The organism is Clostridium autoethanogenum DSM 10061 (genome assembly GCF_001484725.1).
Lineage (GTDB): Bacteria > Bacillota > Clostridia > Clostridiales > Clostridiaceae > Clostridium_B > Clostridium_B ljungdahlii.
In genome coordinates, this window is sequence record NZ_CP012395.1 from 2,133,842 (window position 1) to 2,595,214 (window position 461,373).

General features: G+C 31.3%; 415 protein-coding genes, 27 tRNA genes, 12 rRNA genes, 1 other RNA gene, 2 pseudogenes, 3 riboswitches and 6 other annotated features (2 of these 466 only partly in view). Of the genes and pseudogenes, 286 read left to right on the forward strand and 171 right to left on the reverse strand.

Features of this window, described 5'->3' with window-relative positions:
* From spoIIE to purR, 25 genes are all read right to left on the reverse strand, one after another.
* Positions 1 to 1,084: the beginning of a stage II sporulation protein E gene (spoIIE, locus tag CLAU_RS09650; protein ID WP_013240733.1), read on the reverse strand. 1,304 nt of this gene lie to the left of the window's left edge; 1,084 of the gene's 2,388 nt are visible here — the first part of the coding sequence; its start codon is at positions 1,082 to 1,084; its stop codon lies beyond the left edge, outside the window.
* 306 nt (positions 1,085 to 1,390) lie between these two features.
* Positions 1,391 to 1,466, reverse strand: a tRNA-Met gene (locus CLAU_RS09655).
* Between the two features lie 8 nt (positions 1,467 to 1,474).
* Positions 1,475 to 1,563, reverse strand: a tRNA-Leu gene (locus CLAU_RS09660).
* Positions 1,564 to 1,574: 11 nt separating this feature from the next.
* Positions 1,575 to 1,651, reverse strand: a tRNA-Met gene (locus CLAU_RS09665).
* A 16-nt stretch (positions 1,652 to 1,667) separates the two neighbouring features.
* A tRNA-Met gene (locus tag CLAU_RS09670) sits at positions 1,668 to 1,743 on the reverse strand.
* A gap of 8 nt (positions 1,744 to 1,751) precedes the next feature.
* A tRNA-Leu gene (locus CLAU_RS09675) sits at positions 1,752 to 1,840 on the reverse strand.
* Positions 1,841 to 1,970: 130 nt separating this feature from the next.
* Positions 1,971 to 2,381, reverse strand: coding sequence for a S1 domain-containing RNA-binding protein (locus CLAU_RS09680; RefSeq protein WP_013240734.1), 411 nt, complete (start codon positions 2,379 to 2,381; stop codon positions 1,971 to 1,973).
* A 186-nt stretch (positions 2,382 to 2,567) separates the two neighbouring features.
* Complete coding sequence (locus tag CLAU_RS09685) at positions 2,568 to 2,840, reverse strand: FtsB family cell division protein (protein WP_013240735.1); 273 nt, start codon at positions 2,838 to 2,840, stop codon at positions 2,568 to 2,570.
* Between the two features lie 127 nt (positions 2,841 to 2,967).
* Positions 2,968 to 3,378 (reverse strand): spore cortex biosynthesis protein YabQ, encoded by a 411-nt coding sequence (gene yabQ, locus CLAU_RS09690; protein WP_013240736.1) that lies wholly within the window; start codon positions 3,376 to 3,378, stop codon positions 2,968 to 2,970.
* A 26-nt stretch (positions 3,379 to 3,404) separates the two neighbouring features.
* Positions 3,405 to 3,695, reverse strand: coding sequence for a sporulation protein YabP (gene yabP, locus CLAU_RS09695; RefSeq protein WP_013240737.1), 291 nt, complete (start codon positions 3,693 to 3,695; stop codon positions 3,405 to 3,407).
* 69 nt (positions 3,696 to 3,764) lie between these two features.
* Positions 3,765 to 4,013: an RNA-binding S4 domain-containing protein gene (locus CLAU_RS09700; protein ID WP_013240738.1), complete on the reverse strand. Its 249-nt coding sequence runs from the start codon at positions 4,011 to 4,013 to the stop codon at positions 3,765 to 3,767.
* Positions 4,014 to 4,072: 59 nt separating this feature from the next.
* Positions 4,073 to 4,348 carry an HU family DNA-binding protein gene (locus tag CLAU_RS09705; protein WP_013240739.1) on the reverse strand — a complete coding sequence of 92 codons (276 nt, stop codon included), beginning with the start codon at positions 4,346 to 4,348 and terminating at the stop codon, positions 4,073 to 4,075.
* Between the two features lie 280 nt (positions 4,349 to 4,628).
* On the reverse strand, positions 4,629 to 6,074 hold the full coding sequence (gene yabN / locus CLAU_RS09710; RefSeq protein WP_013240740.1) for a bifunctional methyltransferase/pyrophosphohydrolase YabN: 1,446 nt from the start codon (positions 6,072 to 6,074) through the stop codon (positions 4,629 to 4,631).
* A 14-nt stretch (positions 6,075 to 6,088) separates the two neighbouring features.
* Positions 6,089 to 7,624 (reverse strand): putative polysaccharide biosynthesis protein, encoded by a 1,536-nt coding sequence (locus tag CLAU_RS09715; RefSeq protein WP_013240741.1) that lies wholly within the window; start codon positions 7,622 to 7,624, stop codon positions 6,089 to 6,091.
* A 151-nt stretch (positions 7,625 to 7,775) separates the two neighbouring features.
* Entirely contained in the window at positions 7,776 to 8,333 is a 558-nt protein-coding gene (spoVT, locus tag CLAU_RS09720) for a stage V sporulation protein T (protein WP_013240742.1), read from the reverse strand.
* A 158-nt stretch (positions 8,334 to 8,491) separates the two neighbouring features.
* Positions 8,492 to 9,517 (reverse strand): peptidylprolyl isomerase, encoded by a 1,026-nt coding sequence (locus tag CLAU_RS09725; RefSeq protein WP_013240743.1) that lies wholly within the window; start codon positions 9,515 to 9,517, stop codon positions 8,492 to 8,494.
* Between the two features lie 75 nt (positions 9,518 to 9,592).
* Positions 9,593 to 13,114 (reverse strand): transcription-repair coupling factor, encoded by a 3,522-nt coding sequence (gene mfd, locus CLAU_RS09730; RefSeq protein ID WP_013240744.1) that lies wholly within the window; start codon positions 13,112 to 13,114, stop codon positions 9,593 to 9,595.
* A gap of 275 nt (positions 13,115 to 13,389) precedes the next feature.
* The gene (pth, locus tag CLAU_RS09735) at positions 13,390 to 13,965 is read right to left on the reverse strand and encodes an aminoacyl-tRNA hydrolase (protein WP_013240745.1); all 576 of its coding nucleotides are present in this window, start codon (positions 13,963 to 13,965) and stop codon (positions 13,390 to 13,392) included.
* Positions 13,966 to 14,056: 91 nt separating this feature from the next.
* Positions 14,057 to 15,235: a S1C family serine protease gene (locus tag CLAU_RS09740; protein ID WP_013240746.1), complete on the reverse strand. Its 1,179-nt coding sequence runs from the start codon at positions 15,233 to 15,235 to the stop codon at positions 14,057 to 14,059.
* An 82-nt stretch (positions 15,236 to 15,317) separates the two neighbouring features.
* Positions 15,318 to 16,733 carry a sensor histidine kinase gene (locus CLAU_RS09745; RefSeq protein ID WP_013240747.1) on the reverse strand — a complete coding sequence of 472 codons (1,416 nt, stop codon included), beginning with the start codon at positions 16,731 to 16,733 and terminating at the stop codon, positions 15,318 to 15,320.
* Positions 16,734 to 17,420, reverse strand: a complete 687-nt coding sequence (locus CLAU_RS09750; RefSeq protein WP_013240748.1) for a response regulator transcription factor — start codon at positions 17,418 to 17,420, stop codon at positions 16,734 to 16,736.
* A 214-nt stretch (positions 17,421 to 17,634) separates the two neighbouring features.
* Entirely contained in the window at positions 17,635 to 18,594 is a 960-nt protein-coding gene (locus CLAU_RS09755; protein ID WP_013240749.1) for a ribose-phosphate diphosphokinase, read from the reverse strand.
* Positions 18,595 to 18,616: 22 nt separating this feature from the next.
* Positions 18,617 to 19,987, reverse strand: coding sequence for a bifunctional UDP-N-acetylglucosamine diphosphorylase/glucosamine-1-phosphate N-acetyltransferase GlmU (gene glmU, locus CLAU_RS09760; RefSeq protein WP_023162489.1), 1,371 nt, complete (start codon positions 19,985 to 19,987; stop codon positions 18,617 to 18,619).
* Positions 19,988 to 20,170: 183 nt separating this feature from the next.
* On the reverse strand, positions 20,171 to 20,461 hold the full coding sequence (spoVG, locus tag CLAU_RS09765) for a septation regulator SpoVG (protein ID WP_013240751.1): 291 nt from the start codon (positions 20,459 to 20,461) through the stop codon (positions 20,171 to 20,173).
* 101 nt (positions 20,462 to 20,562) lie between these two features.
* Entirely contained in the window at positions 20,563 to 21,378 is an 816-nt protein-coding gene (purR, locus tag CLAU_RS09770; RefSeq protein WP_013240752.1) for a pur operon repressor, read from the reverse strand.
* 263 nt (positions 21,379 to 21,641) lie between these two features.
* Between purR and murC the strand changes: the two genes are divergently transcribed.
* From murC to CLAU_RS09785, 3 genes are all read left to right on the forward strand, one after another.
* Positions 21,642 to 23,015 (forward strand): UDP-N-acetylmuramate--L-alanine ligase, encoded by a 1,374-nt coding sequence (gene murC, locus CLAU_RS09775; RefSeq protein ID WP_013240753.1) that lies wholly within the window; start codon positions 21,642 to 21,644, stop codon positions 23,013 to 23,015.
* 66 nt (positions 23,016 to 23,081) lie between these two features.
* Complete coding sequence (locus CLAU_RS09780; RefSeq protein ID WP_023162491.1) at positions 23,082 to 23,405, forward strand: hypothetical protein; 324 nt, start codon at positions 23,082 to 23,084, stop codon at positions 23,403 to 23,405.
* A 328-nt stretch (positions 23,406 to 23,733) separates the two neighbouring features.
* Positions 23,734 to 23,809, forward strand: a tRNA-Pro gene (locus CLAU_RS09785).
* 316 nt (positions 23,810 to 24,125) lie between these two features.
* On the opposite strand, the gene CLAU_RS09790 is transcribed toward CLAU_RS09785, so the two are convergent.
* Together CLAU_RS09790 and CLAU_RS09795 are read right to left on the reverse strand one after the other, a co-directional pair.
* Positions 24,126 to 24,833: a CPBP family intramembrane glutamic endopeptidase gene (locus CLAU_RS09790; RefSeq protein WP_013240755.1), complete on the reverse strand. Its 708-nt coding sequence runs from the start codon at positions 24,831 to 24,833 to the stop codon at positions 24,126 to 24,128.
* Positions 24,830 to 25,864: a helix-turn-helix domain-containing protein gene (locus CLAU_RS09795; protein WP_013240756.1), complete on the reverse strand. Its 1,035-nt coding sequence runs from the start codon at positions 25,862 to 25,864 to the stop codon at positions 24,830 to 24,832. Before CLAU_RS09795 ends, CLAU_RS09790 begins: the two co-directional genes overlap by 4 nt.
* Before the next feature lie 196 nt (positions 25,865 to 26,060).
* On the opposite strand from CLAU_RS09795, the gene CLAU_RS09800 reads away from it, so the two are divergent.
* Together CLAU_RS09800 and CLAU_RS09805 are read left to right on the forward strand one after the other, a co-directional pair.
* Complete coding sequence (locus CLAU_RS09800; RefSeq protein WP_013240757.1) at positions 26,061 to 26,714, forward strand: HAD family hydrolase; 654 nt, start codon at positions 26,061 to 26,063, stop codon at positions 26,712 to 26,714.
* Positions 26,715 to 26,778: 64 nt separating this feature from the next.
* Positions 26,779 to 27,177, forward strand: coding sequence for a hypothetical protein (locus tag CLAU_RS09805; protein ID WP_013240758.1), 399 nt, complete (start codon positions 26,779 to 26,781; stop codon positions 27,175 to 27,177).
* Between the two features lie 38 nt (positions 27,178 to 27,215).
* Here the strand turns inward: CLAU_RS09805 and CLAU_RS09810 are convergent, their stop codons facing one another.
* The 3 genes from CLAU_RS09810 to CLAU_RS09820 all read right to left on the reverse strand — a co-directional run bounded on the left by CLAU_RS09810 (position 27,216) and on the right by CLAU_RS09820 (position 30,314).
* Positions 27,216 to 27,926 carry a 2-phosphosulfolactate phosphatase family protein gene (locus CLAU_RS09810; RefSeq protein WP_013240759.1) on the reverse strand — a complete coding sequence of 237 codons (711 nt, stop codon included), beginning with the start codon at positions 27,924 to 27,926 and terminating at the stop codon, positions 27,216 to 27,218.
* Positions 27,927 to 28,218: 292 nt separating this feature from the next.
* The gene (gene mnmL / locus CLAU_RS09815) at positions 28,219 to 29,151 is read right to left on the reverse strand and encodes a tRNA modification radical SAM protein MnmL/YtqA (protein ID WP_013240760.1); all 933 of its coding nucleotides are present in this window, start codon (positions 29,149 to 29,151) and stop codon (positions 28,219 to 28,221) included.
* 59 nt (positions 29,152 to 29,210) lie between these two features.
* The gene (locus tag CLAU_RS09820) at positions 29,211 to 30,314 is read right to left on the reverse strand and encodes a hypothetical protein (protein WP_013240761.1); all 1,104 of its coding nucleotides are present in this window, start codon (positions 30,312 to 30,314) and stop codon (positions 29,211 to 29,213) included.
* Between the two features lie 415 nt (positions 30,315 to 30,729).
* Between CLAU_RS09820 and CLAU_RS09825 the strand changes: the two genes are divergently transcribed.
* Positions 30,730 to 31,779 carry a YkvI family membrane protein gene (locus CLAU_RS09825; RefSeq protein WP_013240762.1) on the forward strand — a complete coding sequence of 350 codons (1,050 nt, stop codon included), beginning with the start codon at positions 30,730 to 30,732 and terminating at the stop codon, positions 31,777 to 31,779.
* A gap of 78 nt (positions 31,780 to 31,857) precedes the next feature.
* Complete coding sequence (locus CLAU_RS09830) at positions 31,858 to 32,757, forward strand: radical SAM protein (protein ID WP_013240763.1); 900 nt, start codon at positions 31,858 to 31,860, stop codon at positions 32,755 to 32,757.
* Between the two features lie 103 nt (positions 32,758 to 32,860).
* On the opposite strand, the gene CLAU_RS09835 is transcribed toward CLAU_RS09830, so the two are convergent.
* Positions 32,861 to 33,529 (reverse strand): helix-turn-helix domain-containing protein, encoded by a 669-nt coding sequence (locus tag CLAU_RS09835; RefSeq protein WP_013240764.1) that lies wholly within the window; start codon positions 33,527 to 33,529, stop codon positions 32,861 to 32,863.
* An 87-nt stretch (positions 33,530 to 33,616) separates the two neighbouring features.
* The gene (murI, locus tag CLAU_RS09840; RefSeq protein ID WP_013240765.1) at positions 33,617 to 34,402 is read right to left on the reverse strand and encodes a glutamate racemase; all 786 of its coding nucleotides are present in this window, start codon (positions 34,400 to 34,402) and stop codon (positions 33,617 to 33,619) included.
* Between the two features lie 341 nt (positions 34,403 to 34,743).
* Here murI and CLAU_RS09845 point away from each other — a divergent pair, with 341 nt between their 5' ends.
* Entirely contained in the window at positions 34,744 to 36,642 is a 1,899-nt protein-coding gene (locus CLAU_RS09845; RefSeq protein WP_013240766.1) for a type I glutamate--ammonia ligase, read from the forward strand.
* A gap of 230 nt (positions 36,643 to 36,872) precedes the next feature.
* On the opposite strand, the gene CLAU_RS09850 is transcribed toward CLAU_RS09845, so the two are convergent.
* On the reverse strand, positions 36,873 to 37,421 hold the full coding sequence (locus tag CLAU_RS09850; protein ID WP_013240767.1) for a 2'-5' RNA ligase family protein: 549 nt from the start codon (positions 37,419 to 37,421) through the stop codon (positions 36,873 to 36,875).
* A gap of 217 nt (positions 37,422 to 37,638) precedes the next feature.
* Here CLAU_RS09850 and CLAU_RS20055 point away from each other — a divergent pair, with 217 nt between their 5' ends.
* The 12 genes from CLAU_RS20055 to CLAU_RS09900 all read left to right on the forward strand — a co-directional run bounded on the left by CLAU_RS20055 (position 37,639) and on the right by CLAU_RS09900 (position 48,842).
* The gene (locus CLAU_RS20055; protein WP_013240768.1) at positions 37,639 to 37,806 is read left to right on the forward strand and encodes a DUF1540 domain-containing protein; all 168 of its coding nucleotides are present in this window, start codon (positions 37,639 to 37,641) and stop codon (positions 37,804 to 37,806) included.
* A 254-nt stretch (positions 37,807 to 38,060) separates the two neighbouring features.
* Positions 38,061 to 39,323: a UDP-N-acetylglucosamine 1-carboxyvinyltransferase gene (locus CLAU_RS09855; protein WP_013240769.1), complete on the forward strand. Its 1,263-nt coding sequence runs from the start codon at positions 38,061 to 38,063 to the stop codon at positions 39,321 to 39,323.
* A gap of 29 nt (positions 39,324 to 39,352) precedes the next feature.
* The gene (locus CLAU_RS09860; RefSeq protein ID WP_013240770.1) at positions 39,353 to 40,138 is read left to right on the forward strand and encodes an MBL fold metallo-hydrolase; all 786 of its coding nucleotides are present in this window, start codon (positions 39,353 to 39,355) and stop codon (positions 40,136 to 40,138) included.
* Between the two features lie 63 nt (positions 40,139 to 40,201).
* A complete protein-coding gene (locus CLAU_RS20060; RefSeq protein WP_013240771.1) occupies positions 40,202 to 40,363 on the forward strand; it encodes a CxxH/CxxC protein in 162 nt (53 codons plus the stop codon).
* Positions 40,364 to 40,594: 231 nt separating this feature from the next.
* A complete protein-coding gene (locus CLAU_RS09865; protein WP_013240772.1) occupies positions 40,595 to 41,095 on the forward strand; it encodes an SEC-C metal-binding domain-containing protein in 501 nt (166 codons plus the stop codon).
* Positions 41,096 to 41,218: 123 nt separating this feature from the next.
* Complete coding sequence (locus CLAU_RS09870) at positions 41,219 to 43,036, forward strand: DUF4434 domain-containing protein (protein ID WP_013240773.1); 1,818 nt, start codon at positions 41,219 to 41,221, stop codon at positions 43,034 to 43,036.
* Between the two features lie 244 nt (positions 43,037 to 43,280).
* Positions 43,281 to 44,672, forward strand: a complete 1,392-nt coding sequence (gene asnS / locus CLAU_RS09875) for an asparagine--tRNA ligase (protein ID WP_013240774.1) — start codon at positions 43,281 to 43,283, stop codon at positions 44,670 to 44,672.
* Between the two features lie 102 nt (positions 44,673 to 44,774).
* The gene (locus CLAU_RS09880) at positions 44,775 to 45,020 is read left to right on the forward strand and encodes a TM1266 family iron-only hydrogenase system putative regulator (RefSeq protein ID WP_013240775.1); all 246 of its coding nucleotides are present in this window, start codon (positions 44,775 to 44,777) and stop codon (positions 45,018 to 45,020) included.
* A 298-nt stretch (positions 45,021 to 45,318) separates the two neighbouring features.
* Positions 45,319 to 45,783: a dUTP diphosphatase gene (locus tag CLAU_RS09885; RefSeq protein ID WP_013240776.1), complete on the forward strand. Its 465-nt coding sequence runs from the start codon at positions 45,319 to 45,321 to the stop codon at positions 45,781 to 45,783.
* A gap of 114 nt (positions 45,784 to 45,897) precedes the next feature.
* Positions 45,898 to 46,329: a DMT family transporter gene (locus CLAU_RS09890; protein ID WP_013240777.1), complete on the forward strand. Its 432-nt coding sequence runs from the start codon at positions 45,898 to 45,900 to the stop codon at positions 46,327 to 46,329.
* Between the two features lie 97 nt (positions 46,330 to 46,426).
* Positions 46,427 to 47,320, forward strand: a complete 894-nt coding sequence (locus CLAU_RS09895; protein ID WP_013240778.1) for a selenium metabolism-associated LysR family transcriptional regulator — start codon at positions 46,427 to 46,429, stop codon at positions 47,318 to 47,320.
* A gap of 322 nt (positions 47,321 to 47,642) precedes the next feature.
* Positions 47,643 to 48,842, forward strand: a complete 1,200-nt coding sequence (locus CLAU_RS09900) for a S8 family serine peptidase (RefSeq protein ID WP_013240779.1) — start codon at positions 47,643 to 47,645, stop codon at positions 48,840 to 48,842.
* A 73-nt stretch (positions 48,843 to 48,915) separates the two neighbouring features.
* On the opposite strand, the gene CLAU_RS09905 is transcribed toward CLAU_RS09900, so the two are convergent.
* The 13 genes from CLAU_RS09905 to CLAU_RS09965 form a co-directional block, all read right to left on the reverse strand.
* Entirely contained in the window at positions 48,916 to 49,863 is a 948-nt protein-coding gene (locus CLAU_RS09905; RefSeq protein WP_013240780.1) for a phosphoglycerate dehydrogenase, read from the reverse strand.
* A gap of 38 nt (positions 49,864 to 49,901) precedes the next feature.
* Positions 49,902 to 50,747, reverse strand: coding sequence for an acetyl-CoA carboxylase carboxyltransferase subunit alpha (locus CLAU_RS20980; protein ID WP_013240781.1), 846 nt, complete (start codon positions 50,745 to 50,747; stop codon positions 49,902 to 49,904).
* 27 nt (positions 50,748 to 50,774) lie between these two features.
* Positions 50,775 to 51,650: an acetyl-CoA carboxylase, carboxyltransferase subunit beta gene (gene accD, locus CLAU_RS20985; RefSeq protein WP_013240782.1), complete on the reverse strand. Its 876-nt coding sequence runs from the start codon at positions 51,648 to 51,650 to the stop codon at positions 50,775 to 50,777.
* 101 nt (positions 51,651 to 51,751) lie between these two features.
* Positions 51,752 to 53,095: an acetyl-CoA carboxylase biotin carboxylase subunit gene (locus CLAU_RS09920; RefSeq protein WP_013240783.1), complete on the reverse strand. Its 1,344-nt coding sequence runs from the start codon at positions 53,093 to 53,095 to the stop codon at positions 51,752 to 51,754.
* A 24-nt stretch (positions 53,096 to 53,119) separates the two neighbouring features.
* Positions 53,120 to 53,575, reverse strand: a complete 456-nt coding sequence (gene fabZ, locus CLAU_RS09925; protein WP_013240784.1) for a 3-hydroxyacyl-ACP dehydratase FabZ — start codon at positions 53,573 to 53,575, stop codon at positions 53,120 to 53,122.
* 22 nt (positions 53,576 to 53,597) lie between these two features.
* Positions 53,598 to 54,110: an acetyl-CoA carboxylase biotin carboxyl carrier protein gene (accB, locus tag CLAU_RS09930; RefSeq protein WP_013240785.1), complete on the reverse strand. Its 513-nt coding sequence runs from the start codon at positions 54,108 to 54,110 to the stop codon at positions 53,598 to 53,600.
* A 2-nt stretch (positions 54,111 to 54,112) separates the two neighbouring features.
* Positions 54,113 to 55,351 carry a beta-ketoacyl-ACP synthase II gene (fabF, locus tag CLAU_RS09935; protein WP_013240786.1) on the reverse strand — a complete coding sequence of 413 codons (1,239 nt, stop codon included), beginning with the start codon at positions 55,349 to 55,351 and terminating at the stop codon, positions 54,113 to 54,115.
* Between the two features lie 25 nt (positions 55,352 to 55,376).
* Positions 55,377 to 56,123 (reverse strand): 3-oxoacyl-[acyl-carrier-protein] reductase, encoded by a 747-nt coding sequence (gene fabG / locus CLAU_RS09940; RefSeq protein ID WP_013240787.1) that lies wholly within the window; start codon positions 56,121 to 56,123, stop codon positions 55,377 to 55,379.
* Positions 56,124 to 56,133: 10 nt separating this feature from the next.
* Entirely contained in the window at positions 56,134 to 57,072 is a 939-nt protein-coding gene (gene fabD / locus CLAU_RS09945; RefSeq protein WP_013240788.1) for an ACP S-malonyltransferase, read from the reverse strand.
* A gap of 21 nt (positions 57,073 to 57,093) precedes the next feature.
* Positions 57,094 to 58,032 (reverse strand): enoyl-[acyl-carrier-protein] reductase FabK, encoded by a 939-nt coding sequence (gene fabK, locus CLAU_RS09950; protein ID WP_013240789.1) that lies wholly within the window; start codon positions 58,030 to 58,032, stop codon positions 57,094 to 57,096.
* A gap of 70 nt (positions 58,033 to 58,102) precedes the next feature.
* A complete protein-coding gene (locus CLAU_RS09955; RefSeq protein ID WP_013240790.1) occupies positions 58,103 to 59,083 on the reverse strand; it encodes a beta-ketoacyl-ACP synthase III in 981 nt (326 codons plus the stop codon).
* Positions 59,076 to 59,552: a MarR family winged helix-turn-helix transcriptional regulator gene (locus CLAU_RS09960; protein ID WP_013240791.1), complete on the reverse strand. Its 477-nt coding sequence runs from the start codon at positions 59,550 to 59,552 to the stop codon at positions 59,076 to 59,078. The genes CLAU_RS09955 and CLAU_RS09960 overlap by 8 nt, the downstream gene beginning before the upstream one ends.
* A gap of 38 nt (positions 59,553 to 59,590) precedes the next feature.
* Positions 59,591 to 60,658: an NAD(P)H-dependent flavin oxidoreductase gene (locus CLAU_RS09965; RefSeq protein ID WP_013240792.1), complete on the reverse strand. Its 1,068-nt coding sequence runs from the start codon at positions 60,656 to 60,658 to the stop codon at positions 59,591 to 59,593.
* Between the two features lie 355 nt (positions 60,659 to 61,013).
* Here CLAU_RS09965 and CLAU_RS09970 point away from each other — a divergent pair, with 355 nt between their 5' ends.
* Both CLAU_RS09970 and CLAU_RS09975 read left to right on the forward strand, forming a co-directional pair.
* Positions 61,014 to 62,012, forward strand: coding sequence for a DnaD domain protein (locus CLAU_RS09970; protein WP_013240793.1), 999 nt, complete (start codon positions 61,014 to 61,016; stop codon positions 62,010 to 62,012).
* The gene (locus CLAU_RS09975; protein ID WP_013240794.1) at positions 62,005 to 62,991 is read left to right on the forward strand and encodes an ATP-binding protein; all 987 of its coding nucleotides are present in this window, start codon (positions 62,005 to 62,007) and stop codon (positions 62,989 to 62,991) included. The genes CLAU_RS09970 and CLAU_RS09975 overlap by 8 nt, the downstream gene beginning before the upstream one ends.
* A gap of 51 nt (positions 62,992 to 63,042) precedes the next feature.
* Here the strand turns inward: CLAU_RS09975 and CLAU_RS09980 are convergent.
* The 6 genes from CLAU_RS09980 to CLAU_RS10005 form a co-directional block, all read right to left on the reverse strand.
* A tRNA-Thr gene (locus tag CLAU_RS09980) sits at positions 63,043 to 63,118 on the reverse strand.
* A 5-nt stretch (positions 63,119 to 63,123) separates the two neighbouring features.
* A tRNA-Asp gene (locus tag CLAU_RS09985) sits at positions 63,124 to 63,200 on the reverse strand.
* Between the two features lie 5 nt (positions 63,201 to 63,205).
* A tRNA-Val gene (locus tag CLAU_RS09990) sits at positions 63,206 to 63,281 on the reverse strand.
* Between the two features lie 15 nt (positions 63,282 to 63,296).
* Positions 63,297 to 63,371: transfer RNA gene (locus CLAU_RS09995), tRNA-Glu, on the reverse strand.
* A 225-nt stretch (positions 63,372 to 63,596) separates the two neighbouring features.
* Positions 63,597 to 64,412, reverse strand: coding sequence for a pyruvate, water dikinase regulatory protein (locus tag CLAU_RS10000; RefSeq protein ID WP_013240795.1), 816 nt, complete (start codon positions 64,410 to 64,412; stop codon positions 63,597 to 63,599).
* Between the two features lie 10 nt (positions 64,413 to 64,422).
* Positions 64,423 to 64,803 (reverse strand): CoA-binding protein, encoded by a 381-nt coding sequence (locus tag CLAU_RS10005; RefSeq protein WP_013240796.1) that lies wholly within the window; start codon positions 64,801 to 64,803, stop codon positions 64,423 to 64,425.
* Positions 64,804 to 65,006: 203 nt separating this feature from the next.
* On the opposite strand from CLAU_RS10005, the gene CLAU_RS10010 reads away from it, so the two are divergent.
* Positions 65,007 to 66,236 (forward strand): BaiN/RdsA family NAD(P)/FAD-dependent oxidoreductase, encoded by a 1,230-nt coding sequence (locus CLAU_RS10010; protein WP_013240797.1) that lies wholly within the window; start codon positions 65,007 to 65,009, stop codon positions 66,234 to 66,236.
* Between the two features lie 24 nt (positions 66,237 to 66,260).
* Here the strand turns inward: CLAU_RS10010 and CLAU_RS10015 are convergent, their stop codons facing one another.
* The 3 genes from CLAU_RS10015 to CLAU_RS10025 all read right to left on the reverse strand — a co-directional run bounded on the left by CLAU_RS10015 (position 66,261) and on the right by CLAU_RS10025 (position 70,101).
* Positions 66,261 to 67,016 carry an acyl-[acyl-carrier-protein] thioesterase gene (locus CLAU_RS10015; protein ID WP_013240798.1) on the reverse strand — a complete coding sequence of 252 codons (756 nt, stop codon included), beginning with the start codon at positions 67,014 to 67,016 and terminating at the stop codon, positions 66,261 to 66,263.
* A gap of 330 nt (positions 67,017 to 67,346) precedes the next feature.
* Positions 67,347 to 68,633 carry an adenylosuccinate synthase gene (locus CLAU_RS10020; protein ID WP_013240799.1) on the reverse strand — a complete coding sequence of 429 codons (1,287 nt, stop codon included), beginning with the start codon at positions 68,631 to 68,633 and terminating at the stop codon, positions 67,347 to 67,349.
* Positions 68,634 to 68,697: 64 nt separating this feature from the next.
* A complete protein-coding gene (locus CLAU_RS10025; RefSeq protein ID WP_013240800.1) occupies positions 68,698 to 70,101 on the reverse strand; it encodes an NAD(P)/FAD-dependent oxidoreductase in 1,404 nt (467 codons plus the stop codon).
* 176 nt (positions 70,102 to 70,277) lie between these two features.
* Between CLAU_RS10025 and CLAU_RS10030 the strand changes: the two genes are divergently transcribed.
* The 3 genes from CLAU_RS10030 (at position 70,278) to hydF (ending at position 73,387) form a co-directional block, all read left to right on the forward strand.
* The gene (locus CLAU_RS10030; protein ID WP_023162498.1) at positions 70,278 to 70,574 is read left to right on the forward strand and encodes a hypothetical protein; all 297 of its coding nucleotides are present in this window, start codon (positions 70,278 to 70,280) and stop codon (positions 70,572 to 70,574) included.
* Between the two features lie 160 nt (positions 70,575 to 70,734).
* Complete coding sequence (locus CLAU_RS10035; protein ID WP_013240801.1) at positions 70,735 to 72,132, forward strand: aspartate ammonia-lyase; 1,398 nt, start codon at positions 70,735 to 70,737, stop codon at positions 72,130 to 72,132.
* A gap of 19 nt (positions 72,133 to 72,151) precedes the next feature.
* Positions 72,152 to 73,387, forward strand: a complete 1,236-nt coding sequence (gene hydF, locus CLAU_RS10040) for a [FeFe] hydrogenase H-cluster maturation GTPase HydF (protein ID WP_013240802.1) — start codon at positions 72,152 to 72,154, stop codon at positions 73,385 to 73,387.
* A gap of 63 nt (positions 73,388 to 73,450) precedes the next feature.
* On the opposite strand, the gene CLAU_RS10045 is transcribed toward hydF, so the two are convergent.
* Positions 73,451 to 74,680, reverse strand: coding sequence for an Nramp family divalent metal transporter (locus CLAU_RS10045; RefSeq protein WP_013240803.1), 1,230 nt, complete (start codon positions 74,678 to 74,680; stop codon positions 73,451 to 73,453).
* A 121-nt stretch (positions 74,681 to 74,801) separates the two neighbouring features.
* Here CLAU_RS10045 and CLAU_RS10050 point away from each other — a divergent pair, with 121 nt between their 5' ends.
* Complete coding sequence (locus CLAU_RS10050; RefSeq protein WP_013240804.1) at positions 74,802 to 75,881, forward strand: FAD:protein FMN transferase; 1,080 nt, start codon at positions 74,802 to 74,804, stop codon at positions 75,879 to 75,881.
* 38 nt (positions 75,882 to 75,919) lie between these two features.
* Positions 75,920 to 77,224, forward strand: a complete 1,305-nt coding sequence (locus CLAU_RS10055; protein WP_013240805.1) for a M18 family aminopeptidase — start codon at positions 75,920 to 75,922, stop codon at positions 77,222 to 77,224.
* 88 nt (positions 77,225 to 77,312) lie between these two features.
* Here the strand turns inward: CLAU_RS10055 and CLAU_RS10060 are convergent, their stop codons facing one another.
* Positions 77,313 to 77,699, reverse strand: coding sequence for a GtrA family protein (locus CLAU_RS10060; RefSeq protein WP_013240806.1), 387 nt, complete (start codon positions 77,697 to 77,699; stop codon positions 77,313 to 77,315).
* A 185-nt stretch (positions 77,700 to 77,884) separates the two neighbouring features.
* Here CLAU_RS10060 and CLAU_RS10065 point away from each other — a divergent pair, with 185 nt between their 5' ends.
* On the forward strand, positions 77,885 to 78,220 hold the full coding sequence (locus tag CLAU_RS10065) for a cupin domain-containing protein (RefSeq protein WP_013240807.1): 336 nt from the start codon (positions 77,885 to 77,887) through the stop codon (positions 78,218 to 78,220).
* Between the two features lie 6 nt (positions 78,221 to 78,226).
* Here CLAU_RS10065 and CLAU_RS10070 read toward each other — a convergent pair whose 3' ends face one another.
* Positions 78,227 to 79,090: a LysR family transcriptional regulator gene (locus CLAU_RS10070; RefSeq protein WP_013240808.1), complete on the reverse strand. Its 864-nt coding sequence runs from the start codon at positions 79,088 to 79,090 to the stop codon at positions 78,227 to 78,229.
* A 156-nt stretch (positions 79,091 to 79,246) separates the two neighbouring features.
* Between CLAU_RS10070 and CLAU_RS10075 the strand changes: the two genes are divergently transcribed.
* Complete coding sequence (locus tag CLAU_RS10075) at positions 79,247 to 80,002, forward strand: sulfite exporter TauE/SafE family protein (RefSeq protein ID WP_013240809.1); 756 nt, start codon at positions 79,247 to 79,249, stop codon at positions 80,000 to 80,002.
* An 11-nt stretch (positions 80,003 to 80,013) separates the two neighbouring features.
* The gene (locus CLAU_RS10080; RefSeq protein WP_013240810.1) at positions 80,014 to 80,409 is read left to right on the forward strand and encodes a response regulator; all 396 of its coding nucleotides are present in this window, start codon (positions 80,014 to 80,016) and stop codon (positions 80,407 to 80,409) included.
* Positions 80,410 to 80,478: 69 nt separating this feature from the next.
* Here the strand turns inward: CLAU_RS10080 and CLAU_RS10085 are convergent, their stop codons facing one another.
* From CLAU_RS10085 to CLAU_RS10110, 6 genes are all read right to left on the reverse strand, one after another.
* Positions 80,479 to 80,979 carry a putative ABC transporter permease gene (locus CLAU_RS10085; RefSeq protein WP_013240811.1) on the reverse strand — a complete coding sequence of 167 codons (501 nt, stop codon included), beginning with the start codon at positions 80,977 to 80,979 and terminating at the stop codon, positions 80,479 to 80,481.
* Between the two features lie 216 nt (positions 80,980 to 81,195).
* Entirely contained in the window at positions 81,196 to 83,289 is a 2,094-nt protein-coding gene (locus CLAU_RS10090; RefSeq protein ID WP_013240812.1) for a methyl-accepting chemotaxis protein, read from the reverse strand.
* Between the two features lie 168 nt (positions 83,290 to 83,457).
* Positions 83,458 to 84,555 (reverse strand): agmatine deiminase, encoded by a 1,098-nt coding sequence (gene aguA, locus CLAU_RS10095; RefSeq protein ID WP_013240813.1) that lies wholly within the window; start codon positions 84,553 to 84,555, stop codon positions 83,458 to 83,460.
* A gap of 41 nt (positions 84,556 to 84,596) precedes the next feature.
* Entirely contained in the window at positions 84,597 to 85,976 is a 1,380-nt protein-coding gene (locus tag CLAU_RS10100; RefSeq protein ID WP_013240814.1) for an APC family permease, read from the reverse strand.
* 476 nt (positions 85,977 to 86,452) lie between these two features.
* Positions 86,453 to 87,790, reverse strand: coding sequence for a sigma-54 interaction domain-containing protein (locus CLAU_RS10105; protein ID WP_013240815.1), 1,338 nt, complete (start codon positions 87,788 to 87,790; stop codon positions 86,453 to 86,455).
* Positions 87,791 to 87,941: 151 nt separating this feature from the next.
* Entirely contained in the window at positions 87,942 to 89,279 is a 1,338-nt protein-coding gene (locus tag CLAU_RS10110; RefSeq protein ID WP_058893781.1) for a sigma-54 interaction domain-containing protein, read from the reverse strand.
* Between the two features lie 148 nt (positions 89,280 to 89,427).
* Between CLAU_RS10110 and CLAU_RS10115 the strand changes: the two genes are divergently transcribed.
* Together CLAU_RS10115 and CLAU_RS10120 are read left to right on the forward strand one after the other, a co-directional pair.
* Positions 89,428 to 90,297, forward strand: a complete 870-nt coding sequence (locus tag CLAU_RS10115; RefSeq protein ID WP_013240817.1) for an amidohydrolase family protein — start codon at positions 89,428 to 89,430, stop codon at positions 90,295 to 90,297.
* 137 nt (positions 90,298 to 90,434) lie between these two features.
* Positions 90,435 to 91,877, forward strand: coding sequence for a HAMP domain-containing protein (locus CLAU_RS10120; RefSeq protein WP_013240818.1), 1,443 nt, complete (start codon positions 90,435 to 90,437; stop codon positions 91,875 to 91,877).
* Between the two features lie 97 nt (positions 91,878 to 91,974).
* Here the strand turns inward: CLAU_RS10120 and arcC are convergent, their stop codons facing one another.
* The 7 genes from arcC to rhaB form a co-directional block, all read right to left on the reverse strand.
* Positions 91,975 to 92,913: a carbamate kinase gene (gene arcC / locus CLAU_RS10125; RefSeq protein WP_013240819.1), complete on the reverse strand. Its 939-nt coding sequence runs from the start codon at positions 92,911 to 92,913 to the stop codon at positions 91,975 to 91,977.
* A gap of 47 nt (positions 92,914 to 92,960) precedes the next feature.
* A complete protein-coding gene (gene ptcA, locus CLAU_RS10130; protein WP_013240820.1) occupies positions 92,961 to 93,977 on the reverse strand; it encodes a putrescine carbamoyltransferase in 1,017 nt (338 codons plus the stop codon).
* A 463-nt stretch (positions 93,978 to 94,440) separates the two neighbouring features.
* Positions 94,441 to 94,755, reverse strand: coding sequence for an L-rhamnose mutarotase (gene rhaM / locus CLAU_RS10135; RefSeq protein WP_013240821.1), 315 nt, complete (start codon positions 94,753 to 94,755; stop codon positions 94,441 to 94,443).
* 34 nt (positions 94,756 to 94,789) lie between these two features.
* Positions 94,790 to 96,055: an MFS transporter gene (locus tag CLAU_RS10140; RefSeq protein ID WP_013240822.1), complete on the reverse strand. Its 1,266-nt coding sequence runs from the start codon at positions 96,053 to 96,055 to the stop codon at positions 94,790 to 94,792.
* 108 nt (positions 96,056 to 96,163) lie between these two features.
* Entirely contained in the window at positions 96,164 to 97,006 is an 843-nt protein-coding gene (rhaD, locus tag CLAU_RS10145) for a rhamnulose-1-phosphate aldolase (protein WP_029170184.1), read from the reverse strand.
* Positions 97,007 to 97,015: 9 nt separating this feature from the next.
* The gene (rhaA, locus tag CLAU_RS10150; RefSeq protein ID WP_013240824.1) at positions 97,016 to 98,275 is read right to left on the reverse strand and encodes an L-rhamnose isomerase; all 1,260 of its coding nucleotides are present in this window, start codon (positions 98,273 to 98,275) and stop codon (positions 97,016 to 97,018) included.
* A gap of 17 nt (positions 98,276 to 98,292) precedes the next feature.
* The gene (gene rhaB, locus CLAU_RS10155; RefSeq protein WP_013240825.1) at positions 98,293 to 99,747 is read right to left on the reverse strand and encodes a rhamnulokinase; all 1,455 of its coding nucleotides are present in this window, start codon (positions 99,745 to 99,747) and stop codon (positions 98,293 to 98,295) included.
* 497 nt (positions 99,748 to 100,244) lie between these two features.
* Between rhaB and CLAU_RS10160 the strand changes: the two genes are divergently transcribed.
* Both CLAU_RS10160 and CLAU_RS10165 read left to right on the forward strand, forming a co-directional pair.
* Entirely contained in the window at positions 100,245 to 101,003 is a 759-nt protein-coding gene (locus CLAU_RS10160) for a DeoR/GlpR family DNA-binding transcription regulator (protein ID WP_013240826.1), read from the forward strand.
* Positions 101,004 to 101,367: 364 nt separating this feature from the next.
* Positions 101,368 to 102,210 carry a LysR family transcriptional regulator gene (locus CLAU_RS10165; protein WP_242825739.1) on the forward strand — a complete coding sequence of 281 codons (843 nt, stop codon included), beginning with the start codon at positions 101,368 to 101,370 and terminating at the stop codon, positions 102,208 to 102,210.
* A 197-nt stretch (positions 102,211 to 102,407) separates the two neighbouring features.
* Here the strand turns inward: CLAU_RS10165 and CLAU_RS10170 are convergent, their stop codons facing one another.
* From CLAU_RS10170 to CLAU_RS10190, 4 genes and pseudogenes are all read right to left on the reverse strand, one after another.
* Positions 102,408 to 103,244: a methyl-accepting chemotaxis protein gene (locus CLAU_RS10170; protein ID WP_013240828.1), complete on the reverse strand. Its 837-nt coding sequence runs from the start codon at positions 103,242 to 103,244 to the stop codon at positions 102,408 to 102,410.
* A gap of 215 nt (positions 103,245 to 103,459) precedes the next feature.
* Entirely contained in the window at positions 103,460 to 103,825 is a 366-nt protein-coding gene (locus tag CLAU_RS10175; RefSeq protein ID WP_013240829.1) for a P-II family nitrogen regulator, read from the reverse strand.
* Between the two features lie 252 nt (positions 103,826 to 104,077).
* Positions 104,078 to 104,754 (reverse strand): annotated as a pseudogene (locus CLAU_RS20075) (ammonium transporter); the annotation flags it as partial.
* Between the two features lie 141 nt (positions 104,755 to 104,895).
* A tRNA-Thr gene (locus tag CLAU_RS10190) sits at positions 104,896 to 104,971 on the reverse strand.
* A 302-nt stretch (positions 104,972 to 105,273) separates the two neighbouring features.
* On the opposite strand from CLAU_RS10190, the gene hsp18 (CLAU_RS10195) reads away from it, so the two are divergent.
* On the forward strand, positions 105,274 to 105,720 hold the full coding sequence (hsp18, locus tag CLAU_RS10195; protein WP_013240832.1) for a heat shock protein Hsp18: 447 nt from the start codon (positions 105,274 to 105,276) through the stop codon (positions 105,718 to 105,720).
* A 54-nt stretch (positions 105,721 to 105,774) separates the two neighbouring features.
* Positions 105,775 to 106,221, forward strand: a complete 447-nt coding sequence (hsp18, locus tag CLAU_RS10200; RefSeq protein WP_013240833.1) for a heat shock protein Hsp18 — start codon at positions 105,775 to 105,777, stop codon at positions 106,219 to 106,221.
* 72 nt (positions 106,222 to 106,293) lie between these two features.
* Here the strand turns inward: hsp18 (CLAU_RS10200) and CLAU_RS10205 are convergent, their stop codons facing one another.
* The 12 genes from CLAU_RS10205 to CLAU_RS10260 form a co-directional block, all read right to left on the reverse strand.
* The gene (locus CLAU_RS10205; protein ID WP_013240834.1) at positions 106,294 to 107,628 is read right to left on the reverse strand and encodes a replicative DNA helicase; all 1,335 of its coding nucleotides are present in this window, start codon (positions 107,626 to 107,628) and stop codon (positions 106,294 to 106,296) included.
* A 99-nt stretch (positions 107,629 to 107,727) separates the two neighbouring features.
* Complete coding sequence (gene lonC / locus CLAU_RS10210) at positions 107,728 to 109,623, reverse strand: Lon family ATP-dependent protease (RefSeq protein WP_013240835.1); 1,896 nt, start codon at positions 109,621 to 109,623, stop codon at positions 107,728 to 107,730.
* 12 nt (positions 109,624 to 109,635) lie between these two features.
* Positions 109,636 to 110,079 carry a 50S ribosomal protein L9 gene (gene rplI, locus CLAU_RS10215; RefSeq protein ID WP_013240836.1) on the reverse strand — a complete coding sequence of 148 codons (444 nt, stop codon included), beginning with the start codon at positions 110,077 to 110,079 and terminating at the stop codon, positions 109,636 to 109,638.
* Complete coding sequence (locus tag CLAU_RS10220) at positions 110,080 to 112,065, reverse strand: DHH family phosphoesterase (RefSeq protein WP_013240837.1); 1,986 nt, start codon at positions 112,063 to 112,065, stop codon at positions 110,080 to 110,082. It abuts the gene before it with no gap.
* Between the two features lie 18 nt (positions 112,066 to 112,083).
* Positions 112,084 to 113,070, reverse strand: coding sequence for a YybS family protein (locus tag CLAU_RS10225; RefSeq protein WP_013240838.1), 987 nt, complete (start codon positions 113,068 to 113,070; stop codon positions 112,084 to 112,086).
* 11 nt (positions 113,071 to 113,081) lie between these two features.
* On the reverse strand, positions 113,082 to 113,399 hold the full coding sequence (locus CLAU_RS10230) for a MazG-like family protein (RefSeq protein WP_013240839.1): 318 nt from the start codon (positions 113,397 to 113,399) through the stop codon (positions 113,082 to 113,084).
* A 164-nt stretch (positions 113,400 to 113,563) separates the two neighbouring features.
* Positions 113,564 to 113,821: a 30S ribosomal protein S18 gene (gene rpsR, locus CLAU_RS10235; RefSeq protein ID WP_013240840.1), complete on the reverse strand. Its 258-nt coding sequence runs from the start codon at positions 113,819 to 113,821 to the stop codon at positions 113,564 to 113,566.
* 21 nt (positions 113,822 to 113,842) lie between these two features.
* Positions 113,843 to 114,283 carry a single-stranded DNA-binding protein gene (locus CLAU_RS10240; protein ID WP_013240841.1) on the reverse strand — a complete coding sequence of 147 codons (441 nt, stop codon included), beginning with the start codon at positions 114,281 to 114,283 and terminating at the stop codon, positions 113,843 to 113,845.
* A gap of 12 nt (positions 114,284 to 114,295) precedes the next feature.
* Entirely contained in the window at positions 114,296 to 114,583 is a 288-nt protein-coding gene (rpsF, locus tag CLAU_RS10245) for a 30S ribosomal protein S6 (protein ID WP_013240842.1), read from the reverse strand.
* 104 nt (positions 114,584 to 114,687) lie between these two features.
* Positions 114,688 to 114,900, reverse strand: a complete 213-nt coding sequence (locus CLAU_RS10250; protein WP_013240843.1) for a DUF951 domain-containing protein — start codon at positions 114,898 to 114,900, stop codon at positions 114,688 to 114,690.
* A 3-nt stretch (positions 114,901 to 114,903) separates the two neighbouring features.
* Entirely contained in the window at positions 114,904 to 115,794 is an 891-nt protein-coding gene (locus tag CLAU_RS10255) for a mechanosensitive ion channel family protein (protein ID WP_013240844.1), read from the reverse strand.
* Positions 115,795 to 115,809: 15 nt separating this feature from the next.
* Positions 115,810 to 116,061 (reverse strand): putative Se/S carrier protein, encoded by a 252-nt coding sequence (locus CLAU_RS10260; protein WP_013240845.1) that lies wholly within the window; start codon positions 116,059 to 116,061, stop codon positions 115,810 to 115,812.
* Between the two features lie 456 nt (positions 116,062 to 116,517).
* Between CLAU_RS10260 and ytvI the strand changes: the two genes are divergently transcribed.
* The gene (ytvI, locus tag CLAU_RS10265) at positions 116,518 to 117,573 is read left to right on the forward strand and encodes a sporulation integral membrane protein YtvI (RefSeq protein ID WP_013240846.1); all 1,056 of its coding nucleotides are present in this window, start codon (positions 116,518 to 116,520) and stop codon (positions 117,571 to 117,573) included.
* 78 nt (positions 117,574 to 117,651) lie between these two features.
* Entirely contained in the window at positions 117,652 to 118,239 is a 588-nt protein-coding gene (yyaC, locus tag CLAU_RS10270) for a spore protease YyaC (protein WP_013240847.1), read from the forward strand.
* A 13-nt stretch (positions 118,240 to 118,252) separates the two neighbouring features.
* Here the strand turns inward: yyaC (CLAU_RS10270) and CLAU_RS10275 are convergent, their stop codons facing one another.
* The 13 genes from CLAU_RS10275 to rpmH form a co-directional block, all read right to left on the reverse strand.
* The gene (locus CLAU_RS10275) at positions 118,253 to 118,483 is read right to left on the reverse strand and encodes a YkuS family protein (RefSeq protein ID WP_013240848.1); all 231 of its coding nucleotides are present in this window, start codon (positions 118,481 to 118,483) and stop codon (positions 118,253 to 118,255) included.
* Positions 118,484 to 118,539: 56 nt separating this feature from the next.
* The gene (locus CLAU_RS10280) at positions 118,540 to 119,043 is read right to left on the reverse strand and encodes a DUF4446 family protein (RefSeq protein ID WP_013240849.1); all 504 of its coding nucleotides are present in this window, start codon (positions 119,041 to 119,043) and stop codon (positions 118,540 to 118,542) included.
* A gap of 52 nt (positions 119,044 to 119,095) precedes the next feature.
* Entirely contained in the window at positions 119,096 to 119,956 is an 861-nt protein-coding gene (locus tag CLAU_RS10285) for a ParB/RepB/Spo0J family partition protein (protein ID WP_013240850.1), read from the reverse strand.
* A gap of 7 nt (positions 119,957 to 119,963) precedes the next feature.
* Positions 119,964 to 120,731 (reverse strand): ParA family protein, encoded by a 768-nt coding sequence (locus CLAU_RS10290; RefSeq protein WP_013240851.1) that lies wholly within the window; start codon positions 120,729 to 120,731, stop codon positions 119,964 to 119,966.
* A gap of 135 nt (positions 120,732 to 120,866) precedes the next feature.
* A complete protein-coding gene (gene noc / locus CLAU_RS10295; RefSeq protein ID WP_013240852.1) occupies positions 120,867 to 121,640 on the reverse strand; it encodes a nucleoid occlusion protein in 774 nt (257 codons plus the stop codon).
* Between the two features lie 99 nt (positions 121,641 to 121,739).
* On the reverse strand, positions 121,740 to 122,453 hold the full coding sequence (rsmG, locus tag CLAU_RS10300; protein ID WP_013240853.1) for a 16S rRNA (guanine(527)-N(7))-methyltransferase RsmG: 714 nt from the start codon (positions 122,451 to 122,453) through the stop codon (positions 121,740 to 121,742).
* A gap of 25 nt (positions 122,454 to 122,478) precedes the next feature.
* Positions 122,479 to 124,365 (reverse strand): tRNA uridine-5-carboxymethylaminomethyl(34) synthesis enzyme MnmG, encoded by a 1,887-nt coding sequence (gene mnmG, locus CLAU_RS10305; protein WP_013240854.1) that lies wholly within the window; start codon positions 124,363 to 124,365, stop codon positions 122,479 to 122,481.
* A gap of 11 nt (positions 124,366 to 124,376) precedes the next feature.
* Positions 124,377 to 125,756, reverse strand: coding sequence for a tRNA uridine-5-carboxymethylaminomethyl(34) synthesis GTPase MnmE (gene mnmE, locus CLAU_RS10310; RefSeq protein WP_029170213.1), 1,380 nt, complete (start codon positions 125,754 to 125,756; stop codon positions 124,377 to 124,379).
* 302 nt (positions 125,757 to 126,058) lie between these two features.
* Positions 126,059 to 126,685: an RNA-binding cell elongation regulator Jag/EloR gene (gene jag / locus CLAU_RS10315; RefSeq protein ID WP_013240856.1), complete on the reverse strand. Its 627-nt coding sequence runs from the start codon at positions 126,683 to 126,685 to the stop codon at positions 126,059 to 126,061.
* Between the two features lie 16 nt (positions 126,686 to 126,701).
* Positions 126,702 to 127,358, reverse strand: a complete 657-nt coding sequence (locus tag CLAU_RS10320) for a membrane protein insertase YidC (RefSeq protein ID WP_013240857.1) — start codon at positions 127,356 to 127,358, stop codon at positions 126,702 to 126,704.
* A 20-nt stretch (positions 127,359 to 127,378) separates the two neighbouring features.
* Positions 127,379 to 127,588: a membrane protein insertion efficiency factor YidD gene (gene yidD / locus CLAU_RS10325; protein ID WP_013240858.1), complete on the reverse strand. Its 210-nt coding sequence runs from the start codon at positions 127,586 to 127,588 to the stop codon at positions 127,379 to 127,381.
* Positions 127,585 to 127,920, reverse strand: coding sequence for a ribonuclease P protein component (gene rnpA, locus CLAU_RS10330; protein ID WP_013240859.1), 336 nt, complete (start codon positions 127,918 to 127,920; stop codon positions 127,585 to 127,587). The genes yidD and rnpA overlap by 4 nt, the downstream gene beginning before the upstream one ends.
* A 50-nt stretch (positions 127,921 to 127,970) precedes the next feature.
* Positions 127,971 to 128,105 carry a 50S ribosomal protein L34 gene (rpmH, locus tag CLAU_RS10335; protein ID WP_013240860.1) on the reverse strand — a complete coding sequence of 45 codons (135 nt, stop codon included), beginning with the start codon at positions 128,103 to 128,105 and terminating at the stop codon, positions 127,971 to 127,973.
* A gap of 597 nt (positions 128,106 to 128,702) precedes the next feature.
* On the opposite strand from rpmH, the gene dnaA reads away from it, so the two are divergent.
* From dnaA to CLAU_RS10435, 20 genes are all read left to right on the forward strand, one after another.
* Entirely contained in the window at positions 128,703 to 130,055 is a 1,353-nt protein-coding gene (dnaA, locus tag CLAU_RS10340; protein WP_013236715.1) for a chromosomal replication initiator protein DnaA, read from the forward strand.
* A gap of 256 nt (positions 130,056 to 130,311) precedes the next feature.
* Positions 130,312 to 131,415: a DNA polymerase III subunit beta gene (gene dnaN, locus CLAU_RS10345; RefSeq protein WP_013236716.1), complete on the forward strand. Its 1,104-nt coding sequence runs from the start codon at positions 130,312 to 130,314 to the stop codon at positions 131,413 to 131,415.
* A 27-nt stretch (positions 131,416 to 131,442) separates the two neighbouring features.
* Positions 131,443 to 131,649 (forward strand): S4 domain-containing protein YaaA, encoded by a 207-nt coding sequence (yaaA, locus tag CLAU_RS10350; protein WP_013236717.1) that lies wholly within the window; start codon positions 131,443 to 131,445, stop codon positions 131,647 to 131,649.
* Between the two features lie 69 nt (positions 131,650 to 131,718).
* Positions 131,719 to 132,819, forward strand: a complete 1,101-nt coding sequence (recF, locus tag CLAU_RS10355) for a DNA replication/repair protein RecF (protein WP_013236718.1) — start codon at positions 131,719 to 131,721, stop codon at positions 132,817 to 132,819.
* An 18-nt stretch (positions 132,820 to 132,837) separates the two neighbouring features.
* The gene (remB, locus tag CLAU_RS10360; RefSeq protein WP_013236719.1) at positions 132,838 to 133,101 is read left to right on the forward strand and encodes an extracellular matrix regulator RemB; all 264 of its coding nucleotides are present in this window, start codon (positions 132,838 to 132,840) and stop codon (positions 133,099 to 133,101) included.
* 20 nt (positions 133,102 to 133,121) lie between these two features.
* The gene (gene gyrB / locus CLAU_RS10365; protein WP_174377515.1) at positions 133,122 to 135,032 is read left to right on the forward strand and encodes a DNA topoisomerase (ATP-hydrolyzing) subunit B; all 1,911 of its coding nucleotides are present in this window, start codon (positions 133,122 to 133,124) and stop codon (positions 135,030 to 135,032) included.
* A 17-nt stretch (positions 135,033 to 135,049) separates the two neighbouring features.
* Positions 135,050 to 137,521: a DNA gyrase subunit A gene (gene gyrA, locus CLAU_RS10370; RefSeq protein ID WP_013236721.1), complete on the forward strand. Its 2,472-nt coding sequence runs from the start codon at positions 135,050 to 135,052 to the stop codon at positions 137,519 to 137,521.
* Positions 137,522 to 138,018: 497 nt separating this feature from the next.
* Positions 138,019 to 139,528, forward strand: a 16S ribosomal RNA gene (locus tag CLAU_RS10375).
* 284 nt (positions 139,529 to 139,812) lie between these two features.
* A 23S ribosomal RNA gene (locus CLAU_RS10380) occupies positions 139,813 to 142,702 on the forward strand.
* Between the two features lie 207 nt (positions 142,703 to 142,909).
* Positions 142,910 to 143,026, forward strand: a 5S ribosomal RNA gene (gene rrf, locus CLAU_RS10385).
* The 16S, 23S and 5S rRNA genes sit together here with 1 tRNA gene alongside, the layout of an rRNA operon.
* Before the next feature lie 5 nt (positions 143,027 to 143,031).
* Positions 143,032 to 143,108: transfer RNA gene (locus CLAU_RS10390), tRNA-Ile, on the forward strand.
* A 92-nt stretch (positions 143,109 to 143,200) separates the two neighbouring features.
* Positions 143,201 to 143,704, forward strand: a complete 504-nt coding sequence (locus CLAU_RS10395; protein ID WP_013236722.1) for an HDIG domain-containing metalloprotein — start codon at positions 143,201 to 143,203, stop codon at positions 143,702 to 143,704.
* Positions 143,705 to 143,823: 119 nt separating this feature from the next.
* Complete coding sequence (locus CLAU_RS10400; protein WP_013236723.1) at positions 143,824 to 144,339, forward strand: transcription repressor NadR; 516 nt, start codon at positions 143,824 to 143,826, stop codon at positions 144,337 to 144,339.
* Positions 144,340 to 144,384: 45 nt separating this feature from the next.
* The gene (locus CLAU_RS10405; RefSeq protein WP_023162504.1) at positions 144,385 to 147,102 is read left to right on the forward strand and encodes a UPF0182 family protein; all 2,718 of its coding nucleotides are present in this window, start codon (positions 144,385 to 144,387) and stop codon (positions 147,100 to 147,102) included.
* 75 nt (positions 147,103 to 147,177) lie between these two features.
* Positions 147,178 to 148,569 (forward strand): FAD-dependent oxidoreductase, encoded by a 1,392-nt coding sequence (locus tag CLAU_RS10410; RefSeq protein ID WP_013236725.1) that lies wholly within the window; start codon positions 147,178 to 147,180, stop codon positions 148,567 to 148,569.
* A 15-nt stretch (positions 148,570 to 148,584) separates the two neighbouring features.
* The gene (locus tag CLAU_RS10415; RefSeq protein WP_013236726.1) at positions 148,585 to 148,935 is read left to right on the forward strand and encodes a DUF1667 domain-containing protein; all 351 of its coding nucleotides are present in this window, start codon (positions 148,585 to 148,587) and stop codon (positions 148,933 to 148,935) included.
* Positions 148,936 to 149,044: 109 nt separating this feature from the next.
* Positions 149,045 to 149,242: a binding site (T-box leader), on the forward strand.
* Positions 149,243 to 149,308: 66 nt separating this feature from the next.
* A complete protein-coding gene (gene serS / locus CLAU_RS10420; RefSeq protein WP_013236727.1) occupies positions 149,309 to 150,589 on the forward strand; it encodes a serine--tRNA ligase in 1,281 nt (426 codons plus the stop codon).
* Between the two features lie 257 nt (positions 150,590 to 150,846).
* Positions 150,847 to 150,937, forward strand: a tRNA-Ser gene (locus tag CLAU_RS10425).
* Positions 150,938 to 150,966: 29 nt separating this feature from the next.
* Positions 150,967 to 151,057, forward strand: a tRNA-Ser gene (locus CLAU_RS10430).
* A 163-nt stretch (positions 151,058 to 151,220) separates the two neighbouring features.
* Positions 151,221 to 151,297 (forward strand) — tRNA-Arg (locus tag CLAU_RS10435).
* 95 nt (positions 151,298 to 151,392) lie between these two features.
* On the opposite strand, the gene CLAU_RS10440 is transcribed toward CLAU_RS10435, so the two are convergent.
* Positions 151,393 to 152,568: a tyrosine-type recombinase/integrase gene (locus tag CLAU_RS10440; protein ID WP_013236728.1), complete on the reverse strand. Its 1,176-nt coding sequence runs from the start codon at positions 152,566 to 152,568 to the stop codon at positions 151,393 to 151,395.
* A 729-nt stretch (positions 152,569 to 153,297) separates the two neighbouring features.
* Positions 153,298 to 153,861 carry a helix-turn-helix domain-containing protein gene (locus CLAU_RS10445; protein ID WP_013236729.1) on the reverse strand — a complete coding sequence of 188 codons (564 nt, stop codon included), beginning with the start codon at positions 153,859 to 153,861 and terminating at the stop codon, positions 153,298 to 153,300.
* Between the two features lie 145 nt (positions 153,862 to 154,006).
* Here CLAU_RS10445 and CLAU_RS10450 point away from each other — a divergent pair, with 145 nt between their 5' ends.
* The 13 genes from CLAU_RS10450 (at position 154,007) to CLAU_RS10510 (ending at position 161,937) form a co-directional block, all read left to right on the forward strand.
* Complete coding sequence (locus tag CLAU_RS10450; RefSeq protein WP_013236730.1) at positions 154,007 to 154,210, forward strand: helix-turn-helix transcriptional regulator; 204 nt, start codon at positions 154,007 to 154,009, stop codon at positions 154,208 to 154,210.
* 2 nt (positions 154,211 to 154,212) lie between these two features.
* Entirely contained in the window at positions 154,213 to 155,007 is a 795-nt protein-coding gene (locus tag CLAU_RS10455) for a Rha family transcriptional regulator (RefSeq protein ID WP_013236731.1), read from the forward strand.
* 314 nt (positions 155,008 to 155,321) lie between these two features.
* Positions 155,322 to 155,540, forward strand: a complete 219-nt coding sequence (locus CLAU_RS10460; protein WP_013236732.1) for a helix-turn-helix domain-containing protein — start codon at positions 155,322 to 155,324, stop codon at positions 155,538 to 155,540.
* An 81-nt stretch (positions 155,541 to 155,621) separates the two neighbouring features.
* Complete coding sequence (locus tag CLAU_RS10465; protein WP_158453204.1) at positions 155,622 to 155,996, forward strand: hypothetical protein; 375 nt, start codon at positions 155,622 to 155,624, stop codon at positions 155,994 to 155,996.
* Positions 155,997 to 156,279: 283 nt separating this feature from the next.
* Positions 156,280 to 156,687: a hypothetical protein gene (locus CLAU_RS10470; RefSeq protein WP_013236734.1), complete on the forward strand. Its 408-nt coding sequence runs from the start codon at positions 156,280 to 156,282 to the stop codon at positions 156,685 to 156,687.
* Positions 156,688 to 156,757: 70 nt separating this feature from the next.
* Entirely contained in the window at positions 156,758 to 156,937 is a 180-nt protein-coding gene (locus tag CLAU_RS10475) for a hypothetical protein (RefSeq protein WP_013236735.1), read from the forward strand.
* Positions 156,938 to 157,038: 101 nt separating this feature from the next.
* On the forward strand, positions 157,039 to 157,782 hold the full coding sequence (locus CLAU_RS10480) for a hypothetical protein (protein WP_013236736.1): 744 nt from the start codon (positions 157,039 to 157,041) through the stop codon (positions 157,780 to 157,782).
* A 478-nt stretch (positions 157,783 to 158,260) separates the two neighbouring features.
* Complete coding sequence (locus CLAU_RS20990) at positions 158,261 to 159,028, forward strand: hypothetical protein (protein ID WP_013236737.1); 768 nt, start codon at positions 158,261 to 158,263, stop codon at positions 159,026 to 159,028.
* Positions 159,029 to 159,248: 220 nt separating this feature from the next.
* Positions 159,249 to 159,500 (forward strand): hypothetical protein, encoded by a 252-nt coding sequence (locus tag CLAU_RS10490; RefSeq protein WP_013236738.1) that lies wholly within the window; start codon positions 159,249 to 159,251, stop codon positions 159,498 to 159,500.
* Between the two features lie 22 nt (positions 159,501 to 159,522).
* Positions 159,523 to 159,945: a phBC6A51 family helix-turn-helix protein gene (locus CLAU_RS10495; RefSeq protein ID WP_013236739.1), complete on the forward strand. Its 423-nt coding sequence runs from the start codon at positions 159,523 to 159,525 to the stop codon at positions 159,943 to 159,945.
* Between the two features lie 191 nt (positions 159,946 to 160,136).
* Positions 160,137 to 160,385: a hypothetical protein gene (locus CLAU_RS10500; protein WP_013236740.1), complete on the forward strand. Its 249-nt coding sequence runs from the start codon at positions 160,137 to 160,139 to the stop codon at positions 160,383 to 160,385.
* Between the two features lie 52 nt (positions 160,386 to 160,437).
* Positions 160,438 to 160,800 (forward strand): hypothetical protein, encoded by a 363-nt coding sequence (locus CLAU_RS10505; protein ID WP_013236741.1) that lies wholly within the window; start codon positions 160,438 to 160,440, stop codon positions 160,798 to 160,800.
* 231 nt (positions 160,801 to 161,031) lie between these two features.
* The gene (locus CLAU_RS10510) at positions 161,032 to 161,937 is read left to right on the forward strand and encodes a terminase small subunit (protein ID WP_013236742.1); all 906 of its coding nucleotides are present in this window, start codon (positions 161,032 to 161,034) and stop codon (positions 161,935 to 161,937) included.
* 171 nt (positions 161,938 to 162,108) lie between these two features.
* Here the strand turns inward: CLAU_RS10510 and CLAU_RS10515 are convergent, their stop codons facing one another.
* On the reverse strand, positions 162,109 to 162,633 hold the full coding sequence (locus CLAU_RS10515) for a hypothetical protein (protein WP_013236743.1): 525 nt from the start codon (positions 162,631 to 162,633) through the stop codon (positions 162,109 to 162,111).
* A gap of 232 nt (positions 162,634 to 162,865) precedes the next feature.
* On the opposite strand from CLAU_RS10515, the gene CLAU_RS10520 reads away from it, so the two are divergent.
* Together CLAU_RS10520 and CLAU_RS21370 are read left to right on the forward strand one after the other, a co-directional pair.
* Positions 162,866 to 163,231, forward strand: a complete 366-nt coding sequence (locus CLAU_RS10520; protein WP_013236744.1) for a hypothetical protein — start codon at positions 162,866 to 162,868, stop codon at positions 163,229 to 163,231.
* A gap of 84 nt (positions 163,232 to 163,315) precedes the next feature.
* The gene (locus tag CLAU_RS21370) at positions 163,316 to 163,444 is read left to right on the forward strand and encodes a hypothetical protein (protein WP_023162505.1); all 129 of its coding nucleotides are present in this window, start codon (positions 163,316 to 163,318) and stop codon (positions 163,442 to 163,444) included.
* Between the two features lie 77 nt (positions 163,445 to 163,521).
* On the opposite strand, the gene CLAU_RS10525 is transcribed toward CLAU_RS21370, so the two are convergent.
* Positions 163,522 to 164,067 carry a hypothetical protein gene (locus CLAU_RS10525; protein ID WP_013236745.1) on the reverse strand — a complete coding sequence of 182 codons (546 nt, stop codon included), beginning with the start codon at positions 164,065 to 164,067 and terminating at the stop codon, positions 163,522 to 163,524.
* Between the two features lie 22 nt (positions 164,068 to 164,089).
* Positions 164,090 to 164,953: a hypothetical protein gene (locus tag CLAU_RS10530; protein ID WP_013236746.1), complete on the reverse strand. Its 864-nt coding sequence runs from the start codon at positions 164,951 to 164,953 to the stop codon at positions 164,090 to 164,092.
* Between the two features lie 111 nt (positions 164,954 to 165,064).
* Here CLAU_RS10530 and CLAU_RS10535 point away from each other — a divergent pair, with 111 nt between their 5' ends.
* Positions 165,065 to 168,784: a phage tail tape measure protein gene (locus CLAU_RS10535; RefSeq protein WP_013236747.1), complete on the forward strand. Its 3,720-nt coding sequence runs from the start codon at positions 165,065 to 165,067 to the stop codon at positions 168,782 to 168,784.
* Positions 168,785 to 169,831: 1,047 nt separating this feature from the next.
* Positions 169,832 to 170,668, forward strand: a complete 837-nt coding sequence (locus tag CLAU_RS10540) for a hypothetical protein (RefSeq protein ID WP_013236748.1) — start codon at positions 169,832 to 169,834, stop codon at positions 170,666 to 170,668.
* Positions 170,669 to 171,030: 362 nt separating this feature from the next.
* Here CLAU_RS10540 and CLAU_RS20880 read toward each other — a convergent pair whose 3' ends face one another.
* From CLAU_RS20880 to CLAU_RS10560, 6 genes are all read right to left on the reverse strand, one after another.
* Positions 171,031 to 171,192: a hypothetical protein gene (locus CLAU_RS20880; protein ID WP_013236749.1), complete on the reverse strand. Its 162-nt coding sequence runs from the start codon at positions 171,190 to 171,192 to the stop codon at positions 171,031 to 171,033.
* A gap of 14 nt (positions 171,193 to 171,206) precedes the next feature.
* Positions 171,207 to 173,594, reverse strand: coding sequence for a hypothetical protein (locus CLAU_RS10545; RefSeq protein ID WP_013236750.1), 2,388 nt, complete (start codon positions 173,592 to 173,594; stop codon positions 171,207 to 171,209).
* Between the two features lie 59 nt (positions 173,595 to 173,653).
* The gene (locus tag CLAU_RS10550; protein ID WP_013236751.1) at positions 173,654 to 173,977 is read right to left on the reverse strand and encodes a hypothetical protein; all 324 of its coding nucleotides are present in this window, start codon (positions 173,975 to 173,977) and stop codon (positions 173,654 to 173,656) included.
* A gap of 15 nt (positions 173,978 to 173,992) precedes the next feature.
* Positions 173,993 to 174,364: a hypothetical protein gene (locus CLAU_RS10555; RefSeq protein ID WP_013236752.1), complete on the reverse strand. Its 372-nt coding sequence runs from the start codon at positions 174,362 to 174,364 to the stop codon at positions 173,993 to 173,995.
* A 517-nt stretch (positions 174,365 to 174,881) separates the two neighbouring features.
* Positions 174,882 to 175,055 (reverse strand): hypothetical protein, encoded by a 174-nt coding sequence (locus CLAU_RS20885; RefSeq protein WP_013236753.1) that lies wholly within the window; start codon positions 175,053 to 175,055, stop codon positions 174,882 to 174,884.
* A 119-nt stretch (positions 175,056 to 175,174) separates the two neighbouring features.
* A complete protein-coding gene (locus CLAU_RS10560) occupies positions 175,175 to 175,375 on the reverse strand; it encodes a helix-turn-helix transcriptional regulator (RefSeq protein ID WP_013236754.1) in 201 nt (66 codons plus the stop codon).
* 319 nt (positions 175,376 to 175,694) lie between these two features.
* Here CLAU_RS10560 and CLAU_RS10565 point away from each other — a divergent pair, with 319 nt between their 5' ends.
* From CLAU_RS10565 to CLAU_RS10610, 10 genes are all read left to right on the forward strand, one after another.
* A complete protein-coding gene (locus tag CLAU_RS10565) occupies positions 175,695 to 177,110 on the forward strand; it encodes an RNA-guided endonuclease TnpB family protein (RefSeq protein ID WP_013236755.1) in 1,416 nt (471 codons plus the stop codon).
* Positions 177,111 to 178,381: 1,271 nt separating this feature from the next.
* Entirely contained in the window at positions 178,382 to 178,687 is a 306-nt protein-coding gene (locus tag CLAU_RS10570) for a hypothetical protein (RefSeq protein ID WP_013236757.1), read from the forward strand.
* Positions 178,688 to 179,033: 346 nt separating this feature from the next.
* Positions 179,034 to 179,588 (forward strand): hypothetical protein, encoded by a 555-nt coding sequence (locus CLAU_RS10575; RefSeq protein ID WP_013236758.1) that lies wholly within the window; start codon positions 179,034 to 179,036, stop codon positions 179,586 to 179,588.
* Positions 179,589 to 179,598: 10 nt separating this feature from the next.
* On the forward strand, positions 179,599 to 180,351 hold the full coding sequence (locus tag CLAU_RS10580) for a hypothetical protein (protein ID WP_013236759.1): 753 nt from the start codon (positions 179,599 to 179,601) through the stop codon (positions 180,349 to 180,351).
* Between the two features lie 20 nt (positions 180,352 to 180,371).
* Positions 180,372 to 181,481 (forward strand): hypothetical protein, encoded by a 1,110-nt coding sequence (locus CLAU_RS10585; protein WP_013236760.1) that lies wholly within the window; start codon positions 180,372 to 180,374, stop codon positions 181,479 to 181,481.
* A gap of 525 nt (positions 181,482 to 182,006) precedes the next feature.
* On the forward strand, positions 182,007 to 183,020 hold the full coding sequence (locus tag CLAU_RS10590; protein ID WP_013236761.1) for a virulence RhuM family protein: 1,014 nt from the start codon (positions 182,007 to 182,009) through the stop codon (positions 183,018 to 183,020).
* Between the two features lie 641 nt (positions 183,021 to 183,661).
* The gene (locus tag CLAU_RS10595; protein WP_013236762.1) at positions 183,662 to 183,868 is read left to right on the forward strand and encodes a YvdQ family spore coat protein; all 207 of its coding nucleotides are present in this window, start codon (positions 183,662 to 183,664) and stop codon (positions 183,866 to 183,868) included.
* 15 nt (positions 183,869 to 183,883) lie between these two features.
* Positions 183,884 to 184,177, forward strand: coding sequence for a spore coat protein (locus CLAU_RS10600; RefSeq protein ID WP_013236763.1), 294 nt, complete (start codon positions 183,884 to 183,886; stop codon positions 184,175 to 184,177).
* A 251-nt stretch (positions 184,178 to 184,428) separates the two neighbouring features.
* Positions 184,429 to 185,103: a methyltransferase family protein gene (locus tag CLAU_RS10605; protein ID WP_013236764.1), complete on the forward strand. Its 675-nt coding sequence runs from the start codon at positions 184,429 to 184,431 to the stop codon at positions 185,101 to 185,103.
* Positions 185,104 to 185,252: 149 nt separating this feature from the next.
* Positions 185,253 to 186,179: a bifunctional helix-turn-helix transcriptional regulator/GNAT family N-acetyltransferase gene (locus CLAU_RS10610; RefSeq protein WP_013236765.1), complete on the forward strand. Its 927-nt coding sequence runs from the start codon at positions 185,253 to 185,255 to the stop codon at positions 186,177 to 186,179.
* Between the two features lie 112 nt (positions 186,180 to 186,291).
* Here CLAU_RS10610 and CLAU_RS10615 read toward each other — a convergent pair whose 3' ends face one another.
* Complete coding sequence (locus tag CLAU_RS10615) at positions 186,292 to 187,041, reverse strand: IclR family transcriptional regulator (RefSeq protein WP_013236766.1); 750 nt, start codon at positions 187,039 to 187,041, stop codon at positions 186,292 to 186,294.
* A gap of 456 nt (positions 187,042 to 187,497) precedes the next feature.
* Between CLAU_RS10615 and CLAU_RS10620 the strand changes: the two genes are divergently transcribed.
* The 5 genes from CLAU_RS10620 to CLAU_RS10640 all read left to right on the forward strand — a co-directional run bounded on the left by CLAU_RS10620 (position 187,498) and on the right by CLAU_RS10640 (position 193,744).
* Positions 187,498 to 188,403 carry a dihydrodipicolinate synthase family protein gene (locus CLAU_RS10620; protein ID WP_013236767.1) on the forward strand — a complete coding sequence of 302 codons (906 nt, stop codon included), beginning with the start codon at positions 187,498 to 187,500 and terminating at the stop codon, positions 188,401 to 188,403.
* 65 nt (positions 188,404 to 188,468) lie between these two features.
* The gene (locus CLAU_RS10625; protein ID WP_013236768.1) at positions 188,469 to 190,442 is read left to right on the forward strand and encodes a YjhG/YagF family D-xylonate dehydratase; all 1,974 of its coding nucleotides are present in this window, start codon (positions 188,469 to 188,471) and stop codon (positions 190,440 to 190,442) included.
* A gap of 46 nt (positions 190,443 to 190,488) precedes the next feature.
* Positions 190,489 to 191,838, forward strand: coding sequence for a GntP family permease (locus CLAU_RS10630; RefSeq protein ID WP_013236769.1), 1,350 nt, complete (start codon positions 190,489 to 190,491; stop codon positions 191,836 to 191,838).
* Positions 191,839 to 192,037: 199 nt separating this feature from the next.
* A complete protein-coding gene (locus CLAU_RS10635; protein ID WP_013236770.1) occupies positions 192,038 to 192,640 on the forward strand; it encodes a cupin domain-containing protein in 603 nt (200 codons plus the stop codon).
* Between the two features lie 210 nt (positions 192,641 to 192,850).
* Complete coding sequence (locus tag CLAU_RS10640; RefSeq protein ID WP_406540914.1) at positions 192,851 to 193,744, forward strand: AraC family transcriptional regulator; 894 nt, start codon at positions 192,851 to 192,853, stop codon at positions 193,742 to 193,744.
* Positions 193,745 to 193,816: 72 nt separating this feature from the next.
* Here CLAU_RS10640 and CLAU_RS10645 read toward each other — a convergent pair whose 3' ends face one another.
* The 6 genes from CLAU_RS10645 to CLAU_RS10670 form a co-directional block, all read right to left on the reverse strand.
* Positions 193,817 to 194,641 carry a Cof-type HAD-IIB family hydrolase gene (locus CLAU_RS10645; protein ID WP_013236772.1) on the reverse strand — a complete coding sequence of 275 codons (825 nt, stop codon included), beginning with the start codon at positions 194,639 to 194,641 and terminating at the stop codon, positions 193,817 to 193,819.
* 28 nt (positions 194,642 to 194,669) lie between these two features.
* Positions 194,670 to 195,506, reverse strand: coding sequence for a class II fructose-bisphosphate aldolase (locus CLAU_RS10650; protein WP_023162509.1), 837 nt, complete (start codon positions 195,504 to 195,506; stop codon positions 194,670 to 194,672).
* A gap of 25 nt (positions 195,507 to 195,531) precedes the next feature.
* Positions 195,532 to 196,965 carry a four-carbon acid sugar kinase family protein gene (locus tag CLAU_RS10655; protein ID WP_023162510.1) on the reverse strand — a complete coding sequence of 478 codons (1,434 nt, stop codon included), beginning with the start codon at positions 196,963 to 196,965 and terminating at the stop codon, positions 195,532 to 195,534.
* A gap of 4 nt (positions 196,966 to 196,969) precedes the next feature.
* Positions 196,970 to 197,863, reverse strand: a complete 894-nt coding sequence (garR, locus tag CLAU_RS10660; protein WP_023162511.1) for a 2-hydroxy-3-oxopropionate reductase — start codon at positions 197,861 to 197,863, stop codon at positions 196,970 to 196,972.
* Between the two features lie 311 nt (positions 197,864 to 198,174).
* Positions 198,175 to 199,032: a MurR/RpiR family transcriptional regulator gene (locus tag CLAU_RS10665; RefSeq protein ID WP_023162512.1), complete on the reverse strand. Its 858-nt coding sequence runs from the start codon at positions 199,030 to 199,032 to the stop codon at positions 198,175 to 198,177.
* Positions 199,033 to 199,175: 143 nt separating this feature from the next.
* A complete protein-coding gene (locus tag CLAU_RS10670; RefSeq protein ID WP_013236776.1) occupies positions 199,176 to 200,069 on the reverse strand; it encodes a phosphatidylserine decarboxylase in 894 nt (297 codons plus the stop codon).
* A 187-nt stretch (positions 200,070 to 200,256) separates the two neighbouring features.
* Here CLAU_RS10670 and CLAU_RS10675 point away from each other — a divergent pair, with 187 nt between their 5' ends.
* A complete protein-coding gene (locus CLAU_RS10675) occupies positions 200,257 to 200,835 on the forward strand; it encodes a TetR/AcrR family transcriptional regulator (protein ID WP_013236777.1) in 579 nt (192 codons plus the stop codon).
* 8 nt (positions 200,836 to 200,843) lie between these two features.
* Here CLAU_RS10675 and CLAU_RS10680 read toward each other — a convergent pair whose 3' ends face one another.
* Both CLAU_RS10680 and CLAU_RS10685 read right to left on the reverse strand, forming a co-directional pair.
* On the reverse strand, positions 200,844 to 202,445 hold the full coding sequence (locus tag CLAU_RS10680) for an ABC1 kinase family protein (RefSeq protein WP_023162513.1): 1,602 nt from the start codon (positions 202,443 to 202,445) through the stop codon (positions 200,844 to 200,846).
* A gap of 34 nt (positions 202,446 to 202,479) precedes the next feature.
* Positions 202,480 to 202,782 (reverse strand): phasin family protein, encoded by a 303-nt coding sequence (locus CLAU_RS10685; RefSeq protein WP_013236779.1) that lies wholly within the window; start codon positions 202,780 to 202,782, stop codon positions 202,480 to 202,482.
* A 122-nt stretch (positions 202,783 to 202,904) separates the two neighbouring features.
* Between CLAU_RS10685 and CLAU_RS10690 the strand changes: the two genes are divergently transcribed.
* The 3 genes from CLAU_RS10690 to CLAU_RS10700 all read left to right on the forward strand — a co-directional run bounded on the left by CLAU_RS10690 (position 202,905) and on the right by CLAU_RS10700 (position 203,665).
* Positions 202,905 to 202,981: transfer RNA gene (locus tag CLAU_RS10690), tRNA-Arg, on the forward strand.
* Between the two features lie 150 nt (positions 202,982 to 203,131).
* Positions 203,132 to 203,569, forward strand: a complete 438-nt coding sequence (locus CLAU_RS10695) for a nucleoside deaminase (protein ID WP_013236780.1) — start codon at positions 203,132 to 203,134, stop codon at positions 203,567 to 203,569.
* Between the two features lie 3 nt (positions 203,570 to 203,572).
* A tRNA-Ser gene (locus CLAU_RS10700) sits at positions 203,573 to 203,665 on the forward strand.
* A gap of 102 nt (positions 203,666 to 203,767) precedes the next feature.
* Here the strand turns inward: CLAU_RS10700 and CLAU_RS10705 are convergent.
* The 6 genes from CLAU_RS10705 to CLAU_RS10730 form a co-directional block, all read right to left on the reverse strand.
* The gene (locus tag CLAU_RS10705; protein ID WP_013236781.1) at positions 203,768 to 204,511 is read right to left on the reverse strand and encodes an ABC transporter permease; all 744 of its coding nucleotides are present in this window, start codon (positions 204,509 to 204,511) and stop codon (positions 203,768 to 203,770) included.
* A gap of 10 nt (positions 204,512 to 204,521) precedes the next feature.
* On the reverse strand, positions 204,522 to 205,262 hold the full coding sequence (locus CLAU_RS10710; protein WP_013236782.1) for an ABC transporter permease: 741 nt from the start codon (positions 205,260 to 205,262) through the stop codon (positions 204,522 to 204,524).
* A complete protein-coding gene (locus CLAU_RS10715; protein WP_013236783.1) occupies positions 205,255 to 206,178 on the reverse strand; it encodes an ABC transporter ATP-binding protein in 924 nt (307 codons plus the stop codon). Before CLAU_RS10715 ends, CLAU_RS10710 begins: the two co-directional genes overlap by 8 nt.
* Positions 206,179 to 206,335: 157 nt before the next feature.
* The gene (locus tag CLAU_RS10720) at positions 206,336 to 207,259 is read right to left on the reverse strand and encodes a sensor histidine kinase (RefSeq protein WP_013236784.1); all 924 of its coding nucleotides are present in this window, start codon (positions 207,257 to 207,259) and stop codon (positions 206,336 to 206,338) included.
* Position 207,260: 1 nt separating this feature from the next.
* The gene (locus tag CLAU_RS10725; RefSeq protein ID WP_013236785.1) at positions 207,261 to 207,962 is read right to left on the reverse strand and encodes a response regulator transcription factor; all 702 of its coding nucleotides are present in this window, start codon (positions 207,960 to 207,962) and stop codon (positions 207,261 to 207,263) included.
* Entirely contained in the window at positions 207,955 to 208,143 is a 189-nt protein-coding gene (locus CLAU_RS10730; RefSeq protein ID WP_023162515.1) for a helix-turn-helix domain-containing protein, read from the reverse strand. The genes CLAU_RS10725 and CLAU_RS10730 overlap by 8 nt, the downstream gene beginning before the upstream one ends.
* A 281-nt stretch (positions 208,144 to 208,424) precedes the next feature.
* On the opposite strand from CLAU_RS10730, the gene CLAU_RS10735 reads away from it, so the two are divergent.
* From CLAU_RS10735 to CLAU_RS10830, 21 genes are all read left to right on the forward strand, one after another.
* Positions 208,425 to 208,514 (forward strand) — tRNA-Ser (locus CLAU_RS10735).
* Between the two features lie 11 nt (positions 208,515 to 208,525).
* An RNA gene (gene ffs / locus CLAU_RS20080) (signal recognition particle sRNA large type) lies at positions 208,526 to 208,791 on the forward strand.
* Positions 208,792 to 208,885: 94 nt separating this feature from the next.
* Complete coding sequence (gene dnaX, locus CLAU_RS10740) at positions 208,886 to 210,547, forward strand: DNA polymerase III subunit gamma/tau (protein WP_013236787.1); 1,662 nt, start codon at positions 208,886 to 208,888, stop codon at positions 210,545 to 210,547.
* An 81-nt stretch (positions 210,548 to 210,628) separates the two neighbouring features.
* A complete protein-coding gene (locus tag CLAU_RS10745) occupies positions 210,629 to 210,973 on the forward strand; it encodes a YbaB/EbfC family nucleoid-associated protein (RefSeq protein WP_013236788.1) in 345 nt (114 codons plus the stop codon).
* 48 nt (positions 210,974 to 211,021) lie between these two features.
* Positions 211,022 to 211,618 (forward strand): recombination mediator RecR, encoded by a 597-nt coding sequence (gene recR, locus CLAU_RS10750; protein WP_013236789.1) that lies wholly within the window; start codon positions 211,022 to 211,024, stop codon positions 211,616 to 211,618.
* Between the two features lie 104 nt (positions 211,619 to 211,722).
* Positions 211,723 to 212,010 (forward strand): DUF2508 family protein, encoded by a 288-nt coding sequence (locus tag CLAU_RS10755; protein ID WP_013236790.1) that lies wholly within the window; start codon positions 211,723 to 211,725, stop codon positions 212,008 to 212,010.
* Positions 212,011 to 212,137: 127 nt separating this feature from the next.
* On the forward strand, positions 212,138 to 212,410 hold the full coding sequence (locus CLAU_RS10760) for a pro-sigmaK processing inhibitor BofA family protein (RefSeq protein ID WP_013236791.1): 273 nt from the start codon (positions 212,138 to 212,140) through the stop codon (positions 212,408 to 212,410).
* Between the two features lie 87 nt (positions 212,411 to 212,497).
* Positions 212,498 to 213,190 (forward strand): DNA/RNA nuclease SfsA, encoded by a 693-nt coding sequence (gene sfsA / locus CLAU_RS10765; protein WP_023162517.1) that lies wholly within the window; start codon positions 212,498 to 212,500, stop codon positions 213,188 to 213,190.
* A 133-nt stretch (positions 213,191 to 213,323) separates the two neighbouring features.
* Positions 213,324 to 213,875 (forward strand): NAD(+) diphosphatase, encoded by a 552-nt coding sequence (locus tag CLAU_RS10770; protein WP_013236793.1) that lies wholly within the window; start codon positions 213,324 to 213,326, stop codon positions 213,873 to 213,875.
* Positions 213,876 to 213,893: 18 nt separating this feature from the next.
* Positions 213,894 to 214,577, forward strand: a complete 684-nt coding sequence (locus CLAU_RS10775) for a beta/alpha barrel domain-containing protein (protein WP_013236794.1) — start codon at positions 213,894 to 213,896, stop codon at positions 214,575 to 214,577.
* 75 nt (positions 214,578 to 214,652) lie between these two features.
* Positions 214,653 to 215,435 carry an EFR1 family ferrodoxin gene (locus CLAU_RS10780; RefSeq protein ID WP_023162518.1) on the forward strand — a complete coding sequence of 261 codons (783 nt, stop codon included), beginning with the start codon at positions 214,653 to 214,655 and terminating at the stop codon, positions 215,433 to 215,435.
* Between the two features lie 119 nt (positions 215,436 to 215,554).
* Entirely contained in the window at positions 215,555 to 215,740 is a 186-nt protein-coding gene (locus CLAU_RS10785) for a hypothetical protein (protein WP_013236796.1), read from the forward strand.
* 26 nt (positions 215,741 to 215,766) lie between these two features.
* Positions 215,767 to 215,955, forward strand: a complete 189-nt coding sequence (locus CLAU_RS10790; RefSeq protein WP_013236797.1) for a hypothetical protein — start codon at positions 215,767 to 215,769, stop codon at positions 215,953 to 215,955.
* Positions 215,956 to 216,055: 100 nt separating this feature from the next.
* Positions 216,056 to 216,252: a binding site (T-box leader), on the forward strand.
* Positions 216,253 to 216,330: 78 nt separating this feature from the next.
* Positions 216,331 to 216,526, forward strand: a binding site (T-box leader).
* Between the two features lie 111 nt (positions 216,527 to 216,637).
* Positions 216,638 to 217,708, forward strand: a complete 1,071-nt coding sequence (locus CLAU_RS10795; RefSeq protein ID WP_013236798.1) for a pyridoxal-phosphate-dependent aminotransferase family protein — start codon at positions 216,638 to 216,640, stop codon at positions 217,706 to 217,708.
* A gap of 20 nt (positions 217,709 to 217,728) precedes the next feature.
* Positions 217,729 to 218,655, forward strand: a complete 927-nt coding sequence (locus tag CLAU_RS10800) for a D-2-hydroxyacid dehydrogenase (RefSeq protein ID WP_023162519.1) — start codon at positions 217,729 to 217,731, stop codon at positions 218,653 to 218,655.
* Between the two features lie 11 nt (positions 218,656 to 218,666).
* Positions 218,667 to 219,917: a DUF1015 domain-containing protein gene (locus tag CLAU_RS10805; protein WP_029170131.1), complete on the forward strand. Its 1,251-nt coding sequence runs from the start codon at positions 218,667 to 218,669 to the stop codon at positions 219,915 to 219,917.
* A 318-nt stretch (positions 219,918 to 220,235) separates the two neighbouring features.
* Entirely contained in the window at positions 220,236 to 221,180 is a 945-nt protein-coding gene (locus tag CLAU_RS10810) for a GNAT family N-acetyltransferase (RefSeq protein ID WP_013236801.1), read from the forward strand.
* 439 nt (positions 221,181 to 221,619) lie between these two features.
* A 16S ribosomal RNA gene (locus CLAU_RS10815) occupies positions 221,620 to 223,129 on the forward strand.
* Positions 223,130 to 223,413: 284 nt separating this feature from the next.
* Positions 223,414 to 226,303: ribosomal RNA gene (locus CLAU_RS10820) — 23S ribosomal RNA — on the forward strand.
* A gap of 207 nt (positions 226,304 to 226,510) precedes the next feature.
* Positions 226,511 to 226,627, forward strand: a 5S ribosomal RNA gene (gene rrf / locus CLAU_RS10825).
* 5 nt (positions 226,628 to 226,632) lie between these two features.
* A tRNA-Lys gene (locus tag CLAU_RS10830) sits at positions 226,633 to 226,708 on the forward strand.
* A gap of 62 nt (positions 226,709 to 226,770) precedes the next feature.
* Here CLAU_RS10830 and CLAU_RS10835 read toward each other — a convergent pair.
* Positions 226,771 to 227,265, reverse strand: coding sequence for an HD domain-containing protein (locus CLAU_RS10835; RefSeq protein WP_013236802.1), 495 nt, complete (start codon positions 227,263 to 227,265; stop codon positions 226,771 to 226,773).
* 118 nt (positions 227,266 to 227,383) lie between these two features.
* Here CLAU_RS10835 and CLAU_RS10840 point away from each other — a divergent pair, with 118 nt between their 5' ends.
* The 7 genes from CLAU_RS10840 to CLAU_RS10870 all read left to right on the forward strand — a co-directional run bounded on the left by CLAU_RS10840 (position 227,384) and on the right by CLAU_RS10870 (position 235,777).
* On the forward strand, positions 227,384 to 228,076 hold the full coding sequence (locus CLAU_RS10840) for a response regulator transcription factor (protein WP_013236803.1): 693 nt from the start codon (positions 227,384 to 227,386) through the stop codon (positions 228,074 to 228,076).
* A complete protein-coding gene (locus tag CLAU_RS10845) occupies positions 228,049 to 229,332 on the forward strand; it encodes a sensor histidine kinase (protein WP_013236804.1) in 1,284 nt (427 codons plus the stop codon). Before CLAU_RS10840 ends, CLAU_RS10845 begins: the two co-directional genes overlap by 28 nt.
* A 74-nt stretch (positions 229,333 to 229,406) precedes the next feature.
* Entirely contained in the window at positions 229,407 to 230,081 is a 675-nt protein-coding gene (locus CLAU_RS10850) for an ABC transporter ATP-binding protein (RefSeq protein ID WP_013236805.1), read from the forward strand.
* A 2-nt stretch (positions 230,082 to 230,083) separates the two neighbouring features.
* Positions 230,084 to 232,465 (forward strand): ABC transporter permease, encoded by a 2,382-nt coding sequence (locus CLAU_RS10855; protein ID WP_013236806.1) that lies wholly within the window; start codon positions 230,084 to 230,086, stop codon positions 232,463 to 232,465.
* 288 nt (positions 232,466 to 232,753) lie between these two features.
* Entirely contained in the window at positions 232,754 to 233,785 is a 1,032-nt protein-coding gene (locus tag CLAU_RS10860) for a zinc-binding metallopeptidase family protein (protein WP_013236807.1), read from the forward strand.
* Positions 233,776 to 234,783, forward strand: a complete 1,008-nt coding sequence (locus CLAU_RS10865; protein WP_023162522.1) for a zinc-binding metallopeptidase family protein — start codon at positions 233,776 to 233,778, stop codon at positions 234,781 to 234,783. The genes CLAU_RS10860 and CLAU_RS10865 overlap by 10 nt, the downstream gene beginning before the upstream one ends.
* 34 nt (positions 234,784 to 234,817) lie before the next feature.
* Entirely contained in the window at positions 234,818 to 235,777 is a 960-nt protein-coding gene (locus tag CLAU_RS10870) for a hydrolase (RefSeq protein ID WP_013236809.1), read from the forward strand.
* A gap of 115 nt (positions 235,778 to 235,892) precedes the next feature.
* On the opposite strand, the gene CLAU_RS10875 is transcribed toward CLAU_RS10870, so the two are convergent.
* Positions 235,893 to 236,489, reverse strand: coding sequence for a uracil-DNA glycosylase (locus CLAU_RS10875; protein ID WP_013236810.1), 597 nt, complete (start codon positions 236,487 to 236,489; stop codon positions 235,893 to 235,895).
* Between the two features lie 193 nt (positions 236,490 to 236,682).
* Between CLAU_RS10875 and CLAU_RS10880 the strand changes: the two genes are divergently transcribed.
* From CLAU_RS10880 to CLAU_RS10905, 6 genes are all read left to right on the forward strand, one after another.
* Positions 236,683 to 237,828: a pyridoxal-phosphate-dependent aminotransferase family protein gene (locus CLAU_RS10880; RefSeq protein WP_013236811.1), complete on the forward strand. Its 1,146-nt coding sequence runs from the start codon at positions 236,683 to 236,685 to the stop codon at positions 237,826 to 237,828.
* Positions 237,829 to 238,523: 695 nt separating this feature from the next.
* A 16S ribosomal RNA gene (locus CLAU_RS10885) occupies positions 238,524 to 240,033 on the forward strand.
* Positions 240,034 to 240,317: 284 nt separating this feature from the next.
* Positions 240,318 to 243,207, forward strand: a 23S ribosomal RNA gene (locus CLAU_RS10890).
* A 109-nt stretch (positions 243,208 to 243,316) separates the two neighbouring features.
* Positions 243,317 to 243,433 (forward strand): 5S ribosomal RNA (gene rrf, locus CLAU_RS10895).
* A gap of 9 nt (positions 243,434 to 243,442) precedes the next feature.
* Positions 243,443 to 243,518, forward strand: a tRNA-Phe gene (locus CLAU_RS10900).
* Between the two features lie 105 nt (positions 243,519 to 243,623).
* Positions 243,624 to 244,367 carry a peptidylprolyl isomerase gene (locus CLAU_RS10905; RefSeq protein ID WP_013236812.1) on the forward strand — a complete coding sequence of 248 codons (744 nt, stop codon included), beginning with the start codon at positions 243,624 to 243,626 and terminating at the stop codon, positions 244,365 to 244,367.
* Positions 244,368 to 244,476: 109 nt separating this feature from the next.
* Here the strand turns inward: CLAU_RS10905 and CLAU_RS10910 are convergent, their stop codons facing one another.
* The 4 genes from CLAU_RS10910 to CLAU_RS10925 all read right to left on the reverse strand — a co-directional run bounded on the left by CLAU_RS10910 (position 244,477) and on the right by CLAU_RS10925 (position 249,600).
* Complete coding sequence (locus tag CLAU_RS10910) at positions 244,477 to 245,511, reverse strand: aldose epimerase family protein (protein WP_013236813.1); 1,035 nt, start codon at positions 245,509 to 245,511, stop codon at positions 244,477 to 244,479.
* Positions 245,512 to 245,746: 235 nt separating this feature from the next.
* The gene (gene araA, locus CLAU_RS10915; protein ID WP_013236814.1) at positions 245,747 to 247,213 is read right to left on the reverse strand and encodes an L-arabinose isomerase; all 1,467 of its coding nucleotides are present in this window, start codon (positions 247,211 to 247,213) and stop codon (positions 245,747 to 245,749) included.
* A 22-nt stretch (positions 247,214 to 247,235) separates the two neighbouring features.
* Positions 247,236 to 247,937, reverse strand: a complete 702-nt coding sequence (locus CLAU_RS10920) for an L-ribulose-5-phosphate 4-epimerase (protein ID WP_013236815.1) — start codon at positions 247,935 to 247,937, stop codon at positions 247,236 to 247,238.
* 58 nt (positions 247,938 to 247,995) lie between these two features.
* Entirely contained in the window at positions 247,996 to 249,600 is a 1,605-nt protein-coding gene (locus tag CLAU_RS10925) for a xylulokinase (protein ID WP_013236816.1), read from the reverse strand.
* Positions 249,601 to 249,977: 377 nt separating this feature from the next.
* On the opposite strand from CLAU_RS10925, the gene CLAU_RS10930 reads away from it, so the two are divergent.
* From CLAU_RS10930 to rrf (CLAU_RS10970), 9 genes are all read left to right on the forward strand, one after another.
* On the forward strand, positions 249,978 to 251,063 hold the full coding sequence (locus CLAU_RS10930; RefSeq protein WP_013236817.1) for a GntR family transcriptional regulator: 1,086 nt from the start codon (positions 249,978 to 249,980) through the stop codon (positions 251,061 to 251,063).
* A gap of 381 nt (positions 251,064 to 251,444) precedes the next feature.
* Positions 251,445 to 252,977, forward strand: a complete 1,533-nt coding sequence (gene arfA, locus CLAU_RS10935) for an arabinosylfuranosidase ArfA (RefSeq protein ID WP_013236818.1) — start codon at positions 251,445 to 251,447, stop codon at positions 252,975 to 252,977.
* A gap of 39 nt (positions 252,978 to 253,016) precedes the next feature.
* Positions 253,017 to 254,390, forward strand: coding sequence for an MFS transporter (locus CLAU_RS10940; protein ID WP_023162526.1), 1,374 nt, complete (start codon positions 253,017 to 253,019; stop codon positions 254,388 to 254,390).
* 457 nt (positions 254,391 to 254,847) lie between these two features.
* Positions 254,848 to 255,834 (forward strand): sugar ABC transporter substrate-binding protein, encoded by a 987-nt coding sequence (locus CLAU_RS10945; protein WP_013236820.1) that lies wholly within the window; start codon positions 254,848 to 254,850, stop codon positions 255,832 to 255,834.
* A gap of 91 nt (positions 255,835 to 255,925) precedes the next feature.
* Entirely contained in the window at positions 255,926 to 257,425 is a 1,500-nt protein-coding gene (locus tag CLAU_RS10950) for a sugar ABC transporter ATP-binding protein (protein ID WP_013236821.1), read from the forward strand.
* The gene (locus tag CLAU_RS10955) at positions 257,422 to 258,396 is read left to right on the forward strand and encodes an ABC transporter permease (RefSeq protein WP_013236822.1); all 975 of its coding nucleotides are present in this window, start codon (positions 257,422 to 257,424) and stop codon (positions 258,394 to 258,396) included. Before CLAU_RS10950 ends, CLAU_RS10955 begins: the two co-directional genes overlap by 4 nt.
* 592 nt (positions 258,397 to 258,988) lie before the next feature.
* Positions 258,989 to 260,498 (forward strand): 16S ribosomal RNA (locus tag CLAU_RS10960).
* Between the two features lie 389 nt (positions 260,499 to 260,887).
* Positions 260,888 to 263,777, forward strand: a 23S ribosomal RNA gene (locus tag CLAU_RS10965).
* Between the two features lie 207 nt (positions 263,778 to 263,984).
* Positions 263,985 to 264,101 (forward strand): 5S ribosomal RNA (gene rrf, locus CLAU_RS10970).
* A 266-nt stretch (positions 264,102 to 264,367) separates the two neighbouring features.
* On the opposite strand, the gene CLAU_RS10975 is transcribed toward rrf (CLAU_RS10970), so the two are convergent.
* A complete protein-coding gene (locus tag CLAU_RS10975) occupies positions 264,368 to 265,093 on the reverse strand; it encodes an NAD-dependent protein deacylase (protein ID WP_013236823.1) in 726 nt (241 codons plus the stop codon).
* 176 nt (positions 265,094 to 265,269) lie between these two features.
* On the opposite strand from CLAU_RS10975, the gene CLAU_RS10980 reads away from it, so the two are divergent.
* Together CLAU_RS10980 and CLAU_RS10985 are read left to right on the forward strand one after the other, a co-directional pair.
* Positions 265,270 to 265,343: transfer RNA gene (locus tag CLAU_RS10980), tRNA-Cys, on the forward strand.
* Between the two features lie 503 nt (positions 265,344 to 265,846).
* The gene (locus CLAU_RS10985) at positions 265,847 to 266,284 is read left to right on the forward strand and encodes a DUF6442 family protein (RefSeq protein WP_013236824.1); all 438 of its coding nucleotides are present in this window, start codon (positions 265,847 to 265,849) and stop codon (positions 266,282 to 266,284) included.
* Positions 266,285 to 266,408: 124 nt separating this feature from the next.
* On the opposite strand, the gene CLAU_RS10990 is transcribed toward CLAU_RS10985, so the two are convergent.
* The gene (locus CLAU_RS10990) at positions 266,409 to 267,323 is read right to left on the reverse strand and encodes a S66 peptidase family protein (RefSeq protein WP_029170199.1); all 915 of its coding nucleotides are present in this window, start codon (positions 267,321 to 267,323) and stop codon (positions 266,409 to 266,411) included.
* Positions 267,324 to 267,341: 18 nt separating this feature from the next.
* The gene (locus tag CLAU_RS10995) at positions 267,342 to 268,283 is read right to left on the reverse strand and encodes a magnesium transporter CorA family protein (RefSeq protein WP_013236826.1); all 942 of its coding nucleotides are present in this window, start codon (positions 268,281 to 268,283) and stop codon (positions 267,342 to 267,344) included.
* 304 nt (positions 268,284 to 268,587) lie between these two features.
* Between CLAU_RS10995 and CLAU_RS11000 the strand changes: the two genes are divergently transcribed.
* The 14 genes from CLAU_RS11000 to CLAU_RS11065 all read left to right on the forward strand — a co-directional run bounded on the left by CLAU_RS11000 (position 268,588) and on the right by CLAU_RS11065 (position 280,249).
* A complete protein-coding gene (locus tag CLAU_RS11000; protein WP_013236827.1) occupies positions 268,588 to 268,800 on the forward strand; it encodes a sigma factor G inhibitor Gin in 213 nt (70 codons plus the stop codon).
* Positions 268,779 to 270,227 (forward strand): aminotransferase class I/II-fold pyridoxal phosphate-dependent enzyme, encoded by a 1,449-nt coding sequence (locus tag CLAU_RS11005; protein ID WP_013236828.1) that lies wholly within the window; start codon positions 268,779 to 268,781, stop codon positions 270,225 to 270,227. The genes CLAU_RS11000 and CLAU_RS11005 overlap by 22 nt, the downstream gene beginning before the upstream one ends.
* Positions 270,228 to 270,244: 17 nt before the next feature.
* On the forward strand, positions 270,245 to 270,928 hold the full coding sequence (locus CLAU_RS11010) for a dTMP kinase (RefSeq protein WP_013236829.1): 684 nt from the start codon (positions 270,245 to 270,247) through the stop codon (positions 270,926 to 270,928).
* 130 nt (positions 270,929 to 271,058) lie between these two features.
* A complete protein-coding gene (locus CLAU_RS11015) occupies positions 271,059 to 271,388 on the forward strand; it encodes a cyclic-di-AMP receptor (RefSeq protein WP_013236830.1) in 330 nt (109 codons plus the stop codon).
* Between the two features lie 16 nt (positions 271,389 to 271,404).
* Complete coding sequence (locus tag CLAU_RS11020) at positions 271,405 to 272,349, forward strand: DNA polymerase III subunit delta' (RefSeq protein ID WP_013236831.1); 945 nt, start codon at positions 271,405 to 271,407, stop codon at positions 272,347 to 272,349.
* A 4-nt stretch (positions 272,350 to 272,353) separates the two neighbouring features.
* Positions 272,354 to 273,259: a PSP1 domain-containing protein gene (locus tag CLAU_RS11025; protein ID WP_013236832.1), complete on the forward strand. Its 906-nt coding sequence runs from the start codon at positions 272,354 to 272,356 to the stop codon at positions 273,257 to 273,259.
* Between the two features lie 10 nt (positions 273,260 to 273,269).
* Complete coding sequence (locus CLAU_RS11030; protein WP_013236833.1) at positions 273,270 to 273,473, forward strand: heavy-metal-associated domain-containing protein; 204 nt, start codon at positions 273,270 to 273,272, stop codon at positions 273,471 to 273,473.
* A 245-nt stretch (positions 273,474 to 273,718) separates the two neighbouring features.
* Positions 273,719 to 273,892: a DUF362 domain-containing protein gene (locus CLAU_RS11035; protein WP_013236834.1), complete on the forward strand. Its 174-nt coding sequence runs from the start codon at positions 273,719 to 273,721 to the stop codon at positions 273,890 to 273,892.
* A gap of 146 nt (positions 273,893 to 274,038) precedes the next feature.
* Positions 274,039 to 274,833, forward strand: coding sequence for a flagellar motor protein (locus CLAU_RS11040; RefSeq protein WP_013236835.1), 795 nt, complete (start codon positions 274,039 to 274,041; stop codon positions 274,831 to 274,833).
* Positions 274,830 to 275,681 (forward strand): OmpA/MotB family protein, encoded by an 852-nt coding sequence (locus tag CLAU_RS11045; RefSeq protein ID WP_013236836.1) that lies wholly within the window; start codon positions 274,830 to 274,832, stop codon positions 275,679 to 275,681. The genes CLAU_RS11040 and CLAU_RS11045 overlap by 4 nt, the downstream gene beginning before the upstream one ends.
* A 174-nt stretch (positions 275,682 to 275,855) precedes the next feature.
* The gene (locus tag CLAU_RS11050; protein WP_013236837.1) at positions 275,856 to 276,608 is read left to right on the forward strand and encodes a tRNA1(Val) (adenine(37)-N6)-methyltransferase; all 753 of its coding nucleotides are present in this window, start codon (positions 275,856 to 275,858) and stop codon (positions 276,606 to 276,608) included.
* 6 nt (positions 276,609 to 276,614) lie between these two features.
* On the forward strand, positions 276,615 to 277,454 hold the full coding sequence (gene rsmI, locus CLAU_RS11055; RefSeq protein WP_013236838.1) for a 16S rRNA (cytidine(1402)-2'-O)-methyltransferase: 840 nt from the start codon (positions 276,615 to 276,617) through the stop codon (positions 277,452 to 277,454).
* A gap of 264 nt (positions 277,455 to 277,718) precedes the next feature.
* Positions 277,719 to 278,756, forward strand: a complete 1,038-nt coding sequence (locus tag CLAU_RS11060) for a C40 family peptidase (protein WP_013236839.1) — start codon at positions 277,719 to 277,721, stop codon at positions 278,754 to 278,756.
* Positions 278,757 to 279,202: 446 nt separating this feature from the next.
* Positions 279,203 to 280,249, forward strand: a complete 1,047-nt coding sequence (locus CLAU_RS11065; RefSeq protein WP_013236840.1) for a C40 family peptidase — start codon at positions 279,203 to 279,205, stop codon at positions 280,247 to 280,249.
* A gap of 192 nt (positions 280,250 to 280,441) precedes the next feature.
* Here the strand turns inward: CLAU_RS11065 and CLAU_RS11070 are convergent, their stop codons facing one another.
* Positions 280,442 to 280,687, reverse strand: a complete 246-nt coding sequence (locus CLAU_RS11070) for an AbrB/MazE/SpoVT family DNA-binding domain-containing protein (protein WP_013236841.1) — start codon at positions 280,685 to 280,687, stop codon at positions 280,442 to 280,444.
* A gap of 551 nt (positions 280,688 to 281,238) precedes the next feature.
* Here CLAU_RS11070 and CLAU_RS11075 point away from each other — a divergent pair.
* Entirely contained in the window at positions 281,239 to 282,630 is a 1,392-nt protein-coding gene (locus CLAU_RS11075) for a tRNA nucleotidyltransferase/poly(A) polymerase-related protein (protein WP_035788388.1), read from the forward strand.
* Positions 282,631 to 282,829: 199 nt separating this feature from the next.
* Here CLAU_RS11075 and CLAU_RS11080 read toward each other — a convergent pair whose 3' ends face one another.
* The 3 genes from CLAU_RS11080 to CLAU_RS11090 are packed head-to-tail and all read right to left on the reverse strand — an operon-like array spanning position 282,830 to position 284,748.
* Positions 282,830 to 283,483 carry a hypothetical protein gene (locus CLAU_RS11080; protein WP_013236843.1) on the reverse strand — a complete coding sequence of 218 codons (654 nt, stop codon included), beginning with the start codon at positions 283,481 to 283,483 and terminating at the stop codon, positions 282,830 to 282,832.
* 8 nt (positions 283,484 to 283,491) lie between these two features.
* On the reverse strand, positions 283,492 to 284,142 hold the full coding sequence (locus CLAU_RS11085) for a PspA/IM30 family protein (protein WP_013236844.1): 651 nt from the start codon (positions 284,140 to 284,142) through the stop codon (positions 283,492 to 283,494).
* 15 nt (positions 284,143 to 284,157) lie between these two features.
* Positions 284,158 to 284,748 carry a hypothetical protein gene (locus tag CLAU_RS11090; protein ID WP_023162529.1) on the reverse strand — a complete coding sequence of 197 codons (591 nt, stop codon included), beginning with the start codon at positions 284,746 to 284,748 and terminating at the stop codon, positions 284,158 to 284,160.
* Between the two features lie 324 nt (positions 284,749 to 285,072).
* Between CLAU_RS11090 and CLAU_RS11095 the strand changes: the two genes are divergently transcribed.
* The gene (locus CLAU_RS11095; protein WP_013236846.1) at positions 285,073 to 285,666 is read left to right on the forward strand and encodes a DUF1836 domain-containing protein; all 594 of its coding nucleotides are present in this window, start codon (positions 285,073 to 285,075) and stop codon (positions 285,664 to 285,666) included.
* 132 nt (positions 285,667 to 285,798) lie between these two features.
* Here the strand turns inward: CLAU_RS11095 and ispF are convergent, their stop codons facing one another.
* Together ispF and CLAU_RS20740 are read right to left on the reverse strand one after the other, a co-directional pair.
* A complete protein-coding gene (ispF, locus tag CLAU_RS11100) occupies positions 285,799 to 286,278 on the reverse strand; it encodes a 2-C-methyl-D-erythritol 2,4-cyclodiphosphate synthase (protein WP_013236847.1) in 480 nt (159 codons plus the stop codon).
* Positions 286,279 to 286,347: 69 nt separating this feature from the next.
* The gene (locus CLAU_RS20740) at positions 286,348 to 286,524 is read right to left on the reverse strand and encodes a hypothetical protein (protein ID WP_013236848.1); all 177 of its coding nucleotides are present in this window, start codon (positions 286,522 to 286,524) and stop codon (positions 286,348 to 286,350) included.
* A 782-nt stretch (positions 286,525 to 287,306) separates the two neighbouring features.
* Here CLAU_RS20740 and CLAU_RS11105 point away from each other — a divergent pair.
* The 3 genes from CLAU_RS11105 to CLAU_RS11115 all read left to right on the forward strand — a co-directional run bounded on the left by CLAU_RS11105 (position 287,307) and on the right by CLAU_RS11115 (position 290,903).
* On the forward strand, positions 287,307 to 288,260 hold the full coding sequence (locus CLAU_RS11105; RefSeq protein ID WP_013236850.1) for a polysaccharide deacetylase family protein: 954 nt from the start codon (positions 287,307 to 287,309) through the stop codon (positions 288,258 to 288,260).
* Positions 288,261 to 288,430: 170 nt separating this feature from the next.
* Positions 288,431 to 289,336 carry a polysaccharide deacetylase family protein gene (locus tag CLAU_RS11110; RefSeq protein ID WP_029170201.1) on the forward strand — a complete coding sequence of 302 codons (906 nt, stop codon included), beginning with the start codon at positions 288,431 to 288,433 and terminating at the stop codon, positions 289,334 to 289,336.
* A gap of 70 nt (positions 289,337 to 289,406) precedes the next feature.
* Positions 289,407 to 290,903 carry a glucosaminidase domain-containing protein gene (locus tag CLAU_RS11115; protein WP_013236857.1) on the forward strand — a complete coding sequence of 499 codons (1,497 nt, stop codon included), beginning with the start codon at positions 289,407 to 289,409 and terminating at the stop codon, positions 290,901 to 290,903.
* A gap of 94 nt (positions 290,904 to 290,997) precedes the next feature.
* Here the strand turns inward: CLAU_RS11115 and CLAU_RS20085 are convergent.
* The 3 genes from CLAU_RS20085 to CLAU_RS11135 form a co-directional block, all read right to left on the reverse strand.
* A protein-coding gene (locus tag CLAU_RS20085; protein WP_242832315.1) for an IS3 family transposase occupies positions 290,998 to 292,418 on the reverse strand; the annotation gives its coding sequence in 2 pieces (ribosomal slippage) (positions 290,998 to 291,932 and positions 291,932 to 292,418; 1,422 coding nt in all).
* Positions 292,419 to 292,498: 80 nt separating this feature from the next.
* A complete protein-coding gene (locus CLAU_RS11130; RefSeq protein ID WP_013236858.1) occupies positions 292,499 to 292,684 on the reverse strand; it encodes a hypothetical protein in 186 nt (61 codons plus the stop codon).
* Between the two features lie 12 nt (positions 292,685 to 292,696).
* Complete coding sequence (locus tag CLAU_RS11135; protein ID WP_013236859.1) at positions 292,697 to 292,939, reverse strand: hypothetical protein; 243 nt, start codon at positions 292,937 to 292,939, stop codon at positions 292,697 to 292,699.
* Between the two features lie 180 nt (positions 292,940 to 293,119).
* On the opposite strand from CLAU_RS11135, the gene CLAU_RS11140 reads away from it, so the two are divergent.
* The 13 genes and pseudogenes from CLAU_RS11140 (at position 293,120) to CLAU_RS11200 (ending at position 305,375) form a co-directional block, all read left to right on the forward strand.
* Positions 293,120 to 293,695, forward strand: coding sequence for a nucleoside recognition domain-containing protein (locus tag CLAU_RS11140; RefSeq protein ID WP_013236860.1), 576 nt, complete (start codon positions 293,120 to 293,122; stop codon positions 293,693 to 293,695).
* A 25-nt stretch (positions 293,696 to 293,720) separates the two neighbouring features.
* On the forward strand, positions 293,721 to 294,239 hold the full coding sequence (locus CLAU_RS11145) for a spore maturation protein (RefSeq protein ID WP_013236861.1): 519 nt from the start codon (positions 293,721 to 293,723) through the stop codon (positions 294,237 to 294,239).
* A gap of 93 nt (positions 294,240 to 294,332) precedes the next feature.
* Entirely contained in the window at positions 294,333 to 294,911 is a 579-nt protein-coding gene (locus tag CLAU_RS11150; protein ID WP_013236862.1) for a uracil-DNA glycosylase, read from the forward strand.
* 22 nt (positions 294,912 to 294,933) lie between these two features.
* Positions 294,934 to 295,172, forward strand: a binding site (T-box leader).
* Between the two features lie 85 nt (positions 295,173 to 295,257).
* Positions 295,258 to 297,195: pseudogene (gene metG / locus CLAU_RS11155) on the forward strand (methionine--tRNA ligase); the annotation flags it as partial.
* 282 nt (positions 297,196 to 297,477) lie between these two features.
* Positions 297,478 to 298,254 (forward strand): TatD family hydrolase, encoded by a 777-nt coding sequence (locus CLAU_RS11160; protein WP_013236864.1) that lies wholly within the window; start codon positions 297,478 to 297,480, stop codon positions 298,252 to 298,254.
* Between the two features lie 325 nt (positions 298,255 to 298,579).
* Positions 298,580 to 299,620 (forward strand): 3D domain-containing protein, encoded by a 1,041-nt coding sequence (locus tag CLAU_RS11165; protein ID WP_013236865.1) that lies wholly within the window; start codon positions 298,580 to 298,582, stop codon positions 299,618 to 299,620.
* Positions 299,621 to 299,728: 108 nt separating this feature from the next.
* Positions 299,729 to 300,292 (forward strand): ribonuclease M5, encoded by a 564-nt coding sequence (rnmV, locus tag CLAU_RS11170; protein ID WP_013236866.1) that lies wholly within the window; start codon positions 299,729 to 299,731, stop codon positions 300,290 to 300,292.
* Entirely contained in the window at positions 300,285 to 301,127 is an 843-nt protein-coding gene (rsmA, locus tag CLAU_RS11175; RefSeq protein WP_013236867.1) for a 16S rRNA (adenine(1518)-N(6)/adenine(1519)-N(6))-dimethyltransferase RsmA, read from the forward strand. The genes rnmV and rsmA overlap by 8 nt, the downstream gene beginning before the upstream one ends.
* Positions 301,128 to 301,225: 98 nt before the next feature.
* Entirely contained in the window at positions 301,226 to 302,530 is a 1,305-nt protein-coding gene (locus CLAU_RS11180) for a DUF7922 domain-containing protein (RefSeq protein WP_013236868.1), read from the forward strand.
* A 15-nt stretch (positions 302,531 to 302,545) separates the two neighbouring features.
* Positions 302,546 to 303,130 carry a hypothetical protein gene (locus CLAU_RS11185; RefSeq protein WP_013236869.1) on the forward strand — a complete coding sequence of 195 codons (585 nt, stop codon included), beginning with the start codon at positions 302,546 to 302,548 and terminating at the stop codon, positions 303,128 to 303,130.
* A 180-nt stretch (positions 303,131 to 303,310) separates the two neighbouring features.
* Positions 303,311 to 304,168: a YhfM domain-containing protein gene (locus CLAU_RS11190; protein WP_023162533.1), complete on the forward strand. Its 858-nt coding sequence runs from the start codon at positions 303,311 to 303,313 to the stop codon at positions 304,166 to 304,168.
* A gap of 63 nt (positions 304,169 to 304,231) precedes the next feature.
* Entirely contained in the window at positions 304,232 to 305,080 is an 849-nt protein-coding gene (locus CLAU_RS11195) for an Mrp/NBP35 family ATP-binding protein (RefSeq protein ID WP_013236871.1), read from the forward strand.
* A 106-nt stretch (positions 305,081 to 305,186) separates the two neighbouring features.
* Positions 305,187 to 305,375, forward strand: coding sequence for a ferredoxin (locus tag CLAU_RS11200; protein ID WP_013236872.1), 189 nt, complete (start codon positions 305,187 to 305,189; stop codon positions 305,373 to 305,375).
* Between the two features lie 101 nt (positions 305,376 to 305,476).
* On the opposite strand, the gene CLAU_RS11205 is transcribed toward CLAU_RS11200, so the two are convergent.
* The gene (locus CLAU_RS11205) at positions 305,477 to 305,662 is read right to left on the reverse strand and encodes a hypothetical protein (RefSeq protein WP_013236873.1); all 186 of its coding nucleotides are present in this window, start codon (positions 305,660 to 305,662) and stop codon (positions 305,477 to 305,479) included.
* A 235-nt stretch (positions 305,663 to 305,897) separates the two neighbouring features.
* On the opposite strand from CLAU_RS11205, the gene CLAU_RS11210 reads away from it, so the two are divergent.
* From CLAU_RS11210 to CLAU_RS11220, 3 genes are read left to right on the forward strand one after another with little or no spacing between them, the layout of a single operon-like run.
* Positions 305,898 to 308,003, forward strand: coding sequence for an anaerobic ribonucleoside triphosphate reductase (locus tag CLAU_RS11210; RefSeq protein ID WP_023162534.1), 2,106 nt, complete (start codon positions 305,898 to 305,900; stop codon positions 308,001 to 308,003).
* A 45-nt stretch (positions 308,004 to 308,048) separates the two neighbouring features.
* Positions 308,049 to 308,558 (forward strand): anaerobic ribonucleoside-triphosphate reductase activating protein, encoded by a 510-nt coding sequence (gene nrdG / locus CLAU_RS11215; protein ID WP_023162535.1) that lies wholly within the window; start codon positions 308,049 to 308,051, stop codon positions 308,556 to 308,558.
* Between the two features lie 50 nt (positions 308,559 to 308,608).
* Positions 308,609 to 308,974, forward strand: coding sequence for an ArsR/SmtB family transcription factor (locus tag CLAU_RS11220; RefSeq protein ID WP_013236876.1), 366 nt, complete (start codon positions 308,609 to 308,611; stop codon positions 308,972 to 308,974).
* A gap of 475 nt (positions 308,975 to 309,449) precedes the next feature.
* Here CLAU_RS11220 and CLAU_RS11225 read toward each other — a convergent pair whose 3' ends face one another.
* On the reverse strand, positions 309,450 to 310,082 hold the full coding sequence (locus tag CLAU_RS11225; protein WP_013236877.1) for an MBL fold metallo-hydrolase: 633 nt from the start codon (positions 310,080 to 310,082) through the stop codon (positions 309,450 to 309,452).
* A 153-nt stretch (positions 310,083 to 310,235) separates the two neighbouring features.
* Between CLAU_RS11225 and CLAU_RS11230 the strand changes: the two genes are divergently transcribed.
* The 6 genes from CLAU_RS11230 (at position 310,236) to CLAU_RS11255 (ending at position 322,955) form a co-directional block, all read left to right on the forward strand.
* Positions 310,236 to 312,047, forward strand: coding sequence for an N-acetylmuramoyl-L-alanine amidase (locus CLAU_RS11230; protein WP_023162536.1), 1,812 nt, complete (start codon positions 310,236 to 310,238; stop codon positions 312,045 to 312,047).
* Positions 312,048 to 312,124: 77 nt separating this feature from the next.
* Positions 312,125 to 312,359, forward strand: a binding site (T-box leader).
* Positions 312,360 to 312,465: 106 nt separating this feature from the next.
* Positions 312,466 to 315,573: an isoleucine--tRNA ligase gene (gene ileS / locus CLAU_RS11235; protein WP_023162537.1), complete on the forward strand. Its 3,108-nt coding sequence runs from the start codon at positions 312,466 to 312,468 to the stop codon at positions 315,571 to 315,573.
* Positions 315,574 to 315,729: 156 nt separating this feature from the next.
* Positions 315,730 to 316,728: a LacI family DNA-binding transcriptional regulator gene (locus CLAU_RS11240; protein WP_013236880.1), complete on the forward strand. Its 999-nt coding sequence runs from the start codon at positions 315,730 to 315,732 to the stop codon at positions 316,726 to 316,728.
* A gap of 107 nt (positions 316,729 to 316,835) precedes the next feature.
* Positions 316,836 to 317,444: a DedA family protein gene (locus CLAU_RS11245; RefSeq protein WP_013236881.1), complete on the forward strand. Its 609-nt coding sequence runs from the start codon at positions 316,836 to 316,838 to the stop codon at positions 317,442 to 317,444.
* A 220-nt stretch (positions 317,445 to 317,664) separates the two neighbouring features.
* A complete protein-coding gene (locus CLAU_RS11250; RefSeq protein WP_013236882.1) occupies positions 317,665 to 321,750 on the forward strand; it encodes an AAA domain-containing protein in 4,086 nt (1,361 codons plus the stop codon).
* Between the two features lie 137 nt (positions 321,751 to 321,887).
* A complete protein-coding gene (locus tag CLAU_RS11255; RefSeq protein ID WP_013236883.1) occupies positions 321,888 to 322,955 on the forward strand; it encodes a mannose-1-phosphate guanylyltransferase in 1,068 nt (355 codons plus the stop codon).
* 72 nt (positions 322,956 to 323,027) lie between these two features.
* Here the strand turns inward: CLAU_RS11255 and CLAU_RS11260 are convergent, their stop codons facing one another.
* Positions 323,028 to 323,279 carry a GIY-YIG nuclease family protein gene (locus CLAU_RS11260; protein WP_013236884.1) on the reverse strand — a complete coding sequence of 84 codons (252 nt, stop codon included), beginning with the start codon at positions 323,277 to 323,279 and terminating at the stop codon, positions 323,028 to 323,030.
* Positions 323,280 to 323,300: 21 nt separating this feature from the next.
* The gene (locus tag CLAU_RS11265) at positions 323,301 to 323,915 is read right to left on the reverse strand and encodes a DNA-3-methyladenine glycosylase (protein ID WP_023162538.1); all 615 of its coding nucleotides are present in this window, start codon (positions 323,913 to 323,915) and stop codon (positions 323,301 to 323,303) included.
* 113 nt (positions 323,916 to 324,028) lie between these two features.
* Between CLAU_RS11265 and larC (CLAU_RS11270) the strand changes: the two genes are divergently transcribed.
* From larC (CLAU_RS11270) to CLAU_RS11280, 3 genes are all read left to right on the forward strand, one after another.
* Positions 324,029 to 325,306, forward strand: coding sequence for a nickel pincer cofactor biosynthesis protein LarC (gene larC / locus CLAU_RS11270; protein WP_013236886.1), 1,278 nt, complete (start codon positions 324,029 to 324,031; stop codon positions 325,304 to 325,306).
* A gap of 331 nt (positions 325,307 to 325,637) precedes the next feature.
* Positions 325,638 to 327,020, forward strand: coding sequence for a radical SAM/SPASM domain-containing protein (locus tag CLAU_RS11275; RefSeq protein ID WP_023162539.1), 1,383 nt, complete (start codon positions 325,638 to 325,640; stop codon positions 327,018 to 327,020).
* Positions 327,021 to 327,159: 139 nt separating this feature from the next.
* Positions 327,160 to 328,425 (forward strand): ABC transporter substrate-binding protein, encoded by a 1,266-nt coding sequence (locus tag CLAU_RS11280; protein WP_023162540.1) that lies wholly within the window; start codon positions 327,160 to 327,162, stop codon positions 328,423 to 328,425.
* 148 nt (positions 328,426 to 328,573) lie between these two features.
* On the opposite strand, the gene CLAU_RS11285 is transcribed toward CLAU_RS11280, so the two are convergent.
* On the reverse strand, positions 328,574 to 329,692 hold the full coding sequence (locus tag CLAU_RS11285) for a glycosyltransferase family 4 protein (protein ID WP_023162541.1): 1,119 nt from the start codon (positions 329,690 to 329,692) through the stop codon (positions 328,574 to 328,576).
* A 187-nt stretch (positions 329,693 to 329,879) separates the two neighbouring features.
* Between CLAU_RS11285 and CLAU_RS11290 the strand changes: the two genes are divergently transcribed.
* From CLAU_RS11290 to CLAU_RS11305, 4 genes are read left to right on the forward strand one after another with little or no spacing between them, the layout of a single operon-like run.
* A complete protein-coding gene (locus tag CLAU_RS11290) occupies positions 329,880 to 330,887 on the forward strand; it encodes a CotS family spore coat protein (RefSeq protein ID WP_013236890.1) in 1,008 nt (335 codons plus the stop codon).
* 23 nt (positions 330,888 to 330,910) lie between these two features.
* Entirely contained in the window at positions 330,911 to 331,120 is a 210-nt protein-coding gene (locus CLAU_RS11295; protein ID WP_023162544.1) for a hypothetical protein, read from the forward strand.
* Between the two features lie 37 nt (positions 331,121 to 331,157).
* Positions 331,158 to 331,925, forward strand: coding sequence for a spore coat protein (locus tag CLAU_RS11300; protein WP_013236892.1), 768 nt, complete (start codon positions 331,158 to 331,160; stop codon positions 331,923 to 331,925).
* A 20-nt stretch (positions 331,926 to 331,945) separates the two neighbouring features.
* Positions 331,946 to 332,968, forward strand: coding sequence for a CotS family spore coat protein (locus tag CLAU_RS11305; protein ID WP_013236893.1), 1,023 nt, complete (start codon positions 331,946 to 331,948; stop codon positions 332,966 to 332,968).
* Positions 332,969 to 333,074: 106 nt separating this feature from the next.
* On the opposite strand, the gene CLAU_RS11310 is transcribed toward CLAU_RS11305, so the two are convergent.
* Positions 333,075 to 334,199, reverse strand: a complete 1,125-nt coding sequence (locus CLAU_RS11310; RefSeq protein WP_013236894.1) for a glycosyltransferase family 4 protein — start codon at positions 334,197 to 334,199, stop codon at positions 333,075 to 333,077.
* A 113-nt stretch (positions 334,200 to 334,312) separates the two neighbouring features.
* On the opposite strand from CLAU_RS11310, the gene CLAU_RS11315 reads away from it, so the two are divergent.
* The 11 genes from CLAU_RS11315 to spoIIR all read left to right on the forward strand — a co-directional run bounded on the left by CLAU_RS11315 (position 334,313) and on the right by spoIIR (position 348,914).
* On the forward strand, positions 334,313 to 335,314 hold the full coding sequence (locus CLAU_RS11315; protein ID WP_013236895.1) for a CotS family spore coat protein: 1,002 nt from the start codon (positions 334,313 to 334,315) through the stop codon (positions 335,312 to 335,314).
* A 132-nt stretch (positions 335,315 to 335,446) separates the two neighbouring features.
* Complete coding sequence (gene yabG, locus CLAU_RS11320) at positions 335,447 to 336,316, forward strand: sporulation peptidase YabG (RefSeq protein ID WP_013236896.1); 870 nt, start codon at positions 335,447 to 335,449, stop codon at positions 336,314 to 336,316.
* Between the two features lie 208 nt (positions 336,317 to 336,524).
* Positions 336,525 to 336,761, forward strand: a complete 237-nt coding sequence (locus tag CLAU_RS11325) for a Veg family protein (RefSeq protein WP_029170030.1) — start codon at positions 336,525 to 336,527, stop codon at positions 336,759 to 336,761.
* A gap of 394 nt (positions 336,762 to 337,155) precedes the next feature.
* Positions 337,156 to 338,709 (forward strand): DUF3794 and LysM peptidoglycan-binding domain-containing protein, encoded by a 1,554-nt coding sequence (locus CLAU_RS11330; protein WP_013236898.1) that lies wholly within the window; start codon positions 337,156 to 337,158, stop codon positions 338,707 to 338,709.
* A 398-nt stretch (positions 338,710 to 339,107) separates the two neighbouring features.
* Positions 339,108 to 339,914: a cyanophycinase gene (locus CLAU_RS11335; RefSeq protein WP_013236899.1), complete on the forward strand. Its 807-nt coding sequence runs from the start codon at positions 339,108 to 339,110 to the stop codon at positions 339,912 to 339,914.
* Between the two features lie 309 nt (positions 339,915 to 340,223).
* On the forward strand, positions 340,224 to 342,848 hold the full coding sequence (cphA, locus tag CLAU_RS11340; RefSeq protein ID WP_013236900.1) for a cyanophycin synthetase: 2,625 nt from the start codon (positions 340,224 to 340,226) through the stop codon (positions 342,846 to 342,848).
* Between the two features lie 104 nt (positions 342,849 to 342,952).
* Entirely contained in the window at positions 342,953 to 343,795 is an 843-nt protein-coding gene (gene ispE, locus CLAU_RS11345; RefSeq protein WP_013236901.1) for a 4-(cytidine 5'-diphospho)-2-C-methyl-D-erythritol kinase, read from the forward strand.
* A 391-nt stretch (positions 343,796 to 344,186) separates the two neighbouring features.
* Complete coding sequence (locus tag CLAU_RS21465; protein WP_013236902.1) at positions 344,187 to 344,381, forward strand: CLC_0170 family protein; 195 nt, start codon at positions 344,187 to 344,189, stop codon at positions 344,379 to 344,381.
* A 13-nt stretch (positions 344,382 to 344,394) separates the two neighbouring features.
* Positions 344,395 to 345,852 carry a spore germination protein gene (locus tag CLAU_RS11355; RefSeq protein ID WP_013236903.1) on the forward strand — a complete coding sequence of 486 codons (1,458 nt, stop codon included), beginning with the start codon at positions 344,395 to 344,397 and terminating at the stop codon, positions 345,850 to 345,852.
* A 74-nt stretch (positions 345,853 to 345,926) separates the two neighbouring features.
* Positions 345,927 to 348,185, forward strand: a complete 2,259-nt coding sequence (locus CLAU_RS11360) for a Ger(x)C family spore germination protein (RefSeq protein WP_013236904.1) — start codon at positions 345,927 to 345,929, stop codon at positions 348,183 to 348,185.
* 84 nt (positions 348,186 to 348,269) lie between these two features.
* Positions 348,270 to 348,914, forward strand: a complete 645-nt coding sequence (gene spoIIR / locus CLAU_RS11365) for a stage II sporulation protein R (protein WP_013236905.1) — start codon at positions 348,270 to 348,272, stop codon at positions 348,912 to 348,914.
* A gap of 116 nt (positions 348,915 to 349,030) precedes the next feature.
* Here the strand turns inward: spoIIR and CLAU_RS11370 are convergent, their stop codons facing one another.
* Positions 349,031 to 350,269, reverse strand: a complete 1,239-nt coding sequence (locus tag CLAU_RS11370; protein ID WP_013236906.1) for an MGDG synthase family glycosyltransferase — start codon at positions 350,267 to 350,269, stop codon at positions 349,031 to 349,033.
* A 496-nt stretch (positions 350,270 to 350,765) separates the two neighbouring features.
* Between CLAU_RS11370 and ypeB the strand changes: the two genes are divergently transcribed.
* The 6 genes from ypeB (at position 350,766) to rho (ending at position 357,227) form a co-directional block, all read left to right on the forward strand.
* Positions 350,766 to 352,136 (forward strand): germination protein YpeB, encoded by a 1,371-nt coding sequence (gene ypeB / locus CLAU_RS11375; protein WP_013236907.1) that lies wholly within the window; start codon positions 350,766 to 350,768, stop codon positions 352,134 to 352,136.
* A gap of 226 nt (positions 352,137 to 352,362) precedes the next feature.
* Positions 352,363 to 352,779, forward strand: coding sequence for a YwiB family protein (locus tag CLAU_RS11380; protein WP_013236908.1), 417 nt, complete (start codon positions 352,363 to 352,365; stop codon positions 352,777 to 352,779).
* An 86-nt stretch (positions 352,780 to 352,865) separates the two neighbouring features.
* A complete protein-coding gene (locus tag CLAU_RS11385; protein ID WP_013236909.1) occupies positions 352,866 to 353,171 on the forward strand; it encodes a hypothetical protein in 306 nt (101 codons plus the stop codon).
* A 260-nt stretch (positions 353,172 to 353,431) separates the two neighbouring features.
* The gene (locus CLAU_RS11390) at positions 353,432 to 355,036 is read left to right on the forward strand and encodes a CTP synthase (protein WP_013236910.1); all 1,605 of its coding nucleotides are present in this window, start codon (positions 353,432 to 353,434) and stop codon (positions 355,034 to 355,036) included.
* Between the two features lie 210 nt (positions 355,037 to 355,246).
* A complete protein-coding gene (locus CLAU_RS11395; RefSeq protein WP_013236911.1) occupies positions 355,247 to 355,591 on the forward strand; it encodes a hypothetical protein in 345 nt (114 codons plus the stop codon).
* A gap of 205 nt (positions 355,592 to 355,796) precedes the next feature.
* Positions 355,797 to 357,227 carry a transcription termination factor Rho gene (gene rho, locus CLAU_RS11400; protein WP_406541098.1) on the forward strand — a complete coding sequence of 477 codons (1,431 nt, stop codon included), beginning with the start codon at positions 355,797 to 355,799 and terminating at the stop codon, positions 357,225 to 357,227.
* Between the two features lie 64 nt (positions 357,228 to 357,291).
* On the opposite strand, the gene rpmE is transcribed toward rho, so the two are convergent.
* On the reverse strand, positions 357,292 to 357,504 hold the full coding sequence (gene rpmE, locus CLAU_RS11405; protein WP_013236913.1) for a 50S ribosomal protein L31: 213 nt from the start codon (positions 357,502 to 357,504) through the stop codon (positions 357,292 to 357,294).
* Between the two features lie 172 nt (positions 357,505 to 357,676).
* On the opposite strand from rpmE, the gene CLAU_RS11410 reads away from it, so the two are divergent.
* The 27 genes from CLAU_RS11410 to mreB all read left to right on the forward strand — a co-directional run bounded on the left by CLAU_RS11410 (position 357,677) and on the right by mreB (position 381,229).
* Positions 357,677 to 358,729, forward strand: a complete 1,053-nt coding sequence (locus tag CLAU_RS11410) for a DUF1385 domain-containing protein (RefSeq protein WP_013236914.1) — start codon at positions 357,677 to 357,679, stop codon at positions 358,727 to 358,729.
* Positions 358,719 to 359,582 (forward strand): peptide chain release factor N(5)-glutamine methyltransferase, encoded by an 864-nt coding sequence (gene prmC / locus CLAU_RS11415; RefSeq protein ID WP_013236915.1) that lies wholly within the window; start codon positions 358,719 to 358,721, stop codon positions 359,580 to 359,582. The genes CLAU_RS11410 and prmC overlap by 11 nt, the downstream gene beginning before the upstream one ends.
* A gap of 60 nt (positions 359,583 to 359,642) precedes the next feature.
* A complete protein-coding gene (gene prfA / locus CLAU_RS11420) occupies positions 359,643 to 360,716 on the forward strand; it encodes a peptide chain release factor 1 (RefSeq protein WP_013236916.1) in 1,074 nt (357 codons plus the stop codon).
* Positions 360,717 to 360,780: 64 nt separating this feature from the next.
* The gene (locus CLAU_RS11425) at positions 360,781 to 361,407 is read left to right on the forward strand and encodes a hypothetical protein (RefSeq protein ID WP_013236917.1); all 627 of its coding nucleotides are present in this window, start codon (positions 360,781 to 360,783) and stop codon (positions 361,405 to 361,407) included.
* Between the two features lie 68 nt (positions 361,408 to 361,475).
* Positions 361,476 to 362,198, forward strand: coding sequence for a ZIP family metal transporter (locus CLAU_RS11430; RefSeq protein WP_013236918.1), 723 nt, complete (start codon positions 361,476 to 361,478; stop codon positions 362,196 to 362,198).
* A gap of 112 nt (positions 362,199 to 362,310) precedes the next feature.
* Positions 362,311 to 363,363, forward strand: coding sequence for an L-threonylcarbamoyladenylate synthase (locus tag CLAU_RS11435; RefSeq protein WP_013236919.1), 1,053 nt, complete (start codon positions 362,311 to 362,313; stop codon positions 363,361 to 363,363).
* A gap of 52 nt (positions 363,364 to 363,415) precedes the next feature.
* Entirely contained in the window at positions 363,416 to 363,874 is a 459-nt protein-coding gene (locus tag CLAU_RS11440; RefSeq protein WP_013236920.1) for a low molecular weight protein arginine phosphatase, read from the forward strand.
* Positions 363,875 to 363,975: 101 nt separating this feature from the next.
* The gene (gene rpiB, locus CLAU_RS11445) at positions 363,976 to 364,425 is read left to right on the forward strand and encodes a ribose 5-phosphate isomerase B (RefSeq protein WP_013236921.1); all 450 of its coding nucleotides are present in this window, start codon (positions 363,976 to 363,978) and stop codon (positions 364,423 to 364,425) included.
* A 126-nt stretch (positions 364,426 to 364,551) separates the two neighbouring features.
* Positions 364,552 to 365,181: a uracil phosphoribosyltransferase gene (gene upp, locus CLAU_RS11450; protein ID WP_013236922.1), complete on the forward strand. Its 630-nt coding sequence runs from the start codon at positions 364,552 to 364,554 to the stop codon at positions 365,179 to 365,181.
* A 144-nt stretch (positions 365,182 to 365,325) separates the two neighbouring features.
* The gene (locus tag CLAU_RS11455; protein ID WP_013236923.1) at positions 365,326 to 365,736 is read left to right on the forward strand and encodes a deoxycytidylate deaminase; all 411 of its coding nucleotides are present in this window, start codon (positions 365,326 to 365,328) and stop codon (positions 365,734 to 365,736) included.
* Positions 365,737 to 365,785: 49 nt separating this feature from the next.
* Positions 365,786 to 366,814 (forward strand): MraY family glycosyltransferase, encoded by a 1,029-nt coding sequence (locus CLAU_RS11460; RefSeq protein ID WP_013236924.1) that lies wholly within the window; start codon positions 365,786 to 365,788, stop codon positions 366,812 to 366,814.
* A gap of 17 nt (positions 366,815 to 366,831) precedes the next feature.
* A complete protein-coding gene (gene wecB / locus CLAU_RS11465; protein WP_013236925.1) occupies positions 366,832 to 367,986 on the forward strand; it encodes a non-hydrolyzing UDP-N-acetylglucosamine 2-epimerase in 1,155 nt (384 codons plus the stop codon).
* Between the two features lie 393 nt (positions 367,987 to 368,379).
* Positions 368,380 to 368,742 (forward strand): ATP synthase subunit I, encoded by a 363-nt coding sequence (locus CLAU_RS11470; RefSeq protein WP_023162551.1) that lies wholly within the window; start codon positions 368,380 to 368,382, stop codon positions 368,740 to 368,742.
* A 28-nt stretch (positions 368,743 to 368,770) separates the two neighbouring features.
* The gene (locus tag CLAU_RS11475) at positions 368,771 to 369,454 is read left to right on the forward strand and encodes a F0F1 ATP synthase subunit A (RefSeq protein WP_023162552.1); all 684 of its coding nucleotides are present in this window, start codon (positions 368,771 to 368,773) and stop codon (positions 369,452 to 369,454) included.
* A 42-nt stretch (positions 369,455 to 369,496) separates the two neighbouring features.
* On the forward strand, positions 369,497 to 369,742 hold the full coding sequence (atpE, locus tag CLAU_RS11480) for an ATP synthase F0 subunit C (protein ID WP_013236928.1): 246 nt from the start codon (positions 369,497 to 369,499) through the stop codon (positions 369,740 to 369,742).
* A gap of 58 nt (positions 369,743 to 369,800) precedes the next feature.
* Positions 369,801 to 370,280 carry a F0F1 ATP synthase subunit B gene (locus tag CLAU_RS11485; RefSeq protein WP_013236929.1) on the forward strand — a complete coding sequence of 160 codons (480 nt, stop codon included), beginning with the start codon at positions 369,801 to 369,803 and terminating at the stop codon, positions 370,278 to 370,280.
* A 2-nt stretch (positions 370,281 to 370,282) separates the two neighbouring features.
* Positions 370,283 to 370,828: a F0F1 ATP synthase subunit delta gene (locus tag CLAU_RS11490; protein WP_013236930.1), complete on the forward strand. Its 546-nt coding sequence runs from the start codon at positions 370,283 to 370,285 to the stop codon at positions 370,826 to 370,828.
* 4 nt (positions 370,829 to 370,832) lie between these two features.
* Positions 370,833 to 372,347 (forward strand): F0F1 ATP synthase subunit alpha, encoded by a 1,515-nt coding sequence (atpA, locus tag CLAU_RS11495; RefSeq protein WP_013236931.1) that lies wholly within the window; start codon positions 370,833 to 370,835, stop codon positions 372,345 to 372,347.
* Between the two features lie 22 nt (positions 372,348 to 372,369).
* On the forward strand, positions 372,370 to 373,221 hold the full coding sequence (gene atpG, locus CLAU_RS11500; protein ID WP_013236932.1) for an ATP synthase F1 subunit gamma: 852 nt from the start codon (positions 372,370 to 372,372) through the stop codon (positions 373,219 to 373,221).
* Positions 373,222 to 373,233: 12 nt separating this feature from the next.
* The gene (gene atpD, locus CLAU_RS11505) at positions 373,234 to 374,628 is read left to right on the forward strand and encodes a F0F1 ATP synthase subunit beta (protein WP_013236933.1); all 1,395 of its coding nucleotides are present in this window, start codon (positions 373,234 to 373,236) and stop codon (positions 374,626 to 374,628) included.
* 66 nt (positions 374,629 to 374,694) lie between these two features.
* Positions 374,695 to 375,093, forward strand: coding sequence for a F0F1 ATP synthase subunit epsilon (locus CLAU_RS11510; RefSeq protein ID WP_013236934.1), 399 nt, complete (start codon positions 374,695 to 374,697; stop codon positions 375,091 to 375,093).
* 339 nt (positions 375,094 to 375,432) lie between these two features.
* Entirely contained in the window at positions 375,433 to 376,170 is a 738-nt protein-coding gene (locus CLAU_RS11515) for a YwmB family TATA-box binding protein (RefSeq protein WP_013236935.1), read from the forward strand.
* 94 nt (positions 376,171 to 376,264) lie between these two features.
* On the forward strand, positions 376,265 to 377,524 hold the full coding sequence (murA, locus tag CLAU_RS11520) for a UDP-N-acetylglucosamine 1-carboxyvinyltransferase (protein ID WP_013236936.1): 1,260 nt from the start codon (positions 376,265 to 376,267) through the stop codon (positions 377,522 to 377,524).
* 184 nt (positions 377,525 to 377,708) lie between these two features.
* The gene (gene spoIID / locus CLAU_RS11525; RefSeq protein ID WP_013236937.1) at positions 377,709 to 378,755 is read left to right on the forward strand and encodes a stage II sporulation protein D; all 1,047 of its coding nucleotides are present in this window, start codon (positions 377,709 to 377,711) and stop codon (positions 378,753 to 378,755) included.
* Between the two features lie 151 nt (positions 378,756 to 378,906).
* On the forward strand, positions 378,907 to 379,623 hold the full coding sequence (locus CLAU_RS11530; protein ID WP_013236938.1) for a M23 family metallopeptidase: 717 nt from the start codon (positions 378,907 to 378,909) through the stop codon (positions 379,621 to 379,623).
* Between the two features lie 222 nt (positions 379,624 to 379,845).
* Entirely contained in the window at positions 379,846 to 380,100 is a 255-nt protein-coding gene (gene spoIIID, locus CLAU_RS11535; protein WP_013236939.1) for a sporulation transcriptional regulator SpoIIID, read from the forward strand.
* A 97-nt stretch (positions 380,101 to 380,197) separates the two neighbouring features.
* Positions 380,198 to 381,229, forward strand: coding sequence for a rod shape-determining protein (gene mreB / locus CLAU_RS11540; protein ID WP_013236940.1), 1,032 nt, complete (start codon positions 380,198 to 380,200; stop codon positions 381,227 to 381,229).
* A gap of 91 nt (positions 381,230 to 381,320) precedes the next feature.
* On the opposite strand, the gene yyaC (CLAU_RS11545) is transcribed toward mreB, so the two are convergent.
* Positions 381,321 to 381,869 carry a spore protease YyaC gene (gene yyaC, locus CLAU_RS11545; protein ID WP_013236942.1) on the reverse strand — a complete coding sequence of 183 codons (549 nt, stop codon included), beginning with the start codon at positions 381,867 to 381,869 and terminating at the stop codon, positions 381,321 to 381,323.
* 249 nt (positions 381,870 to 382,118) lie between these two features.
* On the opposite strand from yyaC (CLAU_RS11545), the gene CLAU_RS11550 reads away from it, so the two are divergent.
* The 14 genes from CLAU_RS11550 to gdhA all read left to right on the forward strand — a co-directional run bounded on the left by CLAU_RS11550 (position 382,119) and on the right by gdhA (position 395,714).
* Positions 382,119 to 382,194 (forward strand) — tRNA-Thr (locus tag CLAU_RS11550).
* 5 nt (positions 382,195 to 382,199) lie between these two features.
* Positions 382,200 to 382,284 (forward strand) — tRNA-Tyr (locus CLAU_RS11555).
* Positions 382,285 to 382,293: 9 nt separating this feature from the next.
* Positions 382,294 to 382,369: transfer RNA gene (locus CLAU_RS11560), tRNA-Val, on the forward strand.
* 21 nt (positions 382,370 to 382,390) lie between these two features.
* Positions 382,391 to 382,466: transfer RNA gene (locus tag CLAU_RS11565), tRNA-Thr, on the forward strand.
* A gap of 5 nt (positions 382,467 to 382,471) precedes the next feature.
* Positions 382,472 to 382,556, forward strand: a tRNA-Tyr gene (locus CLAU_RS11570).
* A gap of 79 nt (positions 382,557 to 382,635) precedes the next feature.
* Positions 382,636 to 382,735, forward strand: a riboswitch (SAM riboswitch).
* Between the two features lie 170 nt (positions 382,736 to 382,905).
* On the forward strand, positions 382,906 to 384,081 hold the full coding sequence (gene metK, locus CLAU_RS11575; RefSeq protein WP_013236943.1) for a methionine adenosyltransferase: 1,176 nt from the start codon (positions 382,906 to 382,908) through the stop codon (positions 384,079 to 384,081).
* Positions 384,082 to 384,211: 130 nt separating this feature from the next.
* Positions 384,212 to 386,449, forward strand: a complete 2,238-nt coding sequence (gene recD2 / locus CLAU_RS11580) for an SF1B family DNA helicase RecD2 (RefSeq protein WP_013236944.1) — start codon at positions 384,212 to 384,214, stop codon at positions 386,447 to 386,449.
* Positions 386,433 to 387,455 carry a hypothetical protein gene (locus tag CLAU_RS11585; protein WP_013236945.1) on the forward strand — a complete coding sequence of 341 codons (1,023 nt, stop codon included), beginning with the start codon at positions 386,433 to 386,435 and terminating at the stop codon, positions 387,453 to 387,455. The genes recD2 and CLAU_RS11585 overlap by 17 nt, the downstream gene beginning before the upstream one ends.
* The gene (locus CLAU_RS11590) at positions 387,428 to 388,108 is read left to right on the forward strand and encodes a ComF family protein (protein ID WP_013236946.1); all 681 of its coding nucleotides are present in this window, start codon (positions 387,428 to 387,430) and stop codon (positions 388,106 to 388,108) included. Before CLAU_RS11585 ends, CLAU_RS11590 begins: the two co-directional genes overlap by 28 nt.
* Positions 388,109 to 388,540: 432 nt before the next feature.
* On the forward strand, positions 388,541 to 389,068 hold the full coding sequence (gene hpf / locus CLAU_RS11595; RefSeq protein WP_013236947.1) for a ribosome hibernation-promoting factor, HPF/YfiA family: 528 nt from the start codon (positions 388,541 to 388,543) through the stop codon (positions 389,066 to 389,068).
* Between the two features lie 180 nt (positions 389,069 to 389,248).
* Positions 389,249 to 391,762 (forward strand): preprotein translocase subunit SecA, encoded by a 2,514-nt coding sequence (gene secA, locus CLAU_RS11600; RefSeq protein WP_013236948.1) that lies wholly within the window; start codon positions 389,249 to 389,251, stop codon positions 391,760 to 391,762.
* Positions 391,763 to 391,782: 20 nt separating this feature from the next.
* Positions 391,783 to 392,890, forward strand: a protein-coding gene (prfB, locus tag CLAU_RS11605; RefSeq protein ID WP_099047006.1) for a peptide chain release factor 2 whose coding sequence is annotated in 2 segments (ribosomal slippage) — positions 391,783 to 391,860 and positions 391,862 to 392,890 — 1,107 coding nt in all. Because the reading frame shifts where the segments join, the coding sequence is not laid out codon by codon here.
* 79 nt (positions 392,891 to 392,969) lie between these two features.
* Positions 392,970 to 394,208, forward strand: coding sequence for an MFS transporter (locus CLAU_RS11610; protein ID WP_013236950.1), 1,239 nt, complete (start codon positions 392,970 to 392,972; stop codon positions 394,206 to 394,208).
* A gap of 159 nt (positions 394,209 to 394,367) precedes the next feature.
* Entirely contained in the window at positions 394,368 to 395,714 is a 1,347-nt protein-coding gene (gene gdhA, locus CLAU_RS11615) for an NADP-specific glutamate dehydrogenase (protein WP_013236951.1), read from the forward strand.
* Positions 395,715 to 395,806: 92 nt separating this feature from the next.
* Here gdhA and CLAU_RS11620 read toward each other — a convergent pair whose 3' ends face one another.
* A complete protein-coding gene (locus CLAU_RS11620) occupies positions 395,807 to 397,147 on the reverse strand; it encodes a M28 family metallopeptidase (RefSeq protein ID WP_023162559.1) in 1,341 nt (446 codons plus the stop codon).
* Between the two features lie 161 nt (positions 397,148 to 397,308).
* Between CLAU_RS11620 and CLAU_RS11625 the strand changes: the two genes are divergently transcribed.
* The 5 genes from CLAU_RS11625 (at position 397,309) to CLAU_RS11645 (ending at position 403,633) form a co-directional block, all read left to right on the forward strand.
* Positions 397,309 to 399,474 carry a Tex family protein gene (locus tag CLAU_RS11625; RefSeq protein WP_013236953.1) on the forward strand — a complete coding sequence of 722 codons (2,166 nt, stop codon included), beginning with the start codon at positions 397,309 to 397,311 and terminating at the stop codon, positions 399,472 to 399,474.
* A 343-nt stretch (positions 399,475 to 399,817) separates the two neighbouring features.
* Positions 399,818 to 399,934, forward strand: a riboswitch (FMN riboswitch).
* Between the two features lie 87 nt (positions 399,935 to 400,021).
* The gene (locus tag CLAU_RS11630) at positions 400,022 to 400,648 is read left to right on the forward strand and encodes an ECF transporter S component (RefSeq protein ID WP_023162560.1); all 627 of its coding nucleotides are present in this window, start codon (positions 400,022 to 400,024) and stop codon (positions 400,646 to 400,648) included.
* Positions 400,649 to 400,756: 108 nt separating this feature from the next.
* A complete protein-coding gene (locus CLAU_RS11635; RefSeq protein WP_242832255.1) occupies positions 400,757 to 402,601 on the forward strand; it encodes a hypothetical protein in 1,845 nt (614 codons plus the stop codon).
* A 74-nt stretch (positions 402,602 to 402,675) separates the two neighbouring features.
* A complete protein-coding gene (locus tag CLAU_RS11640; protein ID WP_013236956.1) occupies positions 402,676 to 402,942 on the forward strand; it encodes an EscU/YscU/HrcU family type III secretion system export apparatus switch protein in 267 nt (88 codons plus the stop codon).
* 4 nt (positions 402,943 to 402,946) lie between these two features.
* Positions 402,947 to 403,633, forward strand: coding sequence for a metallophosphoesterase (locus tag CLAU_RS11645; protein WP_023162563.1), 687 nt, complete (start codon positions 402,947 to 402,949; stop codon positions 403,631 to 403,633).
* Positions 403,634 to 403,676: 43 nt separating this feature from the next.
* Here CLAU_RS11645 and CLAU_RS11650 read toward each other — a convergent pair whose 3' ends face one another.
* Entirely contained in the window at positions 403,677 to 404,480 is an 804-nt protein-coding gene (locus CLAU_RS11650) for a DUF2225 domain-containing protein (RefSeq protein ID WP_023162564.1), read from the reverse strand.
* Between the two features lie 187 nt (positions 404,481 to 404,667).
* On the opposite strand from CLAU_RS11650, the gene yjbM reads away from it, so the two are divergent.
* On the forward strand, positions 404,668 to 405,456 hold the full coding sequence (gene yjbM, locus CLAU_RS11655; protein ID WP_023162565.1) for a GTP diphosphokinase: 789 nt from the start codon (positions 404,668 to 404,670) through the stop codon (positions 405,454 to 405,456).
* Positions 405,457 to 405,534: 78 nt separating this feature from the next.
* On the opposite strand, the gene leuS is transcribed toward yjbM, so the two are convergent.
* From leuS to CLAU_RS11700, 9 genes are all read right to left on the reverse strand, one after another.
* Positions 405,535 to 407,967 carry a leucine--tRNA ligase gene (gene leuS, locus CLAU_RS11660; RefSeq protein WP_023162566.1) on the reverse strand — a complete coding sequence of 811 codons (2,433 nt, stop codon included), beginning with the start codon at positions 407,965 to 407,967 and terminating at the stop codon, positions 405,535 to 405,537.
* A 121-nt stretch (positions 407,968 to 408,088) separates the two neighbouring features.
* Positions 408,089 to 408,295 (reverse strand) — a binding site (T-box leader).
* 231 nt (positions 408,296 to 408,526) lie between these two features.
* Positions 408,527 to 408,601 (reverse strand) — tRNA-Gln (locus tag CLAU_RS11665).
* A gap of 76 nt (positions 408,602 to 408,677) precedes the next feature.
* Entirely contained in the window at positions 408,678 to 409,196 is a 519-nt protein-coding gene (locus CLAU_RS11670) for a hypothetical protein (RefSeq protein WP_023162567.1), read from the reverse strand.
* A gap of 31 nt (positions 409,197 to 409,227) precedes the next feature.
* The gene (locus CLAU_RS11675; protein WP_023162568.1) at positions 409,228 to 409,809 is read right to left on the reverse strand and encodes a J domain-containing protein; all 582 of its coding nucleotides are present in this window, start codon (positions 409,807 to 409,809) and stop codon (positions 409,228 to 409,230) included.
* Positions 409,793 to 410,671 carry a DUF5685 family protein gene (locus CLAU_RS11680; RefSeq protein WP_023162569.1) on the reverse strand — a complete coding sequence of 293 codons (879 nt, stop codon included), beginning with the start codon at positions 410,669 to 410,671 and terminating at the stop codon, positions 409,793 to 409,795. The genes CLAU_RS11675 and CLAU_RS11680 overlap by 17 nt, the downstream gene beginning before the upstream one ends.
* 8 nt (positions 410,672 to 410,679) lie before the next feature.
* Positions 410,680 to 411,210, reverse strand: coding sequence for a class IV adenylate cyclase (locus CLAU_RS11685; protein ID WP_023162570.1), 531 nt, complete (start codon positions 411,208 to 411,210; stop codon positions 410,680 to 410,682).
* Positions 411,211 to 411,338: 128 nt separating this feature from the next.
* The gene (gene fba / locus CLAU_RS11690) at positions 411,339 to 412,271 is read right to left on the reverse strand and encodes a class II fructose-1,6-bisphosphate aldolase (protein ID WP_023162571.1); all 933 of its coding nucleotides are present in this window, start codon (positions 412,269 to 412,271) and stop codon (positions 411,339 to 411,341) included.
* A 339-nt stretch (positions 412,272 to 412,610) separates the two neighbouring features.
* Positions 412,611 to 412,991, reverse strand: coding sequence for a DUF4363 family protein (locus CLAU_RS11695; RefSeq protein ID WP_023162572.1), 381 nt, complete (start codon positions 412,989 to 412,991; stop codon positions 412,611 to 412,613).
* The gene (locus CLAU_RS11700; protein WP_023162573.1) at positions 412,988 to 413,683 is read right to left on the reverse strand and encodes a DUF421 domain-containing protein; all 696 of its coding nucleotides are present in this window, start codon (positions 413,681 to 413,683) and stop codon (positions 412,988 to 412,990) included. Before CLAU_RS11700 ends, CLAU_RS11695 begins: the two co-directional genes overlap by 4 nt.
* 173 nt (positions 413,684 to 413,856) lie before the next feature.
* On the opposite strand from CLAU_RS11700, the gene CLAU_RS11705 reads away from it, so the two are divergent.
* Positions 413,857 to 415,572, forward strand: coding sequence for a nucleoside kinase (locus CLAU_RS11705; RefSeq protein ID WP_023162574.1), 1,716 nt, complete (start codon positions 413,857 to 413,859; stop codon positions 415,570 to 415,572).
* 456 nt (positions 415,573 to 416,028) lie between these two features.
* On the opposite strand, the gene CLAU_RS11710 is transcribed toward CLAU_RS11705, so the two are convergent.
* Positions 416,029 to 417,273 carry an IS110 family RNA-guided transposase gene (locus CLAU_RS11710; RefSeq protein ID WP_023162575.1) on the reverse strand — a complete coding sequence of 415 codons (1,245 nt, stop codon included), beginning with the start codon at positions 417,271 to 417,273 and terminating at the stop codon, positions 416,029 to 416,031.
* Between the two features lie 317 nt (positions 417,274 to 417,590).
* Between CLAU_RS11710 and larB the strand changes: the two genes are divergently transcribed.
* From larB to CLAU_RS11770, 12 genes are all read left to right on the forward strand, one after another.
* Positions 417,591 to 418,337, forward strand: a complete 747-nt coding sequence (larB, locus tag CLAU_RS11715; protein ID WP_023162576.1) for a nickel pincer cofactor biosynthesis protein LarB — start codon at positions 417,591 to 417,593, stop codon at positions 418,335 to 418,337.
* 328 nt (positions 418,338 to 418,665) lie between these two features.
* Positions 418,666 to 419,916 carry a benzoate/H(+) symporter BenE family transporter gene (locus CLAU_RS11720; RefSeq protein WP_023162577.1) on the forward strand — a complete coding sequence of 417 codons (1,251 nt, stop codon included), beginning with the start codon at positions 418,666 to 418,668 and terminating at the stop codon, positions 419,914 to 419,916.
* Between the two features lie 69 nt (positions 419,917 to 419,985).
* Entirely contained in the window at positions 419,986 to 420,795 is an 810-nt protein-coding gene (locus CLAU_RS11725) for a beta/alpha barrel domain-containing protein (RefSeq protein WP_023162578.1), read from the forward strand.
* Positions 420,796 to 420,802: 7 nt separating this feature from the next.
* A complete protein-coding gene (locus CLAU_RS11730; protein WP_023162579.1) occupies positions 420,803 to 421,684 on the forward strand; it encodes a molybdopterin-binding protein in 882 nt (293 codons plus the stop codon).
* Positions 421,685 to 421,710: 26 nt separating this feature from the next.
* Complete coding sequence (locus CLAU_RS11735) at positions 421,711 to 422,484, forward strand: 2-keto-4-pentenoate hydratase (RefSeq protein ID WP_023162580.1); 774 nt, start codon at positions 421,711 to 421,713, stop codon at positions 422,482 to 422,484.
* Between the two features lie 136 nt (positions 422,485 to 422,620).
* Positions 422,621 to 423,238: a 4Fe-4S binding protein gene (locus tag CLAU_RS11740; protein ID WP_023162581.1), complete on the forward strand. Its 618-nt coding sequence runs from the start codon at positions 422,621 to 422,623 to the stop codon at positions 423,236 to 423,238.
* Positions 423,238 to 424,674 (forward strand): hypothetical protein, encoded by a 1,437-nt coding sequence (locus CLAU_RS11745; protein ID WP_023162582.1) that lies wholly within the window; start codon positions 423,238 to 423,240, stop codon positions 424,672 to 424,674. Before CLAU_RS11740 ends, CLAU_RS11745 begins: the two co-directional genes overlap by 1 nt.
* Positions 424,675 to 424,762: 88 nt before the next feature.
* Entirely contained in the window at positions 424,763 to 425,962 is a 1,200-nt protein-coding gene (gene larC, locus CLAU_RS11750) for a nickel pincer cofactor biosynthesis protein LarC (RefSeq protein WP_029170026.1), read from the forward strand.
* 86 nt (positions 425,963 to 426,048) lie between these two features.
* Positions 426,049 to 426,828 carry an IclR family transcriptional regulator gene (locus tag CLAU_RS11755; protein ID WP_023162585.1) on the forward strand — a complete coding sequence of 260 codons (780 nt, stop codon included), beginning with the start codon at positions 426,049 to 426,051 and terminating at the stop codon, positions 426,826 to 426,828.
* Between the two features lie 23 nt (positions 426,829 to 426,851).
* Positions 426,852 to 427,649 (forward strand): ATP-dependent sacrificial sulfur transferase LarE, encoded by a 798-nt coding sequence (gene larE, locus CLAU_RS11760; RefSeq protein ID WP_023162586.1) that lies wholly within the window; start codon positions 426,852 to 426,854, stop codon positions 427,647 to 427,649.
* Between the two features lie 253 nt (positions 427,650 to 427,902).
* A complete protein-coding gene (locus CLAU_RS11765; protein ID WP_023162587.1) occupies positions 427,903 to 428,784 on the forward strand; it encodes a dihydrodipicolinate synthase family protein in 882 nt (293 codons plus the stop codon).
* A 181-nt stretch (positions 428,785 to 428,965) separates the two neighbouring features.
* Entirely contained in the window at positions 428,966 to 430,690 is a 1,725-nt protein-coding gene (locus CLAU_RS11770; protein WP_029170025.1) for a methyl-accepting chemotaxis protein, read from the forward strand.
* A gap of 255 nt (positions 430,691 to 430,945) precedes the next feature.
* Here the strand turns inward: CLAU_RS11770 and CLAU_RS11775 are convergent, their stop codons facing one another.
* From CLAU_RS11775 to CLAU_RS11790, 4 genes are all read right to left on the reverse strand, one after another.
* Entirely contained in the window at positions 430,946 to 431,230 is a 285-nt protein-coding gene (locus CLAU_RS11775) for an STAS domain-containing protein (RefSeq protein ID WP_023162590.1), read from the reverse strand.
* Positions 431,231 to 431,241: 11 nt separating this feature from the next.
* Positions 431,242 to 433,230: a methyl-accepting chemotaxis protein gene (locus tag CLAU_RS11780; protein WP_023162591.1), complete on the reverse strand. Its 1,989-nt coding sequence runs from the start codon at positions 433,228 to 433,230 to the stop codon at positions 431,242 to 431,244.
* Positions 433,231 to 433,366: 136 nt separating this feature from the next.
* Positions 433,367 to 433,750: an ATP-binding protein gene (locus CLAU_RS11785; RefSeq protein ID WP_013236972.1), complete on the reverse strand. Its 384-nt coding sequence runs from the start codon at positions 433,748 to 433,750 to the stop codon at positions 433,367 to 433,369.
* Between the two features lie 16 nt (positions 433,751 to 433,766).
* Positions 433,767 to 435,275 (reverse strand): SpoIIE family protein phosphatase, encoded by a 1,509-nt coding sequence (locus CLAU_RS11790; RefSeq protein ID WP_023162592.1) that lies wholly within the window; start codon positions 435,273 to 435,275, stop codon positions 433,767 to 433,769.
* Between the two features lie 422 nt (positions 435,276 to 435,697).
* Between CLAU_RS11790 and CLAU_RS11795 the strand changes: the two genes are divergently transcribed.
* The gene (locus CLAU_RS11795) at positions 435,698 to 436,066 is read left to right on the forward strand and encodes a hypothetical protein (RefSeq protein ID WP_013236974.1); all 369 of its coding nucleotides are present in this window, start codon (positions 435,698 to 435,700) and stop codon (positions 436,064 to 436,066) included.
* 53 nt (positions 436,067 to 436,119) lie between these two features.
* Here CLAU_RS11795 and pssA read toward each other — a convergent pair whose 3' ends face one another.
* Positions 436,120 to 436,641: a CDP-diacylglycerol--serine O-phosphatidyltransferase gene (pssA, locus tag CLAU_RS11800; RefSeq protein ID WP_013236975.1), complete on the reverse strand. Its 522-nt coding sequence runs from the start codon at positions 436,639 to 436,641 to the stop codon at positions 436,120 to 436,122.
* A gap of 487 nt (positions 436,642 to 437,128) precedes the next feature.
* On the opposite strand from pssA, the gene CLAU_RS11805 reads away from it, so the two are divergent.
* The 4 genes from CLAU_RS11805 (at position 437,129) to CLAU_RS11820 (ending at position 440,055) form a co-directional block, all read left to right on the forward strand.
* The gene (locus tag CLAU_RS11805; RefSeq protein ID WP_174377505.1) at positions 437,129 to 437,689 is read left to right on the forward strand and encodes a TVP38/TMEM64 family protein; all 561 of its coding nucleotides are present in this window, start codon (positions 437,129 to 437,131) and stop codon (positions 437,687 to 437,689) included.
* A 123-nt stretch (positions 437,690 to 437,812) separates the two neighbouring features.
* Positions 437,813 to 438,241 carry a CBS domain-containing protein gene (locus CLAU_RS11810; RefSeq protein ID WP_013236977.1) on the forward strand — a complete coding sequence of 143 codons (429 nt, stop codon included), beginning with the start codon at positions 437,813 to 437,815 and terminating at the stop codon, positions 438,239 to 438,241.
* A 137-nt stretch (positions 438,242 to 438,378) separates the two neighbouring features.
* Entirely contained in the window at positions 438,379 to 439,275 is an 897-nt protein-coding gene (locus CLAU_RS11815) for a YegS/Rv2252/BmrU family lipid kinase (RefSeq protein ID WP_013236978.1), read from the forward strand.
* A gap of 78 nt (positions 439,276 to 439,353) precedes the next feature.
* Complete coding sequence (locus CLAU_RS11820; protein WP_023162595.1) at positions 439,354 to 440,055, forward strand: hypothetical protein; 702 nt, start codon at positions 439,354 to 439,356, stop codon at positions 440,053 to 440,055.
* A 384-nt stretch (positions 440,056 to 440,439) separates the two neighbouring features.
* Here the strand turns inward: CLAU_RS11820 and CLAU_RS11825 are convergent, their stop codons facing one another.
* A complete protein-coding gene (locus tag CLAU_RS11825) occupies positions 440,440 to 442,284 on the reverse strand; it encodes a YgiQ family radical SAM protein (protein ID WP_023162596.1) in 1,845 nt (614 codons plus the stop codon).
* Between the two features lie 420 nt (positions 442,285 to 442,704).
* Positions 442,705 to 442,871, forward strand: a riboswitch (M-box (ykoK) riboswitch).
* 238 nt (positions 442,872 to 443,109) lie between these two features.
* Between CLAU_RS11825 and CLAU_RS11830 the strand changes: the two genes are divergently transcribed.
* From CLAU_RS11830 to uvrA, 16 genes are all read left to right on the forward strand, one after another.
* Positions 443,110 to 444,372, forward strand: coding sequence for a magnesium transporter (locus tag CLAU_RS11830; protein ID WP_013236981.1), 1,263 nt, complete (start codon positions 443,110 to 443,112; stop codon positions 444,370 to 444,372).
* A 118-nt stretch (positions 444,373 to 444,490) separates the two neighbouring features.
* Entirely contained in the window at positions 444,491 to 445,180 is a 690-nt protein-coding gene (gene sleB / locus CLAU_RS11835) for a spore cortex-lytic enzyme (protein ID WP_013236982.1), read from the forward strand.
* Between the two features lie 236 nt (positions 445,181 to 445,416).
* Entirely contained in the window at positions 445,417 to 445,767 is a 351-nt protein-coding gene (locus tag CLAU_RS11840; protein ID WP_013236983.1) for a DUF6514 family protein, read from the forward strand.
* Positions 445,768 to 445,893: 126 nt separating this feature from the next.
* Positions 445,894 to 446,298, forward strand: a complete 405-nt coding sequence (acpS, locus tag CLAU_RS11845) for a holo-ACP synthase (RefSeq protein ID WP_013236984.1) — start codon at positions 445,894 to 445,896, stop codon at positions 446,296 to 446,298.
* Entirely contained in the window at positions 446,270 to 447,769 is a 1,500-nt protein-coding gene (locus CLAU_RS11850) for a bifunctional ADP-dependent NAD(P)H-hydrate dehydratase/NAD(P)H-hydrate epimerase (protein ID WP_023162597.1), read from the forward strand. Before acpS ends, CLAU_RS11850 begins: the two co-directional genes overlap by 29 nt.
* 95 nt (positions 447,770 to 447,864) lie before the next feature.
* On the forward strand, positions 447,865 to 448,473 hold the full coding sequence (locus tag CLAU_RS11855; protein ID WP_023162598.1) for a germination lipoprotein GerS-related protein: 609 nt from the start codon (positions 447,865 to 447,867) through the stop codon (positions 448,471 to 448,473).
* 1,008 nt (positions 448,474 to 449,481) lie between these two features.
* A complete protein-coding gene (locus CLAU_RS11860) occupies positions 449,482 to 449,802 on the forward strand; it encodes a CopG family ribbon-helix-helix protein (protein ID WP_029170139.1) in 321 nt (106 codons plus the stop codon).
* A complete protein-coding gene (locus CLAU_RS11865) occupies positions 449,762 to 450,112 on the forward strand; it encodes a type II toxin-antitoxin system PemK/MazF family toxin (RefSeq protein ID WP_013236988.1) in 351 nt (116 codons plus the stop codon). Before CLAU_RS11860 ends, CLAU_RS11865 begins: the two co-directional genes overlap by 41 nt.
* 175 nt (positions 450,113 to 450,287) lie before the next feature.
* A complete protein-coding gene (locus tag CLAU_RS11870; protein ID WP_013236989.1) occupies positions 450,288 to 451,112 on the forward strand; it encodes a transketolase in 825 nt (274 codons plus the stop codon).
* Complete coding sequence (locus tag CLAU_RS11875; protein WP_023162599.1) at positions 451,112 to 452,053, forward strand: transketolase family protein; 942 nt, start codon at positions 451,112 to 451,114, stop codon at positions 452,051 to 452,053. Before CLAU_RS11870 ends, CLAU_RS11875 begins: the two co-directional genes overlap by 1 nt.
* A 233-nt stretch (positions 452,054 to 452,286) precedes the next feature.
* Positions 452,287 to 452,973, forward strand: a complete 687-nt coding sequence (ftsE, locus tag CLAU_RS11880) for a cell division ATP-binding protein FtsE (RefSeq protein WP_013236991.1) — start codon at positions 452,287 to 452,289, stop codon at positions 452,971 to 452,973.
* Positions 452,963 to 453,853, forward strand: a complete 891-nt coding sequence (gene ftsX, locus CLAU_RS11885; RefSeq protein ID WP_013236992.1) for a permease-like cell division protein FtsX — start codon at positions 452,963 to 452,965, stop codon at positions 453,851 to 453,853. The genes ftsE and ftsX overlap by 11 nt, the downstream gene beginning before the upstream one ends.
* Positions 453,854 to 454,026: 173 nt before the next feature.
* Positions 454,027 to 455,202 (forward strand): S41 family peptidase, encoded by a 1,176-nt coding sequence (locus CLAU_RS11890; RefSeq protein ID WP_023162601.1) that lies wholly within the window; start codon positions 454,027 to 454,029, stop codon positions 455,200 to 455,202.
* Positions 455,203 to 455,305: 103 nt separating this feature from the next.
* Positions 455,306 to 456,607: a PDZ domain-containing protein gene (locus tag CLAU_RS11895; RefSeq protein WP_023162602.1), complete on the forward strand. Its 1,302-nt coding sequence runs from the start codon at positions 455,306 to 455,308 to the stop codon at positions 456,605 to 456,607.
* A gap of 3 nt (positions 456,608 to 456,610) precedes the next feature.
* Positions 456,611 to 458,593 carry an excinuclease ABC subunit UvrB gene (uvrB, locus tag CLAU_RS11900; RefSeq protein WP_013236995.1) on the forward strand — a complete coding sequence of 661 codons (1,983 nt, stop codon included), beginning with the start codon at positions 456,611 to 456,613 and terminating at the stop codon, positions 458,591 to 458,593.
* A gap of 37 nt (positions 458,594 to 458,630) precedes the next feature.
* A protein-coding gene (uvrA, locus tag CLAU_RS11905) for an excinuclease ABC subunit UvrA (RefSeq protein ID WP_023162603.1) crosses the window boundary here: on the forward strand, positions 458,631 to 461,373 show its 5' portion. The gene runs 80 nt beyond the window's last position; only the first 2,743 of its 2,823 coding nucleotides appear in the window; it begins with the start codon at positions 458,631 to 458,633; the stop codon falls past the right edge of the window.

The window sequence follows — 461,373 nt, forward strand, 5'->3', positions numbered from 1 at the left end:
TAGCCAAAACAACTGACATGTTATTAAGTACTTTAGAAAAGCTATCAAATTTATGTGAAAAAATAGATTTGATTTTACCTGCATAATTTTCTTTTAAATGCTCCTGCTTCTTTTCCCAGTCTAACTCCATTTCTATTTTTTTGTATATTTTCTGAGGTATTACAAAAAATATACAACAACTTATAATTATTTCTATTATTTTAAATTCTGTTCCTATATTAGAATACATCTTTAGTACCATAAATCCTATAATATAAGCGCTTCCGCTCATCCACTTACCTGTTTCCCTAAACACACCTGATATAAGTCCACATAATCCATAAACTGAAATATATATCATCATATCGCTAGAGGTAACTCCTATTATAGTTCCCATGGCTACACCAGCGGCTGCCCCCGATGGACTTCCCTTTACATAACCTAATATAAGTATAAAACCTAGTGCTATTATATTTCTAAAAGATACTTCATGTATACTCATTCCCCAAGTTCCTGCTATAATCAAAGATGCAGTTATAGACATACTAATTATTTCCTCACTGCTGTATAAATGTCTAGTTTTTAATTTTTTTAAGCATAATATAGAATAATTAATAATAAAATATATTGGAAAGATACACATAACTTCAAAAACAGAATTAAAAGCAGCTACCCCAACAGTTAATTTCAATATTAAAAACTTATAAGCAAAAAACTCTATTAATGCAGCAGAAAATAATAATACTAACTTCTTTTTTGCACTAATGTTATTTAATATATGATTTAAAGTTGCTAATGTTACAATTACTATACAATATACAGGAAGATATTTAATATTTCCATACATTGAAATATACCCTAATAGTGTTCCCAACGCAGCAATCAGGGAAGGTTTTCGTTTTTCACATTCTGCTATTGATATAAAAAAGGCTATTCCAAAGGGTGCCATAAGATTTACCATCATAACCCTTCCAACTAAAAAACCTGCTAGGAAATAAAATATTATTTGAATTGTTTTTGTTATATCCCTGGCTTCATGGTTTTTTTCTTCATTCTTTAGCTTTTCTGTCCTTTGATAAGGAAATACCTCTGCTCCATATTGCATATAATACCACCCACCTTATAAAATTACTGCTTACATTATAGCAGTAATTTCTGGAAATAAATGTCATAACGTGAGATACCCCTATATTTTTTTTAGGACATTAATTTTATTTTTTTTTCATAATTTTTATTTTATACATACACTAAAAACTAGTTATCCTATTTTATCCACAATGTTAATAAGTTTGTGATTTTGATAATTTTAGAAAGGTATACTGTAACCCGATTAGACTTTAGCCATTATTAAGAACTTCAATGGCAAGTAAATTAGAAACTAAAAAAAACTTGCAATATATGCAAGTTTCTGTGGTTGCGGGGGAAGGACTTGAACCTCCGACCTTCGGGTTATGAGCCCGACGAGCTACCAGCTGCTCCACCCCGCGGCATTAATTGGTGCTGAAGACCGGAATCGAACCGGTACGGGTTTTAAAGCCCGCAGGATTTTAAGTCCTGTGCGTCTGCCTGTTCCGCCACTCCAGCACATCATCAATTGGTAGCGGAAATAGGACTTGAACCTACGACACTTCGGGTATGAACCGAATGCTCTAGCCAGCTGAGCTATTCCGCCATGTTATATATTTCTGTGGTTGCGGGGGAAGGACTTGAACCTCCGACCTTCGGGTTATGAGCCCGACGAGCTACCAGCTGCTCCACCCCGCGACATTAATTGGTGCTGAAGACCGGAATCGAACCGGTACGGGTTTTAAAGCCCGCAGGATTTTAAGTCCTGTGCGTCTGCCTGTTCCGCCACTCCAGCAAAATATATACACAACAAATTGACGACATATATTATTATATATGGTACTAACTATATTGTCAACTAATTTTTAAAAATTTCTATAAATAAAATTTAAAAAGAGGCTAAACAGCCTCTTTAGGTAATCCTACTAGTAATTAGAAGATTTTTTGTATCCTTTGCCTTTTGCATCTTGATGTTTCTTTATATCTTGGAATCTTTCTTCACTATCTTTTAAAAACTTAGATAATCTATCTTCAAAATTACCTTGATTTTGCTTAGTTTTTTCTTTTTGCCAATCTATTTCCATAGGTCTAACACTCTTTTTATCAAGTCCAGCCTGTTTTATAGATAAACTAATTTTTCCATTGTCATCAATAGAAATTACCTTAACTTTTACTTTGTCCTTTTCCTTTAAATAATCTCGTATATTCTTAACATAAGTGTCTGACACCTCAGATATATGCACTAACCCAGTTTTACCTTCAACATCTACAAAAGCTCCAAAACTAGTAATGTTAACTACTGTACCCTCTAGTATGCTTCCTGCCTTTAAGGTCATATTAAAAAAACTCCTCCTTAAAAAATAATACTATATAATATAAACTTCTTCTCTTTTAACAGAGTAGGACTTCTTGGATCTTGCCCAAAAATCTTTGCTACATCCACAACCACTTATCCTCCATAATCTCAACAGGCATAATTTCAAAAAACCTGTTATAGTTTTCTATTACAGCATAACTGGTAATTAGTTTTTATTGTCTATTACAGGAGTTTCGCCTTGCTTAATAAGACCTAATTTTTCTCTAGCTAATTTTTCTATATACACATTAGAATTAGACATTTTAACCTCTTCCTGTAATTTTTGATTTTTATATTTACCCCTCTGCTCTTCCATCTTTTTTTCACTTATCTGTTTATTTATGTTTTGCATAGTTAATTGCTGACTTATAAAAATATAGCCTATATATAGAACTATTAATAAAAAGATTATATTTTTCCACTTGATTTTTATTTTCATTAATAATCACCGATTCTCCCACTAACGATTTACGTTTCTATATACTCATTCTATTAACTATTGCCTTCCTCGATTTATCATAGCACATCTCACTTATATTGTAATTTGATTTTTGATTTTCTTCAAGCTAATTTTTATACTTTTTTTTATTTTTTCTTTTAACACTATAAATAAGGTATTGAAAAGGATATATTATTATATATATAAATACCCTAAATAATCTTCCCAATACTTTGAAGAATTTATTATGTAATTCTATAAGAAAATTGCTGAAAAACTTCAAATATAAACATATACCTATACCTAATAAGATATACACATACATTCCCATATAGGCATAGTTTGTATACATTAAAAATATAAATACAATTATGGCTGTAAATACCCAAAATAGAGTATCCTCGATAAACGTTATTATCTTATTTAAATCTTTAAACCCTCTTATTAGTCTGTAAAAATCAAATAATATTCCCGTTATTATTCCTGCTGTAAGGCTAAATATTATAAGTCGAATTTGAGTACTTATTGATATAATCATACTAATCCTTTCATGGTAACGTGATTTTATTTAAACATCTTTGATATTAAACTTTGGTTCCTTTTTTTCGACTTATTATTAGTATATACACAAGAATTTACCATACCAACTATAACTACATCTCCATTTTGTACATCTAACTTATTCATCTTTAAACTTTTGCCTTTAATATTGAGGGTTCCAAGATTAGTATTTAAAACTATTTGATCTTCATTAAAACTTACTACTTCAATAACACCAGTTAACATTAACTTTCTTCTATTTTCAAGACTTAATAAGCTTTTCTTATCTTCTACACTTATTTCTTTTTTCTCCATAAAACATCCCCTCCACCTATAATAAATATATGTAGCCATTGGGGATTATATTACTTTCTATTTTAAATCTTATTCAGTTGAAATTATCCTATACATACTTTGAACGTTTTCTTTTGTAACATGAGCTGCAATATTTAAGATTTCTGCCTTTAAACACTTATTGGCATATTTGATTTCTATTATATCCCCTTCTTTGACTTCAACACTAGGTTTGGCCACTTTTCCATTTATAGCAACCCTTCCACCTTCACATGCTTCTTTTGCTACAGTTCTTCTTTTTATTATTCTAGATACTTTAAGGTATTTATCTAATCTCATACAAACTCCCCTTTAAAACAGAAAACCTAGATTTTCACCCAGGCTTTCTGAAAAATACATTATTTATTTACTCTATCTTTAAACTCTTTACCAGCTTTAAATACAGGAACTGTTGATTCAGGTATTTTTATTTCTTCCTTAGTTCTAGGATTTCTTCCAATTCTTTCAGCTCTTTTTCTTGTTTCAAAGGTTCCAAACCCTACTAATTGAACTTTATCTCCCTTTTCCAATGTTTCTTCTACACTTTCTATAAACCCTTTAAGAGCTGCCTCTACATCTTTTTTTGTTAATTTTGACTTTTCTGCTATACCTGCTATTAATTCTGATTTATTCACTTTTTTTACCTCCTCTAATTTTCATAGATAAATGTGTACAAATATTCACAAATATCTTTACGGCTAATTTTCGGTCATCATTAACCAAGTTTTTCTAATTAAGCTTTTGAAAGCAATAAATATTGTATACTATTCAAAAATTTTTAGCAACTTACTATGTAATTATATATACTTAAAAATATTCATCACTTTCTAATCCATTGAATATACTTATATGGATATAGTAGCATATTCTGCATTAATTAAAAAATTCCTTCTTTTTGCATATAAAAAATTAAATTTATATATTTTTAGCCTTTTCCCAGAGTTCATCCATTTCATTTAATGTCATGTCTTCCATATCCAGTCCTTTCTCTCTGGCACACTTCTCTATATATGCAAAACGATTTATAAATTTCTCTATAGTATAATTTAATGCAAATTCAGGGTCAATGTCAAGGAATCTGGCTACATTTACACAAGCAAATATTAAATCTCCTATTTCTTCTACTATTTTTGCCCTTTCCTTACTTTTATATACATCCTTTACTTCATAATATTCCTCTAATACTTTATCTAATGCACATTCAACTTTGTCCCAGTCAAATCCAACCTTAGCAGCTTTTTTTTGAACTTTAGAAGCTCTCATCAAGGCAGGTAAAGCTTGTGCAACATGTCTAAGTTCATCTGTATGAGTTTTAAGCCCTTGCTCCTTTTTCTTTAAAGCATCCCAGTTTGTTAGCACCTCCTCTGAATTATTTACCTCTATATCTCCAAATACATGTGGATGTCTCTTTATCATTTTATCACATACACCATTGATTACATCATTAATATTAAAAAATCCTTCTTCTTTTCCTATTTGAGAATGGAAAACTATTTGAAATAATACATCTCCTAGTTCCTCCGTCAGTTCCACATCATCCTTTTTATTTATAGCTTCTAGTACCTCATAGCTCTCTTCTATAAGATATTTTTTTAGACTCTCATGGCTTTGTTCTTTATCCCAAGGACAACCTTCTTGACTTCTTAATTTCTCCATTACATCTAATAAATCTTTTAAATCATATTTGCACTCTAAATCTTTAGGTATATAAATTGATGTCAAATAGTCTATATCCTCTTGTCTGTCCAGCTCATACAATTTTATTTTTCTTATACTTTCACTATCCTTAACTCCTGCAGCTCTTATAAAATATATGTCTGCATCGTCTCTATAATAATCCATAAGACTTAATTTCACTTCAGATGCAATTAACCTATCGTATACTTGAGTTATTATAGTACCTACCCTTTTATCTAATGTTTCGTGTTTTATATCAAAAGCATCTATTATTTTTATTCCTTCAATAACATCTATGTTTAACTTCTCTGCAATAACATCTATAAAGCTAACTGATGGTATCATATCCACATCTACGGAATTTTGTTTACACAATTTTAACAATAATTTTACAGATTTTTCTGCTACCAGGGGATGTCCTGGTACTGCATAAATTATTTGATGAAAACTTTTTTCTTTTAATATTAAATCTTCTGCTATGGATCTATATACATCTTCAAATTTTTGTTTTTTTTCATATAGATGATCATACGTTTCAAAATTTATACCCAATTGTCTTAAGTAACCCACAGTAGGATGTTTCTCCGTCCTCAAATATACTTTATTCACATCCTTCAGTGCATTAACAGCACCTATTGTAAGGGATTCTATGGATCCTGGCCCCAGACCTACTACCTTAATCATTTGTAAATCCTCCTTTATTTTTTTAAGAATCTCCTTTTTATATAACTGTATTTGAATATTCCAAATATAACTATGATTGGTACATATATAATCACACCAGCAATTACAGCTAAAAAACAAGCTATTCTACTATTCATGCTATAATTATAGACATACAAATATATAATTACAACAGCTGCCATCATAAAAATGGATGCAAATGCGGGTTTAACCATAGTTTCAAAATAATTTACACGAATTTTTAATTTCCTGCTTAAAAATATTATGTTTAAAATACAGGTCGCAATATATCCTCCTATACTTCCTAAAACTGCCCCATAAATATTTATATGAGGTATTGGCACAAGAAATAGGGTTATAACTACCTTTATAATGCATCCTAACGCCAAATTAGCTACAGGTCTAACATAATGTCCAATGCCCTGAAGCACAGCTGTAGATGTCTGAACAAGTACAATAAAAGGAATAGACAATGCTGAATATTGAAGTATATCAAATCCTGCAGATTGACCTGGGAAAATCAAATCCAGAATAGGGTGTGCTAGGACATATAATCCAATGGTAGATGGAATTGCAATAACCATAGAAATTTTAAAAGATAAATCCACTTTATTTATGACATCAACTTTTCTATTTAATATATACGATTCTGCAATTATTGGCATCAAAGAAGCACATAGCGCTGAAGATATTGTTAGTGGTATATTTATAAGCACAAATGCCTTTCCAGTAAGCTGTCCATATAATATAGCAGCTTCCCTATATGTAAATCCAGCCTCCAATAATTTCTGAGGTACCAAAGCTGAATCTATAAGACTCATTATACTGCTAACTGCTGCTCCTAGAGATACTGGAATAGCTATGTACAGTAATTTACTCAGTACATCCTTATTATCTGCAACTTTAAATACGTTTATTTCTTTTCTTACATAAACATACTTTACTATTAAATATATACCGCCAAATAGTCCTCCTGCTGCTGCCCCCAATGCTGCTCCTCCTGCGGAATACTCTATACCTTTAGGCAATAGCAAATATGCCAATCCCACTCCTACTATTACTCTGCCTATTTGTTCTATAATTTGAGATGCAGCTGTATAATTCATATTTTGAAGTCCTTGGAAAAATCCTCTGAAAGCACTCATTATGGATATAAATATAGGTGCAAATGCAATGGCAATTAAAGAATAGTAAGATTTTCTATCCCACTTCAAAAAATGTATAATTGGATTTGAAAATATAAGTAGTATAGCTGTAAACCCTGTTCCTAAAATAACCATTAAGAGTATAGATTTTCTAAGTACTTGAATTACCCCTTCATGATCTCCAATGGCATTTCTCTCCGATACCATCTTTGACACCGCTACAGGTATACCTGAAGCTGCAGCAATAAAAAACATATAAAGCGGAAATGACATTTGATAGTAACCCACTCCCTCATCTCCAATAAGCATTTGAAGTGGCCATCTAAAAAATAGTCCTAAGAATTTTGACAATATACCCGCTGCCCCTAATACAAAAGTGCCTTTTATAAGGGATTGTTTTTTCATAAAAATACCTCCGAACGCTATAATTGCAAACAATTTGTTCCATGTTTATAATTATTTAAAACTCGAAGGTATTATTACTTTAAATGAATATTTTTTAAATTATAGTCAATAATGTCAACAGAATATAAATGGCAGCTAATGCTGCCATTATCTATTGTTCCATTTGTTTGCCTAAAAAGGATGATGCAGTTTCAGCTAGCTTTATCTCCATATCTCCAAAGTTAGCTTTTTCTTTAGATACTATTATTACAGCTCCAATTGCATCACCTCCTGCTATTATAGGGCATATAATTTGAGCTGAGTACTTACCCTGTACATCCTCATCATCATACAAAGGAATAATTCCATCTTCATCCTTATCCCCAGCTATGGAAACCGTTTTTCTATTATCTATTAACTTTTCTAGTTCATTACTTATCTTTTTTCCCATATATTCTTTTTTAGGTATACCGCTAATTGACACCATGCTGTCTTTATCACATATCATAATTATATTTCCTATAGTTTGTTGAAGTGATTCTGTATATCCTTTTGAAACATCACTAAGTTCTCCAATAGGGGAATATTTTTTTAATATAACCCCACCTTCTCTATCGGTAAATATCTCAAGAGGATCTCCTTCTCTTATTCTAAGAGTTCTTCTTATTTCTTTTGGTATGACAACTCTACCTAAGTCATCTATACGTCTAACAATTCCTGTTGCTTTCATACTATAATTCCTCCTATAAAATATAATATATAACTTGTATTATTATTATCTTTCTAAATATGCAATTTTATACACAATTGTTATTTAAATTAGAAAAATAAAAAGAACTGCAGCACAATTGCTACAGTTCTTTTCTACCTATTTAAATAAAAATTAATTTACATAATATTTTTTTCTTTTTTAGTTATACTTGCGGCTTTTTTCCACTCTTGAACTTTTTGAGAAACTAATTTACTCTTTTGATCACTTTCCAGCTGCTTCTTTATATCATCTTTAACTTTGTTAAAATCCTTAACTGGGTATTCCTGCTTTTTTATACACTTGATTATATGATATCCGAAACTACTTTGAACTGGATCTGATATGGCACCTTCTTTTAATGCTTTTGCTCCTGCCATAAATTGAGCATCATACCCTGAATCATTATAATTTACAAATCCTAAGTCTCCACCTTTATCTTTAGTAGCGGTATCCTGAGAAACTTCTTTTGCAACCTTTGCAAAATCCTCTCCCTTATCTAACCTTGCTTTCACTTTTTGTGCTTCATCTTTTGTCTTTACAAGTATATGAGCTAAATGCATTTTATCAGGCTGCTCTGTATACTTATCCTTATTTGCATTGTAATAGTCTTTAATTTGTTTATCTGTTACCTTTACACTTTTTGCAAGGTAATTACTTATGTTTGTTTCTATTGCTTGAGTTTTCAATTGTGCTAGAAACATAGTCTTAAATGATTCCTCAGTAAATCCCTGTGCTTTTAATGCTGCATCAAATTGACTGGTATCACCTTTAAAATTCTGCTTTTTAATATCATCAATCTTTTTATCCATGTCTGATTTTAATTTACTTTCATCTGGTAGAAGCTTTAACTCTTTAGCTTTTTGTTCGATTACTTTAGTAGTAATCATATTGTCAAGTATCTGTTCTTTTTGGGTTTTAATAGCACTAGTAGCTTCATCATTTTTTGCATAGTCTGAACCATATTGTTGTTTAGCTTGACTTAGCAATTGGATTGTATTTGGATCTTTATCTAAATCACCCCTTGTGATTTTTTCTCCATTAACTGTTGCCACAGTACTATTAGCTATAGCTTCTGGTGTTTTTTCTATCATATTACATCCTGCAGTTGAAAATGCGAACACTGTTATAAATGCAGCAGCCACCAACCTTTTTATATTCTTCACGGTTTATTCCCCCACTCTTTTTGTGTTTTGCAAAATATAAATTAATTTTAACACAAAACTATTTTTACTACAAAGCTATTTTTGTTCATATATTTTTAGCATATATTTCACAATTTCCTTAATCTGATGTAAAATATCTTCTCTTTTTACATTTTTTAATTTATATCCAAACCCGGGCTTTTTATTCATCTTCAACACAAACTCATGTGGATAAGTTTTAAACAGTTCCCTAAGCACATTTTTGTCAACCCTATCCTGATCTTGAAATGAAAAAACAACTTCGTCCTTTATTTCTTTTATCTCCTCTATTCCAATTTTCTTACTCATACTTCTTATATAGGCTATATCCATCAAGTTGTATACTGAAGTTGGTATATCAGAGAATCTATCTTCCAATTCCTCTTTTATATCAAGCATATCATCATAGGAACTTATAGCTGCTATTTTCTTATATATTTCTATTTTCTGAACTTCACTCTTTATATAATTATCAGGTATATATGCATCTATTTTCAATTCTACAGTAGTTTCTACAGGTTCTTTGTCTATATCTCCTTTTATAAGCTTTATAGTATCCTCCAGCATCCTACAATAGAGATCATATCCTACAGCAGCCATATGACCATGCTGTGATGCTCCCATCATATTACCTGCACCTCTTATTTCCAAATCTTTTAGTGCTATTTTAAACCCAGATCCAAGTTCAGTAAATTCTTTAATAGCTTTAAGCCTTTTTTCTGCTACTTCCGTAAGAACCTTATCTCTCCTATAGCTCAAGTAACAGTAAGCCATTCTATTAGTTCTTCCAACCCTTCCTCTTAATTGATATAGTTGTGATAAGCCCATTTTATCGGCATCATATATTATCATTGTATTTACATTCTGTATATCCATACCAGTTTCTATAATAGTAGTTGCTACTAAAACATTATACTCATTTTTCATAAAATCAACTATTATATTTTCAAGTTCTCTTTCTTGCATTTGTCCGTGAGCTACGGCTACTTTTGCTTCTGGAATTAGTTTGGCTATGTAAGAAGCCATTTCTTTTATGCTCTCAACTCTATTATAGACAAAATAAACCTGTCCTCCTCTATTTATTTCTCTTAGTATTGCATCTCTTATTAATTGATCATTATATTCCACTACATAAGTTTGAATTGGATATCTTTCCTCTGGAGGTGTCTCTATAACACTTATATCTCTAGCCCCTACGAGAGACATATGTAATGTCCTAGGTATAGGTGTAGCACTTAACGTAAGTACGTCTACATTTTTTCTAATCTTTTTGATCTTTTCCTTATGACTTACTCCAAACCTCTGCTCCTCATCTATTATAAGAAGTCCTAAATCTTTAAATTGTACATCCTTTTGTAATATTCTGTGAGTACCAATTAATATATCAACATCTCCTACTTTAACTGCCTTTATGGATGCTTTTTGCTGTGCTGTTGTTCTAAACCTGCTTATCATATCTATTTTTACAGGAAAATCAGAAAACCTTTGAACAAAATTATTATAATGTTGTTGAGCAAGTATGGTAGTTGGAACTAAAAATGCAACTTGCTTTCCATCCATAACAGCCTTAAAAGCGGCCCTTACTGCCACTTCTGTTTTTCCATATCCTACATCCCCACAAAGTAATCTGTCCATTACCTTATCTGATTCCATATCTTGCTTTATATCCTGTATAGTTGTAAGTTGATCTGGAGTCTCTTCATAAGGGAATTCATCCTCAAACTGTTTTTGCCATACTGTATCCTTTGAATACTTGTAACCTTTTAGAGTAGACCTAATTGCATATAATTTTACTAAATCTTCAGCTATTTCCTCTATTGATTTCTTTACCTTTTTCTTAGCTTTGGCCCAATCTGATCCTCCCAATTTACTTACTTTGGGGCTCTTTCCTTCAGAACCTATATATTTTTGCACCATATCCAGTTGTTCTACAGGTACATACAATTTATCTTCTGAGTCATATATAAGTTCCAAATAATCTTTCTTGTGACCTTGAACTTCCAACTGCTTTATGCCTTTGTATATTCCTATACCATGATTTACATGTACTACAAAATCCCCAGGTTTAAGTTCTGTAAAGCTTTTTATTTTGCTTACTCCTTTTTTGAGAACCTTCCTTGTATTCTTCTTTTTTGCTTCCCCAAAAACTTCTTTATCTGATATGACCCCTAGTTTAAAATCCGGATATTCAAAACCCTTGAGTTGGCTTCCAAAAGTTATAACAACTTCCCCTGATTTAATCTCATGAATAACATCTCTATAACTACTTTCTATGCCTTTTTCTCGTAAAGTGTCTACCAATCTTTCTCCTCTAGGTCTTGTTCCAGATAAGATCAAAATTTTATAACCTCTAGACTTTTTATCCTTTATATCCTCAATAAGTAAATCTATCTGTCCTTGGTAACTATTTAGAGTTATCTGAGAAAAATTAGTTATAGTTTTAGGTTGAATAACCTTAGAAGACTTAGCAATAGCATCTAAGGTCATAATTTCCTTATTTTTAAGTTCTTCAAATAAATCAGATTTTGCACATAACATTTTACTCTGTTTGGGGAGTATATTTCCCCTTTCTAAAAGATTTTTATAATTTTCTTCAAATTCAAAATATACACTATCTAATTTCCCGGAGCATCTCTGCACATCATCCATAACTACAAAATAGTCCTTAGCATAATCAAGGAAAGAAGCAGGCTTATCATAAAAATATGGAAGAAAACTATCAATATTTTCAAAGCTCCAGTTCTCCTCTAGACTCTCTAAGTTTTTCTTTGTTAACTCATCTATTCTATCCAATGCTTCTTTATTCTTGCTTTTTTCTAATTTTTTTTCTACTAAAGCTGCGTCATCTTCTATACTTTTTCTTCCCTTTTGAATCTTATCCTTATCAAGAATAATCTCTTTAGCAGGAAATATTTCTATACTGTCTAATTTATCAATACTTCTCTGCGATTCTAAATTTAAAGTTCTAATAGATTCTACTTCATCCCCAAATAGCTCTATTCTATATGCTTCTGCAGCTATTGGTGAGTATACATCCATTATGTCACCTCTTATGGAAAATTGGCCTTTTGAATCCACAATCTCATTTTTTTCATATCCACTTTGAACCAATTTCTCACTTATATCTTTTAAATTTAAAGCCTCCCCTACAGATATGTTAATTATATAATTTTCATATAACCCTACAGGTATATATGCAGAGGCCAAAGATTCCACACAAGTTATTATAATTTTTCTACCTGTATCTATCATTTTCCTTATTACCTTTAATCTTTCCCACCTCAGGTCTCCCGATATGGCATCTATATTATAAAATACCATCTCTTTAGTAGGAAAATAATATACTTCTGCTAAATAAAGGGATAGATCTTCATATAGTTTTCTGGCTTCTACATCACTATGAGTAACAATTAGGAAAGGCTTGTCTATTTCGTTATACACTCCATATATTAAGTAACTTTTAGCTGACTCTGAAAGTCCAAATACCCCTATAGGGAATTTTTTTTTGCTTATTCCATCAATAATATTTCTAAATTCTCTACTCTCCCTCATAGGTTTTATAAGTCCATCTAATCTCATTTTAACAACCACCCTACAAATTTTATTCATCCAACTCTAGATAAATATTGCACTTAAGTTTTTTAATTTAACGCACAACAACCGTTAATCTCTTTGTTTAAAGAGATTATACGGTATCAACTGACTTATTTTGTAATAAGCTTTATCCGATCGCTACCATTGCTAACCCCCCCCTCTTCTATCAAAGTAGGGGATAAGCACTGCTACGCGCCTGGATAAGTTCTTCTAAAGTTCAGCTGGAAAAAGTTGTCCTTATAAGCAAACTCCATCTGAACCTAAGAATCACTTGATATTTTTAATCCATTGAACTTATTCATAGCTTCTTCTACTCCACAATTTATGAGACATTCCAATACATCTGCGCTAGTTTCTAAAACCTTTTCTATATCATTTCTTTCATTTATGTCAAATTTTCCCAAAACATGAGATACAAGATCCCCTTTAGGCTGTCCAATCCCTACTTTTATTCTTGGGAATACATCTGTACCTAAATTTGCTATTACGCTCTTTATGCCATTATGTCCTCCAGCACTTCCATGTTTTCTTATTCTAATTCTTCCAATTTCAAGGTCTATATCATCGTATATAATTATTATATTGCTGCTTTTTATCTTAAAAAAATTTGCAGCCTCTATTACACTCTCTCCACTCAAATTCATATAAGTACTCGGTTTTAATAACATTACTTTATTATCTGCTATTATGCCTTCTCCATAGGTTCCTTTAAATTTTTCCCTATTTATAGGAATATTATACTTACTACTTATTAAATCTACAGCATCAAACCCTATATTGTGTCTTGTATGCTGATACTTAGTTCCTATATTTCCTAATCCAACTATTAAAAACATTATTTCACTCCAATCTCAATACTATATTAAATCCATTACATAATATATATTATACTAAAAGACATAAATAATAAAGAGACCAAAAGTCTCTTTATTTATTTCCCTTCAATTCAGAGAGAACTACTTCCACTTTTATAGTCTTACCATCTCTCCAAATTTCGGCATCAACCTTTTCTCCAATTTTATGACTTTCTATTATTTCTTCTATATCTGATACATCTCTTACCTTTTTATCATCTACCTGCATTATTATATCCGTAGGCTTTATACCAGCAACGGCAGCCCCACTATCTTTTTCTACCTGTTCAACATAAACTCCCTGAATTTTATCATCCTCTGACACTACACTTTCTCCAGATATACCCAGATAAGGTCTCGATACTTTTCCACTGTTCATAAGTGATTTTATTATATTCTTTGCTTCATTTATGTCTATAGCAAAGCCCATTCCCTCTGCATTTAAATTAGCACCTATTTTTAAACTATTTATGCCTATAACATTGCCTTGTAAATCACAAAGAGGTCCACCGCTGTTTCCTGGATTTATAGCTGCATCTGTCTGAATAACTTTATATATTGATCCATTATACTCTATCTTCCTGTTTAATGCACTTATTATTCCTGCCGTAACAGATCCCGCAAACTGCTCGCCTAATGAATTTCCTATGGCAATTGCAGTATCGCCAACCTTTACTTTTGAAGAATCTCCAAATCTAACTACGGGAAGGTTTTTTGCATCCACTTTTATTACGGCTAAATCAGATCTTTGATCTGCTCCTAATACAGAAGCATTTAATATCTTATTACTTGAAAGCTTAACAGTAATCTTATCCGCTCCTTGCACTACATGATAATTAGTAACTATATATCCATTAGAATCAATTATTACTCCAGATCCACTTCCTGCATCCTGCAATCCAAAATATCCTTCTGATTTATTACTTATTCCTACTACTGCAGGACCAACAGTTTCAGCTACTTCTGTTATAGAATTTTCCTTCGTATTTTCAGATTTATCTTTTACTTCACTATTATCTTGCTTTGGTTCAACTAACATTCGATTATCAGGTGTATACATTTTAGAGGCCTGTTTTTTATTAATTACATATGCTCCAGATATACCTCCAGAAACTGCAGCTACTAGTACAACACAAAATAAACTAGCTATTTTCTTTATATTTGACCTTTTCTTACTATTTACAAACTTTATTTTTGCCTCATCATCTTTTACATTTTCCCAATTAGCATCTTTTATGTTATCATCATTCATTAATTACACCTCATAATCTCTAAACTTAGAGTAATTATAATAAAAAAATTTTACACAAATATGAACAGAATGTAATTATTCCTTAAACCCTCTTTAAAGTGAAAGTAAACATAATTCCCTTAGGTTCCTTATTTTCAGCCCATATATCTTCACCTAATTGGGTAAGTATACTTCTTACAATAGAAAGTCCAAGCCCTGTACTCACTTTTGAAGTTCTGGATTTGTCCACCTTATAAAACCTATCCCATATATGTTTTAAATCTGACTCCGGTATACCTGATCCATCATTATAAACAGATACAACTGCCTTTTCACCTTTAACCTTAGTTGAAACTTTTATATTTCCACCAATATCTGAATATTTTATAGCATTATCAACTAAATTTGTAACAACCTGAGTTATCCTGTCTTTATCTGCAGCTACATACAACTTATTATCTTCCAGCAATACATCTACTTTTAGTTTCTTATTGTTTATTTTAGTTTCAAATTTTATAACACATAGTCTTATAATCTCATTTATATCTACTTCTTCTATTCTAAGTTTAAATTCACCAGCTTCAATTGCAGATAAATCCAAAAGATCATTTACAAGCCTTGTAAGTCTTTGTATCTCTGAATAAGTAACTGACAGATAATAGTTCTGTTTTTCTGCTGGAATAACTCCATCAATCATTCCCCCAATAAATCCTTTTATAGAAGTTATTGGAGATCTTATTTCATGAGATACATTGGATATAAACTCTCTTCTATGCTTTTCTACTTTTTCTAATGAATCTGCCATAATGTTAAAGGATTTCGCAAGTTCTCCAATTTCATCTTTGGATTCTATATGAACTCTCTTTTCAACTTCTCCTTTAGATATCTTATCTGCTACATGATTTATTTTTTTAAGGGGATTTATTATTATTTTTTGTGATAAATAGTAAATTACAATGCAGCATATTATAATGGCCAAAACAGCTGATATCCATATAATTTCATACACTCTCTTTAGAGGGCTCTTTAATTCACTTATAGAAGTATGCATCATTATAGCACCTCTGAAAACTCCATTCGAAAAAATAGGTATTTCAAATGTATGAACTGGAGTTGTAAATATACCTGGGTAATTTTGTATCTTATTAACTGTTTTATTCTCTCTAAGGTCTTGTAAATCTTTGGTAACTATTTGTCTAGAAGTAGCTATCAGTTTTTTATGCTCGCTTTTTGATACGGAATAAATATATCCGTAATTATCAACTAGCCATATATCTGCTGATAAATACTTTCCTATGTAACTTAAAGTTTCATTTATATTATCTGAAGTCAAATTTCCATTTAAATACTGTATAGCTTTATATTCTATAAGCTGAGATTCTCTAAGCATCTCTACTTTCCTCTGTTGAAAATAATAACTTTCAAACCAATAGGATAAAAAACCTGACGTCATTACAAAACTAACTATAATGATTCCAGTAAACGCAACCATAAGTTTTGAAAATAACCCCTTTTTCATTTACTTCACCTCAAATTTATATCCCACACCCCACACAGTTTCTATTTGCCAATTTGGTCCTCCTTGAAGCTTTTCCCTTAATCTCTTAACATGTACATCTACAGTTCTAGAATCTCCTGGATAATCGTAACCCCAAACTTCACATAAAAGTTGTTCTCTAGTAAATACTCTGTTTTTATTACTTGCAAGATAATGTAGTAGTTCAAACTCTTTCGGTGGCATTTTTATTTCATCATCTTTATAAACTACTGTATATGAATTTATATCAATAGTTAGTTGATTAAACTTTAGCACTTCTTTGTTTTCGTTATCCACACTATACCTTCTAAGTACCGCCTTAATTCTAGCTAGCATTTCCTTGGCCTCAAAAGGTTTAACTATATAGTCATCTGCTCCCAATTCAAGACCTAAAACCTTATCAAAAGTTTCTCCTTTTGCAGTAAGCATAATTACAGGTGTCTCATATTCTTTTCTTATCCATTTAAGTACATCTATTCCATCTATATTTGGAAGCATTATATCTAAAAGCACTAAATCCGGTTTATATTCTAAAAACATAGTTTCCGCTGTCTTACCATCATTAACAACCTTTGTCTCATATCCTGCACTTTCTACGTACATTTTTATTACTTCACATATATTTTCATCATCATCTACTATTAAAATTTTACCTATAGACCCTTCCATAATTTCACCCTCCTAAATAAATATTGATATATGAATACCTCATCAATCATGTTATTTATAATAAAGAAAATTTCCCTATATTAAATTTATCACATATTCTTGTATAAATAATAATATATTATCAAAAGTTACAAATAAGTCATAAATACTACGTACGCTTTAATATTTTTAATTAAAAGGCATGTAGAATATATTTTCTACATGCCTTTTAATTCTAATCTTCAAATAATTTACTTACAGAAACATCTTCATATATTCTTTTTATAGCTTCTGCAAATACTGGAGCTATAGATAGTATCTTAAATTTATCCAACATTTTGCTGTCAGGTAAGTTTATAGTATTCAACATTATTAGTTCTTTTATAACAGAATCCTTTATTCTCTCTATTGCTGGTCCTGATAATACTGCATGTGTGCAGCAAGCATAAACTTCTTTTGCTCCGCGTTTCATAAGAGCATTAGCACCATTTGTTATTGTTCCAGCTGTATCTATCATATCATCCACTAATATAACTGTTTTTCCTTCTATATCCCCAATTATATTCATTACTTCTGATACATTAGCTTTTGGTCTTCTCTTGTCAATAATAGCTATACTTGCATTTAACTTGTCGGCAAATTTTCTTGCCCTTGTTACACTTCCAAGGTCTGGTGAAACTACAACTATGTCATCTCTCTTGTCAAATTCCTTTTGTATAAAATACTTTGCAAGAATAGGTGCTCCCAAAAGATGATCTAAAGGTATATTGAAATATCCTTGAATTTGTGCTGCATGCAAATCCATTGTAAGTACTCTGTCTGCCCCAGCAGCAGTTAATATATCTGCTACAAGTTTTGCTGTAATTGGATCTCTTGCCTTAGCTTTTCTGTCCTGTCTAGCATATCCGTAATAAGGCATTACTGCTGTTATTCTCCCTGCTGACGCTCTTTTAAATGCATCAATCATAATTAAAAGCTCCATCAAATTATCATTTACAGGGTCATTTGTTGATTGAACTATAAATACGTCCATTCCTCTAACTGTCTCATTAATATCTACAGATATTTCTCCGTCACTAAATGTAGAAACTTTAGAATTTCCAACTTTAGTTCCTAAAATATCCGCTATTTGCTTAGCTAATTCAGGATGAGAATTGCCTGCAAAAATTTTAATGTTTTTACCATGGGTTATCATTATGTAAAGCCCTCCTAAAATTTTATTTCTTTAATCCTTTTTTATATACCCAATTTTCCTTATTTATTTGTCGTGCCCTAGCTACTGCTAACGCTCCTTCTGGAACTTCATCTGTTATTGTAGAACCTGCTGCTATATAAGTATCGTCATTAACTTTAACTGGAGAGATCAAATTTGTATTACATCCTATAAATGAATTGTTTCCAATTAACGTCTTATTCTTTTTCTTTCCATCATAATTTACTACTACAGTCCCACAGCCAAAATTGCATCCACTTCCAACTTCCGCATCTCCTATATATGTCAAATGAGACACTTTTGTCTTATCACCTATAGTTGACTTCTTTACTTCCACAAAATCGCCTATTCTTACAGACTTACCTATTGTACTTTCAGGCCTTATGTATGCAAAAGGTCCTACAGTAGTATTTTCTCCTATAGTACTATCTAGTATTACTGAACTTTGAATTGTTACATTATCTTGTATTGTACTATTTTGTATTCTAGAATTAGGATACAATGTACAATTTTCGCCCACTACAGTATTACCCTGAAGTACATTTCCAGGATATAATATAGTATCTTTACCTATTTTAACGTCTAACTCTATGTAAGTATTATCAGCATCAATAAGAGTAACACCGTTTTCCATATGTTTTCTATTTATTCTTTTTCTCATAATTCTTTCAGCTTCTGAAAGCTGAACCCTTGAGTTAACTCCCATAGTCTCCTCAAATGGAATTGGTAATGCTCCAACTTTTTTTTCTTGACCTTTCAATATTTCTATGACATCAGTCAAATAATATTCGCCTTGAGCGTTATCGTTATGTATTTTATCTAGGCTTTCCATTAAGCTCTCTATGTCAAAGCAGTACATTCCTGAATTTATCTCATTTACTCTAAGCTCTTCCTCTGAGCAATCTTTATGTTCAACTATTTTAGATACTTCTCCATTTTTTTCTCTAATAATTCTTCCATATCCAGAAGGATCTTTCACTAAAGAAGTGAGTATAGTAGCTTTATATTCACCTTCATTATGAAAGCTTAGCATCTTTTTTATGGTATCCTCTTTTATTAAAGGTGCATCTCCTGTAAATATAGCTACAGTTCCCTTTTTATCTTTTAAAAAGCTTGCCGAACATAAAACTGCATTTCCTGTACCCAATTGTTTTTCCTGAAAAGAATAACTTACATTCCTGCTTTCAGTATGTTTTTTTACCTCATCTGAACCTTTGCCAATTACCACATCTATATTTTTTATTTGTGCTTTCTTTACAGTATCAATAACTATATTCACCATTTCTCTTCCGCAAACCTTATGAAGTACTTTAGGATTAGATGATTTCATCCTTTTTCCTTCTCCAGCCGCCAATATTATAGCACAATTATACATTTTAACACCTCTTTATGGTTATAAGCTTCAATTTTATACATTATATTATTAAAACATCCTATAATATTATATTTTATATGAAAATTATTTGCAACCTTATAAATAACTTTCGGATAATAATTTTTAAATGTATTTTCAAAATTATTAAGGAATAATAAAAGGGAGTATAAATACTCCCTTTTATTATTCCTTAACCTTTTCTTCGGTAACAGTTTCTTCACTTTTTACTTTTTCATACTCATCAAGAATTGCCTTTTGTATTTTCTCCCTTGTTTGAGTATTTATAGGGTGAGCAATGTCTTTAAACTCTCCATCAGGAGTCTTTCTACTTGGCATTGCTATAAAAAGACCATTTTGACCTTCTATAACTTTTATATCGTGAACTACGAATTCGTTATCAAAGGTTACTGAAACAATAGCTTTCATCTTACCCTCTGCTGCAATTTTTCTTACCCTAACGTCTGTAATTTGCATATAAATCCACCTCCAAGATGCTTATGTATATACTATTCTCTATATTTTGTATTTTTCCTTCCTATTTTATTAAAAATAAATAAAATTTTTTGAAAATTTTATTAGTTAAACATTTTAGAAGGAAATAGAATTGCATTTCCACTTTCATCAATGCCTTTAAAATCAACTAGTGACACATAGTTTTCAACTAATTTGTTAGATATTCCTATATTGTCTATTAAAATTCCTATTCCTAAAAGTTCACTTTCAAATTCCTTCAAAAGATCTACTATACCTTTAGCAGTTCCTCCTGCTTTCATAAAGTCATCAATAAAAATACACTTACTTCCTTTCTTCAATGCCTTCTTAGACAAAGACATATTTTGAATTCTTCCTGTAGAACCTGATACATAATTTATAGTTAAAGTAGAGCCTTCAGTAAATTTCGTTTCCCTTCTTACAACTACAAGTTGAACTCCAAGCATCCTGGCTACTTCATAAGCTAGTGGAATTCCCTTTGTCTCAACAGTAACTACATAATCAATATCCTTTTCTATAAAAATAGATGCCAATATCAATCCGGCCGTGTATATTATCTTAGGGTTAAACATTATATCTGTCATATATAAAAAATTCCCTGGTATTATTCTTTCTCTATCTTTCAAAATAATACATAATTTTTCAGCAAATTCCCTTTTCTTTTCATTAGACATACCACATACATATTTAATTCCCCCTGCTGCTCCTGATACAGTATTTATTTTTCCCATGTCCAATTTATTTAAAGTATCCTTCACTACTACAATATCCTCACTCACAGTAGACTTTGCAGTATTAAACATTTCTGTGAAGTTATTCAAACCCATTATTTTATTAGGATTTTCAAGTAAGATTTTTGTTACTGCAGCTATTCTCTGATTTCTACTAAACTTTTGCATTCTATCACCCATCTATATAATTTTACGAATAATATGTTATTATTTTATTCTATTATTCATATTGTATTCTAAAAAATGTTATTTATCAACACCTATTTACTACAAGCTCAACTAGTAACTTAAGAATTTATCTCTTCAAAGTTTTTAAAAAGTTTAGGGTTCAAATATTGTAAATTATAAATTATATCCATAAAGTTATGTTTTTTAATTAATTTTTGTATATAATTATTAGATGAGTTAGTTAAATTAAAGGAGTGATTTAGTTGTCATTTGATTTTATAAAAAATAAGAAAGTACATTTTATAGGTATAGGCGGAGTAAGCATGAGCGCTTTAGCTGAAATTTTATTAGAAAAGGGTTCTAAAGTATCTGGTTCAGATATAAAAACTTCTCCTGCAACAGAAAAATTAAAATCAAAAGGAGCTACAATTTATATAGGACAAATCAGTGAAAATATAAAGCCAGATATAGATTTAGTTATATATACTGCCGCAATCCAAAAAAATAATGAGGAATTTTTAAAAGCTAAAACCTTGAACATTCCTCTAATGTCCAGAGCTGAGCTTTTAGGTCATATAATGAAAGGGCATAAGTATAATGTAGCTGTAGCAGGTACCCATGGTAAAACCACAACTACATCCATGCTGTCATGTATTACGCTTAAAGCAGATTTAGATCCTACCATATTAGTAGGAGGAAACTTGGACAATATAAATGGTAATGTAAGAATAGGAAACAGCCCTTATTTCATTACTGAAGCTTGTGAATACAAAGGATCTTTTCTGAAATTTTTTCCATCCATAGGAGTAATTTTAAATATAGATGCAGATCATCTTGATTATTATAAAGACATAGATGATATACAAAATGCCTTTATAAAATTTGCAAATTTAATTCCAGAAAAAGGATACTTAGTTGGTTGTGTGGATGATGCAAGGATGAAAAATGTTATATCAAATGTTAACTGCAACGTATTAACTTATGGAATTAATGCTGGTGACATTACAGCTAAAAATATATGTTTTGATGAAAAAAGTTGTGCATCCTTTGATATATACAAAAATGATGTTAAAATATCATCTTTACATTTGAATGTTCCAGGTAAACACAATATATTAAATGCACTGGCAAGTACAGCCGTATCTTTAATCTTAGATATATCCACTGATAACATAAAAATGGGATTGGAAAACTTTAAAGGTACTCACAGAAGATTTGAGTTGAAAGGTAAAAAACAAGGCATAACAGTAATAGACGATTATGCTCATCATCCTACTGAAATAAAAGCAACTTTAAATGCTGCTATAAATTACCCTCACAAGAGAATAATTTGTGTATTTCAGCCCCATACTTTTTCAAGAACTATAAGCTTATTTAAAGAATTTACTGAGGCTTTCGACAACGTAGATGAATTAATTTTGGCAAATATATATCCTGCAAGAGAAAAAGACACTGGCAAGGTAAGTTCTGCTATGCTGTCTAAAGAAATTGCAAAACGTGGTATAAAGTCCACTAATATCTCAGACTTTAAATCCATAGTTGATTATTTAAAATCTAATTTAAAAGATGGAGATCTTCTTTTAACTGTAGGTGCAGGAGATGTATTTAACGTAGGAGAAATGTATTTAAGCGAATAATTTGGGTGTAAAATACCTCCAATAAGGTAATACTATAGATTAATAAACCTATTGGAGGTGTTTTATTTGAAAAATTTTTTAATATCTGCTTCAGTAGATGTAATTTTAATTCTATTATCCTATTTTTTGTTTCAAAAAATAATAAGCGGCCCTACAAGGCACAAACTATATAAAAAGTTTTTTAGTTCTTTTGCTAAATTTGTAATTTATATTTTTATAATTAGCATACTTTTAACAGGCATAACTGCACTAATATTATATAGAACCTCTTACATAGCTTATATAAATATAATATCGCCGGCCCTAGTATCAGTACTAGTTGGATTTCTCATGTCTACAGTTCCTACAAGAGGCGAAGGCGATAATGAGGATAAAATGAAGAGTATATGATACTGTATTTTTAATTAATAGTTAAGAATGAAGAATTAATAATTAATGTAGATTTTTTTCGTTATACTACAAAAAATCTTTGATTAAGCTTTTCACCACTCGTTTTGCTAAAGCAAAACATTACTAAACACTGACTTATATATTTAAAGATTTTTGCAATAGCTAAAAATCACCCTTATTAATTCTTAACTTGCGAAGCTTTGCTTCGCAATATTTTTATTTTTGTGATAACAGGAAATTATCCTCAATTACAAATCGTGCATTGTGCACTACAGTTTACAAGTATCTTGTGTTTTCTTTATATATGGTATAAAATAGCATACATAAGCGGGGTGTAGCGCAGTTGGGAGCGCGCTTGCTTCGGGAGCAAGAGGTCGCAGGTTCAAATCCTGTCACTCCGACCATTGATATAAATGGACTAAATATGATTTAAGCTTATTAATATTTTAGTAATACCCACCTTTCGTCCACTATTTTTCAAAAGCTTTGCTTCGCAATATTTTTATTTTGTAACAACAGAAAATTATCCTTAATTGTGCATTGTGGATTGCAAAGCACCAATTTAAACTTTAAGTTTATTTTTATATATCCTAGTAAAACAAATTATAGCTAATACTACAAAACCAATGTCGCCAATAACGCCTGTTATATTAGGACCAATAAACGGATTTTCTTCCTTACTCATAAATAAACTTGATGGAGGAAATAAATCTATTGAATTCATTGACGCATGAAATACAGCAGCATATTTGTTTTAAAAAACAAATATGCTGCTATTATACCTATAACAGTCGTAAAAATAATCATTGCTATAACTCCAAATACCGGATGTTCTATTCCGTAATTATATCCTGTTACAATAATAGGACTATGCCACATTCCCCAAATAACTCCTGTTAATAAGGTCGCTTTCCAGGGTGAAAAAACTTTACATAACTTAGGAAGTAAGTAACCTCGCCAGGCAAATTCTTCACCAAAGCATTGAGCAAGACACATTATAGGGTTTATTGCCACTGCTACTGGAATCATTTTAAAAAGAAGTTTGTAATATCCAGCCAGTGATGATGCTTTATATTCTAATGCACATAAAGAGCCTAATGGATTAAAATCATAACTAAAAATTATAAAATATAATAAAGCTCCTATATACGCTATAACAGGTGTTAAAAAATAGGCTGCAATATACCATTTAACATTACCTTTAAAATTGGGGTTTAAATATAGTTCAGCTTTTCCTTCTTTTGTAACAATCCTTGTTAATACTACACTAACTATAGGTGATATCATTAATAAAGTTAGAAGATTTTTATTTCTAATATTCCAATATAATATACTTATGAAGCAAAGTGAAGCTATTGTAATACCTCCAAAAATCATCAATCTTCTACTTGTGATTTTTCCCATTTCAAATGTTTCTCTTTTAATCATAGTTCCTTTTCCTTTCTTTTTATTAATAGTGCAATTCCTGCAATTGATAATACAACTGCCATAATTAAAAGTATCATTGTGGTGATAAGAATAATATTTCCGTTTACATATTTACCTGTCCATACATTAAAATTGTATTTCTGCAGTGCAAATGGCTTATGAGCAATAATAGTAGCTAGTACACTATTGATTAGAAATATATACACTCCGCTAATTGCAAAACAAATAGCTGCTCTAAAAAGTACATCTATTTTTATGTATCGAATAGTAACTAAGAACATCCAAGGTAACAATAATGCAACCAGCGTAACTGGACATACAACTGTAAAAAACTGATTCATATAATTTTGATATAAAGAACACATCCAAAGCATCACAAATAATAGAAGTGTGTCTGCAAAAAAACATATCAGCGCCTTATGTGAACATAACGCCTGCGGTAATTCAATACTTCTTAAAACATATGGCAAAAACACAACTGCAAAAGAAAACAATAACGATGTAAAAGACGCCAAAAACCAATTTCCTCTCGTATAAATGCAGCATACCAAAAGCAGGGCATTTAGAGATATAAAGAAGCCAATAAGTGTTATAAGTCTTCTGTTTTTTTCAAACATCAAAGGCAAGGATGTAAGTGAAAAAGCCACTGCTATAGCCGTGAGTACAATGAAAAACCAGGATAAAGTATGGCTAGTTGCCAAATTACAGATAGAACATACTAGCAAGGTAACCCCATATATAATATAAAATACCACTTTATAAGTTTTTATTGCTCTTTTTAACTTCATAGCCTGTCTTTCAATTTCATGCTGATGTAAATCCTCGCTAGCTGTAATAAGCTCATGTTCACTGATCTTCAAGGCATCACATATACTTAATATAAGAGATATATCAGGATATGAAATACCTCTTTCCCATTTTGATACCGCTGATTCTGAGACATAAAGCTTTTCTGCTAGTTCTTTTTGTGTGAGATTATTTTCTTTACGTTTTTTTATTATAAACTTTCCAAACGCTGCTTTATCTTTCATATAATTAACTCCCCTTCCAATAAACACTACATACTTTATAAATGTTATACTTAAATATGTCAATAAAATTACTCAAAATACCTACTCGACTGTTAAGCCACCTGCCTATTTTAGGCGTTTAACCCAGAAACCCCCTATGATCTTATTTTTATATTGCCATATTTTGATGTTATACTTAAAATGAGGTGATGTATAAATGCTTAAAAATATTAAAGGTGCTATTTTTGATATGGACGGCACTCTTATTGACTCTATGTGGATGTGGGAAAACATTGATGAAAACTATTTAGCAAGGAAAAAACTAAGGGTTCCTCCAAACTTAAAAAGTGATATAGAACATATGAACTTTTATGAAACTGCTGAGTATTTTAAAAACAAATTTAATATTTCTGATAGTATAGAAGAAATTCAAAAAGAATGGTATGATATGGCCATTTATGAATATTCTCATAATATCTCACTTAAACCAGGAGCTAAAGAGTTTTTGCTTTTATTAAAGAAAAAAGGTATTAAAATAGCTTTAGCTACAAGCAATTATAGAAAAATAACAAACGTATGTCTCAAAAAGAATAAAATATATGACTTATTTGACTCAATAATTACAGGCGATGAAGTTTCAAAAAGTAAGGCTTTCCCTGATATATATATTTGTGCTGCCCAAAAGTTAAATTTAAATTCAAAGGATTGTGTAGTTTTTGAAGATGTGCTGTGTGCCGTTAAAGGTGCAAAATCAGCAGGTATGACTGTAATAGGTGTACATGACCTATATTCTGAGTACCAGTGGAATGAAATAATAAACTATTCGGACATGCATATATCTAATTATAATGAATTAATGGAAGCAATATAATTTTCATTTTTAAGCACCTTATTGAATATACTAATATAAAAGTACTTAAATGAGGAGATTTAAAATGCTAGCTTTTTTATTCCTTCTAATTATAGCAGGAAATGCTGTTATTCTATACAAATTTAACGATAAGGTCTCAGTCCAGAGAAGACAAATACTTTCTTTAAAGTATGAAAATGATGATTTGAAATCAAAATTATCAAAACAAACTCCCAAGAAAATAGACATTAAATACGTCACTCCTCAATTTTTAAATGCAGTAGTTACTATAAGTGGAACTCTTCATCTTTCACCTATTTCAAACTCCAGTATAGTTAATACTTTAAAAGAAAATACTTCTTTAAAAATTCAAGATAGTGCCCAAATTCAAAGTCAACTTTGGTATGAAGTTTTTTTACCTGGAGACAACAGGTTGAATTCTAAAGGATGGATAAAATCTAATTATATAAGGATAATTGAATAAAGCCCTTTATTACTTAAAACTAGGGCTTTTTAACATTTCTATAATAACTTGATAACTCCATCTAAATATTCGGGAACACCTTTTATTATATCTTTCTTGCAGCAGTATTTTAAATCATCATACAAATCTAGCTGTTGTATCCTTTTGTAGTGAGATGCATTTTGTATAAATCCTACAATATCTGGATTCTTTTCATAAACGTATAATGCTGTTTTGGATATATCTGTAAGTTCCACCTCTGTCTTTTCCAATATACGCTTTATTATATATCCGCTGCATATAAAATCGTCCATAGAAAATTGTCCGCTTGTTCCAGAATTAACTATCGTTACATCATTTCTTAAGCTTACTAGCTTATCTGCCACCTTAGCTCCATTTATAAGGGCTCCTATTAGCATATTTTTTGCTGCAGCACTTCTTTTTATTGCTCTAGTTCCATTAGTTGTAGTCATTATAAGAATTTTATCTTTTACAACTTCTCTAGTATACTCAAGTGGAGAATTTGAACAATCAAACTCTGGTATTTTTAAGGCATTTCTCTCCCCTCCAAGTATATATTTTTTCCTATCTCTCCCTGCTATTTCTAGAGCTTCTTCTACAGTTAGAACAGGTATCACTGCCTTACATCCATTGTCCATAGCCGTAGTAATTACTGATGTTGCCCTAAGCATGTCCACTATCACCACAGACTTGTCCACAATTTTCTCATCTTTTATATCATCTGCTGATATTATTACATCTATCTTCAATTTTCAATTTCCTCCTCTAAAAGTAATCATGTATTATTTATATCTCAACTTTTACATATATAAAATTTTGACTTAATATAAAAAACTTATGAAGCAATTTTTTTAAAGAGCAAAGTGCAAAGTTTAAATATCAAATAAGGATATTTTTCTTCCTAACGTCAGAAAATATTAAAATTATAGATTTCCTAAGGTACGAGGGAAATCATCTTTATCTGTTCTTTGTTATTTGAACTTTGTTATTTTCAAAAACTTTACTTCGCAATATTTTAAACTGTGAAAGTTGAATAATTAATTACTTCTTATTATCCTCGCAATATATTCCCTGATAGATGTTCCTATCCTTCATAGTTTTGTCTATGTCATTTAGAACTTCCCACTTTTTAAGGCTCCATTTAGGTCCTATAAGTAAATTTCTAGGGGCATCTCCAGTTAACCTGTGAATTACAATATCCGGCCTGGTATTTGACAGTGCTGAGCATATTACATCTACATAGTCTTCTTGACTCATAAGCTTCAACTGTCCTTCGTTATACAATTTTACAAGAGGAGTATGTTCCATTAAGTGAAGCAAATGGAACTTTACTCCCTGTATATCCTGAGTTGATACATATTTTACTGTATTCATCATAATGTCTTTATTTTCATAGGGCAGTCCCATTATTAAATGAACTACCACTTCAATTCCTATTTTTCTTAAATTTTTTACGGATCTTTCAAAAGTTTCTAATTTATATCCCCTGTTTATCTTTTCTGCTGTAAAATCATCGGAACTTTGCAGGCCAAGCTCTACCCAAGTATAAATTTTATTATTAAATTTCTCAAGTAATTCCAACACATCATCTCCAAGGCAATCAGGTCTAGTAGCTATTGCAAGACCAACTACACCTTCTTGATTTATAGCTTCCTCATACTTCTGCTTTAGTATTTCTACAGGAGCATAAGTATTTGTATATGCTTGAAAATAGGCTATATACTTTCCATCTTTCCACTTCTTATTCATCATTTGCTTTATACCCTGAAACTGATTTGATATAGATACATTCCTATTTCCTGCAAAATCCCCAGATCCTTTTTCACTGCAAAATATACATCCGCCTGTACTTATAGTACCGTCTCTATTAGGACAAGAAAATCCACCATCCAAAGATATCTTAAATACTTTACATCCAAATTTTCTCCTCAAATAATAATTCAAACTATAGTATGTTTTGTCTCCCCACAGCATTCTAACCCTTCATCCTCTCAATCTCCCAATAAATAATACATTGTCATTATATCACAATATTACATTTTCACTGCTTTAAAATTCTTTAAGCTTAACTTCCACTTACCAGTTAGTTTAGAAAGCGATTCACTACTATTATTTTTTGGTGTAACATCAAAGTTTAATATATCTTCATCAAAAGAGGAAAAAACTACATCCACTTTATCAAGAGGAAATTTTTCTTCAAACTTGTAATCCACTATATCTCCTGAATTTGCCTTATAGAGTCTTATACAATGCCCTATATTTGCATTTGTATATTGTGCCATGACAAACTTCTCATCTTGAGAAAATGTTACAAATTCTACTTTAGAACCCTTTAGAAGATCTAAAGTAGTTATATTTTTACCTACTGTTTTCTCGACTTCACCCTTTTTACCGCCTTCTCCTCCATCCTTACTATCACCGCCATCACCCTGTTGTCCGTCAGAATCTTGGGATTGTGCTGACATGCTTTCATCTATTTTTATTACACCTATATATGAATCTTTGTTATAAGTAACCATTGCCATGTTATCTCCTGTATAGGAAAAATCAATTATGCCAAAGTTGTTTTTTGGTACAGCAGCCTTATCTATATTTACCTTATCATCTTTTGGGAATACATAATTAGGTACATTTGTTATATCTATTACTACATTTGTCTTTACATCATTTTTATTTCTCATTTTTATTTTATCTTTTTCAATAAATGCTTCCCTATCGACAACATCACTAGTCTTATCAATCTTATAGTCATTACCTTCCTTTACTACTTTTATAGAATATTCATCTAACACTGCAAAAGGTTTGCTTAAATCTACTCTTGCCACCTTTACCTTAAATTGACCCGACTTTCCAATTTCACTGCTGTCACTTAAACTATATCCAACAATTTTTAGATTTTGATTTTCACTCTTTATGGGACTTTTTAAGAGTTCTTTGGAATATAATTTTTTAATATTCTCAACATCACTTTTCATGAGATATTTCATATAAGTATCTACCGTATTGCCTGCTGCTTTCATATCAAAACTTTCATTTGACTCTTTAGTATCTTCTTTTTTATTTAAATTGCATCCGCATATTAAACTACAAGAAAAAATTATAAGTACTAAGGTACAAATTATACTTCTTTTTCTCATATATTTCCTACTCTCAGTTTTTACTCTGCAGTAGAAATTCACCTCCTTCTATTAAGTTAAGTAATTTTGAAAGAAATAACTAGTTATCATGCCAGCCTATTTTCTTTCAAATGTCTTAACTAATTCACTTAAACTTTATTTTTCCCGTAAATAAAATTTTAATTTATAATTCATTATTTTTATATGTTATTTATATATTTATATATAGGACATATTTATCCGATGACTACCTGCTCTAATACTCCTACTTCTTCAAGTTGGAGTAAAAAGCAGCTACGTCCCTGGATAACGATTTCTAAACATCAGTTGGAGTCAAAACTCCATCTGATGCCAAGGACTCTGTTTATCCGATGGCTGCCTTTTCGGAAAAGTGGACATAAGTAAAATTAAAAATTATATTACTGGAGGTATATTTTTGAGTAAAGAGATTATTTTGATTTTCCAAGTAGCCGCTGTATTTATAGGTACAATAGTTGGTGCTGGCTTAGCATCAGGACAAGAGATAAGCCAATTTTTTACCCAATATGGTTACAAAAGCTTCATAGGTATATTGATCTGCTGTATTGTATACATAATAATGTCAATTATAATAATTAACATAAGTAAAAAATATAAGTTAAACTCTTATGACGGCCTCATATCCCTAGTAAGCCCTGGGTTTTTGGGTATAGTTACCAACTCCTTAACTACTTTTTTCTTAATTGGTGGATCAGCTATAATACTTGCTGGAAGTGGTGCCCTAATTCATCAATACTTTAGGGTATCACGGTGGATAGGTATAATATTTATGATATTTATAGCTATAATTATACTATTTAGAGATACTAAAGGTCTGCTTGAAATAAATTCAGTCATAGTTCCTTCACTTATACTAGTAATAGTAACCTTGTTTATATTGTATTTAGCTTTTTATAAAAACTTAAATGTATCTAGCTTAAAAAACATAAATTGCTGTAAAAGAAGCTGGCTTTTCTCTTCATTAATATACTCCGGCTTTAATATGTTATCTTGCAGCGGCGTTTTAGTACCTTTAAGTCTTTCCATAAACAAAAAGAAAAGTCTTATTGCAGGTTCTATTATAGGCTCCCTAATCCTTACAATACTGGTTTTTATAATAAACTTCATGCTAATTTTGAATATACCCTATATATTCAAATATGAAATTCCTCTCCTATACATAGCTAATCGTTTTGGAAAAATATTAGAAATAGTACTGCTTGCTATAATTTGGTTGGAGATGTTTTCTACAGAGGTATCTAATATATATAGTGTAGGAAAGAATTTTGAAGAAGTATTTAATATACCCTATAAAAGCTCAGTAATTATAATAATATTAATTACAATTCCTGTATCCCAAATTGGTTTTGTAAAACTAATTTCATTTTTATATCCTGCTTTTGGTTTAGTAAGTCTTATATTTATAGTACAATGTATTGTTTTTTATCTTAGAAATTATAATAAATGAATTTCTCCTTTATGTTATAATTAAAAAGCTATACTCATATTGATTTTTAATTATCTAGACTTTAAAGGAAGTGCTTTTATGCAAAACTATTTGGAAAATTGCATCTTATGTCCTAGATCCTGCAAAGCAAACAGATTAAAAGGCTCAACTGGCTTTTGTAATGCTGGCAAAAATGTAAAAATAGCCAAAGTATCCTTACACAAGTGGGAAGAGCCCTGCATTTCTGGTATTAATGGTTCAGGAACTGTATTTTTTTCTAATTGTAATCTAAGATGTGTTTTTTGTCAGAATCACACTATAAGTGCTGAAAACATAGGAAAAGAAGTATCCATAAAAAGACTTAGTGAAATTTTTCTAGAACAACAGGATAGAAATGCCCACAACATAAATTTAGTTACTCCAACCCATTACATTCCACAAATAATTGAAGCCCTGGATACAGCTAAATCAAAGGGGCTTCATCTACCAGTATTATTCAATACTAATAGCTATATAAATGCAGCTACTTTAAAAGACCTAAAAGGATATATAGATGTGTATCTTCCTGATTTAAAATATTTTAACAACAAATATGCAGTTAAGTATTCCCATGCCCCCGGCTACTTTAGCTATGCTTCAAAAGCCATAGAAGAAATGTTTAACCAAGTAGGCGCTATAAAATTTGATAAAAACGGCATGGTAACAAAAGGCGTTATAATACGGCACCTCATGCTGCCCGGTTTATTATTTGACTCAAAGAAAATAATAGATTATATATACAATACCTTTGGAGATTCAGTTTACATAAGCATAATGAATCAGTATACACCTATGTATAATTCTTATAAGTTTCCTGAAATAAATAGGCCTTTAAGCCCAAAGCACTATGATTCATTTATAAATTATTGTCTATCTCTAGGGATAAAAAATGCATTTATTCAAGAGAGTACAAGTTCTTCTAAAAGTTTTGTACCTGACTTCAACTTAGAAGGAATTTAAATTAGAAATTGGCCAGAATAGAATCTCTGTTCCTATCCTAGCCAATTTCATTATATTTTGTATTTACCTAGCTGCATCCTAAATATTCATCTTTAATTCCAAGTTAAAGTTTTATTTCAAGTCTATCCAATTTAGCAATTATCTTTAAACTTTTAATCTCAATAGTTTCTGTTCTTATACCACTTCTGCTGCTAATAAGAAGCACCTTATTACTATCCAATTTCTTTATCTGTCTCAATTCCCTTTTTCCGCTATACTCTACTAGATATATGGAATTATTATAAATTTCTCCTGTACTATGTACAAAAACTAAATCTCCCCTTTGTATTCTAAATCCTTCCATATCATCACTTTCTACTTGCACATACATCACTTTATCCTGAGCATATCCTTCTATTTTATTATCAATCAACGGAAGCTGTCTAAATCCTACTACTGTTCTCATATCATATTTATAAATAGGTACCTTTTTTAAAACAGATCCAAAAGCTTCACTCCAAACGTCCTGCACTTTTTCCTTCTTAGTTATTGGAGAAGATTTTGGAGTTCTATCTTCTTTATATACTTCCTCTTCAAAAGACATGGTTATATCATTTATACTTTTACCTAATATTTTGGAAAGTTTATCAATTATATTTTGATTTACTATTCTCTTTCCAGATTCCGCTTCATTTATAAATTTCTCTGAAACTCCCAGTTTTTTAGCTAACTGTTTTTGACTAATACCCATTTCAGTTCTTGCTAATTTTATTTTTTGTCCTACTCTATTCATTTTCTCCTCCTAATTTAATAGATTTTGAATAGTATCTTTCTAATTTTGAATTATTATTTGAACTTTGATATTTGAACTTTAAACTTTCTATATACTTCCCTCTTTTAAAAGTTTATAACTCAATTGTATTATAAATTCACTGTCCATAGAATTAAATATTGTCACTTTTCCTGCTTTATTCTTATTATTTTTTATATGATATTTAACAAGCTGTCTTTTAAGTTGCTCTACAGTACCCTTGCTTCCATCTATTATAGGGATGTCCTCATTTAAAATTTTACGTATGCTTTTCTTTACAAACGGGTAATGAGTACATCCTAATACCACTGCTGCAATTCCTTCATCTTTTAGTGAATTTAGCTTTTCTTTTAAATAGCCTTCTACTTCCTCTCCTTCTGTCTTACCCTGTTCAATAAGTTCTACTAAACCAGGACATGGCAGTGGTTGTATCGATGATCTACTTTCATACTTTTTCATAAGATTACTAAACTTTCTTTCTGAAAGGGTCATAGTAGTTGCCATTATTACTATTTTACCTTTTCTATTAAATTCTACTGCAGGTTTTAAAGCTGGTTCTATGCCTATAATAGGCATAGATTTGCTATATTTTTTTCTCAAATCTATTATTGCTGCACTAGTTGCAGTATTACAAGCCACAACCAACGCCTTTATGTTCTTTGTTAATAGAAGCTCTACTGCATTAAAAGTAAGTCTTTTTACCTCTTCTGCAGTTTTTACCCCATAAGGAGCCATTTTAGAATCTCCAAAATACACAAAATCTTCATTTGATAAGATTTTAACTGCTTCTTTTAAAACACTTATTCCACCTATTCCAGAATCAAAAAAACCAATAGGTCTATCTTCTAAATCCACTCTATCACCTCATTATTCTAATCAAAAAACTTTCTATGTTCATTATATATTATACATTTAAACTATACAAAAAAAATCTAAAAAACTAAATTATGAGTATAATTAATCGTTTAAATCTACAACATAAGTATGTTATAAATTTCTTGCTTTCTTATTAATATTGCAATTACAATTATAAATTCCTTCAAAATTCTATTGACATATATCAATATTAATTATAAAATCATAGATATATAAAATTGAGTTATTAAAATAACGAAAGTAGCAATTTATTAGGTGTAAAAATATTAGAGTATTAAAAATGAGATACTCTTCTAATTATTTATAGGAGGAATGGAATTATGTTAAAAGATCTAGTGTATGTAGTGCCTAAAGAAACGCACTCAGAGGAAAATTTAAAGAAAATGCTAACTGCACATTCAGAAATAAAATTTGTGTCCCTTATAGGTATAGATCTTTCTGGTAACAACACTGATGAGAAAATCCCTATTGAGGTCTTTTTGAAAGATATAAATGGCTTTTTAAATGGAGCAATTCAAACTGATGGTTCATCTGTAGTTCTTCCAGGAATAGCAACTCTAAACAATGCAAAAGTAGATATGTTGCCTGATCTTGATGTAAATTGGTATGTAGAATACAATGACGAAAATGTTGACCTTGAAACAAATAAGCCTGTTGGAACACTGAGAATTCCTTGTTTCCTATATCATGAAAACAAAGCAGTAGATTCTAGATACGCTCTAAAAAATTGTGTAGAACATTTCAAATCAAATCTCTTAGACTTATTTAAAAAATACCCTAGTACCATATCATCTTTCGGAATAAAATATGAGGATATAGATGATGTAATTGCTACTTGTGCTACAGAACTAGAATTTTGGGTAATGACACCTAACGATAAAGCACACACTGAAGAATTATTCACATCTCAGGAACTTCAAGAACAGTATTGGACTAGAACAAAAGGTATAGTAAAAACAGCCTTAGAGAAAACTCTGTTAAATATGAACTTATACGGTTTAAAGCCTGAAATGGGACATAAAGAAGTAGGCGGTGTAAAGGCTAAAGTAGATAAATCAGGAAACTTCAATCATGTAATGGAACAATTAGAAATAGACTGGAAATACTGTACTGCTGTTCAAGCAGCAGATAATGAATTACTTGTAAAAAATATAGTTGAAGAAACTTTTAGAAGCAATGGATTAGATGTTACTTTCCTTGCTAAGCCTATTGAAGGAGTAGCTGGCAGTGGAGAACATACCCATATAGGAATAGCATTACAGCTTAAAAATGGTAAAGTTATAAATCTATTTTCTTCTACTAAAGAACACTTCTTAAGTATTTTTGGATATGCTTCTGTAATGGGAATACTTAAAAACTACGAAGTTATAAATCCTTTTGTTTCTAACACTACTGATTCCCTCAGAAGATTAAAACCTGGATTTGAAGCACCTATATGTATAGTAACTTCTCTAGGTCACTCTGCAGAGATTCCTTCAAGAAACAGAACTGTACTTATAGGGGTTATAAGAGATTCTGCAAATCCTTTAGCTACAAGATTTGAATTAAGAGCTCCAAATCCTCACACAAACACCTATTTAGCTGTAACTACATTATATTTAGCTATGATGGACGGAATAAAATATGCAGTTACAAATGAAAAAACAGAAGATGACTTATTAAAGGAACTTTCCAAGAAAGCTGAAGATGATGCAGATTATTTAGAAAAAGGAAGAGCATATAGAAGTGAGGAAAATGTATTTGAATCCTTTACTGATGAAGAAAGGGTAAGATTATTTGGTACAGCCCCTGCAACTGTATATGAAAATCTCAGCGCTCTCGATAAATACCCAGAGAAAAAAGCTGTCCTAACTGCAGAAGGTGTATTAGATGAGAAATTAATAAACAGCTTTAGATTAGGAGCTACAACTAGATGGCTAATAGAACTAAATCATAGAATATTAAATGATTACTCCAATGAAATAAGAAATTGTAAGATGTTACATTCCATAGATAAAGCTTTAGATCTAGATGTAGCTAATTGGCAAAAAATAAATGACTTAAGATATTACTTAATGAAAGATTCATATTCTAATAAAAGCTTATTTACTAGAATAAAACTTGCATCAGAAGCTGGAGATTACGAAGAAGTATCTAAACTTCAAGTAGAAGCTGAAAATAAAATTGCTGAACTCAAAGATTTATACTCAAGTTATAAGAAAAATTTATTAGATATCTAAATATCAATGAATCTTACTTAGTGGGAAAAGTGACTATGACCAAATCTTTGATTTGATGATAGTCGCTTTCTCTTTAGAGTTTTATTTCTCTCACTAAGTTTAGATGAATTATCTAGGGGCGTAGCTACTGTTATCTCCCACTTTGATAGAAGTGAGAGTGTTACAGTAGGTAGCCATCAGATAAAGAAGGTAGTAAACTTAAAGTCTACTACCTTTTTAATCAAATTATATTAAAAATCCCTTAAAGGAAAATTTTTTATAAGTGTTTCCTTTCTATTATTTATAGGTTTCCAAAGTGCTATTCTATCTATTCGAGCCATTTTATAAGTTTCATCTTTTTTCCCATTATTACAAGCTGAAACATACTCTTTGGATGTCAATTCCTTAATGGAGTAATTTGTATTTGCAAGTACAGTATGTAAACCCCAATCATTTCCATTTTCTTTAACATCAAACTTATAAAGCTTTAAAGTTTCATTTATCTGTCTTGCCAGTCTTATTACATATCCTTTATTTTCTACCTTTAAATTAACAGACTTATAAGATTGATTAAAACAAATAGCTTCATTCACTTTTACTTTAAACTTCTTATAAGGTTTTAATATATCAGAAACAATCTTAGTAAATTTCTCTATATCTGGATTTTCCACAGCTCCAAGAGTTATATGTAAAGGTGGTATATTTTTATACAGTCTATACTTTCTACATATATTCCTTTGTATATGCTCAATATAAGAATAAGAATCCTTATCAAACAAAGCTACTAAATAATATTTCATTATTTTCTCAATCCCCCAAATTAATTTTACAAAAATGTATAGTATGTAACTAACATTATATCACATAATTATCATTCTTATAGCATTAAAAATTACCAGTAATTATAGGTATATAAAATATGTCTAAGTGTAAAAATACTAATGTTATAAAATTTACAAAAAGAAAGAGGTGAAATCCTGCTTTAAAATATATTTATCTTTTAAAAGCAGGTGTATTATGAATAATACTGAAAATAATAGTATTGGATGTATAGTAAATGAATGCAGATTTCATGCAAAGAATACAAACTATTGCACTCTCGACAAAATACAAGTTACAAAGCATGAATCTATGGCTAAAGACGTACAATGTACTGACTGTGGTAGTTTTATGAAACAAGAATAATTATTCTCCACAGTATCTATCTTAAACAATAAAAACTTAAAATTAGAGCCCAGCTTTGTCATTAAAGCTGGGCTCTAATTTTAAGAATAATTGATCTCACTTATATTATAATTTAAGAGTATCATTCATATTTTCAAATTTTATGTTAAAATAACACAAAATTATGATATAATAAATTTTGTGTAATATGAATTAAATTTGAGATTTTCTAAACTTTATATAAATATAAATTTGTGATAAGGATGGATACGTGAATGGATAAATTGGTAATTAATGGTGGAAGGCCTCTTTCCGGTTTTATAGAAATTAACGGTGCAAAAAATGCTGCTGTGGCAATATTACCGGCATCAATAATGGCCAGTAAAGGACTATGCTCAATTGATAATATACCTAATATAGAAGACGTCCACTGCATAGAAAGAATTCTTGAAAGTTTAGGCTGCGAAATAAAAACAGGTAAAAATTCAGTAGTAATTGATAGTACTACTATAAATAGTATAGATGCAAACACTGATGATGTACGAAAAATGAGAGCTTCTTATTATCTCATAGGCGCACTGCTGGGCAGATTTAAAAAAGCTAGGGTTGAACTGCCAGGAGGATGCCCTATAGGGGTTAGACCTATAGATCAGCATATAAAAGGATTTGAAGCTTTAGGCGCCCAAGTTAAAATTAAACACGGTTGTGTATTAGTAGAAGCTAAAAAATTGATTGGAACAAGTATATTTTTTGACGTAGTAAGCGTAGGAGCCACTATAAACGTAATGTTAGCTGCTTCCCTTGCAGAAGGTGTAACTACCTTAGAAAATGTAGCAAAAGAACCCCACGTAGTAGATGTAGCAAATTTCTTAAATAGCATGGGTGCAAATATAAAAGGTGCAGGCACTGATATAATAAGAATAGTAGGGGTTAAAGAACTAAAAGGTTGCTCCTATAGTGTTATACCAGATCAAATAGAAGCTGGTACATATATGATTGCAGCAGCAGCTTGCGGTGGAGAAGTAGTTGTACAAAATGTTATACCTAAACACCTGGAATCTATATCAGCAAAGCTTATAGAAATGGGAGCTGAGGTAATAGAAGATGGTGATTCTGTTACTGTAAAATCAAGTGGAAAATTAAAGGGTGTAAATATAAAAACCCAACCTTACCCTGGATTTCCTACAGATGTACAACAACCTTTAAGTACTCTTTTAACCGTAGCAGAAGGAAGAAGCATTATAAATGAAAGTATATGGGAAAGTAGATTTAAGCATGTAGATGAGCTCAAAAAAATGGGTGCCAATATTAAAGTAGAAGGTAGAACCGCTATTATAGATGGCGTAAGTAAGCTCAGTGGAGCTATTGTAAAAGCAACAGACTTAAGAGCTGGTGCTGCAATGGTTATAGCTGGCCTTATTGCCGAGGGCACTACTGAAGTTTTAAGTATTAAGCACATTGATAGAGGATACCCCAACATAGAAGATAAATTTAGAGCTCTAGGTGCCGATATAAAGAGAGTATCTTATTCTGAGTAATACAAATATTGTTAATAGGGAGATTTATTATGATTTTTTGTCCTTTATACAGCGGCAGCAGTGGAAATTCCATATTTATAGCATCTGATAATGCTAAAATTCTGATAGATGCAGGACTTTCTGGTAAAAGTATAGAAAATGCTCTTTTAAAAATTGGACATAAGCCAAATGACATAGACGCCATACTAGTTACCCATGAACACAGTGACCATATTAAAGGTGTAGGTGTGTTATCTAGGAAATATGATATACCTATATATGCAAACACCCTTACCTGGAAAGCCATGTTAAAATCTATAGGCAAGATAAAAGAGCATAATATTAAAATAATTTATGACAATTATATAAACATAAAAGACATGGACATAGTAAGTTATGGTATATCCCATGATGCTGCAGATCCTTATGGATATGCAGTTAACTGCAAAAACAAGAAAGCATGTGTAGCAACAGACTTAGGTTTTATGTCAGATCACATCAAAGATATATTAAAAGATTCAGATTTAATTCTTTTAGAAAGTAACCACGATGTAGAAATGTTAAAGTTTGGACCTTATCCCTATGATTTAAAAAGGAGAATTCTAAGTAAAGTAGGTCACTTATCTAATGATGACTGTGGAATGGTCATCCCAGACATTTTAAATGGAAAATTCAAAAGAATTATTTTAGGACATTTAAGTAAAATAAATAATTATCCTGAATTGGCCTATGAAACTGTAACAAATAGTTTAAGAGAATGCGGTATTAAATTAAATACTGATGTAAGTATATCCATGGCAAGACGTGATCAGCCCAGCAATTATATAAGCTTTTAAAAGTATGGGAGGGTTTTATACCGTTAATTTTGTCTTGTGAAAACTGTCAGGAGTGATATTAGAATGGAAAGAGAAACTACATACTGCTGTGATCATCATGTTGACATAGCTTTTGATGACTTTTTGGTGGATAATGAAACTTTTCCCTATTTGGTGAATATAACAGGTCATAAGTGTACTTATTGCAACAAAGAGGCCTCTTACGCCTTAAAATCAAGACCTTAAAAAGGAATTGCAAAATATAATAATTTTTATTATAATACCTCAGTATAGGTTTTTTATTAAAGAGATTTTTAACTTAGACAAAATATTTAAAATAGAAGATAAATGTGGTTGTTTTAGGCAAAGGCTAGCATTGTATTAATACAAATTAGTCCTTAAATTAGAACACCTATATATTTATCTGTAGTTTGAAGGGAGGTACTGCTGTAAAAAATGTATGCAGCAGGATAAAGTATGAGTTTGTATGAAGATTGGACAAATATGGTTGTAAATTTTGTAAAGTCAAAAGGTGAAGCTGCCTTTTGGAAAGAATATGGCTCAATTGAAAAAAATATTTATACAAAAATTTTATCTGAACATGAGGGCACTATAGATGGAGCTATAAAGGATTTAGCAAAAAAATTTGAAACTTCAGAAGTATTTTTTATGGGATTTTTAGATGGAATAAATGACAGTCTTGAAAAACCTTTAGTTCTTGAAGACTTAAATGTAGATTCAAAGATTGCTATAAAAATTAATTTTGAAAAATTGTACTTTAACATGTTAGATGCCAAAGCTGATTATCTGTATGATCTTCCTCAGTGGGAGTCTATATTTTCAAATCAAAAAAGAAGAGAAATACATAAACAATGGGTTTCTTCTAAAACCATAGTAAATAAAACTAAGGTTGGTAGAAATGATCCTTGTCCATGCGGCAGCGGTAAAAAGTATAAACAATGCTGTGGCAAAAAATAAGCATATGATTTTCATGTTTAATTTGGAGTAAGCTTTTTAAAGTTTGCTCCATTTTTATTATTATATTATATGTATTATTATTAAATAAACCTTAAGTTTTCATAAAGGAGGGATTTTATAAATATGAAAAATAAAAAAGCTATACTAATAGTTTCAATTTTAGCAATTGCTCTTTTTACGTTTATTTATTTTAATAGCCCACTCAAGTCTAATAAAAATTACCCCATAGTCACCGGATCATTTATTCAGTTAGATCTAACTCAAAATTGGTCCGATAGTGATTGGAAGAAGGAGCTAACATATCTAAAACAAAACAAAATGAATTATTTGGTGCTCTCTGGTGTTTCCCAAACTAATGGCAACATTACTAAGATTTCATATAAAAATTCAAACACAAACTACCCAAAATTATATCCTAATGTTGATCCTGTGGATTTATGTTTAAAAAATGCCCAAAAATTAAACATGAAAGTTTTTATGGATACCAACTATAACGATGAGTGGTGGCAAATATCTCCTGAAAACTCCGCCTGGTTAAATTCTCAAATGGAAAGAAGTAGTCTTATAGCTGATGATTTATATAGGAACTATCACCGTAAATATCCTAATGCTTTTTATGGATGGTACTTTCCCTATGAAGTAGACAATGCCAAATTTAATAAATTCAATAAGTATGACTATCTAATAAATGCTATAAATGTCCACCTTAAAACTCTTAGTGAAAGAAACGAGCGTCTTCCTATTTTATTATCTCCTTTCATGAATTCATCTGCAGGTACTGCCAAAGAATATGAAGCAGACTGGAAATATGTATTTTCAAAAACAAACTTTAGAAAAGGAGATGTATTTTGTCCTCAAGATTGCGTAGGAAGTGGCAGACTAAAACTAGAAGAAGTTAATTCATGGTATACTGCCCTTAGAAAGGCTGTAGACAGCAAACCTGGCATGTTATTTTGGGCCAACGCTGAAAACTTTGATTATGCCAATAACTCCAGTGCACCTTTAGACAGATTTTTAAAACAACTCACTTTGGAACAGCCCTGCGTGGATAATATAATATGTTTTTCTTACAGCCATTATTATAGTCCAAATAATATAGACAGTGGCTTTAATGAAGCATATTCTTATTATGTAAAAAAAGGAAAACTTCCTATAAAAAAATTAGATATTCCCCAAAATTTAACTGTATCAACTATAGAGAAAAATAAGTTTAAAATAACTTGGTCAAGCCCTAAAAACTCTAATAATATTTGCGGCTATGAAATTTACAGAAACGGTACCCTAATTTCTCGTATTATGACCCAAAGGAAATATGGGGGTAATCCTCAATCTTTTACTAAATCCATTACAGATATACCTTTACTACGGGAAGATACAAAACATTGTACTTATGAGGTAAGATCTCTAGGTTTTTCAGGCAATGTATCAAAACCTTCAAAGCCTGCAGTAGTTGCAGTGGATTCTATAAAAAAGCTTCCGAACTTGCTTTCAAGGAATTGTACTTATACCTTGCTTCCTATGCCCCACGAAAATTACAATGATGCAATGCTTAAAAAACTTACTGACGGAAAGTTTGCTTCTGTAAATTCAGTAAAAGACAAAGCTTTGGTAGGTTGGTACACTAAACCCATAGATATAACTATAGACCTAGGAAGCTCAAAACAAGTGGAACAATTCATGGTAAGTTATTTTAAAGACACAATTTCTTGGGCTGAACTTCCTGATAGAGCTTCTATTGCCGTATCTGAAGATGGTGTAAATTTTACACCTGTAGGACTTTTTAGGATTCCTTCTGTACCTTTTTCAGATAGATATGGTTCCAAATATCCACTATATTTAACTTTGTCCAGGCCTATAAATGCAAGATACGTAAAACTGACTTCTGTTACTAAACCTAATTATTATACTTTTATAGATGAATTTGAAGTACGAGGTAACTAAAAACACCACTGTACATATGTTTAATGTAAACTTTTCGTTTGCATACCTATTATATTATTGTATAATATAATAGAATGTGACTAAATAACGATTCCTAAGCATCAGATCGAGTTAAAACTCCCTCTGATACCAAGAACCTATTTATAAAGTTCATGCTAATCTTAAAAGCTGTGTATTCAGTTAATCCAATATTTTAAAGCAGTTATGAAAATTTAAAATACAATGTACCTATGGAGGAAAATTTATGGAAACCACATTGATAAGATCTCTTTATAGAGAAACTGAAAAATTTGTAAACAAAGATATTAAAATTTCAGGCTGGATTAGAACCCTAAGAGATTCTAAATCATTCGGCTTTATAGAATTAAATGATGGATCATTTTTCAAAAACATTCAAATAGTCTTTGATGAAAAATTGCCTAACTTTAAAGAACTAACAAAATTAGCTATCAGTTCATCATTGTCTATAGAGGGCACCTTGGTTCTTACACCTAACGCAAAACAGCCTTTTGAAATACAGGCCAAGGAAATAACATTAGAAGGTAATTCATCTTCAGACTACCCTCTTCAAAAGAAAAGACATACTTTAGAATATCTTAGAACCATCGCTCACTTGAGATCAAGAAGCAATACTTTTTCTGCAGTATTTAGAGTTCGTTCTATAGCCGCCTATGCAGTTCATAAGTTCTTCCAAGAAAGAGGATTTGTATATGCAAACACACCTTTAATAACTGGAAGTGACTGTGAAGGTGCTGGAGAAATGTTTAAAGTAACTTCTATGGATTTAAATAACATTCCTAAAAAGGAAGATGGCAGCGTAGACTATTCAAAAGACTTCTTTGGCAAAGAAACAAATTTAACTGTAAGTGGTCAATTGTCCGCAGAAACTATGGCTCTTGCTTTTAGAAATGTATATACCTTTGGTCCTACTTTTAGAGCAGAGGATTCAAATACAGCTAGACACGCTGCTGAATTTTGGATGATAGAACCTGAAATGGCCTTTGCTGAATTAAAAGATTATATGGATGTAGCAGAGGAACTAGTAAAGTATGTAATAAATTACGTGCTTGAAAACGCACCAGAAGAAATGGCCTTTTTCAATTCTTTCATAGATAAAACTTTATTTAGTAGATTAGATAATGTAGCTAATTCAGAATTTGGTAGAATAACTTACACTGAGGCTGTAGATATATTAAAGAAAAGTGGGGCATCATTTGAATATCCAGTAGAGTGGGGTATTGACCTTCAAACAGAACATGAAAGATATCTAACTGAAAAGGTATTTAAAAAGCCTATATTTGTTACTGATTATCCAAAAGCCATAAAAGCATTTTATATGAGAGAAAATGAAGATGGTAAAACAGTTGCAGCTGCAGATCTTTTGGTACCAGGAGTAGGAGAAATAATTGGAGGAAGCCAAAGAGAAGAACGATATAAAGTTCTTGAAAAAAGAATAGAAGAGCTTGGACTTAATAAAAAAGATTATTGGTGGTACTTAGAACTTAGAAAATATGGAGAAACTAAACATTCTGGTTTTGGCCTTGGGTTTGAAAGAATACTAATGTATATAACTGGTATGTCTAATATACGAGATGTAATTCCATTTCCTAGAACAACTGGTTCTGCTGAATTTTAACGCACTAATTGTTAGGCATTTTGAAAGAAACAACTAGTCAGTATGCTAGACTATTTTTAACTTGTTATTTTCTTTCAAATGCCTTAAGGGGGGTAATATTGTATGGAAAAAAGAATAGGTGTAGTTGGTATAGTAGTAAACGATCTTGAAAACTCTCCAAAAGTAAATACTATACTTCACTCTTTTTCAAATATCATAGTAGGAAGATTAGGTATTCCATACAGAGAAAGAAACGTTTCAGTTATATCAGTAATAGTAGACGGTACTTCAGATGAAATAAGTTCCATGACCGGCAAGTTAGGTAAACTAGATGGAATAACGGTAAAAACTGCTATAACTAAAAAGTAATTTTATTAAATAAGAATAAGAATAAGACTTCTAAAATTTGCATAAAATTAAGGAGGTCTTATTTTTGTGTTTAAAATAACCTTACATACTAGAATTGCTTTGTAAACCTTTTATTTTTGACATCAAAATTACTTTATACGAAAAATTATAAAAATTTATAAATTTTTATAATTTTTTTCATTGTAACCGGTTGCACATTGTTTCAATATTTATTAAATTTCGCTAAAATATAATATGTAGGAAAAGTCATTGTAAAAAAATTTTATAATAATTATATATAGAGAAAGGCGGCCTATGCATGAATATAGTAAAATTATTTGAATTACAAGAAAATTTAAATAGCAGAATTAGAAATAACACTTCTATAAAAAAAGATTCTTTAATTTCAAAGGAAACTCTTGCACTTCAAGTAAAGATGGCTGAACTGGCTAATGAAACCCAGTGTTTTAATTTTTGGAGTAATGATGTAACTGCAAACAATGATTTAATTTTAAAGGAGTATATAAATTCTTTAAATTTTATATTAACTCTAGGACTTGAAAAAGAATTTACTGATATTAAAATAAACATAAAAACCAACGATGGAGATATTACATCTCAATTTTTAAATTTATATATTGATATAAACGACTTTATCGTCTGTTCATCTAAGGATCATTACATAACTTTATTCGAAGATTTTTTGAGTTTAGGATACAGCCTAGGTTTTTCTACTAAAACTATAGAAAATGCTTACTACTCTAAACATTCTGTTCTTATGTAAATAATTTTAATTTCTAATATTCTCAAGTGCATAGCCTTGAGAATATTTTTTTACAAATAAAGTTTTAATAATATAGATCTCCTATGGTTAAACTACTGTGGGAGGCGATATAAATTGTTTGGTATACTTTATTCAATAGTAGCAGGAGTAAGCATGAGCATTCAGGGTGTATTTAATACTAGATTGAGCGATAAATTAGGGCTGTGGATCACAACTACAATAGTTCAAGGTACTGGATTTGTAATAGCTCTTATGTTAGCTTTTTTCAGCAAAAAAAACACCTTGCAAAACATAGGCTGCTGTAAAAAGTTATATCTTTTAGGTGGGATTTTAGGTATAATCATAACAGTAACTGTAATACAGGGCATTAAATTTCTAGGACCAACTCATTCTATTGCAATAATTTTAGTTGCTCAACTTGCTACTGCAGCCTTAATTGATTTTTGGGGACTGTTTGATTCCCAGAAAATAAGTTTTACAACAAATAAAATAATAGGATTAATTATGATGGTTCTAGGCATAATTATACTTAAATGGAGAAGCTAGTAATTTTTAATATATTAGACTAATTAATTAAATAAATATATAATTAATACAGGATATGTTAAAAAACTAAAGTTACCATTTTGAGGGGGAATCTTTAATGGATTTTAAACAGATAGAAGCTTTTATAAATGTAGCCAAATTTAAAAGCTTTTCAAAGGCTGCAAATTTCAGTTTTTTATCCCAGCCTGCCATTAGTTCTCACATTTCTATTTTAGAAAAAGAATTAAAAGTATACTTATTTGACAGGACTCCTAAAGAGGTACATCTTACTCCTGCAGGAGAATCTTTTCTAAACTTTGCATTAGAACTTTTAGAAATCCGTGATAACGCCATATATACATTAACTAATTTCAATGAAACTATAACTGGTAATTTAAAATTAGCTTCTAGTACTACTCCTTGTAACACCTTAGTTCCTTCCTTAATAGAAAAATTTCATAATATACATCCTAGTGTAACCTTCGATGTATTAGAATTAAACTCTTCAAAAATAATTGATAACATAATAAAATTTAATTTTGAAATTGGATTAATAGGAGAACCTATAGACGATGAAAAAATTGAAAGTTATGAATTAACTAAAGATGAGCTAGTGATTATATCTCATCCTTCCTTTAACTTTCCTGATATTATAGACATGCCTTCCCTTTTTAAATACAATTTTATATTAAGAGAAAAAGGTTCTGCTACAAGAAAGACCTTTGAAGATGCCTTAACAAAAAATGGATATAGCATTTCTCACATAACTTCAAGTTTAGAAGTAAATAATATAAGTACTCTTATACAATTTGTAAGAAAAGGATTTGGTATAGCTGTAGTTTCAAAAGAAGTACTTAAAAATTATGTATCCCTAGGACTTGTAAAGGAAAGTACTATAAAAAATATTCCACTAACTAGATCAATATATCTTATTATAAGTTCTAAAAGATCCCTTACTCCAACAGCAAAATCATTTTTTAACTTTTGTAAAAAATGTTTTAAGATAGATTAGTATGATATAGGGCCCTTCTTTCATAAATTAACTTATACATAAAATTTTTTTAAAGAATAAAGTTCAAAGTTCAAATATCAAATATCAAATAAGGATAATTTTCTTTCTAACGTCAGAAAATATTAAAATTATAGATTTCCTGAGGTACGAGGGAAATCATCTTTATCTGTTCTTTGTTATTTGAACTTTGTTATTTTCAAAAGCTTTGCTTCGTAATTTTTTTAAACTGCTAAAATTGAGTTTTTAATTATCATTTATATCTATAGCACATATACTGTAATAAGCATTATAATATATTGTAATAAATTTTAAGGAGAATAATATGTTTTCCATAAAAAGCAAATTGGAACTTAACCTAAAATTATCAATGGACAAGGGATTATATAAAACTTACAGAGTTATAATAAAATGCAATTCCCTTATGGAAACTATAGAAAAAAAGGTAAAGCTGTACAACGGTAAAATAATACGTTCAATTCCAATTATAAATTGCATATGTGCTACCTTAACCTCCCGTTCTATAAACAGGATAATAGAATTTCCTCAAGTACGTTATGTGCTAAATGACTGCTGTGCTCTACTGTGCGCTAATAATAGCGTGCTTGCTTCAAATGGTGTAGTCTTTGAAGGTAACTATAAGCTCACAGGCAAAAATGTGTGTATAGGGTTAATAGACTCAGGTTCTTACCCTCATCCAGATCTTTTGAATCCTAAAAATAAGATAACAAAATTTGTGGATTTAATAAACTCATATAAATATCCCTATGATGACAATGGACATGGTACTTTTATGAGTGGAATTATGTGCGGCAGCGGTATTGAGTCCAAAGGACTATATAAAGGTATTGCAGAAAACAGCAGTATTTACTCTATAAAAGCCTTTAATGCCCTAGGTAAAGGCTATGTATCGGATATATTATTTTCACTTCAACTATTATTGAATGAAAGCTCAGATGAAAAAATAAAAATAATTTGCCTTCCCTTTGAACTAGATATTGATAATCATTTCATACTATCCTTATTTGAAAAAATGTTTCAAATAGCTGTTAAATTAAACATAACAATTATAGTGCCGTCTGGTCACCAAGGTAACCTTCAAGGCAGCATAAAAGGCATTGCCACTTTAAACAATTGTATAACTGCTGCAGGTATTGATACAACTTTTAAAGATCCTAAATCCTATAAATACTCTTCTTGCGGTCCTATTAATAAAGTTCAAAAACCTGATCTGAGTGCTGCCTGCGTAAATATATGCTCTATAAACTCAAATACACAATATATACCCCAGCGAAATGGAGCAAAACTATATCCAAAACCGCTTGAAAATCCATATGTATATTATACTGGTACCTCCTGTGCCGCAGCATATATAAGTGGTGTATGTGCCTTACTGTATGAAAATAATCCTGAGCTCACTTTCAATGATCTAAGTTCTCTTTTAAAAATATCCTGCAACCTACTCAACGTACCAAAGTGGTGTCAAGGTTCTGGTATGCTAGATTTAAATAAATTATTGCCTTAAATATAAAATAACTACAAATGAATAGTTTGATCTATTCTTTGTAGTTTATCATTTAACAAAATATAATTTAATTCTAATAACCCTTATTTATATCTACTATGTTTACTAATTTGTCTCCTGATGCATACCTTTTTAGATTATCATAAATCATATTAAATCTCCTAATGTCAACTTGATCCGATACCCAAGAATTATGAGGCGTTATAGTTACATTTTCAAATTTCCAAAAAGGACTACTCTCATCTAAAGGCTCATTTTCTACCACATCTAAAGCAGCTCCTGCTATTTTCCCATTTTTTATATTCTCTAGCAAAGATTTTTCATCTAATATAGATCCTCTAGCAATGTTCACTATGTAAACTCCATTTTTCATACTTTTAAATAAGTTTTCATTTACTAAATGATTAGTTTTCTTAGTATAGGGAATAGACACTACTACTATATCAGATAACTTTAACATATTTTCTACATTTTCCAAAGAAAAACACTTATCAAAATATTCCACGTCACTACCCTTTGTATTTAAGCCTAAAATTTTTACACCAAATGGTTTCAATCTACTTGCCGCTTCTTTAGCTATACTACCTGTGCCTATAAATCCTACCGTTTTGCCCCACAACTCCAATATTCCCATATCCATTTTCCAGATCTTATTTTTTTGTTTTTCATAGAATTTCTGGCTGTGTTTCAGCATTTCTAATATCTTTAATACTATCCATTCCCCCATAGGTATGCTATATCCACCCTTATTATTAGTCAAGATTATATTTTTCTTCCTAATATCATCCTTGGGAGCCTGATCTATTCCAACACTAAAAAGCTGTATCCATTTTAGCTTGTTCATTTTACCTATATCTAGAGTTTTAAAAGGATCATAGCATAATAAAACCTCTGCTTCCTTAAATTCATCCTTATAATACAAATTGTCATCTTCAACTACTTCTATGTCATATCCCAATCTTTGTATGCCACTGATACTTTTCTTACCAAAATCACGAGTACACAGTAATTTAATTCCCATAAGACTCACCCCTATAAAATCAAATACCTAACATCCAGCTATTCCATAAACTTACCCATTTTTCTAAATTTATTGTATCTTTGTTCAAGTAATTCCTCTTTAGACCTTTTCCTAAGTATGCCTATTTTTTCTATAAGTTCTTCTTTTATGGTGCAGGACATTTTATCTACATCCTTTTGTGCCCCTCCTGCAGGTTCCTTTAATATCTTATCTATTATACCGTATTTTTTTAAATCTTGAGCTGTAATTTTCATAATCTCAGCTGCTTCCTTAGCTTTGGAAGCATCTTTCCATAGTATACCTGCAAAACCTTCTGGGGTTAAAATAGAATATATAGAATTCTCCAGCATCCAAACTGAATCCGCTACAGCAAAAGCAAGAGCACCTCCGCTTCCACCTTCTCCAACTATTATAGATATTATAGGTACTCTTAAATTAAACATCTCCATCAGATTTTTGGCTATTGCCTCTCCCTGTCCTCTTTCCTCTGCTTCCATGCCGCAAAAAGCTCCAGGTGTATCCACAAAACATATAATAGGCCTATCAAATTTATCTGCCTGCTTCATGAGTCTTAATCCTTTTCTATATCCGTCAGGCTCCGGCATACCAAAATTTCTCTTTATATTCTCCTGTGTATTCCTACCTTTTTGCTGGGCCACAATGGTTACAGGCTCACCATTTAACAATCCAATGCCTCCTACTACAGAAGGATCGTCATTAAAATATCTATCTCCATGAAGCTCCATAAAAGAGTCAAATATTCTATTTATATAATCAAGTGAAGTTGGCCTTTCTATCATTCTAGCTAAAGTAACCCTATCCCACGCACTTTTACTCTCAAATTTTTTATTAAAAATTTTTTGAACCTTTTCTAATTTTTCCATATAAGAGCTTCCTTTCATTTAGAAAATTTACCTATTCCTATTATGAATATACAATATCTTCTTCAAGGTACTCTTTAAATTTTCCCTTGAAACTATACTATCTACAAATCCATGTTTTAATAGAAATTCTGCACTTTGAAATCCATCGGGAAGTTTTTGCTTTATGGTCTGCTCTATTACTCTCTTTCCTGCAAATCCAACAAGTGCTCCAGGTTCTGCTAAAATTATATCACCAAGCATAGCAAAACTTGCTGTAACTCCACCAGTAGTAGGATCTGTAAGAACCGATATATATAAAAGTCCTGCATCATTCAACCTGTTTATAGCTCCACTTATCTTTGCCATTTGCATTAATGAAAAAATACCCTCCTGCATTCTAGCGCCTCCAGAAGCTGTAAAAATAATTAGAGGTATTTTTAACTCAATAGCTTTTTCTACAGCTCTAGTAATTTTCTCTCCTACCACGGAACCCATGCTTCCCATCATAAAATTACTATCCATAACACAAATTACTGCAGACTCTCCTCCTATAGTACCCTTTCCTGTAATTACAGCTTCTTTGAGGTTAGTCTTTTTCTGCATATTGCTGATTTTATCTTCATATCCTTTAAATCCTATAGGATTAGTAGACGTCATGTTTTCATCAAATTGGCAAAAGCTATCCTTATCTGTTATAAGATCTATTCTTTCTTTAGCATTCATCCTAAAATGATGCTTGCAATACTGGCATACCCTATTATTTTTTTCTAGATCCTGCTTATATAGTACCTTACCACATCCATCACATTTTACCCACATTCCATTTGGTATACTTGGCTTTGAATCTAAATCTTCATGGATATTATTTAAAGCCCTCTGACTAACTGTAATATATTTTGTTTTTTTAAAGAATTTATTTAACAAGCTTTATCACCTCTCTTATAAGATTGACCACCAAATCGTAAATAGTCAATTTATTTTATAGTAAAGCAATATAACTATTTTACTACAAATAAAGGAAGGAATTAATACTTGAAATTATTTTCTATAAACTTTGTATCATAAGTTCCTTCTATAAATTCCTTACTATCTATGAGTTCAAATTGGAAGTCTATATTGGTACTAACCCCTTCTATAATAAACTCTCCCAAGGCTCTCCTCATTCTGCATATAGCCTCATCCCTATCTTTTCCATATACAATGAGCTTTGCTATCATAGAATCATAATAGGGAGGAATATTATATCCCGAGTACACTGCACTATCTACTCTTACATTAAAACCTCCAGGTACATATAAGTCTTTTATCTTTCCTGGAGAAGGCATAAAACCTCTTTTTACATCTTCTGCATTTATTCTGCATTCTATAGAATGACCGGTTATCTTAACATCCTCTTGAGAAAAATCTAACTTTTCTCCTGCTGCAATTTTTATCTGTTCTTTTACAAGATCTATACCTGTTACCATTTCTGTTATAGCATGTTCTACTTGAATACGAGTATTCATCTCCATGAAATAGTAATTATTATTTTTGTCTAAAAGAAATTCTACAGTTCCAGCATTATTATAATGTACAGCCTTGGCTGCCCTTACAGCTGTTTCTCCCATGGATTTTCTAAGTTCTTCCGTAACTACCTTGCTAGGTGCTTCTTCCATTACTTTTTGATTTCTTCTCTGCATGGAACAGTCTCTTTCCCCCAGATAAACTACATTTTCAAAATTATCTCCAAGTATCTGAATTTCTACATGCTTTGGTCTTTCTATAAACTTTTCTAAGTATATAGTGTCATCTCCAAAGGCTGCACTAGCTTCAGCTTTAGCATTTTCATAATTTTTTATAATCTCAGATTCATCATATACGACTCTTATACCACGTCCACCACCGCCTGCAGAGGCTTTTATCATAACAGGATATCCTATTTTTCTTGCAGTTTCCAAAAGTTCTTCATTTGTTTTTATAGCACCATCTGACCCTGGAACGATAGGAACTCCTGCCTTTCCCATTATATCTCTAGCATTAGACTTATTGCCCATATTGTCAATACATTCCGGAGTAGGGCCTATAAAAGTAATATTACACTGTTTACATATACTTGCAAACTTACTGTTTTCAGATAAAAAACCAAATCCAGGATGAATAGCTTGCGCTCCTGATAAAACTGTGGCACTTATTATATTTTGTACGTTTAAATAACTTTCTTTAGGAGATGCCGGTCCTATACATATGGCTTCATCCGCCATCTGAGTATGAAGTGCATCCCTATCTGCTTCTGAATACACTGCTACAGTTTCTATTCCCATTTCCCTGCAAGCTCTAATTATCCTAACTGCTATTTCTCCTCTATTGGCAATCAAAATCTTATTAAACACTTTTAAAATTCAACTCCTGACAATTTAATTTTTGTCTCCTATCATAAACAACAATTCACCTTCAGCAGCTTTTTTGCCTTCCACATAGGCTACTGCCTTTCCAATTCCTGCAGGTCCTTTAATTTTTACAATCTCTGCTTCTAATTTAAGTGTGTCCCCAGGCACTACCTTTCTTCTGAATTTTGCCTTATTTATTCCTCCAAAGAAAGCTATTTTTCCTTTAAATTCTTCTTTGCTTAAAATAGCTACAGCTCCAGCCTGAGCTAATGCTTCTATTATAAGTACTCCAGGCATTACAGGTTCTTCTGGAAAATGTCCCTGAAAAAAATATTCATTAGCAGTAACATTCTTATATGCTATAACTTTCTTACCTGGCTCCATATACGTTACCTTATCCAACAAAAGAAATGGATATCTATGAGGAATAATTTGTTTTATTTCATTTATTCCAAAATTCACATTAAATTCGTCTTGTTCCATAAGTATTCTCCTCCCACAGCTGTTAAGATTCAGTTTTTATTTTAAATAGCGGCTGGCCATACTCTACCATCTGTTCATTCTTAACTAAAATATCCACTACTTCTCCATCTACCTCGCTTTGAATCTCATTCATAAGTTTCATAGCTTCTATTATACACAGAGTGTCTCCTTTTTTTACCTTAGATCCTACATTTACAAAAACAGGTTTTTCAGGTCCTGATGAATTGTAAAAAGTACCTACTATAGGTGACTTTACTTCTTTTATATTGCTGTCCTCTATATCATCATCTTTTTTTTCTTCAACTTTTTTTACCTTATCTATATTATCTTCTTTTGCTTCAATTTTGTCACTTTGTTTTTCAAAGACAGGTTTTACATTTTCTCCATTTCCTTTTACTATGTTTACCTGTTTTATATTTCCTTCTTCACCCTGCTTTTTCATAATTATAGATACGTTATCCCAATTAACTTCTAAATATCCAAGCTTTGAATTATCCATAGTTTTTATCATATTCTCAATTGCTTTAAAGTCCATATTTACTCACTCCACTTTTTTAATAAAATTACTGCATTATGTCCGCCAAATCCTAAAGAATTAGACATAACATATTTAAGTTCAGCCTTTCTTGCCTTGTTTGGAACATAATCTAAGTCACATTCCTCATCCTGAACTTTATATCCTACTGTAGGAGGTATAATTCCTTCTTCTAAAGCCTTAACACTTATTATAGCCTCTATTGCTCCTGCAGCTCCAAGCAAATGTCCAGTCATTGATTTTGTAGAGCTTATAGGTATATTCTTTGCATAATCTCCGAAAGCTTTTTTAATTGCCTCTGTTTCAACTTTATCATTTATTTTTGTACTTGTTCCATGAGCATTTATATAAGATACCTCTTCTTTTTCAATTCCAGCTTCTTCTATAGCAAGGCTCATAGCCCTTGCTGCGCCTTCACCACCTGGTGCTGGTGATGTCATATGATATGCATCACATGTAAAACCATATCCAACTAATTCCGCATATATTTTAGCTCCTCTTTTTTGAGCATGTTCTAATGACTCCAATATCAATATACCGGAACCTTCTCCCATTACAAATCCATCTCTTTCCTTATCAAAAGGAACAGATGCTCTTTTAGGGTCTGTGCTCTTAGTTAAAGTAGTTGCTGCAGCAAATCCAGCCATAGACAATGGTGTAATACATGCTTCGGTTCCACCTGCTATCATTACATCTGCGAGATTATTTTTAATCATTCTAAAAGCTTCACCCAAACAATTTGTACCTGTAGCACAAGCCGTAACTATATTGCTGCATGGTCCCTTAGCTCCAAATTTTATAGCTATATTTCCAGCAGCCATATTGCTTATAATCATTGGTATAAATAAAGGAGTTATTCTGTTAGGTCCTTTTTCCTCTAACACAGAATGTTGTTTTTCTATAGTTCCTATTCCCCCTATACCTGAACCAATAACTACTCCAAACCTTTCTTTCTCTACACTTTCAATATCAAGTTTAGAATCTTCTACAGCTTCCATTGCTGAAACCATAGCGAACTGACAAAATCTATCAAACCTTTTTGATTCTTTTCTGTCTAAATGCTCATGCGGATCAAATCCTTTAACTTCTGCTGCAACTTTTGCTTTATAATTTTCTGCATCAAAAGCCTTAATAAAGTCTATTCCACAAACTCCATTTTTTATATTATTCCAAAATGTATTGGTATCATTTCCTACTGGTGTAATTGCTCCAAGTCCTGTAATTACTACTCTCTTTTCCATATCTTTCACCAACCCTTAAAAATTTTTACATTACCATTCCACCATCTACGTTTATTACCTGACCTGTTACATAATCTGCACTTGGAGATGCTAAAAAGGCTACTACGTTTGCTACATCTTCAGCATTTCCAAATTTTTTTAGAGGTATATTATTTAATGTAGTATCTTTAACTTTATCTGAAAGAACTTCTGTCATATCGGTTTTTATAAAACCAGGTGCTACAGCATTCACATTTATTCCTCTTGATGCTAATTCTCTAGCTGTAGACTTCGTAATGCCTATTATTCCAGCTTTTGCTGCAGAATAGTTTACTTGGCCAGCATTCCCTGTAACTCCTACTACTGAAGATATACTTATTATTTTACCACTTCTTTGTTTAACCATTATAGGACTCACATGCCTTATACAATTAAAGGCTCCTTTTAAATTTACCTCTATTACTTTATCAAAGTCTTCTTCTTTCATTCTAAGTATCAGTCCATCTCTAGTTATTCCTGCATTATTTACGAGCACATCTATTCTACCGAAAGTATCTACTGCCTGCTTCATAATATTTTTTGCATCCTCAAATATACTTACGTCACCCTGAACTGCAATGGCTTCAGACCCTCTTTCCCTAATTTCATCTATTACTTTTTCTACTGAATTTAAGCTGCTTCTATAATTAACTACTATATTAAATCCGTCTTCTGCCAATTTAAGTGCAATGGCTCTTCCAATACCTTTAGCTCCGCCTGTAACTACCGCTGCCTTTTTACCAACAATATCCATTTTAATTCTCCTATCTATTTTTTAATTCTTCCACAGTAGAATTTAATGATTTAATATCCTGAACATTTAATATAAGGGCTTTTCTGTCTATTTTTCTTACAAATCCACTCAAAACCTTTCCAGGTCCTATTTCTACAAAAGTATCTGCCCCTGCTTCAATCATAGTATTTATACTTTTTTCAAAGAGTACAGTACTCATAACCTGCCTTTTCAAATAAGGTTTCACATTATCTAGTTTTTCAATTACCTCCCCTGTAACATTTGTTACAACTGGAATTGAAAACTCCTTAAGGGATAATTTATTTAATTCTCCTTCTAACTTTTCTGCTGCCGGCTTCAACATAGAAGTATGAAAAGGTCCGCTAACTGAAAGCTCTATAGCTCTGCGAGCCCCCCGCTCTTTTGCTAGCTTACAAGCAGCTTTTACAGCTTCTATTTCTCCTCCAATTACTACCTGACCCGGACAGTTCATATTTGAAGTTTCCACTATACCAAAAGAAGAACTATCTGCACATATTTTTTCCACTTTTACATAATCTAATCCTAGTATTGCGGCCATTGTACCAATACCTTCAGGCACTGCCTCCTGCATATACTTTCCTCTCTTTTTAACTAGGGAAACTGCTTCTTTAAATTCCATAACACCACTGCATACAAGAGCTGAATATTCACCAAGACTTAAACCTGCTGCTATATCAGGCTTAATTCCAAAGCCCTCCAATGCTCTTAAAGCTGCTATACTTGTAGTTAAAATTGCAGGTTGGGTATTTTCAGTTTTGTTTAAATCTTCTTCCGGACCTTCAAAACACATATTACTTATTGAAAAATCCAATACCTCATCCGCATCTTTAAACACATTTTTACATACATCTATATTTTCAAAAAGGTCTTTTCCCATACCTACGTACTGGGCTCCCTGTCCTGAAAATAAGAAAGCTATTTTACCCATATATACCTCCAAATTTTATTTTTAAAACATATTTTCAACTCTTTTTAAGTTCTCCTGAGTTTCTTTAAATATTTCCTGAATAATCTCATCACAGCTTTGTTCTTTACATACAAGCCCTGCTATCTGACCTGCCATAACAGAACCGTTATCTATATCTCCTTCTCGAACTGCCCTTGCAAGAGCTCCTCTTCCTAACTTTTCATATTCTTCCATAGGTGCTCCATTTTTCTCTAACAGCTGAAATTTTCTCACTAGTTTATTTCTAAGAACACGAACGGGATGGCCCGTGACCCTACCTGTAACCTGTGTATCTATATCTTTTGCCTTTAACACTTTTTCTTTATAATTTGCATGGACTGTACATTCATTTGCAACTAAAAATCTAGTTCCAAGCTGTATTCCCTGAGCTCCCAACATAAAAGCAGCTGCTGCACCTCTTCCGTCTCCAATACCACCTGCTGCAATTACAGGGATACTTACAGCATCTACTACTTGAGGTACTAATGACATAGTAGTAAGCTCTCCTACATGTCCTCCAGATTCACAGCCTTCTGCAATAACTGCATCCACTCCTGCTCTTTCCATTCTTTTAGCTAATGCTACAGATGCTACAACAGGTATAACCTTTATATCATTTTCCTTCCACATATCTATGTATTTTCCTGGGTTTCCTGCTCCAGTAGTTACAACTTTAACTTTTTCTTCACATGCCATCTTAGCTACTGCTTCAGCTGTTTCTGATAAAAGCATTATATTTACGCCAAAAGGTTTATCTGTAAGTTTTTTGGCCTTTCGTATTTCATCTCTTACCCATTCAAGTGGTGCGTTTCCAGTAATTATTCCAAGTCCTCCTGCATTTGATACTGCAGCTGCTAGTGAGCTGTCTGCAATCCAAGCCATCGCTCCTTGAATAATCGGATACTTTATTCCTACCATATTTGAAAATACAGAATTAATCATAAATTTAACCTCCCTTTATCCTCTTTAATTTTTTCTAATATCATTTTTAACCTCCAGAGTTTTATATAAATCATGAATTTATCTTTAATATAAATCCTCCATAGGTTAATCCTCCTCCAAAACCTACAATAAGTATTTTATCCCCTTTTTTAACTAAGTTTTTTTTGCGAACTTCATCTAGAGCTATTCCTATACTTGCAGCAGAGGTATTGCCATAAGCATCTAAATTGATGTAAAACCTATCCATACCTATTCCAAGTTTTTTTGCTGCACATTCTATTATCCTATAATTTGCCTGATGAGGAATTATATATTTAATTTCTTCTAAAGTACAATTAGCCTGTTGAAGCAGGGCTTTAACTGATTTTTCTAAAACTTTTACTCCAAATTTAAATATTTCTCTTCCTTCCATTCCAACTACACTCTTAATAGGGCTTATAACACCATCAACATAAGGATTGTTTACAGCTACTGCAGGACATGTTAATGAATCTCCCTTATTTCCATCTGATCCAGTATAAGTTGAAAGTATCTGATCTTCTTCTCCACTTTGCAAAAATGCAGCTGACGCACCATCACCAAACAATATACAAGTGCTTCTATCTTTCCAATCAAGTATTTTAGAAAATGTATCTGCTCCTATGACAAGAACATTTTTAAACCTTCCAGCCCTTATAAATTGAACTGCAATATCCATTGCATATGCAAAACCTGAACAAGCTGCCGATACATCAAAGCATGTAGCATTTACTGCCTTTATATTTTTCTGAACTATACAGGCAGTAGAAGGCATAAAGCTGTCTGGAGTAACAGTTGCAAGCACTATAAGTTCAATATCTTCTACACTTATTTTAGCATCTTTAATTGCCTCTATAGCTGCTTTTGTTGCCATATCTGAGGTATCTTCTCCTTGAGATATCCTTCTCTCCTTTATCCCTGTTCTGCTTGTTATCCATTCATCACTGGTATCTACTATGAGAGACAGATCATTATTATCCACAATCTTGGGAGGAACATAGCTTCCTGTACCTGTAATTTCTACTTTATTCATTATTCTTCTCCTTTGATCCAATTTTTAGATTATACTTTGATCTGAAGAAATTATTGAGTTTCTCCAATGATTTAATTAAAACCCCTTCTTCTTCTTCCGTTAACTCTCCTACGATTTCTTCAACCATATTAGAATGAAACTTATGGTGAACTCTAAAGGCAAGTTTTCCTTCTTGGGTCAACTGTATGTATACAATTCTTCTATCTTCTTTACTCCTTGTTCGTGTAACATATTGCTTTCTTTCTAAACGATTTATGGCCGTAGTTAAGGTCCCCATAGTTATATCTAGTTGACAAGCAACATCTTTCATTCTCTTCGGTTTATCCATACCTATAGCTTCTATAGTGTGTACCTCCGTAACAGATAAATCTTTAAATGTTGCATATTGAAGGGATTTTTGTTCTATTACTAAAATATCGTTAAAAAGATCTACTAACAATTCATTTATAACATTTATACCTTTGTTCACTAGATCACCACTTTGACAATTAATTTATGCCACTTATATCAAATACTTTCTGCCTCTAAAACTAACTCTTTCATAAGTTCCTTAACCTTTACAATTTTGTTTACCCTATAAGCATTACTTCCAACAAAAATAAGCCCTTCATCTATATTTCCTTTAACAGCATTGATCAGTGCTCTAGATATACAATAAGGAGTTTCCTTAGGATTACACTTTTTCAAACAATTGTAACACCTTTTAGGCGCAATTCTCCCTTCTTCAGCTTGCCTTATAAGCTTATTTCTTAAAGCTCTTCCAGGAAGCCCTACAGGACTTTTTATTATTTTTATATCCTCTTTTTCTGAATCTATGTATGCCTTTTTAAAGTTTATGCTAGCATCACATTCTTCAGTTGCCACAAAACGTGTTCCCATCTGTACTGCATCTACACCCAACTTGAAGAATTTTGCAATATCCGCTCCTGTATATATTCCACCACCTGCTGCTACAGGAATATTTTTATTATATTTTTCTCTAAAATATTTAACTACTTTGATTACTTCACATACTATATCTTCTAAACATTCTTTTCCCTCTTGCAATTGTTCTAAATGAAATCCCAAATGTCCCCCAGCTTTAGGTCCTTCTACTACAACTAAATCCGGAAGTCTAGAATATTTTTTCAACCAGTGTCTAATTATAAGAGAAGCTGCCTTTCCTGAAGAAACTATAGGTGCTATCTTTATGCTGCTTCCCTCAACAAGCTTAGGTAGATTAAGTGGAAGTCCTGCTCCGGATATTATAATATCAGCTTTTTCCTCGATACAAGTCTTTACCATATCATTATAATCATTTATAGCCACCATAATATTTGCTCCAATTATACCTTTAGGACTTAATTCTTTAGCTTTTTGTATTTCCTTTCTCAATGCTCTAAGGTTAGCCTCCGTTGGGTTAGCTTCAAAATCAGGTTCTCTATATCCTATCTGCACTGTAGAAATTATACCTATGCCACCTTCATTTGCTACTGCCTGTGCTAAATTATGTAGGGAAATTCCTACGCCCATTCCACCTTGTATAATAGGTATTTTAGCTTTTAGATCTCCTATGATTAATGGAGGTAATTTCATGTGACCCCCTCCTTCAAATAATTTTTGATACTCGAATATTTTGATATTCAAAGTATATATTAAAAACTTTTAACTGTCCAGCATCTTAAAATTTTAAGATTAAAGACTACTATATCCTAAAATTTAATTTTATCCTATTTGCCTTAGTATAATCAAGTAATTTTAATATAATATTAAAATAAAATAGTTTAAAACTATGTCTTTAAACTCTATAATATAATAAATTGAAAAGTTAGTAAACTTAAATATAGAAAATAATTCCAAAAGTATTACATTGTTATACTTTTTATATTTTGTTATAATATTTATATGATAGCTTTTTAAAACAAAGCTTATAAAGGTAGGTAAAAAATATATGAGTACTTTTGTATTTAAGACTGCTGAAGCTAATTATACTCCTGTAAGCAACGTTTTTATAGATAAGTTTATGCCTAAAGCCCGAGGGGAATTTGTTAAAGTATACCTGCTTGGGCTAAAATATTGCAAATCAGGTGAGTTAGGAGTTAGCTCTCAAATTGTTGCAAGTGCTTTGCATCTTTTAGAAACGGATGTTTTAAATGCTTGGAACTACTGGAATGACGAAAATGTTATTAAAATGGTACCTGTTGACAATATGGGGAATTATAACATAGAATTTTTAGATTTATCAGATAGAGACAATGAAAAAGAAGATGATATAAATTTACTTGAAGAATTAAATAAAACTTCTATTAAAGATATGCTTGAAGACATAGAAAAATCCTTGGGTAGGACCTTGTCTTCAAAAGAAATGACTATGTACATAAGCTGGTTAAATGATTTTAATTTTTCTCCAGAGATTATACTTCTTTTAGTTCAATACTGTGCTTTAAAAGGTAAAACCAACAGCAGATATATAGAAAAAACTGCAATATCTTGGTTTGACGCTAAAATAAAAGATATAAATGATGCACAGTCTTTTATAAAAAAACATGAAGATAAATGGATTAAAATAAGAAAAATTTTAGGCTATCTTGGTATAAAAGATGGGGAAATAATGAAGCCTCAAGAGGATTTACTTTCTAAATGGATTCAAGCTTATAATTTCTCAGTGGAAATTATATATAAAGCTTGTGATATATGTTTTCAAAGAATAAATAAGGCTGACTTTAAATATATTGATGGAATATTAACAAGCTGGAATAAAGATAAAATTAAGACATTAGAAGATATAGAAAAAAAGGATTTAAAGAAAGTAAATAAAAGCAATTTTAAAAATGTAAAGAGAATTACAGAAAATAAAAGTTCAAAAGGAACCTTCAACAATTTTAAACAGAGAAACTATGACTTTAAAGACTTGGAGAAAAAACTACTAGGATGGGATAAGAATGATTAAAAGCTATCACTCTAATATAATGAAGATATATGAAAAAATAAGAGACGATGATAAAAAGGCTTTAGGCTTACGGAAGGAAGAAATTAAAAAAAACCTACCTGAAGTATTAAACATACAAAATCAAATAGGTAGACTTTCCTTAAAATTATCAATAAATATATTAAACAATGTTTCAAACAAGGATATTTACTTAAAGGAGCTTCACCAAAAAATTTCAGATTTAAGGATAAAAAAAGCTCATATTTTAACATCTAATAATTATCCTGTAAATTATTTAGATATGTCCTATAAATGTGATAAATGCAAAGATACTGGATTCATTGGGAACAAAAAATGCAACTGTTACAAACAAAAACTTATTAAACTTTACTATAGCAATTCTGACTTCAAAAATATGTTAGTTAAGAATAACTTCGATAACTTTAACTTTCAACTATATTCCTCCACCAAAAGTGAGGGAAATCCTACAAGCCCTAGAAAAAATATAGAAATAATAGCATCTACATCGTGGAAATACATAGAAAATTTTTCTAACTGCAGCGAGAATTTATTATTTTATGGATCTGCCGGAACTGGAAAGACCTTCTTATCAAATTGTATAGCAAAAGAATTGATAGACAGAGGTTTTTTAGTAATTTATAGAACCTCTGAATCCTTGATTAAAGACCTAAAGGATATAAGGTTCAACAATAGCATAGAATTAGAAGATATTTTAATGAATTGTGATCTACTTATAATAGATGATTTAGGATCTGAACAAATAACCGATTTTTCTAAAACTGAACTATTTAACCTTTTAAATAAAAAACTATTGAAACAAAGCAAAATGCTTGTATCAACAAACTATGACTTAGAAGAAATTTTAAAATGCTATTCAGAGAGAATTTCATCTAGATTGCTTGGAGAATTTACCTTATACAAATTTTTCGGAGAGGACATAAGAATAAAACAAAATATACAAAATAAAAATTTCAAATAAAATATCTAAATAAAAAAAATAAGAATGTATTTAAAAATACATTCTTATTTTTGGTGCTGGCAGTAGGAATCGAACCCACGACCTACTGATTACAAGTCAGTTGCTCTACCTGCTGAGCCATGCCAGCACATATGGCGACTCAGGAGGGGATCGAACCCTTGACCTCCGGCGTGACAGGCCGGCACTCTAACCAGCTGAGCTACTGAGCCATATGTGGTGGGCACAACAGGGCTCGAACCTGTGACCCTCTGCTTGTAAGGCAGATGCTCTCCCAGCTGAGCTATGCGCCCACATATACTTACTCTTGGTGACCCCTAGCAGACTTGAACTGCTGTTACCACCGTGAAAGGGTGGTGTCTTAACCACTTGACCAAGGGGCCTTATACTGTTTTATTAAGTCGTACCTGACGACCTGACATACACTATAATACAAAATTTTTTATAAAGTGTCAATACTTTTTTGTGATATTTTATTGGACATCTTTAGGCTTTTCTTTGTAATCCCTTATGTATCAACGTATTAAGTAAATTTCATAATTTAAAATTTCTCATATAATTTTGAATCTAAAAGCAAAAAACGGCCTTCTTATAATAAAATTTGTACTTTAATAACCTTTTGATTCCATGTATCCTATATATTCCATTACAATTAATGCTGTATCCTCTATTGCCCTTTTTGTCACATCTATTACCTTACACCTTAATCTTCTTATAAGCTTATCTGAAAATTCTAATTCCTGAAGAACCCTTTCTTCATTTGCATACTTAAACCTATTAGATATAGTATTGTATCTATCTATTCTATGTTTTCTTACTTCGATTAAGTGGACTGGATCTATAGTAAGGGCTACAATCTTTTTTCTATCAATCTCAAACAACTCCTCTGGCACAGGTACTTCCGGCATAAGCGGTATGTTCAAAGCTTTTATTCCCTTATTTGCAAGGTACATACAAAGTGGCGTTTTAGAAGTTCTAGAAAGGCCTAAAAGAACAACATCCGCATATTTTATTCCTGAATTATCCTTGCTATCATCATACTTTATGGCAAACTCTACTGCCTCTACCTTTTTATAATACTCAGAATCTATTTCCCATACAGCACCTGGCCTATATTCAGGTATTTTATTTAGTATCCTTGATACCATACTTATACAAGGTCCTAAAATATTATTTATAGGAATACCACATTCTACACACCTTTGAACCAGAAATTCTCTTACTTCTACAAGGACTATTGTAGATATAACCATGATATTTTCTTTGCTTTCTAACCCATTTATAAATTCATTTACATCCTCATAACTCTTTATATAAGGTACCCTATGTACTTCTATCTCTGAATAAAATTGGCTAGCAGCACCTTTAGCAACAAGTTCTGCAGTCTCACCTATAGAGTCAGAAACTGCATATATTTTAAGCATAAAAAACCTCCTAAGCTTTATGTTTTTTCGTAAGTTCTACAAGTGCGCATCCTTTTACTGCAGAAATTCCATTATTACTGCAGAAATTTAATATTTCCTCACTTTCTGCACCTGGCTGTATTAATATTTTGTCTATACCAATCTCAAAAGCCTTTTTAACTATATCAATACCAGTTTTAGGATTTATGCATAAATCAAGTACATCTACTTTAAAAGGTATTTCACTTAAAGATTTGTATACCTTTCCGCTAGCATCTCTAGGATTCACTCCCTCTGCATTATACATTGCACCCTTAAGAGAACTTAATATTTTAAAAGCATATTTTTCTTCATTAGACACATCACCAACTACTACCCAGTTCTTATAGTATAGAAAATTAGCAGCTTCCATTTGGACAACACTCCTTTTTACAAAATATATAATATATAAGGTTATAGAAACGAATTTTTACTTCGTTCATGTTTATAATGTTGTTTTTATTATATTACAAACTGCAGTTAAATATATATTTTTTTGCAAACTGTATTAAAAAAAGTACAAGTAAGTTAAAATATAGCTATAAATGAATTTTTTTAAATAGGAGATGTATCTACATGTTTCATGAAATCATAGTAATTGGTGCAGGTGCTTCTGGTATCATGGCTGCAATTACAGTAAAAGACAGAGGAAAAGACGTAGCAATTTTAGAATCTAAAAGTAGAATAGGTAATAAAATATTATCAACTGGAAATGGTAGATGTAATATAACTAATAAAAATATAGATTTTTGCAGATATCACAGTAAAAATACTCATTTTTTTGAAAGTGTCTTAAATAGTTTTTCCCTTGACGACACAATAAACTTTTTTAATTCACTAGGTCTTCCGATTACAACCTTGGAAAATGGAAGGATGTATCCCCTTTCTCTTCAATCATCTTCCGTACTAGATATATTAAAAATGGCTATTGAAGATCGAAATATACCTGTTTATTTAAATTCAAAAGTCAGTAATATAGCCTTTAATAAAAAATCCTTTAAAATATACTGTAATGATGAAATTTACGAATGTAATAAACTAATATTATGTACAGGTGGCAAATCTGCCCCTAATACAGGATCTGACGGTTCGGGATTTACTCTATGTAAAAACCTTGGCCACAGTATAATACCTCCCCTTCCTGGCCTTGTACAGTTGAAATTAAGCTATAATCATTTAAAAGCCTTATCGGGAGTAAAATTCAATGGGTATGTATATATAATTGTGGATAATATAATACAAAAAAGGGAATATGGAGAAATATTATTTACAGACTATGGAATATCAGGGCCACCTATACTTGATATAAGTCGTATAGCCTCCTGTAATTTATTTAGTAAAAAGTCCGTTAAGATCAAAATTGACATGCTTCCAGATTTTGAAGAAAAGGATTTAATAGAATTCTTAGAAAATCGTTGGGGAACTTTTGGTTACAGAAGTATATTCGACTCCTTCATAGGAGTGATAAATAAAAAAATCATACCTATACTTTTAAAGGAATCATCCGTTGAAGATATTCACAAACCATGTAGTGAATTAAACTGGCAGGAAAAAAAGAATATATGTCGCTTGCTCAAATCCTGGCAATTTACAGTATATGATACTAATTCCTTCAAAAATTCTCAAGTTACCTGCGGAGGAGTCGACACCTCTCAAGTAAATAGCATTACTTTAGAATCAAAAAAAATAAAAAATTTATATCTTGCAGGAGAGATTTTGGATGTGGATGGTGACTGTGGTGGTTTTAATTTACAATGGGCCTGGAGTTCAGGATTTACTGCAGGGAAAAGTGCTGCTGAAACATAATTCATCAGCCTTTCTCTCTGCTTTTTATTCTTCATTTTTATCCCAAACCGCTTCTATTACTGATAATTCCTTTTCCTCTTGATCTACTATCTTATGCAGAGATATATAACTATTTTGTTTCTTTTGCAGTTTAGTATATATTTTTATTTTTTCTCCATATAATGCCTCTTTTTCATAAGTTATATTTAGATTTTTTATAGTAAAATTAAGCACTATATCAAGAGGTATAGTTTCCACAATCCAGTCTACATACTTAACATTATTGACATGCCTGTTGGTATCTATATCACTGTATCTTACATTAAAACTTTTTTCTATGTCAAACTGTTCTGGTAACTTTATCTTTTTAATGATCAACGGTTTTATCTCATTTTCAGCTACACCATACATTTTATACATATCTTCAGTTATCCTGATTACTTTACGTTTTTCCTTATCTATAAGAAGCCATATTGAATTGGCTGATGCAATGACATTTCCCTTATCATCTAAAGCCTTAAAGGTCCTATATCCATAGAACTTTCTAAAGGAATATGCTTTAGTTTGAACTGCTATTTTTTCACCATAATTAGGATGCCTATCAATATGTATATCCCATTTATATAGTACCCAAGCTACCCCTTTTCGTTTTAAGTAATCAAGTCCTCCTCCTATGTCTTCTGATTGTTTTGTAGATACATCTTCAAAATAATTCATAAGACTTGTTACAAGCAACTTCTTTCTAAAATCTATTTCATAGTATTGGACCTCGTATTCTTTTTCAGTAACTAACTTTCCCAATTTTATTTACCCTCCTCACCTTATGCATTTTGATCACATCTATATTATAATATAATTTTCATTTTTTCTGTAGAATAAAATTGCTAAAGATAAAAAATTCACCCTTAAATAAACTTAATTTAATAAATTTATTTAAGGGTGATAAATTTAATTTATCCGATGACTACCTGCTCTAATCCTCCTTCTTCTCCAAGTAGGAGTAAAGAGCAGCTACGTCCCTGGATAACGATTTTCCCTAAAGGATAACGCCTTCTAAGTGCTGAAGCACTAAGAAGCCTGTTAATAAGCATCAGGTGGAGCCAAAACTCCATATGATGCCAAGAACTCTGTTTATATTTCACTTACATCTATTGTCTGATCTCTTCTTGGTCCAACAGATACTATAGATACTTTTGTTCCCGTAAATTCTTCTATTCTATTTAAATATTTTTTAGCATTCTGTGGTAACTCGTCATAAGTTTTGGCATTTTCTATTTCCCTGCCCCAACCTTCAAATTCTTCATATACAGGTTCACATTTAGCTAAATCTTCTAAACTTGCAGGTACGTAGTCTATAACTTTTCCATTAAATTTATATCCTACACATGCTTTTACCCTTTCAAGTCCTGCTAAAGTATCTATTTTTGTAATAGCAAAGCTTGTAAGTCCAGAAACTCTGCTGCTAGTCTTAAGTATTACTAGATCTAGCCATCCACATCTTCTAGCTCTTCCTGTAGTAACTCCATATTCATGACCATTTTCCCTAATCCATTCTCCTGTTTTGTCAAAAAGCTCTGTAGGGAAAGGTCCTTTTCCTACTCTTGTAGTATACGCCTTTGCAATACCTACTGCTCCTGTTATCATAGTAGGTCCTATTCCTGAACCAATACATACTCCACCAGCAATAGTGCTTGAAGATGTAACATAAGGATAAGTTCCATAATCTATATCTAGCAAAGTACCCTGTGCACCTTCAAATAATACCTTTTTTCCACCTTTTATACTATTATATACTTCTACAGATATATCTTTAACATAAGGGGCTAATTTCTTTGCATAATCAATATATTCATTGTATATAGTATCAAAGTCAAGAGCCTTTTCTCCATAAACCTTAGTTATTATGTCATTCTTTATTTTTAAATTTTCTTTTAGGTTTTCTTCAAATATGTTCTGGTGCATAAGGTCACAAACCCTTATGCCGCTTCTTTCCATTTTATCCGTATAGCACGGTCCAATTCCTTTTCCTGTAGTTCCTATATCTTTTTTACCTCTTGCTCTCTCTTTTATACCGTCTAATATCTTATGGTACGGCATAATAAGTTGGGCTCTATCACTTATTATTAAATTTTCAGGTGATATGTCTACTCCTAGGTCTTTTAAATAATCCATTTCTTCAAATAATGCTTTTGGATCAAGCACTACTCCATTTCCAATTACATTCACCTTATCTTTATACAATATTCCAGATGGTACAAGATGAAGTTTATATTGCTTATCTCCTACTTCAACTGTATGACCTGCATTATTTCCACCTTGAAATCTGACAACAACATCTGCCCCTTTTGCAAGATAATCTGTCATCTTTCCTTTTCCTTCATCACCCCATTGGGATCCTAAAACAATAAATGCTGACATGAGAATTTCCTCCCCTTTTTTTGTATAACCCAAATCTTTCAAAATAATATATAATAATTTACAATTACTTGCTAACTATGTCTCTTCCAACTACTACACCTGTTACTGATGCCTGCATAAGTCCTCTTGTAATACCTGCACCATCTCCTATGGCATATAAATTCTTTATAGGAGTTTCAAACTTATCATTTGTATCAAATTTACTAGAATAGAATTTTACCTCCACTCCATACAAAAGTGTATTTTTACTATAAAGTCCTGGTGCAACATTATTAAAAGCTTTTAGTGCCTCGACTATAGATGTAAGATATCTCTGAGGCAAAACATAACTTAAGTCTCCAGGCACTGCTGATTTTAAAGTTGGAATAGTAGTAGATTTTTTAAGTCTTGAATAATCAGTCCTTCTTCCATTTAATAAATCTCCCAGCCTTTGCACCATTATGCCATTTCCAGTAAGCATATTTCCAAGCTTTGCAATATACTTACCATAGGTTATAGGTTGGTTGAAGGGCTCCGTAAAGGATGTAGAAACGAGCATTGCAAAGTTTGTATTTTCTGTTCTCAATTCTTTTTCTTCATAACTATGCCCATTTACAACTGCTATGGTGCCATCATAGTGCTCTTCTGATACTACACCACCTGGATTCATGCAAAAAGTTCTAACCTTATTATCAAAAGTATCAGAATAATATACAAGTTTGGCTTCATATAAGTCTTTAGTCAAATGATCCATTATTGAATTTGGTACTTCAACTCGAACACCTATATCTACAGCATTATTTGTAGTTCTTAATTTTAACTTTTTGGATTGATTTGAAAACCATTCTGCACCACCCCTGCCTGGAGCAACTACTACATTATCTGCTAAAACCTTTTTCTTACCATCCTTGTTCTCCACACAAACTCCAATTACACTATCACCTTCTACCAATATCTCATCTACTGTAGTAAGTTCACTAAATTCAGTGTTTGTGTTATTCAAAAGATGGTAATACATTTTTTTCAGTACTTCATAGGCTAACTCTGTTCCCAGGTGCCTAACAGGACACTGTATAAGACGAATATTATATTTGCTTGCTTCATATTTTATCTTATCTATATTTTCATTGTTTAATCCATATACAACCTTGTTAGCTCCAAAATTTAAATATATATCATCACAATATTTTATTAACCTTTTACATTCATCTTCTGAAAAATACTCTAAAATTCTACCCCCGACTTCTGGGCTTAAAGAAAGCTTTCCATCAGAAAAAGCTCCTGCACCTGACCAGCCAGAAGTGATACCACATGGATTGCAATTTACACACTTTCCATTTATCCTAGCCGGACACTTTCTATCCTCTATATTTCTGCCTTTATCAATTATAAGTACACTTAGATTTTTGTTAAGCTTTGTAACTTCTAAAGCAGTAAATATTCCCGCAGGACCAGCTCCAACTATTATTACATCATATTTTTCTTTCAAATAGCATCCCTCCTACAATATGGTATCAAAATTGTATGTTACAGTCAACAGAAAAGTACGAATAATTTTTATTAAAATAATAATAAAATTCGTAAAACTCCATAGTTAAATTTTCTGTAACAAGTTTTTCCTTTCATCATACTATGATAATATAGTAAATCTTATGGAGGCATTAAATGAATACCAGTCAAAATAACTCAAATGATAAAGAAGAAAACATCCAGTATTATGATCGTGCTGATGAAGATACTTATACTTCTTCCCCTGCTTATTACTGCCCTGTATATAACTGCCCCTACAATCCAGAAATGATGGATGAAGAGGATGATTTTGCTGAATCAGGAGATGATCTATACAGGCAACATGGAAGAAGGAGAAGAAGACACAGACGTAGACGTAGACACAGAATGCCATATTCCCCATTCATATTCCCGATTGTATTCCCAATTGATTTTGATGACTGGGATTGGTAAATCTTAATACTTCTATACCTCTTGAAAATAAGTACTTAATTAAATTTAAGTGCTTATTTTTATGTTTGTCTTCAAAATTGCATTCTATTTTATTTTTAGCTTTTTTGTTATAAAATATTAATAAGTTAAATTTTAGTTATTAACTTAAGGGGGATAAAATGTGAACTTTAGAGTAGAAAAAGATTTACTTGGAGAAAAGGAAGTTGAAGCCTCTTCCTATTTTGGTATTAATACTGAAAGAGCTTTAGAAAATTTTAATTTACAGAACAAAACTATTAATTTAAATTTAGTTAAAGAAATTGCACTCATAAAAAAAGCAGCTGCCCTAGTCAATAAAGATTTAGGAGAACTTAAAATTGAAAAAGCCGATGCCATAATTAAAGCTAGTGAAGAAGTTATCGGCGGCAAATTTGACAATCAATTTAAGTTAAGTGCATTTCAAGGTGGAGCCGGCACATCCACAAATATGAATGTAAATGAAGTCATAGCAAATAGAGCTATAGAAATACTTGGCGGCGAAAAGGGAAACTATTCATTAGTACATCCTTTAAATGATGTTAATATGTCTCAATCCACAAATGACGTTTATCCTACTGCTCTTAGAATCGCAGCTATACGACGCATAAGAAAACTAAGCAGTTGCCTGTCCGATCTTCAGGAAGAACTTCAAGTTAAAGAAAACGATTTTTCAGATATATTGAAATTAGGTAGAACTCAGCTAATGGATGCGCTTCCCATGATGGTAGGACAAGGTTTTGGGGCTTACGCCAAAGCAATCGCTCGAGATAGATGGAGAATATATAAAGTAGAAGAAAGACTCAGGGAAATCAACATAGGCGGTACCGCTATAGGTACAGGCCTTAATGCAACTAATAAATTTATATATAAGATAACCGATGTACTTCAAGACTTAACCGGTCTTGGAATTGCCCGTTCCGATTATCCTATGGATGTTACTCAAAATTGCGATGTATTTGTTGAGGTCTCAGGACTTTTAAAGTCCCTAGCCTGCAACCTTTTAAAAATCTCAAATGATTTAAGGCTTTTAAATTCAGGACCTTTTGGAGGAATAGGAGAAATCATTCTTCCAAAGGTACAAGCAGGTTCTACTATTATGCCAGGAAAAGTAAATCCAGTCATAGCTGAAATGGTGGCACAAGTAAGTATGAGAGTAATATCAAACGACACAGCAATTACTATGGCCAGCAGTTCAGGTCAATTGGAGTTAAATGCATTCACTCCTCTCATTGCAGAATGTCTACTTGAATCTCTAGAACTTTTAGAAAGAACAGTTACACTATTTAGAGAAAAGTGCATTAACGGAATCAAAGTAAATGAAGAAAATTGTAAAAAAAATCTTGAAAATTCCACAGCACTGGTAACTGCATTAGTACATTACATAGGTTATGATAAAGCTAGTGAGCTTGCAAAGAAAGCCTTAAAAAATCATAAAACTATAAGAGAAATTCTATATGAAGAAAAAATACTGCCTAAGGAAAAAATAGATGAAATAATAAATCCATATCAGCTGACAAAACCAGGTATACCTGGCAAATAAATATTGGAGGAGATTACTTATGAGTTTAAATGAAACACCTCGCTCAGTAAGAACACATATAGCACTCTTTGGCAAAAGGAATGCAGGCAAATCAAGTATTATAAACGCCTTAACAGGACAAGATATAGCCATTGTATCAGATGTAAGGGGTACTACTACAGATCCAGTCTATAAATCTATGGAGATACTTCCCATAGGCCCCTGTGTAATAATAGATACCGCAGGTCTTGATGATGAGGGCGAGCTCGGCGAACTTAGAAAAGAAAAAACATTAAGTGTTTTAAATAAAACTGACATATCAATAATTGTAATAGATTCAACTGTTGGAATTACAGATTATGACGAGTCTATAATAAATCAAATAAAAAATAAAAAAATTCCCCTTATAGGAGTCTTAAACAAAATCGATGCTGCTGATATAAAAGATTTAGATGTAGAACATATGAAAAAAGAACTCAAAATACCAATTGTAAAAGTATCTGCACTTAAAAGAAAAGGTATACTTGAGTTAAAAAATCAAATAATAGCTGCGCAACCTCAAAGTGAAGATAAATTTAAAGTAATTGGTGATTTAATAAACCCTGGAGACTTTGTGGTTCTTGTAACTCCAATAGATAAAGCAGCTCCTAAAGGAAGACTTATTCTCCCTCAGCAGCAAACCATAAGAGATATACTGGAAAGTGATGCTACTGCAGTGGTAACTAAAGAATTCGAACTTAGAGAAACCTTACAAAACCTAGGGAAAAAACCTAAAATAGTAGTTACAGATTCTCAGGCATTTTTAAAAGTAGCAGCAGATACCCCAAAAGATATATTGATGACTTCCTTCTCCATCCTATTTGCAAGATGCAAAGGAGACCTAGTAGAACTTATAAAAGGAGTAAAAGCTGTAAAAAAATTAGAAGATGGAGACAAAGTACTTATTGCAGAAGGCTGCACTCACCATAGACAATCTGATGATATAGGTAAAGTAAAAATTCCTAGATGGATACGACAAATTACCGGTAAAAAAATAGATTTCGAATTTTCATCTGGCGTTTCTTTTACAGAAGAAATAAAGAAATATGCCTTAGTAGTTCACTGCGGTGCTTGCATGTTAAATAGAGCCGCAATGCTTTATAGAATAAATACTGCAAAAGAGCTTAATGTCCCTATTGTAAACTATGGCATACTTATTGCATATGTCCAAGGTATACTAGATAGAGCTTTAAAACCATTTCCACTAGCTAAAATGGCATGGGATGATGAAAATTGACCTAAAAAAATCAGCGGCTGCAATTTTTACCGTTGATTTTTTATTTCTAATTTTTTATATATACTAAATTTTAATAAAAGGTGAAACAAAAAGAATTACTGAAAGAACAATTATAAATATTACTGTTACCCATATAATAATATTTTGTAATCCATTGTTAACATACTCACCCATAAGTTCTTTGTTATTAGTAAGTAATACCATAAATATTAATATAATAGGACATAAAATTCCTGCAAGCTGTTGGGTAATAAGCATAACCCCTACTAATGATACATTAGGTATCAATACTATTATTGAACTAAATATTATCATAAAAGTAAAAATACCATAAAAAGCAGGTGATTCCTTATACTTATGATCTAATCCGCTTTCAAGTCCAAAGCACTCGCATATTGCATATGAAGTAGACAATGGAATAACCATACATGCAAGCACAGATGCTCCGAAAAGTCCAACTCCAAAGAGGATCGACGCATAGTTTCCTGCTAGCGGCTTAAGTGCCTGTGCAGCTTGGCTGGCACTATCTATTTTTATTCCTGCTTTGTATAAGGTAACAGCAGTACATATTATTATAAAAAATGCAACCAAATTTCCCCAAATGGAACCTAAATATACATCTAATTTTTCATATTTATAGTCTTTTATTTGCAATCCCTTATCTACTACAGAAGATTGAAGATAAAACTGCATATATGGTGTAATTGTAGTACCTATCATTCCTATAAATGCCAAAATAAATCCACTGTCAAATTTTAAAGTAGGAGTAAAAGTTGCTCTTATTACATGATTCCAATCTGGTTTTTCTATAAAACAAGTTATTATATAAGAAAAAAACACAAATGTAAAAGCTAAAAATATCTTTTCTATATTTGAATAAGACCCTTTTGTAATAAGAAACCAAACAACAAACGCCATTATAGGAACAGAAATATATTTATTTATTCCAAACATATCCATGCTAGCAGCTATACCAGCAAAATCACCTACACAAACACCAAAATTAGCAACAAATAAAATTATCATTGCAAAAAAAGCAAGCTTAACGCTAAAATTTTCTCTGATTAAATCAGAAAGTCCCTTTCCTGTCACAACAGCCATTCTAGCATTCATTTCCTGTATAACAGACAAGCTAAATGTTATTAATAACAATCCCCAAAGCATGTTGTAACCATAGGATGCTCCAACAGTCGCATAAGTAGTAATACCTCCTGCATCATTTCCAGCATTTACTGTAATTAATCCAGGACCAATTATGCTTAATATCAATAAAAATTTATTTTTCTTTTTCATATTTTTATTCTCCTATTTTTATATATACATTACATTTATATATACATAAATTATACCTCTTTTCCTTTAGTTGATGTACAAACATGAGTCATATATAATATAACATATGAGGTGATGTAAAATGTTACGAAATGGTGAAAAATACAGTTCACAGATAAAATTCCATGTTTTAAAACTAATAGTTTGTTTGTCATTCATTTTACTACTTAGTTCATGTTCTTACAATAATACTTCTAATAATCAGCTTTATGAAAAAAACATAATAACGATGGATACGCCAATGGATTTAAAAGCCTATGGGCCTAATGCTCAAAAAGCAGTAGATGAAAGTGTTAAAAAATTGTATCAACTAAATGATATGGCAAGTACTACTGTAAATAGCAGCGATATTATGAAAATTAACAATGCTTCAGGCAAAAATTATGTAAAGGTTCATCCTGAAATAATTAAAATGATAAACCTCTCACAAAAATATTCAAAAATAAGTAATAAATGGGATATTACAGTAGGTCCTCTAGTAAATCTATGGGGAATAGGTACCGACAAAGCAAGACTACCATCTGATTCAGAAATTAAATCTAAATTACCACTGGTCGGATATGATAAGATTAAAGTTGATGAAAAAAATAAGAGTGTTATGCTAACACAGCCCGGCATGGCCTTAGATTTAGGCGGAATTGCCAAAGGTTTTGCTGCCGATGAAGTATTAAAGATTTACAAAAAATATAATATAAAAAACGGTTTTATAGATTTAGGTTCAAGTTCTATATATGCAGTTGGTAAAAATGAAAGTAATTCCCCTTGGGGAATAGGAATTAAAAACCCTAGAGGTGATGATATGTTAGGTACAGTTAAACTATCAAACGAAGGATTATCTACCTCAGGTGATTATGAAAGATATTTTATAAAAAATGGTAAAAGATATCACCATATACTTGATCCTTCAACAGGATATCCTGTAGATAATGGAGTTATGAGTGTAACTGTTATAGTTGACAATAATATCTCTGATAGTAATACCATAGCCGACATCATGTCTCTTCTTGTATTTGAATTAGGCCCCAAAGATGGTGTGAACCTTGTAAACAAAATGCCTGGTATATCTTGTGAAGTAACTACTAAAGATACTAAAATTTACACATCATCAAAGTTTAAAGATAAATTTTCTGATTTAAATAAAAATTTTAAAATGGCAAACTAACATAGATAAATTATCTATTGAATTTTAAGGAGGATATTATGAAAAATTATGAAATTGAACAGGCAGAGGAACTTATAAATTATATTTATGAAAGTCCAACTTCCTTTCATGCAGTAAAAAATGCTATATCTGAACTTAAAAAATTTGGATTTGTAGAAATTAAAGAGGAAGAAGCTTTAAAAATAAAAAAATGTGGTAAATATTTTGTAACTAAAAATCAATCTGCCCTTATTGCTTTTACAGTTGGAAAAGGTGAACTTGAAAATGAGGGGTTTAGAATAATAGGAGCCCATACTGATTCACCCAGCTTTAGAGTAAAGCCAAATTCAGACATAGAAGTAGAAGGTGCTTATGTAAAGCTAAATACAGAAGTGTATGGAGGCCCTATATTAAATACATGGATGGACAGACCTCTTTCATTAGCAGGAAGGATTGTTCTAAAAGGTAAAGACTCCTTTCATCCTGAAATAAAACTTTTAAACATAAAAAGACCTCTCATGATAATACCAAACTTAGCAATACATATGAATAGGAATATAAATTCAGGTGTTGAATTAAATAGACAAAAGCATATGCTCCCTCTTTTAGCACTAGTAAATGACAAATTCAAGCAGGGGCATTACCTTACTCAAATTATAAGCGAAGAACTTTCAGTACCCGAAGAAGACATATTGGATTTTGACTTATTCCTATATGAATTTGAAAAAGGCAGCATAATAGGAGCTGACCAGGAATTTATATCCTCAGGAAGACTGGACGATTTAAGCATGGTTTATTCAGGAATAAAAGCAATTTCAAATAGCAAGATTAAAAATACTACAAATGTAATGGTATGCTTTGACAATGAAGAAGTAGGGAGCACCACAAAACAAGGTGCAAATTCACCTATGCTCTTGTCTATATTAGAAAGAATAGCTTTCAATCTTGGTAAAAGCAAAGATGATTTTTACAGAGCTATATCAAAATCATTTATAATATCCTGTGATTTGGGTCACGCACTGCATCCAAATTATGGAGAGAAATCTGATCCTGTAAACAGACCTATTATAAATAAAGGCCCTATTATAAAAATAAGTGCCAGCCAGAGCTATACTACAGACGCTGTATCCAGTGCCATATATAAAAATATATGCTGCAAGGCTGGAGTTCCTGTTCAAGTATTTGTGAATCGGTCAGATGAAAGAGGAGGTTCAACTATAGGTCCAATATCTTCAAGTCATATAAACATGATGTCCTTAGACATGGGCTTAGCTATATTATCTATGCATTCTGTAAGAGAATTAGGTGGCATAAAAGATTATGTGTATGCCTTAGAATCCTTTAATAAATTTTACGATCTATAATATTTTATATAAAAAAGGTTTTTAGATTTTCCAAAAACCTTTTTTAGTTATCTATCTATTAATAAAGAAGCAAAATATTAATATATGTTCAAGAAAATGTCCATAACTTATTTAATATATAGTTAACTATTCCAGTAATAATAGTTGCTATCACCTGAGCTAATATTTCATTGATATATAAATTGTTGATCAGACAAAATAAAATTGCAGTACTAAAAATAAGTGAAATTAAATTTACAATAACAAATTTCGTAAGTAAAGCACTTACTCTCCCATCAGCTTTAAATACCCATATCTTATTTAAGACAAATCCATTGGCAACTCCAAAAATATACGCCATAGTGTTTGAAACTATATAATCAACATTAACCTTAATGAGTAAATTATAAATAACCAATGTTATAATCGTATTTAAAGTTCCTGAAGTAGCATATTTTATAAATTGTTTTTTTCTACCTAATAAACTTAGAATCATCTTATATCCCTACCATATTCATTATTGTTTAATTTTGAAACAAAATAAGTATTGATTATAGATGATTTTAGTCTATTAATCTTAATAATCCCTTAAAAAATAATTATTATATATGGTATCTTATGGTACGTATTTTTACCAAAAACAAGCTTATACTATAATTAAAATTTCTAGGAGGTAACATTATGAACAATTTAATGAGGAACATAGAATTTTCAAAAGTGCTTAATTTAAAAGATCTTATCTCTTATCAAGAAGGTCAGGTTATAAGCAAAACTATAGCACAAATTCCTACTTCAAATATTACTTTATTTTCACTAGACAAAGGTGAAGGTATAAGCACGCATGTGACTTCTGGCGATGCTATGGTTCAAATACTAGATGGCACAGCTGAAATTACAATAGGTGGTAATGTTTTTATTTTAAAATCAGGTGAAACTATAATAATGCCTTCTGACATCCCTCATGGACTAAAAGCTGTAGAAAAATTCAAAATGCTTTTAACAGTAGTAAAATATTAAATAATTTTACACCTTAAATGTTTTTAAAAAGTGTCTGGCTGCTGAAGACAAATATTGATTTTTCATCCATATTATAGCTGTCTGTGTTTCTACAGAAACTAGTTCAATTTTCTTATAATTCAAATTTGAATTGGGAATAAGTCCAATAGCAGCCTCAGGTACAATAGCTGTTCCTATTCCAGTACTTGCCCACAATAATATTGACCTGACATCATCTCCTCTGCAAATAATTTTAGGTTCAAATCCTTCCTTACGGCATGCCTTAACTATAAAATTTTCAAATCTCCTGTCTATTACTAGAGATTTATTTGCAAGCTCAGTCATCTCCATATAATTCTGTTTTTCATTCCAATTTAAACTGCTACTAGCAGCTACCATTGACTCCTTTGGTAAACATATAGATTCAAAAATTTCTCCATTAAATGGTGTTCGTATAATTCCAATTTCTATTATTCCACTCTTTAGTAAATCTAATATTCTATGAGTATCTCCATCCCATATTTGAAAATCAATGCCTGGATATTTTTTATAAAATTTCTGAATTCTATCTGGTAAAAGTGCTGCTCCTGAAGATGGTACTGTACCAATTGATAATGTTCCTTGGAGACCTTCATTTATATCTTTTAATTCTTTTTCAGTAGTTTCCATTAATTTTAACATTTGCTGGGCACGGTATTGTAATCTCTTGCCTACATCTGTTAATTGTATTTTGTGAGTATTTCTCTCTATAAGCTTAACACCCAACTCCTCCTCAAGTAATTTCAATTGATAGCTAAGTGGAGGTTGAGCCATATATAGCTTTTCAGCAGCTTTCGTTATATTTTTCTCTTTTGCAATTGCAAGAAAATATTTTAACTGTTTGATGTCCATATAAATAATCACTTCCCAAATTATAGTTATATTTTATTAATATAATTGTAATACTTTTTATATATTTTTTGTATGTAATCTTCTTTGTTATAATTACACATGAAAATTTAACCACATTACATTCATAAAATATTTATTTATATTAGGGGGATATCAATGACTAACAACCTAATTTTTTTATGTATAATATGCTTTTTTTCAGCTGTTGTAGATTCTATATCTGGAGGTGGTGGAATAATAAGTTTGCCAGCTTTTTTACTAATGGGAATTCCTCCTCACCTAGCATTAGGTACAAATAAATTTACTTCTTGCTGCTCAACATTATCCAGTCCAATTAAATTTACTCAATCTAAAAAGGTAGACTTTAAAATACTAAAGTATTTACTTCCTTTTAGTTTTATCGGGGCTACTTTAGGGGCAAATGTTGTACTTAGCATAAAATCACATTACCTTAATGTAATAGTGCTTATATTATTACTATTTGTAGGGTTGTACAGCTTATTTTCTAAAAATATAGGACTTGAAGATAAATTTAAGCATATATCACCAAAGAATATATGTTTAGGCATTATTCTTGCTTTATCTTTAGGATTTTACGATGGTTTTCTAGGTGCTGGTGTAGGTACTTTCTTAATTTTCGGACTTGTAAGCATATACAAATTTGATTTTGTAAGAGCCAGCGGAAATTGTAAAATAATGAACTTTATAGGGAATGTTGCTTCTGTACTCGTATTTGCAATAAGGGGAGAAATTAATTATAAGATAGGTATCCCCATCGCACTATGCATGATAATAGGTGCAAATCTTGGGACAAGGATCGCTTTAATGAAAGGTTCTAAACTCATAAAGCCTATTTTTATTACCATGTCTTTAACTGTAGCGGTTAAACTACTTTATAGTATGGTACTATAAAAGGTGATGCTATGAATTTTCTTATTGTAAGTAATAATAAAGAAGTTTATTGTCCATTAGCTGAAATTATTGAAAATAATGGCTTAGGTAAAATTATTCAAGGCAACCATTTGTTGAATTACGAAAAAGCAGATATACTTATTATGGAACTATCAAAGCCTGCTAACCGCAGCCTTGAAAGATTGTACAAATTAACTAATTTGTTTAGCGGCGAAATCATCATAGTTTCACAAATAAAGGATAAAGAAGTTATTGCCAAATCATATTCTCTTGGAATTGAATATTACATTGTTAAACCGATATATTCCTCTGAAGTAATAGAAATTCTAAAAAAAGTAATTAAACTTACACAATTTAAAAAATGTATAAAAAATGCTAAAAATATATTGAAGAATTTGAAATTTTGATTATATACAAAGCGAAAATTCTTTTCTACTATTGTATACACTAAGTTAAAAATCATATATAAATTTATTTTATTGCAACTTAACTAACTTTACAACGTAACTTAATAAGCTGGATGGTTTTTCTCCTTCATAAAAATAGTAAGATAAAACATCATCAAACCATATTACTACAATACTTAATACATACCAGTAAATACTGTTCTTTAAACATATTTGTCCCATAAAGTTAAATTTCTCTTGTGAATAGTCCCACAAATTGAAATGCAAATATAAGTTAAAAAATACTCCTGTAAGTAGTTCCACTATACAAATTAAAGAACCTCCCATTATAACCTGCTGCCACATTTTCAAATTATAATATTCAGGTCTATCATTCAAACTTCCAATTAATGCAGCACATAATCCTCCTATAGGAAACATCCAAAGGGAAGTCCATCCGCATAAACTCCATTTACAGATACCACTAAAACCTGTTAATGCACCACAGCATGCTCTGGAAATTATTTCTACATTTAAATAAATACTTCCAAATATAAAAAAATGGATTATCTTGTTCTTTTTATATTTCAAACAAAACACCTCTCATGTATAAGTCCATATACTAGTTTGTTCTATTTAATTTCTTATTATTACTTTTTGTGACACAAAAAAAACATCCCTAGCCTACTGTAAATATTGCTACAATAGACAAGTGGATGTTTCTATATTTAAAACCTGTAATTTTTCTCTGTCAAATTACATCCTAGCTTTACATTGAAAATTTTATAAAACTGGGAATTTAATCTTTTAAACAATTTTAAACCTCTGAACTATGCCATCTAAAGTTACTGCCAATGTATTTATTTTCTCTATAGATTCAACTATATTCTCAACAGCTGATTCTTGCTCCTCCATTATTGCTGCAACTTCTTCTGTTGATGATGATGACTTTTCTATTATTGCAGATATTTCTTCATTAGACCTAATCAAATGATCTTTGCCTTCATTAACCTCATTAATAGTACATTCTAAGTCTTCAATTTGAAGCATAGTATTAGAAATTGATTTACCGATAAATTGAAATGATTTCATGCATAATACCATTGACTTATTCACTTCCCTACCAGTAATTTTAGCTTCATCCATATTATCCTTATTTAAAGCTATTTCTTCTTGTATCTCGTTCAATATCTTGCCTATTTTACGAGTTTCATCAAGAGAACTATCTGCAAGTTTCTTAATTTCATCTGCAACAACTGCAAACCCCTTACCACTTTCTCCAGCCCTAGACGCCTCAATAGACGCATTTAAAGCTAAAAGATTTGTTTGCTCCGCAATAGAATTAATTGTAGACATAATTTCACCTATCAAATTTGATTTTTTGCATAACTTGTCTATATTACCGCCTAAATTTTTTGAGATCTTATCATTTTTGTTTAAATTCTCATTAAGTACTTCAATAGATTCACAACCTTGTGCCTGCATCTTTTTCATTTCTTCTGAATACTTTCCAAGATTAGAAATACTTAATACGGATTTTTCTATATTACTAGCAAGTAAATTTAGTTTGGAAAAGCTATTTTGTATTTTATCTACTTGTTCTCTAGTTCCTTTGGCTAGTTCATTAATAGTTTTCGTAATAACAGCAATAGAAGATGTTGTCTGTGATGAAGACACAGCCATACAATCCAAATATTGTACAATTTCTGTGGAATGTTGCTTTATCGTTTGGACTGTTTCTAATAGTTCCTTCCTAAGTAGCTCCAAACTGTTTCCCATAATACCTATTTCATTTTTATTAGATATTATAATATTTAAATTAGAACAATCATTTTTTGTTAAGTCTAACTTGGCCATTTTAGTAATAAAATCAGTTGCCACTTCTATTGGTTTAGATATTCTTTTTCCCATATATAACGCAGCAACTGTTGAAAATATTATTCCTATTATAATAGCTCCTAAAATTGTATATATTGTATTATCTAAACTCTTAAGTACTTCTTTATTAGGAACAATAAGCCCTACAATTTGCCCATTATATGCGGTATAATATGCAAATAACATTTTTTGCCCTTCAAAATTTATTTCAATAACCGATGACTTATTATTTTTTATTTTACTTATTACACTTTTATACTTTCCGCCATTCATAGTACCTAAATTATATTTAGATGTTATGCTTTTATCAACTATAAAAGTATAGTCGCTACTTAACAAAAATGCCCTGCCAGTATCATACACTCTTGTATTTAATATCAAGCTTTTTAGGCTCTCAAAAGACATATCTGCTCCTACTACCCCTACTAGTACATTATTAAGATATATAGGTGCAGTATATGATATCACATTTATGTTTCTTAAAGAATCAACATAGGGCTTAGACCATAGTCCTTTCCTTGATTTAATAGGATCATAATACCAGGACATCTTACTATCACCCTTTTTATAGTCTGCAAGTGTGTATAAATTTAATTTAATATTACCTTGATTTTTCACATTGTCATATTCATATCCTATATCATAAGTTTCATGTCCTCCTGTAAAATCTGGATCAAAATTCATATATAAATCTACTATATTTTTATTATTCTCACCTAAGCTTTTCATTAGTAGCCCTATATTATTTTCATATTCATTCATATAATTAGTATCATTTATCTTTGAAACATCCATACTCTGCAGAATTGCTTTTGACAATTCACTAACTGTGTTTTCCATTTTGGCAGGTTGTATAGAATACTCATTTCCTTTACTGGATGCTATATTCAACAGCTTGTCAATTGCTTCCGATTTAATTACCTGCGTTGATTTTATAACGCTGACACCACCTACTATAATAGCAACTAAAATAAAACAAACTACTATAGTAGAAACTATTTTTGTTATGATTTTATTCTTCAACTCGAAACCTTCCTCCTTAACGGACTAAGTTCATTTCATGTACTTTTTTAAATTAATACCCAGTGAAACTTTAAATTTAAATCATTCCACTGGGTCAATTTGAAAAGGTATTCTATTTTACATTTTCTCTACATTTGTGATTCTAGTATCATAAACTCTCAATACATTTTAAACTGCTGGCTGTTGTTGTGTAATGCAGTGAATATTTCCTCCACCATATACTACTTCTCGAGTATTAACTCCAACTGCCTTACGTTCTGGGAACATAGCTTGAACCTGTTTCAATGCTAATGCATCATTTTCATCTCCATACTGAGGAACAATAACTCCACCATTTACAATTAAGAAATTCATATATGAAGCAATGCAAATGTCTCCGTCTTCTCTTGGCATAGTTCCTTCAATGGCATCTATAGCAAAATCACCTGAAATTGTAACTGGTTTTTCTGGTAAACACAATTTGTGAACCTTTAATTTACGTCCCTTTGCATCTGTTGCTTCACATAAAGTTTTATATGCTGCCTGTGCCTCTTCGTAGAATGGATTTTTCTTATCGTCTGTATAAATACAAGCTACTTCTCCAGGGCGTATGAAACAAGCTACATCATCAATGTGTCCATTAGTTTCTTCTGGATCAATACCATCTTTAACCCAAATTACTTTTTCACAATTCAAGTAATCGCAAAGCTTTTTTTCTATTTCTTCTTTACTCATGTGAGGGTTACGACCTTCACTTAACAAACACATTTCAGTTGTTATTACTGTACCTTCTCCATCTATATGGATTGAACCTCCTTCTAATACAAAACCTGTAGTTCTGTATGTATCAATTCCTTCAATTTCACATACCTTACGTGCTACTAAGTCATCTTGGTCCCAAGGGAAATAAAGTCCATCTACAAGGCCACCCCATGCATTGAATTCCCAGTCACATCCTCTAATTCCACCCTTATCATTAATTACAAAAGAGGGACCGCAATCACGGATCCAAGAATCATTACTTGCTATTTCAACTACTCTAATTTCTGATGGTAATTGCTCACGGCAATTTGCATATTGTTCTTTAGAAACACACATAGTAACTGGTTCAAACTTATTGATAGCTTTTGCTACTTCAGCGTATGCTTTCTGTGCAGGTTTTGCTCCATCTCTCCAGTTATCTGGTCTTTCTGGCCATAACATCCAAGTCCTTGTATGTTTTTCAAATTCTCCAGGCATTCTGTATCCATCCTGTTTTGGTGTTGTTCCTTCAATTCTTTTTGTCATAATTATAACCCTCCTAATTTTAGATCAATATTTTATGTTAATTATTGGTTTTGCTTTACTAGTTCTTCATTTTTAATTTTTTTCACTCTTATAAAAATTTCTTCAACTACATAACCTATAATAGCTCCTATTGTAATTGGCAATTTTGATCCAATATCGTCTGCAGACAATGGTATAGCCGTCAAGATGATAGCTATTATAGCTATTGTCATTGGAGCATATGCAGCTAGTTTAATAACAAAATTACTTCCACCAACCTTAAATGGTCTTTCCTTATCAGAATCAATTTTACGAAGCTTTAAGAAAGCTGGAAACATTGGTATATAGCTTGATAAAAACATAACTAAATTTAAGGCAAAAAAGCTCCAAAATAAATCTTGATTAGGTATAAATGGTGCAATTACAACAACAACAGTTGCAACAATACCATTCATTATAGATACTCCTATAGGCATACCATTTTTTTTACTTTTTCCAATAAATACTTTTGGCATATTTCCATCTTCTGCCGCATATTGAACTACATTATTAACACCTAATGACCATGAAATCATATTTCCAAACAATGTAAGCATAAATATAAAAGCCATAACTCCAATAAACATCCCAGTTTTTTGGCCCGTCAATATCTGAAGAGCATCAATCATTCCACTGCTTGTACTAATTTGAGATGTAGGTATTGCAGCACTAATACCAAAACTTGAAAATATATAAATTGCAGCTATAACAATACCACCGATAATAATTGCCTGTGGAATTTGCTTTTTTGGGTTTTCCATGCTATCTGTAAAAGTACATACAACTTCAAATCCCAGCATATTAAATATTATTACTGAAATAAGTGATATACTCTTCATATCCAAAGTTGGTAAAAAGGACCTTACTGTAAATGCATTAGCCACACCATGTGTCATAGCGCCATAAATTCCTAGGCCTCCAAGTGTGAGTGCCAAAAGCATTTTTAGAACTGCTGCTCCATTAAGAATCCATACACTATCACTTACTGGATAAAAACTAATAAATACAACAATCCAAATAAATGCAAGTTCTATTATAATTGTTGGCAATGTTGGTATTGAAGCCCCTGTAATTATTTGTAAAATTTGAGGTATCATAACGGCCAAAGAAGCCATCCACAGTGGGAAATTAAGCCAGTAATACCAAGCTGTCCTAGATGCCATTCTATTTCCAAAAGCTCTCTTTACCCAATCATACATACCTCCTTGTCCCTCATAAGTCGTACCAAGTTCTACTGCTATTAATCCATAAGGTAATAAAAATGCCACTATAAGTAATATCCACCAAAAAAACTGCTGATTTCCAATTGCAGCTACAGGAGCAGCTGCTTCTGCTACAAATACTACACATATAACTGTTAAAATGACATCAAACATCCTAAACTTTTTTTTATCACTATCCATTTTAAATTTCTCCTTTCCTACTTTAATTTTCTCTTCACTTCTTGTTCTTATAAATTGTTTACATATTGTCTTACATAACCTTTATTCATTACACTACATTCCGGAAATAGCATAATCTAGATTATCTTTAGGTCCTAAATTTTATTTTTCATATTACTACATTTAAATGTTTACAATATTTTTATTAAGCAATCTTCGTGCCAATAAAAAAAGGCTTGAATCGCGCCAATTCAAGCCTTTTTTTTATACTAATTTAAAAAATCATGTCAAAGTGACATAAAAATATATAAACACCGTATTATATCTAGGTTTCTGGATTTAAAAATGCATTTCATATTGAAATATATGATAAAACTATATACTTTAAATATAAAATGAAACGTAATCTAATTGTATTTTACTGTACAAAAAATTAAAATTAGCATGTTATTATATTTTTCATACTAATTTTAAATATAATAACATACTAATCTTTATCAAGAAATATTAATCATGTCGGGGGGCTCGAGATGATATTTAGCAATTTTTCTATAAACTGATGACCTGCTTATTCCAAGAGCCTCTGCAACTCTAATCTTTCCAGCTTCATCCCATCCAAACCAATCTAGTGTTTTTCTAAGCACCTCCTTCTCCATTTCCTCAATTGGCACAATACCCTCTGGCTTTATTCTTACTTCATTTTCTCCTATAAATTCATTTGGCAAACTTGCCTCAGTTATATACTTGCTGTTTTCAAAATTCATCGCATATTCAATTACATTTCTAAGTTCCCTTACATTACCCTCCCACTTATGAATATTAAATAATTTTTTAACTTTAGGACTTAAGCCAATTATATTTTTTTTAAACACCTTACAATACTTTTCAATTAAATAATCACTTATGAGAAAAATATCATCTTTTCTTTCTATCAAGCTGGGAATCTTAAAGCATATTACATTTAATCTATAATATAGATCCTTTCTGAATTTACCTTCCTCTACCATCTTTTTAAGCTCTATATTTGTTGCCCCTATTATTCTAACGTTTACACCGACTTCTTTATTTGAACCTATTTTGCATATTTTCCTGTCTTCTATAGCTCTTAATATTTTATTTTGCATAAACTGGCTCATATTTTCTATTTCATCTAAAAAAATTGTTCCTCCATCAGCTTCTTCAAACTTTCCAACTTTTCCATTGGAGTTTGCACCTGTAAAGGCTCCCTTTTCATAACCAAAGAGTTCACTCTCAAGAAGTGAATCAGGTATAGCACCACAGTTAACTACTATAAACTTCTTATTCCTCCTTGGTGAAATATCATGAATAGCTTTTGCAAACAGTTCTTTTCCCGTACCTGTCTGTCCCAATAAAAGAATGGTAGAATCGTATCTCCCAACTATTTTAACTTTTTCCTTGAGATTTAACATAACATCACTCTCACCAATAATTCTAGAAAGATACTTTCTTTCTTTACTATTTCCTGCATTTGCTTTTTTCTCAACAGTGCATAAAATATACTTTATTTTTTTTTCTTCTGTTAGATGTTTAATTGTATATGTAATACTGTCTTCTAGGTCAGTTAACTTCACTTCTTTATTTTTTTCGTCATCTTTATAAAAATCCTTTTCTATATCATCTATAAACTTTTCAATTTTGCTCATATCACTATAAGTATCAAAAACATTTCCGCATTTTTCATTGAAGTAAGCTGCATTTTTAATTAGATCAAAAAATATTACGCCTCTATCATACATATCCATGATATTAATATACTTATCAAGAATACTGTTATCAAAAGTATTTTTTTTATCATAATATTTTAAAGTAAACATATACAACATCCCTTTTTAACTTAATTTTTAATTTATAAACTTATAATACTTTTTATAAGCAACATTTATACCAAATAAAAAAGCCCTATAAATATATGATTTATAAGGCTTTTCATTATATTAAATTATAAATTCATCTCAATTTGACATATCAATTTGAAATATCGTTTACACTATATTCAAGACCATACTTTATAACTTTTCTGTAAACTGATGATCTGCTTATTCCAAGAGCTTCTGCAGCTTTAATCTTTCCGGCTTCATCCCACCCAAACCAGTCTAATGTTTTTCTAAGTATTTCTTTTTCCATTTCCTCAATTGATATAATATCTTTTGGCTCTATTTTTACTTCATTTTCTCCTATAAATTCATCTGGCAAACTTGCCTCAGTTATATACTTGCTGTTTTCAAAATTCATCGCATATTCAATTACATTTCTAAGTTCCCTTACATTACCCTCCCACTTATGAATATTAAATAACTTTTTAACTTTAGGACTTAAGCCAATTATATTTTTTTTAAACACCTTACAATACTTTTCAATTAAATAATCACTTATGAGAAAAATATCATCTTTTCTTTCTATCAAGCTGGGAATCTTAAAGCATATTACATTTAATCTATAATATAGATCCTTTCTGAATTTACCTTCCTCTACCATCTTTTTAAGCTCTATATTTGTTGCCCCTATTATTCTAACGTTTACACCGACTTCTTTATTTGAACCTATTTTGCATATTTTCCTGTCTTCTATAGCTCTTAATATTTTATTTTGCATAAACTGGCTCATATTTTCTATTTCATCTAAAAAAATTGTTCCTCCATCAGCTTCTTCAAACTTTCCAACTTTTCCATTGGAGTTTGCACCTGTAAAGGCTCCCTTTTCATAACCAAAGAGTTCACTCTCAAGAAGTGAATCAGGTATAGCACCACAGTTAACTACTATAAACTTCTTATTCCTCCTTGGTGAAATATCATGAATAGCTTTTGCAAACAGTTCTTTTCCCGTACCTGTCTGTCCCAATAAAAGAATGGTAGAATCGTATCTTCCAACTATTTTAACTTTCGCCTTGAGATTTAACATGACATCGCTTTCACCAATGATTTTAGAAATATAATTACTTTTTCTGATGTTTCTTTTATTAGATTTCATTTCAATAGTACATAAAACATATTTTACTTTTTTTTCTTCTATTAAATGCTTAATCGTATATGTAATATCAGTTTCTAAACCTATGAAATTTACTTCTTTATTTTCTCTATCATCTTCATAAAAATCTTTTTCTATACCATTTATAAACTTTCCAATTTCGCTCATACCACTATTAGTATTAAAAATATTTCTGCATTTTTCATTGAAGTAAGCTGTATTTTTGATTAAATCAAAAAATATTACGCCTTTATCATACATATTCATAATATTGATATATTTATCAAGAATACTGTTATTGAAAGCATTTTTTTCATCATAATACTTCAAAATGAACATATACAATCACTCTTTTCTTCTAATTAGCTTTATAATATCATAATTTTCTACAAATTTCTACAAACATTAAAATTCACTTTTAATTATACTTTACTTAATCATTTGGTATAGTTTATGCTTTATTATTTAATTTGAAGGAGTGATTTAAATGAAAATAATTGATTCACATTTACATTTTTCAAATATTAATAGTTTTAAAGAAACAGCCTTAAACTTATCAAACGTAAACTACTCCAGTACAGGATTAAAGGAGGAATTTCAAAAAAGCCACGTAATCATTGGCATAGGTATGGGATTAACAGAAAAAGAAATTGGAGGATTTCCAGATTTAAATTCTGATAATCCTATGGATTTAGATCTTGAAGAAAAAATACCCGATAATCTAGTTTACTGTTTAGGAATTAATCCACAAAAATTAAATGATGAAGAACTATCAAAAATTGAAAAAAGAATTAAAAATAGTAAAGTAGTAGGATTAAAAATTTATCCGGGATATTATCCTTATTATGTTTGGGACAAAATATACGACCCTATATATAAATTAGCTTCATCTTATAAAATACCAGTTGTCATCCATGGCGGTGACCCATATTCAAGCAAAGCCCTTGTAAAATATTCTCATCCAATACACATAGATGAACTTGCAGTAAGCCATAGAAATATAAATTTTGTTATTGCTCACTTTGGAAACCCCTGGATAATGAGTGCTGCTGAAGTGATATATAAAAATTCCAATGTTTACACTGATCTTTCAGGACTTCTAGTAGGCAATCAAAATGATATTGAGGCATTTAAAAATGACCAGTATTTTATCCAGCATATTCAAAGAGGAATTACATTTATTAAAGTTATTCCAAATTGGTACGAAAAATTTCTATTTGGAACAGACTGGCCGTTGGTACCTATAAAAAATTATGTTGAACTTATAAAGTCCCTTTTTGATGAAAAATTTTATGATTATATTTTTTATAAAAATGCTTTAAAAGTATTTCCTAGATTGAATAGCTTTTTTAAGTAAATGTTATGAGTATTTAACTCATAACATTTACCTATTCTATTCTCAATGGGACTATATTCTTATTGAAAATAACTACATTTAACATTATTATAAGAGTATCACAATATTAAATACACTAGAAGATCCGGAGGGATAGAATGAAAAAATCGAAGCTTAAATCTGACAAAGTAATAACATTTTATGAATACATAATAAAAAGATTCTTATTTATAATAATTTTATGTGTAGCATTAACATCAGTAATTTATTATGTATATTGTACAAATATAATGATAAATGATACAAAAGATGCCCTAAAAAAAGTTGCAGTAGCATCTCAGTATATTATAAATGGAGACGAACACGAAAAAATAACTACTGATACCTCACAGCAATATAAAGATATGTGTAATATTCTTACAGATTTTAGACGTAAAAGTAATGTGTCTGATGTATATACTATGATAAAATCAGATAACTCACATACAAAGTTTGTACTTGCTTCCTATGATGCACAATCAACCTTTATGAAAGACTATATGTTTAATGATAAAATGAAGTCCGCATACTACAATGGAAAAATTACAGTTTTAGATACTCCTATTACTGACCTTGAGGGCACATTTTATTCAGCATATGCTCCTCTTTATAATTCCAAGGGAAAAGTAGTAGCTTTAATCGGAGTAGATATATCAGCACAGCAAATAATAAATTTAAAACATAAAATATTTATAACATTTATTTTATTGTTTTTACTAACCTGTTTAATTGGAATATTTATTAGTTATTTCTCTGTTAAACCTATAAATAAGGTTATAAAATCATTGAATGGACTTGTATTAAAAGTTTCAAAGGGTGATTTCTCCTCAGACTTTGATGAATCTATTATTAAAATCAAGGAGATAAAAGATTTTACTCATACTATTAACACTATGAATAAGAACATAAGCTTTCTAATAAAAATAGTTTCTGAAAATTCCAGAGAAATTGAATTAAAAGCAGAGAAATTGAACTCTTTAGTAGATAAAGTAAATTTATCTGCTCAAGTAATTACATCAATAGTTGAGGAAATGGTTTATACCTATGAAAACATAAGAAATTTTACTATAGAAACTATAAGAAAAAATAAAAATAATTATACAACAAACCTTGAAAAAACTTATACTGGTTTTAAAAACTTAGTTGACAATTTCAATGAAGAAATTAGAAAAGTTACTGACAATTTTAATAAGCTGAAACTTGTATGCTTAAATAATACAAAAAGCCCTGATACAAAACTTATTAAAAAGTATATGGATAATCTTGATAACGAATTAGAAGAGATAAATAGTATGTTTAATCTGTCATTAGATATTTTACATGAACTAAATGCCAATGATATAAGAAATAATAAATTATCGGAAAACGAACTATTTAATTATAACAATAAAATAATTGAAAAGTTTGACAAAGTCAACAGTGCTAATGTTTACATATCTGATGGCATAAACGATCAGGCAAAAGCAATTGAGGGAATCCTCGAAGAAATAGTAAATTTAAAAGAGATTTCAAATAATTTAAATAAGAACCTTAAAAAGATTAACTACTATAAGAAAAACTAATAATTATATTTAGGCAGTATTAAAAAGTACCATATAAATTTCCAACCTGGAATTTTATATGGTACTTTTAATCTAGCAAATGTTTTAATAGATCTTATTACAAAGTAATTACTGTACCACTAAGGCCTTTCATAGCAAGTGGTGCCTTTTCTAAAGAAGCAATTACTGATTTTCTCCCGGCTTTACTAGTGGCAAACTGAACTGCAGCCTCTACCTTAGGCAGCATACTTCCTGGTGCAAAATGGCCTTCACTAGCTAAATTTTTTGCCTCTTCTACGGATATTTCTTTTAGCTCCTTCTGATTTGGCTTTCCATAATTGATAGCAACACGATCAACTGCTGTTAAAATAAACAGATAATCTGCATCTACAAGTTCTGCCAATTTCGCAGAACCAAAATCTTTATCGACAACTGCTGGAATTCCTTCATAATCACCATTATCATTTAAGACAACAGGAATACCACCGCCGCCACAAGCAATTACTATAAATTCGTGGTCAAGCAAGTTTAATATAGAATCCTTTTCTACAATATCAACTGGCTTAGGGGATGCAACCATCTGCCTGTAACCCCTGCCTGCATCTTCTTTCATTACTAATTTAGGGTCTTCTTCCATCATCTTTAATGCTTCTTCTTTTGAATAAAATCCTCCAATTGGTTTTGTAGGACATTTAAAAGCATTGTCATTCTTATCTACTAACATTTGTGTTACTACAGTTGCCACATGCCATGGCATTCCCTGCTTCTTTAGTTCTTTTTTTAACCCCTTTTGCAAATGATACCCTATATATCCCTGACTCATAGCCGTACACTCTGGTAGCTCAAACTTTGCAACTTTATCATTATTAGCTGAAGCAATATCAAGTGCCAGACTAATCATTCCTACTTGAGGGCCGTTGCCATGACTTATAATTATTTCATGCCCCTGTTTGATTAATCCAATTAAAGATGGAGCTGCATTATCTATCATTTTTTGTTGTTCTATTGGAGTTTTTCCTAAAGCGTTTCCCCCAAGGGCAATTACAATTCTTGACATATTTTTTCTCCTTTATTTGTACAAATTTCTATAGATAATTATTCCTACTAGCCAATAGAATTTAGAACTACTTCCAATTCAGCTCTAGCCTTCATTTGTGCAACTTTATCTTCTTTTTTTGCATTTTGGTTTAAGAAATATACAAGTAATCCTCTCATAGCTGTCAATCTGTTTTCGCCTTCATCAAACACGATAGAATAATCAGCATCTATTACTTCATCTACTACCTCTTCTCCTCTTGTTGCAGGTAGACAATGCATAAATTTTACATTAGGGCTTGCTTTTGCCATCATCTCTTTAGTTACTTGATATTTAGGATAGAATATTGCCATTCTGTCTTCTTTAGAAAGTTCAGCATCATATAAACCATACCAAACATCAGTATAAACAAAATCTGCATCCTTTAATGCTTCATCTTCATTATCTGTAATCAATAATGAACCACCAGATACTTTACAATTCTCTTCTCCAATCTTAGTAAGTTCTTTCTTTAATTGATAACCTTTTGGTCCATATTGAACGAAATGCATTCCTAATTTAGTTGTAATAAACATTAAGGAAGCACATACCTGAGTAGCATCTCCTACAAATACAACTTTACAATCTTCTAATTTCTTTCCTTCTGGTAAATGTTCTGTCATAGTACAAATGTCTCCCATTTCCTGGGTTGGATGGTTGTAATCAGACATACCATTAATTACTGGTACTGTAGCATTTTTTGCAAGATCAACTACACTCTTATGTCTGTCTACACGTGCCATAAGAATATCTACTAATCTAGATAAAACACGGCTTGTATCCTCGATAGTTTCATGTCCTCCCAATTGAATCTGACCTGGAGCTAAATACTGGGCATGTCCACCAAGTTGTTCCATTGCTGTCTCAAAAGATACCCTTGTTCTAGTTGAACTCTGTTGAAAGATCATTCCTAATGTTTTATGTTTAAGTAACTGTGGATAATATCCATTCTTGATACATCTTTTCAACTTTAAGGATAAGTTAATAATATCCATCAATTCTTCCTTTGTAAAATCATTTGTGTCTATAAAATCTTTTACTGCCATTTTTTCTTCCTCCTAAAAATTAATGTTTTGTTATGAATTTTTTATTACTACTTGTAAAAGTTTTCTCACATAACTATTTAGCAATATCCATGCCAAAAATTAATTATAAGGAAATGGCTATTTTACTGAAATACCATACTTGAAATATTAAATAATTTATTTCAATTTGGGATATGTCACAAAAATTTACTGTGTTTAAATCAGTTTCTATATTTCAAAATGACATATACCTTTTATATATTAGAAATTGTACGCAAGTTTATTTGACATAACAAGAAAATCTATATCAAGTAAAAACTTTTTCGTGTTATTAAAAATAATTAAAACATATTTAAAGATTTCATAAAGTTAAACTTCTATTATGAATAGCCTCACAAGCTAAAATGCTCCTTGTAAATAATTTCACTATACAAAAATAAAGCCTAGAATAACTTTTATGCTATCTAGGCTCAAAATATCACATTTAAGGTAAATAAAATATTTTCTTCAAATCTACACTTTTAGGACTGTTATCTTCATTAGTTTCCATTATATCTTTCATATACTTCCACCACTTTTGACAAATCTCAGTATTTGCCATTTCATTGTATGATTTTTCATCTCTAGCTTCAACATATGAAAACAAATATCCTGTTTCCTCATCTAAAAATATAGAATAATTATCATAGCCATGCTTTTTTAATTCTTCTTTCATTTCAAGCCATATTTCATCATGCCTTTTTTTATATTCATCATAACAATTCTTATATAACTTCATTTTACAAACTTTTCTAATCATATAACAATCCCCCACCTATAATATTTACATTATACTATATAGACATATTCATTTCTTTTTCAATTTGTTTTAAGCTCTTACCAGATGTCTTAGGGGCAAATACTATGCCAACTATCATACTTACTAATAAGAAAGCAGTCATGGTTAAAGCTAATCCCTGAAATCCCAATGTTGCTAATGTTGGTACGAAGAAACTCCAAAATCCAAGTCCAATACGTACAATTGAGAACATAATTCCCTGTGCTGTAGATCTAAATCTTGTAGGGAAAAGTTCACTTGACCATAATTGAAAAAATGGCTGCTGTGCCATACCCTGTCCAATGCCCCAAAGTATAACGTATGATAGAGAAATAACAAAATTTAATTTGAAGAATGCAAACAACGCCATAGAGGTAACGTTTACTATAGCCCCTATAAAAAATGTCCACTTTCTACCTTTGGAACTATCGCTAAAACGCATAAATATAGTTACTGTTGTAAATACAGATATTGCAAATTCCAGACATTGAAGTCCCACACTAGTTGCTTGGGATTGGGATCCAAAATTTTGAAGAATATATGGTAAGAAAAATCCTCCAGTTCCTGCTACCAAATTCCACAATCCATACATAGCTACAAGAAAAATAATTGACTTTAAATTTTGACCTTTAAATAAGCTGGATACACTAACTTTTTCACTTTTATCTATGTTCTTTAACTTTTTCTGTTCTTCTTCCCATGTCTGAGATTCTGACATATCATGACGCATTAACCATGTTATAAATGCTATTACTATAAGATGTAAAAATACTATTCTAGCTCCCCATATACCCAAAGGAGTTAATATAAATGATAAAGCTAATGTGCAAACAGGTCCAAGTGACCACAAAGCTTGTGCCAAACCTCCATGTTTTCCTCTTGAATCTGCGGGTGCCTGCTCTGCAATTAATGTCCATGATGCTGGTATATCTGCTCCAACAGCCAATCCAGCCACTATATATCCCAAAAACAACATCCATGGTTTTACAGCACAAACCAATATAAACATACCTATTATATATACTAAAAGATCATAAGCATATATCTTTTTTCTTCCAAACTTATCGCAGATTCTTCCTCCTATAAGTGCTCCTACCCCGGCAGATATTGCATTAGAACTTATAGCTCCTAATAGTCCAACAGTTGTATTACTCAAGTGAAATTGGGCTGCCCAAAGAGTCAATGCACTTGCGCCAGATACAATAGAGCCTGAATCCAAGTAATTAGCCAAAGCTGCTGATATGGTCCATCTCCAGTGTTTTCTTTTTTCAGAAACTTCCATTACATAACATCCTCCCCGTTTATTAAAATTATTGATTATTACACTTTCATGAGAACATCTTCCAAAATAAAATATGTTCTCATGAAATAATTTTTCTAAAAAACGTTTTTATTTTAATATTCCATCTCTCACGATAACTTTAAATTCCCTTGCAAGCTCTTTTAACTGTTCGTCAGTTAATTCTTGTTTAATCTGACCACATGAATGAACTTTAACGTAAACTTCTGCTGCCTTTTCTACAGTTTCAATTAGTCCAAAAGCTTCATCTACAGTAGAACCTGTCCCAAATATGCCATGATAAGGCCATATAACTAGACGATATTCTTTCATTTTTTCAGCAGTTTTTCTTCCTATTTCATCACTTCCGGGCACCATCCACGGTAATATACCAACACCATCTGGGAATACAACAAGACACTCCGTACACATTTTCCATAATGTTTTAGTAAAAGTTGCTTCATCCAATTCATGAACAAATGTCATAGTTATAACATTTGTAGCATGTGTATGTATAACTACTCTATGATTTTTGTCAATTTTCAACCTTTCTATATGACTCATAAAATGGGCTGGCAGCTCACTTGTAGGACTTGATCCATCCTCATATCCCCAAAGAACGTATATACTATTTCCATTCTCTGAAACCTTTACTATTCCCAAATTTGTTTCTGGAGAATCAATCACATTTTTAAAATACTTACCTGTTCCTGTAACTAAAAATATCTTGTTTGCCAATTCTTTTACCGGGAAAGATAATTTGATTTCCCTTGTGAATTTATTTGTATCAATATATTTACTTACTTCATCATCATAAAGCAAATAGCTTATATTTCCTCCATTTCGTTCATCCCATCCCATTCTCCACATATTATAAGTAACTTTCATCATTTCTTTTAAAAATGGAGCTTCTAATATTTTATTATTACAGCATTTGTTATCCAATGTAATCATTCCTTTCAACTATTTCCTCTTAACTAATACATCCTTTTCATATTGTTTTACTTCATCAAACCATTCTTCACGTACAGGGACATCCATTTTTTCACAGTAATAATCCCATACATCGGAAAATGGATATGATTTAAATTCCTCTAATAACACAATTCTTGAAGTATAATCTTTTTCTAATTCCAATTTCTTTAATAATTCTGTAGGTTCCAGCATAGCCTTAAGCAGTGCCTTTATCATATTTCTTGCTCCAATAACCCATGCTGCTATACGATTTACGCTTCCATCAAAGAAATCCAATCCTATATGAGTTCTCTTTATTAAATCATTTCTAACAAGTTCATGAGCAATTTCTTCAAGTTCATCACTCATTATAACTATATGGTCACTATCCCATCTAACTGGTCTGCTTACATGTAATAACAGTTCATCAGTAAACATCAAAACTGATGATATTTTATTTGAGATAGTTTCTGTTGGGTGAAAATGTCCAGCATCCAGGCATATTGCCTTGTTATTTTTAATTGCGTATCCCATATAAAATTCATGAGAACCAACTACATAACTTTCTGATCCTATCCCAAATACTTTACTTTCAACTGCATCCAAATTGTATTTTTCATCTACGTTCTGAGAAAATATTTCATCTAAAGAATCCTTCAATCTCTTTCTCGGTTCCAACCTATCTATTGGAGTATCCTTATATCCGTCTGGCACCCAAATATTAGTTACACATTTTTGTCCAAGTTCTTTTCCAAAATACTCTCCTATTTTCCTGCATGCCATACAATGTTTTATCCAAAAATCTCGAATTTTTTTATCAGGATTACTTAGTGTAAATCCATCTTCAGATTTTGGATGAGAAAAACATGTGGGATTAAAATCGAGTCCCAGTCCATTTTCTTTAGCCCATTTAACCCAGCTTTCAAAATGCTTGGGTTCTAATTCATCTAGTTCAACTTTTTCATGGGTGTCTGCATATATTGCATGCAAATTTACCTTATGCTTTCCAGGAATTAATGCAAGTGCCTTTTCTATATCATTTCTAAGTTCTAATACGTTTCTAGCTGCTCCAGGATAATTTCCTGTAACTGATATTCCTCCAGTTAATTCTTGGTCTTTGTTTAAAAATCCTCTGACATCATCTCCTTGCCAACAGTGCAGCGATATTTTTATTTTGGATAGCTTGTCCAAAACCTTATCCACATCAATGTCATATTTACCATATAATTTTCTAGCCTCACTATATCTCGTTAATATACTCTGATTCATATTCTTACCTCCATAAATTATTTTAAAATACACAATTTTAAGAATTTTTCATATATACCACTTAAATTTTTAACTTTACAAGGATTATATTCATCTATCTTAAAAGATTGCCTAACTAATTTTCTGGCTTCGGTAATATTTTGAATTTCAAAACTTGATATCATTTGGACTATTATGTTTCCAAGTGCCGTCGATTCCACCGGACCTGCTATTACCTCTCTCTCTATAACATCTGAGGTCGTCTGGCACAAAAGCTTATTTTGCACTCCACCACCAACTATATTCAAAGTATTAATTTTATTTCCGGTTACTTCTTCCAGCTCTTCAATCGATCTTCTATAAGTAAGAGCTAAACTGTCGAAAATACACCTTGATATCTCACCTGCAGTATGAGGAACATTTTGTTCACTTTCTTTACAATACCTCTGAATTTCCTCTATCATGTTTTCAGGTTTTATAAATCTACAATCATTACAATTTATAATATATTTAAAAGCTTGCACTTTAAGAGCTTCGTCAACCAATTCCGAAAAACTGTATTTGTTATTATAATTTCTACGCACCTCCTGTATTAACCACAACCCAATTATATTTTTCAAAAATCTGTAGGTGCTAAAGGCTCCTCTTTCATTTGTATAATTATTTTCAAATGCAGCTTTATTATTTATCGGCTTATTCATTTCTACGCCAAGCAAAGACCAGGTTCCACTACTTAAATAAGCAAAATTTTTATCACATCCTGGTACTCCAAGGACTGCCGATCCTGTATCATGCGTTGCAACCGATATAAGTGTACATTCTGGAAGGTTATACTTCTCTTTTAAACTTTGTTTTATACTGCCAACATTTTGTCCAGGCTGAATTAGTTTTGCAAATTGGCTTCTTTTAAGCCCTAAAATATTTAATAAGTCCCCATCATATTCTTTGGTCTCCAAATTCAATAATTGTGTTGTTGAGGCATTTGTAAGCTCATTTATATAATTTCCCGTAAGTAAATAGTATAAATAGTCTGGAATTAATAATATTTTTTCCACCTGTTTGAGTTCATCTTTATTATGTACATAAAGTTGATACAGTGTATTAAAATTTAAAAATTGAATCCCCGTTTTTTTATATATTTCTTCAAGTGACATGAATTTTGAAAATTCCTCTATAGCATTTTTTGTTCTTTCATCCCTATAAGAATAAACTTTTGATATTCTATTTCCATGTTTGTCAAGTAAAACATAATCAACTGCCCAGGTATCTATTCCTAATGTACATTTATCTATTCCTAACTTAGCAGCTTTTTGAAGTCCTATTATTATATTGTTATATAAATTATTTATATTCCAAAAATACTCTCCATCTTTTCTTATAATTTTATTTTCAAATCTGTGGATCTCTTCAATGACTATTTTACTATTTACCATTTTTCCTAATACTAAACGTCCACTAGATGCCCCTATATCTACTGCTATGTGAAATCTCATCTTATTTAACACCTCTTTTTAGAACTCCCAATAATTAAATGTTTTGTACTCGTTTACATACATATTATATATTTGTCAGTGTTTGTTGTCAACATATTTTATTGTTATCTATTGTTTTTATCTTTTATTTTGTTGTATTTTATCTACATTCGTTATTAAATCAACCTCTTATTTCAAATTTATTTACTATTTTAAAACCTTTGGAAATATTAATATTATATTTTTTACTACTTTATAAATATCTTAATAGATACTAGCTTTATTGGATAGACTATACCACAGTATTCACTAAAACCTTATTATCATTTGTTACTAAAATTGTACAACTAATAAGTAGATAAAAGATTAGTTATATCTATTTTAGAATTATCTTTACTTAAGTCTCAAAACAACATAAAGCAACATTTTGTATTGCTTTCTATAGATTTAAGGACTATATTCTGTTACAATAAATAATATATTATAGTTTTATATACTAATGGGAGGTATTTTGTCCTATGCTAGCAATAGAAAGAAAACAAAAGATAAAAGAAATTATTATGAACGAAAAAAAGATTTATGTAAATAATTTAAGTAAACTATTTGAAGTTACAGAAGAAACTATTCGTCGAGATTTAGAAAAATTAGAACAGGAAGGCATCGTAACAAGAACTTATGGAGGGGCTATATTAAATAGAGAACAGACTAATGATGATCAACCATTCTTGAAAAGAGCAACAAGAAATTTAGATGCAAAACAAAAACTTGCCCTAAAAGCACTTCCATTTATAAAAGAAAAATCTACAATTATGGCAGATTCAAGTTCTACTGTTCTAGAATTATTGAAACTATGCAAAGGAATTAAAGATATTACTGTTATGACCAATTCCATTGAAATATTAAATAGTTTATCAAGATCCTCCGTAAATGTTATTTCAACTGGAGGAATTTTTAATTACAATTCAATGTCATTAACAGGTTCTATCTCCAAAGATGTTATAAAAAAATATAATGTTGACTTAGCTTTTATAAGTTGTAAGGGACTTGATAAAAATAAAGGTATTACTGATTCTAATGAATCTGAAGTTGAACTTAAAAGAGCTATGGCTAGTCAATCTAGCAAAGTATTTCTATTAGTAGACAGTTCAAAGTTTACCAAAGTAGCTTTTATCCACTTGTTTGATTTTAATAATATAGACTATATAGTTACAGATATTAGTCCTTCTCAAGATTGGATAGATTTTTTACATAAACACAATATAGAACTTATCTTCTAAATCCTTACTCCATATATTTGGGGGATGAGCATAGATTTAATTTTTATATAAATCTATGTTCATCTCCATCCAAAAATTAACATCTGGTTCATTAAAGCCTATGTGCCCATTAGCTCCTATTCCTAATAAGTATGCCCAAGAAATTTATGATGTAGGAGTAAGAACTATAACAGTTACTGTAAACGCTGTGGATCCATGTATTGGAAGTAAAATTATATATCCTATGTAAATAAGGTAAATTCGGTATTGATTCCAGGCATTAATAACCAACATATAGGTTCAATAGCTAAAACTGTTAAAGACGCAGGAATATTTCTATACAACATCATGCCATTTATACCTCAACACGACTTCAGCCATATTCCTGTTCCTACATAAGAGTTTTTCAAAGGCTGCTAAAGAAATTTATATTACTCAACAGGGCTTAAGCAAGGCAATTAGTAATTTGGAAGAAGAACTTCAATATCCTTTACTTCATACTACACCTAAAGGAATCAAAATAACAAAATATGGGCAATACTTGCAAAAACGATCGGAACATATTGTACAGGAGTTTGATTTGATTTTAGATGACATGAATAAAATGGCTAATATCAATGAGGGAACTCTAACCGTATGTTTTAGCTTTGGAGTTCTTAATGCTCTATCACCAGATATTATATCTGACTTTCAAAAAACTTATCCTAACATTAAGTTAGTTATAAAAACTTATCCTGATTCAATTTGTGAAGAAGTTGTTATGAATGAAAAAGCAGATCTAGCTGTTTCAATTGGCCCTATTAATGAAAAAACTTTTAATTCTACTGCCATTAAATCTCAGTATCCTTGCATTTTAGTAAATAAAAAAAATCCATTGTCTAAAAAAACATCAGTGGATTTTAAAGAATTAAAAAACGAAAGATTTATTATTCTTAATGAAAAATTTCATTTTTATCACAACTTTATTAATAAATGCAGAGAATCAGGTTTTGAACCAAATATAGTCTTTACTACCTCAGAAATTATTACCGTTCATAAACTAAGTCATTTCAATAAAGGTATTGGAATAAGTATTGATTTCATGGCTAAAGATATTAACTATGAGGACATTTATCCGATTCCTTTTAAAGACCCTTCTTTCAAATGGGAAATTTGTTTAATAACTAAGAAACATCGATTTGAGCCCAATTTAGTGAAAATATTCACAAATTATATGCTAAATTACTAAAACTACTATACATGCGCTATTTTTACTTACTAAGCTGCCGTAACCTCTGTACTATAATTAATTGGATTTCCAGTTGCACTCAAAAGCCAAAAGATAAGCAGTTGTAATTCCTATAACCATTCATTTTTTGGCAGTTATAGCAGCATTTGACCCTGCAGGCCTACTGATTATCAATTAGCATTTTTATATTATGCTAATTAAATTTTTTTAGATACTTCTTCCAATACTTCAGCAGTTGAAGAAAGTTCTTGAATAGATGAAGTTATTTCCTCTATTGCACTACTTGCTGCCTCAAAATTGGAATTTGATTTATTTATGCTATTAGTAACAAGCTCCATAGAGCTAGTAATTTCTTTTAGAACAGAATCAATTTCTTTAACTGATTCACTACTTGATTTAGACAACTTTCTTATTTCTTGTGCAACTACACCAAATCCTTTTCCATTATCTCCTGCTCTTGAAGCTTCAATAGCTGCATTTAATCCTAAAAGATTTGTCTGCTTTGAAATGCTTTGTATAAATTTCAAGATTTCATTTGTATCTTTAGCATTTTTATTAGCTTTATTTAATGCATTAGAAGTATCTTCATTTGAGTTAACTATGTTTTGGATTTGCTCACAAATATCACTGCTTGCCAAAGACATTTGTTTAAGAGAACCAGATACATTTTTAGATAGAGTCAGCACCTTATCCATATTTTCAAGACTTTGTGCTGCTAGCAAAAGACCTATCACCTTGTTATTGTTGTCTTTAATTGGAATTGAATATGATCTAAAACGTACTCCATACAATTCTTTAGGAACAACTTCTATTACTGGTTTCCCAGTTTTTAATGCCTCAGCTGGAGGACCTACTTTAGGTATCGGATCTCCTTCCTTGTCTCCTAAACTTAGTTTATCGCTGTAAAGAATTTTCAAAATTTTTTCTGTATCAGTAATATATATAGTCATATGATGATAAAAAAGTATATCTATGTATTGCAGTGAATCATTTAAAGAATTGAATATTGTATTTTCAACTATTGGTGATAACATATCTTTCCCCCCAAGTAATTTACTATAAATACAACATATATTATACATCTTATTTATATAAATTGAAATATATCCCTTACATTTGTATATAAGTAAATTTGTGTTGAATCCACCATATGTCTATTTTATGAAAAAACTACAAATAAGAAAACACCCAATAGTCTCCTGCAATATTACTACAATAAACAAGTGGGTATTTCCATTTAATATTAAATCTAAGGCTTACTATATTGTAAGGCTTTTCTCCCTTCATCACCAGTACTTATACGTATAACGTTTTCAATATCATAAACAAATATTTTTCCATCACCCATTTCTCCTGTATGAAGTACTTTTTTAGCAGTTTCAATAACAAGCTCTACGGGTACCTCACAGACTACCACTTCTAATTTTACTTTTGGTAGTAGATTAATATCCATGGTCAACCCACGATAATATTCCTTATAACCTTTTTGTACTCCGCACCCTAAAACATTTGTAACAGTCATACCTGTAACACCAATGTCATTTAATGCTTCTCTTAATTCCTCTAATTTAGCTTTGTGAGTAATAATATCCACCTTTTTAAGTTTATTACCCATTGTTTTACCTCCCTTATTAAATATATTTCAGTTTCTTTCATAATTCTACTAGCATTGATCTGGATACTTAAAATGTACAAATCCGTAAATTAATCCTTTACATAATATTATATCAAGTACGATTTCAAAGGTTACCTACTCTTTTCAGATTTTAATTCCGAAATCACTTAAAATACAAATTTATATTATGTATTTAAATTTTATACTATTTTATAAAGACTTTTCAACTATATTTTTATATTTATATTAAACTTACAATCCTCCATAGGCTTCTTCACCATGTTCTGTAATATCTAAACCCATCTGTTCATCTTTTTCACTTGCTCTTATACTGCTTACGACATTAATTACTTTAATTATAATAAATGTAACTACTGCTACATATATAATACTAGATAAAATGCCTATAACCTGAATTCCAATCAATTTCGGATTTCCATGTATTAATCCATTTCCACCAGCTGAATTTACTGACTTCCATGCAAATATTCCAGTAGCGATTCCCCCCATATTCCTCCTACACCATGACATCCAAAGATATCTAATGCATCATCATATCCAAACTTAGCCTTAATAAAAGTAATAGATATATAACATATAACTCCTGCTACTAAACCAACAATCATTGAAGCTAGAGGGCTTACAAAACCTGCAGCTGGAGTTATAGCTACAAGACCTGCAACTATTCCACTAACAACTCCAAGAGAAGTTACTTTCTTTCTATAAGTAAATTCACAAACACTCCAACTTACTACCGAAACTGCTGCAGTTACTATGGCAAACATAAGCTGAAATAGCATAAATGCTTGCTGTGGAATTGTACTTCCATAATTGACGTTTGGCGCAAATTCTACTCCTTTTAAGCCAGCAAAATTAAGACCACCTATTAATCCTCCTATATCCTTTCCAAAACATAGTGTATACCCTAAAGGATATAAATTTTAATTAAACACCCTATAGTGGTATTAAGTCCAATCAAAGAACACACAAAAACACCCACTAGTCTACTGTAATATCACTACAATAAACAAGTGAGTGTTTCTGTATTTAGAACCTGTGAAATTCTTTCTTGGTGCTCCTAGCAGGATTCGAACCTGTGACCTACTGATTACGAATCAGTTGCTCTACCATCTGAGCCATAGGAGCAAAACACAATACTATTTTAATACAAAATTCTATTTTAATCAAATATAAAAAAAATTTTTTTATATTGTTATCATAATCATCCAAATATGATTGATTTCTTAGCATATCTTGAAAATATATGGATAATACTAAATTATATAGTTAGCTCTAATAATAACTAATCATATCTATGCCATTCATTTATTTTTAGACTTTGACTTTCTTTGACCTTTATTGTACTATAATAACTGTAATAAGGATTTACAAAATATAAAAACAATTTAGAAAACATAGAAAATAAAATCTATAAGGAGGTATTCATTATGTTTGATATGGTTCCATTTAGAAGAAACAATTCTTTAAAAAGAGGTGATGCATTCGATAACTTTGTAGATTCATTCTTTAATAATGACTTTTTCGCACCTATGAACATGAATAGTTTTGACAATGGTTTTAAAGTTGATCTTAAGGAAAATGAAACTTCTTATGTAGTTTGTGCTGATCTACCAGGAATAAATAAAGATTCCATAGACTTAGATTTTAACAACAATTATTTGACTATATGTGCAAAAAGAGATGATTCTATTGAAGATAAAAATGAAAACTTTGTAAGGCGTGAAAGAAGATACGGTGAATTCAAAAGAAGTTTTTACATCGACAATGTAGATGATTCAAATATTACAGCTTCCTTTAAAGATGGAGTTTTAAGAGTTGATCTTCCAAAACTTAATAGAGAAAAAGGAAACGGCAAAAAAATAGATATACATTAATAAAATTTGATAATTTTTAGAAAATAATAAAATTTTATTTAGGAGGTATTCATTATGTTTGATATGGTTCCATTTAGAAAAAACAATTCTTTAAAAAGAGGCGATGCATTCGATAACTTTGTAGATTCATTCTTTAATAATGACTTTTTTGCACCTATGAACATGAATGGTTTTGGCAATGGTTTTAAAGTTGATCTTAAGGAAAATGAAACTTCTTATATAGTTTGTGCTGATCTACCAGGAATAAATAAAGATTCTATAGACTTAGACTTTAATAATAACTACTTGACCATATCTGCAAAAAGGGATGACTCTATAGAAGATAAAAACGAAAACTTTGTAAGACGTGAAAGAAGATATGGTGAATTCAGAAGAAGTTTTTATATTGATAATGTAGATGACAAAAACATTACAGCTTCTTTTAATGATGGAGTTTTAAAAGTTATCCTTCCAAAACTTTCACAAGGTAAAAGACAAGGTAAGAAAATAGATATACAATAAAAAATTACTTACTACGAAATCAATATAATCAGACTAAAAAGCACTGTAAATAAACTTTACAGTGCTTTTTAGCTATTCCTGATGTATAACATCTAAATTACCAAACTTACTGAACTGACCCATCCAGGCCAATTTTACAGTGCCTGTAGGACCATTTCTCTGTTTTGCAATAATACATTCCGCAACATTTTTATCTTCTGTATCCTTATCATAGTATTCATCCCTGTACAAAAACATAACTATATCTGCATCCTGCTCTATTGATCCGGATTCTCTTAAATCTGACAGCATAGGTCTATGGTCCGTTCTAGCTTCAGGCGCACGTGATAATTGGGACAAGGCAATAACAGGACATTCCATTTCCTTTGCTAGTGCTTTTATGGATCTGGATATCTCTGAAACTTCCTGCTGCCTATTCTCTGAGCCTTTACCTCCACTCATAAGCTGTAGGTAATCCACAACTATCATATCTATACCATGTTCCATCTTTAATCTTCTGCATTTAGACCTCATTTCCATAATGGTTATACCTGCAGTATCATCTATAAATATCTTTGCAGCAGCAAGAGGCCCTGAAGCTCTAGCTATATTTTCCCAGTCCTTATCTTCTAAATTTCCCGTTCTTAAATTAAGCATATCTACATGTGCCTCGGAACATAAAAGCTTATAAGCTAATTGTTCTTTTGACATTTCAAGAGAAAACATAGCTATTTTTTTACCTTCCCTTAAAGCCGCATATTCCGCTATATTTAAGGCAAAAGTTGTTTTACCCATAGAAGGCCTAGCCGCCACAAGTACCATATCTCCCTTTTGAAAACCTGACGTCTTAGCATCTAACTCTCTAAATCCAGAGGCTACTCCTGTAGTTTCACCTTTATTGTTAAATAACCTCTCTATTTCAGTAAATCCTCTTTCAAGTACAACATTCATAGGCTCAAAATCAGAAACTTTTCTATTACTTGACAAATCAAATATAGATTTTTCAGCCATATCAATGGTTCCTACAACATCATCCTGATTTTTATAACTTTCTTCTATTATCTTGGTAGAAGCCCTAATAAGTTTTCTCAGAACAGATTTATCTTTTACAATTTTTATATAGGATTTTAAATTAGCAGTGGACACTATTGATCCGCTTAGTTCACTTATATAAGTTATACCACCTGCTGCTTCAAGTTTTGATCTCGATTTTAAGTTTTCAGTCAAAGTTATTATGTCTACAGCTATATCTTTTTTATACAAATCAAGTATTGAATCAAAAATAACCTTATGTGAATCCTTATAAAAATCCTCGGTGTTTAGAACTTCCATAGCTTCAGCTATGGAAGTTTTATCAATAAGCATAGATCCAATTACACCTTGTTCAGCCTCTATATTATGAGGTATGCTTCTAATAGATGTATCCATACAGATGTCTCACTCCCTAGAATTAAATGTTACCATTTGCTTAATTGATCTACAGGTGAAATAGAAATTGTTTCAAATTAACACTCTGTTTATTTAGAATCAGAAGATCAATTCTATAAGTTCCTCAATATTTGATACAGCCTTAATTTCTATATCCTTAATATCAGTAGGTACTTCTTTTAAATTTTCTACAGGTAGTAACATTGTCTTTATTCCCTTTCTCCTAGCACCATAAGCTTTTTCAAATATTCCACCTACAGGTTTTATCTTTCCTCTTAAAGATATCTCTCCTGTTACAGCTACATCTTGCCTTAAAGGTTTTTGTAAAAGGGCGCTTATAATACATACTGTAATAGCAGCTCCTGCTGAAGGACCATCAATCCTTCCTCCGCCTATTACATTTACATGGATATCATAATCACTCATATCTTTATCTGTTATTTTTCTTATAACTGAAGCTGCATTAAATACAGAATCTTTTGCCATACTTCCTGCTGTATCATTAAATCTTACAATTCCCTTGCCTTTTTCTTTAGCTTCAAATGTAACAGCTTCTATCTCTATAGTAGAGCCTATATATCCACTTACTCCTAATCCATAAATATGGCCAATTTCATAGGTAGACTTTGAAGGCACTTCTTCAAAAGGTACAAATCTACTTATAGATATAACCTTCTTTAAATCCTCTACTGAAATTTTAACTTTATCATTTAAATCACTTATTCCATTATTATAAAGTACATACCCATAGACATCTGATAATATGTTAATAGCTTTTCTACCTTCAATTGTATATTTACTTATAAGTTCAGAAACCCCACTCTCAATTTCAATATTAAGTTTTTCAGCGGCATCTTCCACTATTCTCTGTATGTCCTTCACAGAAAGCGGCTCAAAATAAACCTCAGTACATCTTGATCTAAGGGCAGGATTTATTTCACTTGGCTCTCTAGTTGTAGCTCCTATAAGTAAAAAATCTGCAGGAGCTCCCTTTTCAAATAAATACTTTATATACTTAGGTATATTCTCATCATCTGGATCATAATATGAAGATGAAAACTCAACTCTTTTATCTTCCAGTACTTTTAGCAACTTATTCTGGAGCATTTCATCCAATTCTCCTATTTCATCAATGAAAAGAACTCCACCATGAGCTTCTGTAACAAGTCCAGGTTTTGGTTCTGGTACTCCTACTTCCGCTAAGTCTCTCTTAGTTCCTTGATATATAGGGTCATGTACAGATCCAAGAAGTGGATTTGTAATTTCCCTAGGATCCCACCTTAAAGTACTTCCATCTACCTCTACAAACTTAGCATCTTTTCTAAAAGGTGTAAATTTTAACTTTTTTGCTTCTTCTAAAGCAATTCTAGCTGCTGTAGTTTTCCCTACTCCCGGCGGCCCATATAAAATTATATGCTGCGGATATGGTGATGCTATTTTAGACAGTATAGACTTTATAGCTCTCTCTTGGCCAATTATTTCATCAAAAGTTTCTGGTCTTAGAAGTTTTTGAATGTTTTTGCTAAGCCCCTTAGAATCCAGTACCTCAAGTTGAGCATACTTTTTCAAGGTTTTTGCGTTTTCAGGTCCTTTTCGCTTTTTTATAATACTGAGTCTAACCTCATCCATATATTTGTCCTGATGTTCTGTAAGGTTTTTCTCTACTTCCTTTTCAATCTTAGTTCTTACATATCTTTCTGCTAATGTTTCTGCTATCCAATTGTTGGTGCTTTCTAGTGCATCATATACATTTGATTCATCTGGTATCTCAGTTAATCCTTTTCCATCACTAACTATTTTATTTAGAGCATATATTCTTTCAAATAAATTCTCACTATTCATATAGCCTTTTAAATTATACCTTACTACTCTGGCATTCACAGTACCTTTATCCATTATCTTTTTCAAAAGATCATATAAAACTTTTACTTGAGTATTTATTGGAATAGAATCATTTAATTCCCTATTTAATCCATCAACAAATTGTAATTTCACAAATTTTCCTCCTTATTTCTCTGCAATAACTACTTTTATTTTAGTGGATATCTCAGGATACAATTTAACTTCTACATCATAGGTACCAAGTTGTCTTATGTTGTTAACTGCTATTTTCTTTTTATCCACATTTATATGAAATTTTTTGTTTAATTCATCTGAAATGTCTTTTCCTGTTATTGATCCAAACAACCTTCCATTTTCCCCTGATTTTACAGTTAGTTTTATCTCTTTGCCCTTTAAGCTAGCAGCAAGTTTTTGTGCTGCTTCTATTTCAGCAAGTTTTTCTTTTCTCTCTGCTTCCTTTTTGTTATTCAATATATGAAGATTTGACTGATTTGCTTCTTCTGCAACTCCCCTTGGTATTAAATAATTTCTAGCATATCCATCTGAAGCATTTATTACTTGCCCTTTTTTCCCTAAAGTTTTTACGTCCTTTAATAATATAACTTTCATCTATTCTTCACTCTCCTCAGTATATTCATTTATAGCCTCATCTAATTTTTCTATAGCCTCATCTATGGTTACAGATTCTAATTTAGCTCCTGCCATAGTCATATGTCCTCCCCCTCCTAGGCCTTCAAGTATAATTTGAACATTTATATCCCCTAAGGATCTAGCACTAATAAATACTTCATCTTTTATTTTAACAAAAACAAAGGATGCTTGAATACCTGTAATATTTAGTAGCTCATCTGCTGCTTGGGCAACTAATAATAAATTTGCCATTTCTGGGGGACATACTGCTATAGCAATACCATTATTTATCTTTGCTGATTTTATAATTTCAGCTCTCTTTAAATAAGTTTCAAAATCATAGGAAAAAAGCTTTTTTATATCTATGGTGTCTGCTCCCAATCTTCTTAAAAATGAAGCGGCTTCAAAAGTTCTTACACCAGTTTTAAAATAAAAATTCTTTGTATCCACACATATGCCTGCTAGAAGTGCTTCTGCCTCTATTGGCTTTATATTTGGTTTTTCTACCATATAAGGCAGCATTTCAGTAACCAATTCAGAGGTAGATGAAGCATAAGGTTCAATGTAACTTAAAAGAGAATTTTTAATGAGATCTGTAGTTCTTCTATGATGATCTATTATAACTATTCTATCAAACTTCTTAACTAATTGCATATTTTGTACATGTCCTTCACTATGTACATCTACAATTATAAGAAGGCTATTTTCATCTATCTTATCTTCACAATTTTTGCTGTGTATAAAAACATTATCGTATTCCTTCTCTTCTTTTATCTTATCTAATATAACTTTTATGCTTTCATTACTATCATCTAATATGATAAAGCATTCTTTATTCATTAAACTAACTACACTGCGAATTCCAACAGCAGATCCTAAACAATCTATATCTGGTTTCATGTGTCCAATTATAAATACATTTCTACTATCCTTTATTATATCTACAAGAGCCTGAGCTATTACCCTAGCCCTTACTTTTGTTCTTTTTTCAATTTCCTTAGTCTTTCCTCCATAAAACAAAAGTTTATCTCCATTTTTTACAACTGCCTGGTCTCCTCCACGTCCTAGTGCCAATTCCTTAGCCGATACTGCATATTTTTCATTCTCCAAGGGAGTATCACCACCCCTGCCAATTCCAATACTTAAAGTTACTGCAAGTTTATTTCCCATATTTATTTCTCTAATAGTATCAAGTATTTCAAATTTCTTTTCCATTTCTTTTTCTATGTACTTATTTTGTATGCAAAATACATATTTATTTGATTCATACTTTCTTATCATAGCATTTAAATTCTGAGCATAACTATTTATAGTTCTTTCTATTTCAGCTATTATAAGTGGTCTATCATCTTCTTCCATAGGCTTTACTACATCATCAAAATTGTCCACTTCCATTAACATTACTGCATCTTTGTTTGCATTTACTGAATTCATAATTTTAAAGGGTTTTGTTACATCATAGAAATATAAGAGCATAATTTTATCTTTAGAGTTTTCTGAAGTATCAACTATATTAGTATATATATCATAATATTTGTCCTTAATCTTTATATATCTAAATATAGTTTCCTTTCCATTTGCCACCTGCTTAACATTAAAATCTCTTACCACATTCTTAATATTTTGACCTAGTATATCCTTTCCTTCTAGTATGGAGGAAAAGTTTTGATTATACCAGAGTACATCACCGGTGATTTTTATTATAACAAGTGGGAAAGGAAGCTTTACAAGTGTATTTCTGGTAGCTATATCAAGTTGAGATGAAAAATCTTCTATAAACTTTTTCCACTTACTCTTTTTATATTCGGTATTTTTTACATTGTAAATTACAAGAAATGCATATAGACAGATAGCTATAATTCCTACTATCATATGCCCATATGCCATCAATATTAAAATAAGAAGAGCAATTATCACCATGTACACTTTATTACCCTTTATAAAGTAATTGTACTTATTATCCATTAAATGAGCCCCCAGTTACTATTTTTTCAATTTTCTATAAGGGTCTAGTTTTCTAAAGTCAAATACCATGTCTATAAATCCAGCCAAGCCATACACTAGGGACAGCTTAGTCATAACTGTAAATACTATAATCAAAACAATAATTTTTTTAGATACCTTATACCTATTCATAAGATAGTATGTAATCAATGATACTCCATCTAGTAAAAATACAAGTTCAAGTATAAGTCCTGAAGAATTAATTAAATACTGTCCAATTGCCATGTTGTTTCTGTTAAATAATATTCCTAAAACAAGTATAACACCAACTAATGTTCCTATTCTTGTATTCATATACCATTGATTAAAAGGTTTTGCTTCATTAACTTCATATTTTAACTTTTTAAGCACAACCCTTGTTATTGTGTAATTTAGATATGCCAAAATAACTGAACTAGCTATAATTACTCCTGGAATAAGTCTCATAATATATTCTGGTGTAAACATCTTAATTAAATCTTCTATAGGTGCCAGTTGACTGCTGGATACGCCTGCCTGCTGATAAATACTTTTACTTATTTCCATGGACTGGTTGAAATTTTTCACTATTTTACTTACAAAACCATATATTCCATCATTACTCATTAAAGTTATGTATATAGTGGTATAGATTGTTGTTCCTAAAGCCATTGCTATGGAAAGAAAGATAATTGTAGTTCCAAAATTTTTTTTATTTTTCACACAATATCCTAGTACAACTCCCGTAAATCCAACCATTATCATTGAAGATATTGCATATATAGGATTGTAAAACATTGCTATAAATATACCACTAGCTATTACAGAAATCAAAGTAACCTTATAATTATGCCTAATATACAAAATCGTTATAGGTATTGGTACTATAAAATTAGCAACTAAGGAAGCTATAGGTACATATATGTTTACAAGCATTATTATTACTGTAAGTGCTATGGTAAGCCCTGCTTCTGCTAAGGCTCTTGTGTTATATGTCTTATTCTGCATTTTTACCTCCATTATTCCCTTTCTTTGAGATAACTATATAGTTTACTTAAATCTTTGCCATCCTTTTCTATTTTGTCTTCTTCAATTATACCAATTTTCAATTTCTTTTTCATAGTTTGATCTACTGATTTATGTGAATAACCAAGCCTCTCTGCAAGTAAATATAATACTATTATTCCCCCGGAAATACAGTCTAGTATGGATTCTTGTGCTACATTACTGCCTCTTGTAAGCAATTTAAAAAAATCTGCTACTATACATAAAAGATTAGCCTTTAAATCTTCTATTATCTTAACATTATACATTATGTTGAAATTTTCTTTTTTCATACAATCATCCTCCTAGCCTTTAATTATATTTTAGTTGCTTTCATAGCTTTATGCAATAAATTAACATTGATTATGCTGCCAAATCATACATAAATTAAATCTATAGTAAAAAAACTAAATATAATTTAAAAAAAGTGAAGAATAAAAATTCTTCACTTTATAAACTACTCTGTTGTAAATGGCAGTAAAGCTATGTTTCTAGCTCTCTTTATAGCTACTGTAAGTTCTCTTTGATGTTTTGCACAGTTTCCAGAAATTCTCCTTGGAAGGATTTTTCCTCTTTCTGTAACATATTTTCTTAATTTATTTATATCTTTATAATCTATAAATTCAGATTTGTCCATACAAAAAGCACAAACTTTTCTCTTAGCTCTTCTCATTTTGCCGGAATTTCTTCTTCCGCCTTCTCTATTATTTGCCATAATGCTTTCCCCTCCTTACTTTTAAAAAGGTATATCTCCATCATCTACTGGAGTAATATCCTCTCCATAAATATTCTCATCAAAGTTTTGAGTTTTTCCAAAATTTTCAGATGAAGTTTGATTATATGAGTTCTTTGCAGATTTCTCTCCCCATTCTAGGAATTGAACTTCTTCTGCAATAACCTCAGTAACATATCTTCTAGTACCGTCTTTAGCTTCATAATTTCTAGTCTGGATTCTACCACTAATACCTATAAGTTTTCCTTTACTCATATAATTTGCAGTAGATTCAGCTTGTTTTCCCCATACAACTATAGGGATAAAATCTGCCTCTTTTTGCCCATCTTTAGAAAATCTCCTATCAACGGCTATAGTAAAAGTGGTAACTGCTGTACCATTTCCTGGTGTAAATCTCAATTCTGGATCTTTGGTTAATCTTCCAATTAAAACAACCTTATTCAATCAAAACACCACCTATTTTTCATCCTTTACTATTATATGTCTTATAACTGTATCTGTAATCCTGAATACTCTGTCTAACTCTTTTGGTAATTTAGGATCAGCATTAAAATTTATTAAGGTATAATATCCTTCGTTAACTTTGTTTATTTCATAGGCAAGTTTTCTCTTACCCCAAACATCAACGTTTTCTATTACTCCTCCACCATTTTCTATTACACCCTTAAACTTTTCTATGTTAGCTTTGCAAGCTTCTTCATCTAATGATGGTTGTAATATAAATATAGTTTCATACTTACTCATTGATTCCACCTCCTCCCTTTGGGCTAATGGCTGTGATTTCACAGCAGGGACTACAGTTATTCATTTTACTACTTTTTTAACATTAAATCAATTAATTTTTTTAATTATTGTGTCTCTTTTTCATCAGGTGAATTTTGCTTAATTATTTTTTTTACACTTTTCTCAAATTTATTTCTTGGAAGCATAACTATTCTTCCACATCCACAGCACTTAATCTTTATATCTGCCCCAAGTCTTATTACTTCCCACTCATTACTACCGCAAGGATGTCCTTTCTTCATTTCAACTACATCACCAATGTAATAAACTTTTTTCATGTACTATTCCCCCTTTAAATTTTTTATTACTAAATAAGGAGTTTTTATGTTTTCCTTTTTTAAAGTTTCTCCTATTTCTCTTCTAAGTTTCATCTCCATATCCCACTGTGTCATAGCCTTAGCCTTACCAGCTACTCTAATGGTTACTCTGTTATCTTTTATATTTGTTATTCCCTGAACAGTAGGTGCTTGGGTAATTGAACTATTTTCTTTGGCAAAATTCTCACACAATTGTGTCATTATTTCTATGACTTTTTGAATATCCTCATCATAAGAAATTTCCACATCTACTGTAATTCTTATGCTCCCCTTAGAATGATTGGTTACTTTTGAAATGAGTCCATTAGGTATTATATGAAGATCTCCATTAAAATCCCTTACTTTAGTAACTCTAAGCTCCATACTTTCTACGATGCCACTTTTATCATCTATACTTATGTAATCCCCTACGGAAAATTGATCCTCAAATAATATAAAAAATCCATTTATAATGTCTTTTATAATGCTTTGAGCACCTAATCCAACAGCCACACCTCCTATTCCTGCAAAAGTTAAACCAGTTACACCTACTTTAGGTGATATGACTGTAATTATTGTAAATATTCCAAAAAAGTATACTGAATACCTTAATACACTTTTTAAAATAGCTCCTATAGTTTTAGCTCTTTTATCATTCAATGAAATTCTAAAATCTTTCTGCCTTGAAACATATCTATTTATTATTTTGTTTCCTAGTTTAACGATGAGATACATAACTATAAGTATAAATATCACTTTAATAATTATCCAAACAAAATTATACATAGCTTGTGTGGATATGGATAATTTACCTATACTAATATTATCTCCATACATACTAACTTTAAGAAAAGAAAAAACACCACTTTCTTTCATGTTTTACCTCCAGAATTATAAGCAAATTTGCTTATATCCTAAACTACTTCTTTCATAAATATTTTTAATAGTTAACTTTTCTTCATTTATCAAACTTTTTACTGTATCTATATCCTTACTGTCAATTTTTATACTTATACCACAGCTTTTAGTTATAACTATTGGTGTAGGCATTATATTTACGTCTATTCCCTGTTCTTTTAAAATTTTTTCCCCATTTATAGCTCCGTGAGTATTTTTAAAAGTTACTACATAATATTCTTTCATAATTATAATCTCAGTTTATTAAAGCTGAACCTCCTTGTAAAATTTTACTATTATTTTATATACAACAACTCTAGATTACTTTATAATTATTGTATAAAGATTTACTTTTAGTGCATAATTTTAATAAAATTCTTTAAAACCAATACTTATTTTTTATATACTATTATATCAGAAATATGTTTTTTACGGATATATCATATAAACTTAACTAATAATTTATCTGATAATTGCCTACTTACTACCACGAACTCTGTGCAAGCAACTATCACCAAATCAAAGATTTGGGAATATCTGCTTTCCCCAATAAGTAGAATTTATTGATAATCTAAATTGTAAAATCTATATATCTAACAATATAATTATATAACAAAACACATTTTATTTTTATATAAACATAAAAAATATGTTTTATTTAATTTATTAATTAGAGAAAATCAAGAAGGGAGCTTTTAAATCGTGAATGAATTTATAAATAAAATAAATAGAATTAGTTTATTTATTATACTTTATACTATAATTTTCTTAGTATTCTTCAGTACACTTAATTACACATTGCCATTTGTTTTAGCTTTTGCTTTTGCTCTAATACTAAAAAGGCCTACTATTTTTATTTCGAGAAAACTTAGAATCAACCATGCTCTATCCTCTTTAATTACTACTATAATATTTTTTACCGTAATAATAACAGTACTATCATTTGGAATAACGGTAGTTACACAAGAAACTATACAATTAGGTAAAAACACTCAGCTATACATTTCTAGGAATTCTGATAACGTTTATAACTCTTTTTACAAATTACAAAAATACTATAATAACTTAGACCCTTATATAATAAATGCTTTAGAAAAAAACTTTACAAGTTTTATTACTAAATTATCAAATATAGCAGTAACTGTTTCAGGTAAATTAGTTTCTTCTTTAATAAACCTATTGACTACAATTCCTTACATATTAATGGTAATATTTTTCACACTACTTGCCACATATTTTTTTACTAGAGATATGACTTCTTCTAAAATAAGTATGAATACTTTGATACCGCAAAACAAAACAGATAAGATATTAAAAATATATAATGAAAGTAAACGGATGTTGGAAAATTACATACTATCCTATCTTATAATAATTTTAATAACTTTTTTGGAAACACTCATAGTATTTTCACTGTTTAAAATTAAATATGCCTTAATCCTCAGTATAATTTGTGCTATAGCAGACTTACTTCCTATTATAGGAATTGGCGCTATATATTTACCTCTTGCTATTATTTATCTTGCAATATTTAATAATTACATCACATGCACGGGATTAATTATATCTTACATTTTGGTTTCAGTTATAAGACAAATTATAGAACCTAAAATAGTTTCTTCATCTCTTGGTGTACATCCTGTAGCCGTATTAGCAGCGTTATTTATAGGCTTAAAAGCAGACGGATTTATAGGCATAATATTTTGCATATTTTTAGTTGTATTTTTTAATATATTTCATAAATTAGACATGCTGTAAAATTTTATAATAAAAAATGTTAATTATACGTATAATTAACCTCCATATGGCAAAAATCATAATATAGGAGGTTTTCTTATGATTAAAAAATTAACGTTAGATTCCACATGTAGAAATTCCGTATACACTTTAAGAGATAAAATAAGTGATGAAATATATCCCGTTGTTAAATCAGGTAGAACTATAGTAATACTTTGTATAGGAACAGATCGGTCTACTGGAGATAGTTTAGGTCCAATAGTAGGAGATAAATTGAAGTTTCTAATGAGGAATAAAGTTGAACTATATGGTAATTTACAGTATCCAGTGCATGCAAAAAATCTTAAAAATATTATAACTGAAATAAATTCTAAATACAACAAACCTTTTATAATAGCAATTGATGCTTGCCTTGGCACTATTCAAGATGTAGGCAAAATAATAATAGAAACAAAGCCTCTTACCCCCGGATCTGCAATGAAAAAATCATTACCTCAAGTAGGAGATTTAAGTATAACAGGCATCGTAAATATCTGTGGAGCCATGGAATTTATGGTATTACAAAATACTCGATTGTTTACTGTTATGCAACTTGCAGACACAATTTCTAGAGGGTTATATCATTCCATATTAAAGACTATAGGTGGTAAAAAGAATACAAGTTTTTTTCAAAATATAGAAGCTTAATGTTTTACTTATACTAAAATACTCTATCTCTAAGTATATACTCTATTTCTTCTATATTCTTTTTTCCTAAATCAATTATTAGAATATCCTTGTTCTTTATATTTAAGTTTGCAAGTCCATCATCTTTTAGCTTGCAAATTATAACATTATATTTAGTATCTGAATCATCTGTTACTATTATATATCCTCTTTTTTGCAATTCATAACTTATATAACTTAGATTCTTAGTAACATATATTTTCATATAAAAAACCTCCTTAAAAGATAATTTTCCCTTAAGGAGGTTCTTTATGTAAGTTATTATATTTTCTTATTTACACATTCTTCTAAAACTTGTTTTTCTTCTTGAGATAACTCATATCTTGACATTCCGCTATCAATAGGTTTTGCATAAGTAGTACTCTCATCTCTTCCATATATTCCTGTAATTATTACACCATCATTTTTCCCATCTAGTAGTGCAACTGAAAAACTCAAGTCACTTCCTACATCCTCAAAAGCCCTGTATCTTATAATGGATATTTTTTGAATGCAGTCTTTTATTTTTAAATTTAAGCTATTATAAAGTTCTTTCATGTCTTTAGATTGTTCTTTTACATCATCTATATTATCTAAGTAACCTACAATAAGTTCTTCTAAATTCTTATTGTTTGAACCTCTCATGATTTTTCTATACCTTTTTTCCAATCTACTTAAAGATGTAAAAATCACCATATTCATAATTAACAATATCAATACTAATACAGCTAATCCAATTATAATATAAGGTTGTAAACTTCCTATTAAGCTAATAATATTTTGCATATCTTTCTCCTTTCATAAAAATGTTTCACATGAAACATTTAAACAAGACGTATTAAATTTTTAGTATATCTAATATTCTCTGCAAATCTTCTTGAGAATAATATTCTATTTGTATTTTTCCTTTATTTTTTTTATCCATTAGTGAAACCTTAGTACCAAATAAATCCTCTAGTTTTTCTCTTATATCTACATAATAGGGATTTGCTTTTTTTATATTATCATTCTTAGCTGCCTTACTAGAATTTAGATTTTTAATAATTTTTTCTATATCTCTAACTGTTAAATTTTCATCTATTATATTTTGTGCTAATTTATATTGTAGTTCTCCATCGTCCACACCCAGGAGTGCTCTACCATGCCCTTCTGTAATAACTCCATCTATTATATATTCTTGAACTCTACTGTCTAAATTCAAAAGTCTCATACAATTAGTAATTGCAGTCCTCGATTTACCTATCTTTACACTTAATTCTTCTTGAGTTAAATTAAAATCATTAATTAATCTCTTATAAGCTAAAGCCTCTTCTATTGGATTTAAATCCTGTCTCTGTATATTTTCTATAAGGGAAATTTCTAGGATTTCCTTATCAGATAAATTCATTATGATTGCAGGCACTTCTTTAATATTAGCTAATTTTGCAGCTCTCCATCTTCTCTCACCTGCAACTATGCTATATGCATCATCTCCTATTTTATTAAGTATAAGTGGTTGTATTATACCATGCTCTTGTATTGACTGAGAAAGTTGTAATATTTTTTGTTCATCAAAGTTTTTCCTAGGTTGAGTTTTATTTGCACTTATTAAGTCAATATCAATAAGTATTGTATCCTTTTTGCTTTCTTCCTTCTCTTCTAACGCACTTTCAGGTATCAATGCTCTAAGTCCTTTACCTAATCCATATTTTTTATTCAAATCTCACTCACTCCTTTTGCCTATGCAAAAATTCTTTAGTTAATCTTTCATAAGCTTTAGCACCTTTACATTTATCATCATAAAGTACTATAGGTAGTCCAAAACTAGGAGCTTCAGCTAATCTTATATTTCTAGGTATGGTACTTTTATATACTTTATCTTTAAAATATTTTTTTACTTCTGAAATCACTTGAGTAGACAGATTAGTTCTCCCATCACACATACTCATAATAACCCCCTCAATTTTTAAGTCTTTATTTAAGGATTCTGTTATCAATTGTACTGTGTTAACTAGTTGTCCAACACCTTCCAAAGCATAAAATTCACATTGGATAGGTATAATCACACTATTTGATGCTGTAAGTGCGTTTATAGTCAAAAGTCCCAAAGACGGAGGACAATCTATAAATATAAAATCAAATTTAGCTTTTAACTTTTTTAAATTATTCTTTAATATATTTTCTCTGTTTTCTTTATTTATTAATTCCACTTCAGCTCCAGCTAGTTCTATAGTTGATGGCACTATAGAAAAATTATCTATCAATTCACATTTTTTTATAACATTATCTATCTCAACATCTGAAGTTAATATATCATATATAGAAGCATCTAATTTTTCCTTATCAATTCCCAATCCGCTAGTAGTATTACCTTGAGGATCAATATCTATATTCAATATTTTATATCCTTGCATAGCCAAATAAGCACTTAAATTGATACAAGTAGTAGTTTTACCAACCCCACCCTTTTGATTAAATATGGATATTACCTTCATTTAAATTCCCTCCTTCCAGCTTTATATATTCATCTTTTCTAATTATATATTTTTATTTAAAAGAATAAAAGAGTTTTTATTGTTAATTAACATTTAAATTTTTATAAAAAAATAAAATGTTTCATGTGAAACATTTTATTTTTTAGGAATAGTAATTATAATCTGAACCTCTTCGTCTGAATCCTCTGAAGTATACTTTGCATTCAACCCATATTTATCAAAAATCTGCTTAATTGTATTTATATATACTTTAGGAGAAAATATTCCTTTTATTTTCTTTCTTTTATTTTTTTTATTACTGGTGAGCTTGTCCAATTCTTTATTGATAAGTTCTTCTGTTTTCTTTACATTCAAAGATTTCTTAATTACGATCTTTAATATTTTTTTCTGAATCTCCAATGTTGGAAGTTTTAATAAGGCTCTCGCATGCCTTTCAGTTAAGTTATTCTCTAGTAACATAATTCTAATTTCTTTATCAAGTCTAAGAAGTCTAATCTTATTTGCAATAGTAGATTGCTTTTTTCCTATAGTTTCAGCTAGTTTCTCTTGAGTATAAGAATGATCCTTTATTAAATTATAGTATGCTTCTGCTTCTTCCAAAAAATTTAAATTTTCCCTCTGCAAATTTTCTAAAAGTGCAATTGCAGCAGATTCTTTATCACTTATGTCTACTATTATTACAGGAACTTCAGTAAGTCCTGCCTTTTTTGCTGCTCTCAGTCTTCTTTCCCCAGCAACTAATTCGTACTTATTTTCACCTAATTTTCTTACTGACAGTGGTTGAACTATTCCATATGAACTTATAGATTGAGCTAACTCTTCTAAACTTTCTTCATTAAAATATTTTCTCGGTTGATATACATTAGGTAAAATTAAATCTACGGGTATATAATTAACGTTCTTTTGCATATTTAACCATCCCTCTTATGTTTCCTATTGTTAACATTTCTTCACGGTTTTATAAAATCCTTCTAATTTATATAATTTTTATCCGACAAATTGTTACATTTATTTTAGTGGTTTTTTAGAAACTATACCTGCCTTTCTTGGATACATATTTGGTGTTCTCCTAATTTTTTTTATTACGACTAAATTATGATTAAGATCATCATTTTCTATTTTTATTATATCCTCTATTTTCCCACCTAAAATACTAACAGCTTTTTTACTTTCCTTAATTTCATCCTCAACAGATGGACCTTTCATAGCCACAAAATATCCACCTAATTTTATATAAGGAATACAAAACTCACTTAGAACAGTTAAATTTGCTACAGCCCTTGAAACTGCTGCATCAAATTTTTCTCTATACTCAATATCTTTAGAAAAATCTTCTGCTCTTCCATGTATACATTTTATATCATTTAATTCAATATCTGATATAACTTGATTCAGAAAGTTTATCCTCTTATTTAACGAATCTAAAAGCACTACTTTTATTTGAGGATTAACTATCTTCATAGGTATACCTGGAAATCCAGCTCCTGTTCCTATGTCAATAACATTAGAAATATCTCTTAATGGTGAAAATTTAAATATTTTTACACAATCTATAAAGTGTTTTTTTATTATATCTTCATCTTCTACTATAGTAGTAAGATTGATTTTGTTGTTCCAAAATTTTAATATATCCTTATATTTTATAAATTTACTATACTTTTTTTCATCAAATTCTAGTCCTACATCTTTACACGCAGTATCTATAATTTTAAAATATTGCATATTTAGTTCTCCAATCTACCTTCATTTACAGATCCTTTTCTCTATATTTTTTCTCCATATAAATTAGTAAAACAGAAATATCTGCTGGAGAAACCCCTGAAATTCTAGAAGCCTGACCTACACTCATAGGTCTTATCTTTTTCAACTTTTGGGTAGCTTCTATTCTCAGTCCATTTATCTTATCATAGTTTATGTCTTCAGGTATAATTTTATTTTCAAATTTTTTAAATTGACTTACTTGTTCTAATTGTTTCTCAATATACCCCTCGTATTTGGAAATAATGTTAACTTCTTCTTGAATATCTTCCCCAAGCTCTGGTCTATCTACATCAAGTGGTTGTACCTTAAAATAGTCAAGCTCTGGTCTTTTAATAAGCTCATATAAGCTTGTAGTTTTCTTTAATTCAGAAGAACCTATAGAATTTAAAAAATCAACTACTTCTTTTTTAGGCGTTATGTGAATATCTTTTATTCTTTCAACCTCTTTCTCAATGTCACTTTTTCTTTTTAAATACTTTCCATATCTTTCTTCGCTAACAAGTCCTATTTTATGTCCAAGTTCCGTAAGTCTCAAATCTGCATTATCTTGTCTCAGTATCAACCTATACTCTGCTCGTGATGTCATCATTCTGTAAGGCTCCTGAGTTCCCTTTGTAACTAAGTCATCTACTAAAACGCCTATATATCCATCTGATCTCTTTAAAATAAGAGGTGGATTGCCTTGTGATTTAAGCGCAGCATTTATACCTGCAATTATTCCCTGAGAAGCAGCTTCCTCATATCCTGAACTTCCATTTAGCTGACCTGCACCAAACAATCCTTCAACTTTCTTAAATTCTAGTGAAAGTTTTAGTTGTGTTGGATTTATACAATCATATTCAATAGCATAACCTGTTCTTAAAAACTCTACATTTTCAAGTCCAGCTATAGTTCTATACATAGCAATCTGCACATCTTCTGGCATAGAAGTAGATGCCCCATCTACATATAGTTCGTCCGTATTTTCACCTTCAGGCTCTATAAATATCTGATGCTTTTCCTTATCTGGAAATCTCATTACTTTATCTTCTATTGAAGGGCAGTACCTAGGACCTACAGATTTAATAGAACCATTATAAAGTGGAGATCTATTTATATTATCTCTTATTACCTTTAAAGTATTCTCTGTAGTATACGTTAAATAACAAGATATTTGGCTTCTATCTAAACTTCCACTCATAAAAGAAAAAGGAACTATTTTCTTATCACCTGGTTGTTCTATCATTTTTGAAAAATCAACACTTCGCTTATTTACTCTAGCTGGTGTACCAGTTTTAAACCTTCTAAGTTCTATACCAAGATCAAGTAAACTTTGAGAAAGGTCATTAGCAGGCATAAATCCATTTGGCCCCGAACTATAACTTACGTCTCCTATGATAACTTTACCCTTTAGATAAGTTCCTGTAGCCAAAACAACAGTTTTCGTCTCAAAATATGCTCCATTTTTAGTTAATACACCACATACTTTTCCTTTATCATCTGTTCTTATACTTAGTACTTCTATTTGTCTTAAAGACAAGTTATTTTGTTTTTCAAGTACTTCTTTCATTCTAACTGAATAGTTTTTCTTATCAGCCTGAGCCCTAAGTGAATGTACTGCTGGCCCTTTAGAAGTATTAAGCATTCTTGACTGTATAAAAGTATGATCAATGTTTACACCCATCTCTCCACCTAAAGCATCTATTTCCCTTACTAAATGCCCTTTAGCAGTTCCACCAACATTAGGATTACAAGGCATAAATCCTACACTATCTAAATTCATTGTACACACTAAAGTCTTACAACCCATTCTAGCAGCTGCAAGTCCTGCTTCACAACCTGCATGACCTGCTCCTACAACTATTACATCATATTTTTCTGAAAAATACTCCAATTTTTAACTACCTACTTTCCTAAACAAAATTGTGAAAATATTTTATCAATTATATCTTCTTCTAAGGTGTCTCCAGTTATCTTGCCAAGATTATCCCATGCATTTCTTATATCTATAGATGCCAAATCTATAGCAGATGTATTCTTTAATGCTCCTAAAGCTTCAATACAACTTTCCTTAGCTCTTATAAGTCCTTCCTTATGTCTAGCATTAGTTATAAATAAATCTCCCGGTTTAACCTCACCTTTAAAAAACAAGTCTTTAATACATGTTTTTATCTTATCCAATCCTTTACCTGTCTTTATTGAAGTTTTTATTATACAACTGGAATCTAAATTACAAATATCGTCTAAATTTATTTTATCATTTATATCAATTTTATTTAATAGAATTATATATTTTTTATCTTTTACATAATTCATAATCTCTTTATCTTCATCATCCAATTCTTCACTTGAATCCAGCATTAATATGACTAAATCAGCTTCATCTATCTTTTGTTTAGATCTTTCTACGCCAATTTTTTCTACCAAATCCTCCGTTTCCCTTATCCCTGCAGTATCAATTACCTTTATAGGAATTCCATCTATATTCATATATTCCTCTATAACATCCCTTGTTGTACCTGGTACATCTGTAACTATTGCCCTATTTTCTCTAATTAAAGAATTTAAAAGTGAGGACTTACCTACATTAGGTTTTCCTACAATTACTGTATTCAATCCATCTCTGACTATCTTACCTTCTTCCGCAGTGCTTAATATATGATTTATTTCGTCTAATATTTCCTGTAATCTCATGGAAACCTTATCTGATGTCATTTCTTCTAAGTCTTCTTCAGGATAGTCCACTGTAGCCTCTATATGTGCAATTACCTCTAAAAGCTTTTCTCTAAGTGCGTTAATTTCTTTAGAAATCTTACCAGTAGATTGCTGTACAGCTGACTTCATCGAAAGTTCAGTTTTTGCTCTAATTATATCAATTACCGCTTCCGCCTGACTTAAATCTATCCTTCCATTTAAAAATGCCCTTTTTGTAAACTCTCCTGGCTCTGCAATTCTAGCTCCAGATTTAATAACTTCCTCGAGTACTTTCTTAGTTGCCACAACTCCACCGTGACAATTTATTTCAACTGTATCTTCTGAAGTATAACTTTTAGGGGACTTCATAAAACTAACAAGTACTTCATCTAGTAATTCACCAGTACTTTTTTCTACTATATAACCATATCTCATAGAATAAGGCTTCATATCAATCAAATTTTTATTACTTTTTCCTTTAAATATACTATTAACTATTTTAAGTGAATCACAGCCTGAAATTCTTATAATCGATATGCCACCTTCACCTAAAACCGTAGCTACAGCTGCTATTGTATCAAACTCTTTCATCATTTCACTTCCTCAAAATATAATTTATCTGATGGCTACCTACTGTAACACTCCCACTTCTATCAAAGTGGGAGCTAACAGTAGCTAAGCCCCTAGATAATTCATCTAAACTTAGTGAGAGAAACAAAACTCTAAAGAGAAAGCAACTATCAGCAAATCAAAGATTTGGAACATTTGCTTTTCCCACTAAGTAAGATTTATTGATAAATATACTTCTACACATAAGATAATCTAAATCTAGCTAACGTTTAAAATTATTTTGTATCTCTCATTTATTTTTCTAAATGTAAAAAAGAAAGCCTTTAGGCTTTCTTTAAATCCACTACAACTCTTCTAAAGGGTTCCTGACCTTCGCTATATGTATTCACATAAATATTATTTTGAAGGGCAGAATGAATTATTCTTCTCTCGTAAGGATTCATTGGTTCTAACTTAATTATTCTACCTGTCCTCTTAACCTTCTCAGCTACTCTTCTAGCAAGTCTCTTTAGAGTTTCTTCTCTTTTAAATCTATAATTTTCTGTGTCTAAAACAACTCTCTTATATTCTGTATCATGATTTTTATTTATTACAAGACTTACAAGATACTGAAGTGCATCTAACGTTTCTCCCCTATATCCTATAAGTATTCCCATTTCTTGACCAGTTAAATATATTTTTATGCCATTTTTGTCTTCTTTTATTTCTATTTCAGCCTCTACCTTAATTTTATCTAAAATACTTCTCAAAAATGTTTTAGCTTCATTTATATAATCTCTCTTAACCGTAACTCTTATTTTGGCTGGCCTCGTTCCTATAATATTAAAAAAACCTTTATTGCCTTCATCTAAAACTTCCATTTCCACTTTATCTTCTTCAACTTTTAATTCAGAAAGTGCAGTTTTAAATGCATCCTCTACTGTCTTCCCAGTCGTTTCTATAAAATCCATAACACATGGCCACCCCCTAAGCCTTAATATTTCCTTTTTTCATTTCAATCTTTTTCAAAACAACAGTTTGTGCTATTTGAATTAAATTACTAACAACCCAATAAAGTACTAAAGCTGCTTTAAACTTTATACTCATAAATACCATGACTGCAGACATTGCTATATTCATTGTCTTTGCCTGCTTTGCTTGCTCGCTATTACCTGACATCATCAAATATCCTGATAAGAAAGTAGTTACGCCCGATAAAATAGCAAGGAATATATCTGTTTTAGCTAAATCCCCTATCCACAAAAAACTAACGCCATTTATTCCTGATAGATTATTAAAAACATAATAGAGAGCTATTAGAATAGGCCATTGAATTAGAAGTGGTAAACATCCACTAAAAGGACTTGCTCCTTTTTCTTTATATAATTTCATCATTTCTTGCTGTGCTTTCTGAGGATCTTTTTTATATTTCTCTTGTAGCTTTTTTACCTCTGGCTGAATTTCATTCATTATAAGTGAAGATCTTGCTTGTTTTATACCTAGTGGAAGTATTATAATTCTAATTATTATAGTCATTAAAATTATTGCGATACCATAAGACATATTCTGATTAGGTATGACGGAAGTTACACTATGATGTAAAAACTCAAAAAACTGAACAAAAGCATTATTTAGATATTGCAAAATATTAAACCTCCCGAAATTTATTTAACTGGGTCATATCCTCCCTTGCAAAATGGATTACACCTCAATATTCTCTTTATAGACATAAATCCACCTTTTATAGTACCATATTTTTGCAATGCTTCTACTGTATATTGTGAACAAGTAGGGTAAAATCTACAACATGGACCCTTCAAAGGTGATATATATTTCATATACAATTTAACTAAAAAAATTAAAAATTTTTTCATTTATTATACAAACCTGCTTTTTTAATTAAATTTTTCATGGAATTCTCTATTTCTATATAACTTTTACCATTTGACAAATTCCTAGCTATAAATACTAAATCATATCCAACTTTTATGTCTTCAATATTCAACCTAAAATTTTCTTTAATTAATCGTTTAATTCTATTTCTAATAACACTCTTTCCTACCTTCTTACTCACTGATATACCTAATCTATTTATACCCTTTTTATTTCTGTAGATATATAATACTAATAGATTATTAGAAAAAGATTTTCCTCTTCTATACACAGCTCTAAATTCTGCATTCTTTTTTATTCTGTAAACATCCATATGTTTTGCTCCTTTTTTCTGCTTGCAGAAAAAGGCCACAAAAGCGGCCCTTATGCTGTTAATCTCTTTCTACCTTTTTGTCTTCTTCTTCTAATAACATTTCTTCCTGACAAAGTTCTCATTCTTTTTCTAAAGCCATGCTCTCTTTTTCTTTGTTTCTTTTTTGGTTGATAAGTCATCCACATACTATAACACAACTCCTTTCCAATTTAGCATTTATTTTTTCTTTACTTATTATATATAGAGCGCAACAAATACATTACTCTCATGTAAACTAACATTTATAAAAGCAATCAATTCACCTAATTATAAATCCTAAAGTTTTACTATTAAATTATATATTCACTAAGTTACAATGTCAATACAAAATGAAGACTACAAAAATGGATAAAAAACATTACCTGTTAATATTTTTTATCGGTTTTTGTGGATAACTTCTTGAATAGGTAGTTAGGTTTTGATATTATAAATAGAGACCTGTTAATAACTTTAAAAATATATAACTTATCCACAACTGTGGATAAAAATGTGCATAAGTTGTTTTATTTTATATAAACTTCCTATTCATTTATACATTTTTAACTATTTTACTAACATTATTCATTGTAGATAATGTTAATATTTATTTTACGGTTATTGTTTATAACTTTTTTTATTTAAAAGATATAAACATATTTATAAACATGTGAATATTTTTATAAACATATGTCAAGAAAATATAATGACGTTTATAATCATGTAAATATGTTGTGAATTATTTTTCTAAGACTGGAGGATACAAAATGAATGCCCATCCAAAAGAAATATGGGAACAATCTTTAAACATAATAAATGGTGAAATTACTGAAGTAAGCTTTAACACATGGATTAAAAGTATTACTCCTGTATCTATTGAAAATGACACCTTCATATTAAGTGTACCAAATGACCTTACCAAAGGCATATTAACTAGTAAATATAAAAATTTAATAGCTAATGCTCTAAAATTAATTACTTCAAAAAAATACAACATTAAATTTTTAATTGCCTCTGAATCAGAAGAAGCTTTAACATTAGACAATACTAATAAAAGACACAATAAAAATTCCGTATTGGTAAATGATGAAATGTCAACCATGCTAAATCCAAAATATACTTTTGATTCCTTCGTTATAGGTAATAGTAATAGATTCGCTCATGCAGCTTCACTTGCTGTAGCTGAATCACCTTCAAAAGCATATAATCCCCTATTCATATACGGAGGCGTAGGACTAGGCAAAACTCATTTAATGCATGCTATAGGACACTACATATTAAACAATAATAGTAAATCTAAAGTAGTATACGTTTCATCTGAAAAATTTACAAACGAACTTATAAATTCAATAAAAGATGATAAAAATGTAGAATTCAGAAATAAATATAGAAATATAGATGTACTCTTAATAGATGATATACAATTTATTGCAGGTAAAGAAAGAACCCAAGAGGAATTTTTTCATACCTTTAATGCATTATACGAGGCTAATAAACAAATAATTCTATCTAGTGATAGACCACCAAAAGAAATCCCTACATTAGAAGATAGACTTAGATCTAGGTTTGAATGGGGACTTATAGCAGACATTCAACCACCAGACTTTGAAACTAGAATGGCTATATTAAAAAAGAAGGCAGACGTCGAAAATTTAAATATTCCTAATGAAGTAATGGTGTATATAGCTACTAAAATTAAATCCAACATTAGAGAACTTGAAGGTGCGCTAATAAGAATAGTCGCTTTCTCCTCACTTACAAATAAAGAAATAAGTATAGATTTGGCAGTAGAAGCTTTAAAAGATATAATTTCAAGCAAACAATCAAAACAAGTTACTATAGACTTAATACAAGATGTAGTTGCCAACTATTATAACTTAAAAGTAGATGATTTAAAATCTGCAAGAAGAACAAGAAATGTAGCTTTTCCAAGGCAAATAGCTATGTACTTGTGTAGAAAACTTACAGATATGTCTTTGCCAAAAATCGGAGAAGAATTTGGCGGAAGAGATCATACTACCGTAATACATGCTTATGAAAAAATATCAACTAATTTAAAACAAGATGAAAGTCTTCAAAATGCTATAGGCGATTTAACAAAACGACTAAATCAAAATTAAATATCAACAATTGTTAATATTATTTAGTAATAACACTGTGCATAAAAAATATTAATATTTTTTTTTCTAATTATGTGGATAACGTCAATTTTTATCAATTACTTATCCACAATTATTTTTCGCATTTTTTTACTCAATATCAACGCATTCAAAGGTTATCCACATAATCACAGCCCCTACTACTATTATTACTAAATTTAATTAATTATCTATATTCTATATACCTTTCTACATTGTGAATAAAGGAGGACATTAAATGAACTTTATATGTACAAAAACAGAATTACAAGAAGCTATTTCAATAGCACAAAAAGCTATCACAGGGAAATCCAGCATGCCAATATTAAATGGTCTACTTATTACAACCTGTAAAAACCAAATTAAATTAACTGGATCAGATATAGACCTCAGTATAGAAACAAAAATAAATGCAGAAATAAAAGAAGAGGGATCCGTAGTAGTTGATTCTAGACTATTTGGAGAAATTATAAGAAAATTACCTAATGACAATATAAATATTTCTACTACAGAAAATAATTCAATAGAAATAATATGTCAAAAATCTAAATTTAATCTAATTCATATGAATGCAGAAGATTTTCCTGAAATACCTAATATAAATGAAAATATTATTTTCTTAATACCTCAAAAAATATTAAAAGATATGATAAAAAGTACTATTTTTGCTGCAGCTCAAGATGAAACTAGACCTATACTTACAGGAATTTTATTTGAAATCAAGGACAAAAAATTAAATTTAGTAGCATTAGACGGATATAGATTAGCTTTAAAATCAGAATATCTTAATACAGAAAACATAATAAATGCTGTAATTCCAGAAAAAACTTTAAGTGAAGTTTCTAAAATCTTAGAAGATAATGATAAAAATGTAAATATAACTTTTACACCTAATCACATACTTTTTAATTTAGATAATACTAAAATTATATCTAGATTACTGGAAGGTGAATTTATAAAATATAATTCTATAATTCCAGATGAATTTAATTTACAAGTAACAGCTAAAAGAGAAGAACTTTTAAGTTGTATTGAAAGAGCTTCACTAATGGCTAAAGACAGTAATACCAATTTAATAAAATTAGAAATAGAAGAAAACAACATGATAATAACTTCAAATTCTCAATTAGGAATGGTCAGAGAAGAACTAAACATATTATTGCAAGGAGACACACTAAAAATTGCATTTAATTCAAAATACTTAATAGATGTCTTAAAAATAATGGACGAAGAAGAAATCATAATGAAATTCTCTAGCAGCGTAAGTCCATGCGTAATTAAAAATAAGGATAAAGATAATTGTACTTATTTAGTACTTCCTGTAAGGCTCTTAAACAATTAAAAATAAAAAAATTGGAGATAATAGAAAATGAATGAAATTAAAATTAATACAGATGTAATAAAACTAGATTCTTTTCTAAAATGGTGTGGGGCTGTTTCACAAGGATCTGAAGCTAAAATGTTCATAAAAGATGGAATGGTAAAGGTAAATGGAGAAGTAGAAACGAGAAGAGGAAGAAAACTTTCGCAAGGATTTACAGTTGAATTTCAAGAAAAAACTTATAAAATTATATAGGTGCAATTAAAAATTTAGTATTAAATGTGCATTATATATTGTGATATAATTATAAATAGGTGTTTTTATATGTATATCAAGTATTTAAAACTTATTAATTTTAGAAACTATAAAGAACTAGAAATGGAATTTGATAAAAATTTAAATGTATTTATAGGAGATAATGCACAAGGAAAAACAAATATATTAGAGAGTATATACTATTGCAGTATAGGCAAGTCACCAAGAACAAATAAGGATAAGGAATTAATAAATTGGAATGGCAAATATGCTTATATAAAAGCTGGGGTATATAGTTCATCACACAACTTAAATGATAAAAAAATAGAGATAAAGATATTCAAAGAAGGCAAAAAGGGAATAAACATAAATTCTATAAGGGTAAATAAACTGTCTGAACTTATGGGAATTTTTAATGTAGTAATGTTTTCTCCAGAAGATTTAAAAATAATAAAAGAATCTCCTTCTTTCAGAAGAAAATTTTTAGATATAGAGCTGTGTAAATTCAGTAAAAGATATTATTATAACTTAGTTCAATATAACAAGGTTCTAAGTGAAAGAAATTTATTACTTAGAAAACGGAATAACAGTAATAGTGATATTCTTGATATATATGATATCCAGTTGTCTAAATATGGTGCAGTTATAATAGATCTCAGAAATAAATACATAAACAAACTTAGCAAAATGGGTAAAATTATTCATGAAGATATAACTTCACAAACTGAAAAAATAGAATTTAAATATGTAACATCTATAACAGACTTAGATAATATAGAAAACAGCTTGTTTAAAGTTTTGGAAACTAATAGGCAAAGGGATATAGAAAAAGGTATTACCCTCTATGGTCCACATAGGGATGATTTTGTTACGAGCATAAATGGTATAAACGTAAGAAACTTCGGTTCCCAAGGACAACAAAGGACATCAGTTCTAACTATGAAATTTGCGTCTCTTGAAATAATAAAAGAAATTACAGGAGAATATCCCGTTTTATTACTGGATGATGTTTTATCTGAACTAGATGCAAATAGACAAAAGTATATATTAAATTCTATAGATGAAATACAAACATTTATAACGGGTACAGGAATTGGCGACATTAAAAAAAATGTAAAAAAAGAAAATCAAATATTTATTGTAAAGAGTGGAAAGATGAATAGAATTTAATTTTGAAAGGAGATTGTTATGTTTTTACATTTAGGTGAAAATATAGTTGTTCCGATAAAAGATATAATTGGAATATTTGATATTGAAACTTCAACATATAATTCTGATACAACCCAATTTTTAAGAATGGCTGAAGAAGATGGATTTGTTCAAAAAATTACAAAAGATAAACCTAAATCATTCATTATTGCGGAAGTAAATAAAAAAAGTAGAATTTATTTATCACCTATATCTTCATCCACACTAGCTAAAAGGTCAGAAATTTTATGTTACGAACTCTAAAATAGGAGGATATAGGTATGATGCAAGAAAAAAAGCAAACTTATGATGAAAATCAAATACAAGTATTAGAAGGTCTTGAAGCTGTTAGAAAAAGACCTGGAATGTATATTGGAAGTACTAGTTCTAGGGGGCTTCATCATTTAGTGTATGAGATAGTTGATAATAGCATAGATGAGGCATTGGCAGGATATTGCGATAAAATAAATGTAATTATACATAAAGATAATTCTATAACAGTTACGGATAATGGTAGAGGAATGCCTGTTGGAATGCACCATAAAATGAAGAAACCAACTGTAGAAGTTATAATGACTATACTACATGCAGGAGGGAAATTTGGTGGTGGAGGATACAAAGTTTCCGGCGGACTTCATGGAGTTGGAGCATCAGTTGTAAATGCTTTATCTGAAATCTGTGAAGTTGAAGTAAAAAGAGAAAGCCATATATGGAGACAGGTATTTAAAAGAGGAAAAGTAGCAAGCGGACTTGACATAATAGGTGATAGTGAGGAGCACGGAACAAAAATTCACTTTAAACCAGATGCAGAAATATTTGATGAAATAGAATATGATTATGATACATTGGCTCAAAGGCTTAGAGAATTGGCATTTTTAAACAAGGGTATAAAAATAAGGTTAGAAGATGAGAGAGATGATAAAGAAGAAATATTTCACTATGAAGGTGGAATAAAGTCCTTTGTAACTTATCTTAATAGAAATAAACAACCAATTCATAAAGAGCCTATATACGTAGAAGGCAAAAAAGATGACTACTCTGTAGAAATTGCTATTCAATACAATGATGGGTATACTGAAAATATTTTTGCTTTTGCTAATAACATAGATACAGTAGAAGGTGGAACTCATTTAGCTGGATTTAAGTCAGCACTTACTAGAGTATTTAATGATTATGCAAAAAAATTTGGTATATTAAAAGAAAATGATAAGAACCTATCAGGAGAAGATATAAGGGAAGGCCTTACTGCAGTTATATCTGTAAAACTTGTAGACCCTCAATTTGAAGGCCAGACGAAAACAAAACTAGGAAATAGTGAAGTGCGTGGTATAGTTGACAGCATAATGGGAGAGTCCTTAAATAATTTTTTACAGGAAAATCCTCAAGTAGCAAAGATGATACTTGATAAATCACTTATGGCATCACGTGCTAGAGAAGCGGCAAGAAAAGCAAGAGAGCTTACAAGACGTAAATCTATACTTGAAAATACTTCTCTTCCAGGAAAATTAGCAGATTGTTCATCTAAAGATCCTTCTGAATGTGAAATATATTTAGTCGAGGGTGATTCTGCAGGTGGATCTGCAAAACAAGGTAGAAATAGAAAATTTCAAGCTATACTTCCGCTACGTGGTAAAATAATGAATGTTGAGAAACAAAGGCTTGACAAAATACTTGGCTATGAAGAAATAAGAGCTATGATAACGGCATTTGGAGCAGGTATAGGAAAAGACTTTGATGTAAATAAAATAAGATACAATAAAATAATAATAATGACAGATGCAGATGTAGATGGTGCGCACATAAGAACATTATTACTTACTTTTTTCTTCAGATATATGAAGGAACTTGTTGAAAAATGTCACGTTTATATAGCTCAACCACCTTTATATAGAGTAGCTAAAGGGAAGAAGGAATACTACGCATATTCAGATGATGAATTAGATGTATTGCTTACTGAAATAGGTGGGAAAGACAGTAATGTAGATATACAAAGATATAAAGGACTTGGAGAAATGGATTCAGAGCAACTTTGGGATACTACAATGAATCCTGAAACAAGGACTCTTATTCAAGTAAATGTAGAGGACACTATGGCTGCTGATGAAATCTTTACTATACTTATGGGTGACAAGGTAGAACCTCGTAGAAATTTTATACAAGAAAATGCTAAAAAAGTTGTAAACTTAGATATATAAGTAGAGAGGTGTAATAGATGTTTGATGAAGGAAAAATTTTACCAGTAGACATAAGCCGTGAAATGAAAAAAAGTTATATAGACTATGCCATGAGTGTTATTGTAAGCCGTGCACTTCCAGATGTACGTGATGGATTAAAGCCAGTTCACAGAAGAATACTGTACTCTATGTATGAGTTAGGACTTACTCCTGAAAAGGGATATAGGAAGTGTGCAAGAATTGTAGGAGATGTTTTAGGTAAATATCATCCACATGGAGATACAGCAGTTTATGATGCTCTAGTTAGATTGGCACAAGACTTCTCTATTAGGTATACTCTAGTTGATGGTCATGGAAATTTTGGTTCAGTAGATGGAGATAGTGCGGCAGCAATGAGGTATACTGAAGCTAAAATGAATAAGATAACACTTGAAATGCTAAGGGGAATAAATAAAAATACAGTAGATTTCGTTCCAAACTTTGATGGTGAAGAAAAAGAACCTTCAGTTTTACCTTCAAGATTTCCTAATTTGCTTGTAAATGGTTCTGCTGGAATAGCAGTAGGTATGGCTACAAATATACCACCTCATAATCTTACTGAAGTTATAAATGGTGTCATAATGATAATAGACAATCCAGATATAACAATTAGTGAGCTTATGACATCTATAAAAGGTCCTGATTTCCCAACTGCAGGAATAATAATTGGCACATCAGGTATAAGAAGTGCCTATGAAACTGGAAGAGGAAAAATATTAGTAAGGGCTAAAGCTGAAATTGAAGAAGTTAAAGGTAGAAACAGAATAATAATAACTGAAATTCCATATCAAGTTAATAAATCAAAGCTTATAGAAAATATGGCTGACCTTGTTAAGAATAAAAAGATAGATGGAATATCTGATATTAGAGATGAATCAGATAGAGATGGAATGAGAATAGTTATAGAATTAAAAAGAGATGCAAATCCTAATGTAACTCTTAATCAGCTGTACAAACATACAAGGATGCAGGATACTTTTGGAATTATAATGATTTCTCTTGTAAATAATGAACCCAAAGTACTGAATTTAAAGCAGATGCTTGTATATTATTTACAATTTCAAGAAGAAATTGTAACTAGAAGAACTAAATTCGATTTAGACAAAGCTCAAGCTAGAGCTCATATTCTAGAAGGATTAAAAATAGCATTAGATCATATAGATGAGGTAATACATCTAATAAGATCATCTAAAACTGCAGAGAATGCAAGGAATGGGTTAATGTCTGAATTTAGTCTTTCAGAAAAACAGGCTCAAGCTATCTTGGATATGAGACTTCAAAGACTTACAGGTCTTGAAAGAGAAAAAATTGAAAATGAATATAATGAATTGATGGAAACAATAAAACATCTCAAGGAAATACTAGAAAATAAAGAATTGCTGCTGAAGATAATTAAAGATGAATTAATTGAGATAAGAGATAAATATGGTGATGAAAGAAAAACTGAAATACAGATAAGCAATGATGATATAAATATTGAAGATCTTATTGAAGAGCAGGAAGTAGTAATAACGCTAACTCATTCAGGATATATAAAAAGAATTTCTGCTGATACCTATTCTTCCCAAAGAAGAGGGGGAAAGGGAATACAAGCAATGTCTACAAAAGAGGATGACTTTGTAGAGCACATATTTATTACATCAACCCATAATAATATTTTATTTTTCACTAACAAAGGTAAAGTATATAAATTAAAGGGTTATGAAATTCCTGATGCGGGTAGAACGGCTAAAGGAACAAATTTAGTTAATTTAATACCTCTACAAGGAGACGAACAAATTCAAGCAGTTATATCCTTTAAGGAAGTTGATAAGGACAATTATTTTATCATGGCTACTAGATGTGGATTGATAAAGAAGACTAAGATAAGTCAATATGCTTCTATAAGAAAAAATGGATTAAATGCTATAAATTTAAAAGATGAAGATGAACTTATAGGAGTTAGAATGACTACGGGTGAGAGTGAAATTCTTATTTTCACTAAAAATGGATATGCTATAAGATTCAGTGAAGATGATGTAAGACCTACGGGAAGAAATACAACGGGAGTAAGAGCCATAACTTTAAGAACTGGTGATATAGCTGTAGCTATGGATATCGTAGATAAGTCTCAAGATGTTCTCGTAATTAGTGAGAATGGATTTGGTAAAAGAACTCCAGTATCCGAATACACTATTCATAGAAGAGGTGGAAAAGGAATTATCACTTACAAAGTTACAGAAAAAACCGGCTTAATAGTTGGTGCTAGAGTTGTAAAAGATGAGGATGAAATGATGCTCATAAATAGCAGTAATGTAGCTATAAGGCTCAATGTATCTGAGATTTCTGTTACAAATAGAAATACTATGGGAGTTACTCTTATGAGAACAGATGAAGAACAAAGGGTTGTTGCAATTGCTAAGATAAATTGCAGTGATGATACAAGTGATAATACAAGTAATGATATAGATGATAAAAAAGTAGAAGAATAATAAGTCCATTTAGATTAAATAGTATTAAATGGTTTAAATAAAATAAATACTAGTGTCTTGATTAGGATACTAGTATTTATTTTGTTATATTAAAAAAGCAACATAACCTAGTGTGTCAGTATAAGAATATTTAAGGAATAAGTATTATAGTGTATGTATTATAAGATAATTTTATATAATGGTGATATTTTTGAATTATGCATATACGTAATGTGTTAGAATAGCAACTGTCGTCATCAAGCGAAGATATTAATTTGAGAATATCAATTGTAATGTCTCGTGCAATTCAAAATTACGTTTTGAAAAAAAGATGTTGACAAAGTAAGAAATAGATGATATACTATAAAAGCTGTCGAAGTGAGACAGCAAAATGATCCTTGAAAATTAAACAGAGGAAGATATAAGTACAACTTATTTAGAATAAACCAGCAATTCTTTTGAGCTGCGAAAGCAGCTAAAAAAGTAATTTCGTAATAAAAAGAGTCAATACAAACTTTTAAATTAAGAGTTTGATCCTGGCTCAGGACGAACGCTGGCGGCGTGCTTAACACATGCAAGTCGAGCGATGAAGCTCCTTCGGGAGTGGATTAGCGGCGGACGGGTGAGTAACACGTGGGTAACCTACCTCAAAGAGGGGGATAGCCTCCCGAAAGGGAGATTAATACCGCATAATAATCAGTTTTCACATGGAGACTGATTTAAAGGAGTAATCCGCTTTGAGATGGACCCGCGGCGCATTAGCTAGTTGGTAGGGTAACGGCCTACCAAGGCGACGATGCGTAGCCGACCTGAGAGGGTGATCGGCCACATTGGAACTGAGAGACGGTCCAGACTCCTACGGGAGGCAGCAGTGGGGAATATTGCACAATGGGCGAAAGCCTGATGCAGCAACGCCGCGTGAGTGAAGAAGGTTTTCGGATTGTAAAGCTCTGTCTTTGGGGACGATAATGACGGTACCCAAGGAGGAAGCCACGGCTAACTACGTGCCAGCAGCCGCGGTAATACGTAGGTGGCGAGCGTTGTCCGGAATTACTGGGCGTAAAGAGTGCGTAGGCGGATATTTAAGTGAGATGTGAAATACCCGGGCTTAACCCGGGCACTGCATTTCAAACTGGATATCTAGAGTGCGGGAGAGGAGAATGGAATTCCTAGTGTAGCGGTGAAATGCGTAGAGATTAGGAAGAACACCAGTGGCGAAGGCGATTCTCTGGACCGTAACTGACGCTGAGGCACGAAAGCGTGGGTAGCAAACAGGATTAGATACCCTGGTAGTCCACGCCGTAAACGATGAGTACTAGGTGTAGGAGGTATCGACCCCTTCTGTGCCGCAGTAAACACAATAAGTACTCCGCCTGGGAAGTACGATCGCAAGATTAAAACTCAAAGGAATTGACGGGGGCCCGCACAAGCAGCGGAGCATGTGGTTTAATTCGAAGCAACGCGAAGAACCTTACCTGGACTTGACATACCCTGAATATCTTAGAGATAAGAGAAACCCTTCGGGGCAGGGATACAGGTGGTGCATGGTTGTCGTCAGCTCGTGTCGTGAGATGTTAGGTTAAGTCCTGCAACGAGCGCAACCCCTGTTGTTAGTTGCTAACATTTAGTTGAGCACTCTAGCAAGACTGCCGCGGTTAACGCGGAGGAAGGTGGGGATGACGTCAAATCATCATGCCCCTTATGTCCAGGGCAACACACGTGCTACAATGGGCAGTACAGAGAGAAGCAAGACCGCAAGGTGGAGCAAACCTCAAAAACTGCCCCCAGTTCGGATTGCAGGCTGAAACTCGCCTACATGAAGTTGGAGTTGCTAGTAATCGCGAATCAGAATGTCGCGGTGAATACGTTCCCGGGCCTTGTACACACCGCCCGTCACACCATGAGAGCTGGCAACACCCGAAGTCCGTAGTCTAACTTAGGAGGACGCGGCCGAAGGTGGGGTTAGTAATTGGGGTGAAGTCGTAACAAGGTAGCCGTAGGAGAACCTGCGGCTGGATCACCTCCTTTCTAGGGAGTCGAAAGATAGAGTATAATCTATCTTATAAATTGATGGTTTAAGTAAGTTAGAAAGTCTACTCTGTTTAATTTTGAAGGATCAGATAGATTCTTCTTTCAGTTTACAAGCAATTAGGAATGTAAATTGAAAAATTGTCCTTTGAAAATTGCACAGTAAATAAGAAATAAAGTAAAGCTAAGGTTATAATATAACCTTTGTAGAATAAACTTTAATATCATTTTAAAGATTTAAGATGATACAAAGAAAATTACTAAAAGTAATTTTCAATAATAAAGGTCAAGCTACAAAGGGCGCATGGAGGATGCCTTGGCACCAGGAGCCTAAGAAGGACGCGATAAGCTGCGAAAAGCTCTGGGTAGGCGCAAATAGCCAGAGAACCAGAGATATCCGAATGGGGAAACCCACCTAGACAACGCTAGGTACTGCAAACTGAATACATAGGTTTGTAGAGGCAAACCCGGGGAACTGAAACATCTAAGTACCCGGAGGAAGAGAAAGAAACATCGATTTCCTAAGTAGCGGCGAGCGAAAGGGAAAGAGCCCAAACCAGGAACTTGTTCCTGGGGTTGCGGATAGATCATAAAAACTGTGAAGTGTTAATTGAAGAGAGCTGGAAGGCTCCGCCGTAGAAGGTAAAAGCCCTGTAAATGAAAACAAAGAGCAGTCAGATCTAATCCAGAGTACCACGAGACACGAGAAACCTTGTGGGAAACAGGGAGGACCACCTCCCAAGGCTAAATACTACCTGGTGACCGATAGAGAAGGAGTACCGTGAGGGAAAGGTGAAAAGAACCCCGGGAGGGGAGTGAAATAGAACCTGAAACCGTGTGTCCACAAACAGTCGAAGTACGTAAAGTACGACGGCGTGCTTTTTGTAGAACGAGCCAGCGAGTTATGATATGCAGCAAGGTTAAGTACTTAAGGTACGGAGCCGGAGGGAAACCGAGTCTGAAAAGGGCGAAAAGTTGTATGTTGTAGACCCGAAACCGAGTGACCTATCCATGGCCAGGTTGAAGCGGAAGTAAAATTCCGTGGAGGACCGAACCACGTTGGTGTTGAAAAACCATGGGATGAGCTGTGGATAGCGGAGAAATTCCAATCGAACTCGGAGATAGCTGGTTCTCCTCGAAATAGCTTTAGGGCTAGCGTCGGAAATGAGTAATGGAGGTAGAGCACTGAATGGGGTAGGGGCTGACAACAGTTACTGAACCTTATCAAACTCCGAATGCCATATACTTGAATTCCGGCAGTCAGACTGCGAATGATAAGATCCGTGGTCAAAAGGGAAACAGCCCAGACCACCAGCTAAGGTCCCAAAGTGTAAGTTAAGTGGGAAAGGATGTGTGATTTCTAAGACAACTAGGATGTTGGCTCAGAAGCAGCCACTCATTTAAAGAGTGCGTAATAGCTCACTAGTCAAGAGATCATGCGCCGAAAATGTCCGGGGCTAAAACTTACCACCGAAGCTGTGGACTCGAAAGAGTGGTAGAGGAGCATCCTGTATGAGTAGAAGTCGTACCGGAAGGAACGGTGGATTGTACAGGAGAGAGAATGCTGGCATAAGTAGCGAGAAATAAGTGAGAATCTTATTGGTCGAAAACCTAAGGTTTCCTGGGGAAGGTTCGTCCGCCCAGGGTAAGTCGGGACCTAAGCCGAGGCCGAAAGGCGTAGGTGATGGACAATCGGTTGAAATTCCGATACCGCATAAAAGCGTTTGACAAAAGGGATGACGCAGGAGGATAAGGTGTGCATACAAATGGATGTATGTCTAAGCATCGAGTCAGGTATACCAGGAAAATCCGGTATATCAATGATGAGGTGTTATGGGGAACCCGCAAGGGGAAGTACCTGATTTCACGCTGCCGAGAAAAGTCTCTATGGAGTTTTTATGTGCCCGTACCGCAAACCGACACAGGTAGGTGAGGAGAGAATCCTAAGACCATCGGAAGAATTGTTGTTAAGGAACTAGGCAAATTAACCCCGTAACTTAGGGAGAAGGGGAGCCACGCAAGTGGCCGCAGAGAAAAGGCTCAAGCAACTGTTTATCAAAAACACAGGTTTCTGCTAAAGCGAAAGCTGAAGTATAGGAGCTGACGCCTGCCCGGTGCTGGAAGGTTAAGGGGAAGACTTAGCGCAAGCGAAGGTCAGAACTTAAGCCCCAGTAAACGGCGGCCGTAACTATAACGGTCCTAAGGTAGCGAAATTCCTTGTCGGGTAAGTTCCGACCCGCACGAATGGCGTAATGATTTGAGCACTGTCTCGACAACAAATCCGGCGAAATTGAAGTGCAAGTGAAGATGCTTGCTACCCGCGATTGGACGGAAAGACCCCGTAGAGCTTTACTGCAGTTTAGCACTGAATTTCGGTATTGTCTGTACAGGATAGGTGGGAGACTAGGAAGTAGTGGCGCCAGCCATTACCGAGTCGATGTTGGGATACCACCCTGATAGTACTGGGATTCTAACCGGGCTCCATGAAACTGGAGACGGGACAATGTTAGGCGGGCAGTTTGACTGGGGCGGTCGCCTCCTAAAAAGTAACGGAGGCGTACAAAGGTTCCCTCAGAAGGGTTAGAAATTCTTCGAAGAGTGCAAAGGCAGAAGGGAGCTTGACTGCGACACAAACAGGTGGAGCAGGGACGAAAGTCGGGCTTAGTGATCCGGTGGTACCTCGTGGGAGGGCCATCGCTCAACGGATAAAAGCTACCTCGGGGATAACAGGCTGATCTCCCCCAAGAGTTCACATCGACGGGGAGGTTTGGCACCTCGATGTCGGCTCGTCGCATCCTGGGGCTGAAGTAGGTCCCAAGGGTTGGGCTGTTCGCCCATTAAAGCGGCACGCGAGCTGGGTTCAGAACGTCGTGAGACAGTTCGGTCCCTATCCGTCGCGGGCGCAGGAAATTTGAGAGGAGCTGTCCTTAGTACGAGAGGACCGGGATGGACCGACCGCTGGTGAACCAGTTGTTCCGCCAGGAGCATAGCTGGGTAGCCAAGTTGGGAAGGGATAAACGCTGAAAGCATCTAAGTGTGAAGCCCACCTCAAGATAAGATTTCCCATAGCGTAAGCTAGTAAGACCCCTCGAAGAACACGAGGAGATAGGTCAGAGGTGTAAGCAGGGCAACTTGTTAAGCTGACTGATACTAATAGGTCGAGGGCTTGACCAAATAAAAACGAAAGAAAAAAAGTTTACTGTGCAATTTTGAGAGGACAGAGTAATTTGAACTCTTAAAAGTTAATATAAAAGAAAATTGATAGAAGCGAGCAGATTGAGGAAAGGCTTGAATGAGGAGTAGAGTTTACTTGTGTAAATGAGCACCGCAATGAAAGACTTGACGAAAATATGAGAAGCTTATAGCAATTTTCGATGATAATCTGGTGGTAATGACGTGAAGGTAACACCCCTTTCCATACCGAACAGGAAGGTTAAGCTTCAGGGTGCCGATGGTACTGCAGGGGAGGCTCTGTGGGAGAATAGGTCGCTGCCAGGTAATAAGGATCTTTAGCTCAGTTGGTTAGAGCAACCGGCTCATAACCGGTGGGTCCGGGGTTCGAGTCCCTGAAGGTCCACCATGAAAAGAACTACATAGTTTTATGTAGTTCTTTTATTTTTTGTCCGTATTATGGTACACTTTAAATAGTGTATTAGTTGGAGGAGATTTATATTGATATTTTATAGAATAAAGCAGTTTTATTGGGCATTAACTTCTAGAATTAATGAACAAGATAGTAGGTTTATAAAAAGTATTTTAAGCATAGAAGAATTAAAGCTGTTTAATAAACTGTCCATAAATGAACAAAAACATTGCGTAAAAGTAGCATATGATGTAGAGCGTATTTGTAATAGTAAGAAGGGTAAAGTAGATGAGAAATTGCTTCTAAAGGCTGCTCTTTTACATGATATAGGTAAAATACATAGAAAGCTAAATTTAATAGACAAATCATTTATAGTATCAATGGATAGAATTTCAAAAGGAAAATTAAGAAAATTTTCTCAAAAGCAAAAGATAAATGTATATTACAATCATAGTAAAATAGGAGTAGATCTATTGAAAAAGATAGAGTATAATGAAAAATTATTTTATTTGATAGAAAATCATCATAATAACGATATTCATCATAATAACTTGGAGTTAAAAATATTAAAGTATTGTGATAAAAGAAATTAAACTTATAAGTCAAATTTTTTAAATTTATAAGTATTTTATGTGTATAAATTTATTCCAGTTTTTATGATATAATTAATGTATAAGTGTATAAGTGTATAAGTGTATAAGTGGAGGTTAAGATGGATTCAAAAAAAAGAAGAATATATATTAAAGAAATTCTTGAAAAAAATGATAAACCTCAAAAAGGGCATATTTTGGCAGAAAAATTAGGGGTTACTAGGCAAATAATAGTTAAAGATATAGCAATTTTAAGAGCAGAAGGTAAAGATATAATAGCAACTCCAGATGGTTATCTGATTCCAAAAGCAGAAAAAAATTTAGTTAAGGCTGTAATAGCAGTTTCACACGAAACAAATGAAATAGAGGATGAACTTAAAACTATAGTTAAATTTGGGGGTAAAGTACAGGATGTAATAGTAGAGCATCCCCTTTATGGTGAAATAAAAAGTATGCTTATGATAAAAAATTTGTATGATGTTGAAAATTTTATAAATAAAATAAAACAGTATAAAGCAGAACCACTATTGATATTAACAGGAGGTGTGCATTTACATACTATAGTTGCAGAAAACGATGACATAATTAAGAATATAAAAAGGGAATTGAAAGAGAAAAAGTATATTATTTCTGACTAATCCATAGCTAAGAGTTTTTATATTTATAAAAGAGGTGGTTGTATTATGAAGAGGAAAATGGCAATAGGTATTTTTATTTTAGTTTTAGTATTGTGTATTTCATTTTTAAATAATATCGTAAATTTCGTAATAAATATACAGTGGTATAAACAAGTAGGATACTTATCTGTTTATTTTACCAAACTTGTAGCGGTATGTAAGCTTATGATACCTTTATTTATTATAAGCTTTATAGGAATATGGTTATATTATAAAAGTTTAAGGGTAAGCATTATAAAGTATAGAAAAGTTGTTGAGGTAAAAAGTAGTAAAGTTAAAATTGAGAGAAAAATAGTTTTTTTTATTGATTTAATTGTGTCTTTTTTAGCTTCTTATGTATTTGCATCAGCTTATTGGTATAGAATTTTACAATTCACAAATTCAGTACCTTTCAACAAAAAAGACCCAATTTTAAATTTAGATATTTCTTTTTATATATTTAAATTACCGCTTATACAATCCATATACAGTGCACTCGTAAGCTTATTTATTTTATTAGGATTGATAACTCTTTTTACATACTTTATATTAAGTATGAAGGATAAATTTGTATCACGAAATTTTAAGAGAAATTTTGGTAAAATAAATATATTAGATAGTGGGCTTACTAGATTTGCAGGAAAACAATTGGCAGTTTTAGCTGCTCTTATAATATTGTGTATATCAATAGGATATATTTTAAAGTGTATTAACCTTGTTTATAGTCAAAATGGAGTAGCATTTGGTGCAAGTTATACAGATGCTCATGTAAGTTTGTTGTTCTATAAAATTATTGCAGTAGCATCTTTTATTGCTGCTATAGTTATATTTATTAGTATAATTAGAGTTAAAATTAAACCTATAGTGGCATCTATAGTTGTAATAATAGTTTTAATTATAAGTGGAAATCTAATGGCTTTTGTTGTTCAAAATTTTGTGGTTAAATCCAATCAAAAAACTTTAGAAAGTCCATATATAAAATATAATATAGATTATACCCGTAGTGCATTTAATATTGATAATGTGGATACTAGGTCTTTTGAAGTCAAGGATGATTTAACTTCAAAGGATATAGAAAATAATATGGATACGATAAATAATATAAGGATAAATTCTTTTGATCCTACACTTGAATTTTACAATCAAGTTCAAATTATAAGATATTATTATAACTTTAATAATATTGATATAGATAGATATAATATAAATGGAAAATTTAATCAAGTTTTTGTAGGTGCAAGGGAAATAAACAGCAAGGCAATAGATCCAAATACATGGCAAAATAGACATCTTATATATACCCATGGTTATGGAATAGTTATGAATAAAGTTAATTCTGTAACTTCAGAAGGGCAACCTAACTTTGTCATAAAAGATATGCCACCTAATAATTCTACTGATATAAAAATTGGAAATCCAAGAATATATTTTGGTGAAAAAACGGATAACTATGCAGTAGTTAATACTAAAATAGGTGAATTTGATTATCCTAAAGGAAGTAATAATGCAACTAATATTTATAATGGAACAGATGGAATAAAATTAGGATTCCTAAATAGATTATTATTTGCAATAAATCAAAAGGATTTAAATTTCTTATTATCCAGGGATATATCAAAGGAAAGTAAGATATTGATAAATAGGAATATAGTTGATAGAGTCAATAAAATAGCACCTTTTTTAAACTATGACTCAGATCCTTATATAGTTGCAAGTGGAGGAAAGCTATATTGGGTATTAGATGGATACACTGTTTCAAATAGATATCCTTTTTCACAACCTCAGAATGATGTAAATTATATAAGAAATTCTGTGAAGGTTACTGTAGATGCTTTAAATGGAGACGTAAATTTTTATATAGTGGATAAAACTGATCCTATAATAAAAAGCTATGCAAAAATATTTCCTAACTTATTTAAAAATATGAATCAACTATCACCTGATATAGTTAAGCATTTTAAATATCCAAAGGATTTGTTTAATATTCAATGTAGTGTACTTGGGAAATATCATGTAACAGATCCAGGAGTATTTTATAGTGGAGAAGATTTATGGGAAGTAGCTAAGAACCAAAAACAGGTTAGTGGCGAAAAGAATCTAATGGAGTCTCCTTATGTTGTTATGAAACTTCCAGGTGCTAATAAAGAAGAAATGATATTGCTGCAATATTTTAATATGAGAGATAAGGACAACATGGTAGCTTTATTTGGAGCTAGGATGGATGGAAAAAACTATGGAAAGATGATTCTATACAAATTTCCTCCAGAGAAGACGATATACAGCCCATACTTGTTTAAACAAAAATTAAATCAGGATACGACTATATCTACTCAACTGTCACTTTGGAATAAAGATGGGTCTAAGGTTCAATTTGGTGATACTATGATAGTTCCTATAAATAATTCTTTGGTTTATATAGAGCCTATGTATCTTAGAGCTAGTGGCAAAGATAGTATACCAGAGATGAAAAGAGTCGTAGTATCTTATGGTGATAAAATAATATTAGCTGAAAGTATAGATGATGCTTTGCAGCAAATATTTAATTATAATCAAAATAATCAATTACAAGGAAATAGCACTGCTCAAAGTCAACTAGTGCCTACTAATAACGACAATCAGGAAAAGATACAACAGGCTAAGAGTTTGTATGAGAATGCATTGAACGCACAAAAAAATAGTGATTGGTCAGGATATGGAGATAATATTAAAAAACTTGGAGATATATTGAATTCACTAAGTAAATAGAATTTAGTATAGAGAGTAGAAACAGGGCTATTTTTAGATTATTAAAATAAAGATTTCTTTGAAGGGGAGATTAACATGGATTATGATGTGCTTATATTAGGAGGGGGAATAATAGGATGTGCAGTTTCCTATGAACTTTCAAAGTATAATTTAAATATAGCATTGATTGAAAAAGATTATGATATTGCTAATGATGTAGCACCTATAGATTATTCTATAGTGTATGATGGATTGGAATGTGAAGATATATCATTATCAAAACTTGAATTTGCTGGCAGTAAGATTATGTCTGACTTAGCATCTAAGTTTAATATTTTCTTTGAGAAGAAGGGATACTTACTGTTAGCAGATACTAAAGAAAGTGAGAAAAAACTAATTTGTATGTATAATAAAGCTTTGAATAGGGGCATGGAAAACATACAATTGTTAGATGGAGAAGAAGTACGGAAGATAGAGCCGAATTTAGGAAAAAATATAAAGAAAGCTATCTATTCTAAAAATACGGGGATTATATCACCCTATGATTTAGCTATTTCCTATGGTGAAATTGCTTGTGATAATGGGGTCAATTTTAAGTTAGGTGAAGAAGTTTTGGATATAGAAAGTATATCCAAAGGTTTTAAGGTAGTGACCAATAAAAATAAATTTACATGTAATATGGTACTAAATACGACCCCAGGTAAAAATTATAGTATAGATAGAGAAAATAGGGTAAATCAAAATGTAAAATATTTAGAATATTTTTCCGTAGAAAAAAAGTTAAGCAAACCCTATAATAATATAATTTCTACAATAGGAGATGGGGATAATAAAACATGTATTATACCCGGAAAAGAAAATAAATTATTAGTCGGATTAAAGAATTATGAAAAAATAAGTTATGAAGAGGGACTACAAAAAATAAGTGGTTTTATAAAAGATTTATCACAGGAAAACATTGGCGATTTTTATAATTCACATTTTTATGATGATTTTTTGATTATAGACGATAGTTTAATTGACGAAGATTATATTAAAATAATAGGAAAACATTATGGGCAGGTTACAATGACACCTTCAATTGCAAATATAGTGTGCAAGACAGTAGTAAACAAACTAAATTGCCGCTTGAAAAAGGATTTTGTGGATAAGAGGAGGGAATTCTATAAATTTAGAGAACTTTCTAATGAGGAAAGAAAAAAAATAATAAAACTAAATAGAAAATATGGAAAGGTAATATGTTATTGTAATAAGGTAACAGAGGGTGAAATAATAGATGCCATAAGTAGACCATTGGGGGCACGTACTATAGAAGGTATAAAGAGAAGGACAGGTGCAACTTTTGGAGATTGTAGAGGGACTAGGTGCCTTTATGAAGTAGCATCAATTCTTGCAAGGGAGACTAATAAAAAAATGACTGATATAGTTAAAGATTCTAAAAATTCCAATATCATGGTAGGTAGAATAAAGGAGTTTGATGAAATGTAATTGGGGGAGTTAGAATTGATAAAGGAGAGAACAGGTACTAAATTCGATAGGCAATGTATAGATATTAAAGATAGAGAGGATATTAAAGAAAATTTATATAGCGGAGAAGAAAATTTGAAATTAAAAGAAGATAATAAGTGTGATATATTTACTACTATAGTTAGAATAAAAGGGTGTAATTGCAACGTAGTGCCAGTAAAGAGCTCTAAGCCACTAGATAAAAGCCTGTGGCTTGAATGCTCAAAAGTTTTAGCTAGAATACATGTTGGGGCACCTATAAAAATTGGAGATATAATTTGCAAGAATATACTAAATACGAAGGTGGATATAATTTGCACTAAAAATGTTAATAAAATTACAAAATAATTTCAAATTTACCTTTATTATTTTTAATATCTTGGTTATAATAAATAGTGGAAATATATTTAGTATATATGTAAATTTAGCATTAGAAAAAAATATATATTTAATTAAAAATTAACTGATGAAGAGGTTAGTAGCTTTAAAATGATTTAAGAGAGTCAGTGTCTTGGTGTAAGCTGATATCATAATATTGTGAATCCACCTTGGAAGTACTGATAAAACAGTTCGGTAATACCGTTATAAATTAGAGAGAATTAGCATTAATTTGTTAATTAAATAGGGTGGCAACACGGAGTCTTTCGTCCCTTTAGGGTACGTAAAGGCTCTTTTTATATTATAGGAAACTATATAGATGATTAGGGAGGATTTATAAAATATGTTAGATTTAAAAAGAATAAGAAACAATCCAGAGGAAGTAAAAAAACAACTTTCAAATAGAGGAGAAGATTTCGATCCAGCGACTATCGATGAAGTAATAGCTTTAGATGAGAAGAGAAGAAAAATCCTAGTTGAAGTAGAAGCTTTAAAGAATAAAAGAAATCAAGATTCAGCTCAGATAGCTAAAATGAAAAGAAATGGTGAAAATGCAGATGATTTAGTTGCTGAGATGAAGCATGTATCAGATAACATAAAACAGTATGATACTGAATTATCAGAATTAAATGGAAAGATAGAGTACATAATGCTTAGGATACCTAATATTCCTAATCCTGCAGTTCCAGAAGGAAAATCAGATGAAGATAATGTAGAAATTAGAAAATGGTCAGAGCCTACTAAGTTTGACTTTAAACCTAAAGCTCATTGGGATATAGGTACAGATCTTGATATACTTGACTTTGAAAGAGGTGGAAAGGTATCAGGTTCTAGATTTACATTTTACAAGGGGTTAGGAGCTAAACTTGAAAGAGCTATAATAACTTATTATTTGGATTTTCATACAGAAAAGCATGGATATACAGAAATATTACCCCCTTATATGGTAAATAGGACTAGTATGACTGGTACAGGTCAGCTTCCTAAATTTGAAGAGGATGCTTTTAGAATATCAAATAATGATTACTTTTTAATTCCAACTGCAGAAGTACCAGTAACTAATTTTCATAGAGATGAGGTTTTAAAAGGAGAAAATTTGCCATTGAAATATGTTGCATATAGTGCATGCTTTAGAGCAGAAGCAGGATCAGCAGGAAGAGATACAAGAGGAATAATAAGACAACATCAATTTAATAAAGTTGAAATGGTTAAATTCACAAAACCTGAAGAATCTTATGATGAGCTTGAAAAGCTTACTAATGATGCAGAAGATGTACTTAAAGGACTGAAAATTCCATATAGAGTAGTTAGAATATGTAAGGGAGACTTGGGTTTTACTGCAGCACTTAAGTATGATATAGAGGTTTGGATGCCAAGTTACAATAGATATGTAGAAATATCAAGCTGTAGTAATTTTGAGGATTTCCAGGCAAGACGTGCTAATATAAAATATAAGGAAACTCCAAAAGACAAACCAAGGTATGTACATACTTTAAATGGATCAGGAGTTGCTATAGGTAGAACAGTTGCAGCTATCTTAGAAAACTATCAGCAAGAAGATGGAAGTGTTATAATTCCTGAAATATTAAGACCATATATGGGTGGAAAAGAAGTAATAAAATAAAATTATCTTATAAAATACAATATCTTTAAAATAAGATATTGTGAGAGTATTTTGGGTATATTGAGAGATATAATGAAATAGTTCATTATATCTCCTTTAGTATACTAAATACAGAGAAAATCACATGAATTATCAGGCTTATTTTAGATAAAAAGTAGTTATATTGAATTTTTTATATAAAAATTCAATATAAAAGATAAAAAAATGTTGACATATATGTAGACTGTTGTTATAATAATACTTGTCATGTTGGTCTAGGAAAGATGGTCGAGTTGGTTTAAGGCACCGGTCTTGAAAACCGGCGTACGGGTGACCGTACCAAGGGTTCGAATCCCTTTCTTTCCGCCATATAATAATTATATTTAAACGTAGGGCATGGAGAAATACTCAAGTGGCTGAAGAGGCGCCCCTGCTAAGGGCGTAGATCGGGTAACCGGTGCGAGGGTTCAAATCCCTCTTTCTCCGCCATTATACTTTTAATAATGGCTTAAATATAGTTACTTAAGGAAGTTATCCATTAAAATGGTTACTTCTTTTTTTATTTACTAGGATAGGTATATAAATTTTAACTTGATATAGTAAATAGCCTTGATTTTAATTGGTATTTGTGTTAATATAACACTGTTAATTTGCGTCAGTAGCTCAGTTGGATAGAGCAGTTGGCTACGAACCAGCGTGCCGGGGGTTCGACTCCTCTCTGACGCACCATAATCCATTCCAAACACTGACTTCCAGTGTTTTTTATTTTATCTAAAATCAGATAATTGTCCCCATTTTGTCCCCAAAGTTTTCAATGGGGCATTTTATTTCACATTAAATATAGAATTTATCTTATCAATTGCTTTAAATTTTTCAGGTGGCATTACGTGAGTATAAATATTAGCGGTTATGTTTATATTGCTGTGACCTAATAACATTTGAACTGTTTTAAGCGGTACATTATTTTCAAATAGACGTGTAGCGAAAGTATGTCTTAAGCTATGAAATTTTTTATATGGTATATTATTATTTTTTAATACTCTCTCATAGGAACGTCTTAAATTACGTGGATCTATAGGTAAACCTAGTTCGGTACAAAATACATAATCATTTTTTGTATAGGCCGGACCCGCTTTAATCTTCTCCTCTTTTTGCTGTAATTGATGTTTTTCTAATATTGGTATAAGATTTTCAGGAAAAGGAATAGTCCTAATGCTATTTTTAGTCTTAGGAGTTTGTTCTATAAGGTGATAGTTTCTTTTAGTACCTTCAATAAGAGTAACACCTTTTATAGCTCTTTTGACTGATAAAGTACAATTCTCAAAGTCTATATCACTCCATTTTAAGCCTAATATTTCACCTTCACGTAGGCCGGTACCTAAATCTAGAAGAAACAAAGCTTTTAATCTATGATCCTGTACTGCATTTATAAATTGATTTTGCTCATCTACTGTGAATACGGTTATATCATCTTTTTTATTTTCATTTACTGAATTGCTTTCAGGAATAGTGATGGATTTTCCAATACAATAGTTTCTTACTATGTATCCTTCATCAATACAGTAATTAAAAAAAGATTTAAGCAGCTTATCTAAGTTTTTTATTATACTGGTGCTCTTACCGCTATTAAATAAATCATTATAATAACGCTGTATATCAAGTGATTTAAGTTCTTTTAACTTTACAGGATATAATGGTGAAGATTTTATATAAATCCTATAAACACCCTCATATCGTTCAAATGTAGATGGTTTGACGGTATTCTTAATTTTTTCAAATAGCCATAGTTTACATACATTGCCCAGGGTAAGTTTATCATAATCATTTGAAAGCCCGCTATTTAAGCCATTCTTATATTCTTGCAGTTTATCCTCAGCATCTTTTTTAGATTTGCCATAAAATGTTTTCCTAATTCTATTTCCATCAGAATCTCTTCCTAGATCTACACGAAGTCTATAATACTTTTTACCATTTCTAATACAGTTAGTTTTAGTGGCCATGGTTTTACCCCTTTCCTATTACTTTAAAATTTGTGCGTCCGAAATTCGGACATACAAAATTATGCCAGTGTTTCTGGATTGCGTAGTTACTATCAGATATCATAAAGTAACTACACATCTAAAGTATTAAAATCAATATCCAGGTCATTATATATTCCAACTTTTATTTTATCTGTAAATGAATAAGTCTCAGGAGCGGCATAATACATTGTATCATCCAATCTGGTTTCAAAATTAATTTGCACCGTTTATGGAAATAATATCCACATTAGTGGATATATAATGATTTTTTCTCAGATACATTCATGTTACTAGGTGTTACACATTAGTAAAACTTAAGTATCTTATCTTTAAGTAAGAAATCTATAACATAATGAATATTATTTACCTAGTTTAAATTGAATGGTTCATTTATTCCACTATTACTTCAAGTACAGTACCAATAATATTGTACTTATGGTGTGTGTCAAATTTGACACAGAGGGATTAAATTTTATCCTCCTTTATGTCGCTTGAAATTACAAGCAGGGTGCCATAAATTTACGGCAGGGGTTTTAAGTATTTATGCACAAAGAATATTTTAAAGTTAGTTAATATAATATTCGTCAGTTAAGATTAAAAATTCCTTTTAAATTAGAAGATTAGATTATAAGTGGATTTCAGATTGAGGATAATTAAATATAAATTTAAAATCACATATAATCTAAAAAGATTAATCTTTATTTTTAGTTAAATTTTGGAAAAAGAAAAAAGTTTACTTAAATCCATACATATATTTCCAATTGACATAGAGATCGCACTGTGTTTTTCTTCAGTTTTTTGAATTTTTTTATTTTTTTCAGTAGTACTCATTTTATAGGAGCTGTTTATAAATTTTTCTGGAGTAATATCACTAACATTAAATGAGAGAAGTTCAATAAATTCAGTTATATCTTTTAACAATTTATTAATTAATTCAAGACCTAATTCATTGGTATCTCCAGCTAATTGATAAGTCCTTGCATATGTGCTAATGTCCTGTTTTAATGTATTTAAAATATTTATTATTTTTTCTCCTTGCAGCGAGTTTTTTTCACTTTCATGCATTTCAATATTTATTGTAGGTTTAATTAAATCGTTTGTATTAACATTCAATTCTTTAGATATATTATTTAATACTTCTAGACTTGGATTAGTATTCATGTTTTTTTCTAAGTAAGATATATATTGTCCCGTTTTTCCTATTCTTCTTCCTAGTTCTCGTTGACTAATTCCAATTTGGGTTCTAAATTTTTTAATATTATCTCCTAACATAGTTTCACTCCTTCTTTATATTATTATGATATAGAAAATGGTATTTGTCAAAATAATTTTAAATTCAACTATTAACAAATGATATTTTATATTGTAATATAATAACAACAAATGCCATTTTGCATAATTGGAGGTGAAATTTAAGATGGGCTTAAAAATTAAACTTAAAAGAATAGAGAGGGGAATTAAACAATATGAACTAGCCAATAAAGTTGGTATCTCAAGATATTATATGCAGTTGTTGGAAAAAGGAAAAGCTAAAAATCCAAGTATTGCAGTAATGAAAGCGATAAGTAAAGAACTTGATATGCCAGTACAAGATCTATTTTTTAATGATGAGGAGGAATAAATTTGGACCAGAATAAGCCAGTAACATTAGATAGCCGAGAAGTAGCAAAGATGGTTGACAAAGATCACCATAAATTATTAAGGGATATAAGAGAATATATTTCACAAATGAAAGAAGCAAATGAGGACAATCCAAAAATGGATACTCCTCTAAACCCGGATGAATACTTTATTGAAAGCACTTATATTAATTCTCAAAATAAAGAGCAACCTTGTTATGAAATAACTAAAATGGGATGTGATTTTATAGCTCATAAAATGAGAGGAGTTAAGGGAACCGCATTTACAGCACTTTATATTAGGAGATTCTATGAAATGCAAAATCCCCAAATACAATTAAAAAAATATAGTTATATGATAGAGGATCCGGCTGAAAGGGCAAGAGTTTGGGCAAATGAGTTTGAAGAAAAGAAAAAAATTGAAGCTGAAAGTAAAGGAAAAGATGAAGTAATAGAACATAAAGAAAATGTAATTATAAATCTTGTAGATGAAGTGTCGTTAGCTCAGAAAAGGCAAGTATTAAATAGAGTTGTTAGATATAAAGGTGCTAACTTTCAAAAAAGATGGAGAGAGTTATATAAACAATTTGAAATGAAGTACCATATAAATCTAAACATAAGACTAGATCACTATAACAGAGAGCATAAGCCTAAGCTTAGAAATAAGTTAGATTACATAGATAAAGTAATGGGTAAAATACCAGAAATTTATGAAATTGCATGTAAAATTTATGAAAATGATATTAAAGAATTAGTTCAGCAAATGTATGAACTTAATAGCAGTAAAAAGATCAGCTAGAGAAGGGGATTGGGAGAATAAGAGTATTGGCAATACAAAGTTATATTTTTAATAGAAATACCTTTAAATCAATTAAAGATGGTACATATGTTTATTGTGTTAAAAGTGGCCAAGGTTACTATTAAAAATTGTTAAAAGTGCCTAAAGAAAAATGAAAATTTTATTCAACAAAATTAGAAGTTATTTTCAATAAATTTTAAAGAAATATTCAAAAAAAGTCAGTAATTTTTTCAACCTGGGATGGGGTTATAATGTTCTTGTAGAAAGCAGAAATCAAAACTTATAATGCCTTTGTTGTTAGGAGGAGAGAGGTTATGGCAGAACATAAGTACAAAATTTTAGATAGTCAACCAAGTAAATGTAAAACAATGACAGTAAAAGATATTTGCAGAGAATATGATATAGGGGTAAATAAGGCATATTCTCTTGCTCACATGCAAGGCGCTCCTGTTATTTACAATGGGAACAGGATACTATTTATACGCAGCAAGGTTGATGAATGGATTTGTAGCATGATTGGGGAAAAGTTTTAAATGATAAGGGCTTGAGTGGGTGATTACATGCTAAGGAAAAAGACGAATTTTCAGAGCTTTCAGAGCAGTAAAGGTGGTAGAATGATACCATTATATTTTGATATGTTCGATAGTGAAGCGTGGCAAAGTTTGAGTGCTAATGCTATCAAACTATATTTACATATGCTCAGAAAATATGCAGCTAAATATGTGAAAGGTGAATTGCTTCGTTGTAATAAAGATAATATATCAATGCCTAGATCAGAATACTTAAAGTTTATGGCAAAAAATACGTTTGAGAAGTGTGTTGATGAATTAATTGATTACGGCTTTATAAGAATTGTAGAGTATAAACCTATGGCAGGAAGTAGAAAGGTTATAATATATGGGTTTAATGATATGTGGAAGAAGTATGGAACAGATAAATTTCATGTTAAAGAAGAATGGAAGCGAGCAAAACACAGAAGTTATATATAAAAATAAAAAGAGAGGTCAAAAACTGACCACGACCGAGGGCAGAAACTAGCCACGAAACCTAAATTTTAGATATTTTCGAGGTCAAAAATTGACCACGGGAAAAAATATGCTAATCATAGTAATATCAACAATTTGAATCTTATTTTACACTTCAAGAGTTATTTATAATTTCGAGGTCAAAAACTAGCCACCTTATATATATATACCATATACTTACTTAAAAACATAAACTTTTATAGAAACAGCGGAGGATAACTTTAATGTATGAAAGAAGGAATAATAGTTGGAAAATTTTAAATATTCGATAAACAATATCTCATCACAGATATTTCACATAAAGAAAATTAATTCTGAACTTAAAGGATTATTAGAAGAAAGTAAAAAATGCTGGAAAGAACTAAAAAGTACCCCTAATGGTCTACCAAATGATTTAAAACATGTTGTTGATAATTTGTTTATGATAGCTTTTAAAGATTCTGCAGTTAAGGACAAACATATAAATAAGTTTACATATATGCTTAAAGCACTAAACCCAGAGGATAAAGCTAAAATTAGAGACATTAAGCAGATAGGAGTTGAGGTTCAAAGATTAAATGATAAAGATACCGTTATTGCTAAAGCTGTTTTAACAATAATAAAAGAGTTTAAGGTTGTTTTTTATAAAGAACTAGAAAGAAGATCCAAAGAGTAGGAAAACAATGGGAAAATTATACTACTTATATCTTAAGCAGCAATGTTTTAATTAAAAGGAGGAAGATAAAATGATAGAAAAACTACTGAAAATTTTAAGGATACTAAAAAACAAGAATAATGAGGATATGCAAGTTTGCCAAAGAAGTTGTGGAGCAAAAGATTCAAACTATGTTAGGGGTTACATAGATGCTTTAAAACAGCAAAATGAGCTTTTAGACAAACAAATAGCAATTTTTGAGGAAGAGTGAGAATTCCAATACTGGATTAAAAGATGCAGGTAATATGTGTAGTTACTGCTTAAACTTTCACAGTAACTACATAACTAAATTTGTCATAGGAGGTAAAATCAATGAATGATGATAGTATAAATTATGTATTAGACAACTATAAAGGGGTTAGAAGAGATAGAGCTTTAAAGATCATATCAGGCCAGTTGAAAGAAACTGATTTAGAGTTTAAACAGTATGTTAAGAATGAACTTGTTAGAGACAGAAAGACAATAATAGAGCAATATAAAAATATAGAAGGATTGCATGAAGTTAGGAAAGCATGTGAAAGAGAATATAAATATTATGAAAAAATCAATGATGTTGTAAATAAAGCCGAATTTCAGCTTAATATATCAGAGGTAGATAAGCTTGCTAAAGAAATTTTAAGAATTATAGCAACTTTAGGTGAACACTTTATAGATGTACTAAGTTTAAATATTTTAGAGGAACATGATGTATGCCAGTTACTAAATATAAATTGGAAAATATTTAAAAATAACAAGCAAGCATATATAAAACAGTTTGGGGAAAAAGATAAGTTAGTTTATAAGGTTATTAGTGTTATGGGACCAGAGTATAGATATAGAAAAGGCAGAATGAAAGAAATATATGACTGTCCTAAATATGAGATGCCTGTATATTGGGCTATGAATGAACGTATAATGCAGGAAGTAGATAACAATAAAGAATTAAAAAAGCTTGCTGATGAAGCATTTGAAAAGTTATTCCCAGATGTAAAAACTTACAGAGTAGTTAAAGATTTAGAGGGAAACGTAATAAAAGTTGTTGAAGAAACAGAAAAAAGTAGTAGCGAAAGTAATTAAAGAAAAAGTGGATATCACAAAAAAACCATAGCTAAAATATTATTACTTATAAGGAATTAGGCTTAAATTCTAAAGTAAGAAAAGCATAGGACATATAGGGGCAATAAGGGATAGATTTTACATTGAATGATGAATTATATCTAAAATGTATAAACATGGCTTAAAATTGATATATGAGAGATTTAATACTAAAGTGCATATTTGAAACTAAATTTAAATTCACGATTAGAATTAGAAGTAAAAAATTAAATTATATTCATATACTGTAAGCCTAGTAGAATGAATGGTTAGATGGGTATTTCATAATATAGGTTAATTAAGTTAAATTAATATTCAGAAAAGTTAATTCCTTATAAAAGTAATAAATACTATAATAGTTTATTTTTCTATAAAGTATCATATCAATAAATAAATTATTCCAAAATGTATAAAAGTATGGAAGTACAGAAGCATAAAAGTATAAATTGGAGATGACAATGTGAATAAAGAAGAGTTTTTAAAATTAAATATTGAGGATAGAGTGAAATATTTTAATGAAAAGATTAAAGAAGTGGGCTCTTATAATAAAGTTTGTAAAGAGCTTAATATTAGTACATGTCAGTCTGGAATTTTAAAAAAACATGGATGGATACGTTCAGGAGATAAATTCATATATGATAAAAATTCAGATAAAAACAACAACGTAAATATAGATGGAAAAGTAATACCAGTGCAGAAAACATTATTTGATACATCAGAAGATCTGAGGGGTTATCAGGGTAATGCAAAAGATACTGGAGAGATTGAAAAGCATACAAATATGGAACGAGAAGACAATAAAATTAGCGATAAAGTAAAAAGACATATGTATCCTACAAATAATAAAAATGATGGTCTTCAGCGTATATGGCCGGATAATAGGCAGTCAATGGAAGTAGAAGCTAATGTTTTAACAAATAATATAGATAAATCAGTAAACCAACAAAAAGTTACTCCAAAACTTGAAATATCTAAAGAAGAGGAGTTATCATATGACACTAATAAGAACGGTATAAAACAAGTAAATGATGATATATATGATTCAGACAATGCAACTAAGAAACTAGGAAGGCCTTCAAAACCTGGTAGAAAAAAATACAGCTTAAATCTTAATATAGCAGATTTCAAGCAACTTCAAATCTATTGTATTCTAAATGATGTAAGTCCCAGTGACATAATAAATAATTTCATTAAAGATTTTTTGAAAACTGTAAATCAACACAAGTAAAACCTTCAGATGTGAATGATTTTCCTATCCCAATAAACAATGTAGGGCTAAAGAGGTAAGACATTTATCTGCTGAAGAAAAACTTAAATTGCATTATGAAATAAAAATATGTTAAATCATCAATTTCAAGGTGTTAAGATATTTTGTGATATTATATGTATAAGAATCAATTACCATTTTAGAAAATAAAAGTAAATATATAAATTAGGAGGTATCAACAATGAAGGATAAAACTAATTTCAGCCATTATGACGGAAAGGTATTTAATGCTGAAAACTTTAAATATATAAATGATCCAATAGCAGTTATAGTTGATAGTATTGCTATCTTAGTAGGAGATTATGAACCAGCTAGAAAACAAGCGGCTATGCTATTACTTAAGGCACTATTAAAAGATAAATTTTTAAAAGATTTATTAAAAGACATTCAAAATGAAAAGGCTGAAAGAGCTAAAAAGAGTTGTGAAGCTTAAGCTACAGGGAGATTAACAGGAGGTGAGCCTACTGAAATCAAAATGGAATGATATAAAAGATAAATTAATATTGATACAAGGTTGGGCTAGAGATGGGCTTACAGATGAGCAAATTGCAAATAATCTAGGAATAGGTACAACTACACTATACAAATGGAAAAATCAGCATAAGGAGTTCCAGGAGGCCTTAAAAAAAGGCAAAGAGGTTGCTGACCGAGAGGTAGAGAATGCATTGTATAAATCAGCACTTGGATTTAAATATAAAGAGCAAGTTGTAACTAATAAAGGTGACGTAGTTGAAGTAGAGAGATATGAAAAGCCTAATACTACGGCCGCTATATTCTGGCTTAAAAACCGTAAGCCAGCTCAATGGAGAGATAGGCAGGAGATAGATCAGAAATGTAATTTAGGTGTGCAGATTATAGATGATATTCCTGATAATTAGAAGAGTACAATATAACATTTTATTTAAAAAATAATATGTTAAAAAGATGGTGATTTAATATTGTCATCTTTTTTAGTTTATTGAAGGAAAGAGGAAAATAGTATTATTTGTGCAAAAAGGATAATTTAACATAAATTTAGTATTTATTTTACTATAATATAGATATAAGATGATGGTTAGGAGGAATTAATATGAAATGTAAAGCTTGTGGATATGAACATGAAGGTCATTATACAGAAGACAATAAATATGTAACTACTAAAGGAGATAAACCTTTTATAGAAGTTTCACAGAATATAGCCGTAAAAGAAAAAGATAAATTTAATAATACGAAGGAAATACTATCAACAAAATTATATGCTTGCCCTAATTGTGGTACGGTTAAAATGGAAGAGGATCAGATGTGTGATGGGGAAAAAGTACATATTTATAAATTTTAATATGTATAAAAACGCTCTTATATATTAGCTAAAACAGGGGGAATAATAGAACATGGAAGTTTATTTTAGTGTTAATAATAGAGAAAAATTATTAAGAGGAGACATAAAAGATTTTTTAGTAGAATATAAACATAAAAATACAAAGTATGGTTCAATATATCAAATATATTTAAAAGGATTAAATCTCAAAAACATAGAACTTCGTAATTTAAAAAGTGATACTGTTTTGCCAGAACCTATGAAATTTTTAGAAGACTTATATTTGAAAAATAAAGAATTTAGATTTGTTATAATCAATAAAAATCTTGTGTTAGAAGAAAGTAACTTTATTGCTACTTTCAAAGAGTTTAGAATAAGTAATAATTTATTATTTGCAATTGTAAGAAAAAAATATAAAGAAAACTTAACTTTATAGAATATATGTAGAGGGTATCTAAAAAGATACTCTTATTTTTTGCACTAAAACGAGATGTATAAGAGACTTAATATTAAAAGATAGTTGATTACTAATATAAGAAAAAGCAGTTATATGTCAATCTGATACTATGAATTTTAAAAAAGTGTGCAACGAATTATAAAACTGCACCCAAAATATATATGAATTACAATATATGTAAAGGAGCGTACTTAAAGAGAGGTAGAAACTATGGTAGATGTAAATAAAGATTTAGTTAAGATAGATTACCTTCAAGGCATGAAGTATAAAGATATAGCAAGTAAGTTTGGCGTTTCTATAGATACTGTAAAGTCATGGGTAAAAAGGTATGGATGGTCCAAAGAAAGACAAAAATTTAAAAAAATGAGTGCACACAAAGAAGCAAAAAAAGTAGAAAATAAGTGCACACAAAACAAAAAAGTGTCAAGTTCTAAAAAAGAGGGTCCAGAGAATAAAAAAAGAGTGCAGAAAGGAAAAGTTGAATTAGATGATTACGAACCTACTCCATATATTGAAAATAAAGAGCTAAATGATAAGCAGAAACTATTTTGTGTGTATTACATAAAATGTTTTAATGCTACAAAAGCTTACCAGAAGGCATATGGATGTGATTATATGTCGGCAGCATCTAACGGACCAAGGTTGATGGGTAATGATAGGATAAGAGCAGAAATAGAGCGTTTAAAGGCAGATAAGTTTAAAGGAGCAATGCTTTCACCTATGGATATACTGCAAAAATATATAGATATAGCATTTTCAGATATAACTGATTATGCTGATTTTGGAAATGCAGAGTATAAGGCTAAAAATAAAGATGGAAAGGAAGAAATGCACACATATAGCTTTGTTAATTTTAAGAACTCGAATGAGGTTGATGGGACAATTATAAGTGAGATAAAACAAGGAAAAGACGGAATAAGTCTAAAATTAGAAAGCAAAAAATGGGCACTTGATTTTCTAGCAAAGCATATAGGTTTATTAGACATACCAACACAAGAAAAGCTTAAAAATGAACAAAAGAAAATGGAGATTGCGGAAAAGCAGGCAGATAATTTAGACGACGATATAGAATATGCTGTGGAGGGTGGCATGAATGAAGATTATGAAGAAGGTTAAATAAGTTTTGAATTCGTAATTTTTGGGGGTACCTAATTATTTTAGTGACTAGATTTTTTGAGTTATAATAAGATTGAAAACTAAAAATTAGATTCCAATCTTATTATTTTAAAAATAGAGTTTAAAACTGTAGAATTAATTTTAAATAGTACCACTTAGGTATGAATATTTTTACAAGGCTGGAACATTAATAATTGCATGAGCTAACCTTTTTTCTAACATATTTTTGATAGTTTTTATATTGTTGAAGTAAGTTTCTACAGACCAAAATGTAACAATGTCATTTTTGATAATATCATAACAATTTTCAAGGTTTTCTAATACTTTATAAAATACTATTAACTCTTCGAGAGTTATTCCAAAGCTACTTCGAGGAATGCCAACCTTTGACATGTCATTTTCTTCCCAACCATTGTCTTCTTTTAATTTTCTGCTAGAATCTTCTATATATTCATTTAATTCATGTAAGTAATCTCTATTTGCTTCTACTTTTTTTATAAGGCTATTAAATATGCCGGTATCTATTTGTTTTGGCATACAAATACTATTTTTATTTGCGTAACTTAATAGTCTGGTTAGATTATCCATTACATCAGTAGGATGTTGAAATTCTATGCAATTACTTATTTCTATGTATGCTTTAATTCTACTTAGATCAATTAGATGCCTTAAATCTACTAAATATTTGTTATTCACTATCAAATCTCCTTGCTATATATGATGTATAAAGTAAAAAATTTTTGTAATAACTACAGTATATAAAATTATGAATAATACAGTCTATAGTTTTTTACAATTTATTTCTGATTTTATAAGTAGGGTTTTTGCCTAAATTCTAATTCTGTGAGAAAACCTGAACTAGATTACAATATATAGAGGAATATTTATTGTAATACTCATAGGATATTATTTAATGGGAGGTAATGCATTGAAAAATCAGCTCTATAAGGAAAAGGCATATGAATTTAACATTGTAAGAGAATGTGAAATTTTATCCATAAGTTGTAAAAAAATTATGAAGGCAATAGATAATACCGATTTAGAGTTAATGTCAACATCTTTTAATTTTATAGTAAGTAGTTGTAACCAAATTAGAAGGACTAAGGCACCGCTAAAATATGTACAGATATATAAGGATATAAGAAGAGTGTGCAACTTGTTGATGAAAATATACCACAATATATTTCATAGGTTTATAGATGAAATATGGGTAAATAAATATAATGAGAAAATTTCTGAAGTTGCTGAATTGTTAAAAATACCATTAAGTAAAATAGAAAATGTTAATATCTAAAAAGAAGAATAGACGGGTAAGGATTTAAAAGTATGTTTATATAAATTAAGCATTTCAATATATTGTTAGGAGGATAAAAGTATTATGGAATATGATGCAAAAAAGGAAGCTAAAAAATGTGAAGATATGTTAATAGAAGCAATAAATAAACGTGGTGATAGTTTAAAAAATATTAGTGAAGAATTAAAAGTTATAGCCGAGAAGAGAGCGTGAATTTTTCTATAATATAAAATATTTCTAATAAAAATAGCTTTCTATGATATCTCATTTATCGTAGAAAGTTATTTTGTTTATTTAAGTGTAGCATGAGATATTTTTAAATATCGTCCATTTTGTACAGATATATATTTATCACCACTAAAGTTATCATTTGATACTATTCCATTTACAGTGTGCCTACTATTGGTGGCTACTTCTACATACCCATCACCAGGTGAATTTACTTTATATTCTCCTGGTTGTATATCAGTTCCTACTTTATACATTCCTTCTTTTATAAAATCATCCTTTTTGGACTGTTCTGATTTAGCAAGTGTTGCAGTGGCACCCTTACTAGAATTTATATCGCTTGTAGATGTTTGCACTGTATTTGATTTATTTGAGCTTACATTTTGATTTGAATTTTTGTATGAATTATTTAATGTATAAATTCCAAGGGCAAACAATATAACTCCAATTATAGCTAATCCTGCCGATGCTTGTTTACGAGTTTGTTTAACATTACGACTAGTATCATCCTTACTAAGATTACCATAAGAAATGTTCTTTTTAAGTCCTTGTTTCCAATGAGCTATTATATACGGTATTAGAACAAATACGCATATTGAAGTAATCATTCCTAAAATATTTACTTTTAAATTATTTATCTAAGTTTATAATTTCATGGTACCAAGGAGTTTCTCCAATAGCATCCATTTTATTTTCGTCAATATTGTCCCAGTTTACTTTATCTAATTCGGATTTATCAAAATCCTGCATATATACTTTATCATTAGAAGTGTTACCGTATTTATCAGTTAAATCAGCGGTTATCATTACACCAATTTTATTACATTTCTTATATTCTGGTCTTTGCCTTGCTTCATTTAGCATTAAATAAGTTTCATATGAAATTCTGCTTCTGGTATCTGCTTGACATTTATTTTTAATTAATATATATCCTGTAGAATCTGTAGAGTCTTCTATTTGTATAGCATTGTCTTTTAATTTATCTCTTAGATCAGCTTGAAGATTAGCATTATCAACTTTCTTTACCTCTTGTTTAGTAGTATTTTGTGCTGGTTGGGAAGCTGATTCCACGTTTTTATGTGGACTATTTACTGTAAGAAATCCTACAGTAACTAATATTACTCCAACTATATAAATCCCTATTGATTTTTGACTAGATGTTTTTTTATATTCATTATTATAGTTATATTTTAACTGTTCCCCACTTGTATTGCTATCAGAAAAATTTCTTTTATGAAGTTGTTTCCAATGAACTATTACATATGGTAGCAAAACAAATACTAAAACATACCCAATAAATATAGCAAAACCATTATTATAATCTTTCAATACATTATATTCAACTGAAAAAAGAAACAAATAAAGCAAAGATACTATTACTCTTACAGCCTTTTTATATCTACTATTTACCCACATCAGTACAACACCAACTGGTATAAATATTGCGAACATTAACCACATAAGCCAATCTTTTTGATAAAACTTATTATTCATAATATTATCCCCTTACTTTTTATTTTATTATAGCATGATTTACCTTAAATACCACACTTTGGCGGGGAAATCTTAACTGTAATAAAATGTAAATAGAGGAGGTGTAAAAAATTGTCATTACAAGATTTAACATATGAAATTGGATACAATGTTGACACAAGTGGTCTTTCAAAATCACTAGACATATTAAATAGTTTTGAAACAAATTTAGTAGGTAAAGCTAAAGAAGTTGAATCAATGTTTAGCAATATCGGGAAAGCAAGCTCCTCTATAACTGAATTGTCTAAAGTCACAAGTGGCTTAAATGTAGATGGTTTAAGCAGTAGTTTAAAAAATTCTGTAGGCAGCTCAAACGAATTAAATTTATCTACAGAAAGACAACAAAGGCTGGAAAAACTAGTTGATGATTATGTAGATGAGTATAATACAAAACTTGAAAAAAGTTCCGATTTAACAGAACAATGGAACAACAGAACAGTAGAATTAAATAAACCTTTAAGTCAATATGCTGAAGAACAACAAAAAATAGATGATGAAATAAACCAGTCAATAAATAAAACAGATGATTTAGCTAGTTCCGTAAATAAAGTATCAGAAAATACAAGCAAAGCTAAAGATAAAACAGATGAACTAAAAAATTCTCTTGGTGCTGTAAATAAAGTTTCTGGTGGAATTGGAAATATGCTAGGGGCTTTTGGATTTATAGGCATAGGATATGGTGTAGCTTCTGGAATAAAAGGTGCTATTGGTGCTTTTACGGAATTCCAGCAAGAGATGGCAAACGTCCATGCAACTTTGGGAGATGTAACAAATAATGACTTAACTGCTTTATCTAACAAGGCTATCGAAATAAGCAATAATTACGGGATAAGTTCAGCTCAAATTTCTCAAGGTGAGGATGAATTAGCATCACATGGACTTAATGCTAAACAAATAATGGACACAATTCAACCATCTACACTTTTAGCTGTAGCTGGAAATATAAAAATGAAGGACTCAACATTAGATGTTTCGTCGGCTTTAAGGAACTTTAATTTAGATATGAGTCAAGCTGGACACGTGGCCGATACTTATGCTGCTGCCGCGGCTTCTACTGCCGCAGCTATGCCAGATATGGCACAAGCATTAAAAAACGTGGCACCTATAGCCGGAGAAGTTGGGTATAGCATTGAAGAAACAGCAGCAGACATAGGAGCATTAGCAGACAAAGGCATTAAAGGCGGGATTGCCGGCACAGATTTAAAAATTATGATTGAAAGATTAATTTCCCCAGTAGGAAAAGGAGCGGAATTAATTAAAGAATTAGGGTTTAATGCTATTGACCCTACTACCGGCAAGTTAAAAAGTATGTCAACTGTAATCAGAGATTTAAATAAAGCGTTTGAAAGCCATGGACTTACTACTGCACCAGAAAAGAATTCAGCTTTATCTATAATTTTTGGAAAAGAAGCTTTGCCAGGTACAGCGGCTATTTTCGGAACAGCACCAGACCAGTTAGACAAATTAACTAAAAGCCTTGAAAATTCAAAAGGTGCTGCACAAAAAATGGCTGATACTATGAATGATACTCTGCAAGGCTCTTTAAATAAATTAAAATCAAAAATAGATAATGTATTTATAACAGACATAAGTAAAACTACTTTAGGAAAATCCATGAAAAATTTTATTGACAGTGTTAATACAAATATGCCTACTATTGAAAATAATTTAGCGTGGGTCTTAAATGGTGCTTTAAAAATCGGAAGTGGGATAAAGCAAAATTGGGGGCCAATATCAGATACCGTTTTAGAAGTTGGACTTTCGTTTCTTACATTAAAAGGCATATTGACAGTTGCAAAATTCGCAGAAAGCATAAGCGTGCTTGGTAAACTCTCAGCTCCAATTTTATTAATTTCCATGTCAGTAGGAGCAGCTGCAACTGGTTTTAAAGATATAAAAGAAGGTAATAAAGGATTAGGAGCTTTAATGCTTGGCACTGCGGCCGGATTAGATGCAATGGCTGCGGCATTATTACTTACTGATATGTCTTTGGGTCCTGTAATATTAGTTGGCGTTGCTGTAGCAGCATTAGCAACTGGCATTATTTATTTTAAATCAAATTGGGCACAAACATGGATTAACATAAAAGAAACTACAATGGAATATGTAAACCCTATTATAGATAAGATTAATGGCCTAATAACACTTTTAGATAAAATACCAGGAGTAAATATAGGAAAAATTTCCGATATAAAAATGAGCTCTGATGACATTAAAATGGCACAAAGTTTAGGAATGTCACCAGATCAAATACAAAAATTAACAGGCAGTGAAAACAAAATACAGTCATTTAAACCAACATCTGGTACTCAGGCACTTACCAATATGGTTAGTAATAATAATAATGTATATAGTTGGTTTCCTAAAACTAAATATGCAAGTGGCACAGATTACGCAACTGGAGGAACAGCACTTGTAGGTGAAAAAGGCCCGGAAATAGTAAATTTGCCTACAGGTTCACAAGTTATTCCAGCACAACAAACAGCTTCAATGCTAAGTAATACAAATTCAAAAATGGGAACTGGTGCGGCAGCTAGTCAAAATGGATTTAACAGTTCTACAAAGAAATTACTTGCAGAAAATAAAGCTATAATTATGGATTATGTAAGTCACCAAACTGTATATGGTCAGAATTCAGTTAAAAATTTTTCAACAGCAGTATTAGATAGAGAACCATTAGCAACTACGGCAACTAATAAAGTATCTACAGACAATAAAAATATAATGAGTAATTTAGCTAATTCAGCTTTAACTTACGGAACTCAAATAGATACAGAGTTAGGCCAAGGCATAAAAGACAGCGAAGGAAGCCTACTTAGTATCGTAGATGATTTAGCAACTAAAGTAGTACAGCAATTTAAAGTAACTTTTGGTATAGCTTCTCCTTCTAAGGTTATGTACAGAATAGGTGATTTTCTAGGTCAAGGACTTATAAATGGTATGCAAGCTAATGATATAAACAGTTTTATAACTAAATGGATAGGAGATACAAGTTCATTAACTCAAAATGGATTAGGAAGTGTTATAGGTCAATTATTACAGCCTATGTTTGTATCAGGTGACAATAAAGGCATCATTAGCATGGTTTACAACTTAGTACATAATGGTTTAGGAAGTTTATTCAGTAGTGGTGGAGCTGTAAGTGGAAATGTTGCTGAATGGTTAACAGCAGCTATAGCTTTAACAGGAGCACCAATGAGTTGGTTGCCAGCATTGGAAATGATAGCAATGGGTGAATCCGGTGGCGATCCTATGAGCATAAATACATACGACATAAACGCACAAGAAGGGCATCCATCCGAAGGACTTATGCAACTAATACAAGAAAACATGGATGATTATCATCTGCCAGGAATGACAGATATATTCAATCCTATAGAAAATGGGGCAGCTTCAATTCGATTAATCGAGCATGATTATGGTTCCCCATGGAATACTCCAGGCGTAAGAAGTGAAATGGCAGGTGGCCCATATATGGGATATGCAGGAGGTACAAGTAATGCTACCCCTGGTATACATTTAGTAGGTGAAAAAGGACCGGAACTTGTTTCTTTTAATGGCGGTGAAAAAGTAACTCCTAATAATCAATTAGCATCTATAAGCCAAAAACCTTATTTTGCCGGTGGCTCAGACGTAAAAGCAGAGATAAGCCCTAATATTTCTTTTAATATATATGAATCTAAAGACCCACGAGCTACAGCACAGGAAGTATATAAAGTTCTTAAACAGCATTTTGGAGACTTATTCGATGAAAAAATGGGAACTCTTAAAATTCAAATGGGATTTAGGTAAGAGGATTAATTATTACAATAAATAGAAATATATTTTAAAATAAATGTATACCAAAACCATTTTTTCTACTCACCATTTTATGCGGGTTTAGAGGCACAAAAAAGTATACCCAAACGTCTTAATTTTTTAAAAGGCATTTTGGTATATACCAAAACGTTACTAAAATGTTGATATGACTGGATTTGGAATTTTCAAAAAAGGGTGCTGTTTAGGGATGTATACAAAATTTCCTTAAACAGCTTTTATATGCAAAATTTTATAATATTCTTATTTTTAAAATTGGATTATATTGGTTGAATGTGTTTCACATATTGTCTAATATATAAGCGTTACTTTTTATAGTTAGCTTGACATATAAATTGTATTTCTATCATCTGCATTTTCTATTTCATCTAAAATATAATTTATCTCTGCTTTTACTTTTGGGGTCGAATTTTAGTCCCCAGAAGCATTGGATATCAATTCTAACTTTTTCTTAACATCATCCCATCTAACCTTAGGCAATCCAGTATTTCCTTTTCTAATTAATCCACATATTTTTGCAGTACATATTAAATTAATAAGTGTAGCTCCTTTATTTGTTGTTACTTTTATTTCTTGACCTTCAAATATTTTTGCCGGTATGCTTTTGCCGATTGGTTATAAAAAACAGATGGAGGAGACAAAGGGACTATAAAATAAATTACTGTAGCCACAATTGGCAACGAAGTTATTAGATGAGGAAAATTTGATAATTATTTAAAGTAATTAAGAGTGTCGTAAGAAGTTGCGACAGAAAATTTGTGCCAGAAATTTATTACAAAAAATTATAATAACGAAAATTTGTCGGAGGAGATAATTTAATTTCAAAATCCAGAATTAATTTAAATACTAGCAGAAAGCGGCAATACTGAATCTAAATGATTTTATCATGCCCAGAAGTGGGCGCAGGCGATTTTATATGGTTTTAGTTTTACTTTGTGGATGAGGTACCTCGCATTTCACGACCCACCTGAAATGTTGTTTAATTGAATTGTTGTATAATTGAAATGAATGGGGGAGATGTATATGAGAAAGACAATAGCAATAGTTGTTATAGTTTTATGTATAATAGCTATAGGAATTGGGGGGTATAAATATAAGGAAAATAAGAATTATCAAAAGGCTTTAATAGAACAAACAAGATTTACAAAGTACTTTAAAACTGTGGGTTCTATTGATGGGACAAAGGTTTCAAATAAAGATTTTATAGATAAATCTATAAGTAGCAGTTCAATTACTAAAAATGATTTGAAACAATCTCATGTAGAGGGTAATAAGTATGTTGTAGCATACAAATTCAAACATAAAGATACTAAGGGCATACATGATGTGGAAGTAGATGCTTATTATTATAAAAAACAAAATGGAGACATATTTTATAAGCATAATAATATGGTATTTAAACAAGATGGAAAGGTTATAGATGCCGATTGGGTTATTTCTATAGCGTTGTACGATTATTATAAGGCTAATTTATCTAGCAGTACGGGTAAGGCTAAAAGCATGATTCAAAATGTAATTAGTCTTAAGAACAAGTATAAAGATTTAGATTTAACTGATTTAAGTAAAGCTGATGCTGATAATGTTATAAACAAGGATGAATTAGCTATAGCTAAGGAAAAAGCTACAGAGGAAGAACAGCAGAGGGAAAGAGCTGAAGAGGAAAAACAACGTGAAAGGAAACAAATTAAAGATAGAATATCAAATTCACAAAATAGCAATGTACAAGTAAATCAAAATAGTAATATAAATACACATCCTACCCAAGCAGAAATTGATGAGTTTAGGAGAATGTGGTATGAAAATCAACTTAAAGATTTAAAAGAGCATGAGGCAAGAAATGCGGCAAATCAGAATAAATAATGTTTTGAAATACTTTACTGTGGAAATATATGTATGAAATATCTATGAGAATATAAAAGGCTAACTAACAAGTAAATAAACTTCGTAGTTAAATTTAAGTAAAATAGGGAAAATCAAATTTAATCCTCCCTATTTTACTTAGAATTCTATGATATGATAGGTATTTTAATTTAGATAATTTCATTTACTGGAGAAGGGTATATGTTTTTTATCATTAATGGTGACAGTTTATTTTAAAATTGGAGCGGGATATAAATAAATGGAATTTTATAGCATAGGAGAGGAATTCCGCTTTTAGCCATGACATTTTTTAAATATTTACTGATTTTTCATAGTTTACGTTACTATTATTTTTACTGTTTTTAAAGTTTTACGAATTTATCTAAAATTGCATGTATCATAATTAAAATGCTTCCGATAATAAATCCCCATTTTATAGATGATTGTATTCCTATATTATTTTTATTAAACAGCTTATTACCCGTAAAGCCAACCATAAAAGACATAATAACATACATTACCATAACTAGATCACTCCTTAGAACAATGCTTTAGGTAGTTGTGTTATAAATTTCTGGTATCCCGCTTTGGTTCTTATTAGATTTAGGCTGTGGTATTGTTTTAAATTTAGAAGATCATCTAGTTCAAAAGGTTTCATTTCATCCGCTAGCTCATTAAACACTTTTTTATCACAACCTTGTAATAACATATAACTTGCACCAGATCCTTTAATCTCACTTTTTAAATCTGGAGTTAGCTGGTCAAGATAATGAGCAGATATAATAATCTTTGTGCCAAATTTACGTAATTGAGATAATACATCCGTGATTACTTCCATAGCTGTTGGAGCTTGATATATTTCATCATAAATTATATTACATCTGCTTGGCTTTTCATGTAATGCACCTCTTAGTTTAGTAGCAAGCATTACTTTACTTGTAAAGAAAGTGGTAAGCACATTTTTAACCATAGTATTATTAAACTTACTCTCTGGCATTTCTATAAGTATTGTTTTCCCTTCTTCCATGGCTTTTACAAAATCAATGTTGTTTTCAGGGATCATATTAAACATGTATTTGCAGTATATATTCTCTTTTAATAGGCTAACCCTGTCCAATATACCATCTATTTCATTGCGTTTGGTTCCAACTACCTCTCTTCTAATAACCTCTTTGGTCTTTCTGTCAGTTTCAGTTTCTACCTTGTCTATGCTCTCAAGAGCCTCAACCATATCTTCAAAATATTTAATGCCATCTTCACTCAAATTTTTATTAACATAGTCAATTAATTCATGTCTATAAGTGTGCTTTTCAAGGCACCTAATAACGTCACCTACTCCAGTTTTATTATGGAGATAAACTATGTTAGCTGCAGCATTTAAAACCCTTCTCATGTTACCTGTTAAGGGTAAACCATCTTTATTCATGGAATTAATTAAAGCTAGTGTCTGCTCTGCTTTCATATTAGCAGTTTCAAATCTATTGAATTCATTCTCCCCCTCGTACTGCACCTCATTAAATGCAAATGCCTGAAAGCACTCTTCTTTAGTTAAATCTAATTCAATAACATCTTTAGGATTCACAGCTTTTTTAACAGCATTACTAAGTTCGCAATTTTTAACATAATCTATAACTATATTAGATTCATGAACCTTATTTGCACATCTGCATAAATTAGCGATAAAATTTGTTTTTCCTGCACCCTGAGGAGCTAATAACATAAGAGCTAAATTAGCAGAATTATATTCCGTAGGCAGGAACGTATTAAAACTTTTACTATTGTATGTGGCAGATCCTAATTCTATATTTCCTTTTTGCAATTCTTCTGGTACATGGCTTTCCAAGACATCAACTTTAGTACTAATCTTATGCCTTTGCAGTAAATCTCTACCTGGTACCTGAATTAAATTATTGCACTCAGCTGTGCTCATTCTATTTGTAGATATTTTACTAAATTTATAACTGCCTATATTGATTTTAGTTTTATCCTTTAGCTTTTTATATTTAAGAGAATTATCCTGAGTTAAAGTTTGGTAGCTTCCCACTACTGCTAAAGCATTATTATGCTCTCTTAATTTATCATTGCTCTTGCTGCATACTACTATTTGAGTATCAATTACTGTAGTAGTTTCTTTCTTATGTGTAAATCTGCTTAAATTATCTAATTTACTGATAGATGTTACTGCAACTTCTGGATGAACCTTTTTAGACCTTTTTTCTTCACCTAAAACTTTGTTGAAAATATCAAAGATACAATCAATAATCTTTATGGATCCAATTAAAATATACTTAGATAAAAAAGTTAAATTTAATTTTTCTTTATCTACAGGTAAATCCTTTTTTACTTTTCTTATTGTTTGATTATATATGCCTTTCCATCTAGCCTGTGATGCTGGAATAAAGTTGTATAATATGTCTACCTTATCTCCTTTTTCCATAATGTCTTTTACATTTAAGATGTTACTAAGAGGTTCATTAGTCTTTTTATTGTATTTAAGGCTTAAAGCATCCTCTTTAGAATAAAATAGTTCGTATTTGTTACCTTCTGGTTCTAAGATATAGTCTACTTGTTTTACTTTAGACCTCTTCCAAACTTCACAGCATTTTTCAACAAATAATTTTTTATATTTCTCAGGGACTACTAGATAAAACTTGCAATCATCTGCGGCTATGCTAATAATAAGTGAAACTTTTTCAGGAAGCTGATAGGTAATTTTTAGACCTGATTTTTTTATATCACTTTGTAATCTTTGATATGGTAATCTGTACATATTAGCTATAGTCAAGGCTATAATCTCTGTATCGTAGTTTCTATTAGAAATCGAGGGTGTTATTTGAAGTGTTACATATTTAGGTTTGATTATTTCAAAGTATTCACTTAATTTTATTGTTTTAGGTTTTGAAAACTTAGAAATGAAATTTATCATAAATATATGCCTCCTATTTAAAATATTGGAGGTTTATCGTTTTATAATCTTATGCATCTTTATAGTGAAGCATTAATGGCTTGAATAATGCCATAAGCTAAAATACTTCCAGTAGCTATTTTTTTCCCTTTATTCCATCCTATTAGCCATGCCATAATAGACACTAAGCACAGCATTAAGCATATCTCTAAACTGTGTGCAACTAATCCTGACCACATCATCCAGGCTAATTGTTTCGGGTGAAATAAATAGTATGCTACTTTTGCCATAGTTTTAAAAAAATCTCCAGTGGTTTCACAAAATTCTTTTATAGATTTTATAGTTCCTTCATTTTCAGATGATGCCAATACCAAAAACTGATTTACACTCATTGTTTTTAACATTATTATCACCTATCCTTAAAATAGCCCTGTAACAAATTTAAAAGCTGATGGAAGCCCATAATCAGCACCTACTATTAATAATCCATATCCAACTTCTTTCCACGTTCCTTCGCCTTTAGCTGCCATTTTAGCTAATACCCTATAACTATACAGTAAAGCTAATCCTGCTACTATCTTTTGAATTATTCCAACTAATTTCCAAAACCCAGGTTCTAAAGTTGTAGATCCACTGGCTGCCATAACTTTTTCAGAATAAAGTATCAACGCCAGTGTGGTTGATGCGACTTTAAAATATTTTTCATTTATGTTAGATTTACTGGTTCTTTGGTACTGCTGTAAATATTCTGGAATGGAATATATTTCTTTTCTTTTTAATGCATTCAACATTTAAATACCTCCAATTGAATAGATATTGATTTCCTGGTAAAAATACTAAATAGTAAATTACAGGGAGTGATTTGATTATGGGATTTTTATTTTTTTGCTCAACAACATATGTTGTATTAGAGTTAGTTCAAGTTGCTGCAGGCGTAAAGTAAATTGTAAACATTCTGTAAAAGCAAACATATTAAGCAATAAAACAGGAAACTTTTTAAAAATAAAATCATACACTACTGGTGTGTAAGCTTTGTAAGTGGCTACGAAGTAACACCTATGAAGCTGGAGCATTAGTAGTGACTTTGGGTAAGTCTGTGATTTAAATCAGGCTTATTTTTTATATATTTCTTGTCAAGATTCACTAATCTAATAAGTTCACTTCCTTCTTTAGTTTTCATTCTCCACCGCTCATAGCTACCATATCTGTTTATAAATTCTGTTAATTTTACAGTAGTCCATCCTATAAAGTTTCCGTCATAAACTTCGATGATCTCTCCGAATGCTCCATATAGTAATTCCCCCTAAATCAAAAGTTAATATCAGTTCTGCCATTTTCTTTACTTTTAGTTACTTCTAAGTACTTTAGGTAATGTTCTAATGCGTCCTTAATAAAATCTGATTTTTCTTCTAAACTATTTACTGTTGTATAAAGTTTTAAGTCTCTGCTAGTTTGCTTAAAACTTACTGTTATTCTTAGCAAGTTTTACAACTCCTTTTCGATTTCTTTACTAATACTATACGCAGGGTTTACAAAAAAGTTTCCTATTTTGAACTAAAATATTTTATTTTGAACTTTTATCTATAAAAAAATAAAGGATACTACTTATCCAAATAAATAATATCCTCCATCTTTATGCCTAACTTTAAACTAATTTTATATAGAGTTTCTAGTGTTGGCTGCTCTTTATTATTTTCATATTTATTATATTGGACACGCTTTATGCCTAAAAATTCTGCAAAATCTTTTTGCTTTTTATATCCCAGTTTTAACCTTATTTCTAGTAACCTATTTTTAACCATATGAATCACCTCATAGTAGAATATGTAAGTATTCTATATTTGTACATATAATACCTTTTAGTTTACATGTATCAATTTCTAAAGGAATGTATGGGGGGTCTGAAGCACCGCTTATAGGAAAAGAGATTACATATTACGGTTAGGTGTGTTGAAGTATATCTATATTTGCAAAATATAAGTATAAAAACTTACCAGAATAAGTTTGTTAGAATAAGCAAAGGATATTGGTATAAATATAGTATTATTTATGCTAAGAATCCATAAAAATAGAATATATCTAAATTATAAACAATGTGATATTAAAAAGGAGGTGAATTTGGTGATAACTGCTAGAAAAGTAAAGTTAACTATAACTGAAAATAGGGAAGATGGGTATAATTTTATCCACAATGAATTAAGAGAGCAGAATCAAGCTTTGAATATGGCGATGAATCATTTGTACTTTAACTATGTAGCAAGAGAAAAAATTAAATTAGCAGATGAAACACATAAAATTAAGTTAGCGGAAGATCAAGGCTATTTAGATCAAAAATATACGGAGCTTAAAGAGGTTAAGACTGATAAGAAAAAACAAAATATTAGAAAATCTATTCAAGCTGCTAAAAAAAGATTGGAAACGCTAAGAAAAGCTGAAAATAAACAAGTAGCGGAGAAATTCAAAGAAATTATAGCTGCATCAGAAAAAACCAATTTAAGAGATTTTATAACGGATAACTTTAATTTAACTAGTGATACTAAAGACAGGTTAACTCAGAAGGTTTCAGCAGATTTTAAAAATGATATTGTAGATGTTTTAAGGGGTGAAAGAACTTTAAGAAGATACAAGAAAGGTAATCCATTATATATTCGCGGTAGAAATTTAACTTTCTATATAAAAGATGAGGAGTATTATATTAAATGGATGAAGAGTATTGTATTTAAATGTGTACTTGGAGTTAAAAAGCAGAATAGTTTAGAACTGCAAAAAACTTTAGACAAGGTTATAGAAGGAAAATATAAGGTGTGTGATAGTAGTATTGAATTTAAGCAAAATAGTCTTATACTTAACCTGACTTTAAATATACCAGTTTGTAACAGTTTTGACAAGGTTGAAGGCAGAGTAGTTGGAGTAGATTTAGGTATGAAAATACCAGCTTATGTTACTTTAAATGATAGTGATTATATTAGAAGGGCAATAGGTAGTATAGATGATTTCTTAAAAGTTAGAACGCAAATGCAAAGTAGAAGAAGAAATTTACAGAGGGCATTGAAGAGTACAAAAGGTGGCAAAGGTAGGGAAAAAAAATTAAAAGCATTAAATCAATTTGAAGTTAAGGAGAAGAATTTTGCTAAAACGTACAATAATTTTATTAGCAGCAATATAGTTAAGTTTGCATCAGATAACAAGGCTAAACAAATTAATATGGAATTTTTAAGCCTTTCAGAAACTCAAAATAAATCTGTTTTAAGAAATTGGAGCTATTATCAACTTCAGCAAATGATTGAATATAAAGCTAATAGAGTTGGAATTAAGGTTAAGTATGTTGATCCATATCATACAAGCCAGATATGCAGTAAGTGTGGTCATTATGAAGAAGGGCAAAGAGAAAAGCAGGAAGTATTTATTTGTAAGAATCCAGAGTGTAAAAATTTCAATATAGAAGTAAATGCAGATTATAATGCATCAAGGAATATTGCTAAAAGTAATAAGTATATAACTAAAAAAGAGGAAAGTGAGTATTACAAAATCAATTGAAATAATTTAAAGTTAATATGACGGGGCGATTTAGCGTCCCAAGTCTGAGGGCATTGGTAGTGTTAATGTAAATCCAAGGTATACCACTCGGAAAGGGTTAACTCTAGGCATTGTGTAACCGCCTAGACATTCCACAAAATATTAAAATGCAGTAAAGCTACTTTTTATATAATGTACTTTAAAGTATTCATTTTACAGGGCCATATAATTATTAGAAAGTTTAATATTTACATTACTGCAGGGTTACTGCAAAAATTTTAATTTTACAAATTATTAATATAGGAAAATCAAGGCTTAAGGACATATAAAAAATAGGGTTATATGTTAACTATGTGGTTTATGATATTAGCAATAAGATAGAAAATTACGAATTTAATATGATTAATTACATGATTTAAATAATAGATAGGTCTCAAGGAAAGGCTATCTATTATTTTTTTGAGGTTATTTATGTGTGCTTTAGAATAGGTGATACTTTGTTTATTTATAATGTTGTATATAGTTTTCTACTTATTTTTAAGTGGGTGGTAAAACACCACATACCTTTTACATTCTGTATAGAGCCATTTTAAGAACAATATTATATGGATATATGGATATTTTTAAATACAGGAAGGAAGTTATAAGAATAATTAATTTAAAAGGAAAAGCTTATGCTGTTGGGGCAAATGTTGTAAAATGTGTTGATATTTTTAGACCAAGCAAGTGCATTATTTAATATTGTGAAGGGGCTACCAAATTGGGAATAGCTTCAAAGGGAGGAAACATAGAAATACATATGAATCCGCTTCTTGCAGAGAAAGTACAGAGTAATTATAATGACGATGGTGTAGCGTAAAAAGGCGTTATAAGAGAAATAGAGAATTTAGAACATGAATTGGATTATGTGAGGAAAAAATATTTCAAAATAGGTCTAGGATAAGAGAATTAAGCAGGGGAACCTCTGAATTAGAAAAAGTCATTGTAACTCATCCGCTGTCAAAAGAATATATGGATTTTATTATTTACAGATACAAGTTAAATAAAGTGTCACCTGGATAGCTAATGAAATGTATGGAATGCTTAGGAGTACCGCTTATAGGAGAAGAAAAGAGGTTATAAATTACATAGGGGAGTTAGCTTAGTTAAGGTGTAACGGATTAATGAAATATAGAAGTTATAAAGGAGTTAGAGATACTTTAAGACAGAAATAAGTAGAATAATGACGAACGATAATTAGAGGATAGTATATTATATTGTAGAAACATTATATAAAAGGAGTGTGATATAATATGGCAAAAAGATTAACTGGTGGTGCAGGAACTGGCAAAAAGATAATGAAAAACTTGGATTTATTTAGTTATAAATTTAATAAAATAGAAGAGGACGATTATATATTTGATGTTAAATTTGGTAATCAGACAGGTAGTTTTGTAATAAATTATAATGAAAATAATATAATAGATGAAGGCTCAACGTTAAATATATATGGACTAGATAGACCTCTTGGAATTTATAATGATCCTAGTTTACGCCAAGTTGCTGAAATGTTAATGAATTATTATAAAAGCAATAAGGATGAAAATGAGAACAATTAATTTTGTCCTTATTTTTTGGCGACACAACAAAACAAGTAGGCAGGTGGTAACATTGTAGAGATGTCGATAGAGAAGTCCGAAAAGTGGCAAAGCATTTGAGATTTATAAAAAACGTAATAGAAATATTGCAAAATTTTTAAGCTTTTACTTATAATAATAATAGGATGAAAAAATAAATATAAATGAATGGAACATTCCAGATGAAAAAAGAATAATATAAACAAAATGATTAATAAAAGTAGTATTGGTAAAAATTAAAATATAAGTAGCTTAGTTGCATTTCTATTGTAGTATAATATAAATAAAATAAAGTAAATTCTTCAGGCTTAAGCAGGAGGCGAAAATTATGAATGGCCAGTATAAATTGTTTAAAATATTTGAATATCAAGAAACATTGCAGGTATTAAATGAATTATTTGGTAAACAACAAATATTAAATATAAATAGTAAGCTGATAGGAATACGTTATGATTATAGTAAGAATCAGTATGTAGATATTCTTAGGAAAGTAAATGATTTAAATATAGGCCAAAAAATAATTACTTCCAGGGCATTTATAAAAATGTTTAGAGCTTGTATAGAAAGACGATATTTTATAAAAAAGTTACAAATAATTGAATCAGTACCTGAAGATATGCAGCAATTTATTAACGATAATATACAAAAAATTAATTCAGAGAGTGAGTTTACTCATAAAATAAGATTAGCGAATTTTCTAATAAGTAAATTAAATTGGTTGAGGCGTATAGATGGTATAGATGTTAAGTTATTATCCTTTAGGATAAAGGGTAATAATAATATAAAAATAGGCGTCAGTATATTTAACAATGGCGTTATATCTGTAGATGATGATAGTATTCTTGATGAATTAGTAGAATTAATAAACAAAATAATTAAGTAAGGATATTTATATGAATAAAGCAATAAAAGCTAGAAATTTAATAGTTACAATTTTAAAAATTTTATTACCAGTATATAGTATTATACTAGTATGTTTTTTTAATATAATGCCAGTAACTTTTATGATGAATTTACTAAATATAAAGGGTAAATCTAATATTACTCCTGCTATAGAGGTTACTGCTACTACTGTAATTCTATCAGCTATAGTTTCATTAATATTTAATAAGATTTCCTTTAAAAATTCCTTTTTAGTACAAGCATATGATAATTTTATGGATGATGAATTAACACTTCCACTCGGAATGTATGAATCTGAATATTTAAATCAAAAATATAAATTATATATTAAAGTAGAATCAAAATATAGTAGTTTATTTATGAGAAAATTTATGGAATCAAGGGACTGTTTAGTTTTAAGAGTATGTTTGCCGAACTGGGTTTCCTATGAAATAGAGAATAAAGATGATTTAGGTGAAGATGTTGTAACAGAAAAGTCTAATCAAATAGTTGATATAAACATATCAAAGTATATGGGAGATGTATGTGCTCAAAAGGAAATAAGCTTTCCAATTATTTTAGAGCTTATGTCGAATTCATTAGAAACAAGAATTGGTGGACAAGTAATTGCTAAATATTATTTGGTAAAAAAAGATGGTACTTATTCTAAAGTATATTCGTTTATTTTTAGAATTATACAGTTTATAGTTATTTTTTTAAAATTTGATGTAAAGTGGGTTGATAAGAAAATTTCAACAAAATAATTAGTTATTGGAGGAATTATATGGATACTTTTTCAATATGGGAGTTTAATGAAATAGAAAAATTAGAAACTTCACAAGAAAAAATTGAAAATAATAAAGAAATATATGAAAATATAGAATGGGATGATGAACCACTTAAGATAGAAATAAAGCAGACTGATAATGGTGATGAGTTTAATAAGATTAAAACTTTAAATATTAATGGTGAAACAATAAGATATATTTCATTTGCAACTTCTGTTGATAGACCCAAAAATGTAACCTTAACTGATAAATGGTATTTGCCAGATGGCAAACTTAAACCAAGAAATGAAAGAGTGAGAACTATAAATTCAGATATAATATTATTTGAAAATGATGGTAAGGTATATGGAGTATTTTTTATAGGTATTAATGGAGCGAAACAGATAATATCAAAATTATTTTCAAAATCAGTTTGGGGAGAAGTTTCTAAATTGGAATTAGGAATAGATGATGATATGCTATTTTGGATGTTTAAAAGCTTTATAGATTTTGAAACAAAACAATTATCGGATAATGTACCTATTTGTATAACGGCTATAAGGAGTTATTTGGCTAAGACTAGGGATACACTTAATACGTTAAGGGGTAAAGGTGAAAAAATTTCGGCAATATTAGGGACATTAGCTTTCCTTTTTAATAATGATAAATTAAAATCAATTAGACCTGAGATACAATACAAAGGAGAGGTATTTTTGATTGAATTATCTTTAAGTGGTACATATAAATTAGATCAAACTGAGTATGAAGGCCAATTTATATCGTTAAAAGGAAATGAAAAAAGAGATGCTATAGTAATATATTTAATTATAGTTCTATTGCCTAAATTAGTTGATGCATATAAAGAAAATATAAAATCTAGTGAATGGTCAAGAGAATTAAAAATTGATTTTATAAAAAGGCTAGGTGTTATGATAAAAGAAAATGTTGATTCTGAACTTGAAGAAATGGAAAAAATTGAAATAGGGCATTGTGATACTAATTTAGATAAAAAATTAGTATCTGATAAAGACATAGATGCAGATATAGAAGAATTTGATAAAGATATAGAAGAATTTGATAAAGATATAGAAGAATTTGATAAAGATATAGAAGAATTTGATAAATAATTTAGCACAAATAAAGTTTGTTTTTTTATCTATAGTTTAATATAAACAAGAAGGGATAAGCATATAGCAAAAAACTTATGTAATAAAAATGTACACACATTTAAAATTTAATTTCAAAATTAGATAGTTGGCATTTTAGTAATAAGAATATATGAGTTATATGAGCAGTATGAAGGAGTTGAATATGTAAAATTAAAATATCTACGTTATAATATTTATATACTTGTGGTATGATATTAGTAATAAGAGGGTGGATTACGAATTTAATCTGCTTAATAGATTACATGATTTGAATAATAGATAGGTTTCGGAAAAGGCTATCTATTATTTTTTTTGGAATTATTTATGTTTACTTTAGTATCAGAGGAAATTTCATCTGGTTTTAAAGTAATTTTTATTGAAATATATTATAATTAAATAAGAAGAATTTAATATAGGGTATTTATGGAAGATATTCTATAATAAAAAGTCATATTATTTGTACTATGATCTATAAATTTATGAATGAAAGGTTTGACAATATAAATGGATAAAGATAAAGAACCTAGAGAAGGTGAAATATTATTTTATACAACAAATGATGGTAATATTAATTTAGGAGTTTTATTTTCGGATGAGACTGTTTGGTTAACTCAGAACCAAATGGCTGAACTTTTTAATAGGGATAAATCAGTTATATCTAGACACATAAAAAATATATTTGCAGAAGGTGAACTTAATGAAAAATCAGTTGTTGCATTTTTTGCAACAACTGCAGCTGATGGTAAAACCTATGATGTAGCTTATTATAATCTTGATGTTATTATATCTGTAGGTTATAGAGTTAAATCAATACAAGGTACACAATTTAGAATATGGGCTACTAAAACATTAAGAGAATTTATTATAAAAGGTTTTGTATTAGATGATGAAAGATTAAAAAATGGCGCTAATTTTGGTAAGGATTATTTTGATGAATTACTAGAACGAATTAGAGAAATAAGAGCCTCAGAAAGAAGATTTTACCAGAAAATTACGGATATATATTCAGAATGTAGCATTGATTATGATAAAGATTCTGAGACTAGTAAAAAATTTTATGCTACAGTTCAAAACAAGTTGCATTGGGCAATTACGGGACATACAGCTGCAGAAATTATTAGAGATAGAGCAGATGCAAAGAAACCTCATATGGGATTAACTACATGGAAAAATGCGCCTAAAGGTAAAATATTAAAAAGAGATGTTAGTATTGGAAAAAATTATTTAACTAAAAAAGAATTGTCTGAATTGAATACGGTGGTAACCATGTATCTTGATTATGCTGAACTTCAAGCATCAAGACATATACCAATGAAAATGAAAGACTGGGTGAATAAATTAGATGCTTTTTTAAGTTTTAACGATTATAAAATACTTAATGATTTAGGAACTATTTCTAATAAAGTAGCTAAGGAATTAGCAGAAGGAGAGTATAAGAAATTTAGAATAAGACAGGATAGGGAATACGAATCAGACTTTGATAAAACAGTTAAAAAATATTTAAAAAATAAACAATAGATTTATATTGCGTATATAGCCATTTTAAGAGCAATTTATAATTAGAAATGGAATTATGCCTATAAGCAATTTGATACTAACTATATAAGCTGTGTGGAAGATGGAATATATAAAATTATGTGTTATAAGATAAAATTTATAGATTTAAAATTGTAGTTAAAAAATGAATATGCTTTTATAAGTCATTGGTATCACAGTGATTGTATATATAGATAATTGTCCCCATATTGTCCCCAAAGTTTTAAATAAACATAAAATATAGTACTTTTAAATAATATATAATAACACCTAAACCATTGAGGTTAAAGCAATATAAAAAACACTAAAAAGTTATAAATTTTAAAAATCGAACCAGCGTGCCGGGGGTTCGACTCCTCTCTGACGCACCATAATCCATTCCAAACACTGACTTTCAGTGTTTTTTATTTTATCTAAAATTATAATTTCACCTCCAAAGTTTTGGACGAAGTATTTTAATATAAGGTTGAAATAAAGAGTGATACTTTGTAATAAAGTTTGTTCAAAATGTATTTGTATTTCCACGTAAAAAATTATAAATCTTAGTTCTATGTTTAGTATTATATAAATTACACATACTAATGGAGAAATCAATATATTAAATATAGAATGGAGGTTTGAAAATGAGGAAACTTGCTGAAGGAGAAATACTTTCATTAACAGGACTATTGAAGCTTGAGAGTGATGGATTAGCAGTTTCACGAGCAATGCAATCGCTTATAAAAGATGATGAATTAAAAAAGCAAGCAAAATCAGGTATATTGGCAGCTGAAGGTAGAATTAAAGGGTTGGAGCAATTTATTAATGAAAATGATGTTACAAGAAAATAAAGGAGGTAAAATTATATGGCAAGTATTTTAAACAACATAGTTAAAAATACTACTGATATAAATGACGAAGTTATATCAGGAAGTATGCTTTCTTCTGCTAAAGGTGCAGCAGATGCTTATTTGAATGCAACAATGACAAGTACAACACCAGAATTAAGAGCACTTTACTCATCTAGTCTTAATCAAGTAGTTGGTGGTCACTCAGCGCTTACTGAGTTGGTTATAAACAGAGGTTGGAATAATCCTTATGATTCACCTACTGAACAACTTTCAGATGTTGTAAATAAGGCTGAAACAACAGTTGAATAGATTAAAAAGAGTCTTAAAGAGTCATTTATATTGACTCTTTATTTTTTCGTGTCTAGAATACCACAGGCTTCATCCAACATCTTAAATTTAAAAACTTTTTAGAGAAAATAAATAGCTGTTATTCAACAGGGTTTGTTGCTATGGAATACAACTGCATAAATATCTGTATAGAATATTTTATGAGATATAAGTATAAAATATAGAGCAAGCGGATAGAGGTAATTTTATAATATGATTAGGAGGTAATTTATGTGGAAGGTAATACAAAATTATCAAGAAAAAAAGCTTATTTTGTGCCTATTATTATTATGATTGTGATGGGAATCGTTTTATTCCTTCCGGCAGGTACGTTAATGTTTTGGGAAGCATGGATTTATTGGTTAGGATTTTCTATAATTACATTTTTTATTGCTGCCTATTTTTTAAAGAAAAGTCCGGAACTTTTATCAAGACGGATGAAGTATAGAGAAAAAGATACTACGAAAAAAACTCCAGCCATATTTAATTTGTTTTTTGTTGGTTATATTATTCCTGGAATTGATTTCCGCTTTCATTGGTCAAGCGTGCCTGTTTGGATTGTAATTATATCAAATATTATTGTTTTATTAGGTTATATTTTTATTATCTTTGTTTTTAATCAAAACAGCTATGCCTCTACTATTATACAGGTCGAAAAAGAACAGCAGGTTATAACAACAGGACCATACTCTATAGTTCGCCATCCAATGTATTTAGGGATGTTATTAATGTTATTATTTACTCCTCTTGCGCTTGGTTCTTATTGGGCAGTACTACCATTTCTTCTTTCTGTGCCAATGAATATATTCAGGATAAAGAATGAGGAAGAAGTGCTTTTACGAGATCTTCCAGGGTATAAAGAATATTGTATAAAGACTCCTTATCGTTTGATTCCGTTAATTTGGTAAAAAGGTTTCGAAAACAAAAAATGAGGGACACGCATTCTTCTTATTATGTGATATAAAAATGATTAATTATATAAAATTAGTTGACTAAGTCAACTAATTTATTTATACTTATATTTACAAGTATAAATAAATTAGATTGGGGTGGTTTTATGAAACATAGAAACTTAAATATAATATCAGAAGTAAGAAATTTTAGCCGCTTTTATACAAATATATTGGGACTTTTAAATCAAGATATACTAGATAGCTCATATTCATTAACGGAAGCTCGTATACTTTTTGAGATTAATAAAACTAAAGAATGTACTGCCAATATTTTAATTGATAAATTAGATATCGATAAGGGATATTTAAGCAGAATTTTAAATCGGTTTAAATCTGATGAACTAATCATTAAAGAAAAATGTTCCAGTGATGGACGTTTGAATTTTCTTAAACTAACGGAAAACGGCAAGAATATTCTATCAAGTCTTTCAAAAAAATCTGATAATCAAATCTCTAAACTAACAGATCATTTAGATGAGAATGAAAAAGAAAATTTGGTTAATTCAATGAGATATATTATAAAATCGCTATCTTATAGTAAAGAAGTTTTTAATATTAGAACATATAGAGTAAGTGATATAGAATATATTATTGAAAAACATAGAGAGTTATATAAAAATGAGTTTGGATTTTCTAATATATTTGGAGATTATGTTGAGAAATATTTAATCGAATTTCATAGAAAGTATAATTCAGACTTAGAAAATATATGGATTGCAGAACAAAATAATAAACCTGTAGGTGTAATAGCCATAGCTGCAGACAAAACAGATCCTTCATTAGCACAGCTTAGATGGTTTTTAGTTGAACCTAATATGAGAAATAGCGGATTAGGACATATTCTTTTAGATACTGCAATTAATTTTTGTAAAGACAAGAATTATAAACATATATTTTTATGGACTGCTGATGTACTTAAAACAGCTCGTTATCTTTATGGAAATTATGGATTTAAATTGACCGAATCAATGGATAATACTACATGGACAAATCATTTGGTTAAAGAAGAACGCTGGGATTTATATATATAATTAAAATCTAACATTAAAAATTGAGTAATTTACTGAAACACCGTAAAATCTTTTAAAGTAATATGATGTTTCAGCAAATTCATTTAAATAGCATTATTAGTGCTAATAATGCTTAATTCAAATTAACAGCATCAATTTGTTCTTTTGCTTTTAATAATAATTCAATTGCCAGTTTGTTTTTCTCCTCAGTAGCTCGGAAAGTTGGAATACTTATGCTGATAGCTGCGGTTGTTTTTCCTTTTGAGGTCAGGGGAACAGCGTAGCAGCGTAAAAATTCTGTTACTTCCTCAACTTCTGTTGCAACATGAGTTTCTCTAATCTTTTTTAATTCCTCTTCTAAAACAGAAAAATCCGTTATAGTATTTTTGGTAATGGGTTTTAAGCCATCAGGATAAAGTGTTTTTATTTCTTCAATATTGTATTCGCTTAATAGGGCTTTTCCTAATGCTGTACAATAAGCGGGTATTCGTTTCCCTACATATGAAATAAGTCGAATATCAATATCTTTTATAGGATCTTCTTTTAATATATAAAGTACATTGTACCCATCAAGAATGCCCATTTGACAGGTTTCATTGATAGTACTGACAATGTTCTTCATTATTTTTTGTATAAAATCTAACATGTTTTTATTTCGTGAATAGGATGCTCCGATACAAAAAGTGGAAATTCCTATTGAGTATTTTAGAGAGCTTTTTTCAAGAGAAAGAAAATTACGTTCTAACATTGTCTGGATAATAGGATAAAGAGTGCTTTTTGGTACATCAATTGCTTCAGAAATCTCTGTTAATGTTAAGCCTTTAGGCTTGACTGACAAAAGATTTAATATATTTAACACTCTTTCTGTTGGTTTATGTGCCATATTTACAACCACCATTCAAATTTTTATAAAACTTTGTTATACAATAACAATTATAAATGCCTTATTAGTAATATTCAATCTCCATTTACACATATAAAAATAAATATTTCTATAAAAGCACTTCAATTAAAATATCAAGAAAAATGTCTCTATTTTTTTTAATTCTACAAAAATGTCCAAATATTACCTTGACATGACAAAAAATTGTGATATTATTTAACTATAACATTCGTATAAACAAATAAGGTTTGTATATACGGAAACATGGAAAAAGGAATAATCTCATAAGTCATTAAGGCATCACTAAAAATTTTAAATTATTACTTAAGTATAGATAAAAGCTTTAACTATTTTTATAAATTATTAAGTAGTTAAGTTAACTATTTGAAATACATGTAAACAATTACAGATTAGGCTTTGTATTTAGTCTAATTGTTACTAAGGGGGAAAACATATATGAAAAAAGCTAGATTTATAACACCAGTTGTTACTGCATTTGATACTAATGGAAACTTAGATATCCAGGTAAATAAAAATATTTATGACTATCTCATAAGCGCAGGAATAGACGGCCTGCTTATTATGGGAAGTTCAGGTGAGTTCTATGCTATGTCTACTGAACAAAGGAAGGAATTAATTGATCTTGCTATTTCCTATGTAAATAAAAGGACAAAACTTATTATCGGGACAGGCTGCATGACAATAGAAGATACAATTGAACTTTCCAATTATGCTATTGATGCTGGAGCAGATGATATTATAATCATCAGTCCATATTACTTTAGTCTAACGGATGAAAGTTTGGAATATTACTATGGAAAAGTAGCAGAATCTGTAAAAGGTAATATTTATTTATATAATTACCCTGACAGAACAGGACATGATTTATCGCCGGAATTAACACTTAATTTACTGAGAAAGCACAGCAACATTGTTGGTTATAAAGATACAGTATCTGAAATGGGACATACTAGAAAATTAATTCAAACAGTACAGAATGAGTTCCCTGATTTTGAGGTATTCTCAGGATTTGATGAAAACTTTGTACGTAATATTCTTTCTGGTGGCAGCGGATGTATTAGCGCACTTTCCAATCTTTATCCAGAGATTTTTGTAGATTGGGTAAAAGCAGTTAATGAGAAAAATATGGATAAAGCAGCTGAAATTCAAAATTGTGTTGATAAGTTAGCAGCTTTATATGAAATTAGTAAATGCTTTATTCCAATTGTAAAAAAAGCCATGATGTTAAAAGGTCTTGATATTAAAGATTACTGCAAAACTCCTCTTCTTAAGGCAAATGAAAAACAAACCAATTCAATTAAAAAGCTTATAAAAGAGATTGATCATATAATCTCAAAATAATCTACTGCAATTTTTAAAGGTTAATATACAAAAATATTTTTAAATTATAGAGAGGAATGGTTATTATGTCATTAAAATCAATTTATGGTGAAGAAGACTCGTCTTTATATGAAATTAATACTCACGCAGAAGGACCAAAAGGTTCACTTCCACTTACCCCGCAATTGCTAAAAGATTCACCCAGTGGAAACATATTTGGAATGACTTTAAATGCTGGTATGGGATGGGAACCATCTAAACTCCTGGGTGGTGACGTGTTGATACTTAGTAATCAAGGAGGAATTCGTGATAATGATGGTACTCCAATTGCTGTAGGGTTACATACAGGACACTTTGAATTAGGATTACAAATGAGAGCAGCAGCTGAAGAAATAAAAAAACTTGGAGGCGTTCCTTATGCTGCATACGTAACAGATCCATGTGACGGCCGTAGTCAGGGTACAACTGGAATGTTTGATTCCCTACCTTATCGTAATGATTCGGCAATAGTATGTCGCCGTTTAATTCGTTCATTGCCAACACGTCGTGCGGTAATGGGAGTAGCTTCATGCGACAAAGGACTGCCTGCCATGATGATGGCACTAGTATCTATGCATGATTTGCCAACTATTATTGTTCCTGGCGGTGCAACACTTAAAGCTATAGACGGGGAGGATGCAGGAACTATTCAAACTATTGGAGTCAGATTTGCAAATAATGAACTTTCATTAGAAGATGCTTGCCGACGTGGATGTAATGCTTGTGCTTCTGCTGGTGGAGGATGTCAGTTCTTGGGCACAGCTGGTACTTCTCAAGTTATTGCTGAAGCACTTGGAATAGCATTGCCCCATTCTGCTTTAGCACCTTCTGGTCAGCCAATATGGAAAGAAATCGCTAGACAGTCAGCTAAAGCAGTTTTAGATATGGCAGACAATGGAATAGCCACAAAGAATATTATTACAGATGAAGCAATTGAGAATGCTATGGTAGTTCACGCTGCTTTTGGGGGATCAACAAACTTGCTTCTTCACCTCCCAGCAATTGCACATGCTGCTAACTGCAAAATTCCTACTGTGGAAGATTGGGCAAGAATTAATAAGAAAGTGCCTCGTTTAGTGAGTGTTCTTCCTATTGGACCAGTTAATTATCCAACAGTAAGTGCATTCTTAGCAGGTGGAGTTCCTGAAGTTATGCTTCATTTGAGAAAACTTGGTCTGCTGCATGAAGATGTTCTTACTGTTACAGGAGAAACACTTGGAGATAACCTTGATTGGTGGGAAAAATCCGAAAGACGTGCTGAGTGCAGAAAACGTCTGCTTGAAGTGGATAAAATTAATCCTGATGAAATTATCATGAACCCAAGCCAGGCAAAAGAAAGAGGATTAACATCAACAGTAACTTTTCCTGTAGGAAACATTGCCCCTGAAGGTTCAGTAGTAAAATCAACGGCTATTGATCCATCAGTTATAGGTGATGATGGAGTATTTAGACATACTGGAAAAGTTAAAGTCTTCACATCTGAAAAGGCAGCTATTAAAGCACTTAAAGATGCGGGAAAGATCAAGGCTGGTGACATAATGATTGTGATGGGCGGAGGCCCAATGGGAACTGGGATGGAAGAAACATATCAGTTAACTTCTGCTTTAAAACATTTATCTTTTGGTAAACATGTTTCTCTAATCACAGATGCACGTTTTTCTGGTGTTTCTACAGGTGCTTGTTTTGGACATGTAGGTCCTGAAGCATTAGCAGGAGGTCCTATCGGAAAATTAAGAGATGAAGATATTATTGAAATAATAGTTGACACTAACAAACTTGAGGGATCAATTAATTTCATTGGAACTGAAGATAACAAGCTTTCTTATGAAGAAGCAGCTAAAGTATTAGAATCACGTAAGCCTCATCCAGATCTTAAACCTGATGCAGATCTTCCGGATGATACAAGATTGTGGGCAGCACTTCAATCCGTCAGCGGTGGAACCTGGAGAGGAAGCGTATATGATGTAGATAAAATTATTGAAGTTCTTGAAGCTGGTAAGAAAGCGTTAACTAAAAAGTAATCATGGTTTTATGTTTAAAAACTAAAGAGGTTAGGGGGAATATATTATGCCATTATTAATGGTAGGATTAGGAGTATTGTTCTTAATTATATTAATTTCTAAATTTAAATTAAACACATTTCTTTCACTGCTGATTGTTTCATTTGCTGTAGCTTTGGGGTTAGGGATACCACTTGGGAAAATTGTTTCAAGCATCGAAAACGGTATGGGTGGAACGCTTGGCCATATTGCTTTAATATTTGGTCTTGGTGCCATGCTTGGTAGATTAGTTGCTGATTCAGGCGGAGCACATCGTATTGCCATGACTTTAATTAACAAGTTTGGTGTAAAACGAATTCAGTGGGCTGTTGTAGTTGCTTCATTTGTTGTTGGTATAGCAATGTTTTTTGAAGTAGGATTAGTTTTATTAATTCCAATTGTATTTTCTATTGCAAGAGAATTAAAAATTCCTCCAATATATTTAGGCATTCCTATGCTTGCTGCTTTATTAGTAACACACAGCTTTCTACCTCCACATCCAGGACCAACAGTAATAGCTGGAGCATATGGAGCAGACATTGGAACAGTTTTATTATATGGTATTATTGTAGCAATACCATGTGTTATTATGGCAGGACCAGTATTCACTAAAGTTGCTAAAAAAATTATACCAAGTGCTTTTGAAAAAACCGGAAATATTGAATCTTTAGGTGAACAAAAAACATTTAAAATAGAAGAAACACCTGGTTTTGGAATTAGTTTATTAACAGCAATGTTTCCTGTTATTTTGATGATGATTTCTACAATAATTTCAATGGTACAAAAAACAGCAGGAATTAAAGGAAATTCGTTTTTTACTGTTGTTAACTTTATTGGTAATCCAGATACTGCAATGCTTATATCTTTAATAGTTGCAGTATATACAATGGGAATAGGAAGAAAAATTCCAATTAAACAAGTGGGGGCTTCCTGCTCAGCTGCAGCTGCATCAATTGGAATGATGATTTTAATTATTGGCGGCGGTGGCGCTTTTAAACAAGTACTTATTGATGGAGGCGTTGGTAAATATATAGCTACATTATTTAGTGGAAGTTCTATATCGCCAATACTACTTGCATGGGTAGTTGCAGCAATCTTACGTATTTCTTTAGGGTCTGCAACTGTAGCGGCTTTATCAACATCAGGTTTAGTTATTCCAATGCTTGCTAGTTGTGGCCATGTTAATTTGGCTTTAGTAACACTTGCAACCGGATGTGGAAGTGCAATAGCCTCTCATGTAAACGATGCAGGATTCTGGATGGTTAAAGAATATTTTGGTTTCAGTATGAAGGAAACATTTTCAACCTGGACTTTGCTATCAACCATTTTATCAGTAACAGGATTAATATGTATTTTGATATTGAATATGTTTGTTTGATATTAAGTAGGATTTGAATAACTATTTTATTTAGTAATGTCTAATGTTATTAACTTAATAATATTTAATAAAACTGAATACTAATAATACAAAACCCTTGAAATCTAAATCCTGTGATTCCAAGGGCTTTGTATTTAATCACATTTTGAAGGACTAAAACATATTATAATTTCGTAAGACTATGAAAGAAAGGAACAATATGTATAATAATTATAGAAAGTATCCATGCAGTGACTGCATTAATACACAAATGTATAATGTTTATCCATGTCCTTTGTATGACCCAAATTATTTGAGACAATTTAATGATCCTTATATTCCTTTTGATGATGAAATTGAGGATGATTCAAGACTTGAAGCTTCACAATTATCAAGGAGTAATGGATCAATTCAATTGAAGGATTATGGACCACAACCCTTTGTAGTTAACATTAATAAGGCAGCTAAACAAAATAATACTTTTCGTACTGTTTTATGGACAGGAAAACATCTACAAGTTACATTAATGAGTATCAATGTTGGTGATGATATTGGTTTAGAAATTCATCCAAATGTTGACCAATTCATACGTATTGAAGAAGGCCAGGGACTTGTTAAAATGGGAAAAAGCAAATACAATTTGAACTTTCAGAAAAAAGTGTACGATGACTTTGCAATAATGATACCTGCAGGTACATGGCACAATGTTATTAACACAGGTGATAAGGCACTTAAAGTATATTCTATTTATGCACCTCCTCAACATCCGCGAAATACAGTTCATATCACTAAAGCAGATGCACAAGCTGCTGAAAAAGATTAGTACTAATTACGTAAAAAAGTAAACAATTATTTTAACACTGTATTATTCAAAAGAATTTTACAGTGTTTTTTATGTTTATATTTTAAATATATCCTTGGATATGGTATAAAGGATAAATAAGCAAAAGTATGTTTCATGTCATAAGACAAAGTAAAGCACAAAAACACAGGAGTATGCTTTCTAATTTTTATATAATGATTTTAAAAGGAGATGAGATCTTTGGAGACAATTAAGCTGCTAAATAATACACTCGAATATATTGAAAACAATCTAGATATGGAACTTAATATAGAAGATATATCAAAGGTTGCATGTTCATCACGATATCACTTTCAACGCATGTTTTATGCATTAACAGGGGTTACTGTAAGTCAATATATAAGAAATCGGAGGTTGACTCTTGCTGCAGAAGAATTAGCTTCAACAGATAAAAAAGTTATTGATGTGGCATTAAAATATGGATATGAGAGCCCAGAAGCGTTTACTAAGGCATTTCAAAGGCTTCATGGAATATCTCCATCAGCTTTAAAAAGGTTTAATGGGAAAATTAAAGCTTTTCCAAAAATCTCATTTCAAATATCAATAAAAGGAGAATGTGAAATGATTTATAGAATAGTAGAAAAGGAAGCTTTTAAAGTTTTTGGAATAGGATTTATGACAACTAAAGTTAATGATGCTGCTTATAGAGAAATACCGAAATTCATAAGTAAGATTTTTGAAGATGGAACACATGACAGAATTAATGAAATACTAGGTAATCCTAAAGGTACCTTATTGGATGGATTTCATTATGACTTTAAAGAAGATGGTACAAGAAAATATATGATGGGATATGAAATACCTAAAACCGATATGTCAGAAGAATTTACCATACTTGAGATACCTAAACTTACATGGGCAGTATTTGAGGGTCATGGAACTACGCCAGATAACTTGATTATACAGGATATATGGAGACGTATATATTCTGAATGGTTTCCTTCTTCTGGATTTGAACAAGTGGAAGGTCCATGTATTGAAAAAAACCTTTGGAATGATAAAAATCAGAGGGAATATAAGTGTGAAGTATGGATCCCTGTAAAAAGAAAATGTATTAATTCATAAACTTCTTTTATATATTTTCTAAATTTGTAGCATACAAAAGCGGATAAATTTAACTATCCGCTTTGTATAAAACTATTTGTTTAATATAAAATTATTGATAGCATAGGCTATTCCAGATTCATTATTGGACTTAGTTACATATTTTGCCTTCATCTTAATAGCTTCTACAGCATTTCCCATAGCTATAGGCATTCCAGCACATTCAAACATCTCAAGGTCATTATAATTGTCACCAAATACAATAACCTTGTCTAAATCCATTCGGAATTTTTTAGATAAAATCTTTAATGCACTGCCTTTGCAAATATTCGACGCCATTATATCTAGTAGGCCATCAAGCGAACTAACAGCAGTAAGGCTTTTATATTTCGAAAAATAATCCTTTAATAATTTTACATCTTCAGTATCAGAAATTAATAAAACTTTAAATACATCCACTTTTTCTAGATATTCAACTGTAGAATTATCTATGTATTCTATTGGTATCTGCAAGCTAGGAGGTGCAGATTTATTTATACTTTCATAGTTCTCTACCTTATAATTTTTCTTACTGGAATATACCATATTATTAGTATAAACTAGAAAACCAATATCATTTTTTAAACAATATAATATTATTTCTTTTACTATATTTTTATCTATTGTTTTTGAATAAACAATTTCTCCTGTCGTTATATTCTTAATGAGTCCTCCATTGCAACATATTATATTTCCTTCTAAATTTAATTGTTTTATAAAGGACTTCATTAAAAGATCTATTCTTCCAGAAGCAATAATCACTTCTACTCCATTTTGTTGAAGTTTTTTTAATGCGGATTCATTTTCTTTCGATATAATTTCCTTGGAATTGAGAAGTGTTCCATCCATATCACATATGCACCATTTATATTTAAGCATAATTAGTTTCTCCTTAAATGTTTAAATATCAACTAAAAATTTTAATATACTTACTTACAATATCTTCAACGAAATTTATTTCCATCAAGGATATATCAGATAAATGATAGTTTTTACCGTCATTTAATGCTTGTCTTATTTTTTCTACAGTATACATTGATATTTCAGTATTAACATTTATCTTACATATTCCGTTTGCTATACAATCTCTTAATTTTTCTTCAGGTGTACCTGAACCTCCATGAAGTACAAATGGAATGTTTACTTTTTCTTTTATTTTTTTTAAGATATCTACCCTTATATTTGGGATACCTTTATACATTCCATGTACTGTTCCTATGGATACTGCAAGTGCATCAATTTCCGTTCTTCTTACAAAATTCTGTGCTTTAGCAGGGCTTGTATAAATTTCCTCATCATCTAGTTTTCCTTCGTGAGAATTTAATCCTGATGCTAAAGAACCTAACTCAGCCTCTACGGATACATTACATGCATGAGCTACTTCAACTACTTTTAAAGTATTTGCAATATTTTCTTCATAGGGTAGTGCTGAACCATCATACATTACTGAAGTAAATCCTGCCCTTATAACTCTATATATGTTTTCTAAACTTTTACAGTGATCCAAATGTAAGGCAAAAGGTACATCAATATTTTTTGATAAAGTGTTTACTAGGTTATATACAGAATCAACATCCATATTTTTTAAATATTTCTCACCGAAAGCAATTACAGCAGGTGTTTTTTGATTTTTTATAGCTTGGATTACACCTTTTATAGTTTCGTAGTTATATACATTAAATGAACCAATAGCATACTTTTTTAACCTTGCATCTTCAAGGAGTGGCTTCATATTAACTAACATATTTTATCTCCTAATTCTATTTAACTTATTTATTTAAAATTTCAACTGCTTCTCTTAAAGTTGTCTTAGCTCCTACGTTCCCAGGAAATATAACATACGCTATTCCAGGAAATTTACTTTCAGCTCCTGTAGTCCAAACAGGTATTCCTGGTTTTATCTGTCCAGCTACGGTTGCTCTTTTTACTTTAAGACCCTTCGTTCCTACGTCACTTGATGTAATTCCACCTTTAGCAACAATATAATTAGGCCTTACATTTAATTTTTCTACAATACTTGTTACTGCATCTGAAATCTTAACAGAAAGTTTTAACTCTTCTTCCTTTTTATTTTCACCAAGGTCTATTCTCTTTCTTGAAGTGTAAACTGCTACAGTTTTACCAGATGCAATAAGTTTTTCAGTTTTTTCAATAATTCTTTGTATTTCTGCCTCAAACTTTTCAGAATCTAAAACAAGATGACAGTTAAATTCAATAAATTCTATGAATGGGCATTTCTTTAATTCTTCTAACTGTTCAGTAGTTTTTTTTACATGAGAACCAACTATTAGTAATCCTCCATTTTTGGAATCTACTTTAATAAGTTCATCTCTAGATAGTAAGTTTTTGTCACTTACTCCGCCAAGTACCTTGGTTAAAGCAGCTGCACTTCTGTACATGAAATTTTTGCCTGATTTTATTGCCTTTACTAAAGCTGTGGCAAATATTTTAACATCTACATAATCTACAGCATTGACTACCACCTTATTGAAATTCTTCACATCCAGCAATTGTTTTGTAATACCTTCTATATTTAAACTTCTAATATCCTCAAGTGATATGTAAGTTGTATCCTTTGCTTTAAAAGTTCCCTTTGTTTTTTCTTCAATATATTCGCCTAAATGGGATTTTGTATATCCAAAAGTTCTGTCTTTTGCAAATTCAGTTTCACCAGCTGGTATTAAGTATTCACCATCTTGAACATAATGAACATTGCCAATGGTGAAACGACCTCCTTCTTTAAAAAATGGCATTAATACTTCTCCATCAAATTTAACATCAGAATTTGCTTCTACAGTTTGTTTTAAAATTTCTGTTTCAAGAGGATAGTGTCCTCTAAGGGTTGAATCTGATCTGCTAATTATAATATAATTTTTATTAAGTTTTTTAGCCACTTTTGAAATATTTAAAGATATTTCCTTATGTGCTTTTTCCGTTTCAGTTGCAGTAAAACCTCTTGAATTTGTTAAGATAAAAAACATGGGATTTTTTTCTTTAAAGCCACTTTCAATGCTGTCTAACGACCAATCAGTGTAAACTGAAATATCATGAACAGTTTGTACACCTGTTGGATCATCATCAAGTACTACTATTTTTTTATTTAAATTTTTCAATTCTTTATTAAGCATTTTATCTACAATTTCCGTACTTACTTCAGGTATATTATTAAAAGCTTCTTTAGCTAATAGTTTATTATCACTCATAATCTCATCTCCTTTTAACTTGAACATTTGCGATTTTTTCATAAAACTGAACTATACCGCCGTGATCATCATTTTCTTTCCCATCTGCTTTAAGAGCATGGAATATTTCTAATAATTCGCCTGTTAAAGGAAGTGGAACATCTATATCATGAGCAGTTTCCATGACATTAGTTATATCTTTAAGATTGATAGAAATTTTTCCACCTGGTATGAAGTTCCTATCAAGTATTCTTGGAACTTTTTGATCTAATACAGCACTTCCAGCAAGTCCACCTCGTATAGCGTTATACATTTTTTCAACATCAATACCTGCTTTTGCAGCAAAAACTAGTGCTTCACTCATTGCAGCAATGTTTAAGTTTACCATAATTTGATTAGCTAATTTTGCAGTACAGCCACAGCCATTGTCGCCAACTAATGTAATTGTCTTTCCCATATCATGAAGTACATCTTTAACTTTATCAAAAACTTCTTCACTTCCACCTACCATTATTGCAAGGGTGCCATCTATAGCTCCTGTTTCTCCTCCACTTACTGGAGCATCTAACATTTCAATATCCTTTTTATTAACTTCACATGCAATTTTCTTTGAAACTACTGGTGATATTGAACTCATATCAATTATAACTGAACCTTTTTTTGCACTTTCAATTACACCATTTTCACCTAAAACAACCTCTTCTACGTGTTTTGAATTTGGAAGCATTGTAAAAATTATATCTTTATTTTCTGCTGTTTCTTTTGGAGATTTGGCACCAATTGCGCCTTCATGTACTAACTTCTGAGCAGCACTTTCGTTTATATCGTATACAGTTACCTTATGGCCTGCCTTCATAAGATTTAATACCATAGGTCTTCCCATTATTCCAAGTCCTATAAATCCAACATTTTTTCCCATATTTTTTCCCTCCAATTTAAATAATAATTGATCTATAAATATATTTTGTTTTTAATGAAACGTTTACTTAAAACTAAGAAATATAGTTTATAAATTTGATGGTAAAAACAATTAAATTTATAAACATGATAGTATTTTTTCTACTTTTATATTAATCATAGTAGTAATTTTACTACTATGATTAATATACTACCTCAAAATTTTTATGTCAATAATAGTTAAGTTTTTATCAAATTTTAGGGTGCAATTTAGCAATAAAAAAACTTATTTTACAATAATTAAAGTTAATTATTGTAAAATAAGTTTTTCGTTTAAGTTTTGTTTTTTGCCACAGCAACTCTTGATTTGTTTATACTATCTATACATTTTTGGCCAACACGTAAAACTGCTGATACATACAAAATATCAATTATTACAAGCTGATTTATTCTGGATATCATAGCATCTGAACGATACTCTGTTTCACGAGAAGAGCTCAATAATAGTATGTCTGATTTTTTAGCTAAAGCTGAATGCGGATAACTAGTTATAGAAGCAATTGTAGCATTATTTTCTTTAGCAAAATCAACAGCATCTTTTATTTCACGGCTTTCTCCAGAATGTGATATGGCAACTATTAAGTCTTCTTTATGGCAGTGAGAAGCTATCATGTTCATAATATGTGGGTCGTTACAAAATTTCACGTTAAAACCAAGTTGAAGAAATTTATGATATGCATCTCCAGCAATCATATTTGAGGCACCTACACCAAAAAAAATAATTTCTTTAGCCTTAATGATGGTATCAATAAATAAATTAACCTGCTGTTTATCCACGATGTTATTTAAATCATTTATGGAATCAGTTGTTAAATCTATGACTTTTCTCTTGACTGTATTTATATCATCATCCGGTTGTATTTCTCCATATATAGATTTTGTTGAATTATCTGAAATTTGCTGAGCTACTTTAATTCTAAAAACCTGATACGATTCGTAGCCGATTTTTTTTAAAAATCTAAATATAGTTGGCTCACTAGTATTGCACTCGCTTGCAAGATCGCTAATTGAATATAAAATAACCTTTTCAGGATTTGAAAGGATATAATCCGCAATATTTTTTTGAGTAGGAGATAAATTATTATAATTAGTTCTTATTAAAGAAAAAACATCTTTTTCTATTATAATCACCTCACCCTCTTATTAAATAGTATTTTATTCACATTTGCTATAGTAACTCAAATTTTAATATAATACAATACTTCCTAATTTTATAATGTCCATTATAAAATTAGGAAGTATTGTAAATTAAAGGCCTACAAATAAAATAATCCTTAGTAAGTAAATTTGGTTCCTATAGTCTCTCCCATAAGTATTTTGGTTTCATACCCTAGATTTGATTGTTTTAGTAAATCTTTATCTATGGTTACTTTGTTCTGCTCAAAAAATAATATAACTGTAGAGCCACCGAACTTAAAATAACCTTTTTCATCACCTTTTTTAATAGTTTCTTTAGGCAAATAGGTTTGAATTATAGAACCTACACAGGTAGCACCTACTTCTACATAGAGTACATCACCGAAGTTATCTGAATGAAATATGCTCCATTCTCTTTTGTTTTTACAAAAAAGATTAGCAATACTTTTTAAGGCAATTGGATTTACAGAATAGTAATTACCTTTAATTTTATGTGTAGATTCACATATACCGGAATCTATAAAATGAAATCTATGGTAATCTGTAGGGCAAAGTCTTAATATTAAACAGGTACCATTTTTAAATTTTGCAGCTATTTTGGGATCATCTATTAAATCAAAAAGACTATATGTATATCCTTTAATCTGAACGATTTTGTTTAAATCTATATTTTCATATACTATTAATCTTCCATCTCCGGGAGATATTAATATATTTTTGTTGCTATCAATAGGTCTTGCAGTATCTTTGAGAGATCTTGAAAAAAAGTCATTAAAACATCTAAAATTCTTATAGTTTTCTCTAAATTCATTTATATCTATATTAAAATCTTTTATAAATTGACTAATTTTCTTTTTGCTGTATTTACTATTGCAAAAGTTCCCATATAATTTGGAAAAAACTTTTTTCTTAATTATGAGTTCTAATAATTTCATTCCACAAGGGGAAGAATAAGTCCAATTTAAATAAGTGCCTCCTGCTACTTTTTCTATTTCATATTTTTTACTTTTTCTATTAAAATATTTAATCATTTTTTCCTACCTTAAAACATTTTATTTACAGCTTATTTTAACACTATAATGTTAATATAGAAATAATTTTTGTAAAAATAATGTATTAAAAACTATTGAGTTATTTTAACAACAAAAGTATAATGTAAATGAATATAATTGTACTGACCAGTCAGCCGTTATATAATAAAAATCTGGAGTGGTATTAATGAGTAATACTAAAAGAACCATTTTTGAATCTGCTATAAAAGTCTTTTCCAAGAATGGATACAGTGGTGCTACTATGGATGCTATAGCAGCAGATGCAGGAGTAGCAAAGGGAACATTATACTATCATTTTAAAAGTAAAGAAGAGATATTTAAATATATTATAGAAGAGGGTATGAATGTAATAAGAAAAAGTATAGAAGAGGAATCTCAAAATGAAACGAACCCTTTAAACAGAATAAAAATTGTATGTAAAGTTCAGTGGGGATTAGTTTATGAAAATAGAGATTTCTTTAAGGTAGTTATGAGCCAACTTTGGGGCCAAGAAGTAAGACAATTGGAATTAAGGGAATATATAAGAAAATACATAGTATATATACAATCTTACTTAGATGATGCTATGGAGAAGGGTTATATAAAAACATGTAATTCTTTATTTTTAGCATATGATTTATTTGGGACAATTTGTTCTGTTGCTATTTATGAATTGATAAATGAAAAAAACAAAGATTTAAATGAAATGATAGATAATCTTATGTACAGAATTTTAAATGGAATAAAAGGAGAGATCCTAAGTTGAATCTCTCTTTAAAGTTTTCCAGATTTAATTATTGAAATTATTAGAGTAATGCCGATTACTATAAAAAATAAAAAGTTTATAACATGCAGTAAAGGTACAGCATGTATTTTTGGACCTGTATTTGAATTTAAAATTAAGGAAGAACTTATAATCATAGAACATAATATAAGTGAGATAGAAAGTCTATTTACCATTTTATTTAATTGATTTAATGAATCATCTATTTTATTAAATTTTAGTTGAATTTTAGCTCTTCCATTTAATATGCTGTCTATTAATTCTACAGTTTTCATAGGAAGTTTGAAAAAATTTTTTGTGAAGTTACCAGAATCTATAAGTATATTTTCTAGATCAAAATTTTTCAAAAAATAAAATTCATTATTGTTTTTCACAAAGGGTATTGCTATATCTAAAATTTCTATGTCAGGAGCTATTTCAGCTACTAAGCCTTCTACTATAATTAAGCTTTTTACTAATAATATTAAATCCCTAGGTAAAGTGATATTATTGTTTTTTGCACATTTAAAGATTTCTGTTATAAGTACGGAAATTTTTATGTTTTTGAGAGAAGTGAACAGATAATTTGACAGAAACAATTCTACATCTTCATACAATTTATTTCTATCAGTTAATTCCTTTTTTATACCTATGGACATAATTACAGATACAAGCTTATCTGTGTCTTTATAGGCAATGGACATAATTGCATCGTTTAAAAGTAATTTTAATCTAGGAGAAATGGAACCCATTATTCCAAAATCAATAAAACATATTTTGTTGTCTTGTATCAATAAATTACCTGGATGAGGATCTGCATGAAAGAACCCATCTGTGAAAACTTGTTTAAAAAAACATAAGGCTAATTTTTTGCCTAAGTCCTGTAAGGAGTACTCCTCTTTTTTTAGTCTTTCTATATTATTTATTTTAAATCCATAGATTTTTTCCATGGTAAGTACTTTGCTTCCACATAAATCTTTTATTATATAGGGAACATAACAAAATTTTACGTTTTTGTTTAGTTCTTTAAATCTTATCATATTGTCTACTTCAAGGTTGAAATCTAGCTCTTTTCTAGTGGAAGATAGCAGTTCTTTTAAAGCTTCTTCTGGATCTATTAGTGCATCTTTAAATTTGTTTTTAGTAAGTTTCATGATTTTATACAATATGGATATATCTGTTTCCATTTTTTGTTTTATATCAGGTCTCTGCACTTTTACAATGACTTTTTTCCCATTTTTTAAAGTTGCATTATGTACTTGTGCAATTGATCCAGAGGCTATAGGATTTCTTTCAAAATATAAAAAGCATTCATTTATATTTTTATTAAATTCATTGAAAAATACTATATCTATATCTTCATACTTCTCTGGAAGTACATCATCTTGGAGCTTTGAAAGTTCTTTAATGTAGGATGAAGGCAATATGTCTGGCCTTGAACTAAGTATTTGGCCTATTTTTATAAAGGTAGGTCCAAGTTCCTCGAAAGCTTTTCTTAGGTTTTCAGGAGATTTATTCTTATTGGAGGTTTTAGTTTCTCTTAAGAATTTAAAACCATACTTAGCTAGTACCTTCATTATTTCCTTAAATCTTTGTGAATATATTTTTCTCATAAGTTATCTCAAATAACTAAAGCCTAAAATGGCTTTAGTCATTATTGTTTATTTTATTTTCAAGTTTAGTTAACCTATCATTTATTGATGCGATATCTTCTTTGGAAGCAAAGTTCATGTTACTTAATATAGATATAACTTCATTTTTGGTTAATGGCTTTATTTGATCTTTTTTTGCTAAAGCATTTTTCTTTAATTCTTCGGATAATTGTTTTCCCTCATCTACTGTTATTTTCCCTTTCTCCACCATTTCGGAAATTAGATTTACTGCTTTTTCATAGGTATATGCAGCTGAACCTACCCCAGCTAAGAATAAACTCTTTAATTCATTAATCATATTTTTCCTCCCTTATAATTAGGTTATAATCACTAATATATTTAAATTTTCAATTATTAACTAAAAAAAATTGACAATTATTATAAACTATAATAAAATAGTTAAGTAGCGATTATATATATGCGCTCGTAGCTCAGTAGGATAGAGCAGCGGTTTCCTAAACCGCGTGCCGGAGGTTCGACTCCTCTCGGGCGCACCATAAGTCTTGTAAATATTATATTTGCAGGACGTTTATTTTATGAGGATTTTCATTGTTTTTTATAGTATATCCTTATTTTATATTTATATTTTATTTATTCAATTTATATGTGTCATAATGCAATAAATACTTAGATTTTTGGGGCATTTTATGAAAGACTTTATGTTGGAAGCCATAAGGCAGGCAAAAAAAGGGTTGAAATTAGGTGAAGTTCCAGTAGGAGCTGTTATAGTAAAAGATAATGAAATAATATCAAGTTGTCATAATTTAAAAGAGACAGTTGGAATTGTTACTGCCCATGCAGAAATGCTTGCAATTCAAAATGCATCAGAGATACTTAGTAATTGGAGATTAACTGGATGCAGTATGTATGTTACTTTAGAGCCGTGTCCTATGTGTGCAGGAGCTATATTACAGTGCAGAATAAACAAACTGTATATAGGCACTTTCGATCCTACTATGGGGGCTTGTGGTTCTGTGGTTAACATATTACAAAATAGGCGGTTAAATCGTTGGGTAGATATTCAGTGGATGTATAATGAACAGTGTAGTGAAATGTTAGAAAAATTTTTTAAAAGTAGAAGGTAATATGGAGAGATGTCCGAGAGGTCGAAGGTGATTGACTCGAAATCAATTGTGCAGCGTAAAACTGCACCGGGGGTTCGAATCCCCCTCTCTCCGCCACCAACAAACCCGCGTAAATCAAGGACTTATGCGGGTTTCCTTATGCCTTTTTATGGTGCACGTGTTTTTGTAGTATTCACCTTCGTCCGGCAATTTCAAAAGTTATTTCATTTTTGCCGTTGTTTTATTCAAATCAACAAGTATTAATGTTGCAAGCCCTCCGCAAAGCAGTAGGCTAATGCAACTAAGTACTATTTGCCATGTCGATGTGTCATAGTAGCCAGAAATGGCAAATACAGCCGTAATAGGATACAGAGCTTTTAGGGTATTTGACATACTCGTAAATAGTCCGGCAAAAGAATAAATTTCAGCAAATAACAGTGCAAGCCAATATCCTTTTTTCATACGCGATACAAAAGCAATAATGGGTGAGATAGCAAGGAATATACCTAAGCCGTCCAGAAAATATGCTTTCAGAAAATTTAGAACCATTCCTATTGATAAATCAGAAAAATGTAAGATGGCCTCAACCGAAAATGTTATAGCAAAGAGCAGCAAATAAAGGAATATGCTGAACGCAAAAGTAACAATCATTTTTGCAGCGGTTAAGTTCGCTTCATTTACGGGAATAAGCCGCAGAGATTTTATAGTGTCATCCTGTTCTTCACGACAAATCATATAACTGCCAAAAAGGGCAATGACAGCTGGAAGAACAAAAATTGTTGCCAGTGGTTGAGCTACATCCATATACCAGCCTGCATTATATATATCAGGCTGAGAGGCACTAAACAAATCCTGACCTCCTAAAAAGACCATCACCGCTACCATAATTGTTGAAAAAACTGTAATCCAAACTATCTTTGAACGGCGAAGTTTTTGACATTCCCCCCAAAGTAATTTTTTCATGCTTCACACCTCACCTTCTTCTTCCCAATGCAATATTTGCAAATAATACTGCAACAATATCCCAAACGCAAATACAAAGAAATGCTAAAGGAATGTTGATTGCTTGTGTAAATGCAACGCCCGGAATATCTTTATTTCGCATGATGATAACATCCATGCTGCATAACGGGTGTAAATACATATTTACCGTCATTAAGATAACACTGGAAAAGGCATACACCAATGTGATACAAACAGGAAGAATATATCCTTTTTGTGCTGCAGCGATTGCTAAAATTGGCAGCATTACAAACGCAGTAAGAACACCAATCTCCAAGCATTTTTTGAATAAATATAAAACGCTTTCCCATTCAAATGCGACATATCCGGGAAGTACACTGAACAGCACAGAAGCAACAGCTGTAATCAGCATGAAACAGATGGAGTAAATTAAAACCACAAAAAATTTGCTGAAAAAGTATCCCATTTTGCTGACAGGCACAATCCAAAGTTGTTTGAGCATATCATACTGATTTTCGTCGTACATAAGTATGGTGCAAAGCACTCCCAAAACAACAGGCAAGATAATAAAAACCGTATAACTGAATGCTGACCATTTATAGAACTGTATTGCTTCATCAAAACCTGTTTTCCATGCATATTTAAATAATAAGAATGCTAGAAATGGCATTATGAGAGCTGACAACATCATAATCCACACAAATTTTCTACGTCGTAGTTTAAGAAATTCTATTTGAATAAGTTTAAGCAATGCCATCTCCTCCTGTAATTTTTCTGAAATAGTCCTCTAAAGTATCATTACAAAGTTGAGAACTGATAACGGTTATATTCTGCATCACAAGGGCTTTATTGATTTCACCCATATCCAGAGCGGTGGCATAAAGCCGTAAAGTATGGTCGTCTTGAACAGAATAATCTTTCAGGTGAAATTGACGCTCTAAAATCAGTGACGCTTTCGGAATGTCTGAAACTTGCAGCAGGATATATCTGCCGTTTTTCCGTTTCAGCTCCTCCATGCTGCTTTCTTCAAGCAGAGCGCCGTGATCGATAATACCAATATCATCCGCCAGCAATGAGATTTCTGAAAGAATATGACTCGAAATAAGAACAGTCTTTCCGCGCTCAACGCTCAAATTCTTAATGAAATCTCGTACTTCTGCAATGCCGATGGGATCAAGGCCATTGGTCGGTTCGTCTAAAATCAGCAGTTCCGGGTCATGCAGGATCGCATTGGCGATGCCAAGGCGTTGCTTCATGCCGAGAGAATATTTGCCGAACAGCTTTTTATCCTTATAGGGAAGACCGACAACTTCCAAAGCGTTTTTAACAGCATTAGGGGCGGCTGTACCGCGCAGCTTTGCAAAAATCTCTAAGTTTTCCGTTCCTGTCAAATTTGGATAAAACCCTGGGGTTTCGATAATAGCGCCGATACGGGGATATATTCGTTTTTCACGGCCTTTGATATTCTGTCCGAATACATCTACCTCACCAGAAGTGATTGGAGTCAACCCTAAAATCATTTTCATAATAGTGGTTTTTCCAGCTCCGTTGCGCCCCAACAGACCGTAAATCTGGCCTTTTTTTACATGAAGATTGACTGTGCTAACTGCTGTCTGCTCTCCATAAATTTTTGTCAGTTGTTTCGTTTCAATGACAAAATCATTCATATAAAAATTCCTCACTTTCAATAACTTGTTTTCGCAATGTGATAACCGATATAATGTCAGAAGCAATCACAATTAAAAGTATAAAACATTAACCTTGCCAAAACCTTGCCAAAACCTTGCTTTTATCTTGTTTTAGAAGTAAGAAAGCCCTGTGCTGTCACAGGGTTTTTGGCAATAAAATGGTGAATGTAGTTCCAGAGCCGAGAATGCTGGACGCTGTAATCGTCCCTTTGTGAGCGCTGACAAGCTCTTTGGCAATAGAGAGCCCAAGCCCGTTTCCTTTAGCAGCCCGTGAATGGTCGCATTGGTACATTCTTTCAAAAATAAGAGAGAGATTATCAGAAGATATACCTTTCCCGTTGTCTGTTATTACAATTTTAGCCTGTTGTTCATTCTCAAAAATACGCAGCGCCATATTATCACCCTCACTGTGGGTGATAATATTTTGTAATAGATTATTGAGAATACGGGTATACGCAGTTGCGTCTATGCGCATGGAATACTCTGTTTCAGGTATATCAAATTCATATTCAAAATGGCTGTTTTCTAAAATAGGAATCCAATCAGCTATAATATTACGGGATAACTCATTCAAATCACAAATCTCAAAATGAAAAATTTGTTCCCCGGAATCTAATTTAACCCATTCAAACAGATTTTCTACAAAATGTTTTAGGTGCTGGGCTTTATTAGACGCAACATGGATATATTCGTCCTTTTCTTCTCCTACAACAATTTTACTTTCGATTGCTTCCAAATAACCAACCAATGAAGCAAGTGGTGTTTTCACATCATGGGAAAGACTTGCCATTATCCGTTTGTATGCCTGCTCTGATTGCTTTTGCTGAATAAGCCGTGATTGGCTGCTTAGTGCAATTTCGTTAATACCATAACAAATTTGCCTTGTCATATCGCTCTCCGTTGCTAAAACACGTCGATTAAGGTTTCCATTTTTTATATCTTCTAAAGCGTCTTTTATAAGTGTAAGCTGTGTTCGAACTCGCCATAAGGTAGAAACAAGGTATGCTATAATAAGCAGGGTAAAAACCAACGCAAAAAGGAGATAAACAATTATATTCATGTCAAGCCTCCTTATTAAAACGATAGCCTACACCCCGGACGGTCAAAATGTAAAATAGATGCTCTGGGTCTGGCTCAATCTTTTTTCGCAATTTACTGATAAAAGACATAATGTTATTATCATCGTAAGCATATTCTTCTTCCCATACCTGCATATAAATCTGTTTTTTGGTAAACACCCGTCCCTTATTGGAAGCCAGAAATGAAAGTAAATCAAATTCTTTGCTTGTAAGCTCAACTGGAATGTCATTAACAGAAACCATGCGATTTGCTTTATCAATTACCATGCCCTTTAACATTATATAATCAGTGTCAGTTATAAAAGTCGGGTTTAAGGTAGTGTAGCGGCGAATAAGGGAATTTACACGAGCCATTAGTTCGTTAATACTGAACGGTTTTGTTAGGTAGTCGTCAGCACCTAGCCGCAGCCCGGAAACCTTATCATCCTCATCACTTTTAGCAGTGAGCATAAGCACCGGCATATTACTTGTTTCCCTAATTTTTTTGAGAACTTGAAAACCGTCTATATCCGGCATCATTACGTCCAAAATTACAAGGGAGCAGCTATTTTTATTTTCGTCAGCTAGACGTAGTCCCTCTACACCGCCATGTGCAATAATAGCAGATAAATTTTCTTGTTCTACACACTTTTTCATAAGAACGCAAAGCTCTTTGTCATCATCTATAATCAAAACATTATTCATGTTGGAACTCCTTTCCCCTCTGTGTTCTGCCGTCAATTGGCTTTTCTGCGTCTTTTGGTATCAGCCACATATAGCCAAGTTTTGAAACGCCTAGTATGCGGTTTTCCTCACAAAGTTTTTGTACTCGCCGCTCTGAAGTGTCCCATTTTTTAGCCGCCTCTGGGGTAGAAATATAATCCATAATCATCCGTCCTTTCTGGTTCATAATAATATTATATACGGACAGCCGAATGATACCAATATGCAGATAGGATAAATATGATTTATTCTTGTCAATTAAATGATATGTATAATATCATACTTTTTCAATTTGCCCTCAATTAAGCTATAGGTAGATATTTACATATAAAATTTTTTATAAAAAGTGTTGAAATATTATTATATTCATAGTATAATACTGATTGTTGTGGTGGTTTCTAAACCACAAAACTTAATATAAATTTATTTCATGAGTAAACCTGTGGAGAGATGTCCGAGTGGTTGAAGGAGCACGCCTGGAAAGCGTGTGTAGGGGCAACTCTACCGGGGGTTCGAATCCCCCTCTCTCCGCCATTTTAACTTTGTCGTGCTAGATGGGGAGTTAGCGGTGCCCTGTAACCTGCAATCCGCTATAGCAGGGTTGAATTCCTAGCTTAGGCTGTAAAATGTGAGGTCTGGCCCATAAAAGTGGCGTTGAGAACTGGATCCCACGCAACGGAAACTCATGAACCCCGTCAGGTCCGGAAGGAAGCAGCGGTAAGTGAATATTTTCGTGTGCCGTGGATAAACCTGGTTTGAGTTAACTGTATGGGTAACGCTTATAGTTTACTAGACGAAGCAAGGTGCACGACTTTAATAATGACTGAAAATTAAAAGATACCATAAGGTATCTTTTTTGTTATACGATTAAAGATAGGTTATAATATATGAAGGAAGGTGATAATATGCCTTATACTGCATTATATAGAGAATGGAGACCTAAAACTTTTTCAGATGTGGTAGGTCAAGATCATATAACGGTTACATTGAAAAATCAAATATTAAACCATAGAATAGCCCATGCATACTTATTTTCTGGAACAAGGGGTACTGGAAAGACTTCTACGGCTAAGATACTGGCAAAAGCGGTAAATTGTTTGAACCTTCAAGATGGAGAACCTTGTAATGAATGTGAAATGTGCAAAAAAATAAATGCAGGTATTTCAATAGATGTAATTGAAATGGATGCTGCTTCTAAAAGAAGATTGGAAGACATTAAAGATGTAATAGAAAATGTAAAATATCCTCCTCAGGAGGGTAAATACAAAGTTTATATAATGGACGAAGTTCATATGCTTACTCAAGAAGCAGTAAACGCATTTTTAAAGACTTTAGAAGAACCACCTCTAAACGTAATATTTATTCTTGCTACTACTGATCCTCAGAAATTACCTGTTACTATACTTTCCAGATGTCAAAAGTTTGATTTCAGAAGGATAAAAAGTTCAGAGATATTTAATAGATTAAGATGCATAGTTAGTGAACAGGGAATTTTTGCAGATGACAGAAGCCTGAATTTAATAGCCAGAATATGCGATGGAGCCATGAGGGATGCACTTAGTATATTGGATCAGGCAATATCTATGGGAAATGGTAAAGTTGAATACGACGATGTAGTTAACATGTTAGGTCTAGTTACTAATGAGAATTTATTAAGACTTACAGATAGCATAATAGAAAAGAACGTAGAGTCTTCGATGAGAGTAATTGATGATATAGTTCTAAGTGGAAAAGATATATTTAATTTTATTAAGGACTTGATAATTCATCTAAGAAATCTTTTAATGGTAAAGGTGTCTAACAATCCAGAAGATGTACTTGATATGTCAGAAGAAAATATAAATCTTTTAAAAGATCAAGCGCAGAAAATACGAGTAGAAGAAATAATGAGAGATATAAGAATACTTCAAGATGCTCAGGAACAATCTAAATGGACTAAACAAAGCAGAATTTATTTAGAACTTTCAGCTATAAAGATGTGTAAAATAGAATATGATACGTCAAAGGAAGTAATACTTGCAAGATTAAATAGATTGGAAGAAGCCTTTAGGCAAGGAAAAATTAAAGTATCAAATGAAAAGATTGATGCTAAGGTGGAAAAAGAGACTGTACCTAAAAAAATAGTAGATACCTATAGAGAAAGTAACACTGAAGAACATAAGACAAAAAATAATTCATCAAATGACGAAGTACAGACAGCAAATAAAGAAAATATATATTCAAAGATAACATTAGATATAGTTAAAAAAAGCTGGAAAGATATACTTGAATCACTTAAAAGTAAGCATCAAATGGTTTTATTTGCAGCACTTACTACAGGAAGAGTAGTTAAATGTGAAAAAGGTATAATAACTATAGAGTATGGTAAAGAATATGCTTTCCATAAACAGAGGCTGGAAAAGAATGAAAATAGAAAAATAGTTGAACAGGTTTTTTCAGAAGTGTTGAAGGAAAAAGTTATAATTAGATATATTATAGAAGACGAAGTGGAGGATGTATCTGTATCCAAGGAGAAATTATTAAAGGATACCTTTGGGGAGGATATAGTAGAAATATTTGATGAATAAATGTAAAATAACCTTAGATAAAATTTGATAAAAATATGGTATAATTAAATATAAATTAGTTAATTGAGGAGGAAATATACTATGGCAAGAGGCGGAATACCTAATTTTGGTGGCGGCGGAAATATGAATAATTTAATGAAGCAAGCCCAGAAACTTCAAAAACAAATGGAGACTATGCAATCAGAACTTCAAAATAAAGAGTTTTCTGCTACTGCTGGCGGTGGAGCAGTTACTGTATCAGTAAATGGTAAAAAAGAAATAGTAGATATAAAAATTAAACCAGAAGTTGTAGATCCAGAAGATGTAGAAATGCTTCAGGATTTAATTTTAGCTGCATGTAATGAGGCACTTAAGAATGCAGAAAAAGAGACTGCTTCTGAAATGCAAAAAGTAACTGGTGGACTTAATATACCAGGAATGTTTTAAGATTATGGACCCCATCTTATTGATGGGGTTTTAAATTGAGGTGATACTATGGATTTTTATCCTGCAGCTATTGAAAAATTAATAGAAGAGTTTGCGAAGTTACCGGGAATAGGCTATAAAACAGCTCAAAGACTTACCCTTTATATATTGAATTTACCAGGTGATGAAGTAAAGGAGTTTGCAAAAGCTTTAGTTAATGCAAGAGGTACTATAAGATACTGCTCTGTTTGTGGAAATTTTACAGATTCAGATCCCTGTGCTATATGTTCAAATCCAAATAGAGATAAGAGCGTAATATGTGTAGTAGAACAGCCTAAGGATATAATGGCTATGGAAAGAATTAAAGAGTACAATGGTGTTTATCATGTGCTGCACGGCAATATATCACCTATGGCAGGAAGAGGGCCTAATGATATAAAGCTTAAGGAACTTATAACAAGAATTAATGGAAATGTGAAAGAAGTTATAGTTGCAACTAACCCAAATGTAGAAGGAGAAGCTACAGCTATGTATATATCTAAAATATTGAAACACCTTGGAGTGAAGGTAACTAGAATAGCCCATGGTATTCCTGTTGGTGGAAATTTAGAATATGCAGATGAAATCACTCTGTCAAAAGCACTAGAAGGTAGAGTAGAGATATAAAGTAAATTATAATGTGTTTAGATCAGGATTCTTTAATAATGTATATTGACGCTAATTTATGTCAATTATTAAAATAACATATAATTTAGGAGGATTCTGATTTTATGAACAAGTATAATATAATCAAATATTTGTTGGCAAAAAATTCTAAATACACAAAAAATCAAAAAAGATTATTAAATGATATAAATGAAGCTAGGGAAGAGTTGGAAAGATGTGCTATATACTTTGATACCGTGAAAGATCCGCACTTGGTTGATTATGCTATATATATGGAAGAGGCAGCAAAATCAAAATACATGTATTTATTAAACGAAGTAAAGAAAAATGGAATAGATTTGAATTACAATAGTATGTTCCCTAATTTAAAGGAAAATAAAAAATCATCTTAAATAAAAATTTTTAGCTTATTCCTTTTATTAATATTTTTTAATTGTTAGAATATAAATTAGATAGTATTTATATTAAGTTTTTTATTTAAATGTTTTGCTATAAGAAAAATGAGGAGGAATAAGCAATATGTTAACAAGCGATATGTTTCAGTATATAGGATATTTTTTAATTGCCATATTAGGACTTTATGTGTTAGTAAAAGTATTTTCGTGGCCTTTAAAAATTTTATTTAAACTTATTATAAATGCTGTACTTGGTGTAGTACTGCTAGTTATAGTGAATTTAATAGGAAAATACTTTTCATTTAGTATAGGTATTAATGCAATTACAGCACTTATTGCAGGATTTTTTGGAATACCAGGAGTGATATTTCTTATAATATTTAAACTATTTCTCTAAAATTCTTATTAATAAACCACTTTTTATTTTTTAAAAGGGTGGTTTTATTTTGATTAACTTAAATTTGGTTTTATTGGAGATGGTGTATTGATATTTAACAAACAAATAGTAAAGGCTAGGTTTATTAGCAGACCTAATAGATTTCAAGCCTATGTAAATATAGATGGTGTGCAATTGATGATTCATGTACCTAATACAGGAAGGTGCAGGGAAATTCTCATACCTGGAGCTACAGTAATTTTAAGAGAGGAAAATAACCCAAATAGAAAGACAAAATACGATTTAATAGCTGCCTACAAGGGAACAAGATTAATAAATATAGATTCTCAAATTCCAAATAGAATTGTAGATGAAGCGTTAAAAATGAATAAAATAAGTTATTTTAGAGATTGTAAAAACGTAGAGCGGGAAAAAACTTTCGGAAACAGCAGGTTTGATTTTAAGTTATTGGATAAAGATAATAAGGAATATTATCTTGAAGTAAAAGGAGTTACTTTTGAAGAAAATGGAGTTGCCAGGTTTCCGGACGCACCTACAGAAAGAGGAAGAAAACATTTATTGGAATTAGTGCAAGTGAAAAAATCTAATATGGGGGCTGCAGTTTTATTTTTAATTCAAATGGAAGGCATTAAGTGTTTCAAACCTTACGATGAAATTGATAAGAAGTTTGGAGAGTATCTTAGATATGCTGATAAAGAAGGGGTAAAAATTCTTGCTTATGATTGTTTTTTAGGCGAAAATTTTATAATATTAAAGGATGAAATAAAAGTATGCTTATAAATAAAAAAATATTATTTTAATATATATTTTATAATGTACCCCCTAATTTTATAGTATAATTAATATATAAATTTTGGAAAATTTTATTTATTCAGGTTAAGGAGGTGTAGCTGCTTTATGAAGCAGTGTGTATATGAAATTTAAATATTGTCCTATGTGTGGAAAAGAATTGGAAGAAAAATACAGTTGGGATGAAGGTGGAGTACCTTATTGCCCTAAAGATGATATAATGTATTTTGATACTCCAAGACCTTGTGTAATAGTGGCTGTAATAAAGGAAAATAAAATATTGTTATTAAAACAAAGTTATATATTTAAAGATTCTAAAGTTTTATTGTCTGGATATGTTACAAATGGAGAAACAGTAGAAGAAACTGTGCATAGAGAAGTATTTGAAGAAGCGGGACTTAAGGTAAAGGATTTGAAGTATTTAGGAAGCGAATATGTAAAAAATAACAGTAAAGAAATAATAATGCTTACTTTCATGGCGAAGTATGATGGTGGAAATATAAAAAAATCTGCAGAAGTGGAATGGGTAAATTGGGGATATATAGAAGATGCATTATGTGAAATGAAAGAAGATGAAATTGGAAAGAGAATAGTTAGGAAGGTTTTAAAGGAATTAGGTTATACTGAAGAAAAAGCCTATAGATGCGATAATAACAATTGTCAAACAGATAGTTAAATACAAGGAGGGGAAAACATGGCTAAATATATACCGCAAGTAGATGGAATTGAAAGAAAGCATATGATTAGAGTACCTGAAGTTATTAGAGAAGCAAGTGGAATAAGAATATTTGGAAAAAGGCTAAAGTCTTTTTTATTCACTACAGATGTAGCTATTATAAAAAATACTGATGCAGATGCAGTTATTGCTGTATATCCATTTACACCACAGCCGCTTATAACACATGCAATTATTTTATCCGCAGATATACCTGTTTTTTGTGGTGTTGGAAGCGGAATTTCAACAGCCAAAAGAATTTTAAATTTAGCATTAGATGCAGAATTTAAAGGTGCCATGGGAGTTGTTGTAAATAGTCCTACGTCTAATGAAGTTATAAAGCAAATGAGAGATAGCATAGATATACCAATAATAGTAACTATAGTATCTGAATATGAGGATGTACAAAAGAGAATAGAAGCGGGGGCTACTATAATAAATGTGTCTGGAGCTGAGGAAACTGCTAAAATAGTTAAAAAAGTTAGAAGTCAGTATCCTAATTTCCCAATAATAGCTACAGGAGGACCCACAGAGGAAAATATGAGAGAAACTATACGTGCAGGAGCTAATGCTGTAGCTTTTACACCTCCTACTTCGGCTGAAATTTTAAGACAAATTATGATTGAACATAGGAAAAAATGTAAAAATAGAAGACCAGAATAAATATTTACAGTATATTATAGGGAGAGGAGCAACTACTTTTATTTTGATTATTTAAAAATAAAAGATTAAATTAGTATGAAAGGTATTTTATATTATTTTAGTGGTACGGGAAATACTAAGTGGGTGGCTGATAGATTTAAGGAAAAATTTCAGCTTTATAACGTAGATATAGACTTAGCGTATATTCAATCTCTAGAAGAAAGAAAAACAAAAAAATATGATTTTATAATCATTGGTTTTCCTGTACATTGGAAGTTACCACCCAAAATTGTAACAAATTTTTTAAATAGACTGAATAATACAAAAGAGAATGTAAGGGTTATAGTATATTCTACACAAGGTGCTTCATCATCTTCAGCTTCTTGTTTTGTTGCAGGATGTTTAAAAAAGAAAGGATATGTACCATCTATACAGATTAGCATAAAAATGCCTAATAATTTTTACTTCTTTATAGGTAAAAAATATAATGAAAGTGAAATAGAAAATTTGCTTATTTCTGTTGATAAAAAGATTACGAATATAGTGGAAAACTTTATAAAAGGGAGGATTGTAAAAGAATCTAATTCTTTAATAAGACTTCAATTTAGTAAAGTACTGCACAGCGTGTTTAAAGGTAGGGTTCCTAAATTATCTAGAAATATATCATCAACTAAAGATTGTATTAAATGTGGGTTATGCCTTAGAAATTGTCCTCAAGGTAATATAACATTTGAAAATGGACATGCAGTTTTTCATAGTAAATGTATTTTATGTTTAAGATGCATACATATATGCCCAATAAATGCAGTAAGATACAGAGGTAAGAAAATAGATCAAACTCAAAAAAATATTATACAGGTATTAGATCTGAATAAATAAATTTTTGATCCTGAATTACACAAATAGCTTCTAACAATTCTAATGTTGGAGGCTATTTTAGAATTAAATTTTTTAGCTTGGGAATAATAAAAATACAATATTTTTCAGGAGTGAGTTTTATGATTTCAGCCCAAGATAAAAGAATTGTTGCAGAAAATTGTAAAGAATATGAATCTAAAAATAGTATTCTGGGATTACAGGTAAGCTATATCTCAGGAAGTTGCAGTAATTGTGTGAATTTTGTAAATAACAAATGCAGTAAAGATTTGCTTTACAAAATTGAACAAGTGATAAGTATGAATTAAATTTAACAGTGAAAGGGGCAGCTAAAATGGGAAGTATAGGTCAAATGGTAGGTGTTGCTAATTCTTGTCCGGGATATGAAAGAAAAGATATTTCATTTAATTCCGGCATAGGAAATTCTGACACTAAAAGCTGTACTAATTGCAGAAACTTGCAAAATGGCATATGTATTAAAGATCTTTATGACAAAGTCTTAACTAGTTTAGACCAAACATAGTTATTAAAAATTATTTTTTAAATTTTAAAAATATGTATTGACATATAAAAATATAAACTATATAATAGTACCAATGAAAGACAAACGTTAGCAAATTTGATATTATTCTATGAAGAGAATAGTAACATAAGTTAGGTGATAGAGAGTCAGTGGAAGGTGTAAACTGATACCAATGCTTTTGTGAATCCACCTTGGAGAATTATTATGATGAATAATACGGAAAAACCGTTATTTTAATGAGAGAGTTATATTATATATAACTAATAAGGGTGGCAACGCGAACCAATCGTCCCTATGTGGGATTTGATTGGTTCTTTTTTATTTATAGTAAATTCTCATATGCTAAATATTTTGCTAATAGTATTTCAAATTTAATATTATTCTATGAAGAGAATAGTAGCGTAAGTTAGGTAGTAGAGAGTCAGTGGAAGGTGTAAACTGATACCGATGCTTTTGTGAATCCACCTTGGAGAATTATTATGATGAATAATACGGAAAAACCGTTATTTTAATGAGAGGGTTATATTATTATAACCAACAAGGGTGGCAACGCGAGGCAATCGTCCCTAAAGGGATCTGGTTGGCTTTTATTTTTTACAACACGCGCTTTATCAGTGTAGAACTTTAAACTGTTAAATAACATTAGATTATTAATTAAATAAATTTATTTGGAGGTAAAAACATGCATAAGAAATTATTTATTCCTGGACCAGTAGAAGTTAGAGAAGATGTATTAGAGAAGATGGCTACACCTATGATAGGACATAGAAGCAAAGAAGCTTCCAAGCTTCAAAGAGACATTAGTGACAAGATGAGAAAAGTATTTCATACAAAGGAAGAAATTTTACTTTCAACATCATCTGGAACAGGACTGTTGGAAGGTGCTATAAGATGTAGTACAGCTAAGAGGGCAGCAGTTTTTTCAATAGGAGCTTTCGGAAAAAGATGGCATCAAATTGCAGAATGTAATAACGTACCAGCAGATTTATACGAAGTAGAATGGGGTAAGGCAGCAGATGTTAATGAAATAGACAAAGTTTTAGCTACAGGAAAATATGATTCACTTTGTATAACTCATAATGAAACTTCTACAGGAGTTATGAATCCAATAGAAGAAATAGCAGAAGTAGTAAAAAAATATCCAGATATAGTATGGTGTGTAGATACAGTTAGCTCCATGGGAGGTACTAAAATAGAAGTGGATAAGCTTGGCATTGATATATGTTTGACATCGAGCCAGAAAGCTTTAGGACTTCCTCCAGGAATGGCTATATGCTCTTTTTCAAAAAAAGCAGTAGAAAGAGCAAAAAATGTAAAATTTAGAGGATATTATTTGGATTTACTTTCAATATATAATTATATACAAAAGAAAGATTATCAATATCCATCTACTCCATCCCTTTCACATATGTTTGCAATGGATTATCAATTGGATAGAATCTTAGAAGAGGGGCTTGAAAATAGATATAATAGACATTTGGAAATGGCTAAATATGTGAGAGAATGGGCTAAAAAGTATTTTGAATTATTTGCAGATGAAAGATATCTTTCAAATACTCTTACTAATATAAAGAATACTAGGGATATAGATGTAGCAGAACTTAATAAAAAGTTGGGTGAAAGAGGATTCCAGATATCAAATGGATACGGAAAATTAAAGGGGAAAGCATTTAGAATAGCTCATATGGCTGATTGTACTCTTGATGATATAAAAGAACTTTTGGAAAATATTAATGAAATATTAGGATTATAAGTTTTAAGGGGGCTAGGGAAATGATAAAAGTATTAGTTAGTGATGGAATGGAAAAAGAAGCTTTAAATAAATTAATAGAAGATGGCTATGAAGTTGTAGACAAACATTTTGAAGAAGATGAATTAAAGGAAAAAATAAAAGAATTTGATGTAATAGTAGTTAGATCTGCTACTAAAATAAGAAAACCACTTATAGATGAGGCTAAAAAAGGTAATTTAAGACTTATAATAAGAGGTGGGGTTGGAGTAGATAATATAGATGTAAAGTATGCTACTCAAAACGGAATAACAGTTAGAAATACTCCAAATGCTAGTACTGTGTCAGTAGCAGAGCTTACTATGGGCCACATATTTTCAGTATCAAGATATATTAATATAGCCAATGTAACTATGAGAGATGGAAAATGGGAGAAAAAGAAATATAAAGGCGTAGAATTGTATGGAAAAACATTGGGGCTTATAGGATTTGGAAGAATTGCAAAAGAGGTTGCAAAGAGAGCAGCTGCTATGGGAATGAGGATAATATATACAGACATTCTTGGTATGGCAAAGGGATATAATAATTATGAATTCTGTGAACTCAACGATTTGTTAAAGAAGGCAGATTATATATCGGTTCATATACCTTTCAATAAAGAGCAGGGAGCTGTAATAGGAGAAAAAGAATTCAACATTATGAAAGATGGAGTTTTTGTAATAAACTGTGCAAGAGGCGGAGTTATAGATGAAAAAGTTCTAGCAAAGGCATTAAATACAGGAAAGGTAGCAGGAGCTGCCCTAGATGTATTTGAAAATGAGCCTAAACCATGTGAAGAACTCCTAAATAATGATAGAGTATCAGTAACACCTCATATAGGTGGTTCAACAGTTGAGGCTCAAAAGAGAATTGGAATGGAAATTGTAGATATAGTTGAAAAATGTTTAGATAAAAATTTGGTTAATGCATAAGGAGGACTAAAATGGCAACTTTAAAAGCCTTCAAAGCCATAAGACCAAGGGAAGATGTAGCTTGTAAAATAGCTGCACTTCCCTATGATGTTATGAATAGTGAAGAGGCAAGAGAAATGGCAAAAGATAATGCATATTCTTTTTTGCATATAGATAAAGCTGAAATTGATTTAGATACAAATATAGATCCTTATGATAAAAAAGTATATGAAAAGGCAAATGAAAATTTGCAAAACATGATAAATAATAATTTACTTATAAAAGATAATAAGAAAAATCTCTATATATATAGACTGATTAGAAATGGAAAGGCACAGACAGGTATAGTAGGATGTACTTCCATAGATGATTATATTGATAATAAAATAAAAAAGCATGAATTTACAAGAAAAGACAAGGAACAGGATAGAATAAACCATGTTGATACTTGTGATGCAAATACAGGACCAATTTTTTTGACATATAGATATAATGAAAAAATTAATGATATAGTAGATAAGTGGACTAATGAAAAAAAACCGGTTTATGATTTTGTAGCTGAGGACGGCGTTACAAATACTATATGGGTTATAGATGATGACAAGGTAATAGATACTATTTGTCAGTTGTTTAATAATATAGACAGTCTTTATATAGCAGATGGTCATCACAGGACAGCTTCTGCAGTTAAAGTTGGTATTAAAAGAAGAAAGGAAAATCCAGATTACAAGGGAGATGAAGAATTTAATTTCTTCCTGTCTGTACTTTTCCCGGATTCAGAGTTAAGTATCATGGATTATAACAGAGTTGTAAAAGATTTAAATGGCCTTACCCGTGATGAATATATGAATAAGATTTCAGAAAAGTTTAATGTGAAAGAATATGAAAGTAAAGATCCTTATAGACCGTCTAAGAAACATACTTATGGTATGTATTTAGGTGGAAAGTGGTATGAGATTGAAGCAAAAGAGGGTACTTATGATCCTTGTGATGTTGTTGAAAAACTAGATGCTTCTGTCCTTCAAAATAACTTATTGAATCCAATTCTTGGAATAGATGATCCACGTACAAATCCTAGAATTGATTTTGTAGGAGGAATAAGGGGACTTAATGAATTGGAAAAAAGGGTAGACAAGGAGAGAGAAGGAGTTGCTTTTTCCATGTATCCAACTACATTAGATGACTTAATGGGAATAGCTGACGCGGGAAAAGTAATGCCTCCTAAATCCACCTGGTTTGAACCTAAACTTAGAAGTGGTTTATTCATTCATGAATTAAAGTAAATATTATAGGAGTTCTAAGTAGAAAATTTACTTATACTAACAAAATTCAATTAGAATCACTATAGACCAGTTAACTTTATAATATTAGGATAATATTAAATAAAGCTTCAGCCTGTTAGGTTGAAGTTTTTATTTAATGGAAAGATTATTATAACTAGTATTAAGGAAGAAAAAGCATTTTTACTGATAAAATAATAGCCATTTTTTATGTTATAATTAATTAAGAAAGTTTAATTTTAAATTAGTATATGCAAAAATATAAGAATTAATTTTTAAATTGGAATTTCTATAGTATTGATTTAATTGGGAGAGATAGAAATGCTTAAAGAACAACTTGTAACCATTAGTTTAGTTAGTGGGAGTAATAGTGAATATATAATAAGGGATAACTGTGGCATAACTTTAGGACGGGTGTTCATAATTGAAATTTCCTCTAAAAATAAATGCTGTATAATTAGAATAAAATTTTATAAGTGGGGGGAATCTAGTTACAGGTTGCTTAAAAATTCACTTAGTATATTTATAGAAATACTTTTTAAAAATGCTAATTTAAATAAAATAAATATATTAGCAGATGAAGATATAAATATAGCTGCATTTACAGATCTAGGATTTGAACTCGAAGGTATAATAGCAAATAGTATTAAGTCTGATTCTGGATATAAGAATGAAATATTATTTGGGTTAGAACTAGATAAATTTAAAAACATAAGCATTAATAGGGGATTACATATAAAAGGTAGTAAGATAAACCTTTCAGTACTAACGCCAGAAAATGCAGAAAGTGTACTAAATTATTATATAAAGAATAAAGATTATCTGAGTAAATTTGAGCCTGACCGTGAAAAAAATTTTTATACTTTAGATATTCAAAAGAGAATTTTAATTGAAAGTTACAGGGAATTTTTGAGCGGAAAAAGTGTGAATCTTGGAATATATAAGGATAAAACGTTTATAGGAAAGATACAGATATCTAATATAGTTATGGGAGTGTTTAAAAGCGCATTTGTAGGATATTCTATAGATAAAGATGAGCAGGGGAAGGGATATATGAAAGAGGCATTAAAATTAACTCTTGAGTATGCCTTTAATGAAATGGACCTTCATAGAATAGAAGCTTCTACATTAGTAGATAATATAAGATCTCAGAAAGTTCTTTTAAGTTGTGGGTTTAAGGAAATTGGATTGAATGAAAAGTACATATTTATAAATGGGAAGTGGCAGGATCATTTAACTTTTAATAAGATTAATCCAAGAGAATAATAATAAAAAGAGTAAGGTTTGGTCTTTAAAAGCAGGGGGTTGTAAGTATAAATTACATAAACATATCCATGTGTATCTTTATATAAAAAATGTAGAAATAAATAGAATATAGAAGTATTAGTGATATAAACTTAAAATTTTTAAATTATTATGTATTATAGAACTTTAACCTGTGGTATAATAATCTTCGTTGTCTTGAGAAAAAAGATTTCAGCGAATATGTTTTATATATTTTATAAGAAATAAAAAAACATGTTGACAGATTAAAACTCAGATGATATACTATAAAAGCTGTCGAAGTAAGACGGTAAAATGATCCTTGAAAATTAAACAGAGGAAGATATAAGTACAACTTATTTAGAATAAACCAGCAATTCTTTTGAGCTGTGAGAGCAGCTAAAAAAGTAATTTCGTAATAAAAAGAGTCAATACAAACTTTTAAATTAAGAGTTTGATCCTGGCTCAGGACGAACGCTGGCGGCGTGCTTAACACATGCAAGTCGAGCGATGAAGCTCCTTCGGGAGTGGATTAGCGGCGGACGGGTGAGTAACACGTGGGTAACCTACCTCAAAGAGGGGGATAGCCTCCCGAAAGGGAGATTAATACCGCATAATAATCAGTTTTCACATGGAGACTGATTTAAAGGAGTAATCCGCTTTGAGATGGACCCGCGGCGCATTAGCTAGTTGGTAGGGTAACGGCCTACCAAGGCGACGATGCGTAGCCGACCTGAGAGGGTGATCGGCCACATTGGAACTGAGAGACGGTCCAGACTCCTACGGGAGGCAGCAGTGGGGAATATTGCACAATGGGCGAAAGCCTGATGCAGCAACGCCGCGTGAGTGAAGAAGGTTTTCGGATTGTAAAGCTCTGTCTTTGGGGACGATAATGACGGTACCCAAGGAGGAAGCCACGGCTAACTACGTGCCAGCAGCCGCGGTAATACGTAGGTGGCGAGCGTTGTCCGGAATTACTGGGCGTAAAGAGTGCGTAGGCGGATATTTAAGTGAGATGTGAAATACCCGGGCTTAACCCGGGCACTGCATTTCAAACTGGATATCTAGAGTGCGGGAGAGGAGAATGGAATTCCTAGTGTAGCGGTGAAATGCGTAGAGATTAGGAAGAACACCAGTGGCGAAGGCGATTCTCTGGACCGTAACTGACGCTGAGGCACGAAAGCGTGGGTAGCAAACAGGATTAGATACCCTGGTAGTCCACGCCGTAAACGATGAGTACTAGGTGTAGGAGGTATCGACCCCTTCTGTGCCGCAGTAAACACAATAAGTACTCCGCCTGGGAAGTACGATCGCAAGATTAAAACTCAAAGGAATTGACGGGGGCCCGCACAAGCAGCGGAGCATGTGGTTTAATTCGAAGCAACGCGAAGAACCTTACCTGGACTTGACATACCCTGAATATCTTAGAGATAAGAGAAGCCCTTCGGGGCAGGGATACAGGTGGTGCATGGTTGTCGTCAGCTCGTGTCGTGAGATGTTAGGTTAAGTCCTGCAACGAGCGCAACCCCTGTTGTTAGTTGCTAACATTTAGTTGAGCACTCTAGCAAGACTGCCGCGGTTAACGCGGAGGAAGGTGGGGATGACGTCAAATCATCATGCCCCTTATGTCCAGGGCAACACACGTGCTACAATGGGCAGTACAGAGAGAAGCAAGACCGCAAGGTGGAGCAAACCTCAAAAACTGCCCCCAGTTCGGATTGCAGGCTGAAACTCGCCTACATGAAGTTGGAGTTGCTAGTAATCGCGAATCAGAATGTCGCGGTGAATACGTTCCCGGGCCTTGTACACACCGCCCGTCACACCATGAGAGCTGGCAACACCCGAAGTCCGTAGTCTAACTTAGGAGGACGCGGCCGAAGGTGGGGTTAGTAATTGGGGTGAAGTCGTAACAAGGTAGCCGTAGGAGAACCTGCGGCTGGATCACCTCCTTTCTAGGGAGTCGAAAGATAGAGTATAATCTATCTTATAAATTGATGGTTTAAGTAAGTTAGAAAGTCTACTCTGTTTAATTTTGAAGGATCAGATAGATTCTTCTTTCAGTTTACAAGCAATTAGGAATGTAAATTGAAAAATTGTCCTTTGAAAATTGCACAGTAAATAAGAAATAAAGTAAAGCTAAGGTTATAATATAACCTTTGTAGAATAAACTTTAATATCATTTTAAAGATTTAAGATGATACAAAGAAAATTGCTAATAGCAATTTTCGACAATAAAGGTCAAGCTACAAAGGGCGCATGGAGGATGCCTTGGCACCAGGAGCCTAAGAAGGACGCGATAAGCTGCGAAAAGCTCTGGGTAGGCGCAAATAGCCAGAGAACCAGAGATATCCGAATGGGGAAACCCACCTAGACAACGCTAGGTACTGCAAACTGAATACATAGGTTTGTAGAGGCAAACCCGGGGAACTGAAACATCTAAGTACCCGGAGGAAGAGAAAGAAACATCGATTTCCTAAGTAGCGGCGAGCGAAAGGGAAAGAGCCCAAACCAGGAACTTGTTCCTGGGGTTGCGGATAGGTCATAAAAACTGTGAAGTGTTAATTGAAGAGAGCTGGAAGGCTCCGCCGTAGAAGGTAAAAGCCCTGTAAATGAAAACAAAGAGCAGTCAGATCTAATCCAGAGTACCACGAGACACGAGAAACCTTGTGGGAAACAGGGAGGACCACCTCCCAAGGCTAAATACTACCTGGTGACCGATAGAGAAGGAGTACCGTGAGGGAAAGGTGAAAAGAACCCCGGGAGGGGAGTGAAATAGAACCTGAAACCGTGTGTCCACAAACAGTCGAAGTACGTAAAGTACGACGGCGTGCTTTTTGTAGAACGAGCCAGCGAGTTATGATATGCAGCAAGGTTAAGTACTTAAGGTACGGAGCCGGAGGGAAACCGAGTCTGAAAAGGGCGAAAAGTTGTATGTTGTAGACCCGAAACCGAGTGACCTATCCATGGCCAGGTTGAAGCGGAAGTAAAATTCCGTGGAGGACCGAACCACGTTGGTGTTGAAAAACCATGGGATGAGCTGTGGATAGCGGAGAAATTCCAATCGAACTCGGAGATAGCTGGTTCTCCTCGAAATAGCTTTAGGGCTAGCGTCGGAAATGAGTAATGGAGGTAGAGCACTGAATGGGGTAGGGGCTGACAACAGTTACTGAACCTTATCAAACTCCGAATGCCATATACTTGAATTCCGGCAGTCAGACTGCGAATGATAAGATCCGTGGTCAAAAGGGAAACAGCCCAGACCACCAGCTAAGGTCCCAAAGTGTAAGTTAAGTGGGAAAGGATGTGTGATTTCTAAGACAACTAGGATGTTGGCTCAGAAGCAGCCACTCATTTAAAGAGTGCGTAATAGCTCACTAGTCAAGAGATCATGCGCCGAAAATGTCCGGGGCTAAAACTTACCACCGAAGCTGTGGACTCGAAAGAGTGGTAGAGGAGCATCCTGTATGAGTAGAAGTCGTACCGGAAGGAACGGTGGATTGTACAGGAGAGAGAATGCTGGCATAAGTAGCGAGAAATAAGTGAGAATCTTATTGGTCGAAAACCTAAGGTTTCCTGGGGAAGGTTCGTCCGCCCAGGGTAAGTCGGGACCTAAGCCGAGGCCGAAAGGCGTAGGTGATGGACAATCGGTTGAAATTCCGATACCGCATAAAAGCGTTTGACAAAAGGGATGACGCAGGAGGATAAGGTGTGCATACAAATGGATGTATGTCTAAGCATCGAGTCAGGTATACCAGGAAAATCCGGTATATCAATGATGAGGTGTTATGGGGAACCCGCAAGGGGAAGTACCTGATTTCACGCTGCCGAGAAAAGTCTCTATGGAGTTTTTATGTGCCCGTACCGCAAACCGACACAGGTAGGTGAGGAGAGAATCCTAAGACCATCGGAAGAATTGTTGTTAAGGAACTAGGCAAATTAACCCCGTAACTTAGGGAGAAGGGGAGCCACGCAAGTGGCCGCAGAGAAAAGGCTCAAGCAACTGTTTATCAAAAACACAGGTTTCTGCTAAAGCGAAAGCTGAAGTATAGGAGCTGACGCCTGCCCGGTGCTGGAAGGTTAAGGGGAAGACTTAGCGCAAGCGAAGGTCAGAACTTAAGCCCCAGTAAACGGCGGCCGTAACTATAACGGTCCTAAGGTAGCGAAATTCCTTGTCGGGTAAGTTCCGACCCGCACGAATGGCGTAATGATTTGAGCACTGTCTCGACAACAAATCCGGCGAAATTGAAGTGCAAGTGAAGATGCTTGCTACCCGCGATTGGACGGAAAGACCCCGTAGAGCTTTACTGCAGTTTAGCACTGAATTTCGGTATTGTCTGTACAGGATAGGTGGGAGACTAGGAAGTAGTGGCGCCAGCCATTACCGAGTCGATGTTGGGATACCACCCTGATAGTACTGGAATTCTAACCGGGCTCCATGAAACTGGAGACGGGACAATGTTAGGCGGGCAGTTTGACTGGGGCGGTCGCCTCCTAAAAAGTAACGGAGGCGTACAAAGGTTCCCTCAGAAGGGTTAGAAATTCTTCGAAGAGTGCAAAGGCAGAAGGGAGCTTGACTGCGACACAAACAGGTGGAGCAGGGACGAAAGTCGGGCTTAGTGATCCGGTGGTACCTCGTGGGAGGGCCATCGCTCAACGGATAAAAGCTACCTCGGGGATAACAGGCTGATCTCCCCCAAGAGTTCACATCGACGGGGAGGTTTGGCACCTCGATGTCGGCTCGTCGCATCCTGGGGCTGAAGTAGGTCCCAAGGGTTGGGCTGTTCGCCCATTAAAGCGGCACGCGAGCTGGGTTCAGAACGTCGTGAGACAGTTCGGTCCCTATCCGTCGCGGGCGCAGGAAATTTGAGAGGAGCTGTCCTTAGTACGAGAGGACCGGGATGGACCGACCGCTGGTGAACCAGTTGTTCCGCCAGGAGCATAGCTGGGTAGCCAAGTTGGGAAGGGATAAACGCTGAAAGCATCTAAGTGTGAAGCCCACCTCAAGATAAGATTTCCCATAGCGTAAGCTAGTAAGACCCCTCGAAGAACACGAGGAGATAGGTCAGAGGTGTAAGCAGGGCAACCTGTTAAGCTGACTGATACTAATAGGTCGAGGGCTTGACCAAATAAAAACGAAAGAAAAAAAGTTTACTGTGCAATTTTGAGAGGACAGAGTAATTTGAACTCTTAAAAGTTAATATATATGAAAATTGATAGAAGCGAGCAGATTGAGGAAAGGCTTGAATGAGGAGCAGAGTTTACTTATGTAAATGAGCACCGCAATGAAAGACTTGACGAAAATATGAGAAGCTTATAGCAATTTTCGATGATAATCTGGTGGTAATGACGTGAAGGTAACACCCCTTTCCATACCGAACAGGAAGGTTAAGCTTCAGAGTGCCGATGGTACTGCAGGGGAGGCCCTGTGGGAGAATAGGTCGCTGCCAGGTAATATGGTTCACTAGCTCAGTTGGTAGAGCACATGACTTTTAATCATGTTGTCCGGGGTTCGATTCCCCGGTGAGCCACCAAAAGAAGTACTTGAATGTACTTCTTTTTTTACGTGGAAAAAAGCCATAGAATATGGCTTTAGTTACTTAATGTAAATTGAATTAAGCAGTTCTTTTCCTGTAGAAGTTTTAAAATATTTATTTTTCATGTATTCTATATCAGATATTTTAATATTATCTTCATATGCGTTTACTAAAAAGTCGCTTTCAATCAATATCTGTAAATCTATTTTATCAATTTTATTGTAACTATGATGATTACCTATTAAAAAGCATATTCTTTCAATTGCTGTATCATCTAGATCTATTTCTTTAAGCAGTTCTTTAGCTACGGGAGGCCCTTCAATTTCTTGATAATTTCCAGCTGAACTATTATATTTCCTTTCGCTTTCTTTAATCCCTATATCATGAAGTATGGAAGCTAATTCAAGTATAAGCATTTCATTATCATTTAATCCTTCTAATCGACCTATAGTTTTGCTAAAACCATGTACTTTTAAAGCATGATTTATTCTTTTTATATCATTTCCAAAATAAAGTATCATTTTTTTAGTAACGTAACTTGCTAAATCTGACATGAGTGCCTCCTTATGTTTAAATTATAGTATTAGTATATCGAATTTGTACTAGTATATCAATTTTACTGTGATAAAATATTTATATATTTATTAATTGAAAAGTAGAGGATTAGGTGTAATGAAAAGTATTTTATTGGTAGAAGATGATAAATCATTAAATAGGGGAATTAGCTTTAAATTAAGTAAAGAAGGATATAAGGTTTTTTCATCAAGAACTATTGAAGAAGCAAAAATAATATTAGCAGAAAATAGTGTTGACCTTATGATCCTTGATGTAGGCTTGCCCGATGGGAATGGATTTGATTTATGTGGGGAAGTTAGGAAAAAAAATGACTTACTTATTATATTCTTAACGGCCTGTGATCAAGAAATTGATATTGTAACAGGACTTGATATGGGAGCAGACGATTATATAGCCAAGCCATTTAGTCTTATGGTATTAATGTCTAAGATAAATGCTCTACTTCGAAGAAATTCTAATAAAAATCAAAGCAAAAAAATCGTATCCGGAGATATAGTTTTTTCTATAACGGATATGAAAGTGTTAAAAAACGAAGAGGAATTATTTCTAAGTAAGACTGAAATAAAACTTTTAAAGTATTTAATGGATAATGCAGGACAAATCATAACCAAAGATCAGCTTTTAAATAAATTATGGGACATAGATAACACATTTGTAGATGACAATACTATAGCGGTAAATATAAGAAGACTTAGAGAAAAAATAGAGGATAATCCTTCAAAGCCTAAATATATAAAGAATGTTAGGGGAATGGGGTATATATGGATAGAAGGATGTGTAAAGATATGATTGAATATTTAAAAGAAAATCCCTTATTGAAGAAAGTATTTAATATAATGATTATTACTATATTAAGTATTTCCGTGATAACTTGTTTTGTAAATTACTATATAACTGAACAAGTGTATAAACAAAATATAAATTCTACACTTCAATTAGTTGGAACACTTACAAGATTAAATCCTGAAAATGAAACTGAAATTGTAAAAACTGTGCTGTTTAAAAAATATGATGCTAAAAATTTGGAATATGGAAAAAGTATTGCTAAAAAATATGGTTATGGTGATGAAGTTACAGCATGGAATGATGATGCATTTAATAAAAATGTATATAATATGATAAAAATTAATTTTATATTGTTTATAGTAATCTTAATTGAATCAATGTTGATTTTCAGAAGCTGCAGTTTATATGTTATGAAAAGGCTTGAGTATATATTAAATAGTGTTGATGAGGCAGTAAATGGAAAACTCTTGACGGATATGAATAGCTTTAATGAAGGAATTTTGTCTAAGATATATTCTAAAATGTGTGATTTAAGCAGAATACTTAATTTAAATATCGAAAAATTGTATAGGGAAAAAGAAAATATAAAGTATCTTGTTACAGATATTTCACATCAAATAAAAACTCCCATATCCTCAATTAAACTCTTTAATTCAATTTTAATAGAAGATGAAAGTATAAGTAAAAATGAAAAAAGAGAATTTTTAAATACAATAAAAGAAGAAGTTTTAAAACTTGAGTGGCTTACAGGTTCCCTTATAAAGTTGTCCAGGCTTGAAGCTGGTATGATTGAGCTAAAAAAAGAAAAAAGGTCTATAAAGTATACAATACATAAAGCTATAGAAGGAGTTTATTCAAAAGTTCTGCAAAAAAATATAGAGATAAATGTTGAAAATGTATATGAATTTTCTATTTTCCATGATGTGAGATGGACTAAAGAAGCAATAGTTAATGTACTGGAAAATGCCATAAAGTATACAGATAGTAATGGGAAAATAAATGTAAGTATGACTGATATGAATTTTTTTATAAGAATTGATATAGAAGATACTGGTATAGGAATACCAGGTGAGGACTTCAACAAGATATTTAAACGATTTTTTAGAGGAAATTGTAAAATAGTTCAAGAATCTGAAGGTTCTGGTATAGGATTATATCTTACAAGAAAGATACTAGAAGAGCAAGGTGGAAGTATAATGGTTGATTCAAAGCTAGGGGAAGGAAGTAAATTCAGCCTTTTCTTACAAAAATGTAAGTGATATTGAAAGTGAATTGTAATATTAACATGTTATCCTCTAAGTATAATAATTAAATATTGAAGAGAGGTAATGTTATGAAGGTATTGGAAGTAAAATCTCTAAAAAAATATTATGGGAAAGATGAGAATTTAGTTAAAGCAGTCGATAATGTAAGTTTTTTTGTAGATGAAGGGGAGTTTGTTGTAATAATTGGTACATCAGGTTCAGGTAAGAGTACACTGCTTCACATGGTTGGAGGTCTTGATAAACCAACATCAGGGGAAGTTTATATTGTAGGACAGAATATATTTTCAATGAAGGATGATAAGCTTGCCATATTTAGAAGAAGAAATATAGGTTTTGTTTTTCAAGCATATAATCTTATACCTGTCTTAAATGTGTGGGAAAACATAACACTCCCAATAGGACTTGATGGTAAAGAGGTAGATGAAAGTTATGTTAAAGAACTTATGGAAACTTTGAATATATATAATAAGAAAAATTCACTGCCAAATGCCCTGTCAGGTGGGCAGCAGCAGAGAACGGCTATATGTAGAGCTCTTGCAGCTAAACCTTCTATAATACTTGCAGATGAACCTACAGGAAATCTTGATTCCAAGACAGCGCAAGAAGTTATGGCGCTCTTGAAGATGTCAGTAAAAAAATATCATCAAACTCTAATTATGATAACTCATGATGATAAAATTGCACAGATGGGTGATAGAGTGATTAGAATTGAAGACGGAAAAATAGTGCAAGGGAGGGAGTAAGTATGAATTATATATCCAATCTTGCCAAGAAGAATTTAAAGTTTTCTAAAACAAAGAATATACTGATCATACTCACTATAGCGTTAGCTACTTGTCTTATAACTGCATCAGGAATAATGTTTTACAGCATACAAAGTTCTATAATAAATTCAGCTGAAGAACAAATGGGAAATTATCATGGAGTGTATATTAATGTAAATAATAAACAAATTGAAATGTTAGAAAACAATAGAAAAATTGAAAAGGTAGGTAAATGCATTCCATTTAAAACTATAAAAAATAAAGATTTAAGTGATTCTCAAATGGAGTTATTTTATACAGATTATGCAGGGGCAGATATGACGAATGTGAAATTAAAACAAGGAAACTTGCCTCAAAAATCAAATGAAATAGCACTAGAATCATGGGTACTTGATAAATTGAAGGTAAAATCTAAAATAGGAGAAAACATTCATATTAAAGATGAAAACAATAAAAGTATGGATTTTATTTTAAGTGGAATATTAAGCGATGATAAAATACGTAAGCAGCAAAATAATGTCATAGGTGTAGTATCAAAAAAACTTGTAACTCAAAATTTATATAAAATAAAAACGGCATGTTATGTAAGGGTTAAAAATCATAGAAATATTATGAGCACTGTTTTTGATATTGGACATAGTATTGGTTTAAAAGATGAAAATATAAAGACAAATTCGCTGTATATAAGTGCAGTAGGAGGAGATCCATCATTACTAATATCATTTCTTGTTATAGCTTTAATTATAGTAATTGCAACTATGGTGGTTATCTATAATATATTTTATGTATCTGTTATTGAAAGAATAAAACAATTTGGTCTTCTTTCTGCAATTGGTGCAACTAAAAAGCAAATTAGAAAAGTTATATTTAAAGAAGGATTTACTTTATCAATTATAGCAATTCCAATAGGGATTATATTTGCACATGTAATATATTATATAGTAAGGCAACTACTAATATCAAAGTACTCCATAGAAATAAAATCTTCACCATATATTATAATTATTTCGGCACTAATAAGTTTATTAGCAGTTGTAATTTCCCTTAGAAAACCAGAAAAGCTTTCTTCGAGAATATCTCCAGTAGAATCAATGAGATACAGCGGTGTAGAAATAAATTCAAAGAAAAAAGAAAGAAATTCAATTAAGAAAATATCTATATCTAAAATTGCACATTTAAATCTTTGGAGAAATAAAAAGAGAACAATTATGACTATGATTTCTCTTACCATGAGCGGCATTTTATTTATTGTAATTTGTACTGTACTTAAAAGTATGAATATATATAATCTCACAAAACAAGATTTTAAACACGAATTTTCATTAACAAGCACAGAAACAGAGGGTAATCCTTTAAATGATGAGATAATAAATAATATAAAAAATATTAAAGGGGTTAAAAATGTCAGTACTGAAAAATATACCGGGAATATATCTGTAAACAATTTAAGCTATGGACTATATGGATATGATGATTATCTTTTAGGTAAATTTAAAAAATATTTAATAGCGGGAAAAATATCTTCTGAGGAATTAAAAAGTAAAGATGAAGTTTTAGTTGCAACTAATTATGATAAAAATGATAACAGAATTTGCAAATATAAAGTTGGAGATAAAATAAATTTATCAATTGCAGTAGATAAAAATGGGAAACAAACAGAAAGTATAAAAAAACAATTTACTGTGGCAGGTATAGTTAGTAAGAACATAGGAAGCTTTGGCTGGAAAATAGATGGATATGACCTTATAACCCACGAAGATGTGTTTACAAGAGGAGAATTTAAGGACAAGTTAGTTAGTGCAAATGACAACAAAATGGCAGGAGTATATATAGATATTGACAGCAGCAAGTTTGAATCTATAAAAAGCAAAATTAAATCAATTTCACAAAAAGACAATAGGATATTCTATGATTCAAATACAGATTACAAAAAGGAACTTGAAAGTCAGTATATGGGAATGCAAATTATTGCAATGAGCTTTATTGGTATTATAGCCCTTATTGGAATTTTAAATCTTATAAATACCATGATTACAAGTATACTTACTAGAAAAAAAGAGTACGGAATGCTTCAGGCTGTTGGGCTTTCAGATAGAGAGCTTCGTAAGATGCTTCAAATTGAAGGAATATATTATTCTCTTGGAAGCTCTTTAATGTCTATAATTTTTGGAACATCTTTGGGATACCTGTGTTTTAAATTGTTTAAAAGGTCCGGAGCAGATTATGCAGAATATAAATTACCACTAGGTTCAATTTTGGTATTGATTTTAGCGTTTGCTATAATAACAATACTCATAACATATTTAATTGAAAATAAATTAAAAAAGGAATCAATTGTAGATAGAATAAGATATAGTGAATAAAATTAAGTTTTCACCTAGAAATTTTACGTAAAGTTTCTAAGTGAAAACTTTTATTTATCCGATGGCTACCTGCTCTAATACACCCACTTTTCCAAGTGAGAGTAAAGAGCAGGTACATCCCTGGATAACGATTTCTAAGCATCAGGTGGAGTCAAAACTCCATCTGATGTCAAGAACTCTGTTTATATGTATGCTATAATTGGATTATGATAGGTTATAAAGTTAGATGCAGAATATATGATAACTAATGTGTAATTAAATTATCAATGTATTTGATTGGAGGTAAAAATGGAGGACTTAGATTTATTCAAAGAAATATGTGAAACTCATGCACCAAGTGGCAGAGAAGATTGGCTGTATTCTATTATAGAAGATAATTTTAACCAATTTGGAGATATAACTATAAGTAAGCTTAATAATATGTATATACATAAAGAAGGAAAAACTTCTAGAAAATTAATGATAATGTCTCATGCAGATGAAATTTTTTTAATGGTAAAAGAAATAACAAAAGAAGGTTTTATAAAATTTAAAGGATTAGGAATAGATGCCAAAAGCCTTGTTGCTCAAGAAGTTATCATTCATGGAAAAGAAAATGTATCTGGAGTTGTGGCGTTAAAATATGATTATAGTGATAAACAAAAAAGTAAAGTTAGTATGGAAAACCTATATATAGAAACTGGTTTTTGCACAGAAAAATTAAGAAGTTTAATTAAGGTAGGAGATTATATTACTTTAGATAGAAAAATGGTAGGGCTTTTAAATGACAATGTAAGTTGTAAGTCAATAGATAACAGAGCTAGTATTTTTGCCATGTACGTTTGTGCGGAAGAACTTAAAAATGTAAATCCAGATTTAAATGTTTACTTTGTGTGTTCATGTCAGGAGGAAGTAGGACATAGAGGAGCCAAAATGGCAAGTTACGAAGTTAAACCTGATATAGGTATAGCACTTGATGTTACTTTTGATGGTGGAACTTTAGGGGATAGCGATAGGGAAAATAAGCTGGGAGCAGGGCCAGTTATATGTATAGGTCCTAATATACATACTAAAATTAAAAATAGGATAATACAAACTGCAGATAAATATAGCATTCCATACCAAATTGAAGTTGAGCCGGGAAACACTGGAACTGATGCTTGGGATATTCAAACTGCAGAAGGGGGAATACCTACACTTCTTATATCTATTCCTATAAAGTATATGCATACTTCTGTAGAAGTGGTAAATTTGAAAGATATCAAAAACACAGGAAGACTTTTGGCTAGGTTTATTCAAGAGTTAAAAGAGGATGAATTGGAGGGATTATTTTGCTTTTAGAAAAGCTATCTAACTGTATAGGACCTTCTGGTTACGAAGAAGAAATTAGAAATGTAATAAAAGAGGAGTTGTACACTTTTACTGATAATGTAACTGTAGACAGAATGGGAAACGTTATAGTCCATAGTGATAATAATGATAATTCTTCACCTAAAATAATGATAGCTTCTCATATGGATGAGAGAGGTCTTATAATTACAGCTTATAATGATGATGGGACTCTAAAGTTTTCAACTTTAGGTAAAATGGAAAAAGGAGCATTGCCTTGTAAAACTGTTTTAATTGGAAACAAAAAAGTACATGGTGTTATAGGCATAAAACCAATACATCTTCAGAATAAAAGTGAAAGGGATAGAAATATATCTTATGATGATATGTGTATAGATATTGGAGCCTCAAGTAAATATGAGTGTAGGAAAACTGTTTCACTTGGAGATTTTGTAGTATTTGACAATAGTTTTTCTAATTTTGGAGACAATTTGGTAAAAGGCAAGGCTTTAGATAATAGAATAGGATGTTCTATACTTTTAGAATTATTGAAGGAAAAATATGAGTGTAATTTATATGGAGTGTTTTATGTCCAGGGAAATATAGATAAAAGAGGAATTTATACTGCAGCTTACAATGTTAAGCCTGATATAATGATAGATTTAGATACTATAAATAGTACTGATGGTGAAGGCGTACCGGAATATTTAAAAACAAATGAACTTACAGGAGGACCCGTTATACCTTTTAATATGGAAGAGTCTATATTTAATAGAGACATTGTAAAGTCTATTAGAAATAAGGCAGATAATATGGGAATTGCTTATAAAAAGAGCATAAGTACTAAGGATACAAGTAAACTTAAACCAGTCCGTTTACCTATTAATAACTGCAAGACAGCAGCGGTATTAATACCATGCAAACATATGGATTATAATATTTCAATGTGCAGCTTGATGGATTATGAAAGTACTTTAACTTTGGTAAAAAGTTATTTGTCAGATTTATAGATGATAATTTAAAATATTGAGGGGTGAAATTTTTATGGATAAACTTCTAATAAAATTAATCAATTCTTTTGGAGTTAGTGGTAAAGAAGATGAAGTGAGGGAAGTAATAAAGGAACGTTTAAATGAAATTAATCAAGATATGTATGAAGATGATATAGGTAATGTAATAGTAAAATTAGGTTCTGGTGAAACTAAAATAATGCTGTGTACTCATATGGATTCTGTAGGATTTATAGTAAACCATATAGACGATGATGGCATGATAAGGGTGGACAACATAGGAAATTTTAAAAAGGAAGATATATCCCATAGTTTTATAAGGTTTGATAATGGAACCTTAGGAAAAATATATACTTCTCACGAAGGCGAATTTGTAGATATAGGCGTGAATGAAAGGGAAGATGCTTTAAAAAAGGTAAATGAAGGTGATATGGCATCCCTTGTAGGACCGTATTTAAGTGTAGGTGACAACAATGTTATAAGCCCACTTTTACATAATAAGGTAGGATGTTATATACTTTTAAAGCTTATAGAATATGTAAAAGTAGAAAATGCAGAGCTTGATTTTGTATTTGCATCACAAGGTGAAATAGGAGGAATAGGTGCTAGAATTGCTGCAAATAATATAAACCCTGATTATTGTATAATAGTTGGTACTGAAAATGCCACAAATGCGGAGGAAAGAAAAAACAACATAAATATAGATGAAGGACCAGTAATTAAAATTATGGATAGTTCACTTATAATGCATAAAGATATAAAAGAGATGTTAGAAAATTGTGCTAAGAGATCAGAAATAAATTTACAATACAGCATAAGTACAGGTAAATCTGAAGGGGAATTAGTGCATAAAGAGAGAATTGGAATAAGAACCGGAGAAATTGCAGTACCATGTAGATACAAGTATTCCACATCTGAAATGGTATCAATAAATGATATAGAAGATACTATAAAATTATTAAAGCAACTGGAAAACTTTAAAGAAATAATATAATAAAAAGAATCTATCTTATAAAGATACGCCATTTATAAAAATAGCTTCTATGATAAATCATCATAGAAGCTATTTTTATAGAGTTTTTACAATATATAATTAGTAAAAGGGAACCTTAAATACTATTTAGAGTGTTCTTTAATTTTTTCCAGTCATTTTCATACATAAGTTTGAAAGAATCATTTCTATTATAAGTTAATGCAGATGGATGATACATAGGGAATATATCCTTTTTCAAATCTTCATTAAAATAGATTTTACCGTGGCATTCACCTATAGAGTTAAATTTAGTAAATCTTTTTAAAGGAGTATTTCCTAAAGTTACAATTATTTTAGGATTAACTAGCTCAATTTCTCTATTTAGTATATCTTTAAATAGTTCAATTTCAGAAGTTTTAGGAGGCCTGTTACTTATAGTTTTTCTCCCATTTTTCCCTTGATTTATTTTTATTGGTCTTAAAAAGCAAGTGTTAGTTATTCTAATATTATCTCTTTGTAAACCTATGGAGTTTAGATAACTTCCAAAGGTCTTTCCTGCCATTCCAACAAAAGGTTTACCTTGTTCTACCTCCGTTTTGCCTGGAGCTTCACCTATGAATAATATATTACAAGGAATAGGCCCATCACCAAAAATGTATCCGCCAGTAGGCGTTTCATCATATCCATCACATATTTTTTTGATTTTTTCTATAAGCTCTTCTTTAGCATTCATAAAAGAAGTCCCTCCTTTAAACTATCAACGTCAATTATATTTTAGCATATAAAGAGCTTTTAAATGCATTTTGAATTAAGTATAGGTTAAATTATTGATATAATGTGTGTATTTTCAAATTGTATGCATACATTTTGAAAAGTATATAGTCGATGATATAATTCTAACTAAAATTGTTTAAGAGGTGATTTTTATGGAAGCTCCATATATAATGACGCCTGGGCCTACAGAAGTTAGAGATAATGTTAGGTTTGCCAGAAGTGAAAGATGTACAAATCCTGACTTAGATATTCAATTTTATGATTTTTATAAAGATACCTGTGAAGATATAGCTAAATTTTTAAATACTAAAAATCAGGTTAGAATATTAAGCGGGGAAGGAATACTTGGTCTTGAAGCAGCTTGTGCTTCTCTTACAGAAGAAGGAGATAGAGTACTTGTAATTGATAATGGCATATATGGTGAAGGGTTTGCTGATTTTGTAAAACTTTATGACGGAGAAGTAGTGTTTTTTAAAGGAAATAGAAAAAGGGAAATAGATGTGGATGAACTGAAGAAATTTTTAGATAAAGATAGTAAGTTTAAGTATGCTACAGTTGTCCATTGCGATACCCCTTCAGGAATGTTAAATAACATATCAAAAATATGTCCTATGCTTAAAGAAAAAGGAATATTAACTGTAGTAGATAGTGTATCTGCTATGGGAGGAGAAAAGTTAGAAGTAGATAATTGGAATATAGATATAGTGGTAGGTGGATCACAAAAGTGTATTTCTGCACCTCCAGGACTTACAATATTAAGTATAAGTCAAGATGCCTTTGAAGTTATGAGAAATAGGAAAAAACCAATAAGGTCTTTTTATTGTAATTTGCTAGCCTGGGAAAATTACTATGAGAAAAAGTGGTTTCCATATACGCCTCCTATAAGTGATATAGTTGGACTTAAAGTAGCGGTGGATAATATTTTAAAAGATAAAGATATTTTGAAAAGACATAGGGAAATAGGTAAAAGTGTTAGGATAGCAGTTAAAGAGGCAGGATTAAGCCTTTATAATGAAAATGGATATTCAAATACAGTTACAGCTATTGAAGTCCCAGAAGGAATAGATGAATCTAAGCTTAGAAAATATATGGTAGATAATTTCAATGTTTTAATAGCAGGATCTTTTGGATATTTACAAGGGAGAGTAGTAAGAATAGGACATATGGGTGAAAATGCAAAAAAAGATATGGTGAGTTATACTTTATATGCTTTGCAAAAATCTCTAGAAAACTTTCAATTTTACTGTCAGTGTGATATGGCTAATTGCTTTTTAAAGAATGCTAAAAGCCTTGAATAATAAAAAATGATAATTTTATCTGGTGGCTCCTATCTTGTTTAGGTGGGAGCATTAGATAGGCTACATATTTGGATAATGTACTCTAATTTCTAAAAAGTTAGGAAGGCTGTTAATAAGCATTAGGTGTCTGATACCGAGAGTTCTGGTTATTTTGTTATCCGATGACTACCTGCTCTAATACTCCCACTTCTCCAAGTGGGAGTAAAGAGCAGCTACGTACCTGGATAACGATTTCTAAGCATCAGGTGGAGTCAAAACTCCATCTGACGCAAAGAACTCTGTTTATATTAAAAAAACAACATAACCTAGTGTGTCAGTATAAGAATACTTAAGGAATAAGTATTATGGTGTATATATTATAAGATAATTTTATATAATGGTGATATTTTTGAATTATGCATATACGTAATGTGTTAGAATAGCAACTGTCGTCATCAAGCGAAGATATTAATTTGAGAATATCAATTGTAATGTCTCGTGCAATTCAAAATTAAGTTTTGAAAAAAAGATGTTGACAAAGTAAGAAATAGATGATATACTATAAAAGCTGTCGAAGTGAGACAGCAAAATGATCCTTGAAAATTAAACAGAGGAAGATATAAGTACAACTTATTTAGAATAAACCAGCAATTCTTTTGAGCTGTGAGAGCAGCTAAAAAAGTAATTTCGTAATAAGAAGAGTCAATACAAACTTTTAAATTAAGAGTTTGATCCTGGCTCAGGACGAACGCTGGCGGCGTGCTTAACACATGCAAGTCGAGCGATGAAGCTCCTTCGGGAGTGGATTAGCGGCGGACGGGTGAGTAACACGTGGGTAACCTACCTCAAAGAGGGGGATAGCCTCCCGAAAGGGAGATTAATACCGCATAATAATCAGTTTTCACATGGAGACTGATTTAAAGGAGTAATCCGCTTTGAGATGGACCCGCGGCGCATTAGCTAGTTGGTAGGGTAACGGCCTACCAAGGCGACGATGCGTAGCCGACCTGAGAGGGTGATCGGCCACATTGGAACTGAGAGACGGTCCAGACTCCTACGGGAGGCAGCAGTGGGGAATATTGCACAATGGGCGAAAGCCTGATGCAGCAACGCCGCGTGAGTGAAGAAGGTTTTCGGATTGTAAAGCTCTGTCTTTGGGGACGATAATGACGGTACCCAAGGAGGAAGCCACGGCTAACTACGTGCCAGCAGCCGCGGTAATACGTAGGTGGCGAGCGTTGTCCGGAATTACTGGGCGTAAAGAGTGCGTAGGCGGATATTTAAGTGAGATGTGAAATACCCGGGCTTAACCCGGGCACTGCATTTCAAACTGGATATCTAGAGTGCGGGAGAGGAGAATGGAATTCCTAGTGTAGCGGTGAAATGCGTAGAGATTAGGAAGAACACCAGTGGCGAAGGCGATTCTCTGGACCGTAACTGACGCTGAGGCACGAAAGCGTGGGTAGCAAACAGGATTAGATACCCTGGTAGTCCACGCCGTAAACGATGAGTACTAGGTGTAGGAGGTATCGACCCCTTCTGTGCCGCAGTAAACACAATAAGTACTCCGCCTGGGAAGTACGATCGCAAGATTAAAACTCAAAGGAATTGACGGGGGCCCGCACAAGCAGCGGAGCATGTGGTTTAATTCGAAGCAACGCGAAGAACCTTACCTGGACTTGACATACCCTGAATATCTTAGAGATAAGAGAAGCCCTTCGGGGCAGGGATACAGGTGGTGCATGGTTGTCGTCAGCTCGTGTCGTGAGATGTTAGGTTAAGTCCTGCAACGAGCGCAACCCCTGTTGTTAGTTGCTAACATTTAGTTGAGCACTCTAGCAAGACTGCCGCGGTTAACGCGGAGGAAGGTGGGGATGACGTCAAATCATCATGCCCCTTATGTCCAGGGCAACACACGTGCTACAATGGGCAGTACAGAGAGAAGCAAGACCGCAAGGTGGAGCAAACCTCAAAAACTGCCCCCAGTTCGGATTGCAGGCTGAAACTCGCCTACATGAAGTTGGAGTTGCTAGTAATCGCGAATCAGAATGTCGCGGTGAATACGTTCCCGGGCCTTGTACACACCGCCCGTCACACCATGAGAGCTGGCAACACCCGAAGTCCGTAGTCTAACTTAGGAGGACGCGGCCGAAGGTGGGGTTAGTAATTGGGGTGAAGTCGTAACAAGGTAGCCGTAGGAGAACCTGCGGCTGGATCACCTCCTTTCTAGGGAGTCGAAAGATAGAGTATAATCTATCTTATAAATTGATGGTTTAAGTAAGTTAGAAAGTCTACTCTGTTTAATTTTGAAGGATCAGATAGATTCTTCTTTCAGTTTACAAGCAATTAGGAATGTAAATTGAAAAATTGTCCTTTGAAAATTGCACAGTAAATAAGAAATAAAGTAAAGCTAAGGTTATAATATAACCTTTGTAGAATAAACTTTAATATCATTTTAAAGATTTAAGATGATACAAAGAAAATTACTAAAAGTAATTTTCAATAATAAAGGTCAAGCTACAAAGGGCGCATGGAGGATGCCTTGGCACCAGGAGCCTAAGAAGGACGCGATAAGCTGCGAAAAGCTCTGGGTAGGCGCAAATAGCCAGAGAACCAGAGATATCCGAATGGGGAAACCCACCTAGACAACGCTAGGTACTGCAAACTGAATACATAGGTTTGTAGAGGCAAACCCGGGGAACTGAAACATCTAAGTACCCGGAGGAAGAGAAAGAAACATCGATTTCCTAAGTAGCGGCGAGCGAAAGGGAAAGAGCCCAAACCAGGAACTTGTTCCTGGGGTTGCGGATAGATCATAAAAACTGTGAAGTGTTAATTGAAGAGAGCTGGAAGGCTCCGCCGTAGAAGGTAAAAGCCCTGTAAATGAAAACAAAGAGCAGTCAGATCTAATCCAGAGTACCACGAGACACGAGAAACCTTGTGGGAAACAGGGAGGACCACCTCCCAAGGCTAAATACTACCTGGTGACCGATAGAGAAGGAGTACCGTGAGGGAAAGGTGAAAAGAACCCCGGGAGGGGAGTGAAATAGAACCTGAAACCGTGTGTCCACAAACAGTCGAAGTACGTAAAGTACGACGGCGTGCTTTTTGTAGAACGAGCCAGCGAGTTATGATATGCAGCAAGGTTAAGTACTTAAGGTACGGAGCCGGAGGGAAACCGAGTCTGAAAAGGGCGAAAAGTTGTATGTTGTAGACCCGAAACCGAGTGACCTATCCATGGCCAGGTTGAAGCGGAAGTAAAATTCCGTGGAGGACCGAACCACGTTGGTGTTGAAAAACCATGGGATGAGCTGTGGATAGCGGAGAAATTCCAATCGAACTCGGAGATAGCTGGTTCTCCTCGAAATAGCTTTAGGGCTAGCGTCGGAAATGAGTAATGGAGGTAGAGCACTGAATGGGGTAGGGGCTGACAACAGTTACTGAACCTTATCAAACTCCGAATGCCATATACTTGAATTCCGGCAGTCAGACTGCGAATGATAAGATCCGTGGTCAAAAGGGAAACAGCCCAGACCACCAGCTAAGGTCCCAAAGTGTAAGTTAAGTGGGAAAGGATGTGTGATTTCTAAGACAACTAGGATGTTGGCTCAGAAGCAGCCACTCATTTAAAGAGTGCGTAATAGCTCACTAGTCAAGAGATCATGCGCCGAAAATGTCCGGGGCTAAAACTTACCACCGAAGCTGTGGACTCGAAAGAGTGGTAGAGGAGCATCCTGTATGAGTAGAAGTCGTACCGGAAGGAACGGTGGATTGTACAGGAGAGAGAATGCTGGCATAAGTAGCGAGAAATAAGTGAGAATCTTATTGGTCGAAAACCTAAGGTTTCCTGGGGAAGGTTCGTCCGCCCAGGGTAAGTCGGGACCTAAGCCGAGGCCGAAAGGCGTAGGTGATGGACAATCGGTTGAAATTCCGATACCGCATAAAAGCGTTTGACAAAAGGGATGACGCAGGAGGATAAGGTGTGCATACAAATGGATGTATGTCTAAGCATCGAGTCAGGTATACCAGGAAAATCCGGTATATCAATGATGAGGTGTTATGGGGAACCCGCAAGGGGAAGTACCTGATTTCACGCTGCCGAGAAAAGTCTCTATGGAGTTTTTATGTGCCCGTACCGCAAACCGACACAGGTAGGTGAGGAGAGAATCCTAAGACCATCGGAAGAATTGTTGTTAAGGAACTAGGCAAATTAACCCCGTAACTTAGGGAGAAGGGGAGCCACGCAAGTGGCCGCAGAGAAAAGGCTCAAGCAACTGTTTATCAAAAACACAGGTTTCTGCTAAAGCGAAAGCTGAAGTATAGGAGCTGACGCCTGCCCGGTGCTGGAAGGTTAAGGGGAAGACTTAGCGCAAGCGAAGGTCAGAACTTAAGCCCCAGTAAACGGCGGCCGTAACTATAACGGTCCTAAGGTAGCGAAATTCCTTGTCGGGTAAGTTCCGACCCGCACGAATGGCGTAATGATTTGAGCACTGTCTCGACAACAAATCCGGCGAAATTGAAGTGCAAGTGAAGATGCTTGCTACCCGCGATTGGACGGAAAGACCCCGTAGAGCTTTACTGCAGTTTAGCACTGAATTTCGGTATTGTCTGTACAGGATAGGTGGGAGACTAGGAAGTAGTGGCGCCAGCCATTACCGAGTCGATGTTGGGATACCACCCTGATAGTACTGGAATTCTAACCGGGCTCCATGAAACTGGAGACGGGACAATGTTAGGCGGGCAGTTTGACTGGGGCGGTCGCCTCCTAAAAAGTAACGGAGGCGTACAAAGGTTCCCTCAGAAGGGTTAGAAATTCTTCGAAGAGTGCAAAGGCAGAAGGGAGCTTGACTGCGACACAAACAGGTGGAGCAGGGACGAAAGTCGGGCTTAGTGATCCGGTGGTACCTCGTGGGAGGGCCATCGCTCAACGGATAAAAGCTACCTCGGGGATAACAGGCTGATCTCCCCCAAGAGTTCACATCGACGGGGAGGTTTGGCACCTCGATGTCGGCTCGTCGCATCCTGGGGCTGAAGTAGGTCCCAAGGGTTGGGCTGTTCGCCCATTAAAGCGGCACGCGAGCTGGGTTCAGAACGTCGTGAGACAGTTCGGTCCCTATCCGTCGCGGGCGCAGGAAATTTGAGAGGAGCTGTCCTTAGTACGAGAGGACCGGGATGGACCGACCGCTGGTGAACCAGTTGTTCCGCCAGGAGCATAGCTGGGTAGCCAAGTTGGGAAGGGATAAACGCTGAAAGCATCTAAGTGTGAAGCCCACCTCAAGATAAGATTTCCCATAGCGTAAGCTAGTAAGACCCCTCGAAGAACACGAGGAGATAGGTCAGAGGTGTAAGCAGGGCAACCTGTTAAGCTGACTGATACTAATAGGTCGAGGGCTTGACCAAATAAAAACGAAAGAAAAAAAGTTTACTGTGCAATTTTGAGAGGACAGAAGGTTCTCTTTAAAAATTAATATAAAAGAAAATTGATAGAAATAGCAATTTTCGATGATAATCTGGTGGTAATGACGTGAAGGTAACACCCCTTTCCATACCGAACAGGAAGGTTAAGCTTCAGGGTGCCGATGGTACTGCAGGGGAGGCTCTGTGGGAGAATAGGTCGCTGCCAGGTAAGTTTTTTGGCCAGATAGCTCAGTCGGTAGAGCAGAGGACTGAAAATCCTCGTGTCCCTGGTTCGATTCCTGGTCTGGCCACCAAAAGTTTCAGATATAATCTGAAACTTTTTTTATTTTATATAGAAAAAATAATTGAACTATGTAATAATTAAGTATAAAATATAAAAATATTAAGGAGAAACTTATATGCAAAATAATGTGTTAGCAATTGTAAATGGAATGGAAATAAAAGAAAGCGATCTTAAAGAAGCAATTAATAGATTTCCACAAGATAAGAGAAATCAATTAAATACAGCTGAAGGTAAGAAATATTTACTTAATGAGATGGTATTTTTTGAATTAGCATATAGTTACGCTAAAGATGAAAACTTAGAAAAAGATGATGAGTATTTAAAGATGCTGGAATCTGCTAAAAAAGAAATATTAACTCAAATAGCTATATCTAAAGTTATGAATAAGGTTAATGTAACTGATAAAGAAAGTCAGGATTATTATGAAGCCAATAAAGATATGTATAAAAAGCCTGAAAGATTAAAAGCAAAGCATATATTAGTAGATAGTATAGAAAAAGCTAAGAAAATTTCAAAAGAGATCTCAGAAGGTATGCCTTTTGAAGAAGCTGCACAAAAATATTCAACTTGTCCATCTAAGGCTCAAGGTGGCAGTTTAGGTGAATTTGCTAGAGGACAAATGGTTCCAGAATTTGAGAACGCTGCATTTAGTTTAGATATAGATGTAGTTAGTGAACCTGTAAAAACTCAATTTGGATACCACCTTATAAAAGTGGAAGAGAAAATAGAACCTTCTATAGCATCTTATGATGAAGTAAAGAACGCTATTAAGAATGGATTATTACAGGAAAGACAGAAATATGAGTATTCAAAATTTAATAAAGAATTGAGAAGTAAATATAAAGTTGAAATGAAGTAATACATATTGCAATAAAAATGCCAAGGTAATAATGGACATAGGTTTGTGTAAAAACAAAACCTATGTCCATTATTTTATGTAACTTTTTGAAATTTAATGGAAATTTATTTCAAATTAAACTAAAATGGTATTTAATATTATAGCATTTTCTTTTATTTGCAGGTAATATAATGTCACCGAAATTTTTATAATGAATTGCATCAGGTAATGTCTGCGGTTCCAAAGCTATTCCCATATTGGAAACTAATTTTTGATTTTGCACTTTCCAAGTGTCATCTTTAATATTAAGAGTATAAACGATTAGAGCATTACGATCTGATTCAATGTCTAAACGCCTACATGTATCATGATTAATTAAAGTAGCAATATTTTTACCATTTACATTAAAGGGATGGTCAAAGCCATTGAGGCCCGATTCAGTTTGCAAATATTTAATTGCATCTTCCAAATTTTTAGGCTGCTGGAAATCAAAAGGTGTTCCAGAAACTTCTTTTAAAGTACCAGTTGGTAATAAGGCTTCATTAATTTCAGCATAATGGGATGCATTAATTTGTAGTGTATGACCTGAGAACAACTTTGTAATGTCATTATTTAAGTTGAAGTATGAATGTACTGTAGGATTAAAAAGTGCATCTTTATTGCTTAATCCACTAAAAGTGATTAATAAATCATTATTGTTATTAAGTGTATATTTAACCTCTACATTTAATGTCCCAGGAAATCCATCTTCGTCGGGAGATATAGTCCTATGAAAAAGTACACTAGTGGCTTCTTCAGAGTCTTCTGTGCTACTATTCCATATAAGAGAATTGAACCCATAAGTGCCACCATGAAGTGTATTTTCACCTTCATTTTTAGGAACGTTATAGGAGATACCTTTAATTTTAAAAGAGCCATTAGCTATGCGACCAGCTACTGGTCCGATAGCTGCTCCTAGAAACATCTTTCTATCTTTTATATAACTATCTAAGTTGTCAAAGCCTAATAAAACGTTTGAAAAGTTGCCTAACTTATCGGGTACAATAATTTCTGTTAAAGTAGCTCCGTGTGAGATACAGGAAACTTTCATACCATGTTTGTTAGTCATTGTATATTTATAAATTTTGTTTCCTTTGAAAGAACCAAAAACACTTTTTTCTATCATTTTATATACTCCTTTAATATTTAATTTTATCCGATGACTACCTGCTCTAATACTCACACTTTTCCAAGTGGGAGTAAAGATCAGCTACGTCTCTGGATAACGATTTCTAAGCATCAGGCGGAGTTAAAACACCGTCTGATGCTTAGAACTCTGTTTATAAGATAAAAAATTTAGGTATGCTTAATTATTTGTGTTATGATAATATTAAATAATAAGCATACCTTTATATAATTAATTATTTTGTAGTTTCTCTTATAACATCTCTTAAATTTGTATTATGATCTATAATAATTGATTCTAAATTAACCATGCGGGCCCAATCATATACTTGTTCAACTGTTAATCCTAGAGTAAGAACAGTATGATGACCACCACCAGCATAAATCCAGGCTTTTACACCATCAGCAAAGTTTGGTTCAGGTTTCCATACCATCTTAGCTACAGGGAGTTCAGGAGTATCCTCTGCAGGTTCTACAGCATTTACTTCACTGATTATCAAACGATAATGTGTTCCAAGATCTAGCATTGTCATTGAAGTACCTTTACCAGTAGATCCATTGAATATCAAACGTGCAGGATCTTCACGATCACCTATTCCTAAGGGTTTTACCACAACTCTAGGTTTATCAGATGCAAATGTTGGATCAACCTCCAACATATGAGCGCCTAAGATTTCCTCATTACCTTCACTTAATTCATAAGTATAATCTTCCATAAATCCTGTCTTTTTATTGTTTGTCATGATTTTTATAAGTCTACTTAAAGCAGCAGTTTTCCAATCACCTTCTCCTGCAAAGCCATATCCTTCAGCATTTAAACGCTGAACTGCAAGTCCAGGTAACTGTTTCATACCATATAAATCTTCGAAATTTGTTGTAAATGCAGTATAGCCTCCTGCTTCTAAGAAGTGACGAAGTCCAATTTCAATTTTAATTTGTTCTTTTACTTGATTCTCATAGAATTTAGGGTCATTTTCTCCTACATCCATAATATAAATCTTTTTAAATTCTTCATAAGTATCATCAATGTCTTTTTGGGAAACTTTATTCATTTCAGCAACTAAATCACCAATACCAAAATAATCTACTGTCCATCCAAACTGAATTTGAGCTTCAATCTTATCACCTTCAGTAACAGCAACATTACGCATATTATCACCAAAACGTGCAACTTTGATGTCTTGACTTAAGATATAACCTGCGGCTACGTTCATCCAATCAGCAATTTGTTTTTGAACATTTTCTTTTTTCCAATGTCCTACAACAATTTTATTATGTTTCTTTAATCTAGCATTAATAAAACCATATTCTCTATCACCATGAGCACTTTGATGTAAGTTCATATAATCCATATCAATTGTTTTCCAAGGAATATGTTCGTAAAATTGTGTTGCTAGATGAAGTAATGGTTTTTGTAATAATTTAGTACCAGCAATCCACATTTTAGCTGGTGAGAATGTGTGCATCCATGTAATAACACCAGCTACATTATCATTGTAGTTTACTTCCTTCATAAGTTTTGTTATTTGGCTCGCAGAAGTTGCAAGAGATTTAAATACAATAGGATAAGGTAATTTGCCACTCTTATTTAAAGCATCTGCAATTTCCATAGAATGTTCTTTTACTTCTGATAGTGCCTCTTCACCATATAAATGTTGGCTGCCTACAATAAACCAAAATTCCATTTCTTTATTTTTTAGCATAATTGACCCTCTTTCCTTGTTTTTATTTATTATTTTGACCATAGTATGCATTTTTTCCGTGTTTGCGTTTAAAATGCTTATCTAATAAAACTTGATCCATTCTAATATTATGGGGATTTAATTGTAAGGAATGATATGTAATTTTTGCAACCTCTTCCAATACGACTGCATTATGAACTGCATTTTTAGGATCGGTTCCCCAAGTAAATGGACCATGATCATTTACAAGAACTCCAGGTATATCATTTGGATTAATACTATTGTCCTTGAATGTTCTAACAATTACATCTCCTGTCTGCTTCTCATAATCTGTCACTATTTCATCTTTAGTCATCTTTGGTGTTACAGGAATATCTCCGTAGAAATAATCGCCATGTGTAGTACCAGCTGCAGGAATGCAAATACCTGCTTGAGCAAAAGACACGGCCCAAGGAGAATGTGTGTGTACAATGCCTAAGATGTCAGGGAAGTTTCTATATAATACTAAGTGAGTTGCTGTATCACTTGACGGATTTAAATCTCCTTCAATTACTTTCCCATTAAGATCTACAACGACCATATCACTTGCTTTCATTTTTGTATATTCAACACCACTAGGTTTAATAACTACAAGACTCTGACTGCGATCAATTCCACTTACGTTGCCCCATGTAAATGTTACCATATGGTATTTTGGCAACATCAAATTAGCCTCGAGCACTTTTTCTTTTAAATCTTCTAACATGAGCTAACCTTCTTTCACTAATAAGATAAATTATCTTAGTTGTTTTTAACTTATTCATCTAGATTAAATAATCTACTGCAGCTTGTTCAATAGGAATTCCATTTTTATAACGTTTCATAAATTGTTCAAAACCTTTAACGTCTTTTGCTTCAGGTTTTACTTCATCAGCTACATAACCAGCAAAAACTTTTTTTGATAAAAATTCTGCTAGCGTGGAGTTACTTTCTTTATTATTCAAATAACTAGCTAATAGTGCAATTCCCCATGCACCGCCTTCACCTGCAGTTTCCATAACTGATACTGGTGTATTTACTGCAGCTGCAACTGCTTCTTGTCCTACAATAGGTGTCTTGAATAATCCACCATGACCAAGTAACTTATCAAGCTTTACGCCTTCATCTTTTAGGAGAATGTCCATTCCAATTTTCAAGGCTCCTAATGAAGTAAAGAGATGTGCTTTCATAAAGTTTGGTAGATTAAAATTACTTTTTGGTTTTCGTACAATTAGAGGTCTACCTTCCGGAACACCTGTGATATTTTCGCCTGCAAAATAGTTATATGCAAGAATTCCTCCACAATCAGGGTCACCTAGAAATGCTTGAGTATAGAGTCCCATATAAAGAAGATCTCTTGGAATGTTGACATTTATTGCTTCGGCAAATTCATGAAAGATATTAATCCATGCGTCTATATCAGAATAACCATTATTTGCATGAACCATTCCAACTAAGTCTCCTGTAGGTGTTGTTACCATATCAATCTCTGGATGAACATTCTTAAGTGGATTCTCAAGGACGACCATTGCAAAAATTGATGTGCCTGCAGAGATATTTCCTGTACGTGGTGCAACTGAATTTGTAGCAACCATTCCTGTACCTGCATCTCCTTCAGGTGGACATAGTGGAATACCACTTTGAAGATTTCCACTTACATCAAGTTTATTGGCTCCTTCTGGAGTTAAGACGCCAGCATTTTCTCCGGCTAGTAAGACTTTTGGTAGAAGCTTCTCTACATTCAATGAATACTTTTCAACTTCTGGCAAATGATTGAATGTTTCTAACATATGTTTATCGTAATTATGAGTTTTCATATCAATTGGAAACATTCCTGATGCATCACAAATACCCAAAACCTTTTTACCTGTTAATTCCCAATGAATATAACCAGCTAAAGTAGTTATAAAATCAAGCTTTTCAATATGAGGTTCTTTATGGAGAATAGCCTGATATAAATGAGCTATACTCCATCTCTCAGGAATATTGAAGTGAAATGATTCTGTTAACTTTTTGGCTGCTTCCTCTGTCATGGTATTACGCCATGTCCTAAATGGAACAAGTAGGTTTCCTTGTTTATCAAATGCCATATATCCATGCATCATTGCTGAAAAACCAATTGAACCAATTTTTGAAAGTGTTACACCATATTTTTCTTTTATCTCAGCAAAAAGTTTTTGATAACTATATTGTAATCCTTTCCAGATTTCTTCTAGCGAATAGGTCCAAATACCATCTCTTAAGCTTGTCTCCCATTCAAAGCTGCCACTAGCTAATGGAGAAAAATCGTTTCCAATAAGAACAGCTTTAATACGAGTAGAACCAAATTCTATTCCTAATGATGTTTTACCATTTTGAATTTCTTTTACTCTATCCTTATTTATAGTCAATAGAATTACCTCCCCCTTACAATAATAGTAAACGGTTTTTTATGATAAATATATCATTTATATACGTACATGTCAATAAATATATAAAAAAAGATACGTACTTATTTTAAATGTATTTAGATAATTACTTATTAAATAATTATTTTTAGTGATGATATTATCGCGTTTCATTACAGCGTTTTAAACAAATATAACTACTTTTTCACAAACAATTGCTATATCATTAAATATTAATTTTACTTGTAAATTTATTAGTACAAATTGCTCGATGATTGTAATTATTTTACTTTTTATATTTTTATGCTTTAATATAATATGATATGTATTATAATATGAGGTGTAATATAATAAACTATTATTTTGTGCAGGAGATAAACATGAAACATAAATATGAAAAAGTAAAAGAAGAAATTATTAGCTGGGCAGTTAATGAAAAATATAAACCACATGAAAAAATTCCAACAGAATCGGAACTTATGGAGCTATTTAAAGTTAGTAGACATACTATAAGGAGAGCAATAAGTGATCTAGCGGCAGAGAAATACTTGTATAGATTGCAGGGAAGTGGAATATATGTATCTGATTTTAAACAAAATGAAATTTACTTGACAAACAACAAGAATGTTGGGGTGCTTACAACATATATTTCCAACTATATATTCCCTGATATAATTAGAGGAATTGAAGATACACTATATGATGAATCATACTCCCTTTTATTATCTTCTACGAAGAATAATATAATGCTTGAAAGCAGCAATTTAAAAAATTTATTAGCACACAAAATAGATGGACTCATTGTAGAGCCTACAAAGAGTGCATATCAAAGTCCTAACATGGGATATTTTAATAATTTAATAGAGCAAGATATTCCTTTTATTATGATAAATGCATCTTATTCTCAAGTTAAAGTACCAAGCTTATGTGTAGATGATTTAAAGGGGGGCAATATAGCTGCAAAGTATTTAATTACTTTAGGACATAAGAATATAGCTGGTATTTTCAAGGTAGATGACCTACAAGGTGTGCACAGGATGAATGGTTTTATTACTGGATGTCAGGAAAGTAATGTATTGTTAAGGCAAGATAAAATTTTAACCTATCTGTCAGAGGAAACAAATACACTACTACCTGAAAAGATAAAGAATGTTTTAAAACAGGAAAAACGTCCAACGGGTATATTTTGCTATAATGATGAAATTGCATACATGGTGTTAAATATTGCATATGATCTAAAATTAAAGGTTCCAGAAGATTTATCAATTATTGGATTTGATGATTCTCCAATGGCAACAATTATGGAACCGAAATTAACATCAATAACTCATCCAAAGGAAAAGATGGGAATAGATGCTGCTAAGTTAATTATTAGATTAATTAATAATAATAATCATTTTAGTGAATGTGATTCAATATTATATGAACCTGAAATTGTTATTAGAAGTTCTACAGCATCAATTTAAATTTATGCACATAATAAAATAAAATTTTCAAAATGATCCTTATGAATAACATAAGGGTCATTTTTTGTAAAAAAACTAATAAAATGATCAAATTTTTAAGAAATACGGGGATTTATCCCTATAAAAATAAAATAAGGTTGACATTTGTACGAACAAATATTATTATTAATTTAAGTAATCGCTTTCAAAAATAAAATTAAAGGAGGAATGTTAGTGTATAAATACTCCTGGTAATGTAGTGGCTTACGATGATGTTTGAAAGAGTACGGTGATATGGTTTAAAGGTACTATCATAATTTATTGCAGATTATAAAGATTTATAATTCTCTAAAAAGTTATATTAAGTTATATTTTATCTATAAGAAAGGAGATTGTTATAAAATGAAAAAAGTTAGTTATTATTATGATAATCATTTTAAGATTGGAGATGTTAATGAAAATTTATATAGTTCATTTATTGAGCATTTAGGCAGGGCTGTATATAGTGGAATTTATGAACCAGGGCATGAAAAGGCCGATGAAGATGGATTCAGAACAGATGCTATGGAAGTAATAAAAGATTTAAAATTGGGATTGGTTCGTTACCCTGGCGGAAATTTTGTTTCCAATTATGATTGGAAAGATGGTATTGGACCAAAGGAAAACAGGCCTAAAAGAATGGAATTTGCTTGGTCAAGTGTTGAAACAAATCAATTTGGAATTGATGATTTTTGTCGTTGGGCAAAAAAAGCTGGTATTGAACCAATGATAGCAGTTAATTTAGGAACAGGTAGTGTTAAAAGTGCAGCTGAACTTGTAGAATATTGTAATCATCCTGGCGGGACTTACTGGAGTGATCTTCGTATCAAAAATGGAAGTAAGGAGCCTTATAATATAAAATATTGGTGCCTTGGAAATGAAATGGAAGGTACCTGGCAAGCAGGTCACTTATCAGCAGAAGACTATGCAAAAAAAGCTTGTGAAGCTGCTAAACTTATGAAATGGGTAGACAAAGATATTAAATTAGTTGCTTGTGGAAGTAGTTATGAAATGCTTCCTACTTATATGGATTGGGATAGAATTGTACTTAAAGAACTTTATCCTTATGTTGATTACATATCTACTCATAATTATAATATGAATACCAATCAAGGAACGTCAAATTTTCTTGCATCATATAAACAACTTGATGACCATATAAAAAATACAGAAAGAGTTCTTGATTATGTAAAGGCAAAAAATAAGGAAGAAAAAGATATAAAAATATGTTTAGATGAATGGAATGTATGGAACTTCCAGGATATAAAACTTGATAGTCTCGACGACTTACAGGGACTGACGACTTTTGAAGTAACTTCAGCTGAGAAATGGGAAGAAGCTCCTGCAATCTTAGAGGAAAAATATAGTCTTTTAGATGCACTAACAGTTGGTGGACTTGCAATAACTTTAATAAATAATGCTGATAGAGTAAAGATTGCATGTCTTGCACAATTAATTAATGTAATAGCACCTATTACAACGCAGAGAAATGGAGGAGTTTTAAAACAGTCGACTTATTATCCATTTAGTATGGTTAGTAATTATGGTAGAGGAACTGTACTTAAACCATCTGTTAATGGTGCAAGCTACAAATGTGATTTTGGTGAATTACCTTTAGTAGAAGCAGCTACTGTTTATGATAAAGAATCTGATGAAATTAGAGTATTTGCATTAAATTGTAACCAGGATGAAGACACAGAATTAGACCTTCAATTTAATGGATTTGGAGATCGTAAAATCTCTAAGCAATTTGTATTATCTGGAGATGACTTAGAACTTAGAAATACATTTGAAAGTCCTGATAACGTTACTGTAAAGGAAAAAGATCTTTCAAATTGTGATGGTACGAAAGTTGTTCTTCCAAAGCTTTCTTGGAATGTTTTAATTATAAAGTAATTTCAATAAATTATGAAGGGAGTGGGAAGGTAAGTGGATATGAAAGTACAAGATAAAGATGTTTTTAAAGAAAATTTAAAATTTAGTGAGAAGTTTGGTTATGGATGTGGTGATTTAGCCATTAACTTTACTTGGGCTTCTTTGGGAATGTTTGTAGTTTATTTCTATACTGATGTTGTTGGTATGTCTGCTGCTATTATTGGAACTATTATGTTGTTCTCACGTTGTTTAGATGGTGTCTTAGATGTTATAATGGGCACAATTGTTGATAAAACTAATTCAAAGTATGGTAAAGCTCGTCCTTGGATATTATGGGGATCAATTCCTTTTGTTGTTTTAACAGTATCAATATTTATGGTACCAAACATAAGCACTTTTGGAAAGATAGTGTATATTGTAATATCGTATAATTTACTTATGATAGCGTTTACTGCAATTGCTATTCCTTATGGTACATTAAATTCATTGGTTACTCAAGATCAACATCAGAGAGAAGTATTAAATCTTTTTAGAATGTTTTTGGCACAAATAGGAGTATTAATTGTTACTAATCTTACAATGCCATTGGTAAATTTATTTGGAGGAAAACAACCTGGATGGGCTTTAACTTATTCAGTTTTAGGAGTAGTTTCTCTATTATTATTTGTTTATGTTTTTAAAACGCAAAAAGAAAGAGTAAAACCAATTAAAAAGGAAAAAATTCCTTTGAAGATTAGTCTAAAGGCTTTATGTCAAAATAAATATTGGTTTATAGCAACTATATTTTTTATAGTTTATAGTATTGGATATGCTATAAATCAAGGTAGTACGGTATATTATGCTAAATATCTTCTTGGTAATTCTTCTCTAGTTGGAGGATTAACTATTGCATATTTAGCTCCAGTATTAGTGGGATTCCTTATGATCTCAAAAGTTTATGATAAATACGGAAAAAGAAATGCTATGATCATTGGTTCAATAATAAGCATAGGTGGTTACTTAATTACAATAATAAATCCGTATAGTTTAACAGTTGTTATGGTTTCTCAAATTGTTAAAGGTTTTGGCCAAGCTTTCTTGCTAGGAGGAGTGTGGGCATTATTCCCTGATACTATAGAATATGGTGAATGGAAAACAGGCATAAGAAATGAAGGATTGCTTTATAGCGGAGGTAGTTTAGGACAAAAGATGGGTATAGGTTTTGGTACAGCCATAACAGGATGGATTTTAGCTTGGGGAGGATATAATGGTGCACAAGCAGTACAAGCTAGTTCTGCGGTATTTTCAATAAAAGCATTGTTTATTCATGTTCCAATAATAATATATGTTGCTCAAATTATATTATTGCTCTGTTATGGACTTGACAAAGAGTATCCACGCATTATGAAGGATTTACAATTAAGAAAAAGTAAAATGAGTGCAGAAAATAACTAATAAATGTACTTGCAGATTTTATACAATATTGTAACTGACATATAAAAATGAATAAGTGAAATAAGGTTTTAGTTTCAATAAAATAACAAATAAATAAGAAGTAAATAATAGGGAGTGTCTTTTCTGATGGTTTTTTTATCATTAGAGATGATACTCTCTATATTTTTTAATTTGAATGTCAAAATATGCCATTAAAATTCAAAAGATAATAATTAATAGAAAGTAGGTTAATTTTATGACAAAATATAAAAATTAATACTGATAATCACAAAAAACAATTGACATTTGTACGAACAAATATTATTATAAATTTAAGAAATCGCTTTCATTTAATGGAATATAAGGGACTAATATGGATACAATGAAGACCATAACAGTAATTACAATTGTTAAGATTAGTAATAAAAATTTACAATATAAACTTGATTTTTTAATTAAAAGGAGAGGGGATTTAAAAATGATTAAATTTAAATCAATTAGAAAAAGCATGAGGTCAATTCTATTATGTGGACTTGTATTAGTTCTAAGTGTAGGTCTCATGGCATGTGGAAGTACAAGTACTTCAAGTTCTGGTACAAGCAGTAAAAAGAAAACGATAGCATTTATTCCACCATCACTTGTAAGCCCATTTTATACTCAGGCTGTTACAGGAGCAAAGCAAGAAGCAGCTAAAGAAGGATTTAACATAAAAGTATTGGCTCCTCAAACAGAAGACGATTTCAATGGATTATTAAAAATAGTTGAAGACGTTATAACTCAGCAAGTTGATGCTATTGCAATATGTACCACAGATGATAAAACTATGGCTGCTGTTGTAAAAAAAGCAAATGATGCAAAGATACCAGTTATTGTATTTAACTCATTAAGTCCAATAAAGGGTGCAGATGTTTATGCTTATGTTGGATATGACCAAAAACAAGCAGGAGCTCAGGCTGCAGACTATTTAGGAACTAAACTTAAAGACAAGCAATTCAATGTTGGTGTATTAGAGGGTCTTCCTGGTGTATTTACAGACAATAGAAAAGGTGGATTTGTAAATGAAGCTAAAAAATATTCAAATGTAAAGATTGTAGCTACACAACCAGCTGATTGGCAGAGAGAAAAAGGCATGAATGTTGCAACTAACCTTTATCAAGCTAATAAGGCTATAAATATGTTTTATGGATTGAGTGATGAAATGGCAATAGGTGCAGCCCAAGCTTTTAAATCAGCAGGGGTTAAGGATGGAGTTACTATTGGTATAGATGGAAATCCAGCTACTTTAGATTCAATCGCACAGGGAGAAACTACTGCTACAATTTATACAGATCCAAAACAAATTGGTAAAGAAAGTATAATAGATTGTTCTAAAGCTTTAAAAGGTGAAAAAATGGCAAATAAATTAGATCAGACAAAGACTTTTGTAGTAGACAAGAGTAACGTTAGTACTTATAAAGCAAAATAATTCTATATTTGCTCTTAGAAAATGTTAGCTTTAACATTTTCTAAGAGTAAAATATTTAGTTACGTAATTTGTGGCAAAAGGGGGGGTAATATTGTCAGAAACTATATTGAAAATGGAGAACATAACTAAAAGTTTTTCAGGAGTTACAGTTCTTAAAAATTCGGGAATTGAAGTTAAAAAAGGAGAAGTTCATATTTTACTTGGTGAAAATGGTGCAGGTAAATCAACTCTTATGAAGATACTTTCTGGAGCATATTCAAAAGATAGTGGAGACATTATACTAAACGGAAACAAAGTAGAGATAAATTCTCCAAAAGATGCTGAGAAACTTGGAATAAGCATAATTTATCAGGAATTTAATTTAGTTCCCTATATGACTGTTGCTGAGAATATATATCTTGGAAGAGAACCTGAATCCAAGGTACCTGGTAAGGTTAATTTCAAAAAAATGTACAATGATGCACAAAAGATGATTGATTACTTAAATGTAGATATACCTGTAGATAAACCAATAAAGAATTTAGGAATTGCCCAGCAACAAATGGTTGAGATAGCAAAAGCACTATCGGTTCATTCTGATATCATAATAATGGATGAGCCAACAGCGGCACTGACAGAAAAAGAAATAGATAATTTATTTAAAATAATGAGAAAAATTAAATCTGAAGGAGTTTCTATAATATACATTTCTCATAGACTTGAGGAATTTGCTCAAATTGGTGATAGAGTTACTGTTATGAGAGATGGAGAAACTGTAGAAACAGTTAATATCAAAGGTACATCTATAGATGAACTTATAAAATTAATGGTAGGAAGAGAAATTAAAGAAAAATTTCCTAAAATAAAGGTTGATTTAGGAGAAGAAATATTAAGGGTTAAGGGATTAACCAAAAAAGGAGTTTTTGAAAATATAAATTTCAGTTTGAGATCAGGCGAAATACTAGGATTTTCTGGTCTTATGGGTGCGGGAAGAACAGAAGTAATGAGGGCTATATTTGGTATAGATTCATTTGATTCTGGTGAAATATATTTAAAAGGTAAAAAAGTTGAAATAAATTCCCCTATGAAAGCAATAAAAAATGGTATAGGATTTGTAACGGAAAATAGAAGAGATGAAGGTCTTGTTTTACAGATGGGTGTAGGTCAAAATATAACCTTAGCATCCCTTGGCAAATATATTAGTAATCCTATAAAATTAAATCTTAGAAAAGAAGTCAAGGAAATAAAAGATTATATATCTAAATTGTCAATTAAGTCTTCAGGATATAGACAAATTGCAGGTACACTGAGCGGTGGAAACCAACAAAAGATTGTTATAGCAAAGTGGCTATTATCTGATTCAAAGGTTTTAATTGTGGATGAACCTACTCGTGGAATAGATGTAGGTGCTAAAATAGAAATTTATAATATTATGAATGATTTAGTTAAAAGTGGGGTAGGAATAATTATGGTTTCTTCAGAACTTCCTGAAGTACTTGGCATGAGTGATAGAATATTAGTTATGTGTAGAGGGAAAATAACTGGAGAATTAAATAAGGATGAGGCTACTCAAGAAAAAATAATGCATTATGCAACAGGAGGTATAGAATGATGAATCAGTTAGAAGATACTGAAAAAAAGAAAAAGACTAGTATAAATGACATACTGGATAAGCTAGGGGTTGTCATTGCATTAGTTGTTTTAATTGTAGTTATGGCTGTGTTGTCTCCAGATTTTCTTACTGTAAAAAATGTATTTAACATATTGCAGCAGATTGCACAAATTGGAATAATATCTGTTGGTATGACTTTTGTAATATTACTTGGAGGAATCGACTTATCTGTTGGTTCAATTATTGCATTTACAGGACTTATTATGGCATTATGCATGAAAGCAGGAATGTCTGTTGTGTTAGCTATTTTAGTAGGTATTATACTAGGTGCAGCTATTGGTTTCTTAAATGGAATTTTAATATCAAAGGTTAAACTCCAACCTTTTATAGCTACACTAGGAACTATGACTATGGCTAGAGGACTTGCATATACTATAACAAATGGACAACCAGTATATTCTTTCTCAGCTGGGTTTAAAAGCTTTGCTGGATTTATTGGAGTTGTTCCAATTCCTGCAATTATTATGGCAGTAATATTTGCATTAGGTTATTATGTGCTTAAATACACAAAGTTTGGAAGATACATGTATGCTATTGGAGGAAATAGAGTAGCAAGTAAGCTTTCAGGAATAAATGTGGATAAATATGAGATGTTGGTTTATACGATTTCAGGAATATGCTGTGCTATAGCTGCTATAATTTTAACAGCAAGGCTTGATTCAGCAGTACCAGTTGCAGGTGATGGAAACGAACTTGATGCTATAGCGGCAGTAGCTATAGGTGGAACAAGTATGACCGGTGGAGAAGGCGGTATAGTTGGAACACTTATTGGTGCCTTAATTATGGGAGTAATTGCGAATGGAATGAACCTACTAGATGTGCAACAGGGACCACAGAGGTTTGCTAAAGGTGCAATTATAATTTTAGCTGTAGGAATTGATGTAATAAGAAAGAAAAGAACTTCTAAATAATACTTTGGATAAATTCACAAGGTGCTTATTAATTTTTATTAAAAAAGTTTCAGATTATATCCGAAACTTTTTTTGTATTTAAATACTATAGTTTTATCTCCAATCCTAAAAGAAATTTGTTTATTAGGGTTATTTAATGATATGTAATAGGTATCATATTTATTAAAAATGGGTAATATAGTTCTCTGTTAGAATAAATTAAGTATAAACATATCCATGTGTATCTATGTAAGAAAAATGGTGAATATAAGTAGTATAAAGGAGAAAATGCAAATTAAGTTATAAAAATACCGGAGTAAGTGAACTGAGTTAAGTATAAGCTGTGATATAATAAATTTCGTTGTCATGGAGATTACAGAAACAGATTAAATCAATAGTTTTTTATTTAAAGAAAAATAATAAAACGTATTGACAGATGTAATTTAAAATGATATACTATAAAGGCTGTCGAAGTGAGACGGCAAAATGATCCTTGAAAATTAAACAGAGGAAGATATAAGTACAACTTATTTAGAATAAACCAGCAATTCTTTTGAGCTGCGAGAGCAGCTAAAAAAGTAATTTCGTAATAAGAAGAGTCAATACAAACTTTTAAATTAAGAGTTTGATCCTGGCTCAGGACGAACGCTGGCGGCGTGCTTAACACATGCAAGTCGAGCGATGAAGCTCCTTCGGGAGTGGATTAGCGGCGGACGGGTGAGTAACACGTGGGTAACCTACCTCAAAGAGGGGGATAGCCTCCCGAAAGGGAGATTAATACCGCATAATAATCAGTTTTCACATGGAGACTGATTTAAAGGAGTAATCCGCTTTGAGATGGACCCGCGGCGCATTAGCTAGTTGGTAGGGTAACGGCCTACCAAGGCGACGATGCGTAGCCGACCTGAGAGGGTGATCGGCCACATTGGAACTGAGAGACGGTCCAGACTCCTACGGGAGGCAGCAGTGGGGAATATTGCACAATGGGCGAAAGCCTGATGCAGCAACGCCGCGTGAGTGAAGAAGGTTTTCGGATTGTAAAGCTCTGTCTTTGGGGACGATAATGACGGTACCCAAGGAGGAAGCCACGGCTAACTACGTGCCAGCAGCCGCGGTAATACGTAGGTGGCGAGCGTTGTCCGGAATTACTGGGCGTAAAGAGTGCGTAGGCGGATATTTAAGTGAGATGTGAAATACCCGGGCTTAACCCGGGCACTGCATTTCAAACTGGATATCTAGAGTGCGGGAGAGGAGAATGGAATTCCTAGTGTAGCGGTGAAATGCGTAGAGATTAGGAAGAACACCAGTGGCGAAGGCGATTCTCTGGACCGTAACTGACGCTGAGGCACGAAAGCGTGGGTAGCAAACAGGATTAGATACCCTGGTAGTCCACGCCGTAAACGATGAGTACTAGGTGTAGGAGGTATCGACCCCTTCTGTGCCGCAGTAAACACAATAAGTACTCCGCCTGGGAAGTACGATCGCAAGATTAAAACTCAAAGGAATTGACGGGGGCCCGCACAAGCAGCGGAGCATGTGGTTTAATTCGAAGCAACGCGAAGAACCTTACCTGGACTTGACATACCCTGAATATCTTAGAGATAAGAGAAGCCCTTCGGGGCAGGGATACAGGTGGTGCATGGTTGTCGTCAGCTCGTGTCGTGAGATGTTAGGTTAAGTCCTGCAACGAGCGCAACCCCTGTTGTTAGTTGCTAACATTTAGTTGAGCACTCTAGCAAGACTGCCGCGGTTAACGCGGAGGAAGGTGGGGATGACGTCAAATCATCATGCCCCTTATGTCCAGGGCAACACACGTGCTACAATGGGCAGTACAGAGAGAAGCAAGACCGCAAGGTGGAGCAAACCTCAAAAACTGCCCCCAGTTCGGATTGCAGGCTGAAACTCGCCTACATGAAGTTGGAGTTGCTAGTAATCGCGAATCAGAATGTCGCGGTGAATACGTTCCCGGGCCTTGTACACACCGCCCGTCACACCATGAGAGCTGGCAACACCCGAAGTCCGTAGTCTAACTTAGGAGGACGCGGCCGAAGGTGGGGTTAGTAATTGGGGTGAAGTCGTAACAAGGTAGCCGTAGGAGAACCTGCGGCTGGATCACCTCCTTTCTAGGGAGTCGAAAGATAGAGTATAATCTATCTTATAAATTGATGGTTTAAGTAAGTTAGAAAGTCTACTCTGTTTAATTTTGAAGGATCAGATAGATTCTTCTTTCAGTTTACAAGCAATTAGGAATGTAAATTGAAAAATTGTCCTTTGAAAATTGCACAGTAAATAAGAAATAAAGTAAAGCTAAGGTTATAATATAACCTTTGTAGAATAAACTTTAATATCATTTTAAAGATTTAAGATGATACATGAAACTAAGAAAATTGATAGTAACAAGCAAGACAAGGAAAAACTTGAATGAGGAGCGGAGTTTACTAGTGTAAATGAGCACCGGAATGAAAGTTTTGACGCAGTATTGCGAAGTTAATAGCAATTTTCGATAATGAAAGGTCAAGCTACAAAGGGCGCATGGAGGATGCCTTGGCACCAGGAGCCTAAGAAGGACGCGATAAGCTGCGAAAAGCTCTGGGTAGGCGCAAATAGCCAGAGAACCAGAGATATCCGAATGGGGAAACCCACCTAGACAACGCTAGGTACTGCAAACTGAATACATAGGTTTGTAGAGGCAAACCCGGGGAACTGAAACATCTAAGTACCCGGAGGAAGAGAAAGAAACATCGATTTCCTAAGTAGCGGCGAGCGAAAGGGAAAGAGCCCAAACCAGGAACTTGTTCCTGGGGTTGCGGATAGATCATAAAAACTGTGAAGTGTTAATTGAAGAGAGCTGGAAGGCTCCGCCGTAGAAGGTAAAAGCCCTGTAAATGAAAACAAAGAGCAGTCAGATCTAATCCAGAGTACCACGAGACACGAGAAACCTTGTGGGAAACAGGGAGGACCACCTCCCAAGGCTAAATACTACCTGGTGACCGATAGAGAAGGAGTACCGTGAGGGAAAGGTGAAAAGAACCCCGGGAGGGGAGTGAAATAGAACCTGAAACCGTGTGTCCACAAACAGTCGAAGTACGTAAAGTACGACGGCGTGCTTTTTGTAGAACGAGCCAGCGAGTTATGATATGCAGCAAGGTTAAGTACTTAAGGTACGGAGCCGGAGGGAAACCGAGTCTGAAAAGGGCGAAAAGTTGTATGTTGTAGACCCGAAACCGAGTGACCTATCCATGGCCAGGTTGAAGCGGAAGTAAAATTCCGTGGAGGACCGAACCACGTTGGTGTTGAAAAACCATGGGATGAGCTGTGGATAGCGGAGAAATTCCAATCGAACTCGGAGATAGCTGGTTCTCCTCGAAATAGCTTTAGGGCTAGCGTCGGAAATGAGTAATGGAGGTAGAGCACTGAATGGGGTAGGGGCTGACAACAGTTACTGAACCTTATCAAACTCCGAATGCCATATACTTGAATTCCGGCAGTCAGACTGCGAATGATAAGATCCGTGGTCAAAAGGGAAACAGCCCAGACCACCAGCTAAGGTCCCAAAGTGTAAGTTAAGTGGGAAAGGATGTGTGATTTCTAAGACAACTAGGATGTTGGCTCAGAAGCAGCCACTCATTTAAAGAGTGCGTAATAGCTCACTAGTCAAGAGATCATGCGCCGAAAATGTCCGGGGCTAAAACTTACCACCGAAGCTGTGGACTCGAAAGAGTGGTAGAGGAGCATCCTGTATGAGTAGAAGTCGTACCGGAAGGAACGGTGGATTGTACAGGAGAGAGAATGCTGGCATAAGTAGCGAGAAATAAGTGAGAATCTTATTGGTCGAAAACCTAAGGTTTCCTGGGGAAGGTTCGTCCGCCCAGGGTAAGTCGGGACCTAAGCCGAGGCCGAAAGGCGTAGGTGATGGACAATCGGTTGAAATTCCGATACCGCATAAAAGCGTTTGACAAAAGGGATGACGCAGGAGGATAAGGTGTGCATACAAATGGATGTATGTCTAAGCATCGAGTCAGGTATACCAGGAAAATCCGGTATATCAATGATGAGGTGTTATGGGGAACCCGCAAGGGGAAGTACCTGATTTCACGCTGCCGAGAAAAGTCTCTATGGAGTTTTTATGTGCCCGTACCGCAAACCGACACAGGTAGGTGAGGAGAGAATCCTAAGACCATCGGAAGAATTGTTGTTAAGGAACTAGGCAAATTAACCCCGTAACTTAGGGAGAAGGGGAGCCACGCAAGTGGCCGCAGAGAAAAGGCTCAAGCAACTGTTTATCAAAAACACAGGTTTCTGCTAAAGCGAAAGCTGAAGTATAGGAGCTGACGCCTGCCCGGTGCTGGAAGGTTAAGGGGAAGACTTAGCGCAAGCGAAGGTCAGAACTTAAGCCCCAGTAAACGGCGGCCGTAACTATAACGGTCCTAAGGTAGCGAAATTCCTTGTCGGGTAAGTTCCGACCCGCACGAATGGCGTAATGATTTGAGCACTGTCTCGACAACAAATCCGGCGAAATTGAAGTGCAAGTGAAGATGCTTGCTACCCGCGATTGGACGGAAAGACCCCGTAGAGCTTTACTGCAGTTTAGCACTGAATTTCGGTATTGTCTGTACAGGATAGGTGGGAGACTAGGAAGTAGTGGCGCCAGCCATTACCGAGTCGATGTTGGGATACCACCCTGATAGTACTGGAATTCTAACCGGGCTCCATGAAACTGGAGACGGGACAATGTTAGGCGGGCAGTTTGACTGGGGCGGTCGCCTCCTAAAAAGTAACGGAGGCGTACAAAGGTTCCCTCAGAAGGGTTAGAAATTCTTCGAAGAGTGCAAAGGCAGAAGGGAGCTTGACTGCGACACAAACAGGTGGAGCAGGGACGAAAGTCGGGCTTAGTGATCCGGTGGTACCTCGTGGGAGGGCCATCGCTCAACGGATAAAAGCTACCTCGGGGATAACAGGCTGATCTCCCCCAAGAGTTCACATCGACGGGGAGGTTTGGCACCTCGATGTCGGCTCGTCGCATCCTGGGGCTGAAGTAGGTCCCAAGGGTTGGGCTGTTCGCCCATTAAAGCGGCACGCGAGCTGGGTTCAGAACGTCGTGAGACAGTTCGGTCCCTATCCGTCGCGGGCGCAGGAAATTTGAGAGGAGCTGTCCTTAGTACGAGAGGACCGGGATGGACCGACCGCTGGTGAACCAGTTGTTCCGCCAGGAGCATAGCTGGGTAGCCAAGTTGGGAAGGGATAAACGCTGAAAGCATCTAAGTGTGAAGCCCACCTCAAGATAAGATTTCCCATAGCGTAAGCTAGTAAGACCCCTCGAAGAACACGAGGAGATAGGTCAGAGGTGTAAGCAGGGCAACCTGTTAAGCTGACTGATACTAATAGGTCGAGGGCTTGACCAAATAAAAACGAAAGAAAAAAAGTTTACTGTGCAATTTTGAGAGGACAGAGTAATTTGAACTCTTAAAAGTTAATATATAAGAAAATTGATAGAAGCGATCAGATTGGGGAAAGGCTTGAATGAGGAGCAGAGTTTACTTATGTAAATGAGCACCGCAATGAAAGACTTGACGAAAATATGAGAAGCTTATAGCAATTTTCGATGATAATCTGGTGGTAATGACGTGAAGGTAACACCCCTTTCCATACCGAACAGGAAGGTTAAGCTTCAGGGTGCCGATGGTACTGCAGGGGAGGCCCTGTGGGAGAATAGGTCGCTGCCAGGTAAAAAAAATAGAGTACTGATTAGCACTCTATTTTTTTATCATAATTTAATTTTATCTGATGATTATGAGCTCTAATACTCACACGCATTTTGTAACAGTTGCTTTTCTCCAAGTGTACGTTGAGAGAAGCTACGTTTCTTGATAATCTCCTAAAGGATAAAGACTTAAGTGCTAAAGTACTAAGAAGCCTGTTAATAAGGTATCACAAGTGGAGTTTTAAACTCCACTTGATGTCAAGAACTCTGTTTATTAAAAAGAATAAAATCTTACAATATACTTTTTAGAACTTTTCCTATACTGTCATGTATAACTATATTAGCCTCATTATCATAAGAAGTAGAAGATTTATTTATAAGAACTAAATATTTTCCCTTAAAATAATTAATTAACCCTGCAGCAGGATATACTATTAGGGAAGTACCTCCTACAATTAACATATCAGCTTGTTGGATGTATTCTACGGATTTATTTAATGTGTCCATGTTTAGACTTTCTTCGTATAAAATTACGTCTGGTTTTATTGTTCCATTACATTTATCACATTTTGGTATAAGACCTGGGGTATTTAGTACATAATCTAAATCAAAAGATTTTCCACATTTAGTGCAATGATTTCTATGAATGGAACCATGTAATTCTAATACATTATTTGACCCTGCCATTTGATGGAGACCATCTATATTTTGAGTTACTATAGCTTTTAACTTTCCCATTTTTTCTAATTCTGCAAGAGCGTAATGGGCGTCATTTGGCTTTGCATCTTTGTATATCATTTTTGCCCTATAAAAATCAAAGAAATCCTCAGTATGAGACATAAAAAAACTATGACTTAGCATTACTTCAGGGGGATATGAAAAATTATTTTTAGTTTTATATAATCCTGTTTCGGATCTAAAATCAGGTATTTGCGATTCTGTAGAAACTCCTGCACCACCCAAAAATACAATATTAGTACTTGAATTTACAGCGGATTTTAAATTCTCATAACTCATAAAATCACCTCTGATTAATATTATAGCATATACTTTTTATATGTTTAATTGTTTAGCAAATATTAGCATGTTTTATGTATAAGAGTAATTCATTTTATTTAGCAGCGGGTTTTTTAGTAATTGGAGTTGACAAAAAGTATTTAAAATGATATCATAAACTCTGTTAAAAAAAGTATGGCGCTATAGCCAAGTGGTAAGGCAGAGGTCTGCAAAACCTTTATCTCCAGTTCAAATCTGGATGGCGCCTCCAAAAAGATACAGAAGTAATCTGGTTGCTGATTTTTCAGTAGATAGGTTACTTCTTTTTTATTGTTTATAGCACTTTGGTATATTGTAGTATAATTATTATTGTATTAATATACCAAAGAAAAGATATGATATTACTATTTGTCAAACTGTACTACAGCATATTCCTGACCCTATTAAGATATTAGAAAAACTGAATTTAAGTTATCATCTAAAACCCAAAATAAGAAGTAATATAAATAAATGACTTATGAATATTGCCCATCTCACTTTTGATTTTCCTCGTTTATCGTTCTATTTCAACTTATTTGATAATTTTATTAGGTCTTAGAGCAATATTTTCTGCAGACAAATACTATTGTATAATTTTTTATGGAAAGTATACTTGATATCTATACTATGTGGTAGTAACATAAAAATGTAAAGTTAACTTTCCGTACAATTTAGGAAAATAGTTGTTATGTGAAAAATAGCTTATAAGAAGTATTAGCTATGAGGAGGAAAAAAATGAAAAGTAAGAGTGCTGCAAGGTATTTAATATTTTCACTCATTGGTTTTGTAATTTTGGCTGCAGGTGCTATATTAGCAAAACTTACAAGAAATGATCAAGGTATCATTGAGACTTTACCATATATTCTTATTGGAATTGGAGGTGGGGTCTTTGGACAAAATCTTGGTACTGCCTTTGACATCTATACTATGAAAAAAAATCCCGAGATAGCTAAGCAAAGGGAAATTGATGAAAAAGATGAGAGAAATATAGCAATAAGAAATAAAGCTAAAGCTAAAGCATATGATCTTATGATATTGGTATTCGGGGCATTGATGATGGCATTTGCACTGATGGGTGTCAGTTGGTCAGTAGTTTTAGCCATTGTTATTGCGTACCTGTTTGTTGTATTTTCAAATATATATTTTATAAGTAAATATGATAAGGATATGTAAAATTGTATATAATAGGAGTTTGCCAACTAGATTAGCTGAGGAAAACATTTCTTCCTAGTTCAAATCTGGATGGCGCCTCTATAGTATAAAAAATTGGTGTGTTTTATATTTGTAAATAAATGATCTATTTCACTACAGATTCTAATACATGTATTTCTCCTTCTTTAAAATTTACTTCTACATTACTCCCAATTGGTAAAGTTATTCTTGGATATGAATGGCCAGATTGAAAGTTGATTAAAGTTGGTTTTTTTAAGCTAAGTATCCTGTCTTCAAGTATTTCGGTTAAAGTTAAACTTCGTTCATAATGTGGAAGTTCACAATTTGTAAACTGTCCTAGAATAAAACCTGAACATTTTTGCAGGTCTCCACTTAGTGTTAATTGAGTAAGCATTCTATCAATTCTATAGGGTTCTTCTCCTACATCTTCTATAAAGAGTATTTTATTTTCAGTATTTAGAGCATAAGGAGTACCTAGAAGACTAGATATAAGGCATAGGTTACCACCTATAAGAGTACCAGCTGCGTACTCTCCATTAAAATACCGTGTGGGGATGTCCTCAGGGTTTTTTATAGTAAAGGGAGCATATCCACACATTAGGGTATCTAAAAAACTTTTTAATGTAAAATCATCAAAAGTAGAAGTACACATTGGAGAATGAAAGGTAATCATATGGCATTTGTTGTAGATATTGTTTAATAAAGTGGTTATATCACTAAATCCTGCAAATATTTTAGGATTTTCTTCTATAATGTTAAAATCAATAAGAGGAAGAAGCCTCATGCTGCCGTATCCACCTCTTGTGCATAATATCATATCTACACTTTTGTCTGAGAACATATCCATAATATCGGAAGCCCTGTCCACATCCTTACCAGCTAAATAACCCCATTTGTCATATATATGTTTCCCTTCTTTAACATTAAAACCAAAGTCTTTTAAAAATTCAATTTTTCCTTTGATTTTTTCAGGTTTCTCTGCACTCGCCGGAGATACAAGGCCTATAGTATCTCCTTTTTTTAATCTTTTTCCAATCAAAATCATCACATCCTAAAATTAAAATAAGTTTTTTTTCTTTAAAAATAATATACACACCAGGCAAATTGAAGCTGTTATGACATATACCATCCAGAAGCCATTTGGAGATTTAGCAAAAGGTATTCCATATAAATTCATGCCAAAGGAACCAAATATTATATTTGGAATTGCCATAACTATAGTTACTGAAGCTAGGAGTTTCATGACTATGTTTAAGTTATTTGATATAACTGAGGCAAATGCATCCATAGTTCCTGTTAAGATATTACTATATATGTTTGTCATTTCTATGGCTTGTTTATTTTCAATAATAACATCTTCTAGAATATCTTGATCTTCAGGATATTTCTGTAAAAGTTCTAACTTTAACATTTTTTCTAAAGTCATTTCATTAGCTTTTAGGGATGTTGAAAAATAAACAAGAGACTTTTGTAAAGATAAAAGTTGAATAAACTCTTTATTTTTCATAGATCTATGAAGTCTTTGCTCAATCATTACACTTTTTTTGTCTATTTGTCTTAAATAGAGCAAGTAATAGCTCGCTATTCTATAAAGTATTTGTAAAATAAACCTAGAACGTTTAAATGTGAAAAAGGATTTAACTTTCCCATTTATAAAATCAGTAAGAATATTACTGTTTTTTAAACAAACCGTAATTAAAGTAGATTCTGTATGGATTATAGCTAATGGATAAGAATCATAGGTTAAAGAATTAACTTCCATTTCTGTAAAAGGAATATCAACTATTACTAGTAGATTATTATCTTCAGTATCTATACGTGACGTTTCTTCTTCATCTAGAGCAGCTTTTAAAAAATCCATTGAAACACCAGACTTCTTTGATATTAAAAGTAAATCTTCATCTGAAGGTGCTACAACGTTAATCCAGCAGCCATGTTCTATGGTATCTACAGATTGAATGTTATTTGATTCGTCTATAGTTTTATAAATTGAAATCATGTAATGCCTCCTTGTAAAAATTAGCAGAGTATCTTGGTTGGTTTATTTATATAGTATATTTATATTATATCTTATGAAAACATACTTTTGAATATATCATTATAAGATATTAATATAAATGCTACTATTTAAATTTATTTATGTGGACAAAATAAGTTTAAGGGTAGAACTGAATAGTATATATTATAGAATATAAAAATGAGAAAGAATTTTTTAAATTGAATATTTTATGTATTAAGGGTAAAAATTTAAATAACAAAAGTAATAATATTAATTTGTAAGTAGTGCCGCTAGGAGGATGTAGATGAAAAAAAAATATTGTATCATATGTGGAAAACCTTTGAGTGATGGTATAATAATATATGGTAGAGGAATATGTAAAAGTTGTGAAGAAAGATTAATAAAATTAGAAAATGATTTAGATTTTTACGAATACTATAAAGAAAGAATAAGTAAAACTATAGCACGTTTTATTATAAGAGGAGAGATAACTCATTGTCAGAATTACCACTTTTAGAAGGAGTTTTAAAATATATTAAGGAAAATAATATATCATTTTGTATGCCAGGTCATAAAAATGGAAGAGGTTTTTATAATACTTCAATAGGAAGAGAATTTATATCTAATATTTTAAAATTTGATATTACTGAAGTAGATGGTGTAGACAATCTTCATAATCAAAAAAGTATAATATTAGATGCAAGTAAGCGTCTTTCAAAGCTTTATGGAAGTAAAAAGTCTTATTTTTTAGTTAATGGAAGTACGTCTGGAAATATGATAATGTTGTTTAGTAGTTTTAATGAGGGGGATAAAATTTTAGTAGAAAGAAATTGCCATAGTTCTATACTAAATGGAATAATTATGAGGAAGTTAATTCCTATATATTTAGAAAATATTATAAGTGAAAAAATAAATGCTCCTATTTGCGTAAATTTGGAGCATTTTTTACAAGCACTAAAGAGAAACAAGAATATAAAGGGAATAGTAGTTACATATCCCAATTATTATGGAATATGCAGCAATCTTAAGTTTATAATAAAGGAGGCAAAAAAGCTTAACATAAAGGTATTAGTTGATTGTGCTCATGGCGCACATTTTGGTGTTAATAAAAATTTACCGGAAAGTGCAGTAACACTTGGTGCAGATATGGTAGTTACTAGTTCGCATAAAACGCTGCCTAGTTTAACTCAAACTGCTTATTTACATGTAAACAATGAGAAATATATAGATAAAGTAGACTTTTATTATAATGCGTTTTTAAGTACAAGTCCTTCATACATAGCACTTTGTTCTATGGATTATGCTCGATTTTACCTTGAAGAGTATGGCAGCAGTGATTACGAAAAACTTATAGAGATAGCTGAATTCTATAGAGATAAGATAAACTCTATAAGAGGATTGCAGGTAATTGGCAGAAAGGATATAATACAATTTAATTCTAAAGAAAGGAAGGCAGTACCAAGTGTAGCAGATATAGATTTAACAAGATATACTATAAATCTAGAACCAGGATACAGTGGCAATTTACTTTTAAATTATTTAAGAAAACTAAATATACAGTGTGAAATGAGTGACAATTCCAACCTAGTATTGATTCTTTCTCCCTTTAATGAAAAAGAGGAGTTTGAAAGATTATATACTGTATTAAAGAATTGTGATTTAGAAAGAATTAAATGTAAAAAAACAAATAGGATAAAATATGGAATACCTCAATCCAAGATGATTCCATTTCAAGTTATAGATGTAGAAAAGGAAATGGTGGATTTAAATGATTCGTGTGGAAAGATAAGTGGGGCAAGTGTAATACCATATCCTCCGGGAGTTCCTGTATTGTCTATAGGAGAGCTGATAGATAAGAATGTAATTCAAGTTATTAAATATTATATAAAAAATAGTATGGATTTAATTGGAGTAAAAGATAATAAAATAAAAGTTGTAAAATAAATTTTGGAGGAAAGCGAATGAGTTTACAAAAAGGAAAACTTATAGTCATAGAAGGATGTGACGGCAGCGGAAAAGCTACGCAGACAGAAAAACTTTATAAAAGGCTTTTAAATGAAAATTATAATTTAAAAAAAATAGAATATCCTAATTATAATAGTGAATCTTCAGCTTTAGTAAGAATGTATTTAAATGGAGATTTTGGAAAAAAACCTGAAGATGTAAGTGCATATGCGGCATCAACATTTTATGCAGTAGATAGATTTGCATCTTATAAGATGGAGTGGAAAAAGTTTTATGAAAATGGTGGAATAATACTTGCAGATAGATATACAACAGCTAATATGATACATCAAGCTTCTAAAATTGATGATTTAGAAGAGAAAAATAAGTTTTTAAAATGGCTCTGGAATTTTGAATTTGATATATTTAGACTTCCTGTACCAGATTGTGTTATATTTTTGGATATGCCTCCTGAATATAGTAAAAAACTTATGACTAAGAGGAATAATAAATTTACGGGTAATGCAGAAAAGGACATACATGAGAGAGATTATGAGTATCTGGTTAATTCTTATAAAAATGCTATACATATTGTAGATAAATATAATTGGAATAAAATTTCATGTATAGAAGGTAGTGAAATAAAGACTGTAGATAAAATTCACGAAGATATATATGATTTGATAAAAAAAATACTATAGTAAAAAGTTAATGTATTAATTAAAAGTTTCAGTTATATGAGATAATAAGTACTTATGGTATAATAAATATAAGCTAATTTGAGAAATTTAGGCAATTATTTGTAAAATAAATTACAAGAGGTGATGTTTTATGAAATTAATTATAGCCATTGTTCAAGATGATGATGCTACTGATCTCTTGGAAATTTTAACAGAAGGTGGATTTAGGGTTACTAAACTTGCAACTACAGGCGGATTTTTAAGAGCTGGTAATACAACTTTGCTCATAGGAGTGGAAGAAGAAGACGTTGATAAAGTAATAGCCCATATAGAGGACGTATGTAAAACAAGAAATCAAATTATAACAACTCCTTCATCTGTAGCAAGTTCCACAGGGGTATATATGCCCTATCCTGTGGAGGTAGAAGTTGGAGGAGCAAATATATTTGTAGTAGATGTAGATAAGTTTGTAAAGATTTAATGGGAGGTATACTGAGTTGGAATTTTGCAATATAATAGGGCATGAGAATATAAAACTCCAGATAAAAAATTCTGTAACTTCCAATAGGTTTTCTCATGCCCATATTTTTGTAGGAGAAGATGGGATAGGTAAAAGTCTTCTTGCTAAAGAAATAGCTTTAGATATATTGGGAAAAAAGCAAATGAAACAGTATGTGGATATAATTGAATTTAAAATAGCAAAAGGTAAAAAGTCCGTTGGAATAGAAGAAGTAAAAAATATAATAGAAGAAATAAATAAAAAACCTTACGAAGGTGACAAAAAAGTAATAATACTATATAATTCTGATAAAATGACAGAAGCAGCTCAAAATGCGTTATTAAAAACTATAGAGGAACCTCCCAGTGGAAGCTTTATGTTACTTTTATGTGAAAAGCTAGATGGAATATTGGACACCATAAAGTCGAGATGTCAAGTATATAAACTTAATAGGTTAAGTCAAAAAGAAATGGAGACTTTTTTAAATGCCAAATTTCCTAACTTATCTACTGAAGAATTAAGATCTGTCTTAGCGTTTAGTGATGGAATACCTGGAAGAGCACAAAAATTTATTTCGGATATATCTTTAAGTGAAATGAGAAATATAATTTTAAATATATTTAAAGAATTATGTCATGAGAATTTTAGTTCCTGTTTAAAGCTGTCAGATTATATAGCTAAAGACAATTATGAATGGGAGGAAGTACTAACCTGTATTTTGTCATATATAAGAGATGTACTTGTATACAAAGAAACGGGTAATAGGAAGTTTATTATAAATATTGATAAATTTGAAGATATAAAGACCATAGGAGAAATGTTTTCATTTAATAAGTTGAATGATATTATTAATATAGTAAAGGATACTAGAGAAAAGTTAGAAAGCAATGTAAATAGAACTTTAGTTTTTAATTCTATGTTGGTGAAAATGCAGGAGGTATAAAAATATGGTAACAGTTATAGGAGTACGTTTTAAAAAGGCCGGTAAAATATATTATTTTTCACCAGGTAATTTAAATATAAAAAGAGAAAATAGTGTAATAGTAGAAACAGCAAGGGGAATAGAATTTGGTGAGTGTGTCATAGAACCAAAAGATATAAGAGAGAGTGATATAGTTTCACCACTTAAAAGTGTTTTAAGAATAGCTACAGAAGAAGATATACAAAAATATAATGAAAATAAAGAAAAAGAGAAAAAGGCTTTTGATATATGTATTGAAAAAATACAACAACATGAATTAAATATGAAGCTTATAGATGTAGAATATACTTTTGACAACAATAAAGTTATATTCTATTTTATAGCTGACGGACGAGTAGATTTTAGAGAATTGGTGAAAGATCTTGCATCCATATTTAGAACAAGAATAGAACTTAGACAAATAGGAGTAAGAGATGAGGCAAAAATGATAGGGGGCCTTGGGCCTTGTGGCAGAGCTATGTGTTGTTCTACGTTTTTAGGCGATTTTGTACCTGTTTCTATAAAAATGGCAAAAGAACAAAATTTGTCATTGAATCCTACTAAAATATCAGGAATATGCGGAAGACTTATGTGTTGTTTGAATTATGAACAAGATACTTATGAAAAAATAAGACAGAAGTTGCCTAAGGTAGGGTCTGTAGTTAGTACACCTGATGGAAGGGGAGAAGTTATAGATAACTCTGTAGTAAAGGAAAGCATTAAAATAAAGATAAAAGTTGAAGATGGTGATGATATAGTAAAAGAAGTGCCTATAAGTGAAATTAAAGTAATTTCAGGAGGATTTGAAGGCAATATAGATGAAAATGAGATAAAAATTGATGAAGAAACAGAAGATGCAGATATGATTAAACAATTGTTTAAGGAGGATTAAGGAGGAACATATGAAATCAGTATTTAAAATTCCTAATATACGTACTTCTGAGGATGTTAATAAAATAAGAAAAGTTATTTCCAGTAGTGAAGGGGTAATAGCCTGCCAAATAAATAAAGAAAAAGGAAAAGTAAGTATAGTATATGATAATTACTTTATAACAGAGAATAAAATTATCCAGTGTATAGAAGATTTAGGTTATGCAGTATTATAAGGCATTTTCAAAGAAATAACTAGTCAGTATGCTAGCCTATTTTTTATCATATTGCGTGGGTAGAACCCTTAGATAGGATTCACTATCTGCGGAACCTGCCTCCTTATCTGATAAAAAATATTCGCTGCATCTTTGACTTGTTATTTTCTTTCAAATGCCTAAAATTATCTTTTAAAATTATAACAAATGTGATAAAATACAGGGGATGAAAACATTATCTAAAAATTAAGGAGGTGTTACATAAGATGGCATATAAAATTACAGAGGATTGTGTAAGTTGTGGTTCATGTGCTTCAGAATGTCCAGCTGATGCTATAAGCCAAGGAGATAGTCAATTTGTAATAGATCCAGAAAAATGTATAGAATGTGGAAACTGTGCTAATGTTTGTCCAGTAGGAGCACCAGTTGAAGAAAGCTAGTTGTTAGGAGGTCACCATAAGGTGGCCTTTTTAATTTATATAAATATCAAATTCTGTATAAAGAGTAAGTTATTTTACACGAATAATTAATATAGATAGGAGATTAAATAAATTATAGTTAGAAAATGTACTAGATGGAGGGAAAAATGGATATATCTGTTGTCATATTTACGATATTTGGAATTGCTGCAGTAACAGCTGGTTTTGTGATGGATGGAGGAAACCCAACGGCACTTTTCGGCGGTGCAGCAGCTGTAATAGTTTTTGGTGGAACGTTTGGAGCTGTAGCTTTATCATTTCCGTTAGATGTATTAAAAAGAGTGCCTAAAATATTTAAAGTAATTTTTAATCCTAGAAAAGCAAGTTTAGTTGATTTAATTTTATATTTTAAAGATGTATCCTATAAAACTAGAAAAAATGGTTTGTTAAGTTTGGAAGGCGAAATATCCAATGACCCTAATTTAGATCCTTTTATAAAAAAAGGTCTTCAGCTTGTAGTAGACGGGGTAGATCCTCAAGCTGTAAGAGATATACTAGAATTGGAACTTGAATCTACATCTGAGAGACATAAGCAGGGGGCAAGTGTATTTGAGAGTGCAGGAGGATATGGGCCTACGATGGGTATTATAGGTACAGTTATGGGAATGGTTCATATTTTAGGTAGCCTTACAGATACAGCTAGCTTAGGTGGTAAAATAGGAAGTGCATTTTTGGCTACATTATATGGTATAGGATCTGCAAATTTATTATGGCTTCCATTAGGTAATAGATTAAAGCAGCAAGATGAAAAGGAAGTTAAGGAAAAAACTCTTATAATTGAAGCAATATTATATATTCAAGAAGGCATAAATCCAAATACTATAGCAGAAAAATTAAAAGGATTTTTGAACAAGCAGGAATTGGCAAAATATGAAGGAATGGATGGGAAGGCTGAATTATGAAGAAGAAAAATAAAAAACCAGATGAAGGACCAAGTGCAGAAAGATGGATGCTTAGTTATGCTGATTTTATGACGCTTCTTATGATATTCTTTGTAGTTATGTATGCTATGAGCCAGGTAGATCAAACTAAATATAATAAACTTTCTCAATCTCTCAGTATAGCAATGGGAGGAGGAAAAACAATAATAGGTGCTGATAATACTTCTAGTGTTAAAGATAGTGTTAAAACAGTAGATAAGCCAACTGAGAGTGACCAATCTGAAGAACAGGTTAAGATGGAAGCAAATAAATTAAAGCAATTAAAAAAGCAAGTGGACTCATATCTTGCAGCTAACGGATTAAGTCAAAGTGTAAGCTCACAGATAGATGAAAGAGGTCTTGTTGTTAGTTTAAGTAATACCTTGTTTTTTGATACAGGAAAAGCAGAAATAAAACCTGAAATCCAAAATACATTAATGGGAATAGGAAAAATGATAAATCAAATGGGAAATTCCATAAGGGTGGAAGGACATACGGATAATGTGCCTATTAGCAATAATGAATATGCATCTAATTGGCAGTTATCTTGTGCTAGAGCAGCTAATGTAACTCAATTTTTACAAAATAAAGTAGGTATTAAACCTGAAAAACTTACATCAGTAGGCTATGGAGAATACAGATCAGTTACTGATAACTCTACAGATGCAAATAGAGCTAAAAATAGGAGAGTAGATATAATTATAGAAAGCAATAAATTTAACAGTATTGAACGTGGAAATAGTACAAGCAGCAGCACCAACAGTTCGCAGGGTACCTCACAGATTACAACTACAGATCAACAAAAGGTAAATCAATCTCAACAACATTAAACATAGTTAGTAATATACTATTTATTAAATCCCTTAATTTTAATGGGATTTTATTTTTTACAAAAATTAATGATAGTTAAGTATCTAGTATTTGACAACATATTTTATTTAAATTACAATTTAAGTTAATGTGTAAACTTGTGTAAAATAAATTTTATAAGTGAGGATGTTTAAGTGAAATTGAAGTTAGTGAGAAGTGATGAAACATTAGATGATCTACAAATAAATGGAATATGTATTATACAGAAAAAAAATAGCTTTAGGTTTGGAGTGGATGCTGTTTTACTTGCAAATTTTGCTAAGATTAAACCTAAAATGAATATAATTGATTTGTGCAGTGGAACAGGGATAGTACCATTTATAATAGCTGGTAAAACAAAGGCTCAGCATATAACAGGTATGGAAATTCAAAAAGATATGGTAGATATGGCAACTCGTTCTGTAATTTTTAATGGCATGGAGAAAAAAGTTGAATTTATTCACAGAGATTTAGTAGATTTTGAATTTTTAAAAAAGTTACCAAAAGCGGATGTAGTAACGGTAAATCCACCTTATAAATTAAAAAATTCGGGAATCACAAATGACCAATACGAAAATGCAATATCAAGGCATGAAATATGCTGTACATTAGAAGATGTTATAAAGGCAGCAAAGATTTTATTAAAAGATAATGGAAAGTTATATATGATCCATAGACCGGATAGGCTTGTAGACATAATGTACACTATGAGGAAATACAATATAGAACCAAAGCTGATGACAATGGTACAGCCATGTGTTAACAAGGCACCTAATATGGTACTTATAGAGGGACAAAATAATGGAAAGCCATTTTTAAAATGGGAAGTACCTATATGTGTACATAAATTAGATGGAAGCTATACAGATGAAATTGATAGAATATACGGAAGATGTTTAAGGAGATAATGTGTGATGGGAAAACTTTTTTTAGTGGCAACTCCTATAGGAAATTTAAGTGATATAACCTTAAGAGCTCTTGATACCCTTAAAAATGTAGATTTAATAGCAGCAGAAGATACCAGACAGAGTTTAAAGCTATTAAATCATTTCAATATAAAAAAACCACTTATAAGTTGCCATAAATACAACGAAAATGAGAAAAGCAAATTATTAATACAAAAGTTGAAAGATGGTAAAGATATAGCATTAGTAAGTGATGCTGGGACACCAGGTATATCAGATCCAGGAAGCATTATGGTAAAAAGTTGTATAGAACAGGGAATAGAATTTGAAGTCCTGCCTGGTGCCACTGCAGTAACAACGGCTTTGGTTTACTCGGGTCTGGATACGTCAAGGTTTACATTCATTGGATTTTTACCTAGGGAAAATAAAGATAGGAGAAGTATACTAGAGGGTGTAAAAAATAGAACTGAAACATTGATATTTTATGAAGCACCACATAGACTGACAAGCACCTTAGAAGTATTAGCAACCGTCCTAGGTAATAGACATATAGGCATTTGTAGAGAGCTTACAAAAGTTCATGAAGAAATATTGAGATTTACATTAGAAGAAGCTATGAATTATTATGAAAGTAATAATGCAAAAGGGGAATTTGTACTGGTAGTAGAAGGTAAGGATGAAAAAGAACTTTTAAGAGAAGAAAGTGAAAAATGGATAAACTTGTCTATAGAAAAACATATAAAAATGTATATGGAAGATGGATTAGATAAAAAAGAAGCTATAAAAAAAGTAGCTAAGGATAGAAAACTTTCGAAATCTGAAGTTTATAAGTATTCTTTAAACCTATAATAAGAAAAAAGTAAGCTTAAAAATTGTATAAAATTTATTAAATATCGTTAATAGATATAGAATATAAGTAACAAATTACTAAAAAAGAAGCTGATTTTATTAGAAACTTATAATGTCTCTGATATAAATTTTATATATGTGTTGAGGTATATACCAATTTAATGGTATAATGGAAACATGTTATTTGCGAATTTGAGTTTTTTATGGTTATAAGGGGCTGAAATTTGTAAGCTGTTAAGTATTTTACGAGGAGGTAGAAAAGTTTTGAATAAAAGAACCTTATCTGTTGCAATTGCATTAACTTTGGCATTGTCAACAGGGGCAAATGTTTTAGCTGCGCCAAGTGCATCAAGTTCATCGACTTCATTAGAGCAGGTTAAACAACAAAAGCAGGAATTGGAAATTAAAGCTGAAAAAATGGACAACCAAGTAATACAAACTATGAATGACTTAGAAAATAATAAAAAAAGTATTGCCTCAGTTTCTAATAGTATAAAACAAACTCAAGCTAACATAGATTCTGTGCAAGCTAGTATAGAAAGCCAGCAGAAAGTATTTAATCAAAGAGCAAAGGCTATGTATACAAATAACATGAGTGGTTACCTGGGAGCAATATTAAATGCAAGTAATTTAAACGATTTTATATCTAGAGTAGATAATGTTGGAAAAGTAATGAGTTTTGACAAGAATGTTGTAGGCGATTTAAAAAGTAAAAAAGAGCAATTAGCTAGTGGAAAAGAAAAACTAAATAATGAAAATAATAAGCTATTGGCACTAAAGTCAGAAAATGAAAAAAAGTTGGCCAAGCTTAATAGTGATAAAGAAAGTGCAAAAAATGTAATAGCATCTTTAGATGCACAAGAAAAGTCTTTAGAAATTACTGATCAAGCAACTTTAAAGGCAATTGCTTCAGCTGCAAGTAATGTTAGTGCTTCAAGAGGAGGTACCATAATATCATCTGATGCAGTAGTAGCATATGCTTCTAACTTTTTAGGAGTCCCTTATGTATATGGAGGAACATCTCCTTCAGGGTTTGATTGTTCAGGATTAGTTCAATATGTATATGCAAACTTTGGAATTAATTTGCCAAGAACTTCAGAGGAACAGCAAAATGTGGGCACACCTGTATCAAGAGATGAGCTTAAGCCAGGAGATTTAGTTTTCTTTGGTTCTCCAGCATATCATGTAGGAATGTATGTAGGTGATGGTCAGTTTATTGAAGCACCACGTACTGGGCTTTCAGTTAGAATAGCAGCTTTAGATAACAGATCAGATTTTACAGGTGGAAGAAGAGTTAAATAATAATTTAGTGACATATTATTTTAAATTTCAGTATACATACATAGCTAAATCCATTTTGTACTCGAGAGTTTAGCTATGTTTTTTTATTTTACAGATATAAACATAAAAGACACGATGTGGCAAATAGGGAACAGAAAACTTTTCAAATGTGAATTTTATAAGAATTTTTAGGCCTATAGTTAGAAAATAAAGGCAAGTTTAAAATTTACATATTTTTTATGAAAAATTGTTAATAAACATAAAATATAATTAATAAATTATTAAAATAATATTTGGCTTTATTTAAAATTTGCAATATTTCTTCTGAAAATTTTATACATGTGTTGAGGTACATATCAATTTAATGTTATAATAGATATACGTTACTTACTAATCTCAGATTTTAGGGGTTATGAGAAGTTCAAATTTGTAAGCTATTAAATATTTTACGAGGAGGTAGAAAAGTTTTGAATAAAAGAACCTTATCTGTTGCAATTGCGTTAACTTTGGCATTGTCAACAGGGGCAAATGTTTTAGCCGCGCCAAGTGCATCAAGTTCATCGACTTCATTAGAGCAGGTTAAACAACAAAAGCAGGAATTGGAAGTTAAAGCTGAAAAAATGGACAACCAGATAACACAGACTATGAATGACTTAGAAAATAATAAGAAGAGTATTGCCTCAATTTCTAATAATATAAAACAAACTCAAGCTAATATAGATTCCGCCCAAAAAAATATGGAAAATCAGCAGCAAGTGTTCAATCAAAGAGTAAAGGCTATGTACATAAATGGCATAAGTAGTTACCTGGGAGTAATATTGAATGCAGATAATTTAAATGATTTTATATCTAGGGTAGATAATGTTAAAAAAGTAATGGGTTTTGATAAGAATGTTATAGGAAATTTAAAAGATAAAAAAGAGCAATTAGCTAATGGAAAAGAAAAATTAAATAATGAAAATAATAAGCTATTGGCACTAAAGTCAGAAAATGAAAAAAAGTTGGCCAAGCTTAATAGTGATAAAGAAAGTGCAAAAAATGTAATAGCATCCTTAGATGCACAAGAAAAGTCTTTAGAAGTTGCTAATCAAGCAACTCTAAAAGCAGTTGCTTCAGCTGCAAGTAATGTTCAACAAAGTGCTTCAAGAGGCGGAAGTTCTATAGCATCATCTGATGCAGTAGTAGCATATGCTTCTAACTTTTTAGGAGTTCCATATGTATGGGGAGGAACATCTCCTTCAGGATTTGATTGTTCAGGATTGGTTCAATATGTATATGCCCATTTTGGAATTGATTTGCCAAGAACTTCGCAGGAACAGCAAACGGTAGGTACAGCTGTGTCAAGAGATGAACTTCAGCCAGGAGATTTGGTTTTCTTTGGTTCTCCAGCGTATCATGTAGGAATATATGTAGGTGGTGGACAGTTTATTAATGCACCTAAAACAGGAGATGTAGTTAAAATAGCATCTTTGGACAATAGATCAGATTTTACGGGTGGAAGAAGAGTTAGATAATAATTTAATGACATATTATTTTTAAATTTAAATATACATACATAGTTAAATCCATTTTGTATTTAGGAAATTTAGCTATGTTTTTTTTACCTTAAATTGTTCAATGGCTATCTTAACGTAATATTCATTTATAAGTTGAATATAGAAAAAAGACCTACATTATAATTATAATGCAGGTCTTTTAAATAATAATTATTTGCCTTCTTTTAATTCATTTAAACAACTTTTGCAGATGTTCTTACCTCTATAATTTACAACGTCTCTTGCGTCACCGCAGAAGATACATGCAGGCTCATACTTCTTTAATATAATTTGTTCACCATCTACATATATTTCTAAGGCATCTTTTTCAGCAATGTCTAAAGTTCTCCTCAATTCTATAGGAATGACAATTCTTCCTAGCTCGTCTACTCTTCTTACAACACCTGTTGATTTCATTGATTTTCCTCCTCTAATTCCATAATTCGACACGACTATAATTAGATAATAGCAAAAATTACATTAAAAGTCAATATAATTTCATAAAACATTTTACAAATTTCTAATCAAATTCCATCTAAAGTTAATATACTACCATAATATTCAAAAGTCAATAACAATATTAATAAAAGTTTATAATATATGATAAACAAGGATTTAAATGTAAGAAATTAATATTAAAATTAAGTACAAAATCAGGAAATTTGAAAAAATATTTTTTATAAAATAGTAACTAAATGGATAATTAAATATTTAAAGTCGAAATTTTCGATAAGAAATTTAATATTGATAATCTATATGGATATAAGAGAGTATTTATATTAAAATAAGAGATGTATGATTTAATAAATAGAAGTAGAGCAGGTTGTATGGGAATTAGTTTTGCAAAAATATATCTGTAATTTAGACACATAATGTTGATAATTTTAAAAAAAGGAAATTTTATTTATAGAAATAGAGTATTTCTATGTGATAAAATAATAAGTAAGTAGGTGATTAATTTGGATTATGTGAAAGACTTTATTAAAAGCACAAGAGAAGTAATAAGTAAAGTAGGAGGAGAAGTTTATTTAGTTGGTGGGTATATAAGAGATAGATTAATTAGTATAACAGCTCAACCAAAGGATATAGATTTTATATTTAACGGAAATATTGAAAAATTTATGGAGGAACTCGAAAATAGACAATATAAATTTTTCCCTATAAAGCAGGAAATAGGTATATATAGATGTATGCTAGGAAATAATTCGATAGATATATCTCTCATGGAGGGGGATTCTATTGAGGAGGATTTGAAGAAAAGAGATTTTACTATGAACGCTATAGCTATAAAACTTAGTGGAGATAAAGTTAAAGTTATTGATCCCTTTTATGGAAGAAGATCTATTGATAATAGAATAATTAAAAGTGTAACGGATATGAGCTTAGAAAATGATCCCATCAGGATACTTAGAGGTATTAGATTTTGTATATCTTATGGAATGCATTTTAATTTAGATACGGAAAAATGCATTGAAAAATTATGTTACAAAATAATGGATATGCCTATGGAAAGAGTCTTTAAAGAATTTATGCTTATATTGGAAAGGGATGATTATGGAAAGGCTTTTGAAGTTTTAGATAACTATGGAATACTAAAAAATATTATACCTTATATAGAAGAATTAAAAACTATAGGAAAATGTGCATATCATATAGAAGACGTATTTACTCATATGAATTTAACTTATTGTGTATTTAAGGATATCTTAAATGGTAAGGTAAGTGTTAAGGGATTAAATTTACATGTGTTTCAAGATAAAATAGGTGACTTTAAGTTGAGAGAGTATATGTCTTTAGCTTGCTTTTTGCATGATATTGGTAAATATGAGGCTTATAGAAAGGACGGAGACAAAGTAAGTTTTTGGGGACATGAAATGAAAGGAGCTGCTATAGCTAGGAATTTCTGTAGGAACATGAAATTCCCAAAAAAAGCAGAAAGCTATATAGAGAATATAGTAGAGGGCCATATGTATCCGCTAAAGATTTTTAAACAAAATTCTAAAGATAAGAAGAATGATTTTTATAAGTTTTTTTCAAAATATGATGGATATATAATAGAAATACTAACTGCTGCATATTGTGATAACTATGCTACAAGAATGCTTTTGGATGTTGAAAATGAGAAAGTTAGATTTAAAATGTTTATTGAAGATATGCTAAAAGAGTATGAATTATACTGCAGTATAAACGAGAATAAGATTTTAAATGGAAATGATGTTATTCAGATTTTAAATATATCAGGGCCTGAGGTAAAAAATGCTCTTGAAGATGTGATAAGACTTAGATATTTAGGAAAAATACAAACTAGAGAAGAAGCATTAAATTATTTAAGAGTTAAGATAAATAACAATTATATTTAAACTAAGCAAGAACTTATCCACATTGTGGATAAGTTCTTGCTTATGACACTATGAATTGATAAATTAGAATTTTGTTTATGCTAATATATAAAAGTTGAAATTTGATTAGAAGTGTTGTATTAATATCAATATTTATAACTTATCCACAGAAAATGTTGATAAGTTCATGATTTCTGTGGACAAGTGTCTGAAAATTCGTTTATTCTTCTATACTTTGAAAAGTTGAGACTATAAAGTCAAATTCTTCTGCATCGGAAATTTCTCCATAACTGTCTTCTGAAATCCCAGGATAATAATACAGAATAAATTTTTCTTTAGATAAGGTATTTTCTATTATTATATACTTTCTGTCTAATTGTACATCTTGAAGAACGGCTAGTACTGTATACCTATCACTTTCACCAGTTTTATCGTTAGTAAGATTTAAAGAAAAGCTATCATGCCTTGTAATGTTTATTTTCTTTTTATCACAATTTACGATTTTAGAACCACTTTTACATCCAAGGCAACTGTCAAATTTACAATCTGAAGTACAGTTAAGGCATTGACAGGTGCTGCATTTCTCAAGTTGGAATAAAGATTCTAAATTATCATTTTTATAATCTTCTAGTAAAGAAATATATTTATCACTTTTTAGCTTGTTTAAAAAGCCTCCTGTATCAAGTTCACCTTGTGCAGCTTCAATTAAATCTATATATTTTTTTAAGGTTGATATTTTGGATACATATTTTCTCCTATTTAAAATATCTTTATCTAAAAAAGGAGAAATGTTATCTATAGCATAATTTATAGCTACAAATATTTTGCCGTACTTATCTTTTTCACATTTTAAGAACTGGTCAGCTTTACTCATGATATCACCTAATTTTGTTTATATTTTTCCAATTCTTTATCAAGGTCAACTTCATCTAATTTTTTAAATTCTTTTTCTAAAGAATCTTCTTCTCTTAAATCTCCAAGGCCTTCAGCCAAAGATTCTTTCTTTTGAATTTTTCTTTCGATGTCATCAATATTTATTTTATTGCTTCCTGTTTCTACATTAGATAGTATTTCATTTACTTTTTTAGAGGCTTCTGCATTATTAAATCTTGCTGCAGCCTCATCTCTATATACTCTAGTTTTGTGTATTTCTTCTTCTAGTTCTTTTAACTTACTTTTAACTGCTTCAGCTTTTTGGCAAGCATCTTTGTAACTGGCTTCTAAAGAACTGTAACTTTTATCAGCTTCTAATTTCCTAGCTAGAGCCTTTTTAGCTAATTCTTCATTTCCTTTACTCATTGCAAGTTTTACTTTTTCATCAAATTCAGTAGATACTCTTTTTGATTCTTCCATTTTCTTTTCAATTTCATGAACATTACCTAGTATTTGTGCTGATGATAATTTAGCTTTGTTTAGGCTGTCATCCATATCCCTTAGTTTTTGATCAAGTAATTCAATAGGGTTTTCAATATCATCTAAAGTATTGTTTACTTTTGCCCTAAAAATATTTGATACTCTTTTTAATACTCCCATAAAAAATCCTCCTCATTATTTTCTATTTTTAAATTTTTTTATCTTTCTTATAATAAATAGTAATATTAAAATTAATATTACAAATTTAACAAAGCCCCAAAAGAAGTTTGCTAAAAGACTATGACCTCCACCATATCCATAATAGCTAGAGCTGTGTCCCCAGGGTATAGGGATGGGTATAGGTATAGGAAAAAAGGACCTATGACTTCTACTGCTATAATTTTGACCGGAGCCAGAATTATTTTGGTTAGTATTTTGATTACTAGATTTTGAAGAAGAATTAGGTGTATTAGAAAAACTGCCTGACTTAAAATCTCCTCCAGAACTATTACTGCTATTTTTTTGTTTATAGGTAGAATTAGGGGAAGAAAAGCTACCCGATTTAAAACTACCACCAGAAGATTTGGAACTACTACTATGTGAAAAACTACTTGTGCTGTGTGAAAATCCACTTGATTTAAATCCACCAGAGCTTCTTGCATATGCAGTATTGTTATTTATGTTTAAGATATTTCCCTGTGGTGTAAACAAATCTACTGATAAGAACAAAAAAGCCATCACTAATGATATAATAAAAAGTTTTTTATTTAACTTAACTTTAGCCACCCCCTTAAAGAAAATAATCTTTTCTTATATGGTAACATAATATTTATAGCTAGTGGATATTAATATTATTAAATTTTTATAACATTAAGTATGAGAGCATTATACAGTATTATATAACTTATAACAAGTATTAGATTAACTTATTTTAGGCAATTTAAGACGGTTTAATAGGATTTATTATGGTTTATCATGATATATATAGAAAATGTAACAAATTCCCGTGGATTTAATAAATAGTTAGTTTGTAAAGAATATATATATAACATATAATATTAATATGGTTTTTTAAGGTTAAAATAACTGTTATTTTGGAGGTTGTAAATAATGAAAGAACACAAATTTGGCATGGAATATATAAACAAAATTGCTAAGAATATATCAGATAATACTATAGTACCTTATGAGGATTTGCCAAGGTATGATTTATTTTTATCTCAAGTTACAGACTATCTAAATGATAAGTTTCAGGGTGAAAAATACACAAATAATATAGTACAAAATTATATTAAAAATGAAGTCATATCTAAACCCGAAGATGGGAAAAAAAGGGGATATACAAAAGTTCATTTGACACAGCTTATTTTATTAAGTTATATGAGACCTATATTAACCACAGAGGAAATAAAAAAGGTTTTTAGACTTGCCTTTAATGAGATAAACGATGGAGAAGATGATATAATATCTTGGGAAAAAGCCTATAAGATATTTTCAGATTTGCATAACAATAGCCTTGATGATTTGATGAGTAAAGAACATTTTAATGAACAAAAATTTCAAGACATGGTAAAGGATATGGACTTAAAATCTGATGATGAAGAGAGGATAGGTATCTTTTTTGTGGTAATGTCTTTAATTTGCCAGGCGAGTGCAATTAAGAAACTAGTTCAAAATATAGTAAATAACTATGAAGGAAAGTAGAAGGGATAAAAATGAGTTTATCGTGATACTTCATGCAACTTACCTAGATTTATCAAATTAAATTTAGGTAAGTTATTTTTTATCCGATGACTACCTGATATAGCACTCCCATGCACCCTGTTTATGGGCAGCTTATTTTGAATTAGCTGTTAACAAACAGATGCTTTGAGCGGCTATGCCTTCTCCTTTGCCGGTAAAGCCAAGACCTTCCTCTGTAGTGGCTTTTACACTTATTACGGCTGTAGTTACATTTAGAGTTTTAGCTATATTTACCCTCATATCTTGTATGTATGAAGAAAGTTTAGGCTTTTCGGCTATTATAATAGAATCTATGTTCCCTATAGTATATCCTTTTTCATTAATCAAAGCTGATACATGTGACAGCAATTTAAGACTACATATGTTCTTATATTTATTATCATTATCAGGGAAATGCTTGCCGATATCACCTAGACACAAGGCTCCAAGGAGACTATCCATTATTGCATGAAGAAGTACATCTGCATCTGAATGTCCCATAAGACCTTTTTCAAAAGGGATATTTACGCCTCCTAAAATAAGAGGTCTATTATAAACTAATTTATGGACATCATAACCAAGCCCGATTTTCACATTTAATTCCTCCTAGATATTTTTATTATATTTTAACACACATAATAAAAAGGTGCACTTAATGGCACCTTAAGATATATCTTTAAAACTTCGAATTATATTTTTATTATTTTTATCTTTTGTTTTATAGGATTTAAACATAGAGTAAAAGAATTTTTTATAAGTTTTCTTTATTAGTAATAGAAGTGAAAATGGATCTTTTTTCCTATTTCTTGAAAAATCTACCTTGATAACGTTATCTTTCATAAATAACCTCACCTTCCATAAAAAGATCTTACTATAATAATAACATAAGTTTAAAAATATGTTAAGAAAATTACCAAAAATATTTAATCAATTGCAATTATAAAATTAAGGGGACAGGTAATCCCCTTAATTTTTGAGATAAAAAGGTATATTGTTTTGTATTGGAAAATGTTAGTTGTGTTTTATGAGCTTTGTGACTATGTGGTTAATAATATTATATGGATATAGGGTTAAATTTGTTACTAAATAATATGTTATCCACATATTGTCCACAAAATTGTGGATAATGTGGATAAATGATATAAAAATAACATGTAAACAAATTTTGTTTTATAGATAATACGTTAATAACACAACTTATTAACATATTATCTGTGGATAATGTGGAAAAGTCAACAACTAGTAGTATTTATCATATTATTAGATATGCAGTACCTATGGCTATTATTCGGAGGTATTTTTTTAATATAGCAGTAATAAGATACTTGTATTATATTTTAAATTTTATCCTAGATAGAAAATTAGAGGAAAAAGATAACTTATATTATTTAAAAATAACATGTTATCCACAAAATATGTAATAATGTTGTGGATAATGTTGAATATAGTTTTTATTTCGAATCAAACGTACAATAGGTCTTATAAATGTAACGAAAGCTAAAATAATTTACACTTTGTTAATATTTTGTTTAACAAAAATGAAGATACATGTTTTAATATGTTAGAGAAAGGATTTTTATGCGGAGTTTAATTTAATAAAAGTGGATGGGAGATAATATATAATGACAACAAGGAACAACTTTAGTAAGATTTTAAAAAATGGTGGATTGATGTTACTTGGATTAATTGTAGTCTTTGGCTTGTCCTATGAAGGATATAATTATTTTCATGGGAATAAATCAAAAACTAATAAGGTAATATCTGCTGATAAAAAAGCTGGGAGTGAAGTTAGTGAGAAAAAGACATCTAAAAGTAATGTGAAAAGTAGTAATAAACAAGATTCAGATAAGAACAAAAACATTAGACATAATGTATCTGAAGATGGAATGAAATATACTTATGATGCACAAAAAGTAAAAGATATATTGGACAATAAAGCTCCAAATGATGGAAAGAAGATAGCATTTCTAACTTTTGATGATGGACCTTCTACTACTGTGACACCAATAATATTGAATACTTTGAAAAATTATAATGTGAAAGCAACTTTTTGTCTGCTAGGAGAAAATGTAGAAAAAAATGAAAAAAGTAAGGAACTAGTAAAAGAAATACTAAAAGAGGGACATGCTATTGGAAATCATACTTATACACACAGCATGAGAAAGTTGTATCCTGGGAATAGACTTGATGTAGGTACTGTTATGGCAGAAGTTGAACAGGATAATACAGCTATAAGAAATATTGTTGGACAAGACTTTAATACTAGAGTACTAAGACTTCCAGGAGGTTATATGTCAAGGGCATACTATCACGATCCTAATTTAAATGAATTTAATGCAAGACTAAAGGAAAAAGGTATGTACAGCATAGATTGGAATGCCTATGATTTTGATGCAGAAGGAAGAAGAAAAAATGCAGATCAGCTTTTAGAACACGTAAAAAGAAGTGTGGGTTCACAACAAAAAGTTGTTATACTTATGCATGATACTTATGGTAAAGAAGAAACAGCTAGAGCATTACCTCAGATTATCGAATATCTAAAAGATCAGGGATATGAATTTAAAACAATAGCTTAAAGCAAAAAATCAGCTTATAGACTTTTGAAATTAAACTTTTTATGTATATGATTGTTTGATATAATAAATTTAGGAAAAAGCCTACTTTATTTACTGGAAAATTTGTAATCTATATAACTAATGAGAAAAGTGAGGGTACCATCCAGGTTAGGTTGGAAAGAAGCGATAATATGAAAAATAAAAATATAAAAGGTTTAATTGCTCTAGTTTTATTGATTTTCTTTATAATTGGCGCACATAGTGTTTACAAAAATAAACTTGTATCTTCAAATGACCAAAAAAAGGTCGATAATAAATCAAATGTAAAGTCTGATAAAAAAAATCAAACAAATATAAAAAAGGTAGAACACGTTAAGGATAGAGAATTTACAGGGAAAAATATAAAATATAACTCTCAATCTATTCCTATTTTATATTATCATTCCATAGATTATGAAAAGGGAAATGAATTAAGGGTGCCAAAGGAAAGATTTAGAGAACAGATGAAGTATTTAAAGGATAATGGATATACCACCCTTACTTTAAATGAACTTTATAATTTTTTAGCTTATAATAAACCAGTACCTAATAAATCTGTAGTGATAACTCTTGATGACGGATATAAGGATAACTATGAAAATGCTTTTCCTGTTTTAAAGGAGTTTGGATTTAAGGCTACCGTGTTTATGATTACAAGTAGTATAAATAATGAGAAAGATTTTTTAACTTCTAGTGAGTTGAAGCAGATGGATAGTTATGGTATGGATATTGAAAGCCACACCGTAAATCATGATAAGCTGGATAGGTTAACTTATGACAAACAAATACAGACTTTAAAAGATTCAAAGGAATTCTTAGAAAAACTTCTTAATAAAAAAGTAAAGTATATTGCATATCCTTATGGCAAATGGAATGAAAATGCTATAAAAGCTTTAAAGGCAGAAGGATATAGCATGGCTTTTACTACAGCAGGGGGGTGGGCTAATAAAGACCAAGGAATATATACTTTGCACAGAGTATATGTAAGTGAAAGATATGGAATGAATGAATTTAAAAGACGACTTACAAATAGTAATTACGAAAATGCCAATAAGTAAAGACTTTTATCTAGGGTAATACGTTCAAGTAATAGGATAATTATAATTAAGATATTTTGGGGGGTAAAAATTGAATAAGAATGTAAAGACACTTATAATAACAGCAGCTTTTGCACTAGTGGCTTTTCAATTTAAGGTATCTGCAGATTCTTCGCTGGGATCTCCTAGGATAAATATTGACACCAATAAAGAGTGGACTGTTAAATTCAGCAGCAATTTGGAGCCAAGTACTGTAAATAGTACTAATATACAAGTTACTGATAAAAATAATGTTCAGGTTCCTGTGGCAGTAACTTTGGGAAATGATCCAAGTACTGTATTGGTAAGTCCTAAGGTATCAGGATATGATCCAAGTGAAAAATATAATCTTGTTATAGGGGAAGGATTAAAATCAGTTTCAGGAAAAAATTTGTCCAACCCTTTAAGTATGCAGTTTACTACAAGTAATAAATATTCAGATGGGACAAGTTATACAGATCTTCCTAAGATAACTTCCAATAAATTTGAATATGAACCACTTTTGTCATCTGAGAAACAAGGGTTTTTTATACAATGTGATAGCTCATCAGATGTACAGTACAGAATTTTTGTAAATGGACAAAATGACAAGGATGGAAATTATACTGAACTTACAAATGGATACACTAGCGAGGATAGCGGAAAAATAACAGCTTTAAAAACGTTGAGTGCAGGTACTAACGGTCAAAAATACAAAGCGGTAATTTATGTGAAAAGGACAGGAGCTACTGGAGCCCATAAAGATGGAAATACAGAGTATGATAATTATTTTGTAGATTACTTTAGATGTGTGGATAGTATAGATGCTGGGTCAAATGAATATGCAAACTATGATATATCTTTAGATGATATGGTAAATACGCAATTAAATTCAGATAGTACACCTGTATTTGTAGCAGCTAATGTAATGGACAATGCTGCAACTAAAAATCAGATAAAATATTATGCGGATCCTAATAATTTTCTTGACAGTTATGGTAAATATCAATTTTTAAAGCTTACATATGCTGATGGCGTTACAGCAGATAGCCTAAATAATTTTCTAAAAGGAAAAGGAATCTTTGATGGAAAAGGACAAGCATTTTTAGATGCAGCTAAAAATAATAATATAAGCGTAGCTTATTTAGTTTCACATGCTATGCTTGAAACAGGAAATGGTACTTCTAAGCTTGCAAATGGTGGAGCAACGGATAGCAATGGAAATTATATTTATGGAGTACCTGTATATAATTTCTTTGGAATAAATGCTACAGACGATAATGCTGTTTTAAATGGGACTAAAACTGCATATGAGAATGGATGGACTACTGTAGAGAGTGCTATTTCAGGTGGAGCACAGTGGATAGGAAAGTGGTATATAAACAATCCATCAACAAATCAAAACACTCTTTATAAAATGAGGTGGGATCCTGGAAATCCCGGACAGCATGAGTATGCTACAGATATATCTTGGGCATATAAACAAATACCAAATATAATAAAGGAAATGCAGGATATAACAGCAGGTTCTAATTTAACATTAGAATTTGAAATACCTAAATATAAGTAATAAATATAGTAAAAACACTATCAAAATCAATGATTGAGGTGACCCCTAAAAGTTAGACTTTATTAGCGGGACAGTTTCGGCTGCCTCGCTAATTTCATACAGCCAAGAGGCTGAGTCTGTATTCAACAGGACTCATCCATCCTAGTTTCTCTTTGATTCTATGTTCATTATAGTACTTTATATATTTCTCTATCGCCTCTTTTAGTTTATCATAGCTGTAATAGACTAATCCATAATACATTTCCTGCTTCATAATTCCAAAAAAATTTTCCATAACCGAATTATCATAACAGTTTCCTTTTCTGGACATGCTTTGAAAGATTCCAGTCTCTTTGAGAGCGTGTGTATAAGATTTCATCTGATAAGCCCAGCCTTGATCTGAGTGAAATGTTCTTCTGTATGGACAATCAGAGGTTATTTCAATTGCCTGGTTTAATGCGCCCATGATATTTGCAGCTGAGGGATGCTCAGATATACCATAACTTAGTATTTCTCTATTGCACATATCCATAAATGGATCCAGGTAAAGTTTCTTGATTATCATACGTCCTTTTGCATCTATTTCATAATATTTGAATTCTGTTGTATCCGTCGTGATTTTCTGATGAGGTATTTTTGTGTTAAATCGTCTGTGAATTCTATTAGGTGAAACCCTTCCAACCTTACCCTTATAAGAACTGTATTTACGGCTCTTTCTCCTGAATGATGTCACCTGCAGGTCATATTTCTGCATAATTCGCTGGACTTTCTTTTTGTTCACAAGATATTTCTGCTTTCTTAGTTCACCATAGACTCGTCTATATCCCCAATCTTTGTTTTCAGAACGGATTTTGAGAATCTTATTCTCAAGTTCTTTGTCAGGATTTTCTCTATCAAATCTTTTCTGCCAATACATATATGTGGCCTTAGGAAAGCCAACAACTGCGAGAATGTCTTTTAATTTGAACTCTCCTCGGAGGCTGTGGACGATTCTCGCTGTTTTTTCAGAAGAGCTTCCTCCTCTAAACGCAGTCTCCTCAGTTCTTTTAAATAGGCATTTTCTATTCTAAGTTTGAGCAGTTCATCTTCAAGCTGTTTAACACGTTCTGCACTGGTATCAACCGGAGCCGCCTCACTTAATGTTATATCTTTCTTTTTATTAGATGAGTCCAATGATTTCTTTCGTCCCTTCTTCTTTGGCCTCAATGCATCAGGACCAGCTATACGAAAGTCATTTACCCACTTTGCAATCATAGCATTATTATTAATGCCTTCACAAAGTGATAACTCCTGATACGAGACTTCACTTGATAGATATAACTCTACCACATGAAGCTTGTATTTAAAAGTATAGCTATTATTTTTTCTTGAACGCATTAACCCCTTATCACCAAATTTCTCATAATAGTGAACCCAATTTAAAACCTGTCGTCTATTCTTAACACCATACTTTTGCGCAAGATAAGAATAACCACCTTCACCACGCTGATAAGCTTCAATTACTTTCTTTTTAAATTCAAAACTATATTTTGCCAATAAAAAACCAACCTCCAATCGTTAGATTTTAGGTCTAACTTTTGGGGGTCGGTTCAGATGATTAGATAGTGTTTTTTTATTTAAATAATTCCTTCACTTTTTAGTATATTTTCCAATTCGTTTACTTTGTCGTAAAGAAGATGAAATTTGTCTTTCAATACCTGATTCTGTGAGCTGTCGCTTACTATGGCCTTTTCCAAACTTTCAATAACTGACAGAGCTTCGTCGATATCTCGTTGAGCCAAATTTAAAGTGTTTTCTTTCATTAATAATTCTCCTTAATTTAATATATTTTTTATTTTTGATAAATCTTCATCTTCTACAAATGGTGCACAAAATTGAAAAGTTTTTTCATGGCCGCATTCTGAACATACACAATTACAAATATCGTAGGGGATACCATCAACTATGGATACATTTGAATTTTCAGCTAAATATTCTCCTCCACATATTTCACAGGGAGTATCATTTATAACTAGATATTCACTTTCTATATATTTCATTATATCTCTAATGGTCATTATTAACCTCCAATTTAAAAATTATCACAACATAAATGGTAACACTATTAAAGGGGATTTTCAATGATTTCATCTCTATAAAATCCATCTGCTTATAGGTAATTTTATATTCTTATTATCATATATTAGTTATATGATAAATATTTGTATATTTTGGATTATAGGGGGAGTGGTTATATTGTGATAAACATTATATGGTTTTTTATTTTAGCTTTTGGAATAGGGTTTGGAATATTATCTGGAAGGGGAGAGGCAGTGTCTAAGTCTATTATAGCTTCTTCAGATGCTTCAGTAAAACTTATGATAAGTCTTTTGGGAATAATGTGTCTCTGGTGTGGAGTAATGAAAATAGCAGAGAAAAGTGGCCTTATGAATAAAATAGCAAGTTTAATGAGACCCATTTTGAAAGTTTTGTTTAAGGATGCCTCTAAAGATGAAAGAGCTATAGGACCAATAGTTATGAACTTAACTGCTAATATGATGGGATTATCTAATGCAGCCACTCCTTTTGGAATAAAAGCTATGGATCAGCTTAGTAATCTCAATAAAAAGAAAGAAGAAGCAAGTGATGATATGGCGCTTTTTTTAGTTTTAAATGCAGCTTGCATACAGCTTGTTCCAACTACAGTTATATCCATAAGAGCGGCAATGGGATCTAAAAATCCTGCAGAAACAATAATACCAGCCATAATTACAACTACTATATCTGCAGTAGTAGGAGTAGTATGTTGTAAAATTCTCCAGAGGTATTTTTAACTTTATTTAAAAGGAGTAGAGTAGTGTGAAGTACATAATAAAAGCTATAATACCAATAATTATTATATTTATGGTTACCTATGGTCAAATGAAAAAAGTTAGAGTATATGAATGTTTTGTAGAAGGAGCCAAGGAAGGGATAGATATATGTATTAAGATATTTCCGTACCTACTAGCTATGATAATAGCAGTAGGAGTTTTTAGAGAATCTAAAGCTTTAGATTACTTTATAGGATTTGTAAAGCCTGTAGTAAAATTTATAGGGCTTCCTCCTGAAGTAGTACCTCTTGTGCTTGTAAAGCCATTATCAGGCAGTGGAGCTCTTGGAATATTTGCTGAAACTTTAAGCAAATTTGGACCAGATAGTTACATAGGTAGAATTTCTTCTATAATTATGGGTTCTACGGAAACCATATTTTATACTCTTACAGTTTATTTTGGAGCGGTTGGTATAAAAAAAATAAGGCATACCCTCTGGGCAGCAGTAATGGCAGATATAACTGCAATAATCACAGCAGTTATAGTAACTAGAATTATGTTTTAATTGAAAATTGGTATGAAATTTTATATTTTACCTTATAATAATTAGTTGTATAATATATAGTATAATTCATAATTATTCGGGATGTGAGTTAAGTTGTTAAGGTGGAAAGAGCTCTATGAAGAATGTTTAAGTTGTTCTAAATGTAGTTTAGGAGATAACAGAACTAATATGGTTTTTGGAGATGGAAATCCTAAGGCACATATCATGTTTATAGGAGAAGCACCAGGAGCAGATGAGGATAGAACGGGAATACCTTTTGTAGGTAGGGCAGGTCAGCTTTTGACGAAAGCTCTTCTTGCTCTGGATTTACATAGAGAAAGAGATTACTACATATGTAATATTTGCAAGTGCAGACCCAAGAACAATAGGACACCTTATGAAGAAGAAGAAAAAGCTTGTATTCCTTATTTAAGAAATCAAGTAGCACTTGTAAGGCCCAAAATAATAGTTTGTCTTGGTGCAACTGCCATGGGATGTATATTGGGAAAGGAATGGAGAATTACAAGAGATAGGGGAAAGTGGATTGAAAGAAAAGGCTTTTATATGACTGCAACTTTTCATCCTTCAGCAGTTTTGAGAGATGCGAATAAAAAAGCTGCATTTTGGGAAGATTTAAAAAGTATAAAAGAGAAAAATGAAGAAATTTTTCAAACAAAAAATGTTGACACATAAAATTATATGACATATTATATTGTTAAATACTGTGAAGGAAAGAGTAGTAAATTAGTTTGCACAAAGAGAGTCGGCAGATTTTGGTGAGAGCCGAATGCAATGAAATTTATGAATATGGCTCTAGAGTATATCGCTTGAAATAATAGTAGAGTGGTACGGTAGTAACCGTTACATTACAAGGTAATGAATAGTTACTTAATGATGCTTTTATTGTGAAGTAAAAGTAAAGTAGAGTGGTAAAGCGTAATTTACGCCTCTATGTGGAAAAAATTTTTCCATATGGGGGTTTTTTTATATGAAAAAATAATTAGAAATACAATAAAACTAGAAGAAAAAGGGAGAGAAAAACATGACCAAGAAAACTTATTATATTACTACGCCAATTTATTATCCATCTGCAAAACTTCATATAGGAAACACCTATACTACTGTAGCAGCAGATGCTCTTGCAAGATTTAAAAGGCTTACAGGTTATGATGTTATGCTTTTGACAGGAACAGATGAACATGGACAGAAGATTCAGAGGTTAGCTGAAGCAAAGGGTGTTACTCCTATAGAATATGTAGACGAAATAGTGGCTGGAATTAAAAAGTTGTGGGATATGATGAATATAAGCTATGACAAGTTTATACGAACTACAGAGGACTACCATGTTAAGGCAGTTCAAAAAATATTTAAGAAATTGTATGATCAAGGTGATATATATAAGGGAAGTTATGAAGGGTTATATTGTACACCTTGTGAATCCTTTTGGACAGAAACCCAAGCAGCAGACGGTAAGTGTCCTGATTGTGGAAGGCCAGTAGAAAAAACTAAAGAAGAAGCATATTTCTTTAAAATGTCAAAATATGCGCCTAAACTTATAAAGTATATTGAGGATCATCCTGACTTTATACAGCCTGAATCTAGAAAAAATGAAATGTTAAATAACTTCTTAAGGCCTGGACTCCAGGATTTGTGTGTTTCTAGGACATCTTTTAATTGGGGAATACCTGTAACTTTTGATGAAAAACACGTGATATATGTTTGGATAGATGCTCTTGCAAATTATATAACAGCTCTTGGATATGGCAGTAAAAATGAAGAATTGTATAATAAGTATTGGCCGGCAGATGTACATCTAGTTGGTAAAGACATACTGAGATTTCATACGATTTATTGGCCTATAATGCTTATGGCATTGGGACTTCCTGTTCCTAAAAAGGTATTCGGACATGGATGGCTTTTGGTAGATGGGGGAAAAATGTCAAAGTCGAAGGGAAATGTAGTAGATCCTGTAGTTTTAGTAGATAATTTTGGTGCAGATGCTGTTAGATATTATCTATTGAGAGAAATACCATTTGGTTCAGATGGATTGTTTAATAATGAAATATTTATAAAAAGAATTAATGCAGATTTAGCTAATGATTTGGGAAACTTGTTATCTAGAACTTGTGCTATGGTTGAAAAATATTTTGATGGAGTAGTACAAGAACCAACAAAAAAAGAGCAAATTGATGATGAACTTATAAAGTTAGCATTAGAAACTCCTGAAAAAGTAGAAAAGAATATGAATGATTTAAGAATACCAGAAGCTTTAGATAATATATGGGATCTTATAACTAGATCAAATAAATATATAGATGAAACTACACCATGGATATTAGCTAAAGATGAGTCTAAAAAAGATAGGCTTGGAACAGTGCTTTACAATCTTTTAGAGTCACTTAGAATAATATCTATATGTGTTTCTCCATATTTACCTGAAACAAGTGCTAAAATGTATAAACAACTTAATACAAACGTTGTTTCCTGGGATAGTATAACTTCTTTTAATGGAACCAAGGCTGGAACAAAGATAAGCAAGGGAGAACTATTATTTCCTAGAATAGATGTAGATAAAAAAATAGAGGAGTTAAATAAATTAAAAGAAGAAAAAAAAGCAGCACAGAATTCCAATGAAAAATCTTTAAAAAAACAAATAACTATAGATGATTTTGATAAAATAGATTTAAGAGTTGCTAAAGTTTTAAAATGTGAAAACATAAAAGGATCCAATAAACTACTTAAATTTCAACTTCAAATGGGAAAGGAACAGAGGCAGGTAGTTTCAGGAATTGCAAAGTATTATAAGCCAGAAGAGCTTGTGGGCAAATATGTAGTATTTGTAGCGAATTTAAAACCTGTAAAATTGAAAGGCGAAATTTCAGAAGGAATGATATTATCTGCAGCTTCAGATGATGATAGTAAATTATCCATACTATCACTTTCTGATGAAATCCCAAGTGGAAGCACAGTAAGGTAATGTGAATTTTATGTAATTCAACTTTGGAACATAAGAAATTTTGATTTAATATAAAAAGTTGCAAAGCAAAGCTTTTGAAAATAACAAAGTTCAAATAGCAAAGAACAGATAAAGATAATTTCCCTCGTACCTCAGGAAATCTATAATTTAAATATTTTCTGATGTTAGAAAGAAAATTATCCTTATTTGATATTTGAACTTTGAACTTTGTTCTTTAAAAAAATTGCTTTGCAATTTTTTTAAACTGCGAAAGAATTTAAAATTAGGTTAGGAGAAAATCATATGGAACTGAACATATTTGATGCCCATGCGCATTATGATGATGAAGAATTTGACGAAGATAGGGACAAAGTAATAGAAGAGTTGAAAAAAAACAATATAGTTGGAGTATTAAATTGTGGGTCTTCTATTGAAGGAGCTAGAGCATCTGTTAAATTAGCGGATAAACATGATATGTTTTATGCAGCAGTAGGAGTGCATCCTGAATATTCAGACATATTTACTGATGATATATTAGAAGAATTAAAAATTTTAGCTAAAAATAAAAAAGTAAAGGCAATTGGGGAGATAGGGCTTGACTATTATTACAAAGAAAATCCTCCGAAAGAAGTACAAAAAGCTGTATTTATAAAGCAGATGAAATTAGCGGATGAATTAAAATTACCAGTAATTATACACGATAGGGAAGCTCATGAAGATACTTTAAATATAGTAAAACAGTTTAAGAATGTTATTGGAGAAATACATTGTTTTTCTGGAAGTGTTGAAATTGCAAGGGAATTTTTAAAATTAGGATATTACATAGGATTTACAGGGGTAGTAACTTTCAAAAATGCAAAGAAAGCTGTTGAAGTTGCAAGGGAAGTACCCTTTGATAGAATTTTAGTTGAGACAGATTGTCCCTATATGGCTCCGGTTCCTTTTAGAGGAAAGAGAAATAGATCTGAATATATAAAATTTATTATAGCTAAAATAGCTGAAATCAAAGGCGTAGAGGATAGTAAAATAAGCCAATTAACAATTTTTAACATGAAACAGTTGCTTAATATGGTAAAATAGTGTAAAATTAAAGAGAGGTTTTATTAAATCTATTTTTAGTAATAAAAAAACATTTAACAGCATAATTTATATAATAGGCACTTTAAACCACCAAAAAATAGCATAGACTGTAAGTTGAGTAGGGAACTCTAATTAGTAGATTTAATGCGAGTTATTTACTCATGAAGTATAATATCGGAATCATAAATAATTATTTTATTTATAGTTTTATGCACAAGGCTGCATTTAACATTTTATAACAGTCTTAATGCAGAGTGATATTTGACATGATTTTGGGTTCCATTTATAATGGAGTATGTCGCTCTCGCCCAGAGGAGGTATTTTTATGGTGGAAAAGTTTAAGACTTACTTGAAAAAATATTTTCCAATTGGCCTTAGAGTAGAAATTATTGCAGTTGTAATTTTATCTGTTTTAATCGGAGTAATATTTAGTACAAGAAAGACAATAGTTGTTTCAGTAGATGGAAGAAGTAAGAAGATTACCACGTTTTGTAGTACCTATAGAAAAGTTCTCGATAATAGTGGAATTAGCATAGGGCCTAAGGATAAAGTGAAGCCTAGTCTAGACAGTAGGGTGGAGAATAACACCACGTTGAAAATCAAAAGAGTAGTAAAAGTTAAAGTAGAAGCTGACAATAAAAAGTTGAATTTAGAGTCTGCCGAGGATAATGTTGAAGATATGTTAAAGGCAGAAAAGATAGGAATTTCAAAACTTGATATAGTATATCCATCCAGGAAGCATGAGTTGAAAAAAGGAATGAATGTAGTAGTGACTAGGGTTAAAACAAAAGACATAAAAGAGGACAGACCTATAAACTATGACACAATTTTGAAAAGTGACGAGCAGGTTGAAAATGGAACTAAAAAGGTTGTGCAAGAAGGACAAAATGGAGAGAAGGAGACTGTGACTAGGGTTGTATACCAAAATGGTAAAGAGGTTTCGAAAAAAGTAATTAGCGAAATCATAAAAAAGCAGCCGGTACAAAAAGTTATAGCCATAGGAACATTGACTAATTATACTCCGTCTAGAGGAACTAATCTTAACTATGTTGAATCACTGCAAATGAGGGCAACTGCATATACTGCAGATTATGCCAGTACAGGTAAGAATCCTGGAGATCCAGCATTTGGTATAACTGCATCTGGCACTGTAGCCAGGAGAAATAATGGAGATTATAGCTCAGTAGCAGTTGATCCTAGAGTAATACCACTTGGTACGAAGCTTTATATAGAAGGTTATGGTTATGCTATAGCAGAAGATACAGGTGGAGCTATCAAGGGAAATAGATTAGATTTATTTTTTGATTCTAGCTCAGAAGTAGACAACTGGGGTGTAAGATGGGTTAATGTTTATGTAATTAGGTAGGAGCATATGCTCCTATTTTTTCTTTTAATTTTATGAAAATACTTTCGAGTATAAGTATAAGGTATCTATTATCTATAATAATAGATTTAATAAAATAGGAGGACATTTATGATTAAGGAAGTAATAGTGGTTGAAGGAAGAGATGATATAACTGCAGTTAAAAGGGCGGTTGATGCTCAACTTATAGCTGTAGGGGGTTTTGGAATAAATAAAAAAATTATAGATAAAATAAAAGAAGCTCAAAAAAGACAGGGCGTCATAGTGCTTACGGATCCGGATTTTGCAGGAAATAAAATAAGGCAGATTATATCTAAAAGGGTAAAGGGAATAAAGCATGCTTATATATCTCAGAAAGATGGTATAAAAAATGGAGATATTGGGGTTGAAAATGCTTCCCCAGAAACTATAATAAAGGCTTTAAAAAATGCCAAGTATGAGGTAAAGGAAAAAAGAGAGGAATTTGAAATAAGTGATATGGTGTTCTTTGGTTTGACAGGAAAATCAAATTCCAAGGCGAAGAGGGATATGATGGGAAAAGAACTTGGAATAGGATATTGTAATACTTCTCAGTTTTTAAATAGACTAAATGATTATGGAATAACAAAAGAGGAATTTAAAAAGGCTATAAGTAAAGTAAATAATATAATAGACAAGGAGAAGTACAATGAATGATTTATCTACTGCAGATGTAGTAAAAAAATATGGATTTAAATTTTCAAAAAGTTTAGGGCAAAATTTTTTAATAGACAATACAGTATTGGATGACATAGTAAATAGTGCTGATATAAGTAAAGAGGATTTTATTATAGAAATAGGACCTGGAGTGGGAACTTTAACAAGAGAACTTTTAAAAAAAGCAGGTAAAGTATGTGCTATTGAATTGGATTCAGATTTAATTCCAATTTTAAAGGAAGAACTAAAGGACTTTAAAAATTTTGAGTTGATACATAAAGATGCGCTTAAAATAGATTTTAATAAAATAATAGATGATGAAAAAAATGTGAAAATTGTTGCAAATTTACCTTACTATGTTACAACTCCTATTATTACACGACTGCTGAATGAAAACTACAATTTTAAAACTCTTACTATAATGATACAAAAAGAAGTGGGTGAGAGAATCTCATCAGAACCTAATTGCAAACAATATGGAGCACTTTCGATTCTAGTGCAATATTATTGCGATGTTGAAGTAATAAGAAAAGTAAGTCCTTTATCGTTTATTCCAAGGCCCAAAGTGGAATCTATAGTTATAAAGTTAACCAAACTTGATGAACCTAGAGTTAAGGTGAAAGATAAAAAATTATTTTTTAAGGTAGTAAGATGTTCATTTAATATGAGAAGAAAAACTCTCTGGAATGCTGTAAAGACCTTAAAAGTTCCTAAAGAAGATATGGAAGCTGCTTTTAAAAAAGCTGAAATTGATGAAAAGAGAAGGGGCGAAACGCTATCTATAGAAGAGTTTGGAAGACTATCTGATTGTATATATGACATATGTATACATTAAAATGCGACATGTTTTTGAAGATAAGTTAAAACTATTTGTTCACTTTTTGAAAGTTATCTCATATATTATAATGAATATAATATATGGAGGTATAGAAGTTGGCACAAAAAAAGAGTTATAGTAGATATTTTATAATATTACAAGAAGATGAAAAAGGATACTCTTTAGCTTCTGACAAAATTGCTTCAGGATATGCAAAGTTGGAGATGAAAAATGATAAGTGTAAAATATCTTATTATGTACAAAATTTAAAAAAAGAAAAAACACCCTATTACATGATGTTAATATGTAATAAAAAAGATATAAAAAATATAATCAAAATTGGTGAAATGAACATAGATGATTATGGAAGAGCAGATATAAGTTATGAATATGCTGCAAATGATGTAGCAGGAAGTGGTATAGCTATGGATAAGGTGTCAGGAGCTGCTATAGTGAGAATGGTGGATGATAACATAATATCTGTAATGAGCGGGTTTGCAAGTACGGAAATACCTGAGTGGAAAGCATTTCCCGTATCTCAAAATAAAAACAAAGATTTAGAAGAAACCGAAGTAAGTGAAATAGAAAAATCTGAAAAAACTGAAACAAAGAGTGTGTTTGATCAGTATGAGGATATTATAGAGAAAGCCAAAGAAGACGAAGAAGAAGTTAAAGAAAATATAGAAATAGAAGAAAAAGATTCGTATAGAGAAGAACAAGAAGAAGAGCAAGAGGAATCTGAGGAAGTTAATAAATCGGAAAGTGAAGAACAAAATAAGGAAGTTCAAGTAGATGCTGAAGTGATGGAAGAAGAGATTATCGAAGATAACTCAAAATCTAATGATACAGGAAAAAATGAAGACAGAAACATAAATTCTAAAGAAGATAGAAATAATGATAGCTCAATATATGTGGATAAATCCCGACTACGATGCCATAAAAAATTAAACTTAAATAGATGTCAGAGAGAATGTGAAAAAGATAATGTATCTAGAAGTTATCCTAAAGGTCCAGAAGGAAAGTTTTTTACACAACTTATGAGTGGCTTTAAAGAAATAAAAGATATAAATAAGGAATTAAAAAGGTGTGTATGGAATAAGGTACCTGTAAGTTCTATGGATGATATGTATAATATAACTGATTATAATAAATATTCTTATATATATTATCCTATGGTACAATATTATCCATATATAAAAAAATATAATTATTATCTAGCAGGTTATAAATGTGATAAAAATGACAGGGTAAAATATTTGATATATGGAATTCCGGGAACTAAAAGCAGAAAGGATCAACCTTATGGAGGAAAATCTGGATTTGTTACGTGGATACCCCTAAAGGATAAAGACACGATGGGCCATTGGCTTATGTTTTATGACTTTAGAGCAAATACTATAGTAATACCTGTTAGAAAGTAATATTGGTCACTTATTATGAGATTAATAGTAATAGATAAAAAAAAAATTGGGGTTACTATAATTATAATAGGACTTATGATAGTGCTTTTAGGACTTGAAAAAAATTTTGATATGAGGTTAAAGTTTACAGCTCTTATTCAAAATAATATGGAATCTCTTACTCAATATAAAGGTCTGGAAGGCAGGTTACTATATAAGCTGCCATCACGATGGACCTGTAGAAATCAGGACACATTTGGAGATGAAATATTATATCATAGTGATTTTAAGAGTGATGACAATGCCATAAATGGTTTTGTAGAAGTATGGAATTTAAAAGGTGACTTAAAATTATTTTTACAAAATAGCAAGAGTATATCCGAAAAACAAAATTTGTACAAAGAGTATTCTATAAAACAAATTTGTATGAATGGCAGAAAAGGATATTTACTTAAGTATACAATTACAAAGGAAATCGGAGATAGTTATAAGTGTATAGAATACTTTACAGAAGAAGGAAAACAATTTTGCAGATTTTCTTTTTTTGTAAAAGAATCAAATTTCAAAGAAAACATGCCTACTATATTTGAGGTTATTGTTAAAACTTTAGAATATAATTAGAAAATATAAGGTTTATCCCCTTCAGGTTTATTATATGAAAGGGGATTTTTTTATACTAATTATGGTATAATAATCATAGATTTCATTAAGATAGAAAGGGGTGAGAATCCCTCGCTGTATACTAGAATGTATTTGTAAATATAATTTTTACATATTAAATTCTTAAAAATTCTGCAGTGGGTGAAAACATTGGACAAGATTACCAAAAAAAGATTAAATATATTTATAATATCCTGCATTTTAATACCTGTAACCTTATTGTGTGGATGTAGTAAATTGGATCAATTAAAAGTTAAGGCAGGTTTAAAAAATTCAGATTTTGAATATATGAAACAGCAGGGAAAAGTTAAACAGATAATTATTCAAAATACAAGGGATCAGGGATTTAAATTTGTAGTTACTGATCAAAGTACCATTAAAAATTTGTACGATATACTATCTTCTGCTAAAAAAGTATCAAAAAAATCATCATTGGATCCTGATTATGTATTCGAAATAGATGAAGGAAACAATAAAGTTCACAAGTTTAGTTATATAGCAGGACTTGATAAGAAAGATTTAGGAAATCTCTATAGCAAAGGTCAAGTATATATAGTATCAAATAGAATAGACAACGATATGATAAATAATTTTTGGAATACAAGGATGCCGCCAAGTGACTTTAAATCTGTGTACTATGGGTCCATAATGGATACGTTAAATAAATATTTTAGTGAAAAGGATAAAACTAAGAAAATAGGAATAAATTTAAAAGATGATATAGAGGCACAAAGATTTATACTTTCCACTGAACAGGAAGAATTTAAATCGGATCTTACTAGTAAATTTAAAAATGCAAACATTGGGAATAATGATGAAGATAATTATGATGTATGGGTAACAATAAAGACAGAAGGCTATAAATCCACATTGTATAAAATGACTGTTACACTTTTTGATAGACAAAATCAAAGTGAGAAGGTTTATTATGTACAGGATACATACAGCAGTGGCGGATGGAACAAGAGCATATCGGAAAATAAGCCTAATGGTTTTTAAAAATATAGGAAATGTTGCTTAAAATTTAATGTGGATTAACTATATAAAAGGAGGAGAAATGATTTGAGTAATTGCGATGGTTGTTCAAGTAAATCAAAGTGCAGTAAAGAGGATAAAGGTGGATGTAAATACATATTGCCTAAGTATGGGAACGTAAAGCATATAATAGGTATTATGAGTGGAAAAGGTGGAGTAGGTAAGTCTACAGTTACGGGAATAATGGCATCAAAATTAAGAAACTCTGGATATAAGGTGGGAGTACTTGATGGAGATATAACAGGTCCATCTATGCCTAGATTTTTTGGAATAAACGATAAAAGGGCGGATATACTACAAGTGGGGGAAAGTGAAGAAATAAAGTTTTCTCCAGTAGAATCTTCTTCGGGAATAAAAGTTATATCCTTAAATCTTTTGACAGAAGAGGAAGAACAACCTGTTATATGGAGAGCACCTATGATAACAGGAGTGTTAAAACAGATGTATTCAGATACAAGTTGGGGAGAATTAGATTATTTGCTTATAGATATGCCTCCAGGTACTGGAGATGTAGCTCTTACTGTAATGCAGGAAATTCCAATGGAAGGTGTTATAATAGTATCTACTCCTCAGGATATGGTATCTATGATAGTAAAAAAGGTTGTTATAATGGCAGAAGACCTAAAGGTAAATATATTAGGTGTAGTAGAGAATATGTCCTATGTTAAATGTGGAAAATGTGGTGAAAAAGTAAGGCTATTTAGTGAAAATTCAGCGAAAGAACAAGCTGATTATCTTGGATTAGAACTTCTTGCTGAAATGCCCATAAATTCTGATTTGGTAAAAAATATGGAAGCTAAGAAGGCAGAAGAATACATATCAAAATCATTGGAATATAATGATTTACTTAATAACTTTATAAAAAAATTAAAGTAGAAATTATTATAATAAGCATTATTTTTGGGATAATATAAAGTGTACTTTAAAGTAACTAATTATATAGCGAGGAGTGAAAACTTGTTATTAATAACAGGGAAATAGTATGAAAGCTGTAGTTGATAAAGACACTTGTATAGGATGTGGGCTATGTCCAAGTATATGTCCGGAGGTTTTTCAGATGGATGATGACGAAAAAGCTAAGGCAATTGAAGATAATGTCCCAGGAGAAACAGAGGACGCTGCGAAAGATGCAGAGGACAGTTGTCCTGTTTGCGCTATTAAGGTAAATTAAGAAAAGGGGATTGTGTAAAAAATTACATAATCCCCTAAACTTTCAAAAACTATTTGTGATAAAAATGTACCACAGTTTTTCACACAGCATATCAATTAGGGTTAAAACAAAACTGGATGCTGTTTATACTTGTCATTTAATGTAACTTCAGATATTGGATGGATATTTATTCTATCACCTATTTTAGAATCGGGTGGTAAATGAGTAGCTCCCACATTAGCAGTAGTACCATCCTGAAAGCTTACAAGTGCGTCTGTAATATTCATATCAATTATTTTGCCGATCATGAAAGTCCTCCTAAAGATAAGATTATATATGTTATTTTTATCTGTATTTTTAAATATTATTCCTAGAAATTTTATCTTATAGGTATTTGATGCATTTCAATTAAAAAGTGTGCTTTATAGGTTTTTATAGGTTTAAAGTAAAAATAAAGCTCAATTTATAAATTGCTTTTTTATATATGGCAAGGTATAATAATCAAGTCGTTTATACAATATATAGTAGTTGGGAGGAAGGTATATGCTACATGTTGTGAAAAGAGATGGTAGAAGGGTTCCCTTTGATTCCATTAAGATAACCAATGCCATAAAAGGATCTTGTGATGAAATAGGTTTTGATTTAAAAGAAAGTGAATTTATTGATTTAACTCAAAAGGTCACAGAAAATATAGAAAATCTTAATCTTAAGGAAGTAAATGTAGAAGATATACAAAATATAGTTGAAGAAGTACTTATGAAGAAAGGCTATGTTAAAATTGGGCTAGCTTATTCAAATTATAGAAGAGAACGAAATGATATAAGAGAAATAAAGTCTGATCTTATGAAGGCTATTGATAAAATAGGAGTTCAAACAGACAGGGATAATGCAAATGTTGGAAATAACTTTAGTGCAAAGCTCTTGAGGATTGCCAGTGAGTCTAACAAGTGGCATAATTTAGCTACAATGCCTAAACATTTAGCTAAGGCTCATGAAAATGGTGATATATATTATCATGACTTAGATTCTTATAACTTAACTGTAAATTGTCTTCATATACCAACAAAGGAAATGCTTTTAGATGGATTTAATACAGGATATGGAAATATAAGGACTCCTAAGAGAATAGAATCTGCTGCAGAACTTTCTTGTATATTACTGCAGTCAGCACAAAATGATATGTTTGGTGGACAGTCTCACCCAGACTTTGATAATGATATGGCCATTTTTGTTGAACCTACAAGAAAGGAAATATTGAAGAACCTGAAGGAAATGGGAGTAGGAGAGGAAAAAATAAAAGATATTTCTGAAAAGAAATTAAGAAGAAGTATAGAACAGGCTATGCAGGGAATAATCTACAATCTTAATACCATGCACTCTAGGGCAGGATCACAGGTACCTTTTAGCTCACTAAATATAGGTATACCAACCTCAAAGGATGCAGCTCTTGTATGTGAGGTATTTTTGACGGAATATGAAAAAGGACTTGGAAGAGGAGAACAACCTATATTCCCTAATATAATATTTAGGGTTAAAAAAGGCGTAAATAAGAATCAGGAAGATCCTTATTATTATTTATTTAAAATTGCATGTAGGGTGGCTTCAAAGAGAATGAATCCTACTTTTATGAATTTAGATGCTGATTTTAATAAAGCATATTATGATAAAGGTGTAATACCTGCAACTATGGGATGCCGTACCTATGTCTGCTCAAATGTAAATGGAGATCCAGGGGTAAAGGGTAGAGGTAATATAGCTCCTGTTACTATTAATTTACCTAGGCTTGGAATTTTATCTAAGGGAAATGTAAGTAAATTTTTTGGATTATTACAAGGAAAGTTAGAGTTAGCAAGGGAATCTTTAATGCATAGATATGGTATTCTAAAGAGGCTCAGAGTTAAAGATTTACCTTTTGTAGCAGGTCAGAAACTTATGAAAGGTGCAGAGAACTTAAAGTCAGAAGATTCGATAGAACCAATATTGAAGCAGGGTACTTGGGCTATTGGGTTTATAGGACTTGCTGAAACATTAATTGCATTAACTGGGAAACATCATGGTGAGGATGAGAGTTCAAGGGAACTTGGGATAAAGATAATTACATATATAAGAAATTATACAGATAAACTTATAGAGGAAACACATTTAAATTGGAGCTGCTATGCTACACCAGCTGAAGGCTTAAGTGGAAAGTTTATAGTACATGATAAGAAGATATTTGGAGAAATACCTGGAGTTACAGACAAAGAGTATTATACTAATTCCTACCATATACCTGTAGGATATCCAATATCTATAAAAGACAAAATTGATATAGAGGCTCCTTATCACAAACTTTGTAATGGAGGTCACATAAGTTATATAGAAGTTGATGATTATCCATCGGAAGAGGTTGTTAAAAGTATAATTGACTATGCCTACGATAATACAAATATAAGTTATATAGGGATAAACTTTCACATAAGATATTGTAAAGAATGTGGAACCTATATGCACGGGGAAGATGTCTGTCCTAAATGTGGAAGCAACAATATACAGGGTATATCAAGGGTTACAGGGTATCTATCTTTAGATGAAAGATTTGGAGAAGGTAAGACAGCAGAAAGAAGGGATAGAATATCCCAGGGAAGTAGCAAACATGTATATTGCTAAATCTCAGTAGTTAATTAAGCCATGCATAAGAAGGAGGAAAAATCAATGGGTTGCAAAAAAATTAGATTGGCAGGTATTGCATATGAGAGCCTAGTTAATGGCCCTGGAATGAGACGGGTATTTTTTGCCCAGGGATGTAGACATAATTGTAAAGGATGTTTTAACCCATCTACCCATGATTTCAAAGGCGGTCAGCTAAAAGATATAGATAAACTGGTTTGTGATATTAAAGATAATCCTATGGTAAGTGGAGTTACATTTTCAGGTGGTGACCCATTTGAGCAACCTGAAGAATTTGCATACATGGCTGATAAAATTAAAGAATTAAATTTAAATATATGGTGTTATACAGGATACACCTTTGAATCTATAGTTAATGGCTCAGATATGGCAAAGAAATGTCTTTTAAATAATGTAGATGTGCTAGTGGATGGAAAATTTGAAGAGAACAAAAAAGATGCAAAATTAAAATTTAAAGGATCCAGTAATCAGAGAATTATTGATGTAAAGAAAAGTTTAGATTCCAATGATGTAATAGTATTGACTTTTAGTTGAAAAACTTTAGCTAAATATATTATAATACTTCATGACGAGGAGTTGATAATATGAATAACAATTCGGAAATTGAAGTTTGCTCTTGTACTGAAATTCATAAGGATTGCATAGAATGTGTCAGAAAAAGTATGTTGGATGAAAAGACTTTTATGGATTTATCAGCACTTTTTAAGGTGCTGGGGGATTATACAAGAATTAAGATTATATATGCATTATTTAAAAAGGAATTATGTGTTTGTGATATTACAGAAATACTCCAAATGAGTCAGTCTGCAATATCTCATCAACTTAGAATTTTAAAGACTGCAAGGCTAGTTAAGTTTAGAAGAGAGGGAAAGTCGGTGTATTATTCCCTAGATGATGAACATATAAATAAGTTGATTAATGCAGGATTAGAACATGTAAAACATAATTAGAGTGTAGTTATATAAGGTTTATAAGCAAAAAATCAACTTATACTCCGGATATCTTTTACAATCTTCAGCTCAGTTAAATATTTTGATAAGTCTAAAGGAAAAATTTAAAAAAATACTGAGAACTTTTGAAAACTCGTACCTCAAACAGTTCAAAAGTTCTAGATTTTTTAAAAATTTTTACCTAAGATTTATATACAAAATATTTAAAAGAGCTTCTCTATTGTAAAAATATGCCTGCGTATAAGTTGATTTTTTAGTTATAAAATCTTATAAAAAGTTTTTTTAGTAATGAACTTTGTAAGTATATTCCTATATGCGATGGGGGATAAGCACTGCTGCACGCCTGGATAAGGTCTTCCCCCCTAAAGAATAATATATTCTAAGTGCTAAAGACACTAAGAGTACTGTTAATAAGATTCAGATGGAGAAAAGGTATAACTCCACCTAAACCTAAGAATCACTTAATATTAGTAAGTTACTTAAAGTTAAGAATTTTAACTAGATTAAAATCTTCAGGTTTGTTATCTAGAGTTAATGTATTGCTTTCAATTCTTTCTGTATTTTTCATATATTTAAGAAATTTTTCTAATCCATCTAATTCAAAAGTTAACTGAGAAGTTTTATAATGCATTGGAATTATTATGTGGCTATTGATGGATTTTGCAAGTTCAGCAGCCTCTTTTCCATCTATAGTGAAATTTCCTCCTATGGGAATCAAAAGCACATCTATGGACCCTAAACTTTTTATCTCTTCTGGAGATAATACATATCCAACATCTCCAAGGTGACATATCCTATAATCGTCCATTTCAATGATAAATATTATATTTTCACCTCGTTTTGCACCTTTAACTTTATCGTGATAAGAAGGTATACCATAGATAGGTATATCACACAGATTAAAAGCGCCTATTTTATTTATAATATGTTTGTAGTTTATCTTTTCAGTATAACAGTGGTCAAAATGATTGTGGCTTATTGTAACGACATCAACGTCTCCTTTAAAAGTTTTATAGCCTACAGTTTCGTCAAAAGGATCTGTTAAAAGTTTTCTACCTTTTGAATCTTCAAATAAGAAACTTGAATGACCAAACCATCTTATTTTCATAGAATATCGCCCCTTTGTAAAATATGTTTTGATTATTTTGAATTAATATGTTAACATAACAATTTTTAAGTACAAAATTCTCATTTTTTATACTATAATTATAATAGTATATGTTACACTAAGGCAATTATTCTGCTGAACGGGGGTCATTATTTGAAGATTACAAGAATTTCTATGATGATATTATTAAGTCTTATATTTGTATTAATTGTGTTTGCAAAAGGAAATACTGTACATGCAATTAATTACAGCGGAATTACTATAGGAAATGATGTGGAAACCAATAAATCCTGGAATATAAAGTTCAACATGAAATTAGACCAAGATACAGTAAATGATTCAAACATAGTGGTAACAGATAGTACAGGAAATGCTGTCCCCATATCTTTGCAGGTTGAAAAGGATGGGATGGGTGTAGAAGTTACCCCTAAAAGCCAGTATGCATATGGTAAAACCTATAATTTAATTGTAAAAAGTGGAGTAAAAGCTGTAAATGGGAAAAATCTGTCCAGCGAAGCTAAGGTGCAATTTGGAGTGAAATCTAACCCAAGTTCTAATAACAAATATACTGTTACAATTGATGCTGGTCATGGAGGAACTGATGCAGGAAATATAAGTGAAGCAGGATTGAAAGAAAAAGATGTAGATTTGTCTGTGGCACTAAAGACTGGAAAAATATTAGAGCAAAATGGAGTAAACGTGGTTTACACCAGGAAAGATGATAATGTAACCTGGAATGATAGTACAAATTTACAAGCTCGTTTTGACATAGCAAATAACGCAAAATCAAATTTGTTTGTCAGTCTGCATGTTAATTGCTATACGGGAAGTGCCTTGGTGAATGGAATAGAAACTTATTATAGAGCTTCAAATGATTCTGCTAAAAATACAGCAAATAATATTCAAAGTGACTTAATAAGTTATACAGGACTCTCTAACAGAGGGATTAAAGAAGGGACAGCTCAGCATAAAATACTGATGGGAACTACAGCACCAGCTGTTATGGTTGAACTTGGCTTTATGACTAATCCTAAGGAAAGCCAATTAATTGGAAGTGAAGATTTTCAAAATAAAAGTGCATCAGCTATTGCAAATGGAATTTTAAAGTCTTTACCATCTCTTCAGGAAGAAAATACAGTAAATGTAAGTTCAATATCTAACTTATCGGATAGTATAATTGTAGGAAGTAAGTATTCTCTGCCAACTAGTGTACAAGCTACCATGAGTGATGGAACTAGTAAAAAAGTAAATATTGTATGGAATCCAAACAATGTTGACACATCTAAGGTAGGTATATTTACGTATAAGGGAACTGTAACAGGATATAGTAAAACTGTAACATTTACTTTAACTGTAAAAGCAAAACAAATAGAGCCAGTACCAGTAATACCATCGGAAGGTGCACCTGTGATAGTTATAGATCCTGGTCATGGCATAGGTAGTGATATAGGTTCAAATGGAAATGGATTTCAAGAGGATGATGTAACTTTAAGTGTTGGCTTAAAAGTTGGGAAAATACTTGAATCCAAGGGAGTCAAAGTAATTTATACTAGGACTACAGATGAGCGAAAAACAACTTCTTTAACTGTCACTGAAAGTCTTCAAAGACGATGTGATACTGCAAACAATGCAGGTGCAACCTATATGATTTCAATTCATACCAATGCTTTTGATGATCCAGCTGCAGAAGGAACTGAAACACTGTATTATGCAGGAAGTGTAAAGGGAGAGAAAATGGCAGAGGCTATACAAAAAAGCTTGTCTAGTGCTCTTGGAACCTATAGCAGGGGACTTAAAGATGGAAGCTGGCTTTATATAGCAAAGCATACTACTGCACCAACGGTTTTAACGGAGTTAGGTTTTCTTACCAATAAAAATGATGCGGGAATATTAGGAACTGATGGTGGTAGAAGTAAAGCTGCACAAGCCATAGCAAGTGCTATATTACAGGTTTTAGGAATATAATACAAAAAAATTGTCTAAAAAAATTGACAATAGAAAATTCATATAATATAATAAAAGGAAATTATATAGGTAGTAATTGAAAAACATTGAACAGGAAAAGTATTTAAGTTTGTTTTTATTTACAGAGAGTGGGGGAGTGCTGAAAACCCATAGAAAAGCTTAAAGAAAATCACCTGGGAGTTGAAGAATTGAACAGTATTTTTATAATCACTTTAGTAAATTCTTACGTAATTCTACGTTACAGAATAGAGTATGGTAGTACTTAAATTTATTACCCATAGGTGGTACAGCGAGTTAAACTTCGTCCTATTTGGATGAAGTTTTTTTATTGCGTATTTTTTAGTTTAAAAATTATATGGTGTATAAACATTGAAAAATAGTAAAAACTTAACAATGAGAATAGAAAGGGGTTAAATCCATGTATAAAAAAATTGATAGTGATAAAACTTTTGTACAGATGGAAAAGGATGTTTTAAAATTATGGCAAGATAAAAAAGTAGTTGAAAAAAGTTTTAAAGAAAATGAGGATGGTGAATACTTTACTTTTTACGATGGACCTCCAACTGCAAATGGCAAACCTCATATAGGACACGTTCTAACTAGAGTTATGAAAGATCTTATACCAAGATATAAGGTTATGAGGGGATATAAAGTATTGAGAAAAGCAGGTTGGGATACGCATGGGCTTCCTGTTGAACTAGAAGTTGAAAAGAGTCTTGGGATTTCTGGAAAACCACAAATTGAAAAATACGGTGTAGAAGATTTTATAAAGAAATGTAAGAATAGTGTATTTACTTATGTAAGCCAATGGAAAGAAATGTCTGATAGGTTAGGATTCTGGGTAGACATGGATAATCCATATGTAACATATCACAATGATTACATAGAATCAGAATGGTGGGCACTTAAAAAAATATGGGAAAAGGATCTTTTATATAAAGGTCATAAAATAGTGCCATATTGTCCTAGATGTGGAACTGCACTTTCTTCCCATGAAGTTTCTCAAGGATATAAAGATGTAAAAGAGACATCAGTATATGTTAAATTTAAAATTAAGGACCAAGATAAATACATGATAGCATGGACAACTACGCCTTGGACACTTCCTAATAATATGGCATTAGCTGTAAATAAAAGCTATGATTATGTAGAAGTTCTTAATCAAGAACAACATTTAATACTAGCAGAAGCTATGTTAGAAAAGCTAGAGGGAGAATATGAAGTCTTAAGAAAGTTCAAGGGAGAAGAATTAGTTGGACTTGATTATGAACCAATCTTCAATTTCGCATCCTTTGAAGGAAAAGCACATTATGTTGTTCATGCAGATTATGTAACCTTAACAGAAGGTACTGGAATAGTTCATACAGCTCCTGCTTTTGGTGAAGATGATAGTATTACAGGGAAAAAATACAATATTCCTATGACAAATTCTGTAGATACTCAAGGAAGATATAAAGAAGAAGTTATTCCATGGAAAGGTCTTTTCGTAAAAGATGCTGATCCTAAAATAATAGAATATTTAAAAGAAAAAGGAATACTTTATAAGGCAGAAAAATTTACTCACTCCTATCCATTCTGTTGGAGATGTGATACTCCACTTTTATACTATCCAAGAGATACTTGGTTTATAAGAATGTCTCAAATGAGAGATAAACTAGTTAAAAATACTAATGATACAAACTGGTATCCTGATAATATAAGAACTGGTAGATTTGGAAACTTTGTTGAAGGAGTAATAGATTGGGGACTTAGCAGAGAAAGATATTGGGGTACACCTCTTCCAATATGGGAATGTGAATGTGGTCATAGAGAGTGCATAGGAAGTATTAAAGAATTAAAGGAAAAAGGAATAAATGTACCAGATGATATAGAACTTCATAAACCTTATATAGATAGAGTTAAGTTAAAGTGTCCTCATTGTGGAAAAGAAATGAAGAGAGTATCAGAAGTAATTGATTGCTGGTTTGATTCAGGTTCAATGCCTTTTGCACAGCATCATTATCCTTTTGAAAATAAAGAAGTTTTTGAGAAAAACTTCCCTGCACAATTTATATCTGAGGCAGTAGACCAGACTAGAGGATGGTTCTATACTCTTATGGCTATATCTACTGTAATGTTTGATAGAAGTCCATTTGAAAATTGTGTGGTTCTGGGACACGTTTTGGATAAACACGGATTAAAAATGTCAAAGCATAAAGGAAATGTTTTAAGTCCTTCTACTATTTTGGAAAATGAAGGAGCAGATGCAGCTAGATGGTATTTCTATACTGAAAGTGCACCATGGCTTCCATCTAGATTTTATGAAGAAGCAGTACAGGATAGTCAGAGAAAATTCTTAGGTACCCTATGGAATGTATATTCTTTTTATGTGCTTTATGCCGATTTAGATAATTTTAACCCTATGGATTATAAAGATTTTGTAAGTGAGAATGTAATGGATAAGTGGATAATCTCCAGATTGAATTCTCTTATAAAGCAAACTGAAGATCACTTAGATAATTATAGAATTACTCAAGCTGCTCAGAATATAGGAAACTTTGTAGATGAACTTTCAAACTGGTATGTAAGAAGAAATAGATCAAGATTCTGGAGTCAAAAGTTAACAGATGATAAAATAGGAGCATATTTAACATTATATAAAGTACTAAATAATTTATGTCTGGTAGCTGCACCATTTGTACCATTTATGACAGAAGAAATTTATCAAAATCTTGTAGTAAATCTTGATAAAAATGCAGTAGAAAGTGTTCATTTATGTAAATGGCCAGAATATGATTCAAGTGCAGTAGATGATAAACTTGAGAAAGATATGGAAGAAGCTTATAAGATAGTTAAACTTGGAAGAAGTGCTAGAAACAGTGCTAATATAAAAAATAGGCAGCCTCTTTCTGAAATGCTTATAAGTGTAAATACTCTTCCTGAATATTATGGAGATATAATAAAGGATGAATTGAATATTAAAAATATAGTTTTTAATGCAGATTTATCAAAGTATGTTAACTTTAGTATAAAACCAAATTTACCTGTATTAGGTAAAAAATATGGTAAATTAATACCAAAAATAAAGAATGAAATATCATCCATGAATCAAATGGAATTGGCACAAAAGATAAATGACAAGGAAACCGTAAAGATAAATATATCAGAGTCAGAAATAGAGTTAAATTCAGATAACTTACTTATTACAATGGAAGGCTTAGAGGGATTTGCATTTGCAGGAGAAGGAAGCACTGGAATTGTTTTAGAAACCGCAATTACAGAAGAACTTAGAGAAGAAGGAAATTTGAGAGAGATTTTAAGCAAAGTTCAAAATATGAGAAAAGAAAGTGGTTTCGAAGTTGCAGATAAGATAAATCTATATATTTCAGGTAATGAAAAACTTGAAGCGGTAGTGAAAAAGTTTGATGAAAGAATAAAAAAAGAAACTCTTTCTATGGATGTTATTTATAATGCCAATAGAGAATATAATAATTGTAACATTAATGGAGAAAAACTAGATATTGCAATGGAAGTAGTAAATAAATAAAGCAATTAGTAAATAGGCTAATCACTAATTTTAAATATATATTTATTTTAAAGTTAGTGATTAGTTTTAATTGGATATATGAAATATTGTAAATTAGCTTGTAATAAGTTAATTTTATAAGTATAATTATTAAAAAAGTAATTGGTAGGTGATAAGGTGGCAGCATCAATTAAAGACGTTGCTAGAGAGGCAGGAGTTTCAATAGCTACAGTATCTAGAGTACTTAATGATGTAGACGTTGTAAATGAAGAAACTAAAAAAAAGGTTTTAACAGCTATTGAAAAACTAGGTTATAGGCCCAATATAGTAGCAAGAAGTCTTAAAACTCAAAGAACAAGAACTATAGGGATAATAATCCCGGATATATCTAATCAGTTTTATCCTGAGATTGTAAGAGGAGCTGAAGATGTAGCAAATATATATGATTATAATATAATGTTATGTAATACTGATTTAGATATAGAAAAAGAAATGGAATATTTAAAGGTTCTGAAAGAGAAGATGGTAGATGGAGTTTTATATATGAGTAATTCCTTAGAACCAAAAATATTGGATCTCATAAAACAACTTCAGCTTCCAATGGTTTTAGTAGAGACCACAAATGAAAAAGAAAGTATACCTAGCGTAACTATTGATAATGAAAAAGCTGCATATGAAGGTGTAACTTATCTAATAAAAAATGGAAATAAGAATATAGCTTACATAGGTGAAAATCCAGATATGGCAAATGCTAGTGCCGTAAGGTACAAAGGGTATAGAAAGGTTCTTGAGGAAAATAACCTGAAGTTGGACAAAAGTAAGGTTTATTTTGGAAATGTTAAAGCAAAAGATGGTTACAAAGGAATGAGTGAAATACTCAGTAAAACTAAAGTAGATTCAGTATTTTGCACCAGTGATGAAGTGGCTATGGGAGCTATAAATGCACTTAGAGATAATAATATTAGGGTACCTGAAGACGTGGATGTAATGGGATTTGGCAATATATATTCTGCCTCCATATTTTATCCTAAGCTAACAACTGTAGCGCAACCCACTTATGACATGGGGTCTGTTGGAATGAGGATGCTCATAAAATTAATAAATAAGCAAGAACTTGAAAAAAAGAACTATGTATTGTCACATAAATTGATTGAGAGGGATTCCTGCAAAAAATAATTTTATTTAGGACAAAAATTTATTTATAAAAATTTAATACAAAAGTATTAAATGATAATATATAATTATAATCAAAAAAATATATATTATAGGGAAAGGAAAACGTAATGGTAGAAAAAATAATTGAAATAGTTATTTTTGTCTTAGATAAAACGGGGTATATAGGCACATTTGCAGCTATGGCTCTTGAGAGTGCCTGTATACCTATTCCAAGTGAAGCTATACTGCCATTTGGAGGATACCTAAGTTATACGGGAAGACTAAGTTTACCTCTTGTTATAATAGTTGGTACATTTGGAGGAACAATAGGTTCTTTAGGTGCATATTATATTGGAAAAATAGGTGGAAGACCTTTAGTTGAAAAATACGCGGAAAAACTCAGATTATCTAGGTCCCATATTGAAAAAAGCGATTATTATTTTAGCAAATATGGAGAAAAAATAGTGTTTTTTTCTCGACTATTACCTATAATCAGAACTTTTATCTCTCTTCCTGCAGGGATAAGTAAAATGGAAGTTAAAAAATTTATAATTTACACTTTACTTGGATCTTCTATATGGAGTATTATTTTAGGATATGCAGGTTATAAAATGGGAGAGAAATGGACAATTATACGACAATGGTTTCATTTTGCAGACATAGCATTAGTTGTTTTTATAATTATATTTGTATTGTATAAGTTAGTGTATAAAAAAATAAATAGGAAAAATTCTTAGACGGAATTTAATAAGTAAAAAAATTCAGTGAAAATATATTTCACTGAATTTTTTTGGCTGAAATTTGTATTTTATAAGGTACATAAAATCATTGAAAAAAATGCCGTCACATATATTTGAATTTTGTTTAACGATTTTTTTGAAGTATTTCCCTTATGATGGTATAATTTAACATAAAAGTAAATACATTAATTAGTTAACCACTATTAGGAGGGGGATTATGGAATACAGGGAAAAGATAAAAGAGATATTTTCTTATTTGCTAAGATTAAAAAAACTAAATGAAAAATCCGTAAGAAATGTTTATGATTATGATAAGTTGTACTGGGAAGAAGAGTTTTCCCATATGGCTGGATGTATTGTTAGTAAAACTGTTACCAGTGAAAATTGGATTGAGGTGAATAAAAAGTGTGGAAAGCTGTATCAGGAGTTTTTTAATCTATACCAGGAAAGTGAAAAAAATGGAGAGAATTTTGAGATAGTTTTTGGACATGGTTTAATTGTATGGAATATAGATAAGGAAAAAATACTTCACCCTGTTTTGACTACTAGAATGAAAATAGAATTTAATAAGGCAAAGGGCTCATTTATATTAATACCTTCAGGTAAGACTAGGTTAGAGACTTCCATTTTTGAAGGCCTGAAAGAATGTAATATGTCTGATATTATTTCCCTTGGAGATGAAGTAAGTCGTTTGAATTTAGATCCGAGAAATATAGAAAAAAGTAAGTCAGTATTTTTAAATTTAATTTCCCACATAAATGTTAAGGGTAAGTTGAGTCAGAGTAAGGTTTTAAAAAAGAAAATTGATTTTGAGCAGTTTCCTGTTATTTATAATTCCTCCGTTATATTGGTAAGAAAAAATAGTATGAAATTATGGCAGGTTGAAATAGCTAATATAATTGATGAAATAGATAATGGATATGAGATACCTGAGACCATTAAAGCTTTGGTTGATGAAGATGGGTCAGATTACAGTGGAGCTGATAAAAGCGAGTGGAAGGATGTGTCGGATAATTTGTTATTCCCGCTTCCTGCAAATTCAGAACAAAAAAGCATAGTAAAGAAAATATGTGAAAATTATGGAGTAGTTGTACAAGGACCACCTGGAACGGGAAAAAGTCATACTATAGTGAATTTGATATGTCACTTATTGGCAAATGGTAAAAAGATACTTGTAACTAGTCAAACAAGTAGAGCACTTAAAGTATTGACAGAAAAAATACCTGAAGAAATAAGACCTTTATGTATAAGTGTTTTGGGAAACGATATCAATTCGTTAAATGACCTTAACAAAGCTGTAAGAAAAATAACGGACAACCTCTCTATGGATCCAGAAATTATGGATGAAGAAGTTAAAAGTTTAGAAAAAGAATTAAGCTTTTGCAGGAGAAATGAGGAGCTTCTGTATGAAAAATTAAAAAAGATTCGAGAGAGGGAAAAGAGAAGTATAAATTATGAGGGAAAAGAGTATGACATTGTATATATAGCAAAGTGGGTCAAAGACAATAAAGACAAATATAGTTGGATGAAAGATAGAATAAAAATTGATCAAGTAATGCCGCTGTCAGATAAGGAATTCAATTTGTTAATATATCTGTTAGGGGATTTAGATAAGGATAAAAAGTGTAAGTTTGATAGCATTAAAAACATAATAAATAAATTACCTGACTTTAATGAAATATATAATAAAATTTCAGAGTATAAAAGATTAAATGGCCAATATGAAAATTATATTAAAACTGTAGAAGGGTGGCATATACCTAACGATAATAAATGCAACTATGAAAAAGTTTTAGAGCTTGCAAATATATGTAAAAGTAAAATTACCAAACTCCAGGAAAAAAATATATGGTGGAATGTATTTCAAGATTATCACAATAGTAAGATATCAAAGCAAACATTTAGAGACTTGTTGTGCAAAAGCAGCGAATACATGTTGAGCTTGAGTAGGATTAACAATCAGATTAGAAATTGCAAAATAGAGATTCCTGAAAATGTAAGCAAAAATAAGTTTATAGAAGACTTTGATATTTTATTTGATGCATTTAATGAAAAGGGAAAAGTAGGAAAAGTATTTATGATTTTTCATCCTGAATGCAAATATATACTGGAATATTGTAAAGTAAATGGTGCCTTATTAAAAAATACGGATCAAGCCTTAATAGTTAAACTCTATACCCAGCAGGAGAGGATTTTTGCTGCATTAAAGACTATGTGGAATAATGTAATGGAAGATTACGGTGGAGAAACAATAAACTCTAATTTAAGGGAAAGTGAGTTTATTGCTATTGAACAAAATTTAAATTATTTGGATGTTATAATAAATTGGGATATGGAGTATAAAAGGGAGATCTTAAGGGCTCTTGGGAAAATATCAGTTCCACAAAATATTGATTGGCATAAGAAAGAGACCTATGATTATTTAATTAAATGCGTAAATTTTATAAAGAATATGAATAAATATAATGAAGACAAAGCCTATATAGAGATATTGAAAAAGTTGATAAAAACTACGGAAAAGTTGAGAGATCTCTATAAAGCTGTGGACAATTTGAATATAGATGAAGTTAAGAGGATATTAAATGAATTTGAAGAAATTAAGTGTGTAAAAAATAAATCACTTAAAATAGATGAGTTAATAGGAAAAATGAAAAAAGTATGTCCCAAAACTTGCATAAATATATTGGATAACTGGGCTTACGATAAGGAAAAGTTTAACAGTTGGGGACAAGCATGGAAGTGGGCTAAATGGAATAGTTTATTACAGAGCACCTATGATTTCAATGATGATAATATAGGTGACCTTATAGAAAATGAAAAAAATAGGGAGAAGGTGCTTATAAAAGATATAGTATCAAAGAAGACTTGGTATAATCAGATAATTAAAACTAAGGAAAGTGAAAAAAGAAGCTTATTTTCTTGGGCTCAGGCAGTAAAAAGAATTGGCAAAGGCAGAGGTAAGATGGTGCCTCAGTATAGGAAGATAGCTCAAAAAGAAATGGAAAAATGTAAAAAGGTTATACCTGTATGGATTATGCCTTTAAATAGGGTTATTGAAAACATAAAGTTATCTAAAAATATGTTTGATGTAATAATATTTGATGAAAGTAGTCAGAGCGATATATTCTCATTGTGTGCACTTATGAGGGCTAAGAGAGCAGTTATAGTAGGTGATGACAAACAAATAAGTCCAGAAACTATAGGTATTGATCAGAATGTGGTGCATGACTTAATAGAGAAGTACTTGGAAAATATACCTCAAAAAGAATGGTTTGATCTTCAAGTTAGTTTGTATGATACAGCACTTAGGGTATTTCCAAGTAGATTAATGTTGAAGGAACATTTCAGATGCGTACCGGAAATAATAAACTTCAGTAATGATTTAAGCTATTCAGGTGAAATAGTGCCTCTTAGATATCCTAAAATATGTGAAAAATTTTATCCAGCGATAAACACTGTTAAAGTAAATGGCGGGGCTAGAGATGCATCTAAGCCTATAAATGTTAAGGAAGCTGAATGTTTAGTAGATAAGGTTGTTTCCTGCTGTAGGGATAAAAGATATTCTAATATGTCTATGGGTGTTATATCTTTACTTGGGGAACCTCAAGGGCATCTTATAGAAAATATGCTTAGAGAAAAAATAGGTGTAGAAGAGATGATAAATAGAAAGCTCATATGTGGAGATGCTTACTCTTTCCAGGGTGATGAGCGGGATATAATGTTTTTATCTATGGTTATTTCAAAGGATGTAAAATTTGCTCCACTTACTAAAGAAAATGACATAAGGAGATTTAATGTAGCTGCAAGTAGGGCTAGAAATCAGATGTGGCTATTTCATTCAATAGACTTAGAAGATTTAAATGAGGAATGTGTGCGTTATTCTCTCTTAAATTACTTCCTAAATTATAATAAGTATAGTGTTAAAAATAAAAGTATGGAATATGCATTTCAATCTAGATTTCAAAAAGACGTGTATGGCATTATAAAAAACAAGGGATATAAAATTGTGCCTGAGGTAAAAATAGGTAAGTACAAAATAGACTTTGTTGTGGAGGACGTGAGAAATAGGGTTGCAATTATATGTGATAGTGAACTGTCTCAGAAAAATTACAGCTCTAAGGAGATTATGGAAATCCAATTAGATTTAGAAAGATTAGGTTGGATATTTTATAAGATAAGAGAAGGTGAATTTTATTATAACCCGGAAAGGGTTATGGAAAAACTTTGGAGTAAGCTAAATAATATAGGTATTGAACAGTACAAGCTAGAAGAAATTCAGAATAAAAATCTTCAAGTTGTATAAAATATAGTGCCTTAAAAATGTTTTTAAGGCACTATATTTTTAGTCTTGTAATGAAATAATATTTTAAACAGTATTTCACAATTACAATAATTTATACATAGTATAAAACATAGCAAGTATTATTTGGAGTGAATTTATTGTTGTATGCACTAATTCTTGCAGGAGGTAAAGGAACAAGATTATTTCCATTATCTAGAGCTAAAAATCCAAAACAATTTTTAAAAATTGTAAATAATAAGAGTTTTTTAAGAAATACTGTAGATAGAATTAAGCCTTTAGTTGATACAAATAATATATATGTAGTTACTAATGAGGAATATATAGATAGAGTTCAAGCGGAACTTCCGGATATAAGTAGAAATAATATATTTGCAGAACCAGAAAATAAGGAAACAGCCACCTGTATAGGATTTTCGGCGGTGAAATTGTTAAAAAAGGATCCTCTAGCTACTATGATAATTTTGCCTTCAGATCATTATATAGAAAGTCAAAAATTATTTATAGATACCATAAATAAAGCGGTTGAGATTGCAGAAAAGAAAAAAGGACTTGTAACCATTGGAGTTAAACCCATAAGACCTGAAACAGGATATGGCTATATTGAAATGGGCGAAAAAATAAATATAGGAGTTAATGCTTTTAAAGTAGAAAGATTTTTAGAAAAGCCCAATATAGAAGTCGCAAAAGATTTGATATTAAAAGGAACCTATTTATGGAACAGTGGTATGTTTGTGTGGAAGGTGGATGTTTTTTTAAGAGAAATGCAGAAGTACCTTCCTAAAATGTATAAGAGTATGGCTCTTATATATAAAAACCTGGATACAAAACAGGAGGAGAAGGTAATACAGGAACAATATAAACGTATAGATGGGATATCTGTAGATTTTGGAATAATGCAAAAAACCAGAAAAGCTTATGTCATTAAATGCGAATTTTTATGGGATGACATAGGTACTTTTACTGCGTTAGGAAGGTTTCTTAAGGATGTAAAGGGTAATAATGTAAAGGGGAATACTGTAATAGAGTCTAGCGAAAGTTGTACTGTATTTGGAGGTGATAAACTTATAATAGTATTTGGGGTTAAGGATTTGATAGTAATAGATTCTGAAGATGTGCTTTTAATTATGGACAAAAATAGAGATCAGGAGGTAAAATATCTAGTAGATATTTTAAAGAATAAAAGTAACTTAAAAAAATACATTTAATGAAGAAATTGTAATTATGGAATATAGAGGCAGTTTCCATCTAAGAGATAATGTCAGTGAGTTTGTAAAATATCAAAGTTGCTGACAATTTTTTATTAAATTTAGCTTATTTTGTCGACTCATTTTTTTTATAATAAATTCTCTATGTAAGGCTTCACCTTTTAGTATATACTCTTCAAAATAAATTAGCTTTACTGGAAGCCTTCCTCTAGTATATTTGGCTCCCTTTCCTTTGTTATGAGTGGATATTCTTTTGTCTAAATTATTGGTGTAACCTGTATAAAGTGTTCCATCACTACATTTTAATATATATACATAATTCATTTTTTAATCTCTTCCATAAGCTTATTTTACAGATACGTAAGCATTATCTTTTATATAAAACCTCCAGAGGTAATCTGCAGCTTCTTCTGCATAATCTACACCTATACGTTTAGAGCTTTTTATGCTGATATTTTCAATATTATTTCCTTCGATGTATAGGTCACTTTTACAAAGATCTTTTCTATTTTGACTTTTATCTATGAGAAGTGCCTTGCATAGTTTACCAGGGCCATTGGTTAAATTCTTAATTTGACGTTTATTTAATAGGCTGTATTCTTTTGCATATCTGTTCAAGGACATGTATTCTAAACAAGTGAGAGGTTCTAATGCTCTTATAAGTACGCCTTCAGGAATACCTTCTCTTTCAGTTACTACATTGAAGCAATAGTACATTCCATATATTATAAATACGTAGGAAAAACCACAAGGGCCATACAGGGCTTCTGTTCGTTTAGTACGTCTGTTTCCATAGGCATGAGCAGCTTTATCTATAATTCCTTTATAAGCTTCTGTTTCCACTATTTTCCCAGACAATTTTTTACCGTTTATTTCATGAACTAATACTTTACCTAAGAGACTTTTTGCAACTGATAAGGTATCCCTTCCGTAAAAATCTCTATCTAATTTGTTAGACAAATTATGCAACCTCCCTTAGTCTTATATGATATTATTATATCATATAAGACTAATAATTATGTTATAGGGATTTTCAACTAGAAAACCCTTATAGAGTGGGAGAGATTAAAATTATGAAAATACTTTATTATGATTGCTTTTCTGGAATAAGTGGGGATATGAATTTAGGTGCTTTAATAGATGCTGGAGTAGATAAGGATTATTTAACTTTTGAATTAGCAAAGCTTAATATAGATGGTTATGAGATTAATATTAAGAAGGATATAAAAAATGGCATTTCAGGGACTAAAGTAGACGTAGTTTTGAAAAATAATTCTGTATGTGCACATCATCATAGAAATTTAGAATATATAGAAAACATGATAAGTTCAAGTAGTCTAAGCTCTAGGGTTAGGGAAATAAGTAAGGGAATTTTTAAAAAAGTAGCACAAGCTGAAGCAAAGGTGCACAGTAAACCTATAAATGAGGTTCACTTTCATGAAGTTGGGGCAGTGGATTCTATAGTGGACATTGTTGGAGCTGCTATATGTTTTGATTATTTGGATGTGGATAAAGTGGAAGCTTCTAAGGTGGAAGTTGGTAGTGGGTTTGTAAAGTGTGCTCATGGTATATTACCTGTGCCAGCACCTGCTACAGCAGAGATATTAAAAAACGTTCCTATAGAATCTAAAGTGAATTTTGAAGCCACTACACCAACAGGTGCAGCTATTTTATCTTATCTATGTTCAAATTTTACTTCGGATAAGAATTTTAAAGTAACAAAAATAGGATATGGAATAGGAAGTAAGGATAATGATGATATTCCAAATGTTTTGAGAGTTTTTATAGGAGAACCTATATCTTATGAAAAGAATAACCATAAGAATTGTTATTGGAATAAAGATGAGAAAACTGAATATATATTAAATAGAAGAAACATGGATAAATCTAGCTTTAAAGATGAAGTAGGATGTATTAAAGAAGAAGCACAAGTTATAGAATGCAATATAGATGATATGAATCCTGAAAAATATCAATATATAATAGATAAATTGTTACAAATAGGAGCTTTAGATGCGTACTTGACTCCCATAATAATGAAGAAGGGAAGGCCGGCAGTAAAATTGAGCGCGCTTTATAAGGATGAAGCAGAAGAAGAGATTAGAGATATTATTTTAACAGAAACTACTACCTTGGGATTTAGAAAATATAAAGTAGAAAGGAATATGTTATATAGAGATTTTACAAAGGTAGTTACAAAGTATGGTCAAGTAAATGTAAAAAATGCTTATTACAAAGGCAAAAAAATAAAAAGCAAAATTGAATATGAGGATTGTAAAAAACTTGCTTTAAAAAATAAAATAAGTATAGATGAAATATATAGGGAGGTTATGTCTAAAACATTTAAATGAAAAAGTGTTTTAGATGAAAAATTGCAGGATAAAATGAATTGTGCAATATTGAGTGGGAATTATTGAATATTTGCATATAAAATTAATATAATATTGTTTTAGATTATATTAATTTTATTAAATGTTGTTATGCTAATAAATGCATCTAATGTTATTTTATTGACAAATAACTGCTAAAAGGTATAATTATGGTATGCGGTTTGAATAATTCATATTGTTTAATAGAGATTCATTTTTTTATATTATTGCGTATTTTCCCATAAATGAGAAGGAAATGGCTATTTTTTAAAGACTTATTTTTCATATTATTATTTATCAGGAGGAATGGCAGATGAAGGTAACTGGAATATTGGAAAAGGCAACTAAGAATGCATTAGCTAAAGCCGGTGTAGAATTGCTGAATAGAGACCCAGAAGAAAGCCTTGATAAGCTGTTTGCTTTGATTAAGAAAACAGTAAAAAAAGACGAAGAGAATTTAGCTAGAGTAGAAAGAGTTCAGGAATTATACGAAACTAATCAAGCAATTCATAAACTTGTTATAGGCATTATTAAAAATTCTAATAAAAAGTGTATGGATAAACTTTTTACCAATTTTTTCTCAAATGCAGTTTGGTATGGAATGCCAAAAAGAGAGCAGTTTTTTCAAGATACAGGTATAAAGACACCATTTACAATATTGATGAGTCCATCTATGAGATGTAATTTAAGGTGTACAGGATGTTATGCTTCAAGTTATAGTAAAGAGGATGATATTCCCAAAGAGGAAGTAGATAGAATTATTGGTGAAGCTAGAAAACTTGGAATTTATTATTTTATAATTCTTGGTGGAGAACCTTTTATAAATGACTATATGCTTGATATATACAAAAAATATAATGATTGTATATTTACACCATTTTCAAATGGCACCCTTTTTGATGAGAAATTAGCGGATAAGATAAAACAGCTGGGAAATGTAATTCCTATGTTTTCTGTGGAGGGTTTTGAAGAAGAGACAGATAAAAGAAGAGGAAAAGGTATATTTAAAAAAGTTATGCATGCAATGGATCTTTTGAAAGAACGAGGAGTTTTATTTGGAGTATCTACTGCAACCAGTAGGTATAACATAGATACAGTTACATCAAGTGAATTTATAGACATGCTTGTTGAAAAGGGAGCAAAAATGGGGTGGTATTTCTTATTTATGCCTGTAGGTAAAGAACCTGATGTAAATGTAATGCTTACTCCAGAGCAGAGAATACGCTTAGGAGAAAAAATAAGAGAAATAAGAAATACGAAGCCGTATTTTACTATTGATTTTTTTAATGATGCACCTTATGTTGGAGGATGTATTGCAGGAAAATACTATTGTCACATAAATTCCAAGGAAGAAGTGGAACCTTGTATATTTGCTCATTTTGCAGTAGATAATTTAAAAGGCAAAAAGCTTGTGGATGTATTTAAGTCAGATTTTTTTAAGGAATTAAGAAATAGACAACCATATAATAAGAATTTGCTATTGCCTTGTATGATGATTGACAATACTAATGAAATTAGGGAAATTGCTAAAAAGACAGGCGCAAAGCCTACAGACGAAGGTGCAAGAATGATGCTTGAAGATCTAGAATTTCAAAAACAACTTGATAAATTATCAAAGGAATACAAGCCTTATGCAGAAAAGGCTTGGAAAAAAGATTTTAATTCTGAAGGAAATTATAAAATGTCTAAAGGCTAAACCTTTAAAATATCCAGAGAGATTTATTCTCTGGATATTTTACTTTAATCAGAAGTTTGTGATTAATCACTGAAGTTGAAAGATAATTGGTATTATTATAAAATATACATATTAGATTGAAATCAATAGGAGAATTTTTATGAAAAGATATATAAGGATAACATTGCTTCTAATAATGTTAGTAACGTTATGTTTAATGGTAGTTTCCTGTAATAAAAAACAGGATAGCGAAAATAATGAAAGAGTACTTAAAGGAAATATTAAAATTGTTACGGATGTAGAACATGGACCTCAATTTGAACTTGCAGCAGAGGCATTTGAAAAATTGCATAAGAAAGTTAATATAAATGTTATTACGGTAAAGGATACAGATAACAATGTTGAAGCGATATTTAATGGACCGCAGTATGAAGCAGACATAACTACAATAAATGATAGCAGTATAAAGCACATTATAATCAAAAATCCAGAAAAATTTTTAGATATGACAGATTCGGTAAAGGGATATAAAGATGAATTATTAACAAATAAGATTTATAACGATACTATAAAAGGTAAAATTTATGCTTTACCTTGGGACACTTACCCTAAAGCCTTGTTATATAGAAAAGATATATTTGATAAAGAAGGCATAGACGTAAATACGATTAAAAGCTGGAGTGATTATATAGAAGCAGGAAGGAAAATAAGTAAAGATACTGGAAAGATATTTATTGCAAATTCTTCAGAAGACAATAATGATATTTATCTACTGCTCTCAAATCAATTGGGAACATCTTATTTTAACCAATCTGGGAAATCAGATTTTAAATCGCAAAAGTGGGCTAGAGTTATCGAAATATCAAAGATCCTTTATGGAGAAGGACTTATACAAGAAATTTCTTCTAAAGACGAAGTTATAAACAAAGCACAGCTAAGCAAGATAGTATCCTTTATTGCAGATCCTACTTATGCTGTAACTTTAATGAACAAGTTTCCACAGTCTAAAGGTAAGTGGGGTGTAATGAAATTACCTGCCTTTGAAGATGGAGGTAATAGGGATGTGTCTTTAGGTGGAATTAATTTAGTTATAAATAAAAATACTTCTGAATCAAATTTGTCAGAGGAGTTTGTAAAATTTTCACTTACAGATGGAAAGCTTCAAATGGATTTATTAAATAAATATGGCAGATTCCCAGTTAGCACAGATGCTTACAATTTTGTAGATTTAAATAAAAACATAACGTATTTTGATAGTACAATATGGAATCTTTTTGGGAGTGTAGAACAAGGATCATTTAGTATAAATTATACAAAAAATTTTCCTGATATAAGAGAAAAAATAAGAGGAGTTTTAAATCAAACAAACATTAAAAGTGAAAATTATAAATCTATAATAGAAGGGTTGGAAGCAATTTTAAAATAATTACATGAAACGTTTACAAAATTAGCAAAATGATGTATAATATGAATATAGGGGATTAATCATAGGGATTTTTTAACATAAATAAAACCTTCTAACTAGGAGCGTCAGTAGTTAGAAGGTTTTATTTTATTAAAGGGTTTGGAAAGATTTACATGTCTAAAATTTTCTTATAAACTTCAATAGTTTTTTCAGAAGATTTTTCCCAAGAGTATTTTGATGATTGCTTTAAGGCTTTTGCACTTAACTCATTTCTTATATTTTCATCATTAAGTAATGCTTCCATGGAATACATAAGGCTTTTTAAATCAAATGGATCTATAAGTATACCACCATCTTCTACTATTTCAGGAATAGATGAAATACGTGAGGTTATTACAGGGGTACCACAGCTCATTGCTTCTAGAGGAGGTAGTCCAAAACCTTCATATAAAGATGGATATATAAATACATCACAGGCATTATAAAAAATAGGAAGCATATTTTCTTCTACAAATCCTGTAAACTTAATGTTATTATCTATATTCAAATCTGTACTCAAGTTTCTCAATTTACATAATTCATCTTTACTGGAACCTATAATAACTAAATCATAATTTTTATCCAAGTTTTTATGAATTTTAGAAAAAGCAGTAATTAGTGAAGATACGTTTTTTCTGGAGCTAAAACCACCTATATAGAGAATAAAAGAATTTTTTATGTTATATTTATCCTTTATGTTGTATTGGCATTTATCTTTTTCCAAAGGCTTATATTTTTTATCTGCAGCTAAAGGAGTTACGAATATTTTATTTTCATCTATAGGAAAGAATTTCAGAATATCTTTTTTTGAACAATTAGATACAGTTATTATTCCATCTGCCAGTTCAACAATATTAGGAAGCTCTTTTAAAAATTTTGACAAATATCCTTTACCTACAGTCTCAGGAAGTATATATGGTATTAAATCGTGAATGGTAACTACCTTTTTGCAGGTTATATTTTTTGATATGCCAATACCGTTTTGGGGAATGTGGTATATATCTATAGCTTCCTTTTTTAAGTTTTCTGGAAAATAATATTCTTCAAAGAATCTATGGTGTTTTTTAGAGCTCATTAATATTTTAGTATTTTTATATAAAAATTTTTCGTAATTGCTCCCGGACCAGTATATATTATAAAAATTCTCTGTATGCTTTTTAAGCATATATTTTAGGATTTTAGCTGTATAAGTGCCTATACCGGTACCTTTATACCAATTGATTCCTCTTCCGTCAATGGCAATTTTCATTGATTTTATACCTCCACAGTCTAGTAATTCTAAAATGGTTAAAGTGTTATATTATATAATATTAATACTAATATAAAAAGGTGAATACAAATTGTAGATGAATAATTAAGAGGACATTTCAATTTAGCACACACGGATATCTTTATTCATATACTACATATATAGTAATTTTTGGAGGAAAAGGCTTTTGGATATATTAGAAGTAAAAAAATATGTTGAAGATGCTTATGATCTCCATATTGAATTTATAGAAAAAGTTAAAAGTATATATAAGGTTCATACAAAATACAATAAATATTGCTTAAAGGTAATAAATTACGATTTTGGACATTTCTTATTTATAATTTCTGCCATAAAGCATCTCCAAAATAAAAGTTTTAAAAGCATACCTGAAATAATTAAAACTAAGCAGGGAAAAGATTATGTAGAAATAGAAGGGGGTCATGCCTATTTATGTAGATGGGTTGATTCTAGACAGTGTAATTTTGAAAATCCGTTGGATGTTTTAGTTGCAACTTCTAAATTAGCAGAACTTCATAAAAAAAGTTGTAATTTTAAGGTGCTAAAAAATATGAATCCTAGGATAGGATGGTTTAAATGGATAGATACTTTTAAAACTAGAGAAAGCGAAATATTAGATTTTAAAAAAAGAATATTAAAAAAAGACCATAAGGAAGAATTTGATATATTGTATCTAAATTCTATGGAAAAGGAAATAAGTATTGCAGAAAAGTCTATAAAAGATTTAAAAAAAACCAGGTATTTGGATGAAATGAAACAAGAAATCTTGAATAATGGATTTTGTCATCATGATTATGCCAACCATAATATTTTAATAGATACTGAAGGAGAAATAAATATTATAGATTTTGATTACTGTATATTAGATACTCATCTTCATGATTTGGCTAGCTTGCTTATAAGAAGGATGAAAAACGGCAAATGGAATATGAATAATGCGTCTTTTATAGTTGATGCATATAGTACTATAAATGTTGTAAAAACAGAGCATATACCTATTATGTCAGCTTTTATGGAGTTTCCTCAAGGGTATTGGCAGCTCGGAATACAGTATTATTGGGAAAAACAGCCTTGGGGAGAAGAGGCATTTATAAAAAAGTTAAAGAGAATTTTAGGTGACACAAGAGAAAGACTGGAATTCATAGATGAGTTTAAGAAGAGCAAATATAATTAAGATTTTAAAAGGAGGAACATCTAATGTCACATAAGAAGTCACATAAGAAGTCTCATAATAAAAATATAGATGAATTTGAAAATAAGGATTTAGGATATTATGAAAGTAAAGTGGATAGTTTAAAGAAAACTGTAAAACAGCTAGAAAAAATGAATAAAAGAAAAAAGGAAGTTATGAAATTAGAGAAAAAGAGGAAAAAGATGTTAAAGGAAATGAGAAAAATGCATAGATAGGGCAATCTCACAGGCAAAACAAAGAGGTGGTTTAAAAGTGTACTTTGAGGATGTTGAATCATGCTTTGTTAATTATTTAGAATCGAAAAAAATATTTAAAGTAAAAGAATTTGATAATACAATAAAGTACAAGGATATATCTATAGATAACATAAAAGAACAAATGTTTATAATTAGTGAATTTCATAGAAGAACTTTAAAATACAGTGGTATTATGAATAAACGACTATATAACAATATAGGAAAGGAAGTAGAACAGTATAGAGTTTATACGAAGAAATTGAAAAAATATTTAGATAGAGTAGAGAAGTTACAAAACAAGACTATATTTCAGGAAAAACTAAATCAAATAGGAAAAAAATATTTAATAAGAGCAGAAAGCTGTATGGATAACCTGGATAAAAACAGTTATACAGATTTAATAATTAGAAGCATGAAAAGGGTGGAAATGTGTCTCAGAAACACATATTTTAATAATCTGAGGAAAAAAAGAGATATAGAAGTTATAGATATACAAGGATGCTGCTATAACATGGTAGAGATGGATGCAGTATATTTTTTAAACAGAATAAAAAGGAAAGGCATAAATGCAGACTTTTATGAAATTATAATGGAATTTTGTAAGTACGAACATTTAAAAAGTAGTAGTGTGCAGTTTATTTTGTCAATGATTTCTTATCCTAATGAGGTTATGAAATGCTGCAGCAAATATATATATGGTACAAAAAATTGGACAGAAGAAGAATATGTACTTAAACTAAATAAAGCCATGAATGAAGATGGAGAGAGTCTAATTAAATTTTAGATGGTAAGGGGGAGGCAGAATTGGTAGACAGATATGGTGAAAAAAAATATTTAACCAAGTATGATTTGTGTACAAAGCTTTTTGATAGATTTGATTTAAAAGTATATGATGTTGTACCGGTTAGAAGTGTATATATGATTTCCACAGACAAAGGGGAAAAAATTTTAAAAAAGGTAGATTATACCCTAGATGAGCTGAAGTTTATATATAATGTTTTAAATTATGTGAGAACAAAATTTCCTAGAATAATAAATTTTGTGAAGAATAAAGCAGGAGAAATATATACTATTTGGGATGGAGATATGTACTGTATAATGGATACAGTAAATGGAACGGAATGTAACTTTAGCAATCCTATAGAACTGAATATTGCAGCAGAAGGCTTAGGTGAATTTCATCTTGCTTCTGAAGGATTTAAGACAGGTATATATAACAAGAGTAATAATGGAAAATTGATTGATTCTTTTAAGAGAAGAATTCAGGAAATGGAATTTTTTAAAAATATAGCAAATATTCATGAGAAAAAGACAGAGTTTGATGAAATATTTATAAAAAATTGGAGTTACTATATAGAGGAAATAGAAAAAAGCATAATATTACTTCAACAATCTCATTATTATAAATTGTGTAGTGAGGAGGATAAAGTAGTAGTATGCCACCATGATTTAGCGTATCATAATATATTAATAAATGAAAATCAAGCGTATTTTATAGATTTTGATTATGCCATCATAGACCTTAAAGTTCATGATCTTTGTAACTTCATAAACAAAGTTATTAAAAATTTTGCCTTTGACATAGATAAAACTAATTCTATAATAAATAGTTATTGCAATAAAAATAATTTAAGTCGTAGGGAACTTGAGGTACTATATGCTATGCTAGATTTCCCTAATGATTTTTACACTATAGCAAGAGATTATTATAGTAAGCGTAAGGAGTGGGAAGAAGAAGTATTTTTAGATAGATTGAAGAGGAAAACTAGATATAAAGAAGATAGAAAAGAATTTTTACAGGAATTTAGAGATAAAATCCTAAATTAGGTGAATAATATATTAAAAAAATAAATAAAGTATGTAAGAAACCGCATATATCCTTAGAATCTATGTATTTCAAAGATATATGCGGTTTCTTACAATTTTAAATTGATTATTTTCTCAGAATTTTGTTGTATGCATCCAAGGTATTTTGGGTAGTTTTCCCCCAACTTAGTTCAGAAGCTCTTTTCATACCTGAGGATATTAATTTAGTTCTAAGGTTGTTATCTGAAAGTACGGTTAACATGGATTCATATAAATTAGTTTGGTCTGTAGGGTCTACGAGAAGAGCACCATTTTCAACTACTTCAGGAAGGGAAGTTGTATTTGATACTATTACAGGTATTCCACAGGCCATAGCCTCTATTGGAGGAAGACCAAATCCCTCGTAAAAAGAAGGATATACAAATAATTCAGCCCCATTATATATATATGGAAGATGATCCATAGATATAAACCCTGGGAATATAACTTTGTCCGATATATTTAATTCTTCAGCACGATTCTTATATATGCTGTAGGATATTCCTTTGTTACCGGCGATAACCAAGTTTAAAGGACTTTTATATGAAGATACTAACTTACTAAAGCTTTCTATAAGCCCGAGTATATTTTTCCTTGGGCTAAATCCACCTACGTATAGTATATAATCTCCAGTTATAGAGTAATATCTTTTAGCAACATATTTGCTTATTCTTTTATCCAGGGGTTTATATATCTCTTCACTGGCTAGAGGGGTGACATATATTTTGTCTTCTGGGAAATCAAAGGCCTTCATGATGTCTTTTTTAGAAAAATTTGAAACCGTAATAATCCCATCACACTGGGGTATTGCTTTAGGTATATAGTCTGAAAAAACTTTGAGATATCTATCACTTACGGTTGAAGGCATTCTATAGGGAATTACATCGTGAAGTGTTATGACAAATTTACAATTTTTATGAATTGGAAGTCCAACTCCATTTTGAGGAACATGATACAATTGTATATTAGTATCTTTTATTGTATTCGGTACATTGACTTCTTGCCAAAAATTGTGATTATTGTCTTGAGGGAGCGTGTCTAGCCTAAAGTTTTTTTTAAAATTTATATTGTCTCTAAATCCCTCCGGCATGAAAAGTAAATAATTATTTATATTATCAATATTATTTAAACAATTTAGTAGTTGGTAAGTATAAGTACCTATACCAGTACCTCTATACCATTTTGCGGCACGTCCATCAATGCCTATTTTCATAAAGTTATTCCTCTCTAAATTAGTATATTTCATTATATTAAAATAAAGGTCAAAATGTTAATATTCTTCTAAATTAATTTAGGACCTCATATAAATATATAGGGGTGATTAACATGATGCGAGAATTTGAAATAGAAAGACAATTTGATGTAAAAATTGAAAATATAAAACCAAGCAAAGGAGTATATCTTCTAAAAACAGACAAAGGAATGAAGTGCTTAAAGAAGGTAAACTATGGGACTCAAAAACTTCTGTTTGTTTATGGAGCAAAGGAGCATCTTATAAAAAATGGGTTTCCATATGTAGATAAGTATTGCAATAATGTAGATGGAAATCCATATGCACTTGTAAATGAAGATATATATACTCTTTCCGAATGGATTAGCGGCAGAGAATGTGATTTTAAAAATAGAGATGATGTCATAAATGCCTCTAAGTGCCTGGCAAGTTTACATGTAGCTTCCAAGGGATATGAGCCGCCGGAAAACAGCAAATTGAAGACAGATCTTGGTAGGTGGCACCACCTTATGGAAAAAAGGGTTAAAGCTCTTGATAAAATGAGAGATATGGGTAGGAAAAAAAGCAACAAGGGAGATTTTGATTTAAATTATACTAAAGAAGTTCAGTTTTATAAAGATTTTGGAAGAAAGGCCATAGAGGTATTGAATGATTCTAAATATGATGAATTATGTGACATTACAGAAAAAGAAGAAGGATTTTGTCATCACGATTTTACCTATCACAATATAGTAATTGACAATAATAATAAAGTAAATGTAATAGACTTCGACTATTGTAAAAGGGAAGTTAGGGCTTATGATATTTCGTCTTTTATGGGTAAGGTTTTAAAAAGATCCGACTGGGATATAGCTAATGCAGAGCTTATAATTAATTCATATAATGAAGTTAGCCCTATTAAAGAAGAAGAATACAGGGTAATATTTGCTTTTTTGCTATTTCCTCAAAGATTTTGGAGGTTGGCTAATAGATACTACTATAACGAAGTTAATTGGCCTTTAAAGACTTATAATAATAAACTTCAGGAATTAATTTCTGAGCAGGGTAAATATATTGATTTTATTGAGAAATTTAAAAAAATATATAACCAGAAGTAAAATTATCAAAGAAGGCTAGGAGCTATACCTGGAATTTTAAATTAAATCCGGTATAGTCCTTATTTTTTGCACTTAAAATGTATTGTATTCATAATATATATCATGACTTTTTATATGGGGATGTATGAAAATATGAAAATAGGAGATGTAGTGGTAAGGAAATCTTACGATAGAGATATAACTTTTAAAATAATAGATGTGAAGGAAGAAGCAGAAGGAAAACTATATATTCTAAAGGGAATAAATTTGAGAATAATTGCAGATTCAGCTGAAGATGATTTAGAACCTGTATCTGAAGATTCTCTTACAGAAAGTGAAAAGATATTTAGTAGACAAGTTAATAGATCTATTAAAGACATTTTAGCAAGTAGGGGAGGGTTCAGACAAGAATATAATATAACAAAATTTTTATCACATAAATCAGGTAAAGAATTGACGTTTGGAAGACCAGGAAAGATACTTCATATAGATGGAGATTCGGAATATTTAGATGTATGTCTTAAAGTATATAAGCAGCTTTTGTTAGACGTAGTTGGGAAGAATATACCAGAGAAAGATCAACCTGGTCAGGTAGTAGAGTTAGCCAGGGAAATTAAGCCTGATATAGTTGTGATTACAGGACATGATGCTATAGTTAAAGGTACTAAGGACTATACAGATTTAAACAACTACAAAAATTCCAAGTATTTTGTGAAAACAGTATCCGAGCTCAGAAATTACAAATCTAACTATGATGATTTAGTAATATTTGCAGGGGCATGCCAGTCCTGCTACGAGAAAATTTTAGATTCAGGAGCTAATTTTGCGAGCTCACCTAGTAGAGTACTTATTCATTGTTTGGACCCAGTATTTTTGTGCGAAAAAATAGCGTATACCAATATAGAAAAAGTTGTATCCATTCAAGAGGCATTAGAAAATACTATAACAAGAACTAATGGCATTGGAGGATTACAAACAAGAGGAAAGTATAGAGAAGGATTTCCCAAATCACTCTATGTATAAAAATCATAAAAATAGTAAATATTATTGTATATATGAGTGACTTAAAGAAATAACAATATAAAATGCTATAAATAGAAGTATCCTGGTTCTGTTTACAAAAAATTAATATTGACAAAGCGATTTATTAACTGATATACTAAAAAGTTTAATTGACATAATAGCGGATAGGGAGTATAATATAAAATGTTGAAAGAGGGTGTTTGGAATGATAGAAGGATCTAATGTATTAGCTTCTATAAGAAAAAATATTGAAAATCATGTGGGAGATAAGGTAACCCTAAAAGCAAATGGAGGTAGGAGAAAAGTTTTTGTTAATAAGGGAACGATAGAAAAAGCTTATCCTAGTATATTTGTGATTAGATTAGAAAGTGACACCCAAAGGAAAGTGACATATAGCTATTCAGATGTTTTAACTAAGACAGTTCAATTAGTTTTCCCAGTATAAAACGGCGTAAATTGGTATTAAATAACCGATTTATTTTTGCAATATTAATCAAGTCAAATTACAGGAACCACTACCTTTACTCTTTTCTAAGTGGTAATTAGTAGAATTAAGGATAGTATATAGAATAATAATTTTAAATAATTATCATTCTATATACTATTTTTAATTCTATAGGGTAAGAAGAAAGATGGCTAATTCCATCTTTCAACTATGGTATAAAAGGGTATTGAGAATTTATGAGAGGTTATATGGTTAACAACCAATTTAATATTACGTCAAAATTCTTTAAATGTCAATATTAATAGACAGCATAAAAATCTTTACAATAGTAGCATATTTTTTACCTCAAATTTATATAAATAAATAGTAGGTTTTTATGGGGGAGGTAATAAATATGAGCATAGATTTTATTAAAGAAAATATAGAATGTGAACAATTACTAGCCGAAGATTTTTCGGATACTGTTATAAAAGCAGAATATGTAATACCTGATACAAATCCGGATGTTAAAGAAATTCTAATTCTTAATGCAAAACCAAGTATAACTAATAAAGAAGTGATGCAGGATAAAGTATTTGTAGAGGGGAAAATAGAATATACTTTGCTTTACTTAGCAGAAGAAAGCGAAAACATGGGTATTTACAGTGTCAATTATACAGGAACATTTTCCAATTATGTGGAGGTACCCGGCACAGAACATATGATGTTATGTGATTCAGATTGTTATGTGGAACATATGAATTGTACTATAGCAAATGAGAGAAAAATAGCTATTGAAGGAATTATAAAATTAAAGGCAGAAGTGTATAAAAAGTATGAATTTGAGGTTATAAAGGATGTAACTGGATCTGAGGACATACAGATGTTAAAAAATCCTGCTACTGTAGATAAAATAGTGGGTACAGTTTCAGGAGACTTAGTTGCTAAAACTGAAATTCAGATATCTGTGGACAAACCGCAGATTGGAAGTGTACTAGAATATAATATAAATGTTCATAAAAAAGATATAAAGGTGTTAGAAGATAGAATTTCTGTAGAAGCTTATGTGCTTATTAGAATGCTCTATAGAGGAAAGGATACAAGAGACATTGTATGCATAGAAAAAGATGTGTTTGTAAATAAGGAACTTCCAATGCAGGGAGTTAATCCTTCTATGGAAAGTCATACTGATTTTAACATTGATGAAGTAGAACATACTATGCGAGAAGATGACTTAGGAGAAAACAGAATAGTTGAGCTAGAAGTACTTGTTAAATCCAATACTAAGGTTATGTATAAAGAAGATATGGATATAATAGAAGATGCATATTCTCCATCTTCCCTTATGCAAATGGAAAAAGAAGATTATGAATTGAATGTCATGCATGGACAAAATACTACTCAAAGTATGGTTAAATCCAATATAGAAATAAATGAAGGAATTAAACCTACAGAAGTAATTATGTGTTATGGAGATGTGTGCATAACTGATAAGAAAATAGTAGAAGATAAGGTTATTGTAGAAGGAGTTTTAAATGCCAAGATACTATATAAAGATTCAGAAAATCAAATAAGAAGGTCTAAAGAGGAGATACCTTTTAACTGCAGTGTGGATATACCTGAAAGTAAAATTGATATGCAGTGTATAGCAAAAGTGTCTTTAGAAAGTATAGAGGGAGAAATAGAAGTAGACACCATAGCAATAAAAGCAGTTATAGAGGTTTATGCTCGAGTAAACTATATTACGCATAAGGAGTTTTTAGTAAATATAGATACCTTAGAAGGAGAGTTCCCGGATAAAAAATCCAGCTTAACAATATATGTAGTCCAGCAAGGGGACACCCTGTGGAAGATAGCTAAAAAGTATTATACTACAGTGGAAAACTTAGTGAAACTAAACAGTATAGAAGATCCCGATGTTATAAAAGCTGGAGAAAAGCTTATTATACCAGGAAGAGCCGTTATATAATTTAAAAACTTTGCGAAGCAAAGTTTTAATTAATAGTTAAGAATGAAGAATTAATAGTTAATGTAGACTTTTTTCCGTTACACTACAAAAAATCTTTAATTAAGTTTTTGAAGGCCCGTTTTGCTAAAGTAAAACATTACTAAGCACTGACTTATATAAATTTAAAGATTTTTTGCGACAGCTAAAAATTATACTTCACTATTAATTCTTAACTTGCGAAGCTTTGCTTCGCATTATTTTTGTATTAAGTCAAAGTTCCGTATAGGTGAAAGCTAAGTTAAAAATAAATAATTTAATTTACATGCTTCAGTAGTAAAGTGCTGAAGTTTTTTGCCTTACGCATAATAATTAAAAATATGGAAAAGATATAGGATATCCACAGGAGAAGGTGTATAAGTTTGAAAGAAAAAGTAGAGGAAAAGTTGATAATAATAGGAGGGGCAGAGGATAAAAAAGGTGATAAAAAAATATTAAAAGAAGTTTGTGGGATATTGGAAAAAAGTAAAGATATACTTGTAATTGCAACTATTGCTTCTGAAATTCCAGAGGAATTAGGATATGAGTATCAGAAAATATTCGAAGAATTAGGTATAAAGAATATAAGAATATTAAATATTAAAGATAGAAAGGATGCATTTAATATAAGCAATATAACTGTAATAGAAGATGCTTCCATGATATTTTTTACTGGAGGTGACCAGCTTAGAATAACCAGTTTAATAGGAGGAACACCACTGTATTCTAAAATCCAAGAGCTATATAAAAATGGATGTACTTTTGTGGGAACTTCCGCAGGTGCTTCTGTTATGAGTGATACTATGATAGTAACAGGTCCTGATGAGGAGTCTCCTAAAAAGTGTACTCTAAAAATGGCTCCGGGACTTGGATTTATAAAAGGGGTTATTATAGACCAACATTTTGCACAGAGAGGCAGGATAGGGAGACTGCTTGTAGGAATAGCAGAGAATCCTCAAAGTTTAGGCATAGGAATCGATGAGGACACAGCCATTATAGTCAAGGAAAATGGGGAATTTACAGTAGTTGGTTCTGGAGCAGTATATGTAATAGATGGTTCTAATATAACTTACAGTAATGTTTCAGAACAACATCCAGATGAAGTGTTATCCATGTTTGATGTAAAATTGCATGTTCTTAAATGTGGAGATAATTTTAATTTACTAAATAAATCAGCCTATAATATCTAGTAAATTTTGATTTTTGTCACTACTAATGAAATAATAAAAACCAATAAAAGGTCAAATAGATATAAAGGGAGGAGTCCGAATAGACCGTTAAATCAGCAAATAGGGCATTCGAAAGGAAATAACAATGCCTAACGTAAAGATAAGTGCTGATGATACCGTTATAGTTAAACGGGATTTTAAGCCCTTGGAGTATCGGACCAAACGAAAGTAGCAAATAAGCAAAATCGGATACTATGAATAGGGAAGTAAGCAGAGTCTTTAAATGAATTTAAAAGTTCTATGCTTGCATAACGGGCAATATATACGAAGATGAGAATAGATAATTTTAGAATTTTTCAGGGAAGAAATATATTTGCTCATAAAAAATGCATAAAAATGTCTGTAGATTTAGAAGGGTACAGCGAAATCCCTACTAAAGACATATCTGGGTTTAATCACAAATTGTTAAAGATCATACCTGAGTTAAATGAACACAGGTGTGGAATTGACGAAGAACATGGTTTTAGAAAAAGATTAGAAGAGGGCACTTACTTAGCTCATGTATGCGAACATATTATACTTTCCATTGAAAATAATTTAGGAGTAGATGCTTGCTATGGAAAAGCTAGGGAAATAAGTGGTGACAAATATTATATAATATATGAGTATTTATATAAAAATACAGGAGTAGCAGCGGGAAAGATAGCTGTAAATTTAATAAATTCTCTTATAAAAGGAACATATTATAATTTCAATGAAGCTATAGAAAATCTAAAGAAAGTATTAAAACGAGAAGAAATAGGATCAAGTACTTTAGCTGTAATATCAGAAGCTAAAAAGAGAGGAATACCTGTAACTAGAATTGGAGACAATAGTATATTTCAATTGGGATATGGAAAGCATAGTAAAATTATAGAAGCCACCATATCATATAATACAAAAGCTGTAGCTGTAGATATATCCTGTGACAAAATATTGACTAAAGAAATACTTAAAAATCAATGTCTTCCCGTAGCAGAAGGCGGAATTGTAAGAAGCCCTTTAGAGTTGCTTATAGAAGCTAAAGAGATAGGATATCCTATAGTTTTAAAACCCTGTTATGGTAATCAAGGAAAAGGTGTATTTATAAATATAAAAAGTGAAAAGGAAGCTATAAATGCTTATCATATATTATCAAAAAAATATGATAACATAATGATAGAAAAAAATATAACGGGAAAAGATTTTAGGATATGTGTGATAAATGGAAAAGTAATAGCTGTTTCGGAAAAAATACCTCCCTACGTTGTAGGAGATGGAGTAAGCACTGTAGTTGAATTAATAAAAAATGTAAATAAAGACACAGCGCGAGGGGATGGACATGAGAAGCCTTTGACTACAATAAAAATAGATGAAGAATTAAGGTCTTGTGTAAGTAAACACAGCTATAAGTTAGATAGTATATTACCTAAAGGTAAAAAGTTGATAATAAGAGAAAATGGAAATTTATCTACAGGAGGGAAGGCAGTAGATTGCACTGATATAATATGTCAAGATAACATAAATATTTGTGAAAGAGCAGCAAAGGCTATAGGACTTGATGTGTGTGGTATAGATATATGCTGTGAAGACATAGGTAAACCTATAGACAAAAGTGGAGGTGCTATATTAGAAGTTAATGCAGCACCAGGTATTAGAATGCACCATTATCCTAGCCAAGGTAAGAGCAGAAATGTAGCAAGTGCTATAGTAGATATGATGTTTGATAAATATAAGCCAATACCTGTAGTTTCAGTTACGGGAACTAATGGGAAAACTACAACTACAAGACTTATAGCACATATTTTAGAAAAGTCTGGATATAATGTTGGAATGACTACTACAGGTGGAATATATGTAAATAATAAGTGTATATGTAAAGGTGATACTACAGGATATTATAGTGCTAAAACGATTCTGGCAAATAGGGATGTAGAGGCAGCAGTGCTAGAAACGGCAAGAGGTGGCATAATAAAAAGGGGTCTTGCTTATGACCTGGCAGATGTAGCAGTTATAACTAATATAACTGAAGATCATCTAGGTATAGATGGAATACATACCATGAAGGATTTAGCTTATGTGAAATCTCTTGTAGGAGAAGCTGTAAAAAAAGATGGGTATGTAGTCTTAAATGCAGATGACTTAGTAAGTATAAGTATAATTAATAGAATAAAAAGTACTATAATTATGTTTTCGAAAAATAAGGATAATCCAGTTTTGAGAAAAAACATAAATAGTGGAGGGTATGGAGTATATATTAAAGATAATATTATGTATGTAGAAAAAACAGAAAAAATAGTACCTATTGCTAAAGTGGAAGATATAAGAATATCATTAGATGGAAAATTAACCTATAATGTAGAAAATGCTATGGCTGCTTGTGCGGCTGCAGTAGGGCTTAATATAGACTATTCTATTATAAGGAAAGGGTTTAAAACCTTTTATGGAGATTTTTCTTTTAACCCCGGTAGGTTTAATATGTATGATTTAAATGGGATAAAAGTAGTTTTAGATTATGGACACAATATAGAAGGTTATAAAGCTGTTATAAGAGGTGCTAAAAATTTAAAATATAATAGATTAGTTGGAGTAATTGGAGTACCAGGTGATAGAACAGATGAGAGTGTTGAAAAAATAGGAAGTATTGTGGGAAAGAACTTTGATTATGTATACATTAAAGAAGATAAAGATAGAAGAGGTAGAGAAATTGGAGCTATAGCAAAAATACTAAAGGTAGGCGTCACGAAGTCAGGCTTTGACATGAACAAGGTAGAAGTTATTTTAGATGAAAAAGAGGCATTAGAAAAAGCAATAGATACTGCAAAACAAGGAGATCTCATAATAATATTCTTTGAAGAAATAGATCCTCTAATAAAGCTGTTAAATCAGAAGCTAAATAAAGAAAAATCAAATTTAAATTCACTAGCTATGATATAGGAAAAAGCTATACTTTTAAATTTTAAAAGTATAGCTTTAATTTTAAAATAGTATTATACTATCTTAAATACCTTAATATTATTAAGTTACTTTGGAGGATTGAAATGTTAGTAAAAGCTTATGCTAAAATAAATCTCTCATTAGACGTGGTGGGAAAAAGAAAAGATGGGTATCATCTTTTGAAAATGATAATGCAGAATATAGACTTATATGATGTTTTAAAAATAGATGAGATCAAAACTGGAATACAGATATGCTCTAATAATAGATATATTCCCTGTGACAGGAGAAATTTGGTTTACAGAGCAGCAAAATTATTTATTGATAAATATAATATAAAGAATGGAATTAGTATAAACATAGGTAAAAATATACCTGTATCAGCTGGACTTGCTGGTGGAAGTGCGGATGCTGCAGCTATACTAAAGACTATGAGAAATATTTATACTCCTGAAGTAAGTGATAAAGAATTGAGCGAATTAGGCTTAAATATAGGGGCAGATGTTCCTTATTGTATAATAGGAGGTACAGCCTTGTGCGAGGGGATAGGAGAGAAGGTTACACCACTCATGCCGTTTAGAAACCATATACTCATATTAATTAAACCACCTTTTGGAGTGAGCACAGCAGAGGTATATAAGAGTTTAGACATAAGTAAAATAAAAAGGCATCCTAATACAGAAATTTTAATAGATGCGGTTAATGAATCAAAATTGGAGATGCTGAGTAAAAACATGAAAAATGTTTTGGAAAATGTAACTTTAAAAAAATATCCCGTGCTTAGAAAAATAAAAACTGATTTGATAGATTTTGGAGCAGTTGGTTCACTTATGAGTGGAAGCGGTCCAAGCATTTTTGCTTTTTTTGATGATATGCTAAAAGCACAGAAATGTTATGATAATATGAAAACTAGGTATAGAGAGGTGTTTATTACAAGAACCATTTAAAGGTATATAGAATCTATAATTTGGAAGTTGAATTTATATTCTAGATATTTTGCTGATAATTGATAAAGTATAATTAAGAGTTATGGATGATTTTCTTCTGTTAAAACTCCAGAAAATCTAAAGTATAGTGCTATTGAAGCTTTGATTCAATAAGCTTTAAACTTAAGATTTTTCAAATCGTAGTGGAGAAAAATCCTTATTTACTATTCATTTTTAATCATTAACTTAAAAAGTTCCTGTTTGGTTACAAAACGTATAACTAAGCAGGAATTTTTTATATAGATTTGAAATAAATTAGCAAAAACAATTTTATGAATAAATAAGTTTTATTAGGCGAAAAATAACTTAAAATTACTTCATATAAAGTTGACAAAAGGGAAGAGGGAAAAATGTGAGAATAGTTCATCTGTTTGACAAATATTTTTTTATACTTATGGTAATTGAAGGAATCATTTTGACATTCATTGAATCAAAAAAATTTAAAAGAAATAGGTTAGTAAAAACTGCTTTTAAATCTAGGGTAATTGGCGTAATTTTAATAGTTCTCTCAGTTGTGTTATACGCCTTTTCTATCTATTCTTTTTAAGGAAGTGATAAAAGTGAAAGAAGAGATAAGAAGCACGGTGTCTTCTAGTGTAGATGAAAATATAAAATATTTAAAAGATCTGTTTAAGGATGATTCAGATGTGGTTTTTAGAGAATTTTATATAGGATCTGTAAAATCTGCAATAGTATACATAGACGGAATGGGAGACAAAATGCTTTTGAATGATCTACTTAGAGGATTAATGGCTAGATCAAGATATGTAAAATATGTAGATAATATAAAAGATAGAATGATGAGTGTATCTGATATGAAGGATTTAGATGACTTGAAAAAAGGGGTAGATTTGGTCTTATCAGGAGATACTTTGATGTTTCTTGAAGGAATGAAAAGTTTTTATATAATTTCTACTAGATTATGGCCTGCGAGAGGGGTAACGGAACCTTCAGGAGAAACTGTTTTAAGAGGTTCAAGAGACGGATTTACAGAAACTATAAGATTCAATACAGCACTTGTTAGAAGAAGAGTAAGGGATACCAGATTTAAAATTGTGCCTAAACCACTGGGAGTAAGATCTAAAACCGATGTGGTAATAATGTATATAGACGATATAGTAAATACTAAAGCTCTAAAGGAACTTGAAAAAAGATTAGATAACATTAAAATAGATGCTATTTTAGATAGTGGATATGTAGAACAGCTTATAGAAGACAATAAATGGTCTCTTTTTCCTCAGGTTCAAAGTACTGAGAAACCAGATGTAGTAGCAGCTGCACTTTATGAAGGTAGAATTGCTGTTTTAGTAGATAATTCTCCTTTTGCAATTATAGTTCCAGCTACGATGCCAAATCTGTTTCAATCACCAGATGATTATTATCAAAGGTGGATATATGGGTCTACTATTAGAATAATAAGGTTTATGTCTATTATTCTTTCGCTTATATTGCCTGCTCTTTATGTTGCTGTTACTTCTTTTCATACAGGAATAATACCTACTAAACTAGCATATTTTATTGCAGCTTCAAGAGAAGGAGTACCCTTTCCAGCTTTTGTAGAAGCCATAATTATGGAGGTAAGTTTGGCATTGCTTTTAGAATCTATAGCCAGGTTGCCAAAGGCCATAGGTGCAACTACGGGTATAGTAGGAGGCCTTATTATAGGGCAGGCAGCAGTTCAGGCTGGAATAGTGAGCCCAATAATGATAATAATAGTAGCAATCACAGCTATAACAAGTTTTACTACACCTAATTATGAGATGACAGCTGCATTTAGGCTTATTAGATTTTTACTCATAATTGCATCCGCAATTGCTGGACTTTATGGAATTATGATTGGACTTATATTAACATTGATACACTTAGTTAAACTTAAAAGTTTTGGAATACCTTACCTGTCTCCAATGGTAAATGAAAACATTAATGATTTTAAGGATATGTACCTGAGATTGCCTTTTAGCTTTTTTAAAAGAAGACCAGGGTATATGAAAACTCAAGATAAAATAAGACAAAGATAACTTAAAAACTTAAATTTACACATACTGTAAGTTATGAATTGTGAACTGTGAATTGGTAAGGAGATGGTTATTACATGACACAAAAAAATTTTATAACTGAATTTGGAATGTTCAGTACTATAGTAATAACTATGATAGGTGTAGGATCATTTTCATATCCCGAAGAAGTGGTAAACTATTTAGGTTCAAATGGATGGATTGGAACCATAGTAGAAGGAATATTAGTTTATTTCTTAATTTACATTGCCTATAAAGTTATAAAATTAAATGGATATAACAAGTTATGTACAATACTACAAAATAGCTTTGGAAAGATATTTGGAAGTATTTTAGCACTTATATTTGTTGCATATAATATATTTTTTATATCCATGGGAATGAGGATATTTATAGAAGTTATAAAAATGTATTTACTGGAAAAGACTCCTTCGGAATTTCTAATAATTGTAATGATATTTACGGGAATCTATCTTATAAGAAATGAACTGGGAGATTTGATAAAATTTAATGAAATTTCTTTTTGGATAATGTTTGTGTCAATAGGGTTAATATTTTTGTTTACTTTAAACAAAACACACTTTAACAACAGTATCCCTAACTTTATTAATAGTGATGTTTATGATTATTTAAAAGCGTTTAAAAATACAATATATAGTTTTATCGGCATAGAGATAATATATTTAGTTGGTCCTTTTGCAAAAAATAAAGGAAGTATAAGAAAAATAGCTTTAAAAAGCATCTTGTTTGTAACGTTATTTTATGTTGTTACAGTTATACTGTCTCTGGCTATTTTTTCTGAAGAACAAACTAAAACTTTATTATGGCCTACTATAACAATGATAAAATCTGTGGATATAAGAGGAGCCTTTATAGAGAGATGGGAAGGTATAGCAATGGCTGTATGGATCATGTTTTACTTTTGCAATTTTTCTAATGTATATTACTTGTCTTCAGATATAGTGAAAGATGTATTTAGATTAGGGGATATAAAGATCTCTTCAGCTTTAATAGCTCCCTTTATATATTTGACAGCTATGTATCCTGAAAATATAGCAGAGCTATATCATATAATTAACACAGTAATGCCTGTGGCAGCTGCGTACAGCTTAATATTGCTTCCTTTAATTATATTTTTGTTCAGCAAACCTAAAAGAAACTTAAATGCAAGTAAGTTTATATGCATATTTTTAGTTTGTACTGTGTTAACTGGATGCTGGGATAAAGTTGAGATAGAAAGAACTCAATTGGTATCTGTAATAGGAGTAGATGCAGGAGAAGATATAGGTAAGGTTAAAGAATTAAAAAATGTAAAGTCAACAGATCTTCTAACGTCTGTAAACCTAAAAAAGATTCATGTAACTTTTGGAACACCGGATTTGAGTAAATTAGAACCAGGTAAAGGAGGTATATCTGGGGACAAATATGTTGATGTAGATGGATATTCAATGGAGGATGCTGTAAATACAGCAATGTCTAAAAGCAGTAGAACTGTGAAGTTTAGTCAAACTAAGCTGCTTGTTTTAGGTAAAGGCTTAATGGAATATCCTGATGTAGTAAAAGAAGTCATAGATTATTTGCAAAGAGAGCCTTCTTTAAATAGAAATATGTATATAGTTTTAGCTAGTGGCAGCTCAGATAAATATATAAAAATTAAAACACCTATGGGAAAAAGTACAGAAGATTATATATTGGGATTAGTTGAAGGAGATGCCAAGGACAATGAAGTTAAGACTGTAACTTTAAATGATTTTCTAGTTAGTATGAGTGAAAATGGAAATAGCATAATACCAAAAGTTGAAATGGATAAGGACAAAAAGAATATAAAAATAGCAGGTACTGCAGCTATAAAAAATTTTAAATATGAGGGTGATTTAAATCAAGTTCAGACTTCTAATATACAATTATTACAAGGTAAATTAAAAAATGGTAAAAGAATGATATATTTAGAAGGCCATCCTGTAGATATAAGGATAAATGATAGCAATAGAAGAATAAAGGTGTCTCAAGAAAAAGGCAATTTGGTATTTAATATAAAGTTAAATATTGAAGGTGAGATAAAAAATTATTATACTAATGGTAAGGTTTTATCAGTAGATAAACTGAGCTATATTGAACAAAGTTTTAATAAGGCCATATCACAGGAGTGTAAAGACGCTATAAAAGTTACTCAAAGGGATCTTAAGATTGATCCTATAGGATTTAAGGATTATATAAAAAGATATCATCCTCTCATGTGGAGGCAAGTAAAAGATAAATGGGAGGATTCTTATAAGGATGCAGTTGTAAATGTAAATGTAGATACTAAGATAAGGAGAATTGGTGTAGTAAAATAATAAAATACAGTGAATATAATTGAGATATATGTAAATAATTACTAATGAAATATTCAATAGTTATTAAAAAGTGGGGATGAGATTATGAAGAAATTTTTATTAGTATTTAGTATATGTGTTTTAAGTATATTTACTGTATGTTCCTATTTATGTAAAGTAAAAAGTGACAATATACAAGATGATATGGCATCTAGGATTATAAGATTTCATGTTATAGCAAATAGTGATTCAAAAAGTGATCAGGCACTTAAACTAAAAGTAAGAGACGAAATATTGAAATATATACAACCTAAACTAAAGGACTGTAAAAATATAGACGAATCAAGAAAAGTTTTAATGGAAAATGATAAGGATGTATTAAAAGTAGCCCGTAGAGTAATAAGTGAACAGGGTTATAACTATGAAGTTAAAAGTACCTTATCCAAAGTAAATTTTCCTATAAAGACTTATGGAAATATAACTCTTCCTCAGGGAAGGTATGAGGCTTATAGGGTGATTATAGGCAAAGGACGAGGTCAAAACTGGTGGTGTGTTATGTTTCCTCCATTATGTTTTGTAGATATTACAAAAGGACAAGTATCATACAAAAAGACAGAGCAAGAAATGAAAAAGGTTTTGACACCGGAGGAGTATAAGATGGTAAATAATAATAAATTTGACATAAGTGACAAAAATAATATAAAAGTTAGATTTAAAATAATAGAAGTGTTAAATAAGTTGGGAATATAAATCTAGTGTACAAGGGGGCTGAATATGGTAAGTTCTCAAAACTTGAGAATTTCATACCTTTAATTAGCCCTAACTTGTAATATATGAATCGAAATCTATATTTAACACAAGTTAATTTATAATTCAAATAATTTTAAAGCTGTTTTCAAAAAGTATTTTTCTGCAGATTTAAAAAAAGTTTTAGGACTATTCTTTTCATAAATTTTATCTTCTTCTGTAAAGGAACTTTTATTTGATTTATTTTGTACAAGCCAATTTATTAAATTAAATATATCATTTCCAGCATAAGGTTTAGAAAATTTACTGCAATTTTCTACCATGCTTTTTAGTGCATCTTTAGAGTGAAGAAGTTTTTCTATGTTTTCACCACACTTTTCTATGTCAGTTAAGTTTACAGCCAAGTTATGCCTTAGCAGAAATTGAGCATTTTTTTCTTCTTGACCTGGTATTGGAGAAAATATACCAAGTGGTATTTTGCATATTAAGGCTTCAGTAATAGTAAGTCCTCCTGGTTTTGTTAAAAGAAGGTCGCAAGCTTGCATGTACTTATTTACATGGTCAGTAAAACCTATAATTCTAGTTTCCTTTGAAGAAGAATCTTTAATCTTTGAAAGCTCTGCATAAAGTTTTTTATTTTTCCCTGTTATTATGATTATTTGAATATCTTCATTTATGTTAGCTAGCTGTTTATATATATCTACTATTTTTCCAAGTCCTAGACTTCCACCCATAACTAGTACGGTAAATTTTGATTCGCATAAATCTAATGATTCTAACGTGTCTCCTCTATCATAATTCATATTAAAATCTGGTTTAACAGGTATTCCTAAGTTATAAATAGTGTCTTTGGATATTCCTTTAAAAATCATTTTGCTTATCATATCTTCATTAGAAACTACATAAGCGTCAATATAAGGATGAAGCCAAGAACTATGAGAGTAATAATCAGTGATTATGGACATACAGGGTATGTTCATACTGTATTTTGACTTTAGTACCGACAGCATTTCTGTAGAGAATGAATGGGTAGCTATTAATATATTAGGTTTAAATTCACGAATAAGTGGAATCAGTTTACAAGTCATAGCTTCAATAAGCTTAGAACTTATAGTGTTTGTAATTGTGTAATCATCTTCTGAGTAAGTGTATAATTTCCCATATAAATAAGGGGATACTTTTAGGGATTTTAAATAACTTCCAATTACTACTTTGTCTATTATAGGATTTATATATTTAATGGTATCAATAATCTTTACTTCTGATTTTGGAGCTTTTAAGGCTATGTAACTTTTTATAGCTTCTGCAGCGTTACCATGTCCGCCTCCCGCAGAAATCGAAAGAATTAAAACTTTCATTTAATCACCTTCTGGTTAAGTATGTAATTTAATTATATAAAATGTACGGAAAATAATAAACTCATTTAACTAACATTTAAGAAAAAATTAATAATAAGTAATAAATATAGTATTGGCTTTTAAATTTTATATTAAACAAATAATACATAACAATTAGGTAAATGCAAACAATATAAAAAGAGTCAAAATGTAATAATGCAGGAATTATCATCGGATCAAGTGATTCTTAGGTTCAGATGGAGTTTGCTTATAAGTATGACTTTTTCCAGCTGAACCTTATTAACAGTATTCTTAGTGTCTTTAGCACTTAGAATACGTTATCCTTTAGGGGAAGAACTTATCCAGTAGCAGTGCTTATCCCCAACTTTGATAGAAAAGCAGATATCCCAAGTCTTTGATTTGGTGATAGTCGCTTTCACTGTGTGCGATGGGGGACGTTAGCAATGGTAGCGATCGGATAAATGGTGAGATTAGTCATAAAAAGAGGTGGAAATTTATGAAGTTTTCTAAAAAAAGAATAATGTATACTGCCATAGTAACTTTAATTGTAGTGTTTTCGAGTACATTTGCCGTATTAATGACACTTGAAAGAAATGATTATAGAAATTATTTGCAGGGTGAGTATGGTAAAAGTATGTATGAATTAATAGATGCAGTGCAAAATATAAGAACTAATTTAACCAAAGCGGCTATAGTTGGATCAAGGGAGCAACAGATAGTAGTTTTTGACGAAATATTTAGGTATTCTGCTATAGCTAGTGATAAATTGCATTCACTTCCAGTGTCCCAATCTACTATATCGGATACTAGTAAGTTTTTAACTCAGGTAGGAGATTTCTGTTATAGTTTAGGCAGATCATCTACAGAAGGAAAACAGTTAAGCGAAAAAGATTATAATGATATAGAAAGATTAAAAAAGCAATCCAATGTACTTGAAAATCAGCTGGAATTAGTATCTAACAATATAAATCAAGGAAAGGTAAAATGGGGAGAAATAAGAAAAAAGATTACAGGTGTTTTTGCCCAAAGTAACGATGTATCAATATCTGAACAATTTAAGGGAATACAAAAACAGGTCCTTCAATATCCTACATTAATTTATGATGGGCCATTTTCAGATAATACACTTCAGATAAACCCTAAAATAAAATTACAAAAAGAAGTTTCTCAAGGTGAGGCAGAAAAAACTGCTAGGCAGGTTATTGGAAAAGATAAGATAGAAAATATGGATGTATCTTCTGTTAATGAAAAATCCAACATAGGGGTATATAGATTTTCTGCAGCATTAAAGGGAAGAACTAAAAAAGACAGCAGAGTGGTATGTGAAATAAGTAAAAATGGAGGGAAGGTATACTACTTAATAAATGATAAGAGTATAAATAACAGCTCTATGGACGTTAAAAAGGCTTCTGAAATTGGATTGAAGTATTTAAATAATTTAGGTTATAAAAATATGATTACTACGTATTCCCTAAGATATAATAATGTGGCAGTAATAAACTATGTGTATAGTCAAAATGGTATACTTGTTTATCCTGATCAGATTAAACTAAAGATAGCTTTAGATAATGGAGAAATTATAGGTGTGGAAGCAGAAAAGTACTTAATATCCCATGAAGAAAATAGAAAAATAGAAACCCCTAAGTTAAGCTATGGAGAAGCTGAGAAGAGAGTTAGCAAGAGGCTTAATGTAACAAGTAAGAGGCTTACTATAATTCCTACAGAAACTAATAAGGAAATATTATGTTACGAATTTTCTGGAAATTATAAGGGGGATTACTTTAAAGTTTATGTAAATACAAGTACGGGATATGAGGAGAGAATAATTCAAATAATTGACACTCCTAATGGTAAACTCGCTATGTAAAGCAGTGCTATTTTCTTTTAAATGTCTAGTTTAGAATGATGGAAACTTCACTTATTTGGTGAGGTTTCCAAAGTGCGAAAAAGTATTTCACGATTGGAATAGATTTTAATATTAAAATTAGTCTGATATAATGTATATATTAGTTATTTTAGACTAAAGGGGAGGCGAAGTACGTTATAGCTTTACTAAAATCCATAGGTTTTGATAAAGTTTTAATAACGAAATTATGAAAAAGAAGGCTATTATATATGTATCCAGTAAACAAACTGATGAGGAAGAACCTATAGAAGTTGTTACTCCAGGAAGTTTTTATAAAAAAAATGATTCCTATTATGCTGTTTATAAAGAAACTGAATTATCCGGAATGGAAGGAACTACTACTACATTGAAGATAAAACAGGATAAGTTCTCTCTCATAAGAATGGGGAGTACTAGTACTAAAATGGATTTTGATAAGAATAAAAAAAATGTGTCCATGTATAAAACACCTTATGGAACTATAGAGCTGAGAATAGAAACAAATAGTTTGAATATAAACGTAGACGAACAAGGTGGGGATATAATGATAAATTATAAAATTAGTACTGCAGGACAAGCATTAAAAAATACCAAGCTAAAAGTAAATATAAAAGTTAATGAATAAGTTTTTTGGGCAGTCTTGATTAAAGTATTCACATATGGCAATTAATTAAATATATAGTAATGAAAAGAGAGGGTTGATTGATTGCAATGAAATATTTTAGAAATAAAGAAGAAGTATATACTAAAATAATTAAAATGCTATGTGAATACAAGGGATTTAGTAGGAAAGATATGTTTAAAATATTAAAAAATGAATCTTGCAGATACTTATTTTTTTTGCTTATTAAAAAATATGAATGCTGTGATATGGAATTATTGAAAAAAGATTTTCCCTCTGTGAACAGTAAAAATGTAAAAAGGAATATAAAAAGAGCAGAAGAAAAATTATTGCTTGATAAAAAAATAAGAGAAATGTATTTTGAAGCAGAAGATATAATAAACAAAGTAAAATAAATATTTATAGAAAAGAATAAAAAAATATGGAATATAAATAGAAAGTGTGATATCATAGTAAATATGTTTTGAACAAAAATACACCATTTTACTATTTATGAAGGTAATTGTTATTATAAAACTAATTAATTAGTTTGTCAATAATTAATTAGTTTTATAATGTTATTTATATTTTTAAATAGTTAAATTAAAGATTGTAATACTAAAACTTTATAGGATAAAAAACAGGGGGTGAAACTGCTTTTAAAAGCAGAAATTTTATGAATACAAAATATATATTTGTAACCGGAGGAGTAGTATCTTCACTAGGAAAAGGAATAACCGCAGCTTCATTAGGAAGACTTCTAAAGAATAGAGGATTAAAGGTTTCAATTCAAAAATTTGACCCATATATAAATGTAGATCCAGGTACTATGAGCCCATATCAGCATGGTGAGGTTTTTGTTACAGATGATGGAGCAGAGACGGATTTGGATTTAGGGCATTATGAAAGATTTATAGATGAAAATTTAAGTAAAAATAATAATGTTACTACAGGAAAAATATATTGGTCAGTAATATCAAAAGAAAGAAAAGGGGAATATCTAGGAAGTACAGTTCAGGTAATTCCACACATAACAAATGAAATAAAATCAAGGGTATATAGGGTTGCCAAAGAACAAGATATTGATGTAGTTATAACTGAAATAGGTGGTACTGTAGGAGATATAGAATCCCAGCCTTTTTTAGAAGCCATAAGACAGATAAAATATGATGTTGGAATAGAAAATGTATGTTTTATACATGTTACTCTAGTACCTTATTTGCAAAAGTCAGGAGAATTGAAAACAAAACCTACTCAACATTCAGTTAAGGAACTTAGGGGTATAGGAATACAACCAGATATAATAGTATGTCGTTCAGAGGCGTCTATATCTAATGACTTAAAGGAAAAGATAGCTTTATTTTGCAATGTAGAAAGAGATTCTGTTATTCAAAACTTAGATGCTGAAAATTTATATGAAGTTCCATTGATGCTTCATAAAGAAGGACTAGATGAATTGGTATGTAAGAAATTGAAATTAGAATGCAGTGAAATAGATAATTCGGAATGGATTAAAATGGTAGATAATATCAAAAAATTATCTAAAGATGTAAATATAGCTTTAGTTGGAAAATATGTAGAGCTTCATGATGCATATATATCTGTAGTTGAGGCATTAAATCATGGAGGATATGCTAACGATACTAATGTAAATATAAAGTGGATAAACTCTGAAGATGTTACTAGTAAAAATGTAGGAGAACACTTAAAAGACATAGATGGAGTGCTGATTCCGGGAGGATTTGGTGATAGAGGAATAGAAGGTAAAATATTAGCCGCAGGTTGGGCTAGAAAGAATAAAATTCCTTTTTTCGGAATATGTCTTGGCATGCAGTGTGCTGTAATAGAGTTTGCCAGAAATGTACTTGGATATGACGGAGCACATAGCTCAGAAATAGACCCAGACACTAAATATCCTGTTATAGATTTAATGCCAGATCAAAAGGATATAGATGAAAAAGGTGGTACTATGAGGCTTGGAATATATCCATGTAAGCTTTTAAAGGATAGTAATTGTTTTAAAGCTTATGAAGAAGAAGTTATATATGAGAGACATAGACATAGATATGAATTTAATAATTATTATAGAAAAAATTTATCACAGGCAGGTCTTGTTCTTTCAGGAACGAGCCCTGATTCAAGGTTAGTAGAAATTGTAGAAATAAAAGACCATCCATGGTTTGTAGGCGTACAATTTCATCCAGAACTTAAATCAAGACCTAATAGACCACATCCATTATTTAGGGATTTCATAAAAGCTTCTTTAAATAATAAAAATTAATATATTTTTAAATTAAGAAATTGGTATGTGTTAGTGAAAACTACATATACCAATTTTTGTCGAGAAAATAATATAAATAAAAGTAATATAAACAATTTTTATGAAGGATTTTAGTAATATTTATAGAAATATTAATGTATATAGTATTAAGATATTTAAAGAAATACTATATTTTATTCTGAAATACCAATTTTATGGGGGGTGAGGTTTATGGTATTTGAAACGAATATAAGCATTGCTGTTATAAGTCCAGAAGGGAAATACTGTATCAAGGATTTCTCTCTATTTGACACTAACAAAATTAATGAAAGTTTCACCTCTTTAAAGGTAAGTTCTATAAATAATGGCGTATTATCCTTAAAAATAAAATGTGGACTTTGCGGGAGCATTCACTATTATAAATATAATATAAATAAAGTAGTTAAAAAAAATATTATAATTGGAGGATGCGAGTTGTTAGGGTTCCCTATATTTTGTATAGGAAATCGTAAGAGCGTAGAAGAAAAAATATTAAGGTATACTCGAGCTAATAAAAAAATATATGCTATGATATAAATTTTTTGTAATTATCAAAAATAATGTAGATTAAAATATAGAAAAAGGGTATAATGTTATATGTATATAAGCATTTCTATATGGAATTTTCTTAATTAGTAATGATATTTTCAATTATATTTTAAATGTTTCCCTAAATTTAATTGTAATATAAAATTAGACAATTGTGAGGTGTTACCTTTTGGACGATAAAGATATAGATAATATGACGGTTTTGCAATTAAAACAAATTGCAAAAACTTTGGAAATAAAAAATATATCAAAATATAAAAAAAGCCAATTGATTGAAGAAATAAAAAAAGTATCTCCTGCCCATATCAAAAAGGGTGGTGTTATACTTAGAGAAAAAATAAGCCCTAAAGATGAAGTCCCAAATAGGCATAAAGAAGCAGAACATACTGTAAGGCATAGTGAGAACAAAGCACAGGAAGATAAAAATGAAGAACAAAAGACAAATGGAAACGAAAAAAGAGAAAAACTTAAAGAAATGATAAGTGAATCAGATAGTGCAAGGGGAGTACTTGAAATAATAGAAAATAATAATTATGGATTTTTAAGAGGAAAGAACTACTTAACAGGACCTGATGATATATATGTGTCTCCATCTCAGATAAGGAGATTCAATTTAAAAACAGGAGATGAAGTTTGCGGTAAAGTTAGGATTCCTAAGGAAGGTGAAAAATTTAAGGCATTATTGTATGTTGAAAAAGTAAATGGAGAGAATCCAGAAAGGGCAGTGGGAAGAAAACCTTTTGAAACACTCACTCCTGTTTATCCTAATGAAAGGATAAAGTTAGAAACCAATAGTGCTGATTTATCTACAAGACTAATGGATATAATCTCGCCTATAGGAAAAGGACAAAGAGGAATTATAGTTGCCCCACCTAAAGCAGGTAAAACTACTCTTCTAAAAAAGATAGCCCAAAGTATTTCAAAAAACCATCCAGGAATACAATTAATAGTTGTGCTTATAGATGAAAGACCGGAAGAAGTTACGGATATGCAAAGGTCCATAAATGGAGAAGTTATTTATTCAACTTTTGATGAGGAACCAGAACATCATACTAAAGTTGCATATATGGTACTTGAACGTACTAAGAGAATGGTAGAACAAGGACAGGATGTGGTAATATTATTAGATAGTATTACTAGACTTTCTAGAGCATATAATTTGACTATAACTCCTACAGGTAGGACTCTTTCAGGAGGACTAGATCCTGGAGCATTAGTAATGCCTAAAAAGTTTTTCGGTGCGGCTAGAAATATAGAAGAAGGTGGAAGTCTTACTATACTTGCTACTGCACTTATTGAAACTGGAAGCAGAATGGATGACATGATATTTGAGGAATTTAAAGGCACTGGAAACATGGAAATACATTTGGATAGAAAGCTTCAGGAAAGAAGAATATTCCCTGCCATAGATGTATACAAATCTGGAACAAGAAGAGATGATTTACTATTTAAAAGTCAATTAGAGAAAGAAGCAGCTTTCAACATAAGAAAAGTTATATATGATGAAAATAATACTCAAAATGTTACAGAACAATTGATAAGTTTACTTTCAAAAACTAGGAACAATTATGAATTTATGAATATTGTAAGCAAGATGAACATGAACAAACTAGGAGAAAAGTAAAAAATTAAAAACCTGTCTTTTAAATAAAAGACAGGTTTTATAATAACAATTTAGAAAAATATGTCTATTCTTCGATTTTTAAATTAAATTTCTTTAAGAATTTATCTACTCTTCCACCAGCATCAATAGCCTTTTGTTTACCAGTGTAGAATGGATGGCACTTAGAACATATTTCCACTTTTAACTCTTTTTGTGTTGAACCAGTTGTAAAAGTGTTTCCACATGCACACTTAACTACCGCATCGTGATAGTATTCTGGATGTATGCCGTTTTTCATATTAGTCACCTCTTTCAAATTTAAATAACAAAACTCTAATTTTAACTTCTGTATTATAACATAGGCATATGGGTAAGTCAATAAAGCCTAATTCGTTATAATATAGAATAATGTGATTTAATGTATAGCTTATGTTAAAATGTATTTATTCCATTTAATACGAGGTGATACAATGTCAAGAAAAACATCAGTTGGAGGCCAGGCTGTGATAGAAGGTGTTATGATGAGGGGAAGTCATGGTATGGCTACTGCTGTTAGAAAACCAGATGGCGAGATTGTTGTAAATAGAGAGGACAGTATATCTTATACTAAAAGAAATAGATTTTTAGGATTGCCAGTGATAAGGGGATTTGTATCTTTAATAGAAGCTATGGTGATGGGGATAAGTACACTTAATTATTCTGCTTCATTTTTTGATGATGAAGAGGAGCCCACTAAGTTTGACAAATGCTTTAGAAGCATATTTAAGGAAAAAAGTGATAATGTACTTATGGGAGTTACTATTTTTATATCGCTTGGAATAGCTGTACTCTTATTTTTTATATTTCCTACTTTTGCAGCAAATATATTTAAAAGGTTCGGAGTGCATGGAAGTGTACAGCTCAATATGATTGAAGGTATAATCAGGGTAATTATATTTTTAGGTTATATATTCCTCATAGGTAATATGTCTGATATAAGTAGAATATTTCAGTATCATGGTGCAGAACACAAGACTATTTTCTGTTATGAAAATGAAGAGGAACTTACTCCTGAGAAAGCCAAAAAATTTAAAAGGCTTCATCCAAGATGCGGCACAAATTTTTTGTTTTTAGTTATGATAGTAAGTATAATACTTTTTTCTTTAACTGGCTGGGGTAATATTTTGCAAAGAATTTTATACAGGGTAATTCTACTGCCTTTGGTTTCTGGAGTCACCTATGAAATTATAAGGTGGATGGGCAGAAGCAATAGTTATTTTTCAAATGTGCTTGCCTATCCTGGGCTCATGCTGCAAAAGCTTACTACAAGAGAACCGGATTATAGCCAACTGGAAGTGGCAATTATAGCTTTAAAGTATGCGGAAGGAATTGAAAAAGAAATAGAAGAAAGTAGATATAGTGAAAGTGGAGAGATAAAGAGGGTTGTGGAATTGGATAACGATGGGAACGAAATTGTAAAAAACGAACACAATGAAGATTGTGAAGAAAACTTAATGAAGGCAGAGAATTCTTATGAAAAGTAGAGTAAGTAGTATAAGAGAGCTTTTAAAAAGAGGATATGAAGTTTTAAAAAATAGAGAAATAGAAAGCTATGCTTTGGATGCACAACTCCTTTTGGGAAAAGTATTAAACAAGGACAGATTATTTATGCTTATAAACGGCGATTATAAAGTCCCAGAAAAAGAAACTGAAGAATACTATAAGTACTTAAAATTAAGAGAGGATAAAATGCCTGTAAAATATATATTAGGACATTGTGAATTTATGGGTATTGATTTTATAGTGAAACCTGGGGTGCTAATCCCTAGGCCTGATACTGAGACTTTAGTAGAGCAAGCGTTAATTCAAATAAAGCATAATAATTTTCATAATATATGTGATGTATGTTGTGGAACAGGGATTATTGGAATATCTATTGCTAAACTTATAGAAGGTATGAATGTAAAATGCTGCGATATATCCTCTACAGCTTGTGAGGTTACGGCAGAAAATATAAGAAGATTTTCCTTAGAGGAAAAAGTTCAGGTAGTCAAGAGTAATTTAATGGAATATTATATTCAAAACGAGGTAAAGTTTCATATGATTGTATCTAATCCGCCATATATAAAAGAAAGCAGTATACCTACTTTAATGGAAGATGTGAAAAACTATGAGCCTAGAGAGGCACTTTCTGGAGGCAAAGATGGATTAGAATTTTATAGAAAAATAACTAAAGAGAGTTTGAGGGTTTTAGAAAGCAATGGAATTATTATGTTTGAAATAGGTTATGACCAAAGAGAGTCAGTTTCAGACATATTAGCGCAAAACGGATTTAAAAATATAATGTGTATAAAAGATTTAGCAGGGAAAGATAGGGTGATTAAAGGAGTGTTATAAATAAAAATGTTATGATATAATAATATATTGTGAAAATATTTATACGGAGTGATAAAAATTATGTTAGAAAGACTTAATTTTATAGAAAATAAGTATGAAGAGTTATCTATTAAGATAAGTGACCCACAAGTTATGGCAGACCAAAAAGAATGGCAAAAGTTATGCAAAGAAAATGCAGAGTTAGAGGAAATAGTTACAAAATACAGAGAATATAAAAAAGCTCAGCAGGAGCTGGAAGACAACAAAGAGATGCTTAAGGAAGAAACAGATAGGGAAATGAAGGAAATGGAACAAGAAGAAATAAAAAGGCTTACAGAAGTTATAGAAGAAAGTGAAAATGATCTAAGAGTACTCCTTCTTCCTAAAGACCCAAATGATGATAAAAATGTATTTGTGGAAATTAGAGCAGGAGCAGGAGGAGAAGAAGCAGCTTTATTTGCTGCAAATCTCACTAGAATGTATACAAGATATGCAGAACGCCAGGCATGGAATATAGAGACTATGAGTATAAATGCCACAGATATAGGCGGATTTAAAGAAATTGTATTCATGGTAAAGGGAAAGGGAGCCTATAGCAGATTAAAGTATGAAAGTGGAACTCATAGAGTACAGAGAGTGCCAGATACCGAGTCAAGTGGAAGAATTCACACTTCAACGGCTACAGTAGCAGTACTTCCGGAAGTTGATGATGTAGATGTAGTTATAAACCCAAATGATATAAGAATAGATGTATTTAGAGCATCAGGACATGGAGGACAATGTGTAAATACTACTGACTCAGCAGTTAGAATTACCCACTTACCTACGGGGCTTGTGGTATCCTGTCAGGACGAAAAATCCCAACTTAAAAATAAGGAAAAAGGCATGAAAGTTTTGAAATCCAGACTTTATGAAAGGGCAGAGAAAGAAAGAAGTGCCAGCATAGCTGAGGATAGAAAAAGTCAGGTTGGAACAGGAGATAGAAGTGAAAGAATAAGAACTTATAACTATCCACAGGGTAGGGTTACAGATCATAGAATAGGATTAACTTTATATAAATTAGATTCATTTTTAGATGGAAATATAGATGAAATAATAGACGCACTTATAACTGCAGATCAGGCAGAAAAAATGAAGGAAATGGGAAATGATTGATAGTAAGTGTAATGAAAATGGGAGAGGAGTTGAAAAACCGTTAAGTGCTATCTAACGGGGAAGTATGAACATAGATAAAGCCATTAGAAAGCAAAAAAAATCTTACAAGATATTTATGCTGTCTATGTGCTTTATTTTTTGTGTAATGCCTACAGCTCTTATTTTAGCCAGGAAATTTAATATATTTTATATAATTTACTTAATAGTTCTAGAAGTGCTTATTTTTCTAGCTATTGTTATTAGAATCAATAATGAATTTTTAAAATTTAATTATGATGGATATAAGCTAAAATTGAAAATAGGAATTAGAAGGGCTAAATTAAGTATAATATGTGACAAAATTGTTTTGGTACATGTAGAAAATTATATTTCAAAGTACAGAGACAACTCCAATTTTAGAATAATCATTTTATCAACTTCCAAGTTTAGAAGTGATAGGATGATATTGGTACATAAAGAATTTTTCAAAAGACATTCTTATGTAGCACATCAGTATAATAAAATGAAAATTTTGCATCCTGAAAATACCTTTTACTATACTATAATAAAAAGAGGGGAATTGAACAAATATCCACTTTTGGACACTATTTATAAGAGTTGTGTTTATGCTCACTTTACTGAGGAAACCATTGAAAGAATAAAATATTATAGAGAAAACTCAGAAAATTACATTGATAATAAGAAAAAATAAAATGTATTCATATATTGAAGAGTCTTAAAATAAACATGATATATAAATAATAATATAAGGTGATTTTTTTGAATGCAAATATAACTTGTATAGTTATAATAGGAAGCATAGTGTCACTTGTAGGAACAATGATAGGAGCTTCACTTGGCGTAATAGTGAGAGAACCCTCTAATAAGCTGCTAGGTGCTATAATAGGATTTGCAGGTGGAATTATGCTGTCTGTAGTAGTATTTGACTTAATTCCTGAATCTATGAATAAATGGAACTTTGTTTTTACTATAATATTTGTAGTTTTAGGAGCTGGTCTTATTGCCATAATTGATTCTAAGGTAGACATAGGAAGTACTAACAAACATCTAAAAATTGCATTTATGGCTTCTTTGGGACTTATGATTCACAATTTTCCAGAAGGTATAATAATGGGATGTGGGTTTGCAGCAGGAGGAACTCTTGGAATAAAGATGAGCCTCATAATTGCAATTCATGATATACCAGAGGGAATTGCTGTGTCAGCACCACTTATGGCATCTAAGGTAAAAATTTCAAGGATACTTTTATATGCTTTCATTACAGCTTTTCCGACTGCCATAGGCACTTTTGCAGGTGTTTACATAGCTAATATTTCTAAAAATGTATTGGGAGCGTGTTTATCTGCTGCATCTGGAATAATGCTGTATGTGGTATGCGGAGAGATGATACCAGAATCCTCAAAACTATGGGATGGTATTACAAGTACACTTGGAACTTTATGTGGAATTGTTTTAGGACTTGTAATAGTACAGGCATTTTAGATTTATATAATTTAAAATATGAAGTATTGTTTTTAGGTATTTGAAAGAAATAACAGTCAAAGATGCGACGGATATTTTTTGAAAATGCCTTAATGTAAAGGTGGAATGTTAGATGAACACAAAAGTGAAAATCGTAGATAAAGAAAACTTAGATATGGGTATTGTTGAAGAAGCAGGAAAAGTCATAAAAGAAGGTGGACTTGTGGCTTTTCCTACTGAAACTGTATATGGACTTGGAGCGAATGCTCTCAATCCTGATGCAGTAAAAAAAATATTTGAAGCTAAGGGAAGACCACAGGATAATCCTTTGATTGTACATATATCTGATATAGAAGATATAAAAGAGCTGGTAGTTGATGTCCCTAAAATAGCTAAGAAACTTATGAAGAAATTCTGGCCAGGTCCCATGACTATAATTCTTCCTAAATCACAAGTTATACCAGATATCACCAGTGCATCTCTTCCAAGCATAGGAATTAGAATGCCATCTAATATAATAGCTAGGGAGCTAATAAGAACATCAAAAGTTCCAATTGCTGCACCTTCTGCAAATATATCTGGAAGACCTAGTCCTACGGATGTAGAAAGATGTATAGAAGATTTAAATGGAAAAGTTGATTTTATATTAGGTGGGGATATGTGTGAAGTTGGAGTAGAATCAACAATAATAGATTGTACAGTAAATCCTGCTTGTGTACTTAGGCCAGGAGGAATAACTCTAGAGGCATTAAAAGAGATAGATGATAGTATATATATTGATCCTGCAGTAATGAAAAAGCCAGATAAAAATTTAAGACCTAAGGCTCCAGGAATGAAGTATAGACACTATGCTCCAAAGGCACCCCTAAAAATAGTTAAGGGAGATTTAAAAAAAACTATTGAAAAAATTAACGAAATGGTGCAAAATTATATAGGTGAAAATAAAGTGGTAGGTATACTTGCTACAGATGAAACAAAAGATTTTTATAAAAATGGATTAGTAATATCACTGGGAAGTAGAAATAATATGATTAGTATATCTAAAAATTTATTTGAGACATTAAGAAGTTTTGATGACAAGAATGTAGATATTATAATAGCTGAAGCTTTTGATGAGAATGGAATAGGGACAGCTGTGATGAATAGATTAAATAAATCTGCTGGATTTGATATTATAATGGTGTAATTTTTAAAATGTGAAAATTTAAACGCAGGATTTTTAGGAGGCTTTTTAATCTATGAAAAATATATTATTTGTTTGTACAGGTAATACCTGTAGAAGTTGTATGGCAGAGGCAATATTTAATTATTTGTGTGATATAGAACATATAAAAGCTATTTCAGCAGGAGTTGCAGTAGTAGAGGACAGTGTAACTTCTAAAAATTCTGCAGCGGTAGTCAAACAAAATATTAACATAGATATAAGCAGCAGGAAGGCCGTTCAGATAAATGAAGATATGATAAGAAAATCAATGCTTGTTTTAACTATGACAGGTTATATAAGAGATATCATAAAGAAGAATTTTCCTGAATTTAAGAATAAGGTATATACTTTAAATGAATTTGTTTCTTTAGAGCAGGATATAACAGATCCTTTTGGAAAAGATATAGAAGAGTACAGATATACTTATAAACAATTAAAAAATGGTATTTTATTATTAATTAACAAATTAAAGGGAGATAGAGACATTAATTAGATGTTAGTATCTTCTTTTTTTGCGGAATTGCCTTTGAAAAATTGATTTAACTTAATAATATATGCTTTAAATAAAATATTATAACTTTGGAGGTATTTTTTATGAAAGTTGCTTTAGGCAGTGACCATGCTGGATTCCCTTTAAAAAAAGAAGTGATGGAACATTTACAGGATAAGAATATAGAATTCAAAGATTTTGGAACTTTTTCAGAATCCTCCTGTGATTATCCTGATTATGCATTAAAAGTTGGAGAAGAGGTTGCAAGCAAGAATTATGACTTTGGGATACTTATATGTGGAACAGGTATTGGTATAAGTATAGCTGCAAACAAGGTACCTGGTGTAAGGGCCGCACTTTGTAGTGATACTTTTAGTGCCCATGCGTGTAGAGAACATAATAATGCTAATATACTAACTATGGGACAGAGAGTTGTGGGGATAGGACTTGCTATTGATATAGTTGATACTTTTCTATCTGCTAAATTTCAAGGAGACAGACACCAAAGAAGGATAGATAAAATTACAGAAATAGAGAAAAAGTATAGCAAATAAATGAATATTATATAATTAAAATTGATATTAGGCATTTTCAAAGAAATAACTAGTCAGTATGCTAGTATCTTTGACTTGTTATTTTCTTTCAAATGCCTTATGAAATGAAAAATAGGAGGAATATATATGAGTAAAGTAACACAAATAACACATCCACTTATACTGCATAAATTAGCTTTAATAAGGGATAAGCATACAGGATCTAAGGATTTTAGAGAACTTGTAGAAGAGGTAGCCATGCTTATGGCATATGAAGTTACAAGAAATCTTCAAACAGAGGATGTAGAAATAGAGACACCTATATGTAAAACAACTTGTAAAATGCTTTCAGGTAAAAAAGTTGCTATAATACCTATACTAAGAGCAGGTCTTGGAATGGTAGGAGGAATGATAAAACTTATTCCTGCAGCAAAAGTAGGACATATAGGATTATATAGAGATGAGGCTACATTAAAGCCAGTAGAATATTTCTGTAAGTTACCACAGGATATAGGAGAAAGAGAAGTAATTGTTACAGATCCAATGCTTGCTACAGGAGGATCCGCATCCGATGCCATAACTATATTGAAGAAAAAAGGTGCTAAGAATATAAGACTTATGTGTTTGATAGCTGCACCAGAGGGAATAAAAACAGTAACAGAAACGCATCCAGATGTAGATGTATACATAGCGTCAATTGATGAAAAATTAAATGAAAATGGATATATAGTACCAGGACTTGGAGATGCTGGAGACAGGTTATACGGAACAAAATAATACCACTAAATGTAGTAGTGAGTTCACTTATAATTTAAGTGAACTCTTTACTTTAGAATTAAAACCTTTGTGGATTGTTTTAAAACTTTGATTAATAGTTTATAATATAGGTTGTAATAATTATATATCAAGGAGATACTTATTATGAGAAAAGATTGGGATAATTATTTTATAGACATCGCATTTAAAGTTGCAGAAAGAAGTACATGTCCTAGGCTGCATGTAGGGGCGGTCCTTGTTAAAAACAGAAGGATAAAGGGAACTGGATATAATGGAAGTCCCAGGGGCTTAGAGCATTGTGAAGATGTAGGGTGTTACATGAAGAATAATCATTGTGTAAGGACAATTCATGCAGAAGTAAACTGTCTACTAGAGGTAGCTCCTGATGATAGAGAAAGTTCAACGTTATATGTTACCCATATGCCTTGTCCTGAATGTCAAAAATTAATAATTACCTGTGGAATTAAAAGAGTTGTATATTGTGAGGAGTATACTCCAGAAATTAATTGGTTTGAAAAAACATCGGGAATTGAATTGATATGCATAAAGAGATGAGAATAACAGAATATGTAGAAAACATAAGATGTGATTAAGGAAGGTTATTATGAATAATTTGTATTTATTTGCAATAGTTTCGATAATGTTTTCAGTTATACTTACACCCTTCATTAAAAAGCTTGCCGTTAAACTAGATATTATGGATGTGCCTAAGGATAATAGAAGAATACATAATAAGCCTATACCACTTATAGGTGGATTGGCCATATACTTTTCGTTTATAATTACTCTATTTTTGAAAACGGGTAAACTTACAGAATCTGAAACGGGACTTATATTAGGAGCTACTATTATAGTAATAGGAGGGCTTTTAGATGATAAGTTTGATATAAAGCCTTGGTGTAAACTATTGTTTCAATTAGCAGCAGCAGGGGTTTTGATAATTTATGGGATAAAAATAGAAATAATTACAAATCCGTTTGATGGAGCATACCAGTTTATAAATATAGGAGTAATATCCATTCCTCTAACTATAATATGGGTAATTGGAATTACTAATGCACTCAATTTAATTGATGGTCTAGATGGGTTGGCAGCAGGTATTGCATTTATATCTTCTATAACTATTTTTATTATAGCATTGTTGAATAATAGATATGAGGCAGCGGTGCTTACTAGTATATTATCTGGAGCTATACTTGGATTTTTACCTTACAATTTTAATCCAGCATCTATATTTATGGGAGATACTGGGGCACAGTTGCTTGGCTTTTTACTTGCAGCCATATCCATGGAGGGTGCAATAAAATCTGCTGCAGCTTTTTCTGTAGCTGTACCTATTTTAGCACTTGGAATACCAATATATGATACTTTATTTGCAATGATAAGAAGAAAAATAAATGGAAGACCTATTATGCAAGCAGATAGAGGACATTTGCATCATAGACTTCTTGATATGGGGCTTACACAAAAACAGGTTGTTATGATAATGTATAGTATAAGTGCAGTGTTGGGAAGTATTTCTATAATAGCCATGGAGATAAATGCACAAAGATCATACTTCCTTCTAATAATAGTTATGGTTATTTTGGTTCTTATGGCCTGGAAGGCTGGATTTTTTAAACATAGAGAGTAAAAAAGGAGGTTTTTAATATGAACAAAATTAAATGTGTTACTATATTTGGCACAAGACCAGAAGCAATAAAAATGGCTCCTTTAGTTAAGGAACTTGAGAAGAGAAAAGAAATAGATAATAAAATATGTGTTACTGCTCAACATAGGGAGATGCTTGATCAGGTTTTACAGCTTTTTAATATTGTTCCCGATTTTGATTTAAATATAATGAAAACTAAACAGACATTGACAGGTATAACTAATAGAGTACTTCAGGGACTTGAGGAAATATTTGAAGATGAAAAACCTGATTTAGTACTTGTTCATGGAGATACGACTACTACTTTTGCAGGAGCATTAGCTGCTTTCTATAAAAAAATAAAGGTTGGGCATGTAGAAGCAGGACTTAGAACTTACGATAAGTATTTCCCATTTCCAGAAGAAATGAATAGAAAGCTTACAGGTGCTATAGCTGACCTTCATTTTGCACCAACCACTGGATCAAAGTCCAATTTGTTAAAAGAAGGTGTGTCTGAAAATCAAATATTTGTAACTGGAAATACAGTAATTGATGCTATGAGGTTTACAGTAGAGAAGGATTATAAATTTAGTAATGATGAATTAAATACCATAAATTATGATAATAAAAAAGTTATAATGGTAACTGCTCATAGACGAGAAAATTGGGGAAAGGGTATCGAGAATATTTGTAATGCATTAAAAAGGATTATAGATGAAAATAAAGATACAGAAATTGTTTATCTGGTACACTTGAATCCTGTAGTAAAGGATATGGTATATAAAATACTTGGAAATGTTTCTAGAGTTCATTTGTTGCCTCCACTAGATACTAAGGAAACACACAATTTAATGAATAAATGTTTTATGGTTATGACTGATTCTGGTGGACTTCAGGAGGAAGCACCCCATCTTGGAAAGCCTGTATTGGTGCTTAGAAATGTGACTGAAAGACCAGAGGCTGTAGAGGCAGGCACAGTAAGACTCGTGGGAACGGATGAAGAAAAAATAATAAAGTTAGCAAATGAGCTTATAAGAAATCCTAAGGAATATGATGTAATGAGTAAAGCTATAAATCCTTATGGAGATGGCAAGGCAGCTTATAGAATAACAGAAGCTATTTTACAATATTTTGATTTAGCAAAAGGTACATATAGTGAGTTTAAATCAAATTAAAAAGTTATAATTTTCAATTTTCATTCTTTTTAAAGGAGATTAGCATACATTTTATCATAATTATACAGACAATATAGTAATATATGATGTTAAAATATCAATATATGGTTAAAAATCTGTATATTTTTTCCCATTTTAATTATTTGTACTATAATATTACACTGAGTGTATTGTATATTTAAAAAATATTTGGTACAATTAGTTAGTTAAATAAATTCTAAATTGTAAATTATCAGAATCCTTATTAAGGAAATACATAGATTTAAGGAGAAATCATAAAAAGGTGTAATATAAACTGGCTAAAATTGAGCAAAAATTGAGCAATTAAGACTTTTTGATTGTATCTTTTTATATATTTAAGGTATATAATCTTATTTATATTGGGGGAACTTGATGAATAAACATATTCTAGACATGGTAAAGAAAGTATCTGTAATTAATTTATTATTTGGCATGATTTTGGCCTGTTTAGTACAGCTTTTTTTTAAAAGTTATGGATTATTTATATTATTAGGTGTTTCCATAGCAATATTTAATTTTTTTATAAATACCATTGTAGGTGCCCTCATATCAGAAAGATTTAGAAATTCATCAGCATCTTTGTATATAATAAGTTTTATTATACGAGTTGTAATGGCAGCAGGAATAGGATATTGGGTATTTATATGCAGTAAATACAATGTAGTTGCTTATTTAATTGGCTATACATCCCATTTATTAGGGATATATATATATTCACTTATTGAAAATAATTAACAATAAATTTAGGAAAGGATGTGATGAAGTGGAGGCTTTTTCACCATTGTTTTTAATACATCTGGGAGCATTTCAAATTCCAATAACTTCCAGTGTCATTGTACAATGGGCCATTATTATAATTTTAGCTATATTGGCAAAATTTTTTACATCTAGTATGAAAAAAATACCGGATAAAAAACAAAGTGTTATTGAAATTATTGTTGAAGCAGTAAGAAATTTAGTTACTGAAAACATGGGAAAAGAGTATGTATCATTTATACCATATGTAGGAACGCTTGCCATATACATTTTAGTAATGAACATTGCTCCAGTGATGATAGGAGTAAGGGCACCAACGGAAGATCTAAGTGTTGCAGTTGGATTGGCATTAATAACTTTTGTATTAGTCCAATTTAATTCAATTAAAAAAAATGGTTTAGTGCGTTATTTTGGAGCATATACTAAGCCAGTAGTACCGCTATTGCCAATTAATATTATAGAAAGGCTAGTTCTTCCAGTTTCCCTAAGTCTACGACTTTTTGGTAATTTGACAGCAGGAGCTGTAATTATCGGTATGGTATATAAAGGATTAGGTAGTATGGCATGGTTTTCTCAATTGTTAATACCAATTCCTTTACACGCTTTCTTTGATTTATTTGATGGTTCAATCCAAATGATAGTATTTGTTATGTTAACAATAATGAATATAAAAGTTATAGCTGAAGACTAATAATAGTTACTTTTTAATACTTATTTAAGGAGGTTTTTTATTATGAATTTAGATGCACATTCATTTATATCAGGTATGGCAGCAATAGGTGCAGGTTTAGCTGCTATAGGATGTTTAGGAGGAGGTATTGGAGTTGGAAATGCTGCTGGTAAGGCAGTTGAAGGAGTATCAAGACAGCCAGAAGCAAGTGGTAAAATACTAAGTACATTCTTTGTAAGTGCAGCTTTATCAGAGGTAACAGCTATTTACTCTCTATTAATAGCTCTTATTTTAGTATTTAAAGTTTGATCTAATGTATACCTCACTAATTTACATATACATTTAGAGGGGAGGATTGGAATTTAATATGCAAATTGATTGGACTACAGTCGTTATAACAATAATAAATTTTATCATATTGTATTTCATTCTGAAGCATTTCTTTTTTAAACCTGTCAATAACACTATTACAAATAGGCAGCAAGAGATTGACAATAAAATAAGAACTGCTGATGAAAATGAAAAGAAGTCTAAACAATTAGTAACTCAACATCAAGAGTTGTTAAAGAATTCAAAACAAGAAGGAAAAGCTATTGTTGAAGACTATAAAAATAAAGCCGATAAAGTTTCCGAAAACATAGTAAATGATGCCCAGAAAGAAGCTCAACTAATATTAGATAGGGCAAAAGTTGAAGCTGAAAGAGAAAGAGAAAAAGCAAAAGACGATATAAAAAATCAAGTGGTAGATTTAGCACTTTTAGTATCATCAAAAGCTTTAGAGGGATCTATTAATGAGCAGCAGCATAGGAAACTTATTGAGGACTTTATAGCTAAGGTAGGTATTTAACTATGCATGAGTATTTAGATAGAAGATATGCCCTTGCACTCTATAAAATTGGAGAAGAAAAAGGAAAAGTTAAAGAATACCTAGAAGAATTAAGGCAGGTTGTAGCCGCTATAAAAGGTAATTCTAAATTTTTGGAAATCATGGAACATCCAGAAGTAAGTACATCAGAGAAGAAAAAAATGTTTACTGAAATCTTTAAAGATAAGGTGAATGAAGACATACTTTCATTCTTATTAGTTCTTATAGAGAAAGATAGAATTAATGAAATTGATGGAAAACTTAGGGAAATGGAAAATATATATCTTGAGAGTAATAATACTGTTAAGGCAAAAGTAAAAACAGTTATTGCTTTGAATGATGATGAGAGAAACACTTTAATTGAAAAGCTAGAAAAGAAATTTAATAAGAAAGTTTTGATTGAAGAAGAAATAGATCCTAGTATAATAGGTGGGGTTTATGTTGAGGTAAATAATGAAGTTATTGATGGTAGTATAAGGTCAAAACTTTCTGAAATGAAAAAAATAATGCTTAAGGGAGAACAGAGGTGAGCCTATGAACATAAAACCTGAAGAAATAACTTCAATTATAAAAGATGAAATACAGAAATATGAAAAGAAAATAGAAACAGTTGATTCAGGTACAATAATTCAAATCGGTGATGGTATTGCTAGAGTTTATGGCCTTAATCAATGTATGGCAAATGAACTCTTAGAGTTTCCAAATGATGTTTATGGTATGGCTTTAAACCTTGAACAGGATAATGTAGGTTGTGTTCTTTTGGGTTCCCAGAAGGGAATAAAAGAAGGAGATACAGTTAAAAGAACAGGTAGAGTTGTAGAAGTACCAGTAGGTGAAGCTATTGTTGGAAGAGTTGTAAATTCACTTGGACAGCCTATTGATGGGAAAGGTCCTATAAAGACATCAGAAACTAGGCCTGTAGATCTTGTAGCTCCAGGAGTTATAACAAGACAGTCAGTTAAAGAACCACTGCAAACCGGGTTAAAGGCTATAGATTCAATGATACCAATTGGAAAAGGACAAAGGGAATTAATAATAGGAGACAGGCAAACAGGTAAGACTGCTATTGCCATGGATACTATAATAAATCAAAAAGGAAAAGATGTAATATGCATATATGTAGCTATAGGTCAGAAGCAGTCTACTGTAGCTCATATAGTAAATGACTTAACAGAAGCAGGTGCTATGGACTATAGCATAATAGTATCTGCATCAGCATCTGAGTCAGCACCACTTCAGTATATTGCTCCTTATGCAGGATGTTCCATGGGTGAATATTTTATGAATAAGGGAAAAGATGTACTTATAGTGTATGATGATTTATCTAAGCATGCGGTTGCCTATAGAGAAATGTCATTATTACTCCGTAGACCACCAGGAAGAGAAGCATATCCTGGAGATGTATTCTATCTGCATTCAAGATTACTTGAAAGAGCAGCAAAGCTTTCTGATAAGTTAGGTGGAGGCTCACTTACAGCACTTCCTATAATAGAAACTATGGCAGGAGATGTTACTGCATATATACCAACAAATGTTATTTCTATAACAGATGGTCAGATATTCCTTGAATCAGAGCTTTTCTATGCGGGTCAAAGACCAGCTATAAATGCAGGTATATCCGTATCCAGAGTTGGTGGTAATGCACAAATTAAAGCAATGAAGCAGGTAGCAGGTACTCTTAGATTGGATTTAGCACAGTATAGAGAACTTGCATCATTTGCTCAATTTGGATCAGACCTTGATAAAGAATCTATGAAAAGGCTTGAAAAAGGTAAGAGATTAACAGAAATATTAAAACAACCTCAATACAAACCAATGCCTGTAGAAAATCAGGTAATGATACTGTTTGCAGCTGGTAGAGAGTATATAATGGATGTACCGGTTGAAAAAGTTGTAGAATTTGAAGGAGAATTCCTTGATTATATGAGTACTCATCATAAAGAAATAGGTGATGAAATAAAAAATAAAAAAATTATATCCGATGAATTAAGTGATAAACTTGGAAATGCTATAGAGGAATTCAAAAAAATATTTTTAGCAGAGGCATAGTTTCTTCTGCGGGAGGTGAAATATGGCAGGGGCAGGACTTGTTACAATAAAAAGAAGAATTAGATCAATAACCAGTACTCAAAAAATAACAAATGCCATGGGACTCATTGCCACCTCTAAACTTAGAAAAGTTAGAAAAAAGCTTGAGGCAAATAATAAATATTGTGAACTATTTAGTTCCCTTATGAATGAATTTGTTTTAGGAGCAGAGGGAAGAAATATTTATATACATGGTAATAAAAGCAATAAGAAACTCTACATAGCTTTAAATTCAGATACAGGATTATGCGGAGGCTTTAATGGCAGTGTAGTAAATGAAGCAGATGCTGCAATGTCAAAAAATAAAGAAAATTGCCTTTTGATATCTGTGGGACAAAAAGGAAGAACGTATTTTAAAAGGCTTAAGTATAGTACAGAAGCAGAATACGTGGATATTTCAGATGTTCCTACTATAAATGAAGCAGATACCATAGTATATAAGGCTCTAGACCTTTATAGAAGTGGCGAGGTTGGAGAAGTTAATATAGTATATACTAAGTTTATTTCAACAGTTAGACAAAAAGTAGTTGTTGAAAAATTACTTCCATTGGAAGCTGATAAAAAAGAAAAAACAAATTATCTTGTTAAATTTGAACCATCAATAGATGAAATGATGGATGAAGTAGTACTTTTACACTTAAAGCAAAAAGTACTTAACTGTATGATAAATTCAAAAGTAAGTGAACAGGCTTCCAGAATGACAGCAATGGATGGGGCAACTAAAAATGCAAATGATTTACTGGATAAATTGAATCTTAAATACAATAGAGAGAGACAATCTGCTATTACACAGGAAATAACTGAAATAGTTGGAGGAGCAGAAGCTCTTAAGTAAGGAGGGACATTGATGCCAAATATAGGCAAAGTTGTTCAGGTTATAGGACCTGTAGTAGATATAAAGTTTGATACAGAAAACCTTCCTAATATATATAATGCCATAGATATAAAATCAGGTGATAAAAAAATTATTACAGAAGTTGCACAACATTTGGGTGATGATGTAGTAAGAACTATATCCATGGAGAGTACAGATGGATTAATGAGAGGTATGGATGCAGAAGATACAGGATCTCCTATATCTGTACCTGTAGGTGAGCCAGTTTTAGGAAGACTTTTTAATATGCTAGGACAGCCAATTGATGAAAATGGAGAAGTAAAGGCAGAACAATACTATCCTATTCATAGACAGGCGCCAAGTTTTGAAGATCAATCTGTTAAGCCTGAAATGTTTGAAACTGGTATTAAAGTTATAGATCTTCTTGCACCATACCAAAGAGGCGGAAAGATAGGACTGTTTGGTGGAGCTGGTGTTGGTAAAACAGTTCTTATACAGGAACTTATAAATAATATAGCAAAAGAACATGGTGGATTATCAGTATTTACAGGTGTTGGAGAAAGAACAAGAGAAGGAAATGACCTATATTATGAAATGCAGGAATCAGGAGTTATAAAGAAGACTGCTTTGGTATTTGGTCAGATGAATGAGCCACCTGGAGCAAGAATGAGAGTTGCACTTACAGGACTTACTATGGCAGAATATTTTAGAGATAAAGGTCAGGATGTACTTTTATTTATAGATAATATATTCAGATTTACTCAGGCAGGATCTGAAGTTTCAGCGTTACTTGGTAGAATACCTAGTGCCGTTGGTTACCAGCCAACTCTTGCAACTGAAATGGGTGCTCTTCAAGAAAGAATAACATCCACAAAACAGGGGTCTATTACATCTGTTCAGGCAGTATATGTTCCAGCAGATGACTTGACTGACCCGGCACCATCTACAACATTTACGCATCTTGATGCAACTACAGTTCTTTCTAGATCTATATCAGAAATTGGTATATATCCTGCTGTTGATCCACTGGCATCCACTTCAAGAATATTGGATCCAAGGATTGTAGGAGAGGATCATTATAAAGTAGCATCAGATGTTAAACATATACTTGAAAGATACAGTGAACTTCAAGATATTATAGCAATACTTGGTGTAGATGAGCTTTCAGAAGATGATAGATTAGTAGTTATTAGAGCTAGAAGAATTCAAAGATTTTTATCACAACCATTTTCTGTTGCAGAACAATTTACAGGATATCAGGGTAAATATGTTCAAATAAAGGAAACTATAAGAGGTTTTAAAGAAATTCTTGAAGGTAAATATGATGATTTGCCAGAAACTGCTTTCTTATTTAAAGGAAGTATAGATGAAGTGGTTGAAGCAGCTAAAAATATGGGAAAAAATTAAAGTGATTTATTAAGCAAAATTGGTTTGAGAGAATTTTGTTTAATGTAAATTTTAAAGGAGATTAATATGTCAGAAGTTTTAAAATTAACTATCCTTACTCCCGATAGAGAATTCTATGAAGGAGAAGTAGTAGAAGTAATAACGGAAAGTATTCAAGGCGACATAGCAATTCTTCCAGACCATATGCCTTTAGTTACCACTTTAAAACCTGCAAATACCGAAATCGTTCAAAAAGATGGCAAAAAATTAAAGGCATTTACATCAACCGGAGTACTGGAAGTAATAAATAATGAGCTAAAAATTTTATGTGATTCTTGTGAATGGCCAGATGAAATAGACATAGATAGAGCAAAAGCTGCTAAAGAAAGAGCTGAAAAAAGATTAGTTAGTCAGAAAGATGGAGTCGATGTAAAAAGAGCAGAAATGGCATTGGCTAGAGCACTGGCTAGAATTAATCTGAAATAATGGAGCTTTTGATATTGCTGTATTTTAATTGAAGATAAAAAACACTATCTAAAAATCATTAATACAATGATTTTGGATAGTGTTTTTTTTGTATCTAAAAATATTCACATTTTGTTATTTAGAATTATATACTAATATAGGTCCCTCCTATGGAATCTTTATTTTTTGAAATACTAATGTCAGTTCTCTAGTATAAAAAAAGACTATCAGATAAAATTTAGCAACTTAAACTAAGTAGAAATCTATTGAATATTAAAAGGAAAAGTTGTCCATAATTTTTAAAGAGAAATAGAAGGGGGTGAAAATGTTCTGTTTAATTTTGTGCAGAACTAAATATATATGAAAAAACTAAAAATGTTAAGCTGTTTATTGGTTCTTGTATTTTCTTTTCAATATTATGTTTGTGCTTCAGGAGATAATTTGGGTGTAAGATCTACATTATTCCAAAAATCCGTTTCTAATCTAAAGGAAACAGATATATTTAAAAACATATTAGAAAAGACTAACAGTACCCCGGTGGAGTGTGGAATTATGGCTACTTTTAATACTTCTAGTGGTAAGGAAAAGGTTGTAGATGAAATATTTAAGGTATTAATGAGATATAGTGAGTGTAACAAAAAAGTGTGGAGAAATAATAAAATTTATTGTATAGAATTTAATGGATATTATGCAGAGGGCTATGTAGAAGGTGTAGAAAATGAAAATTATAATATCATTACAGTTAACATTACAAGAAAATCCAGTCAGTACAAATTACAGGATTTGAAAAGTATGGTAGATAGATCTCTAGGTGATAGAAAAGAAAAGTGTAAGTATTTTGAATATGTAAAGGCAAAAACTCAGAAACAAGACGTAAGTAGTGTAAATAGTGAAGTTAAAAACATTTTAAAATGCTATGGTACATCTGACATTAAAACTATAGCTTTAGAGGAAGGATACAGTTCTACTGCTTATACACATAAGTATGAGCCAATACAAAGTGGCACAGGTTTAATAGATTTTAACTATGCTGTTGTAAAATATGATACAGGCACTTATATAATTATGGGAACTCCAGAAATAATGGTTACATATTAGGAATCATATAATATGGATGTTTTTGTTAAATGTAACTTATAAGGCGGTACAAAAATTAAGTAACATATTAGCAATTATAGAATGGAGGAACATTATGAGTAAAATAGTAGTTAAGGGAGGAAATAAACTGCATGGGGAAGTAAATATCAGTACTGCTAAAAATTCTGTATTGCCTATTATAGCAGCTTGTATTTTAAGCGGAGATAAATGTGTAATAGAAAAAGTACCAATGCTTGAAGATGTTTTTGTAATAAGTGACATATTGAGGAGTATATCTGCAGATATAAATATAGACAAAGATACAAATAAAGTAATAATAGATTCATCTAATATAAAAGATTGTAACCCATGCAGCGAATTGGTAAAAAAAATGAGGGCGTCATTTTTAATAATGGGTCCCATGATAGCTAGGTTTGGAAAGTTCAGATTATGTCTTCCAGGTGGATGCAATATTGGAACTAGACCTATAGATCTTCACTTGAAGGGATTAAGTGCTCTTGGAGCAGAGGTGAATGTAGGGCATGGATATGTAGAAGCAAGTGCTAAGAAATTGATAGGGGATAAAATATATCTAGATTTTCCTTCAGTAGGGGCTACAGAAAATATAATGATGGCATCAGTAATGGCAGAAGGAGAAACTATAATAGAGAATGCAGCAGAAGAACCCGAAATAAGGGATCTGGCAAAATTTTTAAATAGCATGGGGGCAAATATTATTGGTGCAGGGTCAGGTACTATTAGAATATTAGGAGTAAAAAGCTTAAAGGGAAGTACTCATAGACCAATATTTGATAGGATAGAATCTGGTACTTTTATGGTGGCAGCTGCTATAACTAGAAGCAAGATTAAAATAAATGGTGCTAATGAAGAATACTTAAAACCTATAATCGCCAAGTTAACTGAAGTTGGAGTTCATATAAGCTCACAAGGAAGTAGCTTGATTGTAGATGGAAGAGATGAATTAAGACCAGTAGATATTAAAACTATGCCTTATCCTGGATTTCCAACTGATATGCAGTCACAGATGACAGGACTTTTATGTACTGTTATGGGTACAAGTATAATAACAGAAACTATTTTTGAAAATAGATTTATGCACGTAGCAGAGATGAAAAGGATGGGAGCAAACATAAAGATAGATGGAAGAAGTGCTGTTATAGAAGGTGTAAAAAAACTTACTGGAGCAGAAGTTAAAGCAACTGACTTAAGAGCAGGTGCAAGCCTTATACTTTGTGGGTTGGCAGCAGAAGGTGAAACAGAAATTGCAGATATATACCATGTAGATAGAGGCTATGTAGATATTGAAAAAAAATTAAAAGCACTAGGAGCTGATATTAAGAGGATAAATGAATAATACTCCTATTATATATATTATTAGACAAAGAAAAGATTAGAACAAAATTTTTTCTTTGTTTTTTTATTGGAATATTTTATAAGATATTGCAATAAAAATATAATATTGTAGTTTAAAATATATATAAGGCATTTTCAAAGAAATGAATTGATATTTTCTTTCAAGGGCCTAACAGGAGAAAAATATGAAGAATGATGTATTAGACTTTTTAAAAAAATTTATTATTTTAGTATTTATGGGTACATTATTTATAATTGTACTTTCCTTATTTATAGTTGGAACTGGAAACTCAAAATGTGATAATTTACCTCAATTCCTGATAAACTCAAAAAATATAATACTAAAAAAACAGGATACCAATTCAGAAAAAATAAAGGTGTATATAACTAAAGAAGATAAAGTAAAAGAAATGGATTTAGAGCAATATGTAACAGGAGTAGTAGCTGCTGAAATGCCTGCGGAATTTTCGGAAGAAGCACTTAAAGCACAGGCTGTGGCGTCTAGAACTTTTGCAGCTGCACATATGGAGGTGTACGGAGGGAAAAAATACAAAAGCAATACAGGTGCAGATGTATGTGATACAGTCAAGTGTCAGGTGTTTGTTAACAAAGAAGATAGAATTAAAAATTGGCCTAAGAGTGATGGGGATAAGTATTGGAGCAAAATTGTAGATGCAGTGCAAGCTACTTCAGGTCAGGTGCTGACTTATAAAAATAAATTGGTGATGGAGCCATACTATTTTGCAGTAAGTGCAGGAAAAACTGAAAATTCAGAAGACGTATTTGGAGAAGCAGAGGGATATTTAAAGAGCGTAGAAAGTCCAGGAGAAGAAAGTGCTAGAAAATATAAAACTTCAGTGAAAATGTCATATGTGGATTTTATAAACAAGGTAAACTCAAGTTACGCTAATTCAGGGTTATCTTCAGAAAATTTATCTAATCAAATAGCTATAAAAAGTAAAAATGAAAGTGGATCTGTAAAAGAAATTAAACTTGGTGCTGTTACAATATCTGGTACAAAATTTAGAGCTATTATGGGATTGAATTCGGCAAACTTTAGTATAGATTTTAAAGATGGTGTGTATATTCAGTGCATTGGATATGGACATGGAGTTGGAATGAGCCAGTGGGGAGCTAATTATATGGGCAAAAATGGCCAAAACTATAAAAATATATTGTCTCATTATTATGAGGGAACTAGTCTAGAAGATGTAAACTTATTTAAAAAATAATGATTATATCATCTAATTGTATGTTACTAAAATACATTAAATAAATATTAAGTAAAAAAGAGGGAAATTTCCTCTTTTTTTTGTAAAAAAATTTCATAAAATATGTATTTTTTTCTATTCTCTGGACAAACTACAAAAAGGAGGTGTTAGTATGAACAAAAAATCTTTTAACAAAGCAATCAACTTTTTAAAAAAGGAGAGCTTTTATGTAATACTGTTTATATGTTTATGCATTGCAGTAACAGCAGCAGTAATAACAGCAAGAAATAATAAAAATCAAAGTGCACAGCTTCAAAAAAGTCAGGCTGTAGAGCAGAAAAAAATTAGGGAAACAGCAAAGGCAAATGAAAAGCCTTCTTCCAATTATAATAATGCTCTTCAAGTAAAAAAGGATAATAAGTCAAAATCCAATATATCTAATAACGAAGCATCGAAGGGAGTATCTAACTCAGTAAGCACTTCCTTTCAAAAGCCAGTAGAGGGTAATATTGCAAGAGGTTATTCAGAGGATCCAGTATATTGGGATTCTACAGCAACTTATAGACCAAACTTAGGATATGATATACAAACTCCACTTGGCAAACCAGTGTTTGCAGCTATGGATGGAAAGGTAGAATCAGTAAATACAGCAACACAGGATGGAGTAGAAGTTATTATAGATCATCAAAATGGATTAAAAACAGTTTATTCTAACCTAGATCCAAATGTGAAAGTTAGTGCAGGTCAAACCATAAAAAAAGGAGCAGTTATTGGAGTAGTTGGGAAAAGTACATTGAGATCAGCTTATGAGAAATACGGAGATCACTTGCACTTCGCTGTTTTGAAAGGAAAAGAATTTGTTGACCCAGGTAAATATATAAAATACTAATATTTGGCCATTTCTTAGAATTTTATGGAGAAATGGCCCATACACAATGAATTTTAAAATATTAATCAGCATATTTATAAATATATAGGAACAAGTATAATTGGCAGAGATTATTTAGTTTAATGATAAATACGAGTAAATACGTTTATGGATATATAATGTAAAGTTTCATCATCAATTGTTGATTGTAAAACGGTAACTGTAAAAAGGAGTTGAATAAAATTGAAAGATTATATTGAAGAAAGGGTTTTGGAAGTTGCCAAATATATAATAGGATCTAAGGCCACAATAAGGAAAACGGCTAAAGTTTTTGGGGTAAGTAAAAGTACTATACACAAGGATATGACAGAAAGGTTGCCTAAAATAAATCCTCAGATCGCTCAGGAAGCTAAGAGTATATTAGATTATAATAAGGCAGAGAGACATATAAGAGGTGGTAAAGCTACTAAAATGAAATATAAAGCTATTGAAGGCTAAAAACATTCCTATTATAATTAGAATATGATATGATAATAAAGGTAAATAAATTTACCTTTTAGTTTCAAAAGCAAAGGAGATTAGGAGTGAAAAGGGAATGTTTTTTAGCATAGGAACAGATATGGGAATAGATCTAGGTACAGCAACCGTACTTGTTTATATTAAAGGCAGGGGGGTAATTTTAAAGGAACCTTCAGTTGTTGCTATAGATAAGATAAAAAATAGAGTACTAGCTGTAGGAGAAGAAGCATGGCAGATGATAGGTAGAACACCTGGTAATATCGTTGCCATTCGTCCATTAAAAGATGGAGTTATATCTGATTATGATGTAACGGAAAAAATGTTGAAGTATTTTATAAGCAAGGCTTGTGGTAAAAATAGAATATCTTCACCAAGAATAGTTGTTTGCGTTCCATGTGAAGCTACTGAAGTTGAAAAAAGAGCTGTAATTGATGCGGCTAAAAATGCAGGCGCAAAAAAGGTATTTTTAATTGAAGAACCACTGGCAGCAGCTATAGGAGCTGGTATTGATATAACTAAGGCAAGTGGAAATATGGTAATAGATATAGGTGGAGGAACCACTGATGTAGCAGTAATTTCACTTGGAGGAATAGTTGTAAGGTCTTCTATTAAAGTTGCAGGTGATAAGTTCGATGAAGCCATAATGAAATATGTGAGAAAAGAACATAAGTTGATGATTGGTGAAAGAACCTCGGAAGATTTAAAAATAAAAATAGGATCTGCTTTTGATAGAGATGAAGAAGTAAGTATGGAAATAAGAGGTCGTGATTTAATTACAGGACTTCCTAAAAATATAACGGTATCTTCTGCGGAAATGAGAATAGCACTAAAAGAAACTGTAAATTCTATAGCAGATACAACTCGTGCAGTACTGGAAAAAACACCACCAGAATTATCAGCTGATATAGCTGATAAAGGTATTTTTATGACTGGTGGAGGTGCACTTTTAAATGGATTGAGTAATTTAATACAAAAAGTAACTAACGTACCTGTTTATGTTGCAGAAGAACCAGTATCATGTGTAGCACTGGGTACAGGTAAAGTACTTGAATATTTAGACAAAATGGAAGTAGTTTTTAGCGGCGATGATATAACGTTAATAGATTAAAACAAAGAAAAAATCTAACTTATTTAGTATTATGTATTTTTTAATAAGTTAGATTTTAATTTTCTTATATACACTAAAATGTTAGACATAGTTAAATATCAATAAATATGTTGTTGTAATATAAATAATATGAATGAATTAATGAATAAAGTATTACTTCAGCCATACTTAAAACTAAATTAAGACGTATATTGCTGCTGGAATTATTAAATAAATCTTCACTGCTATTTGAATCAACTATACCTATTATTGAGGAATTCCCTACATCCGGGAGAGATTTCCCTACACCTTTGCCAGGATGAACTGGAAAGTCTCTTACTTGAATATCGCCTATAGTTTCTAGATCACCTAAGCAAGCATCTATTCCTATAATGTTTTTATGCGGGTGAAGTAAATTTATTTTATTCAGTTTGCTTTCAATGTTTAAAGCATGTATAGGATCTGAGATTGTACCGTAGACAGGTAGAGGAAAATGTTTGCACTTTAAAAGTGTACCTACTAAGGGACCCAGACAGTCCCCTATATATCTATCTGTACCAATGCATACAATTATGGTATCGTTATTAATGTAATTTTTTAAAAAATAGGCAAGCTTGTAATATGCTAAGGGATCTTTATAATTAGTTTTTGCTTTATTCAATATATTCACCTTCTTTTATGTATGTACTTGTGAAGAACACTATATATAATTTATATGATGAGTTTATACAAATTATTAAAGTTAAATTAAGTGAATATGATTTTGAAAGAAATATAGAGAAATATGGAGAAAGATATATATAATATTAAAATTTAATCATATATTAAATTTGATAATAAGTGAATAAAACTGTATACTAATTTACGTTGAGTACGTTCTTGTTTTAAAGAGCGTAGGGTAATAAAATAAGCTGGCATGGCTCAGCAGGTAGAGCAACTGACTTGTAATCAGTAGGTCGTGGGTTCGATTCCTACTGCCAGCACCAAACATGGAGGAATTCCCGAGTGGCCAAAGGGGGCAGACTGTAAATCTGTTGTCAGTGACTTCGATGGTTCGAATCCATCTTCCTCCACCATAAATATAAGGGCGCATAGCTCAGCTGGGAGAGCATCTGCCTTACAAGCAGAGGGTCATAGGTTCGAGCCCTATTGTGCCCACCATTTAGAATAATAATAGAATAAGCTGGCATGGCTCAGCAGGTAGAGCAACTGACTTGTAATCAGTAGGTCGTGGGTTCGATTCCTACTGCCAGCACCAAATGCGGAGGAATTCCCGAGTGGCCAAAGGGGGCAGACTGTAAATCTGTTGTCAGTGACTTCGATGGTTCGAATCCATCTTCCTCCACCATAAATATAAAGGCACTTTTAGGTGTTTTTTATTTTATAAAAATTTTATAATCTTAATAAATCAAAAAATTATATTATAGCTCTTATCAAGAGAGGCGGAGGGAACAAGGCCCTATGAAACCCGGCAACCAGTGAAAATCACCAAGGTGCCAATTCCTGCAGTATTCTGCAAGATAAGAGAGTAGTTAAGTTATTTAACCTCTTCTTATCGAAGAGGTTTTTTTAATTGATATGCCACTTTAGGTATTTCAGTTTATATTGTGAATATAGGATTTAAATTAGCATTTAATGCAATAGAATTAATTCACTTATTGTAAGAAAAGTATATTTTTACATGGGAGGTATAGAAAATGAGAAAACTATTTACATCTGAATCAGTTACAGAAGGCCATCCAGATAAAATGTGTGATCAGATTTCAGATGCTATCTTAGATGCCATACTGGAACAAGATCCTTATGGAAGAGTAGCGTGTGAAACTGCAACTACTACAGGTATGGTTTTGGTTATGGGTGAGATATCAACCAATTGTTATATTGACATTTCAAAAATAGTTAGAAATACTGTAAGAGAAATAGGATATACTAGAGCTAAATATGGATTTGACTGCCAGACTTGTTCAGTAATAAGTTCAATTGATGAACAATCATCTGATATAGCTATGGGAGTCGATAAAGCTTTAGAAGCTAAGGAAGGCGAAATGGAGGCCATAGAAGCTATAGGTGCTGGAGATCAGGGTATGATGTTCGGATTTGCTACAAATGAAACTCCAGAATATATGCCTATGCCAATAAGTCTTGCTCACAAACTTGCAAAGAGATTAGCACAGGTTAGAAAAGATAAAGTTTTAGATTATCTAAGACCGGATGGAAAAACTCAAGTTACTATAGAATATGAAGACAATAAGCCAGTTAGAGTTGATACCATAGTAGTATCTACTCAGCATGATGAAATGGTAACTAGAAAACAAATTGAAACAGATATAATAAACAATGTAATAAGACCTGTTGTACCACGAGAGTTTTTAGATTATAAAACTAAGTATTTCATAAATCCAACAGGAAGATTTGTTGTTGGAGGTCCCCAGGGAGATTCTGGACTTACAGGAAGAAAGATAATAGTAGATACCTATGGTGGTTATGGAAGACATGGCGGCGGTGCTTTTTCTGGTAAAGACCCAACCAAGGTTGATAGATCTGCTGCTTATGCTGCAAGATGGGTAGCAAAAAATTTAGTAGCTGCAGGTATTGCAGATAAGTTGGAAATACAACTTGCTTATGCCATTGGTGTAGCAAAGCCTGTATCTATAACTGTAGATACTTTTGGTACAGGAAATATACCGGAAGAAAAAATAGTAGATATAGTAAACAAGGTATTTGATCTGAGACCAGCTGCTATAATAAAAGATTTAAATCTTAGAAGACCTATATACAGGCAAGTTGCGGCTTATGGACATTTTGGAAGAACTGATATTGATGTACCTTGGGAAAGGCTAGATAAGGTTGAAGAAATAAAAAAATATATGTAAATAATGAAAAGCTCTATATTGTAAAATGATATAGAGCTTTTTTAGTATGGTGGATTAAGACAAAGTTTAATGTGGTATAATTATTTATAAATATATGATTTTGTTTGCAAATAAGGGTAGGAGAGATTCTATGCAAGAATTACAAGGAATTGTAGAAAGTATAATATTTCAAAATAAAGATAATGGGTATGTAGTTGCTAAAATAAGAGAAAATAAAGATGAAGTAACTATAGTAGGATGTATACCTAATATAATTGAAGGACAAAATTTGAAGGCTGTAGGGGAATGGGTTCTTCATCCTCAGTTTGGGAATCAATTTAAGGTTCAGGCTTCTGAAGAGATAATACCTAGTACTACTATTGGCATAGAGAGATATTTGGCCTCTGGAATAATATCGGGCATAGGTCCAGTAACAGCAAAGAAAATAGTAGAGAAGTTTGGTGAAAATACCCTTCAAATATTGGATAATAACATAGGAAGATTAAAAGAAATAGAAGGTATAGGAGCAAAAAAAATAGCTTTAATAGAGGAATCCTATTCTAAACAAAATGAAGTGAGAAATATAATGATATTTCTGCAAACTTATGGAATAACTCCTAGTCAGTGTGTTAAAATACATAAAAAATTTGGAGCAGATTCTATAAGTATTGTGAAAGAAAATCCATATACCCTTACAGAAGAAATAAGTGGTATAGGTTTTAAAACGGCAGATAAGATAGCAAGAAGCCTTGGAATAGAGAATAATTCTCCATTTAGGATACAAAGTGGAATAAGGTATTTGGTGAATAAGTTTTGCAGCTTGGGAAATACGTATATGCCTATAGATAACCTTATAAAAGAAGGTGTTGACATACTCCATATAACTCAAAAAGAACTGGAAGAAAACATATATGAAAGTTCTGTAAATGGAAAAATAAAATTGGAGAAGTGGGAAGATAAAGTATGTGTATTTTCTATGACCTATTATTATTGCGAATTGAGTGTAACTAGAAAAATATTGATGTTAGCTTTTACTAAATATAAGGATATGGATTTTAATATAGATAAAGAGATAGAAGATTTTGAGAAGGAAAATAATATGAATTTTGCTGTTTCTCAAAAAGAAGCTATTAGAGGGGCAATTGAAAATGGAGTGGAGATAATAACAGGAGGTCCTGGAACAGGTAAAACTACAATAATTAATTGCATAATTAGATTATTTGAAAAGGCAAAGCTTAAAGTTTTAATGGGTGCTCCCACGGGAAGGGCAGCAAAGAGAATGTCAGAATCTACAAAACGAGAATCAAAGACCATACATAGGCTTCTTGAAATGGGAGTGGGAAGCGATGAAGAAGCTTTATTTTTTTCAAGAGGAGAGCAATCACCACTACAATGCGATGTGGTTATTATAGATGAGGCTTCTATGATAGATATAGTGCTCATGAATAACTTATTGAAGGCTGTCTCTATGGGAACTAGGTTAATAATAGTAGGGGATGCAGAGCAGCTTCCATCTGTAGGACCTGGAAATGTGCTAAGAGACTTTATAGACAGTAAGTGTATTAAAGTAGTTAGATTAAAAGAGATATTTAGGCAATCAAAAGAGAGTATGATTATAGTTAATGCTCATAAGATAAATTCTGGAGAGATGCCTATTTTAAATAAAAAGAATAAAGATTTTTATTTTATAAAGTGTCAGGATCCTTCGGATATATTAGATACATTGGTAGGATTAATAGATAAAAGGCTGCCAAGTTTTAATAGTAGTTGGAATAAAATAGAGGATATTCAAATACTATCTCCTATGAGAAAGGGAGTTTTGGGAGTATCAAATTTAAATAAAAAACTTCAACAAGTTCTAAATCCTAAAAGTCCCAATAAGAGAGAAAAAAAGTTTAGAGATATGACTTTTAGGGTAGGAGATAAAGTGATGCAGATTAAAAATAATTATACTTTAAAATGGCAAGGCATTTCAGAAGAAAACAAGGAAAGTGGTATGGGTGTTTTTAATGGCGATTTTGGATATATAGAAGACATAGATGAAGAAAAAAATAGAGTGGTAGTTGTGTTTGATGAAGAAAAAAGAGTTGTATATGATAGTATGTACTTAGATGAGCTGGATTTATCTTATGCAATAACCATACATAAAAGTCAAGGTAGTGAATTCCCAGTAATTATTATACCTATGTTTATGGGTCCGCCGCTGCTTATGAATAGAAATTTATTGTATACAGCTATAACTAGAGCAAAACAGATGGTAATACTTGTTGGGAGTTTGAAAGCTTTGAACTTTATGATAAATAATAATAAAAGCTTTGAAAGGTATTCGTTATTAAAATATAGAATAATGGATATAATGGAGAGTGAAACAAATGCTACTGTGGAATGAATCATGTCTTATTAATGAGAGAAAAAAAATAAGTGAGAATATAGTAAAATGGAGCGGTACTAAAGATATTTTTTTAAACTGTATCTCAGTTCCTTATAATTCTACTGAGATTTTCCTGGAGATTATTGAAAAATACATAAGACAAAATGAAAATATTATTTATATTACTAATGAAAAAATGGGTAATGTGGATATAATAAAAAATATAAAAAAGTATACACATTTTACAGATTATTGCTATGTAAAAGGATGTAAAAGTAATTCAAATTGTAAATTGCAGATATGTAATTTTGAAAATGCGTCAAAGTTGGAAGATAAGTTTGAATTAGTTATATATGATGATATAAGTAGTTTTTCATTATACAATAAGTACGAGATATGCAAATTAATTAGCAAATTAACTCATGAGGATAGTAAAGTTATAATATATTCTATAGAAAGTATAGTTGAAAATAGTAAAAAGGTATTTTTGCCTGCTAAAAATGAAGGATTAATAATTGAACCGAGGAGTATACTTACTAGACTGAATATGAATAAAGAAATGCCTTTTTTGGTATACGATTATTTAAAATGGTCAATAAGTATAGGCAAGAAGATAATAATATATGTACCTAGCAAATATAAAATAGACAAGGTAGCTTCATATATGCATAAATATTGTAAAAATTTAGCACATGATGTAGTATGTTTTGCTAAAGGGGAATCGAATAAGAAATTGATTTATAAGTTTTTACAGACAAAAAACTCAATATTAATAACTAACTGTTTTGAAGAAACTGCATTAAATGCAAAAAATTCAGAATTGATAGTATATTTTGCAGATGATGTTAACTTTACTTATAAAGAATTTGTTTACTTGTGTGGAAGTGTTGGAAGAGGTGAAAAAGATTTAAAAGAGGAGGTTATACTGGTTTCCAATATAGAGACAGAAGAGATTGAGAAAGCAAAGAGTATAACTAGCAATTTTAATAGGGAAGCATGGAACATGGGATTACTAAAAATTTAAAATTTTTATTAGATTGTGTACTAGGGCTTATATATTGTGGAGATGAAAGATGTATACTATGTAAAAAAGATATATATAATGATAGAAACATATGTGAAGCTTGTGAAAGCAATATAAAAGTTTGTAAAGACAGTTTTGAGATTGGATATGATGATAAAAAAATTCAATGCTATAGTAGTGCTTATTATTCTGGAGCGATGATGGAACTTATAATAAAATTAAAGTATAAGAGTTCTTTTAAAGCTGGAGATGTTATAGCAAAGTGTATGAGAAATATTATAGCTAATAATCACATTGATTTCGATGTTTTTACATACGTACCTATGACTAAGAAAGCATTGAAAAAGAGAGGATATAATCAAGCTGAATATTTGGCGAACAGTTTGGGGAGTTATACTAATAAGCCTGTTATATGCTGTCTAGACAAAATAAAGGAAACAAAGGATCAAATAGGATTGGATAAAACAGAGAGATGGAGTAATATGTCAGAAAGCTTTCAGGTATGCAATAAAAAAATTATAAAAAATAAAAAAATTTTGTTAATAGACGACGTTTTAACTACTGGTGCTACAGCTTTTGGATGCTGTTCAGAACTTTTGAAAAATGGAGCAAAAAAAATTAACGTATTGACTGGAGCAAAAAGTAGAGTATAATTTTATTAGTCAAGTTAGGTTTGTGGTTGAAAGTCGATGCCAGTCGCAGGCAAAACGATCCACGTAAGTTAGATAAAATATTTAATGAGCATGGTGCGGCTTAGAAGTAAGTCCTGCCGTAAAATACGAGAGGATTAGTAGTGAGAGGTTAATTCCCGGTAGCGAAAGTTCCAGCAGGCGAGTGTGGGGGCAAAGACCAGGTCAGCTAACTTGCAAATGCACTAACAGTGCAATATAGCAGCCTTTTTTAAGGCTGCTATATTAATTTTAAAAGATTATTTATTATTAGTTTTTGGTATTAATAAAAAAGTAGTATAAATGTGTCATTAATAGCTATTGTAATTTATGATAAACAGTATTAAAATATAACTAACAAAACATAGATTAATCCTTTACATATGTTTAGGATTACAATAGGAAGGGGCTGGAAATATGAAAATAACTGTAAAAGGGAAAAATATCGTGGTAACTGATGCATTGAAAAATGCGGTGGAGAAGAAGCTATGTAAGCTAGAAAAATATTTCAACCCTGATGTAGTAGCGCATGCTACATTAAGCGTACAAAAAACTAGACAAATAATTGAAGTCACTATTCCTTTTGGAGGAGTTATACTAAGAGGAGAAGAAGGAAATTCAGATATGTATGCTTCAATTGATTTAGTTGTGGATAAATTAGAGAGACAGATAAGAAAGCAAAAGACAAAGTTGTTAAGAAGAAACAATTCGGAATCTTTGAGATTTCAATGCATACCAGATGAGTCAGAAAAAGACGAACAAGAACAAAAAATAGTTAGAACCAAGAAATTTGCAATAAAACCAATGTCATCTGAAGAAGCAGTTCTTCAAATGGAACTTTTAGGTCATAGTTTCTTTGTATATCAGGATGCTGAAAATGGAGAAGTAAATGTAGTATATAAGAGGCGGGATGGAAATTACGGATTAATAGAGCCTGAATTTTAAAAGTTAGATGCAATAAAGGGGGAGCATAAAGCTTCCTCTTTTTATACTTTAAAAATAGACAGCATATTATTAAACTAAAGTAAACTATTATTTAATAAGTTGAACACCTAATAATTAGATGATATAATTTATAAGGTGTATACTTTTGTAAACAAATTTAACATGGTGAGGATGAAAATAATGAAACTTTTTCAGAAAATATTCGGTTCATATAGTGAACGGGAAGTAAAAAGAGTTATCCCTATAGTAGATAAAATAGATAGTTTAGATTCAAAAATGCAGGGATTGACGAGTGGAGAACTTAGAGCAAAGACAGATGAATTTAAAGATAGACTTTCTAAGGGTGAATCTTTAGATGAAATATTACCTGAAGCTTTTGCTGTTGTTAGAGAGGTAGGATATAGAACTATAGGCTTAAAGCAATATAGGGAGCAGTTAATAGGTGGAGTAGTGCTCCATCAAGGAAGAATATCAGAGATGAAAACTGGTGAAGGTAAAACACTTGTTGCTACCGCACCTGCATATTTAAATGCACTTACAGGAAAAGGAGTTCATATAGTTACAGTAAATGACTATCTGGCAAAAAGAGATAGAGATACCATGGCACCTATATATGAAGCGCTAGGACTTAAAGTAGGTGTAATACTACATGATTTAGATCAAACCCAGAGACAAGAAGCGTACAATTGTGATATAACTTACGGTACTAATAGTGAATTTGGATTTGACTATTTGAGAGATAATATGGTTATTTACAAAGAAGAAAGAGTACAAAGAGGGCTTAATTTTGTTATAGTGGATGAGGTTGACTCTATTTTAATTGATGAAGCAAGAACACCTCTTATTATTTCAGGTGAAGGAGAAAAATCAACTGAATTTTATAATATTGCGGATAGCTTTGCAAAATCCTTACAAAAAGAGGATTATGAGGTAGATGAAAAGGCAAATTCGGTAATACTTACAGATACAGGTGTAAAAAAGGCTGAAAACTTCTTTCAATTGGCAAACTATGCGGATCCAGAGAATATGGAGATACAGCATTATGTAGTTCAATCTTTGAAGGCTAACTATATAATGAGAAGAGATAAAGATTATATGGTAAAAAATGGAGAAGTGCTCATTGTAGATGAATTTACAGGAAGAATGATGGAAGGCAGAAGATACAGCGATGGGTTACATCAAGCTATAGAAGCTAAGGAAAATGTAAAAGTAGAGAGAGAATCAAAGACACTTGCAACTATTACTTATCAAAATTATTTTAGGATGTTTAATAAATTATCAGGTATGACAGGTACTGCACTGACAGAGGAAAATGAATTTAGAGAAATATACGGACTTGATGTAATAGTAATACCTACCCATAAGCCTATAGCAAGAACAGATTACCCTGATGTAGTTTATAAAAGTGCAAAAGGGAAATTTAAAGCTATAGCAGATGAAATATATGAAACCTATAAAAAAGGCCAGCCTGTACTTGTAGGTACAGTAAGTATAGAAAAGTCTGAGTTACTTTCAGATATGTTAAAGAAAAGAGGAGTACCTCATCAAGTTTTAAATGCTAAGTTTCATGAAATGGAAGCAGAAATAATTTCTCATGCAGGAGAAAAAGGAACAATTACTATAGCAACTAATATGGCAGGTCGTGGTACTGATATAAAGCTAGGAAAGGATGTAGTTGCTCTTGGCGGACTTAAAATAATAGGAACTGAAAGACATGAGTCAAGGAGAATTGATAACCAACTTAGAGGGCGTTCAGGACGTCAAGGAGATCCTGGTACGTCAAGATTTTATGTATCACTAGAAGATGATCTGATGAGAATATTTGGTTCAGATAGACTTCAGGGAATAGTTGAAAAATTAGGTCTCAAAGAAGATGAGGCCATAGAAAGTAGAATGGTTACAAATGCTATAGAAGGTGCGCAGAAGAAAGTAGAAGGAAATAACTTTGATATAAGAAAAACTTTACTTCAATATGACGATGTAATAAATAAACAGAGGGAAATTATATACAAACAGAGATCACAAGTGCTTGAAGGTGAAGATCTTAGAGAATACATGGTTGATATGATAAAGAGTTTAGTATCTTCTATTGTAGATTCTCATATATCCGGTATAGAAGAAGATTTTGAAGATGAAGTAGAAAAGCTAATAAAATATATGGAAGAAGTTTATGTACAAAAAGATTCCATAAAGAAAGAGGATATTATAAATCTTTCTAATGAGGAAATTAAGCAGAAATATATAGATATAGGTCAAAAAATTTATGAAGAAAAAGAAGAAGAGTGTACTCCAGAACAGATGAGAGAAATTGAGAGAGTTATCTTACTTAGAGTTGTTGATACAAAGTGGATGGATCATATAGATGATATGGAGCACTTAAAGAGAGCTATTGGACTTAGAGCCTACAGGCAGCAGGAACCAGCGCAAGCATATCAGTTTGAAGGCAGTGAAATGTTTGAAGAAATGATATATAATATTAAATTGGATACGGTTAAGTATCTTCTTCATGTACAAATTGAAAAAGCACCTGAGAGAGAAAGAGTAGCTAAGAATGTAGTTACTAATCAAGGTGAAGAAACTGCAATGAAGAAAAAACCTATAAAGAAAGAAAAAACTGTAGGAAGAAATGATCCTTGCCCTTGTGGCAGCGGCAAAAAATATAAAAATTGTTGTGGAAAGCTTGCAAATAACTAAGATGACATTGAGGTGGTTGTATGATAATTGATTTGGAAGAATCCCTATCAAAATTGAGCATATTAAAAAAAACATTAAATAAAATAAAGGAGTCTCTTTGACCTAGGTAACTATAAGAATAGGATAGAAGAATTGCAGATGAAAATGCAGGAACCTAATTTCTGGGATCACTTGGAAAGGGCACAGGAAGTAACTTCTGAGGAAAAGTTTTTAAATGAAAAGCTGGATATGTATAATAAGTTGGAGAGTAGAATAAATGATGCAGAAATTCTAGCTCATATTGCGGAAGAAGAGGAAGACGTTTCTGACTGCAAAGATATATTATCTGAAGTGGAAGATATCGAAAATATAATTGATAAACTTAAAATAGAAATACTTTTATCAGGAGAATATGATAAAAACAATGCCATATTGAATTTACATGTGGGAGTAGGTGGCACAGATGCCCAAGACTGGACGGAGATGCTTTTGAGGATGTATACCAGATGGGCAGAAAAGTCTGGGTATAAAGTTGAGACTTTAGATATTCTTCCTGCAGATGATGCTGGAATAAAAAGTGTATCATTAAGGATAATAGGGGAATTTGCTTATGGGTATTTGAAAGCCGAAAAGGGTATTCATAGATTGGTTAGAATATCACCTTTCAATGCTAATGGGAAAAGGCAGACTTCTTTTGCATCTGTAGAGGTTTTGCCGGAACTTACCAAAGACCAAGACATAGATATAAGGCCAGAAGATTTAAGGGTAGATACCTATAGGTCTTCTGGTGCAGGCGGACAGCACGTAAATAAAACGGAATCTGCAGTCAGGATAACTCATATACCTACGGGTATAGTTGTACAGTGCCAGAATGAAAGAAGTCAGCATTATAATAGAGAGACTGCAATGCTCATGTTAAAATCAAAACTTGTGGAACTTAAAGAAAGAGCACATAAGGAAAAGATAGAAGATCTTGCAGGAGAACTTAAGGACATGGGATGGGGAAGCCAGATAAGATCCTATGTATTCCATCCATATACTCTTGTAAAAGATCATAGAACTGGAGTAGAGAATGGGAATGTGTCTTCAGTAATGGATGGAGAAATTGATAATTTTATATTAGCCTATTTAAGACAGCAGGCAAAGTAAATAAAGTGCTATCAGGCGTACAATCTGATAGCATTTATTTGCATGTATTTTTAACGTATAATTGAAAGAAGGATTTAGCTTGAGTTTTAAAAGTACAGTAGGGGATGTCTTTTCATCCCTAAAACATAGAGATTTTAGATATTTTTTGTCAGGACAGCTTTTGTCACTAATGGGAACTATGATTCAAAATACCGCACTCAGTTGGTATGTGTATAAGATAACTAATTCTCCTTTTCTTCTTGGACTTATATCAGTATTTCAATATGCACCAGTACTTTTGATTACACTTATTGCAGGTGTTATAGCAGAAAGATATCCCAAAAGAAAGATTATTTTAATGACTCAGTTTTCTTATATGATACAGTCCTTTATATTGACTTTCGTTATTTATATTGGATATAGTAAGTATTGGATATTAGCTATATTAGCTGTTATTAATGGGATTATAACAAGTTTGGACATGCCTACAAGGCAGTCCTTCTTTATTGAACTTGTAGGAAAAAAGGATCTTCCAAATGCTATATCTTTAAACTCAACTGTTTTTAATATATCACGTATAGTTGGACCTGCATTTGCAGGAATAATAATGAACAAATTAGGAGTATTTCAATGCTTTCTTGTCAATACAATTAGTTTTATACCTGTTATCTATGGTGTGTTTCAAATAAAGGCCAAAGGTAATCCAACATTAAGAACCAAAAATTTCAATCTAATTCAGGATTTAAAAGGTGGGATTATGTATACTATAAATAAGAAAATACTTCTATCTGTAATGTTTATGATGGCTATAGTATGTACTTTTGCATTTAATAGCAATGTAATTATACCTGTATTTGCAAAGCAAGTCATGAATGGAGGAGCGAAAGAGTATAGTATTTTTTTAAGTCTTTCAGGTGCGGGGTCATTTTTAGGAGCTATTTTTATGGCAGGGATAGGCAGGGGACTTAGAAGTAAGCATTTCCTCATTATAAATTCATTTATATTGGCTATTTTACAAATAGTAACTTTATTTACAAGTAGTTATTTATTGGTAGGGATGCTATTTGTATGTATAGGATTCTTTGGGCTTACTTTTTTAAATAAAGCAAATGCTACACTGCAGTTTAATACAGAAGATGAATATAGGGGGAGGGTAATGAGTATATATGCCCTTTTAAATATTGGAAGCACCCCTTTCGGTAGTGCTTTCGTGGGTGCAGTTATGGAAAAATTCGGTGGTAAATTTGGATTCTTTAGCTGTGGATTAATGATGTTTCTATTTACGATTATCACTGTATTTTTTGTTGAATTAAAAAACAGGAAACCTAGATATAATTGATTATGTTACATATATTGGATAATATGGATAAATAGTAATTCAAGCTTGTACAAAATTTTTAGAAGATGATAGAATATGTTTTTGAATTATGTTAATTTTGGTATAATTATAAGTAAAATAGTAAAGATAACTACAATTATTTTATGAAGGAGTAATAATATGGATGGCAAAGAGTATGTTCAAAAAGTTTTAAGTACTGTACAAAAAAGAAATTTAGGTGAAGAAGAATTTCTTGATGCGGTAAAAGAAGTTTTAACTTCTTTAGTACCTGTATTTGATAGAAGACCTGATTTTATTAAAGCAGGATTACTTGAAAGATTAACTGAACCAGAAAGAGCTATAAGTTTTAGAGTCCCATGGGTTGATGATAATGGAGAGGTTCAAGTAAACAGAGGTTTTAGAATTCAATTTAATTCGGCTATAGGACCGTATAAGGGTGGGTTAAGATTTCATCCATCTGTAAATCAAAGTATCGTAAAATTTTTAGGATTTGAGCAAATATTTAAGAACTCCTTAACAGGGTTACCTATCGGAGGAGCAAAAGGCGGTTCAGATTTTGATCCAAAAGGCAAATCTGATAACGAAGTTATGAGATTTTGTCAAGCTTTTATGTCTGAGCTGTACAAGTACATAGGTTCTAATAGAGATGTACCTGCAGGAGATATAGGTGTCGGTGGAAGAGAAATTGGATATCTATATGGCTATTATAATAAACTTAAAGGTGTAAGTGAACAGGGTACTTTGACAGGCAAGGGACTGACTTATGGAGGAAGTCTTGCCAGAACAGAAGCAACAGGATATGGATTAGTTTATTTTACTGAAGAAATGCTAAAGGATCATAATTTGAGTTTCAAAGATAAAAAAGTAGTAGTTTCAGGTTCGGGAAATGTGGCTATTTATGCTATTGAAAAAGCAACTGAACTTGGAGCTAAAGTTATTACTTGTTCTGATTCTAATGGATATATTTTAGATGAAAATGGAATTAATCTAGATGTAGTAAAAGAAATTAAAGAAGTTAGAAGGGGAAGAATAAAAGAATATCTAAAAAGTGTGCCTACTGCTAAGTATGTACCAGATTTTAGAGAAATTTGGAATGTTAAGTGTGACATAGCTCTTCCTTGTGCAACTCAAGGTGAAATAAATGAGAAATCTGCTAAGGCTCTTGTAGAAAATGGTGTTATAGCTGTATCAGAAGGAGCAAATATGCCGTCAACTTTAGATGCAATAAATGTATTTTTAAGTAATAAGATTCTTTTTGGACCTTCTAAGGCAGCTAATGCAGGAGGAGTTGCATGTTCTGCTATTGAAATGTCTCAGAATAGTATAAGGTATTCATGGACATTTGAAGAGGTAAATAATAAGATCAAAAATATAATGATTAATATTTATAATAATTCTAAAAACGCGGCAAAAGAATATGGAAATGAAGGAAATATAGTTGTAGGAGCCAATATTGCTGGATTTTTAAAAGTTGCTGAGGCTATGATGGCCCAAGGCATAATTTAAGTTTACAAAGAAACTTGGAAGTTACGGAGGATTTTTTTAAAGAAAAATCCTCCTTCAACTGTCTATTGTCAATTATCAACTTTTAAGCAGATTTATTTATAAAATTGATGCAAATATAAATTAACCATTATAAGTATTCCACAAAACGATATGACTAATAAATATTTAGAGTATAAAATAAAAGGATTATTATTGAAGGCATAGCTGTCAATTTCTTTTGAAACTACATTGAAACACCTATCTATGGATTTTGTATTTATATATTGAGATTTGTCCATAGGTGTGTGTATTTTTGATGTGTCCGCATCTGATAAAGTTAGGGCGTCTATGTTATAAGCTCTAAAATATTGATGATCACTGGAATTTTCAAAAGCATACTTAAAGTTTATCTTGCTACTAGTACATAATTGTGCTATTTCTTTTACAAAAGGTGAATTTTTTGAATCCCATTTTCCAGCCATTATGGAAAGAGGAACGTTTTTATCACTGCCTAACATGTCAAAATTTATAACTTTTCCCCCTCTTAGGGTGTCTTTATATTGCTGTGCAAAATTTTTTGACCCTAGGCATCCAAATTCTTCTGCATTAAAAGCTGCAATTACTATATTTCTTTCCGGTTTCCCAATAGAATTTATATATTTTATAAGACCAAGTAAAAAAGATGTACCAGAAGCATTGTCTAGGGCACCGCTATATATTGTGCCGGAAAGGTCAGAGCCAAGGTGATCAAAATGGGCAGATAGAACAAGTGGAGGTAGAGCAGGGTTTTTACCTTTTATGTATCCTATTACGTTGTAAGCAGAAGTCAATTTATTATGAAAAGGTATAAAACAGCTTATTTCACAACCTAAATTTAAATAATTTTTTATTTCTCTGGCAGTTTGTTCTTTTATCATAATGTACATACTTCCCCGAGAATTTGAAATAAAGGAACTTCTAAAATCTAAGTTATTATTTTTGGGAGTATAAAACAAAAAATATTGGTTTGATGTCTGTACTTGAAAGCTGTTTCCTAATGGTGAAATAACATCACCTTTTTTAAAAGATACAATACTATTTTTAAAATTTAGCATATCTTCCTTATAATCTGTAGCATACTTATACTGTTTTACTATAAAGCCATTTTTATCCTTTACTATGAGATATGGAGCAGCATCTATTTTTTCAGGATAAACCACATTAAAAGATTGTAGATAGTCCTTATTGTAAGAACTTAAATTTTCTAATTTAAAATAATGTTTTATAAAAGCCGCTGTTTCATAATTTTCTAAGGTCCCAGTAAGCCTTCCTTTAAAATTATCTGAAGATAGATAGGAAATAGTATTTTTAACTTTTAAAGAATTTAGTGGATGTATAAAATAGTAATATTGAAAACTTAACGAACAAATAATACAAAATATAGTTAATGGTAGTATAAACATAAATTTTTTCATTAATAATAACCTCTAAAATAAAGTGTTTCTAAATATATATTAATTTGCCAAAGTGTATATAACTGTTGTAATATATTTTTAGCTGATTTACTTTTTCAATATGTTTAATCCTGCTTTTAACTTAGAGATTTATCATAAATAAAATTAACCAGGAGGTAAAAATGGATAATATAATAGATACATTAGCTGAAGAGCTTAGTGTAAATAAAAAATATATAAATAGTGTAATTGAACTTTTAGATTCAGGTAATACAGTGCCTTTTATAGCTAGATATAGAAAAGAACTTACAGGAAGCATGAGTGATGTAACTTTAAGAAAACTGGCAGAAAGACTTACATATCTTAGAAATCTTAAATCTAGAAAAGAAGATGTAATAAGAATAATAGAAGAACAGGGAAAACTTACGGAAGGATTAAAGAATTCTATAGAACACAGCAGTACTTTAACAGAAGTAGAAGACATATATAGACCATATAAACCAAAGAAAAGAACCAGAGCAACTATTGCACAGGAAAAGGGACTTAAGCCTATCTCAGAAGCTATTTTAGCTGGTAACTTCCAAGATGATATAGAAAAGTATGCAGAAAAATTTATAAATGAAGAAAAGGGCGTTGAGTCTGTAGAAGATGCACTAGCAGGTGCAGTTGACATAATAAGTGAAGTTATTTCTGATGAAGCAAAATATAGAAAATGGATAAGAAAATTTGTTTGGGAAAATGGAATAATTGAAACGAAGGGTGAAAGCAAAGAACCAACTCCTTATGAAATGTACTATGATTATAGAGAAGCAGTTAAGTCTATTCCACCTCATAGAATACTAGCTATAAATAGAGGGGAAAAAGAAAAAGTTTTATCTGTAAAGATAAGTTGTGATATGAAGAATATAGAAATTTACTTAAAAAATCAATCTCTTAAAGGAAATAATATAACAGATACTTATATAGAAAAAAGTGTAGAAGATTCGCTAAAGAGACTAATTTATCCATCTATTGAAAGAGAAATAAGGTCACAACTTACAGATATGGGAGAAGAAGGTGCTATAAAAATATTTAAAGCCAATTTGAAGGCGCTTTTGATGCAATCACCTATAAAGGGAAAAAATGTACTTGGCTATGACCCTGGTTTTAGAAATGGATGCAAAATTGCAGTATTGGACGATACAGGCAAGTTGTTAGATACCGCAATAGTATATGCTACTGCACCTCAAAATGATGTGGAAGGATCTATAAAGAAACTAAAAGAGCTAGTATATAAATACGATGTAAATGTTGTATCCCTTGGAAACGGAACTGCTAGCAGAGAATCTGAAGAACTCATTGGAAAACTTATAAAAGAAGTTAAGGAAGAGAAAGGAAAGGACCTGTACTATGTAATTGTATCTGAAGCAGGAGCTTCAATTTATTCTGCATCGGAACTTGCAGCAAAGGAATATCCAGACATAAATGTATCTTTAAGGGGAGCTATATCTATAGGCAGAAGGCTTCAAGATCCTTTAGCAGAGCTTGTTAAAATAGATCCTAAATCCATAGGTGTAGGGCAGTACCAGCATGATGTTGCACCAAAGAAATTGGATGAATCTTTAAAGGGAATTGTAGAAGATTGTGTAAATAGTGTAGGTGTAGACCTAAATATAGCAACGCCTTCTCTTCTATCCTATATATCTGGAATAAATACTGCTATAGCGTCAAACATTGTAGCTTATAGAGAGGAAAATGGTAAATTTAAAAACAGAAAAGAGCTTTTAAAGGTCAAAAGATTGGGAGCCAAAGCTTTTGAACAGTGTGCAGGATTTTTAAGGGTAATGGAAAGCGGTGAGCCACTTGACAATACTTCTGTCCATCCTGAATCTTATGATGCAGCAAAAGAACTTTTGAAAATTATTGGATATAATATGGAAGATTTAAAAAATGGAGAACTTTCAGGTATAGATAATAGAGTTGATAAAATAGGCATAGACGTTCTTTCAGAAAAGCTTAATGTAGGTGAGCCAACTCTAAAAGATATAATAAAAGAGATAAAAAAACCGGGTAGAGATCCAAGAGAAGAACTTCCTAAACCTATACTTAAGACTGGAATAATAGACATTAATCAATTAAAGCCAGGTATGGTGCTTACAGGCACGGTTAGAAATGTAGCAGATTTTGGAGCTTTTGTAGATATTGGAGTTCATCAGGATGGACTTGTTCATATAAGTCAGTTGTCAGATAAATTTGTGAAGCATCCACTTGATGTAGTTCAAGTAGGAGATATAGTCCAAGTAACTGTACTTGAAGTAGATGAAAAGAGAAAGAGAATATCACTTAGCATGAAATCAAGTGATTCTTAGGTTCAGGTGGAGTTTGCTTATAAGGAATACCTTTCTCCATCTGAACCTTATTAAACAGTATTCTTAGTGTCTTTAGCACTTAGAATACGTTATCCTTTAGGGGAAGAGCTTATCCAGGCGCGTAGCAGTGCTTATACCCCACTTTGAAGAAAAGCAGATATTCCAAATCTTTGATTTGGTGATAGTCGCTTTCGCTGTGTGCGATGGGGTGTTATCGATGGTAGCGATCGGACAAACAGAAACTATAGGACTATTAGATAAGGTAATCATTGGATAAAAGTTATTTTAAGAATATGTTGAAATGTGCTGGTAAAAGTATTATAATAAATTTGAAAATTTAAAATATAATCTTCAGGGCGGGGTGTGATTCCCCACCGGCGGTATAGCCCGCGAGCCATAATTGGTATGATTCGGTGAGATTCCGAGGCCGACAGTAGAGTCTGGATGAAAGAAGGTAAAATGTAGCGTTTATTAGCCCTGATATTTTATCAGGGCTTTTTTGCTTACCTTAGAAGGTTATACACAATATTTTAGGGGGATGTTAGATATGAGAAGCAATAAGTTAAACAGGCTAGTAAAGATATCATTGTTAGGTGTAATTGGATTTTTACTTATGTTCATAGAAGTTGCAATTCCTGTGTTCCCATCGTTTTTACAGATTGATATAAGTGACTTACCGGCTTTAATAGGCACTTTTGCACTTGGACCTGGAGCTGGAGTTGCCATAGAGCTTTTAAAGAATATACTTCATGGAATATTTGATGGAAAAACAGCATTTATAGGAGAGTTTGCAAATTTTGCAGTGGGTTCAGTTTTAGTGTTTACAGCAGGATATTTATATAACAGACATAAAACTAAAAAGACAGCAGCAGTTAGTCTTGGGGCGGCAACTATTGCTATGTCAGTATCTGCTGCAGTACTAAATTACTTTGTATTACTTCCACTTTATGAAAAAGTACTTAATTTCCCTATAAGCGCAATGGTAGCAGCAGCAGGAAAAGTAAATGGAAGTATAACAGATATAAATACCTTGATATTATTTGCCATTGTACCCTTTAATTTATTAAAAGGAGTATTACTTACAGCACTTACACTAGTTTTGTATAAGAGCGTATCACCGGTATTGAAACAAGAGCAGAGTAAAAGAAGAGGTTTGGCAGAACATAACAATTAGAAAAAAATCTGGGTTTATCCCAGATTTTTTTATTTTATCTTTATGAAAAAACATTTTTGTACGATAATTTATACATAACTTAAAAAGAGAATAAATTTATAAAGGGTGATGAATTTGCCAGGTATATGGAATATAAACAGTAGTTATAATGTAGATAACAAGCGTGTATCTACTAAATTATCTTTTGAAGTAGGTGAAAGATTTTCTGCTAGGATTTTAGATTTAAAAAAATCTACAGGAGAAATACTTTTAAAACTTTTAGATGGATGGCAATTTTCTGCAGAGATAGAAAACCCAGTAGATTTTTTGCCAAATAAGCTTGTAAGATTAGAAGTACAAGGATTCGAAAATGGAAAACTTAAATTAAAAATTGTGAATTCACAAGATGGAGAACAAAGTGGAGGCAAAGATTCTATAGATAGTTTTATTAGAGAGTCCGGTGATCTTAATTTAAGTAGTGATGACTACCAGCTTGTAAAAAGCATGCTTAAGCACGAAATACCACTTACCAAAAGCAATATTTCTAATATAAAAACTACCCTGGATTTTATAGACAAAATAAAAAATGATCCTAATGAAGAGAATGAGTTTATAGATAAATATTTAGATAGTAGAGGCATATCTCCTGAAAGTACAGAAGGTAAATTTACCACCAGTACATTAAAAAATTTTTTTAGTCAACTAAAACAGATAAGTGGTGATGATTTGCTTACTTTCCTGGAAAACAATATGGAACTAAGTGAAGATAATATAAAAAGTTTTAACAATGTATTTAAAAAAGACGGCACCATATATAATGAAATAAAGTTCTTGGGAGAAACTTTATCTGGACAGAATTCTACTAATGTACAAACCCAAAACCAAGTTGAAGGTACAAAAGACAATTTAAAAGTTATTTCCCAAAAAGCCCAAGCTGAAGTATATAGAAGTGAAGATAGTGACAGTAAAGCAGAAAACATAGCTACTAAGGACAATATTGCTTCTACACAGAGTGAAAAGGACACTGTTAGTAGGACAGGTACAGAAAGGGCTGGCGTAGAAAATAAAACTGTTTTAAATAGTGAGGGATTGGATGCAAATAAGTTAAATGAGATTTTAAATAAAATCAAAAATTCAGTAGGTGAAGAAAAAACTCAATCTCCAAATGTAGAACAATCATCTAATGTAAAGGAGGATATTTCCTCTAAAGGCATAGAACAGCAGACAAGTATAGATAAAGATATGTCTTCTAAAAATATAGAACAAAAAACAGGTACAGATAAGGGCATTTCTTCTAAGGATATAGAGAATTTAGAACAAAAGGATACCTCAAATACGGTTTCAAAGTTTTCTGAAAAGGAAGGAAGTAAAGTTGAAAGTCCTCACCATAATAATTTTATAAAGCAAAATGGTATGGATGACATTGTAAGCCAGATAAAAGAACAGATAAACATAAAGACTAGTGAGATGAAGGATATTATAAGAACAGTTTTAGATCAAAAAGGAGATGGCAAAAATCAACTTAGTGGAAATATTGTACAGGTGCTTAACAATAACATGAACGATTTCAAAGTATTCAATACTGTATCTAATTCATACTATTATATGGATGTTCCTATAAATTTAAATCAACAAGATTATCAATGTAAACTGATGATTAAGGATGATAGGCAAAAAGGGAAAAAAATAGATTCTACTAATGTAAAAATAGTAACTTCTGTAAGTACTGAAAATATGGGAACAGTAGATGCATATTTAAGCGTTAAAAACCGTAGCATGGATATAGATATCAAATGTAGTAAGGAATGGCTTAATTTATTCAAGAAAACTGAAAAAAGGGTACTGGAGAGCTTATCTGATATAGGGTATAATGTATATGTTAGATTTGATGAAAAGAAAGAAGAGATGAACATATCAACTTGTAGAGAATTTTTTCAGGATAGTGATATAGGTGTTATAAATACAAAGGCGTAACTTTAGGCATTTTTTTCAGATACCTCACTGATTATTATGAACTCATTACTGAACTCTTATTGAAGGGGAATATTATGGATAAGAAAAAGAAAGCAGCAGCTTTAAAATATGAATATAATTATGAAGCACCTATAGTTACTGCAGCAGGCATAGGTCAAATAGCAGATAATATACTGAATAAGGCAAAAGAGAGCGGTGTTCCTATAGTTTATGATAAAGAGCTTGCCAATCTTTTGAGTAATGTGGACATAGGGGATAATGTGCCTTTTGAGTTATACGATGCGGTAGCTAAAGTAATAGCTTATGTGATAGATATAGATAAAAATATAAGTAGAAGGTGATTATTTGGCTTTATTTGCAATATCAGATTTGCATTTGGACTTAACGGGCAGTAAGCCTATGGATGTTTTTGGAAACAACTGGGCTAATCATGATGAAAAAATTAAAAAAAATTGGAACAGTAAAATAACTAGTGAAGACAAGGTATTGATATCAGGAGATATATCTTGGTCCATGAATATGGAAGGAGGAGCTTGTGATTTAGAGTGGGTGCACCAACTTTCGGGAACAAAATTAATGATAAAGGGAAATCATGACTATTGGTGGAACAGTATTACTAAACTAAATAATATGTATGAAGACATGGGTTTTATACAAAATAATTTTTTTACCTATAAGGATTATGGAATATGCGGAACAAGGGGATGGAATTGTCCGGAAAGTGATAACTTTTCTGTTCATGATGAAAAAATATATAAAAGAGAACTTTTAAGAATGAAAAATTCTTTAAATTGTGCAGTAGAGGCAGGGTATAAAAAATTTATAGTAATGATACATTATCCACCTATAAGTGAAAAATTTATGTCCTCGGGATTTACGGATATATTTAGGGAATATGGTGTAGAGAAGGTTATATATGGACATCTTCATGGAGAATCTTTATCTAAGGCTGTAACGGGAAACGTAAATGGAGTAGAGTATATACTGGCTTCTGCAGATTATGTAAAATTTAATCCTATAAGAATAATATAGAGTAAACTTAAAAATAAGCTTACTCTAAAAATTTATGGACGGGTTATTTGTGAAATTTAGAAAAAAGTCCATGTTTTTTATTATCCCCAGAGTCATCTGTAGGATTGATATCTTCAGTTATCACATTCTTTATAAGATCTTTCTGATCTCTAGCTAAATTTTTAATTTTTTGTGATGCTATAGTAGAAGTTGCTACCTCACTGAACCAGATTATGGAGTCTTCTTTTCTACCTGTACGTCTCATAAGTTCTCCTATAAGATACATTGTAGTAAACTTGTCCATACCGTATATAGGAGAAGGCTCATTGTAATATGCACTTTGAAGATTTTCTAATGCCTGGTTTAGGAATTCCATTTCTTTTTTTTCATCTTCCTTAAGTCTGTACATCCAGGCAATTTTTAAAGAATTCATTGCTTTCTTACTAGATCTAGCATTTATAATGTGATAATTTAAAAGAGATAACTTGTACCTTGTTATAGCCAAATCTATATCATATACCTGAGGATAATTCTTACTTTTCCATTTAGGAGAGATTTTTTCCCTAATTATGTTTGCATCGTAATCACTCAGGTGTTCAAAGTCACTTTTCATAGCCGAATAACCACATTCATCACATACCCATACGTCATAAAAATAGGGATTTATAATAGAATATCTTATAAAAAAGTCAGAATCTTTTTTTAGTATTCTATAAGAAGATTTCTTAATAGCTCTTGCATTAAAATTATTATCACAAACAGGACATACTACTTTTTTATTGTAAAGTAGTAGTTTTTGCTTTTCTTCTTCACTTAAGCCACCATCTTCATTTAAATTTTCTAGACCCAAAGAGGTTTTTTTAGACATATCTGTAGCCACCTTCATTATGAATAATATATTGTTTGTATTAATTATTAAGTTATAATATTATTATATCAAAAAAATTATTAAAATTATACTATTAAGTATATAGGAAACATATATACTATATGGAATAATTGAAATTTTTGATATAATAATAATGTACTTATATAATTCGTTGGGGGTGATTTATATGGCAATAGGGGAATGGAAAACATTTTTAATACCATATAGTCAAGCTGTTGAAGAGTTAAAAGTGAAATTTAAAAGTATAAGAAAAGAATATAGGAAAAAAAATGAATACTCACCAATAGAATTTGTTACTGGAAGAGTAAAGGAGATATCTAGTATATTAGAGAAAGCCAATAAATTCAATATACCTCTTGACAGAATAGGTTATGAGATGGAAGATATAGCTGGTATTAGAGTTATGTGTCAGTTTGTAGATGATATAGAAAAAGTAGTTGAGATAATAAGAAATAGGAAAGATATGAGTATAATGTATGAAAAAGATTATATATCTAATGTGAAGGAAAGCGGATATAGGAGTTACCATGTAATAATTAAATACCCTGTTAATATGGCAGAGGGTGAGAAAGAAATATTAGCTGAGTTTCAGATAAGGACTCTTGCCATGAATTTTTGGGCTACTATAGAGCACTCGTTGAATTACAAATATAAGCAGGACATACCTAGTGGAATAAAATTAAAACTTAAGAGTGCGGCAGATGCAGCTTTCCAGCTTGATCAACAGATGCTTGAGATCAAAGATGAAATAAAAGATGCTCAAAAGTTATTTGAAGTAAAGTCAAGCTTGGTTTCTGATATAATGAACAATATACTTACTATGTCTTCTATGGGAAAATTAACCGAATCAACTAGATATCAAGTCCAATTAAATAATTTAATTGAAGAGGGAGAAGTGTTTGAACTTGTAAGTTTACTCCGCTCTACAGAAAAGTTACTTCAAATGTATAAATAGCTGTCATTTTACAATTCAGTTGCAGGTTTTAGCTAAAACTAGCAACTGAAATTAATAATGGCAGCTATTTATATATTGTTATTTTGCTACTATATTTACAAGCCTGCCTTTTACCACTATGACTTTCTTTATATCTTTACCTTCTAAAAGGGATTTGATATGTTCATTAGAAAGAGATAACTCTTTTATCTGGTCTTCTTTCAAGTTTGTAGATACATTTATTTTAGCTTTGATTTTACCATTTATCTGAATGGCTATTTCTGCCTCATCTCTTATAAGTGCATTGGGTTCAAAATTAGGCCATTTTTCATTAAATATGGAATAGCTTTTTCCTAGAGATTCCCATTGCTCTTCTGCAAAGTGAGGTGCAAAAGGTGCTATGATTTTTACAAAATCAATTATAGTATCTTTTAGCAGCGATATATTTTTATCTTTTTGCTGAATGTATTTTGAAAGTGCGTTTGTAAATTCCATAATTCTAGCTATAGATGTATTAAATTGAAATTTATTAGCATCCTCTGATACGGACTTGATTGAAAAGTTTCTTGTATAGTTAAGTTCTTTTTCAGCAGCATCCATAGAAGTTTTTCCGGCATCTCCACTTTCTACAATTTCTTTTACGGAAGAGATAGTTCTTTCAATTCTATCTACAAATTTACTTATGGATTTAATTCCGTCATCGTTCCAAGCTCCACCTTCGCTGTAGTCAAATCCAAACATCAAATACATTCTAAATACGTCAGAACCGTATTCTTGTATGCAGTCATCTGGAGATATGGTATTTCCCTTTGATTTACTCATTTTTTGACCATCAGGACCAAGTATTATGCCTTGATGTCTAAGAGATAGGAAAGGCTCGTCAAAGTCTAAGAAACCCATATCCCTAAGAGCTTTAGTAATAAATCGGGCATACAGAAGGTGCATGCAAGCATGTTCAGGACCACCTACGTACATATCTACGGGAAGCATTTTATTTATTTTAGCTTTATCAAAAGGTTTTTCGCTATTTTTATTATCAACATATCTTAAATAATACCAGGAAGAACATACAAATGTGTCTAAAGTATCAGCTTCTCTTTTTGCTGGACCTCCGCAGCAAGGGCATGTGGTATTCATGAATTCTTCTGATTTTAAAAGAGGAGACTTGCCATCAGGAGAAAATTCTACATTATAAGGGAGTTCAACTGGCAGTTGATCTTCTGGTACAGGAACTGTCCCGCACTTTTCACAATATACCATAGGAATAGGAGTTCCCCAATATCTTTGTCTTGAAATTAACCAGTCTCTCAGTCTATAATTTACTTTTCCAGAGCCTAATCCCATACTTTCAAGTTTTTTAGTTACAGCTTCTTTTCCTTCTTTTGTAGTTAGACCATTGAATTCACCGCTGTTTATCATTTTGCCATGTTCTACATAAGGTAAGGAGTCTCCACCTTCTATAACTCTTTCGATAGGAAGCTTATATTTTGTTGCAAATGCAAAGTCCCTTTCATCGTGGGCAGGAACTGCCATTACAGCACCAGTACCATAAGTATTTAGTACATAATCTCCTATCCATATAGGAACTTTTCTGCCGTTTATAGGATTTATAGCATAAGAACCACTGAATACACCCGTTTTTTCTCTTGTAATTGATTGTCTTTCGATTTCACTTTGCTTCTTAGCTAATTCTTTATATTTTTCTACTTCAGCTTTGTATTTTTCTTTGGTCAATTTATCAACTAAGGTATTTTCAGGTGATAAAACTACGTAGGTAACACCAAATAAGGTATCAACTCTTGTGGTAAATACACTAAACTCAATATCAGAATCTGCTACTTTAAAAGTTACGTTTGTACCGGTAGATTTACCAATCCAATGTCTTTGCATAGCTTTTGTTTTTTCTGGCCAATCTAGTTTATCTAGGCACTGAAGAAGTTCTTCTGAATAATCTGTAATCTTGAAGAACCATTGAGTTAAATCCTTTTTAGTTGCCTCGGTACCACATCTTTCACAATATCCGTCTTGTACCTGTTCATTTGCAAGTACTGTTTTACAACTAGGACACCAGTTTACAGGGGCATTTTTTCTGTAAGCTAAACCATGTTTATATAATTGTAAAAATAACCACTGATTCCACTTATAATATTCAGGACGACAGGTAATTACTTCGTTTTCCCAGTTGAACATTGCACCCATAGATTTAAGTTGTTTTTCCATAGTAGCTATGTTTTTTTCTGTTGAGTCACTTGGGTGTATACCAGTTTTAATAGCATAGTTTTCTGCAGGAAGACCAAAAGAATCAAAACCCATTGGTTGGAACACATTATATCCCTGCATTTTCTTAAGTCTTGCCCAGGAATCTACAGGAGCATAGTTAAACCAGTGTCCTGCATGAAGTTTACTACCTGAAGGGTAGGAGAACATCTCCAGTACATATAATTTTTTATCTAAATTATTATCGTCAAATTTATAAAGTGATGTTTCTTCCCATTTCGTTTGCCATTTTTTATCAGTTTCGATACTATACATAATATCTTCTCCTTTATTTGTAATTTAATATAGCCTTTACGCTTTTGTAAGCTAAGAAGTCTAGTAGAATTGTGGTGTTTATTTGTTGCTAGAATATAAAAAAATCTCTCATCTCTTAAAATCAAGAGACGAAAGATTTAGCTTCCGCGGTACCACTCTAATTAAACCCATAAATTGGTTTCACTCAAAAAATAACGGTTCATACCGTATCTGATTTTCTTCAGATAAGCTCCTAAGGTGAGTTCGTATTCTGTTCACGCTGTTTTTCACCTCACAACAGCTCTCTTTAGTGATATAAATACTACTGTTCCTTTTTCAAAGCTAAATATTAGTTTATCCGATGGCTACCAGCCGTAAAATACCCCCATCTTCTTATAAAGTGTGGGATAACGGCTGCTATGCCCCTGGATAACGAGTTCTAAGTTTCAGATAAAAAAACTCTATCTGAAACTTAGAACTCTGTTTATTTCTCATTTTATAATATTAAACAGTTTTCTGTCAAGAATTTATTTTTAAATTTTATTTTAAAAGAGAACTCCTAAAATAAAGAGTTCTCTCTTGGCTGCCCATGCTGGATTCGAACCAACACATACCTGTTCCAGAGACAGGTGCCTTACCGTTTGGCGAATGGGCACTGTTATGTAAGCCTCAACAATAAACATTATATCACCATAAATCCATATGTCAATAGTTTATTATTAAATACAACATTATTTTATTATTTTTAAAACGTATTTGTTAACATAATTTATAAATAAGGTTAATAAGTAATCATATATTAGAAATGCTATTTGTGCACCTAATACAATTAAATAAGGGCTTATTTTCATTTTTAAAATACCAGGGAAAAATAGGCTGTAAAGTAAAAATAGAACTAACAAACATATATTAAAAAAAGCAAGCTTTATTATAATTTCAAGAGGTAATTTCCTGAGTTTTTCAACAAAATATTTTATTAATCCATAGAGACCAAAAAATACTATGTAGGAAAGCACTGTAATTTTAAACCCACATATTAAAAGAGAGAGTAAGGAAGTAGCTGCATAAATAGTAATAGCATTTTTGTAACTTGTAACGAGCACCGATAATGGTATGATAAAAGAAGCCAAAGCCAGAAGAAAAGCCTTATTTACTGGCACTATGCCACTTAAGTATATTAAAATGACTCCTAAGGTAGTTAAAAAACCTCCTTTAGTTATATTGGAGGTCTTATTTTGAGCTTTTGTCATTGATACCCACCTCTTTTTTAGATTGATAGTTTTAGCAATTTCCACCTCCACATAGGCAGTCTAAACAATATAATGTAGCACAGATGTTACATATGTCAGGGTCTCTTCTCCTGTTGTCATAATAAGGTTGTCTATAGGAATTATTCATGCCTCTTAACTTGTTTAATGCCTCTTGATATTTAAAATTATTTGGATCAAGACTGCAGGCGGTGCTTAAATTAGTACTAGCCTGATCATACCAGCCCTTTCTAGTATTTAAAATCCCCATGAGGTAGTGCCATTCTGCATCTCTTGTATTTATTCCCATGAGTTTTGATTCTGCACTGCTTAAATTCCCATTATAAATATCATTTTCTACAGACTGATATGTGCTAGAATTGCTGCCAGTATAGGTATCACTGCTTCCATTATTATATGTATTTGTTCCTTCATTTTTCATCAAATAGTCATAGGCTTCATTTATGTCTCTCATTTTATCCTCAGCTAAATCCTTAAGTGGATTGTTACCATATTGATCAGGATGATATTTCTTAGCTAAGGTTCTATAAGCCTTTTTTATTTCATCTTTTGAAGCATTTTCATTTATTTCAAGTACTTCATATGGATTTTTCATCTTTGTAAACACCCCTTTTAAAAACTTTATCCATCTTATCTAAAAGTCCATATTGTAATATATTGTGTAGTAATTCTTCATTCTTTTTTATAGGAAGTTTTTCGAAAGTATTCATGCACTGTGCAGCACAAGTACCTAAAATGAAATCAATTCTAGTTTCTATTTCTTTAGAAAATCTTTCATAGCTTAAATTTTCCACGTTAAAACATTTGTTTATAACATTAAATTTTCCCTTTGACATATCATCATGTAAATCATCTAAAGCATCTATAATATATATCCATTTTCCAAGGTTATATCCAAGAAAGTACAGTTCCTCTTTAATTTTTTCATACTTAAAAGAACTTAATATAAATCCAGTAAGGTGTGCAAAAGGATGAGCTATCATATCTATGGATTTATTATTAGTTTTTTTTTCAAGTTCATAAAGACTGCTCAAATTTTCCTTTATATGTATGAAAACTTTTTTATAATTTTCATCTGTTTTGTTAAAGTATGTTTTGAGACAAATCGAAAATATCTTGCTTTTCAAAGAATGGTCATCGACTGTGTCATCTAAAAGTTTGAAATAGCTTAGGTATATATTGCAAAAAGCTGCATATTTCAGAGAATCATTGTCCTTTAAAAAAATTTTTTCTTGCATGGGATGAAGAACACATCTTTTTTTTACATAAGTTTGTTCACCAGTTCCTAAAGAGTCTAAAAGAAGTGCAAGAAAGGTCATGTCATAATTTAGAGAGATCCTGGGAACATTTCCAATGTTATATTTTATAGACCTGCATAATCCGCAATAATAAGCTTTAAATTTTTCATAATCTTTTATTTTAAGCTCCATTTTGTATGGAGTTACATAACCAAACATAGATTCTCCTATTTTTCATTTAATATTTCATATATAGTTTTGGAGGTAGTATCTTTTATGGAATATCCAAGCAGTTCTACCAGTTCACTTAATTCACCATCACTTTTAGTTTCTATTTCTATATAAGGGAAAGGAAAGAAGGATGTATCATTTATGTCTATTTCAATTAAGCTGTTTTTATATTTGTAACTTTCCCGATATTTTTTTATAGATTGAAGTAAGTTTAGTCCAAGTGATTTAAATATTTTTTTACCTGCTTCTGCGTCGAGTATTTCAGTTTCATTTTCTTCCATTACTTTATATTTTTCCTGACTTAAAAGTTTTTTAGTAGTCATGTAAAAATGGGTTGAATTGTGGAGGAGATCTTCTACAACTCTTATTCTAGCATAGCCTTTATTTTTTATAAGACGTCCATCTTTAAAGTCATATATATAATTTGTTTGATTTTCCATTTTAACATTTATAGCTTTCATTTGTTTTAGTTTTAATCTTATATGGTCAGGATCTATTTTTATTATTCTTGTTTCACATTCTTCCAAAGAATTCACTCCCTATGAAAAAACTATTGTTATTTTGAATTATACCATAAAAGCTAATATATAAAGGTTAAATTAATAAAAATTTAATAAGAGGCCTCCTTAAACCTAATAAGGAAGCCTCTTATTTTTTATTTTAAGGAATTTGCGGAACCAAGAACATTATCTATTTTGTATTCTACTACTTTTTGTATTGAATCTCTTCCTGCACCTAAGTATTTTCTTGGATCGAAAACTTCTGGTTTATCTCCAAAAGTTTTTCTCACAGCAGCAGTCATAGCTAATCTCAAGTCAGTATCCATGTTTATTTTGCATACAGCCATTGAAGAAGCTTTTCTAAGCATATCTATTGGTATTCCTTTAGCACCAGCTAAATTTCCTCCATACTTATTGCAAGTTGCTACTGCTTCTTGATCTACAGCTGAAGCACCATGAAGTACTATAGGGAAATTTGGAAGTTTTTCCTGAACTTTTTCAAGTATGTCAAATCTTAATTTAGGTTTGAAGTTTGGTGGAAATTTGAATGCGCCATGGGAAGTACCTATAGCTATTGCTAAGGAATCTATACCAGTTCTATTTACAAAGTCTTCTGCTTGATCTGGATCGGTATATATATGTTCTGCAGCAGATACATTATCTTCTACTCCAGCAAGTACACCAAGCTCTGCTTCCACTACTACGCCGTGGTCATGAGCATATTTTACAACTTCCTGGGTTTTTGCTACATTTTCTTCATAATCAAAATGAGAACCATCAAACATTACTGAAGTAAAACCATTTTCCACACATAGCTTTACAGTTTCAAAATCAGGACCATGATCTAAGTGAAGTGCAAGGTCAATACCTGTTTCTTTTATTGCAGCGTCTACCATGGCTTTTAAATATTTAGGACCTGCATACTTTATTGCACCTGCTGAACATTGTAAAATAACAGCAGAGTTTTTAGCCTTTGCTCCATTAACTACACCTTGGATTATCTCCATATTATTAATATTAAAAGCGCCTATTGAATATTTTCCTTCATAAGCTTTTTTGAACATGTTTTTAGTAGTAACTAATGCCATTATTATTCCACCTTCCAATATAATATTTTATAGCTATAATATAGGGCTTCTAAGTGAAAGCTAGATGTATACACATGAATATATTATAAGCAATTCAGTTTATTCTTATGTTTTATTAATATAAGAATAAAATATTTTTACATATAAATCTATAAGTTTAAGTTATGAACCCTATATAAAGTTTTTAAAGTTATGGACAAACTTATTTTTCGAACATTTTTACAATATTCGCTAGTTAAGCCTAAAGGTACTAAACGTACAATTACAGTATATCAGAAGTAAATCGTTTTTACCATAAATACAATATTGAATATATGGAATTTAAATAGAAAATTGCATTTAAAATAGATTTTGAATGTTTAGTTGCTCCATTTTCAGTATATGATGCAGCAAATTTTTTATTACATTTATGGAGGCTAGGGATTCTTCTCCATTTCTATATGTTATATGCTGCATTAGTTTCCATAACTCACTGTTTATATTGTCTATTTCATTATGATTTGAAAAAATTGATACCTTTGGTGAATATTTTTCCCACTGAACCATGAAATTCTCATAATTTTTACTGGCTTCATTCCAGGAATTTGATTCAATGGATTTTTCTATTTTTATGTTCGAACTTTCTAATTTACTACATATTGTATTTAAATATTGTATTGAAAATAGTATAGATAACATCATCAATATGAATATGGTAAAAGATGTTATAGAACTTTTCATTTAATCACATCCTGTGTATTTTTTTCTTTTAGTTGGTAATAAAATTTCCCTTTTGAATCCAGTAAAGCTATTAATATGTTTTTTGTGGAAACTATGCTGTTTTTCTTCATCATTTGTTTGAGCCACGCTTCATCTTTTTTTGCTATAATCAGGTTTTTGAAGTTTATTTTACCATCCATTATAAGTGTTATGGGTAGTACATCTTGAGAAGGTTTTATTTTTAAATCTGTTTTAGTTACAGGGGTAAGTTCGGTTTTAGGTATAACAGAAAGTTGGCCACTGGTTTCAAGTATGGCATATTCTACATCGGATAAATTATAATATCCCTGCATTCTCAGTTCTTCCATTAAATCATTTATATTGAATTTTTCATCCTTTAATTTTTTCAAATCCAGCTTTCCCTTATCAATTAATATGGTGGGTTTTCCACTAAAAAACAATCTTATTTTTTCACTCTTAAGTTGGAGTAGCGCTAAAAGAGTTTGTAAAGTCAAAAGAGTTATTATTGGAATTATACCGTGGATTATAGAAATTCTAGTATCCTGCATTGGAAGAGAAGCCAATTCGGATATCATTATTGCTACAGCTAGTTCAAAAGGTTCCATTTCACCTATCTGCTTTTTTCCCATAAGTCTCATGGATATTACAACTAGTAAATATAATATAATAGTTCTAAAAAGTACTATGAACATAAAATACCACCCTTCAAGTCGCAAATTATATATTGAAAATATATATCTATTTATATATTTACATTAATACAAAAAAATATAAGTAAAAACGAGAACATTTTAGAATAAATATGAAGTATAATGATAGTAGCACTTAATTTAGTAGGATATTTAAGTCAAAGGGGATGAATTATATGGGGAAGGTAAGTACTAAATTGATATACAAAGATATTTGTGAAATACAAGAGGAAGGTAGAAAAGATGCATTAAATCTTAAAGTTGGTCAGAAAGATATATTGGTTAAAAAGGGAACCAGTTTGTATAAAATATTTAAGGACAATTATCCTGTACAAGATATACCTGTGGTACTTGCGAAAGTCAATGAAGAATATTTTGAACTTACTAATTCATTAGAGAAATCTGGAACTTTTAAGATAGTAGATATAAGGGACAAGTTAGGGAACAAAACCTATGCAAGGACGCTTCAATTTGTTCTTATTAAATCTGTATATGATTTATTTAATGGGGCAAAGGTTACTATAGAGCATTCTTTAAGTAAAGGTATATTTGGGGAAATTCATAAAGATACTCCCCTTTGTGAAGAGGATATAAAAAAGATAAAAAAGAAAATGAAAGAGATAATAAAACAGGATATACCTATAAAAAAAGTAGGGATGACTAAGGAACGTGCAATAGAAATTTTTAGAAACTATGGCATGGAAGACAAGGTAAGACTTTTAAATTATGTAAATACAGATGAAGTAAAATTATATGAATTAGATGGTAGATACGACTATTTTTATGGCTCTATGGCATTTTCTACGGGAGTATTGAAGGTGTTTGATTTAATGTATTATGAGCCAGGATTTATATTAAGGTATCCTGTGGAATCTGATCCTTATAATTTGCCTAAATTTGTAGAATATAAAAAATTAAGTAAGATATTTTATGAAACTGAAAAATGGGGAAATATACTTGAAGTAGGAGATGTAGGATCCTTAAATCATAAAGTTGAAAATAAAGAAATTGCATACATGATAAGGGTAGCTGAGGCACTTCATGAAAAGAAAATTGCCTATATATCTGATATGATAAGCGAAAGAAAAAATGTAAAAGTTGTGTTGATTGCTGGACCAAGTTCTTCTGGAAAAACTACTTTTTCAAAAAGACTTTCAATACAGTTAAGAGTCAATGGAATAATACCGGTTCCAATTTCACTGGATGATTACTTTGTGGATAGGGATCATACTCCCAAAGATGAAAATGGAAATTATGATTTTGAATCTATATATGCCCTTGATTTAAAACTTTTTAATGATGATCTAGAAGCACTTATGAGGGGAGAAGAAATTGAAGTACCTACCTTTGATTTTAAAACAGGATGTAGAAAATGGGTTGGTAATAAGTTGAGACTGCCAGAAAAAGGGGTAATTGTAATTGAAGGAATACATGGATTGAACGAACTTCTTACTTCTGCTATTTCAAAAGAAAATAAATTTAAAATATATATAAGTGCTCTTACTCAATTAAACTTGGATAATCACAATAGAATAGCTACTACTGATGTTAGAATTATAAGGAGAATAGTTAGAGATTCTCTTTTTAGAGGCTATAGTGCGGAAGATACTTTAAAGATGTGGCCTTCTATAAAAAATGGGGAAGAAAAAAATATATTTGTATTTCAGGAAAATGCAGATGTTATGTTTAATTCTACGTTAGTGTACGAGCTATGTGTGCTAAAGGATTATGCACTTAAAGAATTGGACGATATAAATAACTCTAGTCCTGTATATTATGAAGCATTGAGGCTTAAAAGTTTCCTCCATTTCTTTAAATCAGTGGATGTTAATTTTGTCCCTGATAACTCCATTTTGAGAGAATTTATAGGGGGAAGTTGTTTCTATAGTTGATAAAAAGTACGATAAACTGTTTAAATTTTATAAATTCAACTTTCAAAATTGAAATACATTCTTTTGATATTATAATGTATCTAAGAATTTCTTTTGAGCTTGTTGAGATGACTTATAATGTGCATATTGAATAAGCTCTTTTTTTAAGTCTTGTAAAATGATTTTATATTTTATTAAAATAATATATGCTATAATTATTTATGGTATTAATAGTAACATGATTTCATATAACATGTTTGCTATATTATATATATATTTTCACTTTTTATTTAGAAAGTTTATGTAAAATATTTAAATGAACAGTTGTTAGATTAAGGTGAAAATTATAAAAAATATTTTATTTTAAGAGGTGAAGGTTGAAAATTAAAGTATGAGCTGTCACTAAAGTAAAAGTGTATAGCAAACAAGCCATCATTTGATGACTTTTTAAAAATTAAATATTGAAGCAAGTTAAGGTTAGGTAGCTGACTTGATTTTGTAACCTTGAAACTGTGCCATTAAAATCGCTTGCTCTACTGTGATTTCACGTTCAATAGGAATAACGTCTGACTTTCTATAAAGTTCAGCATTATAAGTTTCTTTATTTTTTAACATATTGTATAATGCTGTTAGAAGCATTCTTGCTATTGCAATGATTGCCTTCTTGTGACCGTGGCGTTTCCTTATGCGGAGGTAGCGATTGCGGATTTCCGGGTGCTTTTCACTCTTAACCACAGAATTAGCACATTGTACTAAAAGTGGCTTGATATAGCATCCGGCTTTAGAAACCCGGACAGATTTTTTCTTCCCTGCACTTTCATTGTTGGCAGGTGTTAGACCTGCCCATGAGCATAAGTGTTTCGCCGAAGGAAAAGCCTCCATATTGACACCAATCTCTGAAATGACAGTGATTGCAGAGAAAGAATTTTTAAATGATGGAGCGGTTAGAATTAGGTCGAGTTCTTGCTGATAGGGACTGGCGAGCGCAAGAATCAGTTTTTCTAACTCTGTTTTCCGGGATTCTAAATCTTCAAGATGTCTTTTGATGATCTTTAATTTACCAGCCTGTTCAGGTGTAATATAACCGTCAACGGCGAGCTCTAATTCTGAAATTTTATTTTTCATAGAGCCATGAATTAAAGGTTCAATATCAAAAGAAGTATCCAAAGGATTTTCAAGAATCTTATCCAGAATTCTTGCAGAACTTTTACCTAAAACGTCCGAAACAACGTTTCTCAATTGAATATTGGAAACCGTGAGACAGTTTTGGAGACGGTTCTTCTCACTAGACATAAAGCAGGTTAGTTTGTAACGATAGCGCATAAGGTCACGAAGCTGACGAATATCAGCAGGAGGCATAAAGCTGCCGGCAACAAGATCATGCTTAAACAGGTCAGCAATCCATTTAGCATCTTTCTTGTCAGTTTTTTTACCACGAATAGCCTTAACATACTTAGGATGAGCAAGTACAATAGAACAGTATTTTTCTAAGACGTTGTACACTGGGATCCAATATTTGCCCGTAGATTCCATGCAGACATCCTTACAATTAAATTCAAGCAGCCATTGTAACAGCTCTTTCAAACCTTTCGTGTAGGTAGAAAAGCGATGGCTCTTATAGGTAGTAATACCCTGCTTGTTAGTGGAAGCAATACACGCAACCACAAAAGTTTTATGGACATCAATTCCACAACAGATTTTATACACGATTTTCAAAGCCATAGGGACTCCTTTCTGAACTAAGAAGTTCTAAAGAATTATAGGGAGAAACGGCATTGACTGACAGCCTAGCATTTAAACGAGATTGTTTAAACAAAGATAAGGTTACGTACTCAAAGGTACACTTATTTGTGCTTGAAAAGGCTATCTACACATATAAACATACGGTCATCTGACAAGTCAGACAGTCCACTCACCTCCCCGTGATTTGTAGTATACAGAAATTCCTATGACTTAATAATAAAACAAAAACTCGCTCGAAGCCAAGTGTTTTCATTACGTTTTGTACCTTGAGCGAAGCGAAAGGAATGGATATAAAAATGGATGAAATTGAGTTGAAAAAATTTCTAGAAAGTATTAAAAGTGGAAAGGTAGGATTGGAAGAAGGTGTTGCAACATTGAAAGATTTACCCTATAAGGATCTAGGATATGCAATGATAGATAATCATAGGGAAGTAAGAGTTGGATATCCTGAAGTAATATATTGTGCAGGAAAAACTGTAGAGCAGGTGAAGGGAATTGTTAAATTTATGCTTACTAAAAATAATGATATATTAGGCACAAGGGCTACTAAGGAAATGTATGAGGGAGTAAAGAAAATTTCTCCAGATGCAGAATATAATGAAGCTGGACGAACTATAACTATAAAGAAAAAAAATAGGAAAAAGACAAAATCATATATAGCTATAGTTACAGCGGGTACCTCTGATATTCCTGTAGCAGAAGAAGCGTTTGAAACCGCTCAAATTTTTGGAAACAGGGTTGAGAAAATTTTTGATGTAGGCGTAGCAGGGATACATAGACTTTTTAATAAATTGGATATTATAAGAAAAGCTAAAGTTGTTATAGTAATTGCAGGTATGGAAGGTGCTCTTGCAAGTGTTGTGGGAGGTTTAGTTGATAAACCTGTTATTGCAGTCCCTACAAGCGTGGGATATGGAACGAGTTTTGGGGGAATAACTGCTCTTCTTTCGATGCTTAACAGTTGTGCTAGTGGTGTCAGTGTAGTAAATATTGATAATGGATTTGGGGCAGGTTATTTTGCAAGTATTATAAATAAATTGTAAATGGTTATTGACATGTTAACTATTATTATTTATACTGATAATAGTGTACTGAAAAGGTTTAAGAGGTTTTTATATAAAAATAAAAGAACACAGTACGATAATATCGAATACAAGTATATTACAGCTGAATATAATTTAAACTTTTAGATTACATTTGCAAAGTTGACATTTACTGAATATAAAATATGTTTTCGTTTCAAAGAAATGATCAGCTTGTTTATGTAAATGTTTTGCTATAAAAAAACAAAAGAACACAGTACGACTATACGGTACAAAAACACACTATTTCTAGGGTTAATCATAAAATAATTACAATAGGAGGATAACTATGGAAATTAAACAAAATCAAAAAGAATTACGATTTGAAAAGGGGTATAAAATTTTAGATAGCTTGAAAGAATTACCTAAGCATGTTAATGGAAATACAATAACAGCAGGTGCTGTAGCTGCTATTTTTGGATGTACAGGTCCTGCACTTCTAGTAATAAAGGCTGCTACTGATGGTGGATTGACACATGTACAGTCTGTGTCATGGCTGTTTTCCATTTATTTTATAGGGGGGTTAGTTAGTATATTTTTAGCTTTAAAATATAAACAACCTATAGCAGGAGCCTTTAATATTCCAGCTGCAGTTATGCTTGCATCTGTGCTTAAAACATCTAATATCTATGAGGCTTGCGGTGCATATTTCGTAGCTGGTATCATAGTGTTTTTATTAGGTATGTCAGGATTAATAGGGAAGATAATGAGATGGCTTCCTTTACCTATAGTTATGGCAATGATAGCGGGAGCAATGATAAAGTTTGGCACAGGAATTATAACATCTACTAAGGCTATGCCCATAGTTGGATTGTTTGCACTAGTTGGATTTTTTATAATACCTAAAATAAGTAAAAAGATACCACCAGTATTAGGAGCATTAGTTTTGGGAATGATAGCTGTAGCTGTAACTGGTATGCTGCATTTTGAAGCGAGTAGTTTTAAGTTTATTGCACCACAAATAATTACACCTAAGTTTAGTATAAGTGCTATATTATCCATATCAATACCACTTGCAATATTAATTATAGGTTCTGAAAATGCTCAGGCCACTGGTGTATTGATAGCACAAGGATATAATCCACCAGTTAATGTTATGACTATGGTAAGTGGAATAGGAAGTATATTTACTTCATTCTTTGGTGGGCATAATGCAAATATAGCAGGACCTATGACTGCGATCTGTGCTAGTGAAGAAGCAGGAGATAATAAAGAAGGACGTTATGCGGCAAGTGTTGTAAATGGAGTTATATTTATAGTTTTTGGTCTTGTAGCAAGTATTGCGATGGCATTTGTTTCAGCTCTGCCTTCAGCTCTGACTAATGTTATTGCAGGACTTGCAATGATAAATGTATTGTATAGTTCGTTTCACGATGCTTTTTCTGTTGATAAGTTCAAGTATGGTTCATTCTTTGCATTAGTTATTGCTATGAGTAATATAACTGTATTTAAGATAAGTGCACCATTACTTGCTCTTGTGGGTGGAGTTATAATTTCTTTGCTTGTGGAGTCAAAAGATTTTAAAAAGGAAGCGATTTAAAATTAAAAAGTGTAAACATTTTAAAATAAGATTCATTGTTATATAATTTTTGTGAAGGGAGCAATGATTGTGGAACTTAGAGAATATCTTTTTTCTGATATAAGAAATTCAAAATGGGATTTTAGAATAATTTCCAAACAAGAAGGTATTTTTTCTGGAGTAAATAAACTAAAGGAATTAGCTGATAAATTACAAGTAGAAATAGTAAATATATTGTCTGAAGGTGAAGAAATTCAATCAGGTGATTGTGTTTTTTCTGGAACTGGAAATGCAGAGCAAATTATACAGGCAGAGGAAATGTTTTTAGGAGCGATTGGAAAAACTTCAGGAGTTGCTACAGCTGCTCATAAATTTAAAGAAAAAGCTGGCAAGGGTATAAATATTGTGTGCGGTGGGTGGAAAAAGATACCTGGTGAAGTTAGAAAAGATATTCGTCAGTCTATAGCATCTGGTGGTATAGGAATTCGTATAACGAATAAACCATTTATATATCTTGATAAAAATTATGTTAGACTTTTAGGGTCTGTTAAAGAGGCTGTAGAAAAGGCTAGAAAATATGATGATACTAGAATAGTTGTTGTACAACTTCGTGGGGAAATAGAACCCATAACTTATGAGGCTGTTCAAGCAGTAAATGCTGGATCGGGTATACTTATGGTGGATACAGGAAATATATCTGACTTAAAGTCGGTAGTCAATTTATTGAAAGAACATGGATGGTATAAAAATGTCAAAATAGCTTATGCAGGAGGAGTTGCTTTCAAAGATATTCAGGTTATAAAAAGTTTTGGTGCTCATATTGTGGATGTAGGGAGAGCAATCATTGATGCTCCAATGCTTGACTTTAGTTTAGATGTTGTAAAAAATATAAAGGGGTGATTGTTAATTGGAATGGGATTTACTTGAAAAGACTACATTTTGGATTGATAACATAAATTTAGAAAACGCTAATCTTGATGAAATTGCAAGAGTTGCTGCAGAGGCATTAAGTATGACAACCAAGGAAATTATGGTTGTGGATGTGAGGCCAGGTCTTTTAGCTTTTGATATTATGAAACGTAAAGTTGAAGCTGAATCTGTCATAGGAAAAGAAAAAGATATATTATTTAGGTTATCTCAGATTGATGGGATACAAATAGGAGAGAATGCGTCAGTACATTCAGAAGGCATACTTGGATTAATTGCACTTGATTCAGACAAAGCAAAAGATGTTTTGGAGAAGTCTGCTGGATTAACTAATCAGATTAAAGAGGCAGTTTCAAAACGTGCTAAAGTATTTGCTTCAGGAACAGAAGTTATAACAGGCAAAATAGAAGATACAAATTCGCCATACATTATTAAATCCCTTGAAAAAGAAGGATATAAGGTTACATTTGGTGGTATTTTGAAAGATGATGTTTTAGCAGCAGCAGATAGGATAGAAGAAGCATTAGAAGAAGGATACGGTTTGATTATAACTACTGGTGGGGTTGGAGCTGAAGATAAAGACTTTAGTGTAGAAGCTATTTTAAAAATGGATAGAGAAGCTTGTACACCATGGATTTTAAAGTTTAAACCAGATTATCACAGGCATCATAAAGAAGGAGTCCGTATTGGAGTTGGAAAAGTTGGAATGAGCTACATAGTAGCACTTCCAGGACCACATGAAGAGGCAAAGCTCGGTTGTGATACACTTATAGAAGAAATGAAAAAGGAATTTGATAAAAATGTACTTGCTGAAGCTATAGCAGGTGCTTTGCGACAACGATGGAGAAATAAAATGAAATAAATTAAATAAATGGAGGTTTGTAGAATATGGATTATGAAGAGGTAGCAAAAAAACTTTTGAAGTCAGAGGCTAATAAAGTGCCTATAGGACAGCTTACAGAGGAATATTCTGATATGACTATTGAAGATGCATATCATATACAACTTGCTGGAATTAATATAAAGCTTTCTCAAGGGCATAAAATAATAGGTAAAAAAATCGGCCTAACAAGTCGTGGAATGCAAAAACTTTTAGGTGTAAATGAGCCGGATTATGGGCATTTGCTAGATAATATGCTTGTTCTTGAAGGTGATACATTAGATAGAAGAGAGCTAATTGCTCCGAAAGTAGAAGGAGAATTGGCATTTATCTTAAATGAAACTCTTAAAGGACCAGGGGTAACAATTGCAGACGTGTATAGGGCGACTGAAGGTATTGTCCCAGCTTTTGAGATTGTAGATAGTCGTATTAAAGATTGGAAAATTAAATTAGCAGATACAATTGCAGATAATGGATCCAGTGCTAGATTAGTTTTAGGAAGCAAGATGATTCCTATTAAAAATTTGGATTTGAAACTAATTGGGATGATGTTTGAAAAAAATGGACAAATGGTAAGCAGTGGAGTAGGTGCAGAAGTTTTGGGAAATCCTGCAGCAGCAGTAGCATGGCTTGCAAATAAATTAGGAACCTTTGATATTGCACTTGAAAAAGGTGAAATAGTTCTTGCAGGAGCATTTACGGCAGCAGAAAAAGCTGAAGAAGGAGATATATTTACAGTTTCTTTTAATGGACTTGGAAGTGTAAGTGTAAAATTTGTTTAATGACAAAATGAGAATATTCTCCCCACGCATTAATTTATATTGGTGTAGTTAATGAATGGGGAAAATATAAAACCTAATAAAGATTAGGTAAATAAAATTTATGTATTAATTTTATACTAAGAAGGGAATGAATTCAATGAAAAAAGTTACACTTTTATCCGATGTAGATAATGATAAGTGTAAAGGATGCCGTACATGTGAAAAAGTGTGCCCTGTTCTGGCAATAAAAGTAGAACAGCGTAAAGCTGTAGTTGATGCCGATTTATGTAGAGGATGCGCAAATTGCGAACAAAGATGTCCATTTGGTGCTATAACTATGGTAAAAAGGGACAAACCTTTGAAAATAGGTGTAGACATAAATAGTGTAAATTACGAGGATATAGTAAACCTTTGTGTAAAAGCACATCTTCATCCAGAACAGACAATTTGCTATTGCGTTGGTGTAAGAGCAGAGGAAGTGGCAGCGGCTATTTTAAAGGGTGCTAAAACTCCAGAAGAAGTCTCACTTCAAACGGGTATTCGTACAGGATGTACTATAGAATGTATACAACCTATATTGAGACTTCTAAGTGCTGCAGGATGCGAACTTAATCCAATCGAAGGTGGATGGCAGTGGTATGGTAAAACACCTACTGCATGGGATTTGTCAGAAGAGGTTAAAAAGAAATACTCTTCACGTGGATTTTATTTTGAGGAAGACAGAGAAGTACTAGACAAAATTATTGATGGATGTAGGAAAGGAGGAGATAAATAATGAGAAAAGCAATTACTCCTATATCTCCAAAAACATCACAATATGGAATTGACCCATCTTTAGTCAAGACAAGAGTGGCAGAACTTCCGGGCATGACTTCAGTTTATTTAAAAGAATTATTCCCTGATCTGCCAGATGTTATTTTCCCTGGTGAAAAGGGTATAGCAGGTGTAAGAAAAGCTGCTGAAGAAGCCCTTATGAAAGTTGATATGAGTATGATAAAGCCGGAACATTCGGTTAATATTTTAGCTTCCCATCATGGGTTTACCCTTTTAGGTGGTGAACCTTATGCAGAACTCTTAAAGACTATAAAAGATGTTGTAGAAAAACGTACTGGATGTAAAGATGTAAGATTACGTGCAGGAGTTGGGATGCGTTTTCGTGAAACTGAAGAATATATAAAGAGATACGAACTTGATAAATATTTTAATGGTAAAGCAATAGGTGTAGCACCAGTAGATCAGGGTATTCCTATTGAAACTGAAATAGGTACTTTATATGGACTTAAAAAAGTTTATGATGCAGATTGGATAATACATGCCCATCATAGTGATGTCCGTGAAGTACACTTTCACCGTCAGGTTGATAAGGCTGTAAAACCTTTTGGTATGTCTTATGCACGTATTGAAACTAGGTCTACATATCATCAAAATCTTGGCCCTAGAGGAGCAAATTTTGTAGCAAGAGCTATATTTGATTCAGAATTTGTTCAGAAAAAATTTGCTTTCGCAGCATTTTTGAATGTTGCACCAAATGGTATTGTAGGCGTAGACGTAGATAATGATTTATATAAATTAAACAATAAAGTAACATTTATAGGATGCAAGCAATATGGTAAGATAATGACTTTATTTGGTGAAATAGATAAATGTATAGCTGTACTTGATTTTCCATGCCCTGTTCCTTATGTATTTTCAGCAGGAGTAATATATGCTAACTTTGCTGGAGCTAATACAGATCTTTATGACCTAGATGCACCAATGGCACCATATACATGGTATACAGAAGCTTTCTATGGTAAAAATGGCAAACCACTGTTAGACAGTATACCACCTATAAATCCAGCTATAAAGATGTGTATTCATAACTATGCATGGACAGGATATCCTTCAGCTTTCTTCTCTCAACATATACCTACAGTAGTTGTAGGAGCTGAGCAAGCAGAATTATTTAATAGGGATCCTTTAAACTTGAACTATATGGATTATGCAGCCCTTGTAAAAGATACTAAGACTGCAATGGATTTTGCTTATGCAGCTACAGGCACTAAAAATGTTATTATATTTGATGGTGCAATGGGTGCAATGAATGTAAGTGAATCTCTTGCAAAATTGTTGCTTGAAAAAGCACCAGAGGTAAGTGAAAGGGTAGATAAAGAATTACTTCCTAAATGGCTTCGTCAAAGAGGCGTTGATATTTCAGTTATAAAAGAATAATTCTTATAAATTTAATTATACATTCACCTATATCTATGATAACTTAGATATAGGTTGAATGTATAAAAGTTATCAGGAGGAATATTATATGAAGATCGGCTATTTCCAATGTACTGCAGGAATAAGTGGAGATATGATTTTGGGTGCATTAGTAGATGCAGGATTAAAATTGGATGACTTAAAGTCAGAACTTAAAAAACTTAAGGTCCCATTTGATTTGAAAGAAAAAAAAGTTGTAAAACAAGGAATATGTTGTACTAAGGTAGATGTTATAGTGAAGGAAGAACATGTCCACAGACATTTAAGTGATATTAAACTTATTGTTGAAAATAGTCAATTGGACTTTAAAGTAAAAGATAAAATAATAAAAGTTTTTACCAGATTAGCTCAAGCGGAAGCTAAAGTGCATAATACAACTATAGAGTCCATACATTTTCATGAAGTAGGTGCTCTTGATTCCATAATAGATATTTGTGGAGCAGTTATTGGATTAAACTTATTAAAAATTGAAAAAATATATTGTTCCCCCATACAAACTGGAATAGGATTCACGGAATGTGCCCATGGAATTATACCTCTTCCAGCACCTGCGGTTGTCCAGTTGCTTCAAGGAATTAAAATGTATTCAAAGGGCATAGAGGAAGAACTTATTACCCCTACAGGGGCAGCAATTGCTTCAACTTTATGTCATGATTTTGGAGATATACCTCTCATGGGTATTGAAAATTGTGGGTGTGGAGCAGGAACTAGAGATTTAAAAATACCTAATTTGTTGAGAATTTATATCGGCAATTTGGTGGAAGATGAAGATATAAATGATGATAAAAACCAATTGTTAAAAGAGGGCGAAGCCATTAAAGTAGAGGTAAATATAGATGACATGAACCCGCAATTTTATGAATATATAACAGAAAAACTTTTTTCACAAGGTGCAAAAGAGGTGTATATGCAAACTGCTTTTATGAAAAAAAATAGGATTGCCAATATACTAAATATTAATTTACATGAAGAGAATTTAGATAAGGTTTTAAAGGTTATATTTGAAGAAACTACGACCATAGGTGTTAAAGTTTTTAGATTTCATAAATATATGCTTCCTTATAAAATAGAAAAAGTTAATACTGATTTAGGAGAAATTTCAGTAAAAATTGCATTTTATGGTGACGAAATTTTGAATATCTCACCTGAATATGATGAATGTTGTACTAAAGCTAGAGAGTATGGTATACCTATAAAGAAAGTGTATGATATGGTAAAATTATCAACTGATAAATATATAAAAGAATAGTATAATAAAGGAATATAAGTTAAGTATTTTTTTGTATGATGGTAATATTATATAAATAAAACTTGAAAGGAATAGGTGCATATAAGATGTCAAAGAGTAAATCAAATTTTATCCAATCCGTGGATAGAGCTTTACAGATACTGGAATGTTTTTCTAAAGAAGAAAATGAATTGGGAGTTACACAAATTGCTAATATGCTGGATTTTTATAAAAGTACTACTTTTGGACTTCTTAGTACACTTGAGAATAGAGGATACTTGAAACAGAATCCTGAAAGTGGGAAATATAGATTAGGAATCAAGCTTTTTGAATTGGGAAAGTTGGTAGAGGAAAATATGGACTTGAGAACTAGTGCCATTCCATATTTGAAAGGATTGGTAGATAAGTATGGGGAAACTGCTCACTTAGCTATGAAGGATGGAAATGAAGTAATATATATAGATAAAGTGGAAGGTAAAAATGCTATCGGAATTATTAACTCTCAGGTTGGTAGAGTAGCACGAATGCATTGTACTGGAGTTGGAAAAGCAGTACTGGCTTTTATGTCTGAAGAGGATATAGAAAAAATTATTGAGAATATTAAATTTAATCGATATACAAGTAATACAATTACAGATAAAAACAAGTTAAAGGAAGAACTAAAGAAGATAAGGAAAAAGAAGTATAGTGTTGACAATGAAGAGATTGAAATTGGATTGAAATGTGTGGCAGCACCTATAATCAATTACGATGATGAAGCTGTAGGTTCAATTAGTGTATCTGGCCCTACAAGTAGAATGAACGATGAAAAAATGAACCTTATTGCAGAAGATGTAAAGAAGGTTTCAATTGAAATTTCTCGGGTGTTGGGATATAAGAGTTTATAATCTTAAATTTAGGAAGGGTCATTATGAAAAATGAAAAATATAAGAAATTAGTTAAGTATATGTGTGAATTGAAAAATTGTGTTGTTGCATTTTCAGGTGGTGTGGATAGCAGCTTTTTGATTAAGGTAGCAAAAGATGTACTTGGTGATAAAGCACTGGCATTAACTGTTGTATCGCCATATATACCAAAATGGGAAATTGAAGAAGCTAAAAATATAGCTGCATTGATAGGAATAAAACACGAATTTCTGAGAATATCTGAAATTCCTGATATAATAAAATTTAATCCTGCAAATAGATGTTATCTATGCAAAACTTCTATATTTACACGGATAAGAGAAATATCGTTTAAGTATGGATTTGAACATGTAGTTGATGGTACTAATGCTGATGATGTAAAAGATTATAGACCAGGGCTTAAAGCGTTAAAAGAACTTGACATAAAAAGTCCACTTCTAGAGAACAACATAACGAAAGAGGAAATAAGAACTTTTTCTAAAAAGTTAAATCTGGGTACATGGGATAAGCCTTCTTATGCATGCTTATTGTCTAGAATACCTTATGGTAAAGAAATTAAAACCCAGGAGTTGGAGAGAGTAGAGAAGTCTGAAAAATATCTTATGAGTTTGGGATTTAAGTCTGTTAGAGTAAGAAGCCATGATGATTTAGCAAGAATTGAAGTACCAGAAAACAATATGCCTGAAATTATTGAAAATAAAATGTTTGAAAAAATAGCTAAAACATTAAGAAATTTTGGATTTAAATATGTAACTATGGATATGGAAGGTTATAGAATGGGAAGTTTGAATGAAGAATTATAAATAAATGAATCTTTACAAATTGTATGAGACAAAAAATTTGATATATAGAATTAACTAATATTGAGAGCATAATTCTCTTTATATTTGGTAGAAAGAAAAAAGGTCTGTGTTATTTGGAAATAAGCGTACTTTTTATAAAAAAGCAAAATGAAATAATATATATAAAAACTAGTGAATTTTTAAAAATAATGTTTGTATAGTTTGCTAATAATTTTTAACAGTAAAATTCACTGATATGCGAGGAGAGATAGAAATGTTTAAAGGAATATTTACACCTATGATTACATTGTTTCGTGAAGATGGAACAATAGATAAAGAAAATCAAAGTATTTTAGTAGAAAAATTAATTTCAGATGGAGTGGATGGTATTCTTACTTTAGGCAGTGTGGGAGAATTTTTTAATCTTTCTCTAGAACAAAAAAAGGATTATGTAAAATTTATGTCTGAAACTGTTAAGGGAAGAACTAAATTACTGGTTGGTACAGGAAATAATGATATAAATCAAGTTATAGAATTGAACGATTATTGTAAGAAATGCAAAGTAGATGCTGTTTTAGTTATAACACCTTATTTCTTTAGTTTAAATGAAAAATACTTGTATGAATATTATTCTAAAGTAGCAAAGAATACAGAATTACCTATACTGCTGTATAATTTTCCTGCTAGGACTGGTACTAATTTAAGTGCTGATTTTTTACACAAATTAGTATCTGATTTTGAAAATATTGTGGGAATAAAGGATACAACTGATTCTATAAGTAATGTAAGACAATATGTTGAAAAAGTTAAATCTTATAGGAAAGATTTTTCTATATTATCAGGATTTGATGAATATTTAATTCCTAATTTAAATTGTGGTGGAGATGGAATTGTAGGTGGATTGACTAATGTAAAAGGTAAGTTCTTTGTTGATACATATAATGCATTTTTGAATAAGAATCTTACAAAATTATCAAATTCACAAAAGAAAATAAACACTTTAATGGAATTATATACTCTTTCAGATCCTTTTTTAGTTGCATTAAAGGAAGCAGTGATTCTATCATTAAATTTAGATGCAAATGCGTCTTTGAGAAATTACAGTGTAAAATTAGATGAAAAAGTTAAGGAAAGAATAAGAAATTTAATAGTATAAATAATTTGTAGAAACCCTATTCTTATTTATTTTGTACAAATATAAAAAGTGGTAATTAGATATTACTGCTTTTTTATATAAACTTATAAGTTAAAAATTTACTTATATAGATGAATATTGATACAAGTTTAGACAATATTTATATATATATTAAAATTTACACACAAAGAGGGAATTAAATATGAATTTTTTAAAAAACATACACGTAAAAACAAAATTTTTGACATCTTTTGCAATCATGGCTTTGTTGATTGCATTAGTGGGTGTTATTGGAATAGCATCTTTGAAGAAAGTATCTGTAAACTCAGAAAAAATGTATAGTACTAATCTTCAAAATGTTTACACATTGACAGATATTAACGGAAATTTGGCCAACATAAGGGCTGAGATGTTTAAGGTAGTATACTATCAAAGAAGTGATGTCGAAACCAGACAGAGTACAGAAAATGATATTCAAAAAAATAGAAAAAATATAGCTAAAGATATTGAAACTTATGAGAAACAAAATGGCAATTTTACTTCAGAAGCAAAACAAAAATGGGATTTGCTTAAAAGTCAAAATGACCAGTATATGGGTATAATAGATGAAATTACAGGTATGGTTAACAAGGGGGATTTTGCCAACGCAGAAAAAGAATTTATAAAAAAAGGTAATCCTACTGGATACATAATGGTTACTCTTGCAAAAATGATAAATTCAGATTTTAATGTAGCTAAAGAGGCAAATGAAAATAACCAATCTATTTATAATATTAATAGAATATTTATAATTTTATTAATCGTAATTGGATTAGCACTTGCAGTTGGAATTGGAATTTTAATTACAAATGACATAAATAAACCAATTCAAATGTTGAAAGAGCTTGGTGAAAAGTTTGCACAATATGATCTATCCTATGAGGTTAAAACAGAAAGAAAAGATGAGCTAGGACAAACCTGCTTAGCTTTTACTAAAGCACAAAAAAATATTAAAAAACTTGTGGAATTGATAATTCAAAATTCACAAAATGTGAGTACATCTAGTGAAGAACTTTCGGCAACAGTGGAAGAATTGACATCAAAATCTAATAGTATAGATAAAGCAATAAAAAATATAGCAGAAGGTATACAAGAGACTAGTGCCGCATCAGAACAGATAACTGCATCTATAGAAGAAGTGGATTCAAGTATTAATGAGTTATCTGGTAAAGCCATGAATGGGAGCAATAATGCTTATGAGGCAAAGCAAAGAGCTGTGGAACTTCAAGCAAAAGGTAAGGAATCTATAGAGAAAGTTGCGAAACTTTATAGTGAAAAAGAAAGTAAAATGTTAAAGGCAATTGAAGATAGTAAAGTTGTAAATAACATAAAAATTATGGCAAATACCATTGCAAGTATTTCCGATCAAACGAATTTACTTGCGTTGAATGCGGCAATAGAAGCAGCAAGAGCTGGCGAGCAGGGTAAAGGCTTTGCGGTAGTTGCAGAAGAAGTAAGGCAGCTTGCAGAAAAGTCTGCAGAAGCAGTAGGTAATATTCAAAATACAATAGAAAAAGTTGAAGAAGCATTTAAAAATATTTCTGAAAATAGCAGTGAAGTGCTGAAATTTATTAATGAAGATGTTAATCCTAAGTTCCAAGCTTTTGGGGAGATGGGAAATCAATATTATAAAGACTCAGATTTCGTAAGCAAAATGTCTCAAGAAATAGCAGCAATGTCAGAAGAATTAACTGCTACTGTTAACCAGATAAGTCAGGCTATACAGAATATGGCGGATACAGCACAAAAATCAGGAGGACATGCTAGCACAATAGATGTAAGTATTGATGAATCGTCAAAAGCTACAAAACAAGTGGCACTAACTGCAGAAAGTCAGGCTAAGTTAGCACAGAAGTTAAATGAAACGGTACAAAAGTTTAAAATTTAATAGCTATTGAACAGTAGAGAAGAGAATATATACAGATTTGTGTAAAATTAAATTATATCTAACGTGAGTTTGATAGGTTATATAGTAAAATTGCCCCCTGTAAGATGGATGCAGAAAAAGAGGTTATGTCTAATCTTACAGAGTACAGTTTACCTTTTTATTTATTTATAACGGTAAATTCCATTGGTTGATATTAAATTTCAGCTTAACTCTATACTTACGTTGACGACCCTGTATTTTTGGTTTACTAATTTATCAATCATTTATTTGAAATACCTTATCTAATCGTGTCATATTAAAAATTTTCATAACATCTGCATTTCTAACTGAATAAAGTTTAAAGCTTCCGTTCATGTTCTTACACTTTTTATAGATTGAGACTAAAACTCCAAGCCCAGTACTATCAATAAAGGTACACTTACTAAAATCCAATGAAAAATTTTTTTCTCCTTTATCTATTAGAGAATTAAGTTTTTGCCTAAGTTCATCTGCTTCATCAACAGCAAAGTTTTCTGGTATTTCAATATTTAAATCCTTCATTTTAAATCACCTCAAATTGTAAATTTTTCTACAAGATTGTTTAAGGATCCGGCTAATGCACTAGATTCTTCAGCACTAGCGGCCACATTTTCAATTGCTGAATTCTGTTCTTCAGCAGATGTGGCAACTTCTTCACTGCTAGCTGCAGTGTTCTCAGTAATAGTGGCAACTGTATTAATAAGATTTACTATTTTATCAGAAGTAGCAACTTCATCTTTTGTAACATCTACTATTTCATTTACGTTGCTTGATATTTGATTTACGGCGTCTATGATACTTACAAAAGATTTATCGGCATCTTTTGCTATTACTACACCAGATTCGACTGCATCTTTGCTGGAATTCATGTTTTTTACAGCTTTGGTTATTTCATTTACCATTTCGCTTACCAATGAAGATATTTCATTTGCTCCAGTGTTAGTTTCTTCTGAAAGCTTACGAACTTCTTCTGCCACCACGGTAAAGCCTTTCCCGTGTTCTCCAGCTCTTGCTGCTTCAATAGCTGCATTTAGCGCTAGTAAGTTAGTTTGAGATGAAATACTGTTTATGGTATCAATAATTCCACTTACTTTTTTGGAAAGCTCCTGCAGAACTTTTAAAGTAGTTTCTGTTGCAGTTGATGATTTACGGATATTTTCAATAGCATCAACTGTATTTTCAATTTTATTTCTTCCTTCTTCTGCAGTGTCCATGGTATGTTTGGAATTCTTTTTAGCTGTGAGTGCCCTATTCTGAGATATTTGAACCAAGCTTGACAGTTGAACCAAAACTTCTGATACTTCTACAATAGAGCTATTTTGAGTTTCAGCATCCTCTGCAACCTTTTCTATAGTACCAGCCATTTGTTCTGTTGTAGAACTTATTTCCTCATTAGAAGAGGCTAGTTCTTCTGAAGAAGCAGCCAAATTTTCTGATGCATCCCTGACATTATGTATTGTATTATGCTGATGTTCAATCATTTTATTAAAGTATTCACCTAATGTCTGTAATTCGTCTTCTGTATTTATTTTAGCTCTTACAGTTAAGTTACCCTCACCAGCTTTGGTCATTAAACTTTCCAATTGTTTAATTGGGTTTATTATATCTCTCATAGAAAATCTATAGGATAAAAATATTGTAATAAGTAAAGCCAATATAGCTATTATAATTGTAAAGTTTCTAATACTTGCAGCAGGAGACATATATGTACTATAGTCAGCTTCTACTGCTATAATCCAATTATTATTGGAAACAAATTTTCCAAACTTACGTGATCCATTATAGCTATAGTATCCTTCGGAAGTTCCACTTGATTTAGCTTCATTTATCAAAGATTTTAATTGGTTGTTAGTGCTATTTAAAATATTCTCTTTAAATATCTTATCTGTTTTAGGATGGGAGATAATAAGTCCATCTTTATTAATCATATATGCATATCCAAAGTTACCTAATTTGACGTTAGATACTCCTTTAAAAGGTATTATTCCGATTAATGTACCTACAATTTTATTGTCAATTTTTAAAGGATGTGCAATTCCTATTACAGGTTTACCTGTAACTTTTGATATTAAAACAGTTTTTTTATTAGTGTTTTTAGAGCCTTCTAAGGCGTCTTTGACGTAGTCCCTGTCACTATAGTCAACGTTATAATTTTCACTTGAGTTACTAATAATTCCTTTAGCTGATGCATTTGTGATAACTAGACTTTCTATTACACTACTGTTTTCTTTTTGTATTTTTTGTAGATAAGTATAGACTTCATTATTGTAAGTAGTATCGCCTGAAGCAATTTTTGCCATACGCTCATCAGAACTTAAAATTTTAATATACTCGTCTACTGAATCTATTTTTTCATTTATAGATTGTACTGTTTGACTTGAAGTACTTTCTAATTGGTTTTTAACTGTATTTTGCAATAAACTAGAAGTCCTAATATAAGAGAAAGTTCCTAAAATAATAAGAGGAACAGTTATAAATACAAAGAACATAAAACTTAATTTATTTTTTAAACTTTTTTTCATTAAAATACCTCCAAACTTTTATACTCTTGTTTAGTCGCCAAAACTCCCATCTTCGATAAAAATGGGAGATAAGTAAATTTTGTACTTGGATAAGTTTTTTCAAATAATTATTAATGATAAATATTATTGTTATTTCCTAGCTAGCCAAGGATTTTTCTATAATTAGGGTATTTTGTTTTAATTCTATATGATCTGAAAGATTTTTAATGAGAAATAATCCTCTTCCTTCATCTTCTAGTATATTTTCATTATCTAATTGTTTGTTAATTATTGTATCTTTAAATCCAGTACCACAATCCTTAATTTCAAATTGAACATTTGAATCATCATATACATATTTTAAATAAATAGGTTTGTCCATGCTCATATTGTTACCATGCTTAAAGGCATTGGTTAAAGCTTCTGTAAGTATTAGCTTAATATCAAAATTATACTTTGAAGCATTTAACTCAGCAGTGATTTTATCGATAATCTGTTTGTGCTTGGACAAACCATATAGAATAAATTCATTACTTTTCATATCTAATCCTCCAAAATCATTTTATTTCCAAAGCTATTATTGTGCTGTCATCTTTTAATGCTCCGGTTTCATTGATTATGTTATTTAACTTAGCTTTCAAGTAAGTTATAAATTCAGTTAATGTGTGTGATTTAAGATAATTTTTTCTAATTTCATTATCATTAAATATGAAGTCCAACCCATCCGTAGGAAAATAAAATCTATCACCTTCTTTAAAGAAAATCACATTTTCATCAAATACTGCATTTTGAAACATACCTAGAAAAGGACCCCTAACTATGAATTCTTGTGGATTACAGTTGCTTTTTTGAAACATAAACTGGCTTATCCCAGCACCTGCTACTCTTGCTTCATTTTTCTTAAAATCTAAACTAAAACAGCAAGCAGCGATGCAGTGGTTATCACTTAAATAGTCAGCAATTTTTTTATTTAAAATTTTAACTATTTCAAGTGGATCACGGCTTATTAAAATTGCTTCACGAAATAAAACAAAAAATGCTAGTACATTAAGAGCTGCTGTAATTCCTTTGCCACTAACATCTCCAATTATTCCAAGAACTAAATCTTCATTTACTTTGTACAGCCTAAAAAAGTCTCCACTTACTGTTTTAGCAGGCATGTACAGGCTTTCTAATTTAAGTTTTTCAGGTATAGGAGATGTGTCTTCGATGTATTTTCTTTGAAGCTTAGAGGCTTCGTTTAGTCTCCTTTTCATATCAGAAATATTTCTAATTATTGCTTGAATCGCAGGACTGCCTTTATACATTAAATAACTTGCTGATATTTCTACATCTATTAGGGTATTACTATAGCGAATAATTTTATAGTCATATATGGATTTAGATTTTTTACCTTCTAATATCTGTTTCGCTCTTTTATGGGCGATTTTTATAAATTCCTTTGATATATATTTATAAATATTTTCTCCAATGATTTTATCATAGTCTGTACCTACTAAATTACAGGCCTTGTGATTCGCCAGTACAATTTTACTATCTACTGTTATAATGATTGCTTCTGGTGAAAGATTAATAATTTTGCGGTATCTTTCTTCACTTTCTCTAATTGTATTTGCTAATATTTTTTTCTTGGTAATATCTTTTTGCTGTTCTACAACAAATGCCACTTTTCCCAAATTGTCCATAACAGGATTATAAGTGCAATCCATAAATTTGTTATGCTCTGGAAAATATTTTTCTATTCTTATTAGTTTTTTAGTTCTAAGGGCTTCTTCTACACCGCAGTTTTTGCAGTTTTCTTTCATATTTAAAATTTCAAAACACTTTTTACCTTTAACTTCATCTTTAGTTTTTTTATAAAACTTACACCCAGCTTCATTAAAAAATAGAATCCTACCATTGGAGTCAAACACCTTTATAATATCAGTAATACCTTTTAAGACTCCTTCTAGAATCCATAAGTTATAATTTTCTTTATTTGCCTTATGTTTAGTAAAGCATTTTAAACTATCTAGGTAAAGTGTTTCTTTGTGATAAAGTTCACTTTCTCCTGATTTATAGTTCAAAGTATACCACCTCTGTACACACTAAATAATAAAAATAATTTTTCAAAATTATGGTACTGAATACTACCAATATAAATAATATACTCTAATGATACAATAATTATATGTTTTTTTAAAGCCATATTGTATTTAATTTCACTAATAAGAATTAAATGAATATGTTTACATTAAATTCAATACCATTAAATTTATATATGTAAGAGTAAAATTAATGCACTAATTATAAATTTTTATAATTAGTGCATTAATTTTATTAAATAATAATATAGTATACTATAGGCTTTCTAAGTGGAGGTTGGATTTGATATAGATCCAATTATTTTTAAACTGCGAAGGTTGAGTTAATAGTTAAAGACCAAAATGAATGAGGTTTTTCTTCACCATGTTGCGAAAATCTTAAATTTGAGGCAGGGTGATAAATATTGTCCCATAGAAAAATAATTGAAGATTATTATTGTGATGTAAATAATTTAGCAGAGCTATTATCTAAATTAACTAATTCCTATAGACTACTAATAGGTGGAGCTGGAGAATTAAATTCTATAGCAGGAGTGCATAAAGGTGAAGTTAAAGATTCCTTAAAGAGAGTATATAAGCTTGGAAATGTAATTGATAAAGTTGTGGATACATTAAAGGATTCTACTGAAGTATACTCAGAATACTGTAAAATTACTACTGAAGTTATAAAAGCAAAAATGCAAATTAAATACGTGGAAACAGAAATAGATGAAGAATTGTTTCTAAATAATTTAGACGATATGGATGAGGATGATGATACAAAAGGAGATTAAGTAAAATACATTTTTACTTAATCTCTTTTATAAAATGTAGTTATTTACTAAAATTAGAACTTCTTAAACCTATATTTACAAATCATAAGGTAAGAAAGTATTACGATAAGTAAAATGGTAAGTTCTGCAGGAACAGGATGTCTAAATGTAATTAAACAATATAAAGCCATAAACATACCTGCAAAAGTTATTGGAATACCAAAAAATTGTCCATCAAAATCAGTAATATTAAATCTTGCCAGTCTATATGCTCCACATATTGGTAACAATAATACTAACATATAACCTAATAATCCAAAAGTAGAAAAATTATATATATTAAATGTAAGAACTGATGGGGCAACTCCAAAAGAAACTAAATCTGCAAGAGAATCCAGTTGTTTACCTAATTCACTGGACACTTTTAAAAACCTAGCAACTCTTCCATCATATCTATCAGCTAAACATGCAAGTAGTATAAATATACCAGCCCATAAATAATTTTCCTGAAAGGACATCATTAGAGACATTACACCACAACTAAGATTAGCAAACGTAAACGCATTAGGCACTGAACTTCTAGCTATTTTAGCCACTGTGACCACTCCTTAAAAATAACAAAATTAAATTATATTCCCTCAACTTATTAAAAAGTATATAATTGCGTAAGTTAATTATACCTCATTTTATGAAAATAGTTAAGTACATAGTCTGTGTCTTTTCTATGACAAACTTGTAAATTTTTTGTTAAAAACATACAAGAAACTTCAATTCACAACTAAAATCATTTTGGAAAAGCCTTTAATGTAATAAATAGGTCATATATTTTCTATTGAATATTTATCAAAAATATGTAAATATTACATGTATAAGTTATAATACTAAAAACTATATACAGAATTTACTCTTTATTTTATTATATATTTAGTAATTTAATTTGTATTTTAAAATTAAAAAAAGGATAGTTGTGGATTTATGAGAAATAGTAAAGAAAGTATTTTTAAGTGTTTGATAGTATTTTTTTTGGTTTTTACTATCATATTTATTCTATACAAATATAAAGGAAGTTTATATAGGATAAGTATGGATAGTATCAGAAGCTATATACAAAGCTATGGGAAATTTTCAGATATTATTTTTATTTTAATTTATACTATAAGACCTGTAGTGATTATATTGCCTGCATCTCTTATGTCAATAATTGCGGGGAGCATATTTAATTCATATATGGCTCTTTTGCTCAGTATGATTGGCTGCTTTGGATCAGCTACATTAGCTTTCTTTTTATCTAGATTTTTAGGTAGATCTTTTGTAAATAAGATTCTTAAAGGGAAGGCTTTAACATTAAATGACAATATAGAAAAGTATGGATTTAGGATTATGACTGCAATGAGATTAAGTTTTGTATTCCCCTATGATCCACTTAGTTATGCTGCAGGACTTACAAAAATTAAATATAGAGATTTTATTTTTGGAACTTTAGTAGGAATTTTACCTGAAATGGTGACTTATTCCTTAATAGGAGGAAATTTGACAAAGCCGTTTTCATTTAAGTTCATATTGCCCATAATAGTTTTATTTATTATAGCATGTATTTCTATATACATGCATAAAAAAAAGTCTAAAGATACCAATAATTTATAAGTAACATAATCTTTAGATTAGGACATAATAAATATGAAATTAAATTTAAGGCATTTGAAAGAAAATAGGCTAGCATACTGACTAGTAGATATTTCTTTGAAAATGACTAAAGGGGTGTTTGAAATGAAAGTTAAAGATATAATGACTAAATCTGTAATAAGTTTAAATGATGACGATACTGTGGAAAAAGCAGCACAAATTATGCAGCAAAATAATATAGGAGCTGTTCCAGTTTGTAAAAATGGAAAAGTTATAGGAATTGTGACAGATAGGGATATAGCTATAAGATCAGCATCCCAGAGTGGAGGTACTGAATCCAAATTTGTAAGAGATATTATGTCGGCAAATCCTGTAACTGGATCACCTGATATGAATTTGGAGGATGCATCCAGAATAATGAGTGATAAGCAAATAAGAAGATTACCTATTGTTGAAAATAAAAATGTAGTTGGAATGGTATCTTTAGGAGATTTAGCAGTAAATCCTAAATCAAATACTCAGGCAGGAGATGCTTTGAGTAGTATATCGGAAAATAACTACTCAGCATTTTAGAATTTAATAATTTGTAAATAAATCCACAAGATTTACAAGTAATCTTGTGGATTTATTACTTTAGGTGATATAATATCAGGTGACATATTTAAATAAAGAATCTAGGTTTGTAATTTATATAATTAGAGGAGTTTAACATGAATAAAGTGAAATTTATTTATAATCCATATTCAGGAGAAAATACAATAATATCAAATATAGATAAAGTTATTATGATACATCAAAAATATGGTTATGAAATAGTTCCTTTTAGAATAAGTTTTGAATTTGACATAAAAAAGGCATTTGAAGATATAGATGAAACTTACAAATACATACTGATAGCTGGAGGGGATGGAACAGTAGACAATGTTGTAAACTGTATGAAAAGGTTAAATATAGATATGCCTATAGCCATACTTCCAGTAGGAACTGCCAATGATTTTGCTAAATTTATAGGAATGCCGCAAAATATTAAAAAGGCCTGCCAACAGATAGTAAACAGTGTTCCTAAAAAATTAGATTTAGGAAAGGTAAATGACAAATATTTCATAAATGTTGCTAGTACGGGACTGTTTACGGATGTATCTCAAAAAACAGATGTAAATTTAAAAAATACTATGGGAAAGTTAGCATATTATGTTAAAGGATTAGAGCAACTTCCAAATTTAAGAAAAATTAAGGTAAAAGTTAAGTCTGAGAATGCAATTTTTGATGGGGACATGTACCTTATGCTCATATTTAATGGACAGATGGCAGGAAACTTTAAGTTTGCATATAAAGCTCAAATTCAAGATGGACTTTTAGATGTAATTATAATAAAAGCAGGAATGATAAAGGATATTATATCACTATTTATAAAAATGCTAAGAGGAGATCACTTGGAAGATACTTCTGGACTTATATACTTTAAATCAAATAAAATAGAAGTGTATTGTGATGAAGATATAGTCACTGATATAGATGGTGAAAGGGGACCGGATTTTCCACTTGTTATAGAGTGTATTAAAGGTGGAATAGAAGTTTTAGGATTAAAAGATGAGATAAAGTTATAAATTTATTTAAAATAGTAATATAAGATAAGCGATATTAATAAATATAATTAGAATACTATTAATAAAGAAGGAGAATATATGGCATTCTACGTTTATGTTTTTTTATTGCTTATCATGCTTATAATGCTCTTCAGAGGAGCTATTTTAATTAGATTTTTATCGGATAAAATAAAAGTTGTAGCTTTTATTATTATAGGGGCTATGTTGTTAAGGTACACTTCTATTTTTATTATGTACTTTTCCAGCAGTATGAAATATTTATATTTGCTGAAAGTGCCTTTTTTCTTGAATTTACTCTCAGTCCCAATTATAGTTATTACAGTGCTTTATATTTTTGTAAGAAAAGATAATGTTAAATTTTATTACATATTTATAATAACTGCAGTACTTTGTGCTGCATATGCTATTGTGATGTATAAGTGCGAAGCTGTACTGCAGAACTTAGAGGAGTACAAGTTTATTTTAGGATATACTCTTGTTTTATCAAATCAATATATATACTGGGGATACTTGGTATTTAATACTTTAGTAATATTTTTTGTTTTGGGATTTGTTAATAAAACCAATGCCAATAAACTTGGTATATACATGGTATTGTTGGCAGCTTGCATAACTATATCAGAGCTCATAGCGTGGCTTATGGGTATTAGAGTCTTAGCAGAAAATGTACTTGGAGATGTAGGTTGGATTGTTGTTTTCATATATGCTTTGAGTAAAGTAAAAAAAACAGCTGACAGGCCTAATTACAAAGTCCCTAACAAAGTTTCAGGTAAAAAATAACTTATGCTCCGAACATTTTTACAACATTTAACATGGTAAAAAGTTTAAAGTCCAAATATCAAAGTTCAAATAATGATGACTTCCCTCGTACCTCAGGAAATCTATAATTTTAATGTTTCATGACGTTGGGAGGAAAGTTATCATATAATGTTCTAATTTAAGAAATTCTTTTATATGTAAAGATATTTTTACAATAATGAAGTACTTTTAAATATTTTGTATATAAGTCTTAGTGAAAAATTCCTTAAAAAATCTAAGAACTTTCGAATTGTTTGAGGCACGAGTTTTCAAAAGTTCTTAGATTTTTGGAATTTTTTGCTTAGACTTATCAAAATATTTAACGTACTTAAGGTTGTAAAAATATCCGGAATATAAAGCCATTTCTTACTTAGAGCTCTTATGACTACTTTTATGATGACGTCTTCTTGGAGGATTTTTTGGTATTAAGCAATGAGGACCAGATCCAATTAGATCTTCACGACCACATTTGATTAAAGCCTCTTTTACTAAATTGTAATTTTTCGGAACAGAAAATTGTAAAAGTGCTCTTTGTTCATTTTTCTCTTTTTGTGATTTAGGTACATATACTTTCTCACCACTTAAAGGATTAATGCCTGTATAGTACATAGTTGTAGATAAACTACCAGGTGTAGGATAAAAATCCTGAACTTGTTCAGGAGTATATCCCATGCTTTTTATATACTCAGCTAGTTCTATAGCTGCATTTAAATCACTTCCCGGGTGACTGGACATGAGGTAAGGAACTAGATATTGTTTTTTATTTATTTTTTTGTTTATTTCAAAATATTTTTTTACAAATTTATTGTATACGTCCATTTTAGGTTTTCCCATTTGATTTAGAACCCTGTCGCTTATATGTTCTGGAGCTACCTTTAATTGACCACTTATGTGATATTTACATAAGTCTTCAAAAAAATCCGTATTTTTATCATTTATTAAATAGTCATATCTTATTCCTGAACGTATAAATACCTTTTTTATACCAGGAATTTTTCTTATTTTTCTCAATAGATTTAAGTATTCACTATGATCTATAATTAAGTTTTTGCAGGGAGAAGGGAAGAGACATTGTCTATTTTTACACACCCCAGCCTTTTCTTGTATTTTGCACGCCTTATGCCTAAAATTTGCAGTAGGACCTCCTACATCATGTATGTATCCTTTAAAGTCGTCTAAAGTAGTTAATAATTTGGCCTCGTCAATTATAGACTTTTGGCTCCTATTTTGGATGGTTCTACCTTGGTGAAAAGTAAGAGCGCAAAAAGAGCAGCCTCCATAACAACCCCTATGACTTGTAATGGAGAAACTTACTTCTTTTATAGCAGGTATTCCACCAAATTTTTCATATATAGGGTGGTATGTTCTCATGTAGGGTAAATCATATACTATATCCATTTCCTCTTCTGTTAATGGAAACTGTGGTGGGTTTTGAACAATATAATGATCTCCATGTTTTTGTATTAAGGTTTTTCCTCTTAATGCGTCTTGTTCGTAATATTCTAGTTTATAGCTTTCGGCATAAGCGTTTTTTTCTTGCGTTACTTTTTCAAAAGAAGGTACTTCTACATAATCCTTTATGAGCGATTTATCTTTACAAGGGTACACTGTACCTCTTACATCTGTAATTTTATGGATGTCCATTCCATATTTCAATAGGTTTGCCACTTGTACTATGGTTTTTTCTCCCATACCATATATGAGTAGATCTGCTTTTGAATCTAAAAGGATACTTCTTCTTACATTATCACTCCAGTAATCATAGTGGGCAAATCTCCTTAAACTAGCTTCTATTCCACCAATTACTATTGGAACATCCTTATAGGCTTCTCTTGCCCTGTTACAGTATACTATTACAGCTCTGTCGGGTCTATAACCAGATTTACCTCCTGGGGAGTAAAGATCATCATGCCTTTTTTTCTTTGACGCAGTATAATGATTTACCATAGAATCTATATTTCCGGAATTTATTAAAAAGGCCAATTTAGGTTTTCCAAGTTTCATAAAGTCATTTACATTTTTCCAGTTAGGCTGAGCTATTATTCCTACTTTAAAACCCTCCTTTTCCAGGACTCTTGATATTATAGCTGAGCCGAAAGAAGGATGATCTACGTAAGCATCTCCTGTTATAAGGACAAAATCTAACTGATTTATATTTTTTGCGTTCATGTCGTTTTTACATATAGGTAAAAAACTAGTATTTAAATTCAATTTACATTCTCCGTTCTTATATTTCAGATTTAGTTTCACTTATTTTTAGTATAACATATTATATTATGAGATAAATATTTAGGAATATGTAGATTTTGAATAGTGATAAGGAAAAGAGAACACACACTAAATAATATAAACATGCAAAGATAAATTATGATATTTTACATTAAAATGAGCAAAATGAAATTAAAGTATCATAACAGGTAAATATAAATAAATTTAATATTTACTAGTTGCATTATAGTGAATTTGTAATATAATTATAATATAAACAGAGTTCTTGGTTTCAGGTGGAGTTTTTTCTCCATCTGAAACTTAGAAATCGTTATCCAGGGGTGTAGCAGCCGTTATCCCCCACTTTATAAGAAGATGGGGGGTATTACGGCTGGTAGCCATCGGATAAAAGTAAATGTTTATGTTTAATTATGTTAGGTGAGGCTCCTATATAGACATATGCTGCTGCCCCGAAACATCGAGAGATGCCAATGGGTGAACAGGTATTACCGTAGTAAGGTTTTACTTAATGCAGCTGGATGAAAATCTAAAGCTATATAGTGCTAAAACTCGTACGATTAAAAAAGTTTTAGTTTAAGAGCCCTATGGGCTTTTTTTAGTTGTTTGCATATGTTTAAATTTTTTAATTTAGGTGGTGTGTTAAATGGAAAACGGACCTTATGGAGGTCGGTGCATCTTAGAAGAAAATTTAATAGAAGGAGTGCAGGGAAGTATTAGGTCTAATTGGTGATGGCAATGCTATTGATAACTTTTAAAACGTTGATGTAGATTCTATAAATATTTCTCTGCATATAAGGAGGAATATTTATGAAAAAGTTATCTAGTTTCTTGTTGAGTAAGGTTCTTTATAAAAAGGTTTATAATGAATTTGACGAATATGTAGGGAAACTTTGGGACGTTTATGTATCTTCTGATCATGGAATGCCAAGAGCCATAGGATATAAGATAAAAAAGGGCAAAGAAATACTTAATTGTGAGTGTAGGAACATAAACTTTTATGATGATAACGACAAGGTTATAATTAAAGGAGAAGGTATAAGGGAAATAATACTTCAAAGTTATTCCTATCTTTTATCAAAACATCTTTTAGATAGACAGATAGTGGATATAAACGGGAAAAAACTTGTAAGAGTTAATGATCTCAGAATTGCAGAAATGGCAGGAGAGTATAGGGTTGTAGCAGTAGATACAGGAGTTCTTGCTTTAGGAAGAAGGCTTGGTATAGAAAAAATCATAAAAAAGTTTTATGATTTATTTAATAAAAAACCTGAAGATAGCCTTATAATTTGGGATAATGTAGAATCACTAGAAATGATAAATAACAATTTAAAACTTTCCGTACCATATAAAAAGTTATCTAAACTCCATCCTGCTGATTTAGCAGATATATTAGAAGATATGGATGTAAACTACAGAAAGAAGGTTTTTGAAAGTTTAGATGAGGATCTAGCAGCGGATACATTAGAGGAAATAGATCCAGAAGTACAGCTGGATATTCTGGAAAATTTGAGTCAATCTAAAAGGGATGAGGTATTATACAATATGCCTAATGATGAAATAGCGGATATTTTAGATGAAGTAGATAAAGATACTGCAGAAAAAATACTTATAAATATGGAAAAAAATGATGCAGATGAAGTAAGATCACTTATGGAATATAAGGAAGAAACTGTAGGAAGTATAATGAATAAGGATTTTATCTGCTTTAATATAAACATAACCGTTAAAGATACTATTGAGTTTTTAAAAGAAATTAATCCGGAAGATGAGGTATCACATTATATATATATTATCAATGATCAAAAGCAGCTTGAAGGTGTGGTGTCTCTGAAAGACTTGATATTGTCAGATTTTGAAGATACATTAAAGGCGATAATGATCAAAGATGTAGTAAGTATAAATCATAAGGAAAATATAGATGAAGCCATAGAGATGTGTTCAAAATATAATCTTATTTCATTACCTGTAATAGATGATGAAGAAAAGCTGTGTGGCATAGTTATAATGAATGACTTAGTAGAAGACATATTAATACCAAATTGGAGAAAAAGGCTAAGAAAAGTAGGATAGAAAATACTATCAATTCCACTTATTTAAAGTGAAATTGATAGTATTTTTTTATGTATTTTTTACTTCGTTTGTGTACAGACTACATTTAGGAGAACCAACATTAAAAGGAGATGGTCATATGGGTAAGAAAATTATGAGATTTAAAAGAGAATTAGTACTAATACTTGCTATAGTGTTTACATATGCATCAACTTCTCTATTCTTGCTCCCCTATAATAATGCAGTGAAAGCTGTGGCCTACTACTATGGCTCAAGAGGAAATATGGTAATACAAATACAGCAAAAACTCAGAAGTTGGGGGTATTATAATGGCAGCGTAGATGGAGTATACGGGTATCAAACTTACACTGCAGTAAAATATTTTCAATCGAAAAATGGACTAAAATCTGATGGTATAGTTGGAGATGCAACTTTAGCAGCCCTTGCAATAAATACTGGAAGCAATACTGGTGGAAACAGCCAAAATGTAACATTAATAGCTAGATTGATAAATGGAGAGGCTAGAGGAGAACCTTATGAAGGACAGGTAGCAGTAGGAGCTGTAATACTAAATAGAACTAGGGATCCTAGGTTTCCATCTACTGTAGCAGGAGTTATATATCAACCAGGAGCTTTTACTGCTGTGGTGGATGGACAAATACATTCAAATATGCAACAGAGCTCTATAAATGCAGCAAGGGATGCTTTAAATGGATGGGATCCTTCAGGAGGAGCAATATACTATTTTAATCCCTCTACAGCAACAAGTTCATGGATATGGTCGAGACCTCTTATTAAAATTATAGGTAAACATAGATTTTGCAGGTAGTTTAAAAATATATAGCCAAAATAGATGAGCTTTCGACAGCATCATTTAATAAAAATTGTTATTAAATAGGATAAAAATATATATGCTTTTAAGATAAGTGAGCAATAGATTTTTATTGTCATATATAAGGGATAATTTCTAAGAAAAGCTAATCAGGAAGTGACACATTTTTTTTTATATATATGCTAATATATTTTTAAGACAATAATGAGCTAGGTTATGGGGGGAGAAAATTTATGATAATAGAGAATTTTATTAGTAAGGAGAAAGTAGATCAAATTAAGTATGTATACTTTTATAGATTACTTAAAGGCAAAATAGCTATTTCATATTCCCATAAGGATGTTGAAGAGGTGCAGGCTTATGGAATTGAAATTGAGAGACAGGATATATTAGATGGAAAATTGATAAATGTGCAAAGAGATAGTGTTCAAAATATAAGTCCTGAAAGGTATAAAGTACATAATTTATTGAAATTACTATATGACAATAAAGTTTCACCTATCCACTTGGTTGATGTAATAGGTGATTATGTAGACGAATACAGTATGGACTTTGACAACCAAAAAAATTATGCAGCATATTAATTTAATAGAAAAGGGGAGAAATCCTCTTTTTTTTATATAAAAAGTTAATATATCTATTATACCTATATTAAAAAATTAATATAATAGGTATATAATTAAAGGTATTAAAATTGGAGGTGTTATATTTTGATATTTGGGGTTGGGGTTGATATAGTTGAAATCAGGAGAATAGAACAGGCTGTTAGTAAACACTCAAATTTTATAGATAGAATTTTTAGTAAGAATGAAGTAGAATATCTTAAAAATAAAAATTTAAGACCTGAATTTATAGCAGGAAGGTTTGCTGCTAAGGAAGCTATAGTAAAGGCACTAGGAACTGGATTTAGTGGTTTTGATTTTAGAGATATAGAAGTAGATAGAACTGCTTTAGGTAAACCTATTGTAGTATTAAAGGGAAAGGCAAAGTTAATAGCTAATAAATGTGGAAATTACAAGATTCATCTCAGTATATCTCATGGAGTGGATAACGCTATAGCCTATGCCGTAATGGAGGTAGATGGAGTTGAAGATAGCGACTGTAAAAATAGCTAGAGCTGTAGATGGGTACAGTATAAATGAATTAAAAATACCAGGAATTGTACTTATGGAAAATGCAGCACTAAAGGTAGTCAAAAACATAGATCTAAAAAAATGTGAATCTTTTTGTGTAATTTGTACAAAGGGAAATAATGGTGGAGATGGCTTTGCGGTAGCAAGACATCTTTATAATTTAAACAAAAAGGTTCATGTATTTTTAGTTGGAAAAGAAAGTGGAATGAGTGAAGATTGCAGCGTAAATTACAACATTTTGAAAAATTTAAAGGTTAATTTAGATATAGTAGATTCAGAAGAAAGTCTTGTAAAACTTAAAAAGTGTATAAAAGAAAGTGATGTTACTATAGATGCTTTGTTTGGAACAGGAATTTCTAGAAATATACTAGGAATACAAGATTCTGTAATAACCCTTATTAATGAGTATGGCAGTTATATTATTTCTGTAGATATTCCCTCTGGGCTTAATGGTGATACAGGAAATGTTATGGGTAACTGTGTGAGAGCTAATAAAACTATTACTTTTCAGCTATATAAAATGGGATTTCTAAAATACGGAAGTGATAAATTTACAGGTGAAGTGATAGTAGAGGACATAGGAATTCCAAGTTTAGCTGTTGAAAAATTTTCTGGATCTGAATTTATAATGGATCAAGATTTTATAAAAGGAAAACTAAAAATTAGAGATAAGTATAGTCATAAAGGAGACTATGGAAGGGTACTTATTATAGCTGGATCTAAGGGATTTACAGGAGCAGCTTATATATGTACTCAGGGAGCAGTAAGAAGTGGTGCAGGACTTGTCACTTTAGGATGTTATAAAGATATACAACCTATACTTAGTGAAAAGCTTGTTGAAGGTATGACTATAGATTTGGAAGAAAATTTTAAATTAGAAAAAACTATAGAAAAAAGCGATGCTATTGCTATAGGCCCAGGTATGGGAGCTAATGATAGTACTTTAAACTTGGTGAAAAAAGTTATTACTACTTTCAAAAAAACGGTAGTAATAGATGCAGATGGAATCAATGTCCTAAGTGGGAATCTTAACATTTTAAAACAGAAAAAATGTGATGTGATTTTAACCCCCCATTTGGGAGAAATGGCTAGAATTACCGGTTTAGGAATTGAATATATAAGCGAAAATAGAATTAAAGTAGCCAAAGACTTTGCGAAGGAGTATAATATAATTGTACTTTTAAAAGGATATAATACGGTTATTACAGATGGAAACTCAGTTGCCATAAACTCTACAGGAAATTCAGCTATGGCTTCAGGTGGCATGGGAGATTGTCTAACGGGAATTATAGCTTCTTTTTCTGCACAAAAACAAGGTCCTTTTGAAGCAGCTTCTATTGCTGCATTTATACATGGATATGTAGGAGAAGAATTATCGAAAGATATGTATTCTGTAAATGTCAGTCATGTTTTACATCAATTGCCTTTTTCAATAAAAAAATTAACAGAATAGTCTTATTTTCATATAATTATTTCATAAAAAAGTAATATAGAAAAACATAATAGAATAGATTAGTAGTAAAAAGTTGTGAAAACTGGAGGAACGAAGTGAGAAAAAGACTACTGATATTAGGAATTATGTTTTTTATTTTAAGTGTAATTTTTTCATCTTGTGGTAAAGACCCTCAAAATACAGAGAAAATAATTTATTATTTAAAGAATTTGAACAGCTACAGCTGCAATGTAAATATTTTAATAAAAAATGACAAACAGCAGATAAATTATAATGGAAGGCAATTTTATGACAGTAGATATGGAGAGAGATTTGATTTAGACAACAATAGAATAATTATCTATAAAGATAACAAAATATATGTTAAGGATATTAAAAGAGGAAATTCCTATAATATAGATAAAAATTTTCAAAGTTTATTTAAGTTTAGTTTTATAAAAGAATATATCTCTCTCCTTTATACGAATGAAAAGATTGAAAATTCATTTAAAAAGGTTGGAAATGAAGAATATCAAGTTATAAATTTAGACATACCTGGCAATAATAAAAATATGTATAAAGCCCAGTTGTATGTAAATATAAAAGATAATGTTCCTGCATACGTCATAATATACGATTCTAAATATAAAAAACGGATAGAAATTAAATATACTGATTTTAAAGCCAATGTGGAATTAAAAGAGGATATGTTTAAGATAAATTAGTTTTAATATAAGAATATGTAAGTAATATTTTTAATCAATAATCTCATAATTTTACTGAGAAACGTATTCAAGTACTTAATTGATTTTGGGGGGTGATATTTTTATAGTCAAACATTAGGCATGTACAGTAAAAATTAATTTAAGGTGATATTGTATATAATAGGTATCTTCAATCATATGATGTGGACAAGAGCTAATTAATTATAAGAGTTGAAATAATTATAAAGGTAATGTAGATGATGGTATCATGCTCATGGTTGAAAAAATTGATTGAAGTTTAATACAAAAGATAATAAAGTGGTTAAAATTACAGAAGATAACAAGTTCATATATATTTTTTTTTAACTGTCATATGTACTCTACTTTTTAAGTTAGGATAATTGCTATATGCAGCAGTTATATCTTAATTGTAAATAAATTTTAATAAATAAAATCATAGAATTAAATTAATTACATATTTAGAAAGGAATACTTGCATATGGCTTTTAACAAACTGCGTTTTCAATAATTATTATATAAGTAACTATGTATATGAAAAATATGAAAAAACTGAAACATTTCTTAAAATATATTTTCCAATCTGATATATAGACATATACACACCAGAAAATTATGAATATAAGCTTAGAAATTGGTATAGGATAATAATAAGGTTAATGAATGAAAATTTTATTCATAAAGTTGATTTGCATTACAAATGATTAACATAAAATTAGTAATTAGGTGTAAAAAGTAAATTATACAATATGCAAATGACTAGAATGAATTATTACATATATATTTAATTAATATCTGAAATTGTTACATATAAAATTATAATAGACTTAAATAGAAACATGGCAAAAGTTATATTAAATCAATATAGATATGAAAAGCCCTATGTAAAAAAAATACAAGTAGAAAAATGTTGAAATTAAAGATAATTTCTTTGACACACTTGTGGATTTGGTAATATAATTACGTTGTATATATCTTTCGCTTAGGGTAATAGGAGGTATTAATTTGTATATGTCAAATTCTAAAAGATTGGTGGTAAACCTCTCAGAAACACTATACAATGAATTTAACAAAGCACTTAAAGAAGATTGCAAAAAAAGAAGTGAATTTATTAGGGAAGTTATCATATTATATATTAATGAGAAAAAAAGGTTAAATAGAATATCAGAAATGGAAAAAGGATATAGGGAAATGGCGCAGCTTAATCTTGAATTCGCAGAAATGGGCTTTGCAAGTGACATAAAGGAATTAAAAGAATATGAAGCGAAGCTTTCGGAGAGTGATTTGTCAGATGACAACAGTAGTGAAAAGAGGAGATATATTTTATGCTGATTTGAGCCCTGTAGTTGGGTCTGAACAAGGAGGGGTAAGGCCGGTTATTATCCTACAAAATGATGTAGGTAATAAGTACAGTCCCACTGTAATTGTTGCGGCTATTACTTCTCAGATAAATAAAGCAAAACTACCTACTCATGTTGAAATTTCTTCAGAAGCCTATGGGTTAAATAAAGATTCGGTAGTGCTGCTTGAACAAATAAGAACTTTAGATAAAAGAAGGTTAAAGGAAAAAATTGGTCATATGACGGATGTAGATATGAAAAAGGTAGATGGTGCACTTCTAGTGAGTGTAGGACTACAGTAAGTATTCCAAATTCATCTAATATTTTATGAATTTTATAGTTAATATTGTGAACTATAGGCCCCTGCATCTTAAATGTAGGGGTGAAATTTTATGGCCAGGATTATATATAAAAATAAAATTTTGTGTTAAAATAATAAGTATAGTTTTTGTTTATATAGCTTAGGAGGTTAAGGGTGTGAAAAAAGATATAGAAGAACTTAAGAAGATTGCTGTAACTATAAGAAAAGACATAATAAAAATGTTAACCGAATCTAGTTCAGGTCATCCAGGTGGTTCATTATCTGCAGTAGAGGTTTTAACCACTTTATATTTTTATGAAATGAATATTAATCCGGAACAACCTAGAGATTTAGATAGGGATAGATTTGTATTATCAAAAGGACATGCAGCACCTGCATTATATAGTACTCTTGCAAGAAAAGGATATTTTGATGTAGATGAGTTAAAGTCACTTAGAAAGATCGGATCAATGCTTCAAGGACATCCTAATATGAATGAAGTACCAGGAATAGATATGTCTACAGGCTCTTTAGGACAGGGGATATCTGCAGCTGTAGGAATGGCATTAGCTGGAAAAATGGATAAAAAGGATTACAGAGTTTATACTTTATTAGGTGATGGAGAACTTGAAGAAGGTGAAGTTTGGGAGGCAGCTATGGCTGCAGGACATTATAAACTAGATAATCTTACAGCTTTTGTAGATGCTAATGGACTTCAAATAGATGGACCTTGCGAAGAAGTAATGTCAGCATATCCAATTGGGGATAAGTTTAAGGCATTTAAGTGGAATGTTATAGAAGTGAATGGACATAGTTTTGAAGAACTAATAGATGCTATTGAAAAAGCGAAAACAGTTAAAAACAAACCAACTATGATAGTATGTAAGACTATTAAAGGTAAGGGAGTTTCTTTCATGGAAAATGAAGTTGGCTGGCATGGTTCAGCGCCAAATATAGAACAATGTGAGAAAGCATTAGCTGAACTTGGAGGTGAGGAGTAATGTCAAATAAAATAGCAACTAGAGAAGCTTATGGAAAAGCATTAGTGGAATTAGGAGCTGAAAATAAAAAAGTAGTAGTCCTTGATGCGGATCTTTCAAAGTCTACTAAGACTGCTAAGTTTAAAGATGCATATCCAGATAGATTTATGGACATGGGAATAGCTGAAGGTAATATGATGGCAGTAGCAGCAGGTTTGTCTACTTGCGATAAGATACCTTTTGTAAGTACTTTTGCCATGTTTGCAACGGGAAGAGCATTTGAGCAGGTAAGAAATTCTATATGCTATCCTAAATTAAATGTTAAAATATGTGCTACTCATGCTGGTATTACAGTAGGGGAAGATGGAGCATCTCATCAGTCGGTAGAGGATATATCGCTTATGAGAAGTATACCTAATATGACAGTTATATGTCCAAGTGATGCAGTAGAAGCAGAAGCTGCCGTTAAAGCTGTAGCTGAAATGGATGGACCTTGTTATGTAAGACTTGGTAGGTCAGGAGTATCTGTTATAAATGACAATGCAGATTATAAATTTGAAATAGGAAAAGCAGTACAGCTTAGAGAAGGAAAAGATGCAGTTATTATTGCAACTGGTATAATGGTTGACGCAGCACTAGAAGCATATAATAATCTAGCAGAAGAAGGCATTAAAGTATCAGTCTTAAACATACATACAATAAAACCTATAGACAAGGAAGCAGTAATAAATGCAGCAAGACAAACTGGTGCAGTTATAACTGCAGAAGAACACAGTGTTATTGGTGGACTTGGATCAGCTGTATGTGAAGTTTTAAGCGAAAATTTACCTACTCCAGTAGTAAGGGTAGGCATAAAAGATACTTTTGGTCAAAGTGGAAAACCGGCAGAACTTTTAAAAGCCTATAAACTTACAGCAGATGATATAGTGAAAGCTGTTAAGAAATGTATAGTTCTAAAATAGCAATTTAGTAAAAGACGATGTTATGATCTCATATAACATCGTCTTTTTTAATCAATGAATCTTACTTAGTGGGAGTATTATAGTAGGTAGATATAAGGTAGAAGTAAACTTTAAGCCGTAGTTTGTTAATAATAATTTCATATATTTAATTTTTAGTTTCATCCTCCGTATGATATAATAAATTTTGTAATGTAGCAAGCTGAAAAACTTGTTAAATATAAGGAGAGATTTAAATGATACAGTTCAAAAACGTAAGCAAGGTTTACAATAATAACATATTCGCACTGTCAAATATAAATTTGAAAATTGAAAAAGGGGAATTTGTTTTTTTAGTTGGACCTAGCGGAGCGGGAAAAACTACTTTTGTAAAGGCACTTTTGAAAGAAGTTCAACCTACATCAGGAGACATTATAGTTAACAATCTCAATATCACAAAATTAAAAAGAAGCAAGATACCTTTATATAGAAGAAAATTAGGAGTAGTTTTTCAAGATTTTAGGCTGATACCTACTTTAAATGTTTATGAAAATGTAGCATTTGCAATGAGGGTTATTGAAGCTCATCCAAAAGAAATAAGAAAAAAAGTACCTGTTGTACTTTCTTTAGTTGGGTTGGCAAATAAATACAAGTCGTTTCCACATGAACTTTCTGGAGGAGAACAGCAGAGAATTTCACTGGCAAGGGCTATAGTAAACAACCCATCCATATTAATAGCTGATGAACCTACAGGAAACTTAGACCCAGATACTTCTATGGACATAATGGAAACAATAAACGATATAAACGAGGCTGGAACAACAGTACTAATGGCAACTCATGCAAGCGATATAGTTGATTCTATGAGAAAGAGAGTTATAGCACTGGAAAAAGGTATTATAGTAAGAGATGAGCAAAGGGGTGCATACGGATATGAGGATTAGTACTGTAAGTTTTTCTATTAAGGATGCATTTAGAAATTTAAATAGAAATAAAACTATAAGTATAGCATCTGCAGCTACGGTAGCAGCTACGCTTTTTATTTTCGGTATATACCTGCTTGCTATGATGAATATCAAACAAGGTATATTGGAAGTGCAATCTAAAGTAGAGGTAAAGATATATCTTCAGGATAATATAACTAGAATTCAGAAGAGAAATATCGAGGATAAAATAAATACTACAGATGGAGTAGTCGATGTAAGTTACGAAACAAAATCTCAGGCATTAGATAAGTTTAGAAATCAGTTGGGACAGGAAAATAAATCTTTAGTAGAGGGACTTGAAAAGGACAATCCAATTCCAAGTGCATACATAGTGAAGGTTTCAGATCCCCAAGTCGTGTCCCGGGTAGTTAAAAATGTACAGGGAATGCCGGGAATATATAGTGTGCAAGATGCCAGAGAAATTGTGGATAAAATTATAGCTATAACTAGAACTATAAAATGGGTAGGAACTATTATATTTATAATATTAATAGGAGTTTCACTATTTTTAATAGGAAATACAATAAAGATAACTGTTTATTCTAGAAGAAAAGAAATAGGAATAATGAAATACATTGGAGCTACAGACTGGTTTATAAGATGGCCTTTTATTATAGAAGGTATTATAATAGGTATTGCAGGGGGAATAGTGTCGGATATAATACTTTATTATCTATATAAGATAGTATATGTTAAAGCAGCATCTACCCTTGTAATAATGCAGTTAATTAGTCCTACTTATGTAATCACTAGTATTTTGGGAATATTTATTCTGGTGGGTATTATTATAGGCGCTGCAGGAAGTGCACTATCTATTAGAAAATTCTTGGAAGTTTAAATTAGTATAGGATAATTAATTAAATTTTAGAGCTATATAGGGCATGCAGAAGTTTTATTTTTGCATGCCAATTTTATAATAGTTTTACAAATTTATTTTTTTTAGTGTTATAATTATTTAAGATTTACATAAATACTATAATAGTGAATGTTTCAAAAAATGAGGTGAGCAAATTGAATAGCAAGAGAAAATGGATAGGATGGACTATAGCAATTGTACTTATAACAAATATCCTTACAATGTTTGGAACTACAAGTTTTATAACAAGCGCTCAGGGAAATACCGTAGGAAATTTTGGAAAACTATTTGAAATTAGAAGTCAATTATATAAATATTATGATGGACCTATAAACGATGCAACTTTAGTTGAAGGTGCCATTAAAGGAATGACTTCATCGCTGAATGATCCTTATACTGTATTTATGAATAAAAAAGAATTTGAAGATTTTAATGTTCAAACTCAGGGAAATTATAGTGGTGTTGGAATTCAGGTTGCAGCAAAAGACAGTAATATTGTTGTAATGGATGTATTTGATAATTCCCCTTCAAAAAAAGCCGGAATAATGAAAAATGATGTAATTGAGAAAGTAAATGGTACTAGTGTTAGTGGAAAAGATCTAGATAAAGCTGTATCTTTAATGAAGGGTCAGGAGGATACGGAAGTTACGCTGACATTATATAGAGAGAGCAAAGGAAATTTTGATGTAAAAGTTAAAAGACAGAAAATAGACATTGCCACTGTAAAAGGTGAAATGCTGCAGGATAATGTAGGATATATTCAGGTAAGTATGTTTGACGAAAATACTGCAAAAAACTTTAAAGATCAGTTGAACAAATTGAAGAGTCAGGGTATGAAATCATTGATTATAGATTTAAGAGATAATCCAGGTGGACTTTTAGATCAATGTGTTGATATGGTGTCTAATTTTGTACCTAGTGGTAAAGTTATAGTTTCTACAGTTGATAAATACAACAATAAAAAGGAGTATAAATCAAAAGGTGGGGATTTTACTAATTTGCCTTTGACAGTATTGACTAATGGAAATAGTGCCAGTGCATCAGAAATATTTTCAGGAGCCATTAGAGATTATAAAATTGGAACTTTAGTTGGAGAAAAAACCTATGGAAAAGGAGTAGTTCAAACTATACTTGATACAGGAAGCGGTACTGCACTCAAAGTTACTATATCAAAGTATTATACTCCAAATGGGGAAAACATACACAAGAAAGGGATAAAACCTAATGTAGAAGTGATATATCCTGAAGAACTCAAGAAAGCTGCTTATGATAGGAACAAAGATCCTCAATTTAGCAAAGCACTTGAAATAGCAAAAAGCAAAATAAAATAGATTTAAATTCTGACGAACTAGGAAAACATAATTGTATTTGAAGTTTTAAGTTAGACAGATTGGTTCTGTCTAACTTAATTTATGGAGAGGGGAACTAATTTTAATGATATTATTGTATACATTGAAGTCCATAGCTTTTGCATTGACAGAACCTTATTTAATAATTATTTTAGCTGTTCTTGCACTTGTGTTATACAGAAAAAATAAACAGATAACTGTAATGCAAAAGATGATAATTGGAGAAAGAGTTAACTCTCCTTTTGAACTTACAATGTCACAAATTGTAATAGGAATTTTTGCAGGGGTTGTCATTACTACTATTATGTCGTATTTAGGAATAGTTTTTGATGAAAATTCCTCTGTAGATTTAGTATTTTTAGCATCTATAATATTTATGTTTTTTAATCCAAGATTCATATGTTTTTCTTACTCTGGTGCAGTACTTGGATTTTTAAGTCTTACGATGGCTATATTATCTTCAAAGTTTAACCTTCCAAATTTGAATTTCTTAAAAATAGATGTAGTTGCACTTATGAGTATGGTAGCTGTAATACATTTTGTAGAGGGAATTTTAATTATATTGGACGGAAAGACGGGATCTATTCCGGTTTTTACAAGTAAAGGTGGCAGTATAATAGGTGGATTTGCCCTGCGAAGGTATTGGATAGTTCCAGTGGCTATATTTTTTATGATTCATGATAAATCTGCAATAGCAAGTTCATGGCAGGTGTCTCTTCCTGGATGGTGGCCTATAGTAAAAACTTCTATACCGTTTAATATTTTGAAGAATGCAGTTCTTACATTAATGCCATTTTATGCTGTAGTAGGATACAATAGTGTGACTTTTACTAAAAGTGTAAAGGAAAAGAGTCGAATATCTGGTGTTATTGTAATGCTATACGGTATTATTTTATTTGGGATAGCACAATTGGCAGTTTTAAATATTGTGTTGAAATTCTTTGTAGTTATATTTGCACCTTTAGCTCATGAAGGAATTATTATCCTGCAAAGGTATTTGGAAAATAGAGGGGCACCTAAATACATAAGCAGCAGTGAAGGGATTATGGTACTTGCTGTGGCACCTAATTCACCTGCAAGTGAAATGGGAATAAAAACTGGAGATTTGTTGGTGGAAGTAAATGGCGAAAAAATTGAAAGTGAAGATAGAATAACTGAAATAGTAAAGGAATATTCAAATTTTATTTGGTTTAAAGTAAAAAATGTATCTGGGGCTTTAGAACAGGTTAGCTATAACAAGATGAACAAAGATAAGAGGCTTGGAATAGTTTTTGTACCCAGAAAGGTACCTAAGGACAGTATGGTTGTAAAGTTTGATAAAAGCCGATTTTCTCAAATGCTAAACGATATGAAAAATAAGGATAAAGATAAGGATAAGGATGATTAGAAAATGGGAGTTTTTAAAATACATTCTAAGTTTAAACCTACTGGAGATCAACCCAAAGCTATAGATAGTATAGCAGATGGTGTTTTAAAAGGAAATAAATTTCAAACATTACTTGGAGTAACTGGATCTGGTAAGACTTTTACTATGGCAAACATAATAGAAAAAGTACAAAAACCTACACTAGTGCTTGCACATAATAAAACTTTGGCAGCACAGTTATGTTCGGAATTCAGAGATTTCTTTCCAGATAATTCTGTAGAATATTTTGTATCATATTATGATTATTATCAACCAGAAGCATATATACCTCAGACAGATACTTATATAGAAAAAGATGCATCTATAAATGATGAAATTGATAAATTAAGACATTCTGCTACTTCTGCACTCCTGGAAAGAAAAGATGTAATTGTAGTAGCGTCAGTATCTTGTATTTATGGACTTGGAAATCCTGAAGAATATAAAAAATTAACTTTGTCTCTAAGGCCGGGAATGATAAAAAATAGAGATGAAGTCCTAAAAAAATTAGTAGAAATACAGTATGAAAGAAATGATATAAATTTTGTAAGAGGGACCTTTAGGGTAAAAGGGGATATAGTGGACATATTTCCAGCAGCATCTACAGATCACGCTATAAGGGTAGAGTTTTTTGGAGATGAAATTGATAAGATAAGGGAGTTTGATGTGCTCACAGGAGATACCATTGGATTTAGAAAACATGCAAATATATTTCCAGCATCCCATTTTGCCACTTCAAGAGAAAAAATGGAATTAGCCATAGAAAAGATAGAAGAAGAATTAGAACACAGACTTAAAGAACTTACATCTCAGGATAAATTGCTTGAAGCACAAAGATTAAAACAGAGAACTAATTTTGACATAGAAATGATGAGAGAAGTAGGATATTGCAGTGGAATTGAAAATTATTCTAGAATAATGGATGGAAGAGCTAAGGGAAGTCCTCCACAAACCCTTATTGATTATTTTCCAGATGATTTTTTGCTTTTTATAGATGAAAGTCATGTTACTCTTCCTCAGGTAAAAGCCATGTATGCGGGAGATAGATCCAGGAAAGATTCATTAGTGGAATATGGTTTTAGGCTTCCTTCTGCCTACGATAACAGACCTTTAAAATTTCAAGAATTTGAAAAGAAGATAAATCAGGTTGTGTTTGTGAGTGCTACACCTGCAGACTATGAGTTAGAACATTCCGAAAATGTGGCAGAACAAATATTAAGACCTACAGGACTTTTAGATCCTGAAATTATAGTGAAACCAATTAAAGGACAAATAGATGATTTGTATAATAGTATACAAAAAACTATATCAAGAGGATATAGGATACTTGTCACTACACTTACTAAAAAGATGGCAGAAGATTTAACAGATTATTTTAAAGACATGAATGTCAAGGCAAGATATCTTCATTCCAGTATAGCTACTATAGATAGGATGAAGATAATAAGGGATTTGAGAAAAGGAGAATTTGACGTCTTAGTGGGAATTAATCTTCTAAGAGAGGGACTTGATATACCTGAAGTTGCATTAGTTGCAATTTTAGATGCAGATAAGGAAGGATTTTTAAGATCAGAGAGATCTCTTATTCAAACTATAGGAAGGGCTGCAAGAAACTCTGAAAGCAAAGTTATAATGTATGCCGATGTTATTACAAAATCTATGGATAAAGCTATAAGTGAAACTAAAAGAAGAAGAAAAATACAAATTGAGTATAATAAGAAGAATGGAATAGTTCCAAAAACAATTAATAAGGCAATTAGAGAAGTTATAGAGTCAACTATGGTTTTGGAAGAAAAAGAAGAATATAATAGCTTAGAAGAAGCAGTAAAGGCGGACAATGAAAAAATAGATGAACTCATTGAAGCTCATGAAAGACAAATGAAAACGGCAGCAAAAGAACTTAGATTTGAAGAAGCTGCTAAACTCAGAGATGCAATACTTAAGTTAAAAAAACAGAAAAATAAATAATATGGATAAAAGATTAGATAACTAAGGAGTTAAGTTTATGAAAGATAGCATAGTAATAAAAGGTGCTAAAGTTCACAATTTAAAAAATATAAGTTTGACTATACCAAGAGATAAGCTAATAGTTTTTACTGGGCTTTCAGGTTCGGGAAAATCTTCACTAGCATTTGATACTCTTTATGCAGAAGGTCAGAGAAGATACGTTGAATCATTATCTGCATATGCAAGACAATTCTTGGGCCAGATGGATAAACCAGATGTAGAATACATTGAAGGCTTATCACCTGCTATATCTATAGATCAGAAAACTACAAGTAGAAATCCACGTTCTACAGTAGGAACAGTTACAGAAATATATGATTATTTGAGGTTATTGTATGCACGTATAGGAGTGCCCCATTGTCCAAAGTGCGGCAAGGAAATAACCCAGCAGACAGTGGATCAAATGGTAGATAAAATTATGGAAATGCCAGAGAGAACTAAGATACAGATACTTTCACCTGTAATAAAGGGAAAAAAAGGAGAACACATAAAGGTACTGGAAAGCATAGTTAAAAATGGGTTTGTAAGAGCTAGAATTGATGGAGAAATAGTAGATCTTCAAGATGAAGAGATAAAATTAGAGAAAAATAAAAAGCATACTATTGAAATAGTAGTAGATAGGTTGATAATTAAAAGTGAAATAAGGAGCAGACTTGCGGATTCTATAGAAACCTCCTTAAAATTGTCCGATGGGATACTTATTGTAAATATATTGGGTGGAGAGGACATACTTTTCAGTGAGAAATTTGCATGTCCGGAATGTGGTATAAGTATAGGAGAGATTACTCCTAGAACTTTTTCTTTTAATTCACCTTTTGGAAAATGTGATACTTGTGATGGGCTTGGTACCTTGCTTGAGATAGATGAGAATCTAGTAATACCTGATAGAAAAAAGAGTATATTAGAAGGTGCTATTACAGCCTGGGGAGAAGGAAGTTTAAAGGAAGGTTCCTGGACTTTTAGTATACTGAAGGCTCTTTCGAGTACGTTTAAATTTAAATTGGATACACCTATAGAAAAATTAGATCCTAAAGTAGTAGACATATTACTTTATGGGTTAAGAGGCGGAAAAATAAGAGTTAAATACAGAAAAGAAAACAGAATGATGGAATTTAATCATTCTTATGAAGGAATAGTCAATACTTTGAAGAGAAGGTATATGGAGACAAATTCCGACTATATAAAAAAAGAAATAGAAAATTATATGAGTGATAATCCATGTCCAAAATGTAAGGGCGCCAGATTAAAACCTGAAGTATTAGCAATTACAGTAGGAGAAAAAAACATATTTGAGATGTGTAACATGTCTATAAAAGATGAATTGAAATTTTTTAAGGAGATACAGCTTTCGGAAAAAGATAAGATTATAAGTGACCAAGTATTGAAAGAAATAAGTGGTAGGTTGCAATTTTTAATAGATGTAGGATTGGACTATTTGACATTGTCCAGAACTGCCGGAACTTTATCCGGAGGAGAGTCCCAAAGAATAAGACTTGCAACTCAAATAGGTTCAAGTTTGGTTGGAGTGCTTTATATATTGGATGAGCCAAGTATAGGGCTTCACCAAAGAGATAATGACAGACTTATATCTACTTTGAAGCATTTAAGAGATATTGGAAATACATTGATAGTAGTAGAACATGATGAGGATACAATGAGACAGTCGGATTTTATAGTAGATATAGGACCAGGAGCAGGAGAACATGGTGGAGAAGTAGTAGCTGCAGGGCCTATTTCGGATATTATAAAATGTGATAGATCAATAACAGGACAGTATTTAAGCGGAAAGAAAAAAATAGAAATACCTGAACATAGAAGGGAATGTAGCGGAAAATATATAAAAGTAATAGGTGCTTCAGAGAATAATTTGAAAAATATAGATGTTTCTTTCCCCTTAGGAATATTTACTTGTGTTACCGGTGTATCTGGATCTGGAAAAAGTACTTTAGTAAATGAAATATTATACAAAGCACTACATAAGGAATTAAACAATTCAAAAGATAGGCCGGGACATTATAAAAATATTTTGGGAACAGAAAATGTAGATAAAATTATAAATATAGATCAAAGTCCTATAGGAAGGACTCCAAGATCCAATCCTGCAACTTATACAGGAGTATTTGATATAATAAGGGAAGTGTTTGCAAGTACTTCTGAATCCAAGATGAGAGGATATAAACCTGGACGATTCAGCTTTAATGTAAAAGGAGGAAGATGCGAGGCTTGCAGTGGAGATGGAATAATAAAAATAGAAATGCAATTTTTATCAGACGTATACGTGCCTTGTGAAGTTTGTAAGGGAAAAAGATATAATAGAGAAACACTTCAAGTAAAGTATAAAAATAGAAATATTGATGATGTATTAAATATGACTGTAGAAGAAGCATTAAAATTCTTTGAAAATATACCAAGAATAAAAAATAAGCTGCAAACTCTTATGGATGTAGGGCTAGGATATATCAAATTAGGTCAACCTTCCACACAATTGTCTGGTGGAGAGGCACAGAGAATAAAGCTTGCCCATGAATTATCTAAAAGAAGTACTGGGAAGACAATGTATATACTTGATGAACCTACTACAGGACTTCACATAGATGATGTAAGTAAACTTATAAATATACTTCAGAGAATTGTAGATGTAGGTAATACAATTGTGGTTATAGAACATAACTTAGATGTTATAAAGTGTGCGGATTATATCATTGATCTTGGACCTGAAGGTGGAGAAAAGGGAGGAAACA

Coding starts and splice junctions, on each gene's coding strand:
- CLAU_RS09680 (WP_013240734.1), bottom strand. CDS start 2,381: ATGACCTTAAAGGCAGGAAGCATACTAGAGGGTACAGTAGTTAACATT.
- CLAU_RS09685 (WP_013240735.1), bottom strand. CDS start 2,840: ATGAAAATAAAAATCAAGTGGAAAAATATAATCTTTTTATTAATAGTT.
- yabQ (WP_013240736.1), bottom strand. CDS start 3,378: ATGATTATATCAATAAGTACTCAAATTCGACTTATAATATTTAGCCTT.
- yabP (WP_013240737.1), bottom strand. CDS start 3,695: ATGGAGAAAAAAGAAATAAGTGTAGAAGATAAGAAAAGCTTATTAAGT.
- CLAU_RS09700 (WP_013240738.1), bottom strand. CDS start 4,013: ATGAGATTAGATAAATACCTTAAAGTATCTAGAATAATAAAAAGAAGA.
- yabN (WP_013240740.1), bottom strand. CDS start 6,074: ATGATTAAGGTAGTAGGTCTGGGGCCAGGATCCATAGAATCCCTTACA.
- CLAU_RS09715 (WP_013240741.1), bottom strand. CDS start 7,624: ATGAAAAAACAATCCCTTATAAAAGGCACTTTTGTATTAGGGGCAGCG.
- spoVT (WP_013240742.1), bottom strand. CDS start 8,333: ATGAAAGCAACAGGAATTGTTAGACGTATAGATGACTTAGGTAGAGTT.
- mfd (WP_013240744.1), bottom strand. CDS start 13,114: ATGAGATTAGATGGACTTATAAAACCTATGAGGGAGAGTAGAGAATTT.
- pth (WP_013240745.1), bottom strand. CDS start 13,965: ATGTTTTTAATAGTTGGATTAGGAAATATAGGAACTAAGTATCAGCAT.
- CLAU_RS09740 (WP_013240746.1), bottom strand. CDS start 15,235: ATGAATGATGATAACATAAAAGATGCTAATTGGGAAAATGTAAAAGAT.
- CLAU_RS09745 (WP_013240747.1), bottom strand. CDS start 16,733: ATGAAAAAGGGGTTATTTTCAAAACTTATGGTTGCGTTTACTGGAATC.
- CLAU_RS09750 (WP_013240748.1), bottom strand. CDS start 17,420: ATGGAAGGGTCTATAGGTAAAATTTTAATAGTAGATGATGATGAAAAT.
- CLAU_RS09755 (WP_013240749.1), bottom strand. CDS start 18,594: ATGATAACCCATGGTAAAAACATTAAAATTTTTGCAGGCAATTCTCAT.
- glmU (WP_023162489.1), bottom strand. CDS start 19,987: ATGTATAATTGTGCTATAATATTGGCGGCTGGAGAAGGAAAAAGGATG.
- spoVG (WP_013240751.1), bottom strand. CDS start 20,461: ATGCAAATTACAGACGTTAGGGTAAGAAAAATTGCAGCAGAGGGTAAG.
- purR (WP_013240752.1), bottom strand. CDS start 21,378: ATGCAAAAGTTTAGTAGAAATCAGAGAATAGCTGCAGTAACAAAAATC.
- CLAU_RS09790 (WP_013240755.1), bottom strand. CDS start 24,833: ATGATTAAAAGAGAAACATTTGAAATGGGAAAAATCACAAGTAGAAGA.
- CLAU_RS09795 (WP_013240756.1), bottom strand. CDS start 25,864: ATGAAAGATAAAGCAGCGTTTGGAAAGTTTATAATAAAAAAACGTAAA.
- CLAU_RS09800 (WP_013240757.1), top strand. CDS start 26,061: ATGCTTAAAAATATTAAAGGTGCTATTTTTGATATGGACGGCACTCTT.
- CLAU_RS09805 (WP_013240758.1), top strand. CDS start 26,779: ATGCTAGCTTTTTTATTCCTTCTAATTATAGCAGGAAATGCTGTTATT.
- mnmL (WP_013240760.1), bottom strand. CDS start 29,151: ATGCTGTGGGGAGACAAAACATACTATAGTTTGAATTATTATTTGAGG.
- CLAU_RS09820 (WP_013240761.1), bottom strand. CDS start 30,314: ATGAGAAAAAGAAGTATAATTTGTACCTTAGTACTTATAATTTTTTCT.
- CLAU_RS09830 (WP_013240763.1), top strand. CDS start 31,858: ATGCAAAACTATTTGGAAAATTGCATCTTATGTCCTAGATCCTGCAAA.
- CLAU_RS09835 (WP_013240764.1), bottom strand. CDS start 33,529: ATGAATAGAGTAGGACAAAAAATAAAATTAGCAAGAACTGAAATGGGT.
- CLAU_RS09845 (WP_013240766.1), top strand. CDS start 34,744: ATGTTAAAAGATCTAGTGTATGTAGTGCCTAAAGAAACGCACTCAGAG.
- CLAU_RS09850 (WP_013240767.1), bottom strand. CDS start 37,421: ATGAAATATTATTTAGTAGCTTTGTTTGATAAGGATTCTTATTCTTAT.
- CLAU_RS20055 (WP_013240768.1), top strand. CDS start 37,639: ATGAATAATACTGAAAATAATAGTATTGGATGTATAGTAAATGAATGC.
- CLAU_RS09855 (WP_013240769.1), top strand. CDS start 38,061: ATGGATAAATTGGTAATTAATGGTGGAAGGCCTCTTTCCGGTTTTATA.
- CLAU_RS09860 (WP_013240770.1), top strand. CDS start 39,353: ATGATTTTTTGTCCTTTATACAGCGGCAGCAGTGGAAATTCCATATTT.
- CLAU_RS20060 (WP_013240771.1), top strand. CDS start 40,202: ATGGAAAGAGAAACTACATACTGCTGTGATCATCATGTTGACATAGCT.
- CLAU_RS09865 (WP_013240772.1), top strand. CDS start 40,595: ATGAGTTTGTATGAAGATTGGACAAATATGGTTGTAAATTTTGTAAAG.
- CLAU_RS09870 (WP_013240773.1), top strand. CDS start 41,219: ATGAAAAATAAAAAAGCTATACTAATAGTTTCAATTTTAGCAATTGCT.
- asnS (WP_013240774.1), top strand. CDS start 43,281: ATGGAAACCACATTGATAAGATCTCTTTATAGAGAAACTGAAAAATTT.
- CLAU_RS09880 (WP_013240775.1), top strand. CDS start 44,775: ATGGAAAAAAGAATAGGTGTAGTTGGTATAGTAGTAAACGATCTTGAA.
- CLAU_RS09885 (WP_013240776.1), top strand. CDS start 45,319: ATGAATATAGTAAAATTATTTGAATTACAAGAAAATTTAAATAGCAGA.
- CLAU_RS09895 (WP_013240778.1), top strand. CDS start 46,427: ATGGATTTTAAACAGATAGAAGCTTTTATAAATGTAGCCAAATTTAAA.
- CLAU_RS09900 (WP_013240779.1), top strand. CDS start 47,643: ATGTTTTCCATAAAAAGCAAATTGGAACTTAACCTAAAATTATCAATG.
- CLAU_RS09905 (WP_013240780.1), bottom strand. CDS start 49,863: ATGGGAATTAAATTACTGTGTACTCGTGATTTTGGTAAGAAAAGTATC.
- CLAU_RS20980 (WP_013240781.1), bottom strand. CDS start 50,747: ATGGAAAAATTAGAAAAGGTTCAAAAAATTTTTAATAAAAAATTTGAG.
- fabZ (WP_013240784.1), bottom strand. CDS start 53,575: ATGGAACAAGACGAATTTAATGTGAATTTTGGAATAAATGAAATAAAA.
- accB (WP_013240785.1), bottom strand. CDS start 54,110: ATGGACTTTAAAGCAATTGAGAATATGATAAAAACTATGGATAATTCA.
- fabF (WP_013240786.1), bottom strand. CDS start 55,351: ATGGAAAAGAGAGTAGTAATTACAGGACTTGGAGCAATTACACCAGTA.
- fabG (WP_013240787.1), bottom strand. CDS start 56,123: ATGGATATTGTTGGTAAAAAGGCAGCGGTAGTTACAGGCGGAGCTAAA.
- fabD (WP_013240788.1), bottom strand. CDS start 57,072: ATGGGTAAAATAGCTTTCTTATTTTCAGGACAGGGAGCCCAGTACGTA.
- fabK (WP_013240789.1), bottom strand. CDS start 58,032: ATGATTAATTCTGTATTTTCAAATATGGTAGGAATAAAGTATCCGATT.
- CLAU_RS09955 (WP_013240790.1), bottom strand. CDS start 59,083: ATGAATAAAGTAGAAATTACAGGTACAGGAAGCTATGTTCCTCCCAAG.
- CLAU_RS09965 (WP_013240792.1), bottom strand. CDS start 60,658: ATGAAATTACCTCCATTAATCATAGGAGATCTAAAAGCTAAAATACCT.
- CLAU_RS09970 (WP_013240793.1), top strand. CDS start 61,014: ATGAGTACTTTTGTATTTAAGACTGCTGAAGCTAATTATACTCCTGTA.
- CLAU_RS09975 (WP_013240794.1), top strand. CDS start 62,005: ATGATTAAAAGCTATCACTCTAATATAATGAAGATATATGAAAAAATA.
- CLAU_RS10000 (WP_013240795.1), bottom strand. CDS start 64,412: ATGCTTAAAATATATGCAGTTTCTGACTCTATAGGTGAGACTGCAGAA.
- CLAU_RS10005 (WP_013240796.1), bottom strand. CDS start 64,803: ATGGAAGCTGCTAATTTTCTATACTATAAGAACTGGGTAGTAGTTGGT.
- CLAU_RS10010 (WP_013240797.1), top strand. CDS start 65,007: ATGTTTCATGAAATCATAGTAATTGGTGCAGGTGCTTCTGGTATCATG.
- CLAU_RS10020 (WP_013240799.1), bottom strand. CDS start 68,633: ATGTCAGCATTTATTGTTTTAGGATCCCAATGGGGTGATGAAGGAAAA.
- CLAU_RS10030 (WP_023162498.1), top strand. CDS start 70,278: ATGAATACCAGTCAAAATAACTCAAATGATAAAGAAGAAAACATCCAG.
- hydF (WP_013240802.1), top strand. CDS start 72,152: ATGAGTTTAAATGAAACACCTCGCTCAGTAAGAACACATATAGCACTC.
- CLAU_RS10045 (WP_013240803.1), bottom strand. CDS start 74,680: ATGAAAAAGAAAAATAAATTTTTATTGATATTAAGCATAATTGGTCCT.
- CLAU_RS10050 (WP_013240804.1), top strand. CDS start 74,802: ATGTTACGAAATGGTGAAAAATACAGTTCACAGATAAAATTCCATGTT.
- CLAU_RS10055 (WP_013240805.1), top strand. CDS start 75,920: ATGAAAAATTATGAAATTGAACAGGCAGAGGAACTTATAAATTATATT.
- CLAU_RS10060 (WP_013240806.1), bottom strand. CDS start 77,699: ATGATTCTAAGTTTATTAGGTAGAAAAAAACAATTTATAAAATATGCT.
- CLAU_RS10065 (WP_013240807.1), top strand. CDS start 77,885: ATGAACAATTTAATGAGGAACATAGAATTTTCAAAAGTGCTTAATTTA.
- CLAU_RS10070 (WP_013240808.1), bottom strand. CDS start 79,090: ATGGACATCAAACAGTTAAAATATTTTCTTGCAATTGCAAAAGAGAAA.
- CLAU_RS10075 (WP_013240809.1), top strand. CDS start 79,247: ATGACTAACAACCTAATTTTTTTATGTATAATATGCTTTTTTTCAGCT.
- CLAU_RS10080 (WP_013240810.1), top strand. CDS start 80,014: ATGAATTTTCTTATTGTAAGTAATAATAAAGAAGTTTATTGTCCATTA.
- aguA (WP_013240813.1), bottom strand. CDS start 84,555: ATGACAAAAAGAATTGAAGGAACAACACCAAAACAGGATGGATACAGA.
- CLAU_RS10100 (WP_013240814.1), bottom strand. CDS start 85,976: ATGGATAGTGATAAAAAAAAGTTTAGGATGTTTGATGTCATTTTAACA.
- CLAU_RS10105 (WP_013240815.1), bottom strand. CDS start 87,790: ATGTTTACTTTAAAATATTATGATAAAAAAAATACTTTTGATAACAGT.
- CLAU_RS10110 (WP_058893781.1), bottom strand. CDS start 89,279: ATGTTCATTTTGAAGTATTATGATGAAAAAAATGCTTTCAATAACAGT.
- CLAU_RS10115 (WP_013240817.1), top strand. CDS start 89,428: ATGAAAATAATTGATTCACATTTACATTTTTCAAATATTAATAGTTTT.
- CLAU_RS10120 (WP_013240818.1), top strand. CDS start 90,435: ATGAAAAAATCGAAGCTTAAATCTGACAAAGTAATAACATTTTATGAA.
- arcC (WP_013240819.1), bottom strand. CDS start 92,913: ATGTCAAGAATTGTAATTGCCCTTGGGGGAAACGCTTTAGGAAAAACT.
- ptcA (WP_013240820.1), bottom strand. CDS start 93,977: ATGGCAGTAAAAGATTTTATAGACACAAATGATTTTACAAAGGAAGAA.
- rhaM (WP_013240821.1), bottom strand. CDS start 94,755: ATGATTAGAAAAGTTTGTAAAATGAAGTTATATAAGAATTGTTATGAT.
- CLAU_RS10140 (WP_013240822.1), bottom strand. CDS start 96,055: ATGGAAGTTTCTGAAAAAAGAAAACACTGGAGATGGACCATATCAGCA.
- rhaD (WP_029170184.1), bottom strand. CDS start 97,006: ATGATTACATTGGATAACAAATGCTGTAATAATAAAATATTAGAAGCT.
- rhaA (WP_013240824.1), bottom strand. CDS start 98,275: ATGAATCAGAGTATATTAACGAGATATAGTGAGGCTAGAAAATTATAT.
- rhaB (WP_013240825.1), bottom strand. CDS start 99,747: ATGAGATTTCACATAGCAGTAGATATAGGGGCATCTAGTGGACGTTTA.
- CLAU_RS10160 (WP_013240826.1), top strand. CDS start 100,245: ATGCTAGCAATAGAAAGAAAACAAAAGATAAAAGAAATTATTATGAAC.
- CLAU_RS10170 (WP_013240828.1), bottom strand. CDS start 103,244: ATGTTATCACCAATAGTTGAAAATACAATATTCAATTCTTTAAATGAT.
- CLAU_RS10175 (WP_013240829.1), bottom strand. CDS start 103,825: ATGGGTAATAAACTTAAAAAGGTGGATATTATTACTCACAAAGCTAAA.
- hsp18 (WP_013240832.1), top strand. CDS start 105,274: ATGTTTGATATGGTTCCATTTAGAAGAAACAATTCTTTAAAAAGAGGT.
- hsp18 (WP_013240833.1), top strand. CDS start 105,775: ATGTTTGATATGGTTCCATTTAGAAAAAACAATTCTTTAAAAAGAGGC.
- CLAU_RS10205 (WP_013240834.1), bottom strand. CDS start 107,628: ATGGATACATCTATTAGAAGCATACCTCATAATATAGAGGCTGAACAA.
- rplI (WP_013240836.1), bottom strand. CDS start 110,079: ATGAAAGTTATATTATTAAAGGACGTAAAAACTTTAGGGAAAAAAGGG.
- CLAU_RS10220 (WP_013240837.1), bottom strand. CDS start 112,065: ATGGATAATAAGTACAATTACTTTATAAAGGGTAATAAAGTGTACATG.
- CLAU_RS10225 (WP_013240838.1), bottom strand. CDS start 113,070: ATGCAGAATAAGACATATAACACAAGAGCCTTAGCAGAAGCAGGGCTT.
- CLAU_RS10230 (WP_013240839.1), bottom strand. CDS start 113,399: ATGAAAAAAGAAAATTTCAACATAATGTATAATGTTAAGATAATAGAA.
- rpsR (WP_013240840.1), bottom strand. CDS start 113,821: ATGGCAAATAATAGAGAAGGCGGAAGAAGAAATTCCGGCAAAATGAGA.
- rpsF (WP_013240842.1), bottom strand. CDS start 114,583: ATGAGTAAGTATGAAACTATATTTATATTACAACCATCATTAGATGAA.
- CLAU_RS10250 (WP_013240843.1), bottom strand. CDS start 114,900: ATGAAAAAAGTTTATTACATTGGTGATGTAGTTGAAATGAAGAAAGGA.
- CLAU_RS10255 (WP_013240844.1), bottom strand. CDS start 115,794: ATGAAAGAAAGTGGTGTTTTTTCTTTTCTTAAAGTTAGTATGTATGGA.
- CLAU_RS10260 (WP_013240845.1), bottom strand. CDS start 116,061: ATGAAAGAATATTATGTAGTAACTTTTAAAAATACTCACGGAGCTATA.
- yyaC (WP_013240847.1), top strand. CDS start 117,652: ATGATTAAAAAATTAACGTTAGATTCCACATGTAGAAATTCCGTATAC.
- CLAU_RS10275 (WP_013240848.1), bottom strand. CDS start 118,483: ATGAAAATATATGTTACTAAGAATCTAAGTTATATAAGTTATGAATTG.
- CLAU_RS10280 (WP_013240849.1), bottom strand. CDS start 119,043: ATGCAAAATATTATTAGCTTAATAGGAAGTTTACAACCTTATATTATA.
- CLAU_RS10290 (WP_013240851.1), bottom strand. CDS start 120,731: ATGAAGGTAATATCCATATTTAATCAAAAGGGTGGGGTTGGTAAAACT.
- noc (WP_013240852.1), bottom strand. CDS start 121,640: ATGCAAAAGAACGTTAATTATATACCCGTAGATTTAATTTTACCTAAT.
- rsmG (WP_013240853.1), bottom strand. CDS start 122,453: ATGCAATATTTTAAAATTATAGATACTGCGTGTAAAGATGTAGGACTA.
- mnmE (WP_029170213.1), bottom strand. CDS start 125,756: ATGAAAGAGTTTGATACAATAGCAGCTGTAGCTACGGTTTTAGGTGAA.
- jag (WP_013240856.1), bottom strand. CDS start 126,685: ATGGATTTTATAGAAACGACTGGGAAGACAGTAGAGGATGCATTTAAA.
- yidD (WP_013240858.1), bottom strand. CDS start 127,588: ATGAAAAAATTTTTAATTTTTTTAGTTAAATTGTATATGAAATATATA.
- rnpA (WP_013240859.1), bottom strand. CDS start 127,920: ATGGATGTTTACAGAATAAAAAAGAATGCAGAATTTAGAGCTGTGTAT.
- rpmH (WP_013240860.1), bottom strand. CDS start 128,105: ATGTGGATGACTTATCAACCAAAAAAGAAACAAAGAAAAAGAGAGCAT.
- dnaA (WP_013236715.1), top strand. CDS start 128,703: ATGAATGCCCATCCAAAAGAAATATGGGAACAATCTTTAAACATAATA.
- dnaN (WP_013236716.1), top strand. CDS start 130,312: ATGAACTTTATATGTACAAAAACAGAATTACAAGAAGCTATTTCAATA.
- yaaA (WP_013236717.1), top strand. CDS start 131,443: ATGAATGAAATTAAAATTAATACAGATGTAATAAAACTAGATTCTTTT.
- recF (WP_013236718.1), top strand. CDS start 131,719: ATGTATATCAAGTATTTAAAACTTATTAATTTTAGAAACTATAAAGAA.
- remB (WP_013236719.1), top strand. CDS start 132,838: ATGTTTTTACATTTAGGTGAAAATATAGTTGTTCCGATAAAAGATATA.
- gyrB (WP_174377515.1), top strand. CDS start 133,122: ATGCAAGAAAAAAAGCAAACTTATGATGAAAATCAAATACAAGTATTA.
- gyrA (WP_013236721.1), top strand. CDS start 135,050: ATGTTTGATGAAGGAAAAATTTTACCAGTAGACATAAGCCGTGAAATG.
- CLAU_RS10400 (WP_013236723.1), top strand. CDS start 143,824: ATGGATTCAAAAAAAAGAAGAATATATATTAAAGAAATTCTTGAAAAA.
- CLAU_RS10405 (WP_023162504.1), top strand. CDS start 144,385: ATGAAGAGGAAAATGGCAATAGGTATTTTTATTTTAGTTTTAGTATTG.
- CLAU_RS10410 (WP_013236725.1), top strand. CDS start 147,178: ATGGATTATGATGTGCTTATATTAGGAGGGGGAATAATAGGATGTGCA.
- serS (WP_013236727.1), top strand. CDS start 149,309: ATGTTAGATTTAAAAAGAATAAGAAACAATCCAGAGGAAGTAAAAAAA.
- CLAU_RS10440 (WP_013236728.1), bottom strand. CDS start 152,568: ATGGCCACTAAAACTAACTGTATTAGAAATGGTAAAAAGTATTATAGA.
- CLAU_RS10445 (WP_013236729.1), bottom strand. CDS start 153,861: ATGTTAGGAGATAATATTAAAAAATTTAGAACCCAAATTGGAATTAGT.
- CLAU_RS10450 (WP_013236730.1), top strand. CDS start 154,007: ATGGGCTTAAAAATTAAACTTAAAAGAATAGAGAGGGGAATTAAACAA.
- CLAU_RS10460 (WP_013236732.1), top strand. CDS start 155,322: ATGGCAGAACATAAGTACAAAATTTTAGATAGTCAACCAAGTAAATGT.
- CLAU_RS10465 (WP_158453204.1), top strand. CDS start 155,622: ATGATACCATTATATTTTGATATGTTCGATAGTGAAGCGTGGCAAAGT.
- CLAU_RS10475 (WP_013236735.1), top strand. CDS start 156,758: ATGATAGAAAAACTACTGAAAATTTTAAGGATACTAAAAAACAAGAAT.
- CLAU_RS10480 (WP_013236736.1), top strand. CDS start 157,039: ATGAATGATGATAGTATAAATTATGTATTAGACAACTATAAAGGGGTT.
- CLAU_RS10490 (WP_013236738.1), top strand. CDS start 159,249: ATGAAGGATAAAACTAATTTCAGCCATTATGACGGAAAGGTATTTAAT.
- CLAU_RS10500 (WP_013236740.1), top strand. CDS start 160,137: ATGAAATGTAAAGCTTGTGGATATGAACATGAAGGTCATTATACAGAA.
- CLAU_RS10505 (WP_013236741.1), top strand. CDS start 160,438: ATGGAAGTTTATTTTAGTGTTAATAATAGAGAAAAATTATTAAGAGGA.
- CLAU_RS10510 (WP_013236742.1), top strand. CDS start 161,032: ATGGTAGATGTAAATAAAGATTTAGTTAAGATAGATTACCTTCAAGGC.
- CLAU_RS21370 (WP_023162505.1), top strand. CDS start 163,316: ATGGAATATGATGCAAAAAAGGAAGCTAAAAAATGTGAAGATATGTTA.
- CLAU_RS10525 (WP_013236745.1), bottom strand. CDS start 164,067: ATGATTACTTCAATATGCGTATTTGTTCTAATACCGTATATAATAGCT.
- CLAU_RS10530 (WP_013236746.1), bottom strand. CDS start 164,953: ATGAATAATAAGTTTTATCAAAAAGATTGGCTTATGTGGTTAATGTTC.
- CLAU_RS10540 (WP_013236748.1), top strand. CDS start 169,832: ATGAGAAAGACAATAGCAATAGTTGTTATAGTTTTATGTATAATAGCT.
- CLAU_RS20880 (WP_013236749.1), bottom strand. CDS start 171,192: ATGGTAATGTATGTTATTATGTCTTTTATGGTTGGCTTTACGGGTAAT.
- CLAU_RS10545 (WP_013236750.1), bottom strand. CDS start 173,594: ATGATAAATTTCATTTCTAAGTTTTCAAAACCTAAAACAATAAAATTA.
- CLAU_RS10550 (WP_013236751.1), bottom strand. CDS start 173,977: ATGTTAAAAACAATGAGTGTAAATCAGTTTTTGGTATTGGCATCATCT.
- CLAU_RS10555 (WP_013236752.1), bottom strand. CDS start 174,364: ATGTTGAATGCATTAAAAAGAAAAGAAATATATTCCATTCCAGAATAT.
- CLAU_RS10560 (WP_013236754.1), bottom strand. CDS start 175,375: ATGGTTAAAAATAGGTTACTAGAAATAAGGTTAAAACTGGGATATAAA.
- CLAU_RS10570 (WP_013236757.1), top strand. CDS start 178,382: ATGGCAAAAAGATTAACTGGTGGTGCAGGAACTGGCAAAAAGATAATG.
- CLAU_RS10575 (WP_013236758.1), top strand. CDS start 179,034: ATGAATGGCCAGTATAAATTGTTTAAAATATTTGAATATCAAGAAACA.
- CLAU_RS10580 (WP_013236759.1), top strand. CDS start 179,599: ATGAATAAAGCAATAAAAGCTAGAAATTTAATAGTTACAATTTTAAAA.
- CLAU_RS10585 (WP_013236760.1), top strand. CDS start 180,372: ATGGATACTTTTTCAATATGGGAGTTTAATGAAATAGAAAAATTAGAA.
- CLAU_RS10590 (WP_013236761.1), top strand. CDS start 182,007: ATGGATAAAGATAAAGAACCTAGAGAAGGTGAAATATTATTTTATACA.
- CLAU_RS10595 (WP_013236762.1), top strand. CDS start 183,662: ATGAGGAAACTTGCTGAAGGAGAAATACTTTCATTAACAGGACTATTG.
- CLAU_RS10600 (WP_013236763.1), top strand. CDS start 183,884: ATGGCAAGTATTTTAAACAACATAGTTAAAAATACTACTGATATAAAT.
- CLAU_RS10610 (WP_013236765.1), top strand. CDS start 185,253: ATGAAACATAGAAACTTAAATATAATATCAGAAGTAAGAAATTTTAGC.
- CLAU_RS10615 (WP_013236766.1), bottom strand. CDS start 187,041: ATGGCACATAAACCAACAGAAAGAGTGTTAAATATATTAAATCTTTTG.
- CLAU_RS10620 (WP_013236767.1), top strand. CDS start 187,498: ATGAAAAAAGCTAGATTTATAACACCAGTTGTTACTGCATTTGATACT.
- CLAU_RS10625 (WP_013236768.1), top strand. CDS start 188,469: ATGTCATTAAAATCAATTTATGGTGAAGAAGACTCGTCTTTATATGAA.
- CLAU_RS10630 (WP_013236769.1), top strand. CDS start 190,489: ATGCCATTATTAATGGTAGGATTAGGAGTATTGTTCTTAATTATATTA.
- CLAU_RS10635 (WP_013236770.1), top strand. CDS start 192,038: ATGTATAATAATTATAGAAAGTATCCATGCAGTGACTGCATTAATACA.
- CLAU_RS10640 (WP_406540914.1), top strand. CDS start 192,851: ATGAGATCTTTGGAGACAATTAAGCTGCTAAATAATACACTCGAATAT.
- CLAU_RS10645 (WP_013236772.1), bottom strand. CDS start 194,641: ATGCTTAAATATAAATGGTGCATATGTGATATGGATGGAACACTTCTC.
- CLAU_RS10650 (WP_023162509.1), bottom strand. CDS start 195,506: ATGTTAGTTAATATGAAGCCACTCCTTGAAGATGCAAGGTTAAAAAAG.
- CLAU_RS10655 (WP_023162510.1), bottom strand. CDS start 196,965: ATGAGTGATAATAAACTATTAGCTAAAGAAGCTTTTAATAATATACCT.
- garR (WP_023162511.1), bottom strand. CDS start 197,863: ATGGGAAAAAATGTTGGATTTATAGGACTTGGAATAATGGGAAGACCT.
- CLAU_RS10670 (WP_013236776.1), bottom strand. CDS start 200,069: ATGATTAAATATTTTAATAGAAAAAGTAAAAAATATGAAATAGAAAAA.
- CLAU_RS10675 (WP_013236777.1), top strand. CDS start 200,257: ATGAGTAATACTAAAAGAACCATTTTTGAATCTGCTATAAAAGTCTTT.
- CLAU_RS10680 (WP_023162513.1), bottom strand. CDS start 202,445: ATGAGAAAAATATATTCACAAAGATTTAAGGAAATAATGAAGGTACTA.
- CLAU_RS10685 (WP_013236779.1), bottom strand. CDS start 202,782: ATGATTAATGAATTAAAGAGTTTATTCTTAGCTGGGGTAGGTTCAGCT.
- CLAU_RS10695 (WP_013236780.1), top strand. CDS start 203,132: ATGAAAGACTTTATGTTGGAAGCCATAAGGCAGGCAAAAAAAGGGTTG.
- CLAU_RS10705 (WP_013236781.1), bottom strand. CDS start 204,511: ATGAAAAAATTACTTTGGGGGGAATGTCAAAAACTTCGCCGTTCAAAG.
- CLAU_RS10715 (WP_013236783.1), bottom strand. CDS start 206,178: ATGAATGATTTTGTCATTGAAACGAAACAACTGACAAAAATTTATGGA.
- CLAU_RS10720 (WP_013236784.1), bottom strand. CDS start 207,259: ATGAATATAATTGTTTATCTCCTTTTTGCGTTGGTTTTTACCCTGCTT.
- CLAU_RS10725 (WP_013236785.1), bottom strand. CDS start 207,962: ATGAATAATGTTTTGATTATAGATGATGACAAAGAGCTTTGCGTTCTT.
- CLAU_RS10730 (WP_023162515.1), bottom strand. CDS start 208,143: ATGGATTATATTTCTACCCCAGAGGCGGCTAAAAAATGGGACACTTCA.
- dnaX (WP_013236787.1), top strand. CDS start 208,886: ATGCCTTATACTGCATTATATAGAGAATGGAGACCTAAAACTTTTTCA.
- CLAU_RS10745 (WP_013236788.1), top strand. CDS start 210,629: ATGGCAAGAGGCGGAATACCTAATTTTGGTGGCGGCGGAAATATGAAT.
- recR (WP_013236789.1), top strand. CDS start 211,022: ATGGATTTTTATCCTGCAGCTATTGAAAAATTAATAGAAGAGTTTGCG.
- CLAU_RS10755 (WP_013236790.1), top strand. CDS start 211,723: ATGAACAAGTATAATATAATCAAATATTTGTTGGCAAAAAATTCTAAA.
- CLAU_RS10760 (WP_013236791.1), top strand. CDS start 212,138: ATGTTAACAAGCGATATGTTTCAGTATATAGGATATTTTTTAATTGCC.
- CLAU_RS10770 (WP_013236793.1), top strand. CDS start 213,324: ATGAAATTTAAATATTGTCCTATGTGTGGAAAAGAATTGGAAGAAAAA.
- CLAU_RS10775 (WP_013236794.1), top strand. CDS start 213,894: ATGGCTAAATATATACCGCAAGTAGATGGAATTGAAAGAAAGCATATG.
- CLAU_RS10780 (WP_023162518.1), top strand. CDS start 214,653: ATGAAAGGTATTTTATATTATTTTAGTGGTACGGGAAATACTAAGTGG.
- CLAU_RS10785 (WP_013236796.1), top strand. CDS start 215,555: ATGATTTCAGCCCAAGATAAAAGAATTGTTGCAGAAAATTGTAAAGAA.
- CLAU_RS10790 (WP_013236797.1), top strand. CDS start 215,767: ATGGGAAGTATAGGTCAAATGGTAGGTGTTGCTAATTCTTGTCCGGGA.
- CLAU_RS10795 (WP_013236798.1), top strand. CDS start 216,638: ATGCATAAGAAATTATTTATTCCTGGACCAGTAGAAGTTAGAGAAGAT.
- CLAU_RS10800 (WP_023162519.1), top strand. CDS start 217,729: ATGATAAAAGTATTAGTTAGTGATGGAATGGAAAAAGAAGCTTTAAAT.
- CLAU_RS10805 (WP_029170131.1), top strand. CDS start 218,667: ATGGCAACTTTAAAAGCCTTCAAAGCCATAAGACCAAGGGAAGATGTA.
- CLAU_RS10810 (WP_013236801.1), top strand. CDS start 220,236: ATGCTTAAAGAACAACTTGTAACCATTAGTTTAGTTAGTGGGAGTAAT.
- CLAU_RS10835 (WP_013236802.1), bottom strand. CDS start 227,265: ATGTCAGATTTAGCAAGTTACGTTACTAAAAAAATGATACTTTATTTT.
- CLAU_RS10840 (WP_013236803.1), top strand. CDS start 227,384: ATGAAAAGTATTTTATTGGTAGAAGATGATAAATCATTAAATAGGGGA.
- CLAU_RS10845 (WP_013236804.1), top strand. CDS start 228,049: ATGGATAGAAGGATGTGTAAAGATATGATTGAATATTTAAAAGAAAAT.
- CLAU_RS10850 (WP_013236805.1), top strand. CDS start 229,407: ATGAAGGTATTGGAAGTAAAATCTCTAAAAAAATATTATGGGAAAGAT.
- CLAU_RS10855 (WP_013236806.1), top strand. CDS start 230,084: ATGAATTATATATCCAATCTTGCCAAGAAGAATTTAAAGTTTTCTAAA.
- CLAU_RS10860 (WP_013236807.1), top strand. CDS start 232,754: ATGGAGGACTTAGATTTATTCAAAGAAATATGTGAAACTCATGCACCA.
- CLAU_RS10870 (WP_013236809.1), top strand. CDS start 234,818: ATGGATAAACTTCTAATAAAATTAATCAATTCTTTTGGAGTTAGTGGT.
- CLAU_RS10875 (WP_013236810.1), bottom strand. CDS start 236,489: ATGAATGCTAAAGAAGAGCTTATAGAAAAAATCAAAAAAATATGTGAT.
- CLAU_RS10880 (WP_013236811.1), top strand. CDS start 236,683: ATGGAAGCTCCATATATAATGACGCCTGGGCCTACAGAAGTTAGAGAT.
- CLAU_RS10905 (WP_013236812.1), top strand. CDS start 243,624: ATGCAAAATAATGTGTTAGCAATTGTAAATGGAATGGAAATAAAAGAA.
- CLAU_RS10910 (WP_013236813.1), bottom strand. CDS start 245,511: ATGATAGAAAAAAGTGTTTTTGGTTCTTTCAAAGGAAACAAAATTTAT.
- araA (WP_013236814.1), bottom strand. CDS start 247,213: ATGCTAAAAAATAAAGAAATGGAATTTTGGTTTATTGTAGGCAGCCAA.
- CLAU_RS10920 (WP_013236815.1), bottom strand. CDS start 247,937: ATGTTAGAAGATTTAAAAGAAAAAGTGCTCGAGGCTAATTTGATGTTG.
- CLAU_RS10930 (WP_013236817.1), top strand. CDS start 249,978: ATGAAACATAAATATGAAAAAGTAAAAGAAGAAATTATTAGCTGGGCA.
- arfA (WP_013236818.1), top strand. CDS start 251,445: ATGAAAAAAGTTAGTTATTATTATGATAATCATTTTAAGATTGGAGAT.
- CLAU_RS10940 (WP_023162526.1), top strand. CDS start 253,017: ATGAAAGTACAAGATAAAGATGTTTTTAAAGAAAATTTAAAATTTAGT.
- CLAU_RS10945 (WP_013236820.1), top strand. CDS start 254,848: ATGATTAAATTTAAATCAATTAGAAAAAGCATGAGGTCAATTCTATTA.
- CLAU_RS10955 (WP_013236822.1), top strand. CDS start 257,422: ATGATGAATCAGTTAGAAGATACTGAAAAAAAGAAAAAGACTAGTATA.
- CLAU_RS10975 (WP_013236823.1), bottom strand. CDS start 265,093: ATGAGTTATGAGAATTTAAAATCCGCTGTAAATTCAAGTACTAATATT.
- CLAU_RS10985 (WP_013236824.1), top strand. CDS start 265,847: ATGAAAAGTAAGAGTGCTGCAAGGTATTTAATATTTTCACTCATTGGT.
- CLAU_RS10995 (WP_013236826.1), bottom strand. CDS start 268,283: ATGATTTCAATTTATAAAACTATAGACGAATCAAATAACATTCAATCT.
- CLAU_RS11000 (WP_013236827.1), top strand. CDS start 268,588: ATGAAAAAAAAATATTGTATCATATGTGGAAAACCTTTGAGTGATGGT.
- CLAU_RS11010 (WP_013236829.1), top strand. CDS start 270,245: ATGAGTTTACAAAAAGGAAAACTTATAGTCATAGAAGGATGTGACGGC.
- CLAU_RS11015 (WP_013236830.1), top strand. CDS start 271,059: ATGAAATTAATTATAGCCATTGTTCAAGATGATGATGCTACTGATCTC.
- CLAU_RS11025 (WP_013236832.1), top strand. CDS start 272,354: ATGGTAACAGTTATAGGAGTACGTTTTAAAAAGGCCGGTAAAATATAT.
- CLAU_RS11030 (WP_013236833.1), top strand. CDS start 273,270: ATGAAATCAGTATTTAAAATTCCTAATATACGTACTTCTGAGGATGTT.
- CLAU_RS11035 (WP_013236834.1), top strand. CDS start 273,719: ATGGCATATAAAATTACAGAGGATTGTGTAAGTTGTGGTTCATGTGCT.
- CLAU_RS11040 (WP_013236835.1), top strand. CDS start 274,039: ATGGATATATCTGTTGTCATATTTACGATATTTGGAATTGCTGCAGTA.
- CLAU_RS11045 (WP_013236836.1), top strand. CDS start 274,830: ATGAAGAAGAAAAATAAAAAACCAGATGAAGGACCAAGTGCAGAAAGA.
- rsmI (WP_013236838.1), top strand. CDS start 276,615: ATGGGAAAACTTTTTTTAGTGGCAACTCCTATAGGAAATTTAAGTGAT.
- CLAU_RS11070 (WP_013236841.1), bottom strand. CDS start 280,687: ATGAAATCAACAGGTGTTGTAAGAAGAGTAGACGAGCTAGGAAGAATT.
- CLAU_RS11080 (WP_013236843.1), bottom strand. CDS start 283,483: ATGAGTAAAGCTGACCAGTTCTTAAAATGTGAAAAAGATAAGTACGGC.
- CLAU_RS11085 (WP_013236844.1), bottom strand. CDS start 284,142: ATGGGAGTATTAAAAAGAGTATCAAATATTTTTAGGGCAAAAGTAAAC.
- CLAU_RS11095 (WP_013236846.1), top strand. CDS start 285,073: ATGAAAGAACACAAATTTGGCATGGAATATATAAACAAAATTGCTAAG.
- CLAU_RS20740 (WP_013236848.1), bottom strand. CDS start 286,524: ATGAAAGATAACGTTATCAAGGTAGATTTTTCAAGAAATAGGAAAAAA.
- CLAU_RS11105 (WP_013236850.1), top strand. CDS start 287,307: ATGACAACAAGGAACAACTTTAGTAAGATTTTAAAAAATGGTGGATTG.
- CLAU_RS11110 (WP_029170201.1), top strand. CDS start 288,431: ATGAAAAATAAAAATATAAAAGGTTTAATTGCTCTAGTTTTATTGATT.
- CLAU_RS11130 (WP_013236858.1), bottom strand. CDS start 292,684: ATGAAAGAAAACACTTTAAATTTGGCTCAACGAGATATCGACGAAGCT.
- CLAU_RS11135 (WP_013236859.1), bottom strand. CDS start 292,939: ATGACCATTAGAGATATAATGAAATATATAGAAAGTGAATATCTAGTT.
- CLAU_RS11160 (WP_013236864.1), top strand. CDS start 297,478: ATGGAACTGAACATATTTGATGCCCATGCGCATTATGATGATGAAGAA.
- CLAU_RS11165 (WP_013236865.1), top strand. CDS start 298,580: ATGGTGGAAAAGTTTAAGACTTACTTGAAAAAATATTTTCCAATTGGC.
- rnmV (WP_013236866.1), top strand. CDS start 299,729: ATGATTAAGGAAGTAATAGTGGTTGAAGGAAGAGATGATATAACTGCA.
- rsmA (WP_013236867.1), top strand. CDS start 300,285: ATGAATGATTTATCTACTGCAGATGTAGTAAAAAAATATGGATTTAAA.
- CLAU_RS11185 (WP_013236869.1), top strand. CDS start 302,546: ATGAGATTAATAGTAATAGATAAAAAAAAAATTGGGGTTACTATAATT.
- CLAU_RS11200 (WP_013236872.1), top strand. CDS start 305,187: ATGAAAGCTGTAGTTGATAAAGACACTTGTATAGGATGTGGGCTATGT.
- CLAU_RS11205 (WP_013236873.1), bottom strand. CDS start 305,662: ATGATCGGCAAAATAATTGATATGAATATTACAGACGCACTTGTAAGC.
- CLAU_RS11210 (WP_023162534.1), top strand. CDS start 305,898: ATGCTACATGTTGTGAAAAGAGATGGTAGAAGGGTTCCCTTTGATTCC.
- nrdG (WP_023162535.1), top strand. CDS start 308,049: ATGGGTTGCAAAAAAATTAGATTGGCAGGTATTGCATATGAGAGCCTA.
- CLAU_RS11220 (WP_013236876.1), top strand. CDS start 308,609: ATGAATAACAATTCGGAAATTGAAGTTTGCTCTTGTACTGAAATTCAT.
- CLAU_RS11225 (WP_013236877.1), bottom strand. CDS start 310,082: ATGAAAATAAGATGGTTTGGTCATTCAAGTTTCTTATTTGAAGATTCA.
- ileS (WP_023162537.1), top strand. CDS start 312,466: ATGTATAAAAAAATTGATAGTGATAAAACTTTTGTACAGATGGAAAAG.
- CLAU_RS11245 (WP_013236881.1), top strand. CDS start 316,836: ATGGTAGAAAAAATAATTGAAATAGTTATTTTTGTCTTAGATAAAACG.
- CLAU_RS11250 (WP_013236882.1), top strand. CDS start 317,665: ATGGAATACAGGGAAAAGATAAAAGAGATATTTTCTTATTTGCTAAGA.
- CLAU_RS11260 (WP_013236884.1), bottom strand. CDS start 323,279: ATGAATTATGTATATATATTAAAATGTAGTGATGGAACACTTTATACA.
- larC (WP_013236886.1), top strand. CDS start 324,029: ATGAAAATACTTTATTATGATTGCTTTTCTGGAATAAGTGGGGATATG.
- CLAU_RS11275 (WP_023162539.1), top strand. CDS start 325,638: ATGAAGGTAACTGGAATATTGGAAAAGGCAACTAAGAATGCATTAGCT.
- CLAU_RS11280 (WP_023162540.1), top strand. CDS start 327,160: ATGAAAAGATATATAAGGATAACATTGCTTCTAATAATGTTAGTAACG.
- CLAU_RS11285 (WP_023162541.1), bottom strand. CDS start 329,692: ATGAAAATTGCCATTGACGGAAGAGGAATCAATTGGTATAAAGGTACC.
- CLAU_RS11295 (WP_023162544.1), top strand. CDS start 330,911: ATGTCACATAAGAAGTCACATAAGAAGTCTCATAATAAAAATATAGAT.
- CLAU_RS11310 (WP_013236894.1), bottom strand. CDS start 334,199: ATGAAAATAGGCATTGATGGACGTGCCGCAAAATGGTATAGAGGTACT.
- CLAU_RS11315 (WP_013236895.1), top strand. CDS start 334,313: ATGATGCGAGAATTTGAAATAGAAAGACAATTTGATGTAAAAATTGAA.
- yabG (WP_013236896.1), top strand. CDS start 335,447: ATGAAAATAGGAGATGTAGTGGTAAGGAAATCTTACGATAGAGATATA.
- CLAU_RS11330 (WP_013236898.1), top strand. CDS start 337,156: ATGAGCATAGATTTTATTAAAGAAAATATAGAATGTGAACAATTACTA.
- cphA (WP_013236900.1), top strand. CDS start 340,224: ATGAGAATAGATAATTTTAGAATTTTTCAGGGAAGAAATATATTTGCT.
- ispE (WP_013236901.1), top strand. CDS start 342,953: ATGTTAGTAAAAGCTTATGCTAAAATAAATCTCTCATTAGACGTGGTG.
- CLAU_RS11360 (WP_013236904.1), top strand. CDS start 345,927: ATGACACAAAAAAATTTTATAACTGAATTTGGAATGTTCAGTACTATA.
- spoIIR (WP_013236905.1), top strand. CDS start 348,270: ATGAAGAAATTTTTATTAGTATTTAGTATATGTGTTTTAAGTATATTT.
- CLAU_RS11370 (WP_013236906.1), bottom strand. CDS start 350,269: ATGAAAGTTTTAATTCTTTCGATTTCTGCGGGAGGCGGACATGGTAAC.
- ypeB (WP_013236907.1), top strand. CDS start 350,766: ATGAAGTTTTCTAAAAAAAGAATAATGTATACTGCCATAGTAACTTTA.
- CLAU_RS11380 (WP_013236908.1), top strand. CDS start 352,363: ATGAAAAAGAAGGCTATTATATATGTATCCAGTAAACAAACTGATGAG.
- CLAU_RS11385 (WP_013236909.1), top strand. CDS start 352,866: ATGAAATATTTTAGAAATAAAGAAGAAGTATATACTAAAATAATTAAA.
- CLAU_RS11390 (WP_013236910.1), top strand. CDS start 353,432: ATGAATACAAAATATATATTTGTAACCGGAGGAGTAGTATCTTCACTA.
- CLAU_RS11395 (WP_013236911.1), top strand. CDS start 355,247: ATGGTATTTGAAACGAATATAAGCATTGCTGTTATAAGTCCAGAAGGG.
- rho (WP_406541098.1), top strand. CDS start 355,797: ATGACGGTTTTGCAATTAAAACAAATTGCAAAAACTTTGGAAATAAAA.
- rpmE (WP_013236913.1), bottom strand. CDS start 357,504: ATGAAAAACGGCATACATCCAGAATACTATCACGATGCGGTAGTTAAG.
- CLAU_RS11410 (WP_013236914.1), top strand. CDS start 357,677: ATGTCAAGAAAAACATCAGTTGGAGGCCAGGCTGTGATAGAAGGTGTT.
- prmC (WP_013236915.1), top strand. CDS start 358,719: ATGAAAAGTAGAGTAAGTAGTATAAGAGAGCTTTTAAAAAGAGGATAT.
- prfA (WP_013236916.1), top strand. CDS start 359,643: ATGTTAGAAAGACTTAATTTTATAGAAAATAAGTATGAAGAGTTATCT.
- CLAU_RS11425 (WP_013236917.1), top strand. CDS start 360,781: ATGAACATAGATAAAGCCATTAGAAAGCAAAAAAAATCTTACAAGATA.
- CLAU_RS11435 (WP_013236919.1), top strand. CDS start 362,311: ATGAACACAAAAGTGAAAATCGTAGATAAAGAAAACTTAGATATGGGT.
- CLAU_RS11440 (WP_013236920.1), top strand. CDS start 363,416: ATGAAAAATATATTATTTGTTTGTACAGGTAATACCTGTAGAAGTTGT.
- rpiB (WP_013236921.1), top strand. CDS start 363,976: ATGAAAGTTGCTTTAGGCAGTGACCATGCTGGATTCCCTTTAAAAAAA.
- upp (WP_013236922.1), top strand. CDS start 364,552: ATGAGTAAAGTAACACAAATAACACATCCACTTATACTGCATAAATTA.
- CLAU_RS11455 (WP_013236923.1), top strand. CDS start 365,326: ATGAGAAAAGATTGGGATAATTATTTTATAGACATCGCATTTAAAGTT.
- CLAU_RS11460 (WP_013236924.1), top strand. CDS start 365,786: ATGAATAATTTGTATTTATTTGCAATAGTTTCGATAATGTTTTCAGTT.
- wecB (WP_013236925.1), top strand. CDS start 366,832: ATGAACAAAATTAAATGTGTTACTATATTTGGCACAAGACCAGAAGCA.
- CLAU_RS11470 (WP_023162551.1), top strand. CDS start 368,380: ATGAATAAACATATTCTAGACATGGTAAAGAAAGTATCTGTAATTAAT.
- atpE (WP_013236928.1), top strand. CDS start 369,497: ATGAATTTAGATGCACATTCATTTATATCAGGTATGGCAGCAATAGGT.
- CLAU_RS11485 (WP_013236929.1), top strand. CDS start 369,801: ATGCAAATTGATTGGACTACAGTCGTTATAACAATAATAAATTTTATC.
- CLAU_RS11490 (WP_013236930.1), top strand. CDS start 370,283: ATGCATGAGTATTTAGATAGAAGATATGCCCTTGCACTCTATAAAATT.
- atpA (WP_013236931.1), top strand. CDS start 370,833: ATGAACATAAAACCTGAAGAAATAACTTCAATTATAAAAGATGAAATA.
- atpG (WP_013236932.1), top strand. CDS start 372,370: ATGGCAGGGGCAGGACTTGTTACAATAAAAAGAAGAATTAGATCAATA.
- atpD (WP_013236933.1), top strand. CDS start 373,234: ATGCCAAATATAGGCAAAGTTGTTCAGGTTATAGGACCTGTAGTAGAT.
- CLAU_RS11510 (WP_013236934.1), top strand. CDS start 374,695: ATGTCAGAAGTTTTAAAATTAACTATCCTTACTCCCGATAGAGAATTC.
- CLAU_RS11515 (WP_013236935.1), top strand. CDS start 375,433: ATGAAAAAACTAAAAATGTTAAGCTGTTTATTGGTTCTTGTATTTTCT.
- murA (WP_013236936.1), top strand. CDS start 376,265: ATGAGTAAAATAGTAGTTAAGGGAGGAAATAAACTGCATGGGGAAGTA.
- spoIID (WP_013236937.1), top strand. CDS start 377,709: ATGAAGAATGATGTATTAGACTTTTTAAAAAAATTTATTATTTTAGTA.
- CLAU_RS11530 (WP_013236938.1), top strand. CDS start 378,907: ATGAACAAAAAATCTTTTAACAAAGCAATCAACTTTTTAAAAAAGGAG.
- mreB (WP_013236940.1), top strand. CDS start 380,198: ATGTTTTTTAGCATAGGAACAGATATGGGAATAGATCTAGGTACAGCA.
- metK (WP_013236943.1), top strand. CDS start 382,906: ATGAGAAAACTATTTACATCTGAATCAGTTACAGAAGGCCATCCAGAT.
- recD2 (WP_013236944.1), top strand. CDS start 384,212: ATGCAAGAATTACAAGGAATTGTAGAAAGTATAATATTTCAAAATAAA.
- CLAU_RS11585 (WP_013236945.1), top strand. CDS start 386,433: ATGCTACTGTGGAATGAATCATGTCTTATTAATGAGAGAAAAAAAATA.
- CLAU_RS11590 (WP_013236946.1), top strand. CDS start 387,428: ATGGAACATGGGATTACTAAAAATTTAAAATTTTTATTAGATTGTGTA.
- hpf (WP_013236947.1), top strand. CDS start 388,541: ATGAAAATAACTGTAAAAGGGAAAAATATCGTGGTAACTGATGCATTG.
- secA (WP_013236948.1), top strand. CDS start 389,249: ATGAAACTTTTTCAGAAAATATTCGGTTCATATAGTGAACGGGAAGTA.
- gdhA (WP_013236951.1), top strand. CDS start 394,368: ATGGATGGCAAAGAGTATGTTCAAAAAGTTTTAAGTACTGTACAAAAA.
- CLAU_RS11620 (WP_023162559.1), bottom strand. CDS start 397,147: ATGAAAAAATTTATGTTTATACTACCATTAACTATATTTTGTATTATT.
- CLAU_RS11625 (WP_013236953.1), top strand. CDS start 397,309: ATGGATAATATAATAGATACATTAGCTGAAGAGCTTAGTGTAAATAAA.
- CLAU_RS11630 (WP_023162560.1), top strand. CDS start 400,022: ATGAGAAGCAATAAGTTAAACAGGCTAGTAAAGATATCATTGTTAGGT.
- CLAU_RS11635 (WP_242832255.1), top strand. CDS start 400,757: ATGAATTTGCCAGGTATATGGAATATAAACAGTAGTTATAATGTAGAT.
- CLAU_RS11640 (WP_013236956.1), top strand. CDS start 402,676: ATGGATAAGAAAAAGAAAGCAGCAGCTTTAAAATATGAATATAATTAT.
- CLAU_RS11650 (WP_023162564.1), bottom strand. CDS start 404,480: ATGTCTAAAAAAACCTCTTTGGGTCTAGAAAATTTAAATGAAGATGGT.
- yjbM (WP_023162565.1), top strand. CDS start 404,668: ATGGCAATAGGGGAATGGAAAACATTTTTAATACCATATAGTCAAGCT.
- leuS (WP_023162566.1), bottom strand. CDS start 407,967: ATGTATAGTATCGAAACTGATAAAAAATGGCAAACGAAATGGGAAGAA.
- CLAU_RS11670 (WP_023162567.1), bottom strand. CDS start 409,196: ATGACAAAAGCTCAAAATAAGACCTCCAATATAACTAAAGGAGGTTTT.
- CLAU_RS11675 (WP_023162568.1), bottom strand. CDS start 409,809: ATGAAAAATCCATATGAAGTACTTGAAATAAATGAAAATGCTTCAAAA.
- CLAU_RS11680 (WP_023162569.1), bottom strand. CDS start 410,671: ATGTTTGGTTATGTAACTCCATACAAAATGGAGCTTAAAATAAAAGAT.
- fba (WP_023162571.1), bottom strand. CDS start 412,271: ATGGCATTAGTTACTACTAAAAACATGTTCAAAAAAGCTTATGAAGGA.
- CLAU_RS11695 (WP_023162572.1), bottom strand. CDS start 412,991: ATGAAAAGTTCTATAACATCTTTTACCATATTCATATTGATGATGTTA.
- CLAU_RS11700 (WP_023162573.1), bottom strand. CDS start 413,683: ATGTTCATAGTACTTTTTAGAACTATTATATTATATTTACTAGTTGTA.
- CLAU_RS11705 (WP_023162574.1), top strand. CDS start 413,857: ATGGGGAAGGTAAGTACTAAATTGATATACAAAGATATTTGTGAAATA.
- CLAU_RS11710 (WP_023162575.1), bottom strand. CDS start 417,273: ATGGCTTTGAAAATCGTGTATAAAATCTGTTGTGGAATTGATGTCCAT.
- larB (WP_023162576.1), top strand. CDS start 417,591: ATGGATGAAATTGAGTTGAAAAAATTTCTAGAAAGTATTAAAAGTGGA.
- CLAU_RS11720 (WP_023162577.1), top strand. CDS start 418,666: ATGGAAATTAAACAAAATCAAAAAGAATTACGATTTGAAAAGGGGTAT.
- CLAU_RS11735 (WP_023162580.1), top strand. CDS start 421,711: ATGGATTATGAAGAGGTAGCAAAAAAACTTTTGAAGTCAGAGGCTAAT.
- CLAU_RS11740 (WP_023162581.1), top strand. CDS start 422,621: ATGAAAAAAGTTACACTTTTATCCGATGTAGATAATGATAAGTGTAAA.
- CLAU_RS11745 (WP_023162582.1), top strand. CDS start 423,238: ATGAGAAAAGCAATTACTCCTATATCTCCAAAAACATCACAATATGGA.
- larC (WP_029170026.1), top strand. CDS start 424,763: ATGAAGATCGGCTATTTCCAATGTACTGCAGGAATAAGTGGAGATATG.
- CLAU_RS11755 (WP_023162585.1), top strand. CDS start 426,049: ATGTCAAAGAGTAAATCAAATTTTATCCAATCCGTGGATAGAGCTTTA.
- larE (WP_023162586.1), top strand. CDS start 426,852: ATGAAAAATGAAAAATATAAGAAATTAGTTAAGTATATGTGTGAATTG.
- CLAU_RS11765 (WP_023162587.1), top strand. CDS start 427,903: ATGTTTAAAGGAATATTTACACCTATGATTACATTGTTTCGTGAAGAT.
- CLAU_RS11770 (WP_029170025.1), top strand. CDS start 428,966: ATGAATTTTTTAAAAAACATACACGTAAAAACAAAATTTTTGACATCT.
- CLAU_RS11775 (WP_023162590.1), bottom strand. CDS start 431,230: ATGAAGGATTTAAATATTGAAATACCAGAAAACTTTGCTGTTGATGAA.
- CLAU_RS11780 (WP_023162591.1), bottom strand. CDS start 433,230: ATGAAAAAAAGTTTAAAAAATAAATTAAGTTTTATGTTCTTTGTATTT.
- CLAU_RS11785 (WP_013236972.1), bottom strand. CDS start 433,750: ATGAAAAGTAATGAATTTATTCTATATGGTTTGTCCAAGCACAAACAG.
- CLAU_RS11805 (WP_174377505.1), top strand. CDS start 437,129: ATGGATAGTATCAGAAGCTATATACAAAGCTATGGGAAATTTTCAGAT.
- CLAU_RS11810 (WP_013236977.1), top strand. CDS start 437,813: ATGAAAGTTAAAGATATAATGACTAAATCTGTAATAAGTTTAAATGAT.
- CLAU_RS11815 (WP_013236978.1), top strand. CDS start 438,379: ATGAATAAAGTGAAATTTATTTATAATCCATATTCAGGAGAAAATACA.
- CLAU_RS11820 (WP_023162595.1), top strand. CDS start 439,354: ATGGCATTCTACGTTTATGTTTTTTTATTGCTTATCATGCTTATAATG.
- CLAU_RS11830 (WP_013236981.1), top strand. CDS start 443,110: ATGAAAAAGTTATCTAGTTTCTTGTTGAGTAAGGTTCTTTATAAAAAG.
- sleB (WP_013236982.1), top strand. CDS start 444,491: ATGGGTAAGAAAATTATGAGATTTAAAAGAGAATTAGTACTAATACTT.
- CLAU_RS11840 (WP_013236983.1), top strand. CDS start 445,417: ATGATAATAGAGAATTTTATTAGTAAGGAGAAAGTAGATCAAATTAAG.
- CLAU_RS11860 (WP_029170139.1), top strand. CDS start 449,482: ATGTCAAATTCTAAAAGATTGGTGGTAAACCTCTCAGAAACACTATAC.
- CLAU_RS11865 (WP_013236988.1), top strand. CDS start 449,762: ATGACAACAGTAGTGAAAAGAGGAGATATATTTTATGCTGATTTGAGC.
- CLAU_RS11875 (WP_023162599.1), top strand. CDS start 451,112: ATGTCAAATAAAATAGCAACTAGAGAAGCTTATGGAAAAGCATTAGTG.
- ftsE (WP_013236991.1), top strand. CDS start 452,287: ATGATACAGTTCAAAAACGTAAGCAAGGTTTACAATAATAACATATTC.
- ftsX (WP_013236992.1), top strand. CDS start 452,963: ATGAGGATTAGTACTGTAAGTTTTTCTATTAAGGATGCATTTAGAAAT.
- CLAU_RS11895 (WP_023162602.1), top strand. CDS start 455,306: ATGATATTATTGTATACATTGAAGTCCATAGCTTTTGCATTGACAGAA.
- uvrB (WP_013236995.1), top strand. CDS start 456,611: ATGGGAGTTTTTAAAATACATTCTAAGTTTAAACCTACTGGAGATCAA.